This is a genomic window from Paenibacillus sp. YN15 (genome assembly GCF_003285005.1).
Lineage (GTDB): Bacteria > Bacillota > Bacilli > Paenibacillales > NBRC-103111 > Paenibacillus_AR.
On sequence record NZ_QMFA01000001.1, the window covers coordinates 57672 to 519044 of the forward strand.

Genomic DNA, 461373 nt, shown 5'->3' on the forward strand with positions numbered 1-461373 from the left:
ACAAGCGAAATAGGGTGGCACCACGGTCTATCGTCCCTTGCGGCGGCAGGCTTTTTTTGTTTGAAAAAACATTGAAAAGGAGCAAATTCCATGAAAACCGTGCTTTCCGGCATTCAACCCAGCGGCAAGCTGACCATCGGCAATTATATCGGGGCCATCAAGAACTATGTGGCGCTGCAGGAGGACTACAACTGCTTTTTTATGGGGGTGGATCTCCATGCCGTCACCGTTCCCCAGGACCCGGCAGCGCTCCGGGAGCAGACGGAGATGATTGTGGCCCTGTATGTGGCGGCAGGCATCGACCCCAATAAGGCGGCCATCTTCATGCAATCCCATGTGAAGGAGCATGCCGAGCTGGGGTGGTTGTTGACCACCCTGACCTATATGGGCGAGTTGGAACGGATGACCCAGTTTAAGGACAAGGCGGCAGGCAAGGAATCGGTGGGGGCGGGGCTGTTTGTTTATCCGTCGCTGATGGCTGCGGATATTCTCTTGTACAATGCCGATCTGGTGCCGGTGGGCGAGGACCAGAAGCAGCATCTGGAGCTGACCCGTGACCTGGCCCAGCGGTTTAACCAGCGCTACGGACAGACGTTCAAGGTGCCGGAGCCGTATATTCCCCAGGTGGGCGCGCGGATTATGTCCCTGGACGATGCGTCCAAAAAGATGAGTAAGAGCAATCCCAATCCGGGCAGCTATATTGCCCTGCTGGATACGCCGGATGAAATCCGCAAGAAGCTTTCCCGGGCGGTGACGGACTCCGGCCGCGAGGTGCGGTTTGATCCGGCGGAGAAGCCGGAGGTGTCCAACCTGATGAGCATTTACACCCAATGCTCGGGCCTTAGCCTGAAGGACGTGGAGGCGCGGTATGAGGGCCAGGGCTACGGGGCCTTCAAGAAGGATCTGGCCGAAGTGGTGGTAGCGGCCCTTGCCCCCATGCAGGAGCGCTACAGAGCCATCCGGGAGAGCGGCGAAATTCCCGCCATTCTCCGCTCCGGCGCAGAAAAGGCGGCAGCCAAAGCAGCACCTATGGTCAATGAGGTGAAGGAAAAGATGGGCTTCCTGCTGCCGTAACCGCAGGACAGGAAAACAAAAAGACCCGAGAGAAGCCGCCAAAGCTTCTACGGGTCTTTTCATTTAGCCGGCCTGCCGGCGCCTGGCCCGGGCCTTCATCCCGAAGCCGAAGCCGATCCACAACAAAGCCGCCGCACCGCACAGGACAACTCCCCAGAGACTGCGCAGGCTGATGAAGAAGCTGACACCCGCCAGCAGCAAAATTCCGATACACGCAAACAACAGAGCCATCCACCGCGGCATCTTTTTTCCTCCTCCTATACATAGCGTGAAGAACCGTAATCCGGGTTGTCTCCGGCCAGAAAAAAATGTTGCGGCTTGCATGAATATTGTTCGGCCATAATGCCATAATAAGTTTGCAAGCTTCCAAAGAGAGCTTGCTAAACTATCCAAGACAAACAGATTGAAAGGAGTGCTTACGCAATGGGTACTGGACAATCTCGCAGCAGCAACACTCTGGTGGTTCCCCAAGCAAGCCAAGCTTTGGATCAGCTGAAATATGAGGTAGCCCAAGAGCTGGGCATCCAAATTCCTCAAGACGGTTACTACGGATTCATGGCTACGCGCGATACTGGCGCAATCGGCGGCCACATCACCCGTCGTTTGGTACAAATCGCTGAGCAATCTCTTGCAGGCAAGTTTTAATTAAGCGCTCCGCGCTTTTGTTGATGGCTTAACCGAAATAAGCGGGCAGCTCTCCTTTGGAGGGCTGCTTTTGCTTTAATTTAGAATGATTATAACACAAAAGCCCGCACCCGGCGAACGGACAAGCGCTCGCAGGGTACGGGCTTTATTCTAACCGGTTCAGGGTGTTTCCAGCCGCAGCTTCTTGTACAGCCTGGATTCGGAAAGCCAGCCCACATAAGAATCGATGGGGTTCATCTTCCGGTCCAGAAGCACGGCGGCCACAAACGGATATTGCTTCCGGTGCCGGTACCGCACATCGGCCCAGCGGACCTCATAACCCCAGTCATGCTCCTTTAACTCCGCACAGGCGAAGGAGGAAAAATACAGGAAGGCGGCTACGTCGGGATGGGACTTGGAGGCGTCGACGGCAGGGTGGCAATCGCATTTTACCGTATCCAGCCAGACCAGACGCTTTTGCTTCAATTCCCCAATGGCATAAGAGCCGTCCGTCCGCTTCTTCATCACATTCCAGGCATACAGGTTAATGGTGGGAATGAGATAGTAGCGGTCTCCCGGCAGGTAATCCCTGTCCTGGATATGCAGGCTGCGCTCAAGCAGGAAATGGTGCAGGGTCCGCCAGCAGTAATACAGGACAATGAGTGTGTACAGCACCGGGAAAATGGTCTGCGGCTCCGCCAGCTTGAAGGCCCACAGGAAAATGGCGGCCAGATGGGAAACAAAGATAAACGGATCGAAGATATGGATAATGTTCCATGATATCCACTTTCGGGAGAATGGCTTGACGGCCTGGGTTCCGTAAGTGTTGAACAGGTCGGTGGCCACATGGAGCACAACGGCCAGCAGCGTCCATAATCCGATATGCAGGAGCGGCAAGCCGGGAACCACAAGGCCGATGGCGGCGGTAATCAGCAGCGTCCACAGGAGAAGCACCGGCAACGAATGGGAGGTTCCGCGGTGCTGGCGGATATATATGGCATTTCCCTTCAAGCGAAATAGGGTGTCCAGGTCAGGAGCCTGCTGCCCGAGTACGGTTCCGAACAAAACGGCGGCGGCGACAGTGGAATCTTGGGCGACGACAGGATCAATATGGGCCAGACCGGCAAGGCCAAGACCAAAGACAAGATGTGTTCCGGTATCCATGAACTGGCATAACCTCCATAAGAATGATTCTTTCTTGCTATGTTCTAGTGTAACAAATAATCATTCAAATTAAATCGGCGGAAGTCACAAATTTGTGTGGGTCTGATGTCAAATTTGTTAAAATCCCGAAAAACCTTTTGTCCGCATGGTCATCCCCTATTTTTTGTTTCCCGTTGGCTTTCTATACGTTCTACATATTTGCTCGATAATGGGAGGGGGAGACGCCTGCAAACTTTTTAAACAGGCGGGAAAAATAGAATACATCAGTAAAGCCAAGCGTCGTCGCGGTTTCCTTCACAGTCAGGTTATGATTCAGCAGCAGTTTTTTGGCCTCTGAAATTTTCAGCCGGTGCACATATTCGTGCAGGGAGTAGCCTGTTGCATTCCGTACTGTGCGCCGCAGGGTCGTCAGCGAAATGAAATGTTTTTTACAAATCTCAGCGGCATGAAAGGGTTGGTTAATAGAGGCCGAGATACTATCCAGCAGCTTCAGAACCGGGGTTCCCTCGGAATAATGCGGCTTTGGGCGGCTGGCTGAGACAAGCTCGTACAAAAGCGATTCCAGCAGCAGCGCGGCGCGGTCCAGATTGCTTGGGTCAATGCTTTCCATGAGGGAAAAGATGAGGTTGATTTTACTTTCGTAATTATCGTCCATTCTTAATTGCCGGACTTGGTTTGGATCTGTCAGCCAAGTATCCAGCCATTCCTGAATCCGCGAGCCTTCAATGGTAAAGTAATATTCATCCCAGGTTTCATGTGCAGCGGGGCCATAATCGTAATAGGCATCCGGATGAAATAAAAAGAAGCTTCCTTTACGAACCTGCTGGATTTCACCGCCGTTAATCCGGTAAGTGCCGGAGCCGTTTGCAATATAGACCACCGCCCAGTGATAGAAAATGGCTTGATGGCGAAAAAGCTTTCGATCCGGCAAATGGCCGACGCCCAATATGGTGAGGGATTTGATGCTTTTCAGGTTTTTATCAATAGACCGGTCAATGATGCGAATCGGTTTGGCGCTGATCATATAGTCCATGTAGGTGGCCATTATGGGCATTCCTCCTGAAAAACCGCCTATGATATGCTGAGTATATAATACATATTAACAAAGGAGCGGTAGAAGGTGAAGACAGAAAAAATGAAAGTCGGCCTGATCGGAGCAGGGTCCATTTCGGAAATGCATCTGCAGGCTTATGCCCAGCTTGAGGATGTGGAAGTGGCGGCGGTGTGCGATCTGATCCAATCCCGGGCAGAAAAGAGGGCCTTGGAGTATAAAATCCCTTTGATTTATACGGATTACAAGGAGCTTCTGGCGAATCCGTCGATTGAAGCAGTCAGTATTTGCACATGGAACCAGTCCCACGAAGAGATCTGTCTGGCGGCATTGCGGGCCGGAAAGCATGTTTTGGTCGAGAAGCCTTTATGCAAAACGGTTGAAGAAGCCAACAGAATCGCGGAAGCTGTGCGTGAAACAGGAAAAACGCTGCAGGTCGGTTTTGTGCGGCGTTATGATGACAATGCCCAGTTAGTGAAGCGCTTTATCGATGAAGGCGAGTTTGGGGAGATTTACTACGCCAAGGCCTCCTACATCCGCAGACTTGGCAACCCTGGCGGTTGGTTTGCCGATTCCCGCCGGTCCGGGGGCGGCCCTCTGATCGATTTGGGGGTTCACATCATTGATTTGTGCTGGTACCTGATGGGTTGTCCGAAGCCCGTTTCAGTCAGCGGCAACACCTATCGCAAGCTCGGGAACCGCGCGGAGATCCGCAATTTGTCCTTTTACAAGGCTGCGGATTATGACCCGGATTATAACGATGTTGAGGATATGGCCAATGCATTGATCCGATTTGAAGGCGGGGCATCTTTATATGTAGACGTCAGCTTCACACTCCACGCCAAAAAGGATGAGGTCGCGGTAAAGCTCTATGGGGAAAAAGGAGGCGTAGAGGTCGAGCCGGAGCTTATTATGGTGGGCGAGAAGCATCAGACCATCCTCAATATTTCTCCCCAGACAGACCGGTCGACTATTCATGTTCCCAACGCGTTCTTAAGGGAGATAAGCCACTTTATTTCCTGCTGCAAAACCGGCGGGAATCCGATCAGCTCAGTTGAATCCGGTTTGACGATGATGAAAATATTGTGCGGTATCTATGAGTCGGCTGAAAAAGGCGCCGAAATAAAATTGGGATAAGGGGAGGAATAAAAGTGAAGGTGAAATTTGGGATAAGCAGCTATTGCTTGTTTAAAGACATGAAGTCCGGCAAAATGGATATTCTTGATGTCGTGGATTGGGTTGCGGATCAAGGGGCGGAGCATATTGAAATTGTTCCCGTGGGCTTTCAACTGGAGGGACAAAAAGGATTGGCAGCGGAAATTAAAGACAGGGCTGCCTCAAGAGGATTGGAAATATCCAATTACGCCATTGCGGCCAATTTCGCGGTGGACACAGAGGAAGCGTATTTGCAGGAGATTGCCCGGGTAAAGCAAGAGGTGGACATAGCGGCAAGTCTTGGAGCCAAACGGATGAGACATGATGTAGCCGCCCCTGCGTACAGATCAATCGGCGAGTTTAACAAAAGCCTCGGGCAAGTGGCAAAGGCCTGCCAATTGATTGCCGACTATGCCTCGCAATATGAAATCGTCACGAGTGTGGAAAATCACGGATTTTTCGTACAAGCCAGCGACCGGGTGCAGGCGCTCGTTCTGGCGGTTGACCGGCCTAATTTTCGCACGACGCTGGATATCGGCAATTTTTGCTGCATAGATGAGGACCCGGTGGCTGCAGTTAGGAACAATCTGCCTTATGCCTCCATGATTCATTTTAAGGATTTTTATAAACGTCCCGCTTCCAAGAACCCGGGAGAAGGCTGGTTTTCAACTGCCAACGGAAATTATTTGCGCGGGTCTATATTTGGGCATGGCGATATCGAAATCAGGGAAATCATTGGATGCATCCAACGTTCCGGGTATAACGGCTATGCTTCTCTCGAATTTGAAGGGATGGAGAATTGCCGGGACGGCACGCGGATTGGATTTGAAAATTTGCGCCGGATATGGGATGAGGTTGCAGAGGAGCTAAAATAAAGCAATGTCGAGCCTTGGAAGCCATTCCAAGGCTCGTTTTATCGTCCAGTTTCGGTGACATCGTCGCAAAAGCGCGATTGTCCATGTTTTCCGGCAAGGAAATCCATGTTCTTCAGTGGGGTTTTCAGTGTAACCTAATACATGACCCCGCTGACAGGAGGAATTGCCGTGAAACAAGCCACTATTTTTCGAGAATACATTGTAAAGAACCGAAGGCCCTATATCTTTGGTTTTGCATTATTGTCCATTTCTTGTCTGCTGCAGCTTTTGATTCCCGAATACATGGGAGAATTTACAGACAAGCTTAAGGGTCATGAGCTTACCTATACCCAAGCGGTCCGGTACGCGCTGCTGGTTACGGCGGCAGGCTTCGGAGTCGCTTTTTTTCGTTCCGTCAGCAGGACGTATATTTTCCGGCTGGCCCGGGTGCTGGAGATGGAGGTGCGCAGCCGCTTGTTCGCCCACTGGGAGCGCCTGTCGGCCCAATACTTCAATAACCAGCGGATCGGGGATTTAATGTCCCATGCCATCAGCGACGTGGGGGTGATCCGCGAGGTCACCATGGGCGGAGCATTCATGGTTATGGAAGCCGCGGTGCTGATTACGGCCACGGTGACAGCCATGGTGGTGACGGTGAATCCTTGGCTGACCCTCTTCACCATGCTCCCCCTTCCCATGCTGAGTGTTTTGGCCTATACCTTCAACAGGCGCATCCAGCGCCAGTCCACGGAGGTGCAGGAGGCTGTGGCGACTCTGACCAGCCGGGTGCAGGAATTTGTAGCCGGCATCCGCGTGGTCAAGGCTTATGTGCAGGAGAAGGCGGAGGTGGGATTTTTCACCCGGGACAATCGGGATGCGGTGGAGAAAAACAGGCAGTTCGCCCGCTCCAACTCCCTGTTCGGCGCCTTGAGCTCGGGGGTGGTGGGCTTAAGCTTCCTCATCTCGGTAGTGTTCGGCGGCGTGCTGGTCTTAAACGGCACCATAACCTTGGGCAGCTTCGTCGCTTTTAATACGTATCTGTCCCTTCTGCTGGGTCCGGTGGAAAACCTGGGCAAGGTGGTCAACCAGCTCCAGCGGGGCAGAGCCTCGGAGGACCGGCTTTTGGCCATTTTTATGACGGAGCCGGATGTGGTGGACGACGCCGAGGCGGTGGAGAGCATCGAGCAGTTGGACGGCCGGGTGGATATCCGCAATTTAACCTTCTATTATCCCGAAGCCCGCGAGCCCGCCTTGCGGAACATCAATCTGTCCATCGGGAAGGGAACCAGCCTGGCCATTGTGGGCCGGGTGGGCAGCGGCAAAAGCACCCTGGTGCATCTGTTGGTCCGCCTCTATAATCCGCCCAAAGGAACGGTTCATATCGACGGCCACGATATTCATGAAATCCCCTTAAAGACCCTGCGGGGCCAGGTGGGGATTGTGCCCCAGGACCCCTTCCTGTTTTCGTCCACCATCCGGGAAAACATTGCCTTCGATCCTTTGCCCCATTCCGAGGAGGATGTGCTGGAGGCGGCCAGGCTGGCTCAGGTGTACGACAATATTATCGAGTTTCCCGAACAGTTCGAAACCACTTTGGGGGAACGCGGCGTTTCTCTGTCCGGCGGCCAGCGGCAGCGGGTCAGCATTGCCCGGGCGGTAATCAAAAAGCCCTCCATTCTCATCTTCGACGATAGCTTGTCGGCGGTGGACACGGTGACGGAGGACCTGATTCTGGAGGGGCTCCATTCGGTTATGAATGACCGGACGACCATTATTATCGGCCACCGGATTTCGTCGGTCCGCCATGCCGACCAGATTATTGTGCTGGAGGAGGGAGCGATTGCCGAACGGGGCAGCCATGAAAGCCTTCTTGCCAAAAACGGCATTTATGCCGATTTGTACCGCAAGCAGCAGCTGGATGAAGCGGCGGAGGGCATATCGGCCGAGGATTGCGGAGAACCGGTGCAGAAGCAAGGCTTGAAGCTCAAAGGGGGATTGGCGCTGTGAGCAGCATCCATCAGGAAAAAGAGAGGGTCGGCATCAAGGACAGCCAGCTGCTGAAGCGGATGGCGGCGTATGCCCTGCCGTACTGGAAATCGCTATTGTTTTGTCTGCTTCTGGCCTTTCTGATTGTGGTGGCCGACCTGGCGCGGCCGTATCTGTTGAAGATCGCCATTGACGACCACATCGGCGGCCTGTCCAAGCCGATGCTTGCCGCAAGCGCGGATGCGCCGGGGGCACGGGAGGAGTTGGACCGGTGGGGGGATATTATCGAGAGCGGAGACCGCATCTATGTGCGGATCAAGGCCGGATCGGAAGCCGAGGCGGCGGAGCAAGCGGGGGACGGCATCGAAAGGGCGCAGATTGTAGATGCGTCCGGCACCTCCTTGCTGGTGCGCGGCTGGTTGAGCGAGGAAGAGAACGCCGGCAAGCTGGAGGCGGTTTCCGCTGCGGGCACGGACGGCCCCAAGCTGGTGACGGAGCGGGGAACGTATGAGGCGGAGGCGGTTGGCGACGCAGCCTTGAAGGATTTCAGAGCGAGGGATTACACCGGGTTTCTGAAGCTGGGACTGTTGTTCCTGCTGGTGGTGGCCGGGGGCTCGCTGCTGAATTATTGGCAAAGCAACCTGCTGCAATACACCGGACAGCATATTATCTTCAATATCCGGCAGCAGTTGTTCAACCATCTCTCCCGGATGTCCATGTCCTTCTTCGACCGGAATCCGGTAGGCCGTCTGGTGGTGCGGGTCACCCAGGATACGGAGGCCTTAAACCAGCTGTATTCCCAGGTGCTGGTCAACCTGGTGAAGGATGTGATCGTGATCGTCGGCATCCTGGCCATTATGCTCCAGCTGTCTGTGAAGCTGTCGCTGATTGCTTTTGCGGTGCTGCCGTTTCTGGCGGTGATCACCTTTTATTACCGTCGGCTGGTCCGGGAGGCCCAGCGGCGCAGCCGGCTGATCCTGTCGCGGCTGAACTCCTTCCTGGCGGAGAATCTCTCCGGCATCCGGATCACCCAGCTGTTTATCCGCGAGGACCGGCAGCGGGAGCAGTTTGACGGTCTCAATTCCGCCTATTACCGGGCAGGGATGAAGGGGACGGTGGTCAACTCCATTTTTCAGCCGGCGATTGGGTTTCTGGGCAATGTCTCTATCGCTTTATTGCTCTGGTACGGGGGAGCCCGGGTGCTGGAGGGCGGCATTACCTTCGGGGTGCTGTACGCCTTCACCCATTATATCCGGCAGTTCTTCCAGCCCTTGCAGAGCCTGGCGGAGAAATACAACCAGATCCAAACGGCCATGGTCGGCGCGGAGCGGATTGTGGAAATGCTGAACGAGGAGCCGGCCATTGTGGATGCGGCTGATGCAAGGCCCCTGCCTGCTGCGGTTCGGGGGGAAATCCGCTTTGAGAATGTGTGGTTTGCCTACACCGGCGAGGATTGGGTGCTCAAGGATGTGAGCTTCACCATCGCCCCCGGCCAGACAGTGGCCTTCGTAGGCGCCACCGGCGCGGGGAAAAGCTCCATCATCCAGCTGATCAACCGTTTCTATGATATTCAGAAGGGCTCCATCAAGCTGGACGGGGTGGATATCCGGCAGATTCCTGTGGCGGATCTGAGAAGGACCATCAGCGTGGTGCAGCAGGACGTGTTCCTGTTTACCGGGGACATTGCCCATAATATCCGCTTGAACAATAAGAGCATTACCGACAAGCAGGTCCGGGAGGCGGCCGCCATGGTGAACATGGATGAATGGATCGCCAAGCTGCCTCAGGGGTATGAAACCACGCTGGGCGAACGGGGCGTCACTCTGTCTCTGGGCGAGCGGCAGCTGCTGTCCTTTGCCCGGTCCATTGCCTTCCGGCCGCAGATTCTGATTCTCGACGAAGCTACCTCCAATATCGATACGGAAACGGAGCTGGCGGTGCAGGACGCCCTGTACACCATTTCCAAGGGACGGACTACGCTGATCGTCGCCCACCGTCTGTCCACCATCCAGCATGCGGACCAGATTATTGTGATGCACAAAGGCAAGGTCCGGGAGAAGGGCAACCACTTCGAGCTGCTGGCCAAGCAGGGGTACTATTACCGTCTGTACGAGCTGCAATATAAGGACCGGGGAGCGGAAGCGGCGGCGGCCGCGGCGGGCGACAGGTAGGGCAGCGGTGCGGACGGGCGAGGTCCATGAACGGATTGCACATTTGGGTTGGTAAGAGCATAAAGAAGGCATCGTCCCTTTTGAGGGAGGATGCCTTTTTGTGATGAGCGGAATGCAGGTTCATCAGGTCGATCGTGGAAAGGGCCGCTTGCAGGCGGAGTGTTGGGCAAATTCGCTCTCCTGCTGCCACCGCGTTACGGAACTATAAAGCGCTTATTAGCGAATTCCGCTTCCGTTGAAGCTGTAGCGGAACTGAGCGTCTCTTACGGGCTAAATTTGCCGCTGTGCGGCATGAATAAGCCTCGTAAGAGCTTTTCAGTTCCGTAAAAAATCCGGCGAGGGGATTTTTGGCGTTTAAGTGCCGCTGAGTTCCGCTATGGGCTGAAGCCGGTGTTATTTGCGGGCTGGATCGTATTGTTACCGGGGAAGCGGCTCGAGTTCTTGACAAACCTTCGGCGTCAGAGGACGCCCAAGGCGTTTATCCTTGTTTTCCGGCATCCGGCTCATGCCGGGGCTGCTCGGTTACCTTGGTTCCGTCCTCCAGCCGCAGCCAAGTGTCTATTCTCCGCTCCCCCTCGTACAGCCGGATCATTCTGGCTCCCCGGGGAAAGCCCTCCCACCCGTAGGTGTTGTGTCCGCTGGCCCGGCCGTAGCAAAGCCGGATGCCGTGCAGCTCGCCCCAATAATCATTCACATGGTCATGGCCCACGAAGACGCCCAGCATATTTCCCGCCTCCGCCATAGCGGCGAACAGGCCCGAGTTCACAGGCGGGCAGCAGACCGGTTCATGGCGGTGCCCGTAGCAGACCTGCGTCTCCCATACCTCACGGTACTCCGGCAGCGGAATGTGGAAGAAGGCGCAGGCGGGGACGGGTTTGCCGTCGGCCAGCCGCGGCAGCGCCAGGGACTCCTGCTCAAACCAGCCGATCTGGCTCCGGTTCACCCAGGCATAACCCGGCAGGCCGGGGAACGGGGAGCGGTTGCCGGAATCCAGCAGGAACAATGCGGCGGAGGCTTGACTGTCCGCCCCCAACACCTCAAGCTTGTAGGTGCCGGGGCCTTGGCCGGAGGCGGGAGGAGTTACGGTGTACCGGGTGCCCAGTATGGCCTTCATCAGGTCTTCTTTGGTGGCAGGCGATTCCGGCTCGGCGTCATGGTTGCCGAAGGTGTACGCCCAGGGAATCCCCAGGGATTCCACTGTGTCCACAGCCTCCATCAGCGCCTTCACCGGGGCCGTGCATACGGCTTCACCCGCAGACACATACCCCGTGTAGATGATATCGCCTGTGAACACCACCAGATCCGGTTTTTCATCCAGGAGCACACGCTCCATCAAGCTGCGGGACAGCAGGTCCTTTTCGCTGCCGTCCTTCCAATGGATATCCGTAAACTGGGCGATGGTGAACAGGCCTTCCTTGTTGAAATAAAGCGGCTTTGCCAATGCGGATCTTCCTTTCCGTTTTGTGTATTTTTGTTGAAATCAGTGTATATGATTGCGGTTTTCACAGTCAGTGTAGAGCAACCGGAGGCCGCCGTCAATAAATAGCGATGAACTGACGAAAACTTAAAAAAAAGCCGATGCCGCAGGCTTTGCCGGCCTACAAACAAACCCGCCGCAGCCCTTCAATGTCATCTGCGTGCGATCCGTGCAAAAAAAGCCGATACCCTTTTGCAAAGAAAAATGGACCGGGAATGAATCGCCGATATACGAGTGCCGGTTCCGCATCGTATAGTCAGGACATCAAGCCGCCGGACGCTCCTGATTCAAGTCAAGAGCCCCGATCTTCAATTATAAAAGCGGCTGCACAAAATCAAACTGGGGAGTGTAAAAGGATGAAAAAATCTTGGTTACCCATTACCGCTTCTGTTCTAGCCTTATCGTTGACGGCGGCCTGCGGAAGCTCGGGCAGCGGAAGCACCGCTTCTCCCGCAGCCGGAAGCCCCGCCGCCTCCCAGAGCGCCGCGGAGACGGCGAAGCTGACCTTCTGGACGCCGCTGAACCCCAATGCCCTGGCTGTTATCAAAAGCCTGAGCGAGCTGCCCATGGTGGGAGAGTGGGAGAAGAAAACCAATGTGAAGTGGACCTTCCAGCATCCTTCCGGAACCACTACGCCTGATGTGGTTCAGCAATACGGGGTGATGATCGCCTCCAACAACCTGCCGGACGCCATGCTGTGGAACTGGGCCAATGTGCAGGGCGGCACCGCCAAAATGTACAATGACGGCCTGATCATCAAGCTGAATGATCTGATCGACAAGTACGCGCCCAACCTGAAGAAGATTCTCGAGGAAAATCCCCAGGTAGCCAAGCAAATCAAATCCGATAACGGCGACATCTACACCATGCCCCACTTGAGAGTAGGCGAAAACGGCCAGTACAAAACCTTCAGCGGCATGATGATCCGCCAGGACTGGCTGGACGAGCTGGGCCTCAAAGCGCCGGAAACCATCGCCGAATGGGAAACCGTCCTGAAGGCTTTTAAGGAAAAGAAAAGCGCTATCCCCTTCACGTCCAACAAAAACTATGCCATCGCCCAATACGATTTTGCCGGAGCGTACGGCGTATCCAACAGCTTCTATATCAATAACGGCAAGGTGGCCTTCGGCCCTTATCAGCCCGCCTTCAAGGATTATCTGGAAACCATGCAGCGCTGGTACAAGGAAGGGCTTATCGATCCGGACTTTGCCTCCAACGATTCCAAAACCATGGATTCCAAGGTTTCCTCCGGCAAAGCCGGCGCTTTCTTCGGCTATATCGGCGGCTCTATGGGCAGCCTGCTGCCGGCCCTCCAGAAGGAGCAGCCCAAGGCCAATCTGGTCGGCGTGCAATATCCGGTGCTGAACAAGGGAGACCAGCCCAAGTTCGTGCAGGCCACCTGGGAATATGACAATGTGGGCACCGTCATCACCAAGTCCAACAAGCACCCGGAGGAAACTATCAAGGCGCTGGATTACTTGTACGGCAAGGAAGGGGCGCTCCTGAAGAACTTCGGTGTGGAGGGCCAGACCTACACTATGGAGAACGGCCAGCCCAAATATACGGACCTGATCCTGAAGAATCCGGACAACCTGCCGTTAGGCCAGGCCATGGCCAAATATTTTATCGCCAACTACTCCTTCTCCGGCATCGACGATGACCGCTACAACGACCAGTATTATCAGCTGCAGCAGCAAAAGGATGCGGTGAAGCTGTTTGCCAAGTATGCCAATAACGCCTATTCCGTGCTGATGCCGCCGATCAGCCTGACCACCGATGAATCCAAAGAATTGGCCAAAATCATGACCGAGGTGAACACCTATCTCAATGAATCCCTGACGCGGACCATCATGGGTGTGGAAAAGGTGGAGAACTACAGCAAGGTTTTGGACCAGTTGAAAAAGATGAACATTGACCGCGCCATCGAAATCCAGCAGGCTGCCGTGGACCGGTACAACAAACGCTAAAAGCAGGCAGGGGAGGGGCGGGCATCCCTCCCCTTTTTCTGTGAACTATCGGATAAGGAAGTGGTTTTCCATGCAAGCCATGCGATATCTTATGAAGGACATAAGCAAAAACCGGGCCATCTATCTGATGGTGCTGCCCGTGGTGCTGTATTTCTTTGTTTTTAAATACCTTCCCATGTACGGTGCGGTTATAGCCTTTAAGGATTACAGTGTGGCAAAAGGAATCTGGGGCAGCGACTGGGTGGGCTTTGAGCATTTCCGGACCTTCTTCGGCAGCTATTATTTTGGCCGCGTGCTGCGCAACACCTTTTTCATCAGCTTTTACAACCTGATTTTCGGTTTTCCCGCTCCCATCCTTCTGGCTCTGCTCCTGAATGAGATCAGGGTGAAATGGTTCAAGTCCATGGTGCAGACCGTATCGTATCTGCCCCACTTTATTTCCCTGGTAGTCATCTGCGGGCTGATTATCGATTTTACCAACCGCGGCGGCGTCATCCAATCGATTATTGAATTTTTTGGCGGGGAAAGCGGGTCGCTGCTGAACAATCCCCATAACTTCCGGACCATCTTCGTGACCTCCTCCGTCTGGCAGGAGGTAGGCTGGGCCTCCATTATTTATCTGGCGGCGCTCTCCGGCATTAACCCGGATTTGTATGAGGCAGCCCGGGTGGACGGTGCAGGCCGGTTCCGGCAAATTTGGAGCATCACCCTGCCTGGTCTTGTCCCCACCATCATGATCCTGCTTATTCTGCGGATCGGCGGCTTGATGGATGTGGGCTTTGAAAAGATCATTCTGCTCTATAATCCCAACACCTATGAGACCGGCGATGTGATCTCCTCCTTTGTGTACCGGATGGGCTTGGCCCAGGGGAATGATTACAGCTATACCACCGCCGTGGGGCTGTTCCAGTCTGCCATTAACTTTGTGCTGCTGATCAGCGCCAACAGCATATCCCGCCGTTTCTCCGGGAACCGGCTGTGGTAGAACGATTACGCTCACTTAGGAGGACAACATGAAACCAAGCGCATCCGAACGGGCTTTTGATATTGTCAATGGCATTCTTATGATTCTCCTGATGATCGCCACCCTGTATCCCTTCTATTATGTAGCCGTGGCCTCCATCAGCGACTCCAACCAGCTGATCCAGCATTCCGGGCTGCTGCTGCGGCCTCTGGGCTTCAATTGGTCCGCCTTCAAGGCAGTGCTCATCAACCCCAATATCGGCACGGGATACATGAACACCATCATTGTGCTGGTTTTCGGCACCCTGATCAATCTGTTCTTCACCACTCTGGGGGCGTATTCCCTGTCCCGCAGATTTGCCCTGCGCAAGTTCATTATGGTGGCCATCGTGTTCACCATGTATTTCAGCGGCGGCCTTATTCCCACCTACCTTCTCATCAACAACGCCCTCCACATGGGCAACAGCTACCTGGCCCTGACCATTCCCGTTGCCATCAGCACCTGGAATTTGATCATCATGCGCACCTCCATGGAAGCCTTGCCGGAGAGCCTGATTGAATCCGCACGAATAGACGGGGCCGGAGAGTTCCGGATTCTGGCACAGATTGTGCTCCCCTTGTCCATGCCGGTTATCGCCGTGATGATTCTGTATTACGGGGTAGCCCATTGGAACGCCTGGTTTAACGCCATGCTCTTTATGCGGGACAGAAGCATGTTCCCTCTGCAGCTGATTTTGCGGGAGATTCTGGTGATGAACAGCACGGACTCCATGATGACGGAGGTGTCGGTAGCCGACTCCCAAGCCATCGGGCTGAGCATCAAATACGCGACTATTATGGTGGCCACCGTGCCCATCCTTCTGGTCTATCCCTTTTTGCAAAAATACTTTGTCAAAGGGGTTATGGTGGGAGCGGTTAAGGAGTAGGAAGCGGCAGTGCGCTTTTATCGGGTTTTGCCGATAATGAAGTATAATGGATAGAGGATCTGAACAACGGTATCCGAGCTTGAAGCAGAAGGGGGCAATCGGGTTGAAACGAAGCGTATTTTTGTTCTGGCTTGGCTCCAGTCTGGTGATTCTGTGCATTCCCATTATGATCACCTTGGCTGTGCTGCTGCGCTCCCAGCATCTCCTCAATTCAGAGGTAATCCGCTCCAACGAGGCGCTGTTGATTCAAGTGAAGCAGTCCATGGACGCCCAGGTGCGGAATATGAAAAAAATGGGCCTGCAGCTTTCGCTGGAGCCCAAGGTGCTTCGTTATTTGGAAAAAAAAGACTACGGTTCCCCCGAATTTAAGCTGGAGACCTTGGACCTGATCCCTACGCTGCAAACGTACGCGGCCTCCAACGGGGATATTATGGACTTCTATATTTTTTTGAAGCAGCCGGGTTTGGGGGTCAGCACCTCTACCATGGCGGAAGCGGATATTTTGTTCCGGAATTTTTATACCGGCAAGGACATCACCCAGGACGGGTGGCGGGCTATGATGGAGAAGAAATTCCCCGGCGTTATGGAAAGCATGACAGCAGGGGATCTGTCTTACATCCAGTCCCTGCCTTTGCAGGAAATGAGCCAGGCTCCCGCCACCTTGGTGGTGCTCCTGAATACGGACAGTCTGAAGACGGCCATCTCCAGTATCCAATTGGCCAAATCGGGAAGTGTGGTTATTGTGGATGCCCAAAGCCGTCCCGTGATGTGGGTGGGAGAGCGTATTCCGGCTGCCGACATGGATTTCCAGGGTCTGGAGGGCGAGCTGGGGACGGTGGTGGATCGGCATAATACCATCTCCTACGTCTCTTCGGAGGAAAATGACTGGAAATATGTGTCCATTGTGCCCACCAAAATTTATTCCGCCAAGGTCAGCCAGCTGCAAAACTGGATTTATGCCTCCATGGCGCTGTCCTTGCTGATTGGCGGCTGCTTGGCCTTTTGGCTGACCAGGCGCAACTATCTGCCCATCCGGCGGATGGTGGATACGGTGTCTCCCCGGGTGAAGGCCAACCTGAATGAGATCAAAAATGAATTTACCCTGCTGGACCGGTTTATGTCCGAGCATCAGCAAAACCTGGATGTGGCGGAAAAAACCATCCGGCAGCAGAATGAGGCGCTGAGCAAGCATTTTCTCGCCCGGCTGCTGAAGGGGAGAGTGGAGCAGGGAGTAGCCCTGGCCCAGTCCCTGGATTCCTTCGGATATCAGTTTGCGGGAAGCCATTTTGCCGTGCTGCTGTTTTACATCGGGTCCTATCAGGGGCTGTTCCATCCCGAACAGCAGATGGATGAGGAGAGCCGTCTCCAGTTTGTCCATCTCATCGTCAGCAATATCTCCGAGGAGCTCTTGGCCCAGGAGCATACGGTCTATTCTACGGAAATCGACGGCATGGCCGCCTTCCTGGTGAATCTGAACGGGGAGGAGGGGCCTGAGCCGGGAGCATTGGAGGGTCTTCTGGACAAGGCGAAGGAAGCCCAGGAGATTATCCAGAACAAGTTCCTGATCCAACTGACCATCGGAGTCAGCAATATTCATTTGTCCCAAAGCAGCATTCCCCAATGCTACGAGGAGGCGCTGGAGGCCCTGTCCTACAAATTTGTCATCGGCCAGAGCCTGATTATTCCCTACGAGCGCATCCGCGCCTCCAAAAACGAGCTGTTTTACCCGCTGGACATGGAGCGGCAGCTGATCAACCACATTAAAACCGGCCAATATGAGGAGGCCATGATGGCGGTCAGCACCCTGATTTCCACCAATTTGTCCGGCGGCATCCTGTCCCTGCAATCCGGCAAGCTATTGATGTTCGAGCTGATCGGCACCATGTTGAAGGCCACCGAGCATATTGAGCCCCAGGATGACGGCCTGGCCGGGGAAAAAAGCGAGCTGATCGGCCGGCTGCTGGGCGGGGAAACTTTTGCCGAGATGGAAAATATGATCTACCAGTTCCTCCGGACGGTATGCGACTTTATTGACGCCAGGAAGCGCAGCCACAATACCGGCCTGAAGGAGCAGGTGCTGGAATATATTGAGGAGCATCTGTCCGATATGAATTTGAGCCTGGGCGCCCTGTCGCTGGAGTTTAATCTGAACGGCCCGTATCTGTCCCGCTTCTTCAAGGAGCAGACCGGGGAAACCTTCATTGATTACGTCAATCTCCAGCGGGTGCGGCTGGCCAAGCGGCTGCTTACGGAAACCAATGAAACCATCAACGACATTACGGAGAAGGTGGGTTTCACCAACAGCAATACCTTCATCCGGGTGTTCAAGCGCTACGAGGGCATTACCCCCGGACAATACCGCAAGGGAGAGTAGGGGGCGGCGTGTCTGGTAGTGCGAAGACAGGAGGAAACGGATTGTCATGAATATGCTGAAAGCGGCCGATGGCCGGTTTTATTTGGACGGAGAGCCTTTCCGGATGGTGTCCGGGGCTATCCATTATTTCCGGGTGGTGCCGGAGTATTGGCGGGACCGGCTGTTGAAGCTCCGGGCATGCGGCTTCAATACAGTGGAAACCTATATCCCGTGGAATCTTCATGAGCCCAAGGAAGGGGAGTTCTGCTTCAGCGGGCTGGCGGATGTGGCCGGTTTTGTGCGGCTGGCCGGAGAGCTGGGGCTTCATGTGATCCTCCGCCCCAGCCCGTACATCTGCGCCGAATGGGAATTCGGCGGTTTGCCCGCCTGGCTGCTGGGTTATCCCGGCATCCGGCTGCGGTGTATGGACGAATTGTATCTGTCCAAGGTGGACGCCTATTATGACGCGCTGATTCCGGTGCTGCTGCCCCTCTTGTCCAGCCGGGGCGGACCGGTGCTGGCGGTGCAGGTGGAGAACGAATACGGCAGCTACGGCAATGACAAGGCCTACCTGGATTATCTGCGCCAGGGGCTTCTCCGCCGCGGCGTGGATGTGCTCTTGTTTACGTCGGACGGCCCGGAGGACGGTATGCTGCAGGGAGGGACCTTGCCGGGGACATTGGCTACGGTGAATTTCGGCTCCCGGCCGGAGGAGGCGTTTCAGACCTTCCGCCAATACCGTCCTGCCGATCCGCTGGTTTGTATGGAATATTGGAACGGCTGGTTTGACCATTGGCTGACCCCTCATCACACCCGGGAGGCCGGAGACACGGCGGAGGTGCTGGACCGGATGCTCACTCTGGGGGCGTCGGTGAATTTTTATATGTTCCACGGGGGGACCAATTTCGGGTTTTACAATGGGGCCAATTATGACGCCAAGTATGAAGCCACAGTGACCAGCTACGATTATGACGCGCCCTTGTCGGAAAGCGGGGAGTATACGCCCAAATACGAAGCGGTGAAAAAGGTGCTGGAGAAGCATTTTGGCCCGGCGCCGGTGGTTATGCCTGCGCCTGCGGCCACATGCGCTTACGGGGAGGTGGAGCTGGCAGAGCGGCTGGATTTGCTGGATGCGGTGGGGCAGCTCGGCGTGCCTGTGGCCCGGACAGCGCCGGAGCCTATGGAAGGGCTGGGCCAGGGCTACGGCTTTATCTTGTATGAGACCTTCCTTACCGGACCGCGCACGGAGGAGCTGCTGCATCTTCAGGAGGTGCATGACCGGGCGCTGGTGTTTCTGGAGGAGAGGTTTATCGGCACAGTGGAGCGCTGGGACCCCCGGCCGCTCCCGGTGACAGTTCCGTCTGAAGGGGCGCGCCTGCGGATTCTGGTGGAGAATATGGGCCGGGTCAACTATGGGCCCCGGCTGATGGACCGCAAGGGGATTACGGAAGGGGTGCGGCTGAACAATCAGTTCCAGTTTGGCTGGACCATCTATCCTCTTCCCTTCGATTCGGTGGCGGAGCTGCCCTTTGCGGTTGCGGGAGAGGGAACGGGGGCGGCTATACCTGCACCTGCATCTGCGGCTGCGCAAGGGGACCGGCCTGCCTTTTACCGGGGCGGCTTCCACGCGGAGGTCTGCGGCGACACCTTCGTCCGGCTGGAGGGCTGGACCAAGGGAGTGGTCTGGATCAATGGCTTCAACCTGGGAAGGTACTGGTCCGAAGGACCGCAGCAAACCCTGTATCTGCCGGGCCCGCTTCTGCGGCAGGGCTGGAATGAGCTGACCGTGCTGGAGCTGCATCATACGGACAAGGCGGCGGTTGTGCTTCAGGAGCGGCCTGAGCTGGGGAGCGGTCCGAAGGCAGCGGAGGAGGAACAGGCATGAGTCCGGGACAACAGCATGTGGGATTTCTGGAACGAGCCTGCGCCAATGCCCGGCTGCCGGAGTTCGCTCCCGCTCTGGAGCGTTTGCGCCTGAAAGCGGAGGAGGCTTTTGCTGTCCGGTTTCGCATGTCTGCCGGAGACCGGGGGGAGTGGGGCCACTATTACCACTGCCGGGAGGATGCGGGCAGACTGATGTTTGACTGGAGTCGGCCCCGGGAGCACCGCTGTTCGGTGTGCGGCAGGGTGTATACGGGGCAGCGCTACGATGCCTGCTGGATCGGACTGGCCCATCATTCCATGGGCACCGGCGCTTTCCACATGGCCTTGTGCGGCAGCCTGGACGGCCGGGAGGATTATATCCGGCGGGTGCGGGATATTCTGTTGGATTATGCCCGGTATTATGAGGGCTGGGAAATTCACGGGGATATCCCCTACAACGGGCCGGGCAAGCTGTTTGCCCAGACCCTGGAAGAAGCCCACTGGATCTTGGAGCTGGGGCTGGCGTTTCTGATGCTCCGCAGCTCGTTTGATGCAGCGGAGGAGGAAGCCGTCTGCCGGGGGCTGCTGCGGCCCTGCGCGGACTTTCTTATTGCCCACAAGGAAGCCCAGATCCACAACCATGCGGTGCTGATCACCTCGGCTATTTCACTGTTGGGCTTTTTGCTGGAGGATGAGGAGATTCACCGGGCAGGGCTGGAGGGGGAATACGGGCTTTTGGACCAGCTTCAGCGGGGTGTTCTGGAGGATGGTCTGTGGTATGAAGGGGTTGTTCACTACCACTTCTACGCCCTGCATCCCATTCTCCAGTACGGCTGGGCGGTGGAGAACACACCCTGGGATATCCGCGGCATGGAGCCTATCCGCAGGATGCTGGATTTCCCCCTCCGGTTTATCCAGCCCGACGGCACCTTTCTCCGGCGCCATGACGCCACCAGCGTGGTGAATATCGGCACATATGCGCCGTATTACGAGCTGGGGCTGGCCTGGTTCGGAGATGCCCGGTACCGGGCTTATCTGCGGACGGCGTACGGGCTGGAAGGGGCGCTGCCGCCTCTCTCTCTGCCCGGCTACCGGCCGATGGAGCGGGATTCGGTATTTGCCCTTTGCTTTGGCATGAATCTGGAGGCTGAGGATGGAGAGGCCATGAAGGAGCTGCGCCGCTTTGTAGAGCAGCCCCAGTCCTCGGCAGGCTCCGGGCTGACCAGGCTGCCCGGGGCGGAGGGGCTTCACCTGACGGTGAAGCATGGCCCCTTCGGCGGCGAGCATGACCATATGGACCAGCTGAATCTGTCCCTGTCGGCTTGGGGCATTCCCCTTTTGGAGGATGCCGGAACTGTGCCTTACGCCATGCCCTTGCATTACGGCTGGTTCAAGCATACCTTTTCCCATAATACGGTGGCAGTGAATGGCATGGATCAGCCCCCTGCGGACGGCAGGCGGCTGGGGTTTGGCCGGGAGGCTTGGGGCTCCTGGGTATGTGCGGCAGTGGACTGGAAGCAGGAGGACTATTTGTTGAAGGATTGCATCGTCCTTCCCGAGGAGCTGCGGCCGTGGGATGAGCCGTCTTATCAAGGAGTGGAGCTGGCAAGGACCTGCCTTGTTCGGGACAATTGGGTGGTAGACGCGGTGAAGGTGCATCTGCCTGACCGCCGGCAGGCGGACCTTCTCCTACATGTGGACGGAACGCTGGAGGGGACCCCGGATTTGCTTGGGGAGCCCACGGAGGAGACGTTTTGCCGCCTGGACCCGGCGTTGTTCCGGAACCCCCGTTGTCTTTCTCTGGAGCCGGGCGCAGTCAAGCCTCTTGTATGGGCGGCAGACAAGGGGAAACTGACCCAATATGCCTGGTGCTCCCGTCCTTCAACCCTGCTTAGTGCGATTACGCCGGGCAATCCCGCGGGAAGGCGGCGGCACACTCTTGTCCGCCGTGTGGAAGGCGGAGGAGTGACGGTGTTCCTCCATTTCTTTCATTATGATGCGGCCGGGTCGGCCAAGTGCGGGCTGCAGGGGGTTATCCGGGCGGAGCTTGGAGAAGATGGGCGGCTCATGGTGGAGGAATCCCCGCTTGGCCGGATTGTGTTGGCCTGGAACGGAGAAGCTCCCGTGTTTGGGTAACCGTAAAGAGGTTGCCGTAAAGAGGTTACCGTAAAGCCGGCGTTTGCCTCCCCGTCTATGCTTCAAAATGCAAAAGTGCATTTATTTTATCGGTTATCCGTTTCAGTGGGAAGCCAAAATGCAAAGGTGCATTTATTTCCGGCGGATTTTGCCAATCTGAAGGTTTCAGCGAAGAATAGATGCACTATTGCAGGATGGGAAAGCAAAATAGGCGCTATAGTCAGAAATAACTGCACTATTGCAGGATAGCTCAACACGCTCAAGCTCTTCAGACTGTCTCATGCGGAAGTCGGGCTGCCAACAAATGAAAAACGAACAATAGGCTGGCCTTCGCTATCCATGTCGATCGCCCTGGCTCTGCTGTGGTAGAATATTGACATTAACGGCACACGGAAAGGGGAACGGGACATGTTTGCCCAGCAGCGGCACCAGGCAATCCTGGAGAAAATTCAAGAGGAGAAGGCCATCAAAGCCTCCGATTTGATGGAGCTGTTCGGCGTATCCTTCGAGACGGTCCGCCGGGACCTGGAGCTTCTGGAGAAGGCGGGCCGCCTGCGCCGGGTTCATGGGGGAGCTGTTCTGTCCCAGCTGGACTATACGAAGGAGCTTCCTCTGAACATGCGCGAGGCAGCGTATGTGGAGGAAAAGCGGGAGGTGGCCCGCATTGCCGCCCGTTATGTGAAGGAGGGCATGTCCATCGCTATGGATGCCAGCACCACCAACCACCAGCTGGCCCGGCTACTGAAGGGCCAGGTATCCCGGTTGACGGTGATCACCAATTCCCTGGCCATTGCCCAGGAGCTGACAGACATGCCCGGGTACCGGATTATTCTCCCCGGCGGTGTGCTCCACAATGAGGAGCAAAGCATCATCGGCGAGCTGGCAGAGCAGTTTACCGCCATGTTCCATGCGGATTTATTCTTCATGAGCATCAGCGGGGCCACTCTGGAGGAGGGGATCACGGATTACGGCATCGGCGAGGTGCAGGTGAAAAAGGTGATGCTGAAAAACGCCAAACGCGCCATTGCCCTGGCGGACAGCAGCAAGCTTGGAGCGGTTTCCCTGCTGAAGGTTTGCGGGGCGGATGAGGTGGAATGCCTGATTACGGATTCCGGCGTTGATCCGGAATTTGTGGAGGCCTTCCGGCAGAGGGGAATTGAAGTGATTTGCAAGTGAAAAACATCTGGCCCGCCCTGCGGCATGGAGGATGTTATTTTCAGGGGAGTGGCGAAAGCTTATGGCTTGGACGGCAGCGGATGTCGTTCAGGTCTCTTTTTTGGAGTATGATGTGTGTTTAAATACGTTTATGTGTGAATTTATGATTTTAATTGAGTTTATTGCGGATAAAAGGATGTGGATGCTCCGATGTCACTCTCCATATTATTGGTTATATGCTCCGGACTGGCCCATGCGGTATGGAACCTGTTCACCAAAAGCAGCAAGGACAAAGCCGCATTTTTATGGTGCATTTTTATGCCGTCAACGATCCTGCTGCTGCCTGTGCTGATTGGTGAAATGAGCCTGTCGGCGTATTCTCCCGCGGCGCTGGGGATGCTTGTTTGCTCCGCCGCTTTGCAGGCATTTTATGCCTGGCTGCTGTCGCACACTTACAGACGCGGCGATTTGTCCCAGGTTTACCCGGTGATGCGGGGAACCCCCACTTTGTTAATCCCGTTGGTGGGAGCATGCTTTTTGGGGGAGCGCTTGACCTTGTGGGGTTGGCTGGGAATCGCGCTGATGTTGGCAGGTTTTGCCGTGATGGGAAAAGGCGGCCGCAATCCAAGTTTACCCGACCGTACAGCGAAACACGTTGCCTTCTCCATTTGGACACATCCGGTGGCGATGGCGTTGGGCGTAGGTCTGACCATCACCTGCTACACTTTGGTCGACAAGTGGAATTTGCAGCATATGTCGCCGATTTCACTTCTGGAGGTAACGAATATCGGCTTTGTGCTTGGGCTGACACCGGCTGTTGTACGGCAAGGCCGGCAGATAAAGCGTTTTTTTACATCCGGCTGGAGCACGATTTTGCTGGGAGCGCTTCTATCGCCAGGCTCGTACCTCCTGTTTCTGTTTGCCATCCGGGAGGCTCAAGTGGCGTCCCTAGCGCCTTTGCGGGAGATTGGCATTGTGTTCGGCACGGTGCTGGGGCTGGCTTTTTTAAAGGAGAGTTTCCCGGCACGGAGACTGGCTGCCTCCTCCATTGTGCTTTCCGGCATCCTGCTGATTGCTTTTCTGGGCATCTGAACATGTCTTTTCAAGCCCGTCCCTTTTTGCTACAATGACATCAGAAGAGTGATTTGCAGGAAAAGAAAGCATCTTTTCCATTTCTCTGTCTCTATAAATAAGGAGGTTAGTTGAGAATGGAAGAGAAGCTTATGGAGTTTATGGTCGGTTTCCAGCAGCAGCTCGCTGTATTGACCCAGGAGCAGCGGGAAGGGTTCCGGGAAGTGCACCGGCGTTTGGACCAGGTAGACCAACGCCTGGACAAGTTAGAAGCGCGTATGGATAAGCTGGAAGAACGTATGGATAGATTAGAAGCGCGCATGGACAAGCTGGAAGAACGTATGGATAAGTTAGAAGCGCGTATGGACAAGCTGGAAGAACGCATGGATAAGTTAGAAACCCGTATGGACAAGCTGGAAGACCGTATGGATAAGCTGGAAGTCCGCATGGACAAGGTAGAGCAACATATGGACAAGGTAGAGCAACGTTTGGGTAAGGTGGAGCATCAACTGGACAAGCTGGAGTACAAGCTTGATCTGACCTTTGACCAGGTGGCGGCCAGCGCGGAGGATTTGACGGAAATGAAGACGGTGATTTCCTTCCGTTTTGAAGCCCACCGGAATATTATGGCCCGGACTGAAGAGGATGTAGAGCTCCTCAAGGTGAAAATCCAGAGCAGTTAATGACCAGGACGCCGAAAGGTGTCCTTTTTTCCTCAATGAAGACAAGGAGGCAATACAATTGGCAATCAAAAAGAAAATCTCTGGGCCGTCGGCCCCGGCACTGCCTTCGGCGCTTGACAAAGCGGATGCATCGTTTCCCCAGCCGGAGGATGGTCAACTGGTGGAGACCACCGAATTTGCGGATATGGAGCTTGGCCATTGGCAGACCCGCAAGGTGCGGTTTGACGGTGTCCTGTTCCGCAATGTATCACTCAGCGGAGCGGTATTGCCCAATGCCGAATTCCTGGATGTGATATTTGAAAACTGCGATTTGTCCAACATGGATTTTCAGGAAGGGGCGCTCCATAGAGTGTCCTTCCGCCATTGCAAGCTGCTGGGGACCAATTTTACCGATTCCGTCTGGCGGGATGTGACTGTGGAGGAGTGCAATCTGGGATATGCCGCCCTCCGCTTCAATGATTGGCGGCATGTGCAGATCAGGCAAAGCTCCATGGCTCATGCGGATTGCTACCATTCCTCCTGGCAGCACACCCAGTTGGAGACAGTAAAACTGGAGCAGGCTATTTTGTCCGGAACCGCCCTTTTGGGCATCGACCTGAGCAGCTGTGATTTTCTGTCGTTGTCTGCGGAGCCGGAGGATCTGAAGGGCTGTGTGATTGACGCCTCCCAAGCCGGGTTGCTGGCCCCGCTTTTTGGATTGGTTATTAAGGAATAGCTCATGTTATTTCCAGACAGCCAGAACGAAAAACGGGCTCCCGGCAATCCGGAAACCCGTTCTTTTTTCTTTGGCAATCTTACCGCGGCTGCGCCGGAGCTGCTGCTTGACCCGTATGAAGCGGGTAATAGTAATTCAGCGGCTCATCGAAGGTGATGTAATCCAGATTCACCATCAACAGCAGGTAACGCATCCCGGTTTGCGGGTCGCTGATAATGATATGGTCCCGGCCGGCCGCTTCCAGCTTGCCTTTGAAGATTTTGGCGTTCCATTCCCGGTTGTTTTCATAGGTCATGTAGAGGGTTGCCATTTTTCCCAAGTTCAGCCGCAGAATGTTCTCAATGTAGGATTGCTCCAGCGGCAGCTGCCCGGGAACAAGACTGCCCGGTGCGGGAGTTGTGGGCGTACCCGGGATCACGGACCCGGAAGCGGGATATAAAGGGGGGGCAGCCGATTGAGCCTGCATTGCGCCCTGATACTGGTAAGGGGCAGGCTTGCCATAGGGGTAGTTCATCATTGTGAATACAAACCTCCTTTAATGGATGGAAAATGTGAGGCGGCTACCTGTAAACCGCCGGGCAATTCTCGGCTGTAGGAGAAAAAAAGCAATGGTTTTTGTACCTTCCTGAATGCGGCTGATTGTACCACTGAGACGGACAGGCTCCGGAAGGCCGGAAGAACCATAGGGAGTTGGACGCCGGATGCTGCTGCTCCCCTCTGATCACCCGCTCAGCCAGCCGGATGTCCCGGTCGCGGGCCCTTTGGTAAAAATAACCCTTTACAGTTGCCTCAAATCCGCCTGGCCGCTGGAAGACCATCTGCTGCAAATCCCGGATATTCTTGAAATCCAGGCAATTGGCCAGAACCCGGTTTACGCCCACATTGCCTACCATCAGCATCCCCAGCTCGCCTTCGCCCTCGGCCTCTGCCCGCATGAGCCTGGCAAGAAGCTTGGTCTGCTCCGAGTTTGTTTTGATTACTGCCATGCCGTCACTCCTTCCGCCGCAAAAAACCAGCCTCTTGTTCAATCTATGCGCATGCCCGGTCGGAACATTCATGGAGGACAAACCCGAAACGCCGGAAACTTGAAAAAAAGCGAAGGATTGACCTGTTGCCTGACTTTGGCTTTCCTGTTTAGTTGTCAAAGGGACGGAGCATTGATATTATAATCATTATAATGAAAGATAAAAGGGAGGAGGCTGCTTCGTGGAACAAGCTGCGATAGAGAGGCAAGACCGCTATGACTCCGCAACAGCAGAGGCTTCCACTGCTGCCTTTACTGCGGCGCGCAAGCTAAGTTGGCGGGATTTCGTGCAAGTAACCAAACCCGGCATTCTGATGTCCAATTTGATTACCACCTTCGGGGGATTCTGGATTGCTTCCAAGCTGGAGGCAGACTGGCTGTTGCTGCTGTGGACTCTTTTGGGGACGGCACTGGTTATGGCGGCCGGGTGTGTGCTGAATAATTATCTGGACCGGGATATGGACGCCAAAATGGAGCGCACTAAAGACAGGGTGCTGCCGGCTGGTGTTTTAATGCCTAAGGTTGTGCTGGCGTATGGTATATTCCTGGCGGTTATCGGGTTGAATATTCTTGGTTTTTTGGTGAACCCGCTTGCTGCCGGGCTGGGATTCCTCGGTTTATTCGTTTATGTATGGGTATATACCGCCTGGCTTAAGCGCACTTCTGTATGGAGCACGGTTGTCGGCGCCATTTCCGGTGCGGTTCCTCCGGTAATCGGCTATTCGGCTGTGACGGGGAGAGTGGATGAAGGGGCGCTGATCCTGTTTCTGATTCTGTTTCTGTGGCAGCCCCCCCACTTCTGGGCGCTGGGCATCCGCAGGAAGGAGGAATACCGTGCTGCCGGGTACCCGCTCCTGCCGGTGGTGAAGGGAAACCGCCCGACCAAGATCAGCATGATGCGGTATGTGATTCCGCTGGTGCCGGTTTCGCTGCTTCTTTATACGTATGATTATGTGGGGCTGATCTACTTGGTTGCATCCCTTATCCTGGGGGTGGTGTGGGTGATATTATGCGCCCGCGGCTTCTCGGCCAAGGACGATATTCAATGGTCCAAAGGGGTATTTCTCTATTCGATTAACTATTTGACCATCCTGTTTATTATTATGGTGATTGATACTATAGGACGGTAAGCCAACGCAGGGGGAATCCGCAAAGGGTTCCTCCTTTTTCATGAAAAGAGATGGACGGATAATGCCGCTTGGTGTATTTTTATTAGGAATCAACAACAACTCATCAAGAAGGCAGAAAGGTTGTCACGCATGTTTCTTTGGCATATTTTATCGCATAACGTTATTCCCTTGTGCATCATGATCGGTCTTGGCGCGGTGATGGAACGCAAGTTTCAACTGGATATCCGCACTTTTTCCAAGCTGATCTTCTATCTCTTCACGCCCGTAATGCTGTTTAAGATGCTGTATGAATCCCGCTTGTCCGCAGGCATTCTTCTTCAGATTGTCGGGTTTATTGTCTTTTTTCTCCTTGTGCTCTACGCCATTGTGGACGGTGTTGCCCGGCTTAGGGGGATGAACGGCGGGATGAGAAGCGCCATGCGCAACAGCGTGCTTTTTTATAACAGCGCCAATTATGCCATTCCCTTGAATCAGCTGGTATTCGCGGGCAATCCTTTTACCATGTCGGTGCAATTGATTGTCATGGTATTCCAGAGCATTCTGCCGCACACATACGGCATTTACGCGGTGAATGCCCACAAAAGCAACAAAAAGGAAATCCTGAAGACCATCTTGGGGATGCCCGCCATCTATGTCATTCCAGTGGCTCTTCTTATGAACGGCTTGCGAATTCCCGTGCCCAAGCCGGTTTATGAACCGATTACCTATATTTCCAACGGCTATGTGGCCTTGTCCCTGCTGACCCTGGGTGTTCAGCTGGGCCAGATGCAATGGAGAATCGACCAGCTGCGGGATGTGCTGATTTCCAATGCCCTGCGGCTTGTAGCCGGCCCGCTGATCGGCTTCGGTATTGTGATGGCCATGGGACTGGAGGGGCTGCTGGCTCAGGCTCTGGTGTTATCCTGCGCGGTGCCCACTTCCTTGTCCAGTGTTCTGCTTTCCGTGGAATTCGACAACGAGCCTGAATTTGCCGGGCAAGCGGTTTTTGCTTCCACTATGTTCAGCATTGTCACGGTGACGATTGTGATCTATTGCCTCCGCTTCATCCCTTAAAGCGGGTCGGCAGGCGGCGGGTACAGGATATACTCCTCCAACCCCGCCTTTTCCAGCTGTTGAATCAGATATTCGTCCGGAGTACCCTCTACGCCGGCATATCCCCGCCGGGTATAAATTTGCACTGCGTCGGGGAATTCCTCATTGACCAGCCAGCGGATTTTTTTGCCGGAGCTGTCGTTGTCCGCAAAGATGTAGACATCGCGGTCCGCGGCGCGTTTGCACAGCTCGGCCAGCTTTTGGGTGCTGGGGGTTCCGAAGGTGCACAGAATCAGCACATCCTCTTTCAGAAGCCGTCTGAGACGGCTTTTGTCATTTTTGCCTTCCACAATAATAACGGGGGCCATGGCTGTATCTCCTGTTCGTTGTAAGCATCAAACGCTTAAGTCTTTTCAGTATACCCGGGTACGGGGACATCTGACCACCGAATTGGCTGTTTTTCGCGGAAAACCGGACTTGGCCGTTAACGGGGTGGACATGCTATAGCAGAGCGCAAAAAACAGGGGGAAAGATTGTGCTTCTAGCAAGGCTTAAGTCAAGAAAGTATAAAACTTAACGAATTAGTCAAGATGAATCAATGAAAATTTATAAATTTATGATAAGATATTGGCGAGGTGAAGGAAATGACGAACACAACCAAAGAAACGAATACTGCACGAAACTGGACCATGCCGGAAATTGAGCTTCCGAATATACCGTCCGCCAGCTTTACCATTACCGATTTTGGTGCGGTTGGAGATGGAGTGACAGACAACACCGAGGCCTTCCGTAAAGCCATTGCGGCTTGCACCGAGGCCGGCGGCGGCAAGGTGATTATTCCCGCCGGCCTGTGGCTGACCGGCCCCATTCAGTTGGCCAGCCGGCTGGAGCTTCACGCCCAGGCGGGAGCAACGGTTTTGTTCAGCAGAAATTTTGACGATTATCCGCTGGTTCTGTCCACTTTTGAAGGATGGGAAACAGTGCGCTGCTTGTCTCCGCTGGATGGAGAAGAGCTGGAGGATGTGGCCATCACCGGCTCCGGCGTTTTTGACGGCAACGGCGATGCATGGCGTTATGTAAAGAAGTGGAAGCTTACCGAGCTTCAATGGAACAAGCTGATCAAAACCGGTGTAGTGGACGGAGACAACTGGTGGCCGACAGAGCAAGGCATGAACGGAGCCAAGCTGGTGGACCGTCTGATCAGTGAAGGGGTGAAGGACCCCAAGGCATTCGAACCGGCCAGAGACTATCTGCGTCCGAATTTGCTTAGCCTGCGCCGCTGCAAGCGCCTATTGCTGGATGGGCCTACCTTCCAAAACTCGCCGGCCTGGAACGTGCATCCCTGGGCTTCGGAGCATGTGACCCTGCGCAATCTGACCATCCGCAATCCATGGTACGGCCAAAACGGCGATGGCCTGGATCTGGAATCCTGCCGGTATGCCTTGGTGGAGAACTGCACCTTTGACGTAGGGGACGACGCCATTTGCATGAAATCCGGCAAGGACAAGGAAGGCCGGGACAGAGGCATTCCCAGTGAATATATCATCATCCGCAACTGTATTGTTTACCATGGCCACGGCGGCTTTGTAGTGGGCAGCGAAATGTCCGGCGGCGTCCGCTGCGTGGAGGTTTCCGACTGCACCTTTATGGGGACCGACATCGGCATCCGCTTCAAGACGGCCCGCGGCCGCGGCGGTGTGGTGGAGGACATCCTGATGAAAAACATCCGGATGATCAATATCGACGGCGAAGCCATTTCCTTCTCCATGTTCTATGAAGGCAAAGAAGGCTCCGGCACCCTGTCCGAGGACAAGCATCCGGTGACGGAAGAGACGCCGGTGTTCCGCAATCTTCATATGGAGGACATTGTCTGCACCGGCGCCGAGATTGCCTTTTTGATCAAGGGTCTGGTGGAAATGCCGATGGAAGGGCTGACCTTGACCCGCTATAAGGCGATTGCGGACAGGGGTGTTGAGTGCGCCAATGCAGCCCATTTGGCTTTGACCGATGTGGATATTCAAGTGAAGGAAGGGCCGATGGTGAAGCTTCACCAATGCAGCGATGTCCGGATTACCCGGATGAGCGGCTGCGGTTCGGAAGCGGATGACCGTTTCCTGGTGGCCTCCGGAAACCGCACGGAGAACATCGTGGTGGACTCCCTCGCAACCTGCGATTCCCACAGGAAGATTGAAGAACTGAACGGCGCCGAAGGCAAGGTTCAGATGAAGTAATCCAGCTTTACAGCTCCGGTGTCTCCCGGGAGGGGACAACCGGAGCTTTTTTGGCTTACTTTGCAAAATAAGCAGGAGTTTTCGGTATATATGTCGAACAATTCCCGTTACAAAACAACATCATAGGGTGACGACAACATTATGAACGCTTTTATTTATCTGCTTTTGGGTACGGTCGATATTTTTCTGGTGATAACCTTGATTTTCAAGGTATTCAGATGGCCCCTGCGGCAATATGCCAGGGAAACCCTGATCATTGCATTTCTTTGCTCCGCGGAATCGTATTTGGCAAGAATTGTGTTTGAAGTCCCCGAGGTGGATTTGATTCTGCAGAACTTGATCATTCTGGTTATGATGAAGGCGCTTTTGAAGGTGAACTTCTATTATGGGCTTACGCTATCTGTCATCGGGTCATTCCTGTACTCCGAGATTGCTTATCTTACATACAATCTGTTCGGTCTTTTGAATATCCCGCTGGATCTTTCCACTCCTACGTCTGCCGGGATATATTTCATGCAGATTTCGGTCCAGCTGGCGGCTGTGCTGGCAAGCTTTCTGTTGGGCAAGTTCAATCTGGGCTTTTCCTTTGTAGCTGTGCCGCCCCATGACGGCAAAAGGAGATTTACCCCCAAGGAGAAAATCAACCTGATCATCAGCTCACTGGCTGTTGTCTGCATCTTTGTCACCGTGCATGTAGCCATCAATTATGGAACCTTCGGAATCAATGCCATTATGGTGCTTGAGCTTTGTGCGTTGCTGATTCTGATGTACATCGCCCGAAAGCAGGATGCCATATGACGGACCCGATTGATTATGCCGCGGCCCAAATTGCCGGCTGGATTAAACGCGCCAACCCCGAAGAGACCGATGAGCTGGAAAGGATGAGCCCCACTCTTAGTTTATTGTTTAATAATCTTTTGACCACCGGCCTTATTCTGCTGATCGCTTATCTTGCGGATAATCTATTGTCCACTGCTGTTATGCTAGCCGTATTCGCCCTCTGCAGGATTATGCTGAAGGGCTTCCACCTGAAGTCCATGACCTTATGCGTCATCGTGACATCATGCTTTGTGTGCCTGGTTTCCATCATTCCCGTAACCCCCCTGGGGATGACGGTACTCACTCCGATTTGCATTCTACTGTTATTTTTCCGCTCCAGCGCATCCATTCCGGTCAAAATTCTGTTCGGAATGCTGATGACAGTCAACATGATTCTGCTCTATCCTCCGGTTTTTCTGGGATTTGCCGCGCAAACCCTGACATTAATTTCGCGAAGGGGGTGAGATCAATGAAGAGGGCCGTTGCTCGATGCGCATCTGCAGTACTTGGTGTGTTTGCGGCAGTTTTTACGGTTTCGGAGAAATATCCTCTCGGCGAAAAATTAATTCCCCCAAAGACAGGAAAGAAATAGTGGCCCATGCTTGATCTCAAAATTCCCTGTACAACTCTGACACATATGGACGCCGTTATTTCTTTGAACCAGGTGCTGTATATATCCTTGGCGTACCAGAAAAAGGTCCCCAAAATTATTATGCAAACCGCTCTGGACGAGTATGTTTCGAAGATTACGGGTTCTTTGGAATCACTGGAAATTCTGTTTGCCCAGTTTGGTTTTATGCGCGTAGACAGCGGTGTAATGGTCAACCTCCATCATTTCAGCCACTTCGAAAAGGATGGGTACAGCCAGCTGTTTTGCTTTGCCGGCTCCGACAAAAAGGTTGTTTGTTCCCGTGCCGGTTATGCGAAGGTTAAACATGCAATTGAAAACACCACCTGAAATGGCCTGGCGCACATTTTGGGTGGTGTTTATCATATATTGATAAAATTGTCAATAACAGAATTCCATATGGAATTCTGCTATATCGTGGGTTCCAAAAATTATGATATAGTTATTGCGAAAGAATGCAAAAAAGTTGCATGGCATTGCATGATAGTGCAAAGAAAGGAGAGCTTGTGATGCATAGCGTCGTGATAATTGATGATCACCCGCTTATGGCGTACGCCACAAAAGAGCTGCTGGAGCAGGAATTGGATGTGAAGGTGGCTGCTTTGGCCCGAAACGGAGAACAGGGTCTGGAGATCATCGCTGCATCACAACCCGATCTGCTCTTAACGGATTACAAGCTTCCCGATATGACGGGAAAAGATGTGGCTGAGCGGATATCCAAGTGCTGGCCGTCGATAAAAGTGGTGATTTTCAGCTCCATTGATGTCAGCTCTGTGGTTCCCCAACTGCTTATGGCCAAGGTGGACGGAATCCTGTCCAAGGAAAATTCGCAGCATACCATTGTTCATGCCGTATCCAGCGTGCTTGACGGCTTTGCTGTGATTCCCCGTACGGTTGATTGGCAGATGGGCTTATGCGGACAGGAGGAAGCGGTTGATTTGGAGCTGAGCGACAAAGAAGTGGCGCTTATGAGATATATTCTGGATGGCAATACCATCGAGCAAATTGCCGGGCAGATCCACATGAGCAAACGGTCCGTAGACAACTGGATTCGCAAAATGTACGAAAAAATGGGCGTCAAGGGGAGAACCCAAGCATTGGAGCTTTTCCTGAAAAGCAAATATTATGCCAGGTGATGCCTGCCTGCGGCTCGGTGCTAACGGATAATAAAAATGAAAAAAAGAACCAATACAATAACAGCGCTCACCCGGGACATGATCAAATAACCTTCGCTGGGCTCTGAGTTGCCCTTCACGGCCCAGCCATATCTCATATACCAGCCGATTCTGGGATTAATGATATTCAGCACGCATAGGGCTACGAACAGAAAATAGAACAAAATCAAATGAATCCTCTCCTTTCTTTCACTCTATATACGGGGAGCGTTTAGATCTTGTTTCAAAATATGGGCATAAGGGGAAAGAAAAAAAGCCTTGCTGCGCAAGGCTTTTTTTGTAAGCGGGTGAAGGGAATCGAACCCTCGCCTCAAGCTTGGGAAGCTGGCGTTCTACCATTGAACTACACCCGCATGAAATGGGGAACAGTTGTTATAATAGCATACTAAGGGGGAGAAGTGCAACGGTTTCATTTGAAAAATAGGGATAATTTTCGGTCGGTGTGTTGTTGACATGCGCTTCGCCTACCAGTTTGCGGAAAAGATTGTTATAATGACTCTCCAGAAGGGTAAAATCAATGAGAGTTGCTGCTTATGGAAGAAACGCTTTTTCAGGAGGGTTGCCTATGGCTGCCGACAATCAAGAAAAAATCTATTTACTTCCGCAAACCATAGGCTATTACCAGCAGGAACTGACCCGGCTGCTGGAATTTGAGCGGTACCGGGAAACCATGGAGATGCTGCAGTTCCTCCTAAGCTGCGACACTTCAGACCTGAAGGCCCGGGACGAATGGCAGTCGCTCCTGGAGTGGATGCAGACGATGATTCCGGAGTTGCATGAGCCGCCATTGGCAGAGAGCCAGACGCAGGAGCTGACGGAGGATGAATTGTTTTATATACATATGAAGGAAAAGGCGGAGCGCGAACCCGAGTATGTGGAAAAGCTGCTGGCGGCATTTGAACGGCCGGGGTCCTGGGACAAGCAGGTATTGGCATTGGAGCAGCTTCGTTATCTGCAGCATCCCCGGCTCCGGGATGTGCTGCGCAAGTGGCTGGAGAGCCAGCCCTTGCCGCCGATTCTCCAGTTCCGGACGCTTCAGCTTCTCAAAACCAGGGGAGAAAGCGGCTCCATTAAAATCAAACGGGGCGGAAAAGGGTATACGGTGGACATCTCGGATGTGCCCGCAAGCAGTGAGGATTATCCCCGTGCGCTGAAGGAGATTTTCCAAAGGGTGATCCGTTCCGACATGAACGGCGGTTTTCCGTTGGAGGCTTTTGCCCAGGAAACGTGGTCGGAATTTGTCGCTTATGTCTTCGGGACACCGGTATACATAGAGATATTGGAGGAAAAAGCGGCAGCCCGCGACGCGTGGGCGGCGGCCTTCCATTATATGCTGTTGCTGACGGCTCAGGGCAGTGCGCCCATGGAAGAAATTAAGGAAGTATACGGGATTACGGAAGCATTAGAGGCCAGATGGAACAGGGCGCTGCGAGTTTTTCGGGACTTTGCAAAGGCGGTTTTTCCCTCCATAACCTAGCATTTGGCAAGCAGCCGCCGTCTAATCCTTGAAATCAGAGGGTTTTATGATATAATAAAATGGTTATATTGTTAGGGAAATTTGCCAAGAGGGAATTTTGTTGGAGGGGAAAAGCATATCATGACAGCGAATTGGGAAAAAATAGAGAAGAACCTGGGGGTTCTTACTGTCGAAGTTGCGGCCGACCGCGTTGACGCAGCTTTGGATAAAGCATTTAAGAAAGTGGTGGCCAAGGTTTCCGTTCCTGGCTTCCGTAAAGGCAAAGTGCCGCGCGGCATGTTCGAGAAGCGTTTTGGCGTAGAGAGCCTGTATCAGGATGCTCTTGATATTCTTCTCCCGGAAGCGTACATGGAGGCTGTTGCCGAAGCCGGCATTATTCCTGTTGACCGTCCCGAGATCGACATTGAGCAAGTGGGCAAAGGTCAAGAGCTGAAGTTCACTGCCAAAGTGACCGTAAAGCCGGAGGTTCAGCTGGGCGAATACAAGGGCATCGAAATTCCTGCCCAATCGCTGGAAGTAACCGAAGAGGACATTGAGAACGAACTGAAGCAGCTCCAACAGCGCCATGCTGAGCTCGTGGTTGTGGAAGAAGGCGCAGTTGAGAACGGCGATACCGTTGTGATCGACTTCGAGGGTTTCCTGGATGGCGTGCCGTTTGACGGCGGCAAAGCCGAGAAGTATTCCTTGGAGATTGGCTCCGGCAGCTTCATCCCCGGCTTCGAAGAGCAGCTGGTGGGACTGGCCAAGGGCGAAGAGAAGGATATCGACGTAACTTTCCCGGAGAACTACCACTCCGAGGAGCTGAAGGGCAAGCCGGTTGTATTCAAAATCAAGCTGCATGACATCAAACGCAAGAATCTTCCTGCATTGGATGATGAGTTTGCCAAGGATGTCAGCGAATTTGATACCCTGGACGAGTACAAGCAGGATATCGCCAAGCGCATTGCCGAGCGCAAGGAGCAAAACGGCAAGCGCGAGAAGGAAAATGCCGTTGTAGAGAAGGCTGCCGCCGCTGCCGAAGTGGAAATTCCGGAAGCCATGATCAGAGACGAAGTAGAACGTATGCTCAGCGACTTCGAAAACCGTCTGAAAATGCAAGGCATGACCTTGGAGATGTACTTCCAGTTCTCCGGTCAGAACGAAGCCGACCTGAAGGACCAAATGAAGGGCGACGCCGAGAAGCGTGTGCTTCAATCTCTGGTTCTGGAGGCTATTGCCAAAGCGGAGGGCATCGAAGCATCTGATGAAGAGCTGGAAGAGGAGCTGTCCAACCTGGCCAAGCAATATCAGCGCGAAGTGGACGAGCTGCGTGCCATCCTGACTGCCAACGGCAGCCTGGAATCTCTGAAGAGCGATCTGGTTACCCGCAAAACGGTACAATATTTGGTCGACAATAGCAAGACTGAAGCAACTGTAGCGTAAACTTAAACGAAGCAGAAGCAAGGCACGTTTCCATACGTGCCTTTTTGCTTCACTTCCTTGAAAAGGGTTGCCGGTTTTGCATTGGTTTCGATCCGAAAAAATGACATTGCTTTGCAAACATGATACAATGATTCAAAATAAGGCTATGTTTATGTAAAAGGGGTGGCCGAGATGACGATGATACCTATGGTAGTGGAGCAGGAAGCCCGTGGCGAAAGATCCTACGATATTTACTCGCGTCTGTTGAAGGACCGGATTATTTTCCTCGGCAGCGAGATCGACGATGACGTGGCCAACACCGTGATTGCTCAGCTTTTGTTTTTGAATGCCCAAGACCCCGATAAGGATATTTTTATGTATATCAATTCCCCCGGCGGTTCCGTGACGGCCGGAATGGGAATATATGATACCATGCAGTTTATTAAGAATGACGTTTCCACTATTTGCCTCGGCATGGCGGCCAGTATGGGGTCGCTATTGCTCACCGGCGGAGCCAAGGGCAAACGGTTTGCACTGCCCAACAGCGAAGTGATGATCCACCAACCCCTGGGCGGCATCCGCGGGCAAGCCTCCGACATGAAAATTCATGCCGACTGGATTTTGCGCACCAAGAAGAATCTGAATAACATTTACGTGAAGCATACCGGCCAGCCCTACGAAAAAATTGAAAAGGATACGGACAGGGATAATTTCATGAGCGCCGAAGAAGCTAAGGCATACGGGCTTATCGACGACGTGATTACCCGGACCGATCTGAAAGTTGGCGTCTAGCCGGGTCACTAAGCCTGTCAATCTCTCTCGAACCGTAAAGGAGGAGGAATGGAATGTTTAAGTTTAATGATGAAAAGGGTCAGTTGAAGTGCTCCTTCTGCGGCAAGTCCCAGGATCAGGTACGCAAGCTGGTAGCCGGTCCGGGCGTCTATATATGCGATGAATGTATTGAGCTGTGCACCGAGATTGTGGAGGAAGAGCTGGGCCATGAGGAAGAACTGGATCTGAAGGATGTTCCCAAGCCCAAGGATATCCGCGCCATTCTGGACCAGTACGTCATTGGCCAGGAGCAGGCGAAGAAATCCATGTCTGTGGCTGTCTACAATCACTACAAGCGGATCAACTCGCAGAACAAGCTGGAGGATGTGGAGCTGCAGAAGAGCAATATTCTGATGCTCGGCCCCACAGGCAGCGGCAAAACCCTGCTGGCGCAAACGCTGGCCAAAATCCTGAACGTCCCCTTCGCCATTGCCGACGCCACTTCCCTTACGGAAGCGGGGTACGTAGGCGAGGATGTGGAGAACATTCTGCTGAAGCTGATCCAGGCGGCAGACTATGATGTGGAAAAAGCCGAACGCGGCATTATCTACATTGACGAAATCGACAAGGTGGCCCGCAAATCCGAAAATCCGTCCATTACCCGGGACGTATCCGGAGAAGGCGTGCAGCAGGCTTTGCTGAAGATTCTGGAAGGCACGGTTGCCTCCGTTCCCCCCCAAGGCGGCCGCAAGCATCCGCATCAGGAGTTCATCCAGATCGATACCACCAATATTCTGTTTATTGTCGGCGGGGCCTTTGACGGGCTGGAAGCCATTATCAAACGCCGGATCGGCAAGAAGGTGATCGGTTTCGGAAGCGACGGGCACAAGGTGGACCTGAAGCCGGGCGAATACCTGTCCATGGTACTCCCGGAGGATCTCCTGAAATTCGGTCTGATCCCCGAGTTTGTAGGCCGTCTGCCGGTTATTTCCACGCTGGAGCCGCTGGATGAAGCCGCTTTGGTGCGGATTTTGACCGAGCCAAAGAATGCTTTGGTGAAGCAATACCAGAAGATGCTGGAGATGGATAATGTAGCGTTGAACTTTGAGGCCGACGCTCTGGACGCCATTGCCAAGGAAGCCATTAAACGCAACACCGGCGCCCGCGGCTTGCGCTCCATTATCGAGGGCATCATGCTGGATGTGATGTTCGAGGTTCCGTCCCGCACGGATGTGGCCAGCTGCACCGTGACCAAGGAAGTGGTCCAGCAGAAGATCGTGCCGGAGCTGGTCACCAAGGATAAGGACAATAACGACAAGAAGTCCTCCAAAAAGAAGGAAGAGAGCGCGTAGGGCGTGACTGATAACTCCGAGGGGAGCAGATTTTGCTGATTTTTCGTTCCAGGCAAGGCACTTTTGCGAAGGCGTACCGGGGGTACGTCAAGCGGAAGTAACGAAGCATGGGGCGAAAAGGCGGTGAAAGCTGCCTTCAAGCGGGTTTTCAGACGCGCCCTAAGGGATACGCGGTTTTGGCATAAGCTTCCGTCTCCCGGACAAGGTGCAGAGCGCCCGGGGGCGGAGGCTTTTTCATTGAAGCAAAGGCATCATAACTTATCCGGCTGCGCAGCAGGCCATGTTATTTCAGAGGAGGATTCCACATGTTTCATCGCACTCAAACGGTTCCGGTTCGTGTAGGCAATGTGACCATTGGCGGCAACGATGAGGTAGTGGTGCAAAGCATGTGCACCACCAAAACGGCGGATGTGGAAGCAACTGTAGCCGAGATTCTCCGGCTGGAGGAGGCGGGCTGTCAGATTGTCCGGGTTACCGTCAACAATAAGGAAGCCGCGGAGGCTATCGCCGCCATCAAAAAAAGGATACATATCCCGTTGGTGGCCGATATCCATTTTGACTACCGGCTTGCGCTGTTGGCCATCGAAAACGGGGTGGACAAGATCCGCATCAACCCCGGGAATATCGGCAAACGGGAAAAGGTAGAGGCCGTGGTCAAAGCCTGCAAGGAACGGGGCATTCCCATCCGTATCGGTGTGAATGCGGGTTCCCTGGAGCGCCATCTTCTGGATAAATACGGCTATCCCACGGCAGACGCTATGGTGGAAAGCGCCCTTTATCATATCGGCATTCTGGAGGAGCTGGATTTCCGGGATATTATCGTCTCCCTGAAGGCCTCGGATGTGCCCATGGCCATTGAAGCCTACCGGAAGGCTGCCGCGGCCTTCTCTTACCCTCTCCACCTTGGTATTACGGAATCCGGCACCCTGTATTCCGGCACCATCAAAAGCTCCGCAGGCATCGGCGCGCTGCTTTCCATGGGCATTGGCAATACAGTGCGGATTTCCTTGAGCGCCGATCCGGTGGAAGAAATTAAGGTTGCCCGGGAGCTGCTGAAGGTGTTTGGGTTGATTGCCGATGCGCCCACTCTTATTTCCTGCCCTACCTGCGGACGTCTGGATATCGACCTGTTCAAGGTGGCCAATGAGGTGGAGGAGTACCTGTCCAAGCTGAAGGTGCCCATTAAGGTCTCTGTTCTGGGCTGTGCAGTAAATGGCCCCGGGGAAGCCAAGGAGGCCGATATCGGCATTGCCGGCGCCCGCGGCGAAGGACTGCTGTTCCGTTACGGCGTGATGATCCGGAAAGTGCCGGAGGCGGAGCTGGTGAACGAGCTGAAAAAGGAAATCGACCTTATTGTAGCGGAATATGAGCGCACTGGAGAGATTCCCGGCCGCAAGCAGCATGCCGCCGGACAGTCGGGTTTGCAGACAACGGTGTAAAACAATCCCCCGAATGAACAGGCCTAAAGACATCTTCCCCCTGCCTACTGGGCAGCGCGGCGCAGATGTCTTTTTCCCGTCCAGGTGAATAACCCCTTTCCGGGAGGCACATAACAACTAGGAACGGTTAAAGCAGAAGGGAAGGATGGCAGTGATGTGTAGAGTTCGGTGGGGCAGAATGCTGGCTGCGGCATTGGTTCTTTGGATGGCGATGCTTGCAGCAGGCACTGGAGCAGGATTATCGTCGGCGCAAGCGGAGGGTGATGAGCCTGAAACCAAGCCGGTTGTCAAGAAGGCGGCCATTGTCATTGATGATTTCGGCAATCAGATGCAGGGCACCCAGGAGATGCTGGATTTGCCCATTCCGTTTACCGTTGCCGTGATGCCTTTTTTGCCAACCAGCAGGGAGGACGCGGAGCTGGCCCATGCCCGGGGCAAGGATGTGATCATCCATATGCCCATGGAGCCGGTGAAGGGTAAAAAAAGCTGGCTGGGCCCTGGGGCGATAACCGCTGACCTGTCGGATGAGGAAATCCGCAAACGGGTGGAGGCGGCGGTAGACGAGGTGCCCCATGCGGTAGGCATGAACAATCATATGGGCTCCAAAGTGACGGCGGACAAGCGGATCATGCGGATTATCCTGCAGGTATGCAAGGAACGCCAGCTGTATTTCCTGGACAGCCGCACCACGGGTAAAAGCGTCATCGGCGAGCTGGCTGCCGAGCTGGGGGTGCCAACAGCGGCCAACGGATTGTTTTTTGATGATCAATACACCATGGAGCATATTATGAAGCAAGCGGAGCTGTTCAAGAAGAAGCTGGACAAGCAGGAAACCTTGATTGCCATCGGACATGTTGGGCCCCCGGGTAAAAAAACCGCCTTTGCCTTGCGGAAGATTATTCCCCAGCTGGACGGCAAGGCGGAATTTGTCCTGGTGCGGGATTTGGTAAAGCTGGAACAGCCCTAACCGACCGTCTCCGAAAAAAAGAACCGGCCGTTTATTTCACGGACCGGTTCTTTTTGTCACTTTTGGGGGATTGTTTTGCTTTTATTTCCGGCATAGCTGGCGAAATCCTCCTTGAGGGCATCCGTGCAGGCCTTGGCAATAGCATCGGCCAGCTTTTGCTGGAACTGGGGAGTAACCAGGAGCTGCCGGTCTTTTTTGTTGGAGAGAAAGCCCATTTCCACAATGACGGAGGGGATGCGGCCATGAGTAAGCACATAGTAGCTTTTGCTGGCCACCGGTTCGGTGTTGGTGCCATATAGCCGGTTCAACTCCTGCTGCAGCTTCATCGCCAGCCGTTTGCCCTGCTCCTGGTTCTTGCGGTAAATAACCAGCGGTCCGCTGCGTGCAGCATTGGCAGTCCAGTTCACATGGAGGCTCAGCATAAAAGCCGGCTTCAGCTTATTGGCGATTTCCACTCTCTGGGCCAGGTCGCGGCGGTGCCGGCCTCCGTTTTTTCCCGGATTGTCGTCGCTTAGGGCGTAATCCGTGGTCCGGTTGATGCTGGCGGCCACATGGCGGCTTTGCAGCAGCGAATACAGCTTCAGGCCCACCGCCAGATTGATGTCTTTTTCCAGGATGGTGCCGTAGGTGGTTCCGCTATCCACTCCTCCATGCCCCACATCGATGACAATGCGGGCGCCTGGGGAAGCGAGCTCCGGCGGTGCCGCCGACGAAGCTCCGGGACTGGCCAGAAGCCCCGTCGCAAGGACTCCCGCCCATATGACTCGCATATCGTTTCCTCCTTGAAAGAGATTCTCCGCCGGTTGGTCAACAGATTCCCGAATAGTCTCCCGCACCCCTGCGGGCTTCATACATTTTTGAACGATTTCCTTCGTCCGATGCGGTTAAGGGGGGAAATGAGGGGAATACTACCATGTATATGCAATAGTCATCGGAGGGATGGAAATGACATTAAGCCTGGTGTTGATGTTTGTTCAACTGTTTTTTGCCGTGGTGATCGGATTGTACTTCTGGAATCTGCTGCGCAGCCAGCAGAGCAACCGGTCGGCGGTGGACAAGGAATCCAAAAAGGAGCTGGATAAGCTCAGGAAGCTGCGCTCCATCTCCCTGACCAAGCCGCTTTCGGAAAAGACACGGCCTTCGTCGTTATCGGATATTGTTGGACAAAAGGAAGGGCTGAAGGCGCTAAAGGCGGCGCTGTGCGGCCCCAATCCCCAGCATGTGATTATTTACGGGCCTCCCGGTGTAGGGAAAACGGCGGCAGCCCGGGTGGTGCTGGAGGAGGCCAAGAAGAATCAAGCCTCCCCGTTCCGCAATGATGCCAAGTTTACGGAAATTGACGCCACTACCGCCCGTTTTGACGAACGGGGGATCGCCGACCCGCTGATCGGCTCCGTCCATGATCCCATTTACCAGGGAGCAGGGGCCATGGGGGTGGCAGGCATTCCCCAGCCCAAGCCGGGAGCCGTCACCAAGGCCCATGGAGGCATTCTGTTTATTGATGAAATCGGCGAGCTTCACCCCACCCAAATGAACAAGCTGCTGAAGGTGCTGGAGGACCGGAAGGTCTTCCTGGAATCCGCCTATTACAATTCGGAGGATAACGGCATACCGGGATATATCCATGATATTTTCCAAAACGGCCTGCCTGCGGATTTTCGTCTGGTGGGGGCAACCACAAGAACGCCCCAGGAAATCCCGCCGGCCATCCGCTCCCGGTGTATGGAGATTTTCTTCCGGCCCCTTCTGCCCGATGAGATTGGCCAGATTGCCTCCGGCGCATTGAAGAAGATCGGTTATCCCGAGAATCCCCAGGCTGTGGAAGTGATTAAGAAATACGCCACCAACGGCCGCGAAGCGGTAAATGTGATTCAATTGGCTGCGGGGTTGGCCATGACGGACAACCGCAACGAGATAACGCCTGCCGATGTGGAATGGGTGGTGAACAGCAGCCAGATCCCGCCCCGTCCGGAGCGCAAGGTGCCGGCGGAGCCCAAGGTGGGGTTTGTCAACGGCTTGGCGGTATATGGCCCCAACCTGGGTACCCTGTTGGAAATTGAAGTGACCGCCATTCCCGCCGCTGCAGGCAAAGGCTCCTTCACCATTACCGGTGTAGTGGATGAAGAGGACATTGGCGGCGGCTCCCGGACCCTGCGCCGCAAGAGCATGGCCAGAGGCTCCGTGGAGAATGTGCTGACCCTCTTGCGCAGCTTGGGCTTCCGGCCTTACGACTATGATCTTCACATTAATTTTCCCGGCGGCATTCCCATTGACGGCCCGTCGGCAGGGGTTTCCATGGCAACGGCTATCACCTCTGCGCTGACGCAGATTCCTGTGGACAACCGCCTGGCCATGACCGGCGAAGTCAGCATTCACGGCCGTGTCAAGCCGGTAGGCGGTGTAGTGGCCAAGGTAGAGGCGGCCTTCCAGGCAGGGGCTGTGAAGGTGCTGGTGCCCAAGGAAAACTACCAGGATACCTTCAACACTCTACAGGGACTTCGTGTGGTGGCGGTGGACACCATCCAGGAGGTGCTGCAGGAATCGCTGGGGATTCGCTTCCAGGAGCCGGCCCCTGCCCCCTCTGTGCTGACGGCGGATGTGCTGACGGCTGCTCCTGCGCCATTTTTCCACGCGGGTCCGAAGGAATAGGCGGTTTCACCCATCAATGAGACAGAACCGGACTGCGGTCCGCAGACCTTCTGCGGCGGGTCCGGTTTTTCATTTTTGGGGAGGAGCTTCAGGCATAACTGCGGAATTGGTGTTTTAAAAGCGCATTTGATACAATGGGGTCACGAGTTTTGTTGTTCTGACCAAATGGAGGTGTCATGCAATGGTGCCGAATGTGAATAAAGGGAAGTTCCGCAGGATTCCCCTTTTGCCTTTGCGCGGCCTGCTTGTTTATCCCAGCATGGTGCTGCATCTGGATGTGGGCCGGGAGAAGTCCGTCAAAGCGCTGGAAAAGGCGATGGTGGAGGACAGTCTGATTCTCTTGTGCTCCCAGTCCGAGATGAATATTGAAGAGCCGACGAAAGAAGATATATACCGCGTGGGCACCGTTTCCCGTGTCCGCCAGATGCTGAAGCTGCCCAACGGCACCATCCGGGTGCTGGTGGAAGGGGTCAACCGGGCGGAGATTATGGAGTTTGTGGCCAATGAGGAGTTTTATGAGGTGGCGGTCCGGGAATGGCATGAGAAACCCGCCGACGATCCTGAAATTGATGCGTTGATGCGCTCCGTGCTGGGCCAGTTTGAGCACTACATCAATCTCTCGAAGAAGGTGACGCCGGAGACCCTGGCCGCCGTTTCGGATATTGATGAGCCCGGTCGGCTGGCGGATGTCATTTGCAGTCATCTGTCTCTTAAAATCAAGGATAAGCAGGAGATTCTGGAGACTCTGGATGTCCGGGAGCGGCTGGAGAAGCTGCTGGACTTTCTGAACAATGAGCGCGAGGTTCTGGAGTTGGAGCGCAAGATCAATCAGCGGGTCAAGAAGCAGATGGAGAAGACCCAGAAGGAATATTACCTCCGGGAGCAGATGAAGGCCATCCAGAAGGAGCTGGGCGAGAAGGAGGGCCGCGCTGGAGAAGTAGAGGAGCTGCGGAGCCAACTGGAGGGCAGGGAGCTGCCCGAGAAGGTCCGGGAGAAGGTGGAGAAGGAAATCGACCGCCTGGAGAAAATGCCAGCGTCTTCTGCCGAGGGCGGCGTTATCCGCAACTATATCGATTGGCTCTTGGGCCTTCCCTGGGGCAAGCTGACCGAAGATGATCTGGATATTGTCCGGGCCGAAGAAATTCTGAATGAGGATCATTACGGCTTGGAGAAGCCCAAGGAGCGGGTGCTGGAATACTTGGCGGTGCAGAAGCTGGTTAAGCGGCTTAAAGGCCCCATTCTCTGTCTGGTCGGCCCTCCAGGGGTAGGCAAAACCTCTATCGCCCGTTCCATGGCCCGGTCCCTCGGCCGGCAGTTCATCCGCTTGTCCCTGGGCGGCGTGCGGGATGAGGCGGAAATCCGCGGCCACCGCAGAACCTATGTGGGAGCCATGCCGGGACGGATCATCCAGGGCATGAAAACGGCGGGCACCATGAATCCGGTAGTGCTGCTGGATGAAATCGACAAGATGGCCATGGACTTCCGGGGCGATCCCGCGGCGGCGCTCTTGGAGGTGTTGGACCCGGAGCAGAACAATACCTTCAGCGACCATTTTATTGAGCTGCCTTTTGACCTGTCCAAGGTGATGTTTATTACCACAGCCAATGCCGCTCACAATATTCCCCGGCCGCTCTTGGACCGGATGGAAATGCTGTATATTCCCGGCTACACGGAAATCGAGAAGCTGAAGATCGCCGAGCGCTATCTGCTGCCGAAGCAGAAGCGGGAGCACGGTCTGGAAGAGGAGCAGCTCCAGGTTGGCGAAGGGACGCTTCTCCAGCTGATCCGGGAATATACCCGGGAGGCGGGGGTGCGGAATCTGGAGCAGCAGGTGGCCAGCCTTTGCCGCAAAGCCGCCAAGGAAATTGTGAAGGACCCGGAGAAAAAGCTGCTGGTAACCGAAGAGCTCCTGAAGGAATACCTGGGTCCTGCCAAGTTCCGCTACGGCATGGCTGAGGAACAGGATCAGGTGGGAGCGGTCACCGGCTTGGCCTGGACAGAGGTTGGAGGCGACACTTTGGTGATCGAAGTGACCGTCATGCCCGGTACGGGCAAGCTGACGCTGACAGGCAAGCTGGGCGATGTGATGAAGGAATCCGCGCAAGCCGCCTTCAGCTATACCCGGTCCAGGGTGAATGAGCTGCATATTCCCGCTGATTTCCATGAGAAAAATGACATTCATATCCATATCCCGGAGGGCGCCATCCCCAAGGACGGCCCTTCGGCAGGCATCACTATGGCTACCGCCCTGATCTCCGCTTTAACCAATGTGCCCGTCAGCCGTCATGTGGCGATGACCGGAGAAATCACTCTCCGCGGCCGGGTGCTGCCCATCGGCGGGCTGAAGGAGAAGTCCCTGGCAGCCCACCGGGCCGGTATCCGGACGGTGCTGATGCCCAAAGACAATGAAAAGGATCTGGAGGAAATTCCGGAGAGCATCCGGGAAGCCATGACCTTCATTCCTGTGGGGCATATGGATGAAGTGCTGGAGCATGCTCTTGTACAGCTTATCCCCCAGAAGTGACGAGAGGCTCTGAAGCGAAATCCGAGTACTTTTGGGGTAGCCCCCGTCCAATCATCCCCCAAAAGTGACGAGAAGCTCTGAAGTAAAATCCGAATACTTTTGGGGGAGCCCCCGAAAACAGCATGTGTGGAGGTAGGAACCCCTTGAAGAATGTAAATGCAGAATTTATTATCAGCGCGGTCAGTCCCGCGCAATATCCTCTTGACGCTCTGCCGGAGATTGCTCTGGCAGGGCGCTCCAATGTGGGCAAAAGCTCGCTGATTAACCGCATGATTAACCGGAAGAATCTGGCCAGAACCAGCTCCCAGCCGGGAAAAACTCAGACGCTGAACTATTACCGGATTAATAACCTATTGTATTTTGTGGATTTGCCCGGTTATGGCTATGCCAAGGTTTCCAAAACCAGGCGGGAGGAATGGGGCAAATTTATTGAGGGATATCTGACCGGTCGGGAGGAGCTGAAGCTCCTGATCCACCTCATTGATTTGCGTCATCCCCCTACCGCCGGCGACATTGCCATGTACGAGTGGTCCAAGCATATCGGCTTAAACGTATGTGTAGTCGGCACCAAGGCGGATAAAATCTCCAAGGGCCATTGGCAGAAGCATGCCAAGATCATCAAAGACGGGCTGGGCTTCGATCCGCGGGACTCCTTTGTGGTGTTCTCGTCGGAAACCGGCCTGGGCCGGGAGCAGCTGTGGGAGATTATCTCCCGCGCAGCTGAGCTGCCTGTGGAGCAGGAAGCGGATGGGGCGCCAAAGGCACCGTAAATGAGGAAGAGCAGGGAGCGTTGGCGCTTTCCTGCTCTCTTTTTGTCTTGCTGATGTTATGACAAGGGGGGCTTCCCCAGCTTCTTCACTTCCTCGGGAGTAAAGCCGGTTGCCGCGGCGATGGCCTCCGGGTCCAATCCCATTTCCAGCAGTTTTCGGGTAACTTCCGCTTTTCCTTCCGTTTTCCCTTCCATCCGGGCTTCCTTCCTCGCTTTCCGAAACATGCTGTCCAAAGTTTGCTCCAGGCTCATGGCGGTTCCTCCTTTATTCTCAAAAATAAAATTGGCAATGGACTTGCGGCTGCCGGGCATTCGTTTGGCAAGAATACCGTCCATCCATGTGAAAAGCCGCTCCCGGTTATCTTCGGGCAGCTGCTTGATTACACCCATGAGCTGGGACAAACGGTTTTGCAGATCCGTCCGGTCCTTCGCCTGCTCCAGCATAAACACTGAACCGATGGTATTGGCCAATTCCAAAAGATCCTGTTCCTTATACCGGACTACATCCAGCAGTATATATTCAAAGTCGATTAAATGGGAGCCAAAGAGATTCTCCCGGGCAATCACCTGGCGGAATCGGCGGCTGGCTGTCCAGGAGCGTTTGCCGTTATACAGCACGATGGGGATAATGGGCGGGAGGCGGAAGCTTTTGCTGCGCGCAGCGGCCTTGGGCTGCTGTTCCAGCCAATAGCGCCATACCTCAACCTGGTAAAGCAACAGCCGGTAAGGCATCAGGTAATCCACGCGGGATTGAAACTCGGTTAAGATGTAAACCAGAACCTCCTGACCGCGGAGCTTGGCCTGGTACACCAAATCCGCTTCCTTCTTGCGGAAGTCCTGAAGAATGAAGGAGCAGGGAACCGGCTCCAAATCGGCTTCCCGAATCTCGTCAACCCACCCCAGCTGCACGAAAGAACGGAGCAGTTCGACGAATAATTTTTTGCTTGAAAATAGAAAGCGGTACGAGGTGTCATGAGAGTGGTGAAGAGTTTCGGTTTGCTTTAAATCCGGCAATAGTAATACCTCCAGTATACCATAATGAAAATAAAACCGTCTCATCTGAAAACGCGACAACCCGCACACGGACGCAAAAAAGCGCCGGTTATCCCCGGAAGGGAGCCGGCGCGTGCTTCGCGCTTGATCGTATGTAAAATTTTATCATGTTGCCGGGCGGCTGTCTATCCCTTCCAAACAAATGGTCAATATTTTGGAGCGTCCCCCCTGCTCGCTGTGCTTGGTCCCGGTTTCCGGCCATAGAATAAATACAGGCTATCGGAAATCGAAAGGAGGGAGCCGGATGAGAAGAAGGTGGTCCGGGTTCTGGCTTGCCGTGCTGTTATTTATCCTGTTTGCGGCTATGCCCTTGTGGCAGCTGGCCGATTGGCGTTCCGCCAAGAAGGGACAAGAGCAGGCAGTGGCGCTGCTTTATCAGGTGACTCTGTTTCAAATGGAAATGATGGGCAATGCGGTTTCCCAACAACAGGTTCCTGCGGCGACGACGGAGCTGGAGGAATGGAAGCGGGCCGTTTATTCTGCGGCATACGCTCATACGCGGCTAAGTGCGGCTGCTGACGGACAGATACCGGCGAAGCTGGAGGGATTGGAGACGCTTCTGCAATGGATCACCCGCGTCCAGGTAGGAGGCGGCAGGGCTCTTGCCAAGGAGGAGGCGGAGCTGTTGCGTCAAGCGGCGCCTCTTTGCGCCAAGATCACCGCAGCATACGGCAAGCTGATGAATGACGGAGCAGGCATTTCGGGAGGCGCAAGCGGGGAACTGAAGAAAACCGATGCAGAACTTGCAGAAATGGTCAAAAAGAAATTAAAATAACAATTGGGCGGATGATTCCAAAGTTGGAATGGGCAAACTAAAGACATCCCCCAAAAGTGACGATAAGCTCTGAAGTCAATTCCGAGTACTTTTGGGGGAGCCCCCATAGGACATGACACCAAGAGTGACGATAAGCCTGTTCAAGATTTGGACACAGTTATATAAGAATCATTCTAATAAGTGTGATATAATTTGAACAAAGCGCCAAGCTTGCATTATACCGTTTTCAGGCTATCCCAAAAACCCATGACAAACAGAAGGCGGGTGTACATGTGCACATTGTGACGGTGGGACTTAATCATAGAACGGCTCCTGTTGAAATCCGGGAGAAATTCACCTTTGCGCCCGACCGGCTTCCCGATGCGCTGGAGGTTCTTAAAGGTACCAGAAGCGTGCTGGAATGTGTCATTGTGGGCACCTGCAACCGCACCGAAGTGTACGCGGCTGTGGACCGCAAATATAAATCGGGGCTTTTTATCCGGAGCTTCCTGGAGCAGTGGTTTCAGGTTCCGCGGAGCGAGTTTGAGCCCTATCTCTATGTATATGAGGACAACCTGGCCGTGGAGCATCTGTTCCGGGTGGCATCGGGATTGGACTCCATGATTATCGGGGAAACGCAAATTCTTGGGCAGGTGAAGGAGGCTTTCCTTCTCTCCCAGAAGGAGGCGGCTACGGGAACCCTGTTCAATACCCTGTTTAAACAGGCCGTGACCTTTGCCAAACGGGCCCATGCGGAAACCTCCATCGGGGAAAACCCCGTTTCCGTCAGCTACGCGGCTGTAGAGCTGGGCAAGCGGATTTTGAACGGGCTGGAGAACAAGAACGCCCTCATTATCGGCGCCGGCAAAATGAGCGAGCTGACTGCCAAGCATCTCCAGGCGGCGGGGGTCAACGGTCTGATGGTGGTGAACCGCACCCTCCAGAATGCCATGCAGCTGGCTTCCCGGTTTCAGGGAACCGCCCATCCGTATGGGCAGCTGGCGGAGCTGCTGCGGTCGGCGGATATTGTGATCAGCTCCTCCGGCTCGCAAGAGTACGTGCTGGACCAGGAGCAGGTCCGAAAGACGCTGCAACACCGCGAAGCCAACCGTCCGTTGTTTATGGTGGACATTGCCGTCCCCCGCAACCTGGACCCGGCTATCGGGGATTTGCCCGATGTGCATCTCTACGATATCGACGACCTGGAGTCCCTGGTGGAGTCCAACCTGGAGGTGCGGCGGCGGGAAGCGGACAAGCTTTCGGCGGAAATCGAGCGGGAGGCTGCTGATTTTGAACAGTGGATGAAGACACTGAAGGTCACTCCCGTAATCCGGGCCCTGCAGGAGAAATCCAACCGGATTTATGAGGAAACCATGGAGAGCATGATGAAGAAGCTTCCCGATCTGGACGAACGGGAGCAGAAGGTGATCCGCAAGCTGGCCAAAAGCATCGTCAACCAGATGATGCGCGAACCGATTCTTAGGGTTAAGGAAATGGCGGGAGGCCGCTACGGAGAAGAGGCTTTGGGCATGTTTACCGAGCTGTTCGCTCTGGAGGGAATATTGGCGGAGCTGCAGGAGGACGAGGCGTCTCTAGTTAATCCCGCCGGACGGACACTCTCGAAGAACGGTCAGGAATTGGGAGTGCCGGCCCTTCTGGTACGGAACAGTGCGGAGGCAATGGCGGGTTCGTGAGGCGGACCCGCTTCTTTTGCCATTAGGGGGCCTTCCGAAATTTGGCAGGTGTACATATGCAGAGAGGACGGTTCCCAAGCAGGGGCCGCCGGAGGAAGCGGATATTCATTATGGGATGTGGATGTGAGTCGGCATGGAAGGATACTTTCCCGTGCTTTTGCGGCTGGAAGACAAGCCTTGTTTGGTTGTAGGCGGAGGCTCTGTAGCGGAGCGGCGGATTGCCTCGCTTTTGGAGGCGAGGGCGAAGGTCAAGGTGGTCAGCCCCGAAATGACGGAAACCATCGGACTCTGGGCAAGGGAAGGACGGATCGAAGCGTTGCAGCGGCCGTATCTGCCGGAGGATCAGGCGGGCATGTATCTGGTGATCGCCGCCACCGACAATGCAAGCGTTAACGACCGGGTGCTGGAGCTGGCCCGCCGTCACAATCGTGCAGTCAATATGGCGGAACGGCCGGAATTGGGGGACTTCATTGTCCCCTCTGTTGTGCGCAGAGGCAAGCTGGTGATTGCCGTGTCTACCCTGGGCGCCAGCCCTACCGTGGCCGCTTCGGTGCGCAGACAGATTGAAGCCTGCTTCGGCGAGGAATATGAAACCTATCTGGATTTCTTAAGCGAATTCCGCTTGCGTACCCAGGAGCAGGTTCAGGATACCCGGTTGAGGCAGGAGCTGTACCGGTCGGTTCTGCAGGAAAATGTGCTGGAGAAAATCAAAAACGGCGAATTCGAGGAATGGAAAAGCCGGATCATGAGCCAGATGGGCAACCCCCATCCGTCTGTCCCGGCTTCGACAAGCGGAGGAAAAGCATGCGCAAAATTGTGATTGGCACCCGGCAAAGCGCGTTGGCCCTGACTCAAAGCGGCCAAGTGGCGGAGCTGCTTCGGGGGGCGGCCCGGGAAGCCGGGACGGAAGCTGAATTTGAGCTGAAAAAGATTATGACCAAGGGAGATCGCATTCTCGATGTGTCCTTGTCCAAGGTTGGCGGCAAAGGCCTGTTCGTCAAGGAAATTGAGCATGCCCTTTTGAAGGGGGAAATCGATCTGGCGGTGCACAGCATGAAGGATATGCCTGCGGAGCTGCCGGGCGGTTTGACCATCGGCGGCGTCCCACGGCGCGAAGACCCGCGGGACTGTCTCATTACCCGCGACGGCGGCGGCTTCAAGACCCTGGCTGCAGGCGCCCGGGTCGGCACCTCCAGTCTGCGGCGCGCCTGCCAATTGAAGGCCGCCCGGCCCGATCTTACCGTGGAGGTGCTCCGCGGCAACATTGATTCCCGGCTGCGCCGACTGGATACAGGTGAAATGGATGCCGTGATACTGGCGGCGGCCGGTTTGCACCGGATGGGCTGGGGAGACCGGGTAAGCGAATATTTGGAGCCGGAGCTTTGTCTGCCTGCCGTAGGCCAGGGGGCCTTGGCGGTGGAATGCCGCAGCGGAGATCCATTTATTCTGGAGCTGCTGGCGGCGGTCACCCATGAGGAAACCCGCCGGGCGGTGGCCGCCGAACGGAGCTTCCTGCATACGCTGCAGGGGGGCTGCCAGGTGCCCATCGGCGCGTATGCCACCTGTTTGCCTGGCGGTCGGTTATCTCTGACCGGTCTGGTGGGAGAGCCCGACGGCAGCATCCTGTTGAAGGACACGGCCGAGGGAAGCGATCCTGAGGCGCTGGGCCAAAGTCTGGCCCAATCGCTTATCCGCCGCGGCGCCGACGGGATATTGGCGAAGGTGAGGAGTGAAGCGCATGAGTAAGGAAAGTCTGTCCGGGAGCCGTCCGGGTACCGTGTATTTGATCGGAGCCGGCCCCGGAGACCCTAAGCTGATTACAGTCCGCGGCGCGGAATGCATCGCCAAGGCGGATGCGGTTGTGTATGACCGGCTGGCCAACCCCCGTCTGTTGCGCTATATGAAGCCTGAGGCGGAAAAGATTTACGTAGGCAAGCTGCCGGACCGGCACACCCTGCGCCAGGAAGAGATCAACCGGCTTTTGGCGGATTTGGCCTTGTCCGGCAAAACCGTAGCCCGGCTCAAAGGGGGCGACCCCAGCATCTTCGGCCGGGTAGGCGAGGAAGCGGAGCTTTTGGCGGCGGAGGGCGTTCCTTTTGAAATTGTGCCGGGCATTACCTCAGCCATCGCAGTGCCGGCTTATGCGGGGATTCCGGTCACCCATCGGGACTATACCTCATCCTTGGCCATTATTACCGGGCATGAAGACCCGGCCAAAACGGAAAGCAGCCATGATTGGAAGAAGCTTGCCACGGCAACGGGCACCAGCATCTTCCTGATGGGCATCGCCAATCTTCCATACATATGCCAGTCTCTGGTGTCCAACGGGCGGGCGCCGGAGACTCCGGTAGCGCTGATCCGCTGGGGAACCCGGCCGGAGCAGCAAACCTTAACCGGAACCCTGGCCACCATTGTGGAGCAGGCCCGGGAGACCAACTTTCAATCTCCCGCCATTATCATTGTGGGGGAGGTAGTGAAGCTTCGGGAAACCTTGGCCTGGTACGAAAAAAAACCTTTGTTCGGCAAACGGGTTCTGGTTACCCGGGCCCGCAGCCAATCCAGCGCTCTGGCGGAGCAAATCGACGAGCTGGGCGGGGAGGCGCTGGAATTCCCCGTGATCCGCCTGCGCGAGCCGGAATCTCCTGCCGTCCGGGAGGCCCTGGATCAAGCGCTGCGCCGGTTGGGGGATTTTGACTGGGTGCTGTTTACCAGCCCCAATGGGGTGAGCTATTTCTTCCGGCGGCTGCAGCAGCTGGGAGTGGATATCCGCACTATGCATAAAGCCAAGGTGGCGGCAGTGGGCCCCAAAACGGCGGAGCTGCTGGCGGAGCGGGGAATCATCGCAGAGCGGCTTCCCGCCAAATTCCAGGGAGAAGGGCTGCTGGATGCCATTCTGCCCCAGCTTACACCCGGCCAGGAGGCGCTTTTGCCCCGCTCGGACATCGCCCGGGACTATTTGCCGGTAAAGCTGAAGGAATTGGGGCTTGGCGTCACAGAGGTGGACGTTTATGAAACGGCGCTGGAGGATCAGCAGTCCGATGAGGTGCTGGAGCAGCTCCGGAACGGAGAGATCCATGTGATCACCTTTACCAGCTCCTCTACGGTAGACAACCTGATCGGCATCCTGCGCAAGGCGGGGGCTGATGATCCTGCCGCTCTTCTCAAAGGAGCTAAGACCGTATGCATCGGCCCGCTGACGGCGGAGACCGCCCGCAAGCACGGCTTGCAGGTGGATGCCATGGCTGCGGAAGCCACCATCGACTCCCTGGTAGATACGCTGCGCCGGCTTTAGGCCAGAGCAGAAGGAGATCAATTTTTGAAAAAAAGGAGTTTTGCCATTATGAGCTTTCCCTTGCACCGCCACCGCCGGCTGCGCAGCAGCGCGGCCATGCGCAATCTGGTCCGCGAGCACGCCCTGTCGGTTCATGATCTGATTTATCCTTTGTTCGCTGTTCCGGGAACCGGCATTAAGGAAGAAATCCCCTCCATGCCTGGTGTATATCATCTGTCATTGGATATGCTTAGATGTGAGCTGGATGAGATTGTAGATCTGGGCATTCAGGGCATTCTGCTGTTCGGGGTGCCGGAGGCCAAGGATGAATGCGGCTCGGGGGCTTATCATGATCATGGTATTGTCCAGGAGGCCACCCGGCATATTAAAAAACTTCATCCGCAGCTTCTGGTGATTGCAGATACCTGTCTGTGCCAGTTTACCAGCCATGGGCATTGCGGTGTGGTTCATCACAATGAGGTGCTGGGCCAGGCGGAGGTGGACAATGACGCCAGTCTGGAGCTGCTGGTCGCCACCGCCGTCTCCCAAGCCAAAGCCGGAGCGGATATAATTGCTCCGTCCAATATGATGGACGGCTTTGTCCACGCCATCCGGACAGGACTGGATGAGGCAGGCTTCCGGCATGTGCCGGTTATGTCCTACTCCGTCAAGTATGCCTCCGCCTTCTACGGCCCGTTCCGGGAGGCGGCCCATTCCGCTCCCCAATTCGGCGACCGCCGGACCTACCAGATGGACCCGGCCAATGCCCGGGAAGCGCTGCGGGAAGCGGAGTCCGATGTGGCGGAAGGGGCGGATTTTCTGATGGTGAAGCCCGCTTTGGCCTATATGGATGTGATCCGGCTGTTGAAGGACAACTTCGATCTGCCGGTGGCAGCGTATAATGTCAGCGGCGAATATTCCATGGTCAAGGCGGCTGCCGCGCAAGGCTGGATCGACGAAAAGGCGGTAGTGCTGGAAATGCTGACCGGCATGAAGCGGGCCGGGGCCGATGTAATCCTCACCTATTTTGCCAAAGACGCGGCGCGTTGGCTGAAGGGTTAGTCCATACACGGATCAAGATTATGACAAAAGGGGGACACGCAATGGCTCCACGCATGATAGACGAGAAGGATGCGGCGATTTTGAATATTTTGCAGGAAGGCATTGATCTGGTGGAACGTCCTTTTCAGGCCATCGGCGAACGGGCGGGTTTAACCGAAGAGGAAGTGATGGCCCGCATCGCAGAATTGAAGAACGGGACCATCCGGCAGATTTCCGCCATCTTCGATACCCGGACCTTAGGCTACTCCTCCAGTCTGGTGGCGGCGCGCATCGCCCCTGAGCGTCTGGATGAAGCGGCTGCCATCATCAACCGCCATCCCGGGGTTACCCACAACTACAAGCGCAACCACAGCTTCAACCTGTGGTTTACCCTTGCGGTGCCGCCCAATTCCAGACTGGGGCTGGAGGAAACCACCCGCATCCTTGGCGAGCAGGCAGGCGTGGAGGCCATCCGCATGCTGCCTACCCTGAAGCTTTTTAAGATCGGCGTGAATCTGGACATGTCCGGCAAGCAGGATCTGACCAAAACCAAAGCCGCCCCCCAATACCGGGAGGAGGACCGCAGCCAGGCATCCCGGGTGGTCACCGAGCAGGATATCCGGATGATCCGGGAGCTGCAGAAGGATCTGCCCATTGTGCCCCGTCCCTTCGACCAGTGGGCGGCCAATGCAGGGGTTACGGTGCAGGAGCTATTGGAGGGTGCCAGAGCTTTTGTGGAAAAAAAGCAAATGCGCCGTTATTCCGCTGTGCTTAACCACCGGAAGGCCGGTTACACGGCCAACGGCATGGGCGTATGGGTGGTGCCGCCAGAGCGCACCGATGAGGTGGGTTACCGGATGGCCGAGTTCAAGGCCGTCAGCCATTGTTATTTGCGGCCGGTATACGAGGATTGGCCGTACAATATTTTTACCATGGTGCACGGGCGCTCTGTGGATGAATGCGAGTCTATTCTGCAGGCCATTGAGGATGAGACAGGCATCAGAGAGCGGATCACCCTGTATTCCACCAAGGAGTACAAGAAAACCCGCGTTTCGTACTTTACACCGGAGATGGACGCCTGGGAGGACGAGGTGATCCGTCACGGGGGAGCCGGAACAGCGGCGGCAGAGGGAGAGATGGGTTATGCAACCGGGAAGAATTGACGATAAGTCCAAAGCGGCATTCGAAAAAGCCCGCCAGGTCATTCCGGGAGGCGTGAACAGCCCGGTCCGGGCGTACAAATCTGTAGGGCTTACCCCTGTATTCGTAGACAGGGCGGCAGGCTCGCGGATTTATGATATTGACGGGAACAGCTTTATCGACTATATCTGCTCCTGGGGGCCGCTGATTTTGGGTCATGCCCATCCCCAGGTGATTGAAGCCATCAAGGCTGCCGCGGAAAAAGGAACCAGCTTCGGCGCACCCACGGAGCTGGAGGTGCGGATGGCGGAGCTGGTGGCGGAGCGGATGCCTTCCGTGGACATTGTACGGATGGTGAACAGCGGCACCGAGGCTACCATGAGCGCCCTGCGGCTGGCCCGGGGTTATACGGGCCGGGACAAGATTCTGAAGTTTGAAGGCAGCTATCACGGTCATGGGGATTCCCTTCTGATCAAGGCCGGTTCCGGCGTTGCCACTTTGGGCCTGCCGGACAGCCCGGGGGTACCCAAGAGTGTGGCGGCCAATACCATTGCCGTGCCGTATAATGATCTGGAGGCGGCCAAGCTGGCTTTTGCCCAGTTTGGAGCGGAGATTGCAGCAATCATTGTGGAGCCGATTGCCGGGAATATGGGGGTGGTTCCGCCGGTGCCCGGTTTCCTGGAGGGGCTCCGGGAGCTGACGGAGGCTCATGGCAGCCTGCTGATTTTCGATGAGGTGATGACCGGCTTCCGGGTGGGCTACCATAGCGCACAAGGGCTGTACGGCGTCACTCCGGATATTACCTGCATGGGCAAGGTGATCGGCGGTGGGCTTCCCGTTGGCGCTTACGGCGGCAAAAGGGAAATTGTGGAGCGGATGGCTCCCTCCGGTCCCATCTACCAGGCCGGCACCTTGTCCGGCAACCCGCTGGCCATGACCGCGGGATACACTACCCTGTCCCTGCTTACGCCGGAGGTGTATGCCGAGCTGGAGCGGAAGGCCGCCCGGCTGGAGGCCGGTTTTACCGCCAACGCTGCCCGTTTGGGAGCGCCGCTGACCATAAACCGGGTGGGCTCCATGGTCTGTCCGTTCTTCACGGAGGGGCCGGTGGTCAATTTCGAGACAGCCCGGACCTCCGATCTGGAGCTGTTCCGGCGGTATTTTGCCGCTATGCTGGATTTGGGCATCAGCCTGGCTCCTTCGCAGTTTGAGGGAATGTTCGTCTCCACGGCCCATACGGACGAAGACATTGAGCTTACCATTGAAGCCCAAGGAAAAGCGCTGGAGCGCGCGTTGGGCTGATTAAGAGCAAAACACCCCCATTCTCTCGAAGCTGGAGAGAATGGGGGTGTTTCACATTAGCCGCCGCTTCCGGCATTGGCTGCCGCGGAGCCGGGGCTGACGGCTGCGCCATTTCCGGCGCCGCCAGTGGTGGCCGGCGTCGTCGAGGGCTTAGCGACGCCGGCGGCATCGCTTTGCTGCCCGGCGCTTGCCCCGGGCAGCTTCACACCGCCGGGGGACGCGGTGGAGGTGGCCTTCACGGAAGGCTGCACCGACGCCCCTGTTTCAGTTCCCGCCGAAGAAGACGGCTTCGGTGTCGCGGTGCCCGTTCCGGGTGTGGCGCTGCCGCCTGCACCCGCGGTTGCCCCGGGGCTGGGGCTGTTTCCTGCGCCCGTACCGGTTCCCGGGCTTGCAGTTCCGCCAGCTCCTGGAGAAGCTCCCGGGCTCGCACTGCCTCCCGGAGCAGCGCCGGAAGGCTGCCCGGCCCCAGGTGATCCGGAAGCTTCCGGCGACGCCGGTTTGCCGGAGGCCGACGAGTCGGGCTCCGCGCTTTTGTCAGGCTTCGGCGTGGCCGAGGATGAAGCGGAAGGGGAGACGGAGGGTTTGGGCTTGTTCCTGTTTTCCGCCTGTTCCTTCAGGAAGTCCGGATGATCATACGCTCCGCCCGGGTCGATTTCCGTTACCCCTTCCCAGGGGTTATTGGGAACATAGTCCGAGGGATCGCCGAAGACCAGCAGGGCGGAAGGAAGCCGGCGCTCTCCATAACGGCTGGAGGGTTTGGTAATCAGTCCGTCCGCCTGGGTAACCAGCTCCGAGGAGGCGCCGCCATCCAGGAAGCCCGCATTGACCACGCCTTCCTCCAGCATCAGGTCCTGAATTTCCTTCAGGGTTGCGCCGACACTGTGGGTTTGGCGGCCGTCGATGACCATGATCACCACCGTGCCGTCCTCCTTCTGGCCGATGGCGGTCCGCGGTCCGCGGCCCCAGCCTCCGTCGCCGGAGGTAATCAGACCCTTGCCGTTGGCAATAACCCGGGGATAAAACATGACCGCCTCCGAGATGCCCATCTCCAGCAGCTGGTCAATGGTGTATTTGCCAACAACAAGCACTCCTTCTTTGGTGAAGCCCACCACGTGCTGGGCAATGCTGCCGTCCTGGTCCGTATACAAAATCTCGCCGCCCGAAATAATAAAGCCGATTGGCGCAAAACCGTTGCCAAGCCCGTCTGGGTCTACGAATCCGCCGCCGTTAATGCCCGCATAAGCGCCGGTCCGCTCCACCATGGAGGAGATGCGCTCGCCCTCGCCGCTTTTGGACGGAACAACCACCCGGATAGCGCGGGGGTCATAAACGTACATTTTCTTGCCTTTCCACAGGGGAGCAGAAATATCCTCCACCTTGATCAGCTCTTCAGCTGTACGCTTGACCGTTTTGGTACTGCCGCCTACATTAATCATGTCGAAATTCTGGCGTTCAGTTCCCATTAGCTCTCGGTCCAGATGAAGCTGGGCTACCATCCGGTCCCGCTTCTCTCCGCCAACAAACATCCAGGCCCACGACCGGTGCTGGGTGGTGATCACCGTCTGGGCCATCCATTCCCGGGAGGCTTCCCCCGTGGGAGTCAGAAACAAAAAGCTCGATATAATAAAGCCGACAGCAAATATGGTTGCATAAGTCCGCTTCAGCCAGCTCCAGCCCCGCATCTGGGCCATGGCACGGCTAAAGGCTTTTTTTGGTTTGTTCAAAGGATGTCTCTCCCGTTCCTCAAGTGAGTTCATATAACTCTACTATTTTAGCATAAATTGAACCGGTTGATAATAGGACGCCGCTTCCTTGGATTCCTCTGGCCTCCAGCGGGTTTACTTGTTATGGCTTTGTCATGGAGGCGTCGCGCCGCATGAATCATGGACGGCACAATTCTGTTGGCGTACAATATGGGCATGTCTAATACGGAAGGTGAACCAACATGACGGATTATCGGCGCAAAGGGGAATGGCTGGAGCTGTCCGCCGCCCATATGGAGCTCCCCAACGACGAATGGCTGGCTGCTATTGCAGCCCGCTCCGGTCTTCCCCCCGTGTTCCTGCAGAAGCTGGAGCGGGACGGCGGTGTGGAGAGGCAAGCCGGCAAGCTCCGGCTTCGCCTTTTTCCCCGGGAAACGGCACAGCTTGCAGGGGAATACGCCGATGTGCAGATTGTCCATGAGGATGATTTTTGCCTGGTGGCCATGAAGCCTGCGGGAATGGCTGTGCACCCTTCGGAGCCGGGGCAGGGAGGCACCCTGGACCACGCGGTGGCCTATTATTATGAAACAACCGGACAATACTGCAAGCTCCGGCATATTCACAGGCTGGACAACGATACTACGGGATTGGTCCTGTATGCCAAAAACGACTTTGCCCAGCAGATACTGGACCGGGCCATGCGGGAAAAGGCCATTCGCCGCACGTATTGGGCTATTGCCCAGGGGCGGCTGGTGCCGCCTGCCGGGATCATTGACCGTCCCATCGGCAAGGACCGCCATCATGCCAAACGGCGGCGGGTATCTCCAGGCGGCGCGCCCGCCCGTACCCGCTACCAAACCGTGGAGAAGGCGCGGGGAGCGGCATTGGTGGAGCTGGAGCTGGAAACAGGGCGGACCCACCAAATTCGCGTGCATCTGCAGCATGCGGGGGCGCCGCTGGTGGGGGATGCTCTGTATGGAGGTTCGACCAGGCTTTTCCACAGGCAGGCGCTTCATGGCTATAAGCTGGAGTTTGCCCACCCCTGGTCCGGAGAGCATATGGAGCTGACAGCGGCCATGCCCGAGGAGATGGCGGTGCTGTGGAGCAAGCTTCAAGCAGGAGCCCTGCCCTGACAACGATCCCCCAAAACAATCCCCCAAAAGTGACGAGAAGCTCCGAAGGGAAATCTGTCCGGCATGTATTTTCACAGAAAAGATGGCATGGCGGGCGGAATCCTCCCATATATTGAATAGAGAAACGGCTTGTTTTGAACAAGCATTCTTGGTATTCAAGAAGGGAGGAATGACTGTGGCAGATCAGCAATCGGGACTCAGATTCGATATTTATGAACGCGTGCACCTATCCGAGGACACCGCAGCAGTCAAGGAATTGGACGAGGTGGAGCTGGTTCCCCATATACAGGTGTATACGGAGGAGGAGCAGGCGCTCCTGAAGGGGCATTTGTACCTGACGGGGCTGTACGAAGGAACGGAGGGCGAAGCGAAGCGTACACTGGAGCATCTGATTCCCGTGGAGATTACGCTGCCGCTGAACCGGATTCAGGATGTCAGCCAGGTATCGGTGAATATCGATAACTTCGATGTGGACATCTTGTCGCCGCGCAGCCTGAATGTGACAGGAGTGCTTACGCTGCACGGTATTGAAATGCTGTCTCTCCCGGATTCGGCTTGGGATGAGGAAGAGGAGACCATCTTTGTTCATGAAGCGCCCCGGTACAGCGTGCCGGAGCTTCCGGAAGCCTCTGTCCCTGCAGATCCGGCCCTGGTTTATGCCGAGGAAGAGATAGTTCAGGAGCCCGCTTATGCATGGGCGCCGTTCCAGCGGAAGCCGGAGGAGGCGTATCGGGCAGAAGAAACGGTGTCCGAGCCGGTATCGGAGCCTGCCGAGAATGCTCCTGCGGAAGAGGCGGAGGTTTATTTTGACGCGACGGAAAATGTGGAGCTTCCCGAATGGACGCAAGCCGCGGCGGAGAACGAACCGCTTAACGAAGCCCCGGCGCAGCTGCCCGCTTCGGAGGAGCCTGCCGAGGCCGATGTCCAGGAGGAGAAGAAGGAGCTGAAGATTGCCTTCAACAGCAAAGCTCCCTCCGCGGATACCTCATATCACCTGCAGTCGCTGATACATAAAAGCCCGCATGACTACCGGGCTGAACTGCCGGTGGAAGAGGAGCCCTCTCCGACCCCGCGCACGGACGCACTGGAGTGGAAACGGCTGTTTTCCCGGAGTCAGGAGGAAGAGCGCCGCGTCCGCCAGCTGAAGGTCTGCATTGTCCAGAAGGAAGAGACACTGGAGGATATTGCTTCCCGTTACGGACTGAATCCCAAGGAGCTTCAACTGTATAACCGGCTTCCGGATACCGAGATTACCGAAGGCAAAACACTCCTGATTCCGGTGTGACCCATACGAACGCAGGAAGAAAAAGCAAGAGCCATCCGGGCCGGCAACGGTCCAATGGCTCTTTTTCTGCTGCGGTATTGGTTGGAGAAATGATCTTTGGAGGGATGGTTTTCGGGGGCACCCCCAAAAGTACCCGGAATAAGCTGCAACGCTTTTGCTTCACTTTTGGGGGAATGTTGTTAGTACACTTGAAACAGGAAACCCAGATAGAATAAAAATAAGGCAAACAGGAGAAACACATCCACCGGATTGGGAAACAGCAGCGTCCGGACAAACTGGATACAGATCAGCGGGAACATGACCGCCCGGATGGTATACCGGGTCCGCCACCACCACCGCTCAATTTTTCGCCACCATTGCTGCATGAATTGCCTCCACTCCCTTTCAGCCTGGTCTACCATCAACTTATGACAAGGGCTGTCCGGGATATGCAGGAAATTTCCATGCGGCCAAAATTAGACGGATTTTTTTTAAGCCTCGGAATGTCTAAACGAAAGGCAGATGGTTATTCCCGCACAAACGCTCCGTACATAAATTCCTTCAGCTGCTCTTTCTTGGAGGGGGGCGCCACCACCTGCTCCATCAGCTCCACCGCCCGGTCTACGCAAAGGCCTTGCACAACCAGGGAATACTCCTGGCAGCCGGATGCCTCAATAAAAGCCTCGTAATCCCCGGTTCGCTGCAAAAATTCCTCCCAATCCAACTCGCCGCGGTAATATTGCTGGAAGAAGCGGAAGTCCCATTCATCGCTTAAGGATAGCAAGTATAATACCGGCAAGGTTTTGCGCTTCAGGAGAACATCGTTTTTTTGGCCTAAACGGGTAATGTCCCGGAGGTCATTCTGAATTTGGTGAATCAGTCCTGCGCAATCCGCCAGGTCCAATAACAGCTCCCTCTGCCGGCCTCCGGCGCCCGCCGCGGCGCATCCCAGATGCACCATCAGCTGAAAAACGGAGCCGGATTTCTCCTGCACCAGCTGGAGATATTCATCCGGGGTTTCCGCCGCGTTCCGGATGTCCAGGAATTGGCCCTGCAAGGAGCGGGAGATGATCCTGCCTGCTTCAGCAATGTCCGCAGACGGCAAGCCGCAGGCGCCCAGCCCGCCGGTAAAGCACATCATCAGCGCCACAACGCCGTTCAGCGCGTGGGCCGCGGGGCATTGCATCCACAGCTTGTCCGATTGGTCCTGGTCCTGAAGATCGTCCATAATATCCGAAGCCAGTACAGCCAGCTCCGCTGCCGCGGCAATGCCTTCAATCTGCGGGCAGCTCCCCTCCAGCAGACTATGAACGCAGCGGACAATGTCCGACCAGGAGCCCCGTTCCTTTGCTTTTTCCGCCACGAAGGACAGCAGCAGTTCCTGAAACTCTCCGGCATAAGGCTGCGACCGGATGATGCGCTCCATTTCCAAAGCAGTATCCTGATTCATGGGGATTTCGGCCCTTTTACCAAAAATGCCTCAATAGCCTCCAACCGGTTTTTGACCCCCATCTTCTCGAAAATCCGCTTCATATAATTATCTACAGTACGCCGGCTCATGTGGATGTTGTCGGCGATTTGGTCGTAGGTGGCGCCTTTTAAGAGCATGTTCATAATGTCCAGCTCCTCCTGATCCAGCTTGGAATGGGGATCGTTCAGATGATGGTTGCCCAAACGAAGCTGATGATAAATGGGCATGGGCAGCATCGTGTGGTTATCCAGCACGCACCAGACCATATTCCGGATGGTGCGGATGCCGGATTCCTTGGACAGCACGCCGCTCACCCCGGCTTCCACCAGCTGATCGTAGAATTCCATATAGTCCACGCCGGTGAAAATAATGATATGAATGTGCGGATGGCTGGCTTTGATTACTTTGGTCAGCTCGGTTCCGGTTGTATCCGGCAGCTGGTAATCCAGGAAGATCAGCCCCGGGTCATGCACCTGGACCTGCTCCAGGCAGTCCGCTCCTGTTCCAACAACACTTACCACGTCAATTTCCCCTGTTTTGTGAAGCATGTCCCGTGTAGCATGAGCAAGCAGGGGATGGTCGTCAACGACCAGTGCTTTGATGGTTGAGTCCATTGTCCGGCACCTCCCGCATAGGTATGGAAATCGAAATTTTAATGCCTGATCCGGGCTTGTTGCGAAGCTCCATGGAGCCGCGCAGGAGCAGCACCCGGCCTTTCATCTGCTCCATGCCTGTTCCCGATCCGCCAATCTCCGGCAGGTGGCTCCCCATTGATTGCATGCCCACCCCGTCGTCCTCGTAAATAAGCTGAAATTCCCGGGGGGCGGCTCCCAACCGGAAGCTGACCCTGGAGGCATGGGAATGCTTCCTCGCATTGTTCAACAGCTCCTGGATGATCCGCAGGAGATGCCGCTTGGTGCTCAAAGGCTCCTGCTCCACCCGGCCTGTATTGCTGCCCGGCTCGAAGTGGATGTCGAAAGGAGCGGTATACGCCTCCTTATCCAGATACTGCCGAAGGGTCGGCACCAGCCCGATCTCCCGGAGCAGGTGGGGATTCAGCTCGAAGCAGCTTTGCCGCAGGCCGGCATTGATCAAATCCACAAACTTCAGCATGTTGTCCAGATGCTCCTTATCCTCCTGATTCAGCGCATACTTTTCCATCAGAGTGGAAAGGCGGCGTTTTAAGAAGAACAGATCCTGCATAGTGGTATCGTGAAGATCCGAGGCTATCCGGACCCGTTCTTCCTCCTGCAGCTCGAACATCACCTTGCGGAACCATTGGAACTCTGCAGCGGACGTATCGTCGGAAAAACGGGAGGACAGGTCCTGCAGCTTGTTGGTCAATGTCCGAATCAGGTGGATATTCTCCAGGCTCACCTCCAGGTAGGAGGTGATGAGTCCCAACCACTGCTGTTCTTCGCGGCTTAGCAGGACGTTGGTGCGTTTTCTGGTCATCACCAGATAATTGGTGGCTTCCTCCGTGCGGCTGATTTCGAGACAGGTATAATGCGGGCTGGAGAGAAGCACCCCTTCCTCCAAAAGCGCCTCCATCTCCTCGATATTCACCTCGCCTGCCCCGATAATCTCCATGCTGTCAGGGTATTGGCAAATGATCGCTCCGCCCTGAACCTCCAACGTCTGGACGATATCCGCCAGAAAAATATCCTTCATTTCCCGCATGGTGGAGACCGTGCTGAGGTTCTTGGAAATTTTCCGCAAAGAGGTGTTCAGCATGTTCTTCCTGGGAAAGAAGACCGGCTCCAGCCGGGTAGTCAGATATTCCGTAGAATAGAGCATGGTGGACAGCATCAGTATGGAGCCCAGGAACACGAAGATGATCTCTTCCTTGCCGACGGTGCGGAAGAATATGGCGGAATACAGCCCGGTGAACAGCGAGGCGGGCACAAGCGCCAGCAGGCAGCCGAACAGGAAACGTCTGACCACCAGCCCAATGTCGTAAAGCTGGTCGGAGGCGATCAGATAGGCGAAGGAGGCCGGGAAGAACAGCATGAACAAGCTGGTGTAAATGGCATCGATCAGCGAATAGCCGATGGTCATGGCGGGCACAAACGACAGGCATATAATCGGCAGAAAGGAAACCAGCAAGGACATCCCGATAAACTTGATGACGGTAGACAGACTGGAACCGTCCCGCCCGTGCCGGACATACATATAGCTTAACAGGGCAAGATTGCAGAGAGAGCCGATGATAAAAAACAACTGAATCAGAATTTTGCTGAATTGATAAAAAAGGATGGTCTGCGGTGACAGCATGGTGACAATTTGAAACAGCAGAATGGCGCACACGCCGGGATAGGCTATTTTCAGCATCAGCTTGGATAAACGGATATTGCTCTTTTCCTCAAAAAAGACAAGCAGGAAGTGCAGGAACAGGATTGGCAAAAGCGCCGTCAAGCTGCCGATCAGCGCTTTGCCGATATAATCTCCCCGGACGGAAGCGCCCAGACTCATATAGACGAAAGCGCCGCACAGAAACACCAGCATCAATAGCTGCGTCGACTTGTACCGGGGCATCTTGAACCGGATCATACCGGCGATAATAAGACAAATGGCCTCTTCAAACAAGGGAATATAATCGAACAAAGGAACAGCACGGGATTTCACCGTCGCTTCCATTTCTTGCCCGTCCCGCTGAATCAGCAGGTGGCGGGCTTGCTCAACATTGCTCCAATCCTGCACCGTATGGTACAAATGAGGCTCCATATGATCGATCTCCAGCACCTGGTCCCCCACCTTAAGGCCCAGCTTGATGCCGTTTCCGTCCTCATTCAAAGACTTGATTCGCCATTCCCGGCTGCTATTTTGCTCAAGCTCGATGCCCCAATAGGGATATTTAACGACCAGGGTGAAGGTCCATATTTGCGCAAACAAAAAGAATGACAAAAAAACCGCTCCAAAAATAAAGCCCTTCTTCTTCATCGGGAACACCCATTTCTAAAAGAGCCAGCCCTCTATCAAAAAGACTCTTTTCGACGATAACTGGTACTAGAATCTTGGTATAATTTTACCAAACCGTTAAAGAATTGTACATCGGCTGATTGGAGCTGGGGGGCAATTCTTTTTTTGTTGGAGTGAAAGTAGGTTTAAAACAACTAAGCCTAGCTAATGCGAATATGTTCACCAAACAAAATGACAAACGGCAAACATATGGTCATTCCCCTATTTTGGTGAGGAGGATAAACTGGTGGTAGCATGTATTCTACCATAAAGGAGCGCGGACATGTCGAAGAAACCGAACATTCTGCTTATTACCTCCGATCAGCAGCATTGGAATACCATCGGAGCCTTCAATCCGGAGATTCAAACTCCCAATCTGGACCGTCTCGCACGGGAAGGGACCACCTTCACCCGGGCGTATTGCCCGAATCCCACCTGCACCCCGTCACGGGCCTCCATTATTACCGGTCTGTACCCGAGCCAGCACGGCGCCTGGACCTTGGGGACCAAGCTGCTGGAGGACCGCCATACGGTAGGAGAGGATTTTGCGGAGGCAGGCTACCGGACCGGACTTATCGGAAAGGCCCATTTCCAGCCCTTGAAATCCACGGAGGAGTACCCCTCCCTTGAAGCTTATCCGGTTCTCCAGGACCTGGACTATTGGCGCCAATATAAGGATAACTTCTACGGCTTCGACCATGTGGAGCTGGCCCGCAACCATACGAATGAGGCTCATGTCGGCCAGCATTATGCCCTTTGGATGGAGGAGCAGGGCTGCTCCAACTGGAGGGATTATTTCCTGCCGCCGACGGGCACTATGGATTCCGCAGTCAAGCATAAGTGGCCGATACCCGAAGAATACCATTATGACAAATGGATCGCCGAGCGCACCAATGCCATGCTGGAGGAGCACAAGAGGAATGACGAGCCCTTCTTCCTGTGGGCCAGCTTCTTCGACCCCCATCCGGAGTATCTGGTTCCCGAGCCTTGGGACACGCTGTATGATCCGGATAAGCTCACCATTCCGACGGTAACACCGGGCGAGCACGACCGCAATCCGCCCCACTTCCGGCTGACCCAGGAGGAGAATCCCGATTTTGATTATCTGCGGGAAACGGGGCAGGGAATCCACGGTTATCATTCCCATGTCAATCTCTCCATGGAGGAGCGCAAGCGGTTAGTGGCCACTTATTATGGCATGACAACCCTGATGGACAAATATATCGGACGTATCCTGGATAAGGTGGATGAGTTGGGGCTGGCGGATAACACGGTTGTGGTATTTACCACGGATCACGGGCATTTCTTCGGCCAGCACGGTCTTCAACACAAGGGAGGCTTCCACTATGAGGATTTGATCAAGCTGCCGTTTATCGTCCGTTACCCGGACCATGTCCCTGCGGGGCACACCAGCCATGCAATCCAATCCTTGGTTGACCTGGCGCCGACCTTCTTGTCCCTGGCCGGAATCCCCGTACCCCACTACATGACGGGGGTGGATCAGAGCAAGGTGTGGCTGGGAGAAGCCTCCCAGGCCCGGGACCATGCTATCTGCGAGTTCAGGCATGAGCCTACCACCATCCATCAGAAAACCTATGTTGACCAGCGTTATAAGATTACCGTCTACTACAATCAGACATACGGGGAAATTTTCGACCTACAGGAGGACCCTGGAGAATTGAACAACCTGTGGGACGACCCTGAGGCCGCAGGACTCAAGACGGAGCTGCTGCTCAAGTATGTCTGGGCGGAGCTGGGCAAGGAATCCATGCCTATGCCGAGAATTTGGCATGCTTGATAAAAGAAAGACGGTCTGCTTATAAATATCCGTCAACAGGAAAGAACCGTCCGTGCTTCGGCAGCCGGGCGGTTTTCGTCTGTTCTGACCCGCCGGCAGCCGGTGGTCAGATGGAGCTGTTTTTTCTGTAGCCGCTGGGTGAAATGCCATATTGCTTCGTAAATGCCCTGGTAAAGGAATACAAGTCGGAATATCCGATGGTGGATGATATTTCCGTTACGCTAAGAGCCGTTTCCCGGAGCAGCTGGGCGCCCTTGGAAAGCCGGAGGCGCTGCAGATAATGAAGAGGGGAGATGCCGAAGTGCTCCGTGAAGGAAGTGGAGAAATGGGAGCGTTGAACCCCCGCATGTCTGACGGCGTCGGCTACGGTAATGCCCTCCATATAATGGAGGTTGATATATTCCCGGCTCCGGTGAAGCCAATCCTGAGCGGGCCGTTTGCCCAACAGCGGGCGGGAGCTGGCTGTTCTTCGGGACAGGTGCTCAAACAACCGAAGCAGCAGGATCAGCTCCTGAAGATCATGTCCGGTTCTGCGTTCCTGACCGGCGAGGCTGTCGTTGCCGCCCGCTTCGGATTCGTATAGGCGGAACAGACACCGGAGAATGAAGGCCAGCTTGTCATCCAGCGCCTGGCGGACATAAGGCTGCTCCCGGGTAAATCCGGCGCGGGCTATAAGCTCCGGGAGCTGCATTCCGTCCAATGCCAGCCAGTTCATACGAAGGGGCCGGGCGGGATCGGCGATGGAATACCGGTAGGTGATATGAGGCATAAGACAGAACAGATCGCCCTGATTCAAGGTAACGGAATGACTCCCGTATTGCAGCAGCACGGAGCCCTCCTGGACAACGTGAATGCTGAAATGCTCAATTTGACGGGGACCGATGTTGTACGAAGGCTTGGCCAGGTTATAGCCGGCCCGGAGGGCCATAACCCCCACGGCCTTCTGCAGGGAAGCCGGCATCAGCAGGAGGTGGCAGACATATTCATGTTCTTTTTCGGCCATGTGGCGCAATTGCTGCAAAGCCTCTCCTCCTCGCGCTGTTTTCTGCTAACATTATAAGATAAGCCGACTCGGACATAAAGAGAATACTTTTGCTATGGCCCGATTTGGTGTATGCTGATCATGAAGATGATGAAAGCGTTTTAACGAAAGGGGGTGTACGTCCATGAAGTTGTTTTCCATCAAGAGACTGGTTTCCCCCACTGTCAGCATTCAAGGGAAAATCTTTGTCGCGTTCAGTCTGGTTACGCTGATTGGGATCGTTGCCGTGACGAGCATCGTCTATTTGTACATGAGGGAGACGGTCAAGAACAATGCTATCACCTCAGTCCAGGATAGTATCCGGCAGGCGGATGAATCCGTCAATCTGCGGCTGGAGGAAATCAGCCGGTTGAATACGGTTGTCGTGACCAACCAGACAGTGCTCCAAACTCTGCAAAGCGAGACGGTAGAACCCAGCTACGATTGGTTCCAGGAGCAGAAGCGGCTTGAGGAGTTTCTATCCGCCGTGATCGCCTACAAGTCCTTTATTACCAGGGTGGCCGTCGTTGGATTGAACGGAAAGGTGTTCTTCGTAGGCTCTCCATGGCTGGACAGGAGTGTTCTCCATACTCCAGTAATGGATGCTTTGCTTCACAATGAATCGGGGCAGGCCTATTATCATCAGACGAGCTTCGGCAGCTCCATTGTGACCGGCCGCGAGATCCGCTATAACCGGAAGACACTGGGCATCGTCATGTTCGATCTGAATGATGATTTCATCAGAAAGACCTATGATGTCAAGCCTACATCGGACAGTATGATATATGTAGTGGACGAGAAAAACGAGTTCATTTATCAGCCCCCTTCAAGCGGGCTGGATCAGGAAGCGGTCATCCAATTGAACCGCGAGCTGGAGGGTGGCAATACATCTTTTGAACGGGACATAAATAAGAAGTCCTATCTTGTGGTCAGCCGAAAATCAGCTTATACAGGATGGTCCACGCTGGCGCTTGTTCCCATGGAATCCCTGCTCAGCGAAACGGTAAAGATCCGCAAGGTGCTGGTTACCGTAGCCATCATCGTGTTTTTGATCATCGTCATTGTGACCTCGCAGGTCTCCTCCCGAATAACAAGGAACATCCGCAAGCTCCGGTCCATGATGATGCGGGTCATGGAGGGAAATTTAACGCTGCCTCCCGGAGAGATTTATTCCAAGGATGAGATTGGCCATCTCTATCTGGTCTTCAAACGTATGGTGGAGGAGCTGAAGCGGCTGCTCGAAGGAATCATGACCACCGAACGGGAGAAGCGGGAAGCGGAGCTGGCCGTCCTGCAGGCTCAAATCCGCCCTCATTTCCTTTATAACTCGCTGAATACGGTCAAATATCTGGCCAAGCTGAATGGGGTGCCCAACATTGTGGAGGTATCCGAGTCATTGATCGAGCTTATGCGCGGGGTGCTGGGCCATACCAATGAATATCTCACCCTGGGGGAGGAGCTGCAGTATGTCCGCAGCTATGTTACCATCGAGAAATACAAATATGTGGAGCCCCTTCGTTTGGAGATAGAGGTTGCGGACCAAGAGCTGCTGCAATGCAAGGTTCTCAAGCTTATGCTGCAGCCCATCGTAGAGAATGCCATCATTCATGGGATCGCAGCCTCGGAGCAAGACGGACGGGTGACGGTGCGAATCTACAAGGAGAACGGGGAACTGCGGATCGATGTCCGGGATAACGGCCAAGGGATGACCCAAGAGCAGATGGATGCTCTGTTGGAAGTGAAAAAGGACCAGGATAACACCCGGTTCAGCGGCATGGGAGTCCGTAACGTGCACGAACGCATCGTTCGGCTGTACGGGGAGCGTTACGGCGTGTTCCTCGACAGTGAGCTTGGCGCATATACCAATGTGCAGATCCGGTTTCCGCTTCTGCCGGACCTGGGGTTAAAGATACAGGGGGAATGAGAGATGTTCGAGGTATTGTTGGTGGATGACGAGGCCCTGGCGCGCAACGACCTGAAGGGGATGCTGGATTGGGAAAAGCATGGATTTACCGTATGTGGCGAAGCGCATAACGGTGCTGCGGCACTGTCCATAATGGAGCGGCATCCGCCGCATATTGTGTTCATCGATGTGAGCATGCCGGTCATGAACGGCGTGGAATTAAGCCGGTTGATCCGGGAGCGGTTTCCCCGGGTCAAGATGATCATGCTGAGCAGCTTCGACGATTACGACTACGTCAGGACTTGCCTGAAGAACGGGGCGATGGATTACCTGCTTAAGCACCGTTTGGATGCGGCTGCTCTTCTGTCGCTTCTGACGAAAGCGGCCCAGGACCTGCAGTCGGAGGAGCGGGAGCTGGAGGCCCGGAGCGCCCAAACCCAAATGATCGAACGTCTGATTCCCGCCATTCACCGCGAGCATGTAGCCAATCTGGCCAGAAATATGCAGGATGCCGGAGCGAAGCTGGAGGTTTATGCGCGGGACAAGCAGCTTTACGCAGATTCAGTTTTGTTTGGAACCGCGGCTGTGCAAATCGTTCCGTTCCATGTGTTGACAGAGTCCTTATCCGATGTGGAAAAGAACCGGCTTGTGCAGCAGGCAACGGATGTGATGCAGATGGCGGTGGGCGACATTCAGCAGAGGACGGTGGCTTATGTGGGTGAGGGGCGGTTCATCATCCTCTTCTCTTCCGCGGAACGCAGCGAACACGCGGCTTCCAGTCAAATCAATCACCTCTTGAGCAGCCTGTCCCATTCTCTTGAGAAATTCCTGAATATGAAATGCTTTTTCGCCATCGGCTCCCTATGCGGCAATCTGAAGCAGTTGGCTATGAGCTACAGTAAAGCCGATAAGGAAATCAACGACAGGCTCTACCAAGGCTTGAACCCCTCCAAACTCAGGGAGTCTCTGCTGGTGGATGAGCACAAACAATTGCTTCTTTTTCTGGAGCAGTTGGACGGGGAAAGGACAAGCCGGGTGATCTCCGGCGTCTTCGCAACAGTAAAGGACCATCCCGTCTATTCCATGCCGGTTCAATTCATCGTATGCGAACTGCTGCGTATTGCGGAAATGGCCGCGAGGCGGTTTGCTTCCCCTGCATTCATGGAAGATCAAGAGCTTGTTCCTTCACGAAGCGGGCTTGGGCGGCTGGGAAGCGTGGCCGAGGTCGAGGAATGGATTTTGGCCGCCTATGCGCGAATTCTCGAAACGCTCAAAAAGCATCATGGGGCAGGACCCTATTCCCGGCATATAGCCAAGGCTGTGCAATACATAACGGAGCATTATGCCTCCGACATTTCCCTGGAAATGACAGCAAGCGCCCTGAGCCTGAATCCATCCTATTTAAGCAGGCTGTTCAAAGAGGAGACGCAGATGACGTTTACGGAATATTTGACACGAATCCGGATCAAAACAAGCTGCGTGCTCATGGAATCCGGCCCTTATTCGTTGAAGGAGATCAGCGGCCAGGTAGGATTTTCGAATTACACTTACTTTTTTCGAGTATTTAAGTCCATTACCGGAATGACACCCCAGGCGTACATGGACAATTTGAAACCGTCAAAGAAGTAGAATGAAAAGTCAAATATGTGGAACCTCCGGTTTCAAAACTTGAAATATAATAAGATCAACCCTTAGAAAACGCTTACTTTGCAACTGGGAAATAGTCTTCTTGATACCAAAGCCATTCGGAGGGTGAAAACTACTTGATCGGAGGAACGGATAAATGAAAAGAAAATGGGGGGCAATATTACTTTCTACCATGCTTATCTCCAGCGTGGCGCTTGCCGCATGCAGCTCGGAAACCGCAAACCAGGACAAGGGAAACACGACGAAAGCGGACGATACGAAGGGTGTGGCTGCAACCGGGTTTCCTATCGTGCAGGAGCCGCTTAAGCTGAAGATTTTCACCCGGATTGCGCCAAGCAACGGGCCCTTCAAGGATATGCCGGTGTTCCAGGAATATGAGAAAATGAGCAATATTCAGATTGAATGGATCGAAGCCCCGACGGATGGGTTCAATGAGAAAAAGAACCTGTTGTTCGCCTCCAATGAGCTTCCCGACGCCCTCTACCGCTCGGCCATTACTCCTTTGGAAGCCGTTCGCTATGGCTCCGGCGGCCAATTGATTCCTCTTGAGAAGCTGATTGAGACCCACGCCCCGAACTTGAAAAAGCTGATGGAGGAGTATCCCGAAATCCGTTCCGCCATTACCACGCCTGAGGGACATATCTACGCTATCCCGGGTATTGTGACCGTCGGCTCCGCCCGGACCGACAAGAAATGGATCAATCAGGAATGGCTGAACAAGCTGAATCTGAAGGTTCCGGAGACGACAGACGAGCTGTATGAAGTGCTGAAGGCATTCCGGGATCAGGACCCCAACGGCAATGGCAAAAAAGACGAGCTCCCGATGACCGCGCGCAGCGCATCGCTTATCCCGACAATAGCCGGTTCCTTCGGGCTGGATTTCCAATTGGGCTACAACATTAACCTGGAAAACGACAAGGTCAATATCTGGATGGGCAGTGAGCGAAACAAGGAAATGCTGATGTATCTGAATAAGCTGTATTCGGAAAAGCTGCTGGACCCGGAGATTTATACCCAGAAGGAAGCCCAATACCTGACCAAGCAGGGTTCGGGCAACACCGGATTATTCTTTGACCAGACCAACAACCCTATGCTGGACGGCAAGGTGGAAAAGCAATATGTGGGCATCGCTCCGTTGAAAGGGCCGCACGGCGACCGGCTTCAGCTGGCAGCTCCCGTACCGAGAGACTTCGGGGCCTTTGCCATCACTTCGGTGAATAAGAACCCGGAAGCGACCATGCGTTGGATCGATTATTTTTATAGCGACGAAGGCTCCACTTTGCTTCGTTTCGGCCGTCTCGGCGAGAATTACGAATTGCGCGACGGAATCCCCTATTACACAGATAGCTTCCTGGCCACCGGCAACCAATCCAAGATTACCCCTTATGCCGGCGGCGGGGCACCGCATATTATCAGCGAGAAGGTAGCTTCGTTTATCAATCCTCCGCAGGTTCAGGAAGCCCAGAAGAAGCTGGACCCGTACATGCCGAAGATTCGTTATGCAGCGCCTATGTTCGATGAAGCAACGGCGCAAAAAGTGAATGTGCTGCGCAACGACATCGATAAATATTACGACGAGCAAAGCACGAAGTTTATTGCCGGAGCCCTCAGCTTCGACAAGTGGGGAGAGTTCCAGGATACGCTGAAGAAGATGAAGATCGACGAGCTGCAGAAGATCTACCAGGATGCGTACACGAGCCTTAAGAAGTAAGAATAATCCCCCAATCGTCTGTGACGTATTTCTGCAGCTTTTGGGGGAACCCCTCATAAAAATAAAGCCATACAAGCGGTTGGAGGACTGCAGATGAAACATACGCTCAATTCTGTAGGCGTTGCTCCCCGGGTCAAACCGGGGCGCTCCGGCCTCTGGAGATCGGTCTTTGTTCGGTACGATCTCTACCTGATGTTGCTTATTCCAATCGCCTGGTACCTGGTCTTCCATTACGGGCCCATGTACGGGCTGCAGATTGCGTTTAAGAACTTTAGCCCGGCTAAGGGAATTCTCGGAAGCGAATGGGTCGGGTTGGATAACTTTCAGAGATTCTATAATTCATACTATTTCTGGAGACTGCTCTGGAATACGGTTTCGATTAATCTATATTCATTGTTGTTTGCTTTTCCCATACCGATCCTGTTGGCGCTCCTGATCAACGAAATCCGCAGTAAAACATACAGCAAAATTGTGCAGAACATCACGTATATTCCCCATTTTATCTCCATCGTCGTTATGGTCGGCATGCTGACACTGTTTCTGTCTCCCAATGGCGGGCCGGTCAACAAGATCATTGAACTGTTTGGAGGAACACCGATCAGGTTTCTGGACTCGGCGGCCTGGTTTAAGCCGATCTTCATCGGATCGAATATATGGCAAAGCATGGGGTGGCAGTCGATTATCTATATTGCTGCGTTAAGCGGTGTCAATCCGCAGCTGTATGAAGCAGCCAAGATGGATGGGGCCAGCAGGATTCGGCGCATCTGGCATGTTTCGCTGCCGGGGATTCTTCCGGTCATCGTGATTCTGCTGATTCTCGATGTGGGGCATTTTATGAATGTGGGGTTTGAGAAAATATTGCTCATGCAAAACAACCTCAATCTGGAATCCAGCGATGTGATCTCCACCTTTGTCTATACGACAGGCATTCTGAAAGGGGAATACAGCTATACGGCCGCAATCGGCTTGTTCAACTCTGTCATCAATCTGGCGCTACTGGTGCTCGTCAATCGCTTTGCCCGTAAAAAAGCCGAGACAAGCTTGTGGTGAGGAGGGCTCTCACAATGAAGGAACTCACGTTTAAGAGAAGAAAATCGGAAGACCTCGTATTTGATGCCGTGGTCAACATATTGGCCGCCCTAATCGTTATTATCGTGCTGTACCCGCTGATTTTTATCGTCAGCGCTTCATTCAGTGATCCGGCATTGGTGCTAAGCGGCGAAGTGCTTCTGTTTCCCAAGCAGATTACATTCGAGGCATATAAGAACGTATTCGGAAACAGTCAGATCTGGAACGGATATGGAAATTCCATTTTGTATACGGTGGTTGGGACCCTCATTAATCTGGCAATGACCACATTGGCGGCATACCCGCTGTCCAGACCGGATCTTCCCGGGCGGGGGGGCTTCATGTTCATCATTACGCTGACGATGTTCTTCGGCGGCGGACTTATTCCTTCATACTTGCTTGTGAAGAATCTGGGCATGGTGAATACCATGTGGGCTCTGATCATTCCGGGCGCCATTGCCACCTACAATCTGATTGTTATGAGAACTTATTTTCAAACCAGCATCCCCTGGGAGGTCCAGGAAGCGGCCTTGATCGACGGCGCCTCCAACTGGAAGCTGCTGACGAATATTATCCTGCCGCTGTCAAAGCCGATATTGGCGGTTATGGTTCTGTTCTATGCGGTTGGCCACTGGAATTCCTACTTTAATGCCCTGATATATATCAGAAGCAAGGATTTGTACCCGCTGCAGCTGGTGCTGCGCGAGGTGCTGATGGTAAGCCAAGCGGATGCGATTGACAGCAGCGTAGGCTTGGAAAATAAAATCCTGCTGGCCGAGAGCATTAAATATGTAGTGATCATCATTTCCAGCTTGCCGGTTCTGGTGATGTATCCCTTCGTACAGAAGCATTTTGTGAAGGGTGTTATGATCGGTTCCTTGAAAGGATAACGGATGGAAGGAAGGCTGCGGCAATGGGGCAATCAAAAGCTGTGATTCAGGTGTATGCGGATCAAACCGGCGGAAGCAGGATCAATCCGTATTTATTCGGACATTTTGTGGAAGATATCCGGGACCATATGGATGCAATGCTGGCTTACCCGCTGAAGGATATGGATTTTGAAAGCATGGATGTAACATACAGAGGGCTTTCCGGACATTGGCGCCCTTATACCAACGGGAAAAGCACCGTGTATGCTCTTGAACCGGCTGCTGCGCATCATTCCGGTCATAGCCAAATGATTCGGATGTATAGTGACGACGAAGGATATGCAGGCATTTGCCAAACGATTGCCGTAAAGCAGGATTTGGCTGGGTACAGGCTGGCGCTGTATGTGCGGGCTTCGGTTGAAATCCGGTTCGTGACAGCGGAAATCGTGGATGGCTCCAGTGGGGAAGTGCTTGGTTCGGTGCGGATCGATCCGGTCCGCCATGAATGGAAGCATTATGAGACCCGGATTCCGGTTAAGCGGACTTGCGAGCATGCGGAGTTCCGGGTCTATGTGCCGTCCGGGCATGAGCGTTGGCTGGACCATGTCTCCACAGGGATGCTGTGGCTGGATCATATCTCCCTCCTGCCTTCGGATGCTGCGGGCAATGTACGGAAGGAAGTTATGGACATGGCAAGGGGCCTGAACGCCGGCATGATGCGGCTGGCGGGGAATTATATCAGCGCCTATCATTGGCGGCAGGCGGTGGGGCCGGTATATGAGCGTCCCTGTGTGGTCAATGAAGCATGGGGCGGCTGGACCAGCAAATATTTCGGCACGGACGAGTTTATCCGGTTTTGCCGGGAGTTGAACGTGGAGCCGCTGATTTGCGTCAACGACGGTTCGGGCACGCCTGAGGAAGCGGCGGAATGGGTGGAATATTGCAACGGCGGCGCGGATACGCCCATGGGAAGGCTTCGGGCCAGCAATGGGCATCCCGAGCCGTACGGCGTGAAATATTGGGAGATCGGCAACGAGGTCTGGGGGCCGTGGCAGGTGGGCCACTGCAGCGCAGAGGCATTCGCGGAACGTTGTGCGCGCTTTGCCCAAGCCATGAAGGCCGCCGATCCCGGAATCAGGCTGCTGGCCTGCGGACATACGGCGATGGATTGGAACCTCCCTTTGCTGGAGCGGGCCGCAGAATATGTGGATTACATTACCCTGCATTTGTACCACGGATACTCCCGCTTCGGCATGAATGGCCGCACGGCCAGGGAAGAACGGTTCAAGGCAATGGTTTCTTATCCGGAATGGACCAGGGATACGTTCCGGCAGCTAAGAGAGCTGTTCCAATCCGACGCCCGCTATTCCCATCTCAAGCTGGCGGTTACGGAATACAATACGATGTATGAACCGAACACTGTCCGCAGGGGACTGCCCCGGGAGCATACCCTTGAGGCGGCGGCTGCCAATGCGGCCAATTTAAACGAATTCATCCGCAACAGCGATTTGGCAGAGATCGGCAGCTTCTCCGATCTGGTAAACGGCTGGCTGGGCGGCTGTATTCGGGTGGGAGACTACTATGCAGACCAGTTTCGCGGGAAAACGGCGGGCTGGAGCGGGAAGTCCTTAACGGTATACGGAACACCGACCTACTATGTGATGGCCATGTATGCCAACCGGGAGTTGGATCATGTAGTTCCGTGCAGGACCGAATGCGGCAGCTTTAAGGTGAGCAGTCCGGCGCCGGAGGCTCCTCAGCTGGATGATCTGCCGAATCTGGATGTTGTCGCTTGCCGAAATGCAGGCGGAGATAAGCTGACGGTGTTTATGGTGAACCGCAGCCTTGAGGATACGGCAGCCGAAATATGGCTGGACGGATTTGCCGGATCGGGCACAGCCCGTTTGCTGGAATTGACGGCGGATGATCCGGAAGCCTTCAATAGTGTGGACCATCCGGAACGTGTAGCTTGCGTGACGCATGAAATCCCGTTTGCGGAAGGCCGAATGACCTGCATGTTAAGAGCGTCATCCGTATATGTATTGGAGACCGTCCGCTGACAGGGATAAGCCAATGAAACGGGTGGAGCGAATGAAACCGATGAAATGGAAGGCATCGATTAAAAAAGGTTCATTTTTGACATATTTGCTCCCAATTGCAGCCTTGCTTCTGTTAACAGCGTTGATCATCCGGCTGCAGCTTGGGGAGGAGGGAGGCTCCGGCCGGATGGCGCCAGTTTTGGGGGAAACCTATTCGAATCCGTTCCAATTGGATCAGGAATGGGAGGATTACGGTATCGGAGATCCGTATATTCTCAGGTACGACGGAAAGTATTACCTGTACTGCAGCACCAAGGACCGCAGGGTCGGCATCAAGGCGTGGAGTTCCGATGATTTGGTGAATTGGCGCTATGAGGGGCTGGTCACCGAGGAGCCCGTAAGCGAAGGAGCATATGCGCCGGAGGTGGTCTATTGGAACGGATCATTCTATATGTACACATCACCGGCCGGCAAAGGGCATTATGTGCTGCAGAGCGACAAACCCACCGGTCCATTCGTGAAGAAGACGGACAATCTCGGTCTGACCATTGACGGCTCCGTCTTTATTGACGATGACGGCCAATGGACCTTTACCCATGCCAAAAACGGGGGCATTATGGCGGCTCCCATGTCCGATCCATATACGATTGGAACGGGAAAGCAGTTGAATACTACCTCCCTTGGACATTGGACGGAGGGCTCGATGATTATCAAGCGGAACGGGCGTTATTTCATGACCTATACGGGCAATCATGTGTTCAGCAGAGGGTACCGGGTCAATTACGGGGTGAACCGGGAATCTCCGGTTGGCACCTACACGATTCCGGAGAATAACCCGATTCTGATCTCCACCGACAAAGACTTCAACGGCCTGGGACACAGCTCAACGGTCCTGGGGCCGGATATGGATTCCTATTATATCGTCTACCACAACCTGGTTGGCGTTTCCGCAGAAGGACCGCCTGTCCGCAGGATGAACCTGGACCGGCTTGTTTTTAACGGAGACAAGATGTCTGTGCTGGGTCCGACGTATGGTTCGCAGCAGGAAGCGCCACGGATGCCGTTATTCCGGGACGCCCTGGGCGCTCCCCCTTCGGAGGAGCGTTGGGAACGGATGAGCGGTGCGGGAGGAGGCAGGATGCTGGAATTACTGCTGACCCGGGAGCTTACGGACAGCCGCTATACGGCAGAATACAACTTCACACTCGCGGACAGCGGAAAATCGGGTTCGGCTTCATCGCTGGAGGCGATATTTGCCTATGAGGATCAAGAGAATTACCGTTCGGCCCGCGTGGACGGCGGCAAGATGGAGCTGGTCTTGATCGACTGTGTGAACGGTGTGGAAACGTCCGTCGCCGCACAACCGCTTCCGGAGGGAACCGATCTGACGAAGCTTCATACCATCCGTGTCCAGTCGGACAGCTCCGGCACCATGCTTTATTGGGACGGCCTGCTCCGGATCGAGCAAACCGGCATGGCTGCCAAGCCCGGCCGCATCGGGTACGGGTGGCCGCAAGGAGCCGACCCGGAGCTGCGTTACACCGCCTTCTCCAATGAGGCAGGCGGCAGCAGCGACAGGAATACGATCAAGCCGCTGCCGGGTTCCATAGAAGCCGTTCACGGTATTCCGGAGGGCAGCCCGGCCGTTCGCCAGGGGATCACCCCCGATGGCAGCGACGCCGTGGTTCTGTCCGGCAAGGGCGACGGGATCACTTATCCGGTGAATGTCCGCCAGGACGGAACCTATTTGCTCTCCGTGAGTGTTGCCAAGTCATCGGCGGGATCGACGCTGGTGGTGGAGACGGAGGGCGTGACGAAGAAAGTGAAGCTGGAGGCTTCATATTTTGTCGAAGATGGGGAATGGACGAAGGTGCCGCTGGGTCAGTTTGAGCTGAAACAAGGAACGGGATGGCTGTCCCTGCGCCGGGACAAGGGCGAGATCGCCCTCCGGTATGCGGAAGCCAGCCTGACGGTACCCGTGCCGGAGGAGTCGGTGATCAAGCCGACGCAGGTTGGTATCCTCAACCGGTTCGGCGGCGATTCCGGCTGGACCGATTACACCGTCAGCTTCGAAGTGACCATGAAGCAGCAGACAACGGAGGAAACGGCCGTGCTGGTGCGGACCACCAACGAATCCGACCATAAGGACCAGGTTAAGGACGGCTTTATGGGCTATGAGCTGGCATTCCGTTCAGACAGAGTGGTCTTGAAGCGGATCAGCTACGAAAAGTCAAGCGTGCTGGATTTTGCCTCATTGCCCTTCGCACCGGGACAGACCCGCCGGATGACCGTCAAGCTGGAGGGAGCCGCCATTGCCATATTCGCCGATGAAAGCAGCCAGCCGCTTCTGAGGTGGACGGACTCGAATGGGTTCCTGCGCGGCCGGGTAGGGCTGAAGGGCGTATCCACGGTTTGGTCGGTTTCACCTTTGACCGTAACAGCCCCCCAATAATCACGATAGCAGAGGAGTGGGAGAACAGAATGACCACCAAGAAATATGTGAAAAACTATCCGAGACCCCAGTTCGTAAGGGATCACTGGATCAATCTCAACGGTGAATGGCGCTTCGGCTTTGACGATGCCAATTCCGGTGAAGCGCGTGGGTGGCACCGGAGCTTCGGCGGCGACCGCACCATTACCGTTCCGTTCACCTATGAGACGAAGGCCAGCGGCATCGGTGAAGAAGAGCATCATCCTTGCGTATGGTACAACAGAACGTTGGACATTCCCGCCGAAGCTGCAGGTCAACGGGTTCTGCTGCACTTTCAGGCGGTGGATTATATTGCAACGGTCTGGGTGAACGGCGAATACGTGGGAAGGCATCAGGGCGGCTATGCAGCTTTTGCGTTTGACATCACTCCCTACATCGTTCACGGCTCCCCGAATGAGCTGACGCTCAGGGCGGAGGACAGCATGGACGCGACCCAGCCCCGGGGCAAGCAGCGTTGGGTGAAGGATAACTTCGAGTGCTTCTATGTGCAGACGACGGGGATCTGGCAGTCCGTATGGCTGGAGTTCGTCCAACCGGAGCACATCGATTCGGTGAAAATTACCCCGGATCTGGATGCCTCCTCTGTCCGGTTCGAGTATCAGGTCAAGGGAGATTTGAACACCGGCAGCAAGCTCCGGCTGGAGACGGTTATCACCATGAAGGACCGTCAGGTAAAAAGAGCCAGTCTCATTATCGACCGTCCGTGGCTGTCCCTTGAGGTGGATCTGGTTCACGAAATGAATGGGCCGTGGAAGCGCTGCTACTGGGCTCCTGGACGTCCGAACCTGTATGATGTGGAGTTCATTTTGTACAAGGATGACGTTAAGGTGGACCATGTCTATTCCTACTTCGGCATGAGGAAGATTTCCATCGAGAAGGGCAAGGTGCTGCTCAACAATGTTCCGGTTTATCAGAGACTGTTGCTGGATCAAGGCTATTGGCCGGACAGCCATTTGACCCCTCCTTCTGAGGAGGCGCTGATCGAGGATATTGATCTGCTGCTGCAAATGGGCTACAACGGTGTCCGCAAGCATATGAAAATCGAGGACGCCCGGTTCCTGTATTGGTGCGACGTTAAGGGTGTGCTGGTCTGGTCCGAGATGGCGGCGACCTTCGAATTCAATGATAACGCAGTTGAAAAGTTCACGACGGAGTGGATGGAGATTGTACGCCAGCAGTACAACCATCCTTCCATTATCACATGGGTTCCCTTCAACGAATCCTGGGGCATCGGGAACATCCTCAAGGACCGCAGGCAAATGGAGTTTACCGAAGGCATCTATCATCTGACCAAGGCGTTTGATCCCAACCGCCCGGTGATTACCAACGACGGATGGGAGCATACGGTATCCGATATTTTGACCCTGCATGATTATGTGGAGACGAAGGAGCAATTCCTGAAAAGCTATGCGGACAAGGACGAAATCGTCAGCAACGGGAAGACGTTCAACCAATGGAAATACGCCTTCGCCGACGGCTACAGCTACAAGGGACAGCCGATCATCGTAAGCGAATTCGGCGGCATTGCCTTCGATTCCGGCAAGGGCTGGGGCTACGGAAAGCAGGTTCCTTCGGAGGAAGCGTTCCTGGAACGGTTCCGGGGCATTCACGAGGCGATCCAAGAGACGGATTATATCGTCGGATTTTGCTATACGCAAATCACGGACGTCCAGCAAGAGGTAAACGGGCTCTTAACCGAGGAACGCAAGCCGAAGGTGCCCATTGAGAAAATCCGCGAGATCAATCTTGGTTTTACAGGGAGGTAGCCATGACATTGCCTTCATCACCAGCCTATATGATGGCTTATTTCCGCTCGGGGCCGAGGCAGACCGACAAGGTCGAGCAGCTTCATTACGCATACAGCCGGGACGGATTGCGATGGTATGAATTGAACCATAACGAGCCTGTATGGGCTCCGTCTCTCGGCGAAGGGGTGCTGCGGGACCCGTTCATTCAGAAAGGCGCGGACGGCTTATGGCATATGGTTTTTACGATACGTCCGTCCAATATCCGGCTTGGTTATGCGCGCTCCAGGGATCTGGTTCATTGGGAAGGGGAAAAAGCCATTCCGGCCATGGCCAATTTTGGTCAGGTTGCGAACAGTTGGGCGCCGGAATTCAACTTTGATCCGGAACAAAACGATTATATGCTGCACTGGTCCTCCAGCCTGGGCCCGAAGGTAAACAACAACAAAATTTACTGCTTAAGAACACCGGACTGGGAATCATTCAGCGAAGCCAAGCTGTTGTTCGATCCGGGTTACCGTATCATCGACGCCAACATCACTTGCCTGGACGGAAAGTACCACATGTTCTACAAGGATGAAGAATATGTGTACGACAGAGGGAAGGAGCCGCATCCTCCGGGGAATAAGCTGGCGGTTTCGGATCATCTGGAGGGGCCTTACGTGATTGCAAGTGATTTTATCACGCCGGATTTCACCGAAGGGCCGGAAATATTGAAGCTGCAGGATGAGGAAACCTGGTGTTTGTTCTACGATTATTGGGCGTATGGGAAGATTGGCGTCATGCAATCGGGAAATTTGCGGGAATGGTCGGAGGAGCTTGAAGCCGGCCGTGTCCATTTTCCCTACCGCGCAAGACACTTCACTGTATTTCCGGTTACGGAGGAAGAGCTGGCGGTTGTGATCAACCGGTACGGAGTGGAGGCCCATTATCCCACCCCAGTATTCGGCGGCGTCAGAGTTGCCGATAGGGCCGCAGCGGGCAGGCTCCACGACGAATTTGCCCGGCGGTCAGTATCGGTCTGGTTTCAAGCGAAGGACCTGGAAGGCACACAACTCTTATACGACGAGGGCGGCAGCCGAAGCGGTTTTGCCCTTCGTTTGCGGGCCGGCTCAATTGAAGCGGCTGTTGCCAGCGAAGGCGTTGGAACGACTCTGACTTTCGGGCTGAAAGAGGCCCAAAGCTGGAATCACGCTATTCTTGTATTCAACGAGGGGCTGTTGGAGCTTTATGTGAACGGTACATTTGCCGCGTCTGCGCAAGCGCCGTTTGATTGGATCGAGCCGCACAGCGACCCGGGGGGCTACGGAGCGCGTTTCGGTACGGATGCCTTCGGGGATAGCGGAGATTTGGCCGCGTTCGGTGGACAGATTCGATCCGTCAAGCTCTATTCGGTGCCGCTGCAGCCGGCCGATATTGCTTTTATCTATGGTCAGGAATGTCAAATGATCGGGATATGATACAAAGGGGAGAGGGCAAATTGAGCAGGGACTTTAGGCGGTTTTTCGCGTTCATCCTTATCATGGCGCTCATAAGCGGCAGTTTTCCTGGAGGCAAGGCTCATGCATTGGAGATAAGCGGGGAGCAAGATTTGATGGCCTGGTACAAGCTGGATGCGCCTTTGGAGCTGGACGGAGTGAATGCTGCAGAGGATTCCTCCGGAAATGGCTATCATTCCGTTAGCGCAATCGGCGCCTGGGTTCCGGATGGCGGCGTATACGGCGGAGCCATGTCGTTTAACGGCGTCACCGATCTGATTCAGCTGAATTTGGGCACGTCCCCTACAGGATCTTTCCTGAAGGATGCCTTCAGTGAGCATTCCGTATCCTTATGGTTTAAAGCCAACGACACGCAAACGAAGCAGGTATTGTTCGAACGGGGAGGCAATGCGGCAGGACTTGCGATTCAATTAAACGCGAATAAGCTGGAGGCTGCTGTTGCAAGCGCCAGCTTGCGGGAAATTGTATCGGTGGATTTTACGGACACCGGCTCCTGGCATCATGTGATGGCTACGTTTGACAAAGGGAAATTCACCTTGTACTTGGATGGAAAGAGCGTTGCCTCTGCGACTGCTGTATTCAAGACAGTGAACGCGGCGCTTAACGAAGCTGCCATCGGCGCCAAATACGCGGTCTATGCTTTTGGCGGAGACGACAAGACCGGGGCCTGGTTCAACGGGATGATCGATAATGTGCGGCTTTACAGCAAAGCGGTTGCCCCTTCCATCGAAGTAACCGGGATTAATCTGGAGCAGGCCCGGATGACTATGCCGGTGGGCGAGGCGGTGTATCTTGCCGCTTCTCTCCAGCCGTCAATCGCCACCAACCGCAATGTCACCTGGACCTCCAGCGATGAATCTGTCGTGACAGTTTCCGTTTATGGTGGGGCACAAGAGGCACAAGCGGTTATAGAAGCCAAAAAAGCGGGAAGCGCCACGATTACCGCAATAACGGAGGATGGAAATTACACGGCGGCCAGCGTTGTCACCGTCCTGCCTGCGCTGGTTTCCATGCCCCAAGAAGGACTGGAGGCCTGGTACAGACTGGATGGGGCTTACAATCATAACGGCAAGAAGGTTGCCGAGGATTCCTCCGGCAAGGGGCATCATTCCATAAGCGCCATTGGAAGCTGGCTGCCGGATGGAGGTGTTGACGGGGGCGCCTTTTTCTTCAATGGATCGACGGATATCCTTCAGCTCAATACGACGAATGTGACCTTTTTGCGAGATGAGTTTTCTGAGTTCACTGCCGCCATGTGGTTCAAGCCGGAGGATGTGAACACCCGGCAAGTGCTGTTTGAACGGGGAGGCAATGCGGCAGGACTGGCCATTCAACTGAATGAAGGGAGGGTGGAGGCTGCCGTTGTGAGCGCAGGCAACCGCTTCATTCTCTCCAAAGAGCTGGCCGACACGGGCACATGGCATCACATTTCCACTTCCTTCGGCAACGGCGCCTTCAAGCTTTTCCTTGACGGACAATTGGCCGGGGAAACAACCACTCCCTACAACAAAGTCGCCGCAGCAGCCAACGAAGGGGCCATCGGCGCAAGATTCTCCGTTGACGCTTTCGGCGGAACGGAGACAGGAGCTTATTTCCGAGGGGTGATTGATGATGTCCGGCTTTACAATGCAACCGTCGAACCCATCGTTGGCGCCGTCCACGCGGAAAGCGTCATCCTGGATCTGTCTGCGGTTAAGCTTGGGAAGGGCCTCTCCCAGGAGCTTGTGGCAACGGTTCTCCCGCGGCATGCGCTAAACCAGAAGGTCGTTTGGACCTCCAGCGACGAATCCGTTGTGAAAGTTGCGTCCAGCGGCGGCCTGAAAGCAACTATACAAGGGATATCGGTTGGAACGGCAACAATCACCGTAACGACGGTTGATGGGGGACATATGGCAACATGTCACGTTACCATCGAACAAGTTCCGGTTGAAGGGGTGAGCCTTATGCCTGCGAGCTTGGAAATGCTGACGGGTGCAACGCAGGTTTTAAAGCCTGCTATTACACCGGCGAATGCGTCAAACCGAAATGTAAGCTGGTCCTCCGACAATCCATCTGTGGCGTCGGTTAACGAAGCGGGTGTCGTGACAGCGCTTCAACCGGGAACAACGACCATCACCGCAACCACGGAGGATGGAGGTTACACGGCTTCTGTGGTTGTCACCGTCAAGGGCATACCGGTAGAGGCGATCTCCCTGAATCACTCCAAATTCATGTTAGCGGTGAAAGAGACGCATCTGTTGTCAGCCACGATTTTGCCCAAGAACGCCTCGAACCAAAATATCATTTGGTCATCCTCCGATTCTTCTGTGGCAACGGTGGATGCGGGCGGCAGGGTGACGGCCGTAGGACCGGGAGCTGCCGTCATTACCGCCAAAACCGAGGACGGGGGTTTTGCGGCCAGCAGTGAAGTGACGGTAAATCCATTTGCGCTCAAGATCATCGATAACCTGATCCGCGTGGATTCGGGGAAGGATTTAGGCAAGAAGGCTACTCTCTATGACGGAACAATCGAGAAGTATAACGGCTACTATTATGCAATGGGTACCGGCACCAATGGGAATCTGTACCGTTCCAAGGACATGATCCATTGGGAAAGTCCTTATCAAATGATTTGGAGCCCGGACTCGACCACTCCGGTGGACCCCAATTACTTCGAGTATGGAGCATCGGATTTGCTGTATCATAACGGGGTTATGTTCTATGTCTTCAATGGCACCTCGCTGATTCACGGGGACCCGGCAACGATGAATACGGTGCCCGACTTCCGTCATCCCTATTGGAGTAAGCGGTACGACTTGGGAATTGACCCGCAGTTGTTCGTGGCGCATAACGGAGATTTGGTCTTCCTGCGCAAGGTAAATCCGGACGAGACAGACCCGAACACCGGGGCGGCAAAGCCGGGGCGCGCCGGCGCATGGTTGTGGAATGTGGAATCGTTCTTCAACGAAATGGGCAATCCGGCCCGCGGCAAGGCGACGGAGACGGTGACGACACAGATGGGCCATTGGGCCAATATGAACTTCGTCAATTTCGAGGGGCCGGAGCTCTATTATCATAATGGCCGGTACTATATGCTGTATGTGGGAAATCAGATGTTCCCGGAAACAGGCCTTTATGAAACAGGGGTGGCGCAAGCCGACAGCTACGACGAAATAACCAACGATTCCAAATATCCGGGCAAGCTGCTGGCCCGCAATATCGAGGAGTTAATTCTGAAATACCGCGTGATTCTGCCGACGGCGGAGCATGGAAGCCAGCCGTATCAATACACCTTCAAAACGCCTGCGGAGGGCTGGAATACCGTCGGTTCTTCCGTTTACGGCTGGGTGTCCGGGGAAGGCGGCTTTGGTTGGCCGGAAGAGAATCGGGCGAAAATTCCAAGCATCTATAATGATGGGAAAAAGGCGGCGTCCGAAATTTGGGCCAATCCCAACGGTCCTGCCACGATGTGGGCAAAACGTTCCTTTGAGCTTGACACTGTGCCGGATACCACGGTTCTGCGCTACCGCTTGCAGGGCTACGGGAAGCTGTATGTGAACGGCAAGGAGCTTTTCACATTAAGCGGTCAGCAGCGGGCCTATAAGATGGTGGAGGTTCCCGCCGGGCTGCTGCAAACCGGGGAGAATGTGATCTCCGTGGAGATCAGCACCAACGGTCCTGCATTGAGCTTTTACCATCTGGATTTCGGTCTGTACGATACCAACGGTCATCCGGTGGAATCCGACATTGTCGGGCCGTCCCAGCCGAATGTCATTAAAGGGCCCAACGGGTTCGAGACCTGGATCACCTATAAGGCCTTCTGGAACTCCAACGAAGGGCAAGGGAAGGACCGCGTCTATTTCTGGGATCAGGAGATGGTTGCCGATGGTCCCACCTCCTTCGATTCCGAGGGTCTCCACCCGGATGTATGGACGCCGACCTTCCAAGACCGGTTCGATTCGGAAGCCAGCTTGCAGCATTATGATGTTCCTGAGTCTGGTGTATCTATCGATGGCGGGGCGTTGTACATGAATGCGCCCAGTGATTTGAAACGAATGCTGCTGAAGGAATATGCTGCGGAAAACTTCTTTATGGAAACCAATCTCCGGTTCGATGGCAACGGCAACGGATTCGGAGCTGAGGGGCAGGCAGGTATTGTCGTATGGTATCAAGACGAGGACAACTATGTGAATTTGTTAATCGACCGCGATGACCGGCAGCTTGTTATCCACTCCCGCATCAACGGTGTTTCGGAAAATTCGGCAGCGGATTTGCCGTCCACGTTTGCGTTCCTGCATGATGATCCCCGCGCTGCAGACTTCGGGGAGCAATATCACACGCTCCAGGTATACAAGAACGGGTCCAAGTTATTTGCGGAGCTGGATCATTACACCCTTAACGATGACAGACCGGTATTCGAGCATGAGGCGATGGCGGCTCCGGGGCAAATTGGCCTGATCAGCAACAAGGCTAGTGTTCGGATGGATAACGTAACCGTAACCACCGGCTGGAGCGAATATGGCACGTACATCAACGGTTGGAATGATGCATGGCAGGTATCCGAGAAAGGCTTGCAATCCCCTTCTGACGGAGAGGCGCTTACAGTCAAGGGCGACCGGATGCTCGAGCATGAATTTTCAGTGAATGTCAATACGGGAGCCTTGCCGGAAGCGGGTAAAGCGGGTGTTATTCTCGAATACATCGACGAACAGAACTACGTGACAGCGGGAACGAATTACGCCACCAACGAATTTGAGCTGCGCAAGGTTGTGGATGGCCGTGAGGAGATTATGGCTGTTGCTCCCACGGCGAGAGATACCATCTACGGGCACAGCAACTACGATGCGGACGGACAGCGCGAGTATGTATACGATCTGCGGGGAGAAGCGGAGGTTTCGTCGGCCAAGATCTTATGGTTTAACGGCCCGTTCCAATATGTAAACAAGTTTTTTGAGCTCCCGCAATCGGACTCGGCAGATTTCCGGTTCGACAGCTGGACGGACGGCTGGAAAGCAGTACCGTTCACGTATCAGGACAAGGGCAAAGGCGATTACCATATCGCCGAATTTGCGAATCCTGTCAAGACCGGTCAGTTGCGGCTGAGTGTTCCTTCGGAATCCAATCGTCCCTTCACCTTTGTGCTTCGGGAAGAGATCAGTGCGCAAAACTTCTACAAGATTGTCCGGTCGAAGGGCAAAATCTATGTATGGGTAAACAACGAGCTGCTCTTTGACGCAGAGGACCCTTTTGAGAACAGACCCGCTCAGGTCGGTCTTTATACAGACGGAATCCAAGCGACTTACAACGCGTTTACCGGCTTCGATGTTTCGGGACGGCTCTCCGCCAACGACAGCGGTGATTCCCTGGCCATTCAAGCAGAGGTGTCCGGTGAAGCCGGGAGCAACGGCTGGCATGTTTCGGATGTGCTTGTTACGTTGCGTCCTGAAGGCGAAGGCTTGGACCAAGTCCAGATGTTCTACAGCCTGGATGCGGGAGATACGTGGCATGAATACAGCAGCCCGGTTGCGGTTTCCGCTGAGGGACGCAGCACCATCTCGTATTACGCCGCCGATGGGACCGGGAATACAACGCCGACCGGCTCTTTGACTATCAGCATCGACAAGACTGCGCCGGTTATCACGTTGAACGGATTGTCCAGCATGACTGTGCCGCTGGGCGGAACCTACAGCGAGCCAGGCGCAACGGCAGCCGATAATATCGGTCCTGTAGGCGAGATTACGGTTGCGGGCGACGTCTACACCAACAGGGCCGGCACTTATATGCTGCGCTACAATGTAATTGATCAAGCGGGTAACGCTGCTGCCGAAGTGGTGCGCAAGGTGACGGTCCAGGAGGATTCGTCCGGAACCGGGGAGTCTGAGGAGCCAGTCTCCGAAGGCACGGCAACGGAGGGAACTTCTGGCGCCGGGCCGGCATCCGGGAGTAAAGAATATGAAGCGGATGTGAGCCCGGAAGAAAGCAAGCGGCTGGAGCTGGAGGGGGGAGTGACGATCCAGATTCCTGCAGGAGCTGTGTTGGCAAAAGGATCGATTCGGATTGCATTGGTCGAACCGGATCAGGCTTTCGCGGACAGCAATCTTCAAGCAGTCAGCCGGATTTTTGAACTGACCAGTACCGCGGGTCATCGGTTTGCAAAGCCACTGGTGCTTTCATTCGTCTACGATGCCAAGCAGCTGAAGCCCGGGAGTCAACCGGCTGTGTACTATTACCACGAAAGCACAAAGCGCTGGATATTCATCGGCGGAACTGTCCATGCGGATGGAACAATCCGCGTGGAAGTGGATCACTTCACGAAATTCGCTGTCTTCGCCTATGAACCGGCAGCCATGACGGATATGGCCCATCATTGGGCGGCCTCCTACATTCGCCGCCTGGCGGGGATGAAGGTTGCAGCCGGTTATCCGGACGGAAGCTTCCGGCCGGATGAAACCGTATCGAGGTCGGAATTTGCGAAGATGCTGGTGTCGGCTTTGGGGCTTGAAGCAGCTTCCCGCAGCACGGGCTTCTCGGATGACGGGGATATCCCGTCTTGGGCGAAGCCGTACGTTGTGGCTGCTGTTGAAGCGGGCCTCGTTCTCGGTTATGAGGAAGCCGGCGCAACAAGCTTCAGGGGTGAGCTCACGGTAACGCGGGCGGAGGTGGCTGTTATGACAGCAAGAGCCTTGCAGCTCTACGGAACCGGGACCGGCTCCATCGGCTTGATGGGGCAAGCAGCGGGCTGGAAGGATGCTTCGGACATTCCGTCTTGGGCGGAGCCGTCTATCGATAAGGCCATGAGCGCTGGCATCCTGAACGGTTACGAGGATGGCACTTTCCGGGCGGGCCAAGCAATGACAAGGGCCGAAGCGGCAGCTATTATTTTTAAAATGTTAGACGTATTGGGGATATAAGGTTTAGAAACTTGTAATCGGAAAAAGGTTTATAGGAATAAGCAAAAGAAGACATGAATCCCGGTTGGGAAGATGTCTTCTTTTGCTGTACAGGATGTGAATCATAGCTCTAAATCTTAGCCACGGGCTTTGGAATTAAGTGATTTGATGAATGGACCAAACTACACCGGTGCTGTTAGTGCCGCCAAGATTGAGAGTAACCGTTAAGCCGCTGGCATTATAGAATAGTCCAATAACATCTCCGGCGTTCAATGTGACATCCCCGGCTATCGTGACAACGGCGCTTCCCAGGATGGATCTCAGGGTCAAAAGGGTGACGCTTATGTTTAGGATCGGGATCAATCCGCTGAGTAAGTCGGTTGTAGTCGGCGAAGTGCGCTGAACATTGAATTCAGGGTTAACGCCTGCACCAATGGAAACAGTGAGAGCGCCGGTTGTGGAATAGTTGATCGTTGCTTTTATGGAGTAGCGGCCTGTTGTAGGGACGGTGTAGTTTCCTGTGGCGGGATCAAAGTTAGCGCCGCCGAAATAAGGAGCGGCAGTGCTCCAATTAGTTAATTGGGTGCTGGACGACACAGAGACGGTTGGGATAGTGGAAGAAAATCCCTCTGTTGCGAAATTGGGGCCAGTAGGACCGGTGTCACCGGTAGGTCCGGTGTCGCCGATGGGGCCAGTGTCGCCGGTAGGGCCGGTGTCGCCGATGGGGCCAGTGTCGCCGGTAGGGCCGGTGTCGCCGGTAGGGCCGGTGTCGCCGGTTGGACCGGTGTCGCCAGTGGGTCCGGTGTCGCCAGTAGCACCGATGTCGCCAGTAGGGCCGGTGTCGCCGGTAGGGCCAGCGTCGCCAGTAGGTCCGATCTCGCCGGTAGGTCCGATTTCGCCAGTAGGCCCGGTATCGCCGGTGAGACCGATGTCACCAGTAGCTCCGGTGACGCCCGTAGGTCCGGTATCACCGGTAGGGCCGGTATCGCCGGTGGGGCCGATGTCACCAGTAGCTCCGGTGACGCCCGTGGGTCCGGTTTCGCCAGTCGGCCCAGTGTCGCCCGTGGGTCCGGTTTCGCCAGTCGGCCCAGTGTCGCCCGTGGGGCCGATGTCACCAGTAGCTCCGGTGTCGCCCGTGGGGCCGATGTCACCAGTAGGCCCAGTGTCGCCCGTGGGGCCGGTTTCACCAGTCGGTCCAGTATCACCGGTAGGTCCGGTATCACCAATGGCTCCGGTGTCACCGGTAGGTCCGGTATCACCAATGGCTCCGGTGTCACCGGTAGGTCCAGTGTCGCCAGTAGCTCCAGTGTCGCCGATAGCTCCGGTCTCACCAGTAGGTCCGATTTCGCCGGTAGCTCCAGTCTCGCCGGTTGGACCGGTGTCGCCCGCGGCTCCGGTCTCGCCAGTGGGTCCGGTGTCACCGGTAGCTCCAGTACCGCCAGTAGCTCCGGTGTTGCCTGTGGGTCCGGTTTCGCCAGTAGCCCCAATGTCGCCGGTAGGTCCAATCTCGCCAGTGGGTCCAGTATCACCGGTAGGTCCAATCTCGCCAGTGGGTCCAGTATCACCGGTAGGTCCGGTGTCGCCAGTAGCTCCAGTATCACCAGTGGGTCCAGTCTCGCCCGTGGCTCCGATCTCGCCAGTAGTGCCAGTCTCGCCCGTGGCCCCAGTACCGCCAGTAGGTCCGATTTCGCCGGTAGCTCCAGTACTGCCAGTAGCTCCAGTCTCGCCAGTCGGTCCAGTGACGCCAGTGGGTCCGATCTCGCCAGTAGCTCCAGTATCGCCAGTCGGTCCGGTATCACCAATGGCTCCAGTGTCACCGATAGGTCCAGTGTCGCCAGTGGGTCCGGTGTCACCGATAGCTCCAGTATCGCCGGTAGGTCCAGTATCGCCAGTCGGCCCGGTTTCGCCAGTAGGTCCAGCCTCGCCGGTGGGGCCGATGTCACCAGTAGCTCCGGTTTCGCCAGTAGGTCCAGCCTCGCCGGTGGGGCCGATGTCACCAGTAGCTCCGGTTTCGCCCGTGGGTCCGGTATCACCGGTAGGTCCGGTTTCGCCAATGGCTCCAGTGTCGCCGGTAGGTCCGGTTTCGCCAGTAGGTCCGATGTCACCAGTGGTTCCAGTGTCACCGGTAGCTCCAGTACCGCCAGTAGCTCCGGTCTCGCCGGTAGCCCCAGTATCGCCAGTAGGCCCAGTATCGCCCGTGGGTCCGGTGTCGCCGATAGGTCCAGTGTCGCCGGTGGCACCAGTATCGCCCGTGGGTCCAGTATCACCGGTAGGTCCAGCGTCACCGGTGGGTCCGGTGTCTCCGGTAGCTCCGGTGTCGCCGGTAGGCCCGGTGTCGCCGATAGGTCCAGTGTCGCCGGTGGCACCAGTATCGCCCGTGGGTCCAGTATCACCGGTAGGTCCAGCGTCACCGGTGGGTCCGGTGTCTCCGGTAGCTCCGGTGTCGCCGGTAGGCCCGGTGTCGCCGGTAGGGCCAGCGTCACCGGTGGGTCCGGTGTCGCCAGTGGGTCCGGTATCGCCCGTGGGCCCGATGTCGCCAGTGGCACCAGTCTCGCCCGTGGGTCCGGTGTCGCCAGTAACTCCAGTGCTCCCGATAGCGCCGGTGTCGCCAGTAGGGCCGGTACCGCCAGTAGCACCGGTGTCGCCAGTAGCACCGGTGTCGCCAGTAGCTCCGATTTCGCCCGTAGGCCCGGTGTCGCCAGTGGGTCCAGTGTCGCCGGTGGCACCAGTATCGCCCGTGGGTCCAGTATCACCGGTAGGTCCAGCGTCACCGGTGGGTCCGGTGTCTCCGGTAGCTCCGGTGTCGCCGGTAGGCCCGGTGTCGCCGGTAGGGCCAGCGTCACCGGTGGGTCCGGTGTCGCCAGTGGGTCCGGTATCGCCCGTGGGCCCGATGTCGCCAGTGGCACCAGTCTCGCCCGTGGGTCCGGTGTCGCCAGTAACTCCAGTGCTCCCGATAGCGCCGGTGTCGCCAGTAGGGCCGGTACCGCCAGTAGCACCGGTGTCGCCAGTAGCACCGGTGTCGCCAGTAGCTCCGATTTCGCCCGTAGGCCCGGTGACTCCAGTGGGTCCAGTATCGCCGGTGGGGCCAGTGTCGCCAGTAGGGCCGGTACCGCCAGTAGCTCCGGTCTCGCCAGTTGCACCGGTGTCGCCAGTAGCTCCGATTTCGCCCGTAGGCCCGGTGTCGCCAGTGGGTCCAGTGCCGCCGGTGGGGCCAGTGTCGCCAGTAGGGCCGGTACCGCCAGTAGCACCGGTGTCGCCAGTAGCTCCGATTTCGCCCGTAGGCCCGGTGTCGCCAGTGGGTCCAGTGCCGCCGGTAGGTCCGGTATCACCAATGGCTCCAGTGTCACCGGTAGCTCCAGTACCGCCAGTAGCTCCGGTGTTGCCAGTGGGTCCGGTTTCGCCAGTAGCACCGGTGTTGCCCGTGGGTCCGGTATCGCCCGTGGGTCCGGTATCGCCTGTTGGACCGGTGTCGCCCGTGGCTCCGGTTTCGCCGGTAGGTCCGGTATCGCCAGTAGGTCCGGTATCGCCGGTAGCTCCGGTGTCGCCAGTAGGTCCGGTATCGCCAGTAGGTCCGGTATCGCCAGTCAGTCCAGTGTCGCCGGTAGGTCCGGTTTCGCCGGTAGCTCCGGTGTCGCCAGTAGGTCCGGTATCGCCAGTAGGTCCGGTATCGCCAGTCAGTCCAGTGTCGCCGGTAGGTCCGGTTTCGCCAGTAGGTCCGGTTTCGCCGGTAGCTCCGGTGTCGCCAGTAGGCCCGGTGTTGCCGGTAGGTCCGGTTTCGCCGGTAGCTCCGGTGTCACCAGTAGGTCCGGTTTCGCCGGTAGCTCCACTATCACCTGTGGGTCCAGTCTCGCCAGTAGCGCCGATGTCACCAGTCGGCCCAGTGTCGCCAGTAGGTCCGGTATCACCGGTAGGTCCAGTCTCGCCAGTGGGTCCAGTATCGCCAGTCGGCCCGGTGTTGCCCGTAGGTCCAGTATCGCCGGTAGCTCCAGTGTCGCCAGTAGGTCCGGTGAAGCCAGTAGCTCCGGTGTCGCCAGTAGCTCCGGTGTCGCCAGTAGGTCCGGTGAAGCCAGTAGCTCCGGTGTCGCCAGTAGCTCCAGTCTCTCCAGTAGGTCCAGTACTGCCAGTATTGCCAGTAGCGCCGGTGTCACCGATAGCTCCAGTTTCACCAGTTGGTCCGGTTTCGCCAGTAGATCCAGTATCACCCGTGGGTCCAGTCTCGCCGATGGGGCCAGTCTCGCCAGTGGGTCCGGTGTCGCCAGTAGGTCCAGTCTCGCCAGTTGGCCCGGTGTTACCGGCAGGTCCAGTGTCGCCAGTAGATCCGGTCTCGCCAGTGGGTCCAGTGTCGCCGGTCTCTCCCGTGGGTCCGATCTCGCCAGTAGCTCCAGTCTCGCCCGTAGCACCAGTATCGCCAGTGGGTCCGGTCTCGCCGGTAGCTCCAGTGTCACCAGTTGGCCCAATGCCGCCCGTCGCTCCAGTGTCGCCAGTGGCTCCGATGTCACCAGCAACTCCGGTGTTGCCAGTCGGTCCAGTATCACCAGCCGGTCCGGTGTTACCAGTGTCACCGATGGCCCCAGCCTCGCCAGTGGGTCCAGTATTACCCGTCGCCCCAGTCTCGCCTGCGGGGCCTGGAACTCCCGTTGCACCCGTTGCGCCTGTAGGTCCGGTTACGCTGGCCGACAGGTCCAAGGCGCTCATCAAAATCACATCGTCCACCAATATGCTGGTTGTGGCAGGCTGGGGAGTCATACTGATGGAAATTTGGGCGAAGGCCGTTCCTGCGGGTGCCGGCGTAGTGACGCCCTCAAACATTTGCCACTGGGAGCTCGAGAAGAAGCCCTGTGGCACCACCAAGGTAAACCCGTTGCCGAGGTAGGTGGCGGAACTGGTGAAAAAGTTAACGGTCACCACCACTACCGGGCTTGTTCCGGCAAAGGGATATGCCAGAGACAGGGATACATATAATCCTTCATCGGGAGAAGTCGGTACAGCCTGCTGCAAGGAGGCGTTGGGAAGCCCGGCCAATAGCTGGGCGCTTTGAAAGCCGCTTTTGGATACGGAGCTGACAACGGTGTTGACGGCTACCCAATTTGTCAATCCCTGCTCGAAGCTGTAGTTTGCAATCCGGTTGTTTAACTGTATAGCCACGTTACTCATCCACCTCCTGTCGTTCAAAAATCCCAGGGGCTGTTTCATTCGATTTTCAAGCCAACTTGCCGGTTACGTAGGTTTGGTCAATCGCAGCACCTCCTTTATAAAGGGATCAGCCCTTCCCAGGGAAGTACCCCTATATCCAAAGTTGCTCTAGGCATGAAACACTACTGTATGTCGCCTGGTATGTAGGTACTTCTGTTGGAAGTTATTACAATCTATGCATGAAAAAAGGGGGCTACAACCTCGCTCCGTTGGAATGCTGGAAAGTCTGGCCGAGAACCGAAGTGCTAAAGGAATAGCTGAGGGATGAGAAAAACTCCTGTCGGATTATTTCGAGGATAAGCGACCGCGTTTAGCGCTATAAAGAACTTAAGCATTCTGATGTGTTAAAATATACCGGCTCGGCTATACTAAATCCTAAGTCCCGCTGTTGACTCACATGCGGCAGTCGTATATCATAGAATATATAAATTTTTCCCGATACAAGCTTGGATGGGGAGTAGTAGACGGATTTTCCTTCACAGAGAGCGGAGCCGGTACCGGCTGCAAGGTTCCGCGGAGGATCAGGTGTCCGGCGAAGTCGCCCCGGAGCTGCAGATTGGAGGGGACCCGAGAGGGTGCCGCGTACAATCCGCCGGCAGACGGCCGTTATCCGTTTTTGAGTGCCGCAGGCAGCTTCTCCCAAGGGAGGCCCGCCGCGGAATGAAGGTGGTACCACGGAAGCGTTAGCCTTTCGTCCTTTATGAGGACGGAGGGCTTTTTTTGTTGGAATGGGCTTGAATCTGGCTATGGGATTGGCTTGGATTTGACTCAATTTGAACCAAATGACGGAGGGGTATTGAACATGGCAGAATTGCATGAAGAAGAGCTGGAGACAGCCGCAACCGACAACACCAAGCCGGCGGGCGGCATGCCTACCACGTATGATCCGAAGGAAGCGGAAACCAAGTGGTATGAATATTGGAAGCAAAACGGGTATTTCCAAGCCGGCAAACGCCCCGACAAGGAAACCTTCACCATTGTGATCCCGCCCCCAAATGTAACGGGAATGCTGCATATCGGCCATGCGCTGGATTTTACCCTGCAGGACATTCTCACCCGGATGAAGCGGATGCAGGGCTTCGACACCCTGTGGCTGCCGGGTTCCGACCATGCGGGCATTGCCACCCAAACCAAGGTGGAGCAGAAGCTGCGGGAGGAGGGCATCACCCGCTATGACCTGGGCCGCGAGAAGTTCCTGGAGAAGGTATGGGAATGGAAGGGCCATTACAATGGCATTATCCGCGACCAGTGGGCCAAAATAGGCCTGGCGCTGGACTATTCCCGGGAACGGTTTACCCTGGACGAAGGTCTCAACAAGGCAGTCCGCCAGGTGTTCGTCAAGCTGTACGAAAAAGGCCTGATTTACCGCGGCAAATATATTATCAACTGGGACCCGGCTGCCCGTACCGCCCTGTCCGACATCGAAGTGGAATACAAAGAGGTGCAGGGGCATCTGTATCACCTGCGTTATCCGTTGAAGGACGGCAGCGGCAGCATCATTGTGGCCACCACCCGTCCGGAGACCATGCTGGGGGATACGGCGGTTGCGGTAAATCCCAAGGATGAGCGCTACACCCATCTGATCGGGAAAACGCTGGTGCTCCCTGTTGTAGGCCGGGAAATCCCCGTTATTGCCGACGACTATGTGGAAAGGGAGTTCGGCAGCGGCGCCGTTAAGATTACCCCTGCCCACGACCCCAATGACTTCGAGGTAGGCAGACGCCATAATCTGCCCCAGGTCCTGGTTATGGACGAAACCGGCACCATGAATGAAAATGCCGGCAAGTACAACGGGCTGGACCGCTTCGATTGCCGCAAGCAGCTGGTTGCCGATCTGCAGGAGCAGGGTGTACTGGTGAAAATTGAGGACCATCTCCATCAGGTAGGCCATAGCGAGCGCAGCGGCGCCGTTATTGAGCCGTACCTGTCCACCCAATGGTTCGTGTCCATGAAGCCGTTGGCGGAGCGGGCCATTGCCGCCCAGAAGAGCGGCCAGGGCACCCGGTTTGTGCCGGACCGGTTTGAACGGACCTATCTGCAATGGATCGAAAATGTCCGCGACTGGTGCATTTCCCGGCAGCTGTGGTGGGGCCACCGGATTCCGGCTTATTACTGTGAGGATTGCGGCGAGCTTCATGTTTCCTTAGATGAAGTAACGGCTTGCGCCAAGTGCGGCAGCGGCAATATCCGCCAGGACGAGGATGTGCTGGATACCTGGTTCAGCTCCGGCTTGTGGCCGTTCTCCACATTGGGCTGGCCGGAGGCGACAGACGATCTGAAGCGGTACTATCCCACCAGCGTGCTTGTTACCGGCTATGACATCATTCCGTTCTGGGTGTCCCGGATGATTTTTACCGCGCTGGAATTCACCGATGAAATTCCCTTTAAGGATGTGCTGATCCACGGCCTGGTGCGGGATTCGGAAGGCCGCAAAATGTCCAAGTCCTTGGGCAACGGGGTGGACCCGCTGGAGGTTATCGAGAAGTACGGCGCAGACGCCATGCGCTTTATGATCTCCACCAGCAGCACCCAGGGCCAGGATCTGCGCTTCCGCTGGGAGCGGGTAGAGCAGGCCCGGAATTTTGCCAACAAGATCTGGAACGCCTCCCGCTTTGCCCTGATGAACCTGGAGGGGGTGCAGCTTGAGGATGTCCATCTGAACCGCAAGCTCTCCGCTTCCGACCGCTGGATTCTCCACCGACTGAACGAGACGGTGCGGGATGTTACCCGGCTGATGGATCAATACGAGTTCGGTGAAACCGGTCGTCTCCTGTACAACTTTATTTGGGATGATCTGTGCGACTGGTACATCGAGTTTGCCAAGCTCTCTCTGTACAGCGACCACACGGAGGCCAAGGCAAGCACCCAGGCGGTGCTGGCGTATGTGCTGGACCGGACGCTGCGCCTGATCCACCCGTTTATGCCGTTTATCAGCGAGGAGATTTGGCAGCATCTGCCTCACGAAGGCGAGACCATCATGCTCTCCGAATGGCCGCAATATGACCCGGCTCTTGAAGCGCCGGAGGCCGTTGGCGAAATGGCTTTCCTGATGGACATTATCCGTTCGGTGCGGAATATCCGGGCGGAAGTAAATGTGCCCATGAGCAAAAAAATCGAGCTGCTGCTGAAGCCCGCGGACAGCCAGGCCCAAGCGGCTTTGGAGCGGAACACGGAATATCTGAAGCGGTTCTGCGGCACCTCGCTGCTGGAGGTTAACGCCAGTCTGGAAGCTCCCGCCAAGGCGATGACGGGTGTCGTGACAGGAGCGGAGCTGTATCTGCCCCTGGCCGGACTGATTGATATTGCCCAGGAAATTGCCCGTCTGGAGAAGGAAATCCAGTCTCTCAACAGCGAAGTGGAGCGGGTGGAGAAAAAGCTTGCCAACCAAGGCTTTGTCGCCAAGGCTCCGGCCAAGGTAATTGAGGAAGAGAAGGCCAAGATGGCCGATTATTCCGCCAAGCGGGAGATTGTGGCCGCCCGTCTTGCGGAGCTGAAGGGTTAATTGAACCATTGAACAGGTAAGAGTCAGCGTCTAGCAGGCGCTGGCTCGCTTGTTCAAATAAGGCGTGTCATCCGCCTGACCGCGCCTAAGTGTGTGGAACTTTTTTCTAATTATCGCCAAAAGTTGCAAACAAAAAGGACAGATGGCTGTACCCCTGAGGTCAGCTGATCATATAGTGATAAGGGATGAGCTCATGATACATGAGAATCGGATCAACAACGGAGATGGCCAAAGCGGGGAATGCGGCGGCCACAATCGGGAAACCGCGGACGAGACAGCTTGCGCGGAAGCAGGGCTGGCGGATTACCGGGCAGCGGTAGAGTGGGTCACCGGCCTGGTATCCTTCGGGATCAAGCCCGGACTTAAGCGCATGGAGCGGCTGATGGACATGCTGGACCATCCGGAGCGCAGGCTGAAGTTTATTCACGTGGCCGGCACCAACGGCAAAGGCTCCACTTGCGCGTATTTGACCAAGGTCCTCTTGGCCAACGGGTATGATGTAGGCACCTTCACCTCCCCGTATATCGAGAAATATACCAACCGGATTCAATATAACGGGCTGGATATTCCCGAGGCGGAGCTTCTCGCGCTATGCCGCCGCCTGAAGCCCTTGGTGGAGGAAATTGCCGCTACGGAGCTGGAGTCTCCCACCATGTTTGAGGTATCCACGGCTCTTGCGCTCATGTATTACGGCACCGTCACCTACCCGGATTATGTGGTTTGGGAAACGGGGCTGGGAGGCAGGCTGGATTCGACGAACATCGTCACTCCGGCGGTATGTGTCATCACCAATGTCGGGCATGACCACATGGAGGTTCTGGGCGATACCCTGCCCAAGGTGGCGGCGGAGAAGGCCGGCATTATCAAATCCGGCGTGCCGGTGGTAACAGCCTGCGAGCAGCTGGAGGTTCTGGAGGTGATCCGCGCCAAGGCGGCGGAGCTGCATGCGCCTTTATACGAGCTGGGCCGCCAGTTCTCTTATGAGGTGGAGTCGGTGGAACTAAACCGGCAGACGATTCACTGGAATGGGCCTTTTTGCCCGTACCGCAACCTGGTTGTAGGGTTGAACGGTCCTCATCAGCTGAAAAACGCCTCGGTGGCGCTGATGGTTATTGAGGTGCTGCGGCAGTATCAAGCGCTGATGGTGGAAGAGGAGCCCTTGTATGCCGGCTTTGCGGAGGCCCGGTGGCCCGGACGGCTGGAACTGGTATCCGACAGTCCGCGGGTGCTTTTGGACGGCGCCCATAATCCGGAGGGGGCGGAGAGCCTGGCCCGGGCATTGGAGGGACCGGCCTACACCCGGCGGAAGCTCCATTTGATGATGGGCATGATTTCCACCAAGAATCATACAGGCTATCTGGAGCATATACTGCCTATAGCAGACACCGTGATCTTTACGGAACCGGATTTCCACAAAAAGCTGGATGCCGTCAAGCTGGCGGAGCTTGCCATGCCTCTGGCCTCCCGCATCTCCCCGCAGCCTGACATATTGATAGAGCCCGACTGGAAAACAGCGCTGGAGCGGCTGATCGCTCTCACTTCGCCCGAGGATTTGGCGGTGGTGTCGGGCACGTTGTACTTAATATCCGACGTTCGGACCTGGATGCTGTATCATACCGATTCTGAAAAGGGCTGGTGAGACGCGCGTGAACACTTCGGAGCACGTTCATTTTATAGGAATTGGCGGTTATGGGATGAGCGCCATCGCCAAAGTAATGCTGGAAATGGGCTTCCATGTGTCGGGTTCAGACCTGGCGCAGCAGGAATTGACGGAAAAGCTGGCCAAAAAGGGAGCCGACGTGTTCATTGGCCATGAAGCCAAGCATGTTCAGGGAGCGGACCTGGTGGTGTATTCCACGGCGCTTCCCAAGGACAATGTGGAGATGAAGCGCGCGGAGGAATTGAAGATCCCGCTTATCCACCGCTCGGAGATGCTGGCCCGGCTGCTGAATACCAAGAAGGGCGTAGCAGTGGCCGGCGCCCACGGCAAAACCACCACCTCCTCCATGATCTCGCTGGTGCTGGAAGAGTGCGGCGCGGACCCCACGTATATTATCGGCGGCGAAATCATTAACCTGGGCAGCAACGCCAAGGCGGGCAAGGGCGATTATGTGGTGGCCGAGGCGGATGAAAGCGACGGCACCTTCCTGCAGTACCACCCCTACCTGGGGGTAGTCACCAATATTGAGGCCGATCATCTGGAGCATTACGACGGGGATTTTGAAAAGCTGAAGGCGGCTTATGCCCGTTTCTTGAGCCAGGTGAAGCCGGAGGGCAAGGCGGTGGTATGCGCCGATGACCCTTATATTGAAGCCATGCTTCCTGCCCTGGGCGCCAAAGCCGTCACTTACGGGTTGAATGAAAGTGCCGATTATTCCGCCCATGACCTGGTCCTGGGCGACCGGAGGGTCCAGTTTACCGTTCATCATAAAGGCGAAATCCTCGGAACCATGAAGCTGTCCGTGCCCGGCAAGCACAATGTCTACAATGCTCTGGCAACGCTGATTGTTTGCCTGGATGCAGGCTTAAGCTTCAGCCAGGTGGCGGAGGCCATCGTAGAGTTCCGCGGCGCCAAACGCCGTTTTCAGGTCATGGGCGAAGCCCACGGAATCCTGGTGATTGACGATTACGCTCACCATCCCACTGAAATTGAGGCGACCATCAGTGCCGCCAAAGCCACCGGCAAACGGATTGTGGCCGTGTTCCAGCCTCAGCGCTATACCCGCACCTTTTTCCTGCTGGACCAGTTCAGCAAGGCTTTCCCGGAAGCGGATGAGGTGGTGCTGACGGATATTTACAGCCCCGCGGGAGAGCAGCAGATTGAAGGCATCAGCTCCGCCCGGCTGGCCGGACTTATCCGGGAGAACAGCAATCCCCATGTGCGGCATCTGCCTACCAAGGAGGATGTGTTCGACTATTTGCGGAGTACGGTAAAGAGCGGCGACTTGGTCATCACCATGGGCGCAGGCGACATCTGGAAGGTGGCGGACCGCCTGGCCAAGGATTTGCGGGCCAGATTCGGCGAGGAATAGCGGAATGGATAGAAACGGAGCACATTATTGTGTTGCCGGAACACAGTTTGTCTGATATAATGGTAACAACTAACAGGCGAAGCACGCCCCGTAATCCCTCCCATGAAGAGGCGGTTCGGGGCGTTTTTGTTTCACGCCAATCTGCAGAGCAGGAGAGGATGTAGGATGCAGTACGAGCCCAAGCGCAAACTTACGCCCCAAAGCAAGAAAACCGGCTGGACCGTGGAGGAGTATTATCAATTGCCGGAGGAGGAAAATGTGCGGTACGAGCTGGTGGACGGCAGGCTGGAGCTCCTGTCGGCTCCCACCACCACCCATCAGCGGATCAGCCATCAGCTGGAGCGGATCATGACAGATTCTTGCGAGTCGAACTACATTATTATTCATGCCCCGGTGGATGTGATTCTGGGAGAGCATGAAACCCGCCAGCCGGATATTCTCATGGTGCACCGCAGCCGCGCTTACATCATTGAGGAAAGAGCGGTTGCGGGCCCTCCCGATCTGGTGGTGGAGATTCTTTCGCCAGGCACCGCCAAGCGGGACCGGACCATGAAGCTGGAATCCTATGCCCGGTTCGGCGTGCCGGAGTACTGGATTGTGGATGCCGCCAACATGACTGTGGAGCAGTATGTGCAGCAGGAGCAAGGGCAGCCGTATACCCTGCTTCATCTGTTCGGACGGGAGGATACGGTATTTTCCGAGCGGCTGCCTTGTGTGGGATTTGTCGTGGAGGATGTGCTGACCTTGAGGTAAATCATCCCCCAAAACCATCCATTTCCTTGTTCTAACTCTTCCATCTCTATCATAGAGTAAACTATCGATGAGTTGGACAAGGAGAGATACGGATGAATAAAGCGAGAATCACATACCGGTTTGACGGGGACAGGGACAAGCGGAATGACGGGGGGAGTGAGGCTGCCAATGGCCGCGAGCCCAACAGGGTGATTCCTCTGTTTCAGGAGGAATATCAGGTGGTGGAGGAGAAGGAAAGGCCGGAAATCCGGGATTATCAGAGCTTGAACCAGTATACGACGGATTTTGGCGCATGGAGCAGTCCCTTCGATGCGGAAACCCAGCGTATTGAGGATTTGATCCGCGAGTCCAACGAACGAGAAGGACGCCGTCCTATGGGCGATCCCCTATCGGGAAGACCAGACGGCTACCGGTACAGAAGACCGGAAAGCAGGGCCGCGGCGGATGACAGCCCAACCCATCGGGAGCAGCTTGGTGAGGCGCAGCGGATGCCCGCGGACGAGGAGTGGATGGGGGAGGATGGAACGCCCGGCTTTGACGGCGAACGTCCGCCGGAAGCTCCGTATGTGCGGCGCCGGACAGTCCGCTGGGAGGAGGCCGATGAGCGCAACGAACCGGATGGCCCTTCCTGGGGAGGACCGGCCTGGGACGGGCCGGAGGTCAGCGGTCCGCGGTATGTGCGGCACAACCGCACCCCGTGGCTGAAGATCACCGCCTCCATCGCGGGAGCGGCAGTGACCGGCGTCATGCTGGGCTTCCTGGCCTTGTCCCTGTTCAACGGCCCTGACGACGCAGCCACCGACGGCACCGCGCAGAATACCCAGGCCGCGGCTGGGGATACGCAGAATGCGCTTCCGGTGACCGGCAACATCCAGAACGCCGCAGGGGGCACAGCAGCGGGAACGGCCGTTTCCTCCGGCAAGGAGATCGCCATGTCGTATGCGGGCAAAACCTACTCGCTTCTGCAGAATGGAAGCTTTTCCGCCCAGCAGGGGGCCGATCAGGCCAAAAGCGATCTGCTGAAAAAAGGCCTTGCCGCCGCCAGCGAGCAAACGGATAAATTCTATGTGTTCGCGGGAATGACAGCCGACAAGGAAAGTGCTGTGGCCCTGGGCAACCAGCTGAAGGAAAACAGCAAGCTGGACATCTATGTGAAGGCCTACGCGGTGCCCGCCGTCAGCAAGGTTCGCTGGAACGGCAACGGCGAAACGCTGAAATCCTATCTCCAGCAATCCGACAAGCTGGTGGAGTCCATCAACCGGCTGACGGTGATGAATCTGGAAGCCGGAAGCACCCTGACCGCGCCGGACGCCTCCACGATGCAATCCATCGCCTCCGCCCATACCGCCTGGTCCCAGCTGTCCTCCACTGTAGCCCAAGAGGGAGGCGAGGAGAACAAGGCCGTCATTCAGCGGATGAACAACGCCCTTAATTCCGCCAAAACCTCCTTGGACGAATACAAAAAGAACCCCTCCGCGGCCATGCTGTGGCAGGCCCAAACCTATACCATGCAATTCGTTATCGCCGAAAAGGAGCTTCTCACCAAGATTGGCCAAAGCTGATAAGCGGAAACAGAAAAAGACGTGCCGATGTTCGGATCGGCACGTCTCTTTGTGCGCTTTATCTGCTTTTTCGCATAGGGGATCGTTTTAGCGGATCAGTCTGGACAACAGCGCGGCCATCTCTGCCCGGGTCATGCTCCGCTCGGGGGCGAAGGTGGTGGCGGTGGCGCCCTCCACAATGCCTTTCTCCTTCAGCCTGTTGATGGAGGCGGCTGACCACAGGGATACCGGCACATCCTGAAACACGGTGGATGTGGCCTTTTGGCTGCTGCCCGGCCAGATTACCCGGTCGATGAGAGCGGCTGCTTCCCCGCGGGTCAACGGCTGGTCGGGCCGGATGGTTCCGTCCGCGTATCCGCTCAGAATCCCGGCGGCGGCAGCTTTTTGCATGACTGCATACGCCCAGTGGGTGGCAGGCAAATCCTTAAATACGGGAGCTGCCGCCGCGCCTGTACCGGAGCTGCTGCCGGAGCCTGTGCCGTATGTGCTGCCGGTTACCGTAGAGCCGCCTTGGCTCACCCCGCTGCCGGCCGCCGCTGGCTCAGGCAAGGAAAACTGCCGTTCCAGCATGGTGACAAACTCCGCCCGCGTCAATGCCCGCTCGGGATAATATTTCCCGGCTTCGCCCTCCAGTATACCCTTGTTCTTCAATTTGAGAATGGCGTCATTGGCCCAATGGGAAAGGGGAACATCCGCGAAAGCGCCCGGCTCCTCCATGGGCTTATAGGCTTCAATGCCCTCGGCAATGCCCGCGGCCAGCTTCTGCCGGAAGTCCGGGTCCGCCAGATTGGCGGCCTCCCCCGCATTGGACAGGAAGGCGGTTTCCACCAGAATGCTGGGAACCGAACCCATCCGGGCCACATAAACGGCGGAGGGCACCAGGCCTCTGTCCACCGTACCGGCGCTTTTCACCATGGCGTCCTGCACCAACTGGGCCAGCCGTTTGCTCTCCGGCGTAAGCGCCGCCATGGCATCGCTTGCGGGATAGCTTGCTTGCGGGTAATCTTTATCGTAATAGAGCACCATGCTGCCGCTAATGGAAGAGTTGGTATGGGCATTGGCATGCACCGAGACAAACAGGTCCGGAGCCAATCTGTTGGTAATGGCCACACGCTCTGCCAGGGACAGGTAAACATCGGAGTCACGGGTAAGCAAAACCTCGTATCCGCGGCTCTCCAGAATCGCTTTTACCCGTTCCACCACATCGAAATTGACCGTCTTTTCATATAAACCGTTTACACCTACCGCACCCGGATCGGAACCGCCATGTCCGGCATCAAGAACAATCTTAACCGCCTCGGCCCAAGCCGGGGCTGGTTGCGCAATTGCGAAACCGAGGATAAGAAGGCCCGTAATCATTTTCCTTGAACCCTTTAGCAATCCGGCCCACCTCCAATCTCTATATTACTAGGCCGGGAACCTGTTGATAAGAGGAAAAAGTTGCAAAATAGCACAATGTGTCGACAATCGGTTTTTTCCTCGTCCGGAAGACCGGATTCCGGAATGGACGCGGCTCTTCTTTTTCTTTAAAATGGGGAAGGATAAACATCCAGGGACGGAGTGTTTCGATGAAAAAGAACGGGTTGACTCTCATATTGTTTTTGCTGCTGGGTTTAGTGGCGGCCACTATCGTATCCGGTCTGCTGGAGCCTGTGGATGCAGCAGCTTTTTTTCTGCGCACCATACCGGTCAATTGGCATCCGGCGGCGGATTTGAAGTTTATCAGATATGATTTTTTTATTGAAATCAAGCTTAATATCCTCAGCCTTGTGGGCATCGCGGCGGCCGTCTGGCTGTACAGGAAGCTGTAAATAAGGAGGAGACAGATGACAGGAGTGGGTAAAGTGGCGGAAAACAACAGTTTGGCGCTGGTGCTGGCGTCCTCCTCGCCAAGAAGGCAGGAGCTTATTGGGCTTTTGAAGCTGCCCGTGATGGTTAGGGCCAGCAATGCGGATGAATCTGTGCCGGAGGCGTGGGCGCCTGCCAGAATTGTCGAGGAGTTGTCCCTGCGCAAAGCCCGGGCTACAGAAGAAAGTCTGGCACAAGAGGGCATGGGACCTGCTCCCGCGCCCGAATCTTGGGTGATTGTGGGCTCGGACACCATTGTGGTGGTGGATGGCAAGGTATTGGGCAAACCTGCCGATCAAGAGGAAGCATTCGGGATGCTTGCCAGCCTCCAGGGGCGGGAGCATGAGGTCTACACCGGCGTAGCCTGTATCCCCGGCGGCGGGCTGCAGGATGCGCCTCCGGCCGTAAGCCATACGGTCAGCAAGGTGATGTTCAGCCCCATGAGCGAAGGCGAAATCTGGGCGTATGTCCGTACCGGCGAGCCCATGGACAAGGCCGGAGCGTATGGGGTGCAGGGAATGGGGGCGCTGTTTATCGAAAAAATTGAAGGTGATTTTTTCAGCGTGATGGGGCTGCCGGTGAACCGGCTGTATCAGATGCTGGCAAGTGGGATATTAGCCCGTTTTAAGCAAATGAATGGAAGCGAGTAATAGCAGAGCATGCCGCGGATTGACTTTTCCAATGCTCTCCTATATGATGAGAAACAAATACGTTTCGAGAGGATGGTTTTCATGTTGGTATTATCTGTAATGGTGATTTTCAACTGAATAGTTGAGAGAGGCTTGCCTGGGGAGAAGCAGGATAGCGCCTGCTTGTTTCAGTCTGCCTTTCCAAGAACGCTTGAGGTGCGGCTTGCCAGCGTTTTTGAAATGACGCCTTACAGAATACTCCGTGATAACCATTTGAGTTATACAGCATATTGACCGGGAAGCGGGTTTTTCCCGGGATTTTGCGGAGTGCGATGGGCTTTTTCCGTTGCGCTCCTTTTTGTATTTCTCCGAATTGTTATATCTCCCGGCCTTATACCGCCTACCGGCGGCATACCTGGCTGATGCGCCCGCAGGAGTATTCTGCCTGCTTTCAGATCTGTTCTGAGAGCCGGGGCAGTCTCTCGTGCGGATTTTTTGCATCTCATTATCCAAGGGAGGTTAGTTCATTGAATCAGAATTATACACTGGAGTTTCATACCGTACTTGTACGTCTCGCCGGATTTGCCATGTCGGAAGGGGCCGGAGAGAAGCTGCTCGCGCTGCAACCGTCCTTAAATGAAAGCCAATGCAGAAACAATATGCACGAAACAACGGAAGCGAGGAAAATGCTGGATGCCGTGGGCAATCCTCCTCTTGCTATGATGAAGGAGCTAGACCCAATTTTAAGCATGGTACGACAGGGAGTGATGCTTTTTCCCGAGCAGCTGGTGAGCATCTCACAATTTCTAAGCTCCTGCAGACGGATGAAGGCCTATCTGAGAAAGTCGGAATTTCTGAACGTGGATATCGCTTTCTATGGGGGGGCGTTCCATGAATTGAACGAGCTCCATGCGGAGATCGAACGCTCCATCCGCAATGGCATGGTTGACAGCAGCGCGTCCCCTGCCCTGCATCAAGTCCGCCGAAAGCTGGAGAATGCCGCCGCAGCCGTAAAAACCAAGCTTGCCGATATTCTCCGCCGCAATAAAGCGTGGTTCGCCGACGGATACGTAACCACCCGTTCAGGCCGATTCGTGCTACCGGTGAAAAAGGAATACAAAAACCAGGTGGATGGAACGGTTATTGAAGCATCGGGCACGGGCAGCACTTACTTTATTGAGCCTGCGTCCGTCAGGAAGCTGCAGGATGAAATAACCGCCCTGCAGCTGGAGGAGGAGGATGAGATCAGAAAAATCCTCTGTGCCCTCACTGCGCTGGTTGAAGAGCAAATCGTGGAAATCGAGCAGAACAGGGGACATATGGAAACCCTGGATTTCATTTTTGCCAAAGCCAAGCTTTCCGCGCAGATGCAGGCGATTCCCGTGCCGCTGACAACCGACCGGCGGATCATCATTCGGCAGGGCCGTCATCCGCTGCTTAAGCAGGAATCCTGCATTCCGCTGGATTTTCAGTTGGGCGGCGATTATCAAGGGATTGTCATAACCGGGCCCAACACCGGCGGGAAAACCGTTGCGCTGAAAACGGTAGGGTTATTGTCGCTTATGGCGCAAAGCGGTCTGCATGTTCCCGCGGCTGAAGGAACCTCCTTTTGCATGAACAATGCCGTTTTATGCGATATTGGGGATGGGCAGAGCATAGCGGAGAACCTGTCCACCTTTTCCTCCCACTTGACAGGCATCATCCAGATTCTGGAGCGTACTACGGATGAAACTCTGGTGCTCCTTGATGAATTGGGCTCCGGCACCGATCCTGCCGAGGGAATGGGGCTGGCTATCGCCATTCTGGATGAGCTCAGGCGCAAGAACTGCCTGTTTGTAGCTACGACCCACTATCCTCAGGTCAAGGAATTTGCCACGCAATCCAAAGGATTGATCAACGCCAGAATGGAATTCGACAGGGACACCTTGAAGCCGCTGTACAGCCTGAGCATCGGAGAAGCCGGCGAGAGCTGCGCCCTGCACATCGCCGAGCGTCTGGGGTTTCCGCCCCATATGCTTAAGCGTGCGTATGCGGAGGCTTACAAGCCAAATGGAACACCCCTGCCGGAAGAAGCCCATCGTTTTGACGCCAACGCCGCCGTGGACGCGAAGCCCGGGAGACCGGCGGTTCCCCGACTGAAGAAGGATGCCCCCCAAAAAAGTGTGCAGCATGGCGGACAGAAGTTTCAAATCGGGGACAGTGTAACGGTTTATCCGCAAAAGGAAATCGGGATCATTTTTAAGCGTTCGGATGAAAGAGGGATGCTCGGCGTGCAAATAAAGGGAAAGAAGCAGTTCATTAAACACAAGAGGCTGAAGCTGCTTGTTCCGGCAACGGAGCTGTATCCCGAGGACTACGATTTTTCCATTGTGTTCGACACGGTGGAGAACCGCAAAGCAAGACACCGGATGGAAAAAGGACATCAGCCGGGATTAACCGTAACATATAAGGAGGATCACGACTCATGATGATTCAGACTGCCCATCTCACAAATCGTGATACAATGAGTTGATAGGGTATCGAGCAACTGCTTCATCCTAATAATGGAGAATTCCGAAAATGGGGAGTAAATCGCTATGCAAAGACCACATGCTGCAGCAATTTGGACACGGCCATGCATTTGAGCTTCGATGAGGTCCATTATCAGGTGGCGGCGGAAGGGCTGACCATCCGGCTGCTGCCCAAGGAATATGCGCTGTTGGCCTTTCTCTACCGCCACAAGGGCCGCCCTTTCACACGGGAGCAGCTGCTGGATCGGGTATGGCCGATGGAGTACCCGGTGGAGCGGACGGTGGACGACCATGTGTACCGGCTGCGGAAGAAGCTGGCTCCCCTGCAAGGCCTGGAGATCCGGACGGTCCGGGGCCAGGGCTACAGCCTGACGGTGAAGGACAGAGGGGATGCTCGGGATGCGGCTCCCGCTGCCCGGGACCCTGTCCTCAATCAGGCCATGCGGGATGTGTTTGGCAAGTATCATCAATACGGACAAGGCCGTTCCATGCTGATCCTCGCCCGGCAGCAGGATGTGCTGGGTTATGAGCTGGACCCGTTTTATGCCGTTTATCTGCATTTTGTCCAGGGGGATGCAGCATGGCTGCTCAGGACGCAGGAGTATCCATGGAAGTCCCGCTTCTATTTTTTGCTCATGTTCTATATATACACCGGCGATCCCTCCCAGAGAGTGGCCTATTGCGAAAAGGTGCTGGAGCGGGAGCTTTTGCCCCGGGAGCAGCATATCGAGCTGGAAATCCTCAACATTGCGGATTTGTATATTCTGGACGGACAAACCGGCAAAGCCCTGGAGCGGCTGCGCCGGACAGAGCAATTTATCGCCGAACATCCGGATTATGACAGCTTTCTTCCCCACACGGCAATTGCCCTCATGTTGGCCCACGTGGCGGCAGGAAGCGGGGATGCTGTAATTGAGAAGCTGGCAGACCAGTTGGAAACCTCCATATTGGCCGATAGGCCATTTTTGCGGGAGGCGGGCAGCTTCCGGGTAGTGATGGGAATTTGGAGGCTGAAGCAGTGCAGGCGGGAGGAGGCGGAGCGCCTCTTGGATGAAGGGCTTTCCGTGATGGAGAAAAGCGGATTTGTCCCCATGCAGCTTCACGCCCTGCACCGGATTGTCCATTTCCTTGACAGGTGGCCGGCGGGTGAAAAGCTTCAAATGAAATACAAGGCTCTGTTGGCAGACCTCGTTGAGCAGCTGCTGGGAAAAGGATTGCTCCAGGCTCTGGATGCGGCGATGCAACAGGCTTTGGCTGCCGATTGATTCGCGCTTCTCTGACGATCCTCTGATATTCCGCCGCTATTATAAGATTACAGTGTGCCGTTACAGGCAATGTGATTTTATGGAGATGCGGAGGAAACAAGATGTCACTGGCTTTGCAGCAAGAAAAAACACCCGTGGGCCTGCTGCGCAACAAAGTGTATATCCGGGTGTACAGCGCATACGCGGCGGCGGTTTTTGGCGACTGGTTCGATATGCTGGCCATTCAGGTGCTGGTGGGGTACCGCTGGCAGGCAAGTCCCCTGATGCTGGCGCTGATTCCCGTAGCCAACGCCCTTCCCGGCATCCTGCTGGGCTCTGCCGCCGGGGTTGCCGCAGACAGGCTGAACAAGCTGAAGCTGATGCGGCTCTGCGATTTGGCAACGGCAGCGTTGACCCTGCTGGTGCTGCTGGCACCGAATATGGCGTGGCTCCTTCCGGTATTGACTCTTCGCGCCGCGGTTTCGGCGTTGAATGTGCCGGCGCAGCAAGCGCTAACCCGCCGTCTGGTGAGAGAGGACCAGCTGCTCCAGGCAACCTCCCTGAACGGAATTGTCAATCAGGGTTCGAAAATCGCCGGGCCGCTGCTTGGCGGCGTTGCCTTGTCCTTTCTGTCTCCCCACTGGTGCATTGTGCTATGCGCTTGCTTCAGAATCGGCTCCTACGGACTTCTGCTGACCGTCAAAAATGCGGACGCGGCCAAGGCGCACACGGGAGAAACGGACCATACTCCATCCGCGGAGCAGCAGACGCTCCGGGCCATGTGGAAGGAAGGCTGGAGCTTTATTTTCCGCAGCAGGCTGCTGCTGTTCACCATGCTGTTCGGACTGGCGGGAGCGATGGCCATCCAGTTGGTGGATTTTCAATTCACCAGCTTGTTCCGGGTTATCGCCCCGGACCGGGAAGCCATGCTGGGCTGGTTGGTGGCGGCTGCAGGGGCGGGCGCTGTCCTTATGATTGCGCTGATGAACCGTTGGAACCGTTCGGCCGGGTACGGGTGGAAGCTGGGCGGCGGTTACATGCTGATCGGCGCGGCTATCGGGGGTTTGGGGCTGCTTCCGCAGGGCAGCGCTATCCTGCCTGTGCTCGTCCTGGGGTTTGTGATGGGGATGGGAAACGGCGTATTTATGGTAACCTTCAATTATTGTCTGCAAAAAGAAACCCCTCCGCATATGACAGGACGCGTATTCGGCATCCAAAGCACCGTGTTGGGAGTGGTGATGATTGCAGCGCCTTTGCTGGGTGGGGTGCTGGTGCAGGCAGCAGGCCCCGGGCGCATTTTCCTAAGCCTGGGAATCGTAATTGCTGCCATTGGCCTATCGGGCATACTTTTCGGAAGAGTTTTCTGGCCGAAGTCCCATTCTTGAATGGGGCTTTTTTGCTTTTTGTCAATAGAAGAAAGTGGAATTGGTTGGTTTGTAGAAATTTGTTGGAAGAATAGACAAAATGGAATAATATAGATAGATTTGATAAATATTTTTCAGTATAATAAGAATGTTTAATGAATTGGAAAAAATTTATTCATGGAGGATGAGAAATGAGAGGAAGAATGAAAAAAACGTCGTTGACCCTGTTGGTGTTTGCATTGATGTCTATGTTTGCCTTGGTCCCTGCTTTTGCTGAAGAGGGCAGCAAGGCTGTAAGCGTTTCCGACGATCAGGAGATCAACATTTCCAATTTTGTAAAGCAGGAGAAGGTAAACGGGGATGCCGATCTGTATATTGTAAAAGCGGAGGCCCCTATTTTCTTCGATGGTTATAAAGATTATGGCCACCAAGGCGTGACCTCTTATCCGCAGGCCCAATACAAGGATGGGACTCTTGAATTAGGCGAAGGCGAAGCAGTGGAATTTGTGGAAAAGTATTATGTTGTAAAACAGAATGATGACTTTCCGGGATACATGACCGAGCTTCCCGAAGGGTTTGACGGCGAATATTTTATGGCTGCCGGCAACTTTGCCGTTCTGGACAAAGACGGCTTCTATGAAGTATCCTATGCTTCCGGTCCCGCTGCCGAGATAAAGAGCTTTTTTGTACAGGTAACCGGTGCAGCGGATGTCTCCAATATGGAGCCTGCCGAAGAGCCGGCGGAAGAGCCCGCGGAGCAGCCTGCCGAGCCTGTGAAGAAGCCGGAGCTGAAGCCGGCAACCGCTGTTCCCACCGCCTCCAAGGTTGTGGTCAACGGTAAAGAGGTCGCGTTCGAGGCTTACAATATTGACGGCAACAACTACTTTAAATTGCGCGATCTGGCCAAAGCGGTTAACGGCTCCGAGAAGCAATTCGAGGTAGGCTGGGATGAAGCCAACAATGCCATCAGCCTGACATCCGAAGCCGCTTATACATCCGTTGGCGGCGAGCTGGAAGCCTCCGGTGTGACCGGCGAGCAGCAGGCTGCTCCCAGCAGCTCCAAGCTTGTACTGGATGACGAAGCGCTGGAGCTTGGCGCTTACAACATCAACGGCAACAACTACTTCAAGCTGCGGGACATTGCCCAAGTGTTCAACATCGGCGTAACCTGGGACGGCACGCTGAACACCGTAGGCATCAATACAGCCATCGAATATGTAGCTGAAGAGTAGGAATTATTTTTACATAAGGAGCGGTGCCACTGCGGCGCCCTCCTTTTTTTGCATCGGTCAGGCAGGTACGCTGCTGTTGCGGAACTCAGCGACTCTTATGGCGGCGAAAGCGGGAGTGTGGAGGATTAGCGGAACTAAGAAACCGTTACATCCCTGATGCGGCGAAAATGAGGTAGAAATGAGGCTGCAGCGGGGAATAAGAGCTTCTCAGTTCCGTTTAGGCGGGTATAAGCGGCAAAAGCTGCTTTTAAGAGTCGCTCATTTCCGCTACGCTCTTTCAGGCGCAGAGAGGAGATGTGAGCGCATGCCATTTTTCGGTGCAGGGACCAAGTTGGGATGCAGATCAGGCCGGCAAACGGTGGCCCACAACGTAAAAAGGGCATAGCGGTGTTCCTCTGCCAGGTTTTTCTCGCGTGGGGAAGCAAAACGGTAAAAAATGATCATGGAAATGGAACCGTTCCTTGGCCTATGCTGGATGTGATGCCGGAAGGGCATCTGTGCTATGATGGTCCTGGCGCAAGCATACCACGAAAGGAACTGCTGCTTCATGACATTCCTGCGGCGCATCAACCGGCTTTACCGAAAAAAATGGATTGTATTCGCCCTTTTATTCTCCACCATCCCTATTTTGGTGTTTGGGCTATTCATGTATGTAACCGGCTCCCGGCTGATCAACAATGAGATTGAAAACGCTTCGCTTTCCTCCATCGGCCAATTGAAAGAACAAGTGGACATTATCATCAGCCAAGTGGAGCAGTTCTCGGGTCAATATGCGCTCCAATCCAATGCCATGGAATTTACCCGCGTCGGACAAACGCCTTCCCTTCGCTCGATGCTTCTGACCAATGAGCTTAACCAGGATCTGGTGCGTTTCGTTTCTTCCATGGAGTCTGTTCATTCCGCTTATCTGTATCACATTCCGCAGCAATTGGTCATCACCAATCTGCTGATTACCTCCCTTCAGCCGGAGGAGCGGATGGAATTTGCTTCGCCCTTCAAGGATGTGGGATGGATCGACGGCCTGAAAAAGGCGGCTGAAGCCCACTTGCAGGAATATTGGGTCATTCCTCGTTACGTGCAGGAAGGACAGGGGGAAACCAAGGTGCTCACCTATGTGCGCCTCTTGCCGCTGTTTTATGATGAGCCCAAATCCGCACTGGTGATTAATATCCGGACCAACTTTATCGGGGAAATCATCCGCTCCTTTCCCCTTAACACCAAAGGGGCGCTGATGGTTTTCTCCCGGGAGGGGGAGTTGATCACCGCCGTCGGGGACACCTCGGGCATGTCGGAGGAGGTTTTGGAGCAGCTGAAAATCCGCCACTTGGCAGGGGAACAGGAGGACGGCGGGAAGGAATCCTTTTCCCTCCGGCTGGCGGACGGCAGCACCTCCGTGGCCACACTGGACCGTTCCGCCAAAAAAGGCTGGACCTATTTGATGCTGGTTCCCTCCGGGGCGGTCTCCCGGAATGTGGAGCTGCTCAAGCATCTGGTGCTCCTCTTGACCCTGCTGCTGTCTGTGGCCGCCGGCATCCTGTCGTTCTTCAGCTTCCGGCCGTTCCGCAGGGGAATCCGGCGGATCGGCGATATTTTGCTTAACCGCGGCGGCAAGCTGGGCGGTGCGGGACAGCAGCCGGCCTGGGGGGAGGAGCCTGACCAATTCGGCCACATCGAACACCGCATCGCCCATCTGTTCGATGAGGTGGAGGAGGTCCGGGAGCAATGGCGGGAGCAGCTTCCGCTTCTGCGCAGCCATTTTCTCCTGTCGGTGCTGCTGGGCCAGCGCAGGTCCCTGGAGCGGCTGTCCGTCCCGGGAACGGACGAAATGCAGGTGTTTCCCCATAAACGCTTCTGCCTGTATTTAGTGGAAATGGACGACGGCGGGGAGGAGGCGCGCTTCCGCCGGAAGGACCGGGATCTGTTTTTGTACGCCGTATCCAATATTGCCAAGGAGCTTTTTATGGGCGGCTGCACGGTGGAAACCGTCCTCACCCGCAGGCAGGCGGTCATCATCATGAACTACCCGGAGGATTGGGAGCCGGAGGAGCTTGTCCGCAAGGCAGATACGCTGCGGGCCCTGATTCTGCGTTTCCTGAAGCAGACCGTTACCATTGTCGTGGGCGAAAGCAAGGATTCGCTGGAGGAGCTGTCCCCTTCCTTTATGGAAAGCCAGGAAGCCTTCCAGTGGCTCCGCCAGGGCAACCAGGTGCTGAGGGTCCGGCATGCGGCCAATCCCGACCAATTGGCGCCGTATCCGGAGGAATTGGAGCAGCAGCTGGCCGATCATCTGGCAGGCGGCGAATATGAGGAGGCCTGCCGGGCTGCCGACAGTTTTTTCCGGTATATGGACCAGCATGAGCTGCCTTCCGCCCTGAGGAAAAACTACTCCCTCCAGCTTCTGGTTTCCCTGATGCGGCTGCTGCAGAAATACGAGACTGCCGGCAATAAGGCCTTTTCCGGCCGAAACCCCTACGGAGAGCTGCTGGTTTTGGAAAGCGGCGTCCAGACGTTCCACTGGTTCCGGGATGAGTTTCTGAGGCAGGCAGCGGAATTTCTGGACAGCCTCAAAAAAAGGCATGTCAAGGAAGCCGTTGCGCAGACACTGGCCATTATTGAAAAGCATTACGCCCAGGATTTATCCCTTCAATTGGCCGCGGATATGCTCCGGATGAATGCCTATCAGTTGAGCAAGCTGTTTAAGGAGGAGATGGGGGAAAACTTCATTCAATTTGTCACCCGCTACCGGGTGGAAAAGGTCAAGGCCATGCTGCTTGAAACCGAATTGACGGTCTCCCAGATCGCTGAAGCGGTGGGATACAGCAATGCCCAGCAGTTGATCCGCGTCTTTAAGAAGCTGGAGCATACGACACCCGGGGAGTTCCGCGCCGCCCGCACCGGCGCTTCCCCCTGAACCCCGCCCAACACCATAAACCCGCCGCATCCCTGCGGACGGGTTTTTTTGCGGCTATCCGCGACTGTGCAGCCCTTCAGCTCCCGGCAAACACCGTGCAAAAAGTGAATATTGAGGTGGAATCGCAGACGGGGCTACGATAGTCTCACACAACAAATCAAGAGGTGAGACTTGAATGACTACGGAATCCGACGCGTCTGTCCAAGCGCATGCCGGCCTGGTGAAGCCATGGAAGAAGCGGCTGCGCAGATACGCGGATCATAAAACGCTGCTGCTTATGCTTCTGCCGGGTTTTTGCGTGTTCCTGCTGTTCCATTATGTGCCGCTGTACGGAATTACCATTGCCTTTAAGCAGTTCCAGATCAGGGAGGGCATTCTGAACAGTCCCTGGGTGGGACTGGAGCATTTCCAGCGGCTGTTCGCCGGGGACGGCTTCTCCAATGCCATCCGCAACACGGTGATTATCGCCCTTCTGAAGCTGGTATTTGTTTTCCCGGCTCCCATCATTCTGGCGATTATGCTGAACGAGGTGCGCAGCGGATGGTTCCGCCGTTTGGTCCAGACGGTGTCCTACCTGCCCCATTTCTTCTCCTGGGTTATTCTGGCAGGCATTATGTTTACCTTTCTGGGTACGGACGGCGCCTTCAACCACGTCATGTCCCTGTTTGGACTGCCCCAGCATAACTGGCTCCTGGAATCCGGGAAATTCTACGGGATCATCGTCATCACCGCCATCTGGCAAAGCGTGGGCTGGAGCTCCATCGTCTTCTTCGCGGCCCTGGCCTCCATTGATCCCACCTTGTACGAGGCGGCCATTGCCGACGGAGCCGGACGGTGGCGCAGAATCTGGCATATTACCCTGCCGGGTATTGCGCCGACGATCATCATCATGCTTCTGATGTATATCGGGCATTTCCTGTCCGTGGGCTTCGATCAGGTATATAACCTGACAACGGCCACAACCTCGGATGTGGCGGATATTCTGGATACCTATGTGCTAAGGCGCTTGCTCACCATGGATTACGAGCTGGGGGCCGCCGCAGGCATTTTCTCGTCCGTCATCGGCTTGGGCTTGGTGATGCTGGGCAACCGGCTGGTCAAGCTGTATGACCGGGAGCAAGGACTATGGTAAGGAGGAATCAGAAATGAAGCGTTGTGCTGGCGATATTGCCTTTGATTCGGTGAATTATATGCTATTGTTCTTTCTGGGGTTAGCCACCCTCTATCCTTTCTTGTACGTATTGGGCGTGTCCTTGTCCAGCGCCCAGGAAGTGAATGTCATCGGCCTGCGCCTGTTTCCGTCGGAACCTACGCTGGAGGTATACCGGAAGGTGCTGGAGAGCTCCAAGCTCTATTCCGCCTACATGTACACCATTATCCGGACGGTGCTGGGCGTCAGTCTGACGGTGTTTCTGGTAACGCTGACGGCTTACCCGCTGGCCAAGAAATCGCTTCCCCACCGGGGACTGCTGATGAAGCTTCTGGTGTTCAGCATGCTGTTTAACGGCGGTCTGATTCCCAGCTATCTGCTGATCAAAAACCTGGGGCTTATAGACAGCATCTGGGCGCTGGTGCTTCCCGGAGCGGTGGGAGCCTTTAATCTGATCATTGTCCGCAATTTCTTCGAGTCCATTCCCGCGGAGGTGCTGGAATCCGCCCGTATGGACGGAGCCGGGGAGATGATGATTTACGCCCGGATCATGCTTCCCCTCTCCATTCCCATACTGGCCGTCATTGCCCTCTGGTCGGCGGTGAGCCACTGGAACGCCTGGTTTGACGCCATGATCTATATCAATGATACCAAGAGACAGGTGCTGCAGCTGTTCATCAGACGGACGGTTCTGGAAAATTCCGGAACCATTGTGGATGACCAGGCTATGCTGGACCCGGCCATGATTACTCCCCAGAATCTGAAGGCGGCGCTGATCATGGTGGTCATGCTTCCCATATTGTGCGTATATCCGTTTATTCAGCGGTTTTTTACCAAAGGAATTATGCTGGGCTCCGTAAAAGGTTAAAATCACGGTATGCGGTCCTTGATGACTTCACATACATCATCCATTTTTTAAGGGAGGCTTATATATGGGATTTAAAGGGGATCAAACAAAATCAAGCTGGCTTGCGGGAACCGTGACGGTGCTGCTGGCCGCCAGCGTGGCCCTGGCAGGCTGCGCCAAGGATTCGGACTCAAAGGGGAACACAACCGCTTCGCCGGGCGCTTCGGCAGGGGCTGCGGCGACTCCGGTCCAGCCCATGGAAATCAACTGGATGCAGTATCCTGCCATTTTCGAGAAGGGCGCCTACGGCTTCAAGTACATGGAGGACACCTTCAACATCAAGCTGACCCACTATTCCCGTTCCTGGGAGGAAGCGGTGCAGAAGCAGCAGCTCCAACTGACTACCAACGACATTCCCGATGTAATGTTTGTGAATGATCCTGCCAATCTGTTCAAATATGTCACCCAAGGCCTGATCGCCGAAGTCAAGCTGCAGGATATTGAGAAATACATGCCCAGCTACAAGAAGAAGATGGATGAGTTTGCGCCACAGGGCTGGGCTTATACAAGCCTGCAGGGGAAAAATTACGGCATTCCCACCTTCTACTGGACGGGCCAGTTCAACGCCAAATCGTTCTGGCGGACGGATCTTCTGGAGAAGGCGGGCATCACCAAAATACCCGAGACCATTGACGAATATACCGCGGCCTTCGAGGCGCTGAAGAAAATCGGCGTATACGGCATAAGCACTAACGGCAAGTCTTATTACGGCATGTTTCATACCATCTTCGGCGCTTATGGCGTCATGCCCACACAATGGGTCCTGAAGGACGGCAAGGTGGTGAACGGGGCCGTTCAGCCGGAGGCGAAGGAGGCCTTGGGCAAGCTGGCGGAGTGGTACAAGGCGGGTTATATCGAGCCTGATTTCGCCACCGGCGCCGACTTGAACCCCAAGTTCATTTCCGGCAAATACGCGCTGTACGACACGGGAAACCCCGGCTCTATAGATGAATCCCAGGCCAACTCGCTGATCAGCTCCATCAAGAAGGTGAACCCGGAGGGCAAGATGGAGATGGCGCCCCTGCCCAAGGGACCGCAAGGAAAGTCCGGAGGCTGGGCCTGGGGAGGAGCGGGCAATATCTGGGCCTTCGGCAAGCAATTGGAGAAGGACCCGGCCAAGATGGCCAGAATTATGGAGATTATCGAAAAGATCACCACCGATGAGCAGGCCTTCATTGATCTGGGCCTTGGCGTGGAAGGCAAGCATTGGGCCTATAACGATCCTGCGCTGAAGGGGGCAGGGGGAATCAAGGTGTTGCCGCCTTACAACGACAAAGCCCAGAAGCAGGCGGAAGGGCTGTCCGATACCTTCGGCGTCACCCTGTGGGGTGCCCAGACTTCACCGGAGCTGTATGAAAAATATACTAAGAAAGAAACCCTGGAGCTCTTTAAAAAATATAATGCTCCCGTTGTGGACCTCTTCGGCAAATCGGATGTGCTGCCGTCGGCAGGCAAATATTTCGCTGATCTGCAGAAGCTGAAGATGGAAACCTACGCCCGCATTGTCATGGGAGAGCAGCCGCTGTCGTACTTCGATGAATTCGTCAAGAAATGGAATGAAATCGGCGGCAGTATTCTGGAAAAGGAAGCCAATGAGTTTTATCAGAGCATGAAGTAATACGCGGACTGGACAGCAAGATGGGACGGCGCAAAAAGCGGCAGGCATCAAGCGCCGTCCCTTATCCGGTTTGTGGAATCTCTTTGGTTGAAAAGGAGGCTTTGATGCAGGTGACCAGAAAAGCGGGAATGCTGCTGTTGGTTTTATCATTGCTGCTGGGAGGCTTTTCGCTTCCGGATGCGGTCAAGGCGGCGGAAACGGTTCACGCAGTCTATATTTCCAGTGATACGGAAACACAGGGCAACTGGGTGGGAGTTTACGGAGCCGAAGGCTACGTTCTGCCTTTCTATTCCACTACACGGACCACCAGCGGTCGGGATGATCCTTTGGCCGAGGACGTGGCCGATCTTCCCGATTATGTCAGCAGCTACAGCCGGTCGGGAGCGGTATCCTATTGGGTGGAAAGCCAGCAGCCGGATGTCCGTGCCCTGCAGACTCCCGACAGGATCGGGCGCAAGAAGATTACAGTCTACGCCGGCACGAATTTCACGTACAGCTTTCAGTTGAGCGACAGCGAGCCTCATTTGTTTACTGTCTATACCACGGATTTTGGCAGCAGCGAAACCGTTGCGGAACGCTTCGAAATTCTGGATTCCGGCAACCGGGTGCTTGAGGCTGTTGATGTGGATACCATCAACGGAGGCAAGTATGTAACCTTTCAGGTGAGGGGCAGCTTCAAGTTCAAGGCAACCAAGCTCAGCGGCTTGAGGACTTACGCCTTGGGATATTTCTTTGACGCGGCCGTACCCAACCGCATCTCAAATGTAAGCGCACATAATTTGCCGAGGCGGCAGGTTGGAATCAATTGGGAAGACCCGGCGGCGGGAGAAACCGTGGTGTTAAGAAAGGGGCAGGGGGAAGGAGAGTTTACGAGAATCGCCCAAACCGGGCAGGGCGTATGGTCTTATACGGATACGGACTTGGCCCCGGGGGCTGTCTATGAATATGCGCTGCAAACCGTGGGCTCCCACGGCAAGCTGCTGTCGGCGCCTACGGCTCCGGTTTCCATCCAGATTCCACAATATGAAGAAACCCGGCTTTCGTTCTCCAGCGTCTCATATACCGTGTATGAGCCGGGGCTGCCTGTGACGCTGGCGGTTTATCTGACTGACGGGGGAGGAGCTCCCCTTGCCGGACGAACGGTGCATTTTTTACTGCAGGGAGACTATGTGGGCACATATGTGGAGCCGGACATGGGCAGCTCCGCCACCGGAGCGGACGGCGCCGCCCAACTGGTCTACACATCTCCTTATGCCGGGAGCTATACCGTTGTTGCCGCAGTTCCTCCGGATGATGCACAATTCCGCAACGGAGCCGAAGCTGAGGCCGGTCTGACTGTCAGGGACAAAGCCTGGGAGAGTGCGCCGGTCATTCTGAGATCATCGGACGGAGTCAAGCCTGGGGATCTCTTCTCCATCAGCGGACATGGCATGCAGGCCGGAGAGGAAGGGCAATTGCAAATTGCTGCGGAGCCTTGGGGCACAGCGGGCCAACTGCCGTCGGAACAAGCCTTGCTGCTGGATATCGTTCAGCAGGATGATCTGCGGGAGCAATTTCTTCAGACCCTGCTGCCGGAAAGTGCGGCCCCCGGCGTCTACCGGCTATGGGTCAAAAACGGCTACGGCTGGAGCCCGCCGGTGGAGCTGAATGCACCCCGCCCCTTGTTCATTTCCGAATATGAGGTGTTCGAGGGGCTGTTCATCGATCTGTCCGGCCGCAATCTGATGGCGGCGGAATTCGGCGTGTCCGGCGTGACAAAGGTCAGGCTTGCCAACGGTGCCGGAGCGGCCTGGGACGTGCAGATTACGGAGCAATCGCCCTATTCCCTGCGGTTTGGGATATCCTCCGGCGTGCCTTTGGGAACCTATCATGTGGAGGTATCCAATGACGGCGGCCTTACCTGGCACGGGCTGCAGAGCGGGCAGGAACTGACGGTTCTCCCCAAGGGAGAAGATCCGTTGGGGCTGGGAGTGGCATGGGCCGCCAACTTTAACTGGTCGCAGCAGTTCAACGCGACTGATTACGGCGCTGTTGCCGATGACGGAGAGGACGATACGGATGCCATTGCCGCTGCAATCCAAGCGGCCAAGCAGGCCGGCGGGGGCGTGGTGCGTTTCCCGACGGGCTCCTTCCATGCCACGGTTATTCAGATGCCCAGCCGGATTGTGCTGATGGGGGCCGGCGCAGAGGAAACGCTGCTGTACCACATCGGTGGCAAGCAGAATTTCATCCAAGCGGCGGGTGACGGAAAAACGGAGGGAAGAACCGGCATAGCCAGACTGGGCATTCGGGCAGCGGATGAGAATATGTATCCCGACGCGTTCATCTGGCTGGGGCAGGATTGGGGCAGTGCGGTCAATGATTTGAGCCTGAGAACGGCCAGTGAGATTTTTGCCTTCGAGACCAGTCTGGAATATCCGGTGTTGGAGCCCGTGGATACGGCAGGCGGAAGCGGAAGAGGGCAGGGCATGCTTGTAGTGGGCAAGGAAAGATTTCTGTACAAGAATAATCGGGCTGTCGGCTGGGCGGCGCAGTACAACCGCATTTATATCAATCAGTACGCCCTTTCCTCCGGCAATTACGCGGAGTACAGCTTCAGCCAGATGCCGATTACAGGCGACTATACCTTCATCCGGGACAATGAGTTTGTGATTCGGGGCGAGGCTGATGTGGAGGTTCATGGCATCGGCGTCAAATCCAACAGCCATGTGGAAAACAATATTGTCCGCACAACCGGCAAGGATCAGAAGACAACCTACCATAATGACGGCGAATCCATCTTTCTGGAGATGCCGGGAGCATACTTCGCCACGGGGAATGTGCTGGGGGCCACCGCCAACAGCATTGCGCTGGCGCCTGTCCAACCGCTGCCGCTGCCCATCACTTTGCGGAATGGACGGCTGGCGGTGATCATTGTGGACGGCACCGGTTTGGGGCAGTACCGCAATGTGGAATTTGCCGGAGGCACGACCTATGCGCTGGAGCAGGCCTGGGATGTAATTCCGGACAGCACCAGCAAATTTTCCCTGATTGCGCCCAATGACAATGTCACCATATACCGCAACCAGACTATCGACGGACAACGGGGCATCTGGCTGTACGGCAATGTGCTCGATGCGGCGGTGGCCGACAACAAGCTGGTGAATACGGACGGTATTTATATCGCATCGACTGCGGTGATCTCTGCCAATCGGTACACGCCGACTCATTTCATCAATGTCAGGGGCAATCTGCTGCTGGGCACTCCCGGTGACGGCCATGCCTCCGGCATTATCGCTGTATCCCAACGCAACGGAGTGGCCGGGCGGTATTATGCGTCCGGAATCAACGGCGTTGAAATCCGCGACAATTATCTGTACGGCAGCCAAATTCCCACATCGACGCCAAGGCATCAGAAGTACTCCGGCATCGTGTCTTCGGCGGCTACCCTCTCCAGCGACAGCTCTCCCGTATTTACCCCCGAAGACCGGGATAACGTCAATGTCATTATGGAGAACAACCGGCTGGAGCATATGCTGGAAGGACTTTATCTGATGAGCGGATTGTACGGACATACGGCCAGAGGCAACCAATTCGCCGACGTTTTGCACCCTGTATATGAGAAATACGGGGAGGGAACCGCACGGCTGCTGATGCTGCCCGACCCTTTCAGGGATCAGCGGGCTCCTTTCTGGCCGGCTCTCAGCAAGCTGAACGCGGAGCCTGCGAACGAGGGCAAGGTCAGACTGGTCTGGGCGGAAGCGGCGGACAATGTGGACGTAGCCCAATATAAGATTTACCGGAACGGAGTTCACCTGGCCACTGTGGAGCAGGGGCAAACCGAGTATGAGACGGTGTCTCTTGAGGCGGACACCCTGCACCACTTCCGGGTAACGGCGCTGGATGCGGCGGGGAATGAAAGCTTTACTTACATTGGGGCGGCGGTGAAAACCCCTGCCGTCCCCTCCGCACCGGCAGGCGGGGCCGGTGGGTAACAAGGGAGGTGCAGGAATGGATCTGTTTTACCCGTATCGGACACAGCCTCCTCTGATTCACTCTGTTCTGGAGGAAAGATCGGAGGATGGCATTCGCGTGACGGAGCTGCTGTTTCACAGTATGGAAGGGGAGTTTGATGGAGAAGGAATTGCCCCCTCTCTTGTTTTTGCGGTGTTTGCCGAACCGGAGGATGCACCGGCAGGCACACTGCCCGGCATGCTGATCTGTCACGGGGGAAAAGGGAGGGCGGAGGCGGCCAAGGCCGTGGGATGGGCGCGGCAGGGGTACGCGGCCATTGCTCCGGAATTGCCGGGATGGGCGGACCCCGGACAGATGAGAAGCGCCTCCCGTTACCGGGGGCAGCCCTATAAGCGGAACCGGTTCACAACGGCGCCGGCGCTGACCTCCTGCGGCGTGTACGACTCCGTTGCCGCAGCATTGGGCGCTTTTCAGCTGCTGCGTTCCCGCTGCGCCACCGACCCGGCCCGCATGGGCATTACGGGAATCAGCTGGGGAGGATACCTGGCAACTCTGCTGTGCGGGTATCTGGGGGAGCAGGTTCAAGCGGGGCTGGCCTTATTCGGCTGCGGCCATTACGAGGCCGGGACTGTATTTGCCGCCGAGCTGCAGGAGCGTCCGGAGGAGGAAAGGCGACAGTGGCTGAAGCATTTTGACGCCGGGGGCCATATATCCGGCATGAGCGCAACCTTCCTGATGCTCCCGGCCACCAACGATTCCTTCTTTTATCCGCCGGCGGCAGAGACTACCTTCGCCGGAATCGGCTCCCGCCATAAACGGCTGTGCTACGGACCCGGGACCGATCACAACTTCGGTTTGCCGGGAGGCTCCATGGAGGAGGGGGGACCATTTTATCTGGCTTTGGAGCCCGCTTATTTCAGGATCGCTCTTGCCGGGAAAACGGAGCGTCTTCCCTCCGTTGAAGCCGTGCCGGGATCGGGCGGCGCCTGGATCATTCGCTGGAACGCAGGCTGCGCCGCTCTGAAGGAGGTGTGGGCGTACGGTTCCAGGGAGGACGGCCGGATTTGGCCCGAGCGGACCTGGATCAGACTGGAGCCGGGTGGACAAACGGAGGCGGAAGGGTTCGGCGAAGCCCGGTTTGCGCCGCTGTGCCGGGAAGAGGATGGGGTATGGTTTGGCGGAGCCACCTTTTTGCTGAATGAGGAAAGCGGCGGTTCGTCCTTTTTCCACGTTACCACCACGATGCAGGCTGCAAAAAACGTTGAAAGGGAATAGCTATCACGAGATTGCCCGAAAGGCTGCCGGAAAGAAAGTGAAGGCAGCCGGATAAGGAGATTTATGGGAACGATTGTATACGAGCTGAAGGAGCGGCTTCATCATCACAGGTATTCCTGGCCCTTGTCCATGGTGCGGTATCCTCTGCGGTTCGGCCCCGGTGAAGCGCATCTGGGCAGCTTCCGGCTCATTGGCCCCGGCGGGGTATCCTGCGCCATGCAAATTATGGTCAAAGCATCGGAAGGGGAGTATCTGCTGGAAGGGGAGCTGGTGTTTCTGACGGATTTGCCCCGGGGAGCGGTGTACCGGTATGAGCTTCACTATGAAGCTTCCGCACTGGATCTGAAGGTCGAGACTGCTTGCGCGGTTCAGCCTGTGTCGGTCAGGCAGGAGAATGGCGGAACGGCGCAGGCGGACAACGGCCATCTGCGGCTGTCCGTGGTGCAGCGGGAGTTGGCCGGTCCTACCCGGCAGGAATCCGGCGTTGCGGGAGGGGAGCGGCGCTCGGCGGTATTTGCCTTGGCTGCCCCGTCCGGAGAGGAGTTGGCCGTGGCCTCCCTGCACACCTCCTCGCCGGTTGAGCTTGTATCGAGCCGCTGCACCGCGGCGGGACCGATTCTCTATGAGCAGTCCGTGCAGTACCGTTTCGCCGATGGAGGCAGCTATCTGCTGCGCCTGCGCCTGATTGCCGGAACGGAATGGATGGAAGTGGAGGAAGAAGTGGATGGCGGCGGATTTGACACAGGCGCTCCGGCCCGCCTGGAACTGGTGTGGCACGGGCTGGAGCCGGACCGGCGCTACACCCAATACCGGGGCAGCGAGGCGATGGACGCTTATCTGGAGCCGGACGGAGCGCTGCCTTACATGCTTCTGCCCTTCGACAGCTGGCGCTCCTGGCACCGCTGCAAAACAGCCGAGTTTGCGGATGACCGCAAGGGGCTGGCCGCAGGGATATGGGTGTATGACGCGGTGAAATGGAACGACGGCGAATATGCCTTGTGGCGCTCTTCGGATACATTGGCAGTCCGCTTCCATTACCGGAGGCAGGAAGTCTGCAACGGCAAAAGGCTGGTATGGACCTACCCCCTGTCCAAGGGGACCAGATGTACGGCCGTCGGATTGTATGCCCCTGCCCGGTGCAGGCCGGAGGGCAAACCGAATGAAGGGGGAACCGCCGGCAGCGGGGAAGCGGATGGCGCTTATGTGGATTTCCTGTGGCTGTGGCATACGCTTATCCCCTTGGACAAGGTAAAGGACTGGGTGCTGGACTGGGAGGAGCCGCAGGCGCAGTATCCGCTGCTGTTTGACCCGGACCGGCTGCCCCCCTCCGTGGAGTGGTGGTATTATGAGCGTTACTGTCCGCCTGTGCCCGCGGATATGGAGGAGATTGTGGAGAAGCTGTCCTACAGCTTCAACCAGGTGATGCTGTCCTCCCCGGTAACCAGCCGGGAGTTCAGCTCATGGGTGCCCATCTTCGATATGGCGGCCCCCTCCATGACTGCGGAGCAGTTTGACCGGCTGAAGGCGGCCAGTGTTTTTATGGCCTATGTCCGGGAGGATGAGAATCTGATGCCCACCCGGAATATGCTGGCCGGGCATCCCAATTTTCTCGCCGACATGATGATGGTGCCGGGGTACATGGCGGCGTTGTTTCCCCATCATCCCCACGCGGAGCGCTGGATGCTCCATGTGGAGAGGGCCCTTGCCCTCAATCTGAAATATCATGTCCGGCCGCAGGTCACAAGCTGGGGGGCGGAGGGCGGCCGGTGGACGGAGAATCTGGGCTGCTATGTCTGGGCCGCCCTGGTGCCCATGGTGCGCACTGCCTGGGCGCTGCGCAAGGTTCATGGCCTCAACATTCTGGCGAACCCCGCCCTGCCACCCCTGGCCCGGTGGCTCCTGGACAGCATGACCGCGCCGGTGGCGGGCGTGCGCACCTATCCCCCGCAGGGGGCCCATTCCGCAGCGCATCTCGATCCCCTGCCGGCCCCGTATATTCTGCGGGTCCTGGGGGAGCTGCTGATGCAGTATGAGCCGCTGCTGGGGGAGCATCTGCTCTCTGTATGCCCTGCCGACGCACCCGGCTTCGAAAGCTCGGGAGGGGATGTATGGCGGCAGATGCTGGACAGCGGCTGGAAGGATAACCCGGGCACGCAGCCCGGCTGGCAGTCCCGCAAATATACCGGCTACGGCTATGTGCTGCGGTCGGCGGGAGGGACCCCCTCGGAGATGTCGGTGCATGTGCAGCAGATCGATGAGGGCCCCAACTACCGCTGGGGCCGGGCCGCAGAGGGCGGCTGCGGCACCGTCTACTACTATGCGGAGGGAAGGCGGTACAGCTATAACCGTCCGGAGGATATCGGGGACGACAATATGGGGGACGGGGAGGCAGGCTGCAGCTTTGCCGTGCTGAAGGGCCATGAATATTGCAGCATCGGGCGCAATGAGCTTACCGAGCCGCTTTGCGATGCGGACTTTGCCCAATATGCAGTGCTGCTGGCAGGGCCCCGGTCTGCGCCCCAATACCGCTCCCGCAGCGTGCTGATGTCGGGCAATGACTATGTCGCCATCTATGATCAGGTGGCGGATATGCGGGTGCGGGGCCGCTTCTCCTGGTTCACCCGCACCGGGGAGAAGCCGCCCGCCATCTATCAGCTGAAGCCGGGGGCGGCAGGCGTGCCGGTGAAGCCCGCAGGCCCGGTGGACCAGCCGCCTGTTAGCCCCGGCCAATACGCCGCAGGCAAGGCAACCGGCTATCCCGACGGCTCAAGGGGGCAATATTTTGACGGCTTCGGCGATTTTCTGACCCTGGTCACCCACCGGGAAAGGTGGCAGCCCCAGCTGCTGGAGGCCAGAGGCACGCCCTACGGGGCCAAGGTGGTGCTGTGCGGCAGAACCGACCATCTCTTCCGTCAAGGGACGGAGATCCGCCACGAGGAGGAGGGGCTCCTGTTCCACGGCACCGCCGGGATTATCCGGGTCCATGGACCGGCTTGGGCGGAGGCGGCGCTGTTTGCAGGCAGCCGCATCGGCGCGGAAGGAGTTGCCGCTGCGGTAGCGGGGGAAGACGGCTTGGGCTGGAAGGGCTGCTTCTCCTTTGTTCTGCGGGGGCAGGCCCTTCATGGCCGCTGCCAGGCGGCGGCTGCCACCCGGATCAGGCTGGATTTGGCCGGAGGGCTGACGGGCCGCTCCTATCGCCTTACGGTGAATGGCCGCGACCATTCCTGGACCGGCTGCGGCAAAGACGGCCGGGTGGAGTTTGTTTTGCCGCCGGGAGCCTGCGGCTGGGAGTGGACCTGCGGGAAGGCTGCCCCGGCAAGCACGGAAATCCTCCGCTACGAGGCAGCACCGGGGCAGGCCGAGGTTTTCTGGACTCCGGTGGACGGGGCGGATGCGTACCGCGTGGCCGCGAGCAGCGATGGGGGACAGAGCTGGCACATGCTGGAGGAGCCCGTCCGGGGCGCCTCCTGCCGGCTTGGCGGAATGGGCGGCGGCTGCGGTAAGCTTCATGTGAGGGTCAGAGCCGTCCGGGATGGGCTGGACGGCCCGTGGAGCGGGCCATATCCCGTGTATCTGACGGCGGACCCTCCCCCGCCGCCGGACGGCCTGCGCCTGAGCCGGACGGAGAGCGGCACCGCGGCTTCCTGGGGGATGGTGCCGGGGGCGGCGGGCTACCGGCTGTACCGGAGGGCGGGGGGCGAGAACCGCCGGTGGGAGCAGGTATACGAAGGCCCGGAGCGGTTCTGCGTTATCGAATGCGCGGCCGGAGCGTGCCTTGACGGCGGCGGGACAGGCGATGAATACCGGGTATCCGCATTGAACGGCAATGGGGAGGGCCTCCCCTCCCGGGCCCGCAATACCCGGGAGCAGGCGGACCGCGACCCCAAGCCGGAGGAGGGCTTCCGGCGGTATGTGCGCAGCCATGAATACGGCTACAGCGGCTACGATTACCGGGAGCAGGCGGCCCGGCCCGATCTTCCCCCTTATCCGCAATAAAATATGAACCGGCATGAGAAGAGGCTGGGCTCCGGCCCAGCCTTTTTCACTCTATTGGAGGACCCTCCGCATAAGGCAGCCGGATCAGCACCTCTGTACCCTGCTGCTCCCGGGAGGAGAGGGCAATGCCGTACTGCGCTCCGAAGAACAGCCGGATGCGCTGATTTACATTGGGAATACCAAGATGGGCTTTCTCCTGAATATCCGCTTCCTGCATAAGCGAATTCAGCTTATGCACCTTCTGCGGGCTCATGCCCACCCCGAAATCCTTCACCTTAATCTCCAGATTCTCCCCGTTCCGCCGTGCGGATATGTGGATGCGTCCCTTATCCTCCAGCGGCTTGATGCCATGGTAGATGGCATTCTCCAGCACGGGCTGCAGCATAATTCTGATCACCAGGCAGCTTCTCACCTCATCGGCAATGTCCCACTCCACCTCGAACTTGTTTTGATACCGGTGCTTCTGAAGCTCCAGATAAGTGCGGATATGCTTCAGCTCCTTCTCCAGCGGAACCAGAACGTCGGCATGCTCCAACGAATACCGCAGCATGGCCGCCAATTGGGTGATCATGGTGGAGGTTTCGTTTTTGCCCCCGGTCAGCCGCATGGCCGACCAGTTGATGGTATCCAGGGTATTATGCAAAAAGTGGGGGTTGATTTGGGATTGGAGTGCGATGGATTGGGCCTTTTTCAGCATGGCAATCCGCTCCGCCAGCTGCTCGCCGGCGGATTCGCTTTCCTTAAGCGCCTTCTGGATGGTATGGAGGATAAAGGCCTCCTCATCCTTTTGCAGGGCAGGGTTCTCCTCGGCAAGGGGAACAAAGCCTCCCACAACGCCCAGGATTTTGCGGACGGGCCGGTAAATCCGCCGGGAGATCAGGATGGCGATAACCACTGTTGCCAGAAGCCAGACTGCAAGAATGAGCAGCATCCACCCTTGAAGAGAGCGGACACTTTGATGGTACATGGATTTGGAGACTTGGAGAATGTACTGCCAATCCGTGTAACGCACCGGCTCCTTGTAATAAATGGCGCTGCCGGACTCCACATAGGAACGGCTTCCCTCCAGCCCGGCCAAAACGGATGGGGGAATAACCGGCGGACCGTCTTTCCAGATATCCGCCAGCACCTTGCTGCGGGCGTCCACCAACAGCAGTGCAGTGTCGTTGGCCTCCCGCTGCCCGGCAAACTGCCTGGAGAATTTCTCGAAGTTGATGTTAAACACAATCACGCCCTGATTGTCATTCAAGGTTCCCAAAGCCTTATAAATGGACAGCATGGGAATGGGCTGATTCTGGTTGTTCAAGCCCGTCCGGAAAGTGCACCAGAATCGGCTGGGGATGGTGTTGGACTGATATTCCTCCATCCAGCTATGATCGAAAAAAGCGTTATAGTCGCTTTCGCCATAATTGGAGATCAGCATGCCGCTTTTGTTGGAATAAATGTAGATGCTGTCCAGATAATCCTTTATGCTCATTTGAGAGGCAATCGATTTGAAAATCGCATTCCGGTCGTAGTAGACCTCCTCCCCTTTTTTGCGCAGCAGAAACAGCTCAATATCCGAATCATTGCTCAAATAATGGGATTGGACCATATAGTCGGCAATCATGGCTTCGGTCAGACCCTTGTAGCTCTGAACGGACTTGTAGCTGTAGGAAACGATTTCGCTTTTGATAAAGGCGGAAAAGGAGAGGGCGGCCACACCCGCCACCAGCACAATGGGAAGCACGATGAGGACAGAGAGCAGCGCCAGATTGCGGAAGAAAATAGTGCCGAAGCCCCGCTCCTTCAGCCGCCGCATAATCCCGGCCAAACCCGGGATCATGGCTTGCCGCCTTCCGGTCCCTGCCCGGCCAGGAGCCGTGAACGGTAGGCATGGGGCGTATACCCTGTATAGTTTTTGAAGGTTTTGGAGAAATAACGCTCGCTTTTGTAGCCCACCATGTGACTGACCTCATATACCTTATACCGGGGATTTCTCAGCAGCCCCATGGCCCATTCCATCTTGTAGCGGATCATAAAATCAATCAAATTCTCACCGGTTCTGGCCTTGAACATCCGGCTGAAATAATACGGGCTCAGATAGAAGCGGTCCGCCAGCTCCTCCAGGGAGAGGGTCTCGGTAATATGCTCTGCAATATACTGCCGGGCCTGCTCGATTACGTCCGGCTCCGCGGGAGCGTCTTCTTCAGCCCGGGCGGCCAGATTCGCCAGGAGAGCGGGAATCCCGTTGAAAAGGCGCGGCTCTTGAAGGGAGAAGCGCCGGTCAGGAAAAGTCCGGGTCAGGTAAGCGGCAAGCCGGCTGCCCCAGGCTTTCACATGCTGCAGCAGCTCCTCGGCCGGGATATTGTCCAAACCCAAACCCGCAATGAGAACCAGCCTGCCGTCCGGCGCACTGAAGCGGCAATCCATCACAGAGCATGCTGCCCCGCCGTCAAAGCTGTTGCAGGCCTGGAGAAAGCCGCTGTCCGCCGTGAAAGGATTTTCCGCATGCAAAGGCATGTCCTCCTCCATGAGAAGCTCCGCGCGGAAGCAGACGCATTGATCAAAGCGGAGCCCCGGATAAACCACATCGAATAAGCTCTTCAATTCCTCCTGTTTTTCCACGGACCCCGCAAGCAGCCGGGCAAAAAAATGATCCTTGACCGCACTGAGCCTGCTCTCCATCAGACTGGCGCCGGCTTGAGCCTGGAGGGACCGGCGCTCCTTATCCAGCAGCTCCCGCAGCTTCTTCAAAGCGGCCGTCAGCTCGTCCAGATCAATCGGCTTCAAAATATAGTCCTGAACCTTGAATTTAATGGCGGACATGGCCAAATTCAATTCCTGAAAGCCGCTGATCAGCAGCACCTTGGTTGGCAGCCCGCGTTCGGAGATGTACCGGGCTACCTCCATGCCGGAGACAAAGGTCATTTTGATATCGGTGAGCACCACGTCAACGGCGTTATCCTCCAGAAAGGCAATCACCTCGCGTCCGTCTGCGAACGTTCCGGCGATCTCGAAGCCCAGCCTCTGCCAGTTGACGATATCCTTAAGCCCGCTGCGGATGATCTCCTCATCATCGGCAATGATCAATTTGTACATTCCGCACACCTCTTAGAAGCAAGAATAGGATGAGAAAACGCTTTCCTAAGTCGCCATCATTATAGCATAACAACTGCGTTCCGTGCCGCCTCTCTCCGCAGAGCGCAAATTTCTGCCCCTAAATAGCAAAATGGTGGCGGGTCATAGGCCATGCAGCCGGCCTCATCTGCGGAAATGGGCAAGATAACGCCCCTAAAACGCAATTTGGTGTCCTTGATGAAAAAGACTGAAAACGATTACAATTAGGGACATAACGATCAAACAAACAGATACCTGAAGGAGAGAACATTGTGCAATGGAGAACACCAAAGCTAGAAAAATGCTGACGAGCCGGAAACTCGACAATCTCCAGTTTCTGATCCTGGCGCTGCCCGCCGTGGGGCTTTTATTCATCTTTTCCTATATCCCCATGGGGGGCATCATTATTGCCTTTGAGAAATTCAATGTGTTGAAGGGAATTTGGGGAAGCCCCTGGATCGGGCTGAAAAATTTCGAATTCTTCTTCAAGTCCTCGGATGCTTGGCGAACCATCCGCAACACCCTGGGCTTGAACTTTCTGTTCATGGCCGCAGGGCTTCTGGGCAGCATTTCCTTTGCCATGATGTGCTTTTATATCCGCAGCAGGAAGGCCGTCAAGGTATATCAGACAGTTACGCTGATTCCCAGCTTTTTGTCCATGGTTATCGTCGGGTACCTGTTCTATTCCTTGCTGAAGCCCTCGGGGGGGATTGTCAATCAGGTGATAGAAACCCTGGGCGGCAATCCGGTAAACTGGTATTCGGAACCCCGGTATTGGCCCATTATTCTCCTGATTGCTGTTCTGTGGCATGGAGTTGGGCAAGGCAGCCTGTTTTACTTCGCCAGTCTGATGGGAATCGACACGGATTATTTTGAGGCGGCTTCGCTGGACGGGGCTACCCGTTGGCAGCAGTTCCGCTATATTATTCTGCCTTTCCTGGTTCCCTTGATTGTGATTATCCAGACCTTGAACATCGGCAAAATCTTCCGTTCCGACTTTGGGCTATTCTTCCACGTAACGCAGGATTCCGGGGCGCTGTATGCCACGACGGATGTAATTGATACGTATATCTACCGCTCCCTGATCCAAATCGGCGATATCGGCATGTCCGCTGCGGTAGGCCTGTTCCAGTCTGCCGTGGGTTTTGTTCTGATCCTGCTGACTAACTATATCGTGCGCCGGATTGATCCGGACAGCGCACTGTTCTAGAGGTGCCACATGACCAATAAAAAGAAACCGCAAATGCTGCTCCATGCAGCGGGGCTGATCTACTGCCTGCTTTGCCTGATTCCCTTTGTCATCGTTTTATCCGCTTCCCTGACCAAGCCCATCGATTTGAGCACCTACGGGTACAGCCTGTTTCCCCGGGAAGTGGATTTTAACGCCTACAAGACGATTTTTCAGCATCCGGAGGTCATATTGCGCGCTTATGGCGTGACCATTCTGATCACCGTATCCACGGTCATTCTGGGCCTGCTGTTTATGGCCTGCGCCGCCTATACCCTGTCCCGGCACAATTGCCTCTTCCGCCGCCCCCTGTCCTTTTACTTCTTTTTTACCATGCTTTTTTCCGGGGGTCTGGTGCCAAGCTACATCTGGACGACCCAGGGGCTGCATTTGAAGAATACGATATTCGTGCTTATCATTCCCAGTCTGATTCACGTCTTTCATGTGATCATGATCCGCACCTTTATGCAGCGGCTGCCGGATTCTCTGTTTGAGTCGGCCAAGATCGACGGGGCCTCCGAGTTCCGCATCTGCTTCCAGATCGCGCTGCCCCTGTCTGTTCCGGTACTGTCCACGGTGGCATTCTTCAATGCCATGGACAAATGGAATGACTGGAGTACGCCCTTGTATTACATTGATGATAAAAACCTGTATCCGCTGCAGTATTTGCTGTACACCATCCAGAAGAATATTCAAGTGCTGCTCAGCCAGATGGAGCTCCTGTCCTCAGGCACAAGCAGTCTCAATCCGGCGGAAATGCCCGGAGAAAACCTGTTAATGGCTATGGCCGTGGTGGCAATCGGCCCCATGCTGGTGATTTTCCCCTATTTTCAAAAATACTTTGTGCAGGGGCTCACTGTAGGGGCTGTCAAGGGATAGATGTTGTGTTGCCGCACCAATAAATGAAAAGGGTGGTTGGGATGAGCATGAAACAAACCAAATCAAGCTGTCTTCTGTTGGCGGCGACAGCCGCAATGGCAGTGGGGATAACAGCCTGCCAGAGCAAGGAAACCAAAAGCCAGGAGCCTCTGGTGACGGTCAATTGGGTTACATTGGGGGATGACCAGGCCAATGCGGCGCCGGTGTATGCCCGGGTCAACGAACTGCTTAAAGAGAAATACAACCTGCAGCTGAAGTTTGAGACGTATCCGGCCGGGACCTATGACGAAAAAATGAATATGAAGATTAATTCGGGGGAGGACTTTGATCTCTGCTTTACGACGCAGAACTGGCTGAACAAGTATCCGGTCCAGGTGGCCAAAGGAGCCTTTCTGGCTTTGGATGCTTATCTGGAGAAGTATCCGGCTCTCACCAAGGCGCTGCCCGATTTTCTGTTTGAGCAGGCCCGGCTGAACGGCAGCATCTACGCCATTCCCAATTACCAGATCAGCTATTCCTCCTGGGGGTTCTTTTTCCGTCAGGATATCGTGGAGGAGATGAAGCAGAAGGGGATCAGCTGGGACTACACCAAGGTGAGGAAGCATTGGGATGCGGAGCCCTATTGGAAATATGTGAAGGAGAATCACCCGGAGCTGATTCCGGCGGACGGCAATTTTTATAATTTTGACTACGACTTGGGGACTGTGTTTATCAATGCGGAGCAAAATACCATGTTCAACAAGAATGATCCGCAGCATAAGCTGTTCCAAACTGCCCTGCTGGATAAAGCCAAGCAGATGGAATGGGGAGTGGGGGAGTACCATTCCGGGATCAACAAGCGGCAGATGTGGGAGAAGGGCTACTTCCGCAAGGATATCGCCACGGTGAAGGATGAATCGGCGGACAAGGCATCGGGGCGCTTCGCTTCGGCCATGGGTGTAGTCAAGCCCGGAGGTCTGGCGGAGGTGGAGAAGCAGTATGGCAATGTAAAGATGGTGCAGGTGCCTATCCAGAAGCCCTTCATCGAAGCCACAGGCGCCCGCTCGGCCATGACGGCGGTGAATGCCCGCTCCAAACACCCGGAGCAAGCTCTGAAAATGCTGGAGATCATGAATACGGACAAAGAGATTTTCAATCTCCTCAACTTCGGTATCGAAGGGCAAAATTATGAGCTGGTCAACGGCAAGGTGAAGAAAACCGAGAACTCGGGATATTTTTATAACAGTGCCTGGGCCTTGGCCAACCAGTTCAACGCGCTGCTTCAGACCGATCAGGTGGACGGCATCTGGGAGGAGACGGATAGGCTTAACCGGGAGGCGGAGATTACGCCGATTCTGGGCTATTCCTTCAATACGGAGCCGGTTACGACGGAAATTGCCGCCGTTTCCTCCATCCGCAAGGAGTTTTCCAAGTGGATGTACGAAGGCGACTTCGAGGCGAAGTATGACCAATACTATGCCAAAATGAAGAAGCCCGGTGAAACGGTGCTGGCGGAAGCGCAGAAGCAATTGGACCAGTGGTTTGCAGCCAACGGCAAGAAGTAACCGGGAGAGGAGATCTGAAGCATGTTAATCGGAAAAGGCTGCAAGCTGGTGATGGTCGGAGATTCCGTAACGGATGCGGACCGCAAAAGGCCTGTGGGCGAAGGGCGCGGGGATGATATGGGCCGAAGCTATGTTGCGCTGGTGAACGCCTTGCTGACGGCAGCTTGTCCGCAAGAGCGGATACGGGTTGTGAATATGGGGATCGCGGGAGACACCTCCCGCTCCCTGCTGGCAAGGTTTCAGACGGATGTGCTGGCCCTGGAGCCTGACTGGCTTACCATTATGATCGGGGTCAATGATGTTTGGCGGCAGTTCGACGCACCTCTGCAGCCGGAAATCCATGTCTACCCCGACGAATATGAAGCCAATCTGGTCCGCCTGATGGAATTATGCCGGGGCCGGGTAAAGCAGACCGTGCTGTTTACGCCGGTATTTATGGAAAAAAACCGCCAGGATGAGATGAGGGAGATGCTTGATTCCTACAGCTCCATTGTCAGAAAGACCGCCTCCCGTTACGGAGCGCTGCTGGTGGATGCGCAGGCGGCCTATGACGAGGCGCTTGGCCATATGCACCCCATGAACATCGCCTGGGACAGGGTGCATCCCAATATGACGGGACATATGCTGATCGCCCGGGCATTTCTCAAATCGGTGGGCTTTGTATGGTAAGGCGGGCGGATGAAAAAGTGAAGCCTGTGTTCCGGACGGACCATGTCCGTCTGCAAGCCAAGTATGATGAGGCGGTTGCCGGGCTGTACGGCAACTGCCGTCTGGTGCACGGCTACGGGAAGCCGGTTCTGATCGAGGGTGGGGCTTATCCGGGAATCTGGCTGGAATGCGGGCCGCTGGAGAGCACTGTCTTCGCCTTATACGAGCCGGAGCTGGCCATCCAGAGCCATGAGGTATTCTTCCGGCTGCAGCATGAGGACGGCTATATTCCGTGCACCGTATTGGCAGACCGCCATCTGACGGGTCAAATCCAGATGGTGGTTCCCATTGCCGCCACTGCCCTTGAGACGGCTGTGGGCACGGGAGACCGCGCCTTTCTGCAGCGGGCTTACCGGTCATGCGTCCGCTGGGATTCCTGGCTGTCCCGTTACCGGGATACGGGAGGCGCCGGACTGTGCGAGGCGTTCTGCGAATGGGATACGGGACATGACAACAGTCCCCGGTTCCGGGGGCTGCCCCGGGACTGTCCCTCCGGGGATGCCCGGCGCTGCCCCGAGGCGAAGGGGCTTCCCTACCTTGCCCCGGATCTGTCCGCCTCGGTTTACGGCGGCCGGAAGGCGCTGTCCCGGATGGCCGGGCTGCTGGGGCTGCCGGAGGAGGCGGCCCGTTGGGAGCAGCTGGCACAACAGACACGCGCGGCTATTCTGAAGCATTGCTATGATCCCGGGACCGCCTCCTTTTATGATGTGGACAGCAGCGGGCGTTTTGTGGAGATCTTGGGGGATGTGCTGACCCGTGTCCTGGGAGAGGGAGTGGCGGATCAGGACATGTTCGAGGAAATATTCCAGCGGCATCTGCTGAATCCGCAGGAGTTTTGGACCCCGTATCCGTTTCCTTCCATATCCGTAAGCGATCCGGCCTTTGACCGGGCGCTGCCCGATAATTCCTGGGGCGGGGCCGCCCAGGCCTTGACGGCCCTGCGGGCCCCCCGCTGGATGGAGGCATACGGCAAGTTTGCCCATCTGGCCCATTTGATGAAGCAATGGCTTACTGCCCTTACAGCGGCCCCCGGCTTCAGGCAGCAGCTTAATCCGTGGACGGGGGAATTTTCCACGACGGAGCATTATTCTCCTTCCATGTGTCTGATGCTGGATTTCGTCTCCCGGCTGTACGGCGTCCGGTTGGCGGAGGACCGGCTGGAATGGAACTGCCGTTGTCCCGAAGGCGCCGCTTGGTCCCGGTATGGGCTGCCGACGCCTGAAGGCTGGGCGGAATTGACGGTAGACAAAGCGGCAGCCAGCCTGCGCCTGAACGGCCGGCTGCTGCTGACGGTGCACGGCGAATGCCGCATCACCACCGATTTGGAAGGGAGGTGGCTGGATGCCATAGGCACCCATTTATCGGCCACCGCAGTGCAGGTCATCGCGCCGGAAGGTCTCCGCCGGGAATTGAAGCTGAGCCCCAATACGGTCTATCACCAATGGGCGTAAATCGATCATGAAAGGTGGGATAAAATGATATTTCCAAAAAAGCTGCCGGCTCTTGTGGCGCTTGTTCTGCTTTTTTCCGTTCTGATGCCGGTCCGCGTGCTCCATGCCGGTAGTGGAGAAGAGGAGGGCCAGGGAACGGGGATTCCGGCGGAAAGCTATTATTACTGGTCCTTTGAAGAGGGGGCAGCCGCCGGTTCTCCCGGAATTAATCCGTGGAAAGGGGAAGCGCTGGTTCCTTGGGAGGGCTACTACAGCACCTCTCTTGCTGTAACCGGTTATGGGGAGCCGCCTGCCGGAGCCCATGGGGAACGGGCTCTCCGAATGGGCAAAACCCGGGCCGAGTCCACCATGGGCATCAGCATCAGCGATCCTGCGGCAGTGGAGCTGGCCCGTATTCCGGGCCATGTGGTGACGGCCCGGGTGTATGTGCAGCCGGATTATGCAGCGGAGTCGGGCGTGCTGATGCAGGAGCTGAACCTGCGGGACTGGAGCGCTACCGGCTCTGCGGCGGGGGAGCGGTACGCGGTGAAGAGCCTGCTGGAAATCCGGCCGGGATGGAATACGCTTCGCTACCAGGTGCCGGAGGGCAAAGCCGACGCCTGGCCTCTGGGCCGGATTACTCTCAATGCCGCCGTTCTGTCCAATGCAGTATCGGCCGCGCAGATTTATCCCCATTTGGACAGCCAGGCCATTGCCGACTTGCTTCTCCTGCTGCGAAATGACCTGAGCTTTACCTTTTATGTGGATTCGATCTATATTGGCCCGGCCGCATATGAGCCGCAGCAGGCCGATGAGGCCCCTGTCCACTTCCGGAGCGACGGGCTGAATTATACCTCTCCGGCCCCCGGGGAGGAGCAGGAGGATTTGCCCGGTCCGGCCGCAAATCCCCATCTGGTGTATGTGTCCGGGTCCGCTGCAAGCAATGCGGCGGCGGACGGAAGTGAGGCCAATCCCTACCGTACGGTTGGAGCGGCAATAAGGGCGGCCTCGTCGGGGGCGAAAATTATGGTGGGGCCGGGAACCTACCGGGAAACCATCCGCCCCAAGGACAGACAGACCATTGAAGGAGCCTCCGGGGTGAAGCCGGTCATAAGCGGCCTGGATGTGGTGGAGGACTGGACGCAGGAGCAGGATAGCGGGCTGTATGCGGCTGCTATGGATTGGAGTATGGATACGACGTACCAGACAACCGGCACAAAAGCAACCGGCGGCGGCAATCAGGTGTTCATCGACGGGCAAATGGCCTATGAAGCCCGGTGGCCCAACGCCGGCGCAGCCGCTCCGCCGGAGGAAGGGGGCTTGTTCCAGTTCCGCCGGGCCGTATTTGATACCGTGAGTATGAATTACGAGGCCAAAACCGCCACCGTCAAGGACAGCGAATTGGCCGGGCTGAACGGGACCAGCCTGGCGGGGGCCGCCATGTGGTACATTTCCGGCCAGAAGTGGAGCTCCCGGCCTGCAACCGTGTTGGACCAGACCGGCCAGACCATGACCATCAGCCTGAACGGAGGGGCGGCCAATGCCTCCGAGCAGTATTACCATCCCCGGCCGGGCAACGAATATATTCTGTACGGCCTGAAGGCTTTTCTGGATACGGAGGAGGAGTGGTATTGGGATAAGGTAGAGCGCAAGCTGTATCTGAAGACCGCTCCGGAAGGCAGGCTTATCGAGTCGAAACGGCGGGACACAGCCGTGGATCTGTCCGGCACCACCGGGGTGACGTCAGCGATGCCGCTACGCAGGACGCCGTAATAGACGGAATCCGGGCGGAATATGTGAACCAGGCGGCCAATTTCGATAACGGCTACGTGTACGATAACGCCAATAACGGGATTTTGCTTGCAGGCAGAAACAATATTCTGCAGAATTCCGAGCTGGCGTACGCTTCGGGCGGACTGGTAACGCTGCAAGGAGAGAACAACCGGTTAATCAACAACTACATTCATGACGCGGATTATACGGGAGGATGGGTGTCGGCCGTCAATCTGGCCGGAACCGGCCATGTTGCCGCCTATAACACCATCACCCGGGCGGGCCGGGATTTGGTCAATCTGCGCCAGACCAAGGCAGGGCTGATCGAGCACAATGATATCTCTTATGCCGGGGAGCTTTGCGAGGACCTGGGCATGCTGTATACCTATTCGGCAGACGGGGCGGGAACGGAAATCCGCTATAACCGGATTCATGACTCGGATATTGCCAACGGCATTTATCTGGACAATAACAGCTCCAATTTTGTGGTGCACCACAATGTGGCCTATAATCTGAAGGCCCGCTCCGGCTTGAAGAACAATGCCTACAGCTCGTTCAACCTGTTCTTCAACAATACCAATTATAATGAAGCGTCCATGAATATGATCGCCCTGGCCGATTATCCCTTGACTGCCTATGGAACCCGGTATTACAACAATATCCTGGGCAACAGCTACAGCACCGCCTCCGATATTGCCTGGAGCTCCAATATCGTAATGGGCAGCAATCAGGCAGACTCCATTTTCCGCAATCCCGGGGAAGGGGATTTCCGGCTGAAGGAGGGGACGGCCACCTAGTACGGCGCCGCTTCGGGCAAGCTGCTGGAGGGCATTAACGAAGCCGGTTATATCGGAGCGTATGCATACGATCCTGCAACAGGGGCGATTGTCAATGATTTTGCAACGGGGCATAACTTCGCTGCTCCTCCCGCGGAAGCCGCTTATGCGCTGACGCAGACGCCTTACAAGAATGCAGTAGCCGACGGCGGCTTTGACCGCTCCACTGCTTCCGACAACTATACCTTGGGTGAGCCGTGGACCGTGTATGGCAGCGGGCCGGTCCGCGTGAAGCGGGATTCCGCCTACTATGTCCGCAATGACGGCTTCGGCGTCCATCTGGCGGGTGCCGGAACCGGAATCAAGCAGACGCTGGGCGATCTCAAGCCGGACACGGACTACATCCTGACCGCCAGGGTGCAGAGCGCTCCCGAAGCCGGCACCGCGGCCTCCCTGAACGGAGGGCGGGCCAGAATCGGCGTCACCGTCAGCGGAGTGACCTACAGCGCCGAGGCCGAAAGCGCCAAGCTGGTTGTCCGCGCCAACACGGCTGCCCAGATGCCCGAGTGGGTATTGGTCAGCATCCCTTTTCATACGGGAGGGGAGACGGCGGCGGAGGTTTTTGCGGAGACGGTGCGGCAGGCCGCCAATGTGGATCATATCGCTGTAACCCTTCCTCTGGCGGAAGGGGATGCCAGGGCTTTGCTGGGCGGGGCCATCATGGAAGCGGAGGGGGCGCTTCAGTCGTCTCCCGGTATGCCGCAGGCCATAGCGGACGGTTTCCGCCAGACGATTGATGCCTCATGGACCGTCTGGGATGATTCCGCGGCAACCCCCGCCGGGCTGGAGGCCCAACGGGAGCTGCTGGAGGATGCCCTTGAGGTATTCACCCTGAGAAAAGCGCTGCTGGCTGCTCTGGAGTCGGCAAAGCAGTTAAGCGGAGAAATGATATTCGACGGGGAGGACTATCATTATCCGCCGTCGGCCAAACCCCCGCTGGATGCGGTAATTGCCGCCAACCAGCTGGTATTGGAGGACAGCCTGGCGGCGCCAGGGGAGCTTTCCGCAGCGGCTGAAGCGGTGGAGGCGGCAAAGCTTGCCCTTTACAACACAATCGTATTGCCCCCCATCTCGATCTACGCTGCGGCCGATATGCAGCAGATGCTGTTCTCGGGTGAAGGCTGGTCGCGCAAGGGCTTGGCCGGAGACTACCTGATGGACGGGGAGGGCTTTATGCACTTCCGCTCCAGCACCGGGGAGGGCAATAACCAATGGTCCAAGGGAGCCACCTTCTACAGCCTCTCCCGGATTGGCAATGAGAGATTTGCATTGGAGATGGATTATCAGCCTGCGCAGGGAGACTGGCCGGCATTTGTGCTGCGGGCCCAGGTTGCCCAGGAATCCGTCTTCGGCGATAACCAAAGCGAATATCTGGTTGTGTTCCGGGCGCAAGGCGTTGAGCTGCAAAAGTGGATCAACGGCGCGGAGGATGTTTCCTTCCGGCTGGTGTTCCCTGGGGGAGCCATTGCGCCGGGGCTGAACAGCGTGCAATTGGGTGCGGCCGATGTGGAGCAGAACGGAGAATTTGCGGGTGTCCGGCTGTTCTTTTATGTCAACGGCACACGGGTTTTTGATCTTGTGGACCGGACTGCAAGCGCTGTGCAGGGAGACGGCTATTTCGGCCTGGCTCTTTATCCCCCCGCCCAAACGCTGAAGCTCCGGGCGGTGGCGCCCGAATAACAGCTTTGCTTGAAGCCGTTCCCTCATTTGGGAGCGGCTTTTTGCGTGTATGGGGGACGTTTTCGGAAAAATCATACAGCCCCACGGTACAAAAATGCCGGAAGCAAACTGGCGCAAGAGGCTATAAACCCGCCAATATAGAGGGGGGGGATAGGCATTCAATGAAAGGAAAGGGAGGATGATTTCATAATGGGAAAACCAGTTCGCAAAAGGTTGGCGGCAGCACTCAGCTTTTTGATTCTGGCAAGCGCTTACAATTTTTCCGTTCCACAGGCTTCCGCCGTGGCGGCAGTCCCGGTCATCGTACAGGCCGCACCGGAGAATGTGCAGCCTGACAGTACAGTCCAATTGATCGGGGAAGGTTTGGAGGGCAGTATAGTGGGAATCCGGCGGCTGGAGGACGGAAATGCCGGCGTCAATACTGCCGCCCAGTTGGCATCTCCCAAGACTGAGCAGAACCTTGCAGCAGGACCGGATATTTATTTGACGCCGCTGTTTACGGATTCTGTCAGCGCTTCGGCTGTGATTCCGGCAGGGCTGGAGTATGGGCAATATGCCCTGTATGCGCAAAACCCGGACGGTGCCGTCAGCGCGCCGGTATTTGTAAACAAGACCGATGTTTTCTACGTGTATCCCAATGTATTGAACCTGGCCAAGTCCCGGGAGGTAACGGTGATCGGACTCAATCTGACCCGGAACAACGGAAGCCTTGCCGCAGACAGCCGGGTTTGGCTGCGGAATAAGGCCACCTCCGCCATTGCCGAAGCGGCAGTAGCCTCCGCTACCCCCTATGAGGTGGTGTTCCATGTGCCGGAAACGGCGACGGCAGGCCAATATGACGAGGTTTGGGTGCATAACGGCCATGGCGGCGAATACGGCTGGAGCAAGGCGGACATCAGCCTGGTGAATGTGCCCGGACCTGCCGGCATCTTCGATGTCACGGCTTACGGCGCGGTCGCGGATGACGGAGCGGATGATACGCAAGCCATCCAAGGGGCCATCGATGCGGCAGCGGCTGCAGGCGGCGGGACGGTCCGTTTGCCTGCCGGCACTTTCCATCTGGACAAGGAGCAGGCGCCCCCCGCTCCGGGTCTGGTAAAGCTGATTCCGGAGGCCACCTTTGGCGGAACCCCCTCTTACGGCACGGACCGGGAATATTTCCGGGCCTTCGATTCCAACAGCGCCACCTTCTACGACTATAACGGCACAGGCTCCGGCCATGTGGGCATCGATTTGGGGGAAGGCGGAGCCCAGACGGTAACGGCCATCCGCTATTTCCCGCGGCCTTCCACCAATGCGACGATTGACGTGGACATGATCGGAGGCAAATTCCAGGGCTCCAACGACGGTGTTGCGTATACCGATCTCTACACCATTCCGGCAAAGCCTTCTTTTAGCGGAAATGTGGTGACGGTCAGCAATCCGGCTGCCTTCCGCTACTTGCGGTATATGCCCGCCGAAGGCAAAAAAGGGTATATTGCCGAGCTTGAATTTTTCACCGGGACGGCCTCCGGTTCTCTGGTTGTTGGCCCCAAGCCTGAAGCGGGCTTGCAGAAGCTGACCCTTAAGGCCGGTGTTGCCCTGAAGGGGGCAGGGACGGAGAATACCGTCCTGAAGTATCTGGACACAGGCCCTGTAGGCGGCAAGGACAGCGGGGAAGGCCCGGAGATGATTACCATTGCAGGCTCCGATTCGGGCATCGAGGACATGCGGATCGAAGGCAGCGCCAGCGTGGACAGAGGCATCGTGCTGAAGGAAGCGCTCCATGATGTGACCATCCGCAATATTGAGCTGCGGACCTGGTATCCCGGTTTGGCGAAAAAGGCCATGTTCGGCGGTATCTGGGGGGACGGCGGCAATGCCGGCTTCAGCCGGATCGCCATTCTGGACAGCGTGATTGAATCAGGCGGAGCCATCACCCTGAACAAGATGTCCAACAGCCGGATTTCCGGCAACACCTTCCTGGGCAAAAGCTGGACCCCGGCCAGCTTCGGCAATTCCTACCAGAACCTGTTTACGGACAACCGGATTGACGGCCGGGACGACAACGGCAAACGCGGCGGCACCCGTGGCTTCAACTTTAATCTGCACCCCCGGTGGGGCAGCTTTAAGCCTACGGCAATGAATTATATCGCCCGCAACGATACCCAGTATATCGGCAATGAAACCTCTCCCACCAACGACGGCGAAATTCTGCTGTTCGACGCGCTGGTGGATGTGGATGCGGATTTTACCGGAGACGGCAACAAAATCCTTCATTACGGCAACGTCTACGCGGCTGATGCTTCCTCCGCCAGCGTCAAGGGCATGAAGTGGGACGCCAATGTGCTGAAGGACGAGTATGCGCTGATTGTGGAGGGCAAGGGGCTGGGCCAATACCGCCGGATCACCGGCAATACCGCGGATACGATTACGGTGGACCGGAGCTGGACCATTGTGCCGGATGCCACGTCCCGCGTGGCGATCAGCCGGTTTTTCTACAAGAATATTGTGACGGACAATACCGCTTCCAACAATAAGGGCAATGACATGCGGATGTATGGGCAGGCCCTGGGCAACATCTTCGACAACAACCGCTCCGAGCTGGGCAGCGGCGGTTCTCCCACGGCAGGCAACGGGGGAACGGTGATCAACAGCTTTGACCGGAACCTGACTACCTTTCACCCGTCCTATTACAATGTGATCAAAAATTCCACCGGCTCCCGGGCATACATTGCCTTTGGCGGCGGACTGCGGATTGACTCGCCCCGCTCCGTGGCGGCAATGGGCAATGTGATTGCGGACAACAGTGTCCGGTCCCTGTATATAGAGTCGGGGGGCTATAGCTTTTTCCCGGCGCCCAAGGGGAATATCCGGTATAACGTGATGGAGCATAATACGGCCCAGACCCAGCTGAAGCTGGACAGTCCCGTGGCGGCCAACACTATCGTGCGGGATAACAGCCTGCCCGGAGATACGCCGGAAAATCGCTACTACGACTTCGGCACAGGCACGGTTATCATCGAAAACGGCGCCCGCATGACTGTCCAACGGCCAACGCCGCCTGCGCCGCCGGAGATTCCCGGAGACGGGCCTATGCCCAATCCGCCGGGCAACAAGATGGTGCTGCAAGAGGGGATGAACGGATATGACGGAGCGGCGGATGCCAGCCTCATGTCCCACTGGCAGGGAGTCGGCAACAATAACGGCGCTTACGGGGAGTTTGAGATGGCCCGGTACAACGGCACCGGCACGGACGACAAGTATGCCCTGGTCCGCTTTGACCTGTCGCAGATTCCGGCGGACCGGACCATCACCGGAGCTTTTATTGAGCTGTACCATACCCAAACCCGGTCCTCCTCGGAAAATTTCAAAACGGTGGATGTGCACCGGATCACCAGTCCCTGGGAGGAGGGGAACGGGTACGGCGGCGGCACCAGCATTGACGGAAACGCCGTGGGCACTGTAGTGGACGGGGAAGTGATCACCGGTGTCAGCCTGAATACGAAGCCCGATTGGGAGACCGGTCCGGAAACGGCCCTGGACCATGTGGTCACCTCCTATGTGCCGGGCAGATGGTATCACTTCGATGTGACGGCAGCGGCCCAGGAATGGATCGCGCACCCTGAGCTGAACTTCGGGGTGGTGCTGATGGAGGATGTCCCTTCCACGGCCAACGGGACCAGAACCTTCGCTTCGTCCCAGTATTCCAGCGTTGCCCTCCGTCCCAAGATTACCGTCTTCTACTCCGGCGATCCCATCGCCTTGCCGCCGGATTCGGTTCCTCCGGGAGATGTATCGGAGCCCACTGTTTCCAACGGGGATGGGAGAGCCCTGCTTACCTGGAAGGACGCCGCGGATTCCGACATTGTGAAGGTGCGGATTTACAACGGAACGGAAATAGCTGCGGAAGCGGAGCGCGGGGCGCAGAAGGCGGAGGTGGCCGGGCTGGTGAACGGGCAGCCGGTTGAGCTTCGGCTGGTCAACATGGACGGCTCCGGCAACGAATCTCCCGGTGTGACGGTGCAGGTCTGGCCGCGGACGGACCGGTCCGTCTTCTGGAAGGGCATCAATCTCAACGGGGAGGCAGTGGAGATTGAAGGCCAAAGCTGGCAGTCCTACAATGCGGCCAAGGCGGAAGGCTTCACGGCGGCGACGGGAGCCGGAGCAGCGCCGACAGCGGGGAAAACCGCCAATTTCCCGCTGCCTTTCCTGGATGACTACGACTTGACGCATATGATGAACACGAACCTGAGCGCCTCGAAGCAAACCCTGAAGCTGGAGCAGACGGTAACCGATGGCACTTACCGGGTATACCTCTGGTTTATGGAGCCCTCCGCCGACCGCAACCGCTCCTTCCATATCAATGTGGAGGGCAGCCGGGCAGCCACCATGGTTGGCAGCGAGCTGCGGAACCATACGGTAAGGTATGGCCCGTATGACACTTTTGTCAAAGACGGCAAGCTGACAGTGGAGCTGCTGAATGTGAAGGGGGACCCGATGCTCCAGGGCATCGAGATCTACAAGGATTATTACTCCGCGGTCACACTGAAGGATTTGCGGGTGGGGGAGACGACGGTCACCGGCTTCGTATACGAGCCGGGCGACTATACGGTATTCCTGCCTTATGGTACTGTGGCGGCGCCGGAAGTGACGGCGGAAGCCTTCGATCCTTCCGCGGCGGTCACTGTGACTCAGGCGGTATATGCTCCGGGCACGGCGGTGGTTACCGTTGTGTCTGCTGACCAGGCGCAATCCGTTCAGTATCAGATTTTCTTCCGATGGGAAGAGCCCGGCGGCAATGCGGATTTGCAGCGGCTGATGGCGGGCGGGTCCACAGTGCCGGATTTTTCGCCGGAGGTAACGGTCTATAATGTTGCGCTTCCCTACGGCACTCCCGCCGCTCCCCAGGTCACGGCTGTGCCGTTGGACCAGCGGTCACAGGTGGATATCGTGCAAGCCGATGGGCCAGGCGGTACAGCCATCGTGACTGTCACAGCCCACGGCGGTGCAGTGAAGGTTTATGAGATCCGCTTCTATCTGGAGGCTCCTCCCACTCCGTCACCCAATCCCGGTGACACCGGCAATACCGATAATACCGGCTATAACGGCAGTACCGGCAGCATCAGCCATGAGCTGGGAACCGTTGCAGCATCCGGTGATACTACTGTACTGACAGTATCATCTGCGAAGCTCAACAGTCTTGTCGGCACTGGGGAACAAGACATTGTCATCGATGTAAGCACTATGGGGCAAACCTCTGCCAAGGCAGTGGACATTCCGGCGAAAGCCTTGTCCGAGCTGCAAAAGGCGGGCAAAGCATTGGTAATTCAATCCGGCGACGCGCGTCTTTTGCTGCCCCCCGGCTCGTTCCAGCTGGACGGAATTACGGACAATATCCGCGTGGTCATTGCCAACAACGGTGAGGCTAAGGGAACGCAGGCCGGACTGGCAGCGCTCAGCCCTATGTTCAGCTTCTCCGTTAAAGCAGGAGACCGGGATGTGAAGCTGGATCAGCCGTTAGAGGCAACGGTCAAGCTTCGGGAAACAAGCGATTGGCGCAAGGCAGGCATATACGCGTACAACATAACCAACGGAAAGTGGGAGTACGCAGGCGGCAAGGTCAACAAGGAGAAAACGATGATTGCCTTCAAGATCACAGAATCGGCCCAGGCGTCCTATGCGGCTTTTGTCTACAACCGGAGCTTTGCCGATGTTCCCGCGGCCCATTGGGCAAAGGACATCATCCAGGTAATGGCGGCGAGACATATGCTGGACGGTGTAACGGAGACGGATTTCTCCCCGGAGGCAAATGTGACACGGGCGGAATTTGCAGCTATGGCAGTACGGCTGCTGGGCTCGCCGACAATGGTTTATACCGGAGGTTATGCGGATGTGGACCCAGGCGCCTGGTACGCAAACATCATCGCCGCATCCGTTCGGGAGGGCATTCTGGAGGGATCGGCGGAAGGCATTCGTCCGTTGGATCAAATTACCCGCCAGGAGATGGCAGTTATTGTAATGAGAGTATACAAGAAGATAGCGAATTCCCCCAACGGCAGTCAGGCTGGCGGCATCCCATTTGCGGATAATGGGGAGATTGCCTCTTGGGCCAGAGATGCGGTGGCCGAAGCGCAGCGGACCGGATTGATCAACGGCCAGCCGGGCAACCGGTTTGCGCCGCTGGATACTGCCACCAGAGCGGAAGCAGCCGCGGTCATTTACCGGCTGCTGGATAAGAGCGAAGGACAATAAGAAAATTCAATTCAAACATTGAAGGAAAGAAGCAACATGGCCTGTGCCGGGTTGCTTCTTTCCTTATTCCCGGCCGACTATCCGTCTTTTTGGGTACAAATGCTCAAAAATCACACAGCCCTCCCGCACAATTGTCGAACATCAAGACTGTTCCGCACCCTGCAGCCGGTGGACAATAAAGAAAAGGCAGCACGGCCGGCCCAGCGCCGGCGACTACTTAAGCATATCGGGGGAGCAGACATGGGAAATATCCGCATCGAAGGACGGACCATCCAGATTGACGGCAGAGAGATTGTTTTGCGTTCCGGGGAAATCCACTATTTCCGCATATACCGGAACCGCTGGAAGCATATGCTGGCCAAAGCCCGGGCCAATCATCTGAATACGATAGCTACCTATATTCCCTGGGATTTTCACGAGCCGAAGGAGGGTGTCTATGATTTTACCGGACAGACGCTTCCGGAGCGGGATCTGGTCTCATTCTTGAATTTGGCCTCCGCCATGGGGCTGTATGTCATTGCCAAGCCGGGTCCCTTCGTCAATGCGGAATATGTGGATGGGGGGCATCCGCGGTGGATGTACAAGCAATATCCGGAAGCCGTGAGCGCCAAGGCGGACGGCAGCCCCGCTTTCTGGGTGGGTCAGGGCAACCATGTGCCCCAGCAGCTGGGAGACCGGTTCCTGGAGCTGGCGGAGCGCTGGTATGCGCAGGTTATTCCCCTCTTGGCGCAGTTCTCCATCGATAAGGGCGGTCCGGTGATCCTGCATCAGCCGGATAATGAAATGAACCTGCTTTTTACCGGCCTTGATCCCGACGGATCGTTATTCGACCGCAAGGTGCTGGGCGGGGAGAATGAGCCGGGGCTGTTCCAGCAGAGCCTTCTGGAGCGGTTCGGCAGTCTGGAGGCGTTGAACCGGCGTTACGGGACGGCTTGCGCCAGCCTCTCCGGGATTCATCCCAAGCTGCAGGGCGCCGACGCGGAGGGCAGGAAGCGCCTTTATCTGGACTGGATGCGGTTCCGCATGGAATATGTGTACCGGTATGCCGCTCTTTTGGCCGGCTGGACCCGGAAGTACGGACTTCGGATTCCCAATACCTATAATGAACCCATTAACGGCTTTTTCCGCGGTCCCGGCAACCACGCGGCATTCGCCTCCTATATGAAGGAGCACGGAGAGGAGGTTCTCACCACCTGCCACTCCTACCTGAAATATGGCTACCATATGGACGCCAACGGCCTGCCCAAAACCGTCTTCCGGCTGGAGGCGTTGAAGATGCAGGCGCCGGACCGCCCGGCTATTGCCATTGAGGTGGGAGCCGGCTGGATGACCCTGGACCAGGTGCCCAACCATCTGAATTACCCGGTCCATCTCCGGACGCTGCTGGGGCATGGCATGGACGGGTACAACTACTTTATCTTCGCGTCGGGGGAGAAGGGCTTCAGCCGGACGTATGTGACCGATGCCTATGATCTGTTCGCCGATCCGGTATCCGCTTCCGGCGAGGAGCATACCGTCTACCGGATGACGGGGGAGTTCAACCGTTTTGCCGCCCGGTGGGAGCGGGAGCTGGCCGGTACGGCCAAAGCCTATGACGCGGTCATTGGTCTGTCGCCGGAGCTTTATCTATTGGCTCAATATGCAGGCGACGAGCTTGCCGTATTCGAGGACCATTCCTCCGGCGCCTCCGCGCTGTCGGCCAACCGCTCCAAGCAGGTGGTGGACAGCATCGAGGCGCTTGCCAAAATGCTGACCATGAGCAATATCCAGTTTGCCTTGATGGATCTGGAGGCGCCCAACCGGGAGTCGGGCTTTCCCGAGCTCCTGATTGTGCCCAACGACGGAACCTTGTCCGAGGAAGCCATGCAGTACCTTATGCGTCACGGGGAAAAGGGAGGACGGGTGGTCTTTTATCCGGAGGTTCCCGTCCGGACGCCGGATGGGCGGGACCTTTCCCTTTTGGCTGCGGCAACCGGCTTCCGCCTCCGGCGGGAGATTCCCCGTTTCGGGCTCCGTGCGGGGGATATTGGCCGCCGCTTCATGCAGATGAAGGAGCTGGACGGCATTCCCGCGGATCAGCTGCATACATTGGAGCTGCCTCCTGAGGGACGCTGCCTCATCAGCTATGAGGGAGAAGCGGCCGGATACCTGCATCCCTTCGGCAGCGGGCAGGCGCTGGTGCTGGGATTCGCCCCGCAGTTTACGGGCATGGACAATGTGGAATCGTTGAAGCTGCTGCTGCTTCCTTTGCTGGCGGAAGGCCGGGCGGTATGCGCGGAGCAAGACCGCTACCATACGGCGGTCCGGGGCAAGGAAGGCTTCCAACTGGTCACAGCCGTCAATATGACCGGCTGCGAGGGAAATGACCGCATCCGGCTCAGGCTGCCGGAGGGAGGGCAGCTGGAATTTCCCAAACGGTCGCGGCTTTATATCGCTCCCCTTACGGCGCGCATGATGCCCGTTAAGGTTCGTTTGCCCTACGCCGAGCTGGTTTACTGCACCAGCGAACTGGTGCCGCTGGATGACGGCTATACCCTGTGGGAGGCAACCGGCACGCCGGGAAGCAGCGGCGAAATCGCCTTTGACCGGCCTGTCCGTCTTTTGGCGGACGGCTGCCTTGTCCCCGTTACTGTGCAGGAAGGGCTGCATATCGGTGTTTACTCCCATGGCTTGGAGCCGGTTTCCCTGCGGGTGGAGGCGGCTGGTACGGATCGGGACTGCATGATATAATCGGTTCACATTAACCGGATGGAGGGAGTCAGATGAGGTTTTTGTCTGTCTACCGTTCGAGAAAGTACCTGCTGCGGATTCTGCTGTCCATTTCGCTTCTGATCACACTTTCCCTCTCCCTCACCGCACTGACGCTGTATCAGTATTCGGAGAAAATCGTCAGGGGGACACAATACGACGCCAACATGAAGGTGCTCTCTCAGGTCAACTCCAATATCGGGCTCCTGGGCAAGATGATCGATACCCAGGCCTTCAACCTGTTTGTCGACCATGACATCATCTCCATGCTCTACGGAGCCCCGCTAGATTCCTTCGAGCAGGCCAACAAGCAGTATAAGCTGGATAAATGGGTGAACAGCAACACCTATATAGATTCCGTCATTCTGTACAATGCCAGAACCGACGGCTTCTATGCCGGGGGCAGCCTGGACATCCAATACGAAACCGCGCTGACGGCCCAGATCCGCAGCTACCTGTCGGATTCGGGGGCGGTGTCCAAGGCGGAGCTGATGCCCCTGATTCTGAAGACAGCGGCCAACCCGGAGCATCGGGTGTTCAGCTATATTCTGTATGAGTCCAATACGGCCTATAAACCCGGCAGCAGCGCGCTCATCATCAATGTGAAGCCCGACTGGATATTTGACAATATCCGGAGATTGAATGACATCGGTACAGAGCAGGCAGGCAAGCTGCTTGTCATCGGCAAGGATGGCAGCGCCTTCGGCGGGGATCTGAAGCCTCAGGAGCTGGACCCCACTTTGGCCCAAGCCATTGGGGAGAACCGCGGGCAGGAAGGGGGCAAACCCGGGCTGTTTTCCCTGGACCTGGAGGGGGAGAAGCAGCTGGTGACCTACATGTCCACGGATGTGTTCCATTGGACGATTCTCAGCCTGCAGCCGTATGACACGATTTTCGGCGCCCTCACCCGGTGGAAAACCACCACCCTTGCCCTGACCGCCGGTTTTTTCCTGCTGTCCCTGGTGCTGTCCGTCCTGGTATCCCACCGGCTGTACGGTCCCATCCGCAATCTGGTCCGGCAGATTAAGGTAAGCGGCGGGGTGCTGGGGGAGGACCCGTCCACCCCCAAGGACGATCTGGCCATCCTTTCCGAAACCTACACCCGGATGCTGGAGATCAAGGAATCCGCGGCGGAATCCAAAATGCCCGAGACCGACCTGCGGCTTATCCGCAACTACAATCTGCGCGGCTTGCTGGCGGACAGCGGCTCCGTTTCCCAGGCGGAGCTTCAGGAGCAGATCAGAGAGCACGGTCTGGCGCTGGACCCGGATTCCTCCATGATGGTGGCCATTCTCTCCATCGATCATTACCGGCAGTTCGACCAAACCGCCTCCAAAGCGGAGAAGCGGCTGTATGCCTTCGCTGTCATGAATATTGCCGGGGAAGTGATTTCCCGGCAGTTCCGCTGCGAAAGCGTGGATATGCGGAGCGGCCATTTCGTGATGATTATCAGCGGCTTCCAGCCCGAGGGCTTCGGGGAAAAGATTGGGGAATGCATGCGGGAAATCATCGGCATCGTGGAGGCGTATTACCGCATCAGCCTTTCGGCTGCCCTTGGTCCCGTCTTCAAAGGCCATGAGGACATGTCCAAGAGCTACGAGCTGGCCCAGCAGGTGCTGGAATACCGGATGGTGTACGGCCCCCGCTCCATTATCCCCTATGAAATGGTGAAGGCGCGCCTGGACAACCGGGATTTCAATCTGCCGCCGGAGCTGGAAAAGAAGCTGGCGGAGGCGATTAAATCCGGCAATGCCGCCGCATTCGGGGAAACGGTCCAGAAGCTGTTCCAGTTTATGGGGCGGCTCCATCCGGACAACATCTACCATGCCGTGCTGCTGGTTCTCACTGCCGTCAAGCAGGCGGTGGGGGAGATGAATGTCAACAAGCTGAGACCGGTGTCCGTGGATTGGAACCAGCTTCAGAAGCAGCTGCTGGAGAAGGAAACTCTGGACGGCATGGCCGAGGAGCTGACAGCCCTGTTCCGGGAGCTCCAGAAGCAGCAGGAGGATGGGGATGCCGGGAAGAACCGGATTCTCTTCGATACCATCAAGGAATTTATCGAGGACCACTACGAGGACCCGAACCTGAGCCTGCAGGGCATCGCCTCCATGCTGAAGATGTCCTCCGCCCATGTGGGCAAGCTGTTCAAAAACAGCGAGGGCATGTCGGTGGCGGAGTATATTACCGAAATCCGGCTGGCCCATACGGTGCGGCTGCTGGAGACGACGGACCGGAGCGTATCCGAGGTAATGGAGCGGGTGGGTTTTATCAACCGCAGCAATTTTTACAAGCTGTTCAAGAATAAATTCGGCGTGACCCCCAATGAATACCGGTTAAAAAAGGTGATTTATTAGGACAAATATGCAGGAATCATATGCCAACAAAGACAAAACCGGATTTTTCACACTGTCCCCATTCCCCCGGAATGGGGCATGATTGCTTTACGCGGAATATAAAGCGCTTACATAAGCGTATCCGCGATACCTTCAAAGGGAGTGATGAAATGATGGAAAAAGGTTGGAAGCAGGGGAGGCGCTTATGGGTTGCGGTTTTGGTTATGCTCTTATGGTCTGTGGCGGTGCCCGGTGTACTGCCGCCTGCCGCACATGCAGCCGGAGCCTACTATGTGGCCTTGAACGGCAATGACAGCTGGTCCGGCACCCTGGCGGCCCCTAACGGCAGCGGTACGGACGGCCCCTTCCGCACCCTCGCCAAAGCCCGGGACGCCATGCGGGCGGGAAGCGTCAAAACCACCCTCATCCGGGCCGGCACCTACTACATGTCCTCCACATTGGTGCTTACTGCGGCGGACAATGGCACAAGGTACCGGGCCTATGACGGGGAAACCGTGGTCTTAAGCGGCGGCGATCGGGTAACCGGCTTCGCGGCGGAGGGGAGCGGCATCTATTCCGCTTCCCTGTCCACTCCCACCGATATGGAGCTGATTTTCGACGGAGCCCGCCAGCGGATCGCCGAGAAAAAAGCCTATGACGCCGCCAACCCTTACACCTACGGACATTTCTTCGCCGATGCCAATACGGCCATGAACAAGGTCAAGTTTAAGGCAGGCGAGGTCACAGCCTCCGATTATGTGCCCAATCTGAAGGTGGAAACCTTCGCCGTCCGCCGCTGGGAGAACGATCTTTTGAACGTCACCTCCATCGATACGGCCAATAATCTCCTCAATCTTTCCGGCAACGTCCGCTATGTCATTTCTACTAACGGCACTTACCGCCTCCTGAACAATCCGGCCTACCTCAATGAAACCGGCGAGTTTGCCTACCGGGCCTCTGACGGCAAGCTGCTGTTTAAGCCCTCCGACAGCGCCAAGCTGCTGAGCCAGGGGGCGGTGGTTCCCAGAAGAACCATCCTGTCCCTGGATGGAGCCGGCCAAGTGGTGGTGGAACGGCTTACCTTTTCCGATACGCCATACGCGCTGCCCGCCATTGAGCTGAAGAACGGCTCCAACGGCAATGGCTTTTACAACAACCGGTTCCTCAATGTAGGCAAGGGAATCATCCTCACCGGCTCCAGCAGCAACAATGTGAACCATAACGAAATGGCCCAAATCGGCACTACCGGCGTGGAGCTGGCCTATGGCGCAGACTACAACGCCGTCAATTGGAATTACATGCACCATATCGGCCTGGTCAAAAAAAGCGGCGGCGCCGTTATGGCCTACGGCGTCAAGAACAACCGGATCGACCATAACCGGATTGAATATACGGCCCGCTACGGCATTTCCATCAAACGCTGGGATACGGCCACCATCCATACCGGCAATACGGTGGAATACAACAAGATCCGCTTTACCAACCGGGAAACCCAGGATACCGGCGCCATCGAAATGCTGGGCAGGGGAGCCAACGATACGGATACGGTCATCCGCTACAACTATATTGAGGATACCGGCGGGCGCATGAGCGACTGGACCAATCCGTATTTTCAATATCCCTACGGCGCCGACGGCGTCTATCTGGATGACGAAACCAGCGGCGTGGAGGTAACAGGCAATTTCATCAAGGACAGCAGCCGGGCGGCAATATTCATCCACGGCGGCGACAACAACATTATCCGCAACAATGTGGGCATCATCGGACGGAGCATCTGGAAAGGGCTTGGACATGAGGACGGCAAGGACAAATTTGTCCGGCTGGAATGGGGAACCACCCAGCGTGTCCCCTCCAATACGGTCATCGAGAGGAACATCATTTATTCCAAAACCGCCTCCTGGCCCAAATATCTGGATTTCTTCACCGGCGGAACCTACACCAGCGACTACAATCTGCTTTACCAGGTGCCCAAGCAAAGCGGCAAGGATGCCAATTCCTTGGTAGCGGACCCTCTGTTCACAAGTGTCTCCTCCAACAACTACAAGCTGCAGACCGGGTCTCCGGCCTTCGGGCTGGGGTTTGTAGAGCTTCCCTGGACCGAATGGAGCACCGTGCATTCCCTGGCGGGGGTCCAGCCCTGGTAAGAAACAACCGTTTTTCATACACTTGAAGCCGCTTCGCACCCGTCTCCCCTTCCGCGCATACAGCTTTCCTTGATTGATACACCCGCCAAACCGGAATTTCATACAAAGGCTGACTTTTCGGACTTTTCCTACGGGGGCTGTCTTGGCATGATAAGGGTGCAAGGAGCAAAGGGAAGGGGGGACAACATGGAACGCACTATGAAAACAGCCGCGGCAACGCCGGGTGCCCCGAAGAAGCCGTCTTGGCTGATCCGGGAATGGAGGCATCTGAAGAAGAATATCGAGATGATTGGACTGATCTCGCCCGGTCTCTTGTATATCATCATTTTCTCCTACCTGCCCATGTTCGGCATTGTGCTGGCATTCAAGCAGTACCGGTTTGACAAGGGCATCTGGGGGAGCGCTTGGGTGGGCTTCCAGAACTTCAAATTTTTCTTCGTGTCCGAGGATGCCTGGCGGATTACCCGAAACACAGTATGCTACGAGCTGGGATATATTCTTTTGACCACATCGTTTGCGCTGCTGTTCGCTATTCTGCTGAACGAGATCAGCCGGAAGAGCACGAAGATTTATCAGACGGCATTGTTTTTTCCGTATTTCTTGTCGTGGGTAGTGGTGAGCTATATCACCTATGCTTTTTTGGACCATCAGACCGGGTATCTGAACACGATTCTGGGGTGGTTCGGCATGGAGCCTCATAAGTGGTTTCTGGAAAAAGAGCCTTGGCCAATTATTCTGAATGTGGTCAGCCTGTGGAAAAAGGTAGGCTTCTCCGCACTGGTCTATTATGCGGGGATTATGGGGCTCAACCAGGAGTATTACGAGGCCGCCCGGATTGACGGGGCCAACCGCTTCCAGATGGCGGTGAAAATCACCTTGCCGCTGCTTACGCCGCTGATTACCATTCTCCTGATTCTGTCGGTGGGCGGCATCTTCAACGGGGATTTCGGACTTCACTACTTTATCCCCAACAACGCGGGTTTGACCTATCCCACCACGGATATTATCGACACCTATGTGTACCGGGCGCTGCGGAGCGTGGGCGACGTGGGCATGTCGGCAGCCGTGGGACTGTACCAATCCATCGTCGGACTGATTCTGGTGGTGGCCGCCAATGCCGCGGTCCGCAAGCTGGATAAGGAAAATTCACTCTGGTAGAAAGGGGGGAGCCATATGCACCACGCTATGAAACCAAGCCGCCTCTCGCAGGCCGCCATTCATCTTCTGTTTATTCTGGTCACCTTGTCCATGGTTCTGCCCTTTCTCTTGGTGGTGTCCATCTCCTTCAGCTCGGAAACGGACCTGATCGAAAATGGCTATTCGCTCTTGCCAAGAGTATTCAGCGCGGAAGCATACAGCCTGGTGCTGCAAGCCCCCAAGGCCATTCTGCAGGCTTACGGGGTGACGGCTTCCGTCACCATCGGGGGTACCTGCATCGGTCTGCTGCTTACCGCCATGACCGCTTACGTCATCTCCCGGCATGATTTCCGGTACAACCGGATCGGCACCTTCATCATCTTTTTTACGATGCTGTTTAACGGCGGGCTGGTGCCCTCCTACATCCTGATGACCCAGGTGCTTCATCTCAAGGATACCCTGTGGGCGCTGATCCTTTCGGGGATGCTGACCCCATTCAATATTATGGTCATGAAGGGCTTCCTCGGCAAAATTCCCGGGGAAATCATCGAGTCGGCCAAGGTGGACGGAGCCCGGGAGCTGGCCATCTTCTTCCGGATTATTCTTCCTTTGGCTCTTCCGGCGCTGGCCACCATCGGCCTGTTCATCTCCTTCGGGTATTGGAATTCCTGGTTTCCCGCCATGCTTTACATCGACAATCCCAATCTGGTGACGCTTCAGCTGATGCTGGTGCGGATCATGGACAGCATCGAGTTTATGACCCAGAACGAGCAGATGCTGTCGCAGATGGGTACCACGCCCAAGGACTTCCCGGCGCTGTCCGCCCGGATGGCTATGGTGATTCTGGCGGCGGGCCCCATGCTCCTGGTCTTTCCGTTCTTCCAGCGGTATTTTGTGCAGGGGCTGACAGTGGGGTCGTTGAAGGGCTGACAAATTTGGCGGGTCCGCTTCTTGGCGGTCCGCTTGAAAGGGGGGATGGGCGGCTTCGCAGGTTTTGCTGGATCAATAGTGTCAGGAACAAGTAGAATAATCATAAGGGGAGGCTTTTTCCATGAATGTTCTTAAGAAACGCGTATGCTTCGGCATCATCGCCGCCGGTTTGGCCCTGACGGGCTGCGGCAGCAACAGCGACAGCGGCAGTCCCGCCGCAACAGGAGGCTCGGCTGCTCCTTCTGCAGCAGCTCCTTCCGCCAGCACATTGCCGCCGGTGGACCTGGTCTGGTACTATCTGGATGGAACGGCCCAGCCTGATCTGGCCTCGGTGGAAGCGGAGGTCAACAAATATATCAAGCCCAAAATCAATGCCACCGTTAAGCTGAAGCCCATCGCCGGTGCGGATTACGAGCAGAAGATGAACACCATTCTGGCCGCGGGAGAAACCTTTGACATTGTTTGGACCTCGGACTGGAGATTCAACTTCAGCTCCAATGCCCAGAAGGGCGCCTTCCTGGAGCTGGATGCCCTGCTGGACAAAAACGGCCCCAAGCTGAAGGCCAGCCTGCCCGCCTCCGCCTGGGAGGATGTGAGGATCGGCGGCAAAATCTACGGCGTGCCCAACTATCAGATTGCCGCCAAATCCGCAGGCTTCGTGGTTCAGAAGCGCTTTGCCGACAAATACAAGCTGGACCCCGCCAAGATCAAAACCTATCGGGATATAGAGCCCTTCTTTGAGGAAATCAAGAAAAATGAGCCGGGCATTATTCCCTTCGGCATCAACAATGATTTTTATTCCCCCTCTGTCTACGGGGTTAGCGCCACAGGCAATGTCGCCTACAGGGTTAATGGCGACAAGGTGACGGTGGAGGATTATTTCGCCACGGCGGAATATAAGAAGCATGTGACCATGGCCTATGAATGGTATAAGAAGGGGTATATCAACGAGGATGCCGCTACCCTGAAGAACAAGGCCGATGTGGAGAAAAAGGGCGTGTACGCCACCACCTTCGACTACACCCAGAAGCCCGGCGGCGAAGCTGCGGCCAAGGCAGGAAACGGCGGCAACGACGTGGTTTTCATTCCGCTGATGGAGCCTGAATTTACCGGCGTGACCGCTACAATCTCTGCTGTCAGCCGGACCTCCAAGAATCCGGACCGGGCCATGATGCTGCTGGAGCTGGTGAATACCGATCCCACCCTGTACAACCTCTTGTCCTTCGGCATTGAGAACAAGCATTATACCAAAACCGGCACCAACACCATCAAGGATATTGCCGGCGGCGGTTATGCCCCGAACATGAACTGGGTCATGGGCAATGTGACCATCGGCTATCTGATGGACGGTCAAGCGGCGGATACCTGGGAGCGGACCAAGAAGGCCAACGATTCGGCGAAAAAGCCCTATCTCTACGGCTTCAAATTCGACAGCGAGCCGGTGAAGGCCGAGATGGCCAACCTGAAGGCGGTGGAAAATGAGTTCCGCAAGGTAATCGAAACCGGCACCGTCGATCCGGAGAAATATTTGCCCCAGTTCCTGGACAAACGCCTGAAGGCCGGTTCCGAAAAGGTGTTGGCGGAATACCAAACGCAAATTGAAGCTTTCTTGAAGAGCAAGGCGAAGTAAGACGACCACCGGTGTGGTGAGGGCAATGATGTAATGAAGCGCCTGAAGGCGCTGAAAAAATTCATATAATCTTGGCCTTCCGGTGGATGCCTGCCGGAAGGTTTTTTTATGGGGGGAGTTGGGCGGACAGAGAGTCCGTTATTTTTCGCATGCAGCCCGTTTTTCGATTTTTACGGACAGACGTTCCGCTACTTTGCTCCAGAAGCATGGATTCTCTTCGCTTTTTCGCATTTAACGGATCGTAAGTCCGCGGGGGAGAAAAAAAGGCGGATTTTAGCGAAACAGCGGAACCAGAGTCCGCCAAACTCAAACGCCTTGATCAACCCGAAGCGATGAGGGGCGGGGGGTGCGTACTCGAAAAATCAACTACAATTCCGGAAAAAGGGCTCAAAAAGAGGATTATATACGAAATTTCATATATATTTCCGACTGAAGCGAGTGGAAGAGCGACATATGCACGAAATTTCATGCTTATTAGGTGCAAATGGGCTCATTTTGAAAAATATACTCGAAAAATCATATCCAGCTCCAGCACCAGGAGTACGAGGACCCTGTCGCAGGTCCCACGCTTCTCCTGTGGTTTTGTTCCTTCACAGTAGACATTTTGCGAATGTTGTCTTTCATACAGTGGACATGAGCAGAGTAGCTGTCCCCTCCCCTACTTTGCGCGCAAAACACAATATACGGAAAACGAACGCTGTTCGATTCCTATATATAGACATGTACTCCGCAGCGACTGCCGTAGCCGCGATGTCCACTTTCCAACGGACATTCTGGAGGCTTTTGTCCTTGTGACGCATACAAAACCTGGATGCGAAAACCCGGTTTCTGCGCTCCCTCTACCTTGTGCCGATAGGCGTCTATCCTCGTCACAGTTGGGCGGACAGAGAATCCGTTATTTTCCGAATGTGATCCGTTTTCAGATGTACACGGACAGACGTTCCGCTGCTCCAGAAGCATGGATCTCCCCGGCTTTTTCAGATTTAACGGATCGTGAGTCCGCGGGAGAGAAAAAAAGGCGGATAATCGCTGGGGGAAGGGAGCCCTTTCGAAGTGGGGCGCTTTCCCTCGGGGTGGTGGGATGATCTGAAAGTGTGTAAGCGGCAAACAATGAGGCTGTCGATTAATTCTAGTGGCTGTGGAAAACTCTATTTTCAAGCCTAAAATGGATGCAAATAAACCGTTTTTCCCTTTTGAAATCGATTAATCAAGCTAATTTTAGGGGGGATTTGAGGCTTATCCACATGACCGTCGAATTAATCGACAGGCTCAAACAATGTCTGTTATTTGCATGAAAGGGGGAAAATCGACCGAATAGCGACATAAAATGTCTGCTAAGGGCTTCAATTTCAGTGGGAATCAGGGTCTTTTGGAGGGCATAGTCGACATTTTATGTCGTTATTTTAGCGAAAGTAAGGCCGTTTTTCCAAATAGCCGACATTTGTTTGTTGCCCGCTATCATGCACTCAACTGATGAATCCCTGTCTGAATCAGAGGCGGGGGGGGGGGGAGAACCTTCGACTGCGGCTATGCAAACATAAACCTGGGTGAGCATCCCTTATTATGGGTAAGCCGCAGGTTGCCAAAGGACGTTGCAGGCGTTTTTCTTACGGCAAACAGGTTTTGCATGGTCACTTAATCTGTCCACTTGAACATTTTCCGATAAATTTCCCAATTCCTTACAATGTAAAAAACCTGCTGCCACGTTTGGGCCACAGATTTGAACATATTCGCTTTATCATGATCGTTCCGATTCACGGCGTTTTTCCGGCTCGAAGTCAATACCGCTGATTGCATGTTCATATAAAAACAGCTTGATTTCGCTCATATCGTTTGTAGAATAGTAGTCCGATAATAATTCGTTAAATCGCTCCATATTTTTCTCTGAAATGGTTAGCATACCATGTCCGCTCTCCACAAGAAGCTTGTTTGCGAGTAGAAGGGAGGTGCGCTTGTTACCATCCCAGAACATTTGCCGCCGCGCTCCCCATAAAAAAGCCTCAATTGCTCTCTCCGTGGTGGTCATGTCCGCGGCCAGCAAATGCGCTACTTCCTGTTCAATCTCGCTTTGCACCGGAAGCGGGGGGACATAATCCGTACCTGAAATTCCGACACGCCCGTTCCTTAAAACGCCCCATTCGAGCGCCTCGTTCCTTGTGACAAATTCATTGAGCTTGCAAATGAGGGGAAGCGTGATCGGCTCATCTATTGCGTTCAGTAAATAGCGCCAAGCGTCTCTCATATTAAGGACGGCTTGTATATCGTCCAGAGTGACACCGGGAACATTGACGCCGTTCAGGATCGTTTGGGTTTGCGGAAAGGTAATATTCCGATTTTCCATCTTCATTCCACAGTATATATTTTCGTCCCGTTTCTTCTTGGCCAGAAACAAGCTCTGTTGTTTGGTCAACGCATATTTATCTGGAAACGGCTTCAATTCTTCGTACCCCTCCTGCCTGTTGTCATTATATCCGGTTTTGCAAGAAAAATCACCTTTCACCTGCACATGTAATGTAACAAAGGAAGCGCGTATTCCTGGATCTTTCGTGCTATTATTCTTCAACCTGTCGAGAAGGAATGGAGAGGCTTATTTGTGAGGATTGACTTTTTGTTGCTACATTTATATACTTGTTATGGACACAAAAAGTGGGGTGAAGCGATGTCGTCCAAGAAGATGGGGCGTCCACCATCTGACAATCCTAAAAGCGAATTGATTCGAGTGCGCGCTGATCAAACCATTTTGAGTAAGCTTGACGCTTGCGTTGAGCAACTGAAAACGACCCGTTCAGATGTTATTCGCCAAGGGATTGAGAAGGTGTATGACGAGCTCCAAAAATAAAGAAGGAAGCAGCGTAAGTCCCGAGAAGAACACCGCTACTTCCTACCCCGCAATCGCTTCGATAAGCAGACTGCATAAATATCCTACCATGTGCAGGAATCTCATTCAAGCGGTGCGGAGATGATGATGGGAGGAAGAACATGAAAACGATTCTGGAAGCCCTATATCACGGGCAGATTTATCCCAATGAACTCATTATGCCATCTCAGCCGGAATATCGTGCCGCAAGCCGGCAAGTGGCCGCTCAAACGGAGCAATGGCGTAAGCGACTAGGTAAGGAAGTCTTTCGCGAACTGGAGGAATATATAGACCTGTGCGATAGCGTAGAAAGCATGCACGCGGAGGCCGCCTTCTCACATGGATTCAGATTGGGAGCGAACCTGATTATGGAGATCATGAGCAACCGGGAGGAGTTGGTTTCCAATGCAGATTCGAGCATGTCATTATAATCATAACAACGACCATATGGACGGTTGTGGATTCGGATGGGAGAATCTCCCGTTACACGGGCGATTAGAGAGTACACCGAAGATTATTTGAGACAACAAAACGAGTTGGAGCAACAGCTTACTGCTCACTTCAAAGATAAGGTATACGCTCAAGCCATTGCCCGAGAGCTGATGATGTATAACAAGTAAGCCTTATTTTCAAGGGGAAGCGAATGGAGCGAAGACCGCTTTCAGACTCACTATTCGTAAGAAGGGGAGCATCAAGGTGGCTTGCTGCCCTACGCTACCCTTTCTTTTTCTCGGCTGGTGAATGATCAACACGAGACAACGGCCTCGTGTTGCAGCAAGCACTGATGATTGTGAAGCCGCCCCTTATTTCCTTGAAGCGATCCGTCTGCGCTATCCGGAATATGCTCGTACTCCGGCTCCCGCCTTCAAACCAAGCGACGAACGCGCCCGGTAAGTCCATCCATTCCCATTGCCTGAATGAAAGGTCAACCCGATCATACTGGGGAGGGATATGAAGGAGGACAAGCTATCTCTGCCGTCTGTGTGGGCGGAAGGCAGCAACCGGGAGACGGATGACGGCAAGCAACGGATGGAAAAGAGTCCAACATGCGAAATACGGTTGGGGAAAAAGACTATTTCGAGATGGCGCGGCGGGAAGGAGAAGAAGAAAAGGGCTACGAAGTCTACACCACGACGGAGAAAGGGCATGGCCGAATCGAGAAACGGATCTACCGGTATACGACGGGAATCGAGTGGTTGGAGCCGCGCAAGGAGTGGGAAAAATTGTGGGGGATCGGGATGGTAACGCGGGTGGTGGAAGAAAAGGGACAAAAACGAACCGAAGAGGCCTATTACCTGGGAAGTATAACAGAGGTGGAAAGATTTGCGGAGGCGGTACACGGGCACTGGGGAGTGGAGAGCATGCACTGGAGCCTGGATGTGACATTTGGAGAAGACGGGTACCGAACGATGGAACGTAACCGAGCAGGGAATATGGCGGTACTGAAACGAATCGCGCTGAACCTGGACGGGCACTCAAGAATCCATCTATTTTTTTGAACAGCAAAAACAGGGTTCAAGGAAATATATAGGTTCGTGATTTCGCCGCGCGGGTCAAAAAAGGCAACCTGTCCACATCTTCGAATATGTGATAAAATGAAAGCGTATGCAAAAATGTTCCAGCTCAATTATGAAGAGGGTGACAAAGTTGAATTTTAAAATGCTGCTTAAAAGAATATTTAAGGAGAGATTTCTCTTTATTAAAATCCAAAGCTTTATTACGATATTGATCTTGATTCCCATCATCGTTGTCGGCAGCGCCTTTAATAATCAATTTGAAGCCGTTCTCTCCAATAATTTCAGCGAAGCCAACCGTAATGTCCTTCAACAAACCAGTGTTGCCTTCGATTTGTTTATTGACGGAATTATTGATGTGACTAAGCAAGCGTATTTTGACGAGGGGATCAATCATTTTCTTATCAGCGGCGATGCTGCCAATTCTGTTGAGACAAAGAAAATAATGGAAAAGCTTGATAAGATCAAAAGCTTAAGCCAGTATATTCATTCCGTATACCTCTACATCCCCAAGGACCGCAAGGTGATATCCACCGATTATGGAATATGCAGCCTCGAAGAATTCGGAGACACCCAATTTTTAAATTGGTATGAATCCGACTCCAGGAATCTGGTATTGGAAGAAACGCGCGAGATCCCCCACTATAAAGGAAGTACGCAAAAGGATGACGTTTTTTCCGTATATACAAAGCTTCCTTTTACGAATACCACCGATTTTCGAGGAGCACTTATCGTAAATATCGGGCAGTCCCTTGTATATAAGGAGGTTATGGATAAGCTGAAGGTGAAAGAGGATGTCTCTTTGTTTGTGCTGAATAAAAAGGATGAAATTATTATTTCCAATGACAATAAAAATATATATAAGAACATATATTCCATGAACTACTTCCAGGAAAAAATGATCGGTGAGAACGGAGATTTCGTAACTTCGATGAATGATCGCCCCTATCTGGTGGCTTATACCCATATGGATAAACGAGACTGGACCTACGTGTATATGTACCCGATGGAGGAAATCTATTCTACCATTCATATGATCAACAGCCTTATTCTTTATCTGAGCATTTTATTATTTTTGCTGGGGAGCATCATATCCTTTTTATTTACTTTCAGAACCTTTAAGCCCGTGGAGGAGCTTATTAGCTTTATCAAGCAGAAAACACAGATGAAGGAAGGGGGAGCGCGGCAGCTAGGAGGGGTGAAAGCAGCCGTTTTGGAGCTCTTTCAGGACAATGAAGATATGAAGCAGAAGCTGGAAATGACCTTGCCGGTATACAAGGAAAAATTTCTCCAGGGGCTGATTCATGGAAGCGGGTTTCAAGAGAAAGAGGTGGAAGCGAAGCTGAACAGTTTTGCCATTGATATTCCTTTGGAAAATCTGATTCTTGCTGTTTTTCAGGTGGACGATTACGAAGAGGCATTGGATAGATGGGGCGGGAATGGCTACCTGATGAATTTTTCGATGCACAATGTACTCCAGCACATCTCCCTGCAAAAGAACAGCAAGTTTTTTTCAGTGGATTTGGACTCGGAAAGCATGGCTGCCGTGTTTGGCATTCAGCAGTTGAAAATGGGGGAGCTTTTGAAAATATTAAAAGAAATGCAGGAGACCCTCCATCACATTCTGGGCATATCCGTGACGATTGGTGTATGCGATCATGAAACAGGCATCGGGAAACTGGGAGAGAGCTACTATAACGCCAAGGAAGTTCTCAAATATAAAATTCTTTACGGTAAAAAGGAAATTTTATTATTCAGCGATATACGCCAGGAACAGGAACACACTTTTATCTATCCCTATGACAAGGTGGAATTGCTCAAAAATTATATCAAGGTGTGCGATGAGGAAAGCGCCTTGAAGGAATTGAAGGAAGTCCTTGAGAAGATTTCCCCCAAAGATATGGCATCCTACCAATCTGTCTATCAGATGATCATTCAACTGAACAACTCCATGATGAACTTATTGAATGAGGTGAATATCCAGCTGGAGGTCATCTATTACGGGAATATGATTGAAAATATGATGAAGATGAAGTCGATGGTCGAGATTGAGGTGTTTTTTACCCGTGTAATAAGAAAGATTATTTCCATCCTGCTGACCAACAGAGAATCCAAGATGGATCGTTACTTCCAGAATATTATGGATTACATCCAGAATCACTATATGATGGAGCTGTCTCTGGAGGCTTTAAGTGAAGCCATTCATATCAGCCCCTCCTACATTAATCAAATATTAAAGAAAAACCTGGATAAAACATTTATTCAGTTATTAAACGATGTACGGATCAATAAAGCGTATGAGTATCTGCTCCGCGGGGATATGAAAATCAAAGAAGTTGCGGAAAAGGTGGGCTTTAGCAGCTCGGCTTACTTCATAAAAATCTTCAAGGAGATTAAAGGAATTACGCCAGGCCAGCTAAAACAATAAAAGTGCTATTATCTTATACGTTGTATCATATATTGCAACTCCAATTCTTATATTTTGATATCCATTCAAATTTGCTCTGATTTACAAAAGCTTTTCATGGCCGTATGATCAATTTTGAAAGCGCCTAACATAAGGGGCGGGGCAAGGTATTCCACATTGAGGAGGGAAAATATGAAAAGAAGACTTGCGTTATTGCTTGCTGTTTTTATGCTGGTTTCAATGTGTTGGAATAGCATAGGTATGGCTGAAGGATATGCTTTGCAGCAGGCTATCCAGACAACGCAGAACAATCATTTGTCCGATACCGCAAAAGTGGTGTATGAGGAGAACTTTGAAGGGAAAGCTGCTCTGAGCGAATTGCCTGACTGGGCGTTCGCGACCAATGGCGGGAAGATTGCTCTTGAAACGGACACGGTAAGCAGCAATGTATATTTAAAACTGGAAGATGCCAATAACAACAAACCTATTGCATCCCTTCATTTTCCGGAGTTATACAATGGCGGAACAGTGCTTGTAGAGTTTGATATCAAAACCGATGAAAAACCGTCCTACTCACATGATTATTTTGGCGTGGCATTATATGGGGAGGAAAGTGAACTCATAACCAAGGTGGAAAACAGCACCAAAGCAAAGGGGTATGCGTTTTACATACAACATAGGGATCATACGAATGCACTGGTTAATACACTTCTATTGCCGGCAGAAAGCTATCATGACGGAGACTGGTACCGGATTCGCATTGAAGTAGATACCGATAATCAACATGTGAAGGGTCATATTTTTGATACCAGCGGCAACCTGCTGGGAACTACTGATTTTGGCGGGTTTAATGTGGCTACTGCCAAGGGAGTGGACATGATCCGGTTTCAGGGCGCATCTGCAGGGTTAGGATTTATCAGCGTGGACAATGTGAAGGTTACGCTGCTGAATCCTCCGGAAGGACCGGGCAGCGGCGACCCCACAGCGGATACCATTATCATTGATCCTTCAAGCATACTCAGCGATGTTTCTCATAATCCCATCGGGATTGTATCCAACCACTTATATGATTCGGATATATATAACCCCAACAGAGCCCAAAAACTGGCTCAATCTCTTACGGAATTAGGAGTTGGCACTGTCCGGTTTGGCGAAGGTGAAGCGGGTGACCGGTATTTATGGACAGGAGCGCCCTACCCCACTGCGCCTGGCAGCCCTCTTACTCCACAGCTTTCGTATTTTTCGGATGAAAAACTACCCTTAAGCGCTGCTGAGAAGGCAATGCTCAATCCGGATGGAACCTATAAAAATACGCAGAATTTTAATGAATTTATGAGTGTTATTGAAGAAACAGGGACTGAACCTTTTGTGATAGTCGGACTGGATGCCCTTGTGGCTGCCGAAAAGGCGGATTGGGCAAAAACCAAGGACCAGCTCATAGAATCGGCAGTGGAATGGGTTCGGTATGCAAATGTGACGAATAACTGGAATGTACAGAATTGGGAGATCGGGAATGAAAGCTATTTTCCCGGGCATACAGGCGTAACCTGGAAGCCGGCCGATTATGTGGCGGTGTTTAACGAAATCACCGCAGCGATGAAAGCGGTTGATCCTACCATTAAGGTTGGTGTTCCCGTCCATACCATGCCCGGATGGAATAGTGTCATTTTAACCCAGTTATCAAGTCAAATTGATTTTCTCGTTGTTCATCTTTATTCGAGCATCAGTACAAGTGATGTGGATACAGTCATCAATGACATAAACCGCTATTGCAGGCCGGAAGACCGGGAGCGCATCAAGATATCCATAACAGAGAACAGTGTTTACTCTCCCGGAATATATGATCCCAACAACATCAAAGCCGCTGTAGATTATGCCACCAAAATAGGAAAAATGCTCGAATATGACAAGATCAACTATTTTCACTTCTGGGTTACGCGCAAAGGCTTGAATAATGATCCTTCGGACGTAAGATCAGCGCTGGATGAGGACGGGAATCTATTGCCTATAGGAAAGTCAATTTCGATATGGTCCCGTTTCCTGCAAGAAAAAATGGTTTCTGCAACAGGAGCGGTAAACACGGCGGCTTTTGCCAGCTATTCTCCCTCGAGTGGCAATATGTCGGTGATTCTCACAAACAGGAAAAATGAGGCCGCTCCTGTTACTGTGAACCTAACAAACTATACTGTGCCGGAGGTCAATGAAAAGTGGGTATATAAAGGCAATGATCCTTTGGATAAAAATCCCGTCTTTGAAAAGGCTGGTTCAATAAGTGTCCAGAACGGAGTTGCCGAGTTGACTCTTGATCCGTGTTCCGTAACGGTTATTGCATTATTGACTCCAGTTTCGGGTGAACCCGATAACGATGGAAGTACAGAAGAAGAGAGCGGCAGTTCGGGTGGTGAGCCGGCTCCTGTTGTATCAGTGCCAACGCCTACACCCACACCCACGCCTACACCCACACCGACACCGACACCAACTCAGGCACCAACACCGGGTGCAGCAGTGTACTTCACGGATGTAAAGGATCACTGGGCGACACAGGAAATAAGGAAGCTAATCGCCCTGGGATACATTGAAGGCTATCCGGACGGGAGGTTTAGACCGGATAACGGCATTACAAGAGCTGAATTTATTAAGCTTTTGACTTTGGCTTTAAAACTCGAACAGAAGACTGGAAAAGTGTATGCGGACACGGAATCCCATTGGGCCAGGGACTACATAGCCATGGCGAATGCTTACGGAATTGCCGGAGGCTATAATGACACCATTTTTGCGCCCGATGAACCGCTGACCCGGGAACAAATGGCTGTGATGATTGCCAATGCTCTAGAACTGCCATTGACCGTGGAGGAGCCTGGGTTTAAAGATATGGCAATGGTATCCGATTGGGCGAAAAGCGCAATATTGGCCGCTAAAAAGAATGGAATCATACTGGGTTACCCGGATATGGAATTTAAGCCCTCTGCAGGCGCAACCCGAGCAGAAGCAGTGAACATCATTGTTAAAGCTTTGGGATTCATCGAGTGATTTACAAGGGAGGGCAACAAATTGAAAACACTGGAACATCCCGGCAGCAAAAAAATTCTTGAAGTCAGGCCGGGAAATAATAAGTTCATCCATTCACTTATTAAATACAAGTACTTTCATCTCATGGCTTTACCTTGTTTGTTATATTTTCTGGTATTCAAGTATTTACCCATGTATGGAGTGATTATTGCATTTAAGGATTATGAGCCGACAGGCGGGTTTTGGGGCATTCTGAAAAGTGAATGGGTGGGTCTGCAGAACTTCAAAATGTTCTTTACCTCCATTTATTTTGGGAGGCTGATGAAAAATACGCTTCTTATCAGTTTCTACAGATTGCTGTTCGGATTTCCGGCGCCTATTCTGCTTGCCATCTTAATCAATGAGATCAAGAATGTCTTTTTTAAGAAAACGGTCCAAACGATCACCTACATGCCCCACTTTCTGTCCTGGGTAGTCGTATCCGGATTCCTGACCATCCTCCTGTCCACTACAGGCGGACCTGTGAATGCCTTATTGGAAAGGGCAGGAATAGAGCCAATTGTTTTCATCGCAGATAAAAGCTTTTTTAGAAGCTTACTGGTTCTTAGTGATATTTGGAAGGGGATTGGCTGGGGAACCATCATATATCTTGCTGCACTTACGAATGTAAACCCGGAGCTGTATGAGGCTTCCATGATGGATGGCGCCAGCAAGTTTCGTCAGGTATGGCATATCTCCTTACCCGGGATAAAGGAGATTATCGCCATTATGCTCATACTGGCGGTAGGCCGCATTCTGGATGAGAACTTCGAGCAAATTTTTAATCTGTATTCTCCAGCCGTATATGAGGTTGCGGATGTGTTTGAAACCTACGTCTACAGGCAGGGGCTTGTAGAAGCCAAGTTTTCTTATTCAGCGGCTGTGGGATTATTTAAGTCAGTGGTTTCATTGATTATGGTTATTTTATCAAATGCAGCTGCAAAAAAACTGGGCTCCGATGGAATTTGGTAGGAAGGCGGAATGCTTCATGCGAGAGACGAGAGGCGAGAAAATTTTTAATGGCTTTAACATTGCACTCATGATTTTCCTTTGCGCAGTTATGATTTATCCGATGTTATTTGTGCTGGGCCGTTCCTTTATGCTGGAAATAGAAAGAGCTGCAAATCCGCTGCGAATATTTCCGAGAGTCTGGGATCTGGAAGCCTATAAGTTCATCTTCAGAGAAGCAGTAACCATTAAAAGCTCGTACTTTATAACTATATTGAGAACTGTTGCAGGTACGGCATGCAATATATTTTTTACTTCCATTCTGGCCTATGTGCTCTCCAAGCGAAATTATCCGCTGCGGAACATTATAACCACCCTGGTTATTTTTACCATGTGGTTTGGCGGCGGACTCATTCCAACCTTCTTGCTCTATAAATCCCTGGGGCTTGTAAATAACTTTTGGGTATATATTCTGCCGGGTTTGATCAGTCCCTGGAATCTGCTATTGCTCCGAAACTTCTTCATGCAGATACCGGACAGCCTGGAGGAGGCTGCAAAGATCGACGGAGCCAGCGAGCTGACCATTTTCTTCAGAATTGTAATACCCCTTTCCATGGCAGCTCTGGCTACCATCTCCCTGTTCTATGCCGTAAGTCATTGGAACTCATGGTTTGATTCTCTTATTTTTATAAACGACAAGAAAATGTGGACATTGCAGCTATTATTGCGGGAAATTATCCGTAATGCCAATATGAGTGATTTAATGGATACTGACTCCATCACTTCACTTCCTCCTACTGAATCGGTAAAAATGGCAACGGTAGTGGTTGCAACCCTGCCCATATTGATGGTCTATCCATTCTTACAGAAATACTTTGTAAAAGGCGTCATGGTAGGATCATTGAAGGGTTAGGTGCAATAATATCAAATGAAAGAAAGGGGAAGGGAAAAACAATGAGAAAAGAGGTTTTCCGTACTTCAGCCTTCGCAGTTGCAGTAATGCTGACCGCAAGTGTTATTGCAGGTTGCCAGAAGGAAGCGGCAGAACCGGGGAATGGAGGCTCTCCAGGCAATGGAAGCCCTCAAGCTGCACAGACGGAGTTAAAGCAGACCGAACCGGTGAAAATTTACACAAGGACTTTGAACAATGCAGAAACCAAGCCCGACAATGAAAAGGTCCTTAAGGCCATTGAAGAGAAATCCGGAGTGAAGATGCAGAAATATTATGTCGCCCAGGATGGATACAATGACAAAATGAATATGATGCTTGCATCCGGCGAAGAGTTTGACGGTATGGACCTTCTGGCTTTTACCGAGCATTGGAGCGTTTTGAAGGATAGAAAGCAGATACAGCCGCTCAATAAGCTGATTGATCAATACGGACCGAATATCAAAAAAGTAATGGCAGAAGCGCTCAAAACCACGACGGATAAAGACGGCATTATCTGGGCGATACCCAGACAAGAAGAATTTCCTACGGGATTTGTGCCTACCATAAGGAAGGATTGGGCCGACGCTTTAGGAATGAAATTGCCTACTACCATTACTGAACTGGAAGCTTATTTTGAAGCCGTGTTAACTAAAGACCCGAACAAGAACGGCAAAAAGGATGAAATACCGCTGGCTTCCGTTGGACTTTCCTCGTTAGTTCAAGATTTCCAGCCATACTTTATGGGTTCCTTCTCCATGAGGTATCTGGATCAGAATGGGAAGGTCATGAGGGACTGGACGCATCCAGGCTATAAAGCAATGCTGGAGAAGTTTAGGGATTGGTATCAAAAAGGATATATTCACAAGGAATTCCTCATTGCCAAAACGAATCAAGTGAATGATTTGATTACTGCGGACAGAGTGGGTGTTTTTGCAGGATGGTATAGCGGTCAGGTTAGGCCGCTGGTTGAATTGCAGAAAAACAAACCTGAAGCAGCTTATGAACCGGTTCCAGTGCTGACGGATTCCAAAACAGGAGTCGCAGCATGGGGCAGCAATCCTCAATACAGTCCACGGCTTGTCATTCCGTCTACAAGCAAAAATGCCGCCTTTACCATTAAGATGATTGACTGGACATTGGCTTCCAGAGAAAATTATGCACTGGCTGCATACGGGATCGAGGGAGACCACTTTAAGTGGGTTGACAGTCAAAAAACGCAGGTCGATGTAACGGGCGCTGATCGGTATGCTGCCAACTGGTTGTTGACCAGTTTTAATGCCAAAGATATAAAGGCGGAAAAATTGACGGCCAAAGATGATCTGGTCGGTTTGGAATACGAACGGTTGCAGAAGAAGCTTAGAGGCTCTGAATTTAAGTATGTGGAGGCTTTTGACCACTTCGTTCCTTATGTGACCAAAGGCACGCCTGCTGAAAACCTCACCAAGGATGGAGACACCATGATGGAGGAAGCAAAAGAAAAATTCATATTGGGTCAAATCTCCGGTGAAGATTGGGATAAGGCAGTTAAGAAGTATATGGAGCTGCAAGGAAATGTGCTTTCTGAATTATGGACCAAACAATACAACGAAGTTATGGGCAAATAAAGCGTAATCCAGTATCCAGTGAGTTGTCTGCTGACAATTCACTGGATACTTGATCAAAGGAGATCATCATGGAACATAATCTGCAGTATCCATTGAAACGTAAAGATCCCCAATATACAAAAGAGCTTATGGGCGACGAAGAGTTTTTCGGAACAGTGATGGATTTGAACCAGCCTGGAATGGAACCGATAAAAGCGGCCGTAAATAGGAAAGAGTATGACAAAGCATGGGTGGAATACGAAAGAAGAAATCGATCCTATTATCAGGTTTGCCAACCGCATTGTGGAAAAGGAAATACCCTTGGGCGGAGAATGGGCGGCAGCCGGTGATGCCTGTTTTACTACGGTTCTAGTCCCTTATCGAGACCCGAAACCGGAAGTAAAGGTGAAGTATATAAATGCTTTTGCAGAAGGAGCGGCTTTGGAGCAAAATCAGGCTACCGCCTTAGAGGTTTCCGTTGATGGAAGCCAGGATTATATTTGTATTCATCACAGGTCCGTACAGGTAAAGGGTTATTTGGACCACACCGGGAACCTGGTCAATGATAAGCTCATTAAAAAACCAACAGGCTGCAACGAATTTATCTTTAAGGATACCGTGTTTCATGATGATGTTGTCGTTATAGAGGATACAGGAAAGCGGGGATACCAGTGAATGAAATAAGAGACTTCTATCCTTTGATTGTTCTTGGAGCAACCTTTGCAGGAATAGGGGCAGCTTATGCCAATAAAGCAGATACTCTGATCCTGGAAGGAACCGCTCTTGCAGGATATGAATTTGCCACTGCCTACAGAATCGGAGAAGGATGGAATGAACCTGTTTTATCGGAAGTTGGAAATAACTTGAAAATGGAAATGCGGCAAAGAAATATTCTGTCGGACCAGGGAGAAGTTCATATTCCGGCCTTGGCGCCGCTAATGTACAACAGGATAAAAGAGGATCAGCTGCATCACCTGTTCATGGCCACTATTGTCAGCATTACTTGGGAGAAAACCAGATATTGCGTGCTGGTCCATACCACATCGGGCTTTATGAAATTTTTCAGCGATCAAATTATGGATACAAGGACGGACGCTCTTTCAAAAGATTTCATAAAAAGTAAAAGTATCAATGCGTTGTTGTATTCTGAGGAGGGTATCCCGACAAACCGTCTGGTATCCCAGGGAACAGTGGAATTTATGAAAGGCAAGCAAAAGGGAGAGATCATTGTAAGCTTGCCTATTGAAGCTGATGATGACTGGAGCTCCGCCAGAGCGAAGCTTCATAAATTCTGGATGAAGAGACCAATGGAATGGGCTGCATGGAAGATCCTTGCTGTAGGAGGAGCTTTTGATATCCGGGTAGACCAGGGTCCTGTCAGGGTTATGGATAATTGGAGCTTGCTGCCGTCCGCTGCCTACCGGAATCCCCTGGAGGCCCTTGAAGCAGGACTGTTGTATGCTGAAGGGAAGGTGAGGCTGCAATGAAGCTTTTGCAAAAAGTAGATGCGCTCGTAGTGGAAAAAGAGGTGGCGGAGAGTCCCTGCTCCGAATCCTATGATGTGATTGTGGCAGGCTTGGGCACAGCCGGCGCCATTGCCGCCATTGCAGCGGCACGCAGAGGATTAAAGGTATTGGGAATTGAAAGAATGAATAGCATGGGAGGTACAGGGACCGCCGGGGCTGTAAACGGCTACTATTTCGGCTCTCCCAGTGGTTTGTTTGAAGAACTGGATCAAGAAATCGAGGAATATCACGGGAAAGTGTATGCGAAATTCAGCGGATTTAACCCGGATGCCAAGAAATATGCATTGGAGCGGGCCGCCCTGGAGCATGGAGTGCACTTGTGCTATGAATCCGCTGTTACCGGTGTTTTTATGGAGGGAAATGGCATCAAGGGCGTTCAGTGGGTTGGGCCCCGGGGACTGAAGGCCAGTGGCTGCAAAATAGTTATAGACTGTACCGGAGACGCTGAAGTAAGCTTGCTGGCAGGCTGCAAGACACATATGGGGAGGGAGCTGGATGGAAGAAGCCAACCTTTCACCAGTGTAAAGGTGTGTTTGAGAGCGGGGGACATTGTCCGGACCAATCTGGATTCAGGCTGTACGGATCAGACGAATGCCTTCCATTTGTCCGAGGGTATTGTGAATGCACATGCCCGGCAGTTGGAGGATACTTATCCGGAAGAGGAGAGGCTGTTCTATCTCGCTCCGCTTATAGGAATCAGAGAGGGACGAAGGATAGAAGGCAGGGTTACACTGACGCTTTCCGATGAATTTCAGGGTAAGCATAGGGAAAATCCTGTCTTCTATGCCAGTGCCGATGTGGATAAACACGGCAGGGATAACGCCATGGAAAGTGAAGTGCTTCAAGACTGGTTTGTAGCAAGCAACTTGGGTGCCGTTAATATAAGTGTACCGGTTCCTCTGGAAGTCATGATCCCTAAAGAGCAGGAGGGAATTCTGGTCGCCGGCCGGTGTATGTCTCTGGATCATGATTTATCCGCCTGTGTCAGGATGCAGCGGGATATGCAGAAGGCAGGGGAGGCGGCGGCTGAAGCGGCATGGCTGTCCATTCGCAAGTCCATTCCCATTCATGATGTATCCTATGAGGAACTGCGGCCTATTCTGGAGCAAAGCGGATGTCTGGATGAAAAAAATAATACGGGAGCGATATTTGCTTATCCGGCAGATCCCGGCAGGAATAAAAGCATAGAATGGCTCACAGACCCGGAGCAAATTCGTGAGGGATTATCCGGAGCGAAGCCTGGAGTTGCCATATGGTCCTCCAAAAGGCTGGGGGACGCCATAATCCCCTATCTGAGAGAATGGATGGAGGCTGCGGAAGGGGAATTTTTGAAGAAGCACTGTGCCATTGCCCTTGCGGTATTGGGTGACCGTTCATCGCTTCCTCTCTTAAGGGAAATGGTGCAAGAGAGAGATTCCTTTGTGCTGCAGGACTGCAGAAAAAACAACCAGATGCGCGGGTATATGTCCATTTATCTGTCAGGAAAGCTGCGAGATACGGGAATTATTTCGGAATTATGCAATATCATCGAAAATCCTGAGGAATTGCAAAAACCGCTGTATGAGAAAAACACAGATTCCAGCATAGCTGCTGCTGTGTTCCGCATTAATTATTTCCAATACTTTGCCCATTCTGTCATGGCCCTGATTAAGATAGGAAATTCGCACCAGGAGTGGAGGGACGTGATTGGAAAAGCTCTGAATAGGGCAGTGGAGGATGGAAGCTATATTCAGAGGATTACCTCCAGAGAGCCGGGCACCTATGAGTATTCGGTGACAGACAATATTAAACATGTTGTAAAAACTGCTCTTGAGGGATGGAGGGAAACGAAATCCCGGCGATGATGCGGGGGCGAAGCAATGGAAACGAGTGAGGACGAAATTCGATAAACTGCAATCGCTCGGAATCCAAAACCAGCAGGCATGGGAGTACGCAAACACGAAGGAGGCTGTCCGAAAAGTCAAATGGGAGAAACGCTAACGAATCTAGGTATTGCTATTTGACTATATGTGAGCCTGTTTTAAATCTAACGAATCGTAGGATCGCTATTTGTCCGGAGTTGCGCCGAAATGCGTTCATACAGGGGAATAACGTGATATAGATTCGTTAGATTTTTTATCATGCCCATTTTCGCGAAATAGCGTGGTAGAGATTCGTTAGCCAGATTCGGCTTGTCCTCAGACGTATGCTTCCGAAGCCGGTTTTTCTGCAGAAAATCCTTTACCACCCGGTCCTTTCTGCCGAATATGGATTTACCTTAGCGTATTTTTCGGACAGCCCCCCCATTCTCTCGAAATCCCTCGGCAACAACCTCCTCAAAGGATTAGGCGGTCGCTTCTTTTCAGATTACTCCGCTGGCATCCGCCGCTTTTTTGCAATACACTGGATAAAGGATAGAATAGATCACATTTCCGCAAGAATACATCATAACCGGCCTCCCTGCCCATGCTAACATGAGAGGTAAAGGGGCCGCGGACAACGGCCGAAGCAAAGGATGGTGTGCGGTGTACAGAGTATTGGTAGTAGACGATGAGCCTCGGGTGTGCGCCGGAATCAAAAGCTACCTCTTGAGCGCTCCGCTTCAGATCGGCTATGTCGAAATCGCTTCCAACGGGTTTGAGGCCTTGGACTGTCTGCGGATGGATGGCTATGATTTGGTTATTACCGACATTCAGATGGGCATGATGAACGGCATTGAGCTGATGGAGGCGATTCTCCTGGAGCAGCCCCATCTGCCGGTGGTGGTGATTTCCGCCCATGAAAAATTCGATTTCGCCAAAATGTCCCTCCGCCTGGGCGCCAAGGATTATCTGATCAAGCCGGTGGAGCTGGAGGAGCTGACCCAGGTGGTAGGCCGGGTGCTGCGGGAGAAGGAGGAGGCCGGACGGCTGACCCTGCGCCAGTCCGTCACCAAGGACAGCGGCGAGCAGCTGCAGAAGGCCAAGCGCCAGGAGGCGCTTATGGAGCTGGTAACTGCCAAAGAGCTTCATGAAAAGGACTGCCGGGAGCTGCTCCAGGACATCGGCGGTCCGCTGAAGGAGCAGGGAGCCAACTGCGGCATTGCCATTGTCCATCTTGATTTGACCAAAGGCGGCTTCAGCCAGCAGGAGATCACCCTGCGGGACCGGAAGCTCTTGAAATACGCCTCCATCAACATTCTGGAGGAGAGTCTGTCGGACTGGTGCGGCGTGGCCTTCAACGGCTTCGGCAACCAGTTGGTCTGCGTGATTCAATTGGAGGCGGGGGAGGCCGCGGCGGCGCCCCAGCATTTGGATTCCCGACTGAACCTCATCGGCCAGACTATTGTGATGAACCTCAAGCAGTACCTTAATGTGACCGCAACGGTGGGCCTCAGCTCCCTGAGCGCCAATCTGTCCATGCTGCCCAAGCTGATGGAGGAGGCGGAGGCGGCCATCGAATGGCGGAAGCTCCACCCGGACAACCGGATTCTCTACTATGCGGATATGGCCTCCTTGGGCAATCTGCGGATGATGGAATGGGTGGCCAAGGTGGAGGTTTTGGTCCAGAAGCTGAAGGAGGAGGACCGCTCCGATGGACTGGAGCAGGACGGCAGCCCGGAGGAGAAGACGTTGAGCGCCGGGGAGGAGCTGCAGAAGATGCTGGCCCTGCTGGATGGCCTGACCGGGTCGGAGGGGATTTTTCACAGCTGCTTTGGCATTCTGGTGTACCGTTTATACGGTCTCTTGTTCGATTACGGCCATGACAAAAGCGACGCCTTCCGCCGTCTGGACCCCGATCTGTATTTCCGCGGCATGGACCCCCGGGCCAAGGCCCAGGCGCTGGCGCGCTATATGCAGGAGCTGTCCGCCCTGCTCAAAACCTGCATCAGCGAGCGGGACCAGACGGTGGTGGCCCGGATCAAGGCTTTTATCCAGTCTCATTACGGAAACCATGAGCTGAAAATCCAGGATATTGCCGGAGAGGTCCATTTCAGCCCGGCCTATATTAGCTATTTGTTCAAAAAGGAAACCGGCGCCAATCTGTGGGACTACGTGTCGGAGGTCCGGATGGAGGAGGCCAAACGGCTGCTGGCCGGAACGGATATGAAGCGTTATGAAATTTCCTATCAGGTGGGGTACCAATCGCCGGAGCACTTCAGCCGCATGTTCAAACGGTTGGAGGGAGTTTCGCCGGCAGATTACCGCAAAGCGTTCAGGGGGAATTGACTTGAAGCTCCAACACAAAATGATCCTGGCCTTTTGTCTGTTCATCATCGGGCCTTTTCTGGCAGTGGGCTGGGCCTCCTCCTCCAAAACCTCGGCTACCATCAAGGAGGAGGTAGGGAAGACCATGCTCCAACTGGTCAAGCAAAACCATGCCATGATGGAGAATACGCTGATTTCCGTGCGGGACAAAACCATTACCTTTCTGGACAATTATTTTTTCAGCAATTCGTCGCAATTGGCTTTTTGGACCAATATCAGCACTTTGGGGGAGATGAACGAGGCGGATGCCATTCTGGGGCGCTGGTCCTCGGACGGCACGGAGTACGCCTTGTACCTGAAGGAGGAAAATACGCTGCCGGTGGATGCCACTGCCAAAAATAAAGGAATTATTTATCTAAGCGGGAACACCGAGGAGTACCCTCCCTGGGCGGAGGAGACGCTGTTGGAGAAAGGGGCGGGCACAGTCCGTCTGGCCAGCATCGGGAGCGGCTCGCCTACCGTTCTGTTTACCAGAGCCATTCTTCATCCGGAAAAGTATGACGAAACCCTCGGCTTTTTGGCGGTGTCCAAGCTGGAGGTGCTGCTGATGAAAAATATGATCGCCGTGCAGCTTCCCAAGGATGCGGCGATTTTTTTGTATGACAGCGGGGGAGAGCTGCTGATGCAGTACGGGGAGGGGGCGATTGCGGAGGGGGAGCTTCCCGCCTCATTAAAAAGTCACGAATCGGACTATTCCTACGCCGCGGACAGCCACGCCTATTTGTACGCGGTTTCCTATGAAAGCCGGTTTGGAACCCGGCTGGTTTACAAGATTCCGCTGGCGTCCATCACCGGCAACCAGGCCCAATTCCAGCGGACCATCACCATCATGATGGGGGTCTATCTGCTGTTTGTGCTGCTGTTTGTGCTGTACGTGCTCCGGGACATTATTAAGCCCTTGGGCAAGCTGGTGATGTTCACCCGGGTGTATGAGCCGGGCCGCCGCCTGCCCTTCGACATGTCGCCGCCGCGGCAGCGGATGGATGAGTTTGGGTTGCTGCACCAGGCCTTCATCCGGATGACCCAGCGGCTGGACCAGTCCATCGAGGAAAACTACGGCATGCAGATCAAGCAGAAGGAGCAGGAGCTTTCGACGCTGCATTCCCAGATTACGCCCCATCTTTTGTACAATACCCTGGATTCCATCTATTGGTATGCCTTGGACAGCGGGAACCAGGATGTGGGCGCTATGGTGAAGGATCTGTCCAAGCTTCTGCGCATCGGCCTGAGCAAGGGCAAGAGCATTATTACGGTAAGCGAGGAAATGGAGCATGTGCAGGCCTACATCCGCCTTCAGATGAAGCGGTATCCCGGCGTATTCGAGGTATTCTGGGATGTGGACGAGGGATTGGAGAACTGTATGGTGCCCAAGGTGGTGATTCAGCCGCTGGTGGAGAATGCCATTTTCCACGGGGTGCAGAGTATGGACGGGGAAGGCCAGCTGTGGGTCCGCGTGAAGAACCGGGGGGAGGAGCTGCATATTCTGGTGGAGGACAACGGCTTTATTCCGGTGGATGTGGAAAAGCTGCGTTTGATCGTAAACGGCGAGCTGCGGGACAAGGGCTACGGCATCCGCAATGTGCATCAGCGCATCCAGCTCCATTACGGGGAAGCCTACGGACTGGAATACCGTCTCCGCCCGGAGGGGGGCCTGATCGCCTCTATTGTGGTGCCGTTTCGGGTTAAGGAGTAAATGTTGCTTTCCAGTGAGGGGACAACTCCACGACATAGGCTGGCATACAGGATGCGACATGATCGTCCACGTAGATGCTGGCATTGACGTAAGGGTTTCAATCCGCGCACCCCTTACGGGATGCGACAGGCTTGGAAGCGAGAGAAGGATCACATACGGGTGTTTCAATCCGCGCACCCCTTACGGGATGCGACTTCAAACCAATTATCAAAAACTTAAATATCAAGCTGTTTCAATCCGCGCACCCCTTACGGGATGCGACCCGGTAGCGGATGCTACGCGTAAGACAGCGCCGTTTCAATCCGCGCACCCCTTACGGGATGCGACGTTGCGTCATCTTGGCTTTACGTAGTAATTCCGCAAGGTTTCAATCCGCGCACCCCTTACGGGATGCGACCTGCTCCGTCTCGTGCGCAAGGCTGGCACTATCGTTTCAATCCGCGCACCCCTTACGGGATGCGACGAAGACGCCGCGCAGCTTTTCGTCCCAATACGTGTTTCAATCCGCGCACCCCTTACGGGATGCGACGACCACGTATCAGGATAACATGATGCAAAAGCATGTTTCAATCCGCGCACCCCTTACGGGATGCGACCCGCAAATTAGACCGTTTGGAAGCAAAACTAATCGTTTCAATCCGCGCACCCCTTACGGGATGCGACTGGAAACGTTGACGCCGATTATCGTTGATGTGACGTTTCAATCCGCGCACCCCTTACGGGATGCGACGCCTGCATGTCCATTCTATGTATTCACCCCTTGGCGTTTCAATCCGCGCACCCCTTACGGGATGCGACAAAGAAACTGGAGAAGAGATTGCTTTAAAAACAAGGTTTCAATCCGCGCACCCCTTACGGGATGCGACCCTGTCGCCACTCTCTCCGCCAGGGTAAACGTATGTTTCAATCCGCGCACCCCTTACGGGATGCGACCCTGGTGGCAATTAGAAAAGCGCTTGACACGATGGGTTTCAATCCGCGCACCCCTTACGGGATGCGACAGGATCTCCAGCGACTCAGCAGGGAGGTACTTCTGGTTTCAATCCGCGCACCCCTTACGGGATGCGACCGCAAAAATGCTTGTATCTATATCGGTTTTAGAAAAATAAATTATTATTCTCTCTGGAAGCAACTAAATAAAGTATGGATGCTGTCTTGACAACTATTTTTGTTCCTTTATACACTGTCATTCGACAAATTCTGAGGTGCGAAGGAGCCGGGGGTTTTATGTGAGCTTGGCATTCGCACCTTCCTGGACAATTAGATCCGCGTGTCTAAAGCAGTTCCAACACTTCAACACCTTCAGGCACAGATGCCTTGTCCAAGGTAATCTCGTACTCCCGATATGCCCGTGGAGGCTGGCCCGGATTAATCAGTTTCGCTTCAACTAAATCAAATAATGCCGCCGCGGGAGCATTCCCCAGTTCCGACTCGTGTTTGAACACAATTAATTTACGGGCGGACATTTTGCCTCTGGATGCGGAACGGTCCAGTTCAAACATATTTTGAAGCGCTTCAAAGAAAAAGGCAAGATCGTTTTCGTCAAAACCTGTTTTTTGAGCGAATTTGGGAGAAATAAATCCCTCTGCCCGGTACAGGCCATAGGGAACCAGATATTTCCGTCCCATTGTCCGGTTTTCCGTAGCGTTTTCTTTCTCGGTGGTAGATGCCATGCGGGTAATGGTCACTTCCTGCTGGAAAATCCGGTCCGCACTTTTGGAAAAACAGAGTTGAACCGGTCCGCGTACCTGACCGCATTTGAAATCCCCCGTATCCATAACCGCACCGAAGGTGCGCACGTCAAAGAAACGTTGGCACATATAGGCTTGGGCGGTTAGTTTGTCATCCTTGTTGTCTTTTGTTTTCAATCCGGTAGCTTCATAGGCTTCTCGCTGTTTGTTGTTCAGCACAGCCCCTTCGCTTACATAAATGTCAAAGCCTTCTTGTCCCTCCCGGGCATACAGCGCATAATTTCTTACCTTGCGCTTGAGGCAAACATCGCTGACGATCCCATAACCGGTTTGCGGATCAATCCGCGGCATGTTGCCTGCATCGGGGTCTCCATTCGGATTGCCGTTTTCCACATCATAGTAGAGGATAAAATCATACCGGTTCTTCAACATGTTTTCCATTTCTTCCGCCTCCCAATTGTAAAATTCACCTATTATCCGTTTACTATGCCATTCTGACTTGTGACGGTTTGGCTATCCTTGGCTCCCCGAAAAAACTCCTTCTGCTGCTGATAGAATCCCACCAGGAATTGCCCCTGTTCTTCGGCATTCAAAGTGGACGGAAATCCCAATGAAGGCATCAAGTCCATTACATCCACCAGAAGCTGACGTGTCCAATACTTTTCACTCTTAGAGAAGTGATGTTCCGCATTTGCCAGTAAGGATGTGAACACCTGCTGAGGACTAGCCAATGCTGCGTTCAGATATTTGTCCACGATGGAGGCATTGACCTTTTCCAAGGCATCGTATTGGGCTTTATTCAGGATGGCAAAGATGCGTCCCAAGAGATAGGGTACTGCTGTTTCATTAGGGTTCAGTCCCACACTAATCAGCTCCTCATTATGAAGTTGTCTGGCTGCCCGGTTGAGACAGCCTCGGATCACACCAATCCGGATGCGGTTAATTGCCTTGGCTGCATCGTCGGCTGCTTCTGCGCGTATCCGCCCGATCATCGCCATCAACAAACTGTCAGGATAAGGAGTCCCTCTCATAATACTTCTGATCAGAGATACCTGATGAGGGGGAGGGACATTCTTGCTTTCTCTCCGAACCGCCGTTTCCAGCAAGATTTGCTCAAAGGAAGGATGCTCCGGCTCCCATGGAGCACCCTCGACACGGATGTCTTCCTGATGCTGCCGCAGGCGCCCCACCAGTTCTCCGAAAGAATTCACATAGAAATAGCGGACGACAACCCTTGTTTTGTTGGCTGCCAAGCCTAACATAAATATCCGGGTGTTTGGGTTAAGCTCCAGATCCCGTGGTGCAGTCCCTGCATATAAAGCCTTCAGAATGCCCTCTATACGGCGGGCCATGACTTCATTTAGTTTGTAGCGTGAAGCTGTCCCTGCTTTGTCCAACATCGTGCCAATTACGGCTTCTTCCATAGGAGCTTTTTTTTCGGCCCAGAACAAAACCTTGTCTCCATGGAGGTTGAAGCAGTGAGAACGGTCGTTTATCAGCAGATTCAAGGCAGTGATATACTTGAAGGCGGCTGCTTCCGATACGGGGGCATTGCTCCCCTTTTCCTTGCCGAAAGAGGTGAAGCTGTCCTGATTGAACCCAATCAGAGTAGGCTTGTCCTTACCAAATCCGTCCAGATTGCCATGAATCCGGGCGATAGGCCCTACTTCTCCGGTTACCAAACATTGTCCGATGAAAGCCTGCTCCGATAAGGAGCCAAGGTATCTTTCCCAAGCTGCTTTGATCATCGGCCGTTGATGGATGAATTCGAATTCTTCATCCTCTATCAGGCTGAATACCAGGTTTCCCCCACTATCGACCAGCTCGGCAATCCCCTCTACTCCAGGATAGTCCAGGGAGCCTTTTTTTCTTTTGGCAAAAAAACCAAGAACCGCTCTGGCTCCCTTGTCATTCACGTCCTGGAGAATGTGTTGGTGAAGGGAGAGACTGGCTTCATACCGGTAACTGGCGCCTGCTTCATCACTATAGAGGCCAAAAAGGAAATTGGCGTTCTCGCAGAGAAAGGCAGGCTCAGGTCTGCTACCAGAACGTTTGGGTTGACGGGGAGTAATTAAACGTCTCGGGAAAAATTTTCTGTTTTTGGCTGAAGTCTTATTCTTTTTTTCACTTGGAGTGTGAATCTCCCGTTCTTCCATCAGGTCCAGCACCGTGATCAGATTTCCGTCGATGTCCAGAACCAGACATTTGGATACAGGAGTTACTGCATATCCAGGCGGAGCGGTTTCATACTGATCGTCCTCTGCCATACGGTCGTACAAACCGCATAATGCTTGTAAAATCATAGCTTCACCTCTTGGGGGATCTGGATAATTCCATGCTTCATAGACGCCCGGAAAAAATAAGGAGTGTAACTGTAAAGCTGTTTCTTGTTCGCCGTTTCCTGCTTGTATTCCAGATCTTGCAGCATCCACCCCAAGTCGCGTTCACTTTCACCGGCATAATAGCTGACGGGCCGTTTCTCGTCTTCTTCCATCAATCGGAAATGAGCGGCAAATTCCCTGCATCCCAGATAGGGGCGATGAAAGCACTGGCCTTGCCTCGCCCGACGCAAGAACATGTTGTAAAATTTCTCAGGGGTATCATTTTCTCCAGCCTTATCCTTCAGAATAGTAAAATGGGCGTCCAGCAAATATTCCACATTTCGCAGTACCAGGGAAGCGCGTTGTTGACGGTCCTCCACAGGATTCTGATGAAGATCGACAGCGGTTCCGGCCATGGCTGCCGAGACATTGCGGGGCGAGATTTTGGAGCCCACTTCATTGCGGCGTATGGGCTCGAATTCAATGGGGTTCAGAACAGTGATCTGATCGATTACCCATTTTAACGGAGGCCTCCATAGGATAGCCTCCAATATGCCGCGAGCCGCCGATGGCGTTATGACATCATAGCTGACCCGTTCCCCTTTGAGCTCAGGCCTGGTGAACAGGGCGTACTCCCCTTTGACGTGAAGGGTGATTCCATACCCCATGATTAATCCTCCTCCTTCGGTTGCACAAGCAGTCCTGTTTTGACATGATACCGGTCTGTGATTTCTCCTCCAATCCGTCCCTCCTTATCCTTCAGGTAGAAAATCGTATCGCCAATCGCCCCCAATCGGCCTGTTAATCGCAGCTGCGCCATTTCTCCCGAATAGAGAGGAACAGTATATCGCTGCAGCTTGCGCATGTAGAAAGCGGGGTACAAGGCGGCTTGCGCTTGCAGCAGATAGTTTCGTGCGGCCTGATCCCAGGGAATGATGACAGGAACAGCTTCTTCGTCTATCCATTTGAAGGTATCTGCGATCTCGCGGAATTGAAAGGAATACTCGTCTGCGCCGCCATTCAGTTTTTTCAATATTCCCTGCTCGTCCAGATTTTTTCCGAATCCATACAGACGGTTGAAATAGGCATGAATAGCGTCTGGCGCCAGCGGATCAGAATAGCTCCGGAGAATGAGGCGGGAGAATTGGGCTCGCTCCTTATACCATGCGTGTCGGACCGGATGATCGGCAGAATCAAATAGAAAAACCTGCCCTTTCTGAAGGTTCCCGCGTATATCTCTAAGTTTGCCTTCCCGATTGCAGCGGCCTGCTGCCTGGGCGATGGCTTCGATTCCTGCCATCTGCCGGAATACAACCGGGAAATCCAGATCCACTCCCGCTTCAATTAAAGGGGTAGAGATGACATAACATTCTCCCGATTCAAGTTTGGCGGAGATTTCCTTTAGACTGGAACTGCGGTGCTCGGCGCACATCAGTCCGCTTAGGTGAAAAACATTGGCCTTGCCAACTTTATTGGCAACACGCCCATACAAGAGCCGCGCTTGTTTCCTGGTATTCACAATGCATAATGCTTTTGGCTGCTCAATGATGCGAGAGGTCAACTCTTCATCCGATTGTTCTCCCAAGGAAGCGGTTTGAACCCGACATATTCGGGTGTACATATGTGCAGGGTTGGGGATGATTTCTTCAGCCTGCAGTCCATCCAGCCACTCCGTCTTAAGGGCGGGTTGAGTGGCTGTGCTGAACACCACTGTTGCTCCATAGTCCACACACAGGCATCTTAGAACAGCAAGCACTGGCTTCAGCAATTTTTCGGGCAACGTTTGAGCTTCATCGAGTATGATGATGCTATTCGCCAAACGATGCAATTTTCGCGTTTTGGAAGGTTTTGCGGCAAACAGGCTCTCGAACAACTGTACATTGGTTGTCACAATCAGCCCCGCATCCCAGTTCTCCGCCGCCATTAAACGGGGATCAAATTCACTTTCCTGTTCTTTCGTGAACGTTATATTGCTGTGATGCTCCAACACTATATTGCCCTCCAGATCACCCAGAGCGTTCCGGTAAACGGAAACGGTTTGCTCGATCAAAGAAATGAAAGGCAAGCAGGTAACGATGCGGCTCATGCCGTGATGCTTGGCGTGTCTGAATGCAAAGCCCAAGGCAGCATAGGTCTTGCCGCTGCCTGTAGGGGCGGTAAGCGTATAGAAGCCTTTGGGGCCTGACGCCTTCTCCAAACAGCCTTCGAGTACCTCCCGCCGGAGTTGATTCACCTCTGAATCCGGCGTCCGGCTAAGCAGTTCTTCGATTTTCATCTCATAGGGTCCATACAGCTCCGGCAAGGGGAGGTAAGAGTTTCGTTTAGCGGCTTTATCGGGTTGCAGAAACTGTTCGGTATCCAGATAATCTGCGTCTACCAGCGCGGAATGAAGCATGCGAATCATTAGAGAGCGAGACAAGCCCGGATTGAGAGTAGGGGCCATTGGGGGGATGTCTTCCTTGGATAGAGGCGGGAGGCTGGGATTAACTCCCTCAACCCAGGTGAGGGGCTCCTTAAGCACATCCTCCAGACCGATAGCCTTGGCAGAGGTGGAAATATGGTTGGGCAGCCCGCTATGATGACCAAATATAACATAGGCCAGCAAGAGTCCCGCAGGAAACGGGTATTGGGCATACACCGCACGGGCGCCTGCGCTTTTGTGGTCGGCAATGATAGTGGAGTCAACCAACCGTTTTTGGAAAATAACTGAATTTTTTCCGTAATCATGAGCTAAGCCGGCAACCTCAGCTAATTTACCTGCATGAAAGTGCTGCCCATGCCGGAAGGCAAGACGGGCGGTATCGCGGGAATGTCGATCAAGAAGATGCCAATGTACTTGGGGTAGAAGAGCCTTGGTGAGGGGGTCATGTTTGGTGTGGGCATAAACTGACAGCAGCATAGCAGCATCTCTGCCTTTGTGGTAAAATTAAAAACGTCTGCAGATCTGGGGGAGATATACGGTTAGAAGAGAATATAGTTCAGTGTACTTATTTGAAAATTGACTTGTCACTATTTTATCTCCATATCCAAATGCTGTCAACCCTGAATCTGGAAATGCAAGTCGAAGCCGATTGAGTCCCCTTTTTGCCTCCATGCTTATGGTGAAAGGATTGGAGCGGCGACGTGGATTGAAACAGTGTGCTTATTTGATTTGTCATGCTGTGCAGGAAGACTGAAAGGGGCCTTGTGCCCCTTTCTTCTTTGTTATAGCGCAATGTGGCCTTAAAAAAATGAACTCTGTATAAAAATGGCCACGGCCCTGTTCATAAAAAAAGTAACCATTATTAGAATGATGGCGTTTTGCTTTTGCACACTGTTGATTATGCTTCAGACAGGCATCGGGCTTGACCAGAGATGCGCCATTTCATAACAAAGGGGAAGGGGCTGGAGAATGATTCGGCAGGCAAAACGATTGTGCACCATAATATGCGCTTTGACGCTGCTGCTGGGTTCGGCGGCCATTACGGCGCCTGTACCGCTTGCGGCAAAGGCTGAACCAATCGGAGGGGAGGCGCCCAGGCTGTTAAGCGGAAACCGGCTGGGAAGCCTGTTTCCGGGCGGCACGGTGGCGTTGGCCACCTACGCGGATTACCGCTGGCAGATCTCAGGCCTCCATTCGGCTGATGCGGCGTTTGCCGCGGCGGATTCCGGAGAGATATTGGCCGACGGAGAAGCGGGAGACGGCGGCATTGCCACCGCAGACAAGACGGGAGAGGCATACGGAACGCTCATCTATGATTTGAAGGGGTTCTATCAGGTATCGTCCGTTCAAGTGTGGACGGCTGTAACAGCAGAGAGCGGCTTTGCCCAGGTGGAGGTGTACACCAGCCTGGATGGCGCCGGATACCGGCGTGCGGGAGCGCTTGAAAGCGCTGACACCTCCTTGACAGGGCAGGGCTCCATATCCGTAGAGATCCTGCCGGGAGCCATTGCCCGCTACGTGAAGATTATCGTGCACAAGGACCCGCAGAAGCGCACACTGCGGCTGGCGGAAGCGGCAGTCTGGGGGCATGCGGCGGAGGCGCAGGCACTGTTAAGCGGCAATCTCCTCAGGGCGGACGGTCCATACGGCTTGTCTACGCCCACGCTGGACACCAAAGCCTCCTATCAATGGGGAACGGATCAGCCCTTTCCCACAGAGCCGGGGCTGATCGCCTCGGATAATGAAGCTGGCGCCAAGCAGGACGGGGCCGGCGGAGCGCCTGATCTGACAGACGGCTCCGGCCTGGAGGAAGCAGCCGATTATGCAGCTTCATCCGCCACAGGAGCTCAGGGGAAATACGCAACGGTCACCTTTGATCTGAAGGATATGTACCAGGTTGGGCAAATCGACGTCTGGACCAAGGCGGACAACGCCCGGTTTATGGACGGCTTCGAGGTGTTGGCCAGCACGGACGGCATCACTTATTTCAGCTTGGGCTATACGGCCAATCCCAACAGCCGTTATGCCGGCGCCATGGTCAAAACTGAGGCCTTTGGGTTGTCCGGAATGAATGCCAGGTATCTGCGGATTATCCTGCACAATGCCTTGGATTCCGACCAGCTGATAGCCGGGGAAATCGCTGTCTGGGGCTGGAGGCTGTACGACCCGGCTCTACCCAAAACCGATATGCCTGATCAAGTGGAGTTTACGGCGGAGCTAAAAAATTTTCGCACGCTGCATCTGGATTGGTCCTCCTACAACAGTGTAGTGAACAAGGTCAACAAGTACGGCGTGTATGCGGAGAAAACAGACTTCGCCACAACGGCGGGTCTGTCGCCTAAAGCCACAGCGGAGAACGGCTCCGTGGAGCAAAAGGGCAAACATCTGCTCTATAGCGCCCTGGAGCCGGATACCACTTACTATGTGGCGGTGACGCCCTTCAGCAGCGCCTCCGGGGAGCGAAAGGATGTAAGGACTGTGAAGCTCCGGACGCCGGGGGTGCTGGGCGGGGAGAAGGTGGGGGATCTGTTCTCCATCAACGATTCCCCGTACGGCGGCGGCAATTATGTCCATCATGGCGCCAAGGAGGATTTGAACCTGATCCGCAAGCTGATGCTGATGCGGAATATCGAAGGCATCAACAACAGCCGTTGGTGGACTCATGATTCCTGGGTGAACAGCATGTACGCCAAATTCGGGCTGGGTTTTCACCTGTTTTACCACGGGGACCAGTACGTCCGTGAGGACAACAAGCGGGGAGCCTGGAGCTTCTCAACCTACAACGAGCCTGATCTGAAGGGGCGACCGGTGGCTGATGTGGCGGCCGCTATCAAGGCCAATCATGACAGCATGAAGGCGGTGGACAGCCGCAATCTGCTGGTGGAGCCCGCCCTGGGCGGCACGGAGCCGGCCAGTATGACCTGGCTGGAGAATCTGTACAAGTCTGACGGGCAGAACGGGGCAAGGGTGCGGACCTATTTTGACGTGCTGGACGTGCATCCGTATGTGAAGTATTCCGAGGGCAAAATGCCTGGTCTGACAGAAGGGGCTCCCGAGATGCTCATCGGGAAGATCCGGGATATCAAAGCGCTGATGGCCAAATACGGCGACGCAGCAAAGCCTATCGTATTTACTGAGCTGGGCTGGAGCACCTATACCGGGGGCGGTTATCTGAAGGCTGTTGACCGGGTGACTCAACGGAATTATCTGGCCCGGTCCTATATGCATGCCGCCGCTGGAGGGGTCAAGAGCTTGTTCTGGTACTCCCTTCAGGATGATGGAACGGATGCGTCCAATCTCGAGCACAACCTGGGCATCATCGACTGGTACGGCAATCCGAAGCCTTCTTATTACGGCTACTATACGCTGTCCAAGGTGCTGAAGGACACGCAGTACATGGGGGAAGCGGCGGGAGTGGAGCATCCGTACTACGGCTACGATTTTTGGGATGAGGGGAAAAACAGCGTCATTACGTCCCTATGGGCCGCCAATGAGGATATCAAGTCCGCTGTTCTTGCCACGGAGGATAGCAGCCTTACTGTGGTGGGAATTGACGGCAGCCTCAAGCATATGCCGGTCAGCGGCGGGAGAGCCAGCGTGACCATCAGCGGTGCGCCGGTCTTCATTTATTCCGCCGCAGGGGTGAAGGTGCTGTCCGTAGACAACTCCTACATGCTGACCGAGTCTTCGGTTGACGCCCGCAGGGGTGAGACGGTTACGGTTCATGTGGAACGGTACGGCCTGGGTACGGAGAACCCCGGGCGGCTGGACCCCGTTCTGCCGGAGGGCTGGCAGACGGAAGGGGAGCTGGGCTTTGGACCGGGGAATGCGCCGGTAGTCCTGACACTTCGCATTCCTTTGAATGCAGAGGAGAAGCAGTATGAGATTCCCGTTCAGGTGGTGGCCGGAACAGAGGTGGCGGCATCTCTGAAGCTGACGGTGAATGTGCTGGAAACAGTGCGGGTGACGATTGCCGCAGAGCCTGTTGCTTCGGGCGACTGGGCCCAGTGGAATGCGGCTGTCTATCTGGAAAACCGGACGCCGGATATGGTGCTGAGCGGTTCCGTCAGTGTACGGGATGCGGTATATCTGACCATGGGCGAGGCGCTGCCGCAAACCTTCGGCGGCCTGCAGCCGGGGGCACAGACCAAGCTGGTGTTCCCAATATCGGAGCTTCCCGAACGGTCAAGAGCGTCGGTTGCTTTTGCTGTCCAATTGGATAACGGATACACCAAAACGGTGCAGCGGCCTTTCAATATCCTGGCTGCTGTCTTCGATGGGGCTGCGCCTGTGGCAGATGGCATCCTGTCCCCGGGGGAATGGGCGGGAGCCATGCCCATCTCCGTTAACCGGGCGGACCAGATCAAGAATATCATCGGCTGGGGCGGTGCGGAGGATTTAAGCGGAACCGGGTATGTGAAATGGGACCGCGGGCATCTGTACCTGGCAATGGATGTCCAGGACAACCTGCATATGCAGAACGGTACCGACGGAGATATCTGGCAAGGAGACAGTCTCCAGTTCGCCATTGATACAGGCCGGGTGAACGGGGCGGGAAGCGCGCAGAACAATGAGTTCGGCATGGCGCTGGGGCCCAATGGGGTTACCGTATGGCGGTGGATGTCGGGCAACGGCAAGCCGGCGGGCGAGCTGGAGACGGTGCGGGCTGCCGTGTACCGGAGCGGCACCCATACCGTCTATGAGCTTGCGCTTCCCTGGAAGGAAGTGCTGCCGGAGAACCAAACTCCGCAAGCGGGCGGCGTACTGGGTTTCTCGCTGCTGATCAATGAGAATGACGGCAGCGGGCGCAGGGGCTGGATGGAATATATGAGCGGCATCGGCTCCAGCAAGAATACCCAGCTGTTCGGCGATTTGCTCCTGATGCGGGCAGAAGAAGCGGCGGAGGTGCCCGTTACGGGAGTCACACTGGACCGGCATGCGGCGGAGCTTGCCGTAGGCGGCGCGTTGGATCTGACGGCAGCGGTGGCACCTGCAAACGCGGACAACACCCGAGTGTTCTTCAGCACCGGCCGGTCGGACCTGGTGTCCGTCACCCAGGCGGTGTACGGCGGGGCAACGGCCCGGATTACTGGGCTGAAGCCGGGCACGGCGCTGGTGTCGGCAGTGACGGAGGACGGCGGCTATACGGCGGTCAGCGTAATTACCGTAACTGGAACGCAAGGGCCGGAAGAGCCGGTGGACCCCGGGGAGAATCCGGGAACCGGTGATCCGGGTACCGGGCCGGAGGAAGGCAGCCAGCCGGGCGATGGCGGACAAGGCGGCAACAGTTCGGCGGCTGAGCCAACCGTACAGGGAGCCGGAATCTTCCTGCCTGCGCTGATGCCTGGCACAGATGGCCTGGCGAAGGTGAGCCTTCAGCAGGCGGAACTGGAAGCGGCCATCCGGAATGCCCGGGCCCTGGGAGCGGACAGCTTGACAGTTGCCGCGTCTGCGGCGCCAGGGCTGGCCGGGGTGACCGTGGGCTTGCCTGCAACTGTGGCCGGCGGCTTGCCTGACGCCATCGGATGGCTAAAGCTGAATGTGGGAGATGCAGCGGAGTTTTCCGTTGCTGCAGGCCCGTTGTCGGCGTCCGTCAACCGCGCAGGCGGGGAAGTGGAGCTGTCAGTGATGCGGACGGATGCGGAGAATGGGAATGCCCGCTATGATTTTGCCGTTCGGCAGGATGGCAAGGATGTGCTGAAGCCCGGCTCGGGACTTGCGGCGTTCCGGCTCTCCTTCCCGTATGAAGGCGCAGCGGGAGAGGCTGTGCACCGGATCACCGCTGCGCGGGTGGAGGCTGACGGGAGCCTGACGCTGATCTGCGCCGCCCGTCTGGACCCGCTGACCGGCCGGATGATTGTCCTGGCGGACCGGGGCGGGCGCTATACCGCCGTCTACCGGGATGCAGGCTTCACCGATGCCGCTGAGGCGCCTTGGGCCCGGAAGGCCATCGAGGGTCTTGCGGCCAGAGGAGTGGCGGAGGGAATGGAAAAAAACCGCTTCGTCCCGGGCGCTGCCCTGACAAGAGCGGAGTTTGTGCAGCTCCTGATCAACGCCTTCAGCCTGGCAAATGAGCGGGCCGAAGCTCCCTTCACCGATGTGGAGAAAACCGCCTGGTACTACCGGGCTGTGGCATCCGCCCAAGCCTTGGGCATTGTGCAAGGCTACGAAGACGGCACCTTCGGCGGAGGCAACATGATTACCCGCGCCGAAATGGCGGCGCTCTTGTACCGCACTCTGGAGGCAGCCGGACGCACTCCCGCCCGCGGAGCCGGGACAGAGTCATTCGCGGATGCCCGGGAGTTTCCCGCTTATGCCCGGGAAGCCCTTGACCGGCTCCTGTCGGCAGGTATCATCAGCGGTCTGGAGGACGGCCGCTTCGCACCGGAAGAGACAGCCACCCGGGCACAGGCTGCCGTCATCATCTATAACGCACTAATGCCATAAAGCCACCCGAAAGGAGCCTTTTATGAAAAAATTCACGCGATTATGCGCAATGGTTTGCGCATTCACCCTCCTGTGGGGGGCGGCGGCTGTCACTGTAGCCCCCGCCCCCCGGATCTCCGCAGCTGCGGAACCGGAAAAGCTGCTCACCGGCAATCCCGTCGGCGGCCTGTTTCCGGCAGGCACGCCCACATTGGCCACCTACGCCGGCTACACCTGGCTGACAGAAGGGCTAAACGCAACGGACCCGGCCATCGTGGCCTCTGACAGCGCCGAAGCTCCCCGCCTGACTGACGGGGAGAACGGCCCTGACACCACCCACAGCCTGGTTGCGGCAGCGCCGCCCGGCACGGCGGCGGCAGCGTCCCTGATCTTCGATCTGCAAGCGCCCTACAAGGTAAGCACCGTCCGGGTCTGGGCCGACAGCGGCCTGGCGTCCATGGAGGTTTACGCCAGTTTGGACGGCAAAACCTACAGCCGCACGGGTGGGGCGGCCAACGCCAATCTCCCGTCCGCAGGCTACGCAGCGGTGGAATTGAGCGTAAAGCCCGTCATGTTTGCCCGTTATGTGAAGATCATCCTGCACAAGGACCCTGCCGCCTCCAGCATGGGGATCGGGGAAGCGGCGGTTTTCGGGAAGGAGGCCGGAAGCCCGGCGCTCCTCAGCAACAACAGGCTTCGGGCCACGGGACCGTACAATACCTCCGTGAACAAGCTGGACACCGGCGCCACCTATACGTGGATCTCGGATCAGCCGTTCGTGACGGAAGCGGATTTGATCAAAACCGACAACGATTCCAAGAATGACGGCTTCGGAGGCTGGCCGGACCTGACGGACGGCTCCAGCACGGAGGCCAATGCGGACTACGTGGCCAATTCCGCCTGGGGTGCCAAGGGCAAGTACGGTGCGGTGCTGTTTGACCTGAAGGACATGTACCAGATCAACTCGATTGATGTTTGGGCCAAGGCGGACAGCAGCAAGCTGATGGACGGTTATGAGGTTTTGGTGAGCACGGACGGGGTCAACTTCCGCTCCCTGGGCTATTCCCCCAACCCCAACAGCAAAACCGCCAATGCCATCGTGAATGCCCCCTCCTCCGGCGTGCCGGGAATGAATGCCCGGTATGTGAAGCTGCTGCTGCATAATGACAACACCTCCCAGCAGCTCATCGTAGGTGAAATCGCCATCTGGGGCTGGCGGCTCTATGATCCCGCCCTGCCCAAGAACACAACGCCCGACCGGGTAGAGTTCAGAACCGAGCTGAAGAATTACAGCACCCTCTACCTGGACTGGTCCGGCTACAACCAGACGGTGAACAATGTGAACAAATACGCGATTTATGTGGAAACCCAAAATTTTACCTCCACGGCGGGACTGACGCCCAAGCTGACTCTGGAGGCGGGCTCCATCGCCCTGGCGGGAAAATATGCGTCTTACTTCGCTCTGAAGCCGGAAACCGACTACTATTTGGCCATCACCCCCTTTCACAGCTCCGCAGGGGAGCGGAAGGATGTGGAGACCGTGAAGGTAACTACACCTGGGGTACTGGAAGGGGACAAGGCGGGGAATATTTTCGCCATTAACGACTCTCCTTACGGCGGCAGCAATTATGTCAATCACGGGGAGAACGAGGAGCAGAACCTGATCCAGAAGCTGATGCTGGAACGGGAAATCGGGGGCATCCACAAGAACAGATGGTGGGATCACAGTCCCTGGATGAAATCCCTGTACGGCAGCTATGGTGTGGCCTTCCATATGTATTACCACGGCAGCGGTTATGTGCCTTCGGACAATGCCATGGGTGCATGGACCTTCTCCACCTACAACGAGCCCGATCTGGCTAAGCGGGACCCGGCGGCGGTGGCGGCAGCCATCGGGGCCAACCATGCCTCCATGAAGGCTGTGGACAGCCGGAATCTGCTGGTGGAGCCGGCTTTGGGGGGAGTGGACGCCAAGAGCCTGCCGTGGCTGGAGGCCTTCTACAATTCCGACGGGCAGAACGGCGCTTTGGTGAAAACCTATTTTGACGTGATGGATGTGCATCCTTATGTAAAATATGAGGATACGCCCTTGCCGGGTATCGACCACGGCTCTCCGGAAATGCTGATTCAGAAAATTGCCGATCTGAGGGCCTTGATGGCAAGCCACGGAGACGGGGAGAAGCCTATCGTCTTCACGGAAATTGGCTGGAGCACCTACTCCGGCGGCGCCTATCTGAAGAAGGTGGACCGCGCCACCCAGCGGAATTATCTGGCCCGGGCTTACCTCCACTCCATAGCCGGGGGCGTGAAGAGTGTATTCTGGTACTCCATGCAGGATGACGGGCTGGACCCCGCCAATCTGGAGCATAATCTGGGGATTATCGACTGGAACGGAAAGGCCAAGGAGTCCTATTTCGGCTACTACATGATGGTCCGGCTGATGAAGGAGGCCCAGTATCTGGGGCCGGTTCAGGGCGCTGTCCATCCTTATTACGGCTACCGCTTCTGGGATGAAAGCAAAAACCGCTACATCACCGCCCTGTGGGATGCATCCTGGCAGACATCCAGCACCAGCACGAAGACGGCACGTATTTCTGCCGCAGACGCTTCGATGTCCTTGGTGGGCATCGACGGCAACCAGAAGGTGGTTGAGGCATCGCAGGGCAAAGCGGGCATTACGCTTACGGGGGCTCCTGTGTTCATTTATTCCAATGCCCCGATATCTGTTGATTCCGTTCAATAATATAGAAAAGTGGAGAGTGACTGTACGATGACAAACATTCGCATTATCGGAGACAACCTGCCCCATATGCCTTGGGAGGAAAAGCCGGAAGGGTACACGGGAACGGTATGGCGGCATTCGGCCAATCCCATCACAAGCTGGAACCCTACGCCCAGTACGGCACGCATCTACAACAGCGCTGTGGTTCCCTACGGCGGCGGCTTCATCGGCGTGTTCCGCGCCGACCACAAAAACGGACGGGCCCAGATGCATCTGGGGCGCAGCCGTGACGCTTTGCATTGGGAGTTCGAGGATGAGCCCATCTCCTGGGTGGACGAGGACGGGAAGCCCTTCCAGCCGGTACACGGGTACGACCCGCGGCTGGTGCAGGTGGAGGGGACCTATTACCTCATCTGGTGTACGGAGTACGGCGGACCCACGCTGGGATTGGGCATGACCAAGGATTTTCGGACATTTGTCCGTCTGGAAAATATTTTTCCCCCATTCAACCGCAACGGTGTGCTCTTCCCGCGCAAAATCGGCGGCAAGTTCATGCTGCTGCACCGTCCCAGCGACAACGGGCATACTCCCTTCGGCGACATCTTCCTGAGCGAAAGCCCGGATCTGCGGCATTGGGGCCGGCACCGGAGAGTCATGACCCGGGGAGGCGGAGGCTGGTGGCAGATTACCAAGATCGGCGCCGGGCCCATCCCCATCGAAACCACCGCAGGCTGGCTGATGCTCTATCACGGCGTGAATCAGACCTGCAGCGGCTTTGTCTACAGCATGGGCGGGGCGATTCTCGACCTGGACAACCCGGCCAAGGTGCTCTACCGCACCCGGGATTATCTCCTGACCCCGGAGCTGCCTTACGAGACCACGGGCTTTGTGCCCAATGTGGTGTTCCCCTGCGCCACTCTCCAGGATGCTGCCACTGGGCGGATTGCCATCTACTACGGCGCCGCCGATACCTGCACCGGTGTGGCCTATGCCTATGCGGATGAGCTAGTGGCCCTTATTATAAACCATTCCGAGCTGGCCCCTGGTGACGGCGCGGTTGACCGCTGATCCGGTTCTCCGGCGCCGCCGTCTCGAAACCCTGTCCGGCCGGGCAGGGTTTCGAGTCTCATTCTACCGGAAATAGGGGCTCCAACCCCCTGTCCAACCTATGCTATAATTCGGAGTATCCGTTAAACCAACGAAGGAAGGTATCGGCATGCGCATATTGCGGCACCCGGACAGATCATGAAAACGACCATTTCCCAGAAAGCCATGCTGACCTATGGCGTTGTGTTTCTGGTGGTCATCACCCTCACGTTTTTGCTGTCCTACAACGGTACGGTGGGCCAGCTGGAGAAGGATCTGCAGGAGGCCAATCTGGCCCTCCTGAAGCAGGTGGATGCCAAGCTGGAGACGGTATTCCGCCAGGCGGAGAAGGATCTCCTGGGATTGACGGACGGGCTGGAGCTGGTCTATTTCATGCGGGACAGCTACACGGACGAGGGGCAGAAATATGCCAATTATTATGCCCTGACCACTAAGCTCAAGGACATGATGAACAACAATCCCCAGTATGCGTCTATTTTTGCCTACTCCAATGTGAGCGGCGATCTGATGACCGAGGAAACCTACATCAAGCGGGCCAATTCGGAGAACAACTGGCTTTCCCAATATGTGGAGATGTCGGATTATTTCAAGTGGCTGACCACCCACAAGGTGTGGAACGGCCGGGAGAATCAGAACGTGGTGACCCTGGTGCGGACTTACCCGTCCGTCAGCAGCCCGGGCTTTCGCAAGGGAATGATGGCGGTCAACATCAAGGAGGAGATGCTGTCGCAGATCATCCGCCAGGTGTACGACAATCATCATGCCGGGCAGCTTTTTATCCTTGACCGGGACGGCAATGTGGTGACTCATAACGACAAGTCCCAGCTTTACCGGAATTTGAGCTCGTCCCCGTACATCCGGCAGCTGCTGGACAAGGGGGGCAGCGGGGCGGACAGCGTCAAGCTGGACAATGTGCGGCAGTCGGTGTTTTACCGGACCTCGGATTATACTGGGTGGACGCTGGTCAGCATGATGCCGGAATCCAAGCTGCTGGAGCCCATCAAGGTGACGCGCAACCTGCTTCTGGCGTTCGCCGGAATTATGGTGGTGCTGGCGCTTTTGACCCTGTTTGTGATCAACCGACGTACCTTTCAGCCGCTGGAGCGTCTGGCGGGCAAGCTCTCCCGCACGTATAAGACTGCGGACGGGAAAGCCGGAGCCGGAGGCAGGCTGGATATGGACTATCTGGAGACGGTATTCGACCAGATGGTGCTGGACCGGGAGCATCTGGAGCAGCATGTCCGGGACTCCAAGCCTATGCTCAAGTGGAAGATCATGATGGATATGCTCACGGGCAGCCGCCGGGATTATGAGTCGGTGCGGCATCACCTGGATTTTCTCGGAGCCCGTCTGTTTCCTTCCCGCTATCTGGTGTGTACGGCGGAGCTTCATATGGAGGAGCACCGCCGGCCCCGGGACGAGGCACTATATACGTATGTGTTCTGCAATGTGGCGGAGGATTTCATCGGCAACGAGCATGCGGGTATGGCCATTGATCTGGGAGAGGGCCGCGCCGCCGTGCTCATCAGCTTTGCCGAGGGGGATGCAGAGCAGAACCATCTGCGCGCGCTGGCGCTGATGGAGCTGGTGAAGGACGTGATGGCCCGGCAGTTCAAGCTGGATGTTGCCGTGGGCGTGGGCCGTTCCCGGGAGTCCATGGGAGAAATTCCCCTGTCCTATGACGAGTCCCAGAAGGCGCTGCGGTACAAAATGATTTTTGGCCGGCGCTCGGTTATTTCCATCGAGGACATTCTGCCGCCGGACCGGCAGGATTATTACCGGCTGAGCCGGATGGCGGAGCCGGTGCTGGAGGCGCTGAAGCAGGCGGACGGTGCGCGGCTTGCGGCGCAGCTCTCGGAGATGTTCCGGGAGGCGGTGGACAGCAATCTCCCGCCGGAGCTGATCCGCCAGATGTGCTGCGACATCCTGGTGAAGGCCCAGCAGACGGTGAGCCTCATCGGGGTGGACCCGGATTTGGCCATGGAGCCGCTGCAGACGGTCTATGAACAGATTGTCGCCTGCGACAACTGGCAGGAGGCGGAGGGCATTGCCGCCGGAGCGCTGGAGCGGTTGGCGGCACAGGTGGCGGAGCGGCGGATGCACCGCGGCCGCAACGAAACCATCGAGCGGATGCTGGACTACATCCGGGAGCATTACCGGGAGCCGGACCTGTCCCTGGACCGGCTGGCGGAGCATTTTGGGCTGACGCCGCCTTACATCAGCAAGCTGTTCAAGGATTACACCGAATGCAACTTCATCGACCATCTCATCGATATCCGCATCCGGGCGGCCCTGAAGCTGTTGCAGGACAAAAGCATCCGCATCAACGATGTGTCGGAGGCGGTGGGGTATACCAACTCCCGCAGCTTCCTGCGGACATTCAAGAAGTATACGGGCCTGACGCCCACTGAATACCGGGAGCGTCCGCAGGAAGCATCGGCGGCAGAGCGGCCGGAGGCGGAGGAGCTGAACGCAGAGCGGAAGAGTTGACTGCAGGATAGAGTGGGAATGTAGGTCGAAGGGGGAGCGGCTGGCAGACGGAAGAAGCGTCGAGCAGAAAACAGCCGCATCCAGGCTGGACATAAAGCGTCTGACTACGGGAGAGCCGCTGTCAGACGCTTTTTTGCCCGGACAGGTGCGGAGTCTTCCGTTTCACCCTCCTTGGTGACGCCCCTAGGGCCTGTCTTCAAACCCGCTTGAGGGCATCTTTCACCGCCTTTTCACCCCGAGCTATCGTTACTTCCGCTTGACGTACCCCCGGTATGCCTGCTAAATGGACAAATCATGGAGGATTCGGTGAATAGCAGACAATGTTTGCCGCTTACATCCCTCTAGGTTGCAAGACACATGGTTCAAGCACAACTCCTGGCTGTCCCAGCCCTGGACGCGCCCTTTCCTTCCCCAACCCCAAAATAGTGAACTCCCCTTAAAAAGTGTAACCCCCCATTTGTAAGAAAATGCACCCTTCTTAGAACGAGTCTGTTTCGCGGCTGCCCGGCTATCCCCTATGATCAAACCAGCGGTTGCAGGACATGACAACCACGCGGACACAACATCGAAAGGGTGAACCTTAATGCAGGAAAAGCTTCCCGCCTCCACGGAGCCCGCGCTTTATGCGGATGCTGCCGTAGCCGTGCCGGCCATCCGGCGGACGGTGTGGAAAAGGCTGAAACGCGATAAAGCCTTGTACGCCATGCTGGTACCGGTAATTGGCTTTTATCTTCTGTTCAAGTATGCGCCCATGATCGGGGAAATCATCGCCTTCAAGGATTTCCGGTTGATCGACGGGATTTTCGGGAGCAAGTGGGTGGGCTTCAAGCACTTCGGCATGCTCTTCGAGAGCATCGACTTTTGGCGGGTGCTCCGCAATACCCTGCTGTTGAATGTTTACAGCCTGGTCTTCGGCTTCCCCATCCCAATTCTGCTGGCCCTATTGCTCAATGAAGTGCGTGTGGAATGGTACAAGCGCCTCATCCAAAATCTGCTGTACGTTCCCCACTTTATCTCGTGGGTAGTGTTGGGCGGCATTATCGTCGCGATGCTGTCCCCCAGCACCGGAGTCATCAATATGGTTCTGAAAAACCTTTTCGGCATCAAGCCCATCTACTTCATGGCGAGCTCCGGCTGGTGGCCGGTTGTTTACACCCTGTCCTCCATCTGGAGGGAGGCGGGCTGGGGAACCATTCTGTATCTGGCTGCCATGTCCTCCATCGATCCCCAGCTCTATGAGGCCGCCAAGATCGACGGTGCCAGCAAGCTGCGCCAAATCTGGCATGTGACGCTGCCGGGCATCCGCAGCACCATTGCCATCCTGCTGATTCTGCGCATGGGCCAGATGATGGACGTGGGCCTGGAGCAGACGCTGGTGCTGCAGAACAACTCCGTGCTGGACGTGGCGGATGTCATCAGCACCTACGTATACCGGGTGGGTCTGCAAAATATGAGCTACAGCTATACAACCGCCCTGGGCTTGTTCCAATCGGTGATCGGGTTGATCCTGGTCATATCCGTCAACCGTCTTATCCGCTCCTTCGGCGAGAAAGGATTGTGGTAACCCGTGAAACCAGCCAATACTTCCTCAAGCCAAAGCCTGTGGCCGGGCTTTTGGTCCGGGATCAACTATGCCATTCTGGCCTTTATGTCCCTGGTCACCCTGTATCCCCTGGTCTATGAAATCGCCGCCTCCTTCAGCAGCAGCAGAGCCATTACGGCAGGCGAGGTATTTCTCTGGCCGGTAGAGTTCAACACTCATGCGTATAAGCGGCTGCTGGACGACGGGCAATTGTTCCTGGCCCTGCGCAACACGATTGTGGTCACTCTGGTGGGAACCGCCATCAACATGGTCATGACCACCCTTGCGGCCTATCCCCTCTCCCGAAAAAGACTGATGGGACGCAACGGGCTGCTGTTTTTCATTACCTTTACCATGCTGTTTATTTCGGGGCTCATCCCTAACTTTATTCTCATTCAAAACTACGGTCTGATGAACACCTATTGGGCCCTGTGGCTGCCGGTGGCAATCAGCACCTACAACATGTTTGTTATGAAATCCTTCATGGAGGGGCTGCCCGAGGAGATCGAGGAGTCGGCCGCATTGGACGGCGCCGGGGACTGGCGGATTCTGCTGCAGATCATTCTGCCGCTGTGCAAGCCGATTATGGCGGCGGTATCGCTTTTCTATGCGGTGGGCTGGTGGAACTCCTACTTTAGCGTACTGCTCTATATTTCCAAAACCACAAGGGCTACTCTCATGGTGAAGCTGTACCAAATGATCAACCAGGTGGATCAAAGCCTGCTGAGCTCGGGAGGGGGCAGCGAGGGAGTCCTGGCCGTTACACTGACGCCGGAGGGTATCAAAGCCGCCGCTATTGTCATTGCGGTCACACCCATCCTGTGCGTATATCCGTTTCTGCAAAAGCATTTTGTGAAAGGCGTGCTTATTGGATCGGTAAAGGGCTGATATCACAGAGCATTCCGCTCTTGGTATAATACAATCAAATGATTAAGGGGATGAAAGAATGAAAGCAATCCATGCCTGGAAGCCATTACTGGCCGCATGTCTTACCGTATCCGTCCTGGGAGGCTGCGGCTCGGACAAGGGCGCCTCCGAATCCTCCTCCTCACCCGGTGCTTCACCGGGGGCAAGCGGGGCTGCCGCCACCGCAGGACCGAAAAAGGAGATCAGCATCTCCGTATTCGACCGCGGGGAGGTGCCTACAGAGGAAGGCAGCTACGAGAATAACCGTTGGACCAAGTGGATCAACCAGAACTCTCCGGCGATTGTCAATTGGGTGCCGGTAGCCCGGGGCCAGTTCCAGCAGAAGATGAATACGCTGGTGGCATCCGGCGGAGCTCCCGACCTGATCTGGGAGTATGACCGCACCTACATCGCCCAGTTGGCCAGCCAGGGAGCCATTCAGCCCATAGACAGCTACATTGAGAAATACAGCACCACCTACAAAAAATATTTGCAGGACCATCCCGAGTTGAAATCCGCCGTGACCATTGATGGTAAAATGTATGCCTTTACCAGTGCGCGCAGTGCGGACGGCATTGTCAATCACGGCATCTGGGTCCGCCAGGACTGGCTGGATAAGCTGGGCTTGAAGGCGCCCACCACGACGGAGGAACTGATTGAGGTGGCCAAGAAATTCCGGGATATGGACCCCGACGGCAACGGCAAGGCGGATACGGTGCCCATTGTATTCAACGGCAATGCGGTTCAAATTATGCGGGCCTTCTTCTTTGTCAACGAGAACCAATGGTATTTGGAGGACGGCAAGATGAAATTCGGCCGGACTCTGGACCGTTACAAGGATTCTATCGCATTCCAAAAGACGCTGTTCGACCAAAGCCTGCTGGACAAGGAATACATTACGGACAACAACTTCCAACGGGCCCGGCAGCTATGGACTACGGGCAAGGCGGGCCTTTACTTCAGCAGCTGGAACATGCAGACGGAATACTCCGATCTTCTGAAGAATGTGCCTGACGCCAAAATGGTTCCCATGGAGCCCGTAGCCTCCTCATACGGTAAAAACGGGCTGTACCAGGAGCTGCCGGCCAACATTCTCGTGGCCTTCAACAGCAAGATAAAGGAGGACAAGATCGAAGCCGCCATCAAGTTTCTGGACTGGATGCTGGACAAGGGTTGGATGAGCCTGAAGTTCGGCGAGGAGAATGTCCACTACAAGCTGGTGGACAACGTTCCCCAGAAGCTGGATCAGGACAAATTCCGCAAAGAGGTGAACTACGCCAAGGAATATCCCATTTTGAGCCAATGGAACGTCAAGCCCGAATGGTTCCCCATTCTGGAGGCGCAGGATGCCCAATCCCAGGCGTATGCCAAGCTGAAGATGCAATCCCTGGAAGTGAATATGAAGAATAAGTACCGCCGTGATATTCCGTACAGCCCGGATCTGCCGGAAATCAGCCAATTGATCACAACGTTTGCGCCAATCGCCACTCAGATTGAGACGAAGACCTTTACCGGCGGAAGCTCCATCACCCCGCAGGCCGGCATTGAAGAGGTGCGGAAGGAATGGAAGCGCCTTGGAGGGGACAATGCGGAGAAGCTGGCACAAGAGTGGTACGAGAAAAACAAGGCGTCGTTTAAGTAGGCCAGAGGTTAGATAGACGAGAGGTTAATAGGCGAGAGATTAATAGACGATAGGTTAAATAGACGCAGACGAGGTGAAAAGTCATCCATGGTGGGAGCCATTGACGAAAGAAAGCTGCTTCTGAAGGAAATCGCCCGGATGGACCAAAGCTATGATCCCGCGGTTCAGATGATCAAAATCCCGTTCAGCAGTCCGGGCTATCATACGACGCTGACAGCTGAGGCTTGCCCGTGGGTCCATCAAACCAACGCCACCGCCATCTATGCCGCCGCCCTGCTGGATGGAGGCGGACCGGACCGGGACAGCAGGGCCTTCTCGGTCCTCGGGCGGCTCATAGAGCTTCAGGACCAGGACCCGGCAAGCCCCACCTACGGCATCTGGCCCTGGTTCTATGAGGAGTCTCTTCAGCAGATGTCGCCGCCGGACTGGAATTGGGCGGATTTCATCGGCAAGCAGCTGGCGCTCTCCGTCCTCCGGCACGGCGACAGGATGCCCGAGGAGCTGGGCGGGCTGGTGCGTCATGCCGTCCGCTGTGCGGGGGAGTCCATCATTCGGCGGAATATGGGGCCCCATTATACCAACATCGCCATCATGGGTGCTTTTGTCGCCCTGGTGGCGGGGGAGGTGTACGGCTGGGAAGATATGAGGGAATACGGGCTGAACCGCCTCCAAAAGGTCTGGGAGCATGTAAGTGCTCTGGGCACCTTCCAGGAATTCAACAGCCCCGCCTACAGCCGCATCGCCGTGGTAGAGCTGGCCCGGATCAGGCAGGCGGCCCGCAGCCCCCTTGCCCGGGAATTGGCCGGCAAGCTGCTGGATCAGGCTTGGCGCATGATCGCGGAGCATTTCCACCCGGCCACCCGGGAGTGGGCCGGCCCTCACAGCCGCAGCTACGGCGTGCAGATGCGCGATGTGGAGCGGGCGTTCCTCCAGCTTGGCACGGGGAACAGGGTTTGCTATTTCGCCTGGGAGGAGCTGCCCTACGTTGTGGAGTATTACGGCAACGATATCCGCTGCCCTGACCCTTATCTGGGTTGGTTCTCCGATCACGGGGAACGGAGGCTGGCCCAGCGCTACCAATTGGACAACGAAACGGGCCGCGAGAAGCATGCCTATACCGCGATGACGCCTGACTACGCCATCGGCTCCTTCAGTGAGGAAATCATGTGGAACCAGACCAGAGGGCTACTGGCATTCATCCCCAATCAAGGGAGAACGGCTTCCATGAGGCTGCGCTTTCTCCATGACGGCTATGATTATTGCTCCGCCGTGCTGAAAACCTGCCATGCCGGGAGGAACAGCCCGCCTGCGGGGGAAGGGGCAGCCGGCAGCGTCTGGGAGGGGGAGGATGTTCTGTTGGGTATCCGTTTTCTGACGGACGGCGGAGACAGCCATCCGAATCTGGACAAAACCGGCGGAGCCATCGAAGCCGCGGATTTCCGGCTGCGGGTAGAGTTTGGCGGCGAGCTGGAGGGCGTATCCGCCTCCGCGGAGGGGCAGGAGGTTATTGTGCGCATTGGGCGGACAGTGGTTCATTTGCGCACCCTCTACGCCGCCTTCTGCGGGAGCGAGGCAGACCTGCTGCCGGATGGGCCGCCCGCTTGGTTAATCAGCCGGGAAGAGGGCATGTTTGCCTGCGATCTGGTGCTGTATTCCGGAGCGGCAATGCGGATGGATTTCCGCACATTGGAGCAGGCGGCGCTTTTGTTCCTTCTGCGAATCGGCAGAGATGCTGTGGCGCCTGCTGTCAAGGTGGAGGCAAAGGCGGCCGGAGAGACGGCGGCAGCCGTTCTCACTCTGCCGAACGGAGCGGAGGAGCGGCTGGTGATAAGCGTGAAGCCGGGCTGCTTCTGAGTATGCTGACAGGTATACAAATGACCGGATACCGGCTGATCGTGGGCCGGGCCGGTCTTTTTGCCGCGCTGCTCCATTTCCTCATTTAATAAAACCATGTGAATATGGTCTTCCCATTTTCCGTTAATTTTCAGGTAGCTTTTGGCCAGGCCTTCGTGATAAAAGCCAAGCTTCTCCACGACCTTCAAGGAAGCTTTATTCCATAGAAGCTTTAGTCCAGCCGCACCCGACCGTTGTCCGGGTTCAAAACGTAGGAGCGAATGCGTTCTTTTCCGGCATATGGCACGATAACCCCTTTGGAATGGAGGCTCCCTAGAATCCGTCGTGTATGGACACGGCTTACCTGAAGGAACGTCGCAGCGGCAGAGGGAGTAACCTGCTGGCCGTGATGGACGAAGAATTGAAGCAATTGTCTTTCCTTCCGGTTTAGATGGGGGCTGTCTAATGCGGAGCCATAATACTTGCCAAGCAATTGTTGGATGAATTGCTGGCAGCGCTGAGGTTTCTCCTTCACATCATCCAATGCAAAGCGGAAGACCTTCCAGTCATCAAACATCAGTTGGTTTTGCCGCTGCAACTGGTCGGCGAATTGCCAGCGGTTCAGGTCTTTGGCATGGGTGCCGAAGCCGTCCAATTCAAAGCATAGGCGGTAAGGTGGACGCAAATACGCGAAGTCCAGAAAACGGAAGCCGTGCAAAACACCGCTCACCTCATATTCCGCAAACAAATGCTCAAAGCTCCCTACTGCAGGCCACCACACCTGTTGGAGAAAAAGCTGCTCCAGGTAGCCGTGTCCCTCCTGCAATCTGCGCAGACTTTCACCGCTGCGGCCCTTCTTTTGGTTCTCCAGAAAGGCGGCGTACTCCCGCTCATAGCTCATCTGATCCTCTCCTCCGGCAAAAAATAAAAAAGCCGCACCATCCAATGGATGTGCGGCACGTGCTTCGCGCTTCGCTTACTTTATTATGGGATCATGGTACCAAATTATCTGCAGGAAGGCAACAGGCAATCAACAAGTGCCATCTTATACTGAAAGGGCGGCGCATGTAAGCGGCAAACAATGCGTGCTATTAGGCGAAGACGGCCTCGAAACTCCGAATAGCGTATATAAAATGTATGCTATTGGCTTCAGTTGGTCTGTAAAACGGCCGTTTTGGAGGAATAAGATATATTTTATGTATGCTATTTGGGTAAAATAAGGAAAATTTTCTTAATAGCATACATTTGTTGTTCGCTATCATTTTTGAAATGTGCAAAACATTACATTTTATGTAATTAAATATAAATAAATACAATACTTCTGACCCCGATGGAAGCAGTCATCGCCCAACAACCCCGCGAGAATCCGTCACGCTAATGCAAGGATACATCATCGTCATCGGGCCACTCCCGTTCTATACTAACAGTAAGCAGAAGAAAGGAGTGGAGCAAGTGAGAGAGACAGCCGCACCGCCAAGGGCAGCGCTGCAAGATAGAGCCGTCGGGGCAGGACTCAGGAAATGGCGTCAATTCTGGAAGTTCCGGTATCTGACGCTGATGGTGCTGCCGACCGTGATTGTCCTGATCCTGAACAATTACCTGCCCATGTTCGGGCTGTTCATTGCCTTCAAGAAGATCAACTATATTGACGGGATCTGGCACAGCCCCTGGGTGGGCTTCGAGAACTTTACCTTCCTGTTCAACAACGGCTCCCTGTGGCGGATCGTCCGCAACACCGTTGGCTACAGCCTGACGTTTATGATATTGAACCTGGTGTTGTCGGTGGCATTGGCTGTTGCCATCAATGAGCTGCGCAGCCGCCTGGCGGCCCGGACGTATCAGACGTTCCTGATTATGCCCCATTTTTTGTCCATGGTGGTGGTCAGCTATCTGGTGTATGCGTTCCTGCATCCTACCAGCGGCTTCATCAATTCCTCCATTCTGGAGTGGTTCGGCAAGGAACCCATCTCCTGGTACATGGACAAACAATATTGGCCCTTCATTCTCACCATTGTCAACGCGTGGAAGGGAGTGGGCATGGGAGCCGTGGTCTATATTGCCGCCATCTCCGGCATCGATCCCGAATATTATGAAGCGGCCGTCATCGACGGAGCCAGCAAGTGGCGGCAAATTTGGCATATTACCCTGCCGTCCATCAGGCCGATCATCATTATTATGACCATCCTGAGTATGGGACATGTATTTAACTCCGACTTCGGGCTGTTCTACCAGGTGACCATGGACTCGGGTATGCTTTATCCGGTGACGGATACAGTAGACACTTACGTATATCGGGTAATGACCCAATTGAATGATATTGGCATGTCTTCCGCAGCGGCGTTAGTGCAATCCGTCCTGGGCTTCATTATGGTGCTCCTGACCAACGGCGTTGTCCGCAAAATCGATTCGGAGCAGGCTCTGTTCTAAAAAGGGAGCTCCCCATGTGCAGCTTCATCTGAATCAGTAATCCGCTCCCATCCAAGGAGGTGTACGTGTTGTGGCAGCCACAACCGCCCGGCGGGAAAACCGCATTTCACCTGTATCCAATGTTCTTTTGAATCTGGTTTTTGTACTCTTGGCCTTGGCTTGTGTGCTTCCGGTGATTCTGGTTATCGTCGTATCCTTCACTAACGGCGATGTTCTCATCAACGAAGGCTACAGCTTCTGGCCCAGCGCGTGGTCTCTGACCGCTTACCGGACGATGTTCTCTGATGCATCCACCATATTCAATGCGTACGGGGTGAGCATTGGGATTACCGTTACCGGAACCGTGCTCAGCGTACTGCTGATGGCCTTGTTCGCTTATCCCATCTCCCGCAGGGATTACCCGCTGCGCTCCTTCTTTACCTTCTTCCTGTTTTTCACCATGCTGTTCAGCGGAGGCATGGTCAGCAAATATATGGTATACACCCAGGCCCTGGGCCTGAAGGATTCCTACCTGTCCCTGATTTTGCCGCTGCTTATCATTCCCTTTAACGTCATTATCATGCGCACTTTTTTCCAAACCACCATCCATCCGGCCTTAATCGAGTCGGCCAAAATCGACGGAGCGGGGGAACTGCGGATTTTCTTCCAGATCATCCTGCCCCTGTCCTTGCCGGTGATGGCCACCATGGCGCTGTTTTCCACCATTGCGTACTGGAATGACTGGTTCAACGCCCTGCTCTTCATTAATAAAGAGGCCATGTATCCCCTCCAGTTCCTGATGATGAGAGTGCTGAAGGATGTGCAGTACATCCGGGAAAATATGGCCCTGGCCATGAACAACCCCGAGCTTCTGAAAAATTTGCCCAATGAATCCCTGCAGATGGCTATGGCCGTGGTGGGAATGGGCCCGATTCTGGTGGTTTATCCCTTCTTCCAGAAATATTTCGTGAAGGGGTTAACGGTTGGCGCCGTCAAGGGCTGACAAAAGGTTTTACCGGCCGCATATCAGCATTCAGTTGAGTTTACCGGCCGTTTGACATATTATCCAATATAGGGAGGGTCATACAAATGAACCGTAAAAAATCGGCATTGCTTGCACCATTGGCCTTGGCAGTAGGTTTGACCACCGTCTTATCCGCCTGCGGAAGCAGCTCGGAGAGCACCCCCAGCACCGCACCCAGCGTACCCGCAGGCTCCACGGCGCCAGCCGCCAGCCCCCAAGCGGCCAAGCTGGACCCGTATGAGGTATCCATTATCTACTACGGCAAGCCGCAAAAGGACGATTCCTTGATTCAAGAGAAGCTGAACGAATACCTGAAGGAAAAAATCAACACCACCGTAGCCCTGCAGCCCATCGCCCCCAGCGACTACCAGAAGAAAACCGAGCTGATGATGAATACCGGCGAAAAGATGGACCTGCTCTTCACCGCCTCCTGGCTGGCCTTCTCCTCCAACGTCACCAAGGGCGCTTTCCTGGAGCTGGATTCCCTGGTGGAGAAATATGGCCAAGGGCTGAAGAAGGAGCTCCATCCGCTGTACCTGGAGGCGCCACGGTATAAGGGCAAGCTGTACGCCATTCCCACCAACAAGGAAATCACCCAGGGCAAGGCCTTTACGTACCGCAAGGATATTGTGGACAAATACAATATTCCCATCGAAAAAATCAATAAGATGGAGGATCTGGAGCCCTATTTTGCCACCATCAAGGAAAAAGAACCGAACTTCATTAATCTGTACGTAGCCGGCGGCCCTGTCAGCTTCATGCTGTACGAAACCCGCTCCAACTACCGTCCCATCGGCCCAACTCCGGGCAAGCTGCCCATGTTCTTCATGGATTATAAGGCCACGGACATGAAGGTTAAAACTGTTTTGGATCAGGACATTGTGGATATCAACAAAACCGACGCAGAGCTTTTCCGCAAATATTATGAAAAGGGCTACATCAATGCCGACGCTGCAACCACGACCACCAACGTGGCCGATATCCGCAAACAAGGCAAGCTGTGGCTGCAATCCACCGTGTGGAAGCCGGGCGCGGACATTGAGCTGAAGCTGGCCGACAATTACGACTGGGTCTCCCATGTGATTGAAGAGCCTATTGTTACCACCGACTTGGCTACCGGCTCCATGATGTCCATCTCCAGAACCTCCAAGAACCCGGAACGGGCCATGATGGTGCTGAACTACCTGCATACCGATCCTTATGTGATCAATCTGCTGGTCAACGGCATTGAAGGCAAGCACTATACCAAAGCAAGCGCCAACCGCATCGAGCCCATCAAGGATTCCGGCTACGGCGACACCGCCCTCTTCTGGGTATTGGGCAACCAGTTCCTCAACTACCTGAAGCCCGGCCAACCGGATGATCTGTATGAAAGCTGGAAGAAATTCAACAATGAAGCCACCCGTTTCCCGCTGCTTGGGTTTACTTTTGACGATACCAAGGTAAAGAATGAGATTGCCCAATTGACCACTGTGGTGAATGAATATAAGGTCATCAACACCGGCGCCCTGCCCAATCCGTCCAAAATGCTGGATGAGCGCAATGCCAAGCTGAAGGCTGCCGGACTGGAAAAGGTGCAGGCCGAAATGCAAGCCCAAATCGACGCCTGGCTGGTGGAAACGAAGAAATAAGCATGTGCTATGATGCTGGCTTTCCTTACGGAAGGTCCAAAGTTTAGGCTTACGAAGCCGGCTATCCTTCGGATAGCCCTCAGGAGGCGGTAAACGTTGAAACCCGAGCGTCTCATTTACACCTTCGTCAGCTATGCCTCCCATTATGACACCCCCTGGGGAAAAGGAACGGCTGTTGAAGGCGTAGAGAGAACTGCAGCCTTGGCCCACCGTTACGGCATACCCGTCACCTGGATCGTCAACCGGGGTTCAATCCCCGTGTTGGCGGACCGGATCAGGGAGTGGCATGAGGCCTATGGCGATGATGTGATTCTGCAATGCCCCTTTTTCGAGGAGGAGGCAGGCGGGTCAAAGGTTGTGTTAAAGGAAAAGCTGGAGCAGGACTGGCAGCTGCTGAAGGAGCATTTCCCCTGGGCAGAGATCAAAATTGCCGGGCGGGGGAAAATCTATAACGAGGCAATCGAAGTGCTGGAGGAGCTGGATTTCCGGGGCATGTGGGGCTATTGCTGGGAGCAGGTCTGGTGGGACGGCATTACCCACAAGGGCATTCCCTGGGGCTCCTGGTATGTGGACCCCTCCCGGTATACGGCTCCCCATCCGGGCAAGGGCAAGGTGGTCGCCTGCGAATGGACGGCCCGGGATTTGCACCAGACCTGGAGCACCGGCAGTCCCGTGCTGTACTCCACCGACCCCAATGACGTACTGCGGGCCGGGTTATGCTCGGGGGAGGATATCGAATACTGGAAGCTGGTTTTCCAGGAATATCTGGACAACACCGACCATAACGAACGGGTGTACTTCCTGCAGCATCAGGAGGCCCATGAGATGGAGTTCACCCCGCAGTTTCAGGTTTTTCCCGCTTCCCATGTGGAAGCCTGCGAGGGGATGCTGGATCGGTTCTTCCAATATATTACCGGCTTCGGCATTACGCTGACCACTCTGCCCCAGGCGCTGGCCCAGTACGGCGAGGAGAACGAGGAAACAGCTCCGGTCTATATGCTCACCCGCGACAAGCCAATTCGCCCGGCCATTAACGAATATACCCTGACCCTGGGCGGAGTGGGGCTGGGCCCCTGGCCCGACGCCTTCCTCACCTACGACAAGGACGCCCAGATGGTGTTTGTCAAAGGGGAATGCAGGCCGCGCCTGCTGCGCAATTACACCGGCAGCGCGGATAACGCCAGGGAGTATGCGGAGGAGGTTCCGCCGGTTTTCGTCCGGGACTATGAGCGTACAGAAACGGCCATCCGGTTTACCTATGAAATCGGCCCGTGGAAAGCCATTCCCTTCGGCCTGGTCTATTGGGATGACCTGTCCGGGTTCGAGCTGGCCTCCTGTTCGCTGGACGGAGCGCAGGTGAAGATTATTAAAAATGAACTGGCGTTTCTCCGGTTCAATCTGACAGGCGAGCCTGTTGCCATTGAGCTGGAGTTTAAAGCAAGGCAGTAGCAGTTTGCAGCAGATAAGCAGCAAGGCATACATCAGGTACACATCAGGGCGCACATCCGGACTAAGGAGCTGTGAGGAAATTAGTATCCGCTTTTGGCGACAAAATCTCCACGGTTTTAGGAGTTTTGGCGGCAAATTAGCGGGACTTATTTCGTCGCAGTCTCTAAGGAGAGTGTGCCCTGATTTTCATATAAATATGTAATCGATTACAAAGGAGGAAGATGACATGTTTGCATTTCTTCTGCCACGGAGCAGAAGCCGGATGGGAAGAAGGGCTGTACCGTTTTTACTGGCGCTGGTCCTGCTTTTGTCCGCTCCGCTGATGGCTATGGGGGCTGTGGCTCCGCTGCCGGGCCCGTCCACCCCTATGGTGTATGACGATTTTTCCAATGGCGGCACCTTCAAGCAGAATTGGGCCAACTGGTACAACCAGGCCGGCGGAACGGGAACCTATTCCAAGGTTGCGGTGGACGGCAGAGCTGTGGGGAAATTTACCCAAACCCCGGATTCGCCCTCCTCATGGGCCAAGTTCGAGCCCCAGCATGACAACGGCAACTTCTATGGCTACCGCTACATAACCTTTGTCATGAAAAATCCCGGCTATGACGGAGCCCGTATCCGCATCGGCATCTCCGACGGCACCAACAACTACAATCTGTCGGGAGATTGGATCACCGTGCCCCAGGATTGGACCACCTTCAACTTTGACCTGGACCAGTTTCCGGTGCTGAACCGCAAGAGCATTCACTTCTCCATTTGGCTCCGTCAGACGGGAGGCCAATACGGGGAAATCCTGATTGACGAGATCAAGGGCACCTCTCCTGCCGAAGGCCAGCCCGCCATACTCAGCAATACGGGAGTGGACCAGACTGCCGGGGATGAAAATACCCGGTTCACCTTCCGGGCCACCTACACGGACCCGGATAACGACGCCCCTTTTGCGGTGCAGCTGGTGCTGGATGATGCCACTGTGTATGCCATGGACGAAGTGGAGCGCGGGGACTTCCAGTATGCCGACGGCAAGGACTATATTCTGTCCACGAAGCTTCCCGCCGGAACTCATACCTATGTTATCCGGGCCACCGATGCCCATAATGATCCGGCTGTATGGACAGGCCAGCCCATTACAGTAGCCAGCGTGTGGCAGACGGCGGACGTAAACGACAGTATAACAGGAACAGGGACTGCCCAATTCCAGTATGAAGGGACAGGCTGGCAATATGGCGCCGCTCCCGCAGGCAGCTACGACGGAGACCAGCATGAATCGGCGGCTGCCGGAGACACGGCCACCTTCCGCTTCATTGGCACCAAGGTCCAGCTCTATGGGGCCAAGGCTTCCGGCTACGGCATTGCCGCCGTCTCCATTGACGGAGGCGAGGAGCTGACCGTGTCAACCTACGCCGCTTCCCGGCAGGAGCACGCCCTCTTGTACACCAGCCCCGAGCTGTTGAATGGAGCCCATACCTTAACCATCCGGGTTACGGGGGAAAAGGAAGCCGCTTCCTCCGGCGTTGCGGTGGCGGTGGACCAGGTGAAGGCGGTTCTTTATACCGGGAACCTGGTGGACAGCATCAATGTTTCCCAGGCGGGTTACGGGGCGGCCGACTTCAAGCTGGCAACTGTAACGGCCGTGGATGCGCTAACCGATCTAAGCGTGCAGATCAAAAACGGCTCCGCCGCTGTCTGGTCCGGCACCTTGAAGGATGAGGGCGTGATCTGGGGCAAACATGCCTATTCCCTGGATTTCTCCTCCTTTACCCAGACCGGAGAGAACTTCACTATTGCCACCAACGGCAAAACCTCCTACAGTTTCCCCGTCCGGGCCAATCTGTGGAACAGCTACAAGGATGAAATGACCGCTTTCTACCGGCTGCAGCGCTCCACCGACACCACGGTGAGCTATCCGGCGGGCTATAGCGATATTGCTCCCTCCGCCAAGGTATTCCATCCCGATTCCTTCCTGGATGACGCCGTGGCTGCCGACGGTACCCATTATGATCTGACCGGGGGCTGGTTTGATGCCGGGGACTACGGCAAATACGGCGGCAACCAGTGGGTCACGGGAGAAATCGCCCTGGCGTATCTCAGACATGCGGATTCGCCTGAAGTGAATTATGACAATGATGCCAACGGCATCCCGGATTTGCTGGACGAGGCCATCTTCGGCAGCGAGTACCTGATGAAGTTCGCCGATCAGATGGACGGCGCCATCTACAACATCAAGAACTATACGGACTTCAAGCATCCGGAGAAGGCCACGGACAATATCGTCGGCACCGCGGATGATCCCACTCTCCGGGAGCTGTGTGTCGGCGGCTCCGGCAAGGCGGCGGGCGCCCTGGCGGCAACGGCCCGGGCCATTAACGATGCCATCGCCAACGGCCGGATTGCCCCGGCCAAGGCAGCTGGGCTGCAGGCCTTTTCCAATACTATATCCGCCGCTGCCGTGCCCTTTTACCAATTCGCCCTGAACTGGGTAGGGGCTGATCCGGGGAGCTACGTGACTACGGGAGGCATTCCCAATACCCTCCTGTGGGCCGAGGTAGAACTGTATCTGCTCACCGGAGCCGCGGAGTACAAGAATGCCGCTTTGCCGCGGATCAGCGCCATTGCGCCGGGAGACCTGCGCTCCACCAACTATTGGGATATGCGGCCCATGACTCTAGCGGAATTCTATCCGGTGGCGGATACGGCGGTGAAGGCTCATATCAAGAGCATTCTCGACAAGCAAATGGAATATTTCATGACCTCCCTGGATGATACGCCTTACGGTGTGTTGGACGAGTTCGGCAATTTCGGCGTCAATGAACCTCTGGGCTCCTACATTGGTGATGCCATCCGCTACAATGAGCTGTTCCCCGATCCTGCGGTGATGCAGGCGGCCATGAAGGGGCTGTACTGGATTTTCGGCAATAATCCCTGGAACAAAAGCTGGGTGTCCGGCGTCGGCACGGATCATGTGCGGTATGTGCATACCCGCCTGGACGAGGAATCCCGCAGCTCCACCAACCGGGGCGTGGTGCTTCCGGGAGCTATGGTGGCCGGGCCCAACATGAAGGATACCAAGAACAAGGCCAGCGTCAGCCCCTGGTACGAGGACCGTCCTTTTTTGGAGGATGACCTGAACCAGTGGCGGTACAACGAGTTCAGCATCAGTATTCAGGCCGGACTGCTGTATTCAGTAATGGCATTGAGCGGCTCATCGTCTGCCTCTACCGGCGGCCAGGCTTTGCCGGAGCTTCCGGTGACTACGCCGGTTATCGGGGATTATGTCACCGGCATGGTGACGGTGTTTGCCGAGCCGCAGTCGGCAGTAAGCGCCATGGATTACCGGGTGGACGGGACATATACGCCTATGACAGGCTCCGGCGGCGTGTACACCGCCCAGTATGACACCTCCGCGCTGGCCCCCTACACCAACAAGCGGGCTTATGTGCGGGGGACAGCCGCAGACGGCCGTTCCACCTTCAGTGCTGCCCACTTTACCGTTGCGCCGCCCTTGCCCGATCCGGGACATCCGCTCTTGTACGATAATTTCAGCGGCGAGGGCACCTGGGGAGGCGGCGGGCTGGACTGGGTGAACTGGTACAACCAGGACGGCGGTTCGGGTGTGTATGCAGACGGCACCGAGGACGGACGGAGCATCGGCAGATTCACCCACAACTCCAACTCCACCAAATCCCAGGCCAAGTTTGAGCCGTGGAAGGATAAGGTGGATCTCTCCGGCTACCGTTACCTCACGGTTGTGATGAAGAATCCGGGTTATGCCGGCATGCGGGTGAAGATTACCGGCTCCGGCGGCTATATCGAGGTTCCCACGGAATGGACCACATTTAATTTTGATCTGGACGCCTCCGGCACTCTGGATAAAAAGGCCGTCCATCTGGAGCTGTGGCTGAAGGAAACCACAGGAGTCCCCGGGGAGCTGTGGGTGGATGAAATCTACGCCTCCAACCAGCCCTCCGGCACTGCGCCGGTATTAAGCGGCACCGGCGTGAACCAGGCGGAAGGGAATACGGATACGCTGTTTACCTTCAGCGCCAATTACCGGGATGCGGATAACCAAAAACCCTTCCGGGTGCAGGTGGTGATCGACGGCGTTATCCGGGATATGGCGGAGCTGAACACGGCGGATACGGTGTATACCGACGGCAAGCAGTATACGTACAGCACCCGGCTGGGGCTGGGCACCCACTCGTATTATTTCCGCACCACCGACAATACCACCGGCGTGGTGACAACGCCTGTGGTGACCGGCCCTGTGGTCACCGCGCCGCTGCCGCCGGGACCAATTCTCCTGGAAACGGAGAATCTGACTGTGGCCGCTGTGTCGGCCGGGGATTCCCATACGCTGCGGACGGACAATAAGCTAAGCGGCGGCAAGGGCACTAACCTGGCTGCCAACGCAGTGGGAGATTTTGTGGAGTACCGCTGGAGCCCCGCGGGAACAGCGGCGCTATCCGGCGGCCTGAGCGCTGCGGTGTACGGGACGGGAACAGTGACCGGGCAGGTGTACAGCGGCGTACCCGCGGCGGACGGCAGCTGGTATGATCCGGCTGCGACAGCCGGTTTAAATGCGGAGCTTCCGCTGGAGGACGGTGGAGACGGCAGCGGCCTCACCGTCAGCGGCGCCGTGTACGGTCTGGACCCGGCAACGGCAGCAGCAGCGGCTCTTGCCGCAGGCGGCAAGCTGTACAATGTGAAGGTAAGGGTAATGAAGAGCAATGACCGGGGCATTTACCAGCTGTCCGTGAATGGCGTGAACCAAGGAGCACCCATGGACCTGTATGACTTGCCCACGGGTGCGGTATACCAGGAACTGGACCTGGGAGACATGGTCTTCCCGGCGGGAGGAGAGCTGGTGCTGCGTTTCACCTGCACGGGCAAGAATAGCTCCAGCAAAGGCTATCGGCTGGTGCTGGACTATGTGCGGCTGACGCCGAAGTGAGGCGGCAGGTGCAAGCAAGCGCAGATTTTTACTATGGCATGCTGAGTCGAAACGCTCTATAATATTGTGTATGGCGAAGAACGCCCAAAGTCAAGGTTATTTGGCTTGGGGCGTTCTTTTTGCACTTTACTCGAAAGGGAGTGGATGGCATGAATGGGGAAGAAGCTTACAGGGCATTTATCCGGGACCATTTGGAAAAGCGGAGCGGAGAGCGGCGGGGGCGTTTGGAGCGGGGACACAGGGAGGCGGAGGCGCTGTTTTGCCGCAATGTCTGGTGGCCGCTGCAGGGGAGTTTTGACGGATTGCATCCGGAATATGAGGTTACGGACTGGCGCGGAATGAGCTACTTCTGTGATTTTGTCTGGCTGACGCCATTCCTGAAGCTGGCTATCGAGATCAAAGGCTTCGGTCCCCATGTGCGGGACATGGACAGGCAAAAGTACTGCAACGAGCTGAACCGGGAGACATTTCTGACAGCGCTGGGGTTCCAGGTGATTTCCATGGCCTACGACGATGTCAGGCAGCATCCGGAGCAGTGCGTTACTCTGCTGCGAATGGTATTGAGCCGATTTCTTCCGAAGGAAGGCAATGGCGGAGGCTTAACGGTCAGGGAGCGGGAGATCGTCCGTTTGGCATGCAGCCTTGGCGGCAGGGTGCGGCCTGCGGACGCTAAGGCCCAGTTGGGCCTCAACCACCGGACGGTTGTGCGGACGTTAAAGCTGCTGTGCCAAAAGGGACTGTTGATGCCGGAAGGGGCGCCGGAGGGGAAGCGGGTGGTCTGTTATCAGCTCCAACCGCGAGCTGTAAGCTATTTATGAAAGGGCATAATGCAAAAGTGCAGTTATTTTTTAATGTATTCCGCTTTTTTGCCGCCCATAATGCAAAAGTACAGTTATTTTCCCCTAATTGGGAGAGAAACGAGGTTTCGGCGGAAGATAGATGCACTTTTGCATTATGCGTATGGGGAACGGCGGAAACTGGGCAGATGAACTGCACTTTTACATTAAGCAGCAGAGTGTGTGTGCAAACTCCGAGGGGAGCGGGTTTGCATACATGCCCTAGAAATAGATAGCCGCCAATGCAGCGGGGGATTATGTGGAGTACCATACCGCTGAAGCCCCGCGGGAACAGCGGCGTTAGCCGGCAGCACGGGCGCAGTGGTGTACGGGACGGTAACAGTAACTGGGCAGGTGAGCGTGACGGGAGCAGTGATCGGGCAGATGACGTGAGGGGAGCACTGACCGGGCAGATGTATGGCTTGGGGGATTGTTTTGGGCAATCTACATCTGTTGCTGCGGCTCTTCATCTGTTGACATCTCCTTGTATCGTGAGCGCGGTCACGAGATATAGATTGTCATCCCGTGCAGATCGACCCTATACTGAAGGCGACCCGGATGACCGGCACGCAGCGAAAAAAGAGCGCAGCCAGGCGGCGCGTCGCCGGCTCTGCAACAGACTGCCCGCTCCGGCAGGCAGGTCCGCAACAGGTCGATGGGTCCAAAGCATTCAATATGCCTAGAGCAATCATCATTATAGGGAGGTCATTGAATTGAAGTTGCACAACAGGTACAAAAAATGGATTAGCGCCTCGGCGGCTGTGGCAGTGTCAGCCGGACTTCTGGCAGGATGCGGGTCGGATGATAAGGCGGCCGCGCCTTCCGCTTCGCCGGATGGAAGCGCTCCCGCTTCCTCCAAACCGGCTGAACCGATTTCCCTGTCCTACTGGGTTGGCCTGCAGCCCAACACGGCTCGTTCCTTGAAGGATTACAACGAATCCCTGTTTTATCAGGAATTGGAGAAACGCACCGGTGTGAAGGTAAGCTTTCAGCATCCCGCCGTCGGCACAGAGAAGGAGCAGTTTAATCTGCTGATTGCTTCAGGCAAGCTGCCGGACGTGATTGAGTACAATTTTACCACCTATTCAGGCGGTCCCGAAAAGGCTATTTCCGACAAGGTGATTATTCCCTTGAATGATCTGATTGACAAACATGCGCCCAACCTGAAGAAATATCTGGAGCAAAATCCCGACCTCAAAAAAGAGCTGACCACCGATGAGGGGAATATGTATGTGTTCCCGGCGCTGGGAGTGGGCAATACGGATGTGACCAGCGGCTTGATGATCCGCAAGGACTGGCTGGACGAACTGGGCCTGGCCGTTCCCGAAACCATTGACGAATGGACCAACGTGCTGCGGCAATTTAAGGAAAAGAAGGGCGCCGCAACTCCCCTTACCTTTGCCCTTACCGAGTTTAACAGCGACCGGTTTAATGGAGCTTACGGAATCGGCGCCGGCTTCTATCAGGAGAACGGAAAAGTTAAATACGGTCCGTATGAGCCGGCCTACAAGGATTATCTGGCGCTCTTGCACAGCTGGTACAAGGAAGGGCTGCTGGACCCCGATTTTGCCACCCAGGATGCCAAATCGAAGAATGCCAAGGCCACCAACGGCAGCGCAGGCGCTTTCCCGGGTTTTATCGGATCATCCATGGGCGTATATCTGGACAGCATGAAGGGCAAGAGCTATGACCTGGCGGCCACCCAGCACCCTGTTCTGAAAAAGGGAGAGGAGCCGAGATTCTTCACTGCGGCTACCCAATACCGCGGAGACGGCAGCGCGGCGATTACTCCCGCCAACAAACATCCGGTGGAGACGGTGAAATGGCTGGACTACCTGTACTCCGATGAAGGCAATCTGCTGAAGTCCTTCGGGGTTGAGGGCACGACCTACAAAATGGAAAATGGCTACCCCAAATATACCGACCTGATTGTGAACAATCCGGAGAAGCTGTCCATCGGGGATGCCATGGCCAAGTACCTGCGCGTAGCCGCCCCCGCTCCCGGCTTTGTCGGGGATGACCGCTATACGGAGCAATATTACAGCTTCCAGCAACAGAAGGACGCGGTAGTGATTTACAACAAATATTTTGACAATCTGGCCGAAACCCGCCTGGGACGCATTACGGAAACACCGGACGAAGGGCAGGAGCTGTCCTCCATCATGGCGGAAATCAACACCTACCGGCAGGAAATGTTCCTGAAGTTTATTATGGGTGGCGAGTCCCTGAATAATTTCGATAAATATATCCAGCAATTGAAAAATATGAAGGTCGAGCGTGCCATCAGCATCAAGCAGGCCGCACTGGAGCGGTATAATAAGCGCTAAAACACGGCTTGTTCAACGGGGAGGCGTTGCATCTGCAGCGCCCTTTCCCTCCGCAGATTGCAGACGGGTTTCCATATCGCCGCCTGCAGGGGGCAATATGACGAAAGCTTACAGGAGGACAGCAATGAAAAGTCTTATGCGCAACTATCACCGGCATAAATATTTGTACCTTATGATCTTGCCTGTGGTTTTGTATTACCTTATCTTTCATTATATTCCCATGTACGGCGCTGTTATCGCCTTTAAGAACTACCGCATCGCCCAGGGGTTTCTGGGCAGCCCGTGGGTGGGCTTTGACCACTTCCTTAACTTCTTCAACAGCTATTACTTTGGACGGCTGCTGAAAAACACCCTGCTGCTCAATGTGTATATGCTGCTGCTTTCATTTCCGGCGCCGATTATTTTTGCCCTCTTGATCAATGAAATCGGCGGCAGAATCTTTAAGCGGACGGTGCAAACCATCACGTATCTGCCCCATTTTATTTCCATGATCGTCATCTGCGGCATGATTACCCAATTTGTCGCCCGGGATGGCCTGATTACGGATATCCTGGTATGGTTCGGCTTTCAACGCACGGCCCTGCTGGGGCATCCGGAATATTTCCGCACCATCTATATCCTGTCGGATATCTGGCAGGGGGTCGGTTGGGGGTCCATTATCTATTTGGCCGCCATTACCGGCATCAACCCGGAGCTGTACGAAGCCTCCCGTATGGACGGGGCCAACCGCTGGAAGCAGACGCTGCATATTACCCTGCCCGGCATCATTCCCATTATCGTCATCTTATTTATTCTCAAAATCGGCCATATGCTGGATGTGGGCTTCGACAAGATCATTCTGCTGTACAATCCCAATACCTACTCCACCGCGGATGTCATCAGCACCTTCGTGTACCGGAAGGGCCTGGGAGAATCCAATGAATTCAGCTATACCACGGCGGTGGGGCTGTTTCAATCGGTGATCAATTTTATCCTGCTTCTTGCCGCCAACCGCTTCAGCAAGTCCATGAGCGAAAACAGCCTCTGGTAAGCCCGCTCTTTTTGAATGTATACAGAAAATGCTTAGGAGGACAAGGAATGGTTACGGCAATTCGGAAAAGTCCCGGAGAGATTGCCTTTCAGATCGCAAACACGATCTTTATGCTGTTTATGATTGTGGTGACATTGTATCCCTTCGTATACGTGATTCTGTCATCCATCAGCGATTCCCGGCAGCTGGTATCCCACACGGGGGTGTTGCTTGCTCCCAAGGGGCTGACCCTGGAGGCTTATGTGATGGTGTTTAGAAACCCCAATATTATCGGGGGCTACGTCAATACCCTGTTTATCGTCGTGGCGGGAACGGTGCTGAATCTGTTTATGACCTGCTTGGGCGCTTATGTGCTGTCCCGCAAGGGCATATCCTGGACCCGGTATCTGATGCTTGGAATTACCTTCACCATGTTTTTTTCCGGCGGGTTGATTCCCATGTATCTTCTGGTTAACAACTGGCTTCATCTGGGCAACACCCTGCTGGCGGTTATTATTCCCGGCATGATTTCCACCTGGAACCTGATTATTCTGCGGACCTCCTTCGGCTCGGTGCCCGACAGTCTGATTGAATCCGCCTGGCTGGACGGAGCCAATGACGTTACCATTTTGTTCCGGATTGTCGTGCCCTTGTCCCTGCCGGTTATGGCGGTGATGATCCTCTTCTATGGGGTGGGCCACTGGAATTCCTGGTTTGGCGCCATGATCTATCTGCGGGACAGGAGCTTGTTTCCGCTGCAGCTGATTCTCCGGGAGATTCTGATTCAGAACAGCACCAACTATATGTCCGGGGACGCTTCCGCCGGAGATGTGGAGGCGGTGGGGGAGTCCATTAAATATGCTACAATTATTGTGGCGACGCTGCCCATACTGGCTGTTTATCCCTTCCTGCAGAAATATTTCGTCAAAGGTGTTATGATAGGCTCGATCAAGGAATAACACGAGAGACGGAGTGTGAAGGCATGTTCAGTTGGAGAAGGAGAGGGGTGCGGAGCCGGTGGCTTCAGTCGTATGCCATTGTGCTGCTTATTCCCATTGTGATGATGGCAGCTACTTATGTGCAGACAAAGCGGGTGATTGAGGAGGAAATACACCGCGCCAACTCCGCATTGCTGTCCCAGCTCCAGCGGGAAATCGACAGCTATATAGACGACACCTACCGCTTGGCGGAGACTATTTCCCTTAATCCCAAAGTGGCCTCGCTGATCAGCCGGCAGCAGCAGCTGGGGTGGGAGGAGAAGCTGCTGATGGTGCAAGCCATGGCTGACTTCAGATTTTATGTGGCCTTGCGGAATGTCGAGCAATTTTATATTTACTTCCGCGAGGGAGATTTCCTACTGACGCAGGGCTCATACTATCCGACAAGCTTGTACTATGATTTGTATTTGGCTTCTTCCGGAGTAAAGCTGGACGAGTGGAGAAACCACTTGCTGGGGAAGCACCGCGGACTCTTTACCAGTCTGGACGGATTAGGCGGAGAAAACAAAAACGGCATTATGTACACCCAGTCTCTTCCGATGCAGGACAAAGGCGTATCGGGCACGGCCACGCTTGTCATTGAATTCAATCAGGAGCAATTGTTGGCCTCCATCCGCAATATCCAATCCTATAATCAGGGCAACGTATACATCCTGGATGCGGAGAACCGGCTGTTGGCTTCGGCGGAAGCCTTCCCGGATGAAGCCCGCAGCTTCCGCAAGCTGGAGGGCAAGAACCAAACCGGCATGGTTACGGACAGCTGGAACGGCAAACAGGTGGTATTAAGCTACATGGAATCCAGTAAAAGCAGCTGGAAATACGTGTATGTTTTGCCTTCCCGCCTGTATGCCCAGAAGGCCCAATACGTCCGCAATATGACGCTTTTAACCTTGGGGACCAGTCTGATTCTGGGCTCTGTTATCGCCATTTTCCTCGCACGCAAAAATTATCATCCGCTGGAGCGGCTGGTCCGCAATGTGGCGCAGCGCAACAGGCCTGAGCTGGCGAAGCTGGCCCCTTCAGAAATCAATGAATACGATTACCTGGAAAAGGTCATCGATGACGCGCTGGATAACAATACCCTCATGCACCGCACCATTGAAAAGCAAAGCAAGACCATCCGCTCCAATCTGCTGGTGCGGATTCTGAAAGGGCGGATTGAGCAGGGGTTCCCCTTGCATGAAGTGCTGCCCGAGCATGGAGTCCGGCTGACCACCCAGGACCTGGCGGTAATGCTGTTCTATCTGGAGGATTACAGCGGCTTCTTCCGGCAGGATGAGCAGGACGAAGAGAAGAAGCGTGAATTTGTCCAACTGATTATGACCAATATCATCGAGGAATTGGCCGGGCAATCCCATCAGGGCTGGATGGTGGAGATTGACGATATGCTGGCTTGCATCGTGAATTTCCGCGAAGGCGTCTCCGCCGCCGAGGCTATGCAGGACCTGGCCAATCTGGCCGAGGAAGCCCAGCGGTTTATCGGCAACCGTTTCCACATTCAATTCACCGTTTCTGTAAGCATGCTGCACAGGTCCGTGGCGGAGCTGCCTGCCGCTTACCAGGAGGCCATGGAGGCCATGGAATACCGCATGCTGCAGGGGGTACAGACCATTATCTGGTATGAAGAGATCAAGCAGCATGAGCTCTCGTACTCCTATTCCATGGAGAAGGAGCAGCAGCTGATCAATTATGTAACGGCCGGTGATTTTGCCGGGGCCAAACAGACCCTTGACGATATTATCAACTCTAATCTGGGACAGGGCAATATCTCTGTAGATATGATCCGCTGTCTGATGTTCGACATGTGCAGCACCATGATGAAGGCGGCCATGGAGGCCAATCTGAATCCCTCCGAGCTTTATGTGGAGAATCTGGAAGCGATCCGGGAGCTGGTGAACGGCAGCACAGCCCAGGCCATGCGGGAGCGGATGACGCAGTTCCTGCGCAAGGTATGCAGCCATTCCGAGGAGAGGAAGAAAAGCGGCAAGTACCGGCTGAAGGATAATGTGCTGGCCTACATCGGCGAAAATTATCAGAATCACGACCTGAGCATTACCACCATCTCCGAGCATTTTGACCTGCATCCGTCTTATCTGTCCCGCTACTTCAAGGAGCAGGCCGGGGAGAATCTGACGGAATATATCAACAAATACAGGGTGGAGCAGGCCAAGGCGCTGCTTCTGCAAGACGAGATTCTGATCAAGGACATCTGCGATATGGTGGGAATGTACAATATCAACACCTTTATCCGGCTGTTCAAAAAATACGAAGGGGTGACGCCCAGCGCATACCGGGAGAGCAACAGGCATTCATGATGCCAGAGTGCCGCCGGTATTTTATCAGAAGGGGAGATGGTTTGGTTGCCGAAATATGAATTCGACAGGCTCCGCAAGGCCTGGAGGGAGCAGCTTACCGGCGGGACGGCATACAACGGCTCCGATCCGGATATTTCCGCCCAAGTCGCAAAGCTGACCGCCCGGGCTCAAGCATTTTGGGAGGCCATGGACAAGTCGCCGGGCGAGTATCTGTGGAGCGATCTTGCCGGTGCGGACGCTTCCGCCCATATTACCGGCTGCTATACCCGATTGCGGGAAATGGCGCTGGCATACTCCACCTATACTTCCGCTCTCTACAACAATGCCCGATTGCAGAACAGCCTGCTCACGGGCTTGGATTGGATGTACCAAAACCGGTACAACGAGAATAAGGCGCAATACGGCAATTGGTGGGACTGGCAAATCGGCGCGCCGCTGAAATTGCTGGACATTGCGATCTTGCTGTATGAGAGTCTGCCTTCCCCCCGGATTGCCGATTACGCGAAGGCGGCGGGGGCATTCTTAGCTCCCATAAGCACTTTTACAGGGGCCAACCGGGTGTGGGCGGCTACTGTAACCGCCCTGCGGGGAGTGGTCAACGGGAACGGCGATTTGCTGGCTTCCGCCCGGGACGCCCTCAGTGAGGTGTTCCGTTACGTCAATTCCGGAGATGGCTTCTACCGGGATGGCTCTTTTATCCAGCATGACTGTCTCTCCTACAACGGCGGGTACGGGGTCGCCCTTCTGGGCGATGTCTCGGCATTGATTGGTTTGCTTGGCGGCTCCCCTTGGGCGGTGACAGATCCCCTTGCGGCCAATGTGTACCGCTGGGTGCATGATGCCTTCGAGCCGTTCATCTATAAAGGCGCCCTTATGGATATGACCCGGGGGCGGGAGATCTGCCGGGCGGCTGCGCAGGATCATGCCAAAGGCAGCAGGCTGATTCAGTTCATTCTCCGGCTGTCCGCATTGGCGCCTGCCGCCACTGCGGCTCTTTACAAGAGTATGGTGAAATACTGGATTCAGACGGATACATACAGAAGCTTCTACGAGGATTGTCCGATTCCGTCCATCATGCTGGCAAAGGACATCATGAATGATCCCGCTGTGATTCCGCGGGGAGAGTTGATTGCAAACAAACCCTTTAACAATATGGACCGCGTCGTCCATCTCCGGCCCGGCTTCGGCTATGCCGTAAGCATGTCCTCCAGCCGGATCGCCAATTATGAATCCATCAACGGCGATAATACCCGGGGCTGGTATACGGGGGACGGGATGACCTATCTGTACAATGGGGATTTGGGCCACTACAGCGGCGATTATTGGCCCACCGTCAATCCCTACCGCCTGCCCGGCACTACTGTGGACACCATGGCAAGAGCCGACGGCTCGGGGCAAAACTACCGGAGCTTATCCTCATGGTGCGGAGGAGTGGAGATTGCAGGCCTGTACGGAACTGCCGCAATGTCTTTCCAAGCCTGGAACAGCAATCTGCGTGCGGAAAAATCCTGGTTCATGTTTGACGACGAGATTGTTGCCCTGGGAGCCGGCATCACCAACCGGGAGCAGGAAGGCGAAGGCTGGGACGGGGACGCCAGAAGAGTGGAGACCATCATCGAGAATCGCAGACTGGACGACAGCGGCGGCGGCAGGCTTTTGGTCAATGGAGTGGACAAAACCGGCTCACCCGAATGGGCTCAGGATAAAACGGTCTGGGCGCACTTGTCCGGCAGCGCTTCCGGTGCGGATATCGGCTATTTTTTTCCGGGAGGAGCAACGGTGAAGGGGCTGCGGGAGGCAAGAACAGGCAAGTGGAGCTCTATCCATCCCAGCGGCTCCAAGGCTGACATAACCCGGAGCTACCAGACCTTGTGGTTTGATCATGGCGCCAACCCCGCGGGCGAAAGCTATTCTTATGTGCTGCTGCCGGGGAAAACCGCCTGTCAGGTACAAGACTATGCCGCCAATCCGGATATTGAAATTCTGGAGAACTCCGCATCCGCGCAAGCCGTTCTGGAGAAGAAGCTGGGTGTGACGGGGGTTGTGTTTCTGACGGATACACTGAAGTGGATTCAGGCGGGCGGGGTCAATTTTATCTCAAGCAGCAAGAAGGCCCTGGTGATGACCAGGGAATCGGACGCGGGGATGGAAGTGGCTGTTTCCGACCCGACTCAGTCAAATCCCGATGTGATCAGCATTGAAATCAACAGAAGCGCCTCAAGGGTGTGCACGGCAGATCACGGTGTTGCCGTCATTCAGCTAAGTCCTTCCATTAAACTGGATATTCATGTGGGTGAGGCCAAAGGGAAAGTCTTCAAGGCAATATTCGCATAAAGAACAAAGCCAAAATGCAAGTGTTAGCGTATACAAAATTCGGGGAGTGATCTGAATGTATAAGCATGCTTGGAAGCGTTTGGGCAAATATGTTGTTCTTTTATTGGCTGTTTTCGTCCTGTTGGCTACGGCGGCTCCGGCGGAGCTGCTGGCGGCCGACCCTCCCCATGATGCCGAGCTGCGCAATGCTCTGGGCCCCAATGATATTGTCATTGACAATACGGATTCCGGGGTCACCCGGTCCGGCTCCTGGAGTACGGGAACGAGCAATCCCGGCAAATATTTCGGAGCCAACTATGAGTTTGTCAACGGCGCTCAGGGACAGAATCAAACCATCCGCTACAACCCGACCCTTCCCCAAGCCGGCGTCTACGAGGTTTATATTGTATTCAGCTCGTCGTCCAACCGGGCGGATAATGTCACCGTTCAGGTCTCCCACCAAGGGGGAATTACCACCCAAACCGTCAATCAGAAGAAAAATGGCGGCGTCTGGTATCCCCTGGGGACATTCAGCTTTGCAGCGGGCAGCTCCGGCTATGTCAGAATCAACAGCGCCGGAACCAACGGCTATGTAATGGCGGATGCAGTGCGCTTCGCCGTTCCCGTGCCGGACCCGGAAAATCCGGGTCCCTTAGCCGTCAATGACCCCCTTGGCCCGATTATTTTCCGCTCCGGTTTTGAACCGGGCTCTGCGGGTGTAGCCAGTCCTTCGGATTCAGGACTCATCACCCGAATCACAGGTACAGACAATTCTGTAAGCGTTCCCAATAATTGGACAACGCATCTGGACGGCTATTCCAAATTCGGTGAGCTGGTGTTTGAATATCACTCCGGCGGAGATAATTCCGCCGCCAGATATGCCCGGATTGTCAATGATCCCACCCCTGGAGGCAGCGGCAACAAGGTGCTGCAATATTGGCTGGGCAGCTCCGGCGGGACAGCGGACAGAGGCCGGGTGCAGGCTTTGCTGCGCAACAATACCAATCTGACAGAGGTGTTCTACAAATTCAGGATGTACCTTCATCCGGATATCGAGCTGGTGAAGGAAAGCGCCGATCCCAACGGCTGGTTTACCCTGGCGGAATTCTGGAATCAGCCCAGCTGGACGACAGGAGCCCAATATCCTTTTCGGATTTCCCTGAATTTGACCAAGGAGCTGGGGGTAGGGAAGCCCTTCAAATTCCGCGTATCCGGCCAAACCACTCCTACCTCCGGAGGCGAGGATACGGAGGAATTCACCACCCTGTGGGAGGAGAAGAACCATTGGAATGTTCCCACCGGAACCTGGTTGGAGGGGGAGCTGTACTACAAGCAGGGGAATGCGGGCACAGGAAGGTTCTATTTCGCCATTGCCCCCGAAGGGGGGGAAAAGCGGGCGGTATTCGATATCACCAATTGGACCTACCATCCGCAGAATCCGGCGCCGGCAGGGCTTACCCATTTTCACCCGTTTAAGCTGTACACCAGCAGGAGCCTGACCAATTTTGTCAAGGACCGGGGAGGCGCATTGCAGGTTTATTGGGATGATATCCAGTTCTGGCCGTCCATGGCTCCAGATGCCGCGTTGCGCAATGCCCTGGGTCCGGGGGATATTGTTGTGGACAATTCCGACAGCGGGGCTGTCAAAACCGGAACATGGAGCGCAGGCACAAGCAATCCGGGCAAGTTCTATGGCAGCAACTATCATTACGTCAACAACGGCACGGGGCAGACTGTCCGGTACACGCCGAACATCCCTACCGCAGGCACGTACCGGGTCTATGTTACCTTTACCGGCGCGGCCAACCGCTCCAACAGCGTACCCTATACCATCTATCATAACGGCCAGACGCATACGGCAACGGTCAACCAACGGATTACTTCTTATCATAAAAAGTGGTATCCCATTGGGGAGTATTCCTTCTCCGCCGGAACCGGCAACTACGTCCAGATCAATACCGCGGGAACCAGCGGCTATGTCATTGCCGATGCGGTGCGGTTCGAGCCGTTGTAAGGGCGGGACAGGCGAAGGATTGTTATTCAACGATTTGCGAAGGAGGCATAACATTGAGGAAACGCATTGGATTCGCCATCTTGTTCATGCTGCTGGCAGCGGGGTTTCTCCTCCTGCCCGCAGGTCATACCGCCATGGCGGCGGACGATCTGCCGGTTGTGGTGCAGGATAATTTCGAGGATGAGGCCGGAAACGGCACATTGAAGGACTGGAGCTACCCTGCCGCCACTGTAACGGTTGCGGACCGCCCGAAGAACGGGGAGACGGATGTGTTTGAGGAAGAAAACAAAGCCCTTAAGTCCACCGTCCGCACCTCGGGGTCCGCCCACAGAGCCATCAGGAAATTTACGCCGCTGTCGGGCAAGGTGGAAATCAGCTATGAGATTCGTCTGGACAGCAAACCTATCAGCCAGATCAAGCTGCCGGAGATTCAAGGGGGAGGCGCCAACATCCTGACCTCCATCTCCGTGATTAATTCGCTTATCGATGCGGAGAATCTGTTCCGCTTCGACATCCCTACGGGACCGGGCACCACCGCTCCTCGGGTGCGTATTGATTCCATGCCCTTAAAAACCTGGATTCCCGTGAAGGTGGAGCTGGATACAGATACGGACACCTTCTCCGTATGGGTGAACGGGAGCCAGGCGGTTGACAACAAGCCTTTCTACAACAGCTATCAAGTGGATTCCATTGATGCGCTGTGGTATGGTCTGACCGCCAGCAACAGCGCCGCTCCGGACTTCTATCTGGACAATCTGGTGGTGAAAGGCAGGCCGGCTCCTGTTCCCGACGTAAGGGAGACCAAGCTGGCCACTCCTCCCCAGGTGCCGGTGGCGGCCAATATCCGCAAGGATCATCCGCGGATTTTCATTGACGATTTCAGCAAGATCAAGGCCAAAATCGCCGGGGATTACATCCCCATGAACTGGTATAACGGCATCAAGCGCCAGGCGGATACTCTCTTGGATACGCCGGTGCGCCCCTACGGCACCAATCCGGACAACGGCCAGGTGCTGGAGCATGCCAGAGAGATGGAAAACCGGACCTTCATTCTCTCCATGACCTATCAGATGGAGCGGGAGCAGAAGTATCTGGACCGCTTGTGGCAGGAAATTCTGAATACGGCGGCTTACCCCAGTTGGAAGCCGGAGAGCTTCCTGTCCGTGGCGGAGATGCTTCAGGCATATGCAATCGCTTACGACTGGAACTATTATGACTGGACGGAGGAGCAGCGGACTTTCATTCTGGACACCATGCTGGACAAGGGCCTGACCTACGGTGTGGACCGCTACAACGGCAAAAGCCAAGGGGGCACGAACTTTACCGCCGTCACCCACAACTGGAATGTGGTCTGCAACGGGGGGCTGATGATTGCGGCGCTGGCCATTGCCGACGAATATCCGAATCTGGCGGAGTTTGTTCTGGAGAAGGGGACGGAGAATATCAAAAAAGGCCTGACCGCCTACGCGCCTCTGGGAGCATACCCTGAAGGAGCTATGTACTGGTCATACGGCACCAGCTACCTGACGTATGCCATGTCGGCCCTTGACACCGCTTTTGCCCCGAGCTTCCCATGGCCGGACAAATACAAGCTGTACGAGGCCCCCGGCGTGGCGCTGGCGCCGGAGTTTCCGATATATCTGTCCGGCATGACCGGCTCCTTCAACTATGGGGACAGCAACATCGGCAAGGTGAACTCCCCCATTATGATGTGGTTTGCCGAGAGATTCGACAAACCCCAGTATGCCTGGTACTTCCTGAGAAACCAGTCCGCCCAGGAGGGAGGAACCACATCCTCCAGAGGGACGGTTTATGCCTTGCTCTGGTACGATTCCAAATACCGGACCTTTACCGGAAGCTTCCCGCTGGATAAAGCCTACCAGAACCCGACGGGAACCAACAGTGTGCTGATGCGAAGCTCCTGGCAGGATGAGCAGGGCATCTATGCGGGCCTGAAGGGCGGATATAACCGGGAAAATCACTCCTCCCTGTCTATCGGCACCTTCATTCTGGAGGCGTTGGGACAACGCTGGGCCACCATGCGCGGAGCCGGCAACTACGATTGGGACAACTACAATGATCTGACAGGAGGCCGCTTCCAGTATTACAACAACCGGGCGGAGGGCCAGAACACTCTGGTGATGAACCCGGAGAAGGGCGGCTTTGACCAGATTATCGAGGCGACGGGCGTAGTGGAGAAGGCCGGATTCAACTCCGGGGAAGCCTTCGGGGTTCTGGATATGAGCCAGGCCTACGCCAGGGATGCCGCCAGCGCCAAACGGGGACTGCGGCTCTTCGACAACCGCTCCAAGGTGCTGGTGCAAGATGAGATTACAGCTGCCGAACCGGCGGAGGTATGGTGGTTTATGCATACGGCTGCCTCCATCGCCATCGCCGACGACGGCAAATCCGCCATGCTGACCCAGAACGGCCAGCGCCTGTGGGCGCATATCGTGGATGGACCTGCGGATGCGGTATTCCTGGCGATGGACGCCAAACCCTTGCCATGGTCCCCCAACCCTGCCGTCCAAAGCACCAGCTACGGAACCAAGCTGGCCATCCGCATGAAGGGCGTAACCGACGCCCGTCTGGCGGTGCAGTTTGACCCGTTGAAGCCGGGAGAAGCGCCGCCTTCCCAATATGCGCCTGTTGTCGCCCTGGCAGATTGGCAGGTTGAGCCTGACAATACGAAGCTGCTGGGAGAGAAGATGGGCGATAACACCGCCCTGCTGACGGACAGTCCCTTCGCTTATGACGAAGGAGCGCGGGTTATGCTGGAGGAGGGCAACCCCGCCGTCAGGCCGGTGCAGGAGGGCGACAAGCAACTGGTTCCCGTTTCCTTTGTTGCGGAATCCCTGGGGGCGCTGGTAACCCATGACGAGTCGGCCGGCACGGATATGATCCGCTACCGGGACAGACTGGTATTGCTGCCGGTGGAGAAATCCGACGACCCGACAGACCCGACGGAGTCGACAGGACCGGAAAGTTCCGGCGGTCCTGCAGCTGCGGCTCCCGGCGGAACGGTTCAAGCAGGCAAAATCACACTGGTTCCCGCCGTGAACGCGGACGGCTCTGCTCTGGCGGCGGTAACCAAAGAGCAATTGCTGGCCGCCATGGAGCAGGCAGCCCCCGACGAACACGGCAACCGCAAGGTGGTTGTGGAGATCGCGCCCGATTCCAAGGCTTCCTCCTACACAACTGAACTTTCCTCCGCTGTGGACAGCGGGGACGGGGAGAAGCTCACGATGCTGGTAAAAACACCGGTTGCCCATGTGGAGATTTCCGGCAAGCTGCTCTCTCAGAACCAGGCCAACGGAGCTTCCCCGCTTGTTCTGACGGCGGAAGCGGCCGCCCCCGGCAAGCTGGACAGCCAAGCTGCCGCAGCCATAGGGGAGCGTCCGGCGGTTCGGATGGAGCTGCGCCGGGATGGCCGGCCTGTGCAAGGGAATACGCCGCTGCCGGGCATTCTGGTATCGCTGCCGTATACCCCTTCTGCCCATGAATTGGCCGATCCGGAGCATCTGACCATATGGAAGATTGCCCCGGACGGAAAGAATCTTCCTGTTGCCAGCGGCAAATACGATCAAGCGGCGGGAGCGGTCACCTTCGCTGCGCACCAACTGGACAACAGCGTATACAGCATTGCGTATGTAAACAAATCCTTTGCCGATACCTCCAGCTATGGCTGGGCGGAGCATTCCATCTCCGTGCTCGCTTCCAAAGGAATTATCCAGGGTGTTTCGGAGAGCGCCTTTGCTCCCGGTGAACCGGTTACCAGAGCCGATTTTCTGATGCTCCTGGTGAATGCTTTGGAGCTTGCGGCAGAACCCGGCGGCAGCTTCGCCGATGTGGAGGAGAACGCCTATTACGCCGAAGCGGTGGGCATTGCCCGCCGGCTGGGCATTGCCGAAGGCGCCGATGACAACCGCTTCCATCCGGAAACGCCCATCTCCCGTCAGGACATATTCACCCTTGTTGCGCGGGCAATGGTTCTGGCGGGCAAGCTGGATGCGTCAGAAGCGCGGCCGGAGGCGCTCACCCGCTTTGCCGATTCCGCCAGCCTGGCGTCCTACGCCGTGAAGAGTGCCGCGCTTCTCGCCGAAGCGGGCATGATCCAAGGGGATAACCAGGGCATACGCCCGCTGGACAGCATTACCCGGGCGGAGGCAGCCGTGCTGTTGTACCGGATCTACAATAAGTAACCAGGCAGCCGGGCAGAGGCCGGACTTTACGGTTCGGCCTCTGCCGGGGCCAAGCGAGGAGGGCAAATATGAACATAAAGCGACTTAATATCCTGCTGATTCTGACCATGCTCGGCACATTGCTGTTTGGACATCCGGCGCTGGCCGTCAGAGACATAGCGTTAACCGCTCCGCTGGGACAATATGATATCGTGGTGGACAATGAGGGTACCGACCCTCAAAAAGGAACAGTAGCGATGACCCCGGGAACCGACCCCGCCACCGGCGCGGGGAAGGCTTGGAGTACCAGCACGACCAATCCCGCTTCCAATTATGGAGCCAACCGCCACCAAATCCTCACTGGCAGCGGCGCCACCTTTACGTGGATTCCCGTCATTCCCCAGTCGGGAAACTATGCGGTCTATGTCAGCTTTCATGGAACCACCGGCAGAGCCAATCCGGTTCCCTATGAGATCTATCACGGGGGAACCAGCACCATCGTGAATGTCAACCAGACCAGCTCCAGCCTTAGCAACGGCTACTGGTACGGGTTGGATACGGGGGGAGTCAATTCATATTATTTTGAAAAAGGGACGGCGAACTATATCCGCATTGATACCGGCTCCCTTACAGGATGGGTGCTGGCCGACGCCGTTCGTTTGGTGCCTTTGTTTACCCCGGAGCCGCCTGCGCAAAGCAGCGACGCCACTCTTGGCAGCCTGGCGGTTAATCCCGGGGAGTTGGATTTTGACCCCGCGGTGAAGGATTATACCCTGAATGTAGTCGGCAGTGTGTACAGCAGCATAGACATTACCCCTACAGTCAATTCGGCCGTCTACCAAAGTCTGCGCATTAACGGCCAGGCTGCGGTATCAGGAGCCACCTATACCGTTCCGCTTGTCCCCGGGGAGAACCTGATCACCATACAGGTGACGGCGGAGGACGATACCGTAAACACCTACACCTTGCTGGTGAACCGGACGGTGCCCAGCAGCGAGGCCAGACTGAGCGGTCTGACCCTCAGCCGGGCGCCGCTGGCCTTCGACCCTGACATAACCGCCTATCTGGTGCAGGTGGGGGATCAGGTCACCAGCCTGGATGTGACGCCTACCGTTATGGCCGCCGTGTACCAAAGCCTTACGGTGAACGGCAGCCCTCATGCTTCGGGAGTCCCTTGGCCTGTTGAATTGTCTGTCGGCGAGAACACGGTGGTCATCGCCGTTGTCGCCCAAGATGGAACGGAGAAGGAATATACGGTAAGAATCGTCAGGCAGGGAGAAGCCGCTGTTCTCAGCAGCCTGGAGCTGTCCCTGGGGGCGCTTCATTTCAGCCCCTGGCGGACGGAATACAGCATCTATGCCGGACACAAAGTGGAGAGCCTTACGCTGACGCCCGCTTCCTCCTCCGGTTTTTATGAGCGGATGACCGTAAATGATGTTCCCCATGAATCCGGCAAGCCTTATGCCGTGGCTCTTGCTGAAGGGGAGAATCTTGTGACCCTGCGGGTATATTCCAATACTGGCCAAGAGATGGTCTATACTGTCCGCATCCACCGCCTGGACAGCGGAACCAGCGCCAAGGTTGTCAACGGCAAAACAGTGCTTCCGGCGGAAAAGCTGGCGGAGGCCCTGGGAGTGAAGCTGCTTCAGGATTCCTCCGGGCTGTTGGTTTACAGCGACAAAGACTTCGACTTTTCCGATAGCGGCGATGCGGCCTTGCGGGAGGAATTGCTCCGGCTGCTGGGCCTCCGCCTGACCCTGGACGGGGAATATGCCGCCTTCTTCAATCCCGCCCAAAAGGATTACCGGCTGCTGCTGCCTTCCGACGGGCATGTTCCGGTCATCGGGCTGGAGCATGCAGGCGGAACAGAATATGCTGTCCGGCGGGCGACGGTGGAGCCATCTGTTGAGCTGACCGTGGGCGGCGGGGATACGTATACCTTTACTTTTGCAGAGGATCTGCTGTCAGGAGCTCCTGCTTCGTCCCTTGCCGGTATCAAGCTGTCCATTGAAGGGGAGGAGGAAGGGGAATTTGTCCCCACATGGATTCCCGTCGCTTATGTGGATTCCAATGACGGCTATGCCAATGTGAATACGCCCAACAAAACCGTTGACAATGACCTGAACACCCGCTGGTCCGCCAACAGCGCCGGTGAAACCGACTGGCTCCGCTATGACCTGGGCAGCAAGCAGAGGGTGTACTCCATGGCGCTGGCCGGATATTTGGGAGATGAACGCTCCTACCACTTTGAAGTGGAGATATCCGACGACGGACAGACCTGGCAGCCGCTTCTGCCTATGCAGCATACCAGCGGCGCCACCCTTTTGCCCGAGATATACGCGTTTCCCGAAAATGTGGAAACCCAATATATCCGCCTGCTGTGCTATGGATATGGTCCCAACCGGGACGGCTGGAACGGCGTTTCCGAGGTGCGTTTCTATGAAAGCCTGGAGCAGGAACAGCTGGATGTGTCCAAATGGGCTGAATATTTTGCCCCGCCCGACAATAAGGTTGGCGATCAGCTGAAGCTTCAGGTGAAGGGCTTGTCACCGGAGGGGACGGAATTTGCCCTTGACCCCAACACGGTGTCGGTGCGGTTTTTCACCGATAACGCCGCCGTTGCCCAGGTGGACGAAGCCACGGGACTGGTGACCCTGACGGGAGCAGGCACAGTCCGCATCAACGCAATCGCGGAGCAGGGAGACGCCATCCGAATCTCCAGCGTGATCATCGCGGTAAGCGAATAGGACCGTGTGGAGAGCCACTGTGCGATCATATCTTTTTTACATTACTTTATAGTGGGAGGGACGTTATGCCCAGCATTCATAAATGGAAATGGCTCCACTGGTTGATGATTTTTCTGATCACCAGTACGTTGTTTTTGGGAGTGAACGCGCCTTTAAAGGTGCAGGCGGCTGTATACGATACAGCATTGCAGGCCGCAGTGGGGCCCGATGATATTGTTTTGGACAGCACGGATTCCGTGCGGATAAATTCACCGGCAGCTACAGCGACTATGAACAAATGGGGCAGCTCAACGACAGATGCCAATAAGGGAAGACTATACAATGATAATACACATCGTATTAACATTGCCGAAGGAATCGACGGGGCCACTGCCCAATATACTCCGGATATCCCCCAATCAGGTATTTATGAGGTGTATATCACTTTCAATGGAGCCTCCGGCCGCGCGTCCAGTGTAAAATATGATATTTACCATAATTCCGTCACCGATACAGTCTATGTAGACCAGACGTCGTCTGCTTCCAACGGGAAGTGGCATAGTCTTGGCGGGTACTATTTTTCAAAGGGCAGCAGCAACTATGTAAAAATAGATACCACCGGTGCACGCGGCTGGGTTATGGCAGACGCAGTGCGCTTTGCGCCAGTATCTCTCGATCCTGCCGATAAGGATGATGATGCCACCTTAAGCGCTCTTGTTGTCAGTCCGGACCCCGGAACACTGAACTTTAGCCCGGAGGTGACCGATTACAGCTTTGAAGTATTCAATACCGTACACACTATAGATGTGACGCCTACGGTCAGTTCGGCGGTTTACCAAAGTCTTACGGTGGATGGACAGGTCATATCCTCCCAAAGCACCGTTACGAAAACGCTTGCCCCAGGCTTGAACACGATAGCGATTGTGGTGACAGCCGAGGACGGAACGGTTAAGACGTATCATGTAAATGTCATTCAGTTAAGCCATGATGGCAGCCTCAGCAATAATGCGAGGCTGAAAAGTCTCACCATCAATCCCGGGAAGCTTGCTTTTGAACCGGATATAACCGATTACAGCATCTCGGTGGAAAACAGTGTAGCCCATATAGATATTAGTCCGACGGCTGATTCAGAGGCATATAAAAACCTGACGATTAAGAAATTCCAGACGGTTAGCGGAAGCATCAGTGGAGGAATTGAGGTCGTCGAAGGGAATGCCCAGTCGGCAGGGGTATACACCATCGGACTTGAGCCGACTCTGCCGCGTGAAGTGGCGGGTTCCGCCGTAAATAGCACCACGATCACGATTTCTGTAAAAGCGGAAGATGATTATACTGTAAAAACCTATACCATTTACGTAACCAGAGAGTCTGCTGATCCGATTAACGATCAGAAGCTTAGGGATCAGGTTCAGGAAGGAGATATTGTAGTCGATAATACGGATTTGGGTGTTATCAGAACCGGGGTATGGTCTCCCAGCCGGGGCAGCGAAGGGAAATATTTCGGGGGCGGCTATGAATTCGTTGACGGCAAGCTGGGAAAAGGGCAGACCATCCAATATAATCCCGTTATTCCAACGGAGGGTGCTTATGAGGTGTATGCCTTATACAATGGAGCTTCCAATCGTGCGGACAAGGTCTTATATGAAATCAACCATAAGGATGGGAAAACCGTTGTTGAGATCAACCAGAAAAATAACGGAGGAATGTGGGTTCCGCTGGGAACGTTTGATTTTGAAGCAGGCAGCGGCAGCTATGTGAAAATTGACAGCGCCGGCACCAATGGTTTTGTCATGGCGGATGCCATTCGCTTTGCCGTACCGACTGACCCCGGTGAGAATAATGAATCGGAAAAACCGGAGCTGAAGGTCAATTATGCGCCGGCCGGCGATGTTATTTTCCAGTCGGGCTTTGAAGCGGGCTCCACAGGTGTGCCGAATCCCTCCGATCCCGGAACGGTTCAGGATATTATCGGCAAGGATCTGTCCTTCGACACAGCGAATGATTGGGAAGCGGATCTGGATGGATATGAGAAGTTTGGAGATTTTGCCTTCCAGTATGCCCCAGGTACGAATGCCAGTGAGCGGACTGCAACAATTATTGATGATCCGACCAGGAGCGATGGCAGCAATAAAGTGCTTTCTTATTGGCTTGGAAGTGTGGGAGATGCAGCCGACCGGGGGCGGATTCAATCCTATTTTACCGGGAATGAAGGTCTTGAGGAGGTATACTATACATTCAGGATGTATCTTCATCCGGATCTGGAATTGATCAAGCAAAGCTTCGATTCCAACGGGTGGTTTACCATCTCGGAATTCTGGAATCAGCCCAGCTGGAAGGATTGGACGCAATACCCCTTCAGGGTTGCCCTTAATCTTACAAAGGAAATAGGTTTTGATAAACCATTTCATTTCAGGGTATCAAGTCAAACAACACCGATTACGGGCGATGATTCCGTCGCCAGAGAATTCACCACCATATGGGAGGATAAGAACTACTGGAGCGTTCCTACGGGCAAATGGCTGGAATGCGAGATTTATTATAAAGAAGGAGATCAGAATACAGGAAGGTTCTATTTTGCTGTAACGCCTGAGGGAGAGGAGAAGAAGGTGCTGTTTAATGTTACCAACTGGACGCATCATCCGGAATTGCCGGCTGCAGGCGGGCTGACTGACTTTCATCCGTTTAAAATGTATACCAGCAAGGAACTGACTAATTTTGTGAAAAGTATGGGTGGAGCCCTTCAGATCTATTGGGATGATATCGCATTCTACCCGTCCATTGTATCGCTGGGCAGCACTGATTCCAGCTTAAGCAGTTTGAGAGTGAGTCCCGGAACAATATCGTCCGGTCCGGAGGAGGATATCGGCGGAAGCATAACGGCGATAGATGTGAATTCAACAGTTACACATGCGGTATATGACGGCAGCAAGCAGGTAGTGATCCTGAAGCTTGACGATTTGAAAAATACCAATTATCCGGTATTCCAAAATATTGCCGATTATGTGCAGGAAAAAGGGATTAAGGCTTCATTCGGCGTTATCGGAAATACGCTTGAGGATGACGGACAAAAGCAAGCCTATTATGATGCCATTAGAAACTGGGATAAAAACGGAATCGAGATATGGCACCATGGTTATGAGCATGTGATCACCGAATATAACGCCAGTCCTTTTGAAGCCCAAATGGAGAGCTTTGGCAAAACGGTGAACCTTTTGAAGGAGAAAACCGGAATTCATGTGCGCAGCTTTGGTTCTCCCTATAATAACAGTGACGCCACCACGGTGCAGGTATTGAATCAGTTTCCCGGAGTAAAGGTGAAGATGCTGGCAAGAGACCCGCAGGAAGAAGGGAAGCAGTTAAATCTGAATACCCGAGCGGATATGGAAACAGAGCCGGGTGTAGTGGATTATGATACGTTTGTGAACAATTATGTGAGCTATAAAAACTCGCCGCACATTGTATTGCAAGGGCATCCGGGAATGTGGGATGCACATAGCCTGAGTGAGTTCAAAAAAATTGTGGATTTCCTGCTGGCGGAAAATGTTGAGTTTTTGACTCCCTATGAATATAATTTGGCTTTGAATGGAATGGAGCTGACGCCGTCTTTTGACAGCAATATAAAAACCTACGCGGCAACAGTTGATGAGGATATGGATGCGGTTGCGATTATTGCCGCCCCCAACCATTCAGGAGCCGCAATAGCGCAAGGGGAAACCGGAATAAAAAGCTTGTCGCCGGGTTTGAATACTTTCCAGATCCATGTTACCGCGCAGGATGGGATTGCAACGGATACCTACACCTTAGAGATAACAAGAAGCCAAAAACAACCCGGTGAAGACCCGGATGAGGAAAATCCTCCGCCAACTGATGAAGATCCGGATGAAGAGAATCCTCCGCAAACCGGCAGCGGATCAGAACCGGAGCAGCCAAAAGAAAATGATCCGATAGTGGTAAAAGGAGCCCTTCTGGAGGCAACCGCAACGATAAATTCTGCCACCGGGAACGCGAAATCGGAGATTGATCCGAAATTGTTCAACGCTGCCCTGGGTCAAGCCAAGCCGGATGATAAAGGGATAAGGAAAATAGAAATAAATGTAGCGGTTGCACAAGGCGCAAGAGTGTATGAAATCGTGCTGCCCGCAGGCATATTGACGAACATATCGCAGAAAGAGACGATAGAAATAAATACGGTTGTCGGGAATATAGAAATAAATGGAGGTTTATTAAAGGTAGCGCAAGGATCAGCGGCGAACATAACGTTTATCATTGGGGCAGCAGATTCACCGGATCTTGGCCGGCCTGTCATCAATGTGGAGCTAGCGGTTGATGGAACTAGGCTTGAAAAGAAAGATTTGGAGTCTTCCGTCAGGATATCCATACCATATTCACCGACGCCTGAAGAACTGAAAAAGCCTGAACACATTGTAGTAAAATATGTGGATAAGGCTGGAAATATGATTGCGGTGCCCAGTGGGAAATATGACCTTGCCACCGGATTGGTGAGCTTTAGTACCAATCATTTCGGCAATTATGCCATTTCCTTTGATGTAAAGACCTTTACTGATCTTGCAGCGTTCGGATGGGCTCAAAAAGAGATTGAGGTTCTCGCTTCAAAGGGGATCATAAACGGAACCGGCAACGGGACCTTCAATCCGGGGGCAAGCATATCAAGAGCGGATTTTATCTTGCTGCTACAGGGGAACGGACAGTTTGTATATCCTCTCGGCAGCACAACCAGAGCCGAAGCCGCGGTAATGCTGTACAGAATATATAACCAGTAAAATCATGCAGAAAGCAGGGCCCCCGCCTCGATCAGGCGAAACAGCCCTGCTTTTGCTTTGTCCCGGATATCGCGGATGGGAGTCGCTTCCGCTCCACCTGCCTATCCGTTTACCGGAACGGCGTTTTGGAAATACTCTTCCAGTGTCCAACGGTTCTCATACACGACCTTGGCAATATCGACGCCTACATAGCGGATATGCCACGGCTCGTAGCTGTAGCCGGTAATGTCTTCCTTGCCTTTGGGATAACGGATGATAAAGCCCGTTTCATGGGCGTGCTCCGCCAGCCACTTGCCCTCCTTGGTGGCGCCGAAGACCTCCTCCAGCCCAAACTTGGCGCTTTGGCTGGATACGTCAATGGCCAAACCCGTCTGATGCTCGCTGAAGCCCGGGCGTGCGCTGACCTTGTCCGCCTCCGCCTGGCCCTGGGTTTTGACGTTGTTGTTGTACACGCTCACCTGGGTGGCCCGGGAGCGGTAGCCGGACACGCCGTACAGCTTGATCCCGTCCGCGGAGGCTTGCTTAAACAGCTTCTCCAGCGCTTGGGCGGCTTCCTTGCGGAGCATCCGCTTTTCGGCTTTGCCGCTGAAGGAAAAGTCCACATTCGGCTCAACCAGGTCCGTCGGCTCGTAGTTGTCCGGCAGGCCGCGCTCCTTGTTCACCACCACGGCAATATCTGTTTCGTTGGTGACGACATTTTTGCCGGAAACGGTTTTGACGGTATCCTCCAGGGCATATTTTATGGTAACGCCGACGGTTGCCTTCTTGCCCTGGTAATCTGCGCTGATGACGGCCTGGGAGCCGGTGACGCCTTTGGGGCCGGGCTTCACATTGCCGTTTGCATCAACCGCCACCAGATCGGGCTTGTCCGATGTATAGACGATGGCTTTGGCATCGGGGATGGCGGTTTTTTCCTTTTTGGCGTTGAAGCCGGTCACTGTAAGCTGCAGAGTCTGGCCCGGAGCCACTACAGCCTGGGCGGCCTCAAAAGCGATGGATTGGACGCTGCCGTTTTTGCCGGCGGTGGGAGACGCAGCTGCCGCGGTGGCTCCGGCAGAGCTTGCCGGGGATGAAGCCGATGCAGTGGGAGCGGGCTCCGCTTTGTCGCTGCCGCAGCCGCTTAAGGCCACACTTCCGGCCAAGAGGGAGCCGAAGAGGCAGACGGTCAGCTTTTTCTTCGAAATGGATGACATGAGTTCCTCCTTGCCCCTGTCTTCAACACAGGGAAATGCTTGCTTGATACAAAAGAGCAACCCTATTATAGCACTCTAGCGGAACAATTGCCTAATACCGGGTAGCGGAGGCCAGAGAGAAAGAGGGAAGCGGGAGCATAATCCCAAGGCAGAGCAGCGGCCGACAAGCGTCTATTCTTCGCCGGAAGGTGATAGCTGCGGACAGAGAATCCGTTATTTTCCTCATATGCCCCGTTTCTCGATTTTCACGGACAGACGATCCCCTATTTCACTCCGGAAGCATAGAGAATCCCCGTTTTTTCACACTTAACGGATTCTGTGTCCGCAACGGAGAAAAAAAGGCCAATTTTGGCCAAATAACGGAACCAGGGTCCGCCGCCAAATGAGACGCGCCACCATGCCTCCGGAGTCCGGGAGAATACCGATTGAGGGACCACGCGGCGGAGGCAGAGCCGGGGATGATCATATTGGCTGCCCGGTATGGAATAGCTTCCGTACGCTTGACGTACCCCGGTACGCCTGCGCGAAAGTGCCTTGCGTGGAACGAAGTCCGGCAAAATCTGCTCCCTTCGGAGTTTGCACACACACCCTAAAAAAAGATGCGGCATTTTGTCGAAACAAGTGGTAATCTTATAGCGGTCGGACCGGATTCGAGATATAATATGAAAGCGTTTAACCTCGCCTCCACAGGATGGTGTTCATCATGAGTCTTCGTATCTCCCTTGCCAAAATAGCCGTTTCCTTCATCGCCCTGTCCTTGCTGTTTGCCTCCTACCAGATGATGCTGGCTTCCGGCGAAAACAGTGAGCCCAAGGTCATTATGCTCCGTCTGGAGGATGTGGGACCGGGAGGGGAATATTCCAATATGGACCAGTTGGGCAAGCTCCGGACGGTTCTGGAGTACCTGGCCCAGCAGGGGGTTCATTACCAGATCGGGGTGATTCCCCGGTGGGTGAATTATTCGGAGGAGGGCTTAACCTATAGCCGCTCCCTGGACCAGCTGGGAGATTTGTATACCGAAAGCCTGGTCGCCATTCTGAAGAACGCCGCCAAGGAAGGGGCGGTCATCGGCATGCACGGCTTCACCCATCAGGCGGGCGAAACCAAACGGGCGGACGGCCACCAGGAAACCGGCATCGGCAATGAGTTTAATGTGGCGGATATGCCGGAGACGGCTGCGCCTGCCTTTGCCGAGCAGCGGGTGACGGAAGGGCTTAAAATATTCGATGCGGTGGGGATAACCCCCGCCTTCTGGGAGACGCCCCATTACCATGGAGCGGTGGAGCAGTATCCGGTTTTTGCCTCCCAATTCGGAATTATCTACGAAAACGAAATCACCCAGCCCTCCCAAACGGAGATCCATCTGAAAACGGACATCAACAAAGGGGCCGGAGCGCGGACAAGAGGCGTTGCCTATGTGCCCACTCCCTACTCGTACATTCCCTACAACAAGGATGAAAAGCTGATTACGGATCAATTGGGCAAAACGGATAAGCTGCCTTCCTTCTTTTATCATGCTTTCCTGGAGTTTAAATTTCTGCAGCCGGTGGTGGATGAGAACGGTACGCAGGTTTACCGCAACGGTCTGCCGGAATATGCCTACCCGGAGAAAAGCAAAACCAATCTGCAGCGGCTCATTACCGCCATCAAGGACAGGGGGTATACGTTCCAGTCCCTTCTGGACGAGGTGCCTTTTACCCCTTGGTCGGAGCTGCCCGCCGGCACCATGGGCCGCAACACCCGTTTGGGTGACGCTACCGGGGACGGTCAGGCGGATGCGGTCATCTGGCAGGAGCAGGGCCAAGTGGAGGTGCGGCCGGGCAGCTACCGCGGCAAACGCAGCGATCCTCTGCCCGCGGCAGCGGTGTGGGCCCAGATTCCCAAGCAGAAGGGGGATCTGTTCAGCCTGAAGGATGCCAACGCCGACGGCTCCGCAGATTTGTGGGTGATCCGGGCGGCCGGACAGCTGGAGCTGTACCTGGCAGGCAGCGGAATCTATTCCCTCTCCGGCACATGGAAGCTCCCCGAGCTCCCGGCGTTAAGCGCGGTCCAGGTGCTGCGCCAGCGGGACGGCGGCTTCGCCCTGGCCGTGGTAACCGCCAACGGAGCGCAGCTGATCCCGTACACGAAGCAAAACGGGGAATGGAAGCGCGGCGAGGAAAAGCGGGGCCGGGTGGCGGATTACCGGACCATGCAGCTCATTGCCGACAAGCAAACCGGCGCAGACCGGCTGGCGTATTGCCGCAAAACCGGAAATGCCTGCATCCGGCTGGAGGTATTGCCAGGAGGCGATTCATGGACAGCGGAGCGCAGGGAAATTCCGCTCTCCGGCGGCATGGGCGACCGGCAGCTGGCCGGAGATTTTAACGGAGACGGTCTGGAGGATATGCTGATCTGGCACGACTCGGACCGCAGGGTATCGCTGTACCGCCAGGACGCGGACGGGAACTATGCCAAGCTGTCGTCCCTGGGGCCTTGGGGGCTGGAGGGGGCGCGGCCCGCAGCCATGGATCTGGACGGGGACGGCCGGACGGATCTGGCTTTGGTGGAGCCGGACGGGTCTCTGGATACGGCAATGTCGTTTCAGATGCGGGAATGGATTCCGGAAGAATAGCAAACAAGACCCGGCCGGAAATGCCGGGTTTATTGTTTGAATTTTGGCGGTTTTTGGTGTTTTTGGCGTCATGTACTTGTTCAGTCGGGTATCCATTTGGCATAATGGTAGAAGAATGCAAGAGACGGGTGGAGGTTGCTTAGATGAAGTCGTGGTTGGGAAAGCTGGGGATCTGCTCCTTGCTGGGGTTGTTTTTGTGGGCAAGCGCAGGATTCGCCGCAGAGGGTCTCATACATAATTCCGGTTTTGAGGAAGGCGCTTCATCCTGGGAAACCGATGTCTGGAACAGCGGGGACACGTACAGCAGGTTTTCTGTAACGGAATCTCCTGTCCATAGCGGCAGCAAGGCCGCTTACATTGAGAGTGCGAGAGAAAACGATGCGAAGTGGGTACAGAAGGTAGAGGTAAAGCCCAACACCCTGTACAAGCTCTCCGGCTGGATCAGGGCGGAGGGGGCAACTGGCGGGGCCAAAGGGGCCAACCTGTCGGTGCTGGGGTCCATGGATATGTCCGCCGATCTTCTGGATACCGGCGGCGAGTTTTTGTACGTGGAGCTGTACGGCAGAACCGGCGACAAGCAGAAGGAGATCAAGGTTGCCGCCCGCTTGGGCGGGTATGGCAGCCTGAACAAAGGCAAAGCCTGGTTTGACGACATTGCCCTGGAGGAAGTGGACGCCGCTCCCACAGGGGTCACCGTCGCCTCCTTCACCGAAGCCAAAACCAACGCAGGAGCCGACGGCAAGCCGGCTGCGGCCACTACGGGCACACCCTTCAAGCTGATGGGCTATGCCCTGGCTTTCTTTATGCTGTATGGCATTGCGTATATCACCTTATTCCGCAAGGACCGCATGGGGCGCTTCTCCCCCGCCCGGGCTCAACTATGGCTGTTCGTGCTGCTGGCTGCCGGGCTTGTATTGCGCCTGCTCCTGGCGAGAAGCCCGGGCTACGTCAGCGACATGAATACCTTCAAGGCCTGGGCCTCCCATGCGGCTTCCGGCGGACTGACCCAATTTTACAATACGGACATGTTCGTGGATTATCCTCCGGGCTACATCTACGTGCTGTATGTCCTGGGCAAGCTCCAGGCTTTTTATAACCTGGCCGCGGATTCCATGCCGCTCCTGGTTTTGATGAAGCTGCCCGCCATGCTGGCGGATTTGGCCACGGCGGGATTGTTCTACCGGATGGCCGGGAAGAAGCTGGGCCAGGGGGCCGCCTTCGGCATTGCGCTCCTGTATGTGTTCAATCCGGCCATACTGATCAATTCCGCAGACTGGGGCCAGGTGGATTCCTTCTTCACTTTGTTCCTGCTGCTGACCTTCAATGCCGTCCGGGACAAAAAGCCCATTGCCGCCGGCATCCTGTTTGCCCTTACCGTGCTTATTAAACCGCAAGCCTTGATCTATACGCCGGTGCTGCTGTTTTTCTATTGGCAGGGCAAAAGCTGGAAGAGCTTCCTTCAATCCGCCGCCAGCGGGCTGGCTGTGCTTGTGGCGGGAATCCTGCCGTTTTCCCTGTCCATGAAACCCTTATGGATCATTCATTTGTACAAGGAAACGCTGATGTCCTATCCCTATGCTTCATTGAACGCCTTTAACCTGTACGCCCTGACCCTGGGGAACTGGAAGCCGCTGTCGGATACCTTCATCCTGTTCTCCTACGGCACCTGGGGCACGCTGTTCATCTTCGTTGCCGTGGGACTGGCGCTGTATTATTTCCTGAAGGGCAAGCATCACACGGAGGGGCTGCCATATTTTATCGGGCTGGTGCTGATTTCCACCATGTTTCTCTTCGGCTCCAAGATGCATGAGCGCTATTGGTTCCCTGCCGTGGCTCTTGTTCTTGCCGCATTCGTGCATGTGAAGGACAGGCGGCTCCTGCAATCGTTTGTGGGCCTGTCCGTCTGCCACTATCTGAATGTGGCGTATGTCCTCAACCTAAGCTGGGACGGGGCGGCGCCGGCCAAGACCGACGGGGTGATGCTGCTCACTTCCTTTGCAAGCCTGGCACTGTTTGGTTATTTGCTGAAAATCGGCTATGATGTGTTTGTAAAGGGGCGGCTGCAGCCGGTTTATGATCCCCAGTTTGAGCGCAGCCTTCGGGATACCGCCGCAGGGGACAGTTTGCAGGGGGTGAAGTCCTCCGGAGGTCTCCCGGAATCCCTTCGTTTGGGGCTCACGCGCCGGGACTGGCAATTGATGCTGGGGCTGACGGCGGTTTATGCCGCGGTGTCCTTCTATAATCTGGGATCGCTGAAGGCTCCGGAGACGGTTTGGGAGCCGGCGGTCAGCGGCGAAAGCTTCTATGTGGATTTTGGCTCGGTAAAGCATATTGAGCGGATCAACAGCTATGCGGAGATCGGCGAGGGCAAGCTGAAGATCGAATTTGCCCAGAATGCGCCCGACGGCTGGAGCGATCCCCAGACGGTGGATGTGACCTATACCAAGTTCTTTACCTGGAGTGTGCAAAAAACGGATATTGCGGCCCGTTATGCGAAATTCACCGTGGAAACCGGAGGGATTTCCTTAAGCGAGCTGGCTTTTTATGAAAAGGATGGGGAGAAGCCCTTGGCTGTGGAAGCCATCCATGCCGACGGCATGACGCCCCCCGTGCGCGGCTCCATCGGCCTGCTGTTCGACGAACCAGAGGATTCCCATTACCATCCGACGTATATGCATGGCAGCTATTTTGATGAAATCTACCATCCGCGCACAGCGTATGAGCATATCCACAATATCAAGCCATACGAGAATACCCACCCGCCTCTGGGCAAGCTGATTATCGCCATCGGCATCAAGCTGTTCGGGATGAATCCCTTCGGCTGGCGGATTATGGGCAATCTGTTCGGAATCGCCATGGTGCCCATCATGTATGTGTTCGGCAAGCGGCTGTTCCGCTCCACCCATCTGGCGTTTATGGCGGCCTTCCTGTTTACCTTTGATTTTATGCATTTTGCCCAGACCCGGATTGCGACTATCGATACCTACGGCGTGTTCTTCATCATCCTGATGTTCTACTTCATGTACCGGTACATGGCCATGAGCTTCTACCGGGTGCCCCTGCGGAAGACGCTGCTGCCGCTGTTCCTGTCGGGCCTGTTCTTCGGCATCGGCGCGGCCAGCAAGTGGATTGTGCTGTACGGCGGGGCCGGATTGGCCGTTCTGTTCTTCGCCTCCCTCTACGGGAGATTCCGGGAGTATCAGGCTGCGGGAGATGCGCTGCAGCCGGACGGGCAGCCTGAAGGCCGCATAAGCTCCCGCAAGCGGAGAACCGCCCTCCTCCGGGCGGATGACAAGGAGCCGGGTGAACCGGCTGATGCCGATTCCGCGGCGGAGCATGCGGCGCTGGAGCGGGTCCGGAGATTGTTCTGGCCTTCTCTCATTAAAACTGTACTCTGGTGCATTCCCTTCTTCGTCATTATTCCGGGGATTATCTACAGCGCCTCCTTTATCCCGTACATGACGGTTCCGGGAGAGGGCTTCTCCCTGGACCACCTGATCCAGTACCAGAAGGACATGTGGGATTACCACAGCAAGCTGGTGGCTACCCACGGCTTTGCTTCCCCGTGGTGGGAGTGGCCGTTTATCATCAAGCCCATCTGGTTCTATTCCGGCCAGTCGCTTCTGCCTGAAGGGCAGGTATCCAGCATCGTGTCCATGGGCAACCCGCTGGTGTGGTGGCTGGGCCTGGCTGCCGTCATTGCTGTCATCATTCTGGCGGTAAGAAGGCGGGACAAGGGCATGATTGTCATTCTGACCGCCTTCTGCTCCCAGTATCTGCCGTGGATGCTGGTCACCCGGCTGACCTTTATTTACCACTATTTTGCCATGGTGCCCTTCATTGTGCTGTGCCTGGTTTACGTCTTCAAGATTCTGAATGAGGAGCTTGGCATGCGGCGTTGGGTAAACTGGTTTTATATGGGCGCTGTGCTGGTGCTGTTCATTCTGTTCTATCCGGTTCTGTCCGGAATGGTAGTGGACAAGTCCTATGTAGCCAACGTGCTGCGCTGGTTCGGCACCTGGTATTTCTACAGCAATTAATTCTGCAGATCAAGAAAGCCGCCCTGCGGACAGGCATTAGCCGAGGGCCGGAGCGGCAGGAGGGAAGGAAACATGGTACAGTATTCGATTATTGTTCCGATGTACAACGAAGAGGCCGTAATTGAGGAAACCTACAAGCGCCTGAGGGAAGTTATGGATGAAACCGGAGAGTCCTACGAGCTGCTGTTTGTCAATGACGGCAGCCGGGACAGAACCGTAGAGATTGTGAGCCGGTTGTGCGAACGCGACTCCCATGTCCGCCTGCTCAATTTCTCCCGGAACTTCGGGCATCAGATTGCCATTACGGCCGGTATGGACTATGCCGCGGGAAATGCGATTGTGGTTATTGACGCTGACCTGCAGGACCCGCCTTCCATTATTCTTGAAATGATTGACAAGTGGAAGGAAGGTTATGATGTCGTCTACGGCAAACGGCTGAAGCGCAAGGGAGAGACGATTTTCAAAAAAGCGACGGCCAAGTTTTTCTACCGGCTCCTGCGCAGCATGACCAATGTGGAAATTCCCGTGGATACCGGGGATTTCCGGCTGATCGACCGCAAGGTGGCGGATGTGCTGCGCGGGCTTAAGGAGAAGAATCGTTTTGTCCGCGGCCTGGTCAGCTGGGTCGGCTTCCGCCAGACCTCGGTGGAATATGTTCGGGAGGAGCGTTGGGCAGGGGAAACCAAATATCCTCTGAAGAAAATGATCCGCTTCGCCATGGACGGCATTACCTCTTTTTCGTACAAGCCGTTGAAGCTGGCCACTTATCTGGGCTTTTGCCTATCGGGCTTAAGCTTCATTTATCTGCTGGTGGTGCTGTACCAGGCGCTGTTTACCAGCTCCACTACCGCCGGATGGGCGTCAACCGTAGCCATCAACCTGTTTTTCAACGGGATTGTGCTGATCCTGCTGGGCATCATCGGCGAATATATCGGACGGATCTACGACGAGTCCAAGGACCGCCCCCTGTACATTATCCAGGAGGTCAAGGGCGGCGTCCCTTCCCCTTCCGCCAAGGAACAAATACCTGAGCCGGAACGGGTCCGCTGATTGCGGCGCAGGAGGATGGATATGAGTAATTCCGTGGGCCGGATGCAGGGTCTGATTCAGTTTATTAAGTTTGGCCTTGTGGGCGTTATGAACACGGCGGTGGATTTTCTGGTGTATGCTCTCCTGACCTGGCTGGGGATGCAATATCTGGTGGCCCAGGTATTCTCCTATTCCGCAGGGACGTTGAATAGCTATGTGGTGAACAAGCTGTGGACCTTTGGCGGCAAGGCTGCGCTAGGCGGGGAGAAGGCCAATGCGGGGAAGGTGGATAAGGGGGAATTTGCCCGGTTTGTCCTGGTGAATCTCGCTACGCTCCTGTTATCCATCGGACTGCTCTATATTCTCAAAACCGGCCTGGGCTTTCACCCGCTGGTGGCCAAAATCGGAGTAACCGCCGTTACGGTAGTGGTGAATTATATCGGCAGCAAGCTGTGGGTGTTCCGCGGCCAATAGCCTTCAGCGCTGGAGAGGAGCTCCGGCGTTTTTTTGTTGCTTCCCCTGATTGGTGGTCGATGCACAGAGTCAGGAGATGTCCGTTGAGGGACCAGGCAGCATGGCAGGGAGCAGGTTGTCAATGGATGCCGACAGATGTCCCTCCTTATCAAAAAACCTCAAAATATGTGATAAATATAATTGTATGCGGAGGGGGAAATTGGATTTAATTTAATTAAGCAATTACCATCATCTGGAATGGATAAGGGGGGCGCCGATGATCTCATGGAGAGAAACTTACAATATCGGAATCGACGAAGTGGACCAGCAGCATCAGGAGCTGGTGGCGAAGCTGAACGAGTTTCTGGATGCCTGCATCCAGCAGAAGGGCAAGGAGAAGATTATGGAGACTCTGGCCTTCCTGCGGGATTATACGGTTGAGCATTTCCGGTCGGAAGAAGAGATCATGCTGAAGTACAACTACCCCGAATATGTGGAGCACAAAAAGGATCATGATGATTTTGTGGCTTCCGTGCTGGAGCTGGAGGCAAGCATTCAGGAACAGGGCGCCACCATTGTAAGCACCCTGAAGCTGAACCGTACTCTCACGGATTGGCTGCTGTCCCACATCAGCAAAAGCGACATGAAGATCGGCCAATTCTTGCGGATCAACAACATCCTGTAGCACCTTAAACCAACCCCCGCGGGTACGGACGCCGTCCGGCCTTTGGGGGTTTTTTTGTGCGGAGCTTCCACTATGGCTGCTTGTAGATTTCCCGCATCACATGTCCAAGCTCGGGGAGGATGATGCGGGTCATGGCCAGCTTGACGGCTCCCGTCGATCCGGGCATGGAGAAGATAGCCGTCCGTTCCTTCACGCCTGCAATAGCGCGGCTCAGGATGGCGGCGGTGCCAATATCCTCCGTAAAGCTCAGGTAGCGGAAAATTTCGCCGAAGCCGTGCATTTCCTTGTCCAAAATTTCCTTAACCGCCTCATAGGCGTTGTCCCGGGGAGCGATGCCTGTCCCGCCGTTCATCAGAACCGCTTCGATTGCAGGATTGCGCACGGCCTGGAGCAAAAGCTCTTGTATACCTGCTTTGTCGTCTTTGACAATGCTGTAGGCTGCCACGGTGTGTCCGGCCTCCTCCAGCAGCTGCCAGATGCTTTGCCCGCTTTTGTCGGTTTCGGCGGTGCGGGTATCGGATAGAGTAAGGATCATGCACCGGACGTTGGACGGGGCTTCGCGCCGGTGAATCTGGACGGAGTTTTCCATTTTTTTAGGCTCCTTATGATTGTTGGAAATACCCTCTTGGGCTTCCGGTTTGTATCAGTGTAACACAGAAGGGCCGGATTGACAGAGTGTAAGCCAGGAATTATAGTAGTACCAATGTGAGTAATCGTAACAATTACCATTGAGACGACCCTGTAAAAGAGGGCCTTGAAGGAGGAGCATCTGGATGGAGCGGCCTGTGCCGGTATATATTTTAGCGGGATTTTTGGGCAGCGGAAAAACCACCCTGTTAAGCCGGATTATCCGGTCCCTGCAGGAAAAAGGGCAAAAGCCCGCCGTTGTGATGAATGAGCTGGGCGAGGTGAATCTGGACGGAGTTGCCGTTGGCCTGGAGGTGCCTATGGCGGAACTGCTGGACGGATGCATCTGCTGTACGATTCAGGGCGATCTGGGGATTGCGGTGCAGCAGCTCATTCGGGACGAAGCCCCCGATGCCATATTCATTGAAGCGACAGGCGTGGCCAACCCCATGGAAATTCTGGACGGGGTAACAGAGGCATCCCTGTACACCCGGATGGAGCTGAAGGGTGTGATCACGGTGGCGGATGCGGCTATGCTGCTGGCGGAAACCGCCAAGGCGGCAGGCAAAACCTACCGTCTGCTGGAGGAGCAGATCCGCTGCGCGTCCCTGATTATCCTGAACAAAACCGATCTGGTGGACGAACCGGCGCTGGCTTCCCTGGAGGAGACCCTGCGGGCATGGAATCCCCATGGTATGCTGGTCCGCGCGGTGAAATCGGACATTGATCTGCGGCTGCTGGACAGGCTGGACGGCTCGCCGAAAGAGAGGAATGCTTGCGGGTGCGGAGAAAAACACGGGCACGATCATAAACATGATCACCACGAGCATGAAGACACGCATCATCATGAACATGATCACCACGAGCATGAAGACACGCATCATCATGAACATGATCACCACAAACATGAACACGGACACCATCATGAGCAAGAGGATGGACATCATTGTTGCCATGGCGGCCACGAACACGATCATGAGCATCACGGACATTCTGAGCATCACGAGCATGGGCATACCTGCTGCGGCGGGGAACACTCCAAGGAGGGGTACCACCACAGCCATGAGCATGTGATGGTCTACACCCGCTATCTGACGGGACCTGTGGACAGCGCGGCGTTTGAAGCTATGGTGGGCCGTCTGCCGGAGGAGGTTTACCGGGCCAAAGGTGTGCTGACCTTCAAGGATACCGCCAGCCGTTATCTGTTTCAATATGCTTACCGGCAGGCGGATTTTATGAAGATTACTCCCCAGATCCAGGTTCCCGATGTGGTGGTGTTTATTGGCGAACAGATTCCGAGAGCTTACCTGGAAGCGGAAATGGACAAGCTGGAGGAACAAAGGGCAGGCAGCTAAGGCGGAGCGGCTGCTTGACCAATTGTCTCCCGCTCTAACCAACTCCAGCGCTTTCCCTCCTGCAGCCGGCACAAGTTTTGCGTCTTATCCCGGGCTGTTCCGCATATGTGTGTAGTAATGGCAGGACAGGGACATTCCGGAGGAGGAGTACCGTGCAAATTCATGTCGTGCAAGCAGGACAAACCTTGTTTGGCATCGCCCAGACGTACAGCACCACAGTGGACGCTATCGCCGCAGCCAATGAAATTCCCGCTGCTGCCGGACTGGTGGTCGGCCAGGCTTTGGTCATTCCCATCGACGGCTCCTATTATTGGGTCAGACAGGGGGATTCCCTTTACAGCATTGGCAGGCAGTGGGGAATCCCGTACCAGGAGCTGGCCAGGGTCAACCGGATACCGGCGAACGGCGTTTTATCCGTCGGCACCCGTCTCTACATCCCTCCGCGGCCCAGAAGCAGGGCGGAGGTCAATGCCTATGTGGAGCCCCGCGGCAGCGAGGTCAGCGCAGCCCTGACCAATGCTTCCCGCCAGGCGGCGCCCCATCTTACCTATCTGGCTCCCTTCAGCTTCCGGATCAACCGGGACGGGACTCTTCAGCCGCCTCCCTTGGGGGAACTGCCAACCATTGCCCGGAATGACGGCGTCACCCTGATGATGGTGGTCACCAACCTGGAGAATGACCAGTTCAGCGATGAGCTGGGGCAGGTCATCCTGAACAGCGAGGAGCTGCAGAATACTCTGCTGGACAATATTCTGTCCACTGCAGAGCGCCTGGGTTTCCGGGATATCCATTTTGACATGGAGTATCTGCGTCCGGCCGACCGGGAGGCCTACAATGCCTTCCTGCGGAAAGCGGCAGCCCGGATTCACGCCAAGGGTTATCTGATCTCCACCGCCCTGGCTCCCAAAACCAGCGCAACCCAGCAGGGCAGATGGTATGAGGCCCATGATTACAGAGCCCACGGGCAGATTGTGGATTTTGTGGTGATCATGACCTATGAATGGGGGTACAGCGGCGGCCCGCCCCAGCCGGTTTCCCCGATTGGCCCGGTGCGCCGGGTGCTGGAATACGCCCTGACGGAGATTCCCGCACAGAAAATTATGATGGGGCAAAATTTGTACGGGTATGACTGGACCCTGCCGTATGTGCAGGGAGGGCCGTTTGCCCGGGCGGTGAGCCCGCAAGCCGCCATAGAGCTGGCCAGACAGTATGGGGCAGCGATATCCTATGACTACCAGGCGCAGGCGCCCCATTTCACCTACAGAAGCAGCGACGGCAAGGAGCATGTGGTTTGGTTTGAGGATGCCCGTTCCATTCAAGCCAAATTCAATCTGCTAAAGGAGCTGGGAATCCGGGGAATCAGCTATTGGAAGCTGGGGCTGCCCTTCCCGCAGAACTGGCTGTTGCTGGAGAATAATTTTGTGATTGTCAAAAAACCGCCGCCAACGCCCCCTTGAAAAAAATAATCCTTGACTTTCTCTCCAATTTTAGAAGTTCTTGACGGCCGTGTGCTATAGTAGTAATAGCAGACCTATAGAAAGAGAGAGGGATAGCTATGACCGTCAATCAGGATGAGCAGCTTCATATGCTGTGGAAGGAAAAGCGGGAGTGCACCGTCATAACGGTGAACGGAGTGCCGCTGAAGGGAAAGATCGAGGCGTTTGACAAATTTGTCGTTTTGGTCCGGGCGCGCTCGGGCAAACAGAGTATGCTTTACAAACACGCGTTGTCCACGATTATACCGGATTAACCTGCTTTGAGCCCGGCCTGAACTTCAGGCCGGGTTTGGTTTTAGTTAACAAAATCAAGAACAAGAGCAACGCTACCCTCATACGAGAAACTCAGCAGCCCCTGTGCCTTAGCCGCTGCAAAAAATCCACCAGATCCACCCGAGTTGACGCGGCGCTTTTGTTCGGAGAAAAGGAATGTAGGGCGTGGGAAGCCTCCTTTTATTACCCATTAACGCAAAAAAACCACCTGCCAAATGCCAATGACAGATGGTTTTTGATTTGAATGAGAAGGAAAACACGGACAAGATAAACCCCATTCCGCTGCAAACCTAATTTCTCAATTCCGCTTTTCTTCAAACTCCGTAAAAATCTAAAATCTGGTCGGTGGTTTTCTTGCCTTCATCAATAGCTTGATCGATTCGCTCAACAAGCTTATTCTTTTTATCAATTTTGTGCTAAAACCTCAATAACCTTGGGATCAGTCAAATCAACATCCGGATTGTTTTGATAATAACTTTCATGGATTCTATCATTTCTTTCAACTAACCATGTGGGATGCTATTTTGCCTGAAGCGATCCGAGCCTCGCCAGTCGGCCTTCTTAAGGCACATAATATGACTGTACCGTTGGAGTATACCCATCTGCTATAATTTGAGCGGGAGTTTTGTTAGGCATTTTGTAACGCTGTGGCCATAATCCCCAGTTGTAAGACGATGAAATAGTACCATTTCCACGAATAGCAGCCAGATAATAATACACTGTTTGTCCTGAAGATGCACCGGAAGCGGTCTTTAGATCAATGGAATATCGGTAGTAATCGCCGCTTGAGTTGCCAACCCCGGTTTGTGTCATATTAGGTCCCTGGTTCCAAGAACCACTAGAGCCTATTTTATAATAGAACTCCACTCTAGTTGGGGCAGCATTAACTCCATCGTCCATAGAATTGACTGAAATATAAAGTGAATTACCAACCATCGCATCACCTGCTAAAAAATCCATGTAATATCCGTATCCCCAGTTTTGTACCCCGCGGAAGAAACGAAATAATTTAATTGAAGATGACCCTGAGCTATTCGTATCTTGCAAATGCAAATGAGGGGGCCATCCTGATCCTCTTAAAATATCAATTTGACCAATTTTGTTAGTGGGGGTCAACACTGTAGTGTTTGCAACAAGCCCAGAAGTAGGATTGATGTGCATGTATTTCGCATAGTAACCATCCCAGGTTCCATTCCCATCAATATCATACTCTACAACAACATTGCCGTTATTGACTGTACCAGGTGCCGTAACACTCCTGACAATACTTCTGAACATTGGATATACGTAATATGTTGAGTCGCCTCTTAAATCTGTTCCATTATGAACATCGGATGAACCACTCAGATACCTTGGTTGATTATTAGGTCCGTTAATCCGGTGAGTCGGGAGAGAAAAATCATCCGCCCCTGCATCCGTATTTCCTACGTGAAACGGAGAGCGAGCTGTCCCTACTGAACCTGTGTAGTAATATTCTGTGAATTGATCGACATAACTGATAGCAAAAACCTGGGTATTTATAGAAAAGAAAAGAATCATTCCGAGAAGTAAGGATAAGGTTTTTTTCATTTTGCCACCTCCACTTCATCAATATTTACTGTGTAAGTCGCTTCATCTAAAGTCCCTTTTACACTGGTTTGAATTAGCAGGGTGGTGCTATCCATCCAAGAAACTCCATCTATCCAAGTGTTGGGCGGGGCATGAATGACCTTCCACGTCTTCTCGTCTACATTATAGAGCACTACTGAAAAATCCGGCTCTCCGTCTTTTTCCTGATTGTGCAAGGCAACCCATGATCCATGGGACTGCAACGAAGCGACGCGATTAATCAGCAGACTGGGGACCTCGGTCTTTTTTCCCGTCTGTATGGATTGAAGAGTCAGAGAGCCGGGATTAATTTGATAAACTAGTTGATCTTTTAACAAGGCTGCATTAATCGTACCATCCTCAATCAGTATCTCTGCTTTAGCAGTCTCAACATTAAGAGAAATGATATGTTGACTATCCAAGATGACTGTCTCATTATTTAACCAGCCAATGACTCCCGCGCCACCTGACAAAACAGGTTGCTCGTCGCCTGTTTTAATATTTTTAATCCACAGCTGCCCATTCTTGTCTTCTCCATTCACCATGCTGCGTTCGGAGAAAAAGAGCACATACGCTCCAGTGGGGCTTACAGCGGGAGCAGATCCCCAAAGAGGCGTTCCGATTCCTTCCACTTGCTTAGACAGAGTTTCATCCTTTTTGTATCCATTAACTTCATCTTTCAAAAACTTTTCCAACTTACCATTTTTCCAGTCGGTTCGATAAATCGTACCGTCAAAACTGATAAGATACTCGTTTGTTCCTGGAATCGGTACGGTCCATAATGTTGTAACCGGATCATAAATGGCAACTTCTTTGTCATTCTCCTTCACGTACGGCACATCAAGAGTTTTGCGGGTATCATCTGCGACAAAAGACTTTGACAGTACGTTTCTATCTTTAGCTTTCGCTTTCGATTGCAAAGTTGGAGCTCCTGTTACTGGATCAATTGAATTGATAATATCCTGTTTATCTTTTTTAGTAGGTAAATCCACAAGTACTCCTTCCTGCACTTGTTTCACACCTTCTGTCTTTTTGAAACTTGACAGATTGAAACCGGAAGCAGAAACAGATGCAACACCAATGATGAGGACTAACACCGTAAAACCACCGAACCATAATGATTTCTTTTTATTCATCTTCATCGCATTCCCTCCCGCGTAGAATCTAAATCTTCAACAAGATTTCCCTCTGAAATAAATCATTGAAATATAATGAATATTACCTTTAAAGTATAAATATATAAAATATTCTAATGCCGCAAAATAAATTAATACTCCACCTCTGATGAAATTGCAGAAGCCGACTCCAAAACAGTACTCCCATTCGTGATTACAACGGAGGTGAGAACTCGGTAAGTATAGCCTGAATACACATACGTCACCTTTTCAAGAGCATGATAGCCTTTCCTGAGAAAGATTCGCTCCATGACTCCACTGTTGCCCAAATACCGCCGTTTAAGCGCTGAAGCTTAATGGTTAGAGTAGAATTATGCTCATCCGATACATACACATCCCCACTGGAAACGGCGCGGCCCCACTGCCCAATCGAAAGTGATGCTCCAACGAATGAAATATGCTGGTAATAGGGAGTGACCGTACCTCCTTCACTCAACGTTTCAGTGCTTCCGTCAGCCTGTGCAACGGCACCTGATGCAAGCAAAACAAAAAAAGCAAAGAGTAATGATACCATCCGTTTACGTACCATTGAAGACCTCCTTCTCCTATTTTTTTCCTTACATCATATAAAACGATCAAACCTCCTATTTTACAACACACTCTGCAGAAAAATTATTGGAGCAATTCTACACTTTCCGCTATGTCCAGGAACTGCTCCCGGCCTAATCCTGTATGCTCGCCCAGGATCATAAATAATTCAGACTGTTTCTGCCAGATGACAGTCCATTTCTCACCTTTTCGTACCATTAGTCCTTGTGATCCTTGGATTGCAGTTTGAATAACCTCATCAGCATCTTCCGTATCTACATTCATACTGCTGCCTTCCCGTTTTTGTTGAAACAAGATAAATCCACCGTCGTTATGGGCATATTCGATCCCTTTTATGTTTTCAAGATTGGTCACATTGATAATGTGGTAGTCCTCCGGAATTCGCACCGGAACATACGCATGCTCCCAGTTGACTTCCAGATGCTTTCCCGCACCCTTATCCGCATTTTGGTGTCCCAATCGAATTTCCGTGTATTCATCTCGCAGTTGAACAAACAGAGTAAACATTTTAACACGCACGGCCTCTACGGTCATGGAGGACAAAGCTAATAGCAGAAGCAACAGAGAAGCAACAAGTACCGTTTTTTTAGAGCTAGTAAAAAAAAGCTTGATTCCCTTTTTGATTCGGTGAACGACAAGATGGCGATTCAATCGCTTCAGGAACTGCTTGGTCTCCGCTTCGGTTGGATGAAAAAAGAGATTCTTCCGCAGTTCCTCATTCTCTTCCAGAAGTTTCTTCCCTTCTTGTTCCATGTAGCTGGCTAAAGCCAGCTTCAATTGAATCTCCTTGTATTCCTCCATGAGTGAGGTTCGATCCGTCGAATTAGTTGGTTTCCTCATCCTGCTTCACCCTTTCTTCGAACAATACAGTCCGTGCCCGGTGCCGGGCACGGGATAAATACCCTTGAATATTTCGAGTGGGAATATCCATGATGCCGGCGATTTCTTTATCCTTCAGTCCTATCAGATATTTGTAAATCAGCAGTTGCCGGTCTTTTTCCGGTATATGCTCCAGGGCTCTGCCCAAGGCCTCATAGCTCTCCCTCTTTATCGTTTGTTCCTCCGGCGAGGCTTGGGTATCCTCAATTTCTTCCAAATCAATTGCGCCAGCCGCCTGCAGCTTTGCAGAACCGCGAGCTTGCTTGCGAATATAATCCATACATACGCTTCTAATTGTATAAACGATGTAAGGTGTTCTTTTACAACTGTCCAAAGATCGTAAAAGAGAAATTTTAGGGATTAATTTTATAAAAACATCCTGAACAAGATCCTCCGTGATGGAGTAATTCCCAACCAGGTCATATGCTTTCTTTTTTATTAATGGATAGTACTGCTGATATAAACCGGCCATGTAGTCCCGGTCGCTCTCATCTTCAATCATGGATATAAATAAAGGCAGCATACGACACCTCCGTATTAGTGAATAAACCCAAACAGCAGGAATTTGAAAAGTTATCGGCAGCTGTTTGTTGTGCCTTCCCTTAGCTGTAATCCGCGGTTATCGAACGCTGGCTTATAGATTCTACTATAATCCCTCTCTTCTCTTCCAGTAAATTCAAAACATCACAATTCTTATGATTTTGTCTCTGTTATTTCGCGCAAAACAAAAACAGGCTATCTTTTCGATAACCTGCTCTTGTTCTTGATTTTTGGGTTTTTGCTTAATGACATTGTCCAGTGGAAGGGCTTTTTACGGCGGAAAGAAAGCCGCGCAGCGGACAAAAATCATAGACTGCTTCTGTAAAGATTTGAATAATGATAAATAAGGTCTTACGTCCGGGCGGGTTCGGCATTATAATGAGAAGATAGACTTCACATGCCAAGTGACATGGCAGTAGAAAGAGTGTGAACAAACATGAGGGATCGGTTATGCATGGGACTGGATATCGGTTCCACAACTGTAAAGCTGGTGATTCTGGATGGGCATGGGCAATTGGTCTATGACAAATACGAACGCCATTACTCGGATATCCGCACCACAACATTTCGTTTGTTAAAAGATGCCTGTGTCCGCTATTCCGGCGCCAGTGTATCTGTACGCGTAACCGGTTCCGGCGGCATAGCCGTCTCCAAGTGGCTGGGGCTGCCCTTCATCCAAGAGGTGGTGGCCGGCACAGAGGCGGTGGAGCGTTTTATTCCCCATACCGATGTGGCCATTGAATTGGGCGGGGAGGACGCCAAGATCACCTTCTTCGAAGGCGGGGTCGACCAGCGGATGAACGGCGCCTGCGCCGGCGGCACGGGAGCCTTCGTGGACCAGATGGCGGCGCTTCTCCAGACCGACGCGGCGGGCTTGAACGAGCTTGCCGGCCGTTATAACACCCTGTACCCTATCGCCTCCCGCTGCGGCGTCTTCGCCAAAACCGATGTGCAGCCGCTCCTGAACGAGGGGGCCAACCGTGAGGATATTGCCGCCTCCGTGTTTCAGGCGGTGGTGAACCAGACCATCGGTGGCTTGGCCGGCGGTAAAAAGATCAAAGGCAACGTTGCTTTCCTGGGAGGGCCCTTGTACTATCTGACGGAGCTGCGGCAGCGGTTTATCGAAACCCTTGCCCTGCCTCCGGAGCAGGTGGTGATGCCCGCGCATTCCCAACTGTATGTGGCCATGGGGGCAGCCCTGTCTGCCCGGGGGGATGAGCCGATAACCATCAAGTCCCTGGCGGCGTCCCTGCCCAGGCTGTTTGAGGCCCGCGAGGAGGCCTCCGGCAGGCTGGCTCCCCTGTTTGCCTCGGAGGAGGAGCTGGAGCAGTTCCGCCGGCGGCACAACCGGACGGTGGGCCAACGGAATCTGGCGGATTATGCCGGCAGGTGCTTCTTGGGTCTGGACGCCGGCTCCACCACCACCAAGGCGGCCCTCATCGACGAGGAGGGCAACCTGCTGTTTACCCGCTACATGAAGAACGGCGGCAAACCTCTGCAATCGGCGGTATCCATCGTCCGGGAGATGTACCGGGAGCTGCCCGCCGGGGCTATCGTGGCCGGAGCGACCATCACCGGCTACGGAGAAGGGCTGATCCAAGCGGCGATTGGCGCGGAATGGGGCGAAATCGAGACGGTGGCCCATTACAAGGCGGCCCGCCATTTCCTGCCCGACGTTGATCTTATTATCGACATCGGCGGCCAGGATATGAAATGCCTGCGGATCAAAAACGGCGCCATCGACAGCATTATGCTGAACGAGGCCTGCTCATCGGGCTGCGGCTCCTTCCTGGAGTCCTTCGCCGAATCCCTGCAGATGAACGTGGAGGAGTTTGCGGCCAATGCCCTGCTGGCCAAGGAACCCCTGGATCTGGGCTCCCGCTGCACCGTCTTCATGAATTCCAAGGTGAAGCAGGCCCAGAAGGAAGGGGCCACGGTGGGGGAGATTTCCGCGGGCTTATCCTATTCGGTTATTCACAATGCCCTGTACAAGGTTATTAAGATCCGCAACCCCGAGGAGCTGGGCAAGCATATTGTCGTTCAGGGTGGAACCTTTAAGAACGATGCTGTGCTGCGCGCCTTTGAGCGGGTGACGGGCCGGGAGGCGGTGCGGCCGGAGATCGCCGGCATTATGGGAGCCTTCGGAGCCGCCCTGATCGCCCGGGAGCGCGGCGCCGCCAATGAACGGAGCACCCTTCTGGATGCGGAGGCGTTGGAGCGGCTGGTCTTCGAATCGAAGATGGAGCGCTGCAAGCTGTGCGGCAACCAATGTCTTATGACGGTGAACAGCTTTGGCGACGGCAGGCGCCATGTTACCGGCAACCGCTGCGAGCGGGGAGCCGGCGGGGAGAAGTCCTGCGAGGATACGCCGAATCTGTTCGATTACAAATACAAGCGCCTGTTTGGATACCGGTCCTTGCCCGAGGAGGAGGCGGTCCGGGGCAAGGTGGGCATTCCCCGGGTGCTGAACCTGTATGAGAATTATCCCTTCTGGCATACCTTCTTTACCGCCCTGAAATTCAGGGTAGAGCTGTCTCCCAAGTCCACCCGCAAGCTCTATGAGCAGGGTTTGGAGTCCGTGCCTTCGGATACGGCCTGCTTCCCGGCCAAGCTGACCCATGGTCATGTAACCAGTCTGGCCAAGCGGGATGTGCGGTTTATCTTTTATCCGTGCCTGCCTTATGAGCGCAACGAGCATCCCGCGGCCAACAACCACTACAATTGTCCGGTGGTGGCTTCTTACCCGGAGGTGCTGAAGAATAACCTGGATGTGCTGAAGGAGCGGGATATTCCGTTTCTCCATCCGTATCTGCCCTTCGACAATACGGAGCGTCTGGCCAAGCGGCTGTACGAGGAGCTGCAGGAGTACGGCGTCACCCGCCAGGAGGTGGAGGCGGCTGTGCAGGCGGCGCGGGAGGAGGAGGCCCGGGCCCAGGCGGATATCCGCCGCAAGGGTGAGGAAACTCTGCAGATGCTTAAGCGAACCGGACAACGGGGCATTGTGCTGGCCGGACGCCCCTATCATCTGGACCCGGAAATCCATCACGGCATCCCGGATCTGGTGGCAGGCATGGGGCTTGCCGTGCTGACGGAGGATTCCGTGGCCCATCTGGAGGCGGTGGAGCGCCCCCTGACCTTCGTGGACCAGTGGATGTACCATTCGCGGCTGTACGCGGCCGCCTCCCTGGTGGCCCGGGAGCCCAACCTGGAGCTGGTGCAGCTGAACTCCTTCGGCTGCGGCATCGACGCCATCACCGGGGACCAGGTGCGGGAGATTCTGGAGCAAGCCGGGCGGATGCATACCCTGCTGAAAATCGACGAGGGCAGCAATCTGGGGGCGGTGCGCATTCGCATCCGTTCCCTGCTGGCGGCCATGGAGGAGCGCCAGGCCCTGGAGCGCAATAAGGCGGCAGGCGGCGGTGCGGCTTCGGCTGTGGCCGCGACGGCGCCGGGTGCGGGAAAACGCCCCCGGAAGCTGTTTACCGGGGAAATGCGCCAAACCCATACCATTTTGGTGCCGCAGATGTCGCCTATCCATTTTGAACTGCTGGAGGAGGCCTTCCAGGCATCAGGCTATAATCTGAAGGTGATCAAAACCACCGATAAAAAGACGGTGGACGCCGGGCTGCAATATGTGAACAATGACGCCTGCTTCCCGTCCATTCTGGTGGTAGGCCAGCTGGTCTCCGCCCTGAAATCCGGAAACTACGACCCGAAAAACACCTCTGTCATGATTACCCAGACAGGCGGCGGCTGCAGGGCTACCAATTACATCGGCTTCCTGCGCAAGGCGCTGGCGGATGCAGGCTTCGGGGATGTGGCGGTGATCCCTCTGGGCTTCACCTCCGAACCCTCCGGTCCGGGCTTCAAGGTTTCCCCGGGATTGCTTAACAAGGGCGTTATGGCTTTTGCCTACGGGGATCTGCTTATGCGTCTCTTGTACCGGACTCGGCCCTACGAGCTGGAAAAGGGTGCGGCCACCGCCCTGTTCCGGAAATGGATGGAGCGCTGCAAGGCCTCCGTCCGCAGCGGCAAATTCAGCGTGTATAAGGCCAATATCCGCAGCGTCGTGGAGGAGTTTGAGCAGCTGCCGATCCATGAGCACCGCAAGCCGCGGGTGGGCGTAGTCGGGGAAATTCTTATTAAATTCCATCCCGGCGCCAACAATGATATTGTGGGTTATCTGGAGCAGGAAGGCATGGAGGCTGTGGTGCCGGATCTGCTGGACTTTTTCCTGTATTGCTTTTATGACGCGGACTTTTACTATAAAAAGCTGAATATGAAGGCTGGCAAGCATCTGGCCCTGCAGGCGGTGACAAGAATCCTTGAGGGTTACCGCAAGGAGATGCGCGCGGCGCTGGGCAGAAGCGCCAGATTTACCCCGCCTCATACGATTATGGAGCTGACCCGCAAGGTGGAGGGGCTGGTATCGTTGGGCAACCAATGCGGAGAGGGCTGGCTCTTGACCGCCGAAATGGTGGAGCTGATCGAGGACGGGGTGCATAATATCGCCTGTCTCCAGCCCTTTGCCTGTCTGCCCAACCACATTACCGGCAGAGGCATGTTCAAGGCGCTGAAGGAGCGTTACCCTCACGCCAACCTGGCGGCCATCGATTATGACCCCGGCGCCGCCGAGGTTAACCAGCTGAACCGGCTGAAGCTGATGATTGCCGGAGCCCTCAAGGAAAAGCGGCCTGCGGAGAAGGAAGAAACTCCGCTGCAGGATACCGTCCAGGCGGCCAAGGAATATTTATCCTTCTCCTGACGCATCCTAAGCCACAGGAAATCCCTGTGGGAGGAGGAGCGGGCGGATGGAGGAGCTGCTGTCCGGTTACCTGGGCTTGGGATCAGCGGCGTATCTGTCGCTGGAGGATGTGCCCGGAGTATTGTTTACCTTTTTGCTGTATGCCTGGATGGGGTGGCTGCTGGAGCATGGCTACCACCTGGCGGTGGAGAGACGGCTTGCGGGAGAGGGCTTTTTGACGGGGCCCTGGAAGCCCATGTACGGATTGGCTCCGGTGCTGCTTCTGCTGCTCACCGGACCCGCCACACCGCTGTGGGCTGTGGCCGTTCTCGCTTTGGCGATTCCCACTGCGGTGGAATATGCAAGCGGGCTGCTTCTGTTCCGGATGTTCCATAAACAGTATTGGAGCTATGCCAATTGCCGCTTTCAGGTTGGCGGGCTGGTCTGTCTGCGGTTTTCTCTATATTGGATGCTGCTGGCCTTGGCCATGGTTTACGTCCTCCAGCCCGCCGCGGCATGGCTGTACCGCCTGCTTCAGCCCGTCTGGCAGCCTGTCTGGGAGCTGGCGCTGGTGGCGCTTCTCCTGGATGTGGGCTGGACGGTGGTCAAGTCGGCTCGGGCCCTGAAGCCCGCGGCCAAATAGAATGGCGCAAGCAGGAGCCTCCGGCGGGTGGAACGCCGGGGGCTTTTGTGCGTCAAGTCTGCGGAGTTTAGATGGGGTTTTATGGAAAATAATAGGTTTTACACTTAGGGCAGAACATGATAGTATTTAATAATAATTGTCTAAAAGCTGGGAATGGATGCCGCAAATGAAAGCGCTTTATTACTCCGTATTAGGATAATGAATATATATCTGGGGTGGGATGCAATATGAGCAGGACTTTCGTGAAAATTGTGGGTTTAATCTCTTTTCTGCTCGTTATCGTGCTGACGGGCTTCGCCATTGCCGCCTTCAAGAGCTTTGAAGGCATTGTGACCGAACGGATATTTGAAGAAAACAGCAGGGAGCTGCGAATCATCAGCAACAGCATCAAGAGAATGCATGAAGATGTGAAAGCATTCACCTTCCGCCAACTGGATGATCCGTCCCTGACGCCATTGTTCGAGAAGGAAAACGTGGAATTCGCAGAGATGTATGGATACATGCGCGATATCAAAAGAGATTTCGAGATCAATCCTACCTTTCATTCGGTGTCCATCTACAGCGGGAATACGGGACGATTCTACTCCACACTCAGCTCCAAAACGGAAAAGGACGCTTTTTTTGCGGAAGCGATCCGCAATTACAGGGAAATGCCGGCGTTGACCCCCATTCCCAGGGTCCTGCCCTACGAAGCGTACAATAATGATGATACCGTGTTCACCTACTTTTACTTTCAGACGGACAGTGACAACAAGGTTACCAAGGCGATGGGCGTGAATGTAGATGCCGCGTGGCTGTGCGACACGTTAAGCGGCCTGAAGGGAAGGTCGGTACGGGCTTATATCATTGACAGAACAAGCCGCACTTACATCGACGATTCCAGACAAATAAGAGGGCTGGAAACGCTTAATCATGCGCTGGTGGACAAGCTGGACCAGCCTGATCTGGACACGGGCAGCTTCGAGACGGGAAAAAGCGAGGAGCAGCGCATATTTACCTATCTGTGGATGCCGGAGACCAATTGGGTGCTGGTGGTGGAAGAGCCCAACTTCTTTCTGCACCAGAGCCTGCAAATCGTTAAAAAGGTGATTTTGCAGATTACGCTTGTCGTTGCCATTCTCGCTCTTGTCGTTGCCAGCTTCATTTCCCACCGGATCTATCACCCGTTCGGGAGGCTGCTGCGGGAGGTTGCAGGCCCGCGCCAAAAGAACGAGTCCCGGGTGCAGCTTCTGGATGACGTGCAGCTGCTCTCCGATGTATTCCGCACCAACAAGCGGCTCCTGCACGATTACGACAGCTACAAGCATTCTGCGGATGCCATTCTGCTGGAAAATTACATCAAGGCGGTCCTGATGGAGAACAATTCCATTGCCAATCAACTGACAGGCGAATTTTCCTCCGTATACGGGAACATGCTGGACCGGGAAATGCTGCTGCTCCTGCTGAAGATTGACGACCGGCAGCAATTCGAGCAGTTGGACTCGGCGCGAAAGAAAGCTTACCGCTTCATTATTATGAATGTAGCCGAGGAGGTGCTGGATGCGGGCAATGCCGCCAAGGCCGTATATATCGGGGACGGGCAGTTTATCCTGCTTATTTTCCTGCCGGAGGCAAAGGACAGGATTGTCTGGGAGGAGAAAATCCGCTTCCTGCAAAGTACCGTGCAGGGCTATACCCAAATCAGCCTCTCCGCCTTCGTCGGAGGTTATGTTCAGGGAGCTGAGTCTCTGGTTCACGCTTATAATACGGCGGCTACCCTGCTCAGGTACAGCATCATCTATAGCCGGGGGGCGATTCTGGAGCCATCCTTGCTGGAGGTGCATGAGCATCATGCTGTCGCCTATGACGAGGGCCTGGAGGAAAGGATATTGGATCAGATCCGGGCGGGGAACGGCTTGGAGGCCAAGGCTTTGTTTGATAAGCTGGTCCAGACTGCCTCCCGGGGGGATATTGAAAGCTATATGTTGTCCATAACCCGCTTCTCCCTGGCGCTGGGGAAGACCATCGATATCCTGAACAAAAGCAGGATTGAGAAGATTCCCATCTCCATGAAGGATTTCTATATCCGGCTGGCTTCCTTCGAATCCGCCGATATGCTGAAGCGGCAATTCTATGACGTCATCGACAGCATTACCGAGCAGAAATCGCTGGTGGAAACCAGGCATGACGCTTTGGTGGAATCCATCAGGAAATATATTGGCGACCGCTTCACCGAGGAGCTGAGCCTAAAGGCAATCGCGGCGGAGTTCAAGCTGTCCCAGGGTTATCTGGGCACCATCTTCAAGGAATCGGTGGGTGTGTCCGTTCTGGACTATATCAACCATATCCGGCTGGACAGATCGGCCGAGCTGCTGCTTCAGACGGAGCTGAGCATTGGCGAGATTATGGAGCGGACCGGCTTTCACAACGAAAGCAGCTTCTATAAGCTGTTCAAGCGCAGGTTCGGAGCCACGCCCAAGGCGTACAGGGTGGACAATGAGATTATCAGCAAAGTGGGAAAAAAAGAAGAAATAACATGAGACCGCTCATGTTTTTCTTTTTTTGCGGAGTTTTCTTGAAATTATACAGTCCGATTCGCAAAAAACGGTAATTGAACAGTAGCCCCGTCTGCATGCTTCCCCCATACTAAAATCACAACGCATGCATGCAACATGGATAATCAGGAGGTGTAGTATGAAGGCTGCTGTATCGACAACCGCAGTACCAGTAGGAAAGAAGCGCTTCAGGAGGGGCGTCCTGCGCAAGAATTTGGATTTCACCCTGCTGGTCCTGCCCGCATTTGTACTCCTAGTGCTGTTTCATTTTGTTCCCATGCCGGGAATTATTCTTGCCTTCAAAAATTACAATTATGTTGACGGCATTTTTGGAAGTCCCTGGCTCGGGCTGAAAAACTTTGTCTTTATTTTTTCAACTCCCGATGCGCTGCTGGCGCTGAAGAATACCGTTGTTTACAACGCTGTTTTTATAGTAACCGGCATTGCAGGCAGTGTCATTATGGCTATCCTGCTCAATGAAATTCTCAGCAGAAAGCTTCTGAAGCTATACCAGACCGCGATCTTCCTGCCGTACTTCTTGTCCTGGACCATTGTGGCTTACATTGTATTCGCTCTCCTGGACAACAGCAAGGGAATGGTCAACGTCATTTTGGACAGCCTGGGCATGTCCACCATTGAATGGTACTTCGCCCCGCAGTATTGGTTTTGGATTCATATTGTACTGCACTTCTGGAAGACCATGGGCTATGCCACCCTGTTGAACTATGCTTATATCCTGTCCATTGATCCCGCCTATTACGAGGCTGCGGCAATCGATGGGGCCAGCCGGGTGCAGATGGCGATGAAGATAACGATCCCTGCTCTTCGTCCCATTATCCTGATCAATTTCTTGGGGGCGCTGGGCCGGATCTTCAATGCCGACTTTGGCCAGTTTTTCCTGGTGCCGATGGAATCCGCCTCCCTGAGGGACATCTCCTCCGTTCTGGATACTTATGTATACAGTGCTCTGCGGGGGTCGGCAGACCTGGGAATGGGGGCGGCGGCAGGTGTGTTCCAATCGGTAGCCGGCTTCGTGCTTGTGTTGGCGGCCAATGCCTTCATCCGGTACCGGTACAGCCGGGAACAGGCAATGTTCTAGGAAAGGAAGGAGAAGAGGATGGCAACTGCAAGCAAGAAAGCAAGGTTTCGCCCCATCAGCCTGATCACGCACAGCGTCTTTATCTTACTTACTCTTAGCTGTATCATTCCCATGCTGCTGGTAATCATTATTTCCGTAAGCGGCACGGAGAGTATTGTTGAGCGGGGGTACAGTCTTTTCCCCAGTCTGTGGAGCGTGGACGCCTTCCGGTATATTTTCAAAACGCCCAAGCTGATTCTGGATTCCTATGGAACGACGCTGTTTGTCACCATCGCGGGAACAAGCATCGGTCTCATCCTGACGGCGATGATCGCGTATGCCTTATCCCGGAGGGATTATAAGCTGGCGGGTATTGTGGGCTTCCTGGTGTTTTTCTCCATGCTGTTCCATGCGGGCTTGATTCCCAGTTATATCGTCTTTACCAAATATTATTTGCTGAAGGATACCTACTGGATTTTGCTGCTGCCCGGCTTGGTCAGCTCATGGAACATTATTCTGCTGCGCACCTTTTTCTTCGAATTGCCGCTGGAGGTGCTGGAATCGGCCAGCATGGACGGCTGCAGCGAGATGCGGATATTCTGGCAGATTGTGCTTCCCATTTCCAAGCCTGCTCTGGCTACCATCGGCCTGATGATGACCCTGGGCTATTGGAACGAGTGGATGCGCTCCATGATCTATATCGATACCCAAAGCAAGTATATGCTGCAATATCTCCTGTACAAGATTCTCCGCGATGCGGAGGAAATGATGAAGGACTCACAGGTTGGCTTAAGCCTGGGGATGGCGGAATTTCCTACGGATACCGCCAAGATGGCCATGGCCGTCATTGCCGCCGGACCCATGATGTTCGTATTTCCCTTCTTCCAGAAGTATTTTGTCAGAGGCATTACCTCGGGAGCGGTGAAGGGATAAGCTGCAGCTTTAACTCCGCAAGGGGTTGAAATATAAGAACAAGAAGGGATGAAGACAGGATGGGAAAATCCAGGTTTATGTTGATGATGCTGGCTGTGCTCATGACAGCGGCAATGGCGCTCTCAGGCTGCCAGGAACAAAAGGAGGCGGCTGCTCCCAGCGCTGCAGCGGAGGCCTCGGCTCAAGCCTTGGCGCCGGTGAAGCTCAAGTGGGTGCTGCGGATTCCGGCTCAGAAGGATGGGGAGCTGGTGCTGGCGGAGGTTAACAAAAAGCTCAAGGAAAAAATCAATGCCACGCTGGAGATTCAATTTATTGAAGCGGCCGCCTACAACGAGAAGACCAAGCTGATGATTGCCGCCGGAGAAGAATTCGATATTATGTTTACCAGTCCGTCCTATCAGTTCTATGAGAATGTGGCAAAAGGCGCGTTCCTGCCCCTGGATGACTGGATTACCAAGTATTCTCCCAAGGCCTATGAGAAAATTCCGGCCAGCTTCTGGGACGCCATGAAGGTGGGCAACAGCATATACGGCTTCCCCAACTATCAGATTGTGGCCAGACAAACGGTGCTTTCCATCCGGAAGGATATGGCGGAGAAATACGGAATCGATACCGGCTCCATCAAGAAGCTGGAGGATTATGAGCCGGCTCTGGCCAAGATGAAGGCAGGCGAGGCCCAGGACAAATTTATTATGGCCGGCTCCAGCATAACCAGTATGGATATTATGAATATGCTGCAGCTGGAGACTCTGGGGGCGGAGGGCAGCCCGGGAGCGGTCGAATTGGCAGGAACCGACTACAAGGTGTTTAACCAATATGAGCATCCGGCGTTCGTGAATTACGTCAAAACCATCAGAAGCTGGGCGGAGAAGGGCTATATCGACAAGGATCTGTCCCTGATCAAAAATGCGGATGAGCTGTACAAAACCGGCAAAATTCTGTCCAGGATAAACAATTATAAGCCGGGCGGCGACGTAGAGGAGCAAACCAGATATGGCTATGAGCCGGTATATGCCTTCCTGACGGAACCGTTGGTCACCACCAGCTCGATTACGGGCACGATGCAGGTGATCAGCCGCACCTCCAAAAATCCGGAGCGGGCCATGATGTTTCTGGAGCTGCTGAATACGGATAAGGACCTGTACAATATGCTGGTCTACGGTATCGAGGGCAAGCACTACAAGAAGACGGGGGAGAACAGTGTGGAGCTTATCCCCGATTCGGGCTATTCCACCAATGTGGCCTGGATGCTGGGCAATACATTGAATGCCTACCTGCTTCCCGGGGTATCGCCGGATATTCCCAAGCAGATCGATGATTTGAACAAAAGCGCCAAGGTATCCCGAATCATCGGCTTTACCTTCGATTCGGAGCCGGTGAAGTCGGAATTGGCTCAATGCATGACCATCAAGGAAAAATACGCAGCCGGCTTCTCCCATGGCATGTTCGATGTGGACAGCACCCTTGCCGCCATGAATAAGGAATTCAAGGCAGCGGGCATGGACAAGATTATCGCCGAAAAGCAAAAGCAGCTGGATGCATGGGTGGCGGCCAAAAAGTGAAGCTGCGGCAGCAAGCGGAGGGATCTGATATGGTGGTAAGAGGAGATAAGGCGGCGTTGGCTGGAGCATTCCGCAGGAAACTGGAGAAGGAGCACCAGCGCTATGATGAACATGCGGGGCTGCTTGTTGAGGAGCGCAAGCAGCAGGGATACCATTCCCGCCTGGATCGGGGCATGGGGCATCCGGTCTACAAAAGCCTGGAGTATGCGGCTGCTCTTCTGCTTGGGGCAGATGAGGGTTATCGCAGCAGAGCGTTTGCAATCATTGACCGGGTTATTTCCCTGCAGGATACGGATGAGCATAGCCCTACCTATGGCATCTGGCCGTATTATCTGGAGGAGCCTCTTGACCGGATGAAGGCGCCTGACTGGAATTGGGCGGATTTCAACGGGAAGGTGCTGGTGTATCTGCTGCTGGAGCAGCGCCGGGTGCTGTCGCCTGACAGAATCGCAGATGTAGAACAGGCTCTGAAGCACGCCGCAGCCAGTATCATACGCCGGAATATTGGCCCGGACTATACCAATATCAGCCTGATGGGCGCTTATGTAACGATTAAGGCCGGGGAAATATTGGGCGACGGCAAGCTGTTCCATTACGGCAAGACCCGGCTGCAGAAGGCGCTGGCATTCGTGGAGGAGAACGGAGGCTTCGCCGAATACAACAGCCCAAGCTACTCCATTCTGGCTCTGGAGGAGCTTGGCCGGATGCTCAAGCATATTGAGGATAAGGAATGCCTGACGGCGGCCTCCCGGCTCAATGACCTGGAATGGGCATGCATCGCCCGGCACTTCCACCCGTCCACCAAGCAGCTGTCCGCCCCGCATAGCAGATGCTACAGCAATATTAGCGGCAATAGCTTTCTGTCCTTCCTTCATGTGGGGACAGGGATGCAATTGGACCTGATGGAAGAGGAGGAACTGGAATACGGGCTGCTGTGGGATACCATGGTGATTCAATGCCCGGAGAAGCATTATGAGCTGTTCCGGACATTGCACGAGCCCAGGCTTGTCCGGGAAACCTTCTACAAAGGGGTGGATATCATCTCCAGGGAGGAGATCAGGGTGCTGATTGAGCAGGGCACTCCCCCTCTGCAGGCTGTCACCTATATGACTCCCCGCTTCTCTCTGGGAAGCTTCGCCGAATACGACCTGTGGAATCAACGGCGGCCGCTTATGGCTTATTGGGGCAGCCCTGAACAATGCACGTATTTTAGGCTCAGATGCTTGCACGACGGGCAGGACTATGCCTCCGCCATCATCCGCACCTTCCAGGAGCGGAATCATGTGATCGCCGGAGTCACCTTCGCCAAGGATCACGGGGACTTCCATTTCATCCTGGACCCCTTGCCGGAGGAGGGGAAGCTCACCGCACGGCAGCTTTCCTTGCGCTTTGAAGCGGGGGGATATATGGAGGGGCTGCAAATTCCTTCCCAGGCGGAGGCAGGCGCTGCGTTGTGCATTCATTCCGGGGATATCACTGTGGAGCTTCATCCCCTGCTGTGCCGGTTTGGCGAATATCCTGTGCAGGTGCGGACGGGAGGAGATGCCGGCGCTCAATGGATCGAGTTTGTTTTATATGAAGGGGAGGAGCGGGTTCTCGATTTTAACCTGATGGAGCAGGCGGCATTTGTCTTCGGGCTCAGTGTGTTTGACGGGAGATATTGCCGAAGCGATGAGGAGCACAGCTATGGCTGCACGTTGAATCCGGCGGCTACTGAAGCCTGCGCCACCCTGTCCAGTACCTCCGGATGTGGTGAAATTATTATTCCGCTGAAGCCTTCATTCTTCATTCCCCCCATTCCCGGACTGGTGAAAAAGGTGAAATGCGGTGGTTTTATATATGAACCCATATGAACCGGAAGAAGGAGGCTGAAGATGAAGAATAAGAGCAGGAGCGTATGGCAAAGAGGAATAGCCGCCGTTTTGGCGGCGGCTGTTCTGTGGATGACCGCAGCATGGGGACCGGCCGTGGTGCAGGCGGCGGAAGCCCCCATTGGGGATTTGGGGCATGAGGATTTTGACAGCATTCCCCACGGGGGACGGCCAGGGGCAGGCTGGAGCTTTGCCTCCACCCCCTCCGGAGTAATTGCAAGCGTTTACGCTGAGCCTTCGGGCAACCATGTGTTCAGGATCGAACAGAGTAACCCCGTGTCGGGCAATTATGGTCCCCGCTTCTCCATTAATCAGGAGGTAAGCGCAGCGGAGCTGTCCTACCGGGTGAAGGCGGAGCAGACCACGGGCTTTATTTACTTGCCCCGCTTCACCGGTACGGGGCTCAGGCTGGGAATGAGCGACAGCGGCAGCTTCACGGTGGGCAATGGATCGGGGGGATGGAATTCCGTCATGGCCTATGAGGCCAACCGCTGGTATGAGGTGCGGGTTGTGCTGGATACGGCAACGGACAAGTACGATCTGTATATCGATGATGAGCCGGTTGCCGTTCAGCGGAGCACGGATACGCCGGGAGAGTCTATACGTCATGTGGAATTCGGTTTTTACCGGCTGGGCACAGGAGCATTCAGTGTGGATGATCTGAATGTGCATTCCTTTAAGGAAGCCGTGTCCGCCTCCTTCCCGCAGGCGGAATATCAGGCTGAGGTGGGCGGGAGGCTGGCCCTGAAGCTAACCTTTGCTCCTGCAGACGCCTCCATTCAAACAGCGGCCTGGTCTACCTCCGACTCCTCTGTGGCAACAGTGGACGGGAAGGGCGTTGTCACCGGCATCAGGGGAGGAGCTGTCCAGATTACTGCAGCCCCATACGCTGCGGGCTTAGCCCCCGTGGCGGTCACGGTCCAGGTATATGGGGCGCCTCCGGCAGCAGTTATGGTGCATCCTGCCACACTGCAGCTGGCGACAGGAGCGCGAAGCTTTCTGACGGCAGAGGTGACCCCTGCCAATGCAGGGAACAAGGCTGTTGTGTGGTCCACCTCCGATTCTGCGGTGGCTGGTGTGAGTCCGGCCGGAGAGGTGCGCGGAATCAGTCCTGGCACTGCTGTTATTACCGCCCGTTCCCAGGAAAATGCCTCCCTTCAAGCTCAATCTGCGGTGACGGTGACGGCTGCGTCCGTACCGGCCCCCGGCGATGCGCTGCATGAGGATTTCGAAACAACGGCTCTGGGGCAGAAGCCGTCCGCAGGCTGGAGCTATGGATCATCCGTCCCGGCGGTGGTGGATATCCGGGTAGGAGAAGCAGGGGCTGGCGAGTCCAGCCGGGTATTGTCCTTCTCCCAGAGCGACAGGGCCAATTACAGCTATGGCGTGGCAAGGCGGCTGGACGCCAGCATGGATAAAGCGGTGTTGGCGTACCGGATTCGGGCGAAGCAGACCAGCGGCTTTTTCTATATGCCCCGCTTCGCAACAACCTCAGGAGAGCTGGTCAAGCTGGGAATGAGCGATACCGGCGCCTTCAGCATCTGGGATACGGCAGGCGCCAAGTGGTTGGCGGTGAAGCAATATGAGCCAGACCGCTGGTATGAGGTGCGGCTGTATCTGGATACGGCTACGGACAAGTACGATCTATTCATCGATGGCGAGCTGGTGGCTGCGCAACAGCCTGCCGCCGCTGCCGCCGGGGACATCCAGCAGGTCAATATAGGCTTTTACAACGCGTGCATAGGCTCCTTCGACATCGATGATCTGAATGTGTACTCCTACAGACCGGCGGTGAGCGCGGCTTTTGCCCAGTCTGAATATACAGTTCCCTTGTATTACGACGCCAGGCTGAAGCTGGACTTCCTTCCTGCGGACGCATCGCTGCAGAGCGCGGTTTGGAGCTCGGATAACCCGGAGGTTGCCGCTGTGGACGAAACAGGCAAGGTGACCGGCGCAGGCGCGGGAACGGCGGTAATTACAGCGGCTCCCCTGGAGCCGGGAGTGCCGGCGGTGACAGCCGCTGTTTATGTAGTAGAAGTGCCTCCCCAATCGTTGACGCTGGATGCAAGCGAATTGCTGCTTTCTGTTGGCTCCCTTGGTGTGTTGAAGGCTGCCGTGTGGCCTGTGGAGACCACCGATCCCGCTGTGATCTGGTCCTCCTCCGATCCGGCCGTTGTCAGCGTAGCCAACGGTGAGCTGGAGGCCCATTCGCCGGGAACGGCCGTTATTACGGCAAGCGCCCGGGGGAACAGCGGGATTTATGCAGCAGCCCTGGCAGAGGTTGTCCCCGCAACGGTGCAGCAGGAATTCTATGTCTCCCCTGACGGGGACGACGCCAATCCCGGGACGGTTGAGCTGCCGTTCCGCACCCTGGACAGGGCGCAGCAGGCGGTGCGCGGTTGCAACGATGAGATGAACGGGGATATTGTGGTATATCTCCGGGGGGGAACCTATACCCTTCAGTCCACATGGACACTGAATGAGGAGGATTCCGGCGCCAACGGTTATACCGTCCGCTGGTCCGCGTATCCCGGGGAAGAGCCGGTGGTGAGCGGCGGGCGGACGATTGCGGGCTGGACTCTGCATGATGCGGCCAAGGGCATATACAAAGCGGAGGTCGGCGGGGATTTCGCCTCCCGCCAGCTGTTCATCGACGGCGTCCGGGCTACCCGCGCCCGCAGCGGAGCCGGTCTTGTGAATGCGGTGAAAACAGCCTCCGGCTATACCAGCGACGACGTGCAACTGGCTCTGTATGACCGGACGCAGGATCTGGAATTCGTCTACATGGAGCAATGGACCAATCCGCGGAGCGGAGTTGCTTCCGTCAGCGTGAACCAAGGCAAGGCGGTCATAGCCATGGATGAGCCGGGCTGGACGGCGGTATCCAACAAGGGAGGAACCTCGGCAACCTATCCGGTCTATTACGAGAATGCCTATGAGCTGCTGGACCAGGATGGGGAATGGTACTGGAATGAAGGCTCAGGGGAACTGTTCTACAAGCCTCGGGTGTGGGAGAATCTGGGAACAGCCGCGGTTATCGCTCCTGTGCTGGAGGAGCTGGTTGCCGTCAAGGGCAGCTCAGTGGAGCAGCAGGCCGCCAATATCATGTTTACCGGCATAACCTTCGCCGATACAACGTGGATGCGTCCCAGCTCTGAACTGGGCCACTCCGATGCGCAGAACAACCATCTGCGTTATCCGGGAGCAGGTGACATTCTGCCTCCCGCCGCCGTAACCGTGGAGCATGCGCGCGCGGTCCGCTTTGAGCGCAATGTTTTTACCCGGTTGGGCATTACCGGCCTGAAGCTGGTCAACGGGGTGCAGGACAGTCTGATACGCGGCAATGTCTTCTATGACATATCCGGCAGCGCCGTCAGCGTGGGCGATCCGGGCACAGGGCGCAGCAATGCCAATCCCTCGGACCCAAGGATGCAGATGCGCAACAACGATGTAGTCAATAACTATATTCATGATATTGGCGTGGAGTATATGTCCGCTGCCGCTATCTCCGCAGGGTTTCCCCTGGACATGGATATCAGCAGCAATGAAATTTTCAATATTCCGTACAGCGGGCTTCATATCGGTTATGGCTGGATGAACCGCTTCCCCAATATCCTGCGCAATATGAGAATCGAGCATAATTTCATTCATGATCTGCTGGGCAAGGGGATTTATGACGGGGGAGCCATCTATACCTTGGGCAATTCAGGCGGCAGTCCCAATCAGCCCAACCTGATCGCCTATAACTACATCCGCAACCAGATGAATGATTACGGGGCGTTGTATCCCGATGAGGGGAGCACCTTCTGGCAGCTCGACCGCAATGTGATCGACTTGTCGGAAACCCCCTTCTGGAGGAATGGAACGGCCCGCTGGTCCCTGGGCAATTCCAATCAGGATATAACCTTCAGCAATAATTATACAACCACCGGCCGCAGAGTCAGCAACTCTCCTTTGGCCAATGTGCGGGAGATCAATACCCAGGTGTATCCGGACGCCGACTGGCCGGCGGAGGCTCGGGACATCATTGCGCAATCCGGATTGAAGGAGGATTATGCGGATATCCGGGCGAATCATGCAGAGCGGATCACTGTGCCGCAGCAGTTGGTTCTCTCCCTTGGCGAGACCGGCAGACTGGAGCTTGCCGCAAGGGACGGCAAGGACCGGGCGGTTGATCCAAGCGGGCTGCAGGTGTACTGCAAGACAGATGATCCTTCTATTGCCTCAGTTGATGCCCAGGGCAATATTACGGGGCAGAGCGGGGGGCTGACCCGGGTATGGCTGTACGTGCTGGAGGGCAGCCTGCTGAAAACCTTCTCCTCTTCCGTTTATGTGGATGAGCATCTGGCGGGGCTGGCCCTTGACGAGACGGACCGGATCGGGGAATTAAAGCTGATGAAGGATGAGCCGCAAGCCTTCCCCATTGGCGGCCTGTCCAATCTGGGGCGTCTGCTGGAGCTGGATAGCATAACCTACACCAGCCATGATCCAACGGTTACAGCCGATGTATACGGCACATTGGAGGCGTCCGCGGCAGGCAGCTATCTGCTGACGGTGGAAGGAACCTGGAAGGGCGTTGCAGTGTCAAGGGAGTTTGCAGTCAAGGTGTATGAAAAAGGAGTCGCCGAGCCTTACATGCTGGAGGCGGAGCTTGCCGACGGGGACGGATGGTATGTGGACGCCTCCGGGGTCAAAATCGTCTCTCCCGACGGGCAGGGGATTACTCTGGGTTCGCCGAAGCAGTTTGCCCTTTACCAGCACAAGCAATATTGGAATGAGTTGCTTGATTTTCGGATGACCATCAACGCCTCCTCCGGCTGGCCGTCCGTCATGTTCCGCAGCCAGCATCCCGAGAGGGGCATTGACGACACCACTTATATTTTTACGGTGAAGCCGGATGTGCTGGAGCTTCAGCGGTTCAATGGAGGCGTGAGGACGGTCATATATGGAAGTATTGCAGGTTCGCCCAGTCTGGGGGGCCCGGCCATTCCCAATACGATGCTGCCCTTCAATCAGCGGCACCGGATTCAACTTGGGGCTGTTAACGAGGAGAACGGGGTGCGGCTTACCGTTGTGGCCAACGGGCAGACGGTGATGGATTATCTGGACACGGACGTGAACGCGATACGCGGCGCCGGATATTTCGGAGTATATGCCCGCAGCGGCACCATCACCTTGGAGCCGGGCGAATAGAGACGTTTTGTCGGCTGAACAAAGCCGTGGTGCGATTGGCAAGGGGAAGATCAATGGGAAAGCCGCCTGCTCTATGGGGGAATCATTGCATCGGAAGGTCCTTTTTTCGGGAGGGTGCAGGTTTGGCGAGTCGCGGCGGGATTGATAGCGGGCAACAAATGTACGCTATTTCGGAAACAGGCTGCTTTTTTGCGAAATAGCGTATATAAAATGTACGCTATTGGCAGAAATAGGCTGCTGTTTTGCCTAAAAGCGGTGAATAGCAGACATTTTGTGTACGCTATTCGGTGAAAAGGAGGCTTGGCAGCTCAATAGCGTACATTGTTTGGCGCTTACATGGGTGTCCTGGCTGTGTGGCAGTGGCCGCTGTCGCCCCTTTCAGCCGACTTCCGGCATTTCGGGCCGCTTCAGCCGTGTGCAGCGGCCCGCTCCTCCGGCAGTGGCTGCGTCCCACGCTTGTACTGAGAACGTAAAATGAAAATGGGACATCTGCTTTGTATGGGAATTGTGGCGAACGACAATTTCTCCCCAAAAGGCAGATGTCCTTTTTTTCGTATTATCTGCTCGACGAAATCTCTAAAATGATGACGTTAGAAAATTACAAAAACCTCCGGTTATTCTTCTTGCCGTCATAGGTGAACAATACCGCCTTATCCTCCACCACCGTTTCCAGATGGACGGTTTTGCCCCAGAGGCGGTGGACATAAGGCAGGGTCCGCTCCACATATTTCAGGTCCAGCTCCACACCCTCGTACATATGCTTCAGAAACAGCTCGCCGTTCCCCGTGTGGTTGCCGTCGGTAATAACCAGATAGGGGAATCCGCCGTTGATCCGGGAATAGACCAGCTGATCCCGAATATTCTCCCAGGTTTTATCAGTAATTTTCCACTCCGCGCCCTTCTTCTCGAAGACGTATAAATCCAGTTCCTCCACCAGTTGCTTGGTCAGGTAATTGCGGATGAAGGAAGTATCCGAATCAAACTCCCGCACCTCAAAAATCTTCGCCCGGCCCTGGCCTGGCTTTCGTCCGAAGCGGCGGATATCCTCCTCGCCGGGTGCATCCCAGCGCTTCTCGATGTCCTCCAGCATTTTTAGCCCGAGATAATACGGGTTCAGGCTGTTCCGCGAAGGCTGCACCACGCCTGAATTAAGCTTGGAGTATTCGATGGTCTCCTCGCTGGTCAGATCCAGCTCCCGGAGAATCCGCTGGTGCCAATAGGAGGCCCAGCCCTCATTCATAATCTTCGTCTCCATCTGCGGCCAGAAGTAGAGCATTTCGTCCCGCAGCATGGTGAGGATATCCCGCTGCCAGGGCTCCAGGATCGGGGAATATTCCTGGATGAACCAGAGCAGATCCTTTTCCGGCTTGGGCGGAAAACGTTTGGGCTTATCCTCCTCCGCCGCGGCATCCCCCTGCGTTTCCAGCTCCCACAGATCCTCGTAGCCGGTGGTTTTGACAGTTGCCTCCTCGGCCTGGTCCATAATTCCGTCCCCGTCCATATCATAGCGGTTGGGCCGGTAAGGCCGCACCAGATCCGGGTCCACATGCTCCTGAATGGCCAGCACCGCATCGATGAACTGCTCCACCCGCTCAGTTCCGTATTTGATCTCGTAGTGGCGGATGCGCTCTGCCGTAGCCGACATGCTCTCCACCATGTTCCGGTTGGTCTTGCTGAACCGGGCATTGTTCTTGAAGAAATCGCAGTGGGCCAGCACGTGAGCCACAATCAGCTTGTTCTGGATCAGGGAGTTGCCGTCCAGGAGAAAAGCGTAGCAGGGGTTGGAGTTAATGACCAGCTCGTAAATTTTGGAGAGGCCAAAATCGTACTGGGTCTTCATCCGGTGGAACGTCTTGCCGAAGCTCCAATGGCTAAAGCGGGTGGGCATGCCGTAGGCGCCGAAGGTATAAATAATATCCGCCGGGCAAATTTCATACCGCATCGGGTAAAAATCCAGGCCAAAGCCTGTAGCAATCTCGGTAATTTCGGCAATGGACTTTTCCAACGCGGCGATTTCATCCTGGTGCACCGTGGGTTCCCTCCTTAAGTCTATCCTGATACCGGCTTCTTCAATTACAGCCGCAGAGTCCGCATGTTCCGCATAAATCAAGGTTCGTAACAGTTTATGAGGGGAGGCGGAGGGATATTCTAGGGGGTCACGGGAGCTGAAGGGAGGCCGTGTCCGCCGTGGGCTGCTGCTGCCGGAAGCCGGTATGATTTTCTTTGCGGGCAGCCATCATATGGGAGGAACGCAAAATCCGATAGCAATGAGGCAAGATCGCGGCTAGCTTACGCGTTCTGTTTTTCCTATAATCAGAGCATAGGATAGGAAGGGGTGTTTTGAAGAATGGCAAACGTCATTAAAGTAACGGTATGGAATGAAAACCGCCACGAGCAGAGCAGCGAGGAAGTGCGGAAGGTGTATCCCAAGGGAATTCACGGAGCGCTGGCGGAGGGGCTTGGCGCGTTGGGAGAGCTGCAAATCGTTTGCGCTACTCTGGATGAGCCGGAGCATGGCCTGACGGAGGGGCGGCTGAATGAAACGGATGTGCTGCTGTGGTGGGGGCATACGGCCCACGGCGAAGTATCCGATGCGGTGGTGGAGCGGGTGTATCAGCGGGTGCTGCACGGCATGGGACTCATTGTCCTGCATTCCGGCCACTTCTCCAAAATCTTCAGGAAGCTTATGGGCACCTCCTGCGACCTGAAATGGCGGGAGATCGGCGAGAAGGAGCGGCTGTGGGTGGTATCTCCGGGACATCCGATTGCCGAAGGGATCGGGGAATACATCGAGCTTCCCCATGAGGAAATGTACGGGGAGCATTTCGACATTCCCCAGCCCGACGAGACGGTGATGGTCAGCTGGTTTGCCGGCGGCGAGGTATTCCGCAGTGGCTGCACCTTCCACAGGGGCCAAGGCAAGATTTTCTACTTCCGCCCGGGCCATGAAACCTACCCGACGTATTACAATGAGCAGGTGCTGCGGGTCATCCGCAATGGGATAAGCTGGGCGGCTCCCACTACCCGGGAATATCCCACATACGGCAAGTCCGAGCCTTTGGAGCCAATTTCCGCTAACGTGTAGGGCTCTGCCGCACATAAAAGCTCTTCGTCTTTGCGCGCATCCGCCGCGGGACAGGGAGCTTTTTTTGTACATGCTCACTGGGCTGGGGGCTCCCTCGTCTGCAGAAATGATAGCGTACCGCAAATGTTCGCTATTTGCTCAGAATGGAGGAAAATTAACTGAATAGCGACAAAAAATGTATGCTATTCATGCAAAACCGCTGCCCAAACAGCTGAAAAGAAGAAATAGCGTACATTGTATGCCGCTTACATACAGGAATCGGACCCGCCCAGGGGAAATAGCATACAATGTTTGCCGCTTACATTCATAGAATGCCAAATCTTTCAATATAAAAATTTTCTCCAAATAGATAGAGTAACCAATCAGGCAGAGCTCCTCCGGCATATCTTGTACAAATGAGAGAAGAGGGGAGATGGACAACGTATGCCGGATGAAACCAACGAAATTTTACAGCGCTTAACGCGGGTGGAAACCAAGCTGGACATGATCAATTCGGCCCGGGATATCGGTATGGAGGCTTTGCAGGCCACACGGGCTTTGCAGATGCGGGTGGAAGAGCTGCGGGACGAAGTGGAGCAACTGCGCAACAGGCAGGCCGAATTTCAAAAATGGCTGATTGGCATTATCATCAGCTCGGGAGGACTATTTATAGCCGCAGCCGGGCTTATGCTTCGTATGATGGAATCGTAAAATATGACCGGGTCTTTTCCATGCCAAGGCAGGAAAAGCATCCGGTTTTTTCTTGAAACCAAAAAAAGACAAACCTAATCAAGAAAGTTCAAAGTTGAAAAAGCGAGAATAATGGCGAATTTGCCGGGTATACAAAAATGTGCAATAGACGATGCAGCCGATTCGATGATAGTCTGGCTAAGAGAGCCGGCAGTGATTCTTTCATCCCAACCGTCCTGAACAGATCAGTCGGTATGACCTTTCTGTAAGCGTTTTATCGATTGACGGGAGTGTGAGATGAAGAAAGGAGGATATGTTGCTGCTGTTCTAGATTTTAACTTAGACTAAAGGGAGGCTTTGACTGCGGTGCAAATTACAAAAAAGCTTAGAAAACTCATCTCGGCCGCCTTGGCGTGCACATTGGTCTTTTCACAGGCCAGTCTTGCCATAGGGGCAAGCGTCATGAGCCAGGACACCAGTGCGTATACCGTTCTGGAGCAGGTTGACTTTGAAGATGGAACATTGGGAGGATTCGAACGCAGTACCAGTAACGATAAAATTATCGCAAAAGTGGAAACGGATGCATCAGGGAATCACTACATAAGCGCAAGCGTAAGTGATCAATCGGGAACAAGGAGTTTTATCAAGAAGCTGGCCCAGCCCACTGTTTCGGCTCAGGTTTATGCATCCTTTGACTGGAAGCCGGGCGATGTTTCCACAGCTCTGAATTCCAGTGAAATTCTGTTCCATGACAACAGCAAAACGAAGGTACCTTTGTTCCGGCTGGTTAAACAAGGCGGAGTTGGCGGAGGTATTCTGTACGAGATAGGAAAAACGGGCACTGATTTGACTACGGCCCAAACCGTCACCGGGGTAACCTATAGCGATTGGCTATCCGTCAGAGTATGGTTTGATTTTGCCGAACAGCAGGTTGCGTTTGAAATTCACGACAGAGCGCAGCCGGAAAACAGCTTTTCCGTTGATAAGCTGGATATCAGCCAGCTGAATTATACCAACAGCATTAGCCAGCTTAGCATCCAGGGCAACCGGGCAGGCGGGAATAATCTGACCTTCACCACATTGCTCGACAATCTTATAGTGAAGGCTTCAGAAACACCTGCTCCTTCTCAAGGAGTAAAGAACATTGTTTCAATTGGCAATTATGTGAATCAGTATACAGTTGTCAAGGGCACTTCCTTGGATAATATGCTTACATTGCTCCCCAAAAAGCTGGAGGTCAAGCTTAACAACGATGTGATCCTCCCGGAAGTGACAGTTGTGTGGAGCGGCACGGATTATAATCCCGATGTTCCCGGCACGTATCAGTTTACAGGAACGCTGGATTTGACCGGAATTGAAAATGTGGCCAATCCGAACAATCACCAGGCCCATGTTTCCGTATCGGTGGTTGATTTGCCGCCTATTCCCGCCGTTGATGGATTTGAACCTGTTATCTACAGCGACTTTGGGGACACAGTACCTGTTGCTCCGCTGAATTGGGGCTTTACTACTTCAGGTGCCAACCTGTCGACGCCTTTAACAGAGGTGGCAGGAAATACAACGCCCAAGCTTTATTTTTCCATGGAAAATCAGACTGGAGGACGTGTGGCAACGAAGGTTTTTGATTCCATGGTAACGGGCAGCAAGGTTCTGATTAAATTTGATTGGTATCCGGGGCAGATCAATGATAAGGGAGATCCGCTGAAGGAGGAAAACGGCGGGGACTTCCGCATTGTTGACGGCTCCAATAACGTGATTCTGACCTTGAATTACACACGGAACAATCCGTTGGCCTTCTACAGAGGGAATTTCCCCAAGACGAATACTCAATTTGCCAATCCCCTTGCCTGGTATGCGGTAGAGGTGCTGATCAACCAAGAAACCAATCAGGCTACGCTCAAAATGACGGATAAGAGCACAGGTATGTCCGAAGAGCATGTTCTGCCTCTTGACGATATTGTTTTTGACGGTTTTATCAGCGGCTTCAGACTGGTGGGCGTCCGGACTGCAGGAAACAATATCACCTGGTCCACTTATCTGGACAATATAGGCGTGTATCATGTTCCGGTTTCCGATAACTGGGTTATCAAGACGAACAAGCTTCCCTACAAAACCGTCTATGTTAATGAAACCAGTGCGGATGCAGCCAGCATTGGCATGCCTCAAGAGATTGAAGTAACTCTTGCCAATAAAACAACAGCCACTGTTCATGTAACAGAGTGGAATGCCGTCGGCAAAACATGGAATCCTGCCGTGCCGGGCATCTATAAATTTGAGGGTACAATTGCTGTTGGCTCCGAATTGAATAACGGCTTGAATCGAAAAGCAGTTCAGTTTGTCTATAACCGTCTCAAACCGCCTGTCAATCAGCGGCAAACAGAATGGCTGGACAAGGGACTGGTTGCTCTGAAAGCGGAGGAAGGCATATTTGTGAGCTGGCGGCTGCTGGCCGACGAATACGCGGCTGATGTTTCCTTCAATTTGTATCGCAATGGTATAAAATTGAATGCTTCGCCTCTGACGGTCACAAATTTTGCAGATGCTGATGGAGCTGCAGGGGATATTTACAAGCTGGAAACCCTGGTTAACGGTTCTGTATCCCTAGAGGATGAAACAGCGGCATTGGATAAGGATTACCTGTCTATTCCTCTGCAACGGCCTGAGGGGGGAACCACCGATACGGGCAGCTATACTTACCATGCCAATGACGCCAGTGTGGGCGATTTGGACGGCGACGGGCAATATGAGGTTATCATTAAATGGTATCCCTCCAATGCCATAGACAGCTCCCAAAGCGGGATGACCGGTCCGACCATTTTCGATGCCTATAAACTGGATGGAACCTTGATGTGGCGGATGAATATGGGGCGTAACCTGACTTCCGGCGCCCACTACCATCAATTTATTGTGGCTGATTTCAATGGGGACGGCAAGAGCGAAATAATGATCAAAACAGCCGATGCCACAACGGTTTATGGTGTGACCAACGGCGTATATGACCCCAATAAGATTATTAGCGTAATCGGCAATCCGGAGGATGATGGAAAATGGGTCAATGCGCAGGGGCATGTTTTTGGCGGCCCTGAGTATATGACGGTATTCAATGGGGAAACCGGGAAAGCCATCGACACCATCGACTATGCCTTCCCTGTAGGAGATGACGGCGGTCTGTCCTGGGGCGATACCTGGTTTAACCGCTCCGACCGTTTCCTGGCGGGGCTGGCCTATCTGGATGGCGTCAAGCCAAGCGCTGTATTTGGCAGAGGGTACTACGAAAGAACGACCTTTATCGCATACAGCCTGGTAAACGGCAAATTGGTGCAGGACTGGACCTTTGACTCCAAGGCGGAGGGAAGAGGCGCCGGTCTCGGGTACCACAGTTTGGCCACAGCTGATGTGGATAATGACGGCAAGGACGAAATTATCGCGGGCTCATTGACTCTGGATCATGACGGCAAGATTCTCTATGCTATGGACGGAGCGGAACAACGGGAGCTGGGTTCCCACGGCGACGCTCTTCATGTGGGGGCTTTTGATCCTAACCGCGAGGGACTTCAAGTGTATGGCGTGCATGAAGTTCCGGCAGTAGCGTCCATGGAATACCATGATGCGGCAACCGGCGAAACCTTCGCTAGCTACTATGCCTCCAAGGATACGGGCAGAGGGCTGGCCGCCAATATCACCTCCTCGCCGGGGTATGAATATTGGGGCGTTGCCGGAGACAAGCCGGAAACCGGAGGCGCGATCTATAATGTTCAGGGCGGTTATGAGAACCCGAGTTACCGGAATGCCGGCTTGTCCGTGAACTTTGCCCTGTATTGGGATGGAGATCTGCTGCATGAGCTGCTGAACGGGGTAACCGACGACTCCGGTAATGCGGCTGTAGGCGGAACTACAATCGATAAGTATAATGAAGCAACTGGCAAGTCCGAGCGGATGGAAGCATTCCAGGATGTGGTCAGCAACAACGGAACCAAAGGCACCCCGAGCCTGCAAGCCGATATTCTGGGAGACTGGCGTGAGGAGGTTATTCTTCCCACAGCCGACAGCACGGAGCTGCGGATTTTCAGCACCACCATTCCGACGGAATACAGGCTGTACACCCTGATGCATGATCCGGTATACCGAAATGCCATTGGCTGGCAGAATACGGCCTATAACCAGCCTCCTCACATTGGCTTCTATTTGGGTGAGGACATCAGAAATACGGTGCTTGCCAACGGCTTGAACGCGCCGACTGTTGCTTATACCAATAAACCGTCCAATACGGGCACTACTCCTGATACAGATTCCGGTTCGGCGCCTGCGGCCGGCGGCTCAGCCGTCCCATCGGCGTCCGTGGATGCTAATGGTTCAGTTTCCTTGGCAGGAAAATGGAATGAAGCAGCCAAACGCCAGGAAGCGGCACTTTCCCAGGCAACGCTGCAGGAGGCGCTGAAAAAAGCGGCGGCAGGTACTGACGGTATCAAAAAAGTGACGCTGAAGCTGGGCGGTACAGCCGACGCCTATCTGGTGCAGCTTCCTCTGGAAGCGCTGCGCGCAGAAGGCGGCAAGCATGAGCTGACGATTGCCAGCGGCGCAGGTGAGGTGACCCTGCCCTCCTCCATGCTCGGCACGCTGACCCCGAAGGAAGGTACAGCCGTTGCCATTTCCCTGGCTGTGGTGAAGCCGGAGCATGTGGCGGACAAGAAGGTGGTAGAGGTTTCCCTGCTTCTGGATGGCAAGGCCGCAGCCTGGAGCAATCCGGGAGCGCCCGTGCGGATTGCAATCCCTTATCAGGCGGCAGCAGGCGAGGATGCGGAGAAGCTGTCCGTTATCTATCTGACGGATTCCGGAGAGCGGACTCCGGTGTATAACGGACGGTACGATGCGAAGAAGAATGCAGTTGTGTTTGCCACCACCCATTTCAGCAAGTTTGCCGTTACCTATGCACCCAAAAACTTCAAGGATTTGGAAAATTACTCCTGGTCCCAACGGGCCGTGGAAGTGCTGGCTGCCAAGGGCATCATTAATGGAACCAGCGATGCTCTCCAAACCTACGATCCGGCACTGTCTGTAACCCGGGCGGATTATACGGTTTTGTTGGTGAAGACGTTGGGACTTACCGCCGATGCGGCAGACAATTTCAAGGATGTGGCGGCAGGGGAATATTATGCCGAAGCCGTAGCAGTAGCGAAGAAGCTGGGCATTGCCCAAGGCGGGGAGGACGGCAGCTTCCATCCTCAAGCCCCTGTTACCCGCCAGGATATGATGGCGCTCACGGTCCGGGCCATGAAGGCTGCGGGGATTACACTTAGCGCCGCGGCCGGCGCGTTGGATGCTTTTGCGGATAAAGCGGAGGTTGCGGATTATGCCCGCGACGCTGCCGCGGCTTTGGTTTCCGCCAAGCTCATCGACGGGTACAACGGGCAAATCCACCCGCTGGGACAAGCAACCCGGGCGGAAACCGCCGTCTTCATGTACAGGATCTATAACTTGCAATAGACTGCCTGCAGATAAGCGTTTCACCTAACCATAAGCCGTCCGTTTGCCGCAGCTCTATGCGGCCAGCGGGCGGTTTTTCCTCACTGGGCGGTTAAAATCAGGGGGCCGTCCGCCATGACTGCAATGGTATGCTCATATTGCGCCGACAATTTGCCGTCGGCCGTTCTCGCCGTCCACCGGTCGTCGTCGATGGTAATGCGGAAGGTACCTTCGTTGATCATCGGTTCAATCGTAAACACCATGCCTTCCTTTAACCGGATGCCCTTGCCGGCTGTGCCGATATGCGGGTAGCTCGGGTCCTCGTGCAGACTGCGCCCGATCCCGTGGGCCAGCAGATCGCGCACAACCGAATATCCGTTCCCTTCCGCATGCTGTTGAATCGCCGATGTGATGTCGCCGAGCCGGTTTCCTGGGTGCGCAAGGGCGATTCCCAGATCCAAGCATTCCTTGGTCACCTTCATTAATTTCTGCGCCTCCGGCCGGATATTGCCCACCGCGTAGCACCAGCACGAATCGCCGAACCATCCGCCGTATTCCACGACGATGTCGAGCTTCAGCAGGTCGCCGTCTGCAAGCGTCCGGTTGGAAGGAATGCCGTGGGCCACCACGTCGTTGACCGACGTGCAGGTTTCCGCGGGAAAGCCGTTGTAGCCCTTCGTAAACTGCTTGCCGCCCAGCTTGGTGATATGTCTGGCAACAAAGTCGTTGATTTCCCGGGTGGTGATCCCGGGCTGGATCAGCTTGGCCGCCTCCCGGTAGCAGTCCGCAACGATTTGGCCCGCAGGCTTCATCTCTTCGATTTCCCTGAGTGACTTTATAATAATCATCCTGTGTTTATCCGCTCCTTATCCATTCTATAATTTTAAGAACCGGACGATCTCCCCGGCCTCCTCGTGCAGCTTGCCGCGGCGAAGGGAAAGCGCGGCGCAGCCGGCCAAGGCGGCCAGCAGCATTTCCGCGCGCTGCAGCCGATACGGCGGCTCCGCCGCGTTCCCGCCTGCAGCGGCAGCTCTGTCCGCCGCAAGCCCGGCTTCCAGCAGCGCGGTAAACGGCGCGAGCACCTCCCGGCGAAAAGCCGCCGAAAGCGGGGCGGAGCGCGCATCAGGCAGCTGGGCAAAGCCCTCCCCGGCCAGCTTATACAGCAGGTACAGGGCGTGGTCCTCCGCCCAAAGCTGCAGCAGCCGGACGGCGGCGGCGGGACCAAGCTCTGCGGCAGCGGCGGGGCCCTCCGGCGGAGCCTTCAGTTGAGCCTTCAACAGGGGCTCCAGCCATTCCCCAGCCCGCTCCAACGCGTCCCATAACAGGTCGTAGAGCAAATCGTTCTTATTGCTGTAATAATGGTATACCGTGCCATAGCCGAGCTCCGCCTGGGCGGCTACATCGCGGATTTCCAGCAGAGGCCCTTTATCCAAAAAAACATCGGCAGCAGCCTTCCGGATTTGCGCCAGACGCCGCAGCCGGATCTCTTCGTTCTGCTCCTTTGTGCGTGGAGTCATTACGTCTGTTCACCTCTTTTGTTTTTGACCTGCTCTTATGTCAATATAAAACATCGGCCTGCAAATAACAAGAGATAAACAGAAGGCTTTCCGGTTCAGCCTGCAAAACGGCGCTTGAATACCGGGTTAGTCCCGCCGCCTCCTCCAGGCCTGCACCCCCATTTCCGTTGCCTTGACGGCACACCGGGCCAAAGGGATAATAAGGAGAGTGAGGCTAGAACGAGCGATTTTTGAAAAAGAAGGAAGGGTGGTTTATGAAGACTACTGTGGAGGATTTTGCCCTGTCCGACATTGCTGCGGTGATCCGCAAGCGGGTTTCCGTCCGCAACTATGCGGCGCGTCCGATTTCCGAGGAGGATTACGAGGCCATCGGGCAATATATAGCTGATCCCGGACGGCTGACCGGTCCCTTCGGCGGCACCACCCGGGTGGAGCTGGTGAAGGTGACCGGCGCCGTTTCCGAGAAGGGCATCAAGCTGGGCACCTACGGAATGATCAAACATCCCCAAGCCTATCTGGTCGGGGTGATTCCGAAGGATAACAAACAGGCGCTGCTGGACTTCGGCTATGCCTTCGAGAAGCTGGTGCTGTTTCTGACGGACAGGGGCATCGGCACATGTTGGCTGGGCGGCAGCTTCAACCGCAATTCCTTCGGCAGGGAGATCAACCTGTCCGATAGTGAAACCATCCCCTGCATTACTCCCATCGGCTACTCCCAGGGAAAGGAAGGTTTGCTCCGTTCGGCCATGCGGACATTTGTAAAGGCCGACAACAAAAAAGGCTGGAGCGAGCTGTTTTGCGACGGCGCCTTCGGGCAGCCCTTGGAAGAGAAGAACGCGGGCAAGTTCGCCGTACCGGTGGAAATGGTCCGCCTGGGACCGTCCGCCTCCAACAAGCAGCCCTGGCGGCTGGTGATTGCGGAGGACCGCAGCGCCGCACATCTGTATCTGGCGCATACTCCCGGCTACAGCGAGGTCATGCAGCTGACGGATATGGGCATCGCCATGAGCCACTTTGAGCTGGGCTGCCGCGCGGCGGATGTGGACGGAGGCTGGGTGCGGAGCGATCCGGGGCTTCCGGTGCCGGATGCACGGACGGAGTATATTGCCAGTTGGGTGGTCAAGGCTTAAGCAGCGCAAAATAGCCCTTTCCCGGTTCAGGCGGGAGAGGGCTTCTTCCGGTTGAAATTAAGGCTTCAGCAAAACCTTAATGGCGTTATCCTCTTTTTTATCGAAAATATGGTATCCGTGCTCAGCTTCGGCCAGCGGCAGCGTGTGCGTGATAATATCCGTAGGGTCAAAAACTCCGTCTTTAATTTGCCGGTACAGCTCCGGCAGGAAATGGATCACCGGCGCCTGGCCCATCCGCAGATTGATATTCCGGGCGAACAGGTCTCCGAAGGGAAAGGCGTTGTAGTTCATGCCATAAACTCCGGTTACCTGGATGGTGCCGCCTTTGCGCACCAGCTTGGCAGCCATGCGGAAAGCGCCGAGGCCGCCGCCCTGCAGCTTCAGGAGGGTTTCTACCGCCTCCAGCACCGTTTTCTCCGCATCCAACCCCACGCAATCAATGACCACATCCGCTCCGCCTCCAGTCAGCTCCTCCAGATGGCCCAGCAGATTATCCGTGGTTTTGAAGTTGAAGGTCTCCACCTTATTGGTGCGCCGCGCATGCTCCAGCCGGTAATCCACATGATCGACGGCGATGACCCGCTTTGCTCCCTTGAGCCAGGCGAACTTTTGCGCCAGAAGCCCCACAGGACCGCAGCCCAGAACAATGACTGTATCTCCGTCCTTTACTCCGGCATTCACCACACTCCAGTAGGAGGTAGGAACAATGTCCGAAAGAAACAGCAGCTTTTCATCCGGCAGCTCGACATCCTCAGGCACCTTGAACGGAACAAAATTGGCATAGGGAACCCGCATATATTCCGCCTGTCCTCCGGGATAACCGCCAAAGGTTTCGCTGTAGCCGAAATATCCTCCAGTGTCGCCATGCAAATAAGAATTGCTGTTGTCGCATTGGCTCTCCAACTGGTGGGTGCAGTACCAGCATTGCCCGCAGGCCACATTGAAGGGAATAATCACCCGGTCGCCTTTTTTGACCCGGGTTACTTCAGCTCCGGCTTCTTCCACAATGCCCATAGGCTCGTGGCCGATGACGAAGTCCTTGGGGGTGTTGGGAATTTCCCCGTTAAACAGATGAAGGTCGGAGCCGCAGATGGTGGTGCTGGTAATCCGGACAAGGATATCATCCGGCTTCTCCAGCTTGGGATCGTCGACCTCCTTGACCTTCACCCGGCGCATGCCTTGATAAGTCAGAGCTTTCACGGCAAATCATCCTTTCTTTTTCGGTTAGCATTTCCGGAGGAAAAGAAGCATATGCCAAAAGTGGATAAGCGGTTCATCTGTTTTTGGGCAAGTTCACGGCTTTGTCCAGAACCAAAGGGAAATTTCGCGGCAATTCGGCAAAAATGATTGATTTTCCAACCGGTCCGTTTCATAATGAAACCCGGAACCATCCTACCCGCATTCAAAAATCATGGTTGTTGTGCACATCCCCGACGGGGATGAAACAGGAGGAAGAGCAATGACGTTTATTGAGACCAGAATCAAGGATCTTCATGCGCATTTTCCCGATCTGAACGTCCCGAAGGATCTGGATGCATTCTGGACGGATGTGCTGGCGGAAACCCGGCGGAAGCCCTTGTCCGGCACCCGCCAAGCGATGGATACGCCGCTCTTGGGAGTAGCTGCCTACGAGGTGGTTTACCTGGGCATTGACGGCACGCCCATTCATGGAAATTACCTGGTGCCCGAATTTCTTGGAAAAGAACGTTATCCTTGTATCGTGCAATATCACGGCTACACCGGAAGCCGGGGAATGCCGGAGAACTTCGCCCATTATCTGCTTTCCGGTCTGGCGGTATTCTCCATTGATGTCCGCGGCCAAGGAGGCGCAACCGGCGATCTGGCCCCGTTGGAAGGCGGACAAGTCAAAGGCTGGGTTACCCGCGGCATTACCGACCCTCATAAAAGCTATTACAAATCTTACATAACCGATGCGATCCGCGCGATAGATTGGGTGCTGGAGCAGCCGGAGATTGATCCCGCCAGGGTAGGCGTGGCAGGAGGCAGCCAAGGCGGCGGTCTGGCGCTTATTGTCAGCGCGGTGGGCGGCCGGCATTCGTTTGCCGTGGCGGATATACCGAATTTATGCTATCTGGATTGGGCGGTGTTCAATACAACCGGCTCTTTGACGGAAATCGCCGATTACATCGGCCGTTATCCCGACCAAATGGAGACGGTGCTGAACACCATCAGCTATTTTGACAACGCCGTGCTGGCGGACCGGATCAAGATTCCGGTGCTGGTGAGCGTAGGGCTGAAGGATACGGTTTGTCCTCCCGAAGCCGTGTTTGCCGCCTACAACCGGATTCAATCCCAGAAGCAGATTGAAATCTTCCCGTCCCACGCCCATGCCACAGGGCCGAAGCATGTGCGGACCGTGCTGGAGTTTATCCGGAGGCAGGTTTTTTGACTAAGCTGAATGATTGAGGCTGTCCGAAAAGTCAAATGGGATGAATAAATATTCAGCAAGCTACAATCTCTCCCGGAAAAAGGCTGTCTTGAGAGCTTCAAAAATGGGAGAAACTTTAACGAATCTATGTATCGCTATTTGACTATATGTGAGCATATTTTAAATCTAACGAATCGTAGGATTGCTATTTGTCCGAATTTGCGCCGAAATGCGTTCAAACAGGCGAATAACGCCATATAGATTCGTTAGATTTTTTATCATGCCCGTTTTCGCGAAATAGCGTGAGATAGATTCGTTAGCCAGATTCTGCTTGTCCTAAGACGTATGCTTTCGAATATGTATTCACCTTGGTGTACTTTTCGGACAGCCCCTTTTGTGCGCTTCCTGCTGCTTCAGGTTGTTGCAGGCAGCTGTACGTACAGCGGGAAAGAATGCAGGCAGCGCTTATCCCAGCGGGGAATTGAACTGTATCGGATAGAGGCTTTACAAGGAGAAATAACACGTGTTATTATGAGCGTGAAGAGGTGGAAACAGATGAGCCGAAAGCGGGTGACCAGCTTTGATGTGGCCCGTCGGGCGGGCGTGTCGCGCAGTGTGGTTTCGGCTGTGCTGAACAATACGCCGGGCATCGGGGTCAGCGAGGAAACAAGGGAGGCGGTGCTGGAGGCCATCCGGGAGCTGGATTACCATGTGGATGCCCAGGCCCGGAGCATGAAGACGGGCAAAAGCATGTGTTTGGCTGCATACGGCAACTTGAAGCATCCGCTGTTTCTGCAGCTGCTGGAGGGAATGCAGAAGAGCTGTGAGGCCAGGGGCTATCAGATTCTGCTGTGCTCAGGCTCCCGCGGCGGCGGGCAGGACCGCAGCAAGCTGCTGACGCTGTATCATCAGCGCAGGATTGACGGGATTGTCACCTTCGATGATACCAGCTATTGCGATACCGCCTGGGCGGAAGAGGTGATCCAGGCCGGGGTGCCCTATATTTCGGTGGAGGGCTTCGCCGAGTATGACGGAGTTTCGTCCATTCAGGCGGACTATCGGGGGAGCATCGCCCTTGCCCTGGATCATCTGGCCGGGGGAACGGGAAGCGCTGCTGCGGGACCGTCTGCCGCCGTACCGCTGTATCTGGAGATGGCCAGCCAGGCCAGCAGCGGGAATTGGGCGGAGCGCAACCGCCGCGAGGCTTATGCCGAGTGGTGCGCCCGGCGGTCTTGTACGCCGCGGCTGCTCCAACTGGAGGAGTCGCGCCCGGACGAGCTGGAGAAGCTTCTGGCCGGACATCTGGCAGACGGCAGCTTGTCCGGCGGGCTGCTGATCAATTGGTCCAGCTCGGTTCCCGATCTGTACCGGGCGGCATGGAAGCTCCGGCTGCGCATCGGCGAGGACCTGCGGGTCATGGCGGCGGACAACACCATCCGCGGCCACAAGCTGCTTGTTCCGGCGCTTAGCTGCGTGGAAATCCCCTACGGCAGAATGGGAGCCGAGGCGGTGGAGGCGGTGCTGCGCCAGATGGACGGCGGCCGGGATAAGCAGCCGGAGAAGATATGGCTCCAGGCCTCCCTTCACAGGGGGGAGAGCGTGTAGAGGCGGAGGCGCCGGTGGGCAGGTGGAGAATAGCGGAAAGTGGGTTTCCGCTATTCCCCGTCTGCGGCAGCAGAATGCCTGATAGCGGAAAGGAATTTTCCGCTAATCTCCGCAAGCTGCCGCCCAAACGGCGGCGGAGAGGGCAATAGCGGACACTTAGCTGCCGCTATTCGCCTCCAGAGGAAGAATGCAGGCAAATAGCGGAAAGTAGCTATCCGCTATTCTCCGCCCACGGCAGCGGATGCCTGATAGCGGAAAAGTATTTCCGCTAATACCTCCAATTAGTTTGCACGGAGGTCATAGTGAGCCCCAAAGAGGCAGCGAGCGCCAACGGGGGGACCTTTCTCACCCGGAGCGCCCGCGCAGCCCTGTCTGCTCAGAGCATCCTCCCAGCCTATTCGCTCACAGCATCATCCGGAATACCCTCTGCATCTCCATCTGCTCACAGCATCACCGGAAGCGCAGGCAGAATGGCAGCTTTACTTGGCGCTTGTATGCGCCCTCCCTACGGGTAAAACCTTCAACATCACATGCAGAAAACTGGCTCCGCACAGGCGGGGCTGTTTATCAGCCTAATAACACGTGTTATTAGAAGCCATATGTATCGTTCACATTTACCCTATATATTTACCTTTCACACCTAGTACTAGCTTTCATCTCACATTTACGCTCACCCACAACATTAACTTTTCATCTTCACGTTTACGCTCACCCACAACATTAACTTTTCATCTTCACGTTTACGCTCGCCCATAACATTAACTTTTCATCTTCACATTTACACTCATCCATAACATTTGCTTTTCATCTTCACTTTTATATCTACCTTTTACCTCCACCTTCATCTTTACCTTACCTTCACACTTACTTTTCATAAGGAGGCGTCACAGCCATGTTTTGGACAGAGGAAAAGCTTGAGCTGCGCTTGAAGGAGCTGCAGGATTACCGCTACAAGGAAACAATCTCTCTTGCCGAGTGGACCTTCCGGGAGGACCCTGAGGGAGCCAACGGAATGTACCCGCCCGCCTACGAGGGCGAAACGGGCACGATGCACATCGGCCAGAAGTGGAAGGGAAGGGACCGCTACCTGTGGTTCCGCCGCCAGGTTCGGCTGCCTGTCGAATGGAAGGGGCAGCGCGCGCTGGGCCTGTTCGACTTCGGCAAAACCGGAGCCGGCCATAACGGCGGTTTTGAGTCCTTGCTGTATGTGAACGGCAGGCCCTACCAGGGGGTGGACAGCAACCACAAGGAAGTATTCTTCGCCGATGAGCTGATTGGGCAGGAGCTTGTGCTGGACTTCCGCCTCTGGTCCGGCCTGGATCCGTCCGCCCGCCCCATCGAGCAAGAGCATGAGCTGAAGCGGGCGGATCTGGCCCTCCTGGACCCTGCTGCCGATGATCTGTATTATACCGGCCGGGCGGCGCTGCATACCTCCCGGCAGCTGGCCGAAGGCCAGCCGGAGAAGCAGGAGCTGCTGAAGACGGTGAACCGGGCGTTCAACCTGGTGGATTGGTCCAAACCGGGCAGCGTTGGCTTCTACGAATCCGTTGCGGAAGCGGCCGGTTCCCTGCGCCGGGAGGTCGCGGCCTGGGAGAAGCGCCATGCGGTAACCGTGACCTGCATCGGACATACCCATATCGACGTGGCTTGGATGTGGCGGCTGACCCATACCCGGGAAAAAGCGGCCCGCTCCTTCTCCACGGTGCTGCGGCTGATGGAGCAGTATCCGGAGTATGTCTTTTTGCAAACCCAGCCTCAGCTGTACGCGTACATCAAGCAGGACTACCCGGAAATCTATGAGCAGATCAAGGTTCGGGTAAAGGAAGGCCGTTGGGAGGCCGGAGGGGCCATGTGGCTGGAGGCGGACTGCAATATTACCTCCGGCGAGTCCCTGGTGCGGCAGATTCTCTACGGCACCCAGTTCTTCCGGGAGGAGTTCGGCGTGGAGTGCAAATACCTGTGGCTGCCCGATGTGTTCGGCTATAGCTGGGCGCTGCCGCAGATTCTGAAGAAATCCGGCATCGACACCTTCATGACCACCAAAATCAGCTGGAGCCAATACAACCGGATGCCCCACGATACCTTCCGCTGGAGAGGCATCGACGGCAGCGAGGTGCTGACCCACTTTATCACCACACCGGAGAAGGCCGAAGACAATGTCTGGTGGTACACCTACAATGGCCTGATCGAGCCGTTTGCCGTCAAGGGCATCTGGGATCAATACCGGGACAAGGATGTGAACCGGGAGCTGCTGTTGTCCTACGGGTACGGGGACGGAGGCGGCGGGGTCAACCGCGATATGCTGGAAATGCGCCGCCGCCTGGACGAGATGCCCGGTCTGCCCCATGTGAAAACCGGCAAGGCCGATGATTATTTCCAAAGGCTGCAGGACACCTTTGGGAGCACCGATCAGTACGTGCATACCTGGGACGGGGAATTGTATCTGGAATACCACCGCGGCACCTACACCAGCCAGGCTCACAACAAGCGGATGAACCGCAAGCTGGAGCTTTTGTACCGGGAGGCGGAATGGCTTCAAGCGGTGCTGGCACTGGAGGCCGGACAGCCCGGCGGGTATCCGATGGACGACCTGCGGCGGGGCTGGAGCATCATTTTGCGCAACCAGTTCCATGATATTCTTCCCGGTTCCTCCATCCGCGAGGTGTACGAGGATTCCCGGGTGGAATATGATGAGGCCGAGCAGTTGGGCCGGAAGGTGCTGAACGGAGCGTTGGCCGGATTGGCGGAAACAGGCGCAGGGCCACGCACGTCCACTCGCGAAGGAACAGGCTTCACCGTGTTCAACAGTACCTCCTTCGCCAGAACCGATCTTGCCGTGATCCCCGTCTCCGATGCTGTCACTTCAGAGGGACAGTGGAAGGACGCCGCCGGACAGGCGCTTCCGGCCCAATACGGCGACGGACAATGGCTGGTTCAAGTGGAGGAGCTTCCGGCTCTGGGAGGCAAGACGATTTTCTTCCAAAAGGGAAATGCGTCCCAACCCGGCCAACTCACCACCCTTCCTTTCCACTGGAGTGAAGGAGCGCTGACCACGCCCTTCTACGAATTGGAGTGGAACGCTAACGGCCAACTGACCCGGATTTGGGACAAGGCGGCCAACCGTCAGGTGCTGGCGGAAGGGCAGCGGGGGAATGTGCTTCAGGTGTTTGAGGATAAGCCCAAGATGTTCGACGCCTGGGATATTGATCTGTTTTACCAGCAAAAAATGCGCGAGATTACGGAGCTGACCGTTGTTTCTCTGGCGGAAAACGGCCCGCTCTCCGCAGTGGTCCGTTTCCAATGGCGCTACATGGATTCCGTCATTGTCCAGGATATGAAGGTATATGCCCATAGCCGCAGAATCGACTTCGAGACCCGGGTGGACTGGCAGGAGCGGCAGCAGCTGCTGAAGGCGGCCTTCCCTGTGGATGTCCGGGCAACGGAAGCCACCTACGATATCCAGTTCGGCAATGTCAAACGGCCTACCCATTGGAATACAAGCTGGGATTATGCCCGTTTCGAAACCGTGGGCCATCAGTGGGCGGATTTGTCCGAACGCAGGCACGGGGTAAGTCTTCTGAATGACTGCAAATACGGCTATGACATCAAGGATAATGTAATGCGCCTCTCCCTGATCAAATCAGCCATCAATCCCGACGAAACAGCGGATCAGGGCAACCATCTGTTTACCTACTCGCTGTTGCCTCATGACGGGGATTGGGTGTGCGGGGAAACAGCCATGGAGGCGGCTTTCCTGAACAGCCCGCTGATTGCGGCGGAGGGAGTATGCCCGGACAAGGCGCTTCAGCCTGTGCTCTCTATCAACTGCCGCGGCGCCTTCCCTGGCGAAAATGGACATGTAGCCGTGGATGCGGTGAAGCAGGCGGAGGACGGCAGCGGCTTGATCGTCCGGCTGCATGAGTTTGCCGGCATCCGTGGAACGGTAGAGCTGTCCAGCAGCTATCCCGTGAAGTCCTGGCAGGAATGCGACCTGCTGGAACGCCCGGCAGGAGAGGAATCGGCGGCTCCGGTTATGGAGGCGGCTGTTCAGCCGTACGAGATCAAAACCTATCTGCTCCGCTTCTAAGCAAACAAGCATCCTCCCCATTTGCTGCTAACCCGCCGCAGGCCCACAGGCTTGCGGCGGGTTTTTCTCATGCTTCGTCCGCAAATAACAAAAATCGTACAGAAAAACCTAAAGATTCTTAAGGCCTGCAAGGGAGGGATCACATTACACTGTAAGCATCCCATGGGAAACTTTTAGCAAAAATGTAAGCGGTTTATTACAATCGATCATTTCCCGTCTGCCAAAAAGTTCCATATAAAATCCCCTGAGGAGGAAATTAATGCAATGAGGAAAAAGGGTTTGTTTGCTGTGTCCCTGGCGGTGCTCCTGGCAATGGTGCTGGTCAATGTGGGCAATATGGCCAATGTTGCTTATGCGGATGTATCCTCCCACTATCTGAACCCGCTGATGAAAGGCGCCGATCCTACCATTGAACGGCAGGATGACGGCTACTATTATTCGGCGGCAGGCGATGGCAATGTTGTATTGAAACGGCATGAAACCATTCTTGGCGTTTCCACCGCAAAAAGCAAAGAGGTATGGAAGCGGCCGGATAACCTGGAATTCATCTGGGGGCCCGATGTGCACAGAATCGACGGCAAATGGTATATCTATTTTGCTTCCGGTCCGAAGGTGAGTGATGAAGCGGGGCGTTTTGCGTACGGCCATCCCAGCTCCTATGTGCTGGAGAACAGCTCGCCTGATCCGTTCGAGGGGACCTGGGAGCTGAAGGGGTCCTATGATAACGGGGACGGGCTAACCCCCCAAGAGGGGCTGCTGAATACCCAAAGCTATGGACTGCCTCTTGGTTTTGTCAACATCAAAGGGCAGAGATACATGAGCTACACCAAATATTTCTATTATACCGACCCCGTAACGGGAAATGTGAGATTCGATGAATGTCCCACCATTGTCAAAATGAAAAATCCCTGGACATTGGAAGGCGAAGAGATTACGGTGGCCAGGCCGGTCTACGACTGGGAAAAGTACGTGGATAATGTGAATGAAGGCGCAGCCGTGGTGGAGCGCAACGGCAAGGTTTATTTTGCCTATTCCGCCAGCAGCTACACCCATGACAACTATGCTGTTGGCCTGTCCTGGGCCGATCTGACCCAAGATGTGGAGAATGAAGCGGCATGGAATAAACATCCCGAGCCCATCATGAAACGTTCGGATGAAAACGGTTCATATTCCACCGGCTCGCCGCTATTCCTGAAATCTGAGGACGGTACAGAGGACTGGAATACATACCATGGCATACCGACTCATAGTCAAGGCGGCAAGAACAGAGAGGTTCGCGCCCAACGGATCAATTGGGACGACAATGACTTCATCAATCTGGGCATTCCGTCCAACCCCGGCACCGTGCTGAGCCGCCCCTCCGGGGAGGAGAAAAGCGAGGTCTATGAAGCGGAGGACATGGAATTATCAGGGGCGGCAAGAGCAACCATGAACAGCATCTATGCCTCCTCCGGCCGGTACGCCCGATACAGCAACGGCAGTGACAGCGACTATACGGAGTTTACCATCAACACGGATGTTGGCGGGACCTATTCCCTGGACTTCCGCTACAACAACAATACGGCAGAACCGGTCACGATGACACTGGGCGTGAACCAGGAGGCTCCTGCCGCCCTTGTATTCCCGTCCAATGCCGGGCCGGAGAACAAGCTGAACTTCGACTTGAAGACCGTTCACAACATTCAATTGAACAGCGGCAGCAATACCGTGCGTCTTTCCGGCAAAAGCGCTTTGGGGCTGGATGCCATCATTGTCAAAAAAGGCGTCTTGTATGAAGCGGAAAACGCTGCGCTGTCGGGTGGTGCGGCAATTGCTCAAGTGAATCCCGGATACAGCGGTACGGGCTATGCCGGAGGACTCAACGGACCCGAAGCGGCGGTCAGCTTTACCGTTAACGCTCCCCAAGCGGGCAGCTATTCGGTCAAGCTGGCTTATGGCGCGGGAACGGAAGACGATGGAACCCTGACCATGTATGTGAATGGCACGAGGATCAAACAAGCAGATTTCTTCGGTCTGAAGCAATGGGACAAGTGGGCCGACAGATATGACAATGTATTCCTGAAAGAGGGAAGCAATGTTATCACCTACAAGCTTGACAGCGGCGATACGGCCAATGTCAATCTGGATTATATCACCGTTACCGAAGCGGCCACCTGGACGTATGAGGCGGAATCCGCCAAAACCGCAGGAGGGACGGATGCCGGGATCGTTCAGGCTCAGGATGGGAATACGGGGACCGGTTATGTGAGCGGCTTGTCCCAAGTAAATTCGTCCGTGGAATTCTCCGTGGATGTCGAGTATGCGGCGTCTTATGATCTCAAGCTGCGGTACGCCACAGAGACGGGCGGCAAAACCTTGTCGCTGGAGGTGAACGGCGCGCCTGTGCAGGAGGTGGTTCTTCCCCATTCCGGAGGCCCCAAGATGTGGAAGGAGCAGATTGTAACCGTTCCCCTGAACAAAGGGAAAAACAGCATCACCTATAAAAATGCAGCCGCAGATTCAGGTGTCATCCACATCGATCATGTCCATCTGAACAAGCGCATCCCCTGGAAGTATCAGGCGGAGACGGCAGCACTCACAGGCACACCGGGAATCGGACGGGACCGTCTGTGGTTTGAGGGCAATGGTTATGCCGGCTTATTCCAGAAAAAAGGGGATGCGATCCGCTTTGAGGTGAATGTCCCTTATACGGCGGATTATACGTCAACCCTGCGCTATTCGGGTGTGCAGTCGACCAACCGGACCATGACCATGTATGTGAACGGCAACCGGATCAAGCAGGTTTCCTTGCCGCCAACAGCCAATTGGGATACCTGGACAGATGCCACCGAGACGGTCAGGCTGGAGGCCGGGAAGAACAGCATTGAATTCCGCCGTGAGGACGGGGATACCGGACAGCTCAATATGGACAGCCTGACCCTGGATAAGTTCAGCGGCGGGTTCATGAGCACGGCGGCCAAGGAGCTTAATCCCGAGAAGATGGTGAAGATTCAGCCGAAGCACAGCGGCAAGGCGCTGAGTGTGGCAGGTGAGAAGTACAATCAGGGAGCGGCCCTGATCCAATTTTCCAATGGGGAAACCAATAGTCAATTGATGCGGTTCGTGGATCTGGGAACAGGCTATTACCGGATTCTGATTATGCGTGGCGCGCGCTTCCTCGATATCAAGCCGGGGTCGGCGATCCAGGAGCTGATTCTCAATGAGACGATAGAAACGGCCCCCATCCCCTCGGATACGGAGCAGTGGCGTCTGGAGAAGGACGGCGATTATTACAAAATCATTAACAAAAGCAACGGCAAGGTGATTACAGTCAACGAAGCGTCCAAAAGCAACAACGCTTTGATCCGGTTGGCCGATGACGAGGGGAAGGACCACCAGCGGTTTAAAATTGAGCTGCGCAACCTTTATGACACTGCATTCCACGCGGTGACGGACATTGCTGATGTCCCGGCGGCGGCGCAGGCAGGACAGGAGCTGACTCTTCTCGGAACCGTCTCACCGGATTGGGCTACCCGCAAAAGCATCACCTGGAGCATCAAGGATGCCGGGCAAACAAGAGCCAGCCTGGACGGGAATGTGCTGTCCGCCACAAGAGCGGGAACAGTGGTTGTTACTGCTGTGATTGAAGAAGGAAGCGGGACCGGCGCGAGCTACTCCAAGGACTTCACCATTGCCGTCTCCAAAAAGGACGCGGATGTCAATCCGGAAAAGGCCACCTATGATCTCTATGTTCCCGGAGATGTAAGCGCCAGTATCATATGGAATGAAGCCCAGTCCGTGACCGGCGTGGTATACGCGGCAACCGTAACAGGCGCCGTATACAATGGCACATTGGGACCGGATAGTTATACGGTTAACGGGGATATCTTGACCATCAAGCGGGAGACTATGGCTGCACTGGGATTGAAAAGCGGCGATACGGTGGACTTCTCCATCCTGTTTAATCAGGGGAATCCGGCTGTGCTCAGTGTTAATGTGATAGACAGCTTTGCTTTGACCAGCCATAGCATTACAGTGGCAACCGAGGGACCCGGCACTGCCAGCGCCAATGTATCGTCGGCGGTGAAGGATACGGAGATTACCTTAACCGCCACGCCGGAGCCGGGCCAGCTTTTCAAGGGCTGGAGGGTGGATAGCCCCAGCGGCCTGAATGTGACGGGCAATACCTTCACCATGCCGGACGAGGCGGTGGTGATTACGGCGGTGTTCGGAGCGCCGTCCTACAGGGTGATCTATAACGGCAACGGCGCGGCAAGCGGTCTCGTGCCGGTAGATGACAGCAGCTATGAGCAGGGCGTCACTGTATCGGTCTATGGCAATACCGGCAATCTGCAGAAACCAGGTTACCTCTTTGCCGGCTGGAATGTACGGGCGGATGGCAGCGGAGCCGGCTACACGGAGGGTCAAACATTCACAATGGGCGGGGCGAATCTGACTCTGTATGCGCAATGGACGCTTAACAATTCGGGCGGTTCTTCCGGAGGAGATTCGTCTGATGGGGATTCATCCGGTGACAGCTCACCATCGACACCAACAGGCGGAGGAGTGATTCCGGCGAACAGCAGCCAATTTACAGTTCCGGCAGATAAGAAGGGCGAATTTGGCATAGGCGATGAGATTAAGCTGGAAATTCCCGCCGGTGCCTCCGGAAAGGAATTTCAGCTTACCATCAGCAGAGTAACCGACACGCAAAAGCTGCTTGCAGGCAAAGCTGCACCGGCCAGTCCGGTGTTTGAAGTCCGCAAGGATTTCCCGGGGGATTTCCACAAGGAGATCATGCTGACCATTGCTTTTGATCCAACCCAAATCAAGCAGGGCCAAAAGCCGGCTGTATTCTCCTATGACGAAGCGCAAAAAAATTGGAGGGAATTAGGCGGGCAGGTCAATGGGACCGCTTCTATTACCGTGAAGGTGAACAGCGCTGCCAAGTTTGCGGTATTCGGCGTCGATCAGGCGGCAAACCCGCCCGCTCCGAAACCGGCAGTGAGCTTAAGTGACCTGGCGGCACATTGGGCAGAGTCCGATGTCAAACAAGCGGTTGAGCTGGGCTTCATCAGCGGTTATCCGGACGGAACGTTCAGGCCGGACCGGGCTGTAACACGCGCCGAGTTTGCCGCCATGCTCATCAATGCGCTCAAGCCGCAAGGGAACCGCCCCAACAACGAGCCGCTAACGTTCACCGATCAGGAGAAGATTGGCGTATGGGCGCTGAATGCCGTGGCGCAAGCGGTGCATGCAGGGATCATTTCCGGGTACGAGGACGGTTCCTTCCGCCCGGATGCCGAAATTACCCGCAGCGAGATGGCCAAGATGATCGCCAATGCCCTGGGCCAACCGGGCGAACAGGCTGCAACCACAGAGTTTGCGGATGATACGGCTATTCCTGATTGGGCGAAGGGAGCTGTAGCGGCCTTGAGCAAGCGGGGCATTATGGAAGGCAAGGGAGAGAACCAATTCGCTCCCGGCGATCAAGCAACAAGAGCAGAGGCGGTTAGAGTATTGCTGAACATGCTGCGCAACAGGTAGAGAGACCATTTTGTAAAACGGTTACAAAAAAAATTTAAGATAGTACATTTTTATAATATTCTTCGAAAGGTAGAATGAGGAAACGGCCGGAAAGAAACCGATACAGCCAGGGGACGAGAAAATGAAAGCGGTTTATGAAATTCAACAGGGCTGAGGGGGGATGGTTCTACAGCTTGTACCGCGGGGTGATCTATCGGCTTCTCCAGGTGAGAGCATGGGCGCCATAGACAACAAGATGATATGATTCCAAGGAGGATTGCAAATGGTCAAAAAAAGATTCAGACATCTGCTGCTTTGTCTCGCAGTGCTGCTGATGCTGCCGCAACGGTCTGGAGTTGTTGCGGCTGCAGAGCCGACACCGGATACGGCAGATTCGATGTCGGCGTCGGCAACGGGGGTGTCGGAGGTGTCGAACTTCTACAATGTTATCATGCAGACAGGAGCCGATCCTTGGGTTTACAAGCACACGGACGGCTATTATTACAACGCCTTTGCCAACGCCAGCGGCGTCATGATCCGCAGGGCGAAGACCATCTCCGGCATAGAGGCAGGGGAGCGGCGCCTAACCTGGTCACCGGTTAAGGATACCATGTACAGCTCCAATGTGTGGGCGCCGGAAATGCATTATCTCAAGGATACCGACGGCAGCTACAAGTGGTATATTTACTTCGCGGCCGACAACGGAACCAACGCAAACCACCGCATGTACGTGCTGGAGAACGCCAGTGATAACCCGATGACCGGAACCTGGGAGTTCAAAGGGAAAATTACCGATCCCAGCGACCGTTGGGCTATCGACGGTACTGTGCTGACGGTAGGTGAGCAGCACTATTTCATCTGGTCCGGCTGGGAGGAAACGGATGGAAGCTTCCAAAACTTATATATTGCGGAGATGAGCGATCCGCGGACCATCAGCTCGCAGCGGGTATTGCTTTCGACCCCTGAATATGCTTGGGAATCGTCTCCAGGCAGAATCAATGAAGGCCCGCAAGTGGAGATCAGAGGCGACACCATCAACCTGGTCTATTCCGCAAACGGAAGCTGGACAGACAGTTACTGCCTTGGGCTGATCACTGCCAAGATTGGCGATGATTTGATGAACCCCAGCTCCTGGGTAAAACGGGACCAGCCGATTTTCTCCGGCGCCAACGGTGTTTATGGCCCGGGCCACCACAGCATCGTCACGTCTCCCGATGGCACAGAGAGTTGGATTATCTACCATGCCGCCCGCTGGCCGGGATCAGGATGGACCCGCAAGGTCCACACGCAGAAATTCACCTGGAATGCCGACGGCACGCCGAATCTGGGAGAGCCCGTCGATCCGAACATCCCGATTGCCATCCCCTCGGGAGAGCCGGTACGCCAGCGCTATGAGGCGGAAGCGGCTCTGTTGGCGAAGGACCCCGGCACCGGAGCCGGTCCCGCTGTCTGGCGGGAGCCCACCGCTTCCAGCGGGCAGAAGATCGCCAATATCAAGAACGCCAATGATTACGTCCAGTTTACCGTCAACGTGCCGGAGGCGGGATTTTATATGCTGTCCGTGCGCAATGCCAACGGCTCACCCAGTGCAACCGATGCCTCCCACATCTTGTCGGTCAACGGGGGCCCCGGCGCCAATTTGGGCATCGTCTACTCCGGCTGGAACCGTTGGGGACTCTCCACGGCGAAGGTCCATCTTAAGCAAGGCGACAATACCATCCGGTTCTCGGCGAATACTAATCTTGCCGAAATTGACAGTATGGATGTATTCAAGTTTGAAGCTGCGTCGGAACTGCTATTCGGTTCTCCGGGGTACACCCTGGGGTTGGGTGAAAGCCGCAGCTTGCCCGTGTATACAGTAACAGGCACTACCTATTCCCCAGTGGACAGCGGAGTTTCCTTCAGCTCTTCCAACAAAGATATCGCTGATATTGTTGGAAACGGGATCAAGGGGCTCAAGGCGGGCAGCGCCACGATCACCGCAACATATAACGGGAAAACGGCTACGGCCGCAGTTATCGTTGCCGCTGCTCCTAAATCTGTGCAATCCATTGCCATCGGCGGATTGAGCAACATTTTGGCCAGCGGGCAGACAGGGCAACTGCAGGCAGCGGCGCGTTACAACACCTATGAAGTGCAGGATGTGACGGCTGGCGCCACATACTCCAGCAGCAACCCCGATGTGGCCAAGGTGACGGTCACCGGTCAGGTATATGACACCAAGCCGGGGGAGACGGTGATTAAAGCCGCATACAGCGGCAAGGAAGCAACGTTCAACTTAATGGTTACTCCTGATCCGTCTCAGGTTCCCCAGGTTCTTTCCCAAGTAAAAACTCCCTCCGGAGTAACGCCCAAACTGCCCGATGTTGTGGACGTTGTTTACAAAGGGGAGAGCGGCACTGCCCAGGCCAGTTGGAGGCTGGAAGGAATCGACCTCAACTCGCTTGGCACTGTTCAGGTGCCTGTCCTATTGACACTGGATGGTAAGGAGATTCTTGCCGCCGTTTCCGTAGAGGTGATCCCGGGATGGGGCCTTGATGAAATTGTGAATCAGGTTCACAGCAGAATAGATAATTTCTCATACCCTCTGGGCGAAGGTTTGGGCAACTATAGCCGTTCCGCGTATGATGCCCTCCTGGCTAAGCTGAGCTATGCGGAGGAAATATCCACAGACGCCAGTCTGACTGAAGAGCAGTTTAACCAGGCCCGGAGCTCCCTTGCCCAAGCGGAAGCAGATCTGCTGGGTTCGCTCAACAGTACACAGGATGGCGTGTTCTATAATGCTTACCGGGATTTCTCCGGCGATGAAATAGGCAAGTATCCGTTCGGAATTACCACCGAAGACCTAACCAATGGCGCAACCGCCACTGTGCAGGAAGAGGGCGGGAATAAATTCCTTCGGCTGACCACAACCGCTACTTCGGGCAAGGCCAACCTGTTCCTGCCGTTTGCAGGCGAGGTAAAGGCCGGAGCGGATGAGCGCATTGTCATCGAATACCGCGCCAGATTAAACACCAGCTTCCAATACGCCAATGGCGCCATGGTGAGAAATGACAGCGGCACTGGCAATTATTCCTTGGTTTCGGCTTTTGATACGAATAAAATTGTTGTGCAGGATGGGCCGTCAACGAAGAAAACAGTCATGAATTCCCAACTGAATACCTGGTACAAAATCAAAATGGTGGCCAATTGGGATGCCAAGACCTACACCGTCTATATCAACGATGTTGAGGTGGCCACTGATTATAACTTCCGCCACATAGGCGGCGACAAGCTGACCGGCCAGCGGTTCGGTATTGACGGCTACGCCAACGCCTCCATCGACTTTGATGATTTCAAGGCCGTGGTTATCGGAGGACCGAAGGCTGCGCCTGAGGGGCTTGGGCACAGCAATGAAACAGCGGTTGGAGCCAATGACGGACGCATCACCGGAGTGAACGCATCCATGGAATGGTCCTCCGACAATGGGAGCACCTGGTCAAGCGTAGGGGAGAATGAGACGGCCATTGCAAATCTGGCACCGGGGACGTATTGGGTTCGCTACAGCGAGACCGGCACCCATAAAGCCAGTCCCCATGTGGAGTTGACCATCCAGCGTTACAATCAGCCGGAGCAGCCAGTCCTTGTCACCGGCGTGAGTCTGAATCAGACCAACGCCCACCTGTACACGAACTATGGAAGCCCCACCGTGCAGCTTACCGCAACTGTGGAGCCTGCCGACGCGGCTGACAAAACCGTCACATGGAGCTCGTCAAACTCTGCTGTTGCTACCGTGGATGAGAATGGTCTTGTGACGGTCCATACCGCCGGCACAGCTGTAATCACGGTGACCACTGCAGATGGCAGTTACACAGCGACTTGCACAGTGACTGTAAGTGTGTATGAAAATAACGACAGCGGCGGAAGCAACGGAGATGATCAAAATGGCGGCGGCAATTCTCCCGTCCCCACCGCACCTGCCGCTACAAAGAATGAAGACGGCAGTACCACCACCACTGTCACCGACCCGACCACCGGAACGGTGACCGAAACCACCAATTGGCCTAACGGCGACCGCAAAGTGATCACGAAAGAACGCAATGGTACGATTACCGAGGTTGTCACCAAGCAGAACGGAAGCAAGCAGGAGACAGTGAGCAAGTCCGATGGAAGCAGCCGCTCTGTGGTCACCGATACGCAGGGAGTCAAGGTGGAGACCACTACGACCTCCCTTGGGGAAGTAACGGCCAATGTCCATCTGCCCCAAGGCGTGGCGCAAGCGCGGATTACCATTCCGGTCAAGAATGCCTCCGCTTCCACAGTGGTTGTTGTGGTTCATAAGGACGGAACCAGGGAAGTGATCAAAACTGCTGTACGGACGGAGAACGGATTGAGCTTCACAGCCAAAAGTGATATGACAGTGAAGCTGATGGACAATAAGATTGTGTTCCAGGATGTGCCCGCCAGCCATTGGGCTGCGGAAACGATTGCCTTCACCACCAGCCGTGAACTTTTCCAGGGAATGAGTGAAGGAATCTTCGCACCGGATGAAACGCTGAGCCGTGCCATGCTCTACACCGTACTGGCCCGTCTGCAAGGCGTAGAGACCGAGGGTGGACCATCCTGGTACAGCAAGGCGCAGGACTGGGCCACCGCTTCCGGGATCAGCGACGGCAGCGCTCCGGAAGCGGCCATTACCCGGGAGCAGCTGATCACCATCCTGCACCGGTACGCCGGACAGCCTGCTGCGGTCAGCAATAACAAGAGCTTTGCGGACAGCGGCGAAATCTCTGCCTGGGCAAGTAAAGCCATGGATTGGGCCGTGAAGACGGGCATCCTGAACGGCAAACCGGGGAATCTTCTGGAGCCTGCCAGTGTGGTTTCCCGGGCCGAAGTATCCGCCATTCTCGCGCGCTTTATAGCTTGGAGCAGCAACTAAGAATATTGATCGGATAGAAGGAAAAAAACCAAGGAGTCAGGCGGGTTGTTCCCGCTTGGCTCCTTGGTTTTTGTGCGCGGGGCAAATGGTATGAAGGCCGGCTTAAGGGTGAAAATCCCGAACCGAACGGGGTTGGGGGAGCGGTACGGGGATGTGAGAGACCGACGGTCCTATGGGCGGGCAGCATTCTGCCCGCTTGTTGGATATTCTGAGGGGGGCGGGGTTTGAACGGCAGACGACTTTTCAAACGGACCCAGATTCCGTTATTGCTGAAAAAACCGGCGTTTTTCCGTATATCCGGACCGACGATCCGTTATGCGGAAAAAAAGTGGGGTTTGGGCAGCATTGAGAGGCAAATAACGGATCTCCTGTCCGTGAAATCCTCAAAAGAGGGTAATTTTGAAAAATAACGGAACCTGAGTCCGCTCGCAGGGCTGGTCCAAGCCTGTACGGCTGACCCAAGAGGAAGCAGCCCCGGCTTATGCGCAAGAAGTGGCCCGCGCATTCAGATGAACCATTTTCCATATTCATATTGTTTTATTTGCATTTAATAAATTTTCATGGATAGAAGGAATGTCAGCGTTTATAATAATCATATCGTTATATCCTAAATCCAAGGAGCGATATTGATGATTCAGGTAAACCGCTATTGGGAAAGTCTTGACGTACTGCAGGAGAACCGCCAGGCGCCCCGGGCCTATTACATTCCTTACCGGGATGAAGCTTCTGCAGAGCGCGCCAAACGGGGGGCTTCCCCCTACTACCAAACGCTGAACGGCGGCTGGAAATTCCGCTATTGTCCCAGTGTGAAGGAGGTTCCCGGGGATTTTTACGGCGTGGATGCGGAGGTGTCCGGCTGGGATGATCTTCTGGTGCCGTCATGCTGGCAAACCAACGGCTACGACCAACTGCATTATACCAATGTCAACTATCCCATTCCCTTCGATCCGCCGTTTGTGCCCGACGCTAATCCGGCCGGCTTGTATGTCCGGGAATTCCGCCTGAAGGATACCTGGAACGGGAAGGAGCAATATCTGGTGTTCGAGGGGGTCAACTCCTGCTTCTACCTGTGGGTAAACGGGGAGTATGCGGGCTACAGTCAGGGCAGCCGGATTCCCGCCGAGTTCCAGATTACCGATAAGCTGCATCCGGGGGTCAACCGGATTGCCGTGATGGTGCTGAAGTGGTGCGACGGCACCTATCTGGAGGATCAGGATTTGTGGAGATTTTCCGGCATCTACCGGGATGTGTATCTCTTGGCCCGGGAAAAGAACCATATTCGCGATGTGTTCAACCGCCAGGAGCTCTCCGCAGGATTTACCCGCGCCGCCCTCCAATGTGAGCTTGAAACCGTCGGCGCAGTTCAGATTACCGCTGTTTTGAAGGATGCCGCAGGAGCCGTAGTTGCCTCCGGGAAGGCCGATATTAACGGCCGCGGGACAATCAAGCTGGATGTGGACAACCCTGTGCTCTGGAATGCCGAGGCTCCGTATTTGTACAGTCTGTATCTGTCGGCAGGCGGAGAGGTGCTCCGTTTTCAAACCGGCTTCAAGGAAGTGAAGGTCCAGGACGGCGTCTTCACCGTCAACGGCAAAGCCATCAAGCTGAAGGGCGTCAACCGCCACGACTCCCATCCGCAGCTGGGACAGACCATTCCTTTGAACCACATGATTCAGGACCTGAATCTGATGAAAGCGCATAACGTCAATACCATCCGCACCTCCCACTACCCCAATGATCCCCGGTTCCTCGACCTGTGCGATCAATACGGCTTCTACGTGGTGGACGAGGCCGACCTGGAATGCCACGGCGTGGTAAACACCGGCTCCTGGGAGGAAGGAAGCTTCCATATCCTGACCAATCATCCCGATTGGAAGGAAGCCTTTGTGGAGCGGGCGGTCCGGATGGTGGAGCGGGACAAAAACCATGCCTGCATTGTCTTGTGGTCCATGGGCAATGAATCCGGCTACGGGCCCAACCACATCGCCATGGCGGAGTGGACCCGCCGCCGTGATCCCTCCAGGCCGGTTCATTACGAAGGAGCGGCGGCCAAATACAAAGGCGATCCGAACATCGAGTCTCTGGATGTGCAAAGCCGCATGTACGCCTCCATCCCGGAGATGATCGAGTTTGCCGAGGACCCGGCCAATACCAAACCCTTGTTCCAATGCGAATACAGCCATGCCATGGGCAACGGTCCCGGTGATTTGAAGGATTATTGGGATGTCATTTACCGTTATCCCAAGCTCATGGGCGGCTGTGTCTGGGAGTGGTGCGACCATGGCATTCTTACCCAAACGGCGGACGGGGTGCCATATTATGCGTACGGCGGAGATTTTGGGGATAAGCCCAACGACGGCAACTTCTGCATCGACGGGCTGGTTACGCCCGACCGGAAGCCGCATAAGGGCTTGCTGGAGCTGAAGCAGGTGATTGCCCCGGTGCGGATCGAGGAGAAGGACCTGGCCAACGGGGAGTTGACCATTACCAACCTGTATGATTTTGTGGACCTGTCCGGGCTGACCTTCCTGTGGAAAGTGGAAAAGGACGGGGAGACGGCAGCCCAAGGGGAACTGTCCGGGATCAATGCCCAGCCGGGCCAAAAGAGCGGCCTGCAGGTGCCCTTCCGGCTTCCGGCGGACGCGGCCGGCAGGTACTATCTGGCGGTAAGTGTCCGCACCCGTCAGGATTATCCGTGGGCGGAGGCGGGTTACGAGGTCATGTTCGCCCAGTTTGAACTGCCGGCAGCCGCCGCAGATCACGCGGCTCCCGCTGCGGCGCTGGAGCATCTGGTGGCCGTGGAGGCGGTGCAGGAGGGCCACCTTCTGGCCGTATCCGGCTTCGAGTTCCGCCACGACTTTGACCTGTATGACGGCGTCTTTACCGGAATTTCCTACAATGGAGTGCCGATGCTGGCGGCTCCTGCCTCCTTCAACATCTGGCGCGCTCCTACGGACAATGACCGCAGAATCCGCCACAAGTGGGAGGCCGACGGCTTCGACCGCGCAGACATGAAGGTGTACAACACCTCCTGGTCCAAGACGCAGTCGGGCGGAGTGGAGATTGTGGTCCAATACTCCCTGGGGGGCTATATCCGCAAGCCCATCCTTCACGGCGAGGCGGTGTGGCAGGTGGAGAAAACGGGGGAGATTGCCCTGGACACCCGGGTGCAGGTGCGGGAGGATGCGCCATTCCTTCCCCGCTTCGGTCTGCAGCTGACCATGCCCGCAGGCAACGAGGAAGTGGAATATTTCGGCTACGGACCGCATGAAAGCTATATGGACAAACGCCACAGCGTCCGCAAGGGCAAGTATCTGTATCATGTGGATGAAATGTTCGAGAACTACGTCATGCCTCAGGAGAACGGTTCCCGCTATGGCGCCGATTGGGTCATTGTCTCCAACCTGCTGGGGATGGGCCTGAAGTTTGTTTCCGGCGCAGAGCATTTCTCCTTCAATGCTTCCCACTACCTGCCGGAGGACCTGAATCAGGCCAAACATACCTATGAGCTGGCGCCCCGGAAGGAAACCATTGTGCAGCTGGATTACAAGCTGAGCGGGGTGGGCTCCAACTCCTGCGGACCGGAGCTCTTGGACCAATACCGCCTGAACGAGAAGGAATTCAGCTACAGCCTGCGCATCAGCCCGGTGTTCAAGGAGGATTTGTCATGAACTTCACTCCCGATACCCGGACCTTAAACCTGGGATACAATGTTCTCTAGGGGAGGCATAGCACCCCTGATGAAGGAAATGGACGCCGTCTGCCAGACGGCGTCTTTTTTTGTTTTCAGAGGCAAACAAAATAGCTATTTATCGGGACGAATATTACTATATCGACCAGTAGATCAAATGATAAGATCATGAAGGACTAAAGCAAATTCGCTATAAATGGAGGTGAATCAGCAATGGCTATTGCGGGAATTGATATTGGGACCACCGGCTGTAAATGCACAGTGTATGATCGGAAGGGACGCTTCGTAAGCGAAGCCTATAAGGAATACCTGCCAGGCAGCACGGATGAACATACGATGATGGATGCCGCTATGGTGTGGAACGATGCCAAGGAGGTCTTGCGGGAAGCGGCAAGCCAGCTCCAAGTGCCCCTGGAGGCGATTGGGGTTACTTCTTTCGGAGAAGCCCCCATATGGCTGGATCGCCAAATGAAGCCCATGGCGCCTTCCATGCTGTATACGCATCCCGGCGGCCAACTGCAGTGTGTGCGTTTGACCCAACATTTTGGCAAAGGGTATATAACTCAAACTACAGGATTAAACCCGCATCCCATGTACAGCATCTCCAAGCTTATGTATGCTCGGGAGCAGAATCCGGAGCTGGCTAAAGACTGCCGGGGCATCTGCTGCTTCGGAGACTTTATTGTCTATATGCTAAGCGGGGTCCGGCAGATGGATTATTCCTTAGCCAGTCGGACCATGGCTTTTGACATCAACACCCTGAAGTGGGATGAAGCCATTCTGGAATACGCGTGTATCGACAAGTCCTGGATGCCCGAGCCTGTTCCGATTGGCTCCATCGCGGGGAAGATCAGAAGCTCGGTGGCGGAGGAGCTGGGGATTGGCGGGGAGGTTATCATCGTATCCGGATGCCATGACCAGATTGCGGCAGCGATTGGAACAGGAGCATACCGGCCAGGGATGGCGGTTGACGGAACCGGAACGGTAGAGTGCATGACTCCCGTATTTGGCCGTGAAGTCAATCGAGAGCTGCTGTATGCCGGAAGCTACCCGGTTGTTCCATTTTTGGATGATGCTTATGTGACGTATGCGGTTTCTTTTGCCGGGGGAGCGCTGTTGAAGTGGTATCGGGATAAGCTGGCTTATATGGAAGCGGCGGAAGCCCGTAAGCAGGGAGTCAATCCATATGATGTCTTCAATAACCGGATTGATAATTCCAAGCCTTCCGGATTGCTGGTGCTGCCTCATTTCACAGGGGGAGGAACACCTTACATGGACCCGGGATCAAAAGGGGCGATCTTCGGCTTGACTGCGGAAACCGCCAGTGTGGAGATTTATCAAGCGCTGATGGAAGGGGTCACCTTCGAAATGGCGCTGAACATGGAACGGTTATCCGCAGTGGGGATTCAGATTCATACGCTGCGGGCGACTGGGGGCGGGGCGTTGTCCCCTGCCTGGCTTCAGATGAAGGCGGACATCCTGAACCGTCCCGTTGTTTCCCTGGGAGCGGCGCAGTCCGGTACATTGGGCAGTGTTATGTTGGCCGGGGTTGCATGCGGGGTCTATGCCTCTCTTCAGGAAGCGGAGTCTGCCTTGATCAAGATCGGACTTACGTATGAACCGGACCCGCAGAAGCATGAACGATATCAATCCTGGTACCGCAAATACAAAAAATGTTATGAAGCCGTGAAGAGTGTGATGACGGCCGATGAGGAGGAAAAAATCTATGATACCTAAGAAAAAAATAACCTTCGCCTTATATTTTGGCAACCGGGGATTTATGCCGGAGTCCTTGGCCCTGGAGGCACGGAAGGAAGTCTCCAAAGCGGTTGTCGATGCCGGCTATGATTATCTGATAATGGACGCGCAGGCTACCCGCAACGGATCAGTGGAAACAAGAGAAGAAGGCCGGATTTACGCCCGATGGCTCAAGGAGCATGAGGGAGAGTTCGACGGCGTCATTCTGTCGATGCCGAACTTCGGCGATGAGAATGGGGCAATCGCCGCTTTGGAGGAATGCGGGAAGCCCATCCTGATTCAAGCCTATCCGGATGAAATCGGCAAGATGGGATTTGAGCATCGAAGAGACGCATATTGCGGGAAACTGAGTATTGAGGATGTATTTCATCAATACCGTGTCCCTTTCACCGCGCTGCAGCCGCATGTTGTTCATCCTTCCTCAAAGACGTTCATGCAGAACCTCCGTGATTTCGCCGCGATTTGCCGGGTTGTGAACGGGATGAAGAAATTCACCATCGGTTGCTTCGGCGCGCGCACTACAGCCTTCAAGACTGTGCGGTTTGATGAAATTACGCTGCAGAAATACGGGATCACTGTAGAGACCTTTGACTTGTCGGAACTCATCCATCGTGTGCAGCGGATGAGTGATGATCGTCCGGAGGTCACAGCCAAGCGGCAGGTCTTTCAGGACTATACGAATTGTTGTCACGTACCCGACGAAAAACTCACTGTTATTTCCAAGCTGAGTGTTGTTCTGGACGAGTATATGGCCGAATATCGGATGCAGGCCATCTCTATCCGCTGTTGGGACGAGATACAATCGATACTTGGAGTTTCGCCATGCGTGATTCTAAGCGAGCTGAATGACAGAGGGATTGTCGCTTCCTGTGAGATTGACATCTGTACGGCCATTAACATGTACGCCTTGCAGCTGGCGGCAGAAGAACCGGCAGCATGTCTGGATTGGAACAACAACTACGGGGATGATCCGGACAAAGTGATCCTGTTCCATTGCGGACCTGTAGCCCAAAGCTTGATGACGGGCAAAGGTACTGTAACCGATCACAGGATGATTGCCAAGACCATGCCGGGTTGCGGCTGGGGCAGCAATGAAGGGCGAATCCGCTCCTTCCCGATGACCTACTCCAACTGTATAACGGAAGATGGAAAGCTGACGTTCTACATGGAAGAGGGAGAATTCACGGAGGATGTCATTGAGGAGGGGTATTTCGGCTGTGCCGGCGTGGCCCGAATTCCCGGCTTGCAGAAGAAGCTGATTACCCTGGGCCGCGGCGGCTTCCGTCACCATACTGCAGTGGGCGTGGGGCATGTAAAGCAAATTTTGCAGGAAGCCTTCAAGTATTATCTGGGCTACGAAATTCTTGATTTGGAGGCGGGCGCATGTTAGTCACGTTGACCGATGTATTGAAGCTGGCGGAGGAAAAGGATTATGCGGTTGGATCGTTTAATACGCCCAATCTGGAAAGCATTATGGCTGTGGTGGAGACAGCCGAGAAGCTGGATGCTCCGGTTATTATCAGCCATGCCCAAGTTCACGAAGCGTTCATGCCCATCGAGAAGATTGGCCCTGTTATGCTCCATTTTGCCAAAACAGCAACGGTGCCCGTCTGTGTTCACTTGGACCACGGGGAAGATCTGGAATACGTAGAAAAGGCGCTAAAGCTGGGATTTACCTCCGTTATGTATGACGGTTCTCTCTTGCCTTATGAAGAGAATGTTCGCCGTACCATTGAAACGGTTCGTATGGCGAAGGCATACAATTCCAGCGTCGAAGCGGAGATTGGCATCCTGGGCGGGCGTGAAGCGGGGGGAAGCGGGCCGGCAGTTTCCATGGAAAAGATGTACACCGATCCCGATATGGCTGACCGGTTCGTTGGCGAGACCGGGATTGACGCGCTGGCGGCTTCTTTCGGCACGGCCCACGGATTCTACAAAGCCAAACCAAAGCTGGATTTTGCGCGAATCGATAAAATTAAGGCATTGGTTGGAATTCCGCTGGTGATGCACGGCGGTTCCGGCGTAAGTCCGGCGGACTACACCACGGCCATCAGCAAGGGAATTCGGAAGATCAATTATTATTCTTACATGGCCCGGGCGGGAGTACACAAGGTGGAAGAGCTGCTCAAGAATCAGCAGGTTGATTTCTTCCACGACATCTCGACGGCTGCTATAGATGGGATGAAGGCGGATATTGAAAAGGCGATGAAGGTGTTCTATCATCTCCAAACTGAATAGCCCTGTTTTCTTTGCGATAGGCAGAGGGCAGAATGCCGGTTAGCCGTTTGAAGGCTTTGGTGAAATAGTTATAATCGGGAATACCGACTTGCTCGGCGATTTCGTAGATCGGGCAATCCGTATCGCCTAACAGCTTCTTGCCCAATTGAATCCGGATATTCCGAATATGCTCGGCAATGCCTACACCGAAGCTCTGCTCCGACAGTTTATACAGGTGCGACTTGCTGATGTTGAATTGCTTGCACAGAACAGAGACCGAAAGATCATCCTTAATATGCTCCGTAATGTATCCGTCGATCTTCTGAGCCAGGGTATCCTGTTTCAGAATCAACATCCGGGAGAGGTACAGGTAGCTGGCGCTCATTTCCATCGTTCTGGCGTAAGCCTCTATAATGGACTTGGAAATATGCTTCTTCCGCTGAAAGGCGTTGTATAGCTTATTCATATCCAGATCATAGCTGCTCACATTCTGGTAGATCCTATCCCATAACGCTTCACGTGATCCGGTTTGCAGCAATTGGCCGAACATAAGATAGCCGATGATCTGGTTGTCCGCCTGGATCGGCACCACCGTCTCGGTAAGCCCGGCATGGCATTCATAGGTATATAGCCGACGCTCGTTCTTAACCTTGCTGCAAGCTTCTTGATCACAACGAATACACGCGGCTTCTGCCCGCGGATCACTTCTGATGATGTGGCAGTAGGTTGAAAGCCGAGTGGGATAGGCAGCCAGTTCATGGAAGGAGTGATCGAAGATAGCCGTACGGATGCCTGTCAGTGTGTAAAAGTTACGCAGCAGCTCTCTAACATCCGCAAGGTTAAATAACAGGTTCATCAGATTGTTCCCCCAGCCAATTTGAATGTGTTTCGACATGCTGGTTCTATTATCATACAACTACCCGCGGCTCTCAACAACACTTGGAAAAACTCCAATAATTCCTAAAAAACCAATGTTTATAATAGTCACATCGTTATATCCTAAATCCAAGGAGCGATATGGATGATTGAGGTAAACCGCTATTGGGAAAGTCTTGACGTGCTGCAGGAGAACCGCGAGGCGCCCCGGGCCTATTACATTCCTTACCGGGACGAGGCTTCCGCAGAGCGCGCCAAACGGGGGGCTTCCCCTTATTACCAAACGCTGAACGGCGGCTGGAAATTCCGCTATTGCCCCAGTGTGAAGGAGGTTCCCGGGGGTTTTTACGGCGTGGATGCGGATGTGTCCGGCTGGGATGATCTTCTGGTGCCGTCATGCTGGCAAACCAATGGCTACGACCGGCTGCATTATACCAATGTCAACTATCCCATCCCCTTCGATCCGCCGTTTGTGCCCGATGCCAATCCGGCCGGCCTGTATGTCCGGGAATTCCGCCTGAAGGATACCTGGAATGAGAAGGAGCCCTATCTGGTGTTCGAGGGGGTCAACTCCTGCTTCTACCTGTGGGTAAACGGGGAGTATGTGGGCTACAGCCAGGGCAGCCGGATTCCCGCCGAGTTCCAGATTACCGATAAGCTGCATCCCGGGGTCAATAGGATTGCCGTGATGGTGCTGAAGTGGTGCGACGGCACCTATCTGGAGGATCAGGATTTGTGGAGGTTTTCCGGCATTTACCGGGATGTATACCTCTTGGCCCGGGAAAAGAACCATATCCGTGATGTGTTCAACCGTCAGGAGCTGTCTGCCGGATTTACCCGCGCCGCTCTCCAATGCGAGCTTGAAACCGCCGGTGCTGTTCAAGTCGCCGCTGTCTTGAAGGATGCCGCAGGAGCCGTTGTAGCCTCCGGAAACGCTGCTATTAACGGCCATGGGAAGATTAGGCTGGAAGTGGACAATCCGGTGCTCTGGAATGCCGAGGCTCCATATTTGTACAGTCTGTATCTGTCGGCAGGCGGGGAGGTGCTCCGGTTTCAAACCGGCTTCAAGGAAGTGAAGGTCCAGGACGGGGTCTTCACCGTCAACGGCAAAGCCATCAAGCTGAAGGGCGTCAACCGCCACGACTCCCATCCGCAGCTGGGACAGACCATCCCACTGAACCACATGATTCAGGACCTGAATCTGATGAAGGCGCATAACGTCAATACCATCCGCACCTCCCACTATCCTAACGATCCCCGGTTCCTCGACCTGTGCGATCAGTACGGCTTCTATGTGGTGGACGAGGCGGATCTGGAATGCCATGGTACGGTGAATGCAGGCTCCTGGGAGGCGGGCAGCTTTCATACCCTGACCAATCATCCCGATTGGCAGGCAGCCTTTGTGGAGCGGGCGGTCCGGATGGTGGAGCGGGACAAGAACCATGCTTGTATTGTCATGTGGTCCATGGGCAATGAATCCGGCTACGGGCCCAACCATATCGCCATGGCAGAGTGGACCCGCAGGCGTGATCCCTCCCGGCCGGTCCATTATGAAGGAGCGGCGGCTAAGTATAACGGCGATCCGAACATCGAGTCCCTGGATGTGCAAAGCCGCATGTACGCCTCCATCCCGGAAATGATCGAGTTTGCCGAGAATCCGGACAATACCAAACCCTTGTTCCAATGCGAATACTCTTGTGCCATGGGCAATGGCCCCGGCGATCTGAAGGATTATTGGGATGTGATCTACCGCTATCCGAAGCTGATGGGCGGCTGTGTCTGGGAGTGGTGCGACCACGGCATTCTTACCCAAACAGCCGATGGGGTGCCGTATTATGGATACGGCGGAGATTTCGGTGATAAGCCCAATGACGGCAATTTCTGCATTGACGGGCTGGTTACTCCCGACCGGAAGCCGCATAAGGGCTTGCTGGAGCTGAAGCAGGTGATTGCCCCGGTGCGGATCGAGGAGAAGAATCTGTCCGACGGGCAGCTGATGGTGACCAACCTGNAATCTGTCCGACGGGCAGCTGATGGTGACCAACCTGTATGATTTTGTGGATCTGTCCGGGCTGTCCTTCCTATGGAAAGTGGAAAAGGACGGGGAGACGGCAGCCCAAGGAGAGCTCTCCAAGGTTAATGCCCAGCCGGGCCAAAGCAGCACCGTGCAGGTGCCCTTCCGGCATCCGGCGGATGCGGACGGCAGCTATTATCTGACGGTAAGCGCCCGCACCCGTCGGGACTATCCGTGGGCGGAGGCAGGCCACGAGGTGGCGTTCGCCCAATTCAGACTGCCGGGGGCGGCAGCCTCCGCTGGCCATGCGGCTCCCGCTGCGGCGCTGGAGCATCTGGCGCCGGTGGGGGCGGTGCAGAAGGGCCACCTTCTGGCCGTATCCGGCTTCGAGTTCCGCCACCAATTTGACCTCTATGACGGCATCTTTACCGGAATTTCCTACAATGGAGTGCCGATGCTGGCCGCCCCCGCCTCCTTCAACATCTGGCGCGCCCCTACGGACAATGACCGCAAAGTCCGCCACAAGTGGCAGTTCGAGGGTTTTGACCGGGCAGGGATGAAGGTGTACAACACTGCCTGGTCCCAAACTCCGGAGGGCGCAGTGGAGATTGTGGTCCAATATTCCCTGGGCGGCTATATCCGCAAGCCCATCCTTCACGGCGAGGCGGTGTGGCAGGTGGAGAAAACGGGGGAGATTGCCCTGGACACCCGGGTGCAGGTGCGGGAGGATGCGCCTTTCCTTCCCCGCTTCGGTCTGCAGCTGACCATGCCTGCAGGTAACGTTGAGGTGGAATATTTCGGCTACGGACCCCATGAGAGCTACATGGACAAACGCCACAGCGTACGGAAGGGCAAATATTTGTATACCGTGGACGAGATGTTTGAGAATTACGTCATGCCCCAGGAGAACGGTTCCCGCTACGGCGCCGACTGGGTCATCGTGTCCAACCTGCTGGGAATGGGCCTGAAGTTTGTCTCCGGCGCAGAGCATTTCTCCTTCAATGCCTCTCACTACCTGCCGGAGGACCTGAACCAGGCCAAACATACCTATGAGCTGGCGCCCCGGAAGGAAACCATTGTGCAGCTGGATTACAAGCTGAGCGGGGTGGGCTCCAACTCCTGCGGACCGGAGCTCTTGGACCAATACCGCCTGAACGAGAAGGAATTCAGCTACAGCCTGCGCATCAGCCCGGTGTTCAAGGAGGATTTGTAGGGATTGACCCGAAATTGGAGCCTCCGGGCGCAGCGGACAGAGGATTCGTTATTTTGTGAAAAACGGGCGGTTCTTCGTTTTCGCGGACTGAGGTTCCGTTAAACCCGGAAAAACAACCTGTTTTGGGCGACAATAGCGGCATTAGCGTATCCTGTGTCCGCGAAATGCGCCAAAAGGCGGAAATTTGCAAAATAACGGATCGACAGTCCGGATGGAGCGGACCCAACCGGATGGAGCGGACCCAAATTGCCGCTATTGCGAAGCCCCGCCGCCGCGCTGCCCCAGCAGATGCCCGGCGATGAGCTTGCCGTGGCTGCGCCCGGTCTCAATGAAAATTTCATTGGCGTCCCGGCCCGCGGCTACCACTCCGGCCAGATACAGGCCGGGCACATTGGTCTCCATGGTGGACGGATCAAACCGCGGAAGCTCCCACTCCCCCTCCACCGCCACCCCGGCTGCCGCCAGGAAGCTGCGGCTGGAGCGGAAGCCGGTCAGCGCCAGCACAAAATCATTGTCCAGCTCCTGTACGCCCTCCGGCGTGCTGACTCGCACACTGCCCAGGCTGATGGCCTCTACGGTGGAGTTGAACAGCATGCGGATGCGCCCTTTATTCACCATACTTTCAAAGACGGGACGGACCCAGGGTTTGATGTTGGGCGAATAGTCCGCCCCCCGGTACACCACTGTCACCAAGGCATTGGCCTTAAGCAGATCCATGGCCGCATCCACGGCGGAATTATTGCCCCCGATAATGCAAACCCTCATGCCGGTATACGGATGGGCCTCCCGGTAAAAGTGGGTGACATTGGGCAGCTCCTCTCCGGGAATGCCCAGCAGATTGGGGTGGTCGAAGTAGCCGGTAGCCACCACCAAGGCGCGGGCGGCATAGGCGGTTTTTTCCCCGAGCCGGTTCAGAGTCTCTACAATAAAGCTTCCATCCGCCTGCGGAATAATGGCGGTTGCCTCCTCATAGGAGCGGATGCGGACCTGGCTGTGCTGGGCCACATTGCGGTAATAGGTGAGCGCCTCCAGCCGGTAAGGCTTCTCATTGGGCGTGGAAAAGGGATAGTCCCCGATTTCCAGCAGCTCCGGCGTGCTGAAAAACTGCATATAGGTGGGATATTGGCTGATGCTGTGCGCCACCACATGCTTTTCCAGAAGCAAGGGGTTAAAGCCGGCGCGTTTCAGTTCAATCCCGGCGGACAGGCCGCAGGGGCCTGCCCCGATAATGATGACCTCTTCCATGGCGCTGAACCTCCGTCGGCTGGACTTGTGAATCAAACCACACCTTATTATTGTAGCACATCTCCTGAAATAACACGGTTCGAGCCAAGGGCCGGATAGTGTTATGGAAGCCTCGAATTTAACAAAGTCAAATGGAGAGTCTTTTTCACCTGGTTGGTTCTTAACTTTTTCTTGGCCGGCCCGGCAAAAGTGGAAGGTATGCTATAATATGGGCGGACCTGTATCCGATCCGGGATATTGGATTCATTTGCCATGGAGGTGCGTCTTGAGTTCCGCTCCCAATAACCAAAGCTTGCGTCCGGGGTACATCGTCAATATTATACTTATTATCTTTTTGGCCCTTCCTTTATTATTGTCCCTGGTGTTTGTTCCGCTGCTGATGTCCAACGCCTTCCATACCTCGGGCGGCTACGGGCTGGGCCAGCTGAGCCTGATGTTCGTCATTCCATTGGTGGTGGGAGGGGTAGCCGGGATGGCGTTTTGCACGGGCAGCCGCAGCAAGCCGTCGTCGCCGTGGGCCCGCTATCTGCCGGTGGCGGCGCCGCTGATTATTTTCATCGGCATCGCTGTTTATGCCTACGCTGTCTCCAACGGCAATTACAATTCCCCTGCGTGGGGCGTCTTCGCCTGGGCCAATCCGGCCTACCTGATTGTCAATCTGCTCCTGAGCTTGAGCGGCTACGGCGGCTTGATGCCGGTCCATGTGCTGTCCGCCGCCGCGGGTTTTGTGCTTGGTTTTGTGCTTTGGGATTTCCGCCGGCGCCAATTCTCCGGCACAGCCGGGATGCGATGGGCGGCGGGATGCCTGGTTGCGGCAGTCGCAGGAAGCTGGCTGTTCATGGGAATCGCCAACAAGGAGCAAATCCAGGATGGAATCGCCAAGCTGCGATACGGGGAAACGGGGATGAAAACCGACCTGGCGGAATACGATCTGTCCCAAATGGCCCCGTTCAAAAAGAACAACGGCTTGGCCACTCTGGGCAGCAAGCCGCAGCTCAGCCTCACCGATCTTAACGAGATGCCGCGGCTGGACGGGGCCACCGCTTTGTATCCCGTCTATGCCGCCTTTGCGGAGACGGTGTACGAAGGACTGGCGGAATGGGACAAGCACAAACCCGCCACCGAAAGCCGCAACAACCTGTATGTATCCGTGGATGAATTTCCGTATTCCATTGTGAAGTGCAGCACAACCCCCAACGCCTATGAGAATCTGATGAACAAAATAGCGGATATCATTATTGTGGCGGAGCCCTCCCAGTCTCAGCTGGAGCAGGTCCGCGCCCGGGAGGATGAGTTCGTGATGACCCCTCTGGGCAGCGACGCCTTTGTCTTTTTTGCCAATAAGAAAAACCCGGCGGAGAACCTGACCATCAATCAAATCCGGGACATCTACACCGGCAAAATCACCAACTGGAAGGAGGTAGGGGGCAAAAGCGTGGACATCCTCCCCTACCAGCGGCCGCAGGATTCCGGCAGCCAGACGGCCATGCAGAACAAGGTGATGAAGGGGCTGGAGATGATGGAGCCCACCACCGTTACCCGTGCCGGGGGCATGGGGGAGGTCATCTCCAAGGTGGCCTCCTACCGGAACTCCAAAAACGCCCTGGGCTACACCTTCATGTATTACGCCTCCTCCATGGTAAAGGACAACCGGATCAAGTATCTGGCCGTGGACGGAATCAAACCCTCGCCGGAGACGATCCGGGACGGGACCTACCCTTTCGCCGGACAGTTCTATGCCGTCACCCTCAAATCCAACACCAGCCCGCAGGTGCGGAAGCTGCTGGATTGGATGACTTCAGCAGAAGGCCAGACGCTGGTGGAGAAAACCGGCTATGTGCCGGCGACAGCCCCCGCTCCCAAAAAGTGACGTGATGCTCCGCGGGATATTCACCGTATCGCGCCCCATACGCAAAAAAAGCCGCCGAAGCTGTGAAAAGCTCAGGCGGCTCTATTTCATTCCTCTTATTTCTTGAACAGCCCGGAGCCCAGGACATCTGCCATGAACTTCTGGAACTGGGGAATATCCAGCTGCTGATCCGCATCGGACAAGGCTGTGGGCGGATTGGGATGGACCTCCACCATAATGCCGTCGGCGCCGGCGGCCAGGGCGGCCTTGGCGCAGGGCACCAGAATATCCTTGCGGCCTGTGGAATGGCTCACGTCCACCAGAACCGGCAGATGGGTTTCCTGCTTGAGAATCGGCACAGCGGAAATATCCAGGGTGTTCCGGGTCCACTTTTCATAGGTGCGGATGCCCCGTTCGATAAGAATCACCTGGCTGTTGCCGCGGGAGACGATATATTCCGCCGCCAGCAGGAATTCCTCCAGAGTAGCGGCCAGGCCGCGCTTTAAGACCACCGGCGTGCGGGCTTCCCCGGCCGCCTTCAGCAGCTCGAAGTTCTGCATGTTGCGCGCGCCGATCTGGATAATGTCGATATATTGTCCGGCAATTTCCACATCGGCGGGATTGACGATTTCGCTGATGGTGGCCAGTCCGAACTCGTCGGCTACCTCCCGCATCAATTGCAGGCCCTCAATGCCCAGGCCTTGGAAATCATAGGGGGATGAACGGGGCTTGAAGGCGCCGCCGCGCATCAGCTTCACGCCGGATTCCTTCAGGGCGGCGGCAACGGTGCGCAGCTGCTCGCGGCTTTCCACGGAGCAGGGGCCGGCAACCATAACCGAAGACGCGCCGCCGATAGGCAGTCCCTTGACCGTCACCACGGTGTCGGCGGATTGCTTTTTGCGGCTGACCAGCAGCTCCTTGCGGTGGTTGGTTTTTTGCAGATCCAGGGAAGCCTTGAAAATCTGCTTGAACAGGTGGCGGATGGTGGCGTCGTCAAACGGTCCTTTATTGGCCTCCACCAGGCTTTCCAGCATCTCATGCTCCCGCACCGGGTCAAACTTGGGAATACCTTGCTTTTGTTTGATTTCGCCGATGGTTTTGACGATAGACGCACGCTCCGAAATCAGCTCCAGCAGTTGGCTGTTAATGCCGTCCAGCTGTCTTCTCAATTGCTCCAGTTGCAGATTTTCCATCTCGCCCACTCCTTTTTTTGGTGAAATTTGGTTTTATGGGAAAATAAAAAAAGCCTCCCGTCCGCAAAGGGACGCAAGAAGCCGTGGTACCACCCTAATTCGAATCTATCCGCTTCCGCTGGCCGAATGAAACCGGCGGCGAAGGGGATATCTTCCTCTGGACCATGATAACGGTATGGGACCGGTTGCCTCTACTGGCCGCGCTTGGCGGAGGTTCAAGGCACCACTTCGGAGTGAACTTCGGCGGAACGTTTCCTAGAGGCCTGCTCTCAGTCGGTGGCAAGCCTTTCCTGTCGGAACGCGGGTCTCGCTTACTCTCTCCTGCAACGTGTTTGGCGAAGTTTGGGGAAGCCTGTGATTCATGTTAGAAGCGATTATAGAGGATCGCGGGAAAATACGCAAGCTTTTGCAGGAACGCTGTTTGGCGATAAAGCGGCGCAGCGGAGGAGGAGCACATGAATTAGGATGGCGGAAGCAGACGTTCTTATGCAAAAAGGTCTTGACATCTCCTTGGAGCAGGCCTATATTTAAGCTAATTCATCGGCTATAAAGGGGAGTAGCTGTTACAGCAAAGTCGTCAGTACGGGGAAACCCCGGCTTTGTTGGCAACGTTACGTTGTTGGCGAGACCTTTACCGAACACGGTAAAGGCTGTTTTCTGTTTCTTCACAGGCCTTTGCCCTTCGGCAACAGGCCTGTTTTTATTTTTACGGGGACGGGCCTTACACTCATATCCAGAAAGGACTTGGCACAGATGGACTTTATTGTTTCACTTCTGTCGATTGTGATGATCGACCTGTTTCTGGCGGGAGACAATGCGATTGTGATCGGCATGGCGGCAAGAAATCTGCCCCATCATCAACAGAAAAAAGCGATTATCGGAGGAACCGTCGGCGCTATTGTGATCCGCGCTGTTTCCACGATTGTGGTGGTCTGGCTGCTCAGTCTGACAGGCCTCAAGCTGGTCGGCGGTCTGCTCCTGATGTATATTGCCGTTAAGCTTCTGGTGGAAAAGAAGGAAGAGGAAGCCCATGTCAATGCAAGCATGAGCATCTGGAAGGCAATCGGCACGATTATTATCGCCGACATGGTAATGGGACTGGACAATGTGCTGGCAGTAGCCGGCGCCGCCAACCACAATTATACGCTGGTTGTTGTGGGCCTTCTGATCAGCATCCCGATTATGGTATACGGCAGCACCCTGGTGATTCGCCTGATGGACCGTTTCCCCAAGGTTATTTATCTCGGGGCGGCTATTCTGGCCTATACCTCCGGCAAGATGATTACCGGCGAAAGCTTCATTGCCGATGTGCTGGGCAGCGGCTTCCTGCGTTATGCCATTGAGGTTGTAGTTGTTGCCGGCTGTCTGGGGGTTGGCTATTGGCTGAACAAGCGCCAAAACAACGCGCCGGTTCCTGCCGCCAAACCCGACCACCACACCGCTTCCGCTTAAGCTTGTCCGCCGCTATGCAATTCACAGGCCTCCGGCGCCCGTATTTCGGGCGTGACGGGGCCTTTTTCCGTGCCCGGGAGGGTACCTCTTTGCCGCAAAACGTGGTACAGTAACACAAGAACAGACAGCACTTCATTTACGAATTCGGGAGGGCAGGCAAGTTGCAACAGGCGCGCATCCAATTAAAAAAGCATTTTGGTTATGATTCGTTCAAAAGAGGCCAGGAGGAGCTGGTGGAGAGCATCCTGCAGGGAAGGGATGTCCTTGGGGTCATGCCCACGGGAGCGGGCAAATCCGTCTGCTACCAGCTGCCTGCGGCCATGCTGCCCGGCATTACGCTGGTGGTTTCCCCCCTTATCTCGCTGATGAAGGACCAGGCCGACGCCTTGAACCAGATCGGGATTCCGGCTGCACTTTTGAACAGCACACTCTCGGTCCGGGAGTTGAATGATACGTACCGCAAGATTGCCGCAGGGGCTTACAAGATCGTGTATGTGGCCCCTGAACGGCTGGAATCCGAACGCTTCTGCCAGCTGGTGCAGGAGCTGTCCATCCCGCTGGTGGCGGTGGACGAGGCCCACTGCGTATCCCAATGGGGCCATGATTTCCGCCCCAGCTATCTGGCCGTGAACCGGCTCCTGCAATGGATCAAGCCGCGGCCGGTGCTGGCGGCGTTCACGGCCACCGCTACGGATGTGGTGAAGGAGGATATTGTCCGCCAGCTGGGGCTGGACCATCCCCTGCGGGTCACCACGGGCTACGAGCGGGAAAACTTAAGCCTGTCGGTGATCAAAGGGGCGGACAAGAAGGACTACATCGCCCGTTACCTGCGCTCGCGGCCCAAGGATGCCGGCATTATCTACGCCTCCACCCGCAAGGAGGTGGAGGAGGTGCACAAGTACCTCAACCGGCTGGGAATCTCCGCCGGACGCTACCATGCGGGCTTAAGCGACGAGGAGCGCAGCCGCAGCCAGGAGCTGTTTTTGTATGATGTGATCAAGGTGATGGTGGCTACCAACGCCTTCGGAATGGGCATCGACAAATCCAATGTCCGGTTTGTCATCCACTACAACCTGCCGAAAAACCTGGAGTCCTATTACCAGGAGGCAGGCCGTGCCGGGCGGGATGGCGAACCGGGGGAATGCATTCTCCTGTTTGCGCCCCAGGACATTATGACCCAGAAGTTTCTGCTGGAGCAAAGCGACGCCGAGCCGGAACGCAAGAAGCAGGAATACAGCAATCTCAATGATATGGTGGATTATTGCCATACCACGGATTGCCTGCAATCCTATATTGTATCGTATTTCGGCGGCCAAACAGCGGAGCCCTGCGGGCGCTGCAGCAGCTGCACGGATGACCGGGAGCTCAACGACATTACCGTGGAGGCGCAGAAGATTTTCTCGTGCATCGTGCGGATGCGCCAGCGGTTTGGCGCAGTCATGACCGCCAAGGTTCTCCGGGGAGCCGGGGATGCCAAGATCAGGCAAATGGGCTTTGACCAGCTTCCCACCTACGGCATTATGAAGCAAGCCAAGGAAAAGGACATCACCGGCCTCATCAGCGTGCTGGTGGCTGACGGGTACCTGAGTCTGTCGGACAGCCAGTATCCGGTTCTGTCCCTTACTCCCAAAGCCCGCAATGTGCTGGAAGGCTCCGAGCGGGTTTTCCACCGGGCGGTGATCCTGCCCCAGGCGGGCGGCAGCCATTCCGGCGGCGCAGCGGGCGGCGCGGACGAAGCGCTCTTCGACAAGCTGCGGCAGCTGCGGAGAAGCTTCGCCGAACGGGAGCGGGTGCCTCCCTTCACCATATTCCACGATGCCACCCTGCGGGATATGTGTGTCCGGCTGCCGGACAATGAAGATGAGATGCTGGCCGTCAAAGGGGTCGGCAAACACAAGTTTGACAAATACGGCGGCGCGTTTTTGGAGGAAATCCGGAAGCACAAGGGTGCTTAGTGGAAGGACTCCGCTACTCCTCCAACGGCATCAGGAAGATATACCGTTCCACAAATTGGCTGATTGGGGACAGCACAATCGTCCGCAGAGTCACCACGTTAAGCGGGTCCAGATGATATTGGCTGGCCAGCGCCATATACATGGCCCAGACGATGAGGCAAGCATAGACCAGCTTGCCTTTTTTGTCGCTGGACATCTTCAATCCCAAAAACAGCATAAGCCCCGACACCAGCAAAATGATGATGCTCGTAAAGATTGCGCTCATTGCTCCTGTTCCTTTTTGGATAATTTATTGTACCCCTTGTTGCTTAACCCCACTTTTTTCATATTGACCTCCACATTGACCTGAAGATTGATCTTTTTGAACACATCCTCCCGGTCCTGCTCCATCTGCTTCCATTGCTTCGGGTATTTCCGGTAAATCCGTTCAGAGATGCCTGCCACATCCGCATTGGCTTTTTTGGATGCGGCCCATGCCCGTTTGCACATGTTCACGATCTCGGTCTTCACACTTTCCTCCATCTTTCGGATGGTTTCCGGGTCCAGCAAATTGCAGGAGCTTCCGGTTTCATTCAGCCAGCCGTCAACCTTTATGTCGGCCGTCACATTGTATTTGCCCTCCGACTGCCGGACGGTGATCCTGGTTTTGGAGTTGGAGACCGCAAAGGTGGAATCCTTGGCCTCCTTCTTCTCCGGATTGGAGATGAAGGGAATGGTGGAGGAATTGACCTGATCGCTGAGAAAAGAAATCCCCAGCGCTTCATCATCGCTCATCCATCCCACCAGCTTGGTTTCCTTGATAATGGCGGCCCGTCCCAGCCGCAGCTTGGAGGGCACAGTGGTTTGCTTCAATTGATCAATGCCGGTGACCTCCTTGCCGCCGGATATAATAATTTCCGGGATCAGAATGCTGCGGCCCGGACTCAGCTGCTTCTTGATCAAGTCATACATCCGCACATTGGGGATTTTGGAGAGATAACGTTCCTGCTTCTCCAGAATGCGCTCCAGGCCGATGCCCGGAATCGTCTCGGAGCTGAGCAGCTGCTCCAGAATGGATCTGCCGTCGCCGGAAGCGACCAGAATGCTGACCGTTTCGCGGGAGTCGGAATTGCGCAGGTACAGGTCTACGATCTGGCTGAAGCCCTTCTTGGCAGCATCTTCCCCGATGACCAAAATGCTGTTGTGTCCGAAGTACAGCTTCCGCGGCGCTTCCATATAGCTTTCGGAGGTTGCTTCCTTGATGGTTTCTCCCTCGGTGGAATATACCACAACCGGCACCTGGCCGCTGGGGCCGCCGGCTGTGCCCGCCGCCGCGGAGATTGAAGAGGGGATAACCACCTGGAAGGACAGCGTCCATTCCCCGTTTTTGCTCACATCCAGAGCGGCTGCTGAAGTAATGGCAAGCTCATTTAATTCCGTGCGGTCCCAGCAGCCTCCCAGGAGCGCAGAGGATAGGCCCAGCAGAAGGATTATCCGGCGTGAACGTCCCATGCGTCCCACGATCAGGACCTCCTTTTCCGTGGGGCTTTTTTGCGGACCAACAGAGCTGCGGCCAATAATAGCGGCAGGACCACGTTGAACCCAAGAAGCTCATACGGGGTTACATGCTGCATCTGGTTGTCGAATGCGGTTTCATCGTGGAAGGACACGAAGGCGGTCATCATAATAACCAGACTCAAGCCCAGCAGCACCGGTTTGGACGGCTTAATGACAAAGGTTTCGGTCAGGCAGTGAAAGGCCCCGAACAGAAACAGCGCCATTTTGATATAGATGGTGCATACCCAAAAGGACACAAACAGAATATCCAACCGCTCCAGCGTTGTCCCCAGCTTAATAATTTCAATCATGCTGAAGGTGGGATAGCGGAATTGCTGCGGCATAATGGGGCCGAACAGGATGAGGCACAGGGCCACGGTCAGCGTCAGATGGAAGCCTGCGGCAACGGTCCCGCCCACAGCCGCTTTGACAATTCCTTTTTTGGAGTGAAGATAAGGAGCCAGCAGCAGAACCAGCGCCACCTCCGACAGCCAGCCCAACGGCAGCAAGCCGCCGTAGGCCACATGGGGCAGCGGAGTATCCATAATCGGCATGAGCTGATGGGGCTCGATCAGATTGAAGAACAGAGTCAGGCTGATGCAATACGTGATGATGCTAATGGTAGTGACCACCCCGTTGACCCGGGCGATAACCTCAATTCCTCCGTAGACGGCGTAGCCGCATACGGACAGAATGATGACCATTATGACCCAGTCCGGGGTTTCAAATAAAATCTGATCCGACAGGATGTTTGTGAACTCCTGCAAAATAGTTGCCGATATGGAAATATAGTACGAAGTCAGCCCTAAGCCGACAATAACAGCCGCCCATTTCCCCAACCGGCGGGATAACCAGCCCAGGAAGGAAAACTGTCCGGAGACCCGCTTGGCGAGAGAGCCTGTCAGCCAGGCTATGCCTGTTCCCAGTATGGTGGCGGCCAGAATGGAAATCCAGGCATCCTGCTTGGAATGAGCCATGACCACGCTGGGCACCACCAGGATTGCGGTGGGAATAATGGTGGCATAGATTAAAGTGCTTAGCTGCCAAACGGAAATCCGCTCCTTCATGTCCCTTCCCCCTCCTGCCTGTCTCCCTCCGGCTTCTTCGGGGGAAGAGGCTGCTGTCCTTCAGGCTGCCGTTTTTGGTTCCCCGGATTGGCAGTATCGGGGCGTTTGTTCATTGCCCACCGGGGAGCGCGGATCAGCACATCCTTCAGCTCGGACAGCCGCAGGGGAGAGAAGGGGCCCATATAGGGAACGCCGAAGGTGCGCAGGCCCTCCAGATGGATCAGGAGGAACATCATGCCGGACATAATGCCGAACAGTCCGAAGGAGCCTCCCAGGATCATCATCCCGAAGCGGATCAGCCGGGCGGAGATGGACATGCTGATGTAAGGCACGACGAAGTTGGAGATTGCGGTAAAGGAAACCACGATAACCATGGCCGCCGATACCAGACCTGCCTGAACAGCGGCCTGCCCCAGCACCAAAGCGCCCACAATGGAAATGGCGGGACCGATGGCCCGCGGCATCCGGACGCCCGCCTCCCGCAGCACCTCGAAGGTCAGCTCCATCAATATGGCTTCGATGAAGGCGGGGAAAGGCACTCCCTCCCGTTGGGCCGCCAGGCTGATCAACAGCGGCGTAGGCAGCATCTCCTGGTGGAAGGTGGTAATGGAAATGTACAGGGCGGGAAGCAGCATGGACAAGAAGAACGCCACAAACCGGATAATCCTTAAGAAGCTGGAAATATCCGCCCGCTGGTAATAATCCTCGCTGGATTGAAAGTACCGGGTGAAGGGGGCCGGTGCAATCAGAACAAACGGCGTTCCGTCCACGATAATCGCTACCTTGCCCTCCAGAAGAGCCCCAACCGCTACATCCGGCCGTTCCGTATTGAGCAGGGTAGGGAAGGGGCTGTAGCTGGAGTCCTGAATAAATTCCTCAATGTAACCGGAATCCAGAATGGAATCCGTCTTTATGCTTGCAAGGCGCTGCATCACCTCGTCTACCATTTCCTTGCGGGCGATGCCGTCCAAATAAACAACCGCCACTTCCGTTCGGGTAATACTGCCCAATTCGAGAATGATCGATGCCAGCTTCGTCGATTTGACTCTTCTGCGGATCAAGGAAAGATTGGTGCGCAAATTTTCATTAAAGCCTTCCTTTGGCCCCCGGATCACGGTTTGGGTAGTGGTTTCCTCGACGCCGCGCTGCTCTCCTCCGGAGGTGTTGATGGCCAATGCCTGATTGCAGCCTTCAATAAGAACAATCGTGGAGCCGCCGAATAAAGCGGAGAATACGCCATCCACCGTGTCCACCTTTTTGACCATGCCCAAAGGCACCGCATCCGCTGTTGCCTCCAGCACCTCCTGCCCGGACAAACCGGCAAGGCTGTCTCTTATGCCCAGGCCCGGCTTGACCAGGGTTTGCAGAAGATCCCTGTCGACTTTGCCGCCATCCACAATACCCTCTACCAAAATGACGGCAAAGCGGACTTCATTGGTCAGATGGCGGAAGGTGACATCCACATTTTCCACCAATTCGGCATGTATGAGGGATAAATTCTCATCGAGACTTTCAGAAAGCGGCTGTTTTTTGGGGGGAGGCGCAGCTTTGCCGGTTTTCTCCTGCTTGGTTTTCCTGGCCGACTTTCCTTTCAGAATGTTCATGCTTGCTCTCCTCCTTCCAAGCGGCGCACAGCCGAACTCCTTCCAGAATATACATGACTCTTACGTAGGGTTTGAAGTTTGGACCTGTTTTATGCGTCTGCGCCAAGAAGCCCGGGCCTTCTGCAGGAGAGCAGAGGGTCCGGGCTTCAATCAGGGGGGGATGTTATGCAGGCTTAGGAAGCGCCTTTCAGCTTGCCGGTGAACAACAGCATCCCGAAGGAAAGGGCGATGGTGGCGCCGCTTAAGAGCCATGCCAGCGCAGTGTTTCCCGAATCGACAGCAAGGTAGATGCCGGTGGGAATGGTTTGGGTGCGGCCGGGGATGTTGCCCGCCACCATCAAGGTGGCGCCGAACTCCCCCAGTCCCCGGGCGAAGCCCAGGACATAGCCGGTAACCAAGGCTCTCCAGGAGAGGGGCATGGTAATATGGACCAGAACCTGCCATTCGTTGGCGCCCATTGATCTTGCGGAATCCTGCAGCTCCCGCTCGACGGAAAGAAACCCCGCCTTCAGGGACTGGTACACCAGCGGGAAGGCCACCACAACCGCAGCCACGACAGCCGCATACCAGCTGAAAATAAAGGAGTGATCGAACAGGGCCTCAATCAGCTTGCCGAACCAGGTTCTTCTGCCGAAGATCACAAGCAGCACAAAACCGACAACCGTAGGAGGCAGAACCATAGGCAGGAGAAAAAGGGTTTCCAAAACCGTCTTTCCCTTGAAGCGGATTACGGTCATAAACCAGGTAATGAAAATTCCGAGCAGAAAGACGATTATGCTGGAAAAGAGCGTTACCTTCAGCGACAGCAGCAGAGGATGGATGAATTCCGGTTTCGTCAGTTGACTGGCCATGGCGGATTATTTCGCGGCTGCCGAGAAGCCGTATTTCAAGAACACATCCATGGCTTCTTTGGTTTGCAGATACTCATAGAAGCTCTTGGCGGCTTCGGGATATTTGGAGGCCTTGATGATGCCTATGGGATATTCCACCGCAGTATGGCTGGCCGGGTCGGCAGTCAGGATAACCCTGACCCCTTTGGAAGCGGCGGCGTCTGTTTTATAGACGAACCCGGCTTCCGTATTGCCGGTTTCCACATAGGAGAGCACCTGCTTCACGTCCTTGGTCAGCACAATCTTGGGCTGCAGGGCATCCCATAATTTAAAGTAGGTCAGGGTTTCCTTGGCGTAGCTGCCGGCGGGTACGGTTTCGGGTGTGCCGATAGCAATTTTCTTTACATCGGCATGGTTCAGGTCTTCGATTTTGGCAATGGAGAGCTTGCTGTCCGCAGGGACGATCAGCACCAGGTCGTTGATCAGCAGATTCTTGGCGGTGGCGGAATCAATGAGCTGCTTGGACACCAAAGTGTCCATTTGCTTCTTCCCTGCAGAGAGGAACAGATCGGCGGGAGCTCCGTTCTCAATCTGTGTCTGAAGGGTGCCGGAAGCGCCATAGTTGAAGGTAAGGGTTATGTGGGGAGCTTTTTTGGCGTAAAGGGTTTTGATCTCGTTCAGGCTCTCCGTCAGGCTGGCGGCGGCGGAAATGGTCAGCTCCACCGGGTCCGGCGCTTTGGTAGGAGCTGGCGCCACACTGGCGGCAGCCGAAGCTGCGGGACTGACAGTGGCGGCGGGGACGGCCCCGTCCTTCTCTCCGCAGCCGGCCAGGCCGGTTAAGGCGGCCAGTGAAAGAGCGCAAGCGAGGATGATTTTTTTCCCATTTTGCAATAACATGGTTATCCCTCCCGGTATTATCTATATAAGATTGCATCCAATCATTACGAAACCAGCAGTTATGATTGGTTTGATGATATGTTATTTCACATCATACTATAGTTTGTGATGATATGTAAATAAAAAAGTATCGAATATTGTATCGTTTTGTTATGTTTAGTGCTGTTTGATTAAATGTGGGTATATGTACGAATGCGAAAACCCCCTTGGCCTGGTTTGGGCGGAGGGGGTTCGCAGTGGCAGATGGGGCGAGCGGGACCTTCGGTTACGCCATCAGCATGACGGAGGAGGATTTGATCACGGCGGTGACCTCGGAGCCGATGGCCAGCTCCAGCTCCTTCAGGGATTCGACGGAGATGATGGAGGTGATTTTGTTGCCTCCTCCAATGTCCACGACAACCTTGGCGTTGACTTGTCCTTCGCTGATCTCCACTACCTTGCCGGTCAGCTGATTGCGCGCGCTGATTTTCATGGATGGAACACTCCTTTCCTCAATGTAAGATATTCTGCCGCGGTCAGCTTGTCCGCAATGGCTGCGGCTTAATCACAGATGCCGGACTGGGAGGTATAGGCTTATTGTAAAGCTTTTTTTGCTGCGGATCAACGAAAAAAGGCGATATAAGACGAATGGTTGATATCTATTGTCAGGTTTTCTTCCATATCCCGTTGGGGGGCAGCCCAAAAAGCCCGGCACCGCTGCCGGGCTGAATCTGCCGGGGATAATCAGGATACCGGTTTGGAAAAGAAGGTTTTCAGCGCTTTGTACACATCGGCTTTTTCACGGATTACATGGTAGAGAAATTTCTTGTGCTGGATGTTCTTGTAGGCGGACATGAGGGTGGAGCTGCGGTTGTACTGGTTGACCTCGCCGTAGCCGAACATATTGGCGCGCTTCATCAGCTCCTGAATCAGATTGACGCATTTTTCGTTATCGGAGGTCAGATTGTCGCCGTCGGAGAAATGGAAAGGATAAATATTCCAGTTGGCGGCAGGGTAGCGGGCGTCGATAATATCCAGTGCTTTTTGGTAGGCGGAGGAGCAGATGGTGCCGCCGCTTTCGCCCCGGGTGAAGAAATCCTCCTCCGTCACCTCCTTGGCCTCGGTATGATGGGCCACGAAGACGATTTCCACATGCTCGTATTTGCGGCGCAGAAACCGGGCCATCCAGAAAAAGAAGCTGCGGGCAATATATTTTTCGAAGGAGCCCATGGAGCCGGAGGTATCCATCAGGGCCAGCACCACTGCGTTGGAATGGGGCTTCTGCACCTCATCCCAGGTTTTGAACCGCAGATCGTCGGGGGAGATGCCGTGGATGCCCGGCTTGCCCGCGTTGGCGTTGCGCTTCATGTTCTCCATAATGGTCCGCTTTTTGTCGATGTTGGACATAATCCCTTTTTTGCGGATATCATTAAACACCACGTCCTTGGATTGGAGCATCTCCCGCTGCTTCTCCTCCAAATTGGGCAGCTCCAGCTCCTCGAACAGCATCTCCTCCAGCTCGGCCATGCTGATCTCCGCCTCGTAATAATCCTCGCCGGGCTGGTCGCCGGCGCCTTCTCCCTTGCCGGGGCCTTTCTTCTGGGCCTCCCGGTCCACTCCCAGCACGTCCCCTACCTGCGAGTCCCCATCCCCTTGCCCTACATGCTTTTGCTTATTGTAGTTATAACGGAAGCGGTACTCGTCGATGCTTTTAATGGGGACGCGCACCACCTGCTTGCCGTCCGACATGACGATGCTTTCATCCGTCACCATATCGGGAAGATTCTGTTTGATTGCCTCACGCACCTTCTCCTGATGGCGCGTCTGGTCCTGATAGCCCTTGCGGTGCAGGGACCAGTCCTCCCGGGAGACGATATATAGCGGTTCCGTCACTGGAATTCCTCCCTTCTTGTGCAAATCTTGCGAAAGCTTTAGCGCGTGATATTGTTAAGTATATTCACCGCGGCGGGAGGTATGTTCCGGTTATCGAAAGCTTCCTTTGTTCGCATGTTCTTCATTTTTCCATTGGAACAAAACGCATAGTGAATGCGTCTGAAAACTGTTATGATATTAGGGACTGTCCGAGAACTCCGGGGGTAGCGGGTTTTAGGACAGCCTTTAGACAGCGCAGTGAGACAGAATGATAAGGAGGCTAAAAGATGATGCGCAAGCTGCTGATTCTTCTTTGTTGTACGGCCGGCATCCTGGCGGCGGGACAAGCCGCTTATGCCGCCGGCCCTTCGGTTCAGGCGGGGACGGAGCAGGTCACTGTGGGAGGCAAAACCATGACTGTGACTACGGTGCGGGTGGATTTGCGCGATCCGCTGCTTGCTCTTGAGCCGGTTACGGCCCGGAGCGCCATCGGCTATGACGAGTCCTTCGCCTCGATTGTGGAACGGAGCCAGGCTGCGGCCGCCATCAACGGGACCTTCTTCAACGCATATGAAAAGGCGGAGGACAGCCGTTATCCCAACGGGCTTCTGGTCGCTTCGGGGGAGACGGTCCATTCCGGAACCAACCAGTCCCTGATTTGGATGGCGGACAAGCTTCCCGTTATCCGCAATGTGGAGCTGGGCATCCGGGTGACCTTTGTCCAAGGCAAACAAACCTCCACTTATTTTCCGTGGGGGGTCAATAAATATTACGGAGACGGCCAAACGGACCAGGTGGTCTGGTACACCCCCGCTATGGGCCGGATCATCGATTATCCCAACAGCACCAAAATTGTGATCCGGGAGAATGTAGTGACCCGGATTACCGAAGAAGCGGTTTCCGTGCCCGGGGACGGGTATGTGTTTATGGCCGGGAACAGCGACAACAACCGCAATAATCTGCTCCCGCGGGTTCAGGTGGGAGATACGGTGGATTTGGAAACGGTGGCCAAGGATGCGGTAAGCGGGGAGGCGGTGGATGCGGGAATGTGGCTTTCCGCCATCGGTGCGGGACCGAAGTTGGTGACAGGCGGAGCGGTGGATCTGGATTTTGCCCGGGACGGCTTTGACGACCCGAAGCTCATGACGCAAGCCAACCGCAGAAGCTTCGTCGGCATTGACGGGGAAGGCAGGCTGGTGATGGGGACCATGGACGGGGTGACCGTGCAGCAGGAAGCGGAAGCGGCGGTTGCCCTGGGACTCCGGGAGGCCATGAATCTGGACGGCGGCGCCAGCTCCGGACTGTATGCCGAAGGAACTGTGCTCACCCAGCCGGGCCGCGATCTGAGCAATGTCCTGGTGGTCCGCAGACTGGCGGAGCCCCGCACGCAGCTGGAGGTCAACGGGCGGTTCCGGCCTGAATTTCAGGGTTTTATCCGCCAGGATACGACGCTGGTGCCCATTCGGCCGCTCTTGCAGGCTTTGGGCGCGGAGTTCAAGTGGAATGAAGCGGAGGGCAATCTGTCCGTGGTGAAGGACGGCAAAACGCTGACCTTCACTCCCGACCGGCGGGAGATCCTGGTGGACGGCAAAAAGGAAGCGCTGGATACGCCTCCCGTAATCGTGGACGGCCGGTTGTACGTGCCGGTCCGCTATGTGGTGGAAAGCTGGGGCGGCAAGGTCGAATGGGACCAGAACCTCTACCGGGTGTCTCTGGAATTCTGATCAGATGGAGGCCAATGCCAGAATCGAAATCAGCACCATAAGAATCAGCCCTATGATAACAAGGCCGTTCAGGACGGTGCCCAGCACCGCAAACACTTTTTTGCGTTCCTTCTGGACAAGGCCGACGATGCCCAGGATCAGGCCGACGAAATTGCCGAACAAGGTTCCCAGCAGGGCCAGGCCCATGAAGGCAAGCTCCGGCATATCGGCTACCCGGCGCTCGATCTCCTCATAATCGTAAGCGCCTGTGTCCGTGTCGATCAGCCCGGAAAGCTTGACGGTTATGCTCCCCAGTATAATGATGAAAATCAGTGCCATACTGGCAAAAATGGTAAAGGATGCAATGCCCAGTCCGGAATGCCTCCGGCGGGGCGGTTCAGTGTCATACATTTCCACCGGTGAAAAGCCGCTGTACGCCGGGGGAGGGGGAACCGTATCGGCTGGCCGGCCGCCGTCCTCCGAGTCGTGCCGAACTGTGCCGTTGGTTGGATGCTCCAACGCGTTCACCTCCATGTTCGTTTTTTTCATCGTAGCATGGGGGCGGGAAGCTGGCAAATTTTTTCTCCCGTTCAAAATTGAAAGGATATTTTCTCCAAAATGTGGTATGATTCGGGATATAGCGACACAGCCTTGTGCGGAGACGGGGCTGGCATTTATATCAGAAATCGGAGGAACCGGGATGAAATATACGCTTTGCCAGCAGGTACGCATTGTGGATATGAACGATGAGATTTTGAGCGAAGTGGTGTTCGAGCATGCCGAGGTGGATACGCCGCAGCCGATGCTGGGCGCCACTGTCGTTACCTACCAGCTGGGGCTGCGCCAATTTGAGGTGGTATACGACCGGCGGGAGGGCAAAACCACGCGGTCCAAGATCACGGACATGGAGATTGATCTTTTGGGCGACTTCAACGTAAAAACCCGGGTGTTCCTGGAACCGGTGAAGCTGATTGTCGGCCAGCATGACGTAGGAATAGTGTAAGGCTGGAGCAAGCAGAAGGAGCAGGAAGCCGCTCGGGCAGAGCGGCTTTTTTGGGGTTGGGGCGTGGGGTGGCGCGGCTCCCGGCAGGGAGGGGGCTGGCCCCAGATCCCTGGCGGTTGGACAGGATAGCGGACAACTAGCTTCCGCTATCCCCTGCCACTCGAAGATTATCCACGCTCCCAACTCACCTATTACCCGAAGTCCGCTTCCATGCCAACTATCTCATCTACCACCTGAAGGCTGCCTCCGCGCCAACTTCTCATCTAGCATCCGAAGTCCGCTTCCATGCCAACTATCTCATCTACCACCCGAAGTCCGCTCCCGTGCCAACTATCTCCCCTGCGCCGGAAGAGCGTAGCGGAACTGAGCGGCTCTTAAAGCGGCTTTTGCAGCTTTTTTCCGCTCTAGCGGAACTGAGGAGCGCTTATCCTCCGCTTCAACCTTATTTCCTCGCCGTTTTCGCCGCGTAGGGGAAATAACGCTCTCTCAGTTCCGCTATTCGTCCAAACTCCCGTTTTTACCGTTGTAAGAGTCTCTGAGTTCCGCAACAGAAGACTGCCTGCCTTACCAGTAACGTCCCATAACGCCTGTTCCCCGCAACTCTTTAGTCAGCTTTTCCGCTGGCCCGCCGCCTCCCGCAGGTGGAACTGACCTACCAGCTGCTGCAGGAACATGGTAATAGCATCTACCTGGTTGGAATTGTAGCGCACATTGCCCATATCCGACAGGAGCCCATGCACCTTATTTTCCACTTGGGTGGAAATCCGGCGGTTTTCGATGCTGATGGCGGCAATCTTCTCCATCAGCTCCACCACCTCGTCCACGGCCCGGCTCTTCTGGCTGTCTCCGGCATTGGCGCTGTACAAAAGCTCCGTCGCCGCGGCAACCAGCCTGTTGCCTTCCTCCACCACCCGGCTGCCCTCCTCCATGGAGGCCGCCGCCAGCTGCGCGTTGCGGTAAATCAGCTCCACCGTCTCCTGAATCTGGCCGGTGGAGGAGTGGGTCATGTCGGCCAGCTTGCGGATTTCGCTGGCAACCACCGCAAAGCCCTTGCCGTGCTCGCCTACCCGCGCCGCTTCAATAGAAGCGTTCAGGGCCAGCAGGTTGGTTTGGGAGGAGATTTGGCCAATGACCTCCAGCACCTCGCCGATCTGCCTGGCTGTATCCATGAAGGTCAGAATGGTCCGGTTGGTCTCCGCCACCTTGCCGGAGATTTGCGACATTTTGCCGCCGATCCGCTCCACCTCGCCCTGGGCCACCGCAATTTGCTCCGAGGCCTTGGCCTCCAGCTCCGCCAGCGTCGCCTTCATCTCGTAGGCCACATCCTTGGCGATGTCAATATCCTTCAGCTGGCTGCGGATGCTGCGGATCATGGAATGAATCTCCTCCCCCATCCGCTCCGTTGCAGTCAACGTGGCGTCGGTGGATTGGCTCAGCTCCCGCTGGTTGGCGCGGACATCCTCGGAGGCGTGCTTTACCTTCAGCATGATTCCCTCCAGGGAATCGTTCATATTGTTGATCCATTTGGCCAGCTCCCGGGTTTCGTCACCTGCAAATTGGCTGGTATCCAGCCGCTGGGTCAAATCCCCCTTGCCCTCCGCGTTGATCCGGATGAAGCGGTTGATCCGCCGCAGGCTGTCGGCCGCGGGCAGCGTGCCCTTGCGCCGGGAGATTTGGATTGCCGCCCAGCCGCCGAGAAGCTGCAGCAGTCCCACAGCCAGTCCGGCGTACAAAGCCGGCACATCCCGGGCAACCGCCGCGCCGCAAAGAGCCGCTCCCGCCAGAGCAAACAGCAGCATCACCGGAAGCTGCACCCGGCTGATTTTGAAATCGATGCTCCGCAGCCGGTAGACCTCCTCCAAATCCCCCTCGCACATCATGCCCCACAGGTCCGGACAATGGGGAAGCCGGAAGGTGACGCCCTTGCCGATAACCGGAATATGCCGGTAATCCGAATAACCGGGGAACTCCACAAACAGATTGCTGCCCTTGGCAATGGTGCCCGCCACCCCCGGATGCAGCTGGCCCGTAGCCGGGTCGGTAAACATCAGCTCCAGCTCCGTATGCTCCGCCACCCGGACTGTGCCCCAGTCGGTGGATACGCCGTCCTTCAAATTTTCGCCGTGAGTGAAGGTCCGGTCCTCGAAGCGGCTGCGGGACAGGGCGGTGCCCGGCGCGATCTCCCTGCGCAGAACGGGGGAGGCCATAAACAGGTAATTATCCCCCGAGTCCGGGTAAACATGGCCCGATTCCCGCTGAATCAGATCGCCCAGCACATCGTTGGGCACCCGTCCGCACAGCGCTCCCATCCAGGTTCCGCCGCCATCCAACAGGGGATAAATGAACATCAGGGTCATTTTGTCGTGAAAAGAGGAGGTGCTTGGTCCGATCTTAACCGTCAGAGGATCGGCATAGGGGCCATACAGGCAGCGGCCGTCCTTCTGCTTGGAGGAATAAAGCGCGCCTTCGCGGAACGGGGCGTCGGCGGCGTTTTGCCCCATATGCGGAGCATGCGTGGAATAGATCACATTCAACTTGCCGTCGAGCACGAACAGCTCCGAAAAATCCGCCGCCCGCTGGCGCACCGCCTGGGATAAACGCTCCCATACCGGCGCCGATTCCGCCTGCCACAAAGCGCTGCCTTGGGCGGAGGAAGCCGCCTCGGCGCAATAACGCTCCAGATGGGTCCAGCAATCCGTCGCCCACTCTGTCAGGAGCTCCTTGCGGGTATTGGCGATGCCTTCAAAAATCTCCTCAATATCCTCCTTCAAATGCTTGTTGAGCCTGTATGACCACCACAGCGGAAGCCCTTTCCGAAATCCGAGCCAGTCAAACATACCTCTCCCCCCAGTCATCGACCATAAAATCATATTCTGTTTTCTGATGTTAAGTATTGTAACATAGTGCGTGTCGGAATGGTGAAGATGAATGAGACAAATAAGTGAAAATTCGAAGATTGCTCCGATAATCTGACGGAATGTTCGCCTTTTACGAAGTTTCAACTAGAAAGTAAGCATACTTATCAGGGAATGAAAGATTTAAACAAGGGTCATATGTTCTCCGCACTCCAGACAGAATGTGGAGAATCGGGCCAATTCATGGTATGATACAGAAAATATGTTCGTAAAAAAATCCCCCAAAAGTGGCGTGACGCTCTGAAGCATGTTCACAATACAGAGAGGAGTTTTGCGGAAATGTCCGTTTCCTTTCATCCGGTTATCGAAGCTTGGTTCAGGCAATCCTTCGGCTCTCCTACCCTTGTGCAGCAGGAGGCGTGGGAAAGCATTGCCGCAGGGCACAGCACGCTGATCGCCGCTCCCACCGGCTCGGGCAAAACCCTGGCCGCCCTTTTGCCGTGTCTGGACCGGATTGTCCGGGAAGCCGGGCAGGCAGAGGCGGAGGCCGTTCCACGGGGAGTGAAGCTCCTGTATGTCACTCCGCTGAAAGCGCTGAACAATGATATCCATCACCACATTTTCCGGTTTGCCGGAGAGCTGTCGGCGGTGGCGGCGCAGGAGCAGGCGGATTGGCCCGGATTTACGGTTGGAGTGCGGACGGGGGATACCTCGCAAAGCACCCGGGCCTCCATGCTGCGGAATCCTCCGGATATGCTCATCACCACCCCGGAGTCGCTTTATTTGATGCTGACCGCAGTCAAAGCCAGGGAAATCCTCCGCACCGTCAAACAGGTCATTGTCGATGAGATTCACGATCTGGCCTCGGACAAAAGAGGGGTGCATCTCTCCTTATCCCTGGAGCGTCTGGGCAGCCTGTGCCGCCGGAATCCCCAGCGCATCGGGGTTTCCGCCACCCAAAAGCCCTTGGAGCGGGTGGCCCGTTATCTGGGCGGCTGGGAGGAAGGGACAGACCCCGCCGGTGCAGGCGGCATGACCGCCAGGCCTGTCCATATTGTGGAGAGTCCCATGGAGCGCAGGCTCACGGTTTCGGTTACCATGCCCGCCAAGGGAGTCCGGGCGATGGACAAGGAAGCGGTATGGGGGCCTTTGGTGCAGCGGATTCTGCAATGTATGGAGGGCGCCAGATCGGTGCTCATTTTTGTGAACAACAGGCGGCTGTGCGAGCGTCTTACTCTGCGCCTGAACGAATATGTGGGCTACGGGATGGCCCGCTCCCATCACGGCAGCGTGTCCCGGGAGCGGCGCCTGGAGGTGGAGTCCATGCTCAAGGCCGGCGAGCTCCGCTGTCTGGTGGCCACCGCCACTTTGGAGCTGGGCATCGACGTGGGCGAGATCGATCTGGTGCTTCAGATCGATTCCCCCAAGGAGGCGGCGGCGGGCATCCAGCGCTTCGGCCGGGCAGGCCATGCCGTCGGCGGGGAAAGCCGCGGAGTCGTCATCGTCCGCACCCGGGGGGATTTGCCGGAGGCGGCGGTGCTGGCCAAGGCGGTGGCCCGCCGGGAGATTGAGGATATCCGCATTCCGCGCCATAAGCTGGATGTGCTGTCCCAGCATACCGTTGCCGCCGTGGCGGCTGCCGGGCCGGGGGAGGAATGGTCGCCGGAGGCCTGGTACCGGGTGGTGTCCGGCAGCGACTGCTACCGGGAGTATCCCCGGGAGCGGTATGAGGCCATGCTGGACGTGCTGTCCGGGCGGTATCCCTTCTCCCGGCCGCTCTTGGCCTGGGACCGGGAGACCGACAGGCTGCTGCGGCTGCCGGGTTCGGCTATTGCCGCCTCCATGGGGGGAGGCACCATTCCCCAGACCTCCGCTTTTCCGGTGCATCATGCGGAGACGCGGATGCATCTGGGGGAGCTGGACGAGGAGTATGTGTATGAAAGCCGGCCGGGGGACGCTTTTCAGCTGGGAGCCAGCTCCTGGACCATCCGCTCCATCCGCCATGACCGGGTTTATGTGACGGAAAGCGACCACACCTACAGCGAAATTCCCTTCTGGAAAGCGGAAGCGGGGGGACGCAGCCCCCTGATCGGCAAAAGCATCGGGGCCATGCTGGCCGCCATCCGGGATGCCGCCCGGCACAGCGCCGGCGAGGAGCAGGAGCGGCAGCTGGAGCGCGGGCTGATGGAGGAATACAGGCTGGACGGGGATGCCGCCGCCGAGCTTGTCGGCTATGTCCGCGGCCAGGACAAGCATGGGCTGGTGCCCACGGACACGCTGATCGTGGCCGAGCATTACAAGGATGACGGGGAGCGGCATCATCTGGTGGTACACAGCCTCCTGGGCCGCCGCATCCACAGAACCTGGGAGATGGCCCTGCGCATCCGCTTTGATGCGTTAAGCCCCACCCAGGTCTATTCCATCGCCAAGGACGACGGCATGGAATTTGTCTTCGACCGCTGGAATCCGGACTGGCTGCTGGAGCCGGGGCGGCTGTCCGCCTCCCAGGTGGAGGAGCTGCTGTGGCAGGCGCTGCCCGGCACAGCCATGTTCGCCAGAGCCTTCCGCCGGGTGGCGGAAACCTCGCTTCTACTGGTCAGAGGCTATGAGCGTCAAGCCTCCTGGACCATGCGCTTCCGGAGCGAGGAGCTGCTGAAGCAGGCTCTTCCCTTTGCCGACAAGTACCCGTATTTGCGGGAGGCCTATGCCGTCTGCCTGGAGGAGGAGCTGGACGTGCCCGGCTTGCACCGGCTCCTGGAGGAGCTGCGGACGGGAGCCGTCGGGCTGCAGACGGTGGATTCCATTGCGCCGTCGCCTTTTGCCATGCGATTTATGAATGATTTTGCCATGACCAGCCTGTATGAATCGGATGCGCTGGGGCGCGATGTCCATATGCGGCTTCTGGGGATCAACCGGGAGCTGGCGGCGGAATGGTTCGGCAAGGAAGGGCTCCGCGCCCTGATTTCCCGGCAGGTTCTGGAGGAGGAAGCGCAGCGGCTGGCCCGTCCGGCCTGGCTGGCCGCCGCCCCAAACGGCGGGGAGAAAGAGAAGCGCAGCCTGCTTCGCCTGTTGAAGGAATACGGAGACCTGTCCCGGGAGGAACTGGCCCGGTTATGGGGAGAGGATCAAATCGTGACGGAGCTGCTTGCGGCGGGCAGTGTGCGAAGCATCCGCCTGGGGGGAGAGGAACGGTTCTTCAGCCGCGACGAAGAGGAGTGGTATGCGGGCTTTCCCCATACGCCGGAGGCTTCTTTTATTGCCAAGCGTTATGTGGAGCGTGTGCTCTCCTTCCGCCCCGGGGAGCTGGCGGAGCGCTTCGGCGTCGAAGCCGGGCTGGCCGAGGCATGGACGGCAGGCTGGCTGGCGGACGGTACAGTTACGGCTGCTCCTTTTGCGGAGCCGCAGGAAACCGGTCTGTACACCGCTGCCAAAATTGCCGAGCGTCTGGTGCGCACCTCCATTTCGGATTTCCGGGTGAAGCACGGGGCTATCGAGGCCAACCGCTATGCGCTGCATCTGCTCCAAACCCACCATCTGCTCCCGGAACGGCGGCTTGAAGGAGCGGAAGGCCTGCTGCGGATTATCGGGCAGCTGCAAGGGATTTATCTGCCGGTGGCGCATTGGGAGAAGCTGGTGTTCCCCGCCCGGCTGAAGGAATACCGCAAGGAATGGCTGGACCAGCTGTGCGCATCGGGGGAGCTTTTCTGGATGGGACGAAAAGAGGAGGGTGAGAAGGAGGGGCGGATCGCCTTCTTTCTGGCCGCCGAGCGGGGAGAGGCGGAGCCTTTTATCCGCAGGGCCTCCGAAGGGCCTGATACCTCCCAGCGGCCGCTTCTGGATCTGCTGGTCGCCAAGGGGGCCAGCTTTCTGACGGCTCTCTCCCGGGAAACGGGAGAAGCTCCCTCCAGTCTTCTGCCCAAGCTGATGGAGCTGGTGTGGGAGGGCAGGGCGGCCAATGACCAGTTTGCGCCCCTCCGGCTGGCCGCCTCATCCGGCGTCCGGACCAAACGCGGGGAATTCCAGTCCGGCTTCGGCCGGTGGTATGCGCTGCTTCCCGGGGAGGAGGAGAACGCCGAGACCTGCGCCTTGTCCTATTGCAAACGCTGGATGGGCCAGTTCGGCCTGCTGACCCGCGGGGCTGCGGCCTATGCGGCGCCCTACGGCTGGGAGCAGCTGTCCGGGGTGCTGCGCAAGCTGGAGGACTGGGGCATGGCTGTCCGGGGGTTTTTTGTCAAGGATATTGCCGCTATGCAATTTACCACCCGGGAAACGGTGGAGCAGCTGGAGGCCGCTCTGCCGGGGGACACGGGCAAGCCGTCGCTTATCTCCGCGGCGGACCCTGCCAATCCCTATGGGGCATGGGTGGAGTGGCCGGAGCTGACCGCTGTCCAGTTCGCCCGCAAGCCGGGGAATTATCTGGTATATGAAGGAAACGCGCTATGCCTGTGGATCGAAAATTTCGGCAAGCACGTGGCTGTGTTCCCCGGTCATCCGGCTGCCGCACAAGCCGCACAAGGGCAACCCTACCGTCTTTGCGCTATTCTGGCAGAGGTGTTCACTACCCTCATCGTCAGGCACCATCTGAGCAAAATTACGCTGGAGCGCTGGAACGGCAGGCCTGCGGCTGAATCCGGTCTGGAGGAGGAATTCCGGCGGCTGGGGGGAGAGCTGGACAGAACGCGGTTCGTGTTTTGGCCGACGGCGCTGAAATACCGACAGCGCTGAAATACCGGCGGCAGCTCTAACGGCGGCTCTCCCTTCCGTTAGGCTCCGCTTGGCCTCCGAGCGGGCCGCATATGGGCGCTATGATTTTTTTGGCGATAAGCAGGAAACAGCAGAAGGCATGCAGAAATATTTCCGAGGATATGAGGGTGCTTGTCGAAGGGGGCAAACGCTTGTCGGCGTTTTGTGACGCCCCGCCACCCTGAGAGTTTTTTATTGCACTTTAGTGCTTTAATGAGGTCAAGCTGGTGATGTGATAAAAAAGCTTCTATCGAAGCATCCCGAAGAGGCGGGTTCGTCTTTAGCGGAAGCTTATTATGCCCTCCAAGAATTTGGCTTTCGGATATCTTGAAAACTTATTATTCTTTACGTGTAAATCTTTACGTGTAAAAAAATTTGCGGCCGCCGTGACAAATAGAGCAGGAATGCGTTGGCCGCAGGATAAAAAAGGGGTCGTTGCCGGGTGCCGTCAGAGGATCAGTTGGGAAAAGAAGTAAAACCGAAAAGTATGATCCCGCCGGTGGTGGTGGGATTGGCGGCTTGCGGAAGCCTGTTTGAGGTGATTCGCAACCTGCAGCCGCCTCCCTTGGTTGTGTTCTTTTCATGCTGTGCGCTGTTGGTTCCCTGGCTGCTGTATACCCACTTCCGCCATTCCGCCACTCTTGCCAAGGAGCGGGGGTTTTCCGCTGTATACCGGGAGCTGATCGATCAGGTCAATGACGCGATTCTCGTCATCAGCGCCAAAAGCCCCCACCGGATTCTGGAATGCAATCAGGCCGCTTCCGCCTGGCTGGGATACAGCTACGATGAGCTGCTCCGCGTGGAGGTGGGGAAGATAGCCGATGAGTCCCAGATTATGGAGCTGATGAAACGCAAGTCCTCTCCCGGCAGCGCGCAGACCGAATACCGGGAGATCCATTACCGCACCAAGGACGGGCGTCTGGCTCCGGCGGAGGTGAATATCCGGATGATCCGTCTGCAGGGGCAGCGGGCGCTTCTGGCCATCGGCCGGGATCTGACGGAGCGCAAGCGCATGGAGAACCGCATCCGCCATATGGCGTATTATGACGATCTTACCGGCTTGCCTAACCGCAGGCTGTTCCGGGAAAAGCTGGAGGAGGTCATGGTGGCCGCCCGTGCCCAAAACGGCGGCGCGGCTGTGCTGTATCTGGATATTGACCGTTTCAAGCTGGTCAACGACAGCTTCGGCCATGATTACGGCGACATGCTGCTGATGCAGGTGGCGGAGCGTTTTGTCCGCTGCGTCGGGGAGGATGATTTTGTGGCCCGGACGGAAGGCGATGAATTCGCCATGTTCTATGCCGGGGTAACCGCCAAGGAGCGGCTGGAGCAGCTGGCGGAGGGGATTTACCACTCCCTGGAGCAGCCTTTCCAGATCGGCCAGTTCCAGATTCACATTACCGCTTCCATTGGCATTGCCCACTATCTGGGGGAGCAGGGGGAGACGGCGGACCTGATGATGAAATATGCCGATATTGCCCTGTCCCGGGCCAAGGAAACGGGAAAGAACACCCATCAGATTTTTAATTCCGACATGAACAAAATCTCCCTGACCAAGCTGACGCTGGAGAGCGAGCTGCGGCAGGCCATCCGCAACAACGAATTTATGCTGGTGTACCAGCCGCAGGTTCATTTGGAAAAAGGCGCGATCGTTGGAATGGAAGCGCTTATCCGCTGGAATCATCCGGTGCGGGGGTTGGTTTCCCCGGGGGATTTTATCCCCATCGCCGAAGAGACGGGGCTGATTGCGCCCATTGGGAAATGGGTGCTTATGGAGGCGTGCCGGCAGAACAAGCAGTGGCAGGACAGCGGCTTGCCCGCCGTGCCTGTATCCGTCAATCTGTCCATGGGCCAGTTCCTGCAGCATGATCTCAAGGGCATCATTCATGCCGTTCTGGAGGATACCCAGCTTCCGGCGCAATTCCTGGAGCTGGAGATTACGGAGAGCATGACCATGGATGTGGACTTTGCCACCAAGTCGCTCAAGGAGCTGAAGAGCTTGGGAGTGCAGATCAGCATCGATGATTTCGGGACAGGCTACAGCTCCCTTCATCTCCTGAAGAAATTTCCCATCGACAAGCTGAAAATTGACCGTTCCTTTGTCCGGGATATTATGTGCGACCCCAATGATGCGGCTATTGTTGCGACCATTATCAGCATGACCCATCACCTGAACCTGCTGGTCATTGCCGAAGGGGTGGAGACCCGGGAGCAAATGCACTTCCTGCGGGATAACCAATGCAACCTGATTCAGGGCTATTGGTGCAGCCCTCCGCTGCCTGCAGCCGAGATGCAGAAGATGCTGAAAAAGTCCCATTCCCTTCCAGCATAACCGTCCGCCCAGGGCCAGCCGCCTGTTTTTCCGCCCAAAACCGGAAGTTGCCACCAAATATTCATTGACGCCGGGGGCAGGGAGGTCTACATTAGTGAGGTATGGAAACACGTACCTCACTATTTGCAAAGAAGGGGCTCTTATGAACATCAGATGGTCGGGAAGATACGCCGGTTATAATGCCAATACCTTACGCAAGGACTTGATATCGGGCCTGATTGTGGGAATTATCGCCATCCCTCTGGGGATGGCTTTTGCTATTGCATCGGGGGTCAAGCCGGAATACGGAATTTACACCACGGTTGTGGCGGGGATTCTGATCTCGCTTCTGGGGGGCTCGCGCTTTCAGATCGGCGGCCCTACGGGAGCGTTTATTCCAATTTTGTTCGCTATTGTGATGCAGTACGGATATGAGAATCTTCTGGTGGCCGGATTTATGGCCGGGGTGCTGCTGCTGCTCATGGGCGTGTTCCGTCTGGGCGCTCTAATGAAATTCATCCCCCGTTCCGTGACCATCGGCTTTACCGCCGGGATTGCGGTGACGATTTTTGCCGGCCAGATTGCCAGCTTTCTGGGTTTAAGGGATGTGGCCAAGCATGAGCATTTTATCGATAATATGAAAGAAATCGGACTGCGGCTGCCCAGCTGGAATCCGGCGGCTGTGATTGTGGCGGGCATCTGTCTGGCGGCGATTCTGCTGACGCCCCGGTTTTTTCCCAAGGTGCCGGGCTCTCTGGTGGGGCTGGTGGTGTCCACTGTGGCCGGCGTGCTCTTCTTCAAAGGGGATGTGGCCACCATCGGCTCCACCTACGGGGCCATTCCCAGCTCCCTGCCGGCGCTGAAGCTGCCGGATTTCAGCCTGGATAACATGCTGAACCTGTGGCAGCCCGCCTTCATCATTGCCATGCTGGGCGGCATTGAGTCCTTGCTCTCTGCTGTGGTAGCCGACGGCATGGGCGGAGACCGCCATAACAGCAACCGGGAGCTGATTGGACAGGGCATCGCCAATATGGTTACGCCCCTGTTCGGGGGGATTCCCGCTACCGGAGCCATTGCCCGGACGGCCACCAATATCCGCAACGGCGCTGTTTCCCCTCTGTCGGGGGTGTTCCACGGCTTGACGGTGCTGCTGGTGCTGATGCTGTTTGCTCCGTATGCCTCCCACATTCCGCTGGCCAGTATGGCGCCGGTGCTGATGGTGGTGGCCTGGAATATGAGCGAGCGCAAGGAATTCGCCCATGTGCTCCGGGTCAGAACCGGAGACTCGCTGGTGCTGGTCATCACTTTCCTGCTGACGGTGTTCACGGATCTGACTTTGGCCGTGGAGATCGGCCTTGGACTGGCCGCCATTCTCTTCGTGAAGCGGATGAGCGAGCTTCTGACCGTAGCCAAGGTGCTGCCCGACCAGGACAACAAATATTCCAAGGTAAGACCCCATGTGGTGACGGACGCCCATGACTGTCCCCAAATCAGCATGTTTACGGTGGAAGGGGCGCTGTTCTTCGGCGCTGCCAAGCATTTTGAGAACACCATTATGCAGACCATGCACCGCAAGCCCAAAGTGATGATTCTTCTGATGAAGAAGGTTCCCTTTATGGACATTACAGGGGAGCGGAATTTGTCCGCGTTGGTCCGGTATGTCTCCGCTGCCGGGGGCACGGTGCTGCTGTCAGGCGTCCAGAAGCAGCCCTTGGACATGATGGCCAGTACGGGTTTGCTTGCCAAGCTGGGAGAACAGCATTTGTTTGAGCATACAGGGGACGCCATTGACTATTCCCTGACGCGGCTGGATATGGAGCGCTGCGCCGGCTGCAAGCATTTTGCCTTCCGGGAATGCGCCCAGTTCTCGGGGGCTCCCGCAGGACAGCGGAGCTTCGTGGCCAAAGGAGCCGCGGCGAAGCAGAAGGTGGAACTGGGCGTGTAGGCCCGCCCCCAAAATGGCGCGGCGCTCCCAGGCCGCCTTCGGGTACTTTTGAGGAAACCCGCTCCCGCTTTGATGGCACTTGCCGCCGTTTTTCCGCATATGGATATAGAAGAGCTTGCGGAAAAGGGGTGCATGGCATTGATGCAGATGGTTCCCGTTACAGTGGAAGAGGGAAAAATCGCCTTGGGGGTGGAGGTCAAGCTGCCTAAAACCACACTGCTGGCTGTGGCCACGGACAAAGGCTACATCATGTGCGGCGCGCTGGATGTGGGGCTGCTGAATGATCAGCTGGCGGACCGGCGGATCATAGCCGGCAGGGCAGTGGGTGTGCGCACGCTGGAGCAGCTGTTGGCCGCGCCGTTGGAATCCGTGACCCATGAGGCCAAAGCGCTGGGCATTGAGCCGGGCATGAGCGGCCGGGACGCGTTGAAGCGGATGTTCTGACATCGGAATTTGCGCTAAAAAGAAGCAAACAGGAGCATTCCCGCGTGGAACGCTCCTGTTTTTTTAGTTTCGGAAAGTATATACCGGGAAGCGGCTGGGCTTCTTGACAAACGCAGCTTGTCAAAGGATGCCGATAGGCGTTTATCCTCGTCACAGTTGGGCGGACAGAGAATCCGTTATTTTCCGGATTTGGCCCATTTTCAGATTTACACGGACAGACGTTCCGCTATTTTGCTCCAGAAGGCATGGAATCCCCCGCTTTTTCAGATTTAACGGATCGTGAGTCCGTGTGGGAGAAAAAAGGGCGGAATTTAGCGAAATAACGGAACCACAGTCCGCCAACCCCAAACCCCAAACGCCAAACCCAAACGCCAAACGTCTTGATAAACGCACAGCACAGCTCAGCTTCTTGACATATGCACAGCGCCAAAAGACGCTGCACGCGTTTATCCCCGCGAGGTTATACGGTTGTTTTGCGCAGAAGCGCATAGGAGAAGCCGGCGTAAGCCAGGGTGACCAGAAAAGCCAAGGATATGATCTTGATCGCTCCCAGACTGGCCAGAGCTTTCCCAATCTCCAGCCACCAGCCGTAATAGGAGGCCATGAGACTAAATACAGTAAAGAGAATAAACAGCGCTCCCAGAATGACGGTGAGCTTGATTCCGCCCAGTCTGCGGAAAAGGCAGCTTACCAGAAATCCGCTGAAGAACAGATGCAGGATAAGTGAAAAGTAGAACCAAAGCTCGCTCAGAAAACCATGGTCACTGATAAAGTAGAGGCGGAAGAAATAGAAGCTTCCAAGCCACCCTCCAAGCTGCCCTTCGATGGCGGACATGATGACGATGATCAAAGCGGAGATTGCCGCCGCGATTCCGGCAATGGCGATGGTTCCCCGGAAATAGTCGGTTCGGCGGACGCTTAGCCCAAGGGCAAACGGGAAGGTTTGATGCAGGATAATCAGTCCGATGATCATAAAGTAAATGAAGATGGAGGCCATACCCCCGGTGCTGACGGTGGTGTCCTCATCATGAATGGCGCTGGTGGTAACCAGGTTGATGAGGAAATTGCCGCCTACAATAATCCAGGGCAAATAAAGCCATGAAAACAGGTCTTTGGCCTGCATACGCATAACACTCAGGGTGCGGTTCATTTGAAGGCAGCTCCTTTCTGAACGGTTTTGTTTTCTTGGGTCAAATGTATGATCAACTGCTGCAAAGAGACGGGGGTCAGCTCCAGGCCTTGATTGGACGCCAGCTTGCGGTCGGCGGCGCCCAGGCTGCCCATGATGGTGGCCGTTGCCAACGCCCCCAGGGAGTCCCGGCTCAGCACCTGTCTGCCAAGGATGAAATCGTCCACGGCGGAGGCCCGTCCGGCAATGCTGAAGGCTCTGCCGCGGAGCTGCTCGGCGTCCTCATCCAGAATAATTTTGCCCTGGTCAATCAGAAACACATGCTCCAGCATCTGGCTCACCTCATCGATGAGATGGGTGGAAAGCACCACAGTGCGGGGATGCTCGGCGAAATCCTCCAGCAGCCGGTTATAGAACAGATTTCGCGCCACCGCGTCCAGCCCCAGATACGGCTCGTCAAAAATGGTCAGCGGCGCCCGGCTGGCCAGCCCGATAATGATCCCTACCGCGGAGAGCATGCCCCGGGAAAGCTTCTTGATCCGGCGGTTCAGCGGGAGCTGGAAATCTTCTATCAGGGAATAGGCATATTCCCGGTCCCAGTTGGGATGGAACAGCTCCGCCACGTCCAGCACATCCTTGACCTTGTAGCTGTCGGGATATTTCTGGCTTTCCTTGACAAAGGAGATCCGGCTCAGCACATGGTTGTTCTCATACGGCTCCTCCCCGAATACCAGCAGGCTGCCCGAGGTTTGAAACAGCTGGCTGGTGATCATGTGCATGATAGTGGTTTTGCCGGCGCCGTTGCGGCCCAAGAGCCCGTAAATCTTGCCTTCCTCCATGGTAATGCTGACATTGTCCACAGCGGTAAAATCCCCGTACCGCTTGGTTAATCCTTTGGTTTCCAGAATTACGCTCATCGTTTGTTCTCCCCTCTGCGTATCATATCTGCCAGCTCCTCGGCGGTTATGCCCAGCCGCTCCGCCTCGCGCATCATGGCGACCACGTATTGCTCGTAGAATTGCTCCTGGCGCTTCTTGCGCACCTGCTCTCTCGCCGTGCCTGCCACAAACATGCCGATCCCCCGTTTCTTGTAGAGAATGCCCTGGTCCACCAGCAGATTGACGCCCTTGGCGGCAGTCGCCGGATTGATATGGTAAAAGGCTGCAAACTGGTTGGTGGAAGGCACTTGAGATTCCTCCGGCAAGAGGCCCTCCAGAATATCATCTTCGATGCGCTCGGCAATCTGCAGGAAAATGGGCTTGCTGTCATCAATCATGCCCTCACATCCTCATTACTTAATTGGTTCATTACTCATATAACTAACTATATAAGTAATAGGGTGTTCTGTCAAGTCCTGAAGGGCACAGGGGAAAACCGCTTCATAAAATCTAAACAATGCTATAATGTTCCCCGAACAATCGGCGTCTACGATGGAAGGGGAAAGGGGGAGAGCAGGATGAACGATTATCCCATCATCGCCTCCATTACGCAGGACACTATGATCCCCGCGGCGTTAAACAGCAAGATCAGGCGGGTGAATCTGATGGCAGGCAATATCATGACGCTGGATCATATTGTCAAGCAGCTGCGAAACAAAGACAAGCAAATTTATGTCCACGTGGAAATGGTAGGCGGAATTGGGCGCGACGGCTCGGCCATCGAGTACCTGGCGGAGATGTTCGGCATCGACGGCATTGTGACTACCAAGAGCAATACGGTAGCTGCCGCCAGACAGGCGGGAATCAAGTCCATTCAACGGGTGTTCGCCATTGATTCGGCTGCGGTGGAAACGGCCATTCGGATGATTAACCATTGCCAGCCCGACGAGGTGGAGCTGATGCCGGGCCTTATGCCCAGGATCATCGGGGAATTTAAGGAGCGGGTGGGCAGGCCGCTGATTGTAGGAGGGCTTATCCGCAGTCAGGAGGAGATTGACACCGCCCTTGGCAGCGGAGCCGATTACGTATCCATTGGCGATCCGGAGCTTTGGACTTGAGAGGCAATGGAGGGGAGGCGGAACAATGAAATTGGCTGTAATCGGCGATTTGCATTATCACGCTGTGGATAAAGCCGTTGCCGGATGGGCAGAGGCCCGGGATGGCTTTTACGGCAGCCTGCTGGGGCGCTTTTGCCAAACGGAGGCGGATTTTCATATTTCCCTTGGGGATTTGACCAATCTCGGCTTGCCTTGGGAGCTGCGCCAGGTGTACAGCCTGCTTGAGCCGCGGGCAAGCACGTTTTATCATGTGCTGGGCAACCATGATCTGTATTCCCAGTCAAGAAAAGAGGTGCTGGCCTTGACCGGACAGCCCCGCTATCATTTTATCCGCACGGATCAGGCGGTGCTGGCGTTTATGGATACGGCCAAGGAGCTGGACCGGGAGGATTGGAGCGGCCGGGTGGACCGTGAGCAGCTGCAATGGCTGGAGCATGTGGTGGAGGAGTCGGGAGCAGCTCCTTTATTGGTGTTTGCCCATCATCCGCTGTACGGCACAACGGAGGGATCGACCCGGGAGAAAGCCGCCATTGATCCGGATATCGATATATGGGGAATTTTGAGCCGCAAAAAAGGACAGGGCCTTTATTTTAACGGCCATGTTCACTTGCATTCCGTTTGCAGGCTTCAAAACTGGCATTTTGTCCAGCTGGCCGCGGCTCTGGATTACCCCGCCTTTGCAATGGTGGAGATCAACGAGGAGGAGATCCGCATTTCCGCTGTGGACGCCGCTGAACCCGGCATTCTGGACGATGTCTCTTCCATATACAAGAATATTAGGTATTTTTCCCATAATCCCGAGCCGAAGAACAGGCAGACCGGCTGGGACATACATTTACGGCTAAATAACACCGGAATAACATTGCGTTGACAGAAGGCTGTTAATATAAAAGACGAATAGAATATTGCATACGGGTGGAGACGACGAGAAAACCCAAAAGCAGCGATTCGTGCGCTTCAGTTGCGCAGGAGGTGAGGATTGCTTTTGTTTTCTTGTATCTCTTTTTTTTGTTTGTGAAATTGTTTTTAAGAGGAGAGAGAGTCGTTGGGCAGTCGCATACGTCTTGTTGTCAGCGATCTGGATGGAACCCTGCTATCGGCCGAGCACAGGCTGACCAAACGGGTGCTGGAGGCGGTCGGCCGCTTCCGGGAGCAGGGAGGATTGTTTACGTTGGCTACGGGAAGGCCCCACTTGACTGCCCGCCATATTGTGGAGGAGCTGCAGTTGGATATTCCTTATATTGCCTGCAACGGCTCTGTATTGGCCGACAGGACGGGAATCGTGGAGGCGAGGACGCTTCCCCTGGCCCATCTGGCCGGGCTGGTGGAGGAGGCGGACCGCCGCGGAGCGGACGTGCTGATGTTCAGGGAAGAGGAGGTGCGGATATTCCGCCGCACTCAGGAAATTGAGGAGTATGAGCGCAAGGAATCCGTTGTTTGCCGGGTAGAGCGGCTTAAATGTGGACAATGGCTGTCTTATGATGTCCATAAGGTGATTTTAATGGGACCTATGGAGGTCATCCTCCCCGTCTGGAATGTCTTCAAACCGGTATTGGGCGGACATTACACGGCATTGCAGTCGGAAAGTAATTATTTGGAAATCGTGTCCAGACATTGCACCAAAGGGGCGGCCATGAGCCAATTGGCGCACAAACTGGGAATCCCCCGCCATGAAATTATGGCTATCGGCAATCAGATGAATGATCTGGACATGCTGCAATGCGCCGGCATTGGGGTAGCAGTCGGCAACAGCCATCATGAGCTTCAGGAAGCGGCGGATTATGTCTGTGAAGGAAGCCACGGCGATGGTGTAATTGAAGCGCTTCTGCAATTTGCGTTTCCGGGACCGGGACAGGCTTGGCCTGCTCTCCTGCGTGCCGGACAACCTTAGAGGGGAGTTTGTAAATATGAGTATCAGAGCGATTGCCCATCGGGGGAATCCGGCGAGATTCCCGGAAAACACCCTGTCCTCCTTCAGATCGGCTTGCCAACTGGGCGCTTCCGATCTGGAGCTGGATGCACAGCTTAGCAATGACGGAGTTCCGGTGGTTTTCCATGATTTCACCGTGAACCGGATGACCGACGGGGCGGGAACCATCAAGCAGCATCTGCTGTCTGATCTTAAGCGGCTGACAGTCGGAGAGAACGAGGAGATTCCCACCTTGGAGGAGGCCCTGCTCCTGTTGAAGGGGAGGCTCCGCATCCATCTGGAGCTGAAGCAGATGGCGGACTTGTACCCGGGCTTGGAGGAGAAGACGCTGGAATTGGTGCACCGGCTTGATATGGCGGATCAGGTGATCATCACCTCCTTCGATCATGATTCATTGGTCCGGGTGCGTCAAATGGACAAGGAGATTCCCCTTGGCCTGATTGTAGGACACAGCTCCCCGGCTTTCCTCCCTTTTATTAAGGAGCTTGCTGCCTGCAGTCTTGAGATGAAGCATACCTGGATCACGGAGCCTTATATCAAATGGTGCGAGGAAAACGCGGTGCAGCTTGCGGCCTGGACTGTCAATGAGGCGGAGGACATGAGGAAGATGCTTGGGTTGCCTTCCATACTGGTATGCACCGACAAGTTGGAGAAGTGGATTCAGCTTAGCCGCGAAGCGGGCGCGGTGGGCAAGTGATGGAGCAGGTCCGAAACCGGGCAAGAGGGTGGCGTCCGATGAATCTGGGCTGGGCGAGAGCCTTGTGCAAGCATGGAAAACAGGCGGGCAAAGCCTTCCGCCGGCATTGGCAGCTTTATGCGCTCATCGCTCCGGTGCTGCTGTATTTTCTTGTGTTTCATTATTGGCCCATGTACGGCGTGCAAATCGCCTTCAAGGATTTTATCGGAACCAAGGGAATTTGGGACAGCCCTTGGGTGGGGCTGAAGCATTTTGAGCGTTTTTTTGACAGCTATTTCTTTTGGAGAATACTGCGCAACACCTTGGGCATCAGCCTGTATGAGCTGGCCGCCGGATTTCCCATTCCCATTATACTGGCTTTAATGATTAATGAAGTGCGCCAGCGCCGTTTTCAAAAATTCGTCCAGATCGTTACTTACGCGCCGCATTTTCTGTCAACGGTTGTGCTGGTGGGGATCATTGTCATGTTTTTATCCCCCAACACGGGAATTGTAAATACGGCCATTGAGGCATTGGGTGGCAGCAAGGTGTATTTTATGACGAAGCCGTCCTGGTTCAAGTCGATTTATGTATGGTCCGGCGTCTGGCAGCAGATGGGCTGGAACTCGATTATTTACCTGGCTGCCCTGTCGGGAATCGATCCCCAGCTTCACGAAGCCGCCCGGGTGGACGGAGCGTCCAGACTGCAGCGCATCTGGCATGTGAATTTGCCCGGAATACGCCCTACTATCGTCATTCTCTTTATTCTGAATGCCGGCTCGCTGATGGGAGTGGGATTCGAAAAGGTATTCCTGATGCAGAACTCTCTGAACAAGGAGGCCTCCGAGGTTATTTCCACCTATGTATACCAAAGCGGCATTCTCGGCTCCCAGTACAGCTTTGCCTCTGCAGTCGGCTTGTTCAATTCCGTAGTCAATTTCATTCTGCTGGTGCTGGTAAACCGGGTGGCCCGGTATGTGAACCAGACCAGTCTGTGGTAGAAGGGAGGTGCGGGCGATGGAGGTGCGAAGCCTTCGGGACAGATGGTTTGAGACGGTCAATATCGCCCTTCTGGCGCTGCTGTCTGCGGCGGTGCTGTATCCGCTCTTGTTCGTGATAAGCGCATCCGTCAGCAATCCGTCCGCCGTTCTGGCAGGGGATATGTGGCTGTGGCCGGTGGACATCAGTCTGACCGGTTACCGGAAGGTGCTGGAAAACAAAGAGCTGCTGACGGGGTATGGCAATACGATTCTGTATACCGCAGTCGGCACGACGGTGAATCTGATTATGACCGTTCTGGCCGCCTACCCCCTTTCGCGCTCGCAATTATGGGGAAGGAATGCCATTACCGCCCTGCTGGTGTTTACGATGTTTTTCAGCGGGGGCCTGATTCCCGCCTACATGGTGGTGAAGACCCTGGGCTTGAATAATACCATGTGGGCGCTGATTTTGCCCGGGGCGGTCTCCGTCTGGAATATTTTTATTACCAGAACCTTCTTTCAATCCAGCATCCCGGGAGAGCTCCAGGAGGCGGCTTCCATAGACGGCTGCTCCGATACGGGGATTTTGCTCCGCATTGTGCTGCCCCTTTCGGCTCCCATTCTGGCGGTGATGGTCTTGTTCTACGCTGTTGGCCATTGGAATGCGTATTTTAACGCCTTGATCTACCTGACGGACCGGAAGCAATATCCCTTGCAGCTGTTCTTGCGGGAAATTCTGATTCAGGGCCAGATGGAGCAAATGGTAAATTCCGGCGATTCCTCCCATGCCCAGGCCATTATGGATGAGGAGGCGATTAAATACGCTGCTGTTGTAGTGACCAACCTGCCAATATTCATGCTGTATCCCTTTTTGCAAAAATATTTTGTCAAAGGCGTTATGATCGGAGCTTTAAAAGGTTAATGTATCCCATTTTGCCCGAGAAACAGGAGGAGAAAGCAATGAAAATGACATGGAATAAATGGATGGGCATCACCCTTTCATCCATCATGGTGACGGGGCTATTGACTGGATGCAATACGGATCAGGAGGTTGGCAAGCAGGATTCCGCAAACAAACCCACGGCAGAGGCCAACGCCAATCTGAATAAGAGCGGAATGCCTATCGTCAATGAACCCATTGAGCTGACCTTCTTTACCGGTCTGGCCGCGACCAATGGAAGCACTCCTTTTGAGGAGCGTCTGGTCTATAAGGAATATGCGAAAATGTCCAATGTAAATGTGAAATTTCAATTTATTCCCTTTGACAGCCTGACGGAGAAACGGAATCTGGCCCTGGCCAATGGGGATTACCCCGACGCCTTCTTCACGGCCCGCATGCCTGCCGCCGATCTGATGAGATACGGCAGCGAGGGAGCCTTTGTGAAAGTTGACGAGATGCTGGATTATGCGCCAAACCTGAAGGGCCTGATGGAGAAATACCCTGACCTGAAGAAAGCTCTGACCATGCCCGACGGCCACATCTACTCCTTTCCCTCCTTCTACAGCCCGGAATTTCTGCCTATGCTGATCGGCACCCCGTTGTGGGTCAAGCAGGATTATTTGGACAAGATGGGGCTGAAGGAGCCGAAAACCATTGATGAATTTTATGAATTTCTGAAGGCGGCCAAAACCACCGACCTGAACGGGAATGGCCAGGCGGACGAGCTCCCCTACAGCGGCACAGGCATCGGTCCTTTGATCGACCAGTTAAAAGGCGCATGGGGAGTAGGCAATCGCGGGCTTGGCCATAAATTTGTCGATGTTGATCCGGCCAACGGCAAGCTGCGTTTCTTCCGCCTGACCGACAATTACCGCAGTATGCTGCAATTCCTGAACAAGCTGTACCAGGAGGGGCTGATTGACAAGGATGTGTTTACCCAGGACGGTAAGACATTGTATGCCAAGGGAGCCAAGGGGCAGCTTGCGTCCACCATTAACCCCAATCCCAAAACGCAGTTTAACGGCGAGGGATATTTTGGTCTGGGCGCTCTGAAGGGACCCAATGGCGATCAAATGTATACCCATATTAAGGTGCCGATGGTTTGGCCGGGAGCGTTTGTCATTACCAGCAAAAACAAGCATCCGGAGGCAACGGTTCGCTGGATGGATCATTTCTTCGGCGACGAAGGCGGGACGTTTTTCTTTATGGGCAAGGAGGGGGTCAGCTATACCAAGCAGGCGGACGGCACTCTTGAATATGTGGATTCCATTAAGAACAGTCCGGAGGGGCTTACTCTGGACCAGGCATTGACCAAGTATGTGTCCTGGATGGGAGGCAGTTATCCGGGCTATGTGCAGCACAGCTACTTCAAGGGTTCGGAGTCGCTGCCGGAATCCGTTGAAGCCGGCGAGAAGGCCAAGCCGTATGCCATTAAGGATCTGTGGTACAACTTCAACTACACGGAAGAGGAAACGGAGTTCATGAGCACCATCGGCACCGATATTCAGAATTACATCAACGAGATGGAGTCCAAGTTTATTACAGGAGCAGCCTCCTTCTCGGAATGGGACAAGTATGTGAAGACGGCAACGGGAATGGGACTCGACCGGTATATGAAGGTTTATCAGGGAGCCTTTGAGCGGTACGACAGCAACTAGGCTTGCTTATGAAGGCTTGGACACTTGGACACCTTAACATTCGATCCAATCAAGGCCGACAAAACGTGTTTGGGCATCCAAGGCACTCCTTTTCCGGTAAGGAATGAAACTCGGTAGCTACTCTGCTTTTGGTGACAGTTTATCCTATTTATAGTAGATGATGGTGGGGTGTTGGGGACGTGGAAAAATATGGAGTGTCCATAATGTAAAAGTACATTTATTTCATGAGTCAGCTGCTGGAACGGAGGGTCATAATGCAAAAGTGCATCTATTTCACGTGGATTTTAGCTTTTTGGCGGTTTCAAGCGAAAATAATTGCACTTTTGCATTATGGGCGGCAAAAAAGAGGAATTTATTAAAAATTAACTGCACTTTTACATGATAACATTGGTAAATTCTGGATTAGTGGCAGGATGGCGCTCAAAAAACCTACCTTCGGCTAGAGCAGGGAGCGCTATCCGGATCGTACATCCGTTATTCATCCAATTCGCGCTCTTACGGACATAGCTGAGTAGTTACGAGACTCGCTGAATATTTATTCCACCAAAGAAACCCAAGAGTTAAGCGGCTTGTTTCCGCTTCGCTCTTGGGTTTTTGGCGTCCGCCGCGGCGCGGCATTGCAAAAAGCCCCCGGCGCCCGAGGCGCTGGAGGCTCAAAACGCAAGCTTGCAAATCTCTACGCCAGGGACGGGAAGCCGAAGTAGTTCTTGGCGTTGTTGTAGCTGATATCGGACACAATGCCGCCCAGGAGCTCGATGTCCGCGGGGAACTCGCCGTTCTCCACCCACTCGCCGAACAGGTTGCACAGAATCCGGCGGAAATATTCGTGGCGGGTGTAGGACAGGAAGCTGCGGGAGTCGGTGAGCATACCCACAAAGCGGCTCAGCAGGCCCAGGTCGCCCAGGGTTTTCATTTGGTGAATCATGCCTTCCTTGGTATCCAGGAACCACCATGCGGAGCCCAGTTGAATCTTGCCGGCCACGCCGCCGCCCTGGAATGCGCCCATCAGGGTGCCCAATGCAGGCATATCCTTGGGGTGCAGGGAGTACAGGATGGTCTTGGGCAGACCGGCTTCCTGGTCGATGGCGTCCAGCAAACGGCTCAGCGGATAAGCCACGCTGCTGTCGTTCATGGAGTCATAGCCGGTATCCGGTCCCAGCTTGTTGAACATGACGGTGTTGTTATTCCGTCCGGCATTGATGTGGTACTGCATGGCCCAGCCGTGCTCGGAGTACAGCTTGCCCAGGAAGATCAGGGTGTAGGCTTTATATTTCTTTTCGTCCTCTTCGCTTACCGGGTTGCCTTGGAGGGCCTTGGCAAACACATAACCGGCTTCCTCGCGGGAGGTCGGCGCGTACGGCACATAGTCCAGGGCATGGTCGGAAACCAGACAGCCGGCGTCATGGAAGAATTGCACACGGGCTTCCAGCGCGTTCAGAAGGTCCTCATAGGTATTGATGGGAGCGCCGGCAACCTCGGCCAGCTTGGCCAGCCACGGCAGGAAGGTGGCGCGGTTGATTTCCAGCGCCTTGTCGGGACGGAAAGATGGCAGCACGGCCACCGGGAAGGAGGTATCCTCCTTCAGCTTCAGGTGGTATTCCAGAGAATCTACAGGATCGTCGGTGGTGCAAACCACTTTGACGTTGGAATTGACGATCAGATCCCGGGCGCCGAAGCCTTCGCCGGTCAGCTTGGCATTGGCTTTTTCCCAGATGGCGGGGGCATTCTGCTCATTCAGCACATCATAGATGCCGAAGAAGCGCTGCAGCTCCAGGTGGGACCAGTGGTACAGCGGGTTGCCGATGGCGGTGGAGCAGGTTTTGACATAGGCCAGAAACTTCTCGTAGTCAGGCGCGTCGCCGGTCACATAACGCTCTTCCACACCATTGGAGCGCATCGCTCTCCACTTGTAGTGGTCGCCGCCCAGCCAAACCTCGGTAATATTCTTATAGGTCTTGTTCTCGTAGATTTCCTGCGGGCTCAAATGGCAGTGATAATCGATGATCGGCATGTTCTTGGCGTAGTCATGATAGAGCTTCACGGCCGTTTCGTTGGACAAGAGAAAGTTTTCATCCAGAAAGGGTTTCATTTGATCCTAAGCCACCTTCGTTAAAATATGGTTTTTTTCAAACTCACATCTACAAGCATACTACAAATATGTTAACGTGAACAATAGATAATGTGAACAGGTTGTGAGCAGTTTTTTCCGGCGTATTCCACCGGTGGCCGATTTCGGTTACAATAGGCTGGAATGAAGAGTAGAGGGGATACGTTGCACCATGCAGCTCATCGAGGTTTTCATCTATCTGGGCATTGTCGCGGCGGGGATTTCCGGCGCCGTCATCGGGATTCAAAAGGAGATGGACCTGTTCGGGGTCACCAGCCTTTGCGTGGCTACCTCCTTGGGCGGCGGGATTGTCCGGGATTTGCTCATCGGGGTTATTCCGCCTGTGGCTTTTGTGGAGCCCAAGTATTTTGTGTCCAGCCTTGCGGCCGGATTGCTGACATGGGTATTTTACCCCTATATTAGCCGTTTTAATAATCTCCTCATGGTTTCCGACGCCGTGGGGCTGGGCGTATTTACCGCGGTAGGGGCCAAAGCGGCTCTGGGCCTGGGTTACGATGAGCCGTTCATCATACTGTCCATGGGGCTGATCACCGGGATCGGCGGCGGCGTAGTGCGGGATCTGTTCAGCCGGGAGATTCCCTACGTCTTCCGCAAGGAGGTGTATGCGGTGGCGTCCATATTGGGGGCGGGCAGCCTCGTTCTGGTGCATGATTTTATCCCCGTAACCTTCGCCATGTATATCTGCCTGCTGGTTACCTTCCTGGTCAGGGTACTGTGCGTCATGTATTCCGTCAATTTTCCCGTGTACCGCATTCCCCAGGCGCGGGATACGAAAAAGCACCAAGGCTAGCGGGGATTATATCTCCGCCTCCGGCGAAGGGGGTTGTTTTTTACGAAAAAAACCTGGTACCACCGTATGCTGCTGTCTTATTTGCCGATTTATTTTCTGGTCACGTCGGTCATTATTCTGCTGGCCTTCCTGATGATTTCTAACATGGCCAAACGGGAGGCCGTGGATGCCAACCGGATTTATACGGAGCAGCAGATGCAGGCGCTGGACAAGTCCTTGCGGGAAATTGACGATATGCTGGTTAAGGACCTGCAATATGACGCGGTCATTACCCGGTTCTACAAGGGCGGCCAGCCCTCCTCCTATCTGGACGGGTACGAAACCTCCAAGAAGCTGTCCCAACTGACGGCCACCAGCTCTTTGATCGATTCCATCTATCTGTACCGGTTTGAGGACAGCATGATCATGAGCCCCAATATGATGATTCCGGTGGATAAATTCGGCGACAGGGCGTTTGCCGACAGCTTTCGGACCAGCTCCAAGCTGTATACTTTTTCGCAACAGCGGGATTACAAGGAATTTTTGGACCAGGACTACCCTTCCCCGGTTTTCTCCATCGTGCGGAATTATCCGCTTCTGGGCAAGCACCAGGGTATTATTGTAGTGAATATCAGCGTAGTCCGGCTAAAAAGCTGGCTGGCGGACAGCTCCCGCTCGGAGCGCAGCTTCCTGTATATCGAGAACGCGGACGGCGAGCCGATTCACGCTACCGATACCGCGAACCGGGGCACAGAGCTCTCCCGGATCAAGTCTCCCTACACCGGCTGGGAATTCGTCAGCGGCGTCCGGGACGGCCACCTGTTCCGCTATGCCTCTCTTTTCAGCTATGTCTGGATCATCTGCGGCCTGCTGGTTACAGGCTTGTTGGGCATGCTGCTGATTACCCGGCGGAACTACAAGCCCATCGAGCTGATTATAGACCGTATCCGGCATCATGACCCGGTCAGGCTGAAGCCCGCCGAGCATAAGGACGAACTGAAGCTCATTGATCAGGCGCTGGAGTCGTTGATCGAGCGCACCCAGACCTACCAGAAGCTGCATGAGGAGGATGTGGGCATCCGGCGGCGGCAGCTGCTGCTGGATTTGACGGATGGGGTGGCGCTGCTTTCCCCCGAAGAATGGAAGCGGGAGGCCCAAACCTACGGCTTGCCGGAGGAGTACGGAGCCTTGTCCCTGGCCCTGTTCGAGATCGACCAGTTTGCGGCATGGAACCACAAGTACAACACCCGGGACCAGCATCTGTTCAAGTATGTGCTGGCCAGCGTCATCGGCGAGGTGGCGGAGGTGAACCAGGCCGGAGTGTGGACGGAGTGGATGTCCGGGTACCGGCTTCTGGTGGTTTATTTCTGCGGAAACAGCCGAGCGGACGAGCAGTTTGTCCTGAGCCTGGCGGAGCAGGTGCGCGCCTGGGTGGAGGCCCATCTGGATTTTACCGTAACCGCCGGCATCAGCAGTCCGTTCCATGAGCTCGCAGAGCTGTCCCGGTATTACGACCAGGCTGCGCAAGCCTTGTCCTATAAGCATACGGTGGGCATGAACAGGATTCTGCAGCCGGTGACTCATGCCTTCCGCGAGCCATACAGGCATGTTCAGAATATCCGCCAGCTTGTGCTGGCCTACCGGACCTTCGATTCCCAGTGGGAGGAGCTGTACCGCAGCGTGTTCGCCGAAATTCGCCGGGATCTGATCAACCGGGAGGAGCTGAATAATCTGCTCCAGTATCTGGTATACAATTTGAACAAGGAAATGACGGGACTGTCTCCCAAGGTTGTGGAGCTGTGGACCTCCCGGACCTTTCCCGAACTGCTGGAAGCCTCTCTCGGCTTCGATCTTATCGACGAGCCGGAGGAGCGGATGCAGGAGATATTGGCCTCCTTTCAGGAGACGGTGCTGCTCTCCCGGGAGCACCGCGGCAACCTGCCTCTGGCCAAAAAAATCAGGAAATTTGTGGATGACAGCCTGGGCAATCCCGATTTATCCCTGACTATGCTCTGCGACCAGTTCGGACTTCACGGCAAGTACATCAGCCGCATCTTCCGGGAGGAGTTCGGCGAGAAGCTGGCGGAATATATCGTTCGCGCCCGGATGGAGAAAAGCAAGGAGATGCTGGCTGGAACTGGCTTGTCCATCCAGGAAATCGCTCTCGCCGTCGGCTATGTTCACGATGTGTCCTTTATCCGCGCCTTCAAAAAAACCACCGGCCAGCCTCCGGGGGAATACCGGAAGGGGCTCGATCCCGGCTCCTCCGCTTCCTCCGACACCTGATTCCTCCGGCTAACCTTTTCGGCCAAAAGCCTCCAATCCCTTGCGGCAAGCAGGGTTGGAGGTTTTTTGAACTGGTCAGGCAGGCGCATTGGCAAGCCGGGTTTCCCTTTGGTTAGCCGGCGCCCGCAGATGTATATTGCCGAAAAGACCTTCGCCGTTTTACAGTACAGTCAGGCAGGGCAAGGCCCCGCCGACAGATACAGAACATAAGGATCGGATGGTGAGGAAACATGAAGACAGCGGCATTCAAGCTGCAGGCTGTCAGAGTGAAGAAGGAGAAAACAAAAGGGGGGCTGCGGAAACGGATTTACAAAAACAGGGCTTTGATTCTGATGTTTCTGCCGGTGGCAGTATTCTTCATTGTATTTCGCTACCTGCCGATTCTGGGGAATGTAATCGCCTTCAAGCAGTATAATCTGATGCTTGGCATTCTGGACAGCCCGTGGGTGGGACTGCAGAATTTCCACACGCTGTTCAGCAATCCCCAAACGGTGCAGATCATCCGCAATACACTCGTTTTAAGTGTGCTGGGGACGCTCATCGGGTTCCCGTTTCCGATACTGGTGGCGGTGCTGCTCAATGAGGTGAAGGGCCTGTGGTTCAAAAAATCGGTGCAGACATTGCTGTATTTGCCCCATTTTTTCTCCTGGGTCATTATCGGCGGCATTATTGTCACCCTGTTCGGCTCCCAGGCTGGCATCATCAGCCAGTTCCTCTTCCGGCTTACCGGGCATGAGTTTGAGCTGCTTTATGAGATTGGCAGCTGGATGACGATCTTTTTCGGCTCCTCGGTATGGAAGGAGGCGGGGTTCGGGGCCATCATTTATCTGGCGGCCATCAGCTCCATCGATCCCAGCCTGTATGAATCGGCCAGCATAGACGGAGCGGGCAAGCTGCGCCAGATCTGGAATGTGACCCTGCCGGGAATTATGCCTACGGCGGTCATCATGCTGATTCTGTCCATGGGACGGATTATGGATGTAGGCTTCGAGCAGATTTACAATTTGCAGAATGCGGCGGTATCCGATATTTCCCGGGTCATCAGCACTTATCTGTATGCCGTAGGCATTCAGGGAGGCATGTACAGTCTGACCACGGCTATGGGGCTGTTTGAATCCCTGGTGGCCATTATCTTTGTTATCGGCTCCAATGCCATCGCCCGCCGCCTTGGTCATTCATTATGGTAATCCCCGTACAAGCGGAATGGAGTGAATGGATATGAGAGAAACGAAGCAAGAAAAATGGTTTTACCGGATAAATAATACGCTCCTGGCCCTAGCGGCGCTGACTTGTCTGCTGCCGCTTCTGAATATCGTGTCCGTATCCTTAAGCGAGTATGAGGCTGTGGCTTCCGGTCAGGTAGGGATATGGCCCAGGGGATTGAACTTCGAATCCTACCATATGCTCTTCAATGGCACGCCCATCCTGCGCAGCTTCCGCAACAGTGTTATCATTACGGTGACGGGCATTGTTCTGAGCATGGCGTTCACCATCCTGGCCGCCTATCCCTTGTCTAAAAAGCAGTTTATTGCCCGGCGTTTTCTGACCTTGGCCATTGTGTTCACTATGCTGTTCGGGATTCCCATGATTCCCGCCTTTCTGGTGAACCGTTCCGTCCATATTCTGGACACCTATTGGGCGGTATGGCTGCCGGGACTGATCAGCGCCTATAACATGATGGTGCTGAAATCCTTTTTCGAGAATCTTCCCGATGAAATAGAGGAGGCCGCCTGGATGGACGGCTGCGGGGATTTCCGGCTATTGCTGCAAATTGTTCTTCCCCTGTCCATGCCGGTGCTGGCCACGCTGACGCTGTTCTATGGAGTCGGCTACTGGAACACCTTCCAGGCCGTTCTGATCAATATCAACAGCTCCGAGAAATACAATCTGGCCGTCCTGGTGCAGAGCATGGTGGCCAATCAATCCCTGATGCAAAGCCTCAACAATGTCAGTCCCGATGAGCTGAATCAACTGATGACGCCCCAGGGACTGCGCTCTGCCGGAATTGTCGTGATGCTGCTTCCTCTCTTAGCGGTGTATCCCTTTGTCCAGAAATATTTTGTCAAGGGCGTCATGATCGGCGCGGTTAAAGGGTAGAACCGGCAAGCAGGCAAGAAACACAGCTGTTAAGCCAATTATATTATATGGAGGGTCTGCAAAATGGGGATGCACAAAACATGGATGGGAAAAATGCTGCTGGGGACTGCAGCGGTGGCGCTGGTTGCAGCCGGCTGCTCCAATGGGGAGAAGAAGGCTGCCGATTCAAGCCCTGCGGCACAGGAGAGCGCCTCTCCTGCCGCAAGAGCCAATATTACGGTTAGCATCTATGACCGCAACAACATTCCGCCGGAGGAAGGCACCTGGGACAAAAACCGCTGGGTGGATTGGGTAAACGCCAACGGGCCGGTGAATGTCAAGTATGTTCCCGTACCCAGATCGGAGTCTCTGCCCAAATTCAATGCTTTGTTCGCTACGGCCAGCGCCCCCGATTTGATTCTGGAATACGATTCCCGCTACCGCAACGGCTGGTTCAGCCAGGGTCTCCTGATGCCGTTGGACAATGTGGTGGAGAAATACAGCACCACCTACAAGGAATTGATGAAGCAATTCCCCCAATTGAAGAAGCTGGGCACCAAAAGCGACGGCAAGCTCTATGAAATCGGCAGAGTGTCGCCTCTCGTCGCCAATCACCGGATGTATATCCGCCAGGACTGGCTGGATAAGCTCCAGCTGAAAATGCCGGAAACCACCGAGGAACTGCTGGAGGTAGCCAAAGCCTTTGCCACCCGCGACCCTGACGGCAACAGCAAAAACGACACCTTCGGAATCAACATGAACTCCGGCTTTATCAATCACATGTTCGGACACGGGGAAGTGGACTGGGTTGTCCGGGACGGCAAGCTGGTTCATGAATGGGAGGGCCTCCAGGCCTCCATCGATTTCCAGAAGCAGCTGTTTGACGCAGGGGTAGTGGATAAGGATTTCCTGACGGACAAAAACGGGGAAAAGGCCAAGCAGGACTTTCTTTCCGGCAAGCTGGGCATTTATATGTATCAGGCGATCAACGAGAAGGATTATGACACCTTCAAGAAAAACTCTCCTAACGGCGTACTGGCTATTGCCCCCATGCCCAAATCGAAAATGGGGCAGTTCAGCCCGATTATCGGCAGCCCGATTCAAATGGTCGGTGCCATCAACGCCGGTGCCAAGAATCCGGAAGCAGTAATGAAATATATCGATTTTATGATTGATCCGCAGAATGCCAAGGTAATCAAGTATGGCATTGAGGGCACTCACTGGAGGGTGGACAGCGCCACGGGATTGCCTGTGACCATCGATGCGGAGAAGAACAAGAAGGAGCTTTATAACGATGATCTGGGCATGATGGCTTCCTCGCTTTTGCTGGGCAAGTGGGCGTTCACCTCCAGTATGCCGGAGACCAATGAGTCGCAAAAGGCGCTGAAGCAGCTTGCGCTGAAGGCGGATGAGCTGTACGTCAACAAGGAGCGGCCGATTCCGACCCTGAAGCCGGAGTATTTGCCGGCGCTGCCTGAGGATTTGAACCTGATTATCAAAAATGTGGAGACTCAAATTTCGCCCAACGGCTCCAAGGGAGATGTATGGCTGAAGGCTGTTGTCAGCGGAAACAGCTATACGGCGGAGCAAGCGGTCAAGGACGGCCGGGATATCTGGGAAAAGGCCGGCGGCAAGAAGGTGGATGAATTCTATGCCAAGTGGTATGACGAGAACAAGGATACGGCCTTTATGCTGAAGGATCTGTATGAGTTTGGCGAGCAGGCCCAAAAGCTGTACGAAAATAAATAAAAGCCGTTGAATTTTTGGCGGCAGGCGGGGAGGGGAACGGTTCGACGGGGCTGGCCCCTTCCTGACCGCCGCCGATCCATTCATAAAAAAGGAGCTGTGTGCAATGAAAACCAAAAGAAGGGCTTCCCGATTATTGGCTGCCACACTGGCCGTTTCTTTGCTGCTTCCCGCATATGCGGGCTTGGCGGGCCCCGGCCCTTTCAGGACGGATGCCGTTGACTTAAGCGGCCATTGGGCTCGCGGCAGCATGGAGAACTGGATGGCCCGGGGTGTGCTTTCCGGGTATCCCGATGGGGAGCTTCATCCAGATGCGGCCATGACCCGCGCCGAATTTGCCGCCATGATGAACCGGATATTCGGATTTTACGCCGAAGCGGATGAGCCGTTTGCCGATGCGGGGGCGGAGGATTGGTATGCCAAGCCGCTGCAGATTGCCAAGCAAGCCGGTTATCTTCAAGGCGCTCCCGGAAACAAAGCGCTACCCTCGGCGCCTCTGACGCGGCAGGATGCTGTCGTTGTGCTCGCCCGTTTGTTCTCCATGGAAGGGGAAGGCGGCGCAACCGGCTATACCGATGACGCGGAAATCGCCGATTATGCCCGGAGTGGATTGAAAGCGCTGTCGGGGATTGTAAGCGGGTATGAGGACGGAAACTTCCGCCCCAACGCTGCGGTTACGCGGGCGGAAGCGGCGGTTTTGCTGGAGCGGCTGGCAGCGGGCTATTATTCGGAGGCGGGTACTTTTGAAGGCGGGTCGATAAACGGCAATGTAATCGTGAACAGAGCGGGGGCGGACCTGCGCAATACCGTGGTCAGCGGGAATCTGTATCTGGCGGCGGGAATCGGTGACGGAAATCTCCGCTTGGAAGGCGTACAGGTGAAAGGAAAGGTATATGTGAGCGGAGGCGGCAGACATACCGTCACCTTCCATAATTCCACGCTGGGAGATGTGCAGATTGATCGCAAGGAAGGACCCGTTCGGCTTGCGCTTACGGGAGACACCCGGATAGGATCGATTGCGGTGCTGAGCCCATCCGGGCTGGAGCTTGGCACAGGCGTGCAGGTGAACGGGGTAACGGCAGCGGCTCCGCTGACGCTGAGCGTAGCCGGGCAGGCACGGATCGGACAACTGACCGTGGCGGCTGCCGGACAAGGCAGCACCATTTCGCTGGCGGGAGAAATCGGTCAGGCGGTGTTTGAAGCGGACGGCATAACGGTTAACGGCACCCTGATCGCCCGGGGCGGCTCCTTGCCCCAACCGGCTAACCCGGCTGTGGTTGCCGGAGGCGGCGGAAGCGGCGGAGGCAGCACCGACGGGGGAATCGACGATAGCAGCGGTGGAGGAACTGGCGGCGGCACCGGCGGAGAGACTGGAGGCGGTGAGCATGAGCCGGAGGTGCCTGCAGTAAATTTGGTTGACCCAGACGCGACACCGGAAACACGCTCGCTCTTTGCTTATTTGCAGGAGAGGATGGGCCAGCAAGTTATCTTTGGCCAACAAGGGGCCATGTCGGAGGGAGTCACCATTACGGTTAAAGACGGCACCCAATCCGATACACTTAATGCGGTAGGAGATTTTCCGGGCGTATTCGGCTTTGATGTGCAGAATCTGGCGGGAACCAACTATGAGGCCAACCGCGACCGGATGCTGATGCTGATGAAAGCGGCGTACAACGCAGGTGGCATCCTGACTGTGAGCAGCCATTCGTTCAATATCGCCACCGGCGGAGACTACAATGACACTACCGGCAATCCGGTTCCCCGAATCCTGCCGGGCGGCGACAAAAATGCGGCCTACAACGATTTCCTGGACCGGGTGGCCGAGCTTGCCGGTTTGCTGACGGACGAAAACGGCACACCCATTCCCTTGATATACCGTCCATATCACGAGCAGAACGGCAGTTGGTTCTGGTGGGGAGCGGCATACCGCTCCAATGAGCAATTTATCGAATTGTACCGCTATACCATCGAATATTTGCGCGATATCAAGGGGGTTCATAACTTTCTTTATGCCTATTCGCCCAATAGTCCCTTCGGCGGATCGGAGCAGCGCTATCTGGAATCTTATCCGGGGGACGAGTATGTAGATGTGCTTGGTTTTGACAGCTATTATAACGGAACCTCGCCGACCTGGTACGATAATGCGATTCAGGATGCCAAGCTGGTATCGGCTATTGCCAGCCAAAGAAACAAGATTCCCGCGTTTACGGAGTTTGGTTACAAATATATCGATTCGGAGGGCAAAGATCCGCAATTCTATACCAAGCTATTGAACGCTCTCAAGCAGGACCCTGACGCAAGGAAAATCTCCTATATGATGACTTGGGTAAACTGGAGCGCCGCCTCCGCCTATGTTCCCTACAGAGATGGGCCGAACGGGTTGGGTGATCACCCGCTGCTGCCGGACTTTACCGAATTTTACGAGGATTCATTTACAGCCTTCCGCAATGAAGTCCGCTCTGCCCACCCGTATCAGCAAGAAGCAACTGTGGTCGCGGAACAGCCGTTCCTTCATGTTGTGGCGCCTACGGAAAATCTGGATGTGCCTCTGAGCAAGGCAACAACAATTCGCGTGCGCATTCTGCATCAGGATATTCAGCGGGTGGTTTATTCTGTGGACGGGGACCCGCAGGAATATCCCATGACGCCGGATGCCCAAGGATTCTATTATGTTGCCGACTGGATGCCGGCGGCAGCCTTCGCCGAATCGGAAGTAACCCTCACCGTCAGCTCCTACGGCAACGACGGAACGGTTTTGACACAGAAGGTAAAGGTCTACGTAAGCGATGGGACGATCGTCAATCCGCTGATCATTGATACTTTTGAAGGCTACAGGGGTAAGGACGAGTTGTTGAGGGGGACATACGGCTCCGCCGGGGATGTCAATACCATCTCCCTGGACCCTGTTCACAAAATCAGCGGGAATTATGGAGTCAAATACGATTACAATGTAGGCACCGGGTATACGGGGCGGACCAAAAATATGAATCAGGCAAATTGGTCGGAAGCCAACAAGCTGACATTCTGGATGGAGTCGGATGGAAGCGATCAGAAGCTGGTTATTCAGATCAATGCCGGCGGCATTGCGTTCGAGGCCTATCCGTCTCTGGCCGAAAACACCTCGGGCATGGTGGAAATACCGTTCAGCCAGTTCAAGCCGGCTGCTTGGAATACCGTTAATTTTGGCAAGGTCATCACCAAGAAGGCTCTGCAAAATGTAAAAGCATTCTCCATCTACGTCAACCGCAATCCCGATGTGCCCGGCACCTCCGGCACTCTTTATTTTGACGAGATTCGGGTGGTGAATGATCCTTCCCTTGATCCGGTGCCTTATGACCAGCAGAAGCTGTATGGCTTTGAGGACGGTACCACGCAGGGCTTCGAGATTACCAATGATACCACTGTGACCGCAGGGGGATTATCCGTTGCCGACGCGGTATACCGCTCCGGGGAGCATTCCCTGACTACGGCCTTCAGCCTGGCTCATGCTGCCGATCCTACCAAGCAGGGGCTGCTGCAGCTTCGCAAGAAGGGCCCGATGGACCTGACGGGCTACAAGGAAATTGTCGCTCGGTTTATGATTGTTCCCGATGCGGGGGCGCAGCTCAAAGGTCAGCTGTCGGCGCTGCTCTACACCCAATCCGGCCCGACCTGGGGAACCTACACCTTCAAGCAGTTGAACAATATCCCGGCGGGACAACAGGGCGGATTTGTGGAGATTGTTCTGCCTATAGCAGCGGTTCCGGATATTGCTCAGACACAGGCTCTCGGACTGAAGATTTTTGTACCGGCAGGCTCTACCGGAAATGCCGCCATCTATTTGGATGACGTAGAGATCCGATAGCCGCCTTGCGCTAACTGCCGCCGTCCGTCTAAACCGGATGGCGGTTTTTTGCAGTATAAGTCCGGCGACTGCCGGAGGCTGGCAGGTGTGATCTCCGGCGGATTGGTGACAGCGGCGTAGCGTGTGCGTTTTGGGCGGGACGGCCAGTTGCTTAACGGAACTCAGCGACCCTTATTGCGGCAAAAGCGGAGGTTTGGATTTCTAGCGGAACTGAGGAGCTCTTACGAAGGCTTATGCGGCGAAAACAGGGGGAGAATGGGAGCACGGCGGGAAATAAGCGCTTCTCAGTTCCGCAAAAACGGGAATAAGCGGCAAAAGCCACTTTAAGGGTCGCTCAGTTCCTCTAGGGTTACGACTTCACTCTAACTCCAAGTCCGTTTAGGTTACGACTTCACTCCAACTCTAAGTCCGTTCCAACCCAATGCTAGTCCAAGTCCGTTCCGCACTTGCTCTAACTCAACGTTACTCCGAGCTTACCCTGGTCCCTCTACTCCAACTCAAACATCCGATTGACGTTTATCCCCCGGTCTCGTTCACACCTTATCCACAGAAACAAAAGTAAACGGATGCTATAATAAAAATAAACAAAGACAAGGAGGAATGAAAGGGTTTCCATATCATACGTTTGCATTTGAAAAATATTTACTATCAGTTTGAAATTATTATTCAAAACGAAACAAAACCATGTTAGAATGATCTCGTATAATCATTTTCCCATTGCGGACAAAGATGAAGGAGGCATATGGCATGGTGGCGAATCGTTGGGTAATGGAACAAGCGGCAGGATTAAAGCCGGGGTTGGATGAACTGGTGTACCGCTCGAATCTGCTGGGCTCTGACCGCTCAGTAGCCAACTGGGGCGGCGGCAATACTTCCATGAAGACCGTTGTTGAGGATTTTCGCGGGCGTCCCGTCAATGTCATGTGGGTGAAAGGGAGCGGCTCCGACCTGGCAACCATGAAGGCGGGCCACTTTACCGGACTAAGGCTGGATGACATCGCCCCGCTGTTTGAGCGGGAGGATATGAGCGACGAGGATATGGTGGCATATCTGGCCAACTGCATGATCGACTCCAAACATCCCAGAGCCTCCATCGAAACTCTGCTCCATGCCTTTTTGCCTTTTCAGCATGTGGACCATACCCATCCCGATGCCATTATCGGCCTGTGCTGCGCCGACAACGGCAAGGAGCTGGCGCGGGAAATTTACGGTGACCGGTTCGTCTGGGTGCCGTATATCCGCCCGGGCTTCCGGCTCTCCCGGATGATCGCCCAAGGCGTGCGGGACAACCCCAAAGCCGAGCTGGTGCTGATGGAAAAGCACGGCCTGGTCACCTGGGGCGACACCTCCGAGGAATCCTACCGGAAGACGTTGGCGATTATCGGCGAAGCGGAAGCCTATATTGAGGCCCGGGTGAAGGAAGAGACCCTGTTCGGCGGCCTGAAGACAGAGGCCCTTCCGCCGGAGCGGCGCCGCGAGATCGCAGCCGCTGTAATGCCGGCCATCCGCGGCGCGGTCAGCGACGGCAAACGGATGATCCTCACCTTCGATGACGGCGAGGATGTGCTGCGGTTTGCCGGCAGCCGGGATGCGGCGAAGCTGTCCCAGGTGGGCGCGGCTTGTCCGGACCATCTGGTGCACACCAAGATGAAGCCGCTGCTGGTGGATTGGGACCCGGCCTCCGGCGATGCGGCCGCCCTGAAGGAAACCCTCAAGGCAGGCATCAGCCAATACAAGGAAGAATACAAGGCTTACTTCGAGCGCAATAAGAATGAAGGCGACAAGATGTTCGAGCCTGCGCCCCGGGTTATCCTGATTCCCGGCGTGGGCATGATCAATACCGGCAAGAGCCAGACAAACTCCCAGGTCAGCGGCGCATTGTACCACCGTGCCATCGCCGTTATGCGGGGAGCCACCACCTTGGGCCAATTCGTTTCCCTTAGCGAAAACGAATCGTACAACGTGGAATATTGGCCGCTGGAATTGTATAAGCTGACACTGGCCCCGCCGGAGGCGGAATTCTCCCGCCAGGTGGTGCTGGTCACCGGCGGCGCAGGCGGCATCGGCAGCGCTACCTGCCGCAGACTGGTCAAGGAAGGGGCCCATGTGGTCCTGGCCGATCTGAATCTGGAGGGAGCGGAAAAGGTGGCCCAAGAGTTGAACGGGCAATATGGCCCGGGCCGCGCCTTCGCCGTCAAGCTGGATGTCACCAAGGAGGACCAGGTGGCGGAGGCCTTCCGCGCCGCGGCGCTCCAATACGGCGGTGTGGATGTGGCGGTGAACAACGCGGGCCTTGCCACCTCCAGCCCCTTTGCCGAAACCACGTTGGATGAATGGAACCTCAATATGAATGTCCTGTCTACCGGCTATTTTCTGGTTGCCCGGGAGGCCTTCAAGGTGATGAAGGAGCAGGGCACCGGCGGCAGCATGGTCTTCGTGGCTTCCAAGAACTCCGTCTACGCCGGCAAAAACGCCTCCGCCTACAGCACGGCCAAAGCAGCCGAGGCCCATCTGGCCCGCTGCATTGCCGCGGAAGGCGGCGAATTCGGCATCCGGGTCAACACAGTGCTGCCGGACGCCATTCTGCAGGGCTCGGCCATCTGGAATTCCCGGTGGCGGGAGGAGCGGGCGGCCGCATACGGCATAGCCCCGGACCAATTAGAGGAATATTACAAAAAACGCACCACGCTCCTGGTTAATATTTACCCGGATGACATTGCGGAATCCATCGCCTTCCTGGCCTCCTCCAGGTCGGCCAAAACCACTGGCTGCATGATTACGGTAGACGGCGGAGTGCCTGCAGCGTTCACCCGGTAATAAGCCTTGCGGCGGAGGGCAACAATAATCAGGCATGGGCTGTCCGGTTCCCCTGTGAGAAGCAGGCGCTCCGGCGGCCCTTTGCCGCAAAAGGCGGTGCACGTTACGATGAAGAAGGAAACACATGTATTGGCATTTGATTTGGGTGCGAGCAGCGGCAGAGCCATGGTCGGCACCCTGGACAAAAGCGTTCCCGAAGCAGCCGTATTGCGGCTTGCGGAGGTTCACCGTTTTCCCAATGAGCCTGTGCAGGCGGGGCCCCATCTGTACTGGGACATTCTCCGGCTTTTGCATGAGCTGAAGCAGGGCTTCCGCAAGGCAGCCGAGGGCCGGGCTATTGAAAGCTTCGGCATCGATACCTGGGGAGTGGATTACGGGCTTCTTGGGGAAGACGGGGAGCTCTTGGGCAACCCGTACCATTACCGGGATGCAAGAACGGATCACACAGTAGAGAAAGTCCATGCTATAATAGGAAAAAATGAGTTGTTCCAAGCGACGGGTCTGCAGCCCTTGACCTTCAATACTCTGATGCAGCTCCATGCGGCGGTGGAGCAGAATTCCGTGGCGCTCCGCGAAGCGAAGGAGCTGCTGTTTATTCCCGACCTGCTCTTGTACCTCCTGACCGGGGTCAAGCAAAGCGAATATACCATTGCCTCCACCTCCCAGCTGCTCAAGGCGGGCACCCAGGAGTGGGATAAGGAGCTGCTGGCCAAGCTGGGCATCCCGGCGGATATTCTTCCCCCGGTGGTCATGTCCGGGCAGACGGTGGGCGAGCTGACCGAAGCTATCCGCGAGGAGCTGAAGCTTCCGCCCATCCGCGCCGTAGCTGTGCCGGAGCATGATACCGGCGCCGCGGTAGTGTCCGTTCCCGTGGATACGGACGAAGAGGTGGCATATCTCATCAGCGGTACCTGGTCCCTGTTCGGCACCGAGCTGGCAGAGCCGCTGCTGGACCCGCGGGTATTGCCTTTGGGCTTCTCCAATGAAGGGGGCATGGGCGGGACGGCGCGGACCCTGAAGAATATTATGGGCCTTTGGCTGATTCAGGAGTGCAAGCGTTCCTGGGATCAGGCCGGAGAAAACCATTCCTTCGCCGATCTGGTGGTGCTGGCGGACAAGGCGCCTGCCTTCCGGTCCTTCATCAACCCGGACGATCTGTTGTTCCTGCCGCCGGGAGGCATGCCGGAGCGGATTCAGGAATATTGCCGCCGCACGGGCCAGCCGGTGCCGCAGAGCATCGGCGAGATTACCCGCACCATCTACGAGAGCCTGGCGCTGCAATACCGCCTGGTGCTGGAGCGGCTGGAGCATCTGGGCGGCATCCGCTATCCCCGTCTGCACATGATGGGCGGCGGCATCCAGAACAAGCTCCTGTGCCAGATGACCGCTTCGGCTATCGGCAGAGAGGTGTGGGCCGGTCCGGTGGAGGCCAGCTCCTTGGGCAATGTGGCGGCGCAGCTGATCGCTTTGGGCGAGGTGGCGGATATCCGCGAGGCCCGCAGCCTGATCAAGCGCTCCTATCCGGTGGATACCTATGAGCCGCAGGAGCAGGAGGCATGGGAGGCGGCGTACAGGAGATTTCTTGACGCGACGGAGCAATCTCTGATTCCAGAAGAATAAAGGAGACATACACATATGCTGGTGGCGGAGCGGCTTCAAAAAATCGTACAGCTCGTAAATGAGCGCGGCAGCATACGGGTGACCGAGCTCAGCGATTTGTGCGGGGTTACGGAGGAAACCATCCGCAAGGATTTGGATAAGCTGGAGGCGGAGGGCAAGCTGATGCGCAGCCACGGCGGCGCAGTCAGCGTGCAAGATACCCAGCAGGAATCGCCGTACTTCGTGCGGGAAACCACCAACGTGGAGGAAAAGAAGCAGATTGCTATGGCGGCGGTTGGCCTCATCGAGCCGGGGGACCGGATCATCCTGGACGCCAGCACCAGCGCCTGGTGGATCGCCCGTTATCTGCCGGATCAGCCCTTGACGGTGCTGACCAATTCCATGAAGGTGGCCCTGGAGCTGGCGGCCAAGGAGAAGATTCAGGTAGTGTCCACCGGCGGCATTCTGGTTTCCAATTCCCTGTCCTTCGTGGGTCCCCTGACGGAGCGGTCTCTGGACACCTACCATGTGGATAAAATGTTCCTGTCCTGCAAGGGGCTTCACCTAACCAAGGGCATTACGGAGCCCAATGAGCTGCAAGGGCTGGTGAAGCGCAAGATGATCCGGCAGTCGGATAAGGTGTACCTCTTGGCGGATTACAGCAAGTTCGGCGTCCGGTCCTTCACCCATGTGGCCGACTGGAGCGAGATTCACCATCTGGTCACCGACGCCAAAAGCGATCCGGCTATCATCCGCCAGATCCGGGAGCAGGGCATCGACGTGACGCAGCTGGAGGGGTAAAAACCTTTGTTTTTTCAAGCCAAGCAGAACCGACGCTTTCCTCTCAAATGAATGCTTTTATCGGAAAAGACAGCGAAAACCGCTGTCTTTTTTTGATCGTTCGAGGATAAGGCCGGGGAGTTTCGTTAGAAAACCAAGATGGCGGTTTTTCCGCTTTAACGGTCTCTCAGTTCCGCTACGCGCCGCGCGCTATCGATGGATAGGTGCGCCAAGGGTATGCGTAAAGGGGCGGGAGACAGCGCGGATGGTCCCGGCGCGCCTGGACGTTCCGGGCCGCAGCTTATGATCTCCAAGCCCTACCCGCGCCGGAAAGGAAGCGACAAAATAACCGTTTCTTTTACAAAAAACTTACCTGATAATAACAAATTGATGAAAATCATGTGCTACTCTTAAAGCGATTTCCATAACTTGCGTTTCGAGAGGAGCCGGTTGGGATGGAAGAAGTCGGAACCAAATACAATGTTACGCGGGTAAATCGGTTTAATGTGCTTCTGACCTGGGTGCTCTCCACGTTATTGTCCGTGCAGGCCTTTATGACCTCGGGCGAGTACGGGCTGAAGGTGATGCTGTGCACCTATGGGGCTTCACTGGTGGCTACCGCCGCTTTCCTGCTGAACAAAAGGTGGGCCAGACTGGAGGGGGTTGCCGCCGTAGTGATTCCGCTCTCCATCGCCGCGGCCTCCAGCTATCTGTCCGTTATGGAACGGGGCGCCCCTTCGGCGCGGGTTTTTATTGTCTATGCCGCCACCTTTGCCATGACCGCCATGTACTTCCGGCCCAGAGCCGTCCTGGTCTACGGGGGCTTGCTGAATCTGCTTGCCGCAGGCTTATACCTGGCCGATCCTGTAGGCCTCATGGGACCGGGGTACACGGCGGATGATTTCCGCACCCGGCTTCTGTGTCTCGATTTGTCGCTGGTTATTTTCTATTTTTTGGCCAAGTGGGGGAAGGATTATGTGCGCTCCGCGCTGCATAAGGAGCAGATTGCGGAGCAGCTTGTCAAGGAATTGACGGAGACTGCCCGCGCCATCCGGGAGCATGCGTCGGTGCTGAAGGAGAGCGTGGAACGCTCCTACCTGTTTCTGGAAACCATTAAGGAATCCAGCCAGCAAAGCACCGTTGCCGTTGACCGGATGGCCCAGGGCATCAACGAGCAGGCGGAAAGCACCGGGCGGATGGTGCGCCTGACAGAGGAGGTGGCCGCGGCCGTCGAGCTCAACCGGCAGATTACCAAGGATGCCGCCGCCATATCGGGAACCATCCGGGAATCCGTTCTCCGCAACCAGATGGGAATCCAGGATATGTCCGGCCAGATGAACACGATTCACCTGGCTGTCCGCACGGCGGAAAGCAATATGGATGAGCTGAACGACAGCATGGCCAGCATCCATTCGGCTTTGACGGGGATAACGTCCGTTGCGGCGCAAACCAAAATTTTGGCCCTGAACGCCAATATTGAAGCCACCCGGGCGGGCGAGGCAGGGCGGGGCTTTGCGGTGGTGGCGATGGAGATCCGCAAGCTGGCGGAGGCAAGCGGGGACATTGCCCGGGAGATTACCGGCATTGTAGGGGAGGTGCTGGGCAAAACGGCAGCCGCCCACAAGCGGATCAAGAACGGCAGCGCGGCGGTGGAGGCGGGCAACGATATTATGGCCCAGGTGGCGGACAGCTTCCATCTGCTAAAGGAGCTGTCGGAGGAAATTTCCCGCAGAGTGGAGCAGGAGGAGGTGCAGGCCGAACAGATCGGGGCTGCTTTCTTCGAGGTCAAAAGGCAGCTGGAGGCCATATCCGTTATCTCAGTGGACCACGCCGCGTCAACCCAGCAGCTGCTGGCATCCGCAGAGGAGCAGAACTCCAAGATCGTCCAGGTTTCCGGGGAGATGGGGGAAATGAACGCGCGGAGCCGGGAGCTGGGAGGACTGGTAGAGAACATGTCGCACAGATAGGGGAGGGAAATGATGGAGCTGTTTGCCAATGAGTGGTTGAGCTTGAGCGAGGAAAATGGAGCCGTATGGATTCAGGTGGAAAAGCCGGGGTTCGCCATGAAGGATTTTGAAGCGGTGCTGGACCAAGTTCCCCGGCTGACCGTAACCAAATTCGCCAATTTGCAGCTGGCGTTGGGCGAGTCATCCGGCGGCAGGCTGGAGATCGGACAGCTGAAGCCGGCTATTGAGGTAACTGTCAGCAAGGACTTTATGAAGGCCTCCGTCAGGCTGAATCTGACGCCGGAGGAATTGGAGCGGGAGAGAGAACGGCTGCCCGCCCGGTTGATCGAAGCCCTTCAGGCACACGGCGTTGTCCACGGGATATTGTATGATGTGCTGAACGGCGGCATGGTGGCCCGCGAAAAGCAAACAGTGGCCTTGGGGACAAGCCCGGTGCCAGGGACCGATGCGCAGCTTGCCTACTTTGAGCTGTCTCCCCGGCGTCCGGTGATCCGGGAGGACGGGAATGCGGATTTTTTCGAGCTGCAATTCATTGATGAGGTGAAGCCGGGAGATTGGCTGGGGGAGAAAATTCCCGCTACCGCCGGAACGGATGGACGCAATCTGGCCGGGGTGGCGCTGCCTGCCAAACGGGGCAGGGATATGCCCCTGAAGTACGACGCCCATACTGTGCTGGAGCAGCAGGAGGGGGACAAGCTGGTCCTCCGTGCCCGTTCCTCCGGAGCTGTCAAGAAGGCGGCCGGCAAAATTTTTGTTCAGGAGATGCTGATCATTGCCGGTGATGTGGGCCCGCAGACGGGGAACATCAGCTACGACGGGAATGTCCAGATTCGGGGAACCGTTCTGGACGGCTTCACGGTCACGGCAACCAAGGATATTTCCGTGCTTGGGGAGATCGGAGTCGGCGCCGTTGCGCGAATTGAATCTCTGGAAGGGGATGTTTACATTAAAGGCGGCATATTCGGCCGGGAGAAGGCGGTGGTCCGGGCCGGACGCAGCGTCTTTTTGAAGCATGCAAAAGACTGCGTCATTGAAGCGGCGGAGAATATCCATGTGGGGCTGTACGCCATCAACTGCCGGTTGAAATCCCGCTATATCCACCTGGACAAGCGGAAAGGAAGGCTGATCGGCGGGGAGGTGCAGGCCAAGATCAAGCTGGTGGCCGCTTTTATCGGCAATGAATCCGAATCCCTCACCAAGGTGTCTGTGGAGGGCTTCGACCGCAGCGCTATTCTGAAGAAGATGGATTCGCTTCTGCAGGAGTACAAAAAAGCTTTGGCCAGCTTGGAGCATATGAGGAGAGAGATGGATATTTATGAAGGCTACGAGGAGCTGCTTAAGCATTCGCAGAAGAAGGAGTATCTGGATTTCGGCATCCGGTACGAGCAAACGGTGGAGCGGGTTATGGAGCTGGAGGAGGAACGGTTGAAGCTGGCCGCCTATATGAGCACAAAGGGAGACGGGGAGGTTACAGTTATGTTGAAGGCATTTCCCAGGACGATGCTGCAGATCAAGGAGATTGGAAGGCAGATCGAGCGAATCACCGCCGGCAGCTTTTATGTGGAGAAAAACACATTTTTTCATGAATAGGGGTGAGGACGCTGGCTGTGGAATGGAACGACCGCATGTCTTACCGGTTTGAGGCGCTGCTGTTGGCCATTGAGCTGTTTACCCAGCGCTTCGATACAGGGCAGCTTGCCTGTTTTTCCTTTGATTTCGTAAATGAAATTCTGACCCTGAATGGTTCCCTGCTGTTTATCCGCGATTCCGGCCGCTTTGTCATGAAGAAGAAACGTCTTTACCGGGAGCTTGAGACGTATTCCATAGAGGATTCGGAGGAGCTGAGGCAGCTTCCCGTGTTGCGCGGCCATGTCCTGACCAAGGAGGTGGAGCAGGTTCTTCCGGCCGGGGATGTGGAACGGCTGCAGCCCCGCTGGATGATGCCCTTGATCATTGACGACCGGCTCCACGGGTTCATTCTGTCCGACGGCAATCATGCCGGGGAATTCTCCGATTCGGATCTGATTCTGTCCGGTGCGGTCATGCGGCTTATCAACCACTCCTTGGAGAACAGCGCCCACCTGATGGAGCTGCTTCAGTCCAACAGCCGGCTGGACCAGAAAAACTTCAATTTGTTCGCCATTAACCAAAGCACCCGGGTGATGCTGTCGGAGCTTTCCTTGAGCAAGCTGCATGAAACGGCAACGGATATTTTCAGCGAGGTCACCACCAGCAAAATCACCGCCTTCGGCATTGTCGATCCCGCCACCTTGCGCCTGACCATAACGGGCTTCCGGGATGTGCTCTCCTATTCCCGGTTTTTTGGCGATTTTCAATTGAGATATACGCGCTACAACGGGCCTGCTGTCCTTCATATCGAGCGGGACCGGGAGCTGTTGGAGGAGCTGTTTGTGGATTGCGGGCATTTCCAACGGCTGGAAGCGGAGTTTATTGTGCTCATTGCCAAAACCCATATTATGGGGATGGTGACGCTGAGCAAACCCGTTAACGATCAGCGCCAATATGATGATGGCATCTTCGAGCTGGTGGAATCTCTGGCCAATTCCGCCGTTGTGGCCATTTCCAACGCGGTTTCGTACCAGGAGGCGGATTACCAGCGGGCCAGCGCCCAGAAGCAGCTGCGGCATCTGCAAACCTTGAACAGGCTTGTGAAAAATGTGAATGAGGTTTCCTCGCCGGAGGAGCTCTGTTATTTTACAATGAAAACTCTTCATCTGGCCTTTGGTCTGAAAAAGGCGTTTATCGCCTTAAGGCAGGACGGCGGGTATACGGTGCAGGAGGCGGTGGGGTTCGGGGAGACGGACAATCCCGTTGGACGTTTTTTTCTCGCTGTGGACGAGGTGCCGCCTGCGCTTCTGGAGGGAACCGCCATTGTCGATTACACCCGCGCCGGGGCAAGGCGGCATCTGCCCAAGGAAACGGCGGCGTGGACCGGGGAGGCTGCTTGCCTGGTCTGGGCTCCGCTGGCTGTCAAAAACCGGGTGGTGCTGATGGATGACCCGTATCCGTTGGGCTTTCTGGTGATTCTGGAAACGGAGGGAAGCCTGCTGGAGGAGGAGGTGCTGCTGATCGAAACGGTAGCGGGCAATATTGCGCCGGTGCTGCATCAGATGAAGGTGGCCCGGTCCCTCCGGGAGAATCTGGTCCGGGATGAGCGGAAGGCCCTGCTCCAGGCGCTGGAGGCGGATATCCGCAACCGGGAGGAATATGGGATTCCTTTTTATGTGGCGCATAAGCCTTATGCCGTTGCTCCTTTCGGCCAGGCTCACCCTCTGGAGACGGAGGGGAGCAGTCTGCCCGAGGATGTCCGGCTGTTCGGGTTTGACGGGCATCTGTTTGCCCTGTCCGCCCGGCCCCTGACCGCAGACGGCTGGACGGAGATTCCCGGCGTTGCCGGTCCGGAGTCGCTTATGGCGTTTCCGTATCCGTGCGGCTGCCATCCCTGATTCCGGCTTGCCCGCATGCGGCTCTTTCGCCACTGGCGGTGGCTCTTTGGCCATGTGCGATCTAACGGCGGTCAGTGCGCTTATTTGGCCGAAAAACGGCATTTTTCTATTCTAACGGCGGTACGCGCACTTATTAAAGCCCAATCGGGCAGGACGCCGCTCTTTTTCCCGAAATAGCAGCTATGGCCGCCGTTAAAAATGAAAATGGAGCCTGTTCACGGGAATAGCGGCTGTGGCTGCCGTTAAAGTGCCCCGAGGAAACCTCAGGCGGTGGTGCGGTGTTTTCGTATATAACGAAGAAGGGAGCCCCCTCTGTCTGAAAAAAGGTTGCAGGAACGGCGTTTTTTCGGCACAATAGGGGAAATATGGTTTGGAGCAAAAGGGGAGTTGCACATGTACGGGGCACCATTGTCTGCCCATGCCCGGAAAATCATGCTGTTGGGCGCAGGCGAGCTTGGCAAGGAAGTTGTGCTGGAGGCCCAGCGGCTGGGCATTGAAACCATTGCGGTGGACCGCTACGAGGGAGCGCCTGCCATGCAGGTGGCCCACTGCAGCTATGTAGTGGACATGCTGGATGGAGCAGCCCTCCGGGAGCTGATTCTAAAGGAGCGTCCGGATCTAATTGTGCCGGAGATTGAGGCTATCGCCACCGAGGAGCTGATCCGGCTGGAGGAGGAGGGCTTCCGCGTCATTCCCACCGCCCGAGCTTCCCGGCTGACTATGGACCGGGAGGGCATCCGCAGGCTGGCGGCGGAAACTCTGGGGCTTCCCACAGCAGGCTATGCCTTTGCCGACAGCCTGGACGAGCTGAAGGCGGCCGTGGCGCAAATCGGCACGCCCTGTGTGATTAAGCCGGTGATGAGCTCCTCCGGCAAGGGGCAGAGCGTCTGCCGCAGGCCGGAGGATGCGGAGCGCTCCTGGACCATGGCCCTGGAGGGGGGCCGGGGCCGGAAAACCCGGGTGATCGTGGAGGAGTTTATTCCCTTCGATTCGGAAATTACCCTTCTTACCGTCCGCTCCGTGAGCGGTACGGTGTTCTGCCCGCCTATCGGCCATGTGCAAAAGGACGGCGATTATATTGAATCCTGGCAGCCTCATGCCATGACGCCGGGCCAGATCGAAGCGGCGGAGGAGATTGCCGGTCAGGTGACGGAGGCTCTTGGGGGCTACGGCCTCTACGGCGTGGAGCTGTTCCTGGCCGGCGACCGGGTGATCTTCAGCGAGGTGTCCCCGCGGCCGCATGATACGGGAATGGTCACCATGGCGACCCAGGACCTGTCGGAGTTCGCCCTCCATGTCCGGGCTATTCTGGGCTTCCCGGTGGAGGGAGTCCGCCAGTTGTCCCCTGGTGCATCCCGAACGCTGAAGGCCTGGCAGGAGTCCCGGAATTACCGGATCGGCGGGCTGGAGCAAGCGCTGGCGGTGCCCGGCACCCAGGTGAGGGTGTTCGGCAAACCTGAAACCAAGGTGGGCCGCCGCATGGCCGTGGCAGTCAGCGCCGCGGATACGGTGGAGGAGGCAAGAGCCCGAGCCGAAGAGGCGGTTGGCCGGCTGTCCATCGAGTATCATTGAGGCTTTTCAGACATCGCAGACGGCGATGATTATCTCGACAGCCGCGCCATTGTGTGGTAAAGTGATCGCATAAATCTTTTATTTTTATCCGGATGCGAAGTACGCGCCGGCCGACCTCCTTGCAAGGGGGCGGCTGGCGTTTTTGCATTTTCTGACCCTTTTTGGGGAGCAAGCGCGCCGGACGGTATGATATACTGGAGGTAACCCAATATGATGGCACCCAGGAAACGAAAGAAGCCCCGCCGGCAGGTGCGGCTTGACCGCATGATGCGCCTGCTGTTCCGCCTGTCCCATCGGACGGTGGTGCGGCTGATTAATGGATTGTTTGATGAAACCTTCGATCCCGCTGACGTGAAGCTGGTTTATGAAGACGCGAAGCCGCCTGCCGCGGAAGGAAAAAGAGCGGCGAATCGCGGCGGCGTTTCAGGGCTTGAAGGAAACCATGGGCCAGACCCTGGAGCAGCTGAGGCTGCTGCATGAGGAGCAAGATGAAGCGTCAGGCCCGCCGGGAAGGTTGGGCAGAGGGCAAGATAGAGGGAATCAAAGAAGGCGAACACAGAGGCAAGTTGGAAGTCGCAACCAAGCTGCTGCATAGTGGAATCATGACGCTTCCGGAAATTTCGGATGTCACCGGTCTTTCTCTGGAGCAAGTGTCACAGCTGCAAGAAGAAAGAAAAGCCACTGCAAAGTGAGAACCGGTGACGACCTGATGTTTTGGAAACCGGCCGGACGAGGGAGAAGGCTCCCTTATCCGGCCGCTTTCTTTTTTGGGGGACAAATTACAGATGCGGATACCTTCTATGCTCCACCAGATCGATAGCGCCCAGCACCATATGGGCCAGGCCAAACCCCATAACAGCGGTGGAAACCATGGGGTATTTGCCCTTCGCCCGGAAGGCGGCTCCGGTGGCGGTGACGGCAGTACCCAGAACAGTAGGGATCAGTCCTTCGCGCATGAATGAATCGCTCCTTTTGATATAAGATAATGTGGTTGACGGCTATAGGATTTGAAGAAAAGCCCGTCTATATCCGATGCAAGCATTGGCAGCAGCAGGATCATTTGCCGTCCGGCAATTTTCCGGCTATAATGAATTATAAATTATAATTAGTCTAAACAAGGGGGCTTAACATGAAGGCGCCGGTAAAGCAAATTGCCTTAAAGGAATGGGCTTCCGCCATCAAGGCCTTGCGGGAGGGCAAGCAAATTCTGGTGCTGCGCAAGGGCGGTATCGTTGAGGAAACCCGGGACTTCCAGGTGGAAAGCCACCATTTTTATTTATATCCCACCTATGAGCACCAGAAGCGGGAGCTGTTGAAGGAAGCCGAGCAGCATGCGGTGGATGAAACCCTTGCCGGATGGTCCCCCGATGCTGCGGAGGTGGAGCTGACCGCTTACGCCGATGTCGCGGAGGACATTGAAGTGCTGGACCAGGAGCAGCTGGATAGACTGTCCGGCTTCCATATCTGGACGGATACCTTTGCCGAGGAGCGGTTGAAGTGGAAGAGGAAAAATCCCCTCCATGTGCTTCTGCTGCGAGTCTATCAATTGGAGGAGCCTGTGTCCGTTCCCATCCGTCCCGACTATCTGGGCTGCAAATCCTGGGTGGAAATCGCCGATCCAATGCCCGAGGTGAAGAAAACGCCGGTCCTGACCGATGAGGAGTTCGCCCGCCAATGCGATTGCCTGAAATCAGCGCTGGCCGCGTCAGATGCAGCCGGCAGCCGACAATAGCTTTGCGCAAGCCGCTAAGCCTTGGATCTTTTGGCTGCAGTCGGGCCGGGAGAACAGGGCTTATTTTGAGCAAATATAAGCAAAGAGACTTTCCAAACATCAAAGTTGAGAAAATTATTCAGTTGCCCTTTATTGATTCATCATGGTGCGCTATAATATTCCTATATTCGATTGAGAATCAGTGATAATCACAAAAATCCGTTATTAAATAAAAACTATTTTACGCAACCGGAGGGAAAATCCATGTCGAATGTGCCTGTGTTGACAATCAGCGATTTGAAAGCAAGCGTGGAAGGCAAGGAAATCGTAAAGGGTCTCAGCCTGGAAATCAAGGGCGGCGAGGTTCACGCCATCATGGGTCCCAACGGTACCGGCAAAAGCACATTGTCCTCGGCTCTGATGGGCCACCCCAAATACGAGGTAACCGACGGCACCGTAACGCTGAACGGCGAGGACGTGCTGGAGATGGGCGTGGATGAGCGGGCCCGGGCAGGTTTGTTCCTGGCTATGCAATATCCCAGTGAAATCACCGGCGTCACCAATGCCGATTTCCTGCGCAGCGCCATCAACGCACGCCGCGGGGAAGGCAATGAAATTTCCCTGATCAAATTTATCCGCCAGATGGAAGCAAAGATGAAGGAGCTGGACATGAACCCCGAGTTCGCCCACCGCTACCTGAATGAAGGCTTCTCCGGCGGCGAGAAGAAGCGCAACGAGATTCTCCAAATGATGATGATCGAACCGAAGATCGCCATTCTCGACGAGATTGACTCCGGTCTTGATATCGATGCTCTGAAAATTGTGGCCGCAGGCGTCAACGCTCTCCGCAGCCCGGAACGGGCTTTCCTGATTATTACCCACTATCAGCGCCTTCTGAATTATGTAACGCCTGATTTTGTCCACGTGATGATGCAGGGCCGCATTGTGAAGTCCGGCGGTCCCGAGCTGGCCGAGCGCCTGGAGGCGGAAGGTTATGATTGGGTGAAGGAAGAGCTGGGCATTGTGGATGAAACTGTCGGACAGGAAGTATAGAGAGAGGAAGTGGAGATAAAGCGATGAGCATACAAACTGTTCTTCCTATAGACAGCGGCGCGGTTCAGGCGCTGTCGGAGCGCAACCGGGAACCGCAATGGATGAAGGAGCTGCGGCTGAAGGGCCTGGAGCTGGCGGAAACTCTGGAGCTTCCTTTCCTGGAGAAAACCCGGCTTGACCGCTGGAATCTCGGCGCATACGGCAGCTATCAGCCTGCCGCCCCGGTTCAATCGGTGTCCGAGCTTCCTGAGGAGGCCAAAAGCCTGTTCGGCGAAAGCTTCTCCAACAGTCTCCTGATCCAGCGGAATTCCGGCGTTGCCTATTGTCACCTGTCTGAAGCAGCTTCCGCCCAAGGGGTGCTGTTCACCGATTTGGAGACGGCTGTCCGCGAGCACGGCGATCTGGTGCAGCAATATTTCATGAAGGCTGTGGCCCAGGATGAGCATCAGCTGGCCGCATTGCACAGCGCAATCTGGAGCGGCGGCGCATTCCTGTATGTGCCGAAGAATGTCCAGGTGGAGCTGCCGGTGCAGGCCCTGTTCCTGGCCGAAGGGGCGGACGCCGCTTGCGCGCCCCATGTCCTGATTGTAGCCGAAGAGAACAGCTCGGTAACCTATGTGGAAAATGTGATTTCCGCAGGCGTCACCGGAGAGCGTGTGGTTAACGGTGTGGTGGAGGTGTTCGCCAAGGCGGGCGCCAAGGTAAGAGCCGCTTCCATCCATAACCTGGGCCATGGTCTGACAGACCTGTCCTACCGCCGCGCCATTGTGGAGAAGGATGCTGCCGTGGAATGGGTTATCGGGGAGCTGAGCAGCGGCAATGCCGTATCCGATACGACGACCCTGCTCAAGGGAGACGGCTCCGTCTCCGATACCAAGGTGATCTGTGTAGGCACCGGCGAGCAGCGGCTCAGCCTGACTACCCGGGCGGTCCACTTCGGCAAGATGTCCGAAAGCGATATGATTACCCGCGCCGTGATGAGGGATGGGGCGACCGCCATCATCAACGGCATTACCAAAATCGAGAAGGGCGCCACCGGGGCCAACGGCCAGCAAACGGAGAAGGTTTTGATGCTGTCTCCCAACGCCCGTGGCGACGCCAACCCGATTCTCCTGATCGACGAGGACGATGTTAAGGCAGGCCATGCCGCCAGCGTCGGCCAGGTGAATCCCGAGCAAATCTACTATTTGATGTCCAGAGGCATTCCGAAGGAAATTGCACAGCGCTTGATCATCTATGGCTTCCTTGCCCCTGTGGTGTCTGAAATCCCGATTGCCAAAATCGAAGACCAACTGCAGCGGCTGGTCGAAAGGAAGCTGGAGCAATGAATGCCAAGGAAATCCGCAAGCTTTTTCCCATTCTGAACCAGGAAATCAACGGCCATCCCCTTGTGTATCTGGACAGCGCCGCCACCTCCCAGAAGCCCCTCTCCGTGATTGAGGCCGTCAAGCATTATTACGAATGGGATAATGCCAATGTCCACCGGGGAGTCCATACTCTGGGCTCCCGGGCGACGGACGCTTACGAGGGGGCGCGGGAAAAGGTCAGGCGGTTCCTGAACGCCCGCCATACGGAGGAGATTATCTTTACTCGCGGCACCACCACGGCGCTGAATCTGGCAGCGGCCAGCTATGCCAGAAGCATCTTGCGCGAAGGGGACGAGATTGTGATCACCCTGATGGAGCATCACAGCAATCTGATCCCCTGGCAGCAGGTGGCCAAAGCTACCGGCGCTGCGCTGAAATATATTCCCCTCCAGCAGGACGGGAATATCGCCCTGGCGGATGCGGAGAGCACCATTACCGATAAAACCAAGGTGGTTGCGGTAGCGTATGTATCCAATGTCATGGGTGTGGTGCATCCGGTGAAGGAGCTTGCGGCTATTGCCCACCGTCACGGCGCGGTGATGGTGGTGGACGGCGCTCAATCCACCCCCCACATGAAGGTGGATGTGCAGGAGCTGGATTGCGACTTCTACGCTCTGTCCGGGCACAAGATGTGCGCGCCTACCGGCATCGGCGCTCTGTACGGCAAGAAGGAGCTGCTGGAGAAGATGGAGCCCGTGGAGTTCGGCGGCGAAATGATCGACTTTGTGGATCTGTACGATTCCTCCTGGAAGGAGCTTCCCTGGAAGTTTGAAGGCGGCACCCCGATTATCGCGGGAGCGGTAGGGTTGGGGGCAGCCATCGATTTCCTCGAAGACATCGGAATGGATCACATTCACGACCATGAGGAAAAACTGTCGGCCTATGCCATGGGCGTGCTTTCGGAACTGGAAGGGCTGACGATTTACGGTCCCCGGGGCAACAAACGTCCGGGTCTGGTCACCTTCAATCTGGAGGATGTCCATCCCCATGATGTAGCCACCTTCCTGGATGCGGAAGGCATTGCCGTCCGGGCCGGACACCACTGCTGCCAGCCGCTGATGCGCTGGCTGAAGGCCTCCGCCACGGCAAGAGCCAGCTTCTATCTGTACAACACGGAAGAGGACATCGACCGCTTGGCGGAATCCCTCAGGCGGACAAAGGAGTATTTTAGCGATGCAATTGGATGATTTGTACCGCCGGGTCATTATGGATCATTATAAAAACCCCCGCAATAGGGGGCATTTTGAGGATAATGGTGTAACGATTGACTTGCATAACCCCACCTGCGGCGACCGGATTTCCCTGCAGCTGAAGGTGGAGGACGGCGTTGTGAAGGAATCCCGGTTTACGGGGGAGGGCTGCTCCATCAGCATGTCCTCCGCCTCCATGATGACCGAAGCAGTCAAGGGCAAAACTTTGGAGGAAGCGCAGGCCATGGCCGAGCAATTCTCCTGTCTGATGAAGGGCGAGCCGGTGGAATTCGAGTATGAGGACCTGGAGGCACTCTCCGGCGTCAACAAATTCCCGGCCCGGATCAAATGCGCCACATTGGCGTGGAACGCGCTCCGCAAAGGAGTCGAGCAGTCCAAATAAGGAGGGGATTCGTCATGGCGAAGCAGATGCCAGAAATGGAAGATTATAAATACGGCTTCCGCGATGAGCACAAAGCCGTGTTCCAGAGCGGCAAGGGGCTTACACCGGAGATTGTCACCGAAATTTCCAAGATGAAGAACGAGCCGGACTGGATGCTGGAATTCCGCCTCAAGTCCCTCGAGCTGTTCAACAAAATTCCGATGCCCCGTTGGGGCGGCGATCTGGATGATCTGGATTTCAACGACATCCAATATTATGTGAAGCCCGCCGAGAAACAAGGGAAAACCTGGGAAGAGGTTCCTTCCGAAATCAAGGAAACCTTCGACAAGCTGGGCATCCCCGAGGCGGAGCAGAAGTTCCTGGCGGGTGTATCTGCCCAGTATGAGTCCGAGGTTGTGTACCACAGCATGCAGAAGGATCTGGAGGAGCAAGGGGTTATCTTTATGGATACCGACAGCGCCCTCCGGGAGCATCCGGAGCTGTTCCGCAAATATTTCGCTACCGTGGTTCCCGCCGCGGACAACAAGTTCGCCGCCTTGAACAGCGCCGTCTGGTCCGGGGGCAGCTTCATCTACGTGCCCAAGGGCGTCAAGTGCGAAATTCCGCTGCAGGCGTACTTCCGCATCAACTCGGAGAATATGGGCCAGTTCGAGCGGACCCTGATTGTTGCCGATGAGGACAGCTTTGTCCACTATGTGGAGGGCTGTACCGCGCCAATCTACAGCACCAACTCCCTGCATAGCGCCGTGGTGGAAATCCTCTGCTTGAAGAACGCCCGTGTCCGGTACACCACCATCCAGAACTGGGCGCCCAATATCTACAACCTGGTGACCAAACGCGCCGTTGCCGAAGAAAATGCCACCATGGAATGGGTGGACGGCAATATCGGCTCCAAGCTGACCATGAAGTATCCGGCGGTTGTCTTAAGAGGCCGCGGCGCCAAGGGCAGTGTGCTCTCCATCGCCGTTGCCGGCAAGGGGCAGCACCAGGACGCAGGGGCGAAGATGATCCACCTGGCCCCGGAGACCACCTCCACCATCGTGTCCAAGTCCATCTCCAAACACGGCGGCAAGGTGACCTACCGCGGCTTGAGCTCCTTCGGACGCAACTCCCAAGGCTCCAAAGCCAACATCAAGTGCGACACCCTGATCATGGATAAACAATCCACATCAGATACCATTCCCTTCAACGAGATCATGAACGACAATATCACTCTGGAGCACGAAGCTACCGTGTCCAAGGTATCCGAGGATCAGCTGTTTTACCTCATGAGCCGCGGCCTCACCGAAGCCGAAGCCACCCAGATGATCGTCATGGGCTTCATCGAACCCTTCACCAAGGAGCTGCCGATGGAGTATGCGGTGGAGATGAATAGATTGATCAAGTTCGAGATGGAAGGCAGTATAGGGTAAAATAAAGTACCGAGTAACATAAATGAAAAAGCGAAAACGTCCGGTTTCCGGGCGTTTTTTTTACCACATCAGAATGTTTAAGTTCTTTACAGCGCTAAAGCGCGTAAGATAAACATTCTGATTGGCGATAAAAACTTCCGCTAAACGCGGTCGCTCATCTTCGAGATACTCCGATAGGAGTTTTTCTCATATCCAAAAGCATGGGGGCCTTTTCTCATCTTGCCGCGCCGCGTTCTGCGAATCATCCTCTAATCTGGTTTGCAAGCGCGCAGGCCTGCGTCCTTGTGTAAACGGAGAGTTCAGGCGGGAATAAGCGGCAAAGGGCGCTGGTCTGGTGCTAACGGCGGTGGGAGCCCTTATTTCGGCAAAAACACCGCTTCCAAACATCTAACGGCGGCTACAGCCGCTATTGGGGCCGATTACTCCGCTGCAAGCCCTTTTTTAGCCTAATAGGGGCTCCTGCTTCCGTTAGATTGGGCCGCGCCCCCGTTTTGGAGCCAATAGAGGCTCTCACCGCCGTTAGGAATCGGCATGTGAAGTCGAACAAATAGGCAAAGGCGCGGTCAAGCACTGGTTTAGGGGTAGAGCCTTTACAGAAGGTATCCAAATGTTCGGAGCGGAGGCGGGTAAAGGGAGGGTTGGATCGTGGTCAAGCGAAAATCCAGATATTTCTATTAGAAAATATGTCCAATATCTATTATAGTAATGGTATAATCTGCTTTGGAAAGGTGCTCAGATGGTACTCGCTGCATATCTGGTTTTAGGCTTCCTCGATACGTTGGCCATTCTGGCAATCATGTTTAAGCTATTCAGGATACCGTTTTTTGAATATTTCAAGGAGCATGTAGCGTTGTCGGCCATCATTGCCTGTTCTTCTTACCTGTTTAGAGTTGAGGTTGGCTCATCCACGCTTGATATGATTGCCCAGATCTCTATGTATATTGGATTTTTGATCTTTGTGATTAAGATCCGGATTGTCAAATCAGTCATCATCGCCTGTGCCGGCTACAGCGCATTCGCAGCCATCCAGGTGATTATCTCAGTTCCCATCTTCTTAAGCGGTTTCATGAATAGCGCAGTAGTGAAGGATGCCTTTGGAATGGACATCAATATCATACAAGTGGTTTCAGAACTCATAACCTTCCTCATCTGCTTCATTCTCCATAAGAAACAATGGGGATGGTCGTATGTGATCCGTCCTCCCCATGATTTTTTTGTGAAGGAACCGTCCAATCCCTTGGAGAAGAAGCTGCTTGTTGTGGCTGTTGTAGTGATGCTGAGCTTCCTCGCAATTTTTATAGCCTATCAGCATGTTTCCTTTTACCTGGTAACTGCGATAAACATAGTTTGCTATTTGTGGCTTTACATGATTTCCAGAATGAGGGATTATTATGATGCCAGACGTAGTAGAATGGACCGCCTACCACCTAATAAAATGGAAGAAAGGCTCTGAACCGGATGAAAGCGATGAGGAGACGTATCAGGGTCTCTCCTTCCTCATAAGCAATTGCTCCGTTATATTCTTAAGTTTGGCTATTGCTTTCTTTACCGGGAACCTTGTTGAATGTGTCTTTGCCATAGCGGCTTTCTGGACAACCAGAATGGTCACAGGCGGCTTTCACATGAAAACATTAACGGGTTGCGTCGTGTTATCGGTGTCCATTTTCACGGTTATTTCTTATCTGGAGATTCCGGATTCATATTTCCTTTATTTCCTGGTTCCAGCTTTAATCATTATTGCTATTTGGCGTGATAAAGAGGAGCAAATCAATCTGAAGCACATTTTGGTCATATGCGGATTTGCCGCCATACTTCTCGGGTTATTCATTGTTCCATCCACGGTGGCTTTATCTATATGTATCCAGGCCCTTACTTTATTTGGAAGGAGGTGAGAGTATGAATAAGAAGCCGGTTGTAAGCCAAAAGAAGAATCTCTTGGCGGGATTGCGCAAAGGTGTGTTGGGAAACCAAGTGAAGCCGATGAAATCCCTCAAGAAGTAAGGAAGTAAAAGCGTATGAAGATGACAGGAGTCAGACTTTACAACAGAACTGGCGATGATACCGATTTTGTAGAGTTTGACTTGAAGACGGATTTAATGTTTATTGAACTAAGCAAAAAAGCTTTATACAAAAAGCTGCCCCATTCCATACCGGATAAAACCCCCATTTTTCATACTACCCACGGTCCGCTGATTACGATTATGTCGCTGCAGACCTTCTGGGTTATTCTTAAAGGTGTGGGGTATGAATTTCTGAATCCTTCACAACTGGTCAATATGAGCTTTGTGGAGGAGATCGTTATGGGAGATTACGGGGGATGCGATGCCATTTTGAAGGACCGGCAGAAAATAAGTGTTTCAGGGCCTATGCAGGAAAAATATAAGCATCTGATAAAAAGACCTGGTAAAATCTAGGTCTTTTTATTTTGGGCGCATATTATATCAGTAAAAGTTTGTAAAGTAAAGAAGTTTCGGGTAATACTCGATAGCAGGAAATATATCGACAAAATTCAACAGCGGCGATTGTAATTATTTTGTATATTGAGTACATGGGAATTTTATTCCATTGTTTCCCAAGTATTGTTGGTGAATTGGGGATATCCTAAATGCTGTGAATGGAGGATGGGAATGATAGAAGCGAAGGTGCGAAGAGCTATCATTGTCGATGAACATCCGCTTATGGCACAGGCAACGATAGAACTTCTTAATCAAATTGGAAATATTGATGTGGTAGGGGTGTCCAAATCCTGCAATCAGGGCATAAGCGAGATTCAGCAATGGCAGCCGGACCTCCTGATTATGGATTACAGAAAAGACATCACTTCAAATATATTGACGGAAATTAGGGAGGCTTGTCCCGATTTAAAAATAATCATTTTTACAGGCATTCCTATTGATCAAGTTGCCCCCGAAGTGTTTATGCAAGCCAATGGGGTGGTTTCCAAGGAAGAGAGTCATGACTCGGTAAGGCAAGCATTTTTATGCGTAATGAATGGATACTATATTGTGCCGGAATCTGTCCAGAAGCAGCTATCCTTTACCGGCCGCTTCGTTGACATGGAGTTGAGTGAAGAAGAGGTAGCCATTATGAATCTGATTCTGCAAGGATGCACGTTGAATAAAATTGCGGAGCAGGTTTTTTTGAGCAAACGTTCCGTTGACAATTATCAGAAGCGGATTTTTCAAAAGATGGGTGTCAGCAACAGAACGCAAGCCATTGAATTATTTATGAGGTCCCGATACTACAGAAAGTGATTGAGCGGAAATTTCTCCTTCTCCAAAGAAGGCGGAAAGCATAGAGGCAGACTGGAATTCTGCATGATGTATGTCCATGAAGAGGCTGCCGGATATTTGAAGCTGAATATCAATGATGCCCAATCCAAAAGAATTTGGATCCGGCATCAATTCCATAGACATTAGTTGAACAGCCGATTGTTTATATTTTCCGCTTGCATAAGAACATGTATTCGTGCATATAATACGAATATATGTTCTTATTTTTTGGAGGCGGTCAGGATGGAAAAGTATGTGGGCCAAACCGTCACGATTATTTATCAGGACAAATCGGGAGCGTTCAGCAAACGCCGGGTCCGGGTGCTGGCGGTGGATGGCGGCAGGATCAAGGCATATTGCTATTCCGCAAGGGGGCCGCGGCTGTTTCTGGCCGAGCGGATTATGGCTGTGCAGCCGGCGGCATAACCACAAAAAGAGCAGGGAGGACGGAATCCCCTGCTCTTGAAAATTGAATTTAGTGTCTCTTGCCGGTTTTTGGCTTGGCGGTATGGTCTGCCCCGCCTTGGTGCTCCAGCGCTGCGAGGAGCTTGTCGCCCTCCACGTCCAGATTGGGCAGAAGACGATCCAGCCGTTTGGGCAGCCACCAGGCTTTGTCGCCGAAGATGGCCATGGCGGCGGGAACCAGCGCCATGCGGATGATAAAGGCATCGATCAAAATGCCGATAGCCAAGGCAAACCCTATTTGCTTGATCATGATGTCCGGCGACAGCACGAAGCCTGCGAATACGGATACCATGATGACTGCAGCCGCCACTACTACCCGGCTGGCCTGATTGTAGCCGTGGTTCACGCTTGCTGCGCCCCGATGGCCGTGGACGTAGGATTCGCGCATGGAGGAGACCAGGAAGACCTGGTAGTCCATGGCCAGACCGTACAGAATGCCTGTTACCAGGATGGGGATAAAGCTTAGCAGCGGGCCGCCGGTGTCAAACCCGAACAGCTCCTTCATCCAGCCCCATTGGAATATGGCGGTTGTAATGCCGAAGGTGGCCAGCACACTGAGCAGGAAGCCCACAGTGGCTTTGATCGGAACAAGCACGGACCGGAAGACCAGCAGCAGAATAATCAGGGATAGGATGACGATGATGCCGATATAAACGGGGAAAACCTCTCCCAGCTTGGAGGACATATCGATATTGATGGCCGTAAAGCCGGTTACGCCCAGCTTTACATGGTAGGTCTGGGCGAGGGCCGAGTCGGCGTCGCGCAGATTGGTAACCAGGTCCTTGGTGGCCTCGTCAGTGGGGCCCGTGCCGGGAATAACGCTCAGAATAGCCACACTGCCGTCCGGCTTCATGCCAAGCGGGGATACCACCGACACATCGGGCACCTTCTGGATATCCTGGACAAGCCCCCCAAGAACCTGGGGCGTGATGGCTTGCGAGGGGTCCTGAGGCTCCGCCACAATTACCAGCGGTCCGTTGAAGCCTTCGCCGAACCCTTTGGAGATGGCGTCGTAGCTTTGACGTTGGGGGGTGTCCAGATTCGCTGTGGCGCCTGACGGCATACCCAGCTTCATCTCCATAGCCGGTATGGCCGCGGTGCCCAGGATCACAATAACGACTACAATGACGGCCCACCGGAATTTGATGACTCCCTTCACCCATTTGTCGGCCGCCCCATGCTCCTGGCCGGCTGCAGCCTTCGTGCGCGCCTTGTCCCGGGCTTTGGCGGAGCAGATGCGTTCACCCACCAGACCAAGCAAGGCGGGCAGCAGGGTAAGAGCAATCAGCACATTGAAGAAAACCGTTACCGAGGCAATCAGCGCCATGATGCTCAGGAACGAAATGCGGATAACCAATAATCCGCACAGCGCAATGATCACCGTAAGGCCGGCGAAGAATACGGCGCTGCCGGCTGTACCTACCGCGCGGCTTGCCGCTTCCCGGGCGGTCAGCCCATGGTCGAAGATAAGGCGGCGCTGCCGGTTGACGATAAAGAGAGAATAATCGATCCCCACAGCCAGCCCCACCATCAGAGCCAGAACCGGAGTAATGGATGTCATGGCGACAAAGCTGGAAAGGGCAAAGGCGCCTCCTACGCCGATGGCAACCCCCACCAGCGCGATCAGAATCGGCAGCCCTGCCGCCACGACGGAGCCAAGGGTCATAATCAGGACAACGGCTGCAAGGATCAGGCCGTATACCTCATTGGAGCCGATGGCCACCTCGGCGTCTCTTAGGCTGTCGCTGGGCAAGGCCTGGATGCCGGTGCCGCTCTCCGCTTCCGTCACGGCCTCTACGATGGCATCGGTAACACCGGAGGGCAGGGAGGTTTGCTGCACGGTAAACTGGAATTGGAACAGCGCCACACTGCCGTCTGTGGCGATGAGCACGCCGGGGACGGGAAGCCCGTTTACCATCAGCGGACCGTAAGGCGGCATTTGGGCAGCGGCGGCAGCACCGGCAGCCCCGGCGGCATCAGCCCCGCCGGCCGCTCCTTGGGCGCCTGCGGCTTGCCCCGCCTGCGCGCCCTGCTGCTGCGAGGAGCCGGCAGCGGCAGCCAATTCCGCCGGATTAATAACATAATCCATGGTGTACACCTTGTTCACCGCGTTGGTTATGGCAGCTACACGCTCAGGCGTATCCAGACGTTCTCCCGCGGGGGCGGTAAAGACCACACTGGCTTGCCCGCCGGAGGCTTCCGGCAGCTCTGTCGCCAGTTTATCCAGCACCTTTTGCGATTCGGTGCCTTCCATTTTGAACTCGCTGCTGATATGAACGCCGTTGAAGCCCAGCAAAGCAAGGACGACGGCAAGCACTATGATCCAGGCGCTGATAAAATACCAGGGCTTGTCATAGGCCTTTCTTCCGATTTTGTACAAGAATGTAGACATTGCGGTATAGTCCTCTCCTTTTTCTATAACTGTTGGACCGTGATTCTAAAAGCCGTTCCGCAAATAATGGAAGGTTGTTTCCAGATACTCTTCAAAAGGAGTGTCCCCTTCCCCGTCTGCGCCGGATTGCCCCGGCAGCAGCACATTCAAAGTGCCGTCGACCACGGGCAGCATGGCCCCGTATACCGCACCTATAAGAAGATGGATATACACTTCCGGATAACGGCCGGGAGTCAATTCCCACAACGACTCCTGGGCATCCGCCAGAAGGCTGCGGAAGACGCTGAGGATATAGGGCTCCAGCGTAGAATGCTTCTTGGAGAGGGCTACCACTTCCCGCATTTTCAGCAGAAGGCTGGCGGTAAACTGGGTTCTCATCGTCTCGTACAGCATATCCAGAAGGGGAGTTTCCTTGGGCATGCTGGCCAAGAGCTGTTCGGCTTCGTCGTGCTGGCTTCCGGCAAGGGAGATGGCGGCTGTGGCCACTGCTTCTTCTTTGCAGGAGAAATAGTTGGCGAAGGTCCGCCTGGAGTATCCGGCCCGCTGCACCACATCGTCCACCACAAATCCGTCCAGTCCCCGCTCCACCGCAAGCTCGAACGCCGCATTGGCCAGGGCATAAGCAGTCGCTTCTTTCTTCAAGTCACGCAAGCTGGTTTTGTTCAAATGTAAGATTCACCGCCTTTCCGCAAGAGGATTCTGTTCTCTACGTAAGCCTAGCATATTATTGCCCAATGTGCAATAATGCACTTTGTGCAAATATGCCCGATGTGCAAAAAAAGTCCGGCACAACAGGAAGTTTTTTTCAGAATAAAGATGGGCGGAGGAAGTGAATCTAAGGGAAGAACCCAAATCTGATTTGGAAGAAGGAGTATCCCTTATGAGGAAATCTGCGCGAATAAGCGCCATAATCTGTTTGGCTGCCGCCTTGGCCGTCACCTCGGCATGTGCGGGCGTGGGCAGCCGGCATTCCGCCGACCGTGACCGGGCCGTTTCCCCCCAAGCCGAGAATTCCCCTTATTCAAGCGGGTCATGGGCATCCGACAACATGTCCATCCTAAGCGGATCGCCGGGGCCTGTCGGTTTGCCGGCAGTTCCCGGCGAAGCCTCGCTTCCCCTGAAGGTTGCCGACGGGGAGGAATATGTGGAGGTGGAGCAGCTGATCCGTTTGGCCGGCTTCAGGTTCAAATGGGACGATAACCGGCAAACGCTGAAGTTTGGCGATAACGATGCCGCGTTTGAGCTGAAGCTGGATTCTGTGGATGCTCGCAAGGAGGATGACCAGCTGCGGCTCAAAAACCCGCCCCGGATGATTGACGGCGTTCCCTGCATTCCCGTATCCGCGGTGTCGGATTTGCTGACGGATGAGCTGGTATTTGCCAAGGAAGGCCAGTCCTTGATGCTGAAGCCGTCCCCGGAGCAGCTTCCGCTGAAGGTGGATGAGGATGCGCCGTTGCCGGAAGGCAGCGCCCTGGATTTCGGCGATGACCCGGAGGACCCCTACAAGCAGGCGGCTGCGGATATGTCCGCTGCGGCGCTGCCTGCCGACGACGGACTGGAGGCTGCGGTCCCTGCGGCGGTCCTCAAGGATATCAACATTCCCGCCTTGATTGCCAGAGCCCGGACTTATTTGGGTGTCCGTTATGAATTCGGAGCTGAACCATACCCGAAATCCGGTACCTTTGACTGCTCCACCTATACCGCCTATCTGTTTGATAAATACGGAATTGCTCTGCCGCGGACAGCCCGGGCCCAGGCGAAGCTTGGCAATACAGTCAGCCGCAGCAGCCTGCGGGTGGGAGATTTGCTCTATTTCTATGTGCCGGGCCGTTTCCAGACCAACAAGACAGTTGGCCATGTGGGCATTTATATAGGGAACCGGAACATGATTCATGCTTCCCCCGAGCCCAAGGACGGGGTTCAGATCACCAGCATCGACAAGGCCTACTGGAAAAGAACCTTTCTGCTCGCCAAACGGATTGCGAAGTAACGGATTCAAAAAAGACTGCTGTTTCCTCTCCTTCCGCGGAGGGGAACAGCAGTCTTTTTGCGCCTTTCATCAGGTAACCGGTTTCAAATCCGCGGCCCTTAAGCCAGAACCTTCAGGATAGACAGCTCGGGATGTTTGCTTAAATCCACAAACTCATTGTCGATGCGGATCAGCGGGCGGAAAAAGTCGGTGTAATTGGTCAGCACAATAGTGCCGCGCCTGCCATCGAACAGCTCAACGGTTTTGCCCAGGAGGTTAGGCACCAGATTCCGGATGAAGACCTGGGTAATGGTGGGGTCAAGGCTCGAAAAGCTGAGCCGGTTCAGCTCCTTCAGCACAAACAGCAGATCCCGTTCCTTCTGGTAAACCCGCGAGGTAATCATGGCGCTGTAAATATCGGTGACGGCCAAGATTCTGCCGATGACGGAAATTTCCTCCCCCTTAAGGCCTAGGGGATAGCCGCTGCCGTCCATTCGTTCGTGGTGCTGCATGGCGCCCAGCATAATCGGGGAATCGTCGGGATAGGTCTTCCGCAGAATGTCCGCTCCGTATTCCACATGCTTCTTCACCGCGCTGTATTCCTCATCCGTCAGCTTTGAGGGCTTCCTTAGGATCGCGGGATCAATCCTGCTCATGCCGATATCATGGACGAACCCCGCTTTTCCCGCATCCAGGGCGAAGCTTTCCGGATAACCCAGCCAGCGGGCCAAATAATAGGCAAGCATCCCTACTTGAACGCTGTGGTTAAAGGTGTAATCATCGCTGTTCTCCAGGGAAAGCAGCAGGGACACGAGATTTTTCTCTTTGTGAAAGCTTTCGGCCAACGGCTCGAAGCTGGCATCCACAATATCCTGTTCAATGCGCCCTTCCTCCAGCGCCTGGCTGAACAGAATGTCCAAGCCGGCCAAGCTGGCATCATAGGAAATCTGGACGGAAGGGTAGGAGATGATCGTCGGCAGGGTGACACCGGCGGGGGCCGCATCCGGAGAGCGCTCAATCTCGATGTATTCAATATTGTGAGCCAGAAGCCGCGCGATGGAATCGCTCCCCAAACGAGCGTCCGCCGATAAAACATGGAGACCGTAAGAATTAAACACATCCTGAATCAATTTGTCTCCAGGAAGAAGATCCATAATATGGATTCTCATTAATATGTCACCCCATGGCGAAAATCATCACATTTTTGTGTAACATTATAGTAGCAAGGGATGCATATTTTGGCAATACTAAATGTTCCAATTTTTCACAGATGCCCTTACATGCCAACGTATCTGCTATAAAAGGATTTGGCCGCCGCCAGGTCCGCCGTTCCTTGGACCATCGCTCTTCCGTCGGGGAAAAGCACCAGGGTCAGGCCGTTGTCCGCTCTGTATTTCAGCAAAAACGCATTGCGCTCGGTGGAGCCGGAGCGCCTGAGCGCCAGCTCCAGCTCCTCCAGGTCCAGCTGCCGGGGGCGAACCGGGACAATCTGCACAGCGTTGCGGCCGCATAGCGATTGGAGGGTTTCCCCTTCCAGCTCCGCTGTCAAATAATCAAACTGCCCCTGGCCGCAGCAGGGGCATTCCTCCCGGCGGGCGCCCGACATGTCCATGCCTCCCTGGAAATTATGCCACAGGTCGAAGTGCAGCATCCCCTTGTTCAGCGCCTCCCGGTTGCCGCTTAAGAGCTTCAGCGCTTCCGCGGCTTGGCAGGAGGCCACAACATGGATGATGGGCCCCAGCACTCCCGCCGTATCGCAGGTTTCCATAGCGCCCTGGTCCGGCGGCTGCTGGAACAGGCAGCGGAAGCAGGGGGTGGCTCCCGGAAGAATTGTCATCATGACGCCGCGGGCGCTTACCGCTCCGCCGTAAATCCAGGGAATGCCATGCTTCACGCAGACATCGTTAATCAGGAAGCGGACCGCGAAGTTGTCGCTGCCGTCCAGCACCAGGTCCACACCCGTCAGCAATTCCTCCGCATTGGACGGGTTTAAGTCCGTCACATGAGGCTCAATCTCAACCAGGCTGTTGATCCTGCCCAGCCGCTCTGCGGCCGCCGCGGCTTTGGGCCGGGAAGCTGCGGCATCGGCCTCCTCATAAAGCATCTGCCGCTGCAGATTGCTCTCCTCTACAAAATCCCGGTCAATCAGGCGGAGATAGCCAATGCCGGCCCGCACCATGTGGTTGGCCAGCACCGTTCCCAACGCCCCCATGCCGACGATGGCCACCCGGGAATGCATCAGCTTCCGCTGGCCGGATTCGCCCAAGGGGCCAAAGAGCACCTGCCGGGAATAACGGCCCGGCACCGTTCCGGGAGAAACCGGCTTTTCGGTTGCGCTCATCGGGATCGCTCCTCTCCGCCGTCGGCCAGGATAAGGGGATTCCATCCGCCGCCGGAACGGCCCGGGATGCGGGTTCCGGATGCGGCTTGCGGCTGCGCCTGGGGATGGCTCCATTGTCCCGCTTCTTTTTTCCATATGGGCACAATCTGCTTCAACCGTTCGATGGCATAACGGCTGGCTTCGTAGCAGGCATCCCGGTGGGGAGCCGAAACGGCGATTACCACGCTGGCTTCTCCCGCTTCCACCAGCCCCAGCCGGTGGGAAATGGCGCACAGGGCCCCGGGCCAGCGCGCCGCCACCTCGTCGCCGATCTGCCGGAGCGTGGCCAAGGCCATAGGGGCATAGGCTTCATACTCCAAGGCTTCCGTATGCAGGTCCCCGGTATATTCCCGGACGGTTCCCGTAAAAGCAAGGTTGGCGCCGCAGTTGGGATGGGCTGTTTTGGCGGCGATGCGCTCCGGCTCCAAGGGCTGCCGGGTCAGCTCGAACCTCTCTCCGCTGTCCGGTTCCTGTTCGGACCAGGCCGGGGAGCCGCCGGAGACGGGAGGGATCAGAGCCAGCTCATCCCCTTCGCGGATTTCGTCCTCCGGCTGTGCGTAAGCGTGGTTCCTGGCAAGAAAGGAAACGGATATGGAGGAGGCCGCATGGGGATATTCCCTGGCAAGGAGCTGCTTCAGGCCGCCGGCGGTAAGACGGTCCTCCCCGGTGGTAACGGTAACGGCGCTTCCTCCCATTTTGTCCGCCAATCCGGCGAATATCTGGATAGTCAGTTGCATGATGCACCTCCTGATAATGGAACGCAGGGTCCGGGATTTGATCAACAGGCATGGACTCTGCTATTGTTAGCATAAGCTATAGAATTGTACATCCCTTCAATAGAAGCGCGGTTTATGGCACTCCGGCAATTCCCCACCCGCGCCAAAGGACGCCGAGGGATGTTTATCCTCGTAACTATATCATAATTTGCAGGGTAATCGAAGTATTTCACAAGAAGGCTGGTTGATGAACCGATGAAAAAACCGGAGAAGGTTGTGCTGCTGCATACCAACGATATTCACAGCTCCTTCCAGGTTATGCCGCGGGTTGCGGGGGCGATTGCCCGCCTTCGCGCAAGCCATTCGTCCGTTCCCGTGATTGTGGCGGACTGCGGCGATCACATGGACAGGATGAGCACCATCACCGAGGCCGGGGCAGGCTCTGCCCATGTGGAGGTGCTGGAGGCGTCAGGCTATGATGCGGTCACCCTGGGCAACAACGAGGGGCTGACCTTCACCAAGGCAAGGCTTCAGCAGCTGTTTGGAGGGGGAACGGCCTTCTCTGTGGTGGCGGCCAATTTGCGGGAACGGGAAACCGGCCGGGCGCCGGAGTGGATGAAGCCGGGAGTGATGTGGGAGAAGGACGGCCTGCGCATCGGGATTACGGGGGCCACAGCGCAATATCCGATTTTTTACCGGCTGTTGGGCTGGCATGTGGATGAGCCGATGGAGGCGGTGCGGGAGGCGGTGCGTCATCTTCGGGAGATGGGGGCCCATGCGGTTGTGGTCCTGTCCCACCTGGGCCTGCGCAACGACAAGCGGTTGGCGGAGGAGGTGGAGGGCATCGATGTGATCCTTGGCGGCCATACCCACCATGTGCTGGAGGAGCCGCTTTTCCATGGGCGAACCTGTCTCTGCGCCGCCGGGTCCATGGGCCGGTATGTGGGAGAGGTGGAGCTTTCCTTTGATCCCGATACCGGATACCTGCTGGGGGTGGAGGGCCGGCTTCATGAAACCGCCCGGGAGCAAGGGGACCCGGCGGTGAAGCGGCTTGTGGAACAACGGGCCCGGGAAGCGGCGGAGGTTATGCAGGAGCGGATCGCCGTGCTGGATGAAGGCCTGGCTGTGGACTGGGAACGGGATTCCGCCCTGGGCAATCTGCTGGCTGCCGGCATCCGCAAGGAGACGGGGGCGGAGCTGGCCTTGATCAATTCCGGCCAGCTGCTGACCAGCCTCCTGCCGGGGCCTGTTACCCGGGAGACGCTGCTAGAGCTCTGCCCGTCACCCGTAAATCCCTGCATCACCACCCTTACCGGGCAGGAACTGCGGCAGGCGCTGGAGGAGTCGCTGCTTGCGGAATTTGTGGAGCTGCCCCTGTACGGGAACGGCTTCCGCGGCAAACGGCTGGGCGGGCTGTGCGTGGACGGCCTGGAGGTGTATTGGAATCCCGGCCAGGAGCCCTATATGAAGATCAGCGCCATACTGCATAAGGGGGAACCGCTTCTTCCCGACCGGGAGTACCGGGTGGCCACAGGCGATATGTTCACCTTCGGCACCGGGTACCTGAGCCTGAAGGGGAGAGACGCCCAATACTTTCTCCCGGATTTCCTGCGGCATGTGCTGGAGAAGGAGCTCAATGACCGGGAGGCGCTGCGGCTGTGCCGGACAGCCAGATTTCACTTGTCCCCGTAAGGCTCGTCCTATACAATAAAAACGATGTATTTACACGCGCAAAACATTTCTTTCGGGAGGTTCCAATGAGTCTTTGGATTGCAATCATTATTGGGATTATTGAAGGGTTGACGGAATTTCTTCCCGTCTCCTCCACAGGGCATATGATCATAGCCGGCCACGCCATGAATTTCACCGGCGCCAAGGCGGACAGCTTCGAGGTTATCATCCAGTTGGGGGCAATCCTGGCCATTGCGGTGCTGTATTGGAAGAAGGTGCTCCGCCTTTTCGGCATCCGGGACAAAAGCGCCAAGCAGGCGCAGGGGCCGCAGATGAACCTGCTCCATATTGCCATCGGCATCGTTCCGGCGCTGGGGCTGGCCTATATTTTCAGAGATTACATCAAGCTGCTTTTTATGCCGGAAACGGTGATTATCAGTCTGGTGGTAGGCGGCATCTTCATGATTGTGGCGGAGAAATTCCAGCCTGAGATTACCGCGGACACCATGGACCAGATTACATACAAGCAAGCCTTCTTCATCGGCATCTCGCAAATTCTGTCCCTGTGGCCGGGCTTTTCCCGCTCCGGCTCCACCATTGCGGGAGGGATGCTGGCAGGCGCCAGCCGCGCCGCGGCGGCGGATTTCACCTTTATTATGGCCCTGCCCATTATGACGGCGGCCTGCGGCTACGAGCTGCTCAAAAGCTATTCCCAGATGACCATGGATGACGCCCTGTTTTTTGCGGTGGGGTTTGTGGTATCTTTTCTCGTGGCGCTTCTGGCCGTGGCTGCCTTCATTAAGCTGGTGGGCCGTCTGAAGCTGACGGTATTCTCCTATTACCGGTTTGTGCTGGCTGCGGTAGTATTTCTTTATTTCATTTTTTAGAGTGATTGTAAACCGCCTCTGATTTGATATTACTGAAGGAACGAGGACATCACGATGCGCTTATTGCCGATCACCGTATGCAAGCCGGGGATGAAGCTTGGCAGGAATATTTACAATGAGGAAGGGCTGATTCTGCTGGCGGAGCATATGGAGCTGACCGATTCCATCATCAGCCGCCTGTCCATGCATGGAATTGACTTCCTGTACATTGATGATCCCAGAACAGATGATATCGCCATCCCCGAGCTGTTGACCGATGAAACCAGGCAAGCCGCCACCAGGGTGATCCGTTCCCACTTCCGAAGACTGATGGATGATTCCAGCCGCAAGAAGCCGGCCCGGGTGGGCGCCTTAAGCAAGGACTTCCGCCAGATTTTGAATATGATCATCGATGATCTGAGCCATCAGCAGAACGCGATGATTATGCTCACAGTGATGCAGATTACCGACCACTACCTCTTCCAGCATTCCATAAATGTCTGCATTTACGCCACCCTGCTGGGGATGGCCCACGGCTATAACCGGGACCAGCTGCAGACCATGGGTCTGGGCGCCCTCCTGCATGATATCGGCAAGACCAAGATTGATATGGGCATTCTCAAAAAGCCCGGCGAGCTGTCGGACGAGGAATTCGGGAGCATGAAGCAGCATACGGTTCTGGGCTTTCAGATGCTGAAGGATGAGCCCAATATTCCTCTTCTGGCGGCCCACTGCGCCCTGCAGCATCATGAGCGGCTGGACGGCAGCGGTTATCCCCGCTCTCTTAAGGGCCACGAGATTCTGGAATATGCCAAGTGGATCGGCCTGGTGGACGCTTATGACGCCATGACCACCCATCGTGTATACCGCAACGCCATGCTCCCCCATCAGGTTATGGAAATTCTGTATACCGAGGCGGGAATCAAGTTTGATCTGGACAAGGTGGAGCTGTTCCGCGACAAGGTGGCGATTTATCCCTTGGGGGTTTCCGTGATGCTCAACAGCGGAGAGTCCGGGGTTGTGGTGGATCTGAACGCCTCATACCCCCAGCGTCCGGTGATCCGCATCCTCAAGAATGAAGGCGGCGAGGAGCTTGCAGTTCCATATGAAGTGGATTTGTCCAAAAAACTGACTCTGATGATCCAGTCTGTCAATGAGCCCGAAGCCTTCTGACAGACGGGAAAATAGAAGCCGGCAGGCCCTAAGCTTGCCGGCTTTGCTGTATTTGGGGTTCCATTTAGAATCATTATTGGGTAAAATACATGATAGAGTCGGTATAAGGGGAGAGTATAATGATTGAGCTTGACCGGAACGCAGCGGCGCCGGATATTTGCCCTGACCATGACCCGTGGGACCCCATTCACAGTCTGACGCGCTACGGCAGGCACACGCTGACCAGCGTGGAGGTAACCGTCTCGCATTTGTGCAATATGCGGTGCGAGCATTGCGCTGTGGGAGACAGCCTGGTGATGAAGGAAGGGGAGATGCTGCCGCTTGACCGTCTTTTGCACCGGTTGGAGGAGGTCGGCCGCCTTGCGACCATCAGCATCACCGGAGGGGAACCGACTTTTAGGAGGGAAACGGTGCGGAATGTCATCCTTCCGCTTCTGCGCTACGCCAGACAGCGGGGACTCCGTTCCCAGCTTAACTCCAACATTACCATGGACCTGGAGCGGTATGAGGAGCTTGCGCCTTATCTCGACGTGCTTCATATTTCCCATAATTATACGGGGGCGGAGGATTTCCGGGAGATCGGCTTTGCCCGGTCGGCAAATCCTGCCGGCAACGGCTCGGCAGCAAGGCTGTACGAGCAGATGATGAACAATGCCCGGGCTTTGGCGCGGGGAGGGCTGTTTGTTTCCGCCGAAAGCATGATCAACTATCGTACCCATGAGAAGCTGCCGGAGATTCACCGGCTGATTGTGGAGATGGGCTGCAGGCGGCATGAGGTGCATCCCATGTATCCCAGCGCATTTGCCCGGCACCTGCCGGTTCTGGGGCTGGAGGAGCTCCGGCAGGCGGTTCACCGGCTGCTGGACGCAAGGGACCCGTCCGTGTGGATGCTGTTCGGCACGCTGCCCTTCTTCGCCTGCAACGAAAACGGCGAGGACCGGAAGCTGCTGGAGCGGCTGAAGGCCGCCCCCAAGGTAACGGTCCGCAATGACCCGGACGGCCGGAACCGTCTGAATGTCAGCTTGTTTAATGGAAACGTCCATGTGACGGATTTCGCCGATTTCCCGCCGTTGGGCAATATCGGGCAGGACCGTCTGGAGGAGGTGTTCGACCGCTGGCTGGACCATCCCCTCTCCCGCACGGTAAGCTGCCATTGTCCCGCCGTTTCCTGCTGCGGGCCCAATCTTCTGGTGAAGGATACCTATTACAAAGATGAGGATTTCACCGGCCGCGAAGCGCCGGAGGAAGCCTCCGGAACTCTTTGATGGACAGATCGCATTGAAGCTGCAGAGACGGAATTTCCGTCCGCCTGCGGCTTTTTTTTGCGGCGGTGAGGACCGGGGGGAGACGGAAGAAGGAGCGGTTGGCCGGAAGAATTGTATGGTGCGGTATGTGCAGCGGCGATGTTCCACGGATAGTTGGCGTATAGTCCCCCCCATTGATGATCGCGGATAGTTGGCGTATAGTCCCCCCCATTGATGGTCGCGGACAGAGGGTACGCTATTTTCCTCATTTGACCTTTTTCTCGATTTTCGCGGACAGACAATCCGTTATTCCCCTCCAGAAGCATGGAGAACCCCTGTTTTTTCACATTTAACGAATCCTGTGTCCGCTCCGAAGAAAAAAGGGCGGATTTTTGCGAAATAACGGAATCAGGGTCCGCCGTCAAATGAGCAGCACAGCACCGTTGGGCGCTTATCCTCGCACATATACATGGCAATAATTCTGTTTTACACAATTTACTTGGATTTTAATAATAATTCGATGAAATTCGCTAAAAATTGAGCTATAATAACTATTATCTATAGTTTAAATGGCCTGGAGCAGGCGGTGAGGAGAGCCAAGATGAATTTTGCGGGGAAATTGACTTCTGCAGTAGTGGCCGTATTGCTTTTTGTAGGTGCCGCCATCGCTTTCATCGGGTACAGCGTTGCTTATGACCAAGTGAAGGAAGCAGTCGGGATCGAGCTTGTCGGCTGTGCCAATATTACCACCGGACTGGTGGACCCCGCCGCCGTCGAGAAGCTGGCCAAGGGCGATGCCAGCGGTCTGGCCGATATTGAAACCCGCCTGAATTGGACAGTGGACCATAAGGCCATTTTCAAGGAAGCCTTCTTGCTGGATGTGAACGGCAAGGTGCTGGCCGTGGATAAACGGATGAAAGACCACAGCATGGAAGCAGGCATGCAGTATTATATGGATGACGCCGTGAAGGCGGCCTTCCGGAGTGGGGATCACACCCACCACCAAAATATTTATTCGGATGTGTACGAGTTTGGCGGCGAAAAGCTGATGACCGGGTACGGTCCCATTTTTAAGGATCATGATCCCAACAAGGAAATCGTGGCTCTTATGGCCATTAATTTCGACGCCTCCATTATCCATGAGCGGACGATGGATACCATTGTGGCACCTATCATCACGGGTGTGATTGCCCTGCTGGTGGGCGTTGTCCTGATCTATCTGGTTATCCGCCGTATGGTTCGTCCGGTGGTGAGGCTGTCCGCCCACGTGAACCGGATTGCCAAGGGGGATTTGACCGTCGAGCCTTTGGACTACACCAGCAAGGACGAGGTCGGCGTTCTGGTGAATGACATGAACGGCATGAGCCTCAATTTGCGCAAGCTTATCCAGGAGGTCAATCAAACCTCTGTGCTGGTGGCCGCTTCCTCCCAGGAGCTGACGGCCAGCGCCGAGCAGACAGGCAAAGCCAGCGAGCAGATTGCGCTGGTATCCCAGGATCTGGCCGCAGGGGCGGACCGCCAGCTGAAGAGTCTGGAGGAGACTTCGGAGATTATTAACCGGATGTCCGAGGCTGTCCAGCGGATTTCCATGAATGCCAATGATGTGACGGCATCGGCGGCGGATACGGCCTTCAAGGCGGAGTCCGGCCTTCATTCCGCCATTACTGCGGAAGAGCAGATGAACGCCATCAGCCAGAGCATGGATGAGCTGTCGCAGACGGTGGAGGTGCTGGGCGAGCATTCCAAGGAGATCGGGTCTATTGTGGAGGTCATTACGGATATTGCCGGACAGACCAATCTGCTGTCGTTGAATGCGGCGATTGAAGCGGCCCGGGCGGGAGAGCAGGGGAGAGGCTTTGCCGTTGTGGCCGATTCCATCCGCAAGCTGGCGGAGCAGTCCAGCCGGTCGGCCCAACAGATTACGGGGCTGGTCAGCCAGATTCTCATGCAGATGGACAAGGTAGCCTATACGGTGAACAACACTGCCAAGGAGGTAGGCGAAGGGGCCGGCCTGGTCCATTCCGCAGGCGATGCCTTCGGCACCATCCGGGCTTCGGCCGCCGAAACGGCGGAGCGGATTGAGCAGGTCTCCCAATCGGTAGCCCATATTTCCGACGGCTCTGTCCGGTTGGTGGAATCGGTGAAGCTGCTGCTGACGGTGGCGGACACCACTGCCGAAGGCACCCACAACGCCTCCGCCGCCTCCGAGGAACAGCTGGCGACCATGGAGGAGATTACGGCCTCCGCCAATTATTTGTCCAAGCTGGCCGAAGAGCTGCAGATTCTCATCGATCAGTTCAAGGTGTAACCAAGTTGAACAAGCCATCCCGTCGGGGATGGCTTGTTTGTGCGCTGCAGGAGGGACGACGGACAAGGAACCGGGAGGTCAGAAGATTTTTTGGGCCTCGCGCTCCGCCTTAAGAATTTCCACGGCCTCCCGGAAGCGCAGGGAATGCACGATTTCCCGTTCCCTCAAATATTTCAGGCTGTCCTGGAGATCCACATCATCCGTCAGGTCGATGAGCCATTGGTAGGTGGCCCGGGCTTTTTCCTCAGCGGCAATATCCTCGTAGAGGTCGGCGATGGGATCGCCTTTGGCCGCTATGTAGGCGGCCGTCCATGGCACGCCGGAGGCATTCTGGTAGAACAGGGCTTTGTCATGGTTGGCATAATGATCCCCCAGCCCGGCCACCTTCAGCTGCTCGGGGCTGCAGTCTTTCGTGAGCTTGTAGACCATTGTGGCGATCATTTCCAGGTGTGCCAGTTCTTCTGTGGAGATATCGTTCAGCAGCCCGATAATTTTATTGGGTACGGTGTAGCGCTGGTTCATGTAGCGCAGGGCGGCGGCCAATTCGCCGTCGGCCCCGCCGTATTGCTCAATCAGAAATTTGGCCATAGTCGGATCACATTTGCTGACCCGCACCGGATATTGCAGCTTCTTCTCGTATACCCACATGGGAAGCTATTCCTCCTTCTCGAATCGGCTGGATTAAACCTGCCAAGGCCAGGGGACGTCGTTCCACTGCCATGGGCTGCGGCTGTAGCTATGCCCAAAATTCATCAGCGGTCCGTATTTCAACTCGAATTGCCCGGCCAGCAGTTGCCGCTTTTGCGCCGTTTGGTTAAACTGTTGAAGAGCCAGATTATCCATCGGATGGGTATCCAGATACAAATTCAGCTCCACCAGCACGAAATCGATCTCCTGCAATTCCTTGAGCATGCAGTAAAAATCCTCAGGCAGTTGATTGTGCATGAGTGAAAAGCACCTCCTTTTCCTTCTTACTTGACGGGGGGACCGGGATAAGGCCCGTACAGGGCTGGCCACAGGGTGCCGGCTCGCAGTGCTTCGCAAGGGGTAAATTGGGGCAGATTCATGGGCTGGAATGGAATGAACAACTGCGGAGGCGTGTTGTACGTTTTGACGCAGATGGGCGGACAGGGATCAAACGGGCTTACATACGGCTGATACATTCTGAACTGGCAGGCAGGGCTGATCGGCAAAGCCGCATTCACAAGGCAACTCCTCCTTACGCTAAAATAAAATCACAGTTTACCACGCTTATCTATATGTAGCACCATGGCAAAACCTGTTAACCGAATTCGCCTGGGCCAAGCCAAAATTTTTGTGAAGGAAGGCGGTTTATTATGTCAAACTCCATCGGCCCCAAGCCGTGCAATGATTCCCGTTCCGTACAATCCAGCTATGTGATGCCGCCGGATACCAATAATCATCAGACCCTCTACGGCGGCAAGCTGATGACCTACATTGACAATGTGGCGGCGCGGGCGGCCATGCGCCATGCCCGCAGGCCCATCGTGACGGCATCCACAGATTCCATTGATTTCCTGCATCCCATCCGGGTGGGGCACGAGGTATGCCTGGAGGCCTTTGTCACCTGGACCCACAAAACATCCATGGAGGTATTCGTCAAGGTGATCGGCGAGGATCTGCTTACCGGAGAAAGGAAGGTGTGCGCCACTTCCTTTTTGACCTTCGTGGCCCTGGGGGACGACGGTCGGCCTACAGAGGTGGGGAAGGTGATCCCCGAAACGCCTGAGGAGATCCAGCTTCACGACTCTGCCCCGGCGCGGGCATCGGCCCGCAAGGAGCGGCGCCAGGAAAGCAAGCGGCTGGCCCAGGTGTTCGGGACCCGGCGTCCCTGGGATAGCGCAGCTTCTGCCGCGGCGAAGCAGCAAGTGCCTCCTCCATCCGAATGATCAACATGACACCCTGAAGCGGTTGCCGGAGGGTGTCTATTTTTTTGTAGTCCATCCATTTAGTTAGAAAATTAAGTAAGAAATAGGGAATTTTCTGGTGGGAATTGCAAATAATACAGATAAAAACCCGGGAGGGGGGTGAAGCCATGGACAACTATATCAATAACAACAACCAGTATCGGCGCTACAAGGCCCACGTGAATATTTTCGGCATTACCCAGCTTCACCTCAAAAACCCCTACGTGGTGGCCATGTGGTCCGTTATTTTTCCTGGCTTCGGGCATCTTATCCTGTCCAAATATATCCGGGGCATGCTGCTGGTTGCTTGGGAGCTGTTTATCAATCAGCGCATCAAGCTGAATCTGGCTATGGTGTATTCTTTCACGGGGAAGATCGAGGAGGCGAAGCAGGTATTGGATGTACGGTTTTTGCATCTGTATATTCCGGTATATCTGTTTGCCATCTGGGACAGCTACCGCACAACGGTGGACATGAACAAGATTTATATTCTCGCGGAACGGGAAAATGCCCCCTTCAACACCTTCAGCCTGGGGGCGCTGGAAATCAATTATTTGGACAAAAAGAATCCTGTGGCCGCCTTTCTTTGCTCCTTGGCGATTCCCAGCGTCGGGCAATTGTACATCAACCGGTTTATTCTCGGTTTTTTTAATCTGGTTATGAGCGTGATTCTGATTTGCCACTCTCACCTGTATGAGGCCATCCATCTTCTGATTCTCGGCAAGCTGGGAGAATCCAATCAGGTGCTGGATGCCCAATGGCTTCTGTATTTTCCCTCCTTTTATTTTTTTTCCATCTATGACGCCTACATCAACACGGTGGAGAACAACAAGCTGTTTGAATCGGATCAGAAAAACTTTCTCCGCCAGAATTACCAACCCGGGGGTTTCAGAATCAGGAAAGGGAACAAGGTGAATTAGCCGATGCAGATCGTGGCCACATTCGAGCATACTGTATTTCTGGAAATGGCCTTGTCCCAGCTCAAGGAACGGGGTGTTTCGGATTTGTTTGCGCTGCCCTTGGATAACCGGACGGAGGAACGCCGTCTCTTCGACTCCCTTCATCACTCTGACGGGGTCTCCCTGATGGGCAAGGGTATGGTGCTGGCGGCGCTGTTCTCTGTTGTGGGCGCAAGCCGCGGGTTTGAGATGGAGTGGGGGCCGGTGTACTGGGGATTGATCGGAGCAGGCCTGGGCTTTGTGCTGGGTTTTCTGATCGATTTGCTGATTCATAAGGTGATCAAAAAAAAGAGGAGGCTCTTAAAGGGGAAACGCTCGGAGGTGATCCTGATCGTCAATTGCGAGGAAACGGAGGCGAGCTGGATTGAGCCGCTGCTGTGGGACCATCTGGCGCTGGGTCTGGCCAAAATCGAATAAGCTTCAAAAAAAGACGGCCTGAAGGCGGCGCTGCGCCCTCAAGCCATCCGGCGTTTCATATTGGGCCAGCCGTAGCGGGCTAGACCGTTTTGATCTCCACTACCTTGCGGGTATACCATTCCCCGCTTGTCACCTGAACCGCGTCCTCGTTGTAACCCTTCAGTTGTCCGCGGTAATCCACCTGGCCCCATAATGTAATCTCTACCTGACTTTTGTAGTGTAGGGCATAATCCAGATCTGCATCGTCCTTTAAAATAATACCGGGGCGCATAAACACTCTCCTTTGGGTTTGATTTAATGTAGACACCGCATGGACAGCATTGGTTACTGTGTTCACGAAGAATTCACAATTTTACCGCCGTTGACTGCCGGATTGGGCAAGCAGCCGTTTGGCATATTCCATGGGGGTACGGTACGTGCGGAAAAACTCCCGGCTCATCCCGGCTTTGCGGAAGGAATAACGCTGGTCTCGTCCGTTCATCTCGATAAACTTGACCCGGCCGTTGCGGTCAACCCCCATATCCAGCCCCAGATCGGCGAGACGGGGCAGATGCCTGTCCAGACAGGCTGCGATTTGCAGGGAAACCCGGGCGACTGCCCTGGCGGTTTCCTCTGGAGGCAACCCGCTGTGCCGGAACAGCGTCTCGCACCGCTTGACGCTTCCTCCTTTGGCCACATTGGTAACATGCCGGCCCGGAGCCGCCACCTTTCCCACCATGCCCGTTATCTGCCAGTTTCCCGAATGTCCCTTCTGCACGGAAACCCGGATGTCGTAAGGCCTGCCCTGATAAAGGGCCAGCATAACCGCCTCCTGGATGATATAGGGTTTGCCGGCGATTGCCCGGTGAACCATCGCTCTGGCCTTGGCTCCGGACAGCTTGTGCCGGTTTTTCCATTGGACCAGCCACCGGTCTTGCCCGATCCGGCTTAGCTTTATAATCCCGTCGCCCACGCTGCCGCTGGCCGGCTTGATGAAGAGGGCGTGGTATCTATTCATGGCTTGGGCCAGCCGGGCGGAGCTGTAAACAAACGTGTCGGGCAAATAAGGCTGCAAGGCCTTGTCTTTGGCCAATATGGCGGCGATTTTGGTTTTGGTGTAGCGGTTTTTCCGGTTGAAGACCACAGAGGAGCGGGAAAGCCGGGTGAGCTTGGCGTTCATGCGGGGGCGAAGCGCCAAATCCCGGTTGTGCACCACCCGGGGAAGGGAGCGGCGCCGCAGCCGGTAACGCCGGCCGGAATAAGTGTAGCCTGTGGCGGATGTTCCGCTGATGTGCCGGAGGTTCATAAAGAAGGGGGGAGCCAGCTTCAGCTCCTTGGCGGCGCGGTTGTACAGGTGAAGCCGCTCGTTGCCGGTATGGCGCGAGGGGAGACGCGCAAAGGTGCTGTCGTCCAGCAAGATGCCGACAGATTCTTTCTTCATCGAACCTCAACCTCCAGGACTATAGGGATTGTACACTGCTGTCCCGACAGCATATGCAGCGGCTTCGGCAAACTGAACGGCCGCTACCCACCCTGCTTAACGAAGTTCTTGCCGCGTCAAGCGGCGGTACAGAGCCAGAACGGCGGCAATCCAGCAGGCGCTGGCGGCGTACCCGCCCAATACATCGCTGGGATAATGAACGCCCAGGTAGATGCGGCTTAAGCCGATGGCGAGAATAAGGGAGGCGGCCGCCGCAAGCAGAACCGTCCTGCTGAAGCTTCCCTGCAGGCGCGGCCAGAGCAGAAACGCCAGCAGGCCGTATAGGCTGAAGGCGGCCATGGAATGCCCGCTGGGGAAGCTGAAGCCGGCGGCTTCGGCAAGCCGGTACACTTCCGGCCGGGGGCGCCGGAACAGATGCTTCAGCGCAACGTTCAACAGGGCAGAGCCCACGGCGGTTAAGGCGATAAGCCAAATTTCCCGGCGGAAGCCAAGCTTGTGATACAGAAGGCCCATAATGACGGCGGTCAACAGAACCAGCGGGAGGCCGGTCCCTATCCAGGAGAGGAGGGTCATGCACAAGGTTAGCCCGGGAGATTCCCAAGACTGGACACGGGCTGCCAGCTTCTCATCCAAGCCGGGAGCAGCCTGAAGGCGGACCGCGGCGGCGATGACTACGAAGGAGCAGGCGGCTGCCAAGGCGGCAGCGGGATAGCCGGAGGGAAGAAAGCGGCGCATGAGGCAGAAGCTCCTTTCACGTTCAAAACAATCTGCCAACAGAATAGCGCATTATGACGGACAATGGCAAGCACACGCCAAAAACGCCCTCCCGCAGCAGGAGAGGGCGTACTTCGTCAATGGGCCTTGGCATTATCAAGCGGCAAGGGAGTTAGCGGAATAAATTCCACCATTTTTTCTTGCTGCGGGCACGCGAGCGGGTCACTCGGGAAGAAAATGGCGCAAATGCAGCCGCAGTCGCTGCGGAAGAGGAGGAGACCGCCTTTTCTGGAACGTCGGAGAGCAGCATCCGAAGCTCTTCCTGTGTTACGCCTTCTTTGTCCATCATCATAAACGCCCCTTTGATTAAGGTGTTTTCCAAATTGTAGCATGAACCCTTATCCTGCACATGGGAAAAAAGTCGTCATTTTTCTATCCGTTTCGACCCGGAAAAATTCTTTCCAGGCGATTGACTTGATGTATACATCTGTATACAATGAAATATGAACATTTTCCCTCTCCCTGCTGCCCGGAGAATACCATCCTTATAGAGGTGTATTATGGCCGAAACCTACCGCAAATCGAAAGTTGAATCCTTCTGCCAACGACTGGAGGTCAGGATTCGGATCTTGAGAAGCCACCTAAAGCAAACGGATTTATCGGATAAGCATGATTTTCTGCAGGGGCAGCTGACGGCGCTGGAGCTGGTGCTTCAGGAGCTGAATGTGGAATTCGAGCTGAACCAGACTAAGGAATCGGAGGAATCTTCATGACGGAAGGTCAAGTTGTACTTCAGCAGCCCCGGCATGTCAGATTGACGACTGCCAAGTTTCTTACCAGACTTCTCTTACTTGTGATGGGGGCAGGATTGGTTTCAGTGGGTTTGGAAATATTCCTGGTGCCCAATGCCATTATTGACGGCGGGATCACCGGCATTTCCATTATTACGTCCCACCTGACCGGTCTGCCCCTCGGCATATTTCTTTTCTTCTTCAACCTGCCATTCCTCTTCCTCGGCTACAAGCAAATTGGCAAAACCTTCGCTCTCTCCACCTTGTTCGGAGTCGCCGTAATGTCCATCGGGACTTATCTTCTCCATCCTGTAAAGCCGTTAACCATTGACCCCCTTCTGGCAGCCGTATTCGGCGGCGTGATCTTAGGCGTAGGCGTTGGCCTGGTTATCCGGGTCGGCGGTTCTTTGGACGGCACCGAAATTGTCGCCATCCTCCTTACCAAACGGCTGCCCTTTTCTGTAGGGGAGATCGTCATGTGCTGCAATATTTTCATTCTGGGCAGCGCAGGCTTTGTATTCGGATGGGACCATGCCATGTATTCCCTGATTGCTTATTTCATCGCCTACAAGATGATTGATATCACCATTGAAGGCTTCAACGAATCCAAGGCCGTATGGGTGATCAGCGACGATTTCCGTGAAATCGGCGCAGCGATCATGAGCCGACTGGGCCGCGGCGTAACGTATATGAATGGGGAAGGCGGCTTTACCGGAGGCGCCAAAACCGTTATTTTCTGCGTCATTACCCGGATTGAGGAAGCCAAGCTGAAGACAATTGTCGGAGAAATTGACAAGAACGCGTTTGTGGCTGTGGGCAATATTCACGATGTGCGCGGCGGGCGCTTCAAAAAGAAGGATATTCATTAACCAACAATGGAGACAAGCCTGCGGGGACTGCTCGGGGGATTTCCGGGAGAGCCGCGGGTTAACTATATAAGGTGAAAAGTAACTACTCAGCTATTGCCCGTAATACCTTAACTGTTCTTGGAGCGCCGCTTGAAAAACAGCGGATTGGAGGTTTCCCAGGGCAAATAGCGTACCGTGTGTCCGTGAAAGTCCGTAAGAGCGCTAATTTGATGAATACGAATGTACGGTCCGGATGGCGCTCCCTGCTCTAACCGAAGGCAGTTTTTGGGGGCACCATCCTGCCGTGGATCCAGCATCTGCCAATGCTATCATGCAAAAGTGCAGTTGTTTTGGACCGTGAGCCAACTTTTTCGCTCCGATCGTGCAAAAGTGCAGTTATTTTCGTTTAAAACCGCCAAAAAGCTAAAATCCGCGAGAAATAGATGCACTTTTTGCATGATGACCCCTCCGTTCCAGCAGTTGACTTATGAAGTAAATGTACTTTTGCATTATGGGTATTCCATATAATTCTATATCCCCGACATCCCACCACCATCTACCATACATTAGAGATGTTGTCATCAAAAGCAGATAACTTCCAAACAGATAGCTGAGTAGTTACGCCGAAAAAGGGACAGGCCCAAAGGTTTGTCCTTTTTTCGTCCTCCCCGAGTAACTTTTGCGAGGGGCTGCCATTGGCAAGGCAGGCAGTCTTCTATTGCGGAGTGCGGGTTTCATCGGACTAAAGCACTATTTCCCCGGAAATATCATATGGCTGCCGGCTGCAGCCGCTTCTCGAAGCACATGCTGCTGGGACATTCCGCATAAGGCCCGAAGCGCGGAATTTCATAATAACCGTTTTTGGCATAAAAACGGAGGGATTCCGGCTGCTCCGGCCCGGTCTCCAGCTTAATGATCCGGAAGCCGTCCCTCAGGGCATTCTCCTCCAGATGCCGGAGAATAAGGGCCGCCGCGCCGCTTCCCCTGTGCTGCCGCTCCACAAAAAAACGCTTCAGCTCGGCCTCCTCCCCTTCCAGCGGCCGGATGGCTCCGCAGCCGACGGGCGTATCGTCCAGATATGCTACGGCGAAGGAGATGTCCCGGACATGGGGATCATTGAAATCCAGGGTAAAAATCTCCTCCGGGGGATAACGCTCCAGAAGCTCCTCGTCCAAATTCCGGATCAGCTGGTGCAGATGCGGATGGTTGTGGGACACGGTATGAACGGAAATAAGAGACACGGGTATCTTCCTTTCTCAGATGAAGCTTGGGTTTATCTGCTGCATCGACGCTTCAGCGCATTCTCATGCGGATGCGGATATTTCTCCTTATCATATCACAGATGTCCAAGATTGGGGCTCGGGCTTTGCATAGTATGGTAGCGTAATGACTCTATAGGACCGAAGGAGGAGAGCGCATGGCAAGAAAGATTCGCATAGAGGATGTCCAGAAGCTCGTAGGCAAACAGGTGTATTGCTTGAAAAAGGATGGCAGCGTGGCTTCCGGCAAGCTTGTCCGCATCTCCGGCGGCGGCCGCCTCCATCTGCTCCAGGCAAAAGGCAAGGCCCGGACCAAAGCCATTCTTCCCTTGGCGCTGTTCGATATCCTGGCCATCGGCACCTCTCCGTATGCTTACGGAGGCTACGGCTATGGTTATCCCGGCTACGGGTATGGCGGCTACGGCGGAGGCTTCGGCTACCCCGGCTATGGCTTTGGCGGCGGGTTTCCGTTTATTTAAGGGCTGCAGGCTGGCGGCGTTTTTGGCCGGCGGCCTTTCTTTTTCATTCCGCCTGCGGATTGACATCGGGTTGCAGGCATGTTTTCATAAAAGCATGGTTTGAAGAGTACATACGATTGGAGGTGCGCCCCATGTTTCCCAAACCGGAGGCGATGATCTTCGATATGGACGGCACCCTGTTTCAAACGGAGTCGCTGCTCATTCCCGCTTATCACGCCACATTCGATGAAATGCGCAGGGAAGGAAGCTATACGGAGAGCACGCCGGATGAAGGGATTATTATCGGCTGTTTGGGGATGGTGCTGGAGGAAATCTGGCGCCGCGTGCTGCCTGATGCGGAAGAAAGGGTCCGGCAGCGGGCCGATGAGCTATTTGTGCGGTATGAGCTGGAATATCTGGAGAACGGGTATGGAGAGCTGTATCCCGGGGTGGAGGATACCCTGTCCAAGCTGAAGGATGCGGGGATTCGCCTGTTTGTGGCCAGCAACGGACTGGAGGATTATGTGCGCGGCGTGGCCCGGTTGAAGGGAATTGCCCCGCTGTTTGAGGAGCTGTACAGCGCCGGGGAGCATCAAACCTCCTCCAAGGTGGACCTGGTGCGCTTGCTGCTGGAGCGGCACAAGGTGCGCAGCGCCTGGATGGTAGGGGACCGTTCCTCCGATGTGGAGGCGGGCTTGAAGAATGGCCTGACGGTCATCGGCTGCGACTACGCCGGATTTGGCGACGGCTCCGAGCTGAACGGCTCCCATGTGCGCCTCCGCAGCTTTGCGGAGCTGCCGGGTTTGTATGCCTGAAGGGGACAAGCCCCATATCCATCTCTATGCCAAAAGCAGGACCTTCGGCTGTAAAAGCCGGGTCCTGCTTTTTTGCGAAAATGCAGTATACAGCGCCCTTTTCATTCGGGGGCTCCCCCAAAAGTACCCGGATTTTGCTTCGGAGCTTGCCGTCACTTTTGGGGGATTGTTTTGAGGGCTCCCCCAAAAGTACCCGGATTCCGCTTCGGAGCTTGTCGTCATTTTTGGGGGATTGGTTTGAGGGCTCCCCCAAAAGTACCCGGATTTTGCTTAGGAGCTTGCCGTCACTTTTGGGGGATTGTTTTTTGCGGCGTTTGGTGTTATTCCGGGTGCTATCCGTTTTTGCGCCTGTATAGGTATAGTGCGTATTCCAGCGGCCGGTCGATAGCCTTCTGGTAAATATCCCGGTTGCCGGTGCGGGCGAATACCTCCCGCGCCGGCTTGGGGTTGATCTCCAGGAGCCACACCTTGCCCCGCTCGTCAATGGCAATATCCAGGGCCAGCTCGCATAAGGAGCCGAATTGCCGCTCCAGATGCTCCGCCGTCAGGTGGGCCAGCCGCTCCATGTCCCCGGTGATGGATTGCACTTTGGCTTCGGAGCCGAATCTGGCCCGCAGCAGCCTTTCGGTGGGCACTGCGGAGCCGCCCCCGTGGAGATTGGAGGTGACGCTGTGCCGGGCGCCGACGCGTCCGGCGCTGCCGGTGACTTTCCATTGGCCGGAGCCGTCCTTTTGGATCAGCAGCCGGAAATCATGGATTCGCCCATCCTTCAGCGCGATGCGGATGCCCTGCTGGACCAGATACCGGGGATAGAGCTTCCAGCGGCCGAGCCTGGTGCCCAACTGGGCGCGGGATACGGTGAAGGGGGCGATAATTTTTCGGCTTTTTTCCCTGCCCCGCACCCGGAGCTGGCCGTTCTCCAGCCGCTCGATCCTTAGGATTCCCCGTCCTCCCGTGCCGTCAATGGGCTTCACATAGACCAGCCCGTGGCGATCCAGCATTTGCAGGATATCTGCGGTACTCTGGTATTGGATGGTTTCCGGCAAATACTGCCGGATGCGCCGGTTCCGGCTCAGGTTCTGGTGCATGCTCCACTTGTGCACCAAGGGCCGGCTCATATAGAGAAGCTGGGGATGCTCCGCCCGGAATTTGCGCAGAAGGGGGAACCGGTAGTTTCGCTGATAGCGGCAGCGGTCATACACAATGTCAGGAAAGTCCGAGAGCTTTCGCTCCCATTTGTTCAGCTCCTTGTTGTAAACCCAGGCGCGCAGCTGCTTGCCGTCCGGGGTTACATCCTCGGGAGTGAATACAAACAGATCAAGTCCCAGTCTGTCGGCGGACTGGCTCAGCTTGCGGAAATACGGCAGTTCTTCGATCCTGCCGCCGCCAAGATAGAGGGTCATAACGCCCAGAGTAGGAGTCGGCATCGGGATCACCTGCTCCTTTTTCGGGATTTGGCGATAAATTGGCTGTATTCAATCAGACGCTCCAGCGAGCGTTTGCGGATATCCGGCTCGTCGAATTTCATCGGATGGGAATTGGCTTCAAAAAACCAGATCTGGCCGGTGGTGTCCACCCCCAGATCCATGGACATTTCCCCAAGGGAATGTCCGGATGCTTTTTCGATTTGCCGGGCAATGGAGAGGGCGGAGATTCTGGCCCTGAAGAGGGTATGACGGGCTGCCTCCGGTCCCAGAGCAGCGGTCAGCACCGTTTCGGGCTGATGGATGGAGCCGCCTCTGGGCACATGCGTCGTAATGGAGGATTTCCCGGCCACCCTCGCCCCGATTCCCGACAGGCTCCACTCCCCTTGGCCGTTCTTCTGCACCAGCACCCGCAGGTCGAAGGGGCGGTCCTCATATCTGGCCAGCTCAATGCCCTGCTGCACAATATATTCTTCCGATCCGGCCAGCCCCTTGACGGCATGCCATAACCGGGAGAGAGACGGATAGGAGGTGGCTTTGCTGCTTTTGTTGGTTTGCACCCGGAGCACAAAGGCGTCGGGTTTGGTTTTGCTCCGCTCCACCCGCATAATGCCTGCTCCGGCCTTGCCCTTCACCGGCTTGAGATACACCACCGGGAAGAGGGAGAGCATCGTCTCCAGATCGGAGGAGCCGGAGAGCCGGCGGGTGGACGGAACATACTTGCGGGTTTGCTTGGATTTATTGAGCCACTCGAACAGGGTCCATTTGTAGAAGAACGAAGGATTGAACAGACGGACGCGGGAATGCTTCAGGCAAGCCTTCAAAAGCTGCTGCACCTCGGGGCGCTGCTCCTCCTTGCGGTTGGGAATGCGGTTGTAGATCACCTGCGGAAAGGGAAAGCTCCCCCGGCTCCATGAGCGGCTTTCGGAATGGTACTGGAATCCGTTAATTCGTTTCTGTCCCAGCTTCACGTCCGTTACCCGTGTCACGTACACTATCATTCCGCGCTCCCGGCCGGTTTTGATGAGGTCGATAAAATTCTGGTGATTGCCTGAGAAAGGACGTTTGTCATCTTCTACCGTCAATATGGCCATGACCTGCTGCTGGCGGGAGCCGTCATGAAGCACAATGCCCATTTATCCCTCCCTCCTCGCGCGGAAACGGCTCAGATAGAGGCAATGATTGAACAAGTGGGTCAAGGTGGCCTTGCCGGAGGCCTTCAGCGCCGGGTGCTTGAAGATGGAGCGGCCCGGTTTGGCATTGGCCTCGAACATCCAGATCCGGTCATTCTGGTCGATGCCCAGGTCAAAGCCCAGCTCGCCCAGCTGGTGGTTGTACCGGCGCTCGATGGCCTCCGACAGCTTTACGGCGGTATCCTTGGCGTTATCCAGCATCGTGCTGGCCTTGGAGGCGCCGTAGACTCTGGTCAGAGCCTGCTCCGGGGTCATCAGCTGGCCGCCGTTGCGGATGTGGGTGGTGACGCTGCCCCTCCCCGCCCGTTTGGCCCCGATGCCGGCCGCTACCCATTGGTTCTGGCCGTTTTTGGTCATGTGGAAGCGGAAATCCAACGGGCAGCCGTCCAGCTCAATAAGGCGGATGCCCTGCTGTACCACGTAATGCTGAAGGTTGATATTATGCCGCCGCAGCAGCTTCATCAGCCCGTCGAAGGTGCCGAAGCGGATCAGCATGTTGGAGCCGTTCCGCCGGAAGCGGGCAAAGTAGCCCCGGCCCTGGGTATAGGTCAGACGGTAGATGCCGATGCCCAGGCTTCCGCCGGTGGGCTTCAGATATACGAATTTATGCTTTTCCATGAGGCGGCGGATTTCGTCGGGCGAGGGGTTGATGGCCGATTCCGGCACATGCCGCTCGGCGTCGCTTTCGCCGTCCAGGAGGCGGTACACGTCCCACTTGTCGAAGAAGCTCCAGTTGAACAGGGGAATCCGTCTGCGGACGAACCGTTCCTTGAAATTTTCCATGCTGGCCAGCTTTTCCGCGCGGCGGCTGGGCAGCCGGTTGTAGACTACGTCGGGAAGCGGGAAGGTTTTGCGGACCCACTTGCCTTCCCGGCTTAACGTATAGCCGGACACCTCGCCGGCTTCCCAGTTGACCTGGTTGGGGGAGAAGGCCACATGGAATGCTTTGTCGCGCCCGGTGGCGAAGATTTCCCGGATGAAGCCGGTCCGGGAGCCGAAGGGGGCGCCGGCGCTGCCTCCGGTGCTGGTCAAAATGCCAATGACCGGCCCCAGCTGCAGCTCGCCTGAGCCGTTGCTTTTGATCAGGCATTTGCCGGTGCGGGGCAGCCGGAGATCGCCGACCAGATTGACGGGCAGGGTGATGGTATTATCCTGCCGGTTCACGGTTCGCAGGGTGACGCCGGCGGTTTTGGAGCCGATTTTCAGAGTCCCGCTCCGTCCGGAGGAGACCTGCAGGAATTTGGCCAGCGGCCGGCTTAGGACAACCGTCCGGCCCGGCTGGCGGTTGATCAGGATGGAGCATGTCGTAAAGCTCATGGTGGAACCTCCTAAGGGCTTTCCGGCAGGAAAGCCTGCGTCGTAAGCATAAGCTTGGGTTTTCGCGGAGGCGAAAACTGGCATCGAAAGCATAGGCTAAGGGCTTTCCGGCAGGAAAGCCTGCGTCAAGTTGATGGTTTGCACGCTCCCGGCTGTCTACAGGGACATTTGGGGATATCCAGGGGCGTTTTGGAAAATAGCGTATATAAAATGTCTGCTAATTGGCTGAAATCCTGAAAAATCCTGAAATAGCGTACATAAAATGTCTGCTATTCATCGTTTCTCCTGGTTTTGAAGCGTCAAAAGAGGCAATAGCATACATTTTATGTTCTTATTTCGCCTAATTTGGCCGGCAGCAGCAAATAGCAAACATTGTATGCCGCTTACATTAACCGCTCCCCATAAAAAGGCGGCGCACTTGCAAAAGGCGGCTTGCAAAAGGTGACGCTTATCGCACTTGTGTTGCGCTTGTCGCACTTGTGTTGCGCTTGTCGCACCTGCCAAATCCGTTGGGCTGCACTGTGCCGATGTACGGCCGGGCTTACCTGCTCATTGCCGCCCCGCCTGCGTCTTTACGGGAGGCAAATCAGCGGCTTGGCCCGGGCCTGCCTCCCGTCCGGGCGGAGGCTGGTTCGTGTCAGGATGTAGCAGGCATAGGCGATGGGATTGCGCTCCGCCTGAAGCAGCAGCTTTTCCTGGCCCAGCTTGCGGAAGATGGAGCGGCCCGGCTTGGTGTTGGCCTCAATAATCCACACCCGGCCCTCACGGTCCACCCCCAGATCCAGCCCCAGCTCCGCCATCCGGCCGTTGCAGGCCTCCAAGGCGGCGGGAATCCGCTTCGCCAGCATGCGCAGCGTCCGCAGAATCTCCGCTGACCGGGCGGCGCCGAATTGCCGCTCCAGCCATTCGTCCACCTCCACGGCCGATCCCCCTCCATGCAGATTGGAGGTGATGCTGCCGGATGCGCCGACCCGCGCGCCCATTCCCGTCAATTCCCAGAGCCCCCGGCCGTTCTTCTGCACCAGCGCCCGGATATCCCAGGCTTCGCCGGAGGGGGCGGCCAGCTCCAGATACGGCTGCATGAGATAAGCGCGCCTGCCCATAAAACCGCCCAGCCACTGCACAAATTCAGCCTCGCGCCTAAACTCAAGGGCAATCGGCTGATTGGCCGAATCCCGGGCGCGCACGCGCCAGCAGCCCCCCTCCTCCGCCTGTTCCGCCATAACGGTGCCCTTGCCCTGGGAGCCGCTTGCCGGCTTCAAGAAGATGCGCTGCTCCCGGCTAAGCCAGCGGGCTGCGTCTTCCGGCGCCGCCACCTTGGCTGTCTGCGGCAAATAGGGGCGAAGCGCCGGGTCCCGGCGCAGGAAATGCAGCATCTCCCATTTGCTTTTCAGCCCAAAGCCCAGATAGGGCGCCTGCTTGAGGGAGCCCAGCCTGCGGAGCGCTTGCCGGTGGGCTTGGTAAGCCTCTTTGCTGCTGAAGAAGGCTCTGTCATAGATCAGATCAGGCAACGGGTAGGAGCGCTTCTTCCAGCCGCCGCCCGGACTCCAGCCGTATCCCGTGACGGTCATCCCGGCTTCATCCGCATCTAATGGAGAAAACACATAAACCTCCGCTCCGCAGGAATGGCCTGCAGCGCACAGGCTCTCATAGAATCGGGTTTCCCCGAAGGGAGGAATCCGGTCCTCCCGGAATTCGCCGGCCATTACGCCGATACGGGGCTTGCTGCTTTGATGCTTCATGATTCCTCCTGCCGCGGGCAGTTATTTGCCCCATGCGTGTTGGGAATAGAGCACAACCTGCTTCACCGACGGGCGGATTTTGCTGTCGCCAGACGGGGTGTTATCCTCCTTGGAGGGTTTGGAGTTGACCTCCAGCAGCCATACCCGGCCTGCCGCATCTACAGCCAAATCCACTCCCAGCTCGGCAAAATGTCCATCGATGGTGGAATCCACACTTTTGGCAATGGACAGGGCGGCAGTCCGCAGCTTGGTATTCACGCTTGCCCGTACCCCTGAAGGCAGATTGCTTCGTGCTACTGCCTCCGAAACCGGGCTTAGGGTCCCGCCCCGGGCCAGATTGGAGACAAAGGTATTGCTGGCGGCTACTCTGGCCACCACCGAGGTGACGGCCCATTCGCCGTCGCCGTTCTTCTGCACCAGCGCGCGGAAATCCACCGGACGTCCGCCGGTTTCCATGAGGCGGAGCCCCTGCTGAATCTGATAACGGCGCTGCTTCATTTTTCCGGAGATGCTCTGGAACAGCTGGGTCAATGTCGGATAGTGCTGGCGCTTTATTCCGCTGAGACTGCTGAAGGAGCATTGATACCCGCCGCCTTCCGGCTGGGAGGAGATGCGGATGATGCCTTTGCCCAAGCTGCCGGTAATGGGTTTGAGGAAAACGGTGTTGTATTTTTTGCACATGGACTTCAGCATGGCGAAATTCTTGAACAGGTAGGATTCCGGAAGATAGGCATGCACGCTTTTTTCCTTGCGCAGCGCTTGAAACACCTCGGTTTTGTCCAGATACTTCTCATTGAAGGCTACCGACCCGTAGCGGGCCTTGAGATCGCGCATGAACTGCTGCACCTGGGGTTTATTTTCCAGCTTGCGGGAGGTTACGCGGTTATACATCACATTGGGATACGGGAATGAGGATTTAACCCAACGCCCCTCCGACAGCATCCAGCCCCGAAGGTCGGAGTTCCCTGTGATGTCATTAGGCGTGAAAAAATAAGCCATTCCTCCGTGAAGCCTGCAAGCCTCCGTCAATTCCGCGCAGAAGGCGGTCATGGCCCCGAAGGGGCGGTCCGGAGCTTGGGTGTACACCCGGCTCATGAGCACTCCGATCAACGGGCCGATATGAAGCGTGCGGGAGGCGGGATGATAGGAAACGCACAGCTTCGTGCCATGTGGGATGGCGAGGCTTGCGGCCAGATGCGCGCTCATGCGCAGCGAGGCCTGGTTGGATTGGACAATGCGGACCTCCTTTCGGGTGGACCCGAATCGAAGCGTCACGGGTTCACGAAGCGGCAGCTTCAGCTTTTTTAGGAAGCCCGCCCCAATGGCAATGTGTTCCTCCGGGTGAGCGCTGCCGAATTGCAGATACACTGGCAGCTTGATTTTGGCCATATGGAAATCTCCTTCCCGGCTCCTTGTAGTATCGCGTATGAGAACATGAGAACTACTCCATCATATGAGGGCATTTGCCCCTTTGTGATTGGATAGCGCCCATCTTGCCCCTCTCTGTCCGGTGTTTCAGGCGCCCTCCCTTCGGGAAAAGGCAGGAAGCCGGCTATGGACAAGACGCATATCCTGCGGTTCGTCCTCATAGGCTGTAATAAAAGCAGGAAGGGCAACCCCGGCAGTGTAAGGGCTAACCGATGGATGCCAATACGGCCGGGAACGATGGGAAAAGGGGAGAAGGAAACATGCCATTTTGGAAGCATCTATTGTATTTAGGCATTGCCGGGGGCATGCTGCTGTACGCTGTGCCGCAGCTGGCGGTTGGGGAGGGGCTCGGCGCAGGGCCGGTGTTCGGTACGGTTTGGCTCTGTTTTGCCCTGCTGGTCATCGCCGCGCAGCTTCATGAGCTGTTGGGCGTGGATGCCAAGAAACGGGAGCGGCTGCGTCAGGTGAAAAGGATGAGGAAATTCCGGCTGCAGCGGAAAACGGAAGCGTTGGCCAACCGGTATGGAAAAGGGGCGTAACGCGCTGTTGTAAAGGCCGGAACCCATTATGAAGGCTTTGAAAGCCCATTTGCAGCCCGTCGGGAAACCGCCGGGTTTTTTTTCATGAACTTTCCGCGCGGCGGCAAACATGTTTATTCGGGGCTATCGTTTTTCCTATTGTCGCAGAAGGGGATTCTATACTATAATGAGGACAATAACAGTATGGTACAGAATCCGGATTTGAGGTGTAACAGATGACGAATATCTCCCAGGATGATTCGCTTACCAAGCATGAACAGATACTCCGGTATATCGAAAGTCTGAAGGTCGGCAACAAAATTTCCGTCCGCAAAATCGCCAAGGACATGGAGGTTAGCGAGGGCACTGCTTACCGCGCCATCAAGGAAGCGGAGAACCAGGGACTTGTCAGCACCAAGGAACGGATCGGCACCGTAAGGGTGGAAAAGAAGCAGCGCAACAATATCGACAAGCTGACCTTTGCCGAAGTCGTGAATATTGTGGATGGGGTAGTTCTGGGAGGGGCCCAGGGCCTGGAGAAGACTCTGAACAAATTTGTCATCGGCGCCATGCAGGAAGAGGCCATGATCCGCTACATCGAGGAAGGCAACCTGCTGATCGTCGGCAACCGGGAAAAAGCCCACATCTTCGCCCTCCAGCTGGGAGCGGCGGTGCTGATTACCGGCGGCTTCGACACCTCCGACGAAGTGAAGCTGCTGGCCAACAAGATGGGCCTGCCCATTATTTCCAGCAGCTACGATACCTTTACCGTGGCCTCCATGATCAACCGGGCCATCTATGACCGGCTTATTAAGAAGAAAATTATGCTGGTGGAGGACATTCTGCCCTCCCGCGGCCAGGTTTCCACCCTCAAAAGCTCCCATACGGCACAGGATATGCGGGAGCTGATCGAAAGCTCCGGCCACAGCCGTTTTCCCGTGGTGGACGAGTGGAACCGGGTGGTGGGGGTGGTCACCTCCAAGGATATGCTGGGCGCTCCCGCCGAGCAAACCATCGACAAGCTGATGACCCGCAATCCGCTGACCGTCTATATGCAAACCTCTCTGGCCTCCGCCGCCCATCTGATGGTGTGGGAGGGGATTGAGCTTCTGCCGGTGGTGGACGCCAACCGGAAGCTCATCGGCGTCATCAGCCGCAAGGATGTGCTGAAGGTGATGCAATATGTCCAGCGCCAGCCCCAGGTGGGGGAAACCTTCGAGGATCTGATCTGGGCCGGATTTGAAGAGTACCGGGATGAGGAGGGGCGGCTTTATTTCCGCGGCACGGTTACACCGCAGATGACCAATCATCTGGGCTCCGTTTCCGCCGGAGTGCTGACCACCCTTTTGAAGCAGAGCGCCGTCCGGGCTGTTCATGAAAGCAAAAAGGGCGACATGGTGATCGACAACATGTCCACCTATTTTCTGCATCCTGTCCAGATTGAAAGCCAGATTGAAATCCGGCCGCAAATCATTGAGATCAGCCGGAAATTCGGCAAGGTGGACGTGGAGATGTTCTACAACGGCCAGATTGTGGCCAAAGCCATGCTGACCGCCCAGGTCTTTGACCAGTAGGAGGGCGCGGGGATGAAAATCAGGGAGGACTATACCTGTCCGCTGGAAATTGCCCATGATATTATGAAGGGCAAATGGAAGCCGATTATTCTCTTCCAGCTCCAATGGGGCCCTGCCTCCTTGTCCGCTCTGGAGCGCAGCATCGCCGGGATCAGCCAGAAGATGCTGCTGCAGCAGCTGAAGGAGCTTCAAGAGTTTGGTCTGGTGGACAAAAGCTCCTTTGAAGGCTACCCGCTGCGGGTGGAGTATACGCTAACGCCGGACCGCGGGCGGAGGATGCTGGAAGCCGTGCGGATCATGCAGCAAATTGGCGTGGATATCATGGTGGAGCAAGGCCTGACGGATTTTTTGGACCGGAAGGGGATTGTTTATCCTAAAAAGTAGCGCCGATGATGGGTCCACCCACAAAAAAGTGGGTAATGTACACTCCTTCGCGCCGTCTTTATAATGGGCGTAAATACGGAAGAGGAGGAGTTTCCATGAAGGACAGCGCACTGCTTTTGATCGATATCCAGAATGATTATTTTCCCGGGGGAAAATGGGTGCTTCACCAGTCCGGCGAGGCCGCGGCCAAGGCTGCACAGGCTCTTGCGGCGTACCGCAAGAAGGGGTTGCCGGTGCTTCATATCCGGCATGAAAGTCTTCAGCCGGAGGCGAAGTTCTTCCTGCCCGGCACACCCGGAGCGGATATTCATTCCCTGGTGGAGCCTGCGGAGGGCGAACAGGTCCTGCTGAAGCATGTGCCCAATGCCTTTTCCGGCACAAGCCTGCACGAGGAGCTGCAAGCCGCGGGAATCCGGAAGCTGGCCATATGCGGGATGATGACCCACATGTGCATCGATACCAGCGTAAGGGCTGCGCGGGACCTTGGGTACGCCGTCACTCTGCTGGAGGATGCCTGCGCCACCCGGGATCTGGAATGGCAGGGGGAGCGGATTCCGGCGGATACGGTGCACAAGACTATGCTGGCTGCTTTGAACGGAACCTTCGCCCGGGTTATGCGGGTGGCGCAGTTTCTGGAGATGGGGGGATAACCCTTACCTTGGAATGCAAAATGTGTTATACTGCTTGCAGCAGCGATAGCTCCGGACGCAAAGCATGCGCCGATTGTTCCTTTTTGGGGAACGGTCGGCGTTTTTTTGCGCCTGTGGGCGAAACTGGCGAAAACAGAAGAATGGAGGAGGCTGGAGCAAAACGAAGGGGCGCGGGCCAGTTGTCCGGAGAAACAGCGGCTTGCCGCGGCTCTGCAAGAAGTCGTATCATAAAAGGACAAGGAGAGGGTATCCATGGATGAAACCCGGCAACTATTGCATGCCATTTTGAAAAATCAGGAGCTTACCAACGCCAAGCTTACTGCCACGCAGGACGAACTGCTCCATTTCCGCAAGGAGACAACGGAAAAGTTTACCCAAATTGACTGCAGATTGGACAGCATGGACAGCCGCTTGGACAAGATGGATGCACGAATGGATGAGACCAACAAAGAGCTTGCCGGGTTTAAAGCGGAGACCGCTGAAAACTTCAGGCAGCTTCATGAGCGGATGGACGAGAATGCCTTCGAGCAGAGAAAGGAAAAGCGCCACCGGGAAAGCCTGGAGCGCGACCTGGACAAGCTGACGGAACGGATGGAAAAAGTGGAGGAATATATCGGCTTTGAGCATCAATGAACAAAAGCCCGGCTTGTCCGGGCTTTTATTTGAAGCGGCCGAACAACCCTTAAGCCGGCGGAGGGGCGGATTCGCTGCATGTGATGTAAAGGGTGAATTCCGTCTGAATCACCATCAGGTAACGGACGGAGATTTGATAATTTTTTCCGAATACGTTCCGGTAAACCTTCTTGTCCACTAAATTGGTGAATATATCGGGTGCCTCCCGAACCGCGCTGACCGGCTTGCCGCTGGTCATTTTGATGTCTTCATACACCAGGCGCTCCAGCTCGTTTAGCACATTGGCATCCGCCTTGTCCGCCTCTTTGGAGGAGAATTCCGCCATCACCCTGACCCGGCCGATATATTGCTGGTTCTGCTTATATTTGTTGAGGCCCTCCATGCTGTCCTGGAGGGTTTTGTTCTGGTTGGACAATTCCCCCACCCGCTCATGCAGAATGGACAAATGCTCCTGGTAGACGCTTAAAAACACCGCCGCACCCACAATCATCCCCGCGATAAAAATTCCCGTACCGGACAGCAGGCTCTTGTATCGCTCAAAAGAAGGCACCCGCATCAGTCCATGCCGCCTTTGCAGATCATCCGGATCAGCTCATAAGCCAGCTGCGCCCCGGCAAACGCGCCTGCGAAATAAACAATTTGCTTCACGGCGGGAGACAGATAACCTTCGGCAAAATTGGCTTCGATGACCCGGAACGGGTCGATGGTGCCCCCCACCGCCGCCACCATGGCCCATACCTTGATATTGTCTGCAATGGTCATCATCGTGCTGGAGGGCGGACGCAGCAGCATCGTTGCCCCGATGCCCGCAAGCAGGCTGCCCCCCATTACAATCCCGAAGGCCACAAAAAAGTTCAGCCACAGCTTCCACAAAAAAATCTCCATGGGAATTCCCCTTTCCCCAAACATGACCACTTTATTCCAGGCTACGTGGGTTGTCCCGTATAAAAGAACTTATGCGCGCCGGAGAAGGAATAGAAGAGGGAGGAAGTGTGCGTTGCCCCCTGTATATGAAAATTCGCATATAAAATCTGCAAACGGGCCCAAAAGGGCAATTGTATATGAAAAATCACATATCATTTTGCGGAAATGGCCCAACTGGTCGATTTATATATGAAATTTCACCTATAACTGCCCAAAATGGGCGTGATGACGATTTTATATATGATTTTTGGAGTACACATCCACGTTAGAGGAAATGGAAGGCCTATCTGTCCGCTGCGTGATGCTTTATTTCATGGCAGTCCAGGAGAGGTGTATGCTGTGCGTTACTCATGCGGTAGTCCCCTCACAAAAAAAAGCGAATATGGGTTCGCATTTTCAGGGAACTGTGTTAAAATAGAGGGACCAATAAAGCCGCCGGAGAACGGAATTGCCGAAGCGGCAGGGAGGGTTCAAGTTGAGCGGATTTGTCCATCTGCACGTGCATAGTGAATACAGTCTTCTGGATGGCGCGGCCCGGATCGAGGAACTGGCTGCGGAAGCCGCGAAGCTCGGCATGTCTGCCCTGGCCCTGACGGATCATGGCGCGATGTACGGCGTGGTGCCTTTTTACAAGGCTTGCGTCAAGCACGGAGTGAAGCCCATTCTGGGCTGTGAGCTGTACGTGGCCGAAGGCTCCATGAAGGACAAGCTGTCCCGGCAGGAGCAGCGGACCTGGCATCTTATCCTGCTGGCGAAGAACCGGACCGGCTACGAGAATCTGATGGAGCTGGTGTCCCGGGCCCATTTGGACGGCTTCCATTATAAGCCGCGGGTGGATTTTGCGCTGCTGTCCCGGCACGCGGAGGGGCTGATCTGTCTGTCGGCCTGCCTGGGCGGCGAGGTGGCCCAGCATGTGCTCCATGACCGGTATGAGGAAGCCAAACAAACCGCTCTCCGGTATAAGGAGCTGTTCGGAGACGATTATTACCTGGAGCTGCAGGATCACGGCATGCTGGAGCAAAAAAAGGTGAACCAGGGCATCATCCGCCTGTCCGGCGAAACGGGGATTCCGCTGGTGGCCACCAACGATGTTCATTATCTTCATGCCGAGGATTATGAAGCCCAGGATATTCTGATTTGCATTGGAACGGGCAAGACGGTGGACGACGAATCCAGGCTGAAATTTCATTCCAACCAAATGTATCTGCGCACGGCCGGGGAAATGGAGGAGCTGTTCCATTATGTCCCCGAAGCCTTGGCCAATACCGCAGCCATTGCCGAAGCCTGCAGCCTGGAGCTGGTTTTCGGCCAGTCCATTCTTCCGGCCTTCGAGCCGCTGCCCGAGGGCAGTACGGCTCCCGCCTATTTAATGGAGCTTTGCCAAGAAGGGCTTGCCTTCCGGTACCAGGACAGGCCGGAATGGCAGGACCCGGCGTGGCGGAAGCAGGTGGAGGAGCGTCTTCGTTATGAGCTTGCCGTCATCGAGCGGATGGGATATTCGGACTATTTTCTCATCGTTTGGGATTTTATCCGGTTTGCCCATCAGCAGGGGATTGCCGTAGGACCCGGCCGGGGCTCCTCCGCCGGCAGTCTGGTGGCGTATGTGCTGCGCATTACTGACGTGGACCCGATCCGGTACAACCTGCTGTTCGAACGTTTTCTCAATCCCGAGCGGGTCAGCATGCCGGATATCGATATCGATTTCAGCGATGAGCGGCGGGATGAGGTCATCGGCTATGTGGTCGCCAAGTACGGCCGGGACCGGGTAGCCCAGATCATCACCTTCGGCACCATGGCCGCCAAGGCGGCGGTGCGGGATGTGGGCAGAGTGCTGAATCTCCCTTATTCGGAGGTTGACCGCACGGCCAAAATGATTCCCTTCCAATTGGGCATTACCCTGGATGACGCACTAAAGCTTAATCCGGAGCTGCATAAGCAATATGTGCAGAACCCCCGGATCGGCAAGCTGCTGGATCTGGCCCGGCGCGTGGAGGGGATGCCCCGCCACGCCTCCACCCATGCGGCGGGGGTGGTGATCTCCCGGGAGCGGCTTACCCGCCATGTTCCGCTTCAGGAGGGAACCGACGGCACGCCCCTGACTCAGTTCGCTATGGAGAATCTGGAGGCGGTAGGACTTCTCAAGATGGACTTCCTGGGATTGCGGACCCTCTCCATCATTGAGCGCACCCTGCGCTGGCTGGAGGAGTATACCGGCAAGCCCGTCCGGTTCGGCGAGGTGCCGGACAGCGATCCCGCTACCTATGAGCTGATGAGCCGGGGGGATACCACCGGCGTGTTCCAGCTGGAGTCCGCAGGAATCCGGCGGGTGCTGCGGGATTTGAAGCCCTCCGGCTTTGAGGATGTCATCTCCGTGGTGGCCTTGTACCGCCCGGGACCCATGGAGTTTATTCCCAAATATATTGCCGGCAAACACGGGCAGATTCAGGTGGAATACCCCCACCCCAACCTGGAGCCGATCCTGAAGGATACCTACGGCATCATCGTGTATCAGGAGCAGATTATGCAGATTGCCTCCCGGATGGCGGGCTTCAGCCTGGGTGAAGCGGATCTCCTGCGCCGGGCGGTGAGCAAGAAGAAGCGGGAGGTGCTGGACCAGGAGCGGAAGCACTTTGTGGCCGGAAGCGTCGGGCTGGGGTACACGGAGGAGGAGGCCAACCGGGTCTATGATATGATCGTCCGGTTCGCCGATTACGGCTTTCCCCGGGCCCATGCCACTGCTTATGGAGTGCTGGCTTTCCGCACCGCCTATCTGAAGGCCCACTATCCGGTGTTTTTTATGGCGTCCATGCTGACTGCAGTGATCGGCAGCCACCGGAAGGTGGCGGAGTATGTGGATGATTGCCGGAGATTGGGGATTGCCGTGCTGCCGCCGGATGTGAACGAAAGCGGCGTGGCCTTTACGCCCGTTCCCCGCACGGAGGAGTCGGAGGGGCAGGAAGCCGGCGAAGCTTCCGCCCTGCCCCAGGACAAGCGGGGACGCATCCGCTTCGGGCTGGCCGCCATTAAGAATGTGGGCACCCAGGCCATCGAATCCATCCGCAGGGAGCGGGCGGAAGGCGGGCCCTTCGAAAATCTGCTGGATTTCTGCCGCAGGGTGGACCTGCGGGTGTGCAACAAGCGGGTGATTGAATCCCTGATCCAATCCGGAGCCATGGACTCCTTGCCCGGCCATCGAGCCCAACAGCTGGCGATGCTGGAGGATACGGTGGAGGCTGCCCTCAAGTGGAAAAAAGAGCGGGAGGACCTGCAGCTGCACTTGTTCGGCTTCACGGAAGAGCCCAATTGGCATATCGAATACCCGGATATCCCTCCGTATTCCACCCAGCAAATTCTGGAGCTGGAGCGTGAACTCCTGGGCCTGTATCTCACAGGCCATCCGCTGGATGATTACGAGGAGCGCCTGACTGCCCTTGGTTCGGTTCCCCTTTATCAGCTGGCCGAGCTTCCCGATGAAAGCCTAGCGGTTACAGCCGGCCGTGTGGTAAGCCTGAAGACCATCATCACCAAGAAGGGCCAAATGATGGCATTTGCCGAGGTGGAGGACCGGATTGAACGGCTGGAGCTGGTGCTGTTCCCGGAAACCTGGAAGCGGTTCGGGAATTTTGTGGAAAAAGGAAGCCTGCTCCTCATCGGGGCGAAGCTCCAGCATCAGGATGAGGAGGAGGGCGTCAAGCTTCTGGCGGAGCGGCTTGAGCCCTTGTCCGCGGACTTCCGGCCGGAGCGCTATAAGAACTGGCTGGGCAGAGCGGGGGAACCGCGCCAGGAGCGTCCCGCGGTGGCAGCCGGCTCCCGTGCCGCCCCGCGTACGCCGCGGGTTCAGACGGGGGCGGTGCAGGAAGGGAGCACGGTTTACAGCCGGGAGGCTGGCGGCGGCAGAGGCGGCACGCAAGCTCAAGCGCCGGGCAACACGGCTGGAGGCAAGCCTCCAGGCGCCGGCAGCGGAGCAGCTCCTGCGGCGTCCCGCACCCAGCGGCTTTTTATCAAAATCAGCGAGGATAAGGAAAAGGCCGGAATTCTTCCGCGGCTGGAAGCGCTGCTGAAATCGGCCAAAGGCCCGTTGGAGACAGTTCTCTTCTACGAACGGGAGCAGCGGCTGCTGGCACTGAGCGACCAGTACCGGGTGAGGCCATCGCCCGAGCTGATCGAAAGCATTGACCAGCTCCTGGGGGCAGGTTCGGCGAAGATCAAATGATCCTCGGTCCAGGCCCATGACTAAACACGGAACCTCCCGCATATAATGACCCAACGGCCGGCCGGTCCTTTTTATACCGCCGTTCATCGGGGAATTTGGGGAGGTTTTGTTGTGGGTTGGAGGCGGTCTGCGCATGCGGTTGGGCGCCTGTCGCCGGGGGCAAGGGACATGCCTTGTTGCGATAAATTCTCCTTCTGTGATATCATCCATTATATGGCCCTGATAAGCGCCTTCACTTAAGCCTTTTTTCAATTCGCGGAAAATATGCTTTAGGGAGGAACAACGGCATGTGGACGGTTATCTATATTGCCCCCACCGAAAAAATTGCGGACCGCATCAAGAACAGACTGACGGAAGAGGGATTTCTGGTACAAGTCCGTTCCATCAACATGACCAAGAATCAATACGAAATACTGGTCCCTGAAGGCGAACTGCTGGATGTGCAAGAGGTGCTCAACACCATTTTGCCCCAGCGCGGATATTGACGGCCTGCAAGTTTTAAGTTGAAGGGCCTGCGGCTTAAGCCATGCCTAGGCGATATCAGGCTGAAGAGGTGTATTGCGTGCCAATAAAGGATATCTTCCAAAAGAAGAAATATGCGACTGTTCCGTCTGAACGTACCAAGCGCGAGATTCCCGAAGGACTCATGCATAAATGCGGCAAGTGCGGCAAAATCCAAACCTCCATTGAACTGGACAAAAATCTGAAGGTTTGCACCAGCTGCGGCCACCATTTTATCCTGAGCGCGCTGGAGCGGATTCAGATGGTGATGGATGAAGGGCGTCTGTTTGAATACGACAGCGAACTGACGGCGGAGGACCCCCTGGAGTTTCCGGGATATGCGGCCAAGCTGGAGGCGGCCAGGGAGAAGACCGGCTACAACGAAGCCATTGTTACCGGCGAAGGAACCATCGGCGGATATCCGATTGTGGTGGGTGTAATGACCTTCGAGTTTTTTGGAGGGTCCATGGGCGGGGCAGTCGGCGAAAAGATTGTCCGCGCCATTGAAGCGGCCATCCAGAAGAAATATCCCCTTGTGCTTTTCTCCACCTCCGGCGGCGCCAGGATGCAGGAGAGCCTTCTGTCCCTGATGCAGATGGCGAAGACCAGTGCGGCCTTGGCCAAGCTCTCGGAGAAGGGCGGGCTTTATATCTCGGTGTTGACCGACCCCACTTATGGAGGCGTTTCGGCCAGCTTTGCCATGCTGGGGGATATTATTCTCGCGGAGCCCGGCGCCAATATCGGGTTTGCCGGCAAGCGGGTAATTGAGCAGACCATCCGCCAGAAGCTTCCGGATAATTTCCAGACCTCGGAGTTTAATCTGGAGCATGGACAGGTGGATATGGTGGTTCACCGCAAGGAGCTTCGTTCGACTCTGACGAAGCTTCTGGATATGCATTCCCAGGCTCACGGCTCATCCGCCGCACGCGGCGCCGGGAGAGGCTGACCGATTCAATCAGAGGCGACCATAACCTGTCCGGCCTTTTGTGCGGTTCAGGTTATTTCAGGGTTGGTCCCCATAACCTGTCCGGCTCGGCTTGGCTCAGGTTATTTCAGGAAAGAAAGGAGGGGTTGCGGTTGGCGAGTGAATTGCCTTATGAGCAGCCTCTTGCGGAACTGAGGGGCAAAATCGAGGAACTGAAAAAATTCGGCCAGGAAAAAGGCATCGATTTCACAGATGAAATCAGCCGCCTGGAAGAACGTTATGCCCGGCTTGCCCAAGAGGTTTACGCGGAGCTTAAGGTTCACGAGAAAATTCAAATTGTCAAAACGCCCCAGCGGCCCACGACAATTGAGTATATCCAGGCCATGTTTACCGATTTCCTGGAGCTTCACGGGGACCGTCTGTTCGGAGACGACCTGGCGATTATCGGAGGTTTGGCCAAGCTTAACGGGGTGCCGGTTACGGTCATTGGCCACCAGAAGGGGAAGGATACCAAAGACAACATTGCCCGGAATTTCGGCATGCCCCATCCCGAGGGCTTCCGCAAGGCGCTGCGTCTGATGCGCCAGGCGGACAAATTCCGCCGGCCGATTATTACCTTCATCGATGTGGCGGGAGCCTATCCCGGAGCAGCAGCGGAGGAACGCGGCCAGTCCGAGGCCATTGCCCGCAATTTGATGGAGATGTCCGCACTTGGCGTGCCTGTCATTTGTGTGGTTATCGGCGAAGGGGGAAGCGGCGGCGCGCTGGCTCTGGGAGTCGGCAACCGGGTACTGATGCTGGAGCATGCCATTTATTCCGTTATTTCGCCGGAAGGGGCGGCCTCCATCCTGTTCAAGGATTCGGCCAAGGCTCCGCAGGCGGCGGAGGCCATGAAGATTACCGCCCAGGATATTTTTCAGCTGAAGCTGATCGACGAGATTGTGCCGGAGCCGCCGGGCGGCGCCCACAAGGATCTGGAGCAGCAGGCCGCGGCGCTGAAGGCCAGCCTGTGGAAGCATCTGCAGGAGCTGCAGCTGCTGTCCGCGGATGAGCTGCGGGAAGACCGTTACCGCAAGTTCCGTTCCTTCGGGGCGTACCGGATTCCTCAGCGCCCCCTGATTTCTGCACAAATCGATCCTGCAAAAGGGTAGGAATTTGTCGGATTGGGCAAGATTATAGAGGGTGATGAGGGATTCTATGACAAACATCATAGGCTTCTGCTTCCCCTATAAGGTATTTTAAGTGATGGTAGTTGGGAATCCCTCAAGGGTTTCATATAAATATCCAGGCAATTCGGATACATAAATTTTAGGAGGAACATTAAACCATGCGTAAAACGAAGATTGTCTGTACTATCGGTCCTGCCAGTGAATCCGTTGAAAACCTGACCAAGCTGGTCAACGCCGGAATGAACGTTATGCGTCTGAACTTCTCCCACGGCGATTTCGAAGAGCATGGCGGCCGGATCAAGAATATCCGCGAGGTTGTGAAGAATACAGGCAAGAATGTGGCGATCCTGCTGGACACCAAGGGTCCGGAAATCCGTACCGGCAAGCTGAAGGTTGAGCCCATCGAGCTGGTTCAAGATGAAACCATTATCCTGACCACTGAAGAAATTCTTGGCGACAAAGACCGTATCTCCATCACATATGACAACCTGCCTAACGACGTAAACATTGGCTCCACCATCCTGATCGACGACGGTTTGATCGGTTTGACGGTTACCGATATCAAAGGCACCGAAATCTACTGCCACATCGTTAACGGCGGCACCATCAAGAGCAAAAGAGGCGTTAACGTTCCGGGCGTTAAGATCACCCTGCCTGGCATCACCGAGAAGGACGCGAACGATATCGTATTCGGTATCGAACAAGGCGTTGACTTCATCGCCGCTTCCTTCGTCCGCAAGGCAAGCGACGTTCTGGAAATCCGTGAGCTGCTTGAGAAGCACAATGCCAGCCATATCCAAATCATCTCCAAGATCGAGAACCAAGAAGGCGTGGACAACCTGGATGAAATCCTGGAAGTGTCCGACGGCCTGATGGTTGCCCGCGGCGACCTGGGTGTGGAAATCCCGGCTGAGGAAGTGCCGCTGGTGCAAAAAGCCATGATCAAGAAATGTAACCGCGTGGGCAAGCCGGTTATCACCGCTACCCAAATGCTGGATTCCATGCAGCGCAACCCCCGTCCGACCCGTGCGGAAGCAAGCGACGTAGCCAACGCCATCTTCGACGGCACCGACGCCATCATGCTGTCCGGCGAAAGCGCCGCTGGCAAATATCCGGAAGAATCCGTAAAGACTATGGCCCGCATTGCTGAGCGTGCCGAGTCCGCTTTGGAATACCGTGAAATTTTCCTGAAGCAATCCCAATCCCAACAAACCTCCGTTACCGAAGCCATCAGCCAAGCAGTTGCCAACTCTGCTCTGGATCTGGATGCCAAGGCAATCGTAACAGCCACCGAAAGCGGCTATACCGCCCGCATGGTGTCCAAGTACCGTCCTAAGGCTCCGATCATTGCCGTTACCACCAACCCGCAAGTGATCCGCCGCCTGATGCTGATCTGGGGCGTTATTCCGGTACTGGGCAAGGAAGCCGCCAACACCGACGAAATGATCGAACAAGCTATCGACAGCAGCGTAAACGCCGGTCTGGTTAACGTAGGCGACCTGGTTGTCATCACTGCAGGCGTACCAGTAGGACGCACCGGCACCACCAACCTGATCAAGGTTCACCATGTTGGCGAAATGATCGCCAAGGGCCAAGGCATCGGCACCCTGAACGCTACCGGCAAGGTGGTAACTGCCCGCACTGCGGAAGAAGCCAACGCTAAAGCAACTGAAGGCTGCATCCTGGTTACCGTAACCACCGACAAGGAATATATGCCCGCTTTCGAAAAAGCGGCTGCCGTAATCACCGAAGTTGGAGGCATCACCTCCCACGCGGCAGTAGTAGGCTTGAGCCTGGGCATCCCGGTTATCGTCGGCGTGGAAGGCGCATTGGCCAAGCTGTCCGATGGCACTGACGCTTCCGTATACGCTGAGCTGGGTGTCATCTACTCCGGCAAAGCCAACGTTCTGTAAGATTTAAGTTGACTCCCCAAGAGTCTCCGGTTCGCTGGAGGCTCTTTTTGCATTTGGCCCGGATTTTACAACCGCAGCCTGCTTATCCGGTTCGTTTCAACATTGGCCCGCAGTTTGGTATACTGAAGATAGGATTGATCCGGTACTTCGCGCAAGAACACTCACAAATCCCAGAAAAGAGGCGGTTTACGATGTTATACTCCAACATTCTGCTTGCTTATGACGGGTCCAAGGCTTCCACCAAGGCGTTCCAGCATGCTGTAGCGCTGGCCAAGCTGTCGCCGGGAGCAAAGCTTCATGTGGTGCATGTATATGCCTTCCCGCGGCTTTATATCGGCGAGGCGCTGGCGCCCATTCCCGCTTCGGTGAACAAGGACGTCTATGATGTTGCCGTGGAAACCACGGAGAAAGCGGAGCAGCTATTGAAGGAATCCGGCGTTGACGGCACCGTGGAGCTGATCCAGGGGGGTGCTGCGGAAACCATTCTTGATTACGCCAAAACCCACAGCTGCGACGTCATTGTCATCGGCAGCCGCGGCTTGGGCGGCATTCGTGAATTTGTTCTGGGCAGCGTCAGCCACAATGTGGTTCAGCATGCCATTGTGCCCGTACTGGTAGTCAAGTAAGGGAGACAATAATTATGCCGCTTTTGTTCACACACAAACTCCGTGTCCGTTATGCGGAGACGGATCAGATGGGGGTTGTCTATCATGCCCGCTATCTGGATTGGCTGGAAATCGGGCGGACGGAGATGCTCCGGGAGCAAGGGATGGAGTACCGGACGCTGGAGGAGCAGCATGGGCTGCTGCTGCCTGTGGTGGATGTGAGCATCCAATATTTGAAGCCTGCCCGCTATGATGATGAAGTGCTGCTGACCACGCGGATTGACGGCTTCAACAATGTGAGGCTGGAGTGCTCCTATGAGATCCGGCGGGCGCAGGACGGCGAGCTGCTGGTTACAGCCGCCACCAAGCATGTCTGGGTCAACCGGCAATGGCGTCCGGCCAGAATCGACCGGGCTTGTCCGCAGCTGTATGCGCTCCTGAAGCAAGCGGCAGAGGAAAACTGACATAAGCTTATGCTTACGATGCAGGCTTTCCTTCGGAAAGCCCAGCGGATGCTTACGAAGTAGGCTATCCTCCGGATAGCCCTTAGGAGGAATCATCATGCTGCGATGGCTGCTGGCATTGTTCATACTGCTTCCGGCGCTGGAGCTGGTTTTGCTGATCCAAGCCGGTAAATGGATGGGAGTCGGAGCTACCTTGGCGCTCCTTATACTCAGCGGCCTTTTTGGCGCCTATATGGCCAAGCGGGAGGGAAAGCGGGTATGGGATTACGCCCAATTCCGGCTGGCCAAAGGAGAGCTGCCCACCGACAGCATCCTGGACGGAATCTGTATTTTTATCGGAGGGGCGCTTCTCCTGCTGCCCGGTTTTCTGTCGGACATCGTGGGCCTGCTGCTGCTTCTCCCGTTAACCCGCGGCATCGCCAAGCTGCTTGTGCTCCGGTATATCAGCAAAAGAATCGATCAGGGCAGCATCATCCTGTTCCGCAGATAGGCAGCCGCCATGCAAACAAAAGCCGGATATCCGCGGGGATGTCCGGCTTAAGTGCTCGTGCAAGCGATATGTATTGCGCAGCTTTATCCAGATCTAAACCGGCTCCTTGCCTTTGACGATATACCGCCACACATCCCGGAAGATCCCTGCCTTATGGAAGGTGGACAGGAGAATCAGGGTGACGGGCCCGATAATCAGCCCCAGGAAGCCGAACAGCTTCAATCCTACATACATGGAAACCAGCGTGGACAGCGGGTCCAAGCCGATGCTGGTGGCCAGCACCTTAGGCTCCAGAATTTGCCGGGCAACCACGATAATGGAATAGAGAATGGCCAATCCGATGCCCATATAGAAGTCCTTCTGGATGAACTCCACAATGATCCACGGCACCATGACGGCGCCGGTTCCCAAATATGGCATCAGGTCTACCAGACCGATCAAGAGACCGATGGTGATGGCGTATTTCACCCGCAGCACCAGAAGCCCGATAATGACGAATACGGCAGTGATGGAGATCAGAATCAGCTGGGCCCGCAGGTATCCGAAAAGGGCCTTTTGCAGATTGGTCCAGACGACGACGGTTGGCTTCACAATAAAATCCGGCGAAATGGCCTTCATCCTGGCGGTGAGCTTCCCCCAGTCCTTGCTGATGAAGAAGGCGGCCAAAAGGGCGATGATGATAATCGTGGCCAGACCGGGCAGACTGGTTAACAACGCCACAATACCGTCCAGAATCACCTTCACCATGTAGGAGATGAAATCGGTCACCGTTTTGCCGGAGGATGTCAAATTGGAATTGATGGTGTCCTTGTACACCGGGTTTTGGTTGTAGATATCCATGATGTTGGTAATGAAATTCTGGATGCGGTCGGAATTGATATAATCTGTAAAGAAGGCTTTCCAGGAGTTTAGATTGCTCTGGATAATCAGGGACAGGTCGTTGATTTCCAGCACAATTTTGGTGACGGCCAGGGTGATCAGCCCCGCAGTAATGCCCAGGAACACAACCAGGGTCAAGATGACGGCCAGCCAGCGGGGCATCTTGGTATCCCGCTGTATCGCATTCACGAAGGGATTCATCATGTAGGCGATAACCCATCCCACGAGGAAGGGAATGATCAAGGGTGTGATGAAGTAAATGCCCAGGATAGCCGCCGCCAGCAATAAGGCGACCCACAATCCCCGGAGCAGCTGCGCCAGCAGCCTTCGATCCATAACGGCTTCATCCTTTCAGCGACTTGACGGCAATTTTTCAAAGTGAGCTTTGCACCATTGTACCATGCTTCCGATTTTCACTGCAAAATTTACAAAACGTTAACAATGCGTTAAGGCCAGGCTAACAATTGCAAAAGATAATGGAAACTAGGAGCAACATGCTTTGGTAAACAAGGTCAAACGAAAAACGGAGGCATTCATAATGACCACCAAAAGTCCGGCGTCCAATTACATCAACCGTGATTTGAGCTGGATTGAATTCAACTGGAGAGTGCTGCAGGAAGCCCAGGACAGCTCCTTGCCTTTGCTGGAGCGGGTTAAGTTCCTGTCCATTGTTTCGTCTAATCTGGACGAGTTTATGAGCGTCCGGGTAGCGGGTCTGCAAGACCAGATGAAGGCCAATTACATCAAAAAGGATTTTTCGGGCTATCTGCCCGAAGGCCTGCTGAAGCGCGTGATGAAGCGCACCTACCGGATGGTGGCGGAGCAATACAAAACCTACCGGGAGATTCTGCGGCTGATCAGCAAGGAAGGCATTTTGTTAAGCGATTATGGAGATTTGAATATCACCCAGAAAAAGGCGATGGATCAATATTTCCACGAAATAATTTATCCCGTGCTTACCCCTATGGCGGTGGATCAGTCCCGTCCGTTTCCCCTGGTGCATACCCAGTCCCTGTATCTGGCTGTGGTGCTGACCAAGGAGGGAATGGAGCTGGAGGATGAGCCGTTTTTTGCCATTGTCCAGGTGCCGTCCAATCTGAACCGCTGCATCGCCATTTCTTCCCGGGGCAATAGCAAAAAGCATGAATTTATCCTGATGGAGGACCTGATCCGGGTGCATATCCATACGTTATTCTCCGGCTACACGCCGGTGGCGGTGAACAGCTTCCGGCTGACCCGCAACGCCGACCTGACCTTGAACGAGGAAGGGGCGGAGGATCTTCTGGAAGAGATCGAAAAGGAGCTCCGCCGCAGGCGCTGGGGGGCCCCTGTCCGGCTGGAAGTGGAAAAGGGGATGCATCCGTACGCCCTGGAAATGCTGCGCGAAGAATTTGAAATTGAGGACAATGTGTTTGAAATCGACGGTCCTGTGGACCTGACCTTCCTCATGCGGCTGCAGGGAGCCTTGGAGGGGTTCCAGCATCTGCGCTATCCTGCGCTGGAGCCGGTTTATCCCCGGGAGCTGGACGAGGATGATGTGTTTGAGGTGCTGCGCCGCAGGGATGTGCTGGTGTATCATCCTTACGAATCCTTCGAGGCGGTGACGGATTTTATTGTCCAGGCGGCGGAGGACCCCAAGGTGCTGGCCATCAAAATGACTCTGTACCGGGTCAGCGGGCATTCTCTCTTGGTGCAGGCTTTGGCCCAGGCGGCGGAATCGGGCAAGCAGGTTACCGTAGTGGTGGAGCTGAAGGCGCGGTTTGACGAGGAGCGGAACATTGCGTGGGCCCGGAAGCTGGAGAAGGCGGGCTGCCACGTGGTGTACGGGCTGATCGGGCTGAAAACCCACGCCAAGGTGACCCTGGTGGTGCGGCAGGAGAATAATTCCCTGCGCCGCTACGTCCATGTGGGCACCGGGAATTACAATGACAATACCGCCCGGCTGTATACGGATGTGGGGATTTTTACGGCCAATACCATGATCGGGGAGGATGCTTCCATTCTCTTCAATGAAATTACGGGGTACTCCACCCCCAAGCATATGCAGGCCTTGTCCGTGGCTCCCACCAACCTGAAGAACCGGCTGTTCGAGCTGTTCCGGCGGGAGGCCGAACATGCCAAGGCAGGCAGACCGGCGCGGATTATCGCCAAGATGAACTCCCTGTCCCACCAGGAAACGGTGGACGAGCTGTATGCAGCCTCCCAAACGGGAGTAAAGGTGGATTTGATTATCCGCGGCGTATGCTGTCTGCGTCCGGGTGTAGCGGGGTTAAGCGAGAATGTTACGGTGCGGAGCATTGTGGACCGGTTTCTGGAGCATTCCCGGATCATTTATTTTGAAAACGGGGGAGAGCCGGAGCTTTATATCTCCAGTGCCGACTGGATGAGCCGGAACCTGACCCGCCGGGTGGAGCTGCTCTGTCCGGTATTGGACGAGGCCAACAAGAGGGCGCTGATCAACATGCTGCAGCTCTCGCTGAATGATAATGTGAAGGCAAGGGTGCTGCAGTCCAACGGCATGTATGAAAACAGGCAGCCCGGAGAAGAACCCGAGCTGCGCAGCCAGTTTGAAGCTATGAATGTAGCGTCGTGGAAAAATCGGGAGTTGCCTGAATTTCCGGAAGCAGACCCCACGCCTTCTTGAATTCCTTGGTAATCGCTCCGATTTCCCTGATTTCAATGCCGGGGTTATGGCTGCATTCCAATTGCAGACGAATGCCGCTGGTGCGGGCAATGGCGGTCAGCCGCCGCACCGGCTGGGTTTCGCTGCGGTCCAGGGCAACGGCAAGCTGCAGGAGGGAACCCAAACGCTCCACCAACAGACAATCGGATTCAGTCAGAATGTCCCTGTGCTCCAGGAACAGCTGCCGGGTCCGGTTTTTGTTTTTGTAGGAGGCGATCATGGCCGAGATCAGCACCTCCCGGTGGGACAGCCCGTACAGGCGGGAATGGGCGATAAGATAGAAGGTATGCTTGGGATAATCATAATAAAAGATGGTAATGCCGATCCGGTACAGCAGGCTGGCTACATGCAGATAGGCTCTGCTGCGGATGCTGAGGTGGTGCAGATCCTGAAGGTCGTCGAAGAGCTTCAGGGCCAGCCGGTTGACCTGCTCCACATGCAGAAGCGATACCGAGGGGTGCAGGGACAGCAGGTTGCGGACGCTATGCTCCAGCACATTGGAGAGCTGGGCCTGCCCTGGGTTCAGCACATCATAAAAAAGTCCGTCCCGCAAGCCGCTGCCGCTGACAATATAATGGGAGGCGCCGGAATAGTCGAACACGGCCTGAAGGATCAGCATCCCCGGCACGATAATGTCGGCGCGGCTTCCGGTCATCCCGTCCACCTTCTTCCGCTTCTCCGGCGGCATGGCGGACAAGAGGGCCAGCAGCTGCTCCACCGTCCCTTTTTCCATTTCATACTGGTGAGCCAGGGGGAGGGAATATTTGCGCGCTCTTTGGTCCAGCTTGCCCACCGTCCGGATGGTTCCCCCCAGGCCAATCAGCGGCAGGCCCTGATGGCCCTTGATCCAAGGCTCCTTTTCCAGGCCGGCCAATACCATCTGGCGGATTTTGGCGGCGGTTTCGGCATCGGCCACCCCATCCTTGGTAAACCGTTTGGTGGTATTGACCGAGCCGAAGGGGAAGGACACGCTATGGACCAGCGACCTGCCCAGGAACAGCGACACCTCTGTGCTGCCGCCCCCGATATCAATCAGCAGGCCATCCTGAATGTCCATGGAATTGATCATTCCCAGAAAACCGTAGCGGGCCTCCATCTCGCCGGACAGAATCTCCACATCGATTCCCGTTTCCCGCTTCAGAATGGCGACGATTTCCCCGGAATTGGAGGCATTGCGGATGGCGGCGGTAGCCACAGCCCGGAGGGTGTCCGTATGATGGGCCTGGCAGAGCATCTTGAAATGATTGAGGACTTGCACGATGCCCATGGCATCCTCCGGCTTAAGGGAGCCGTCCTGGCGGATTTTTTCGCTCAAGCGGGCGGACTCCTTGCTTTCGTCGATGACCCGGTAGGCGTCCTTGCCGGATACTTCATAAATCACAAGCCGGACCGAGTTGGACCCGATATCGATAATGCCGATGCGGCTGGTTGTTTCCATCATGGCAGCCCTTTCTATTTTTTCACCTATTGTATCACAGACGGGCAGACAAATTCCCCCGGGAATTTTCAAAACCCCCGGGATTTCGATAAAAAACTCCAATCACTTTAGCATTACCATAAAAATCTTTTTTGTACCGATAAGTTTCTTTCATTTCATAATTTGTTCACAAATAACCAAGAAAATGTTATTATAGAGTTACTTGCGAATGATAAAACTTTGTTATGATATTCACATACCAACGGCTAAAGGAGAGAGAAACGATGACGGCAACCAAAGGTTTGGAAGGTATCGTAGCCACCACGTCCTCCATCAGTTCTATTATTGACGGTGTATTGACCTACCGGGGCATTGACATTGATGAGCTGGCGGAGCATGCTTCCTTTGAAGAAGTGGTTTACCTGCTGTGGTTTGGCAAGCTTCCCACGGAATCCGAGCTGGCCCAGCTTAAAGATAACCTCGGCAAGAATGCGGCAGTTCCTGCCGCCGTCATTGACCAGTTGCGGCTGTACCCGAAGGATGCCAACGCCATGGCTGCCCTGCGCACGGCCGTATCCGCGCTGGCCTTGTACGATCCGGAAGCCGCCGATATGAGCGTGGCCGCCAATGTACAGAAGGCCATCAAGCTGCAGGCCCAGGTTCCCACCATCATCGCCGCCTTCGCCCGCATCCGCCAGGGGCTGGAGCCGGTGGCCCCCAAGGAAAATGCCTCCGTTGCCGAAAACTTCCTCTATATGCTCTCCGGCGAGCAGCCCGACCCTGTAGCCATCGAAGCCCTGGATAAGGCGCTGGTGCTGCATGCGGACCATGAGCTGAACGCTTCCACCTTTGCCGCCCGTGTAACCGTTGCCACGTTGTCCGATATTTATTCCGGCGTCACCTCCGCCATCGGCGCTCTGAAGGGGCCTTTGCATGGCGGCGCGAATGAAGCGGTTATGGAGATGCTGGAGGAGATCGGCAGCTTCGAAGCTGTGGAAGCCTATGTCAATAAGAAGCTGGACAACAAGGAGAAGCTGATGGGCTTTGGCCACCGCGTATACAAGAACGGCGATCCCCGGGCCAAACATCTGCAAAAAATGTCCCATGAGCTTGGCAAGCTGACCGGCGATCTGAAGTGGTATAATATGTCCGTGAAGATTGAGGATATGGTTGTCTCCGAAAAAGGGCTCAAACCCAACGTGGACTTCTACTCCGCTTCCGTCTACACTACTCTGGGCATTCCGAGGGATCTGTTTACCCCGATCTTCGCCATCAGCCGCATGTCCGGCTGGACTGCCCATATTCTGGAGCAATTCGAGAACAACCGGCTGATCCGTCCCCGCGCCGAATATGTGGGGCCTGTAGGCCAATCCTATGTCCCCATGGCCAACCGGTAGGACGCTCTTCCCAAAGCACTCATCATTCCAATTTCATACGACCGCGAACGGGCGCCGGAGAGCCGCAAGCTTGCCCTTTGGCACCCGTTCTTAAAGTCCATAGATATCCGCTTCACCAAAATTTTATCGCCGGGAGGTTTACCATGCCACAATTTGAACAATATTCCTTGCCTGCAGAAGGCCAGCCGATTACAATTGATAACGGCAAACTGAACGTGCCCAATCATCCCATCATTCCGTTTATTGAAGGGGACGGCACCGGTCCCGACATCTGGGCGGCTTCCAAGCGGGTTCTGGACGCGGCGGTGGAGAAGGCTTACGGCGGCGAGAAGAAAATCGCCTGGTATGAGGTATATGCCGGGGAGAAGGCGTTCAACACCTTCAACAGCTGGCTGCCCAACGATACCCTTACGGCAATCCGCGAATACATCGTGGCCATCAAGGGCCCGCTGACCACCCCTATCGGCGGAGGCATCCGTTCCCTTAATGTGGCCCTGCGCCAGGAGCTGGACCTGTATGTCTGCTCCCGTCCGGTGCGGTATTTTAACGGCGTACCCTCCCCGGTGAAGCGTCCCGAGCTGGTGGACATGGTGATTTTCCGCGAGAACACCGAGGACATCTATGCCGGCATCGAGTGGGCCGAAGGCTCCGCCGAGGTGAAGAAGGTCATTGAATTCCTCCAGAAGGAAATGGGCGTGAAAAAAATCCGTTTCCCGGAAACCTCCGGCATCGGCATCAAGCCGGTATCCAAGGAAGGCTCCGAACGTCTGGTCCGCGCCGCCATCGAATATGCCATCACGCATAACCGCAAGTCCGTGACCCTTGTACATAAGGGCAATATTATGAAATACACGGAAGGCGCGTTTAAGAACTGGGGTTATGAGCTGGCCGAGCGGGAGTTCGCCGACAAAACCTTCACCTGGGGCCAATACGACCGGATCAAGGAAGCGGAAGGCGCCGATGCTGCCAATAAGGCCCAGAAGGACGCGGAGGCTGCCGGCAAGATCATTGTGAAGGACGCCATTGCCGATATTGCCCTGCAGCAGGTGCTGACCCGTCCCAAGGATTTTGACGTCATCGCCACCCTGAACCTGAATGGCGACTACCTCTCCGACGCTCTGGCCGCCCAAGTGGGAGGCATCGGCATTGCCCCCGGCGCCAACATCAACTATATGACCGGCCATGCCATCTTCGAGGCCACCCACGGCACAGCGCCCAAGTATGCGGGGCTTGATGTGGTGAACCCCGGCTCGGTAATCCTCTCCGGGGTGATGATGCTGGAGCATCTGGGCTGGCAGGAGGCTGCCGACCTGATCTACAAGGGACTGGAGACCGCCATTAACAACAAAACCGTCACCTACGACTTTGCCCGGCTGATGGAAGGCGCAACGGAAGTGAAATGCTCGGCCTTCGCCGATGAGATTATAAGAAACTTTTAGGAGGACATGAACATGCCCCTGACACGCAAAAAAATTACCGTTGTGGGAGCCGGCTTTACCGGTGCAACCACAGCGCTGCTTTTGGCCCAAAAAGAGCTGGGCGACGTGGTTCTGCTGGATATTCCGCAGCTGGAGAACCCCACCAAGGGCAAGGCGCTGGACATGCTGGAGGCCGGTCCTGTCCAGGGCTTCGACGCCGCCATTACCGGCACCAGCAGCTATGAGGATGCGGAAGGCTCGGATATCGTCATCATTACTGCAGGCGTGGCCCGCAAGCCGGGCATGAGCCGGGATGATCTGGTCAGCATCAATGCAGGCATCGTCCGCTCCGTGTGTGAGAATATCAAGCGGGTTGCCCCCGATTCCATTGTGATTCTGCTGTCCAATCCGGTGGATGCCATGACCTATGTGGCCTACCATACGTTGGGCTTCCCCAAGAACCGGGTCATCGGCCAATCCGGCGTGCTGGATACCGCCCGCTTCTGCACCTTTGTGTCCCAGGAGCTGAATGTGTCCGTTGAGGATGTGCGGGGATTTGTGCTGGGCGGCCATGGCGACGACATGGTTCCCCTGGTCCGTTATTCCAGCGTAGGCGGCATTCCCCTGGAGGTTCTGCTGCCCAAGGAGCGCATCGACGCTATTGTGCAGCGCACCCGTGTGGGCGGCGGCGAGATCGTGAATCTGCTGGGCACCGGCAGCGCATATTATGCGCCTGCGGCGTCTCTGGTGCAGATGACCGAAGCGATTGTCAAGGACAAGAAGCGGATTCTCCCCTCCATTGCGCTTCTGGAAGGCGAATACGGCTACGACCATCTGTTTATGGGTGTGCCGACTCTCTTGGGCGGCCACGGCATTGAACGGATCTATGAGCTGGAGCTGACCGAGGCGGAAAAAGCCGCTCTCGACAAATCCGCCCAATCGGTAAAAAATGTCATTGCCGTTGTCAACGGCTGAGCATAACCGGACCTGACCGCGCCGCGGCGCTTTGCCTTCCCTGCCAAGGTGGGCAAAGCGCCGTTTGCTTTTGAGGCACATGCAAGAAAATTGCAAGCCTGTCCGCGATCAAGTATACTACTGCTGGATATGTAAGGTGAACACCGATAAACGCGGGCGGGAACCGCAGACTGGAGGAGGCATATGGAAAAAGCGCTTTTGTTTTTGCATTTGGTGGCTTCCATTGGAATGGGGTTTTATTTGCTGCTCCCCTTCCTGGTGGGGCGGCTGGCCGGACCGGCGGCCGGGAGCCAGGCCGGGTATGCGGGGCTTTTGGCAACCGCCAACAGAATCGGCATGTACCTGCTGATTGTACAGCTGCTGACAGGGGGGTATCTCTTGCAGACAGCGGATTATTCCGTTTTGTGGATGGTTCTGATTGTTCTGGTTTTCCTTGCCGTAGCCGCGTTTACAGGCATGCTGGTCAAGCCTCTCAAGCGTTACCGGGAAGCGGTGCAGCAGGGCAAAAGCGGCGCATCCGAATACGGCAAAATCCGCTTGTTCAGCACACTGGCAGGCGCCTGCTTCCTCCTCATCATCTTCCTGATGAAATTCCCGGAATTGTTTATTTAGCGCCATGTGAAAACCCGCCTGCTCCTGACCGGAAGTCAGAGCAAGGCGGGTTTTGCTCCAAACGGACTCAGGCTCCGTTATGTGCCGGGAAAGAGCCCGTTTGGACGGGATAGCGAGGAAATAGCGTACCGTGTGTCCGCGAAATCCTCAGAAGCGCGCATTTTGGGAAAATAACGGATTCTCAGTCCGGATAAGCTCCCACAGGCCCGACCCGGCCCGGCGGCAAGGAGTAAGGAGCAAGAATTCCGATAGGGAAGGCTCAGGACTCCGTTCCGGAGTCGCTTTCGGCCGGAGGATCGGTGGTGTAGGTGCCGGTGTCCGCCTCCAGACGGATGGAGATTCCCAGAATCCGCTCCAAGTCCTTCAAGAGAATATATGAACGGCGTCCCTCCACATACAGCGGTCTATCCAGGGTGAAGACGGCATTGTCCGCCAGCCGGGTGACCGAGCTCTTGTCGGGGCTGAACTTGAACAGCGTCCCGTTGTAATTGAGTCCCAATTGGTTATCGGCCTTGTCCTTGTACAGCTCGCCGCCCAACTGCTCTACCGTTTCCCGAAGGGGCGCTTCCTCACCGCCGGCATCCTTTATGGCAGTGACCCGCCGCATAATCATGTTATGCAGCGTTTCCGGCTGCACATAAGGGCTGCCGGCGTTCAGACGGGGCAGGCGCATGGGATCGGACTCGCGGGTTACGATCTTCGGCATAACCGTAAAGGCGTACCGGATGCCGCCCTCCTGCACCGCCGCGATGGCTTCCGGATTGTATATTCCGAAGGGATAGGCCAGGGTATCGCCGCTTCCCGGCGCATAGGAATCGAGCTTGATGCGGCAGATGACGGTATCTCCAGTGACGCGGGATTTGTATTCGCTTTCTGTTTCCGTCCGCCCGTTCAACTGGAGCCGGTGGGTCAGGTAGGCTTTGCCGTTCTGCTTTTCATGCTGGCTGTCGGTATGGCTTTGCAATTCAATGAAGCCCTTGCGTTTGCCCAGCTTGGCAAGCTCCTCCCGGTTCATAAAAGGGGTGGTGCCCTTCTGCGGATCATCGATAGTTCCAGTAATGACGAAGCTTACACCGGGAATGCCCAGCTCCTGAAGCACCAGATACGCATGGGTGTAGAAGCTTTCATAACCGTCGTCGAAGGTTACCAGAACAGCATTGTCGGGGACGGAAGCCCCCTCCATATAAGCCTTGAACTCATCCAGAGAGATAAAGTTATAATGCCTGCTTTCCAAAAAAGACAGCTGGTTGCGGAAAAGCTCGGTGGTGATGGTGCCTGGTCCCTTGACCGTATCGCTGATATGATGATACATGAGAACAGCTACCTGATCCTTGTACAAAACATCCGGCTCGAAGGCGCTTAATGATGATACGGCCATGGTGAGACCCAGGCAGCATAACAGGGTGATGCGTAAAAGAAGCTTTTTCATGGCGGGACGGTCCCTTTCTGTTTAAAATAAACACTTATGCCCCAGGCTGCTGCAATTCGGGTTAGCGGTTTTTTCCGTTAAATCGTATAATAGCGGAAGAGAGCAACATTATTATAGAGGCAAACAGAGACCTTGACAATGAGAGGAGAACTGCTTGGGATGAAGGATTTTCAAGAGAGCATCTACAAATTGATTGTGGAAACCTCCACCCGGCTCCCTGCGGATGTACAAAGCCGAATTGAGGCCGCCAGGCTCAAGGAGGATGAAGGAACCCGCTCGGCGCTTTCGCTGGCAACCATCGCCGAAAACATCCGCATGGCCGACTGCAATGTATCTCCCATTTGCCAGGACACGGGTATGCCCACCTTTATCATCCATGTTCCGGTGGGAGCCAATCAGATCATCATGAAGGAAGCGGTCCGCCAGGCGGTGGCCCAGGCCACACGGGACAGCATTCTGCGCACCAACTCCGTGGATTCCCTCACGGGAGCCAACAGCGGGGACAATCTGGGGCCGGGAACGCCGGTGATCCATTTTGAACAATGGGAAAAGGACGAAATTGATGTGCGGCTGATTCTGAAGGGCGGCGGCTGTGAAAATAAGAATATCCAGTACAGTCTCCCCTGTGAGCTGGAGGGGCTGGGCAAGGCCGGACGGGACCTGGACGGCATCCGCAAATGCATTCTCCATGCGGTGTACCAGGCCCAGGGCCAAGGCTGCAGCGCCGGCTTTATCGGCGTGGGGATTGGCGGAGACCGGACTACAGGCTACGAATTGGCGAAGCACCAGCTTTTCCGCCCGGTGGACGATGTGAACACAATTGAGGAGCTGGCCCGTTTGGAGGAGTATATCATGGAGCATGCCAACACCCTGGGCATCGGCACCATGGGCTTTGGCGGCCAGGTTACTCTGCTGGGCTGCAAAATCGGGGTGATGAACCGGCTTCCCGCCAGCTTTTATGTTTCCGTGGCTTATAATTGCTGGGCATACCGGAGGCAGGGGGCCATTCTCGATGGGGAAACCGGCGCCTTCAAAAAATGGGCGTATGAGCCGGCACCGGCCGCCGGGCGCGCAGCGGAGGCAGAGGACACGGCGGGGAAGGAAAAAGCGGACAAACGGGAAATTGTCCTGAACACGCCTATCACGGAGGAGCAAATCCGGGCTTTACGAGTGGGGGATGTGGTCATTGTCAACGGGCTGATCCATACCGGCCGGGATGCGCTTCATCACTATCTGATGGATCATGATTCGCCGGTGGACTTGAACGGCTCGGTTATTTACCATTGCGGTCCGGTTATGATGAAGGATGAGCAGGGGGAATGGCATGTAAAGGCTGCGGGACCCACCACCAGCATCCGGGAGGAGCCTTATCAGGGGGAGATTATGAAGAAATTCGGCATCCGCGCGGTCATCGGCAAAGGCGGCATGGGCCCAAAAACCCTCAAGGCGCTCCAGGAGCATGGCGGGGTATATCTGAACGCTATCGGGGGGGCGGCGCAATTTTATGCCAAATGCCTTAAAAAGGTGGAGAGTGTGGATTTCCTGAAGGAGTTTGGGGTGCCGGAGGCCATGTGGCATTTGCAATGCGAAGGTTTTGCCGCCATTGTAACCATGGATTCTCACGGGGGAAGCCTTCATGCCGAGGTGGATGAAAGCTCCATCGAAAAGCTGGCACGGTTGAAGGATAAGGTATTTTGACCATGCATAAGTTCCGTTGGCGGCTTACGTTGATTTTTATTGTGATCATCGGCTGCTCCATGCTTCTGGCCGGGGTTTATATGGCGAAGCTTCTGGAGAACTCGTACAAGGACGCGCTTGTGCTCAATATGGAGCGGGAGCTGAAGCTGATCATTGCCACCATTGACTGGAACCATGGGGGCAGCGACGAGGAGAAGGAGCATTATTATACGGAGCAGGCGCGCCGGCTGAAGGATTCGGCGGCCGCCCGGATTACGGTGATCCGTCAGGACGGGCAGGTTATCGGAGAATCGGACGAAGCGCCGGAGCTGATGAACAACCATCTGGACCGCGAGGAAGTCAGGCAGGCAAAGGAGAGCGGGCTGGGGCACAGTGTGCGGTACAGCAAAACATTGGGGCATAATATGCTCTATGTGGCCATGCCCATTGGAACGGGTGACGACAGTGCCGGTTATCTCCGGCTTGCCATGGATTTGCGGGATGTGGAGAATGCCGTCCATACCCTGTGGCTGTTTCTTCTGCTGGGGCTGGGAGTACTTTTCCTGATAGCCGGCGGCATCAGCTACCGGATTGCCTTTGGCCTCACCCGGCCCTTCGACAAGATGATCCGGGTAGCCCGGCAGCTGTCCCACATGAACTACAAATCCCGGGTGCCTGTCCGCAGAAAAGACGAAATCGGCGACCTGGGCCATGCCATCAATACCATGGCGGACAGCCTGGAGCAGCAGATGAACCGGATTCTGGAGAACGAGGGCCGGATGAAGGCGGTTCTGGAGGGGCTGATCAACGGTGTGCTTATGATTGACAAGGACGGCCGGATCGCCTTGCTGAACCGCTCGGCGGAGGAGATTCTGGGCTTCCGCCAGGAGGAGCTGCTGGGCCGCCACTACCAGCACGCCAGCCTGGCTCCGGAGCTGTCCGAGCTGATCGAGATGTGCTTTGGCTCCATGGAGCATATCCGGGATGAGCGGACCTTGTATTTTCCCGAGGAGATTCTCCTGGAGATCAATTTGCGCCCCATGGTGATCGGCGGGGAGGAGTTCGCCGGCATCTTGATTGTGCTTCACGACATTACAGCTGTCCGCAGGCTGGAGCGCATCCGCAGCGAGTTCGTAGCCAATGTTTCCCATGAGCTGAAGACGCCGGTGGCTTCGGTGAAGGGGTTTGCCGAGACGCTGCTGGCCGGGGCGCTGAAGGATGAGGAAACGGCCAAGTCCTTCCTGCAGATTATCTATGATGAAAGCGAACGCCTGAACCGGCTGATCGGGGATATTCTCGATTTGTCCAAAATTGAGTCCAAGCGGGTCCCCCTGCAGCTGTCTCCCGTCCATCTGAACAGCTTTATGGACCATACCCTGCAGATGCTGGCGCCGGAAGCGCAGAAGAAAAATATTGAGCTGCGGCTTCAGGTGGAGGAGGATCTGTACATGGAGGCGGATGAGGACCGGCTCCGGCAGATTATGATCAATCTTCTGTCCAACGGCATTGCTTATACGCCCGAGGGGGGCAAGGTAAGCGTGACGGTGCAGGCGCTCAATGTGGTGAACGGCGAGGACCCGGAAACCATCCGGTTTGTGATTGCGGATACCGGGATCGGCATCCCCAAGAAGGATCTGCCGCGGATCTTCGAGCGTTTCTACCGGGTGGACAAGGCCCGCTCCCGCAGCTCGGGGGGAACGGGGCTTGGCCTCTCCATTGTGAAGCACCTGGTGGAGCTGCATAAGGGGCATATTTCCGTAGAAAGCGAAGTAAGCGTCGGCAGCCGTTTCATACTTGATCTTCCGGTCCTCCATTGACAACAAAAAGGGACTGGACTTACAATTTGGTCAGACGATTATCCTGATCGCTCATCCTGTGCCTGTCCTTGGCACAGGATGCGACAGGCTAAAAATGAAGGTGGAGAAACCCTTGGCCCATAGCATATTGGTAATTGAAGATGAACCCACATTGTCCCGTTTGCTGTCCTATAATTTAGCCCAGGAGAAGTATGTGGTGAAGGTTGTGGACCATGGAGGAGAAGGCCTGCAGGAGGCGCTTCGGCATCCCTACGACCTGATTATTCTGGATATTATGCTTCCGGGCATGAACGGCTTCGAGGTATTGACGAAGCTCCGGCAGAAGGAGTGCCGGACGCCGGTTATTATCCTGACGGCGCGCAATGCCGAGGAGGAGGTTGTCCAGGGGCTGAAAAGCGGCGCCGACGACTACATCACCAAACCCTTCGGCGTGGCGGAGCTATTGGCGCGGGTGGCCGCGGTGCTGCGGCGCACCGGACCGGAGGACAGCCGCCAGGAAGCGGCGGAGGAAGGCTCCGACCGGGTGATTGTGGCCGGAGAGCTGAAGATTTATCCGGAGCGCTACGAGGTTAAGCTGAACGGGGAGTCGATTCCCTTGCGGCCGAAGGAATTCGAGGTGCTGCTCTATCTGGTGCAGCGGCCCGGCGTTGTAGTGACGAGGGACGACTTGATGAACATCGTCTGGGGCTTCGATTATATCGGCGGCCAGCGGACAGTGGATGTCCATGTAAGCTCTTTGCGCAAGAAGCTGGAGATGAACCAGCAGTCCGTGCAGATTGACGCGATCCGCGGCGTCGGTTACAAGCTCATTGCAAAAGGAAGCCGCTCCTGATTTGGGCAGGGCGGCTTCTTGGTTTTTTTGCTGCGGCACGCGGTTGCGCGGCATTTGGGCTAACGGCGGCAGGAGCCGCTATTGGGGGCGGTATGTGGCCGTTCTAAAATCTAACGGAAGCCAGCGCCGTTATTTGAAGCATTTGGCCGGGCTTCGGGCGAAATGGAGTCAAATAAGGGCTCCTGCTTCCGTTAGATTTCGAGAGGGGCTGTTTTGGCGGAAATAGCGGCACTCACCGCCGTTAAAAAGCTGGCCCGCCTGCAGCCGGGGAAAAGGCAGGCTGCTCCGCGCCAATGGGGCGGCATCCGCAGCCTATCCGGCCTGCGGAAAGGACCGGGTTGGGGAATTAGCCCATCTTCTTCCTATACTCGTTGGGGGAGCATTGATTGTACTTTTTGAACACTTTATAGAAGTGGGCCATGTTGGGCATTCCGATGCTGTCCGCCACCTGGGTGACGCTGACATCCTGGGTGAGCAGCATACGCTCCGCTTTTTTGATTTTCTTGAAGTTGACGTATTCCAGAAAAGACATCCCCATGACCTTTTTGAAATATTTGACGAAATAATAATAGCTCACGTTGGCGATCCGGCATACCTCTTCCACCTGAATCCGGTTCTCCAGATTTTCCTCCACATAATCCAGCACCGGCTTCAGCCGGGTCATATCCCCGCGTTCCTTCATGCGGATCAACTGCCGGGAGTCATTGCGCAGAAGGGCCAGCATGATGGATTTGACCTGCAGGCTGGCCGCCATTTCATAGCCCTCCCGCTTATCCTGCACCTCCTGCAGAATCTCCTGCACCGACTCCAGCGCCTGGCGGGCCACAGAGGGATGCTCCTGAAAGATATAATTCAGCTTATGCAGGGCAAACCCCGGTTCCGAAATGGAGCGGAAATAGTTCAGAGTGCTATTCTCCACGAATTGCTCAATATCAAATTGCAGCACGATGTATTTCAGCCCGTAAGCCTGGTAGCGGCGGTCCTTATGCAGCTCCTTGGCGCCGATGATAATCACATCGCCCCCGGTGAGGCAATACTGCGACTCCTCCACGTTCACGTCCAGGCGTCCTTCCAGAATGCAGAGAATCTCCAATTCCTTGTGATAGTGCCATTTGCTGCCCCCGTCGCTGTCGCTTGACGCCTGAAAAATGCGCAAAGAGATAAAGGGATTCTCGAATGTGATTTGCTCGTGGATCGCCTGATTCTGGGATATTTCCATAAGGGCCTCCGAATGACAAAATAACATAAAAGGACAACTAGAACGGCAATTTATTTTTTTGCCTCCTTTGACTATACTACAAGTGTAGTTCAGTTGCGAATACCCTGGAGCGGCAATTAAAAGGAGGACATACGATTAACATGGCAAAAAAGCTGAAAGTCGCAATTATCGGATGCGGCGGAATCGCCAATGGCAAGCATCTGCCGGCACTGGCCAAGAAAACAGATATTCTGGAGCTTGCAGCATTCTGTGATATTATCCCCGAGCGGGCAGCCAAGGCGAAGACCGAGTACGGAACGGAAGAATCCCTGGTCACCACCGACTACAAGGAGCTTCTTGGCAACGCTTCCATCGATGTGGTTCACGTATGTACCCCCAATGATTCCCATGCGGAAATCGCCATTGCCTTCCTGGAAGCCGGCAAACATGTCATGAGCGAAAAGCCCATGGCCAAAACCGCCGCCGCTGCCCGTGAAATGCTGGCGGTGTCCGAGCGCACCGGCAAGCTGCTCACCGTTGGCTACAACAACCGCTTCCGTCCCGACAGCCTGTACCTGAAGCAGCTGTGCGAGGAAGGGGAGCTGGGTGAGATTTATTATGCCAAGGCACATGCTCTCCGCCGCCGCGCCGTTCCCACCTGGGGTGTATTCCTGGATGAAGAGAAGCAAGGCGGAGGCCCGCTGATCGACATCGGCACCCATGCCCTGGACCTGACCCTGTGGATGATGAACAACTACGAGCCCAAGGTTGTGCTGGGCAGCTCCTACCGGAAGCTGGCGGGCAATGAGAACTCCGCCAATGCCTGGGGTCCCTGGGACCCGAAGCAGTTTACCGTGGAGGATTCCGCCTTCGGCATGATTACCTTCAAGAACGGCGCTACCGTTGTGCTGGAGTCCAGCTGGGCCATCAATCTGCGCAAGTTTAGCGAAGCCAAGGTTACCTTGGTGGGCACCAAAGCCGGCGCAGACATGGATGACGGCCTGTTCATCAACGGCGAGAAAAACTCCCGCCTGTACACCCAGGAAGTGGAGCTGAAATCCGGCGGCGTTGCTTTCTACGAAGGCAAATCGGAGAACAATGTGGATATCGAAATGCGCGTATGGTACGACGCCATCCTGAAGGGCTCCCCGCTGACTGTAACACCGAAGCAGGCGCTGGTGGTATCCGAAATCCTGGAGGCTATCTACGAGTCCGCCAAAACCGGCAAGGCCATTTCCTTCCAATAAGAGGATGCTTGTTAACATATAAAGCCACTAACGGGTTAGAAGAGACATTCAAACTGACTATAGTTTGAATGTCTCTTTTTCGGCTGAACTGAATACCTGGGCTGGCCACATTCCGCCACCATTTGCGTCGCTTTTGCCACCGTAAGAGTTGCTGAGTTCCGCAAAACCTCCAGGTTGCCGCATTTTTTCCGCTGTAAAGGTTGCTGAGTTCCGTTTTAGGGACTGCGAGGAAAATCGACGGGGCGTTATGAGATTCTTTCAGTTGGGTTAACGTTACCGCAATCACAAGGACAGATGGATGTATGTCCTTAATGCAAAAGTGCAGTTGTTTTATGGGCCAGCCGCTGGAACGGGGGGTCTAAATGCAAAAGTGCAGTTATTTCACGCGGATTCCTCCCATTTGGTGGTTTCAGCGAAAATTAACTGCACTTTTGCAGGATAGGAGCAGGCTACTCAGGATTTTGATTTTGCGCCCGAAAAGGGAGCCCGTTAAGTCAGTTCCGGGTGGCTATGGTAGCGTCGGCAGTTGAATATGATGCCGCGGATAGGGTTAAATAGATAATACCGGGATATCCCGCCATATTCGCAAAAACAACTGACGAAGGGGGAACGGACAATGGTCAAAACCGTTGGAATGGGCAAGCTGCGAAGAATCTGGACGACTGTCCCCAGAGTGTGGAGGCTGCTGTCCTCCTCCAGAGTTCCGCTTAAGGAAAAACTGCTGTTTGTTGTCCCTGCGGCCGTTTATTGGGTCGTGCCGGATGTGCTGCCTCTCGTTCCCTTGGATGACATTGCCGTTACCCTTCTTTTGGCCGGCTGGTTCGCATCGCGGATGGAGAAGAAATACGGGGAGGACGCCCCGGTTTTGAAAAAATAAGGCTACTTCACTCCAAGGCGGAGCCGGTATCCCAACGGCACCATGCGAGTTCCGCCGCGGAAGGCGTCTTCCGTCAGGAGCCGGAATTGCTCCAGCTCGTCATGAAGCTCGGCAGCAGCGCCAAGCTTGATCACCGATTGGACGCCGCCCTGGCTCATAGCCATGCCGACAATCCGCTCGGCGTTGCATATTTCTTCATTGTGAAAGACGATTTCCTTTACGAAGCGGAATACTCCGCTTTTTTTCATTTGCGCCAGATGCTCCGACTTGTCCGATTGCTTCACGGCTTCCTCCGGCGGAACCAGGTGGGTGAGGATCTCCGCCGCTCTGGCAATGAGCTTGTTATAAGCTTGCTCCGCCTCCCACCCGATGCAAGGGGGCCAATCGCAATCGTATGCGCCGAACACTCCTCCGGCAGCCAGCACACGGCCGAATTCCTGCAGCGTGCTGACCGGCTCCATCCAATGAAAGGATTGGGAGCATGTGATAATATCCGCTTCACCGTCGGCTAACTCCAGCTCATTGCTGTATCCGGGCCGGAATGAAACAGCGGCTGCGTCTGGTCCTATCCGTTGCAATTTCTCTTCGGCCTTCATCCGCATATCCGGGTTCGGCTCCACTCCGATGATTCTTGCGGCGATGCCGTTCCAGACAAAGGTGGACAGCCCTGTGCCGCAGCCCACATCCACCACCAGCTCCGGTGTTTTCCCCCTATACAGGGTCAGCAATTCCGTGACCCTTGCCGGCGCGGCAGGCCGGTTGGCGTCATACAGCTCCTGAAAGCCCAGAAACCGGTCCACATGGCTTTGATGATTAATTTTTTCCTTCATAAAAAATGCCATTCCTCCGTTCTTAGTGTTACCCCTCCGGTCCCAGCAAACCGCTGGCGGCCACATCGGCTTTGGGATAGGACAGCTTCATCTCCCGGAAGGTCTCCACAATGATCCGCTGCACCAGAACATCCCGGAACCAGCGGTGGTTGGCCGGCACAATGTACCATGGGCATTTGGCGGTGGCCGTTTCCTTGAACACATCCTCATAAGCCTCGGCATACTGATCCCAATACCGGCGCTCCTGCAGATCGCTGGGGTCGAACTTCCACAGCTTTTCCGGATTTTCCATCCGCTCCTGGATTTTTTTCAATTGAAACTCCTTGGAGATATGGAGAAAAATCTTGATGATCCGGGTTCCGCTGTCCGTCAGCAGCTCCTCGAAATGCCGGATATGGGCCAGCCGCCTCTCTGCTTCCTTGTTCTGGATCATGCCATGAACCCGGGTAATCAGCACATCCTCGTAATAAGAACGGTTGAATGCGGCGATATAGCCTTTGGGCGGAGTTTCCTTGTGGCAGCGCCAGAGAAAGTCGTGATTCAGCTCCTCGCCAACCGGTTTTTTTGAAGCTGACGGCGCGGAAGCCCTGGGGATTCAGACCGGACAGCACCTTTTTGACCACACCGTCCTTGCCGCTGCAGTCCATTCCCTGGAAAATAATCAGGACACTGCCGGCTTTGCTGGCAAACAGCTTTTCCTGCTCCTCCAGCAATTCCT

At 55.3% G+C, this 461373-nt stretch carries 313 protein-coding genes, 1 tRNA gene, 2 pseudogenes, 1 CRISPR repeat array and 1 other annotated feature (2 of these 318 running past the window's edge); of the genes and pseudogenes, 231 read left to right on the forward strand and 85 right to left on the reverse strand.

Translation table 11 applies throughout. From position 1 onward, the window contains the following. Positions 1-41 (forward strand) — a binding site (T-box leader) (it extends 194 nt beyond the left edge of the window). A 49-nt stretch (positions 42-90) separates the two neighbouring features. Continuing rightward, positions 91-1074 (forward strand): tryptophan--tRNA ligase, encoded by a 984-nt coding sequence (gene trpS, locus DQG13_RS00205; RefSeq protein WP_113017360.1) that lies wholly within the window; start codon positions 91-93, stop codon positions 1072-1074. A 63-nt stretch (positions 1075-1137) separates the two neighbouring features. On the opposite strand, the gene DQG13_RS00210 is transcribed toward trpS, so the two are convergent. Continuing rightward, positions 1138-1317 carry a DUF5325 family protein gene (locus tag DQG13_RS00210; RefSeq protein ID WP_113017361.1) on the reverse strand — a complete coding sequence of 60 codons (180 nt, stop codon included), beginning with the start codon at positions 1315-1317 and terminating at the stop codon, positions 1138-1140. Positions 1318-1497: 180 nt separating this feature from the next. Between DQG13_RS00210 and DQG13_RS00215 the strand changes: the two genes are divergently transcribed. After that, positions 1498-1719: an alpha/beta-type small acid-soluble spore protein gene (locus DQG13_RS00215; protein ID WP_113017362.1), complete on the forward strand. Its 222-nt coding sequence runs from the start codon at positions 1498-1500 to the stop codon at positions 1717-1719. A 159-nt stretch (positions 1720-1878) separates the two neighbouring features. Here DQG13_RS00215 and DQG13_RS00220 read toward each other — a convergent pair whose 3' ends face one another. Together DQG13_RS00220 and DQG13_RS00225 are read right to left on the reverse strand one after the other, a co-directional pair. Continuing rightward, entirely contained in the window at positions 1879-2862 is a 984-nt protein-coding gene (locus DQG13_RS00220; RefSeq protein WP_113017363.1) for a metal-dependent hydrolase, read from the reverse strand. 190 nt (positions 2863-3052) lie between these two features. After that, positions 3053-3907: a helix-turn-helix transcriptional regulator gene (locus tag DQG13_RS00225; protein ID WP_258525382.1), complete on the reverse strand. Its 855-nt coding sequence runs from the start codon at positions 3905-3907 to the stop codon at positions 3053-3055. Between the two features lie 90 nt (positions 3908-3997). Between DQG13_RS00225 and DQG13_RS00230 the strand changes: the two genes are divergently transcribed. The 4 genes from DQG13_RS00230 to DQG13_RS00245 all read left to right on the forward strand — a co-directional run bounded on the left by DQG13_RS00230 (position 3998) and on the right by DQG13_RS00245 (position 10079). Then, entirely contained in the window at positions 3998-5050 is a 1053-nt protein-coding gene (locus tag DQG13_RS00230) for a Gfo/Idh/MocA family protein (RefSeq protein WP_113017680.1), read from the forward strand. Between the two features lie 14 nt (positions 5051-5064). Then, on the forward strand, positions 5065-5943 hold the full coding sequence (locus tag DQG13_RS00235) for a sugar phosphate isomerase/epimerase family protein (RefSeq protein WP_309472212.1): 879 nt from the start codon (positions 5065-5067) through the stop codon (positions 5941-5943). Between the two features lie 168 nt (positions 5944-6111). After that, positions 6112-7929, forward strand: coding sequence for an ABC transporter ATP-binding protein (locus DQG13_RS00240; protein WP_113017364.1), 1818 nt, complete (start codon positions 6112-6114; stop codon positions 7927-7929). Then, complete coding sequence (locus tag DQG13_RS00245; protein WP_258525383.1) at positions 7926-10079, forward strand: ABC transporter ATP-binding protein; 2154 nt, start codon at positions 7926-7928, stop codon at positions 10077-10079. The genes DQG13_RS00240 and DQG13_RS00245 overlap by 4 nt, the downstream gene beginning before the upstream one ends. A 478-nt stretch (positions 10080-10557) precedes the next feature. Here DQG13_RS00245 and DQG13_RS00250 read toward each other — a convergent pair whose 3' ends face one another. Continuing rightward, the gene (locus DQG13_RS00250) at positions 10558-11520 is read right to left on the reverse strand and encodes a metallophosphoesterase family protein (protein WP_113017365.1); all 963 of its coding nucleotides are present in this window, start codon (positions 11518-11520) and stop codon (positions 10558-10560) included. A 392-nt stretch (positions 11521-11912) separates the two neighbouring features. On the opposite strand from DQG13_RS00250, the gene DQG13_RS00255 reads away from it, so the two are divergent. The 10 genes from DQG13_RS00255 to DQG13_RS00300 all read left to right on the forward strand — a co-directional run bounded on the left by DQG13_RS00255 (position 11913) and on the right by DQG13_RS00300 (position 25388). Next, positions 11913-13523: a type 2 periplasmic-binding domain-containing protein gene (locus DQG13_RS00255; protein WP_113017366.1), complete on the forward strand. Its 1611-nt coding sequence runs from the start codon at positions 11913-11915 to the stop codon at positions 13521-13523. Between the two features lie 70 nt (positions 13524-13593). After that, positions 13594-14508 carry an ABC transporter permease gene (locus DQG13_RS00260; RefSeq protein WP_258525384.1) on the forward strand — a complete coding sequence of 305 codons (915 nt, stop codon included), beginning with the start codon at positions 13594-13596 and terminating at the stop codon, positions 14506-14508. A 28-nt stretch (positions 14509-14536) separates the two neighbouring features. Then, positions 14537-15412 (forward strand): carbohydrate ABC transporter permease, encoded by an 876-nt coding sequence (locus tag DQG13_RS00265; RefSeq protein WP_113017367.1) that lies wholly within the window; start codon positions 14537-14539, stop codon positions 15410-15412. A gap of 103 nt (positions 15413-15515) precedes the next feature. Next, positions 15516-17786, forward strand: coding sequence for a helix-turn-helix domain-containing protein (locus DQG13_RS00270; RefSeq protein WP_181592481.1), 2271 nt, complete (start codon positions 15516-15518; stop codon positions 17784-17786). A 46-nt stretch (positions 17787-17832) separates the two neighbouring features. Next, the gene (locus tag DQG13_RS00275; protein ID WP_113017369.1) at positions 17833-19650 is read left to right on the forward strand and encodes a glycoside hydrolase family 35 protein; all 1818 of its coding nucleotides are present in this window, start codon (positions 17833-17835) and stop codon (positions 19648-19650) included. Beyond that, positions 19647-21764 (forward strand): heparinase II/III domain-containing protein, encoded by a 2118-nt coding sequence (locus DQG13_RS00280; protein WP_113017370.1) that lies wholly within the window; start codon positions 19647-19649, stop codon positions 21762-21764. The genes DQG13_RS00275 and DQG13_RS00280 overlap by 4 nt, the downstream gene beginning before the upstream one ends. A gap of 408 nt (positions 21765-22172) precedes the next feature. Continuing rightward, entirely contained in the window at positions 22173-22940 is a 768-nt protein-coding gene (locus DQG13_RS00285) for a DeoR/GlpR family DNA-binding transcription regulator (RefSeq protein ID WP_113017371.1), read from the forward strand. Positions 22941-23129: 189 nt separating this feature from the next. After that, positions 23130-24011 (forward strand): DMT family transporter, encoded by an 882-nt coding sequence (locus DQG13_RS00290; protein WP_113017372.1) that lies wholly within the window; start codon positions 23130-23132, stop codon positions 24009-24011. Between the two features lie 116 nt (positions 24012-24127). Beyond that, complete coding sequence (locus DQG13_RS00295; protein ID WP_113017373.1) at positions 24128-24673, forward strand: DUF16 domain-containing protein; 546 nt, start codon at positions 24128-24130, stop codon at positions 24671-24673. Between the two features lie 58 nt (positions 24674-24731). Further along, positions 24732-25388: a pentapeptide repeat-containing protein gene (locus DQG13_RS00300; protein ID WP_113017374.1), complete on the forward strand. Its 657-nt coding sequence runs from the start codon at positions 24732-24734 to the stop codon at positions 25386-25388. A 79-nt stretch (positions 25389-25467) separates the two neighbouring features. Here DQG13_RS00300 and gerQ read toward each other — a convergent pair whose 3' ends face one another. Together gerQ and DQG13_RS00310 are read right to left on the reverse strand one after the other, a co-directional pair. Further along, positions 25468-25902: a spore coat protein GerQ gene (gene gerQ / locus DQG13_RS00305; RefSeq protein WP_397333917.1), complete on the reverse strand. Its 435-nt coding sequence runs from the start codon at positions 25900-25902 to the stop codon at positions 25468-25470. Positions 25903-25948: 46 nt separating this feature from the next. Beyond that, positions 25949-26374 carry a cell wall hydrolase gene (locus DQG13_RS00310; RefSeq protein ID WP_113017376.1) on the reverse strand — a complete coding sequence of 142 codons (426 nt, stop codon included), beginning with the start codon at positions 26372-26374 and terminating at the stop codon, positions 25949-25951. A 220-nt stretch (positions 26375-26594) separates the two neighbouring features. Here DQG13_RS00310 and cyoE point away from each other — a divergent pair, with 220 nt between their 5' ends. Together cyoE and DQG13_RS00320 are read left to right on the forward strand one after the other, a co-directional pair. Further along, positions 26595-27542 carry a heme o synthase gene (gene cyoE / locus DQG13_RS00315; RefSeq protein ID WP_258525386.1) on the forward strand — a complete coding sequence of 316 codons (948 nt, stop codon included), beginning with the start codon at positions 26595-26597 and terminating at the stop codon, positions 27540-27542. Between the two features lie 129 nt (positions 27543-27671). Continuing rightward, a complete protein-coding gene (locus tag DQG13_RS00320) occupies positions 27672-28595 on the forward strand; it encodes an AEC family transporter (protein WP_113017377.1) in 924 nt (307 codons plus the stop codon). On the opposite strand, the gene DQG13_RS00325 is transcribed toward DQG13_RS00320, so the two are convergent. Further along, a complete protein-coding gene (locus DQG13_RS00325; protein WP_113017378.1) occupies positions 28592-28942 on the reverse strand; it encodes a toprim domain-containing protein in 351 nt (116 codons plus the stop codon). The two genes, DQG13_RS00320 and DQG13_RS00325, sit on opposite strands and share 4 nt — an antisense overlap. Positions 28943-29218: 276 nt before the next feature. Here DQG13_RS00325 and DQG13_RS00330 point away from each other — a divergent pair, with 276 nt between their 5' ends. From DQG13_RS00330 to DQG13_RS00350, 5 genes are all read left to right on the forward strand, one after another. After that, positions 29219-30805 (forward strand): glycoside hydrolase family 28 protein, encoded by a 1587-nt coding sequence (locus tag DQG13_RS00330; protein ID WP_113017379.1) that lies wholly within the window; start codon positions 29219-29221, stop codon positions 30803-30805. Positions 30806-30946: 141 nt separating this feature from the next. Beyond that, positions 30947-31603: a hypothetical protein gene (locus DQG13_RS00335; RefSeq protein ID WP_113017380.1), complete on the forward strand. Its 657-nt coding sequence runs from the start codon at positions 30947-30949 to the stop codon at positions 31601-31603. Next, on the forward strand, positions 31600-32088 hold the full coding sequence (locus DQG13_RS00340; protein ID WP_113017381.1) for an accessory gene regulator B family protein: 489 nt from the start codon (positions 31600-31602) through the stop codon (positions 32086-32088). Before DQG13_RS00335 ends, DQG13_RS00340 begins: the two co-directional genes overlap by 4 nt. Positions 32089-32222: 134 nt before the next feature. Continuing rightward, positions 32223-32582 (forward strand): LytTR family DNA-binding domain-containing protein, encoded by a 360-nt coding sequence (locus DQG13_RS00345; protein ID WP_113017382.1) that lies wholly within the window; start codon positions 32223-32225, stop codon positions 32580-32582. A 179-nt stretch (positions 32583-32761) separates the two neighbouring features. After that, positions 32762-33388: a response regulator transcription factor gene (locus tag DQG13_RS00350; protein ID WP_181592482.1), complete on the forward strand. Its 627-nt coding sequence runs from the start codon at positions 32762-32764 to the stop codon at positions 33386-33388. Positions 33389-33408: 20 nt separating this feature from the next. On the opposite strand, the gene DQG13_RS00355 is transcribed toward DQG13_RS00350, so the two are convergent. Next, positions 33409-33597 (reverse strand): DUF6199 family natural product biosynthesis protein, encoded by a 189-nt coding sequence (locus tag DQG13_RS00355; protein ID WP_113017384.1) that lies wholly within the window; start codon positions 33595-33597, stop codon positions 33409-33411. Between the two features lie 112 nt (positions 33598-33709). Beyond that, a tRNA-Gly gene (locus tag DQG13_RS00360) sits at positions 33710-33780 on the reverse strand. 212 nt (positions 33781-33992) lie between these two features. On the opposite strand from DQG13_RS00360, the gene DQG13_RS00365 reads away from it, so the two are divergent. From DQG13_RS00365 to DQG13_RS00390, 6 genes are all read left to right on the forward strand, one after another. Then, positions 33993-34904, forward strand: coding sequence for a hypothetical protein (locus DQG13_RS00365; protein WP_113017385.1), 912 nt, complete (start codon positions 33993-33995; stop codon positions 34902-34904). Positions 34905-35024: 120 nt separating this feature from the next. After that, positions 35025-36326 carry a trigger factor gene (gene tig / locus DQG13_RS00370; RefSeq protein ID WP_113017386.1) on the forward strand — a complete coding sequence of 434 codons (1302 nt, stop codon included), beginning with the start codon at positions 35025-35027 and terminating at the stop codon, positions 36324-36326. A 171-nt stretch (positions 36327-36497) separates the two neighbouring features. Further along, a complete protein-coding gene (gene clpP, locus DQG13_RS00375) occupies positions 36498-37097 on the forward strand; it encodes an ATP-dependent Clp endopeptidase proteolytic subunit ClpP (RefSeq protein WP_113017387.1) in 600 nt (199 codons plus the stop codon). 53 nt (positions 37098-37150) lie between these two features. Then, complete coding sequence (gene clpX, locus DQG13_RS00380) at positions 37151-38428, forward strand: ATP-dependent protease ATP-binding subunit ClpX (RefSeq protein WP_113017388.1); 1278 nt, start codon at positions 37151-37153, stop codon at positions 38426-38428. Positions 38429-38733: 305 nt separating this feature from the next. After that, positions 38734-39867: a flavodoxin-dependent (E)-4-hydroxy-3-methylbut-2-enyl-diphosphate synthase gene (gene ispG, locus DQG13_RS00385; protein ID WP_113017389.1), complete on the forward strand. Its 1134-nt coding sequence runs from the start codon at positions 38734-38736 to the stop codon at positions 39865-39867. Between the two features lie 154 nt (positions 39868-40021). Then, positions 40022-40834 carry a divergent polysaccharide deacetylase family protein gene (locus DQG13_RS00390; protein WP_258525387.1) on the forward strand — a complete coding sequence of 271 codons (813 nt, stop codon included), beginning with the start codon at positions 40022-40024 and terminating at the stop codon, positions 40832-40834. Positions 40835-40890: 56 nt separating this feature from the next. Here DQG13_RS00390 and DQG13_RS00395 read toward each other — a convergent pair whose 3' ends face one another. Continuing rightward, positions 40891-41604, reverse strand: coding sequence for an N-acetylmuramoyl-L-alanine amidase family protein (locus DQG13_RS00395; protein ID WP_113017391.1), 714 nt, complete (start codon positions 41602-41604; stop codon positions 40891-40893). Between the two features lie 175 nt (positions 41605-41779). Here DQG13_RS00395 and lonB point away from each other — a divergent pair, with 175 nt between their 5' ends. From lonB to yihA, 3 genes are all read left to right on the forward strand, one after another. After that, positions 41780-43483, forward strand: a complete 1704-nt coding sequence (gene lonB / locus DQG13_RS00400) for an ATP-dependent protease LonB (protein WP_181592483.1) — start codon at positions 41780-41782, stop codon at positions 43481-43483. Positions 43484-43664: 181 nt separating this feature from the next. Continuing rightward, positions 43665-46007 carry an endopeptidase La gene (lon, locus tag DQG13_RS00405; protein ID WP_113017393.1) on the forward strand — a complete coding sequence of 781 codons (2343 nt, stop codon included), beginning with the start codon at positions 43665-43667 and terminating at the stop codon, positions 46005-46007. A 143-nt stretch (positions 46008-46150) separates the two neighbouring features. After that, positions 46151-46777: a ribosome biogenesis GTP-binding protein YihA/YsxC gene (gene yihA, locus DQG13_RS00410; RefSeq protein WP_113017394.1), complete on the forward strand. Its 627-nt coding sequence runs from the start codon at positions 46151-46153 to the stop codon at positions 46775-46777. Between the two features lie 56 nt (positions 46778-46833). Here the strand turns inward: yihA and DQG13_RS00415 are convergent, their stop codons facing one another. Beyond that, positions 46834-47790, reverse strand: coding sequence for an Rpn family recombination-promoting nuclease/putative transposase (locus DQG13_RS00415; RefSeq protein ID WP_258525388.1), 957 nt, complete (start codon positions 47788-47790; stop codon positions 46834-46836). 283 nt (positions 47791-48073) lie between these two features. On the opposite strand from DQG13_RS00415, the gene DQG13_RS00420 reads away from it, so the two are divergent. From DQG13_RS00420 to hemL, 8 genes are all read left to right on the forward strand, one after another. Further along, positions 48074-48604 carry an S-adenosylmethionine decarboxylase gene (locus DQG13_RS00420; RefSeq protein ID WP_113017396.1) on the forward strand — a complete coding sequence of 177 codons (531 nt, stop codon included), beginning with the start codon at positions 48074-48076 and terminating at the stop codon, positions 48602-48604. A gap of 272 nt (positions 48605-48876) precedes the next feature. After that, positions 48877-50277 carry a glutamyl-tRNA reductase gene (hemA, locus tag DQG13_RS00425; protein WP_113017397.1) on the forward strand — a complete coding sequence of 467 codons (1401 nt, stop codon included), beginning with the start codon at positions 48877-48879 and terminating at the stop codon, positions 50275-50277. Positions 50278-50410: 133 nt separating this feature from the next. Next, positions 50411-51097 carry a precorrin-2 dehydrogenase/sirohydrochlorin ferrochelatase family protein gene (locus DQG13_RS00430; RefSeq protein ID WP_113017398.1) on the forward strand — a complete coding sequence of 229 codons (687 nt, stop codon included), beginning with the start codon at positions 50411-50413 and terminating at the stop codon, positions 51095-51097. Next, the gene (hemC, locus tag DQG13_RS00435) at positions 51082-52023 is read left to right on the forward strand and encodes a hydroxymethylbilane synthase (protein WP_113017399.1); all 942 of its coding nucleotides are present in this window, start codon (positions 51082-51084) and stop codon (positions 52021-52023) included. Before DQG13_RS00430 ends, hemC begins: the two co-directional genes overlap by 16 nt. After that, complete coding sequence (cobA, locus tag DQG13_RS00440; RefSeq protein WP_113017400.1) at positions 52016-53569, forward strand: uroporphyrinogen-III C-methyltransferase; 1554 nt, start codon at positions 52016-52018, stop codon at positions 53567-53569. The genes hemC and cobA overlap by 8 nt, the downstream gene beginning before the upstream one ends. A 48-nt stretch (positions 53570-53617) precedes the next feature. Further along, positions 53618-54610: a porphobilinogen synthase gene (hemB, locus tag DQG13_RS00445; protein ID WP_113017685.1), complete on the forward strand. Its 993-nt coding sequence runs from the start codon at positions 53618-53620 to the stop codon at positions 54608-54610. Between the two features lie 41 nt (positions 54611-54651). Then, entirely contained in the window at positions 54652-55752 is a 1101-nt protein-coding gene (gene ahbA / locus DQG13_RS00450) for a siroheme decarboxylase subunit alpha (RefSeq protein ID WP_113017401.1), read from the forward strand. Then, a complete protein-coding gene (gene hemL / locus DQG13_RS00455) occupies positions 55733-57031 on the forward strand; it encodes a glutamate-1-semialdehyde 2,1-aminomutase (RefSeq protein WP_113017402.1) in 1299 nt (432 codons plus the stop codon). Before ahbA ends, hemL begins: the two co-directional genes overlap by 20 nt. A gap of 56 nt (positions 57032-57087) precedes the next feature. Here the strand turns inward: hemL and DQG13_RS00460 are convergent, their stop codons facing one another. Then, entirely contained in the window at positions 57088-58755 is a 1668-nt protein-coding gene (locus DQG13_RS00460; protein ID WP_258525389.1) for a phosphodiester glycosidase family protein, read from the reverse strand. Positions 58756-58976: 221 nt separating this feature from the next. Here DQG13_RS00460 and DQG13_RS00465 point away from each other — a divergent pair, with 221 nt between their 5' ends. Then, on the forward strand, positions 58977-59867 hold the full coding sequence (locus DQG13_RS00465; RefSeq protein ID WP_113017403.1) for an RluA family pseudouridine synthase: 891 nt from the start codon (positions 58977-58979) through the stop codon (positions 59865-59867). Positions 59868-60042: 175 nt separating this feature from the next. Then, positions 60043-61152, forward strand: coding sequence for a LysM peptidoglycan-binding domain-containing protein (locus tag DQG13_RS00470; protein WP_113017404.1), 1110 nt, complete (start codon positions 60043-60045; stop codon positions 61150-61152). A 179-nt stretch (positions 61153-61331) separates the two neighbouring features. Here the strand turns inward: DQG13_RS00470 and DQG13_RS00475 are convergent, their stop codons facing one another. From DQG13_RS00475 to DQG13_RS00490, 4 genes are all read right to left on the reverse strand, one after another. Beyond that, complete coding sequence (locus tag DQG13_RS00475) at positions 61332-61517, reverse strand: hypothetical protein (protein WP_113017405.1); 186 nt, start codon at positions 61515-61517, stop codon at positions 61332-61334. Positions 61518-61657: 140 nt separating this feature from the next. Further along, positions 61658-62581 carry a polyprenyl synthetase family protein gene (locus DQG13_RS00480; RefSeq protein WP_113017406.1) on the reverse strand — a complete coding sequence of 308 codons (924 nt, stop codon included), beginning with the start codon at positions 62579-62581 and terminating at the stop codon, positions 61658-61660. Then, on the reverse strand, positions 62578-63216 hold the full coding sequence (locus tag DQG13_RS00485) for a response regulator transcription factor (RefSeq protein ID WP_113017407.1): 639 nt from the start codon (positions 63214-63216) through the stop codon (positions 62578-62580). Before DQG13_RS00485 ends, DQG13_RS00480 begins: the two co-directional genes overlap by 4 nt. Further along, positions 63185-65506, reverse strand: a complete 2322-nt coding sequence (locus DQG13_RS00490) for a sensor histidine kinase (protein ID WP_181592484.1) — start codon at positions 65504-65506, stop codon at positions 63185-63187. Before DQG13_RS00490 ends, DQG13_RS00485 begins: the two co-directional genes overlap by 32 nt. A gap of 337 nt (positions 65507-65843) precedes the next feature. On the opposite strand from DQG13_RS00490, the gene DQG13_RS00495 reads away from it, so the two are divergent. Beyond that, on the forward strand, positions 65844-67358 hold the full coding sequence (locus DQG13_RS00495) for a sulfatase family protein (RefSeq protein ID WP_113017409.1): 1515 nt from the start codon (positions 65844-65846) through the stop codon (positions 67356-67358). 106 nt (positions 67359-67464) lie between these two features. On the opposite strand, the gene DQG13_RS00500 is transcribed toward DQG13_RS00495, so the two are convergent. Next, positions 67465-68379, reverse strand: a complete 915-nt coding sequence (locus DQG13_RS00500) for a helix-turn-helix domain-containing protein (RefSeq protein WP_113017410.1) — start codon at positions 68377-68379, stop codon at positions 67465-67467. Positions 68380-68524: 145 nt separating this feature from the next. Here DQG13_RS00500 and DQG13_RS00505 point away from each other — a divergent pair, with 145 nt between their 5' ends. From DQG13_RS00505 to DQG13_RS00550, 10 genes are all read left to right on the forward strand, one after another. Continuing rightward, entirely contained in the window at positions 68525-70303 is a 1779-nt protein-coding gene (locus DQG13_RS00505; RefSeq protein WP_113017411.1) for a sensor histidine kinase, read from the forward strand. A 3-nt stretch (positions 70304-70306) separates the two neighbouring features. Next, positions 70307-71911 (forward strand): response regulator, encoded by a 1605-nt coding sequence (locus DQG13_RS00510; RefSeq protein WP_113017412.1) that lies wholly within the window; start codon positions 70307-70309, stop codon positions 71909-71911. Positions 71912-72065: 154 nt separating this feature from the next. Then, entirely contained in the window at positions 72066-73640 is a 1575-nt protein-coding gene (locus DQG13_RS00515; protein WP_113017413.1) for an extracellular solute-binding protein, read from the forward strand. 93 nt (positions 73641-73733) lie between these two features. Then, entirely contained in the window at positions 73734-74690 is a 957-nt protein-coding gene (locus DQG13_RS00520; protein ID WP_113017414.1) for an ABC transporter permease, read from the forward strand. A 14-nt stretch (positions 74691-74704) separates the two neighbouring features. Then, positions 74705-75598, forward strand: a complete 894-nt coding sequence (locus DQG13_RS00525) for a carbohydrate ABC transporter permease (protein WP_113017415.1) — start codon at positions 74705-74707, stop codon at positions 75596-75598. Positions 75599-75621: 23 nt separating this feature from the next. Further along, on the forward strand, positions 75622-77637 hold the full coding sequence (locus DQG13_RS00530) for an alpha-L-arabinofuranosidase C-terminal domain-containing protein (protein ID WP_113017416.1): 2016 nt from the start codon (positions 75622-75624) through the stop codon (positions 77635-77637). Between the two features lie 166 nt (positions 77638-77803). Further along, positions 77804-80068, forward strand: coding sequence for a family 43 glycosylhydrolase (locus DQG13_RS00535; RefSeq protein ID WP_113017687.1), 2265 nt, complete (start codon positions 77804-77806; stop codon positions 80066-80068). A 29-nt stretch (positions 80069-80097) separates the two neighbouring features. Further along, positions 80098-81873, forward strand: a complete 1776-nt coding sequence (locus DQG13_RS00540; RefSeq protein WP_113017417.1) for a glycoside hydrolase family 2 protein — start codon at positions 80098-80100, stop codon at positions 81871-81873. 2 nt (positions 81874-81875) lie between these two features. Continuing rightward, positions 81876-83312: a LamG-like jellyroll fold domain-containing protein gene (locus DQG13_RS00545; protein ID WP_113017688.1), complete on the forward strand. Its 1437-nt coding sequence runs from the start codon at positions 81876-81878 to the stop codon at positions 83310-83312. A gap of 134 nt (positions 83313-83446) precedes the next feature. Then, complete coding sequence (locus tag DQG13_RS00550) at positions 83447-90241, forward strand: Ig-like domain-containing protein (RefSeq protein WP_181592485.1); 6795 nt, start codon at positions 83447-83449, stop codon at positions 90239-90241. Positions 90242-90376: 135 nt separating this feature from the next. Here the strand turns inward: DQG13_RS00550 and DQG13_RS00555 are convergent, their stop codons facing one another. From DQG13_RS00555 to DQG13_RS32000, 3 genes and pseudogenes are all read right to left on the reverse strand, one after another. Then, a complete protein-coding gene (locus DQG13_RS00555; protein ID WP_483874470.1) occupies positions 90377-93898 on the reverse strand; it encodes a beta strand repeat-containing protein in 3522 nt (1173 codons plus the stop codon). After that, on the reverse strand, positions 93895-94782 hold the full coding sequence (locus DQG13_RS31995) for a hypothetical protein (RefSeq protein WP_483874469.1): 888 nt from the start codon (positions 94780-94782) through the stop codon (positions 93895-93897). Before DQG13_RS31995 ends, DQG13_RS00555 begins: the two co-directional genes overlap by 4 nt. A 187-nt stretch (positions 94783-94969) precedes the next feature. After that, positions 94970-95413 (reverse strand): annotated as a pseudogene (locus DQG13_RS32000) (NTTRR-F1 domain); the annotation flags it as partial. A gap of 868 nt (positions 95414-96281) precedes the next feature. Between DQG13_RS32000 and DQG13_RS00560 the strand changes: the two are divergent. The 5 genes from DQG13_RS00560 (at position 96282) to DQG13_RS00580 (ending at position 104262) form a co-directional block, all read left to right on the forward strand. Further along, a complete protein-coding gene (locus DQG13_RS00560; RefSeq protein WP_113017689.1) occupies positions 96282-98915 on the forward strand; it encodes a valine--tRNA ligase in 2634 nt (877 codons plus the stop codon). Between the two features lie 193 nt (positions 98916-99108). Next, on the forward strand, positions 99109-100554 hold the full coding sequence (locus tag DQG13_RS00565) for a bifunctional folylpolyglutamate synthase/dihydrofolate synthase (RefSeq protein ID WP_113017420.1): 1446 nt from the start codon (positions 99109-99111) through the stop codon (positions 100552-100554). A 7-nt stretch (positions 100555-100561) separates the two neighbouring features. Continuing rightward, a complete protein-coding gene (gene murC, locus DQG13_RS00570; RefSeq protein ID WP_113017421.1) occupies positions 100562-101947 on the forward strand; it encodes a UDP-N-acetylmuramate--L-alanine ligase in 1386 nt (461 codons plus the stop codon). 165 nt (positions 101948-102112) lie between these two features. Further along, positions 102113-102700 (forward strand): Uma2 family endonuclease, encoded by a 588-nt coding sequence (locus DQG13_RS00575; RefSeq protein WP_113017422.1) that lies wholly within the window; start codon positions 102113-102115, stop codon positions 102698-102700. A gap of 92 nt (positions 102701-102792) precedes the next feature. Further along, positions 102793-104262: an SPOR domain-containing protein gene (locus DQG13_RS00580; protein ID WP_113017423.1), complete on the forward strand. Its 1470-nt coding sequence runs from the start codon at positions 102793-102795 to the stop codon at positions 104260-104262. Positions 104263-104349: 87 nt separating this feature from the next. Here the strand turns inward: DQG13_RS00580 and DQG13_RS00585 are convergent, their stop codons facing one another. Then, on the reverse strand, positions 104350-105621 hold the full coding sequence (locus DQG13_RS00585) for an N-acetylmuramoyl-L-alanine amidase (protein WP_113017424.1): 1272 nt from the start codon (positions 105619-105621) through the stop codon (positions 104350-104352). A gap of 209 nt (positions 105622-105830) precedes the next feature. Between DQG13_RS00585 and DQG13_RS00590 the strand changes: the two genes are divergently transcribed. The 13 genes from DQG13_RS00590 (at position 105831) to DQG13_RS00655 (ending at position 128900) form a co-directional block, all read left to right on the forward strand. Continuing rightward, positions 105831-106073: a DUF4321 domain-containing protein gene (locus DQG13_RS00590; RefSeq protein WP_113017425.1), complete on the forward strand. Its 243-nt coding sequence runs from the start codon at positions 105831-105833 to the stop codon at positions 106071-106073. Between the two features lie 15 nt (positions 106074-106088). Then, positions 106089-106760, forward strand: a complete 672-nt coding sequence (locus DQG13_RS00595) for a Maf family protein (protein WP_113017426.1) — start codon at positions 106089-106091, stop codon at positions 106758-106760. A gap of 506 nt (positions 106761-107266) precedes the next feature. Beyond that, a complete protein-coding gene (locus DQG13_RS00600; RefSeq protein ID WP_113017427.1) occupies positions 107267-109207 on the forward strand; it encodes an endonuclease MutS2 in 1941 nt (646 codons plus the stop codon). A 134-nt stretch (positions 109208-109341) separates the two neighbouring features. Continuing rightward, positions 109342-110514: a winged helix-turn-helix domain-containing protein gene (locus DQG13_RS00605; protein ID WP_258525390.1), complete on the forward strand. Its 1173-nt coding sequence runs from the start codon at positions 109342-109344 to the stop codon at positions 110512-110514. A 101-nt stretch (positions 110515-110615) separates the two neighbouring features. After that, on the forward strand, positions 110616-111878 hold the full coding sequence (locus DQG13_RS00610) for an MFS transporter (RefSeq protein ID WP_113017428.1): 1263 nt from the start codon (positions 110616-110618) through the stop codon (positions 111876-111878). A gap of 170 nt (positions 111879-112048) precedes the next feature. Beyond that, entirely contained in the window at positions 112049-113089 is a 1041-nt protein-coding gene (locus DQG13_RS00615; protein WP_113017429.1) for a stalk domain-containing protein, read from the forward strand. 547 nt (positions 113090-113636) lie between these two features. Continuing rightward, positions 113637-116000 carry a helix-turn-helix domain-containing protein gene (locus DQG13_RS00625; protein ID WP_113017431.1) on the forward strand — a complete coding sequence of 788 codons (2364 nt, stop codon included), beginning with the start codon at positions 113637-113639 and terminating at the stop codon, positions 115998-116000. A 175-nt stretch (positions 116001-116175) separates the two neighbouring features. Next, positions 116176-117132 (forward strand): ABC transporter permease, encoded by a 957-nt coding sequence (locus DQG13_RS00630; RefSeq protein WP_113017432.1) that lies wholly within the window; start codon positions 116176-116178, stop codon positions 117130-117132. A gap of 13 nt (positions 117133-117145) precedes the next feature. Further along, positions 117146-118018, forward strand: coding sequence for a carbohydrate ABC transporter permease (locus DQG13_RS00635; RefSeq protein WP_113017433.1), 873 nt, complete (start codon positions 117146-117148; stop codon positions 118016-118018). A gap of 64 nt (positions 118019-118082) precedes the next feature. After that, positions 118083-119675 carry a type 2 periplasmic-binding domain-containing protein gene (locus tag DQG13_RS00640; protein WP_113017434.1) on the forward strand — a complete coding sequence of 531 codons (1593 nt, stop codon included), beginning with the start codon at positions 118083-118085 and terminating at the stop codon, positions 119673-119675. A 104-nt stretch (positions 119676-119779) separates the two neighbouring features. Continuing rightward, a complete protein-coding gene (locus DQG13_RS00645; protein ID WP_181592486.1) occupies positions 119780-123649 on the forward strand; it encodes a glycosyl hydrolase family 28-related protein in 3870 nt (1289 codons plus the stop codon). A 16-nt stretch (positions 123650-123665) separates the two neighbouring features. Further along, entirely contained in the window at positions 123666-124904 is a 1239-nt protein-coding gene (locus tag DQG13_RS00650) for an alpha/beta hydrolase family protein (RefSeq protein WP_113017436.1), read from the forward strand. Between the two features lie 63 nt (positions 124905-124967). After that, complete coding sequence (locus DQG13_RS00655) at positions 124968-128900, forward strand: hypothetical protein (protein WP_113017437.1); 3933 nt, start codon at positions 124968-124970, stop codon at positions 128898-128900. A gap of 46 nt (positions 128901-128946) precedes the next feature. Here the strand turns inward: DQG13_RS00655 and DQG13_RS00660 are convergent, their stop codons facing one another. Both DQG13_RS00660 and DQG13_RS00665 read right to left on the reverse strand, forming a co-directional pair. After that, positions 128947-130725 (reverse strand): sensor histidine kinase, encoded by a 1779-nt coding sequence (locus DQG13_RS00660; RefSeq protein ID WP_113017438.1) that lies wholly within the window; start codon positions 130723-130725, stop codon positions 128947-128949. Continuing rightward, complete coding sequence (locus DQG13_RS00665; protein ID WP_113017439.1) at positions 130722-131981, reverse strand: response regulator; 1260 nt, start codon at positions 131979-131981, stop codon at positions 130722-130724. The genes DQG13_RS00660 and DQG13_RS00665 overlap by 4 nt, the downstream gene beginning before the upstream one ends. A 295-nt stretch (positions 131982-132276) precedes the next feature. Here DQG13_RS00665 and DQG13_RS00670 point away from each other — a divergent pair, with 295 nt between their 5' ends. The 15 genes from DQG13_RS00670 (at position 132277) to DQG13_RS00740 (ending at position 159233) form a co-directional block, all read left to right on the forward strand. Continuing rightward, entirely contained in the window at positions 132277-133209 is a 933-nt protein-coding gene (locus DQG13_RS00670; protein WP_258525391.1) for an ABC transporter permease, read from the forward strand. A 9-nt stretch (positions 133210-133218) separates the two neighbouring features. Further along, on the forward strand, positions 133219-134106 hold the full coding sequence (locus tag DQG13_RS00675; protein ID WP_113017440.1) for a carbohydrate ABC transporter permease: 888 nt from the start codon (positions 133219-133221) through the stop codon (positions 134104-134106). 47 nt (positions 134107-134153) lie between these two features. Next, the gene (locus tag DQG13_RS00680) at positions 134154-135650 is read left to right on the forward strand and encodes an ABC transporter substrate-binding protein (RefSeq protein WP_181592487.1); all 1497 of its coding nucleotides are present in this window, start codon (positions 134154-134156) and stop codon (positions 135648-135650) included. Between the two features lie 21 nt (positions 135651-135671). Next, a complete protein-coding gene (locus DQG13_RS00685; protein WP_113017442.1) occupies positions 135672-136319 on the forward strand; it encodes an SGNH/GDSL hydrolase family protein in 648 nt (215 codons plus the stop codon). Further along, positions 136313-137809, forward strand: a complete 1497-nt coding sequence (locus DQG13_RS00690) for an MGH1-like glycoside hydrolase domain-containing protein (RefSeq protein ID WP_181592488.1) — start codon at positions 136313-136315, stop codon at positions 137807-137809. Before DQG13_RS00685 ends, DQG13_RS00690 begins: the two co-directional genes overlap by 7 nt. A 24-nt stretch (positions 137810-137833) precedes the next feature. Further along, positions 137834-139561, forward strand: a complete 1728-nt coding sequence (locus DQG13_RS00695) for a DUF1565 domain-containing protein (RefSeq protein ID WP_113017443.1) — start codon at positions 137834-137836, stop codon at positions 139559-139561. Positions 139562-139584: 23 nt separating this feature from the next. Beyond that, positions 139585-140358, forward strand: a complete 774-nt coding sequence (locus DQG13_RS00700; protein WP_181592489.1) for a right-handed parallel beta-helix repeat-containing protein — start codon at positions 139585-139587, stop codon at positions 140356-140358. A 267-nt stretch (positions 140359-140625) separates the two neighbouring features. Continuing rightward, the gene (locus tag DQG13_RS00705; protein ID WP_146767071.1) at positions 140626-142077 is read left to right on the forward strand and encodes a hypothetical protein; all 1452 of its coding nucleotides are present in this window, start codon (positions 140626-140628) and stop codon (positions 142075-142077) included. A gap of 189 nt (positions 142078-142266) precedes the next feature. Beyond that, positions 142267-148311 carry an S-layer homology domain-containing protein gene (locus DQG13_RS00710; RefSeq protein WP_113017446.1) on the forward strand — a complete coding sequence of 2015 codons (6045 nt, stop codon included), beginning with the start codon at positions 142267-142269 and terminating at the stop codon, positions 148309-148311. A 240-nt stretch (positions 148312-148551) separates the two neighbouring features. After that, complete coding sequence (locus DQG13_RS00715) at positions 148552-151041, forward strand: beta-galactosidase (protein WP_181592490.1); 2490 nt, start codon at positions 148552-148554, stop codon at positions 151039-151041. Between the two features lie 32 nt (positions 151042-151073). Beyond that, positions 151074-153413, forward strand: coding sequence for a helix-turn-helix domain-containing protein (locus DQG13_RS00720; protein WP_113017448.1), 2340 nt, complete (start codon positions 151074-151076; stop codon positions 153411-153413). 149 nt (positions 153414-153562) lie between these two features. Beyond that, on the forward strand, positions 153563-155536 hold the full coding sequence (locus DQG13_RS00725; protein ID WP_181592491.1) for a right-handed parallel beta-helix repeat-containing protein: 1974 nt from the start codon (positions 153563-153565) through the stop codon (positions 155534-155536). 186 nt (positions 155537-155722) lie between these two features. After that, the gene (locus DQG13_RS00730; protein ID WP_258525393.1) at positions 155723-156694 is read left to right on the forward strand and encodes an ABC transporter permease; all 972 of its coding nucleotides are present in this window, start codon (positions 155723-155725) and stop codon (positions 156692-156694) included. A 15-nt stretch (positions 156695-156709) separates the two neighbouring features. Continuing rightward, positions 156710-157603, forward strand: a complete 894-nt coding sequence (locus DQG13_RS00735; protein ID WP_258525394.1) for a carbohydrate ABC transporter permease — start codon at positions 156710-156712, stop codon at positions 157601-157603. Positions 157604-157724: 121 nt separating this feature from the next. Then, positions 157725-159233 carry an ABC transporter substrate-binding protein gene (locus tag DQG13_RS00740; RefSeq protein WP_113017450.1) on the forward strand — a complete coding sequence of 503 codons (1509 nt, stop codon included), beginning with the start codon at positions 157725-157727 and terminating at the stop codon, positions 159231-159233. Between the two features lie 1738 nt (positions 159234-160971). On the opposite strand, the gene DQG13_RS00750 is transcribed toward DQG13_RS00740, so the two are convergent. Further along, positions 160972-161670, reverse strand: coding sequence for a Fic family protein (locus DQG13_RS00750; RefSeq protein ID WP_220094308.1), 699 nt, complete (start codon positions 161668-161670; stop codon positions 160972-160974). Between the two features lie 156 nt (positions 161671-161826). On the opposite strand from DQG13_RS00750, the gene DQG13_RS00755 reads away from it, so the two are divergent. From DQG13_RS00755 to DQG13_RS00825, 13 genes are all read left to right on the forward strand, one after another. After that, the gene (locus tag DQG13_RS00755; protein ID WP_258525395.1) at positions 161827-162072 is read left to right on the forward strand and encodes a CopG family transcriptional regulator; all 246 of its coding nucleotides are present in this window, start codon (positions 161827-161829) and stop codon (positions 162070-162072) included. 140 nt (positions 162073-162212) lie between these two features. Then, a complete protein-coding gene (locus DQG13_RS00760; RefSeq protein ID WP_113017452.1) occupies positions 162213-162521 on the forward strand; it encodes a DUF6809 family protein in 309 nt (102 codons plus the stop codon). 615 nt (positions 162522-163136) lie between these two features. After that, positions 163137-163589 carry an ISAs1 family transposase gene (locus DQG13_RS00765; protein WP_113017453.1) on the forward strand — a complete coding sequence of 151 codons (453 nt, stop codon included), beginning with the start codon at positions 163137-163139 and terminating at the stop codon, positions 163587-163589. A 232-nt stretch (positions 163590-163821) separates the two neighbouring features. Further along, positions 163822-166032, forward strand: a complete 2211-nt coding sequence (locus DQG13_RS00770) for an AraC family transcriptional regulator (RefSeq protein WP_181592492.1) — start codon at positions 163822-163824, stop codon at positions 166030-166032. A 171-nt stretch (positions 166033-166203) separates the two neighbouring features. Beyond that, complete coding sequence (locus DQG13_RS30625; RefSeq protein ID WP_113017455.1) at positions 166204-169041, forward strand: S-layer homology domain-containing protein; 2838 nt, start codon at positions 166204-166206, stop codon at positions 169039-169041. A 21-nt stretch (positions 169042-169062) separates the two neighbouring features. Beyond that, entirely contained in the window at positions 169063-170031 is a 969-nt protein-coding gene (locus DQG13_RS00780) for an ABC transporter permease (protein WP_258525396.1), read from the forward strand. Positions 170032-170047: 16 nt separating this feature from the next. Further along, positions 170048-170920, forward strand: a complete 873-nt coding sequence (locus DQG13_RS00785) for a carbohydrate ABC transporter permease (RefSeq protein WP_113017456.1) — start codon at positions 170048-170050, stop codon at positions 170918-170920. A gap of 41 nt (positions 170921-170961) precedes the next feature. Further along, entirely contained in the window at positions 170962-172542 is a 1581-nt protein-coding gene (locus DQG13_RS00790; protein ID WP_113017457.1) for a type 2 periplasmic-binding domain-containing protein, read from the forward strand. A gap of 216 nt (positions 172543-172758) precedes the next feature. Then, positions 172759-173196 carry a hypothetical protein gene (locus DQG13_RS00795; protein ID WP_113017458.1) on the forward strand — a complete coding sequence of 146 codons (438 nt, stop codon included), beginning with the start codon at positions 172759-172761 and terminating at the stop codon, positions 173194-173196. Next, a complete protein-coding gene (locus DQG13_RS00800) occupies positions 173193-174008 on the forward strand; it encodes a hypothetical protein (protein ID WP_113017459.1) in 816 nt (271 codons plus the stop codon). The genes DQG13_RS00795 and DQG13_RS00800 overlap by 4 nt, the downstream gene beginning before the upstream one ends. Then, the gene (locus DQG13_RS00805; protein ID WP_113017460.1) at positions 174005-175891 is read left to right on the forward strand and encodes an FAD-dependent oxidoreductase; all 1887 of its coding nucleotides are present in this window, start codon (positions 174005-174007) and stop codon (positions 175889-175891) included. The genes DQG13_RS00800 and DQG13_RS00805 overlap by 4 nt, the downstream gene beginning before the upstream one ends. 660 nt (positions 175892-176551) lie before the next feature. Next, on the forward strand, positions 176552-178234 hold the full coding sequence (locus tag DQG13_RS00820) for a response regulator transcription factor (RefSeq protein WP_258525397.1): 1683 nt from the start codon (positions 176552-176554) through the stop codon (positions 178232-178234). 1 nt (position 178235) lies between these two features. Beyond that, positions 178236-179966, forward strand: coding sequence for a sensor histidine kinase (locus DQG13_RS00825; RefSeq protein WP_181592493.1), 1731 nt, complete (start codon positions 178236-178238; stop codon positions 179964-179966). Positions 179967-180060: 94 nt separating this feature from the next. After that, positions 180061-181035: a CRISPR direct-repeat array (repeat unit 33 nt; unit sequence GTTTCAATCCGCGCACCCCTTACGGGATGCGAC). Between the two features lie 205 nt (positions 181036-181240). Here the strand turns inward: DQG13_RS00825 and cas7c are convergent. The 4 genes from cas7c to cas3 are packed head-to-tail and all read right to left on the reverse strand — an operon-like array spanning position 181241 to position 186877. Next, positions 181241-182098: a type I-C CRISPR-associated protein Cas7/Csd2 gene (gene cas7c, locus DQG13_RS00830; RefSeq protein ID WP_113017462.1), complete on the reverse strand. Its 858-nt coding sequence runs from the start codon at positions 182096-182098 to the stop codon at positions 181241-181243. Between the two features lie 32 nt (positions 182099-182130). Further along, positions 182131-183960, reverse strand: coding sequence for a type I-C CRISPR-associated protein Cas8c/Csd1 (gene cas8c / locus DQG13_RS00835; RefSeq protein ID WP_113017463.1), 1830 nt, complete (start codon positions 183958-183960; stop codon positions 182131-182133). Next, positions 183957-184646, reverse strand: coding sequence for a type I-C CRISPR-associated protein Cas5c (gene cas5c, locus DQG13_RS00840; RefSeq protein ID WP_113017464.1), 690 nt, complete (start codon positions 184644-184646; stop codon positions 183957-183959). The genes cas8c and cas5c overlap by 4 nt, the downstream gene beginning before the upstream one ends. A gap of 2 nt (positions 184647-184648) precedes the next feature. Beyond that, positions 184649-186877, reverse strand: a complete 2229-nt coding sequence (gene cas3 / locus DQG13_RS00845; protein ID WP_113017465.1) for a CRISPR-associated helicase Cas3' — start codon at positions 186875-186877, stop codon at positions 184649-184651. Between the two features lie 492 nt (positions 186878-187369). On the opposite strand from cas3, the gene DQG13_RS00850 reads away from it, so the two are divergent. The 8 genes from DQG13_RS00850 to DQG13_RS00885 all read left to right on the forward strand — a co-directional run bounded on the left by DQG13_RS00850 (position 187370) and on the right by DQG13_RS00885 (position 205129). Continuing rightward, on the forward strand, positions 187370-192847 hold the full coding sequence (locus tag DQG13_RS00850; RefSeq protein ID WP_113017466.1) for an S-layer homology domain-containing protein: 5478 nt from the start codon (positions 187370-187372) through the stop codon (positions 192845-192847). Positions 192848-192869: 22 nt separating this feature from the next. Beyond that, entirely contained in the window at positions 192870-195569 is a 2700-nt protein-coding gene (locus DQG13_RS00855; RefSeq protein WP_146767072.1) for a discoidin domain-containing protein, read from the forward strand. Positions 195570-195596: 27 nt separating this feature from the next. Further along, positions 195597-196616: a glycoside hydrolase family 130 protein gene (locus DQG13_RS00860; protein ID WP_113017468.1), complete on the forward strand. Its 1020-nt coding sequence runs from the start codon at positions 195597-195599 to the stop codon at positions 196614-196616. Between the two features lie 177 nt (positions 196617-196793). Then, on the forward strand, positions 196794-199145 hold the full coding sequence (locus DQG13_RS00865; RefSeq protein WP_113017469.1) for a helix-turn-helix domain-containing protein: 2352 nt from the start codon (positions 196794-196796) through the stop codon (positions 199143-199145). Positions 199146-199728: 583 nt separating this feature from the next. Then, the gene (locus DQG13_RS00870; protein WP_113017470.1) at positions 199729-200709 is read left to right on the forward strand and encodes an ABC transporter permease; all 981 of its coding nucleotides are present in this window, start codon (positions 199729-199731) and stop codon (positions 200707-200709) included. 3 nt (positions 200710-200712) lie between these two features. Next, complete coding sequence (locus DQG13_RS00875) at positions 200713-201615, forward strand: carbohydrate ABC transporter permease (RefSeq protein ID WP_258525398.1); 903 nt, start codon at positions 200713-200715, stop codon at positions 201613-201615. A 58-nt stretch (positions 201616-201673) separates the two neighbouring features. Continuing rightward, positions 201674-203275, forward strand: a complete 1602-nt coding sequence (locus tag DQG13_RS00880; RefSeq protein ID WP_113017471.1) for an extracellular solute-binding protein — start codon at positions 201674-201676, stop codon at positions 203273-203275. Positions 203276-203362: 87 nt separating this feature from the next. Next, on the forward strand, positions 203363-205129 hold the full coding sequence (locus DQG13_RS00885) for a hypothetical protein (protein ID WP_113017472.1): 1767 nt from the start codon (positions 203363-203365) through the stop codon (positions 205127-205129). A gap of 211 nt (positions 205130-205340) precedes the next feature. Here the strand turns inward: DQG13_RS00885 and DQG13_RS00895 are convergent, their stop codons facing one another. Beyond that, entirely contained in the window at positions 205341-206009 is a 669-nt protein-coding gene (locus DQG13_RS00895) for a DNA-binding response regulator (RefSeq protein ID WP_113017473.1), read from the reverse strand. Between the two features lie 551 nt (positions 206010-206560). Here DQG13_RS00895 and DQG13_RS00900 point away from each other — a divergent pair. The 15 genes from DQG13_RS00900 (at position 206561) to DQG13_RS00970 (ending at position 240066) form a co-directional block, all read left to right on the forward strand. After that, on the forward strand, positions 206561-207535 hold the full coding sequence (locus DQG13_RS00900; protein WP_258525399.1) for an ABC transporter permease: 975 nt from the start codon (positions 206561-206563) through the stop codon (positions 207533-207535). A 70-nt stretch (positions 207536-207605) separates the two neighbouring features. Then, entirely contained in the window at positions 207606-208517 is a 912-nt protein-coding gene (locus tag DQG13_RS00905) for a carbohydrate ABC transporter permease (protein ID WP_113017475.1), read from the forward strand. 86 nt (positions 208518-208603) lie between these two features. Continuing rightward, positions 208604-210169, forward strand: coding sequence for an ABC transporter substrate-binding protein (locus tag DQG13_RS00910; RefSeq protein ID WP_113017476.1), 1566 nt, complete (start codon positions 208604-208606; stop codon positions 210167-210169). Positions 210170-210265: 96 nt separating this feature from the next. After that, positions 210266-211618, forward strand: a complete 1353-nt coding sequence (locus DQG13_RS00915) for a hypothetical protein (protein ID WP_113017477.1) — start codon at positions 210266-210268, stop codon at positions 211616-211618. A gap of 226 nt (positions 211619-211844) precedes the next feature. Then, complete coding sequence (locus tag DQG13_RS00920) at positions 211845-216566, forward strand: glycoside hydrolase family 9 protein (RefSeq protein WP_113017478.1); 4722 nt, start codon at positions 211845-211847, stop codon at positions 216564-216566. A gap of 149 nt (positions 216567-216715) precedes the next feature. After that, positions 216716-217384 carry a hypothetical protein gene (locus tag DQG13_RS00925; protein ID WP_113017479.1) on the forward strand — a complete coding sequence of 223 codons (669 nt, stop codon included), beginning with the start codon at positions 216716-216718 and terminating at the stop codon, positions 217382-217384. 731 nt (positions 217385-218115) lie between these two features. Beyond that, a complete protein-coding gene (locus DQG13_RS00930) occupies positions 218116-219729 on the forward strand; it encodes an extracellular solute-binding protein (protein ID WP_258525400.1) in 1614 nt (537 codons plus the stop codon). Positions 219730-219853: 124 nt separating this feature from the next. After that, positions 219854-220759, forward strand: a complete 906-nt coding sequence (locus tag DQG13_RS00935; protein ID WP_113017481.1) for an ABC transporter permease — start codon at positions 219854-219856, stop codon at positions 220757-220759. A 47-nt stretch (positions 220760-220806) separates the two neighbouring features. Beyond that, positions 220807-221697: a carbohydrate ABC transporter permease gene (locus DQG13_RS00940; RefSeq protein ID WP_113017482.1), complete on the forward strand. Its 891-nt coding sequence runs from the start codon at positions 220807-220809 to the stop codon at positions 221695-221697. A gap of 23 nt (positions 221698-221720) precedes the next feature. Next, complete coding sequence (locus tag DQG13_RS00945; protein ID WP_113017483.1) at positions 221721-224051, forward strand: helix-turn-helix domain-containing protein; 2331 nt, start codon at positions 221721-221723, stop codon at positions 224049-224051. A gap of 45 nt (positions 224052-224096) precedes the next feature. Then, a complete protein-coding gene (locus DQG13_RS00950) occupies positions 224097-226385 on the forward strand; it encodes a polysaccharide lyase 8 family protein (RefSeq protein WP_181592494.1) in 2289 nt (762 codons plus the stop codon). Between the two features lie 55 nt (positions 226386-226440). Beyond that, complete coding sequence (locus DQG13_RS00955; RefSeq protein ID WP_113017485.1) at positions 226441-228378, forward strand: golvesin C-terminal-like domain-containing protein; 1938 nt, start codon at positions 226441-226443, stop codon at positions 228376-228378. Positions 228379-228431: 53 nt separating this feature from the next. Then, the gene (locus DQG13_RS00960) at positions 228432-232580 is read left to right on the forward strand and encodes an S-layer homology domain-containing protein (protein WP_113017486.1); all 4149 of its coding nucleotides are present in this window, start codon (positions 228432-228434) and stop codon (positions 232578-232580) included. Positions 232581-232648: 68 nt separating this feature from the next. Continuing rightward, a complete protein-coding gene (locus DQG13_RS00965; protein WP_113017487.1) occupies positions 232649-235306 on the forward strand; it encodes a cadherin-like beta sandwich domain-containing protein in 2658 nt (885 codons plus the stop codon). A gap of 65 nt (positions 235307-235371) precedes the next feature. Continuing rightward, a complete protein-coding gene (locus DQG13_RS00970) occupies positions 235372-240066 on the forward strand; it encodes a golvesin C-terminal-like domain-containing protein (RefSeq protein ID WP_113017488.1) in 4695 nt (1564 codons plus the stop codon). Positions 240067-240167: 101 nt separating this feature from the next. Here DQG13_RS00970 and DQG13_RS00975 read toward each other — a convergent pair whose 3' ends face one another. Then, positions 240168-241259 (reverse strand): D-alanyl-D-alanine carboxypeptidase family protein, encoded by a 1092-nt coding sequence (locus tag DQG13_RS00975; protein ID WP_258525401.1) that lies wholly within the window; start codon positions 241257-241259, stop codon positions 240168-240170. 703 nt (positions 241260-241962) lie between these two features. Between DQG13_RS00975 and DQG13_RS00980 the strand changes: the two genes are divergently transcribed. From DQG13_RS00980 to DQG13_RS01000, 5 genes are all read left to right on the forward strand, one after another. Continuing rightward, on the forward strand, positions 241963-243873 hold the full coding sequence (locus DQG13_RS00980) for a DUF2334 domain-containing protein (RefSeq protein WP_181592495.1): 1911 nt from the start codon (positions 241963-241965) through the stop codon (positions 243871-243873). 143 nt (positions 243874-244016) lie between these two features. Further along, positions 244017-247913 carry a glycosyltransferase family 39 protein gene (locus DQG13_RS00985; RefSeq protein ID WP_113017490.1) on the forward strand — a complete coding sequence of 1299 codons (3897 nt, stop codon included), beginning with the start codon at positions 244017-244019 and terminating at the stop codon, positions 247911-247913. Between the two features lie 72 nt (positions 247914-247985). Then, complete coding sequence (locus DQG13_RS00990) at positions 247986-248963, forward strand: glycosyltransferase family 2 protein (RefSeq protein ID WP_113017491.1); 978 nt, start codon at positions 247986-247988, stop codon at positions 248961-248963. A gap of 21 nt (positions 248964-248984) precedes the next feature. Continuing rightward, positions 248985-249416 (forward strand): GtrA family protein, encoded by a 432-nt coding sequence (locus tag DQG13_RS00995; RefSeq protein WP_258525402.1) that lies wholly within the window; start codon positions 248985-248987, stop codon positions 249414-249416. A gap of 256 nt (positions 249417-249672) precedes the next feature. Beyond that, positions 249673-250080, forward strand: coding sequence for a bacteriohemerythrin (locus DQG13_RS01000; RefSeq protein ID WP_220094309.1), 408 nt, complete (start codon positions 249673-249675; stop codon positions 250078-250080). A gap of 70 nt (positions 250081-250150) precedes the next feature. On the opposite strand, the gene DQG13_RS01005 is transcribed toward DQG13_RS01000, so the two are convergent. Further along, positions 250151-250669 carry a MogA/MoaB family molybdenum cofactor biosynthesis protein gene (locus DQG13_RS01005; RefSeq protein WP_113017492.1) on the reverse strand — a complete coding sequence of 173 codons (519 nt, stop codon included), beginning with the start codon at positions 250667-250669 and terminating at the stop codon, positions 250151-250153. Between the two features lie 184 nt (positions 250670-250853). Between DQG13_RS01005 and DQG13_RS01010 the strand changes: the two genes are divergently transcribed. From DQG13_RS01010 to hfq, 3 genes are all read left to right on the forward strand, one after another. Continuing rightward, positions 250854-252062, forward strand: coding sequence for a CobW family GTP-binding protein (locus DQG13_RS01010; RefSeq protein WP_113017493.1), 1209 nt, complete (start codon positions 250854-250856; stop codon positions 252060-252062). A 152-nt stretch (positions 252063-252214) separates the two neighbouring features. Beyond that, positions 252215-253519 (forward strand): glycoside hydrolase family 18 protein, encoded by a 1305-nt coding sequence (locus DQG13_RS01015; RefSeq protein WP_113017494.1) that lies wholly within the window; start codon positions 252215-252217, stop codon positions 253517-253519. A gap of 98 nt (positions 253520-253617) precedes the next feature. Continuing rightward, the gene (hfq, locus tag DQG13_RS01020; protein ID WP_113017495.1) at positions 253618-253812 is read left to right on the forward strand and encodes an RNA chaperone Hfq; all 195 of its coding nucleotides are present in this window, start codon (positions 253618-253620) and stop codon (positions 253810-253812) included. A gap of 580 nt (positions 253813-254392) precedes the next feature. On the opposite strand, the gene DQG13_RS30475 is transcribed toward hfq, so the two are convergent. The 5 genes from DQG13_RS30475 to DQG13_RS01040 all read right to left on the reverse strand — a co-directional run bounded on the left by DQG13_RS30475 (position 254393) and on the right by DQG13_RS01040 (position 258544). After that, entirely contained in the window at positions 254393-255400 is a 1008-nt protein-coding gene (locus DQG13_RS30475) for a hypothetical protein (protein WP_146767073.1), read from the reverse strand. Beyond that, positions 255397-256560 (reverse strand): hypothetical protein, encoded by a 1164-nt coding sequence (locus DQG13_RS01025; protein WP_113017496.1) that lies wholly within the window; start codon positions 256558-256560, stop codon positions 255397-255399. The genes DQG13_RS30475 and DQG13_RS01025 overlap by 4 nt, the downstream gene beginning before the upstream one ends. 235 nt (positions 256561-256795) lie before the next feature. After that, positions 256796-257122: a hypothetical protein gene (locus DQG13_RS01030; protein ID WP_113017497.1), complete on the reverse strand. Its 327-nt coding sequence runs from the start codon at positions 257120-257122 to the stop codon at positions 256796-256798. Between the two features lie 83 nt (positions 257123-257205). Continuing rightward, entirely contained in the window at positions 257206-257919 is a 714-nt protein-coding gene (locus DQG13_RS01035; RefSeq protein WP_181592496.1) for a DUF4367 domain-containing protein, read from the reverse strand. A gap of 46 nt (positions 257920-257965) precedes the next feature. After that, positions 257966-258544, reverse strand: a complete 579-nt coding sequence (locus tag DQG13_RS01040; protein WP_113017499.1) for an RNA polymerase sigma factor — start codon at positions 258542-258544, stop codon at positions 257966-257968. Positions 258545-258997: 453 nt separating this feature from the next. Between DQG13_RS01040 and DQG13_RS01045 the strand changes: the two genes are divergently transcribed. From DQG13_RS01045 to DQG13_RS01080, 8 genes are all read left to right on the forward strand, one after another. Beyond that, positions 258998-263326 carry a 2-hydroxyacyl-CoA dehydratase gene (locus DQG13_RS01045; RefSeq protein WP_113017500.1) on the forward strand — a complete coding sequence of 1443 codons (4329 nt, stop codon included), beginning with the start codon at positions 258998-259000 and terminating at the stop codon, positions 263324-263326. 46 nt (positions 263327-263372) lie between these two features. Then, a complete protein-coding gene (locus tag DQG13_RS01050) occupies positions 263373-263948 on the forward strand; it encodes a putative ABC transporter permease (protein ID WP_113017501.1) in 576 nt (191 codons plus the stop codon). 227 nt (positions 263949-264175) lie between these two features. Beyond that, positions 264176-266467 carry an AraC family transcriptional regulator gene (locus tag DQG13_RS31700; protein WP_113017502.1) on the forward strand — a complete coding sequence of 764 codons (2292 nt, stop codon included), beginning with the start codon at positions 264176-264178 and terminating at the stop codon, positions 266465-266467. 154 nt (positions 266468-266621) lie between these two features. After that, entirely contained in the window at positions 266622-267581 is a 960-nt protein-coding gene (locus DQG13_RS01060) for an ABC transporter permease (RefSeq protein WP_181592497.1), read from the forward strand. A 111-nt stretch (positions 267582-267692) separates the two neighbouring features. Then, a complete protein-coding gene (locus tag DQG13_RS01065; RefSeq protein WP_181592498.1) occupies positions 267693-268493 on the forward strand; it encodes a carbohydrate ABC transporter permease in 801 nt (266 codons plus the stop codon). Positions 268494-268552: 59 nt separating this feature from the next. After that, the gene (locus tag DQG13_RS01070) at positions 268553-270055 is read left to right on the forward strand and encodes an ABC transporter substrate-binding protein (protein WP_113017505.1); all 1503 of its coding nucleotides are present in this window, start codon (positions 268553-268555) and stop codon (positions 270053-270055) included. Between the two features lie 29 nt (positions 270056-270084). Next, positions 270085-271908, forward strand: coding sequence for a hypothetical protein (locus DQG13_RS01075; RefSeq protein WP_146767074.1), 1824 nt, complete (start codon positions 270085-270087; stop codon positions 271906-271908). 21 nt (positions 271909-271929) lie between these two features. Then, entirely contained in the window at positions 271930-277119 is a 5190-nt protein-coding gene (locus DQG13_RS01080; protein ID WP_113017507.1) for an Ig-like domain-containing protein, read from the forward strand. Between the two features lie 598 nt (positions 277120-277717). On the opposite strand, the gene DQG13_RS01085 is transcribed toward DQG13_RS01080, so the two are convergent. After that, positions 277718-279148, reverse strand: coding sequence for a SpoVR family protein (locus tag DQG13_RS01085; RefSeq protein WP_113017508.1), 1431 nt, complete (start codon positions 279146-279148; stop codon positions 277718-277720). Between the two features lie 318 nt (positions 279149-279466). On the opposite strand from DQG13_RS01085, the gene DQG13_RS01090 reads away from it, so the two are divergent. The 3 genes from DQG13_RS01090 (at position 279467) to DQG13_RS01100 (ending at position 286357) form a co-directional block, all read left to right on the forward strand. Beyond that, positions 279467-280204 (forward strand): ThuA domain-containing protein, encoded by a 738-nt coding sequence (locus DQG13_RS01090; protein WP_113017509.1) that lies wholly within the window; start codon positions 279467-279469, stop codon positions 280202-280204. A 423-nt stretch (positions 280205-280627) separates the two neighbouring features. Beyond that, complete coding sequence (locus tag DQG13_RS01095) at positions 280628-280894, forward strand: hemolysin XhlA (protein WP_113017510.1); 267 nt, start codon at positions 280628-280630, stop codon at positions 280892-280894. Positions 280895-281335: 441 nt separating this feature from the next. Further along, positions 281336-286357, forward strand: coding sequence for a rhamnogalacturonan lyase family protein (locus DQG13_RS01100; RefSeq protein WP_113017511.1), 5022 nt, complete (start codon positions 281336-281338; stop codon positions 286355-286357). A gap of 80 nt (positions 286358-286437) precedes the next feature. On the opposite strand, the gene map is transcribed toward DQG13_RS01100, so the two are convergent. Together map and DQG13_RS01110 are read right to left on the reverse strand one after the other, a co-directional pair. Continuing rightward, positions 286438-287184, reverse strand: coding sequence for a type I methionyl aminopeptidase (gene map, locus DQG13_RS01105; RefSeq protein ID WP_113017512.1), 747 nt, complete (start codon positions 287182-287184; stop codon positions 286438-286440). Positions 287185-287211: 27 nt separating this feature from the next. Next, positions 287212-287853, reverse strand: coding sequence for a TetR/AcrR family transcriptional regulator (locus DQG13_RS01110; RefSeq protein ID WP_113017513.1), 642 nt, complete (start codon positions 287851-287853; stop codon positions 287212-287214). A 254-nt stretch (positions 287854-288107) separates the two neighbouring features. Here DQG13_RS01110 and DQG13_RS01115 point away from each other — a divergent pair, with 254 nt between their 5' ends. Next, positions 288108-288983 carry a nitroreductase family protein gene (locus DQG13_RS01115; RefSeq protein ID WP_113017514.1) on the forward strand — a complete coding sequence of 292 codons (876 nt, stop codon included), beginning with the start codon at positions 288108-288110 and terminating at the stop codon, positions 288981-288983. 57 nt (positions 288984-289040) lie between these two features. Here the strand turns inward: DQG13_RS01115 and DQG13_RS01120 are convergent, their stop codons facing one another. After that, the gene (locus DQG13_RS01120) at positions 289041-290183 is read right to left on the reverse strand and encodes a zinc-dependent alcohol dehydrogenase (protein WP_113017515.1); all 1143 of its coding nucleotides are present in this window, start codon (positions 290181-290183) and stop codon (positions 289041-289043) included. 259 nt (positions 290184-290442) lie between these two features. On the opposite strand from DQG13_RS01120, the gene DQG13_RS01125 reads away from it, so the two are divergent. The 9 genes from DQG13_RS01125 to DQG13_RS01165 all read left to right on the forward strand — a co-directional run bounded on the left by DQG13_RS01125 (position 290443) and on the right by DQG13_RS01165 (position 315174). Beyond that, complete coding sequence (locus DQG13_RS01125; RefSeq protein ID WP_181592499.1) at positions 290443-291393, forward strand: acetylxylan esterase; 951 nt, start codon at positions 290443-290445, stop codon at positions 291391-291393. A gap of 534 nt (positions 291394-291927) precedes the next feature. Beyond that, positions 291928-292977, forward strand: a complete 1050-nt coding sequence (locus DQG13_RS01130; protein ID WP_113017517.1) for a LacI family DNA-binding transcriptional regulator — start codon at positions 291928-291930, stop codon at positions 292975-292977. Between the two features lie 892 nt (positions 292978-293869). Next, positions 293870-297064 (forward strand): alpha-mannosidase, encoded by a 3195-nt coding sequence (locus DQG13_RS01135; protein ID WP_113017518.1) that lies wholly within the window; start codon positions 293870-293872, stop codon positions 297062-297064. 264 nt (positions 297065-297328) lie between these two features. Beyond that, the gene (locus DQG13_RS01140; RefSeq protein ID WP_113017519.1) at positions 297329-302590 is read left to right on the forward strand and encodes an S-layer homology domain-containing protein; all 5262 of its coding nucleotides are present in this window, start codon (positions 297329-297331) and stop codon (positions 302588-302590) included. A gap of 262 nt (positions 302591-302852) precedes the next feature. Further along, positions 302853-307487, forward strand: a complete 4635-nt coding sequence (locus tag DQG13_RS01145; RefSeq protein WP_113017520.1) for a family 43 glycosylhydrolase — start codon at positions 302853-302855, stop codon at positions 307485-307487. Positions 307488-308116: 629 nt separating this feature from the next. Continuing rightward, on the forward strand, positions 308117-311158 hold the full coding sequence (locus DQG13_RS01150) for a glycoside hydrolase family 2 TIM barrel-domain containing protein (RefSeq protein ID WP_113017521.1): 3042 nt from the start codon (positions 308117-308119) through the stop codon (positions 311156-311158). Between the two features lie 233 nt (positions 311159-311391). Continuing rightward, entirely contained in the window at positions 311392-312915 is a 1524-nt protein-coding gene (locus DQG13_RS01155; protein WP_113017522.1) for an FGGY-family carbohydrate kinase, read from the forward strand. Then, the gene (locus DQG13_RS01160) at positions 312905-314326 is read left to right on the forward strand and encodes an L-fucose/L-arabinose isomerase family protein (RefSeq protein ID WP_220094311.1); all 1422 of its coding nucleotides are present in this window, start codon (positions 312905-312907) and stop codon (positions 314324-314326) included. Before DQG13_RS01155 ends, DQG13_RS01160 begins: the two co-directional genes overlap by 11 nt. Beyond that, a complete protein-coding gene (locus DQG13_RS01165) occupies positions 314320-315174 on the forward strand; it encodes a class II fructose-bisphosphate aldolase (RefSeq protein ID WP_113017523.1) in 855 nt (284 codons plus the stop codon). The genes DQG13_RS01160 and DQG13_RS01165 overlap by 7 nt, the downstream gene beginning before the upstream one ends. Here the strand turns inward: DQG13_RS01165 and DQG13_RS01170 are convergent. After that, positions 315107-316009, reverse strand: a complete 903-nt coding sequence (locus DQG13_RS01170; RefSeq protein ID WP_181592500.1) for a PocR ligand-binding domain-containing protein — start codon at positions 316007-316009, stop codon at positions 315107-315109. The two genes, DQG13_RS01165 and DQG13_RS01170, sit on opposite strands and share 68 nt — an antisense overlap. 165 nt (positions 316010-316174) lie before the next feature. On the opposite strand from DQG13_RS01170, the gene DQG13_RS31705 reads away from it, so the two are divergent. Continuing rightward, complete coding sequence (locus tag DQG13_RS31705) at positions 316175-318082, forward strand: glycoside hydrolase family 2 TIM barrel-domain containing protein (RefSeq protein ID WP_309472213.1); 1908 nt, start codon at positions 316175-316177, stop codon at positions 318080-318082. Beyond that, a complete protein-coding gene (locus DQG13_RS31710) occupies positions 318063-319256 on the forward strand; it encodes a beta-galactosidase small subunit family protein (protein WP_309472214.1) in 1194 nt (397 codons plus the stop codon). Before DQG13_RS31705 ends, DQG13_RS31710 begins: the two co-directional genes overlap by 20 nt. A gap of 252 nt (positions 319257-319508) precedes the next feature. Here the strand turns inward: DQG13_RS31710 and DQG13_RS01180 are convergent, their stop codons facing one another. Next, on the reverse strand, positions 319509-320501 hold the full coding sequence (locus tag DQG13_RS01180; RefSeq protein WP_113017525.1) for a YpdA family putative bacillithiol disulfide reductase: 993 nt from the start codon (positions 320499-320501) through the stop codon (positions 319509-319511). A gap of 265 nt (positions 320502-320766) precedes the next feature. Between DQG13_RS01180 and DQG13_RS01185 the strand changes: the two genes are divergently transcribed. Beyond that, positions 320767-322371: a substrate-binding domain-containing protein gene (locus DQG13_RS01185; protein ID WP_181592501.1), complete on the forward strand. Its 1605-nt coding sequence runs from the start codon at positions 320767-320769 to the stop codon at positions 322369-322371. Positions 322372-322466: 95 nt separating this feature from the next. Here the strand turns inward: DQG13_RS01185 and DQG13_RS01190 are convergent, their stop codons facing one another. Continuing rightward, positions 322467-323543, reverse strand: coding sequence for a bifunctional 3-deoxy-7-phosphoheptulonate synthase/chorismate mutase (locus tag DQG13_RS01190; protein WP_113017527.1), 1077 nt, complete (start codon positions 323541-323543; stop codon positions 322467-322469). A gap of 753 nt (positions 323544-324296) precedes the next feature. Here DQG13_RS01190 and DQG13_RS01195 point away from each other — a divergent pair. Both DQG13_RS01195 and recQ read left to right on the forward strand, forming a co-directional pair. Continuing rightward, complete coding sequence (locus DQG13_RS01195) at positions 324297-324995, forward strand: TerC family protein (RefSeq protein WP_113017528.1); 699 nt, start codon at positions 324297-324299, stop codon at positions 324993-324995. A gap of 161 nt (positions 324996-325156) precedes the next feature. Next, the gene (gene recQ, locus DQG13_RS01200) at positions 325157-326950 is read left to right on the forward strand and encodes a DNA helicase RecQ (protein WP_113017529.1); all 1794 of its coding nucleotides are present in this window, start codon (positions 325157-325159) and stop codon (positions 326948-326950) included. Between the two features lie 13 nt (positions 326951-326963). Here the strand turns inward: recQ and DQG13_RS01205 are convergent, their stop codons facing one another. The 8 genes from DQG13_RS01205 to yhbH all read right to left on the reverse strand — a co-directional run bounded on the left by DQG13_RS01205 (position 326964) and on the right by yhbH (position 334756). Further along, positions 326964-327215 carry a hypothetical protein gene (locus tag DQG13_RS01205; RefSeq protein WP_113017530.1) on the reverse strand — a complete coding sequence of 84 codons (252 nt, stop codon included), beginning with the start codon at positions 327213-327215 and terminating at the stop codon, positions 326964-326966. Then, complete coding sequence (locus DQG13_RS01210) at positions 327212-328441, reverse strand: Ger(x)C family spore germination protein (protein WP_258525412.1); 1230 nt, start codon at positions 328439-328441, stop codon at positions 327212-327214. The genes DQG13_RS01205 and DQG13_RS01210 overlap by 4 nt, the downstream gene beginning before the upstream one ends. Before the next feature lie 11 nt (positions 328442-328452). Beyond that, the gene (locus DQG13_RS01215) at positions 328453-329553 is read right to left on the reverse strand and encodes a GerAB/ArcD/ProY family transporter (RefSeq protein WP_113017532.1); all 1101 of its coding nucleotides are present in this window, start codon (positions 329551-329553) and stop codon (positions 328453-328455) included. Then, on the reverse strand, positions 329550-331157 hold the full coding sequence (locus DQG13_RS01220) for a spore germination protein (protein ID WP_113017533.1): 1608 nt from the start codon (positions 331155-331157) through the stop codon (positions 329550-329552). Before DQG13_RS01220 ends, DQG13_RS01215 begins: the two co-directional genes overlap by 4 nt. Positions 331158-331330: 173 nt before the next feature. Further along, positions 331331-332008 (reverse strand): molybdate ABC transporter permease subunit, encoded by a 678-nt coding sequence (gene modB / locus DQG13_RS01225; protein ID WP_113017534.1) that lies wholly within the window; start codon positions 332006-332008, stop codon positions 331331-331333. 6 nt (positions 332009-332014) lie between these two features. Continuing rightward, positions 332015-332884 (reverse strand): molybdate ABC transporter substrate-binding protein, encoded by an 870-nt coding sequence (gene modA, locus DQG13_RS01230; RefSeq protein WP_113017535.1) that lies wholly within the window; start codon positions 332882-332884, stop codon positions 332015-332017. A 265-nt stretch (positions 332885-333149) separates the two neighbouring features. After that, the gene (locus DQG13_RS01235) at positions 333150-333356 is read right to left on the reverse strand and encodes a TOBE domain-containing protein (protein ID WP_113017536.1); all 207 of its coding nucleotides are present in this window, start codon (positions 333354-333356) and stop codon (positions 333150-333152) included. 251 nt (positions 333357-333607) lie between these two features. Beyond that, complete coding sequence (yhbH, locus tag DQG13_RS01240; RefSeq protein WP_113017537.1) at positions 333608-334756, reverse strand: sporulation protein YhbH; 1149 nt, start codon at positions 334754-334756, stop codon at positions 333608-333610. A 266-nt stretch (positions 334757-335022) separates the two neighbouring features. Between yhbH and DQG13_RS01245 the strand changes: the two genes are divergently transcribed. Continuing rightward, a complete protein-coding gene (locus DQG13_RS01245; protein ID WP_113017538.1) occupies positions 335023-336459 on the forward strand; it encodes a stalk domain-containing protein in 1437 nt (478 codons plus the stop codon). Here DQG13_RS01245 and DQG13_RS01250 read toward each other — a convergent pair whose 3' ends face one another. Beyond that, the gene (locus DQG13_RS01250) at positions 336460-336957 is read right to left on the reverse strand and encodes a hypothetical protein (RefSeq protein WP_146767076.1); all 498 of its coding nucleotides are present in this window, start codon (positions 336955-336957) and stop codon (positions 336460-336462) included. It lies immediately after the preceding gene. 181 nt (positions 336958-337138) lie between these two features. Between DQG13_RS01250 and DQG13_RS01255 the strand changes: the two genes are divergently transcribed. Beyond that, positions 337139-337441: a hypothetical protein gene (locus DQG13_RS01255; RefSeq protein ID WP_113017540.1), complete on the forward strand. Its 303-nt coding sequence runs from the start codon at positions 337139-337141 to the stop codon at positions 337439-337441. A 608-nt stretch (positions 337442-338049) separates the two neighbouring features. Here the strand turns inward: DQG13_RS01255 and DQG13_RS01260 are convergent. Continuing rightward, positions 338050-340278 (reverse strand): methyl-accepting chemotaxis protein, encoded by a 2229-nt coding sequence (locus DQG13_RS01260; RefSeq protein ID WP_113017541.1) that lies wholly within the window; start codon positions 340276-340278, stop codon positions 338050-338052. A gap of 357 nt (positions 340279-340635) precedes the next feature. Between DQG13_RS01260 and DQG13_RS01265 the strand changes: the two genes are divergently transcribed. The 4 genes from DQG13_RS01265 (at position 340636) to DQG13_RS01280 (ending at position 349739) form a co-directional block, all read left to right on the forward strand. After that, positions 340636-345021: a DEAD/DEAH box helicase gene (locus tag DQG13_RS01265; protein WP_113017542.1), complete on the forward strand. Its 4386-nt coding sequence runs from the start codon at positions 340636-340638 to the stop codon at positions 345019-345021. Positions 345022-345481: 460 nt separating this feature from the next. Further along, positions 345482-347371, forward strand: coding sequence for a putative bifunctional diguanylate cyclase/phosphodiesterase (locus DQG13_RS01270; RefSeq protein WP_181592502.1), 1890 nt, complete (start codon positions 345482-345484; stop codon positions 347369-347371). Positions 347372-347519: 148 nt separating this feature from the next. Continuing rightward, a complete protein-coding gene (locus DQG13_RS01275; RefSeq protein ID WP_113017711.1) occupies positions 347520-349295 on the forward strand; it encodes a SulP family inorganic anion transporter in 1776 nt (591 codons plus the stop codon). 132 nt (positions 349296-349427) lie between these two features. Further along, positions 349428-349739, forward strand: a complete 312-nt coding sequence (locus DQG13_RS01280) for a YunC family protein (protein WP_397333912.1) — start codon at positions 349428-349430, stop codon at positions 349737-349739. Positions 349740-350199: 460 nt separating this feature from the next. Here the strand turns inward: DQG13_RS01280 and DQG13_RS01285 are convergent, their stop codons facing one another. From DQG13_RS01285 to DQG13_RS01295, 3 genes are read right to left on the reverse strand one after another with little or no spacing between them, the layout of a single operon-like run. Then, a complete protein-coding gene (locus tag DQG13_RS01285; protein ID WP_113017544.1) occupies positions 350200-350889 on the reverse strand; it encodes a hypothetical protein in 690 nt (229 codons plus the stop codon). Further along, the gene (locus DQG13_RS01290) at positions 350886-351785 is read right to left on the reverse strand and encodes an ABC transporter ATP-binding protein (RefSeq protein WP_113017545.1); all 900 of its coding nucleotides are present in this window, start codon (positions 351783-351785) and stop codon (positions 350886-350888) included. Before DQG13_RS01290 ends, DQG13_RS01285 begins: the two co-directional genes overlap by 4 nt. Beyond that, positions 351782-352144, reverse strand: coding sequence for a GntR family transcriptional regulator (locus tag DQG13_RS01295; RefSeq protein WP_113017546.1), 363 nt, complete (start codon positions 352142-352144; stop codon positions 351782-351784). The genes DQG13_RS01290 and DQG13_RS01295 overlap by 4 nt, the downstream gene beginning before the upstream one ends. A 180-nt stretch (positions 352145-352324) precedes the next feature. On the opposite strand from DQG13_RS01295, the gene DQG13_RS01300 reads away from it, so the two are divergent. From DQG13_RS01300 to DQG13_RS01330, 7 genes are all read left to right on the forward strand, one after another. Beyond that, positions 352325-352864, forward strand: coding sequence for a glycerol-3-phosphate responsive antiterminator (locus DQG13_RS01300; protein WP_113017547.1), 540 nt, complete (start codon positions 352325-352327; stop codon positions 352862-352864). A 25-nt stretch (positions 352865-352889) separates the two neighbouring features. Further along, the gene (locus tag DQG13_RS01305; RefSeq protein WP_113017548.1) at positions 352890-353735 is read left to right on the forward strand and encodes a metallophosphoesterase family protein; all 846 of its coding nucleotides are present in this window, start codon (positions 352890-352892) and stop codon (positions 353733-353735) included. Between the two features lie 174 nt (positions 353736-353909). Next, complete coding sequence (locus DQG13_RS01310; RefSeq protein WP_113017549.1) at positions 353910-354755, forward strand: Cof-type HAD-IIB family hydrolase; 846 nt, start codon at positions 353910-353912, stop codon at positions 354753-354755. A gap of 16 nt (positions 354756-354771) precedes the next feature. Further along, the gene (locus DQG13_RS01315) at positions 354772-355491 is read left to right on the forward strand and encodes a glycerophosphodiester phosphodiesterase (protein ID WP_113017550.1); all 720 of its coding nucleotides are present in this window, start codon (positions 354772-354774) and stop codon (positions 355489-355491) included. A 38-nt stretch (positions 355492-355529) separates the two neighbouring features. Beyond that, positions 355530-356471, forward strand: a complete 942-nt coding sequence (locus DQG13_RS01320) for an ABC transporter permease (protein ID WP_113017551.1) — start codon at positions 355530-355532, stop codon at positions 356469-356471. Between the two features lie 16 nt (positions 356472-356487). Continuing rightward, entirely contained in the window at positions 356488-357372 is an 885-nt protein-coding gene (locus DQG13_RS01325) for a carbohydrate ABC transporter permease (RefSeq protein WP_113017552.1), read from the forward strand. A 44-nt stretch (positions 357373-357416) separates the two neighbouring features. Further along, positions 357417-359048 (forward strand): extracellular solute-binding protein, encoded by a 1632-nt coding sequence (locus tag DQG13_RS01330; RefSeq protein ID WP_113017714.1) that lies wholly within the window; start codon positions 357417-357419, stop codon positions 359046-359048. A 676-nt stretch (positions 359049-359724) separates the two neighbouring features. Here the strand turns inward: DQG13_RS01330 and uxaC are convergent. Beyond that, positions 359725-361137 (reverse strand): glucuronate isomerase, encoded by a 1413-nt coding sequence (gene uxaC / locus DQG13_RS01335; protein ID WP_113017553.1) that lies wholly within the window; start codon positions 361135-361137, stop codon positions 359725-359727. Positions 361138-361327: 190 nt separating this feature from the next. Between uxaC and DQG13_RS01340 the strand changes: the two genes are divergently transcribed. The 15 genes from DQG13_RS01340 to DQG13_RS01410 all read left to right on the forward strand — a co-directional run bounded on the left by DQG13_RS01340 (position 361328) and on the right by DQG13_RS01410 (position 384791). Further along, positions 361328-361966: a trimeric intracellular cation channel family protein gene (locus DQG13_RS01340; protein WP_113017554.1), complete on the forward strand. Its 639-nt coding sequence runs from the start codon at positions 361328-361330 to the stop codon at positions 361964-361966. A 33-nt stretch (positions 361967-361999) separates the two neighbouring features. Then, on the forward strand, positions 362000-364231 hold the full coding sequence (locus DQG13_RS01345) for a helix-turn-helix domain-containing protein (protein ID WP_146767077.1): 2232 nt from the start codon (positions 362000-362002) through the stop codon (positions 364229-364231). Positions 364232-364461: 230 nt separating this feature from the next. Beyond that, positions 364462-365418, forward strand: coding sequence for an ABC transporter permease (locus tag DQG13_RS01350; RefSeq protein WP_113017556.1), 957 nt, complete (start codon positions 364462-364464; stop codon positions 365416-365418). A gap of 31 nt (positions 365419-365449) precedes the next feature. After that, the gene (locus tag DQG13_RS01355; RefSeq protein ID WP_113017557.1) at positions 365450-366328 is read left to right on the forward strand and encodes a carbohydrate ABC transporter permease; all 879 of its coding nucleotides are present in this window, start codon (positions 365450-365452) and stop codon (positions 366326-366328) included. Positions 366329-366391: 63 nt separating this feature from the next. After that, complete coding sequence (locus DQG13_RS01360; RefSeq protein ID WP_258525403.1) at positions 366392-368056, forward strand: extracellular solute-binding protein; 1665 nt, start codon at positions 366392-366394, stop codon at positions 368054-368056. 103 nt (positions 368057-368159) lie between these two features. Continuing rightward, positions 368160-371897: a glycosyl hydrolase gene (locus DQG13_RS01365; RefSeq protein ID WP_113017558.1), complete on the forward strand. Its 3738-nt coding sequence runs from the start codon at positions 368160-368162 to the stop codon at positions 371895-371897. Between the two features lie 729 nt (positions 371898-372626). Further along, positions 372627-374714 carry a bifunctional aldolase/short-chain dehydrogenase gene (locus DQG13_RS01370; RefSeq protein WP_258525404.1) on the forward strand — a complete coding sequence of 696 codons (2088 nt, stop codon included), beginning with the start codon at positions 372627-372629 and terminating at the stop codon, positions 374712-374714. Between the two features lie 108 nt (positions 374715-374822). Next, the gene (locus DQG13_RS01375) at positions 374823-376334 is read left to right on the forward strand and encodes a rhamnulokinase (protein WP_113017560.1); all 1512 of its coding nucleotides are present in this window, start codon (positions 374823-374825) and stop codon (positions 376332-376334) included. A 15-nt stretch (positions 376335-376349) separates the two neighbouring features. Continuing rightward, on the forward strand, positions 376350-377114 hold the full coding sequence (locus DQG13_RS01380) for a DeoR/GlpR family DNA-binding transcription regulator (protein ID WP_113017561.1): 765 nt from the start codon (positions 376350-376352) through the stop codon (positions 377112-377114). A gap of 434 nt (positions 377115-377548) precedes the next feature. Continuing rightward, positions 377549-379060, forward strand: coding sequence for a methyl-accepting chemotaxis protein (locus tag DQG13_RS01385; protein WP_113017562.1), 1512 nt, complete (start codon positions 377549-377551; stop codon positions 379058-379060). 9 nt (positions 379061-379069) lie between these two features. After that, the gene (locus DQG13_RS01390; RefSeq protein WP_113017563.1) at positions 379070-380650 is read left to right on the forward strand and encodes a flagellar assembly protein A; all 1581 of its coding nucleotides are present in this window, start codon (positions 379070-379072) and stop codon (positions 380648-380650) included. 17 nt (positions 380651-380667) lie between these two features. After that, the gene (locus tag DQG13_RS01395) at positions 380668-382527 is read left to right on the forward strand and encodes a hypothetical protein (RefSeq protein WP_146767078.1); all 1860 of its coding nucleotides are present in this window, start codon (positions 380668-380670) and stop codon (positions 382525-382527) included. Between the two features lie 393 nt (positions 382528-382920). Beyond that, the gene (purT, locus tag DQG13_RS01400) at positions 382921-384099 is read left to right on the forward strand and encodes a formate-dependent phosphoribosylglycinamide formyltransferase (protein WP_113017565.1); all 1179 of its coding nucleotides are present in this window, start codon (positions 382921-382923) and stop codon (positions 384097-384099) included. 210 nt (positions 384100-384309) lie between these two features. Then, complete coding sequence (locus DQG13_RS01405; protein ID WP_113017566.1) at positions 384310-384579, forward strand: hypothetical protein; 270 nt, start codon at positions 384310-384312, stop codon at positions 384577-384579. 8 nt (positions 384580-384587) lie between these two features. Next, positions 384588-384791, forward strand: coding sequence for a hypothetical protein (locus DQG13_RS01410; RefSeq protein ID WP_220094313.1), 204 nt, complete (start codon positions 384588-384590; stop codon positions 384789-384791). An 87-nt stretch (positions 384792-384878) separates the two neighbouring features. Here DQG13_RS01410 and DQG13_RS01415 read toward each other — a convergent pair whose 3' ends face one another. Continuing rightward, positions 384879-385055 carry an asparagine synthase gene (locus DQG13_RS01415; RefSeq protein WP_113017568.1) on the reverse strand — a complete coding sequence of 59 codons (177 nt, stop codon included), beginning with the start codon at positions 385053-385055 and terminating at the stop codon, positions 384879-384881. A gap of 173 nt (positions 385056-385228) precedes the next feature. On the opposite strand from DQG13_RS01415, the gene DQG13_RS01420 reads away from it, so the two are divergent. The 11 genes from DQG13_RS01420 to DQG13_RS01470 all read left to right on the forward strand — a co-directional run bounded on the left by DQG13_RS01420 (position 385229) and on the right by DQG13_RS01470 (position 394933). Further along, positions 385229-385831, forward strand: coding sequence for a DUF1802 family protein (locus DQG13_RS01420; RefSeq protein WP_113017569.1), 603 nt, complete (start codon positions 385229-385231; stop codon positions 385829-385831). 243 nt (positions 385832-386074) lie between these two features. Beyond that, entirely contained in the window at positions 386075-386863 is a 789-nt protein-coding gene (sufC, locus tag DQG13_RS01425; protein WP_113017570.1) for a Fe-S cluster assembly ATPase SufC, read from the forward strand. A 23-nt stretch (positions 386864-386886) separates the two neighbouring features. Then, positions 386887-388191: a Fe-S cluster assembly protein SufD gene (gene sufD, locus DQG13_RS01430; RefSeq protein ID WP_113017571.1), complete on the forward strand. Its 1305-nt coding sequence runs from the start codon at positions 386887-386889 to the stop codon at positions 388189-388191. Continuing rightward, complete coding sequence (locus tag DQG13_RS01435) at positions 388188-389417, forward strand: cysteine desulfurase (RefSeq protein ID WP_113017572.1); 1230 nt, start codon at positions 388188-388190, stop codon at positions 389415-389417. Before sufD ends, DQG13_RS01435 begins: the two co-directional genes overlap by 4 nt. Continuing rightward, on the forward strand, positions 389404-389823 hold the full coding sequence (sufU, locus tag DQG13_RS01440) for a Fe-S cluster assembly sulfur transfer protein SufU (protein ID WP_113017573.1): 420 nt from the start codon (positions 389404-389406) through the stop codon (positions 389821-389823). The genes DQG13_RS01435 and sufU overlap by 14 nt, the downstream gene beginning before the upstream one ends. A gap of 14 nt (positions 389824-389837) precedes the next feature. Beyond that, positions 389838-391235, forward strand: coding sequence for a Fe-S cluster assembly protein SufB (sufB, locus tag DQG13_RS01445; protein ID WP_113017574.1), 1398 nt, complete (start codon positions 389838-389840; stop codon positions 391233-391235). 736 nt (positions 391236-391971) lie between these two features. Then, entirely contained in the window at positions 391972-392688 is a 717-nt protein-coding gene (locus tag DQG13_RS01450) for a hypothetical protein (protein ID WP_113017575.1), read from the forward strand. Next, complete coding sequence (locus DQG13_RS01455) at positions 392627-393127, forward strand: accessory gene regulator B family protein (protein WP_113017576.1); 501 nt, start codon at positions 392627-392629, stop codon at positions 393125-393127. The genes DQG13_RS01450 and DQG13_RS01455 overlap by 62 nt, the downstream gene beginning before the upstream one ends. A gap of 123 nt (positions 393128-393250) precedes the next feature. Beyond that, positions 393251-393649 carry a hypothetical protein gene (locus tag DQG13_RS01460; protein WP_113017577.1) on the forward strand — a complete coding sequence of 133 codons (399 nt, stop codon included), beginning with the start codon at positions 393251-393253 and terminating at the stop codon, positions 393647-393649. Between the two features lie 213 nt (positions 393650-393862). Beyond that, on the forward strand, positions 393863-394489 hold the full coding sequence (locus DQG13_RS01465) for a response regulator transcription factor (RefSeq protein ID WP_181592503.1): 627 nt from the start codon (positions 393863-393865) through the stop codon (positions 394487-394489). A 261-nt stretch (positions 394490-394750) separates the two neighbouring features. Further along, the gene (locus tag DQG13_RS01470) at positions 394751-394933 is read left to right on the forward strand and encodes a hypothetical protein (protein WP_113017579.1); all 183 of its coding nucleotides are present in this window, start codon (positions 394751-394753) and stop codon (positions 394931-394933) included. A gap of 49 nt (positions 394934-394982) precedes the next feature. On the opposite strand, the gene DQG13_RS01475 is transcribed toward DQG13_RS01470, so the two are convergent. Both DQG13_RS01475 and DQG13_RS01480 read right to left on the reverse strand, forming a co-directional pair. After that, on the reverse strand, positions 394983-397364 hold the full coding sequence (locus tag DQG13_RS01475; RefSeq protein WP_113017580.1) for an MMPL family transporter: 2382 nt from the start codon (positions 397362-397364) through the stop codon (positions 394983-394985). A 45-nt stretch (positions 397365-397409) separates the two neighbouring features. After that, positions 397410-398030: a TetR/AcrR family transcriptional regulator gene (locus DQG13_RS01480; RefSeq protein ID WP_113017581.1), complete on the reverse strand. Its 621-nt coding sequence runs from the start codon at positions 398028-398030 to the stop codon at positions 397410-397412. Between the two features lie 214 nt (positions 398031-398244). On the opposite strand from DQG13_RS01480, the gene DQG13_RS01485 reads away from it, so the two are divergent. Continuing rightward, entirely contained in the window at positions 398245-399354 is a 1110-nt protein-coding gene (locus tag DQG13_RS01485) for a C40 family peptidase (protein WP_113017582.1), read from the forward strand. A 98-nt stretch (positions 399355-399452) separates the two neighbouring features. On the opposite strand, the gene DQG13_RS01490 is transcribed toward DQG13_RS01485, so the two are convergent. The 3 genes from DQG13_RS01490 to DQG13_RS01500 all read right to left on the reverse strand — a co-directional run bounded on the left by DQG13_RS01490 (position 399453) and on the right by DQG13_RS01500 (position 402450). Beyond that, a complete protein-coding gene (locus DQG13_RS01490; protein ID WP_113017583.1) occupies positions 399453-400502 on the reverse strand; it encodes an HD-GYP domain-containing protein in 1050 nt (349 codons plus the stop codon). A gap of 107 nt (positions 400503-400609) precedes the next feature. Continuing rightward, positions 400610-401674 carry a ThiF family adenylyltransferase gene (locus DQG13_RS01495; protein ID WP_113017584.1) on the reverse strand — a complete coding sequence of 355 codons (1065 nt, stop codon included), beginning with the start codon at positions 401672-401674 and terminating at the stop codon, positions 400610-400612. Then, positions 401671-402450, reverse strand: coding sequence for a molybdenum cofactor biosynthesis protein (locus DQG13_RS01500; RefSeq protein ID WP_113017585.1), 780 nt, complete (start codon positions 402448-402450; stop codon positions 401671-401673). The genes DQG13_RS01495 and DQG13_RS01500 overlap by 4 nt, the downstream gene beginning before the upstream one ends. Before the next feature lie 234 nt (positions 402451-402684). Between DQG13_RS01500 and DQG13_RS01505 the strand changes: the two genes are divergently transcribed. The 5 genes from DQG13_RS01505 to DQG13_RS01525 all read left to right on the forward strand — a co-directional run bounded on the left by DQG13_RS01505 (position 402685) and on the right by DQG13_RS01525 (position 409691). After that, positions 402685-404121 carry a bifunctional metallophosphatase/5'-nucleotidase gene (locus DQG13_RS01505; RefSeq protein WP_113017586.1) on the forward strand — a complete coding sequence of 479 codons (1437 nt, stop codon included), beginning with the start codon at positions 402685-402687 and terminating at the stop codon, positions 404119-404121. 65 nt (positions 404122-404186) lie between these two features. Further along, a complete protein-coding gene (locus DQG13_RS01510; RefSeq protein ID WP_113017587.1) occupies positions 404187-404987 on the forward strand; it encodes an undecaprenyl-diphosphate phosphatase in 801 nt (266 codons plus the stop codon). A gap of 54 nt (positions 404988-405041) precedes the next feature. Then, positions 405042-406139: an HD-GYP domain-containing protein gene (locus DQG13_RS01515; RefSeq protein ID WP_113017588.1), complete on the forward strand. Its 1098-nt coding sequence runs from the start codon at positions 405042-405044 to the stop codon at positions 406137-406139. 119 nt (positions 406140-406258) lie between these two features. Continuing rightward, a complete protein-coding gene (yfkAB, locus tag DQG13_RS01520) occupies positions 406259-407404 on the forward strand; it encodes a radical SAM/CxCxxxxC motif protein YfkAB (protein ID WP_113017589.1) in 1146 nt (381 codons plus the stop codon). A gap of 580 nt (positions 407405-407984) precedes the next feature. After that, positions 407985-409691 carry a methyl-accepting chemotaxis protein gene (locus tag DQG13_RS01525; RefSeq protein ID WP_113017590.1) on the forward strand — a complete coding sequence of 569 codons (1707 nt, stop codon included), beginning with the start codon at positions 407985-407987 and terminating at the stop codon, positions 409689-409691. A 78-nt stretch (positions 409692-409769) separates the two neighbouring features. On the opposite strand, the gene DQG13_RS01530 is transcribed toward DQG13_RS01525, so the two are convergent. From DQG13_RS01530 to DQG13_RS01540, 3 genes are read right to left on the reverse strand one after another with little or no spacing between them, the layout of a single operon-like run. Beyond that, a complete protein-coding gene (locus DQG13_RS01530) occupies positions 409770-410339 on the reverse strand; it encodes a manganese catalase family protein (RefSeq protein ID WP_113017591.1) in 570 nt (189 codons plus the stop codon). Positions 410340-410372: 33 nt separating this feature from the next. Beyond that, positions 410373-410636: a spore coat protein CotJB gene (locus DQG13_RS01535; protein ID WP_113017592.1), complete on the reverse strand. Its 264-nt coding sequence runs from the start codon at positions 410634-410636 to the stop codon at positions 410373-410375. 26 nt (positions 410637-410662) lie between these two features. Further along, positions 410663-410854 (reverse strand): spore coat associated protein CotJA, encoded by a 192-nt coding sequence (locus DQG13_RS01540; RefSeq protein ID WP_113017718.1) that lies wholly within the window; start codon positions 410852-410854, stop codon positions 410663-410665. A gap of 174 nt (positions 410855-411028) precedes the next feature. Here DQG13_RS01540 and DQG13_RS01545 point away from each other — a divergent pair, with 174 nt between their 5' ends. The 3 genes from DQG13_RS01545 (at position 411029) to DQG13_RS01555 (ending at position 412995) form a co-directional block, all read left to right on the forward strand. Then, positions 411029-411601: an acyl-CoA thioesterase gene (locus tag DQG13_RS01545; protein WP_113017593.1), complete on the forward strand. Its 573-nt coding sequence runs from the start codon at positions 411029-411031 to the stop codon at positions 411599-411601. Positions 411602-411747: 146 nt separating this feature from the next. Continuing rightward, on the forward strand, positions 411748-412539 hold the full coding sequence (locus DQG13_RS01550) for a hypothetical protein (protein WP_113017594.1): 792 nt from the start codon (positions 411748-411750) through the stop codon (positions 412537-412539). A 3-nt stretch (positions 412540-412542) separates the two neighbouring features. Then, positions 412543-412995, forward strand: a complete 453-nt coding sequence (locus DQG13_RS01555) for a hypothetical protein (RefSeq protein WP_113017595.1) — start codon at positions 412543-412545, stop codon at positions 412993-412995. 79 nt (positions 412996-413074) lie between these two features. On the opposite strand, the gene DQG13_RS01560 is transcribed toward DQG13_RS01555, so the two are convergent. From DQG13_RS01560 to DQG13_RS30480, 4 genes are all read right to left on the reverse strand, one after another. Continuing rightward, the gene (locus tag DQG13_RS01560) at positions 413075-413266 is read right to left on the reverse strand and encodes a hypothetical protein (protein WP_113017596.1); all 192 of its coding nucleotides are present in this window, start codon (positions 413264-413266) and stop codon (positions 413075-413077) included. Positions 413267-413347: 81 nt separating this feature from the next. Continuing rightward, on the reverse strand, positions 413348-414415 hold the full coding sequence (locus tag DQG13_RS01565; protein ID WP_113017597.1) for a YheC/YheD family protein: 1068 nt from the start codon (positions 414413-414415) through the stop codon (positions 413348-413350). A 96-nt stretch (positions 414416-414511) separates the two neighbouring features. Beyond that, on the reverse strand, positions 414512-415150 hold the full coding sequence (locus DQG13_RS01570; protein WP_113017598.1) for a phosphatase PAP2 family protein: 639 nt from the start codon (positions 415148-415150) through the stop codon (positions 414512-414514). Positions 415151-415301: 151 nt separating this feature from the next. Then, the gene (locus DQG13_RS30480) at positions 415302-415481 is read right to left on the reverse strand and encodes a hypothetical protein (RefSeq protein ID WP_146767079.1); all 180 of its coding nucleotides are present in this window, start codon (positions 415479-415481) and stop codon (positions 415302-415304) included. Between the two features lie 277 nt (positions 415482-415758). On the opposite strand from DQG13_RS30480, the gene DQG13_RS30630 reads away from it, so the two are divergent. After that, positions 415759-415902 (forward strand): hypothetical protein, encoded by a 144-nt coding sequence (locus DQG13_RS30630; RefSeq protein ID WP_181592504.1) that lies wholly within the window; start codon positions 415759-415761, stop codon positions 415900-415902. Further along, positions 415899-416789 carry a YitT family protein gene (locus DQG13_RS01580; protein WP_113017600.1) on the forward strand — a complete coding sequence of 297 codons (891 nt, stop codon included), beginning with the start codon at positions 415899-415901 and terminating at the stop codon, positions 416787-416789. The genes DQG13_RS30630 and DQG13_RS01580 overlap by 4 nt, the downstream gene beginning before the upstream one ends. A gap of 746 nt (positions 416790-417535) precedes the next feature. Here DQG13_RS01580 and DQG13_RS01585 read toward each other — a convergent pair. Beyond that, on the reverse strand, positions 417536-418009 hold the full coding sequence (locus tag DQG13_RS01585; protein ID WP_113017601.1) for a GNAT family N-acetyltransferase: 474 nt from the start codon (positions 418007-418009) through the stop codon (positions 417536-417538). Between the two features lie 176 nt (positions 418010-418185). On the opposite strand from DQG13_RS01585, the gene DQG13_RS01590 reads away from it, so the two are divergent. Both DQG13_RS01590 and DQG13_RS01595 read left to right on the forward strand, forming a co-directional pair. Next, positions 418186-418506, forward strand: coding sequence for a 50S ribosomal protein L33 (locus tag DQG13_RS01590; protein ID WP_113017602.1), 321 nt, complete (start codon positions 418186-418188; stop codon positions 418504-418506). 131 nt (positions 418507-418637) lie between these two features. Next, positions 418638-419300, forward strand: a complete 663-nt coding sequence (locus DQG13_RS01595) for an HAD family hydrolase (protein WP_258525405.1) — start codon at positions 418638-418640, stop codon at positions 419298-419300. A gap of 332 nt (positions 419301-419632) precedes the next feature. Here the strand turns inward: DQG13_RS01595 and DQG13_RS01605 are convergent, their stop codons facing one another. The 5 genes from DQG13_RS01605 to DQG13_RS01625 form a co-directional block, all read right to left on the reverse strand. Further along, positions 419633-420727: a YheC/YheD family endospore coat-associated protein gene (locus DQG13_RS01605; protein WP_113017604.1), complete on the reverse strand. Its 1095-nt coding sequence runs from the start codon at positions 420725-420727 to the stop codon at positions 419633-419635. A gap of 5 nt (positions 420728-420732) precedes the next feature. Further along, entirely contained in the window at positions 420733-421860 is a 1128-nt protein-coding gene (locus DQG13_RS01610) for a YheC/YheD family endospore coat-associated protein (RefSeq protein WP_113017605.1), read from the reverse strand. After that, complete coding sequence (locus tag DQG13_RS01615; RefSeq protein ID WP_113017606.1) at positions 421861-423234, reverse strand: YheC/YheD family endospore coat-associated protein; 1374 nt, start codon at positions 423232-423234, stop codon at positions 421861-421863. A gap of 572 nt (positions 423235-423806) precedes the next feature. After that, positions 423807-424976: a YheC/YheD family endospore coat-associated protein gene (locus DQG13_RS01620; protein ID WP_113017607.1), complete on the reverse strand. Its 1170-nt coding sequence runs from the start codon at positions 424974-424976 to the stop codon at positions 423807-423809. Positions 424977-424997: 21 nt separating this feature from the next. Further along, positions 424998-426365 carry a YheC/YheD family endospore coat-associated protein gene (locus DQG13_RS01625; protein WP_113017608.1) on the reverse strand — a complete coding sequence of 456 codons (1368 nt, stop codon included), beginning with the start codon at positions 426363-426365 and terminating at the stop codon, positions 424998-425000. A gap of 299 nt (positions 426366-426664) precedes the next feature. On the opposite strand from DQG13_RS01625, the gene DQG13_RS01630 reads away from it, so the two are divergent. The 5 genes from DQG13_RS01630 to DQG13_RS01650 all read left to right on the forward strand — a co-directional run bounded on the left by DQG13_RS01630 (position 426665) and on the right by DQG13_RS01650 (position 430163). Continuing rightward, positions 426665-426943 (forward strand): hypothetical protein, encoded by a 279-nt coding sequence (locus DQG13_RS01630; RefSeq protein WP_113017722.1) that lies wholly within the window; start codon positions 426665-426667, stop codon positions 426941-426943. 215 nt (positions 426944-427158) lie between these two features. Then, a complete protein-coding gene (locus tag DQG13_RS01635) occupies positions 427159-428496 on the forward strand; it encodes a DRTGG domain-containing protein (protein WP_113017609.1) in 1338 nt (445 codons plus the stop codon). Between the two features lie 12 nt (positions 428497-428508). Next, a complete protein-coding gene (locus DQG13_RS01640; RefSeq protein ID WP_113017610.1) occupies positions 428509-428880 on the forward strand; it encodes a winged helix-turn-helix transcriptional regulator in 372 nt (123 codons plus the stop codon). A 95-nt stretch (positions 428881-428975) separates the two neighbouring features. Then, the gene (locus DQG13_RS01645; RefSeq protein ID WP_113017611.1) at positions 428976-429530 is read left to right on the forward strand and encodes a cysteine hydrolase family protein; all 555 of its coding nucleotides are present in this window, start codon (positions 428976-428978) and stop codon (positions 429528-429530) included. 252 nt (positions 429531-429782) lie between these two features. After that, positions 429783-430163, forward strand: a complete 381-nt coding sequence (locus DQG13_RS01650; protein WP_113017612.1) for a hypothetical protein — start codon at positions 429783-429785, stop codon at positions 430161-430163. Positions 430164-430212: 49 nt separating this feature from the next. On the opposite strand, the gene DQG13_RS01655 is transcribed toward DQG13_RS01650, so the two are convergent. Then, positions 430213-430719, reverse strand: coding sequence for a sporulation membrane protein YtrI (locus DQG13_RS01655; protein ID WP_113017613.1), 507 nt, complete (start codon positions 430717-430719; stop codon positions 430213-430215). After that, positions 430719-431048, reverse strand: a complete 330-nt coding sequence (locus DQG13_RS01660; RefSeq protein WP_113017614.1) for a YtrH family sporulation protein — start codon at positions 431046-431048, stop codon at positions 430719-430721. The genes DQG13_RS01655 and DQG13_RS01660 overlap by 1 nt, the downstream gene beginning before the upstream one ends. A 514-nt stretch (positions 431049-431562) precedes the next feature. On the opposite strand from DQG13_RS01660, the gene DQG13_RS01665 reads away from it, so the two are divergent. From DQG13_RS01665 to DQG13_RS01700, 8 genes are all read left to right on the forward strand, one after another. Next, positions 431563-435300, forward strand: a complete 3738-nt coding sequence (locus DQG13_RS01665; RefSeq protein WP_113017615.1) for a DNA polymerase III subunit alpha — start codon at positions 431563-431565, stop codon at positions 435298-435300. 287 nt (positions 435301-435587) lie between these two features. After that, complete coding sequence (locus DQG13_RS01670) at positions 435588-435785, forward strand: glutamate decarboxylase (protein ID WP_113017616.1); 198 nt, start codon at positions 435588-435590, stop codon at positions 435783-435785. A gap of 77 nt (positions 435786-435862) precedes the next feature. Beyond that, entirely contained in the window at positions 435863-436747 is an 885-nt protein-coding gene (gene accD / locus DQG13_RS01675) for an acetyl-CoA carboxylase, carboxyltransferase subunit beta (protein WP_113017617.1), read from the forward strand. Positions 436748-436878: 131 nt separating this feature from the next. Continuing rightward, positions 436879-437877, forward strand: coding sequence for an acetyl-CoA carboxylase carboxyltransferase subunit alpha (locus tag DQG13_RS01680; protein WP_113017618.1), 999 nt, complete (start codon positions 436879-436881; stop codon positions 437875-437877). A gap of 176 nt (positions 437878-438053) precedes the next feature. Then, the gene (gene pyk, locus DQG13_RS01685; protein ID WP_113017619.1) at positions 438054-439808 is read left to right on the forward strand and encodes a pyruvate kinase; all 1755 of its coding nucleotides are present in this window, start codon (positions 438054-438056) and stop codon (positions 439806-439808) included. Between the two features lie 191 nt (positions 439809-439999). Beyond that, positions 440000-440434, forward strand: a complete 435-nt coding sequence (locus tag DQG13_RS01690; RefSeq protein WP_113017620.1) for a universal stress protein — start codon at positions 440000-440002, stop codon at positions 440432-440434. A gap of 14 nt (positions 440435-440448) precedes the next feature. Then, positions 440449-440877 carry an acyl-CoA thioesterase gene (locus DQG13_RS01695; RefSeq protein WP_113017621.1) on the forward strand — a complete coding sequence of 143 codons (429 nt, stop codon included), beginning with the start codon at positions 440449-440451 and terminating at the stop codon, positions 440875-440877. A 97-nt stretch (positions 440878-440974) separates the two neighbouring features. Further along, on the forward strand, positions 440975-441367 hold the full coding sequence (locus tag DQG13_RS01700; RefSeq protein WP_113017622.1) for an FxsA family protein: 393 nt from the start codon (positions 440975-440977) through the stop codon (positions 441365-441367). 93 nt (positions 441368-441460) lie between these two features. Here the strand turns inward: DQG13_RS01700 and ytvI are convergent, their stop codons facing one another. Then, the gene (gene ytvI / locus DQG13_RS01705) at positions 441461-442582 is read right to left on the reverse strand and encodes a sporulation integral membrane protein YtvI (protein ID WP_113017623.1); all 1122 of its coding nucleotides are present in this window, start codon (positions 442580-442582) and stop codon (positions 441461-441463) included. 202 nt (positions 442583-442784) lie between these two features. Here ytvI and ppk1 point away from each other — a divergent pair, with 202 nt between their 5' ends. After that, positions 442785-444890, forward strand: a complete 2106-nt coding sequence (gene ppk1, locus DQG13_RS01710) for a polyphosphate kinase 1 (RefSeq protein WP_113017624.1) — start codon at positions 442785-442787, stop codon at positions 444888-444890. Here ppk1 and DQG13_RS01715 read toward each other — a convergent pair. Beyond that, positions 444820-446370 (reverse strand): Ppx/GppA phosphatase family protein, encoded by a 1551-nt coding sequence (locus DQG13_RS01715; RefSeq protein WP_258525406.1) that lies wholly within the window; start codon positions 446368-446370, stop codon positions 444820-444822. The genes ppk1 and DQG13_RS01715 overlap by 71 nt on opposite strands. A gap of 260 nt (positions 446371-446630) precedes the next feature. Between DQG13_RS01715 and citZ the strand changes: the two genes are divergently transcribed. From citZ to DQG13_RS01735, 4 genes are all read left to right on the forward strand, one after another. After that, the gene (gene citZ / locus DQG13_RS01720; RefSeq protein ID WP_113017625.1) at positions 446631-447743 is read left to right on the forward strand and encodes a citrate synthase; all 1113 of its coding nucleotides are present in this window, start codon (positions 446631-446633) and stop codon (positions 447741-447743) included. A gap of 143 nt (positions 447744-447886) precedes the next feature. Then, positions 447887-449182 carry an NADP-dependent isocitrate dehydrogenase gene (gene icd, locus DQG13_RS01725; protein ID WP_113017626.1) on the forward strand — a complete coding sequence of 432 codons (1296 nt, stop codon included), beginning with the start codon at positions 447887-447889 and terminating at the stop codon, positions 449180-449182. Positions 449183-449194: 12 nt separating this feature from the next. After that, positions 449195-450136, forward strand: a complete 942-nt coding sequence (gene mdh, locus DQG13_RS01730; RefSeq protein WP_113017627.1) for a malate dehydrogenase — start codon at positions 449195-449197, stop codon at positions 450134-450136. A gap of 183 nt (positions 450137-450319) precedes the next feature. Beyond that, entirely contained in the window at positions 450320-450748 is a 429-nt protein-coding gene (locus tag DQG13_RS01735; RefSeq protein WP_113017628.1) for a hypothetical protein, read from the forward strand. Positions 450749-451007: 259 nt separating this feature from the next. Here the strand turns inward: DQG13_RS01735 and DQG13_RS01740 are convergent, their stop codons facing one another. Beyond that, a complete protein-coding gene (locus DQG13_RS01740) occupies positions 451008-452177 on the reverse strand; it encodes a polysaccharide deacetylase family protein (protein WP_113017629.1) in 1170 nt (389 codons plus the stop codon). 159 nt (positions 452178-452336) lie between these two features. Between DQG13_RS01740 and DQG13_RS01745 the strand changes: the two genes are divergently transcribed. The 3 genes from DQG13_RS01745 to DQG13_RS01755 all read left to right on the forward strand — a co-directional run bounded on the left by DQG13_RS01745 (position 452337) and on the right by DQG13_RS01755 (position 456503). Continuing rightward, positions 452337-453875 carry a fumarate hydratase gene (locus DQG13_RS01745; protein ID WP_113017630.1) on the forward strand — a complete coding sequence of 513 codons (1539 nt, stop codon included), beginning with the start codon at positions 452337-452339 and terminating at the stop codon, positions 453873-453875. Between the two features lie 2 nt (positions 453876-453877). Further along, positions 453878-455671 carry a two-component system histidine kinase PnpS gene (pnpS, locus tag DQG13_RS01750; protein WP_113017726.1) on the forward strand — a complete coding sequence of 598 codons (1794 nt, stop codon included), beginning with the start codon at positions 453878-453880 and terminating at the stop codon, positions 455669-455671. A gap of 112 nt (positions 455672-455783) precedes the next feature. Then, positions 455784-456503, forward strand: a complete 720-nt coding sequence (locus DQG13_RS01755; RefSeq protein WP_113017728.1) for a response regulator transcription factor — start codon at positions 455784-455786, stop codon at positions 456501-456503. 346 nt (positions 456504-456849) lie between these two features. Here DQG13_RS01755 and DQG13_RS01760 read toward each other — a convergent pair whose 3' ends face one another. Then, positions 456850-457722, reverse strand: a complete 873-nt coding sequence (locus DQG13_RS01760; RefSeq protein WP_113017730.1) for a helix-turn-helix domain-containing protein — start codon at positions 457720-457722, stop codon at positions 456850-456852. Between the two features lie 140 nt (positions 457723-457862). Between DQG13_RS01760 and DQG13_RS01765 the strand changes: the two genes are divergently transcribed. Further along, positions 457863-458948, forward strand: coding sequence for a Gfo/Idh/MocA family protein (locus tag DQG13_RS01765; protein WP_113017631.1), 1086 nt, complete (start codon positions 457863-457865; stop codon positions 458946-458948). A gap of 616 nt (positions 458949-459564) precedes the next feature. Continuing rightward, a complete protein-coding gene (locus DQG13_RS01770) occupies positions 459565-459825 on the forward strand; it encodes a hypothetical protein (RefSeq protein ID WP_258525407.1) in 261 nt (86 codons plus the stop codon). A gap of 2 nt (positions 459826-459827) precedes the next feature. Here DQG13_RS01770 and DQG13_RS01775 read toward each other — a convergent pair whose 3' ends face one another. The 3 genes and pseudogenes from DQG13_RS01775 to DQG13_RS31715 all read right to left on the reverse strand — a co-directional run. Then, positions 459828-460655 (reverse strand): class I SAM-dependent methyltransferase, encoded by an 828-nt coding sequence (locus tag DQG13_RS01775; RefSeq protein ID WP_113017734.1) that lies wholly within the window; start codon positions 460653-460655, stop codon positions 459828-459830. A gap of 28 nt (positions 460656-460683) precedes the next feature. Further along, positions 460684-461250 (reverse strand): PPK2 family polyphosphate kinase, encoded by a 567-nt coding sequence (locus DQG13_RS31325; protein WP_309472215.1) that lies wholly within the window; start codon positions 461248-461250, stop codon positions 460684-460686. 25 nt (positions 461251-461275) lie between these two features. Further along, a pseudogene (locus DQG13_RS31715) lies at positions 461276-461373 on the reverse strand (polyphosphate kinase 2 family protein) (its annotated part continues 121 nt past the right edge of the window); the annotation flags it as partial.

Coding starts and splice junctions, on each gene's coding strand:
- trpS (WP_113017360.1), top strand. CDS start 91: ATGAAAACCGTGCTTTCCGGCATTCAACCCAGCGGCAAGCTGACCATC.
- DQG13_RS00210 (WP_113017361.1), bottom strand. CDS start 1,317: ATGCCGCGGTGGATGGCTCTGTTGTTTGCGTGTATCGGAATTTTGCTG.
- DQG13_RS00215 (WP_113017362.1), top strand. CDS start 1,498: ATGGGTACTGGACAATCTCGCAGCAGCAACACTCTGGTGGTTCCCCAA.
- DQG13_RS00220 (WP_113017363.1), bottom strand. CDS start 2,862: ATGGATACCGGAACACATCTTGTCTTTGGTCTTGGCCTTGCCGGTCTG.
- DQG13_RS00225 (WP_258525382.1), bottom strand. CDS start 3,907: ATGGCCACCTACATGGACTATATGATCAGCGCCAAACCGATTCGCATC.
- DQG13_RS00230 (WP_113017680.1), top strand. CDS start 3,998: ATGAAAGTCGGCCTGATCGGAGCAGGGTCCATTTCGGAAATGCATCTG.
- DQG13_RS00255 (WP_113017366.1), top strand. CDS start 11,913: ATGAAAAAATCTTGGTTACCCATTACCGCTTCTGTTCTAGCCTTATCG.
- DQG13_RS00260 (WP_258525384.1), top strand. CDS start 13,594: ATGCAAGCCATGCGATATCTTATGAAGGACATAAGCAAAAACCGGGCC.
- DQG13_RS00265 (WP_113017367.1), top strand. CDS start 14,537: ATGAAACCAAGCGCATCCGAACGGGCTTTTGATATTGTCAATGGCATT.
- DQG13_RS00275 (WP_113017369.1), top strand. CDS start 17,833: ATGAATATGCTGAAAGCGGCCGATGGCCGGTTTTATTTGGACGGAGAG.
- DQG13_RS00280 (WP_113017370.1), top strand. CDS start 19,647: ATGAGTCCGGGACAACAGCATGTGGGATTTCTGGAACGAGCCTGCGCC.
- DQG13_RS00285 (WP_113017371.1), top strand. CDS start 22,173: ATGTTTGCCCAGCAGCGGCACCAGGCAATCCTGGAGAAAATTCAAGAG.
- DQG13_RS00290 (WP_113017372.1), top strand. CDS start 23,130: ATGTCACTCTCCATATTATTGGTTATATGCTCCGGACTGGCCCATGCG.
- DQG13_RS00295 (WP_113017373.1), top strand. CDS start 24,128: ATGGAAGAGAAGCTTATGGAGTTTATGGTCGGTTTCCAGCAGCAGCTC.
- gerQ (WP_397333917.1), bottom strand. CDS start 25,902: ATGAACTACCCCTATGGCAAGCCTGCCCCTTACCAGTATCAGGGCGCA.
- DQG13_RS00310 (WP_113017376.1), bottom strand. CDS start 26,374: ATGGCAGTAATCAAAACAAACTCGGAGCAGACCAAGCTTCTTGCCAGG.
- DQG13_RS00320 (WP_113017377.1), top strand. CDS start 27,672: ATGTTTCTTTGGCATATTTTATCGCATAACGTTATTCCCTTGTGCATC.
- DQG13_RS00325 (WP_113017378.1), bottom strand. CDS start 28,942: ATGGCCCCCGTTATTATTGTGGAAGGCAAAAATGACAAAAGCCGTCTC.
- DQG13_RS00330 (WP_113017379.1), top strand. CDS start 29,219: ATGACGAACACAACCAAAGAAACGAATACTGCACGAAACTGGACCATG.
- DQG13_RS00335 (WP_113017380.1), top strand. CDS start 30,947: ATGAACGCTTTTATTTATCTGCTTTTGGGTACGGTCGATATTTTTCTG.
- DQG13_RS00340 (WP_113017381.1), top strand. CDS start 31,600: ATGACGGACCCGATTGATTATGCCGCGGCCCAAATTGCCGGCTGGATT.
- DQG13_RS00345 (WP_113017382.1), top strand. CDS start 32,223: ATGCTTGATCTCAAAATTCCCTGTACAACTCTGACACATATGGACGCC.
- DQG13_RS00350 (WP_181592482.1), top strand. CDS start 32,762: ATGCATAGCGTCGTGATAATTGATGATCACCCGCTTATGGCGTACGCC.
- DQG13_RS00365 (WP_113017385.1), top strand. CDS start 33,993: ATGGCTGCCGACAATCAAGAAAAAATCTATTTACTTCCGCAAACCATA.
- tig (WP_113017386.1), top strand. CDS start 35,025: ATGACAGCGAATTGGGAAAAAATAGAGAAGAACCTGGGGGTTCTTACT.
- clpP (WP_113017387.1), top strand. CDS start 36,498: ATGACGATGATACCTATGGTAGTGGAGCAGGAAGCCCGTGGCGAAAGA.
- clpX (WP_113017388.1), top strand. CDS start 37,151: ATGTTTAAGTTTAATGATGAAAAGGGTCAGTTGAAGTGCTCCTTCTGC.
- ispG (WP_113017389.1), top strand. CDS start 38,734: ATGTTTCATCGCACTCAAACGGTTCCGGTTCGTGTAGGCAATGTGACC.
- DQG13_RS00390 (WP_258525387.1), top strand. CDS start 40,022: ATGTGTAGAGTTCGGTGGGGCAGAATGCTGGCTGCGGCATTGGTTCTT.
- DQG13_RS00395 (WP_113017391.1), bottom strand. CDS start 41,604: ATGCGAGTCATATGGGCGGGAGTCCTTGCGACGGGGCTTCTGGCCAGT.
- lonB (WP_181592483.1), top strand. CDS start 41,780: ATGACATTAAGCCTGGTGTTGATGTTTGTTCAACTGTTTTTTGCCGTG.
- lon (WP_113017393.1), top strand. CDS start 43,665: ATGGTGCCGAATGTGAATAAAGGGAAGTTCCGCAGGATTCCCCTTTTG.
- DQG13_RS00420 (WP_113017396.1), top strand. CDS start 48,074: ATGAGAAGAAGGTGGTCCGGGTTCTGGCTTGCCGTGCTGTTATTTATC.
- DQG13_RS00430 (WP_113017398.1), top strand. CDS start 50,411: ATGGAAGGATACTTTCCCGTGCTTTTGCGGCTGGAAGACAAGCCTTGT.
- hemC (WP_113017399.1), top strand. CDS start 51,082: ATGCGCAAAATTGTGATTGGCACCCGGCAAAGCGCGTTGGCCCTGACT.
- cobA (WP_113017400.1), top strand. CDS start 52,016: ATGAGTAAGGAAAGTCTGTCCGGGAGCCGTCCGGGTACCGTGTATTTG.
- hemB (WP_113017685.1), top strand. CDS start 53,618: ATGAGCTTTCCCTTGCACCGCCACCGCCGGCTGCGCAGCAGCGCGGCC.
- ahbA (WP_113017401.1), top strand. CDS start 54,652: ATGGCTCCACGCATGATAGACGAGAAGGATGCGGCGATTTTGAATATT.
- hemL (WP_113017402.1), top strand. CDS start 55,733: ATGCAACCGGGAAGAATTGACGATAAGTCCAAAGCGGCATTCGAAAAA.
- DQG13_RS00465 (WP_113017403.1), top strand. CDS start 58,977: ATGACGGATTATCGGCGCAAAGGGGAATGGCTGGAGCTGTCCGCCGCC.
- DQG13_RS00475 (WP_113017405.1), bottom strand. CDS start 61,517: ATGCAGCAATGGTGGCGAAAAATTGAGCGGTGGTGGTGGCGGACCCGG.
- DQG13_RS00480 (WP_113017406.1), bottom strand. CDS start 62,581: ATGAATCAGGATACTGCTTTGGAAATGGAGCGCATCATCCGGTCGCAG.
- DQG13_RS00485 (WP_113017407.1), bottom strand. CDS start 63,216: ATGGACTCAACCATCAAAGCACTGGTCGTTGACGACCATCCCCTGCTT.
- DQG13_RS00495 (WP_113017409.1), top strand. CDS start 65,844: ATGTCGAAGAAACCGAACATTCTGCTTATTACCTCCGATCAGCAGCAT.
- DQG13_RS00505 (WP_113017411.1), top strand. CDS start 68,525: ATGAAGTTGTTTTCCATCAAGAGACTGGTTTCCCCCACTGTCAGCATT.
- DQG13_RS00510 (WP_113017412.1), top strand. CDS start 70,307: ATGTTCGAGGTATTGTTGGTGGATGACGAGGCCCTGGCGCGCAACGAC.
- DQG13_RS00515 (WP_113017413.1), top strand. CDS start 72,066: ATGAAAAGAAAATGGGGGGCAATATTACTTTCTACCATGCTTATCTCC.
- DQG13_RS00520 (WP_113017414.1), top strand. CDS start 73,734: ATGAAACATACGCTCAATTCTGTAGGCGTTGCTCCCCGGGTCAAACCG.
- DQG13_RS00525 (WP_113017415.1), top strand. CDS start 74,705: ATGAAGGAACTCACGTTTAAGAGAAGAAAATCGGAAGACCTCGTATTT.
- DQG13_RS00530 (WP_113017416.1), top strand. CDS start 75,622: ATGGGGCAATCAAAAGCTGTGATTCAGGTGTATGCGGATCAAACCGGC.
- DQG13_RS00535 (WP_113017687.1), top strand. CDS start 77,804: ATGGCGCCAGTTTTGGGGGAAACCTATTCGAATCCGTTCCAATTGGAT.
- DQG13_RS00540 (WP_113017417.1), top strand. CDS start 80,098: ATGACCACCAAGAAATATGTGAAAAACTATCCGAGACCCCAGTTCGTA.
- DQG13_RS00545 (WP_113017688.1), top strand. CDS start 81,876: ATGACATTGCCTTCATCACCAGCCTATATGATGGCTTATTTCCGCTCG.
- DQG13_RS00550 (WP_181592485.1), top strand. CDS start 83,447: ATGGCCTGGTACAAGCTGGATGCGCCTTTGGAGCTGGACGGAGTGAAT.
- DQG13_RS00560 (WP_113017689.1), top strand. CDS start 96,282: ATGCCTACCACGTATGATCCGAAGGAAGCGGAAACCAAGTGGTATGAA.
- DQG13_RS00565 (WP_113017420.1), top strand. CDS start 99,109: ATGATACATGAGAATCGGATCAACAACGGAGATGGCCAAAGCGGGGAA.
- DQG13_RS00575 (WP_113017422.1), top strand. CDS start 102,113: ATGCAGTACGAGCCCAAGCGCAAACTTACGCCCCAAAGCAAGAAAACC.
- DQG13_RS00580 (WP_113017423.1), top strand. CDS start 102,793: ATGAATAAAGCGAGAATCACATACCGGTTTGACGGGGACAGGGACAAG.
- DQG13_RS00585 (WP_113017424.1), bottom strand. CDS start 105,621: ATGATTACGGGCCTTCTTATCCTCGGTTTCGCAATTGCGCAACCAGCC.
- DQG13_RS00590 (WP_113017425.1), top strand. CDS start 105,831: ATGAAAAAGAACGGGTTGACTCTCATATTGTTTTTGCTGCTGGGTTTA.
- DQG13_RS00595 (WP_113017426.1), top strand. CDS start 106,089: ATGACAGGAGTGGGTAAAGTGGCGGAAAACAACAGTTTGGCGCTGGTG.
- DQG13_RS00610 (WP_113017428.1), top strand. CDS start 110,616: ATGTCACTGGCTTTGCAGCAAGAAAAAACACCCGTGGGCCTGCTGCGC.
- DQG13_RS00615 (WP_113017429.1), top strand. CDS start 112,049: ATGAGAGGAAGAATGAAAAAAACGTCGTTGACCCTGTTGGTGTTTGCA.
- DQG13_RS00625 (WP_113017431.1), top strand. CDS start 113,637: ATGACATTCCTGCGGCGCATCAACCGGCTTTACCGAAAAAAATGGATT.
- DQG13_RS00630 (WP_113017432.1), top strand. CDS start 116,176: ATGACTACGGAATCCGACGCGTCTGTCCAAGCGCATGCCGGCCTGGTG.
- DQG13_RS00635 (WP_113017433.1), top strand. CDS start 117,146: ATGAAGCGTTGTGCTGGCGATATTGCCTTTGATTCGGTGAATTATATG.
- DQG13_RS00640 (WP_113017434.1), top strand. CDS start 118,083: ATGGGATTTAAAGGGGATCAAACAAAATCAAGCTGGCTTGCGGGAACC.
- DQG13_RS00645 (WP_181592486.1), top strand. CDS start 119,780: ATGCAGGTGACCAGAAAAGCGGGAATGCTGCTGTTGGTTTTATCATTG.
- DQG13_RS00650 (WP_113017436.1), top strand. CDS start 123,666: ATGGATCTGTTTTACCCGTATCGGACACAGCCTCCTCTGATTCACTCT.
- DQG13_RS00655 (WP_113017437.1), top strand. CDS start 124,968: ATGGGAACGATTGTATACGAGCTGAAGGAGCGGCTTCATCATCACAGG.
- DQG13_RS00660 (WP_113017438.1), bottom strand. CDS start 130,725: ATGATCCCGGGTTTGGCCGGGATTATGCGGCGGCTGAAGGAGCGGGGC.
- DQG13_RS00665 (WP_113017439.1), bottom strand. CDS start 131,981: ATGTACAAATTGATCATTGCCGATGATGAGGAGATCATCCGCAGCGGG.
- DQG13_RS00670 (WP_258525391.1), top strand. CDS start 132,277: ATGGAGAACACCAAAGCTAGAAAAATGCTGACGAGCCGGAAACTCGAC.
- DQG13_RS00675 (WP_113017440.1), top strand. CDS start 133,219: ATGACCAATAAAAAGAAACCGCAAATGCTGCTCCATGCAGCGGGGCTG.
- DQG13_RS00680 (WP_181592487.1), top strand. CDS start 134,154: ATGAAACAAACCAAATCAAGCTGTCTTCTGTTGGCGGCGACAGCCGCA.
- DQG13_RS00685 (WP_113017442.1), top strand. CDS start 135,672: ATGTTAATCGGAAAAGGCTGCAAGCTGGTGATGGTCGGAGATTCCGTA.
- DQG13_RS00690 (WP_181592488.1), top strand. CDS start 136,313: ATGGTAAGGCGGGCGGATGAAAAAGTGAAGCCTGTGTTCCGGACGGAC.
- DQG13_RS00695 (WP_113017443.1), top strand. CDS start 137,834: ATGATATTTCCAAAAAAGCTGCCGGCTCTTGTGGCGCTTGTTCTGCTT.
- DQG13_RS00710 (WP_113017446.1), top strand. CDS start 142,267: ATGGGAAAACCAGTTCGCAAAAGGTTGGCGGCAGCACTCAGCTTTTTG.
- DQG13_RS00715 (WP_181592490.1), top strand. CDS start 148,552: ATGGGAAATATCCGCATCGAAGGACGGACCATCCAGATTGACGGCAGA.
- DQG13_RS00720 (WP_113017448.1), top strand. CDS start 151,074: ATGAGGTTTTTGTCTGTCTACCGTTCGAGAAAGTACCTGCTGCGGATT.
- DQG13_RS00725 (WP_181592491.1), top strand. CDS start 153,563: ATGATGGAAAAAGGTTGGAAGCAGGGGAGGCGCTTATGGGTTGCGGTT.
- DQG13_RS00730 (WP_258525393.1), top strand. CDS start 155,723: ATGGAACGCACTATGAAAACAGCCGCGGCAACGCCGGGTGCCCCGAAG.
- DQG13_RS00735 (WP_258525394.1), top strand. CDS start 156,710: ATGCACCACGCTATGAAACCAAGCCGCCTCTCGCAGGCCGCCATTCAT.
- DQG13_RS00740 (WP_113017450.1), top strand. CDS start 157,725: ATGAATGTTCTTAAGAAACGCGTATGCTTCGGCATCATCGCCGCCGGT.
- DQG13_RS00760 (WP_113017452.1), top strand. CDS start 162,213: ATGAAAACGATTCTGGAAGCCCTATATCACGGGCAGATTTATCCCAAT.
- DQG13_RS00765 (WP_113017453.1), top strand. CDS start 163,137: ATGCGAAATACGGTTGGGGAAAAAGACTATTTCGAGATGGCGCGGCGG.
- DQG13_RS30625 (WP_113017455.1), top strand. CDS start 166,204: ATGAAAAGAAGACTTGCGTTATTGCTTGCTGTTTTTATGCTGGTTTCA.
- DQG13_RS00785 (WP_113017456.1), top strand. CDS start 170,048: ATGCGAGAGACGAGAGGCGAGAAAATTTTTAATGGCTTTAACATTGCA.
- DQG13_RS00790 (WP_113017457.1), top strand. CDS start 170,962: ATGAGAAAAGAGGTTTTCCGTACTTCAGCCTTCGCAGTTGCAGTAATG.
- DQG13_RS00795 (WP_113017458.1), top strand. CDS start 172,759: ATGACAAAGCATGGGTGGAATACGAAAGAAGAAATCGATCCTATTATC.
- DQG13_RS00805 (WP_113017460.1), top strand. CDS start 174,005: ATGAAGCTTTTGCAAAAAGTAGATGCGCTCGTAGTGGAAAAAGAGGTG.
- cas7c (WP_113017462.1), bottom strand. CDS start 182,098: ATGGAAAACATGTTGAAGAACCGGTATGATTTTATCCTCTACTATGAT.
- cas8c (WP_113017463.1), bottom strand. CDS start 183,960: ATGATTTTACAAGCATTATGCGGTTTGTACGACCGTATGGCAGAGGAC.
- cas5c (WP_113017464.1), bottom strand. CDS start 184,646: ATGGGGTATGGAATCACCCTTCACGTCAAAGGGGAGTACGCCCTGTTC.
- cas3 (WP_113017465.1), bottom strand. CDS start 186,877: ATGCTGCTGTCAGTTTATGCCCACACCAAACATGACCCCCTCACCAAG.
- DQG13_RS00850 (WP_113017466.1), top strand. CDS start 187,370: ATGATTCGGCAGGCAAAACGATTGTGCACCATAATATGCGCTTTGACG.
- DQG13_RS00855 (WP_146767072.1), top strand. CDS start 192,870: ATGAAAAAATTCACGCGATTATGCGCAATGGTTTGCGCATTCACCCTC.
- DQG13_RS00860 (WP_113017468.1), top strand. CDS start 195,597: ATGACAAACATTCGCATTATCGGAGACAACCTGCCCCATATGCCTTGG.
- DQG13_RS00865 (WP_113017469.1), top strand. CDS start 196,794: ATGAAAACGACCATTTCCCAGAAAGCCATGCTGACCTATGGCGTTGTG.
- DQG13_RS00870 (WP_113017470.1), top strand. CDS start 199,729: ATGCAGGAAAAGCTTCCCGCCTCCACGGAGCCCGCGCTTTATGCGGAT.
- DQG13_RS00880 (WP_113017471.1), top strand. CDS start 201,674: ATGAAAGCAATCCATGCCTGGAAGCCATTACTGGCCGCATGTCTTACC.
- DQG13_RS00885 (WP_113017472.1), top strand. CDS start 203,363: ATGGTGGGAGCCATTGACGAAAGAAAGCTGCTTCTGAAGGAAATCGCC.
- DQG13_RS00895 (WP_113017473.1), bottom strand. CDS start 206,009: ATGAGCTATGAGCGGGAGTACGCCGCCTTTCTGGAGAACCAAAAGAAG.
- DQG13_RS00910 (WP_113017476.1), top strand. CDS start 208,604: ATGAACCGTAAAAAATCGGCATTGCTTGCACCATTGGCCTTGGCAGTA.
- DQG13_RS00920 (WP_113017478.1), top strand. CDS start 211,845: ATGTTTGCATTTCTTCTGCCACGGAGCAGAAGCCGGATGGGAAGAAGG.
- DQG13_RS00925 (WP_113017479.1), top strand. CDS start 216,716: ATGAATGGGGAAGAAGCTTACAGGGCATTTATCCGGGACCATTTGGAA.
- DQG13_RS00935 (WP_113017481.1), top strand. CDS start 219,854: ATGAAAAGTCTTATGCGCAACTATCACCGGCATAAATATTTGTACCTT.
- DQG13_RS00940 (WP_113017482.1), top strand. CDS start 220,807: ATGGTTACGGCAATTCGGAAAAGTCCCGGAGAGATTGCCTTTCAGATC.
- DQG13_RS00945 (WP_113017483.1), top strand. CDS start 221,721: ATGTTCAGTTGGAGAAGGAGAGGGGTGCGGAGCCGGTGGCTTCAGTCG.
- DQG13_RS00955 (WP_113017485.1), top strand. CDS start 226,441: ATGTATAAGCATGCTTGGAAGCGTTTGGGCAAATATGTTGTTCTTTTA.
- DQG13_RS00965 (WP_113017487.1), top strand. CDS start 232,649: ATGAACATAAAGCGACTTAATATCCTGCTGATTCTGACCATGCTCGGC.
- DQG13_RS00970 (WP_113017488.1), top strand. CDS start 235,372: ATGCCCAGCATTCATAAATGGAAATGGCTCCACTGGTTGATGATTTTT.
- DQG13_RS00975 (WP_258525401.1), bottom strand. CDS start 241,259: ATGTCATCCATTTCGAAGAAAAAGCTGACCGTCTGCCTCTTCGGCTCC.
- DQG13_RS00980 (WP_181592495.1), top strand. CDS start 241,963: ATGAGTCTTCGTATCTCCCTTGCCAAAATAGCCGTTTCCTTCATCGCC.
- DQG13_RS00985 (WP_113017490.1), top strand. CDS start 244,017: ATGAAGTCGTGGTTGGGAAAGCTGGGGATCTGCTCCTTGCTGGGGTTG.
- DQG13_RS00990 (WP_113017491.1), top strand. CDS start 247,986: ATGGTACAGTATTCGATTATTGTTCCGATGTACAACGAAGAGGCCGTA.
- DQG13_RS00995 (WP_258525402.1), top strand. CDS start 248,985: ATGAGTAATTCCGTGGGCCGGATGCAGGGTCTGATTCAGTTTATTAAG.
- DQG13_RS01000 (WP_220094309.1), top strand. CDS start 249,673: ATGATCTCATGGAGAGAAACTTACAATATCGGAATCGACGAAGTGGAC.
- DQG13_RS01005 (WP_113017492.1), bottom strand. CDS start 250,669: ATGGAAAACTCCGTCCAGATTCACCGGCGCGAAGCCCCGTCCAACGTC.
- DQG13_RS01010 (WP_113017493.1), top strand. CDS start 250,854: ATGGAGCGGCCTGTGCCGGTATATATTTTAGCGGGATTTTTGGGCAGC.
- hfq (WP_113017495.1), top strand. CDS start 253,618: ATGACCGTCAATCAGGATGAGCAGCTTCATATGCTGTGGAAGGAAAAG.
- DQG13_RS30475 (WP_146767073.1), bottom strand. CDS start 255,400: ATGAAAAAAACCTTATCCTTACTTCTCGGAATGATTCTTTTCTTTTCT.
- DQG13_RS01025 (WP_113017496.1), bottom strand. CDS start 256,560: ATGAAGATGAATAAAAAGAAATCATTATGGTTCGGTGGTTTTACGGTG.
- DQG13_RS01030 (WP_113017497.1), bottom strand. CDS start 257,122: ATGGTACGTAAACGGATGGTATCATTACTCTTTGCTTTTTTTGTTTTG.
- DQG13_RS01040 (WP_113017499.1), bottom strand. CDS start 258,544: ATGCTGCCTTTATTTATATCCATGATTGAAGATGAGAGCGACCGGGAC.
- DQG13_RS01045 (WP_113017500.1), top strand. CDS start 258,998: ATGAGGGATCGGTTATGCATGGGACTGGATATCGGTTCCACAACTGTA.
- DQG13_RS01050 (WP_113017501.1), top strand. CDS start 263,373: ATGGAGGAGCTGCTGTCCGGTTACCTGGGCTTGGGATCAGCGGCGTAT.
- DQG13_RS31700 (WP_113017502.1), top strand. CDS start 264,176: ATGAGCAGGACTTTCGTGAAAATTGTGGGTTTAATCTCTTTTCTGCTC.
- DQG13_RS01060 (WP_181592497.1), top strand. CDS start 266,622: ATGAAGGCTGCTGTATCGACAACCGCAGTACCAGTAGGAAAGAAGCGC.
- DQG13_RS01065 (WP_181592498.1), top strand. CDS start 267,693: ATGCTGCTGGTAATCATTATTTCCGTAAGCGGCACGGAGAGTATTGTT.
- DQG13_RS01070 (WP_113017505.1), top strand. CDS start 268,553: ATGGGAAAATCCAGGTTTATGTTGATGATGCTGGCTGTGCTCATGACA.
- DQG13_RS01075 (WP_146767074.1), top strand. CDS start 270,085: ATGGTGGTAAGAGGAGATAAGGCGGCGTTGGCTGGAGCATTCCGCAGG.
- DQG13_RS01080 (WP_113017507.1), top strand. CDS start 271,930: ATGAAGAATAAGAGCAGGAGCGTATGGCAAAGAGGAATAGCCGCCGTT.
- DQG13_RS01090 (WP_113017509.1), top strand. CDS start 279,467: ATGGCAAACGTCATTAAAGTAACGGTATGGAATGAAAACCGCCACGAG.
- DQG13_RS01095 (WP_113017510.1), top strand. CDS start 280,628: ATGCCGGATGAAACCAACGAAATTTTACAGCGCTTAACGCGGGTGGAA.
- DQG13_RS01100 (WP_113017511.1), top strand. CDS start 281,336: ATGAGCCAGGACACCAGTGCGTATACCGTTCTGGAGCAGGTTGACTTT.
- map (WP_113017512.1), bottom strand. CDS start 287,184: ATGATTATTATAAAGTCACTCAGGGAAATCGAAGAGATGAAGCCTGCG.
- DQG13_RS01110 (WP_113017513.1), bottom strand. CDS start 287,853: ATGACTCCACGCACAAAGGAGCAGAACGAAGAGATCCGGCTGCGGCGT.
- DQG13_RS01115 (WP_113017514.1), top strand. CDS start 288,108: ATGAAGACTACTGTGGAGGATTTTGCCCTGTCCGACATTGCTGCGGTG.
- DQG13_RS01125 (WP_181592499.1), top strand. CDS start 290,443: ATGACGTTTATTGAGACCAGAATCAAGGATCTTCATGCGCATTTTCCC.
- DQG13_RS01130 (WP_113017517.1), top strand. CDS start 291,928: ATGAGCCGAAAGCGGGTGACCAGCTTTGATGTGGCCCGTCGGGCGGGC.
- DQG13_RS01135 (WP_113017518.1), top strand. CDS start 293,870: ATGTTTTGGACAGAGGAAAAGCTTGAGCTGCGCTTGAAGGAGCTGCAG.
- DQG13_RS01140 (WP_113017519.1), top strand. CDS start 297,329: ATGAGGAAAAAGGGTTTGTTTGCTGTGTCCCTGGCGGTGCTCCTGGCA.
- DQG13_RS01145 (WP_113017520.1), top strand. CDS start 302,853: ATGGTCAAAAAAAGATTCAGACATCTGCTGCTTTGTCTCGCAGTGCTG.
- DQG13_RS01150 (WP_113017521.1), top strand. CDS start 308,117: ATGATTCAGGTAAACCGCTATTGGGAAAGTCTTGACGTACTGCAGGAG.
- DQG13_RS01155 (WP_113017522.1), top strand. CDS start 311,392: ATGGCTATTGCGGGAATTGATATTGGGACCACCGGCTGTAAATGCACA.
- DQG13_RS01160 (WP_220094311.1), top strand. CDS start 312,905: ATGATACCTAAGAAAAAAATAACCTTCGCCTTATATTTTGGCAACCGG.
- DQG13_RS01165 (WP_113017523.1), top strand. CDS start 314,320: ATGTTAGTCACGTTGACCGATGTATTGAAGCTGGCGGAGGAAAAGGAT.
- DQG13_RS01170 (WP_181592500.1), bottom strand. CDS start 316,009: ATGAACCTGTTATTTAACCTTGCGGATGTTAGAGAGCTGCTGCGTAAC.
- DQG13_RS31710 (WP_309472214.1), top strand. CDS start 318,063: ATGGTGACCAACCTGTATGATTTTGTGGATCTGTCCGGGCTGTCCTTC.
- DQG13_RS01180 (WP_113017525.1), bottom strand. CDS start 320,501: ATGGAAGAGGTCATCATTATCGGGGCAGGCCCCTGCGGCCTGTCCGCC.
- DQG13_RS01190 (WP_113017527.1), bottom strand. CDS start 323,543: ATGGAAAATCTGCAACTGGAGCAATTGAGAAGACAGCTGGACGGCATT.
- DQG13_RS01195 (WP_113017528.1), top strand. CDS start 324,297: ATGGACTTTATTGTTTCACTTCTGTCGATTGTGATGATCGACCTGTTT.
- DQG13_RS01205 (WP_113017530.1), bottom strand. CDS start 327,215: ATGAGCGCAATCTTTACGAGCATCATCATTTTGCTGGTGTCGGGGCTT.
- DQG13_RS01210 (WP_258525412.1), bottom strand. CDS start 328,441: ATGGGACGTTCACGCCGGATAATCCTTCTGCTGGGCCTATCCTCTGCG.
- DQG13_RS01215 (WP_113017532.1), bottom strand. CDS start 329,553: ATGAAGGAGCGGATTTCCGTTTGGCAGCTAAGCACTTTAATCTATGCC.
- DQG13_RS01220 (WP_113017533.1), bottom strand. CDS start 331,157: ATGAACATTCTGAAAGGAAAGTCGGCCAGGAAAACCAAGCAGGAGAAA.
- modB (WP_113017534.1), bottom strand. CDS start 332,008: ATGGCCAGTCAACTGACGAAACCGGAATTCATCCATCCTCTGCTGCTG.
- modA (WP_113017535.1), bottom strand. CDS start 332,884: ATGTTATTGCAAAATGGGAAAAAAATCATCCTCGCTTGCGCTCTTTCA.
- DQG13_RS01235 (WP_113017536.1), bottom strand. CDS start 333,356: ATGAAAATCAGCGCGCGCAATCAGCTGACCGGCAAGGTAGTGGAGATC.
- DQG13_RS01245 (WP_113017538.1), top strand. CDS start 335,023: ATGATGCGCAAGCTGCTGATTCTTCTTTGTTGTACGGCCGGCATCCTG.
- DQG13_RS01255 (WP_113017540.1), top strand. CDS start 337,139: ATGAAATATACGCTTTGCCAGCAGGTACGCATTGTGGATATGAACGAT.
- DQG13_RS01260 (WP_113017541.1), bottom strand. CDS start 340,278: ATGTTTGACTGGCTCGGATTTCGGAAAGGGCTTCCGCTGTGGTGGTCA.
- DQG13_RS01265 (WP_113017542.1), top strand. CDS start 340,636: ATGTCCGTTTCCTTTCATCCGGTTATCGAAGCTTGGTTCAGGCAATCC.
- DQG13_RS01280 (WP_397333912.1), top strand. CDS start 349,428: ATGGCATTGATGCAGATGGTTCCCGTTACAGTGGAAGAGGGAAAAATC.
- DQG13_RS01285 (WP_113017544.1), bottom strand. CDS start 350,889: ATGAACCGCACCCTGAGTGTTATGCGTATGCAGGCCAAAGACCTGTTT.
- DQG13_RS01290 (WP_113017545.1), bottom strand. CDS start 351,785: ATGAGCGTAATTCTGGAAACCAAAGGATTAACCAAGCGGTACGGGGAT.
- DQG13_RS01295 (WP_113017546.1), bottom strand. CDS start 352,144: ATGATTGATGACAGCAAGCCCATTTTCCTGCAGATTGCCGAGCGCATC.
- DQG13_RS01300 (WP_113017547.1), top strand. CDS start 352,325: ATGAACGATTATCCCATCATCGCCTCCATTACGCAGGACACTATGATC.
- DQG13_RS01305 (WP_113017548.1), top strand. CDS start 352,890: ATGAAATTGGCTGTAATCGGCGATTTGCATTATCACGCTGTGGATAAA.
- DQG13_RS01315 (WP_113017550.1), top strand. CDS start 354,772: ATGAGTATCAGAGCGATTGCCCATCGGGGGAATCCGGCGAGATTCCCG.
- DQG13_RS01320 (WP_113017551.1), top strand. CDS start 355,530: ATGAATCTGGGCTGGGCGAGAGCCTTGTGCAAGCATGGAAAACAGGCG.
- DQG13_RS01325 (WP_113017552.1), top strand. CDS start 356,488: ATGGAGGTGCGAAGCCTTCGGGACAGATGGTTTGAGACGGTCAATATC.
- DQG13_RS01330 (WP_113017714.1), top strand. CDS start 357,417: ATGACATGGAATAAATGGATGGGCATCACCCTTTCATCCATCATGGTG.
- uxaC (WP_113017553.1), bottom strand. CDS start 361,137: ATGAAACCCTTTCTGGATGAAAACTTTCTCTTGTCCAACGAAACGGCC.
- DQG13_RS01340 (WP_113017554.1), top strand. CDS start 361,328: ATGCAGCTCATCGAGGTTTTCATCTATCTGGGCATTGTCGCGGCGGGG.
- DQG13_RS01350 (WP_113017556.1), top strand. CDS start 364,462: ATGAAGACAGCGGCATTCAAGCTGCAGGCTGTCAGAGTGAAGAAGGAG.
- DQG13_RS01355 (WP_113017557.1), top strand. CDS start 365,450: ATGAGAGAAACGAAGCAAGAAAAATGGTTTTACCGGATAAATAATACG.
- DQG13_RS01360 (WP_258525403.1), top strand. CDS start 366,392: ATGGGGATGCACAAAACATGGATGGGAAAAATGCTGCTGGGGACTGCA.
- DQG13_RS01365 (WP_113017558.1), top strand. CDS start 368,160: ATGAAAACCAAAAGAAGGGCTTCCCGATTATTGGCTGCCACACTGGCC.
- DQG13_RS01370 (WP_258525404.1), top strand. CDS start 372,627: ATGAAGGAGGCATATGGCATGGTGGCGAATCGTTGGGTAATGGAACAA.
- DQG13_RS01375 (WP_113017560.1), top strand. CDS start 374,823: ATGAAGAAGGAAACACATGTATTGGCATTTGATTTGGGTGCGAGCAGC.
- DQG13_RS01380 (WP_113017561.1), top strand. CDS start 376,350: ATGCTGGTGGCGGAGCGGCTTCAAAAAATCGTACAGCTCGTAAATGAG.
- DQG13_RS01385 (WP_113017562.1), top strand. CDS start 377,549: ATGGAAGAAGTCGGAACCAAATACAATGTTACGCGGGTAAATCGGTTT.
- DQG13_RS01390 (WP_113017563.1), top strand. CDS start 379,070: ATGATGGAGCTGTTTGCCAATGAGTGGTTGAGCTTGAGCGAGGAAAAT.
- purT (WP_113017565.1), top strand. CDS start 382,921: ATGTACGGGGCACCATTGTCTGCCCATGCCCGGAAAATCATGCTGTTG.
- DQG13_RS01405 (WP_113017566.1), top strand. CDS start 384,310: ATGATGGCACCCAGGAAACGAAAGAAGCCCCGCCGGCAGGTGCGGCTT.
- DQG13_RS01410 (WP_220094313.1), top strand. CDS start 384,588: ATGAAGCGTCAGGCCCGCCGGGAAGGTTGGGCAGAGGGCAAGATAGAG.
- DQG13_RS01415 (WP_113017568.1), bottom strand. CDS start 385,055: ATGCGCGAAGGACTGATCCCTACTGTTCTGGGTACTGCCGTCACCGCC.
- DQG13_RS01420 (WP_113017569.1), top strand. CDS start 385,229: ATGAAGGCGCCGGTAAAGCAAATTGCCTTAAAGGAATGGGCTTCCGCC.
- sufC (WP_113017570.1), top strand. CDS start 386,075: ATGTCGAATGTGCCTGTGTTGACAATCAGCGATTTGAAAGCAAGCGTG.
- sufD (WP_113017571.1), top strand. CDS start 386,887: ATGAGCATACAAACTGTTCTTCCTATAGACAGCGGCGCGGTTCAGGCG.
- DQG13_RS01435 (WP_113017572.1), top strand. CDS start 388,188: ATGAATGCCAAGGAAATCCGCAAGCTTTTTCCCATTCTGAACCAGGAA.
- sufU (WP_113017573.1), top strand. CDS start 389,404: ATGCAATTGGATGATTTGTACCGCCGGGTCATTATGGATCATTATAAA.
- sufB (WP_113017574.1), top strand. CDS start 389,838: ATGGCGAAGCAGATGCCAGAAATGGAAGATTATAAATACGGCTTCCGC.
- DQG13_RS01450 (WP_113017575.1), top strand. CDS start 391,972: ATGGTACTCGCTGCATATCTGGTTTTAGGCTTCCTCGATACGTTGGCC.
- DQG13_RS01455 (WP_113017576.1), top strand. CDS start 392,627: ATGATGCCAGACGTAGTAGAATGGACCGCCTACCACCTAATAAAATGG.
- DQG13_RS01460 (WP_113017577.1), top strand. CDS start 393,251: ATGAAGATGACAGGAGTCAGACTTTACAACAGAACTGGCGATGATACC.
- DQG13_RS01465 (WP_181592503.1), top strand. CDS start 393,863: ATGATAGAAGCGAAGGTGCGAAGAGCTATCATTGTCGATGAACATCCG.
- DQG13_RS01470 (WP_113017579.1), top strand. CDS start 394,751: ATGGAAAAGTATGTGGGCCAAACCGTCACGATTATTTATCAGGACAAA.
- DQG13_RS01475 (WP_113017580.1), bottom strand. CDS start 397,364: ATGTCTACATTCTTGTACAAAATCGGAAGAAAGGCCTATGACAAGCCC.
- DQG13_RS01485 (WP_113017582.1), top strand. CDS start 398,245: ATGAGGAAATCTGCGCGAATAAGCGCCATAATCTGTTTGGCTGCCGCC.
- DQG13_RS01490 (WP_113017583.1), bottom strand. CDS start 400,502: ATGAGAATCCATATTATGGATCTTCTTCCTGGAGACAAATTGATTCAG.
- DQG13_RS01495 (WP_113017584.1), bottom strand. CDS start 401,674: ATGAGCGCAACCGAAAAGCCGGTTTCTCCCGGAACGGTGCCGGGCCGT.
- DQG13_RS01500 (WP_113017585.1), bottom strand. CDS start 402,450: ATGCAACTGACTATCCAGATATTCGCCGGATTGGCGGACAAAATGGGA.
- DQG13_RS01505 (WP_113017586.1), top strand. CDS start 402,685: ATGAAAAAACCGGAGAAGGTTGTGCTGCTGCATACCAACGATATTCAC.
- DQG13_RS01510 (WP_113017587.1), top strand. CDS start 404,187: ATGAGTCTTTGGATTGCAATCATTATTGGGATTATTGAAGGGTTGACG.
- DQG13_RS01515 (WP_113017588.1), top strand. CDS start 405,042: ATGCGCTTATTGCCGATCACCGTATGCAAGCCGGGGATGAAGCTTGGC.
- yfkAB (WP_113017589.1), top strand. CDS start 406,259: ATGATTGAGCTTGACCGGAACGCAGCGGCGCCGGATATTTGCCCTGAC.
- DQG13_RS01525 (WP_113017590.1), top strand. CDS start 407,985: ATGAATTTTGCGGGGAAATTGACTTCTGCAGTAGTGGCCGTATTGCTT.
- DQG13_RS01530 (WP_113017591.1), bottom strand. CDS start 410,339: ATGTGGGTATACGAGAAGAAGCTGCAATATCCGGTGCGGGTCAGCAAA.
- DQG13_RS01535 (WP_113017592.1), bottom strand. CDS start 410,636: ATGCACAATCAACTGCCTGAGGATTTTTACTGCATGCTCAAGGAATTG.
- DQG13_RS01540 (WP_113017718.1), bottom strand. CDS start 410,854: ATGTATCAGCCGTATGTAAGCCCGTTTGATCCCTGTCCGCCCATCTGC.
- DQG13_RS01545 (WP_113017593.1), top strand. CDS start 411,029: ATGTCAAACTCCATCGGCCCCAAGCCGTGCAATGATTCCCGTTCCGTA.
- DQG13_RS01550 (WP_113017594.1), top strand. CDS start 411,748: ATGGACAACTATATCAATAACAACAACCAGTATCGGCGCTACAAGGCC.
- DQG13_RS01555 (WP_113017595.1), top strand. CDS start 412,543: ATGCAGATCGTGGCCACATTCGAGCATACTGTATTTCTGGAAATGGCC.
- DQG13_RS01560 (WP_113017596.1), bottom strand. CDS start 413,266: ATGCGCCCCGGTATTATTTTAAAGGACGATGCAGATCTGGATTATGCC.
- DQG13_RS01565 (WP_113017597.1), bottom strand. CDS start 414,415: ATGAAGAAAGAATCTGTCGGCATCTTGCTGGACGACAGCACCTTTGCG.
- DQG13_RS01570 (WP_113017598.1), bottom strand. CDS start 415,150: ATGCGCCGCTTTCTTCCCTCCGGCTATCCCGCTGCCGCCTTGGCAGCC.
- DQG13_RS30480 (WP_146767079.1), bottom strand. CDS start 415,481: ATGATGATGGACAAAGAAGGCGTAACACAGGAAGAGCTTCGGATGCTG.
- DQG13_RS01580 (WP_113017600.1), top strand. CDS start 415,899: ATGACGGAAGGTCAAGTTGTACTTCAGCAGCCCCGGCATGTCAGATTG.
- DQG13_RS01590 (WP_113017602.1), top strand. CDS start 418,186: ATGGCAAGAAAGATTCGCATAGAGGATGTCCAGAAGCTCGTAGGCAAA.
- DQG13_RS01595 (WP_258525405.1), top strand. CDS start 418,638: ATGTTTCCCAAACCGGAGGCGATGATCTTCGATATGGACGGCACCCTG.
- DQG13_RS01605 (WP_113017604.1), bottom strand. CDS start 420,727: ATGCCGACTCCTACTCTGGGCGTTATGACCCTCTATCTTGGCGGCGGC.
- DQG13_RS01610 (WP_113017605.1), bottom strand. CDS start 421,860: ATGGGCATTGTGCTTCATGACGGCTCCCGCCAGCAGCAGGTCATGGCC.
- DQG13_RS01615 (WP_113017606.1), bottom strand. CDS start 423,234: ATGAGCTTTACGACATGCTCCATCCTGATCAACCGCCAGCCGGGCCGG.
- DQG13_RS01620 (WP_113017607.1), bottom strand. CDS start 424,976: ATGAAGCATCAAAGCAGCAAGCCCCGTATCGGCGTAATGGCCGGCGAA.
- DQG13_RS01625 (WP_113017608.1), bottom strand. CDS start 426,365: ATGGCCAAAATCAAGCTGCCAGTGTATCTGCAATTCGGCAGCGCTCAC.
- DQG13_RS01630 (WP_113017722.1), top strand. CDS start 426,665: ATGCCATTTTGGAAGCATCTATTGTATTTAGGCATTGCCGGGGGCATG.
- DQG13_RS01635 (WP_113017609.1), top strand. CDS start 427,159: ATGACGAATATCTCCCAGGATGATTCGCTTACCAAGCATGAACAGATA.
- DQG13_RS01640 (WP_113017610.1), top strand. CDS start 428,509: ATGAAAATCAGGGAGGACTATACCTGTCCGCTGGAAATTGCCCATGAT.
- DQG13_RS01645 (WP_113017611.1), top strand. CDS start 428,976: ATGAAGGACAGCGCACTGCTTTTGATCGATATCCAGAATGATTATTTT.
- DQG13_RS01650 (WP_113017612.1), top strand. CDS start 429,783: ATGGATGAAACCCGGCAACTATTGCATGCCATTTTGAAAAATCAGGAG.
- DQG13_RS01655 (WP_113017613.1), bottom strand. CDS start 430,719: ATGCGGGTGCCTTCTTTTGAGCGATACAAGAGCCTGCTGTCCGGTACG.
- DQG13_RS01660 (WP_113017614.1), bottom strand. CDS start 431,048: ATGGAGATTTTTTTGTGGAAGCTGTGGCTGAACTTTTTTGTGGCCTTC.
- DQG13_RS01670 (WP_113017616.1), top strand. CDS start 435,588: ATGTGGACGGTTATCTATATTGCCCCCACCGAAAAAATTGCGGACCGC.
- pyk (WP_113017619.1), top strand. CDS start 438,054: ATGCGTAAAACGAAGATTGTCTGTACTATCGGTCCTGCCAGTGAATCC.
- DQG13_RS01690 (WP_113017620.1), top strand. CDS start 440,000: ATGTTATACTCCAACATTCTGCTTGCTTATGACGGGTCCAAGGCTTCC.
- DQG13_RS01695 (WP_113017621.1), top strand. CDS start 440,449: ATGCCGCTTTTGTTCACACACAAACTCCGTGTCCGTTATGCGGAGACG.
- DQG13_RS01700 (WP_113017622.1), top strand. CDS start 440,975: ATGCTGCGATGGCTGCTGGCATTGTTCATACTGCTTCCGGCGCTGGAG.
- ytvI (WP_113017623.1), bottom strand. CDS start 442,582: ATGGATCGAAGGCTGCTGGCGCAGCTGCTCCGGGGATTGTGGGTCGCC.
- ppk1 (WP_113017624.1), top strand. CDS start 442,785: ATGACCACCAAAAGTCCGGCGTCCAATTACATCAACCGTGATTTGAGC.
- DQG13_RS01715 (WP_258525406.1), bottom strand. CDS start 446,370: ATGATGGAAACAACCAGCCGCATCGGCATTATCGATATCGGGTCCAAC.
- citZ (WP_113017625.1), top strand. CDS start 446,631: ATGACGGCAACCAAAGGTTTGGAAGGTATCGTAGCCACCACGTCCTCC.
- icd (WP_113017626.1), top strand. CDS start 447,887: ATGCCACAATTTGAACAATATTCCTTGCCTGCAGAAGGCCAGCCGATT.
- mdh (WP_113017627.1), top strand. CDS start 449,195: ATGCCCCTGACACGCAAAAAAATTACCGTTGTGGGAGCCGGCTTTACC.
- DQG13_RS01735 (WP_113017628.1), top strand. CDS start 450,320: ATGGAAAAAGCGCTTTTGTTTTTGCATTTGGTGGCTTCCATTGGAATG.
- DQG13_RS01740 (WP_113017629.1), bottom strand. CDS start 452,177: ATGAAAAAGCTTCTTTTACGCATCACCCTGTTATGCTGCCTGGGTCTC.
- DQG13_RS01745 (WP_113017630.1), top strand. CDS start 452,337: ATGAAGGATTTTCAAGAGAGCATCTACAAATTGATTGTGGAAACCTCC.
- pnpS (WP_113017726.1), top strand. CDS start 453,878: ATGCATAAGTTCCGTTGGCGGCTTACGTTGATTTTTATTGTGATCATC.
- DQG13_RS01760 (WP_113017730.1), bottom strand. CDS start 457,722: ATGGAAATATCCCAGAATCAGGCGATCCACGAGCAAATCACATTCGAG.
- DQG13_RS01765 (WP_113017631.1), top strand. CDS start 457,863: ATGGCAAAAAAGCTGAAAGTCGCAATTATCGGATGCGGCGGAATCGCC.
- DQG13_RS01770 (WP_258525407.1), top strand. CDS start 459,565: ATGGTCAAAACCGTTGGAATGGGCAAGCTGCGAAGAATCTGGACGACT.
- DQG13_RS01775 (WP_113017734.1), bottom strand. CDS start 460,655: ATGAAGGAAAAAATTAATCATCAAAGCCATGTGGACCGGTTTCTGGGC.